General features: G+C 55.4%; 432 protein-coding genes, 4 tRNA genes, 1 other RNA gene, 3 pseudogenes and 2 riboswitches (2 of these 442 cut by a window edge). Of the genes and pseudogenes, 249 read left to right on the top strand and 191 right to left on the bottom strand.

Features of this window, described 5'->3' with window-relative positions:
- Nucleotides 1-111: the final stretch of a 3-deoxy-7-phosphoheptulonate synthase AroG gene (gene aroG / locus NQ842_RS17410; protein WP_014831123.1), read on the top strand. Its footprint begins 942 nt before the window's first position; 111 of the gene's 1053 nt are visible here — the last part of the coding sequence; its start codon lies beyond the left edge, outside the window; it ends in the stop codon at nt 109-111.
- A gap of 61 nt (nt 112-172) precedes the next feature.
- Here aroG and gpmA read toward each other — a convergent pair whose 3' ends face one another.
- From gpmA to modE, 7 genes are all read right to left on the bottom strand, one after another.
- Nucleotides 173-925, bottom strand: coding sequence for a 2,3-diphosphoglycerate-dependent phosphoglycerate mutase (gpmA, locus tag NQ842_RS17405; RefSeq protein WP_008501111.1), 753 nt, complete (start codon nt 923-925; stop codon nt 173-175).
- Nucleotides 926-1145: 220 nt separating this feature from the next.
- Nucleotides 1146-2189, bottom strand: a complete 1044-nt coding sequence (galM, locus tag NQ842_RS17400) for a galactose-1-epimerase (RefSeq protein ID WP_257256129.1) — start codon at nt 2187-2189, stop codon at nt 1146-1148.
- On the bottom strand, nt 2183-3331 hold the full coding sequence (gene galK, locus NQ842_RS17395; RefSeq protein WP_014831125.1) for a galactokinase: 1149 nt from the start codon (nt 3329-3331) through the stop codon (nt 2183-2185). The genes galM and galK overlap by 7 nt, the downstream gene beginning before the upstream one ends.
- A gap of 3 nt (nt 3332-3334) precedes the next feature.
- A complete protein-coding gene (gene galT, locus NQ842_RS17390; RefSeq protein ID WP_013097520.1) occupies nt 3335-4381 on the bottom strand; it encodes a galactose-1-phosphate uridylyltransferase in 1047 nt (348 codons plus the stop codon).
- 9 nt (nt 4382-4390) lie between these two features.
- Nucleotides 4391-5407, bottom strand: coding sequence for a UDP-glucose 4-epimerase GalE (gene galE, locus NQ842_RS17385; RefSeq protein ID WP_014831126.1), 1017 nt, complete (start codon nt 5405-5407; stop codon nt 4391-4393).
- A 201-nt stretch (nt 5408-5608) separates the two neighbouring features.
- A complete protein-coding gene (gene modF / locus NQ842_RS17380) occupies nt 5609-7081 on the bottom strand; it encodes a molybdate ABC transporter ATP-binding protein ModF (RefSeq protein WP_063425684.1) in 1473 nt (490 codons plus the stop codon).
- A 67-nt stretch (nt 7082-7148) separates the two neighbouring features.
- Nucleotides 7149-7937 (bottom strand): molybdenum-dependent transcriptional regulator, encoded by a 789-nt coding sequence (modE, locus tag NQ842_RS17375; RefSeq protein WP_050859869.1) that lies wholly within the window; start codon nt 7935-7937, stop codon nt 7149-7151.
- Between the two features lie 129 nt (nt 7938-8066).
- Here modE and NQ842_RS17370 point away from each other — a divergent pair, with 129 nt between their 5' ends.
- The 4 genes from NQ842_RS17370 (at nt 8067) to modC (ending at nt 10918) form a co-directional block, all read left to right on the top strand.
- A complete protein-coding gene (locus NQ842_RS17370) occupies nt 8067-8216 on the top strand; it encodes an AcrZ family multidrug efflux pump-associated protein (RefSeq protein ID WP_013097516.1) in 150 nt (49 codons plus the stop codon).
- Nucleotides 8217-8394: 178 nt separating this feature from the next.
- Nucleotides 8395-9171, top strand: coding sequence for a molybdate ABC transporter substrate-binding protein (gene modA, locus NQ842_RS17365; protein WP_014831129.1), 777 nt, complete (start codon nt 8395-8397; stop codon nt 9169-9171).
- Entirely contained in the window at nt 9168-9857 is a 690-nt protein-coding gene (gene modB / locus NQ842_RS17360) for a molybdate ABC transporter permease subunit (RefSeq protein ID WP_013097514.1), read from the top strand. Before modA ends, modB begins: the two co-directional genes overlap by 4 nt.
- Nucleotides 9858-9859: 2 nt before the next feature.
- Nucleotides 9860-10918, top strand: a complete 1059-nt coding sequence (gene modC / locus NQ842_RS17355; RefSeq protein WP_014831130.1) for a molybdenum ABC transporter ATP-binding protein ModC — start codon at nt 9860-9862, stop codon at nt 10916-10918.
- Here the strand turns inward: modC and NQ842_RS17350 are convergent, their stop codons facing one another.
- Nucleotides 10919-11737 (bottom strand): pyridoxal phosphatase, encoded by an 819-nt coding sequence (locus NQ842_RS17350; protein ID WP_046888721.1) that lies wholly within the window; start codon nt 11735-11737, stop codon nt 10919-10921. It abuts the gene before it with no gap.
- Between the two features lie 140 nt (nt 11738-11877).
- Between NQ842_RS17350 and pgl the strand changes: the two genes are divergently transcribed.
- A complete protein-coding gene (gene pgl / locus NQ842_RS17345) occupies nt 11878-12873 on the top strand; it encodes a 6-phosphogluconolactonase (protein WP_038986076.1) in 996 nt (331 codons plus the stop codon).
- Between the two features lie 106 nt (nt 12874-12979).
- On the opposite strand, the gene NQ842_RS17340 is transcribed toward pgl, so the two are convergent.
- Nucleotides 12980-14263: a putative acyl-CoA thioester hydrolase gene (locus tag NQ842_RS17340; protein WP_194516557.1), complete on the bottom strand. Its 1284-nt coding sequence runs from the start codon at nt 14261-14263 to the stop codon at nt 12980-12982.
- A 224-nt stretch (nt 14264-14487) separates the two neighbouring features.
- Here NQ842_RS17340 and hutI point away from each other — a divergent pair, with 224 nt between their 5' ends.
- The 5 genes from hutI to hutH all read left to right on the top strand — a co-directional run bounded on the left by hutI (nt 14488) and on the right by hutH (nt 20730).
- Entirely contained in the window at nt 14488-15708 is a 1221-nt protein-coding gene (hutI, locus tag NQ842_RS17335) for an imidazolonepropionase (RefSeq protein WP_192544103.1), read from the top strand.
- Entirely contained in the window at nt 15705-16643 is a 939-nt protein-coding gene (gene hutG / locus NQ842_RS17330) for a formimidoylglutamase (protein ID WP_118283161.1), read from the top strand. The genes hutI and hutG overlap by 4 nt, the downstream gene beginning before the upstream one ends.
- Nucleotides 16644-16662: 19 nt before the next feature.
- Nucleotides 16663-17397: a histidine utilization repressor gene (locus NQ842_RS17325; RefSeq protein ID WP_014831136.1), complete on the top strand. Its 735-nt coding sequence runs from the start codon at nt 16663-16665 to the stop codon at nt 17395-17397.
- A gap of 127 nt (nt 17398-17524) precedes the next feature.
- Nucleotides 17525-19213: a urocanate hydratase gene (gene hutU, locus NQ842_RS17320; RefSeq protein WP_014831137.1), complete on the top strand. Its 1689-nt coding sequence runs from the start codon at nt 17525-17527 to the stop codon at nt 19211-19213.
- A complete protein-coding gene (hutH, locus tag NQ842_RS17315; RefSeq protein WP_257256127.1) occupies nt 19210-20730 on the top strand; it encodes a histidine ammonia-lyase in 1521 nt (506 codons plus the stop codon). Before hutU ends, hutH begins: the two co-directional genes overlap by 4 nt.
- A gap of 67 nt (nt 20731-20797) precedes the next feature.
- Here hutH and NQ842_RS17310 read toward each other — a convergent pair whose 3' ends face one another.
- A complete protein-coding gene (locus tag NQ842_RS17310) occupies nt 20798-21274 on the bottom strand; it encodes a kinase inhibitor (RefSeq protein ID WP_014831139.1) in 477 nt (158 codons plus the stop codon).
- Nucleotides 21275-21322: 48 nt separating this feature from the next.
- Nucleotides 21323-22630, bottom strand: a complete 1308-nt coding sequence (gene bioA / locus NQ842_RS17305; RefSeq protein ID WP_063425696.1) for an adenosylmethionine--8-amino-7-oxononanoate transaminase — start codon at nt 22628-22630, stop codon at nt 21323-21325.
- Nucleotides 22631-22698: 68 nt separating this feature from the next.
- Here bioA and bioB point away from each other — a divergent pair, with 68 nt between their 5' ends.
- Genes bioB through bioD form a run of 4 tightly spaced genes read left to right on the top strand, consistent with a single transcriptional unit; the run spans nt 22699 to nt 26326 of the window.
- On the top strand, nt 22699-23739 hold the full coding sequence (gene bioB, locus NQ842_RS17300; RefSeq protein ID WP_014831141.1) for a biotin synthase BioB: 1041 nt from the start codon (nt 22699-22701) through the stop codon (nt 23737-23739).
- Nucleotides 23736-24893, top strand: coding sequence for an 8-amino-7-oxononanoate synthase (gene bioF / locus NQ842_RS17295; protein ID WP_194516560.1), 1158 nt, complete (start codon nt 23736-23738; stop codon nt 24891-24893). Before bioB ends, bioF begins: the two co-directional genes overlap by 4 nt.
- Nucleotides 24877-25632, top strand: a complete 756-nt coding sequence (gene bioC / locus NQ842_RS17290; RefSeq protein WP_047362378.1) for a malonyl-ACP O-methyltransferase BioC — start codon at nt 24877-24879, stop codon at nt 25630-25632. Before bioF ends, bioC begins: the two co-directional genes overlap by 17 nt.
- Nucleotides 25625-26326: a dethiobiotin synthase gene (gene bioD / locus NQ842_RS17285; RefSeq protein ID WP_194516561.1), complete on the top strand. Its 702-nt coding sequence runs from the start codon at nt 25625-25627 to the stop codon at nt 26324-26326. The genes bioC and bioD overlap by 8 nt, the downstream gene beginning before the upstream one ends.
- On the opposite strand, the gene NQ842_RS17280 is transcribed toward bioD, so the two are convergent.
- Entirely contained in the window at nt 26289-27011 is a 723-nt protein-coding gene (locus NQ842_RS17280; RefSeq protein WP_194516562.1) for an ABC transporter ATP-binding protein, read from the bottom strand. The genes bioD and NQ842_RS17280 overlap by 38 nt on opposite strands.
- A 751-nt stretch (nt 27012-27762) precedes the next feature.
- On the opposite strand from NQ842_RS17280, the gene uvrB reads away from it, so the two are divergent.
- A complete protein-coding gene (gene uvrB / locus NQ842_RS17275; RefSeq protein WP_257256126.1) occupies nt 27763-29778 on the top strand; it encodes an excinuclease ABC subunit UvrB in 2016 nt (671 codons plus the stop codon).
- 73 nt (nt 29779-29851) lie between these two features.
- Here the strand turns inward: uvrB and yvcK are convergent, their stop codons facing one another.
- The gene (gene yvcK, locus NQ842_RS17270; protein WP_194516563.1) at nt 29852-30760 is read right to left on the bottom strand and encodes a uridine diphosphate-N-acetylglucosamine-binding protein YvcK; all 909 of its coding nucleotides are present in this window, start codon (nt 30758-30760) and stop codon (nt 29852-29854) included.
- 226 nt (nt 30761-30986) lie between these two features.
- A riboswitch (molybdenum cofactor riboswitch) is annotated at nt 30987-31121 on the top strand.
- Between yvcK and moaA the strand changes: the two genes are divergently transcribed.
- The 6 genes from moaA (at nt 31109) to NQ842_RS17240 (ending at nt 34582) form a co-directional block, all read left to right on the top strand.
- Nucleotides 31109-32098 (top strand): GTP 3',8-cyclase MoaA, encoded by a 990-nt coding sequence (gene moaA, locus NQ842_RS17265; RefSeq protein ID WP_014831147.1) that lies wholly within the window; start codon nt 31109-31111, stop codon nt 32096-32098. It overlaps the preceding riboswitch by 13 nt.
- 24 nt (nt 32099-32122) lie before the next feature.
- Nucleotides 32123-32635 carry a molybdenum cofactor biosynthesis protein B gene (moaB, locus tag NQ842_RS17260; RefSeq protein WP_194516564.1) on the top strand — a complete coding sequence of 171 codons (513 nt, stop codon included), beginning with the start codon at nt 32123-32125 and terminating at the stop codon, nt 32633-32635.
- A 3-nt stretch (nt 32636-32638) separates the two neighbouring features.
- Nucleotides 32639-33124, top strand: a complete 486-nt coding sequence (gene moaC / locus NQ842_RS17255) for a cyclic pyranopterin monophosphate synthase MoaC (protein ID WP_013097492.1) — start codon at nt 32639-32641, stop codon at nt 33122-33124.
- Entirely contained in the window at nt 33117-33362 is a 246-nt protein-coding gene (gene moaD, locus NQ842_RS17250) for a molybdopterin synthase sulfur carrier subunit (RefSeq protein ID WP_194516565.1), read from the top strand. Before moaC ends, moaD begins: the two co-directional genes overlap by 8 nt.
- 1 nt (nt 33363) lies before the next feature.
- On the top strand, nt 33364-33816 hold the full coding sequence (moaE, locus tag NQ842_RS17245) for a molybdopterin synthase catalytic subunit MoaE (RefSeq protein WP_046888731.1): 453 nt from the start codon (nt 33364-33366) through the stop codon (nt 33814-33816).
- A gap of 58 nt (nt 33817-33874) precedes the next feature.
- Nucleotides 33875-34582 (top strand): Bax inhibitor-1/YccA family protein, encoded by a 708-nt coding sequence (locus tag NQ842_RS17240; protein WP_014831151.1) that lies wholly within the window; start codon nt 33875-33877, stop codon nt 34580-34582.
- A gap of 105 nt (nt 34583-34687) precedes the next feature.
- On the opposite strand, the gene NQ842_RS17235 is transcribed toward NQ842_RS17240, so the two are convergent.
- From NQ842_RS17235 to NQ842_RS17225, 3 genes are read right to left on the bottom strand one after another with little or no spacing between them, the layout of a single operon-like run.
- Nucleotides 34688-35650, bottom strand: coding sequence for a YbhN family protein (locus NQ842_RS17235; protein ID WP_014831152.1), 963 nt, complete (start codon nt 35648-35650; stop codon nt 34688-34690).
- The gene (clsB, locus tag NQ842_RS17230; RefSeq protein WP_194516566.1) at nt 35650-36888 is read right to left on the bottom strand and encodes a cardiolipin synthase ClsB; all 1239 of its coding nucleotides are present in this window, start codon (nt 36886-36888) and stop codon (nt 35650-35652) included. Before clsB ends, NQ842_RS17235 begins: the two co-directional genes overlap by 1 nt.
- On the bottom strand, nt 36885-37646 hold the full coding sequence (locus NQ842_RS17225; RefSeq protein WP_083021204.1) for an endonuclease/exonuclease/phosphatase family protein: 762 nt from the start codon (nt 37644-37646) through the stop codon (nt 36885-36887). Before NQ842_RS17225 ends, clsB begins: the two co-directional genes overlap by 4 nt.
- A 133-nt stretch (nt 37647-37779) precedes the next feature.
- On the opposite strand from NQ842_RS17225, the gene NQ842_RS17220 reads away from it, so the two are divergent.
- Entirely contained in the window at nt 37780-38190 is a 411-nt protein-coding gene (locus NQ842_RS17220; protein ID WP_014831155.1) for a YbhQ family protein, read from the top strand.
- On the opposite strand, the gene NQ842_RS17215 is transcribed toward NQ842_RS17220, so the two are convergent.
- Genes NQ842_RS17215 through cecR form a run of 5 tightly spaced genes read right to left on the bottom strand, consistent with a single transcriptional unit; the run spans nt 38152 to nt 43792 of the window.
- Complete coding sequence (locus tag NQ842_RS17215) at nt 38152-39258, bottom strand: ABC transporter permease (protein ID WP_014831156.1); 1107 nt, start codon at nt 39256-39258, stop codon at nt 38152-38154. The genes NQ842_RS17220 and NQ842_RS17215 overlap by 39 nt on opposite strands.
- A gap of 9 nt (nt 39259-39267) precedes the next feature.
- Nucleotides 39268-40401 (bottom strand): ABC transporter permease, encoded by a 1134-nt coding sequence (locus tag NQ842_RS17210; protein WP_020684986.1) that lies wholly within the window; start codon nt 40399-40401, stop codon nt 39268-39270.
- On the bottom strand, nt 40391-42130 hold the full coding sequence (locus tag NQ842_RS17205; RefSeq protein WP_014831158.1) for an ATP-binding cassette domain-containing protein: 1740 nt from the start codon (nt 42128-42130) through the stop codon (nt 40391-40393). Before NQ842_RS17205 ends, NQ842_RS17210 begins: the two co-directional genes overlap by 11 nt.
- On the bottom strand, nt 42123-43118 hold the full coding sequence (gene hlyD, locus NQ842_RS17200; RefSeq protein WP_257256125.1) for a secretion protein HlyD: 996 nt from the start codon (nt 43116-43118) through the stop codon (nt 42123-42125). Before hlyD ends, NQ842_RS17205 begins: the two co-directional genes overlap by 8 nt.
- Nucleotides 43115-43792, bottom strand: coding sequence for a transcriptional regulator CecR (gene cecR, locus NQ842_RS17195; RefSeq protein WP_257256124.1), 678 nt, complete (start codon nt 43790-43792; stop codon nt 43115-43117). The genes hlyD and cecR overlap by 4 nt, the downstream gene beginning before the upstream one ends.
- 205 nt (nt 43793-43997) lie before the next feature.
- Here cecR and rhlE point away from each other — a divergent pair, with 205 nt between their 5' ends.
- A complete protein-coding gene (gene rhlE, locus NQ842_RS17190) occupies nt 43998-45350 on the top strand; it encodes an ATP-dependent RNA helicase RhlE (RefSeq protein ID WP_063412255.1) in 1353 nt (450 codons plus the stop codon).
- A 97-nt stretch (nt 45351-45447) separates the two neighbouring features.
- Nucleotides 45448-47625, top strand: coding sequence for an ATP-dependent DNA helicase DinG (gene dinG / locus NQ842_RS17185; protein ID WP_096928644.1), 2178 nt, complete (start codon nt 45448-45450; stop codon nt 47623-47625).
- Here dinG and NQ842_RS17180 read toward each other — a convergent pair.
- The 5 genes from NQ842_RS17180 to NQ842_RS17160 all read right to left on the bottom strand — a co-directional run bounded on the left by NQ842_RS17180 (nt 47612) and on the right by NQ842_RS17160 (nt 52967).
- On the bottom strand, nt 47612-48112 hold the full coding sequence (locus NQ842_RS17180) for a fimbrial protein (RefSeq protein ID WP_043951587.1): 501 nt from the start codon (nt 48110-48112) through the stop codon (nt 47612-47614). The two genes, dinG and NQ842_RS17180, sit on opposite strands and share 14 nt — an antisense overlap.
- 10 nt (nt 48113-48122) lie before the next feature.
- Nucleotides 48123-49112 (bottom strand): fimbrial protein, encoded by a 990-nt coding sequence (locus tag NQ842_RS17175; protein ID WP_043951748.1) that lies wholly within the window; start codon nt 49110-49112, stop codon nt 48123-48125.
- Between the two features lie 17 nt (nt 49113-49129).
- Nucleotides 49130-51625, bottom strand: coding sequence for a fimbria/pilus outer membrane usher protein (locus NQ842_RS17170; protein WP_257256122.1), 2496 nt, complete (start codon nt 51623-51625; stop codon nt 49130-49132).
- Between the two features lie 72 nt (nt 51626-51697).
- The gene (locus tag NQ842_RS17165) at nt 51698-52372 is read right to left on the bottom strand and encodes a molecular chaperone (protein WP_046888738.1); all 675 of its coding nucleotides are present in this window, start codon (nt 52370-52372) and stop codon (nt 51698-51700) included.
- 61 nt (nt 52373-52433) lie between these two features.
- The gene (locus NQ842_RS17160; RefSeq protein WP_014831169.1) at nt 52434-52967 is read right to left on the bottom strand and encodes a fimbrial protein; all 534 of its coding nucleotides are present in this window, start codon (nt 52965-52967) and stop codon (nt 52434-52436) included.
- 225 nt (nt 52968-53192) lie between these two features.
- On the opposite strand from NQ842_RS17160, the gene ybiB reads away from it, so the two are divergent.
- Nucleotides 53193-54155 (top strand): DNA-binding protein YbiB, encoded by a 963-nt coding sequence (ybiB, locus tag NQ842_RS17155; protein WP_192544119.1) that lies wholly within the window; start codon nt 53193-53195, stop codon nt 54153-54155.
- A gap of 114 nt (nt 54156-54269) precedes the next feature.
- Here the strand turns inward: ybiB and ybiJ are convergent, their stop codons facing one another.
- The 3 genes from ybiJ to mcbA all read right to left on the bottom strand — a co-directional run bounded on the left by ybiJ (nt 54270) and on the right by mcbA (nt 55467).
- Nucleotides 54270-54530, bottom strand: a complete 261-nt coding sequence (ybiJ, locus tag NQ842_RS17150) for a DUF1471 family protein YbiJ (RefSeq protein ID WP_013097471.1) — start codon at nt 54528-54530, stop codon at nt 54270-54272.
- A gap of 285 nt (nt 54531-54815) precedes the next feature.
- Complete coding sequence (locus NQ842_RS17145; protein WP_257256121.1) at nt 54816-55082, bottom strand: DksA/TraR family C4-type zinc finger protein; 267 nt, start codon at nt 55080-55082, stop codon at nt 54816-54818.
- A 118-nt stretch (nt 55083-55200) separates the two neighbouring features.
- Nucleotides 55201-55467 carry a DUF1471 family periplasmic protein McbA gene (gene mcbA, locus NQ842_RS17140; RefSeq protein ID WP_046888742.1) on the bottom strand — a complete coding sequence of 89 codons (267 nt, stop codon included), beginning with the start codon at nt 55465-55467 and terminating at the stop codon, nt 55201-55203.
- Nucleotides 55468-55710: 243 nt separating this feature from the next.
- On the opposite strand from mcbA, the gene rlmF reads away from it, so the two are divergent.
- Nucleotides 55711-56622, top strand: coding sequence for a 23S rRNA (adenine(1618)-N(6))-methyltransferase RlmF (rlmF, locus tag NQ842_RS17135; protein WP_257256120.1), 912 nt, complete (start codon nt 55711-55713; stop codon nt 56620-56622).
- A gap of 45 nt (nt 56623-56667) precedes the next feature.
- Here rlmF and ybiO read toward each other — a convergent pair whose 3' ends face one another.
- The 6 genes from ybiO to rhtA form a co-directional block, all read right to left on the bottom strand.
- Nucleotides 56668-58881 carry a mechanosensitive channel protein gene (ybiO, locus tag NQ842_RS17130; RefSeq protein WP_257256119.1) on the bottom strand — a complete coding sequence of 738 codons (2214 nt, stop codon included), beginning with the start codon at nt 58879-58881 and terminating at the stop codon, nt 56668-56670.
- A 129-nt stretch (nt 58882-59010) separates the two neighbouring features.
- A complete protein-coding gene (glnQ, locus tag NQ842_RS17125; protein ID WP_014831176.1) occupies nt 59011-59733 on the bottom strand; it encodes a glutamine ABC transporter ATP-binding protein GlnQ in 723 nt (240 codons plus the stop codon).
- Nucleotides 59730-60389, bottom strand: coding sequence for a glutamine ABC transporter permease GlnP (glnP, locus tag NQ842_RS17120; protein ID WP_003858462.1), 660 nt, complete (start codon nt 60387-60389; stop codon nt 59730-59732). The genes glnQ and glnP overlap by 4 nt, the downstream gene beginning before the upstream one ends.
- Before the next feature lie 93 nt (nt 60390-60482).
- Nucleotides 60483-61226, bottom strand: coding sequence for a glutamine ABC transporter substrate-binding protein GlnH (gene glnH, locus NQ842_RS17115; protein WP_014831177.1), 744 nt, complete (start codon nt 61224-61226; stop codon nt 60483-60485).
- Nucleotides 61227-61587: 361 nt separating this feature from the next.
- A complete protein-coding gene (gene dps, locus NQ842_RS17110; RefSeq protein WP_013097463.1) occupies nt 61588-62091 on the bottom strand; it encodes a DNA starvation/stationary phase protection protein Dps in 504 nt (167 codons plus the stop codon).
- A gap of 299 nt (nt 62092-62390) precedes the next feature.
- Entirely contained in the window at nt 62391-63278 is an 888-nt protein-coding gene (rhtA, locus tag NQ842_RS17105; protein ID WP_257256118.1) for a threonine/homoserine exporter RhtA, read from the bottom strand.
- A 354-nt stretch (nt 63279-63632) separates the two neighbouring features.
- On the opposite strand from rhtA, the gene ompX reads away from it, so the two are divergent.
- Nucleotides 63633-64151 carry an outer membrane protein OmpX gene (ompX, locus tag NQ842_RS17100; RefSeq protein WP_014831179.1) on the top strand — a complete coding sequence of 173 codons (519 nt, stop codon included), beginning with the start codon at nt 63633-63635 and terminating at the stop codon, nt 64149-64151.
- Between the two features lie 146 nt (nt 64152-64297).
- On the opposite strand, the gene NQ842_RS17095 is transcribed toward ompX, so the two are convergent.
- Both NQ842_RS17095 and mntS read right to left on the bottom strand, forming a co-directional pair.
- A complete protein-coding gene (locus NQ842_RS17095) occupies nt 64298-65881 on the bottom strand; it encodes a phosphoethanolamine transferase (RefSeq protein WP_257256117.1) in 1584 nt (527 codons plus the stop codon).
- Between the two features lie 283 nt (nt 65882-66164).
- The gene (gene mntS / locus NQ842_RS17090; protein WP_014831181.1) at nt 66165-66293 is read right to left on the bottom strand and encodes a manganase accumulation protein MntS; all 129 of its coding nucleotides are present in this window, start codon (nt 66291-66293) and stop codon (nt 66165-66167) included.
- Nucleotides 66294-66476: 183 nt separating this feature from the next.
- Here mntS and mntR point away from each other — a divergent pair, with 183 nt between their 5' ends.
- From mntR to NQ842_RS17045, 9 genes are all read left to right on the top strand, one after another.
- Nucleotides 66477-66950: a manganese-binding transcriptional regulator MntR gene (gene mntR / locus NQ842_RS17085; RefSeq protein WP_014169260.1), complete on the top strand. Its 474-nt coding sequence runs from the start codon at nt 66477-66479 to the stop codon at nt 66948-66950.
- Nucleotides 66947-68056 carry an anion transporter gene (locus NQ842_RS17080; RefSeq protein ID WP_257256116.1) on the top strand — a complete coding sequence of 370 codons (1110 nt, stop codon included), beginning with the start codon at nt 66947-66949 and terminating at the stop codon, nt 68054-68056. Before mntR ends, NQ842_RS17080 begins: the two co-directional genes overlap by 4 nt.
- A gap of 101 nt (nt 68057-68157) precedes the next feature.
- Nucleotides 68158-69252, top strand: coding sequence for an HlyD family secretion protein (locus NQ842_RS17075; protein WP_050859849.1), 1095 nt, complete (start codon nt 68158-68160; stop codon nt 69250-69252).
- Nucleotides 69249-70820 (top strand): DHA2 family efflux MFS transporter permease subunit, encoded by a 1572-nt coding sequence (locus NQ842_RS17070; protein ID WP_257256115.1) that lies wholly within the window; start codon nt 69249-69251, stop codon nt 70818-70820. Before NQ842_RS17075 ends, NQ842_RS17070 begins: the two co-directional genes overlap by 4 nt.
- Nucleotides 70820-72343 carry an efflux transporter outer membrane subunit gene (locus NQ842_RS17065; protein WP_257256114.1) on the top strand — a complete coding sequence of 508 codons (1524 nt, stop codon included), beginning with the start codon at nt 70820-70822 and terminating at the stop codon, nt 72341-72343. The genes NQ842_RS17070 and NQ842_RS17065 overlap by 1 nt, the downstream gene beginning before the upstream one ends.
- 106 nt (nt 72344-72449) lie before the next feature.
- Entirely contained in the window at nt 72450-73487 is a 1038-nt protein-coding gene (locus tag NQ842_RS17060; protein WP_047362359.1) for an aldo/keto reductase, read from the top strand.
- 150 nt (nt 73488-73637) lie between these two features.
- Nucleotides 73638-75014, top strand: coding sequence for a glycoside hydrolase family 1 protein (locus NQ842_RS17055; protein WP_257256113.1), 1377 nt, complete (start codon nt 73638-73640; stop codon nt 75012-75014).
- 51 nt (nt 75015-75065) lie between these two features.
- On the top strand, nt 75066-76388 hold the full coding sequence (locus tag NQ842_RS17050) for a PTS sugar transporter subunit IIC (RefSeq protein ID WP_257256112.1): 1323 nt from the start codon (nt 75066-75068) through the stop codon (nt 76386-76388).
- A 15-nt stretch (nt 76389-76403) separates the two neighbouring features.
- On the top strand, nt 76404-77120 hold the full coding sequence (locus NQ842_RS17045; RefSeq protein WP_046888100.1) for a GntR family transcriptional regulator: 717 nt from the start codon (nt 76404-76406) through the stop codon (nt 77118-77120).
- 43 nt (nt 77121-77163) lie between these two features.
- Here NQ842_RS17045 and ldtB read toward each other — a convergent pair whose 3' ends face one another.
- Entirely contained in the window at nt 77164-78084 is a 921-nt protein-coding gene (gene ldtB, locus NQ842_RS17040) for a L,D-transpeptidase (protein ID WP_014831190.1), read from the bottom strand.
- Between the two features lie 221 nt (nt 78085-78305).
- Between ldtB and NQ842_RS17035 the strand changes: the two genes are divergently transcribed.
- Nucleotides 78306-79901, top strand: coding sequence for an ABC-F family ATPase (locus tag NQ842_RS17035; protein ID WP_014831191.1), 1596 nt, complete (start codon nt 78306-78308; stop codon nt 79899-79901).
- A gap of 187 nt (nt 79902-80088) precedes the next feature.
- Here NQ842_RS17035 and NQ842_RS17030 read toward each other — a convergent pair whose 3' ends face one another.
- Nucleotides 80089-82452: a glycoside hydrolase family 31 protein gene (locus NQ842_RS17030; protein ID WP_257256111.1), complete on the bottom strand. Its 2364-nt coding sequence runs from the start codon at nt 82450-82452 to the stop codon at nt 80089-80091.
- Nucleotides 82453-82469: 17 nt separating this feature from the next.
- Nucleotides 82470-83771, bottom strand: a complete 1302-nt coding sequence (locus NQ842_RS17025) for an MFS transporter (RefSeq protein WP_014831193.1) — start codon at nt 83769-83771, stop codon at nt 82470-82472.
- A 288-nt stretch (nt 83772-84059) separates the two neighbouring features.
- On the opposite strand from NQ842_RS17025, the gene NQ842_RS17020 reads away from it, so the two are divergent.
- Entirely contained in the window at nt 84060-85133 is a 1074-nt protein-coding gene (locus tag NQ842_RS17020; RefSeq protein WP_046888102.1) for a LacI family DNA-binding transcriptional regulator, read from the top strand.
- Here NQ842_RS17020 and NQ842_RS17015 read toward each other — a convergent pair.
- The 4 genes from NQ842_RS17015 to NQ842_RS17000 all read right to left on the bottom strand — a co-directional run bounded on the left by NQ842_RS17015 (nt 85130) and on the right by NQ842_RS17000 (nt 90844).
- Nucleotides 85130-86386, bottom strand: coding sequence for a DUF1479 domain-containing protein (locus tag NQ842_RS17015; protein ID WP_153908383.1), 1257 nt, complete (start codon nt 86384-86386; stop codon nt 85130-85132). The two genes, NQ842_RS17020 and NQ842_RS17015, sit on opposite strands and share 4 nt — an antisense overlap.
- A 151-nt stretch (nt 86387-86537) precedes the next feature.
- Nucleotides 86538-87353, bottom strand: coding sequence for a Cof-type HAD-IIB family hydrolase (locus tag NQ842_RS17010; RefSeq protein ID WP_257256110.1), 816 nt, complete (start codon nt 87351-87353; stop codon nt 86538-86540).
- 154 nt (nt 87354-87507) lie between these two features.
- Complete coding sequence (locus NQ842_RS17005) at nt 87508-89940, bottom strand: formate C-acetyltransferase/glycerol dehydratase family glycyl radical enzyme (protein WP_257256109.1); 2433 nt, start codon at nt 89938-89940, stop codon at nt 87508-87510.
- 4 nt (nt 89941-89944) lie between these two features.
- Nucleotides 89945-90844 carry a glycyl-radical enzyme activating protein gene (locus tag NQ842_RS17000; RefSeq protein ID WP_257256108.1) on the bottom strand — a complete coding sequence of 300 codons (900 nt, stop codon included), beginning with the start codon at nt 90842-90844 and terminating at the stop codon, nt 89945-89947.
- Nucleotides 90845-90972: 128 nt separating this feature from the next.
- On the opposite strand from NQ842_RS17000, the gene fsa reads away from it, so the two are divergent.
- Nucleotides 90973-91635, top strand: coding sequence for a fructose-6-phosphate aldolase (fsa, locus tag NQ842_RS16995; protein ID WP_063425825.1), 663 nt, complete (start codon nt 90973-90975; stop codon nt 91633-91635).
- Between the two features lie 102 nt (nt 91636-91737).
- Nucleotides 91738-92892 (top strand): IS481 family transposase, encoded by a 1155-nt coding sequence (locus tag NQ842_RS16990; RefSeq protein ID WP_373371034.1) that lies wholly within the window; start codon nt 91738-91740, stop codon nt 92890-92892.
- Between the two features lie 95 nt (nt 92893-92987).
- Here the strand turns inward: NQ842_RS16990 and moeB are convergent, their stop codons facing one another.
- A complete protein-coding gene (gene moeB / locus NQ842_RS16985) occupies nt 92988-93740 on the bottom strand; it encodes a molybdopterin-synthase adenylyltransferase MoeB (protein ID WP_014831200.1) in 753 nt (250 codons plus the stop codon).
- Nucleotide 93741: 1 nt separating this feature from the next.
- The gene (gene moeA / locus NQ842_RS16980) at nt 93742-94974 is read right to left on the bottom strand and encodes a molybdopterin molybdotransferase MoeA (RefSeq protein ID WP_257256107.1); all 1233 of its coding nucleotides are present in this window, start codon (nt 94972-94974) and stop codon (nt 93742-93744) included.
- A gap of 189 nt (nt 94975-95163) precedes the next feature.
- Here moeA and iaaA point away from each other — a divergent pair.
- The 5 genes and pseudogenes from iaaA to gsiD all read left to right on the top strand — a co-directional run bounded on the left by iaaA (nt 95164) and on the right by gsiD (nt 101386).
- Nucleotides 95164-96127: pseudogene (iaaA, locus tag NQ842_RS16975) on the top strand (beta-aspartyl-peptidase).
- Nucleotides 96114-97985: a glutathione ABC transporter ATP-binding protein GsiA gene (gene gsiA, locus NQ842_RS16970; protein ID WP_014831203.1), complete on the top strand. Its 1872-nt coding sequence runs from the start codon at nt 96114-96116 to the stop codon at nt 97983-97985. Before iaaA ends, gsiA begins: the two are co-directional and overlap by 14 nt.
- A gap of 23 nt (nt 97986-98008) precedes the next feature.
- The gene (gsiB, locus tag NQ842_RS16965) at nt 98009-99547 is read left to right on the top strand and encodes a glutathione ABC transporter substrate-binding protein GsiB (RefSeq protein WP_046888109.1); all 1539 of its coding nucleotides are present in this window, start codon (nt 98009-98011) and stop codon (nt 99545-99547) included.
- A 5-nt stretch (nt 99548-99552) separates the two neighbouring features.
- Nucleotides 99553-100473 (top strand): glutathione ABC transporter permease GsiC, encoded by a 921-nt coding sequence (gene gsiC / locus NQ842_RS16960; RefSeq protein WP_014831205.1) that lies wholly within the window; start codon nt 99553-99555, stop codon nt 100471-100473.
- Between the two features lies 1 nt (nt 100474).
- A complete protein-coding gene (gsiD, locus tag NQ842_RS16955; RefSeq protein WP_014831206.1) occupies nt 100475-101386 on the top strand; it encodes a glutathione ABC transporter permease GsiD in 912 nt (303 codons plus the stop codon).
- A gap of 63 nt (nt 101387-101449) precedes the next feature.
- On the opposite strand, the gene rimO is transcribed toward gsiD, so the two are convergent.
- On the bottom strand, nt 101450-102775 hold the full coding sequence (rimO, locus tag NQ842_RS16950) for a 30S ribosomal protein S12 methylthiotransferase RimO (RefSeq protein ID WP_257256105.1): 1326 nt from the start codon (nt 102773-102775) through the stop codon (nt 101450-101452).
- Between the two features lie 216 nt (nt 102776-102991).
- On the opposite strand from rimO, the gene bssR reads away from it, so the two are divergent.
- Together bssR and NQ842_RS16940 are read left to right on the top strand one after the other, a co-directional pair.
- On the top strand, nt 102992-103375 hold the full coding sequence (gene bssR, locus NQ842_RS16945; RefSeq protein WP_013097430.1) for a biofilm formation regulator BssR: 384 nt from the start codon (nt 102992-102994) through the stop codon (nt 103373-103375).
- A gap of 106 nt (nt 103376-103481) precedes the next feature.
- On the top strand, nt 103482-104600 hold the full coding sequence (locus NQ842_RS16940) for a PQQ-dependent sugar dehydrogenase (RefSeq protein WP_219279340.1): 1119 nt from the start codon (nt 103482-103484) through the stop codon (nt 104598-104600).
- Here NQ842_RS16940 and NQ842_RS16935 read toward each other — a convergent pair whose 3' ends face one another.
- Nucleotides 104601-105227 (bottom strand): glutathione S-transferase family protein, encoded by a 627-nt coding sequence (locus tag NQ842_RS16935; RefSeq protein ID WP_014831209.1) that lies wholly within the window; start codon nt 105225-105227, stop codon nt 104601-104603.
- A gap of 240 nt (nt 105228-105467) precedes the next feature.
- On the opposite strand from NQ842_RS16935, the gene dacC reads away from it, so the two are divergent.
- Nucleotides 105468-106673 (top strand): serine-type D-Ala-D-Ala carboxypeptidase, encoded by a 1206-nt coding sequence (gene dacC / locus NQ842_RS16930; RefSeq protein WP_014831210.1) that lies wholly within the window; start codon nt 105468-105470, stop codon nt 106671-106673.
- A 66-nt stretch (nt 106674-106739) separates the two neighbouring features.
- On the opposite strand, the gene deoR is transcribed toward dacC, so the two are convergent.
- The 3 genes from deoR to NQ842_RS16915 all read right to left on the bottom strand — a co-directional run bounded on the left by deoR (nt 106740) and on the right by NQ842_RS16915 (nt 108910).
- Nucleotides 106740-107498, bottom strand: a complete 759-nt coding sequence (gene deoR, locus NQ842_RS16925; RefSeq protein ID WP_013097425.1) for a DNA-binding transcriptional repressor DeoR — start codon at nt 107496-107498, stop codon at nt 106740-106742.
- A 67-nt stretch (nt 107499-107565) separates the two neighbouring features.
- Nucleotides 107566-108174 carry an undecaprenyl-diphosphate phosphatase gene (ybjG, locus tag NQ842_RS16920; RefSeq protein ID WP_182381514.1) on the bottom strand — a complete coding sequence of 203 codons (609 nt, stop codon included), beginning with the start codon at nt 108172-108174 and terminating at the stop codon, nt 107566-107568.
- A 7-nt stretch (nt 108175-108181) separates the two neighbouring features.
- Nucleotides 108182-108910: a phosphatase PAP2 family protein gene (locus NQ842_RS16915; RefSeq protein WP_182381515.1), complete on the bottom strand. Its 729-nt coding sequence runs from the start codon at nt 108908-108910 to the stop codon at nt 108182-108184.
- A gap of 167 nt (nt 108911-109077) precedes the next feature.
- Here NQ842_RS16915 and NQ842_RS16910 point away from each other — a divergent pair, with 167 nt between their 5' ends.
- Entirely contained in the window at nt 109078-110310 is a 1233-nt protein-coding gene (locus NQ842_RS16910) for an MFS transporter (protein WP_014831213.1), read from the top strand.
- 57 nt (nt 110311-110367) lie between these two features.
- On the opposite strand, the gene NQ842_RS16905 is transcribed toward NQ842_RS16910, so the two are convergent.
- Entirely contained in the window at nt 110368-111180 is an 813-nt protein-coding gene (locus NQ842_RS16905; RefSeq protein WP_257256104.1) for a Cof-type HAD-IIB family hydrolase, read from the bottom strand.
- Nucleotides 111170-112384, bottom strand: coding sequence for an MFS transporter (locus NQ842_RS16900; RefSeq protein WP_057071203.1), 1215 nt, complete (start codon nt 112382-112384; stop codon nt 111170-111172). The genes NQ842_RS16905 and NQ842_RS16900 overlap by 11 nt, the downstream gene beginning before the upstream one ends.
- Before the next feature lie 82 nt (nt 112385-112466).
- On the opposite strand from NQ842_RS16900, the gene NQ842_RS16895 reads away from it, so the two are divergent.
- Entirely contained in the window at nt 112467-113018 is a 552-nt protein-coding gene (locus NQ842_RS16895; protein WP_014831216.1) for a TetR/AcrR family transcriptional regulator, read from the top strand.
- 15 nt (nt 113019-113033) lie between these two features.
- On the opposite strand, the gene arsC is transcribed toward NQ842_RS16895, so the two are convergent.
- The 4 genes from arsC to NQ842_RS16875 all read right to left on the bottom strand — a co-directional run bounded on the left by arsC (nt 113034) and on the right by NQ842_RS16875 (nt 117064).
- Nucleotides 113034-113465, bottom strand: a complete 432-nt coding sequence (gene arsC, locus NQ842_RS16890; protein WP_125365165.1) for a glutaredoxin-dependent arsenate reductase — start codon at nt 113463-113465, stop codon at nt 113034-113036.
- A gap of 12 nt (nt 113466-113477) precedes the next feature.
- Entirely contained in the window at nt 113478-114767 is a 1290-nt protein-coding gene (locus NQ842_RS16885) for an arsenic transporter (protein ID WP_063425778.1), read from the bottom strand.
- 35 nt (nt 114768-114802) lie between these two features.
- Nucleotides 114803-115123, bottom strand: a complete 321-nt coding sequence (locus NQ842_RS16880) for a metalloregulator ArsR/SmtB family transcription factor (protein ID WP_014831219.1) — start codon at nt 115121-115123, stop codon at nt 114803-114805.
- Nucleotides 115124-115378: 255 nt separating this feature from the next.
- Complete coding sequence (locus NQ842_RS16875; protein WP_014831222.1) at nt 115379-117064, bottom strand: aspartate:alanine antiporter; 1686 nt, start codon at nt 117062-117064, stop codon at nt 115379-115381.
- 274 nt (nt 117065-117338) lie between these two features.
- On the opposite strand from NQ842_RS16875, the gene NQ842_RS16870 reads away from it, so the two are divergent.
- Nucleotides 117339-117713 carry an inner membrane protein YbjM gene (locus NQ842_RS16870; protein WP_014831223.1) on the top strand — a complete coding sequence of 125 codons (375 nt, stop codon included), beginning with the start codon at nt 117339-117341 and terminating at the stop codon, nt 117711-117713.
- A gap of 35 nt (nt 117714-117748) precedes the next feature.
- Here the strand turns inward: NQ842_RS16870 and NQ842_RS16865 are convergent, their stop codons facing one another.
- Nucleotides 117749-118018: a GrxA family glutaredoxin gene (locus NQ842_RS16865; protein ID WP_257256103.1), complete on the bottom strand. Its 270-nt coding sequence runs from the start codon at nt 118016-118018 to the stop codon at nt 117749-117751.
- 184 nt (nt 118019-118202) lie between these two features.
- Here NQ842_RS16865 and nfsA point away from each other — a divergent pair, with 184 nt between their 5' ends.
- From nfsA to NQ842_RS16810, 11 genes are all read left to right on the top strand, one after another.
- Nucleotides 118203-118925 (top strand): nitroreductase NfsA, encoded by a 723-nt coding sequence (gene nfsA, locus NQ842_RS16860; protein WP_014831224.1) that lies wholly within the window; start codon nt 118203-118205, stop codon nt 118923-118925.
- A gap of 51 nt (nt 118926-118976) precedes the next feature.
- Nucleotides 118977-119879 (top strand): 30S ribosomal protein S6--L-glutamate ligase, encoded by a 903-nt coding sequence (gene rimK, locus NQ842_RS16855; RefSeq protein ID WP_257256102.1) that lies wholly within the window; start codon nt 118977-118979, stop codon nt 119877-119879.
- 63 nt (nt 119880-119942) lie between these two features.
- The gene (locus NQ842_RS16850) at nt 119943-120419 is read left to right on the top strand and encodes a YbjN domain-containing protein (RefSeq protein ID WP_257256101.1); all 477 of its coding nucleotides are present in this window, start codon (nt 119943-119945) and stop codon (nt 120417-120419) included.
- Between the two features lie 351 nt (nt 120420-120770).
- Nucleotides 120771-121883: a spermidine/putrescine ABC transporter substrate-binding protein PotF gene (gene potF, locus NQ842_RS16845; protein ID WP_014831227.1), complete on the top strand. Its 1113-nt coding sequence runs from the start codon at nt 120771-120773 to the stop codon at nt 121881-121883.
- 143 nt (nt 121884-122026) lie between these two features.
- Nucleotides 122027-123160, top strand: a complete 1134-nt coding sequence (potG, locus tag NQ842_RS16840; RefSeq protein ID WP_046888122.1) for a putrescine ABC transporter ATP-binding subunit PotG — start codon at nt 122027-122029, stop codon at nt 123158-123160.
- A gap of 10 nt (nt 123161-123170) precedes the next feature.
- The gene (gene potH, locus NQ842_RS16835; RefSeq protein ID WP_014831229.1) at nt 123171-124124 is read left to right on the top strand and encodes a putrescine ABC transporter permease PotH; all 954 of its coding nucleotides are present in this window, start codon (nt 123171-123173) and stop codon (nt 124122-124124) included.
- Complete coding sequence (gene potI, locus NQ842_RS16830; protein ID WP_014831230.1) at nt 124121-124966, top strand: putrescine ABC transporter permease PotI; 846 nt, start codon at nt 124121-124123, stop codon at nt 124964-124966. The genes potH and potI overlap by 4 nt, the downstream gene beginning before the upstream one ends.
- A gap of 65 nt (nt 124967-125031) precedes the next feature.
- Nucleotides 125032-125505 (top strand): YbjO family protein, encoded by a 474-nt coding sequence (locus tag NQ842_RS16825; protein ID WP_014831231.1) that lies wholly within the window; start codon nt 125032-125034, stop codon nt 125503-125505.
- Between the two features lie 40 nt (nt 125506-125545).
- The gene (gene rlmC, locus NQ842_RS16820) at nt 125546-126685 is read left to right on the top strand and encodes a 23S rRNA (uracil(747)-C(5))-methyltransferase RlmC (protein WP_257256100.1); all 1140 of its coding nucleotides are present in this window, start codon (nt 125546-125548) and stop codon (nt 126683-126685) included.
- A gap of 105 nt (nt 126686-126790) precedes the next feature.
- On the top strand, nt 126791-127498 hold the full coding sequence (locus NQ842_RS16815) for a response regulator transcription factor (protein ID WP_257256099.1): 708 nt from the start codon (nt 126791-126793) through the stop codon (nt 127496-127498).
- Nucleotides 127482-128951: an ATP-binding protein gene (locus NQ842_RS16810; protein ID WP_257256098.1), complete on the top strand. Its 1470-nt coding sequence runs from the start codon at nt 127482-127484 to the stop codon at nt 128949-128951. The genes NQ842_RS16815 and NQ842_RS16810 overlap by 17 nt, the downstream gene beginning before the upstream one ends.
- A gap of 41 nt (nt 128952-128992) precedes the next feature.
- Here NQ842_RS16810 and artJ read toward each other — a convergent pair whose 3' ends face one another.
- The 6 genes from artJ to NQ842_RS16780 form a co-directional block, all read right to left on the bottom strand.
- The gene (gene artJ / locus NQ842_RS16805) at nt 128993-129724 is read right to left on the bottom strand and encodes an arginine ABC transporter substrate-binding protein ArtJ (protein ID WP_013097364.1); all 732 of its coding nucleotides are present in this window, start codon (nt 129722-129724) and stop codon (nt 128993-128995) included.
- A gap of 155 nt (nt 129725-129879) precedes the next feature.
- Nucleotides 129880-130548, bottom strand: a complete 669-nt coding sequence (gene artM, locus NQ842_RS16800; protein WP_013097363.1) for an arginine ABC transporter permease ArtM — start codon at nt 130546-130548, stop codon at nt 129880-129882.
- Entirely contained in the window at nt 130548-131264 is a 717-nt protein-coding gene (gene artQ / locus NQ842_RS16795) for an arginine ABC transporter permease ArtQ (RefSeq protein ID WP_125365172.1), read from the bottom strand. The genes artM and artQ overlap by 1 nt, the downstream gene beginning before the upstream one ends.
- A 6-nt stretch (nt 131265-131270) precedes the next feature.
- Nucleotides 131271-132002, bottom strand: coding sequence for an arginine ABC transporter substrate-binding protein ArtI (gene artI / locus NQ842_RS16790; RefSeq protein ID WP_014831236.1), 732 nt, complete (start codon nt 132000-132002; stop codon nt 131271-131273).
- A 20-nt stretch (nt 132003-132022) separates the two neighbouring features.
- Entirely contained in the window at nt 132023-132751 is a 729-nt protein-coding gene (gene artP / locus NQ842_RS16785) for an arginine ABC transporter ATP-binding protein ArtP (protein WP_013097360.1), read from the bottom strand.
- A gap of 226 nt (nt 132752-132977) precedes the next feature.
- Complete coding sequence (locus NQ842_RS16780) at nt 132978-133496, bottom strand: lipoprotein (RefSeq protein ID WP_014831237.1); 519 nt, start codon at nt 133494-133496, stop codon at nt 132978-132980.
- A gap of 107 nt (nt 133497-133603) precedes the next feature.
- Between NQ842_RS16780 and NQ842_RS16775 the strand changes: the two genes are divergently transcribed.
- The 3 genes from NQ842_RS16775 to NQ842_RS16765 all read left to right on the top strand — a co-directional run bounded on the left by NQ842_RS16775 (nt 133604) and on the right by NQ842_RS16765 (nt 135640).
- Nucleotides 133604-133927: a heavy metal-binding domain-containing protein gene (locus NQ842_RS16775; RefSeq protein WP_006174327.1), complete on the top strand. Its 324-nt coding sequence runs from the start codon at nt 133604-133606 to the stop codon at nt 133925-133927.
- Nucleotides 133924-134754, top strand: a complete 831-nt coding sequence (locus NQ842_RS16770; RefSeq protein ID WP_014831238.1) for an N-acetylmuramoyl-L-alanine amidase — start codon at nt 133924-133926, stop codon at nt 134752-134754. Before NQ842_RS16775 ends, NQ842_RS16770 begins: the two co-directional genes overlap by 4 nt.
- A gap of 262 nt (nt 134755-135016) precedes the next feature.
- The gene (locus NQ842_RS16765; protein WP_014831239.1) at nt 135017-135640 is read left to right on the top strand and encodes a helix-turn-helix domain-containing protein; all 624 of its coding nucleotides are present in this window, start codon (nt 135017-135019) and stop codon (nt 135638-135640) included.
- Here NQ842_RS16765 and NQ842_RS16760 read toward each other — a convergent pair.
- Both NQ842_RS16760 and NQ842_RS16755 read right to left on the bottom strand, forming a co-directional pair.
- Nucleotides 135637-136245, bottom strand: coding sequence for a hypothetical protein (locus NQ842_RS16760; protein WP_257256097.1), 609 nt, complete (start codon nt 136243-136245; stop codon nt 135637-135639). The genes NQ842_RS16765 and NQ842_RS16760 overlap by 4 nt on opposite strands.
- Entirely contained in the window at nt 136245-137798 is a 1554-nt protein-coding gene (locus tag NQ842_RS16755; protein WP_257256096.1) for a peptidoglycan-binding protein, read from the bottom strand. The genes NQ842_RS16760 and NQ842_RS16755 overlap by 1 nt, the downstream gene beginning before the upstream one ends.
- A gap of 299 nt (nt 137799-138097) precedes the next feature.
- On the opposite strand from NQ842_RS16755, the gene gspC reads away from it, so the two are divergent.
- The 16 genes from gspC (at nt 138098) to NQ842_RS16675 (ending at nt 155658) form a co-directional block, all read left to right on the top strand.
- Nucleotides 138098-138829 (top strand): type II secretion system protein GspC, encoded by a 732-nt coding sequence (gspC, locus tag NQ842_RS16750; protein WP_050859822.1) that lies wholly within the window; start codon nt 138098-138100, stop codon nt 138827-138829.
- A gap of 12 nt (nt 138830-138841) precedes the next feature.
- Nucleotides 138842-140770, top strand: coding sequence for a type II secretion system secretin GspD (gene gspD / locus NQ842_RS16745; protein WP_014831243.1), 1929 nt, complete (start codon nt 138842-138844; stop codon nt 140768-140770).
- A 13-nt stretch (nt 140771-140783) separates the two neighbouring features.
- On the top strand, nt 140784-142262 hold the full coding sequence (gspE, locus tag NQ842_RS16740) for a type II secretion system ATPase GspE (RefSeq protein WP_014831244.1): 1479 nt from the start codon (nt 140784-140786) through the stop codon (nt 142260-142262).
- Nucleotides 142262-143470, top strand: a complete 1209-nt coding sequence (gene gspF / locus NQ842_RS16735) for a type II secretion system inner membrane protein GspF (protein WP_257256095.1) — start codon at nt 142262-142264, stop codon at nt 143468-143470. Before gspE ends, gspF begins: the two co-directional genes overlap by 1 nt.
- 2 nt (nt 143471-143472) lie before the next feature.
- Nucleotides 143473-143922, top strand: coding sequence for a type II secretion system major pseudopilin GspG (gene gspG / locus NQ842_RS16730; protein WP_013097349.1), 450 nt, complete (start codon nt 143473-143475; stop codon nt 143920-143922).
- On the top strand, nt 143922-144407 hold the full coding sequence (gene gspH, locus NQ842_RS16725; RefSeq protein ID WP_014831246.1) for a type II secretion system minor pseudopilin GspH: 486 nt from the start codon (nt 143922-143924) through the stop codon (nt 144405-144407). Before gspG ends, gspH begins: the two co-directional genes overlap by 1 nt.
- Nucleotides 144400-144774 (top strand): type II secretion system minor pseudopilin GspI, encoded by a 375-nt coding sequence (gene gspI, locus NQ842_RS16720; protein WP_063412290.1) that lies wholly within the window; start codon nt 144400-144402, stop codon nt 144772-144774. The genes gspH and gspI overlap by 8 nt, the downstream gene beginning before the upstream one ends.
- Nucleotides 144771-145430, top strand: coding sequence for a type II secretion system minor pseudopilin GspJ (gene gspJ, locus NQ842_RS16715; protein WP_257256094.1), 660 nt, complete (start codon nt 144771-144773; stop codon nt 145428-145430). Before gspI ends, gspJ begins: the two co-directional genes overlap by 4 nt.
- Nucleotides 145427-146443, top strand: coding sequence for a type II secretion system minor pseudopilin GspK (gene gspK, locus NQ842_RS16710; protein WP_257256093.1), 1017 nt, complete (start codon nt 145427-145429; stop codon nt 146441-146443). The genes gspJ and gspK overlap by 4 nt, the downstream gene beginning before the upstream one ends.
- A 15-nt stretch (nt 146444-146458) precedes the next feature.
- A complete protein-coding gene (gspL, locus tag NQ842_RS16705; RefSeq protein ID WP_257256092.1) occupies nt 146459-147589 on the top strand; it encodes a type II secretion system protein GspL in 1131 nt (376 codons plus the stop codon).
- On the top strand, nt 147586-148071 hold the full coding sequence (locus NQ842_RS16700; protein WP_014831251.1) for a type II secretion system protein M: 486 nt from the start codon (nt 147586-147588) through the stop codon (nt 148069-148071). Before gspL ends, NQ842_RS16700 begins: the two co-directional genes overlap by 4 nt.
- On the top strand, nt 148068-148865 hold the full coding sequence (locus NQ842_RS16695; protein WP_014831252.1) for an A24 family peptidase: 798 nt from the start codon (nt 148068-148070) through the stop codon (nt 148863-148865). Before NQ842_RS16700 ends, NQ842_RS16695 begins: the two co-directional genes overlap by 4 nt.
- A 263-nt stretch (nt 148866-149128) precedes the next feature.
- Complete coding sequence (locus tag NQ842_RS16690) at nt 149129-151810, top strand: glycosyl hydrolase family 18 protein (RefSeq protein WP_063425794.1); 2682 nt, start codon at nt 149129-149131, stop codon at nt 151808-151810.
- Between the two features lie 137 nt (nt 151811-151947).
- Nucleotides 151948-152400, top strand: a complete 453-nt coding sequence (gene iagB / locus NQ842_RS16685; RefSeq protein WP_047362292.1) for a type III secretion system invasion protein IagB — start codon at nt 151948-151950, stop codon at nt 152398-152400.
- 136 nt (nt 152401-152536) lie between these two features.
- Nucleotides 152537-154369, top strand: coding sequence for a glycoside hydrolase family 19 protein (locus tag NQ842_RS16680; protein ID WP_046888136.1), 1833 nt, complete (start codon nt 152537-152539; stop codon nt 154367-154369).
- 134 nt (nt 154370-154503) lie between these two features.
- Nucleotides 154504-155658 (top strand): IS481 family transposase, encoded by a 1155-nt coding sequence (locus tag NQ842_RS16675; protein ID WP_373371728.1) that lies wholly within the window; start codon nt 154504-154506, stop codon nt 155656-155658.
- Nucleotides 155659-155755: 97 nt separating this feature from the next.
- On the opposite strand, the gene NQ842_RS16670 is transcribed toward NQ842_RS16675, so the two are convergent.
- The 4 genes from NQ842_RS16670 to poxB all read right to left on the bottom strand — a co-directional run bounded on the left by NQ842_RS16670 (nt 155756) and on the right by poxB (nt 161066).
- On the bottom strand, nt 155756-156769 hold the full coding sequence (locus NQ842_RS16670; RefSeq protein WP_257256091.1) for an NAD(P)-dependent oxidoreductase: 1014 nt from the start codon (nt 156767-156769) through the stop codon (nt 155756-155758).
- 92 nt (nt 156770-156861) lie between these two features.
- Entirely contained in the window at nt 156862-158298 is a 1437-nt protein-coding gene (locus NQ842_RS16665) for an SDR family oxidoreductase (protein ID WP_257256090.1), read from the bottom strand.
- Between the two features lie 10 nt (nt 158299-158308).
- Nucleotides 158309-159310: a low-specificity L-threonine aldolase gene (ltaE, locus tag NQ842_RS16660; protein WP_257256089.1), complete on the bottom strand. Its 1002-nt coding sequence runs from the start codon at nt 159308-159310 to the stop codon at nt 158309-158311.
- Between the two features lie 37 nt (nt 159311-159347).
- On the bottom strand, nt 159348-161066 hold the full coding sequence (poxB, locus tag NQ842_RS16655) for a ubiquinone-dependent pyruvate dehydrogenase (protein ID WP_047362288.1): 1719 nt from the start codon (nt 161064-161066) through the stop codon (nt 159348-159350).
- Nucleotides 161067-161218: 152 nt separating this feature from the next.
- Between poxB and NQ842_RS16650 the strand changes: the two genes are divergently transcribed.
- Nucleotides 161219-161653, top strand: coding sequence for a DoxX family protein (locus NQ842_RS16650; RefSeq protein ID WP_257256088.1), 435 nt, complete (start codon nt 161219-161221; stop codon nt 161651-161653).
- A gap of 59 nt (nt 161654-161712) precedes the next feature.
- On the opposite strand, the gene hcr is transcribed toward NQ842_RS16650, so the two are convergent.
- The 4 genes from hcr to aqpZ form a co-directional block, all read right to left on the bottom strand.
- Complete coding sequence (hcr, locus tag NQ842_RS16645) at nt 161713-162681, bottom strand: NADH oxidoreductase (RefSeq protein WP_050859811.1); 969 nt, start codon at nt 162679-162681, stop codon at nt 161713-161715.
- 10 nt (nt 162682-162691) lie between these two features.
- The gene (gene hcp / locus NQ842_RS16640) at nt 162692-164344 is read right to left on the bottom strand and encodes a hydroxylamine reductase (RefSeq protein ID WP_083021153.1); all 1653 of its coding nucleotides are present in this window, start codon (nt 164342-164344) and stop codon (nt 162692-162694) included.
- A 144-nt stretch (nt 164345-164488) separates the two neighbouring features.
- Nucleotides 164489-165388 carry a lysine exporter LysO family protein gene (locus NQ842_RS16635; RefSeq protein ID WP_014831263.1) on the bottom strand — a complete coding sequence of 300 codons (900 nt, stop codon included), beginning with the start codon at nt 165386-165388 and terminating at the stop codon, nt 164489-164491.
- 158 nt (nt 165389-165546) lie between these two features.
- On the bottom strand, nt 165547-166242 hold the full coding sequence (aqpZ, locus tag NQ842_RS16630) for an aquaporin Z (protein WP_014831264.1): 696 nt from the start codon (nt 166240-166242) through the stop codon (nt 165547-165549).
- Between the two features lie 372 nt (nt 166243-166614).
- Between aqpZ and NQ842_RS16625 the strand changes: the two genes are divergently transcribed.
- Nucleotides 166615-168273 carry an ATP-dependent endonuclease gene (locus tag NQ842_RS16625; RefSeq protein ID WP_014831265.1) on the top strand — a complete coding sequence of 553 codons (1659 nt, stop codon included), beginning with the start codon at nt 166615-166617 and terminating at the stop codon, nt 168271-168273.
- Here the strand turns inward: NQ842_RS16625 and NQ842_RS16620 are convergent.
- Nucleotides 168270-169226, bottom strand: a complete 957-nt coding sequence (locus NQ842_RS16620) for a VirK/YbjX family protein (protein ID WP_257256086.1) — start codon at nt 169224-169226, stop codon at nt 168270-168272. The two genes, NQ842_RS16625 and NQ842_RS16620, sit on opposite strands and share 4 nt — an antisense overlap.
- A 159-nt stretch (nt 169227-169385) precedes the next feature.
- Between NQ842_RS16620 and macA the strand changes: the two genes are divergently transcribed.
- Entirely contained in the window at nt 169386-170501 is a 1116-nt protein-coding gene (macA, locus tag NQ842_RS16615) for a macrolide transporter subunit MacA (RefSeq protein ID WP_257256085.1), read from the top strand.
- Nucleotides 170498-172438 (top strand): macrolide ABC transporter ATP-binding protein/permease MacB, encoded by a 1941-nt coding sequence (gene macB / locus NQ842_RS16610; RefSeq protein WP_257256084.1) that lies wholly within the window; start codon nt 170498-170500, stop codon nt 172436-172438. The genes macA and macB overlap by 4 nt, the downstream gene beginning before the upstream one ends.
- Nucleotides 172439-172508: 70 nt before the next feature.
- Here macB and cspD read toward each other — a convergent pair whose 3' ends face one another.
- Nucleotides 172509-172730, bottom strand: a complete 222-nt coding sequence (cspD, locus tag NQ842_RS16605) for a cold shock-like protein CspD (protein WP_008499993.1) — start codon at nt 172728-172730, stop codon at nt 172509-172511.
- A 267-nt stretch (nt 172731-172997) separates the two neighbouring features.
- Here cspD and clpS point away from each other — a divergent pair, with 267 nt between their 5' ends.
- Together clpS and clpA are read left to right on the top strand one after the other, a co-directional pair.
- Nucleotides 172998-173318 carry an ATP-dependent Clp protease adapter ClpS gene (clpS, locus tag NQ842_RS16600; protein ID WP_006174393.1) on the top strand — a complete coding sequence of 107 codons (321 nt, stop codon included), beginning with the start codon at nt 172998-173000 and terminating at the stop codon, nt 173316-173318.
- 27 nt (nt 173319-173345) lie between these two features.
- Nucleotides 173346-175625, top strand: a complete 2280-nt coding sequence (clpA, locus tag NQ842_RS16595) for an ATP-dependent Clp protease ATP-binding subunit ClpA (RefSeq protein WP_014831269.1) — start codon at nt 173346-173348, stop codon at nt 175623-175625.
- Between the two features lie 287 nt (nt 175626-175912).
- Here the strand turns inward: clpA and infA are convergent, their stop codons facing one another.
- The 5 genes from infA to trxB form a co-directional block, all read right to left on the bottom strand.
- Nucleotides 175913-176131 carry a translation initiation factor IF-1 gene (gene infA / locus NQ842_RS16590; RefSeq protein WP_002211347.1) on the bottom strand — a complete coding sequence of 73 codons (219 nt, stop codon included), beginning with the start codon at nt 176129-176131 and terminating at the stop codon, nt 175913-175915.
- 284 nt (nt 176132-176415) lie between these two features.
- Nucleotides 176416-177120 (bottom strand): leucyl/phenylalanyl-tRNA--protein transferase, encoded by a 705-nt coding sequence (gene aat, locus NQ842_RS16585; RefSeq protein ID WP_257256083.1) that lies wholly within the window; start codon nt 177118-177120, stop codon nt 176416-176418.
- Nucleotides 177121-177165: 45 nt separating this feature from the next.
- Nucleotides 177166-178887 carry a cysteine/glutathione ABC transporter ATP-binding protein/permease CydC gene (gene cydC / locus NQ842_RS16580; protein ID WP_257256082.1) on the bottom strand — a complete coding sequence of 574 codons (1722 nt, stop codon included), beginning with the start codon at nt 178885-178887 and terminating at the stop codon, nt 177166-177168.
- Nucleotides 178887-180653 (bottom strand): cysteine/glutathione ABC transporter permease/ATP-binding protein CydD, encoded by a 1767-nt coding sequence (cydD, locus tag NQ842_RS16575; RefSeq protein WP_153908166.1) that lies wholly within the window; start codon nt 180651-180653, stop codon nt 178887-178889. Before cydD ends, cydC begins: the two co-directional genes overlap by 1 nt.
- Nucleotides 180654-180767: 114 nt before the next feature.
- Entirely contained in the window at nt 180768-181736 is a 969-nt protein-coding gene (trxB, locus tag NQ842_RS16570) for a thioredoxin-disulfide reductase (protein ID WP_013097321.1), read from the bottom strand.
- Nucleotides 181737-182281: 545 nt separating this feature from the next.
- On the opposite strand from trxB, the gene lrp reads away from it, so the two are divergent.
- From lrp to NQ842_RS16520, 10 genes are all read left to right on the top strand, one after another.
- A complete protein-coding gene (gene lrp, locus NQ842_RS16565) occupies nt 182282-182776 on the top strand; it encodes a leucine-responsive transcriptional regulator Lrp (RefSeq protein WP_000228469.1) in 495 nt (164 codons plus the stop codon).
- 135 nt (nt 182777-182911) lie between these two features.
- Nucleotides 182912-186607, top strand: a complete 3696-nt coding sequence (locus NQ842_RS16560) for a DNA translocase FtsK (protein ID WP_257256081.1) — start codon at nt 182912-182914, stop codon at nt 186605-186607.
- 128 nt (nt 186608-186735) lie between these two features.
- A complete protein-coding gene (gene lolA / locus NQ842_RS16555) occupies nt 186736-187347 on the top strand; it encodes an outer membrane lipoprotein chaperone LolA (protein WP_257256080.1) in 612 nt (203 codons plus the stop codon).
- 9 nt (nt 187348-187356) lie between these two features.
- Nucleotides 187357-188700 carry a replication-associated recombination protein RarA gene (gene rarA / locus NQ842_RS16550; RefSeq protein WP_046888146.1) on the top strand — a complete coding sequence of 448 codons (1344 nt, stop codon included), beginning with the start codon at nt 187357-187359 and terminating at the stop codon, nt 188698-188700.
- Nucleotides 188701-188792: 92 nt separating this feature from the next.
- Nucleotides 188793-190085 (top strand): serine--tRNA ligase, encoded by a 1293-nt coding sequence (gene serS / locus NQ842_RS16545; protein ID WP_126794943.1) that lies wholly within the window; start codon nt 188793-188795, stop codon nt 190083-190085.
- A gap of 210 nt (nt 190086-190295) precedes the next feature.
- Nucleotides 190296-192740, top strand: a complete 2445-nt coding sequence (dmsA, locus tag NQ842_RS16540; RefSeq protein ID WP_257256079.1) for a dimethylsulfoxide reductase subunit A — start codon at nt 190296-190298, stop codon at nt 192738-192740.
- A 10-nt stretch (nt 192741-192750) separates the two neighbouring features.
- Nucleotides 192751-193368, top strand: coding sequence for a dimethylsulfoxide reductase iron-sulfur subunit DmsB (gene dmsB, locus NQ842_RS16535; protein WP_046888148.1), 618 nt, complete (start codon nt 192751-192753; stop codon nt 193366-193368).
- A gap of 1 nt (nt 193369) precedes the next feature.
- Nucleotides 193370-194233: a dimethyl sulfoxide reductase anchor subunit family protein gene (locus NQ842_RS16530; RefSeq protein ID WP_050859803.1), complete on the top strand. Its 864-nt coding sequence runs from the start codon at nt 193370-193372 to the stop codon at nt 194231-194233.
- Between the two features lie 274 nt (nt 194234-194507).
- Nucleotides 194508-195656 carry an MFS transporter gene (locus NQ842_RS16525; protein ID WP_047362275.1) on the top strand — a complete coding sequence of 383 codons (1149 nt, stop codon included), beginning with the start codon at nt 194508-194510 and terminating at the stop codon, nt 195654-195656.
- A 123-nt stretch (nt 195657-195779) separates the two neighbouring features.
- Complete coding sequence (locus tag NQ842_RS16520; protein WP_046888151.1) at nt 195780-196307, top strand: anti-virulence regulator CigR family protein; 528 nt, start codon at nt 195780-195782, stop codon at nt 196305-196307.
- A 35-nt stretch (nt 196308-196342) separates the two neighbouring features.
- Here the strand turns inward: NQ842_RS16520 and pflA are convergent, their stop codons facing one another.
- The 4 genes from pflA to ycaO all read right to left on the bottom strand — a co-directional run bounded on the left by pflA (nt 196343) and on the right by ycaO (nt 202640).
- Nucleotides 196343-197083 carry a pyruvate formate lyase 1-activating protein gene (gene pflA / locus NQ842_RS16515; protein WP_014831281.1) on the bottom strand — a complete coding sequence of 247 codons (741 nt, stop codon included), beginning with the start codon at nt 197081-197083 and terminating at the stop codon, nt 196343-196345.
- A gap of 198 nt (nt 197084-197281) precedes the next feature.
- Nucleotides 197282-199564, bottom strand: coding sequence for a formate C-acetyltransferase (pflB, locus tag NQ842_RS16510; protein ID WP_014831282.1), 2283 nt, complete (start codon nt 199562-199564; stop codon nt 197282-197284).
- 51 nt (nt 199565-199615) lie between these two features.
- Nucleotides 199616-200473: a formate transporter FocA gene (gene focA, locus NQ842_RS16505; protein WP_013097310.1), complete on the bottom strand. Its 858-nt coding sequence runs from the start codon at nt 200471-200473 to the stop codon at nt 199616-199618.
- A 406-nt stretch (nt 200474-200879) separates the two neighbouring features.
- A complete protein-coding gene (ycaO, locus tag NQ842_RS16500; protein WP_257256078.1) occupies nt 200880-202640 on the bottom strand; it encodes a 30S ribosomal protein S12 methylthiotransferase accessory factor YcaO in 1761 nt (586 codons plus the stop codon).
- A 127-nt stretch (nt 202641-202767) separates the two neighbouring features.
- Between ycaO and NQ842_RS16495 the strand changes: the two genes are divergently transcribed.
- From NQ842_RS16495 to NQ842_RS16435, 13 genes are all read left to right on the top strand, one after another.
- Entirely contained in the window at nt 202768-203460 is a 693-nt protein-coding gene (locus NQ842_RS16495) for a DUF421 domain-containing protein (RefSeq protein ID WP_014831284.1), read from the top strand.
- A 162-nt stretch (nt 203461-203622) separates the two neighbouring features.
- A complete protein-coding gene (gene serC / locus NQ842_RS16490) occupies nt 203623-204711 on the top strand; it encodes a 3-phosphoserine/phosphohydroxythreonine transaminase (protein WP_163281287.1) in 1089 nt (362 codons plus the stop codon).
- Nucleotides 204712-204779: 68 nt separating this feature from the next.
- Entirely contained in the window at nt 204780-206063 is a 1284-nt protein-coding gene (gene aroA / locus NQ842_RS16485; protein ID WP_125366187.1) for a 3-phosphoshikimate 1-carboxyvinyltransferase, read from the top strand.
- 185 nt (nt 206064-206248) lie between these two features.
- Nucleotides 206249-206932 carry a (d)CMP kinase gene (cmk, locus tag NQ842_RS16480; RefSeq protein ID WP_013097305.1) on the top strand — a complete coding sequence of 228 codons (684 nt, stop codon included), beginning with the start codon at nt 206249-206251 and terminating at the stop codon, nt 206930-206932.
- A gap of 111 nt (nt 206933-207043) precedes the next feature.
- Nucleotides 207044-208717, top strand: coding sequence for a 30S ribosomal protein S1 (gene rpsA, locus NQ842_RS16475; protein ID WP_008499966.1), 1674 nt, complete (start codon nt 207044-207046; stop codon nt 208715-208717).
- Nucleotides 208718-208887: 170 nt separating this feature from the next.
- Nucleotides 208888-209175, top strand: a complete 288-nt coding sequence (gene ihfB / locus NQ842_RS16470) for an integration host factor subunit beta (RefSeq protein ID WP_003858233.1) — start codon at nt 208888-208890, stop codon at nt 209173-209175.
- Between the two features lie 214 nt (nt 209176-209389).
- Nucleotides 209390-211654: a ComEC family protein gene (locus NQ842_RS16465; protein ID WP_257256077.1), complete on the top strand. Its 2265-nt coding sequence runs from the start codon at nt 209390-209392 to the stop codon at nt 211652-211654.
- Nucleotides 211655-211690: 36 nt separating this feature from the next.
- On the top strand, nt 211691-213439 hold the full coding sequence (gene msbA / locus NQ842_RS16460; RefSeq protein WP_096928463.1) for a lipid A ABC transporter ATP-binding protein/permease MsbA: 1749 nt from the start codon (nt 211691-211693) through the stop codon (nt 213437-213439).
- The gene (lpxK, locus tag NQ842_RS16455) at nt 213436-214413 is read left to right on the top strand and encodes a tetraacyldisaccharide 4'-kinase (RefSeq protein WP_063412504.1); all 978 of its coding nucleotides are present in this window, start codon (nt 213436-213438) and stop codon (nt 214411-214413) included. Before msbA ends, lpxK begins: the two co-directional genes overlap by 4 nt.
- Before the next feature lie 44 nt (nt 214414-214457).
- Complete coding sequence (locus tag NQ842_RS16450; protein WP_257256076.1) at nt 214458-215687, top strand: winged helix-turn-helix domain-containing protein; 1230 nt, start codon at nt 214458-214460, stop codon at nt 215685-215687.
- 45 nt (nt 215688-215732) lie between these two features.
- On the top strand, nt 215733-215915 hold the full coding sequence (gene ycaR / locus NQ842_RS16445) for a protein YcaR (RefSeq protein WP_013097300.1): 183 nt from the start codon (nt 215733-215735) through the stop codon (nt 215913-215915).
- Nucleotides 215912-216658, top strand: a complete 747-nt coding sequence (gene kdsB / locus NQ842_RS16440) for a 3-deoxy-manno-octulosonate cytidylyltransferase (RefSeq protein ID WP_014831291.1) — start codon at nt 215912-215914, stop codon at nt 216656-216658. The genes ycaR and kdsB overlap by 4 nt, the downstream gene beginning before the upstream one ends.
- Nucleotides 216659-216799: 141 nt before the next feature.
- Entirely contained in the window at nt 216800-217693 is an 894-nt protein-coding gene (locus NQ842_RS16435) for a YcbJ family phosphotransferase (RefSeq protein WP_014831292.1), read from the top strand.
- On the opposite strand, the gene elyC is transcribed toward NQ842_RS16435, so the two are convergent.
- On the bottom strand, nt 217670-218449 hold the full coding sequence (elyC, locus tag NQ842_RS16430; RefSeq protein WP_257256075.1) for an envelope biogenesis factor ElyC: 780 nt from the start codon (nt 218447-218449) through the stop codon (nt 217670-217672). The two genes, NQ842_RS16435 and elyC, sit on opposite strands and share 24 nt — an antisense overlap.
- Nucleotides 218450-218573: 124 nt before the next feature.
- Between elyC and cmoM the strand changes: the two genes are divergently transcribed.
- From cmoM to NQ842_RS16395, 7 genes are all read left to right on the top strand, one after another.
- Entirely contained in the window at nt 218574-219353 is a 780-nt protein-coding gene (gene cmoM / locus NQ842_RS16425; RefSeq protein WP_257256074.1) for a tRNA uridine 5-oxyacetic acid(34) methyltransferase CmoM, read from the top strand.
- A gap of 3 nt (nt 219354-219356) precedes the next feature.
- Nucleotides 219357-220679, top strand: a complete 1323-nt coding sequence (gene mukF / locus NQ842_RS16420) for a chromosome partition protein MukF (protein ID WP_013097295.1) — start codon at nt 219357-219359, stop codon at nt 220677-220679.
- Nucleotides 220660-221364 carry a chromosome partition protein MukE gene (gene mukE / locus NQ842_RS16415; RefSeq protein WP_013097294.1) on the top strand — a complete coding sequence of 235 codons (705 nt, stop codon included), beginning with the start codon at nt 220660-220662 and terminating at the stop codon, nt 221362-221364. Before mukF ends, mukE begins: the two co-directional genes overlap by 20 nt.
- Nucleotides 221364-225812 (top strand): chromosome partition protein MukB, encoded by a 4449-nt coding sequence (gene mukB, locus NQ842_RS16410; RefSeq protein ID WP_047362267.1) that lies wholly within the window; start codon nt 221364-221366, stop codon nt 225810-225812. The genes mukE and mukB overlap by 1 nt, the downstream gene beginning before the upstream one ends.
- Nucleotides 225813-225991: 179 nt before the next feature.
- Nucleotides 225992-227815, top strand: a complete 1824-nt coding sequence (gene ldtD, locus NQ842_RS16405) for a L,D-transpeptidase (protein WP_014831296.1) — start codon at nt 225992-225994, stop codon at nt 227813-227815.
- 174 nt (nt 227816-227989) lie between these two features.
- A complete protein-coding gene (locus tag NQ842_RS16400; RefSeq protein WP_013097290.1) occupies nt 227990-228541 on the top strand; it encodes a YcbK family protein in 552 nt (183 codons plus the stop codon).
- 20 nt (nt 228542-228561) lie between these two features.
- Complete coding sequence (locus NQ842_RS16395; RefSeq protein WP_013097289.1) at nt 228562-229209, top strand: MBL fold metallo-hydrolase; 648 nt, start codon at nt 228562-228564, stop codon at nt 229207-229209.
- Between the two features lie 57 nt (nt 229210-229266).
- On the opposite strand, the gene NQ842_RS16390 is transcribed toward NQ842_RS16395, so the two are convergent.
- From NQ842_RS16390 to pncB, 4 genes are all read right to left on the bottom strand, one after another.
- A complete protein-coding gene (locus NQ842_RS16390; RefSeq protein ID WP_096928469.1) occupies nt 229267-230457 on the bottom strand; it encodes an amino acid aminotransferase in 1191 nt (396 codons plus the stop codon).
- Between the two features lie 184 nt (nt 230458-230641).
- Entirely contained in the window at nt 230642-231730 is a 1089-nt protein-coding gene (locus NQ842_RS16385; protein WP_050859796.1) for a porin, read from the bottom strand.
- Nucleotides 231731-232335: 605 nt separating this feature from the next.
- Nucleotides 232336-233736 (bottom strand): asparagine--tRNA ligase, encoded by a 1401-nt coding sequence (gene asnS, locus NQ842_RS16380; protein ID WP_096928470.1) that lies wholly within the window; start codon nt 233734-233736, stop codon nt 232336-232338.
- 165 nt (nt 233737-233901) lie between these two features.
- Nucleotides 233902-235104, bottom strand: a complete 1203-nt coding sequence (gene pncB / locus NQ842_RS16375) for a nicotinate phosphoribosyltransferase (RefSeq protein WP_096928471.1) — start codon at nt 235102-235104, stop codon at nt 233902-233904.
- A gap of 255 nt (nt 235105-235359) precedes the next feature.
- Here pncB and pepN point away from each other — a divergent pair, with 255 nt between their 5' ends.
- Nucleotides 235360-237972 carry an aminopeptidase N gene (gene pepN / locus NQ842_RS16370; RefSeq protein ID WP_257256073.1) on the top strand — a complete coding sequence of 871 codons (2613 nt, stop codon included), beginning with the start codon at nt 235360-235362 and terminating at the stop codon, nt 237970-237972.
- Nucleotides 237973-238023: 51 nt separating this feature from the next.
- On the opposite strand, the gene ssuB is transcribed toward pepN, so the two are convergent.
- The 5 genes and pseudogenes from ssuB to ssuE all read right to left on the bottom strand — a co-directional run bounded on the left by ssuB (nt 238024) and on the right by ssuE (nt 242264).
- Nucleotides 238024-238794, bottom strand: a complete 771-nt coding sequence (gene ssuB, locus NQ842_RS16365) for an aliphatic sulfonates ABC transporter ATP-binding protein (protein ID WP_014831302.1) — start codon at nt 238792-238794, stop codon at nt 238024-238026.
- Nucleotides 238791-239582 carry an aliphatic sulfonate ABC transporter permease SsuC gene (gene ssuC / locus NQ842_RS16360; protein ID WP_257256071.1) on the bottom strand — a complete coding sequence of 264 codons (792 nt, stop codon included), beginning with the start codon at nt 239580-239582 and terminating at the stop codon, nt 238791-238793. Before ssuC ends, ssuB begins: the two co-directional genes overlap by 4 nt.
- A gap of 9 nt (nt 239583-239591) precedes the next feature.
- Nucleotides 239592-240737 carry an FMNH2-dependent alkanesulfonate monooxygenase gene (gene ssuD, locus NQ842_RS16355; protein WP_047362265.1) on the bottom strand — a complete coding sequence of 382 codons (1146 nt, stop codon included), beginning with the start codon at nt 240735-240737 and terminating at the stop codon, nt 239592-239594.
- Nucleotides 240697-241696, bottom strand: a pseudogene (locus NQ842_RS16350) (sulfonate ABC transporter substrate-binding protein). Before NQ842_RS16350 ends, ssuD begins: the two are co-directional and overlap by 41 nt.
- Nucleotides 241689-242264, bottom strand: coding sequence for an NADPH-dependent FMN reductase (gene ssuE / locus NQ842_RS16345; RefSeq protein ID WP_257256070.1), 576 nt, complete (start codon nt 242262-242264; stop codon nt 241689-241691). The pseudogene NQ842_RS16350 and the gene ssuE overlap by 8 nt, the downstream one beginning before the upstream one ends.
- A 249-nt stretch (nt 242265-242513) precedes the next feature.
- Here ssuE and pyrD point away from each other — a divergent pair, with 249 nt between their 5' ends.
- Nucleotides 242514-243524 carry a quinone-dependent dihydroorotate dehydrogenase gene (gene pyrD, locus NQ842_RS16340; RefSeq protein ID WP_014831307.1) on the top strand — a complete coding sequence of 337 codons (1011 nt, stop codon included), beginning with the start codon at nt 242514-242516 and terminating at the stop codon, nt 243522-243524.
- Nucleotides 243525-243689: 165 nt separating this feature from the next.
- Nucleotides 243690-244232, top strand: coding sequence for a cell division protein ZapC (gene zapC, locus NQ842_RS16335; RefSeq protein WP_014831308.1), 543 nt, complete (start codon nt 243690-243692; stop codon nt 244230-244232).
- Here zapC and NQ842_RS16330 read toward each other — a convergent pair.
- Nucleotides 244229-245338, bottom strand: a complete 1110-nt coding sequence (locus NQ842_RS16330; protein WP_014831309.1) for a YcbX family protein — start codon at nt 245336-245338, stop codon at nt 244229-244231. The two genes, zapC and NQ842_RS16330, sit on opposite strands and share 4 nt — an antisense overlap.
- 100 nt (nt 245339-245438) lie before the next feature.
- Here NQ842_RS16330 and rlmKL point away from each other — a divergent pair, with 100 nt between their 5' ends.
- From rlmKL to rmf, 6 genes are all read left to right on the top strand, one after another.
- Nucleotides 245439-247547: a bifunctional 23S rRNA (guanine(2069)-N(7))-methyltransferase RlmK/23S rRNA (guanine(2445)-N(2))-methyltransferase RlmL gene (gene rlmKL / locus NQ842_RS16325; protein ID WP_248060182.1), complete on the top strand. Its 2109-nt coding sequence runs from the start codon at nt 245439-245441 to the stop codon at nt 247545-247547.
- Nucleotides 247548-247559: 12 nt separating this feature from the next.
- Complete coding sequence (locus tag NQ842_RS16320; RefSeq protein ID WP_014831311.1) at nt 247560-249467, top strand: ABC transporter ATP-binding protein; 1908 nt, start codon at nt 247560-247562, stop codon at nt 249465-249467.
- A gap of 13 nt (nt 249468-249480) precedes the next feature.
- The gene (gene pqiA, locus NQ842_RS16315) at nt 249481-250734 is read left to right on the top strand and encodes a membrane integrity-associated transporter subunit PqiA (RefSeq protein WP_257256068.1); all 1254 of its coding nucleotides are present in this window, start codon (nt 249481-249483) and stop codon (nt 250732-250734) included.
- 4 nt (nt 250735-250738) lie between these two features.
- Nucleotides 250739-252379, top strand: coding sequence for an intermembrane transport protein PqiB (pqiB, locus tag NQ842_RS16310; RefSeq protein WP_014831313.1), 1641 nt, complete (start codon nt 250739-250741; stop codon nt 252377-252379).
- Nucleotides 252376-252942: a membrane integrity-associated transporter subunit PqiC gene (gene pqiC, locus NQ842_RS16305; RefSeq protein WP_257256067.1), complete on the top strand. Its 567-nt coding sequence runs from the start codon at nt 252376-252378 to the stop codon at nt 252940-252942. Before pqiB ends, pqiC begins: the two co-directional genes overlap by 4 nt.
- A 256-nt stretch (nt 252943-253198) precedes the next feature.
- On the top strand, nt 253199-253366 hold the full coding sequence (rmf, locus tag NQ842_RS16300; RefSeq protein ID WP_013097261.1) for a ribosome modulation factor: 168 nt from the start codon (nt 253199-253201) through the stop codon (nt 253364-253366).
- A gap of 72 nt (nt 253367-253438) precedes the next feature.
- Here the strand turns inward: rmf and fabA are convergent, their stop codons facing one another.
- Both fabA and NQ842_RS16290 read right to left on the bottom strand, forming a co-directional pair.
- Nucleotides 253439-253957, bottom strand: coding sequence for a bifunctional 3-hydroxydecanoyl-ACP dehydratase/trans-2-decenoyl-ACP isomerase (gene fabA, locus NQ842_RS16295; protein WP_000227926.1), 519 nt, complete (start codon nt 253955-253957; stop codon nt 253439-253441).
- 68 nt (nt 253958-254025) lie between these two features.
- Complete coding sequence (locus NQ842_RS16290; RefSeq protein WP_046888169.1) at nt 254026-255786, bottom strand: Lon protease family protein; 1761 nt, start codon at nt 255784-255786, stop codon at nt 254026-254028.
- A gap of 186 nt (nt 255787-255972) precedes the next feature.
- Here NQ842_RS16290 and matP point away from each other — a divergent pair, with 186 nt between their 5' ends.
- Entirely contained in the window at nt 255973-256425 is a 453-nt protein-coding gene (matP, locus tag NQ842_RS16285) for a macrodomain Ter protein MatP (protein ID WP_013097258.1), read from the top strand.
- Nucleotides 256426-256489: 64 nt separating this feature from the next.
- Here the strand turns inward: matP and ompA are convergent, their stop codons facing one another.
- Both ompA and sulA read right to left on the bottom strand, forming a co-directional pair.
- Nucleotides 256490-257542: a porin OmpA gene (gene ompA, locus NQ842_RS16280; RefSeq protein WP_014831316.1), complete on the bottom strand. Its 1053-nt coding sequence runs from the start codon at nt 257540-257542 to the stop codon at nt 256490-256492.
- A 354-nt stretch (nt 257543-257896) separates the two neighbouring features.
- Nucleotides 257897-258406, bottom strand: coding sequence for an SOS-induced cell division inhibitor SulA (sulA, locus tag NQ842_RS16275; RefSeq protein ID WP_013097256.1), 510 nt, complete (start codon nt 258404-258406; stop codon nt 257897-257899).
- A gap of 217 nt (nt 258407-258623) precedes the next feature.
- On the opposite strand from sulA, the gene NQ842_RS16270 reads away from it, so the two are divergent.
- Complete coding sequence (locus tag NQ842_RS16270; protein ID WP_013097255.1) at nt 258624-259250, top strand: TfoX/Sxy family DNA transformation protein; 627 nt, start codon at nt 258624-258626, stop codon at nt 259248-259250.
- On the opposite strand, the gene yccS is transcribed toward NQ842_RS16270, so the two are convergent.
- A complete protein-coding gene (gene yccS / locus NQ842_RS16265) occupies nt 259207-261369 on the bottom strand; it encodes a YccS family putative transporter (protein ID WP_014831317.1) in 2163 nt (720 codons plus the stop codon). The genes NQ842_RS16270 and yccS overlap by 44 nt on opposite strands.
- 19 nt (nt 261370-261388) lie before the next feature.
- A complete protein-coding gene (locus tag NQ842_RS16260) occupies nt 261389-261835 on the bottom strand; it encodes a YccF domain-containing protein (RefSeq protein ID WP_014831318.1) in 447 nt (148 codons plus the stop codon).
- Nucleotides 261836-261957: 122 nt separating this feature from the next.
- Between NQ842_RS16260 and helD the strand changes: the two genes are divergently transcribed.
- A complete protein-coding gene (helD, locus tag NQ842_RS16255; protein WP_046888174.1) occupies nt 261958-264012 on the top strand; it encodes a DNA helicase IV in 2055 nt (684 codons plus the stop codon).
- Between the two features lie 83 nt (nt 264013-264095).
- Here helD and mgsA read toward each other — a convergent pair whose 3' ends face one another.
- Both mgsA and NQ842_RS16245 read right to left on the bottom strand, forming a co-directional pair.
- A complete protein-coding gene (gene mgsA, locus NQ842_RS16250) occupies nt 264096-264554 on the bottom strand; it encodes a methylglyoxal synthase (RefSeq protein WP_014831320.1) in 459 nt (152 codons plus the stop codon).
- A gap of 80 nt (nt 264555-264634) precedes the next feature.
- Nucleotides 264635-265297 carry a DUF2057 family protein gene (locus tag NQ842_RS16245; RefSeq protein WP_047362262.1) on the bottom strand — a complete coding sequence of 221 codons (663 nt, stop codon included), beginning with the start codon at nt 265295-265297 and terminating at the stop codon, nt 264635-264637.
- A 173-nt stretch (nt 265298-265470) separates the two neighbouring features.
- Here NQ842_RS16245 and NQ842_RS16240 point away from each other — a divergent pair, with 173 nt between their 5' ends.
- Nucleotides 265471-265887 (top strand): CoA-binding protein, encoded by a 417-nt coding sequence (locus NQ842_RS16240; protein ID WP_047362261.1) that lies wholly within the window; start codon nt 265471-265473, stop codon nt 265885-265887.
- 33 nt (nt 265888-265920) lie between these two features.
- Here the strand turns inward: NQ842_RS16240 and hspQ are convergent, their stop codons facing one another.
- Nucleotides 265921-266238, bottom strand: a complete 318-nt coding sequence (gene hspQ / locus NQ842_RS16235) for a heat shock protein HspQ (protein ID WP_013097248.1) — start codon at nt 266236-266238, stop codon at nt 265921-265923.
- 60 nt (nt 266239-266298) lie between these two features.
- Nucleotides 266299-267489 carry a 23S rRNA (cytosine(1962)-C(5))-methyltransferase RlmI gene (rlmI, locus tag NQ842_RS16230; RefSeq protein WP_047362260.1) on the bottom strand — a complete coding sequence of 397 codons (1191 nt, stop codon included), beginning with the start codon at nt 267487-267489 and terminating at the stop codon, nt 266299-266301.
- Between the two features lie 173 nt (nt 267490-267662).
- On the opposite strand from rlmI, the gene NQ842_RS16225 reads away from it, so the two are divergent.
- Genes NQ842_RS16225 through yccX form a run of 3 tightly spaced genes read left to right on the top strand, consistent with a single transcriptional unit; the run spans nt 267663 to nt 269312 of the window.
- The gene (locus NQ842_RS16225) at nt 267663-268220 is read left to right on the top strand and encodes a kinase inhibitor (protein ID WP_047362259.1); all 558 of its coding nucleotides are present in this window, start codon (nt 267663-267665) and stop codon (nt 268218-268220) included.
- 10 nt (nt 268221-268230) lie between these two features.
- Nucleotides 268231-269019: an AraC family transcriptional regulator gene (locus tag NQ842_RS16220; RefSeq protein WP_047362258.1), complete on the top strand. Its 789-nt coding sequence runs from the start codon at nt 268231-268233 to the stop codon at nt 269017-269019.
- A gap of 11 nt (nt 269020-269030) precedes the next feature.
- Nucleotides 269031-269312 carry an acylphosphatase gene (gene yccX, locus NQ842_RS16215; protein WP_014831339.1) on the top strand — a complete coding sequence of 94 codons (282 nt, stop codon included), beginning with the start codon at nt 269031-269033 and terminating at the stop codon, nt 269310-269312.
- Here the strand turns inward: yccX and tusE are convergent.
- Both tusE and yccA read right to left on the bottom strand, forming a co-directional pair.
- A complete protein-coding gene (tusE, locus tag NQ842_RS16210) occupies nt 269309-269638 on the bottom strand; it encodes a sulfurtransferase TusE (RefSeq protein WP_013097245.1) in 330 nt (109 codons plus the stop codon). The two genes, yccX and tusE, sit on opposite strands and share 4 nt — an antisense overlap.
- 87 nt (nt 269639-269725) lie before the next feature.
- Nucleotides 269726-270385: an FtsH protease modulator YccA gene (gene yccA, locus NQ842_RS16205; protein ID WP_013097244.1), complete on the bottom strand. Its 660-nt coding sequence runs from the start codon at nt 270383-270385 to the stop codon at nt 269726-269728.
- A 269-nt stretch (nt 270386-270654) separates the two neighbouring features.
- Between yccA and NQ842_RS16200 the strand changes: the two genes are divergently transcribed.
- The 3 genes from NQ842_RS16200 to NQ842_RS16190 all read left to right on the top strand — a co-directional run bounded on the left by NQ842_RS16200 (nt 270655) and on the right by NQ842_RS16190 (nt 272736).
- Nucleotides 270655-272283: an ABC transporter substrate-binding protein gene (locus NQ842_RS16200; protein ID WP_046888180.1), complete on the top strand. Its 1629-nt coding sequence runs from the start codon at nt 270655-270657 to the stop codon at nt 272281-272283.
- Between the two features lie 144 nt (nt 272284-272427).
- Nucleotides 272428-272515, top strand: a tRNA-Ser gene (locus tag NQ842_RS16195).
- A gap of 133 nt (nt 272516-272648) precedes the next feature.
- Nucleotides 272649-272736 (top strand) — tRNA-Ser (locus tag NQ842_RS16190).
- Between the two features lie 54 nt (nt 272737-272790).
- Here the strand turns inward: NQ842_RS16190 and NQ842_RS16185 are convergent.
- Complete coding sequence (locus tag NQ842_RS16185) at nt 272791-273657, bottom strand: AraC family transcriptional regulator (RefSeq protein ID WP_257256065.1); 867 nt, start codon at nt 273655-273657, stop codon at nt 272791-272793.
- 228 nt (nt 273658-273885) lie between these two features.
- On the opposite strand from NQ842_RS16185, the gene NQ842_RS16180 reads away from it, so the two are divergent.
- The 4 genes from NQ842_RS16180 to NQ842_RS16165 are packed head-to-tail and all read left to right on the top strand — an operon-like array spanning nt 273886 to nt 278803.
- A complete protein-coding gene (locus NQ842_RS16180) occupies nt 273886-275724 on the top strand; it encodes a DUF2264 domain-containing protein (protein ID WP_257256064.1) in 1839 nt (612 codons plus the stop codon).
- On the top strand, nt 275721-277001 hold the full coding sequence (locus NQ842_RS16175; protein ID WP_014831344.1) for an oligosaccharide MFS transporter: 1281 nt from the start codon (nt 275721-275723) through the stop codon (nt 276999-277001). The genes NQ842_RS16180 and NQ842_RS16175 overlap by 4 nt, the downstream gene beginning before the upstream one ends.
- 13 nt (nt 277002-277014) lie before the next feature.
- The gene (locus NQ842_RS16170) at nt 277015-278205 is read left to right on the top strand and encodes a glycoside hydrolase family 88 protein (RefSeq protein ID WP_257256063.1); all 1191 of its coding nucleotides are present in this window, start codon (nt 277015-277017) and stop codon (nt 278203-278205) included.
- A gap of 22 nt (nt 278206-278227) precedes the next feature.
- On the top strand, nt 278228-278803 hold the full coding sequence (locus NQ842_RS16165; protein WP_014831346.1) for a DJ-1/PfpI family protein: 576 nt from the start codon (nt 278228-278230) through the stop codon (nt 278801-278803).
- 59 nt (nt 278804-278862) lie between these two features.
- Here the strand turns inward: NQ842_RS16165 and NQ842_RS16160 are convergent, their stop codons facing one another.
- From NQ842_RS16160 to hpxO, 3 genes are read right to left on the bottom strand one after another with little or no spacing between them, the layout of a single operon-like run.
- Nucleotides 278863-279804 carry a PDR/VanB family oxidoreductase gene (locus NQ842_RS16160; RefSeq protein WP_257256062.1) on the bottom strand — a complete coding sequence of 314 codons (942 nt, stop codon included), beginning with the start codon at nt 279802-279804 and terminating at the stop codon, nt 278863-278865.
- An 11-nt stretch (nt 279805-279815) separates the two neighbouring features.
- Nucleotides 279816-280850, bottom strand: a complete 1035-nt coding sequence (gene hpxD, locus NQ842_RS16155; protein ID WP_046889760.1) for a molybdenum cofactor-independent xanthine hydroxylase subunit HpxD — start codon at nt 280848-280850, stop codon at nt 279816-279818.
- 17 nt (nt 280851-280867) lie between these two features.
- Complete coding sequence (gene hpxO / locus NQ842_RS16150; RefSeq protein WP_014831349.1) at nt 280868-282022, bottom strand: FAD-dependent urate hydroxylase HpxO; 1155 nt, start codon at nt 282020-282022, stop codon at nt 280868-280870.
- Nucleotides 282023-282262: 240 nt separating this feature from the next.
- Between hpxO and uraD the strand changes: the two genes are divergently transcribed.
- Both uraD and uraH read left to right on the top strand, forming a co-directional pair.
- On the top strand, nt 282263-282763 hold the full coding sequence (uraD, locus tag NQ842_RS16145) for a 2-oxo-4-hydroxy-4-carboxy-5-ureidoimidazoline decarboxylase (RefSeq protein WP_194516399.1): 501 nt from the start codon (nt 282263-282265) through the stop codon (nt 282761-282763).
- Nucleotides 282760-283083: a hydroxyisourate hydrolase gene (gene uraH, locus NQ842_RS16140; protein WP_013097234.1), complete on the top strand. Its 324-nt coding sequence runs from the start codon at nt 282760-282762 to the stop codon at nt 283081-283083. The genes uraD and uraH overlap by 4 nt, the downstream gene beginning before the upstream one ends.
- Here uraH and guaD read toward each other — a convergent pair.
- Nucleotides 283063-284379 carry a guanine deaminase gene (gene guaD / locus NQ842_RS16135; protein WP_014831352.1) on the bottom strand — a complete coding sequence of 439 codons (1317 nt, stop codon included), beginning with the start codon at nt 284377-284379 and terminating at the stop codon, nt 283063-283065. The two genes, uraH and guaD, sit on opposite strands and share 21 nt — an antisense overlap.
- Nucleotides 284379-285887 carry an NCS1 family nucleobase:cation symporter-1 gene (locus NQ842_RS16130; RefSeq protein ID WP_014831353.1) on the bottom strand — a complete coding sequence of 503 codons (1509 nt, stop codon included), beginning with the start codon at nt 285885-285887 and terminating at the stop codon, nt 284379-284381. The genes guaD and NQ842_RS16130 overlap by 1 nt, the downstream gene beginning before the upstream one ends.
- 144 nt (nt 285888-286031) lie before the next feature.
- Between NQ842_RS16130 and NQ842_RS16125 the strand changes: the two genes are divergently transcribed.
- The 3 genes and pseudogenes from NQ842_RS16125 (at nt 286032) to puuE (ending at nt 288442) form a co-directional block, all read left to right on the top strand.
- Complete coding sequence (locus tag NQ842_RS16125; RefSeq protein ID WP_194516398.1) at nt 286032-286748, top strand: GntR family transcriptional regulator; 717 nt, start codon at nt 286032-286034, stop codon at nt 286746-286748.
- Nucleotides 286748-287625 (top strand): annotated as a pseudogene (gene hpxA, locus NQ842_RS16120) (allantoin racemase). Before NQ842_RS16125 ends, hpxA begins: the two are co-directional and overlap by 1 nt.
- A complete protein-coding gene (gene puuE, locus NQ842_RS16115; RefSeq protein ID WP_228485870.1) occupies nt 287543-288442 on the top strand; it encodes an allantoinase PuuE in 900 nt (299 codons plus the stop codon). Before hpxA ends, puuE begins: the two are co-directional and overlap by 83 nt.
- Nucleotides 288443-288484: 42 nt before the next feature.
- Here the strand turns inward: puuE and hpxZ are convergent, their stop codons facing one another.
- From hpxZ to hpxW, 4 genes are read right to left on the bottom strand one after another with little or no spacing between them, the layout of a single operon-like run.
- Complete coding sequence (hpxZ, locus tag NQ842_RS16110) at nt 288485-288874, bottom strand: oxalurate catabolism protein HpxZ (protein ID WP_153908186.1); 390 nt, start codon at nt 288872-288874, stop codon at nt 288485-288487.
- On the bottom strand, nt 288871-290268 hold the full coding sequence (locus NQ842_RS16105) for an AtzE family amidohydrolase (protein ID WP_194516395.1): 1398 nt from the start codon (nt 290266-290268) through the stop codon (nt 288871-288873). Before NQ842_RS16105 ends, hpxZ begins: the two co-directional genes overlap by 4 nt.
- Nucleotides 290265-290453: an oxalurate catabolism protein HpxX gene (gene hpxX / locus NQ842_RS16100; protein ID WP_014831359.1), complete on the bottom strand. Its 189-nt coding sequence runs from the start codon at nt 290451-290453 to the stop codon at nt 290265-290267. Before hpxX ends, NQ842_RS16105 begins: the two co-directional genes overlap by 4 nt.
- A gap of 10 nt (nt 290454-290463) precedes the next feature.
- On the bottom strand, nt 290464-292047 hold the full coding sequence (gene hpxW, locus NQ842_RS16095; RefSeq protein WP_257256061.1) for an oxamate amidohydrolase: 1584 nt from the start codon (nt 292045-292047) through the stop codon (nt 290464-290466).
- A 145-nt stretch (nt 292048-292192) separates the two neighbouring features.
- On the opposite strand from hpxW, the gene hpxU reads away from it, so the two are divergent.
- The 7 genes from hpxU to hpxK all read left to right on the top strand — a co-directional run bounded on the left by hpxU (nt 292193) and on the right by hpxK (nt 298541).
- Nucleotides 292193-293032: a MurR/RpiR family transcriptional regulator HpxU gene (gene hpxU / locus NQ842_RS16090; RefSeq protein WP_046889769.1), complete on the top strand. Its 840-nt coding sequence runs from the start codon at nt 292193-292195 to the stop codon at nt 293030-293032.
- A gap of 192 nt (nt 293033-293224) precedes the next feature.
- Complete coding sequence (locus tag NQ842_RS16085) at nt 293225-294007, top strand: transporter substrate-binding domain-containing protein (protein WP_046889770.1); 783 nt, start codon at nt 293225-293227, stop codon at nt 294005-294007.
- Nucleotides 294008-294011: 4 nt separating this feature from the next.
- Nucleotides 294012-294677, top strand: a complete 666-nt coding sequence (locus NQ842_RS16080) for an amino acid ABC transporter permease (RefSeq protein ID WP_014831363.1) — start codon at nt 294012-294014, stop codon at nt 294675-294677.
- Nucleotides 294677-295333 carry an amino acid ABC transporter permease gene (locus NQ842_RS16075; RefSeq protein WP_083021234.1) on the top strand — a complete coding sequence of 219 codons (657 nt, stop codon included), beginning with the start codon at nt 294677-294679 and terminating at the stop codon, nt 295331-295333. Before NQ842_RS16080 ends, NQ842_RS16075 begins: the two co-directional genes overlap by 1 nt.
- Nucleotides 295314-296051, top strand: a complete 738-nt coding sequence (locus NQ842_RS16070) for an amino acid ABC transporter ATP-binding protein (RefSeq protein ID WP_118283085.1) — start codon at nt 295314-295316, stop codon at nt 296049-296051. Before NQ842_RS16075 ends, NQ842_RS16070 begins: the two co-directional genes overlap by 20 nt.
- 13 nt (nt 296052-296064) lie before the next feature.
- A complete protein-coding gene (locus tag NQ842_RS16065) occupies nt 296065-297306 on the top strand; it encodes an alanine--glyoxylate aminotransferase family protein (RefSeq protein WP_096928490.1) in 1242 nt (413 codons plus the stop codon).
- The gene (hpxK, locus tag NQ842_RS16060) at nt 297303-298541 is read left to right on the top strand and encodes an allantoate amidohydrolase (RefSeq protein ID WP_118283084.1); all 1239 of its coding nucleotides are present in this window, start codon (nt 297303-297305) and stop codon (nt 298539-298541) included. The genes NQ842_RS16065 and hpxK overlap by 4 nt, the downstream gene beginning before the upstream one ends.
- Here hpxK and NQ842_RS16055 read toward each other — a convergent pair.
- Nucleotides 298538-299653, bottom strand: coding sequence for an ABC transporter ATP-binding protein (locus NQ842_RS16055; protein WP_063411294.1), 1116 nt, complete (start codon nt 299651-299653; stop codon nt 298538-298540). The two genes, hpxK and NQ842_RS16055, sit on opposite strands and share 4 nt — an antisense overlap.
- A 321-nt stretch (nt 299654-299974) precedes the next feature.
- On the opposite strand from NQ842_RS16055, the gene NQ842_RS16050 reads away from it, so the two are divergent.
- From NQ842_RS16050 to NQ842_RS16025, 6 genes are all read left to right on the top strand, one after another.
- Complete coding sequence (locus NQ842_RS16050; protein WP_047362240.1) at nt 299975-301189, top strand: extracellular solute-binding protein; 1215 nt, start codon at nt 299975-299977, stop codon at nt 301187-301189.
- Nucleotides 301190-301246: 57 nt separating this feature from the next.
- Entirely contained in the window at nt 301247-302551 is a 1305-nt protein-coding gene (locus tag NQ842_RS16045; protein WP_014831369.1) for a carbohydrate ABC transporter permease, read from the top strand.
- Nucleotides 302552-302562: 11 nt separating this feature from the next.
- Nucleotides 302563-303414 (top strand): sugar ABC transporter permease, encoded by an 852-nt coding sequence (locus NQ842_RS16040; RefSeq protein WP_047362238.1) that lies wholly within the window; start codon nt 302563-302565, stop codon nt 303412-303414.
- Between the two features lie 2 nt (nt 303415-303416).
- A complete protein-coding gene (locus NQ842_RS16035; protein ID WP_257256060.1) occupies nt 303417-304619 on the top strand; it encodes an arabinogalactan endo-beta-1,4-galactanase in 1203 nt (400 codons plus the stop codon).
- 29 nt (nt 304620-304648) lie between these two features.
- A complete protein-coding gene (locus NQ842_RS16030) occupies nt 304649-306706 on the top strand; it encodes a beta-galactosidase (RefSeq protein WP_194516391.1) in 2058 nt (685 codons plus the stop codon).
- Nucleotides 306707-307256: 550 nt separating this feature from the next.
- A complete protein-coding gene (locus tag NQ842_RS16025; RefSeq protein WP_014831373.1) occupies nt 307257-307499 on the top strand; it encodes a PTS transporter subunit EIIB in 243 nt (80 codons plus the stop codon).
- A gap of 102 nt (nt 307500-307601) precedes the next feature.
- On the opposite strand, the gene NQ842_RS16020 is transcribed toward NQ842_RS16025, so the two are convergent.
- Nucleotides 307602-308867: a maltoporin gene (locus NQ842_RS16020; protein WP_043951598.1), complete on the bottom strand. Its 1266-nt coding sequence runs from the start codon at nt 308865-308867 to the stop codon at nt 307602-307604.
- Nucleotides 308868-309136: 269 nt separating this feature from the next.
- On the opposite strand from NQ842_RS16020, the gene NQ842_RS16015 reads away from it, so the two are divergent.
- Entirely contained in the window at nt 309137-310213 is a 1077-nt protein-coding gene (locus NQ842_RS16015) for a LacI family DNA-binding transcriptional regulator (RefSeq protein WP_014831375.1), read from the top strand.
- A gap of 42 nt (nt 310214-310255) precedes the next feature.
- On the opposite strand, the gene NQ842_RS16010 is transcribed toward NQ842_RS16015, so the two are convergent.
- Complete coding sequence (locus NQ842_RS16010; protein WP_125364868.1) at nt 310256-311257, bottom strand: magnesium transporter; 1002 nt, start codon at nt 311255-311257, stop codon at nt 310256-310258.
- 59 nt (nt 311258-311316) lie between these two features.
- Nucleotides 311317-311486, bottom strand: a riboswitch (M-box (ykoK) riboswitch).
- 156 nt (nt 311487-311642) lie between these two features.
- Between NQ842_RS16010 and NQ842_RS16005 the strand changes: the two genes are divergently transcribed.
- On the top strand, nt 311643-312146 hold the full coding sequence (locus NQ842_RS16005) for a DedA family protein (protein WP_050860862.1): 504 nt from the start codon (nt 311643-311645) through the stop codon (nt 312144-312146).
- Between the two features lies 1 nt (nt 312147).
- On the opposite strand, the gene NQ842_RS16000 is transcribed toward NQ842_RS16005, so the two are convergent.
- The gene (locus NQ842_RS16000) at nt 312148-312897 is read right to left on the bottom strand and encodes an SDR family oxidoreductase (RefSeq protein WP_014831378.1); all 750 of its coding nucleotides are present in this window, start codon (nt 312895-312897) and stop codon (nt 312148-312150) included.
- Nucleotides 312898-312997: 100 nt separating this feature from the next.
- Here NQ842_RS16000 and NQ842_RS15995 point away from each other — a divergent pair, with 100 nt between their 5' ends.
- Complete coding sequence (locus NQ842_RS15995; RefSeq protein ID WP_014831379.1) at nt 312998-313357, top strand: helix-turn-helix domain-containing protein; 360 nt, start codon at nt 312998-313000, stop codon at nt 313355-313357.
- 1 nt (nt 313358) lies between these two features.
- Here the strand turns inward: NQ842_RS15995 and NQ842_RS15990 are convergent, their stop codons facing one another.
- Nucleotides 313359-314153 (bottom strand): SDR family oxidoreductase, encoded by a 795-nt coding sequence (locus NQ842_RS15990; protein ID WP_194516390.1) that lies wholly within the window; start codon nt 314151-314153, stop codon nt 313359-313361.
- A gap of 125 nt (nt 314154-314278) precedes the next feature.
- Nucleotides 314279-314722 carry a helix-turn-helix domain-containing protein gene (locus tag NQ842_RS15985; protein ID WP_013097204.1) on the bottom strand — a complete coding sequence of 148 codons (444 nt, stop codon included), beginning with the start codon at nt 314720-314722 and terminating at the stop codon, nt 314279-314281.
- Between the two features lie 152 nt (nt 314723-314874).
- Between NQ842_RS15985 and agp the strand changes: the two genes are divergently transcribed.
- Nucleotides 314875-316116, top strand: a complete 1242-nt coding sequence (agp, locus tag NQ842_RS15980; protein WP_257256059.1) for a bifunctional glucose-1-phosphatase/inositol phosphatase — start codon at nt 314875-314877, stop codon at nt 316114-316116.
- 32 nt (nt 316117-316148) lie between these two features.
- Here agp and NQ842_RS15975 read toward each other — a convergent pair whose 3' ends face one another.
- Together NQ842_RS15975 and wrbA are read right to left on the bottom strand one after the other, a co-directional pair.
- Nucleotides 316149-316376, bottom strand: coding sequence for a YccJ family protein (locus NQ842_RS15975; RefSeq protein ID WP_008499832.1), 228 nt, complete (start codon nt 316374-316376; stop codon nt 316149-316151).
- Between the two features lie 18 nt (nt 316377-316394).
- Entirely contained in the window at nt 316395-316991 is a 597-nt protein-coding gene (gene wrbA, locus NQ842_RS15970) for an NAD(P)H:quinone oxidoreductase (protein WP_013097202.1), read from the bottom strand.
- A gap of 390 nt (nt 316992-317381) precedes the next feature.
- Between wrbA and NQ842_RS15965 the strand changes: the two genes are divergently transcribed.
- Both NQ842_RS15965 and NQ842_RS15960 read left to right on the top strand, forming a co-directional pair.
- Complete coding sequence (locus tag NQ842_RS15965; RefSeq protein ID WP_013097201.1) at nt 317382-317552, top strand: general stress protein; 171 nt, start codon at nt 317382-317384, stop codon at nt 317550-317552.
- A 117-nt stretch (nt 317553-317669) separates the two neighbouring features.
- The gene (locus NQ842_RS15960; protein ID WP_046889742.1) at nt 317670-318563 is read left to right on the top strand and encodes a DMT family transporter; all 894 of its coding nucleotides are present in this window, start codon (nt 317670-317672) and stop codon (nt 318561-318563) included.
- 35 nt (nt 318564-318598) lie between these two features.
- Here NQ842_RS15960 and rutG read toward each other — a convergent pair whose 3' ends face one another.
- The 7 genes from rutG to rutA are packed head-to-tail and all read right to left on the bottom strand — an operon-like array spanning nt 318599 to nt 324039.
- On the bottom strand, nt 318599-319927 hold the full coding sequence (gene rutG, locus NQ842_RS15955) for a pyrimidine utilization transport protein G (RefSeq protein WP_014831383.1): 1329 nt from the start codon (nt 319925-319927) through the stop codon (nt 318599-318601).
- 21 nt (nt 319928-319948) lie between these two features.
- The gene (gene rutF / locus NQ842_RS15950) at nt 319949-320443 is read right to left on the bottom strand and encodes an NADH-dependent FMN reductase RutF (RefSeq protein ID WP_050860851.1); all 495 of its coding nucleotides are present in this window, start codon (nt 320441-320443) and stop codon (nt 319949-319951) included.
- A 9-nt stretch (nt 320444-320452) separates the two neighbouring features.
- The gene (locus NQ842_RS15945) at nt 320453-321043 is read right to left on the bottom strand and encodes a malonic semialdehyde reductase (protein ID WP_046889741.1); all 591 of its coding nucleotides are present in this window, start codon (nt 321041-321043) and stop codon (nt 320453-320455) included.
- 9 nt (nt 321044-321052) lie between these two features.
- Complete coding sequence (gene rutD / locus NQ842_RS15940; RefSeq protein WP_257256058.1) at nt 321053-321853, bottom strand: pyrimidine utilization protein D; 801 nt, start codon at nt 321851-321853, stop codon at nt 321053-321055.
- Between the two features lie 7 nt (nt 321854-321860).
- On the bottom strand, nt 321861-322247 hold the full coding sequence (rutC, locus tag NQ842_RS15935; protein WP_013097195.1) for a pyrimidine utilization protein C: 387 nt from the start codon (nt 322245-322247) through the stop codon (nt 321861-321863).
- Nucleotides 322248-322258: 11 nt separating this feature from the next.
- A complete protein-coding gene (rutB, locus tag NQ842_RS15930; protein WP_047024042.1) occupies nt 322259-322948 on the bottom strand; it encodes a pyrimidine utilization protein B in 690 nt (229 codons plus the stop codon).
- The gene (gene rutA / locus NQ842_RS15925) at nt 322948-324039 is read right to left on the bottom strand and encodes a pyrimidine utilization protein A (RefSeq protein WP_014831388.1); all 1092 of its coding nucleotides are present in this window, start codon (nt 324037-324039) and stop codon (nt 322948-322950) included. Before rutA ends, rutB begins: the two co-directional genes overlap by 1 nt.
- A gap of 242 nt (nt 324040-324281) precedes the next feature.
- Here rutA and rutR point away from each other — a divergent pair, with 242 nt between their 5' ends.
- Nucleotides 324282-324920, top strand: coding sequence for an HTH-type transcriptional regulator RutR (rutR, locus tag NQ842_RS15920; RefSeq protein ID WP_047362586.1), 639 nt, complete (start codon nt 324282-324284; stop codon nt 324918-324920).
- A 53-nt stretch (nt 324921-324973) separates the two neighbouring features.
- Here rutR and NQ842_RS15915 read toward each other — a convergent pair whose 3' ends face one another.
- Both NQ842_RS15915 and putA read right to left on the bottom strand, forming a co-directional pair.
- Complete coding sequence (locus tag NQ842_RS15915; RefSeq protein WP_014831390.1) at nt 324974-325366, bottom strand: lysozyme inhibitor LprI family protein; 393 nt, start codon at nt 325364-325366, stop codon at nt 324974-324976.
- 51 nt (nt 325367-325417) lie between these two features.
- Complete coding sequence (gene putA, locus NQ842_RS15910; RefSeq protein ID WP_257256057.1) at nt 325418-329380, bottom strand: trifunctional transcriptional regulator/proline dehydrogenase/L-glutamate gamma-semialdehyde dehydrogenase; 3963 nt, start codon at nt 329378-329380, stop codon at nt 325418-325420.
- 423 nt (nt 329381-329803) lie between these two features.
- Between putA and putP the strand changes: the two genes are divergently transcribed.
- Nucleotides 329804-331312: a sodium/proline symporter PutP gene (putP, locus tag NQ842_RS15905; protein WP_014831392.1), complete on the top strand. Its 1509-nt coding sequence runs from the start codon at nt 329804-329806 to the stop codon at nt 331310-331312.
- 117 nt (nt 331313-331429) lie between these two features.
- A complete protein-coding gene (locus NQ842_RS15900) occupies nt 331430-331849 on the top strand; it encodes a DUF3574 domain-containing protein (protein WP_014831393.1) in 420 nt (139 codons plus the stop codon).
- Between the two features lie 70 nt (nt 331850-331919).
- Here the strand turns inward: NQ842_RS15900 and NQ842_RS15895 are convergent, their stop codons facing one another.
- Nucleotides 331920-333104: a NupC/NupG family nucleoside CNT transporter gene (locus tag NQ842_RS15895; RefSeq protein ID WP_014831394.1), complete on the bottom strand. Its 1185-nt coding sequence runs from the start codon at nt 333102-333104 to the stop codon at nt 331920-331922.
- Between the two features lie 251 nt (nt 333105-333355).
- Here NQ842_RS15895 and efeU point away from each other — a divergent pair, with 251 nt between their 5' ends.
- The 5 genes from efeU (at nt 333356) to NQ842_RS15870 (ending at nt 339853) form a co-directional block, all read left to right on the top strand.
- Entirely contained in the window at nt 333356-334189 is an 834-nt protein-coding gene (gene efeU / locus NQ842_RS15890) for an iron uptake transporter permease EfeU (RefSeq protein ID WP_257256056.1), read from the top strand.
- 43 nt (nt 334190-334232) lie between these two features.
- Nucleotides 334233-335360 carry an iron uptake system protein EfeO gene (efeO, locus tag NQ842_RS15885; protein WP_047362225.1) on the top strand — a complete coding sequence of 376 codons (1128 nt, stop codon included), beginning with the start codon at nt 334233-334235 and terminating at the stop codon, nt 335358-335360.
- 5 nt (nt 335361-335365) lie between these two features.
- Nucleotides 335366-336649, top strand: coding sequence for an iron uptake transporter deferrochelatase/peroxidase subunit (efeB, locus tag NQ842_RS15880; RefSeq protein ID WP_257256055.1), 1284 nt, complete (start codon nt 335366-335368; stop codon nt 336647-336649).
- 500 nt (nt 336650-337149) lie between these two features.
- Nucleotides 337150-337941 (top strand): phosphate starvation-inducible protein PhoH, encoded by a 792-nt coding sequence (gene phoH / locus NQ842_RS15875; protein ID WP_014831397.1) that lies wholly within the window; start codon nt 337150-337152, stop codon nt 337939-337941.
- A gap of 406 nt (nt 337942-338347) precedes the next feature.
- Complete coding sequence (locus NQ842_RS15870) at nt 338348-339853, top strand: sodium:alanine symporter family protein (protein WP_014831398.1); 1506 nt, start codon at nt 338348-338350, stop codon at nt 339851-339853.
- Between the two features lie 424 nt (nt 339854-340277).
- Here NQ842_RS15870 and NQ842_RS15865 read toward each other — a convergent pair.
- The 3 genes from NQ842_RS15865 to NQ842_RS15855 form a co-directional block, all read right to left on the bottom strand.
- A tRNA-Ser gene (locus NQ842_RS15865) sits at nt 340278-340365 on the bottom strand.
- Between the two features lie 137 nt (nt 340366-340502).
- A complete protein-coding gene (locus tag NQ842_RS15860; RefSeq protein WP_257256054.1) occupies nt 340503-341180 on the bottom strand; it encodes an isochorismatase family protein in 678 nt (225 codons plus the stop codon).
- A 20-nt stretch (nt 341181-341200) separates the two neighbouring features.
- Nucleotides 341201-342061 (bottom strand): pirin family protein, encoded by an 861-nt coding sequence (locus NQ842_RS15855; RefSeq protein WP_203462110.1) that lies wholly within the window; start codon nt 342059-342061, stop codon nt 341201-341203.
- A 109-nt stretch (nt 342062-342170) separates the two neighbouring features.
- On the opposite strand from NQ842_RS15855, the gene NQ842_RS15850 reads away from it, so the two are divergent.
- The gene (locus tag NQ842_RS15850; RefSeq protein ID WP_014831401.1) at nt 342171-343076 is read left to right on the top strand and encodes a LysR family transcriptional regulator; all 906 of its coding nucleotides are present in this window, start codon (nt 342171-342173) and stop codon (nt 343074-343076) included.
- A 131-nt stretch (nt 343077-343207) separates the two neighbouring features.
- Here the strand turns inward: NQ842_RS15850 and NQ842_RS15845 are convergent.
- Both NQ842_RS15845 and NQ842_RS15840 read right to left on the bottom strand, forming a co-directional pair.
- Nucleotides 343208-343345, bottom strand: a non-coding RNA gene (locus tag NQ842_RS15845) — RtT sRNA.
- 43 nt (nt 343346-343388) lie between these two features.
- Nucleotides 343389-343476, bottom strand: a tRNA-Ser gene (locus NQ842_RS15840).
- Between the two features lie 231 nt (nt 343477-343707).
- Here NQ842_RS15840 and ghrA point away from each other — a divergent pair.
- The 4 genes from ghrA to NQ842_RS15820 all read left to right on the top strand — a co-directional run bounded on the left by ghrA (nt 343708) and on the right by NQ842_RS15820 (nt 346622).
- Nucleotides 343708-344646, top strand: a complete 939-nt coding sequence (ghrA, locus tag NQ842_RS15835) for a glyoxylate/hydroxypyruvate reductase GhrA (protein ID WP_163281031.1) — start codon at nt 343708-343710, stop codon at nt 344644-344646.
- A gap of 84 nt (nt 344647-344730) precedes the next feature.
- Nucleotides 344731-345468, top strand: a complete 738-nt coding sequence (locus NQ842_RS15830) for a phosphatase (RefSeq protein WP_008500850.1) — start codon at nt 344731-344733, stop codon at nt 345466-345468.
- Between the two features lie 20 nt (nt 345469-345488).
- Nucleotides 345489-346043 carry a molecular chaperone gene (locus NQ842_RS15825; RefSeq protein ID WP_257256053.1) on the top strand — a complete coding sequence of 185 codons (555 nt, stop codon included), beginning with the start codon at nt 345489-345491 and terminating at the stop codon, nt 346041-346043.
- Nucleotides 346044-346139: 96 nt separating this feature from the next.
- A complete protein-coding gene (locus NQ842_RS15820; RefSeq protein WP_072095085.1) occupies nt 346140-346622 on the top strand; it encodes a DUF1097 domain-containing protein in 483 nt (160 codons plus the stop codon).
- Between the two features lie 43 nt (nt 346623-346665).
- Here the strand turns inward: NQ842_RS15820 and csgG are convergent, their stop codons facing one another.
- The 4 genes from csgG to csgD are packed head-to-tail and all read right to left on the bottom strand — an operon-like array spanning nt 346666 to nt 349007.
- Entirely contained in the window at nt 346666-347499 is an 834-nt protein-coding gene (csgG, locus tag NQ842_RS15815) for a curli production assembly/transport protein CsgG (RefSeq protein WP_014831406.1), read from the bottom strand.
- Between the two features lie 26 nt (nt 347500-347525).
- Nucleotides 347526-347939, bottom strand: a complete 414-nt coding sequence (gene csgF, locus NQ842_RS15810; protein ID WP_014831407.1) for a curli production assembly/transport protein CsgF — start codon at nt 347937-347939, stop codon at nt 347526-347528.
- A 23-nt stretch (nt 347940-347962) separates the two neighbouring features.
- Nucleotides 347963-348352 (bottom strand): curli production assembly/transport protein CsgE, encoded by a 390-nt coding sequence (gene csgE, locus NQ842_RS15805; RefSeq protein ID WP_014831408.1) that lies wholly within the window; start codon nt 348350-348352, stop codon nt 347963-347965.
- Between the two features lie 4 nt (nt 348353-348356).
- Nucleotides 348357-349007, bottom strand: a complete 651-nt coding sequence (csgD, locus tag NQ842_RS15800) for a biofilm master transcriptional regulator CsgD (protein ID WP_257256052.1) — start codon at nt 349005-349007, stop codon at nt 348357-348359.
- Between the two features lie 766 nt (nt 349008-349773).
- On the opposite strand from csgD, the gene csgB reads away from it, so the two are divergent.
- The 5 genes from csgB to ymdB all read left to right on the top strand — a co-directional run bounded on the left by csgB (nt 349774) and on the right by ymdB (nt 352248).
- The gene (gene csgB / locus NQ842_RS15795) at nt 349774-350229 is read left to right on the top strand and encodes a curli minor subunit CsgB (RefSeq protein WP_046888595.1); all 456 of its coding nucleotides are present in this window, start codon (nt 349774-349776) and stop codon (nt 350227-350229) included.
- 41 nt (nt 350230-350270) lie between these two features.
- Nucleotides 350271-350726 carry a curli major subunit CsgA gene (gene csgA, locus NQ842_RS15790; protein ID WP_014831411.1) on the top strand — a complete coding sequence of 152 codons (456 nt, stop codon included), beginning with the start codon at nt 350271-350273 and terminating at the stop codon, nt 350724-350726.
- A 59-nt stretch (nt 350727-350785) separates the two neighbouring features.
- The gene (gene csgC, locus NQ842_RS15785; protein ID WP_014831412.1) at nt 350786-351118 is read left to right on the top strand and encodes a curli assembly chaperone CsgC; all 333 of its coding nucleotides are present in this window, start codon (nt 350786-350788) and stop codon (nt 351116-351118) included.
- Between the two features lie 161 nt (nt 351119-351279).
- Nucleotides 351280-351600, top strand: coding sequence for a type 1 fimbrial protein (locus NQ842_RS15780; RefSeq protein ID WP_014831413.1), 321 nt, complete (start codon nt 351280-351282; stop codon nt 351598-351600).
- 105 nt (nt 351601-351705) lie between these two features.
- Nucleotides 351706-352248 (top strand): O-acetyl-ADP-ribose deacetylase, encoded by a 543-nt coding sequence (gene ymdB / locus NQ842_RS15775; protein WP_014831414.1) that lies wholly within the window; start codon nt 351706-351708, stop codon nt 352246-352248.
- Between the two features lie 34 nt (nt 352249-352282).
- On the opposite strand, the gene mdoC is transcribed toward ymdB, so the two are convergent.
- Nucleotides 352283-353422, bottom strand: coding sequence for a glucans biosynthesis protein MdoC (gene mdoC, locus NQ842_RS15770; protein ID WP_043951601.1), 1140 nt, complete (start codon nt 353420-353422; stop codon nt 352283-352285).
- A gap of 255 nt (nt 353423-353677) precedes the next feature.
- Between mdoC and mdoG the strand changes: the two genes are divergently transcribed.
- From mdoG to NQ842_RS15755, 3 genes are all read left to right on the top strand, one after another.
- Nucleotides 353678-355231, top strand: a complete 1554-nt coding sequence (gene mdoG / locus NQ842_RS15765) for a glucans biosynthesis protein MdoG (protein WP_043951602.1) — start codon at nt 353678-353680, stop codon at nt 355229-355231.
- Nucleotides 355224-357752 (top strand): glucans biosynthesis glucosyltransferase MdoH, encoded by a 2529-nt coding sequence (mdoH, locus tag NQ842_RS15760; protein WP_014831417.1) that lies wholly within the window; start codon nt 355224-355226, stop codon nt 357750-357752. Before mdoG ends, mdoH begins: the two co-directional genes overlap by 8 nt.
- Before the next feature lie 83 nt (nt 357753-357835).
- Entirely contained in the window at nt 357836-358063 is a 228-nt protein-coding gene (locus NQ842_RS15755; protein ID WP_013097162.1) for a YceK/YidQ family lipoprotein, read from the top strand.
- Nucleotides 358064-358069: 6 nt separating this feature from the next.
- Here NQ842_RS15755 and NQ842_RS15750 read toward each other — a convergent pair whose 3' ends face one another.
- From NQ842_RS15750 to NQ842_RS15740, 3 genes are all read right to left on the bottom strand, one after another.
- Complete coding sequence (locus tag NQ842_RS15750; RefSeq protein WP_014831418.1) at nt 358070-358444, bottom strand: MysB family protein; 375 nt, start codon at nt 358442-358444, stop codon at nt 358070-358072.
- Between the two features lie 97 nt (nt 358445-358541).
- Complete coding sequence (mdtG, locus tag NQ842_RS15745; protein ID WP_050861062.1) at nt 358542-359759, bottom strand: multidrug efflux MFS transporter MdtG; 1218 nt, start codon at nt 359757-359759, stop codon at nt 358542-358544.
- Between the two features lie 141 nt (nt 359760-359900).
- Nucleotides 359901-360827, bottom strand: coding sequence for a Kdo(2)-lipid IV(A) acyltransferase (locus NQ842_RS15740; protein ID WP_014831420.1), 927 nt, complete (start codon nt 360825-360827; stop codon nt 359901-359903).
- Nucleotides 360828-361050: 223 nt separating this feature from the next.
- Here NQ842_RS15740 and NQ842_RS15735 point away from each other — a divergent pair, with 223 nt between their 5' ends.
- Nucleotides 361051-362100, top strand: a complete 1050-nt coding sequence (locus NQ842_RS15735; protein ID WP_014831421.1) for a rhodanese-related sulfurtransferase — start codon at nt 361051-361053, stop codon at nt 362098-362100.
- Nucleotides 362101-362141: 41 nt separating this feature from the next.
- Here NQ842_RS15735 and NQ842_RS15730 read toward each other — a convergent pair whose 3' ends face one another.
- From NQ842_RS15730 to mdtH, 9 genes are all read right to left on the bottom strand, one after another.
- The gene (locus tag NQ842_RS15730; protein ID WP_014831422.1) at nt 362142-362720 is read right to left on the bottom strand and encodes a YceI family protein; all 579 of its coding nucleotides are present in this window, start codon (nt 362718-362720) and stop codon (nt 362142-362144) included.
- A gap of 1 nt (nt 362721) precedes the next feature.
- Nucleotides 362722-363288, bottom strand: a complete 567-nt coding sequence (locus tag NQ842_RS15725) for a cytochrome b (protein WP_014831423.1) — start codon at nt 363286-363288, stop codon at nt 362722-362724.
- Between the two features lie 219 nt (nt 363289-363507).
- Entirely contained in the window at nt 363508-363621 is a 114-nt protein-coding gene (locus tag NQ842_RS15720) for a DUF2770 family protein (RefSeq protein WP_014831424.1), read from the bottom strand.
- 55 nt (nt 363622-363676) lie between these two features.
- Nucleotides 363677-364795: an N-methyl-L-tryptophan oxidase gene (solA, locus tag NQ842_RS15715; RefSeq protein ID WP_050861064.1), complete on the bottom strand. Its 1119-nt coding sequence runs from the start codon at nt 364793-364795 to the stop codon at nt 363677-363679.
- A 116-nt stretch (nt 364796-364911) separates the two neighbouring features.
- Nucleotides 364912-365166, bottom strand: a complete 255-nt coding sequence (bssS, locus tag NQ842_RS15710; protein WP_008500827.1) for a biofilm formation regulator BssS — start codon at nt 365164-365166, stop codon at nt 364912-364914.
- 272 nt (nt 365167-365438) lie between these two features.
- Entirely contained in the window at nt 365439-365684 is a 246-nt protein-coding gene (gene dinI / locus NQ842_RS15705; protein ID WP_014831426.1) for a DNA damage-inducible protein I, read from the bottom strand.
- Between the two features lie 75 nt (nt 365685-365759).
- A complete protein-coding gene (gene pyrC, locus NQ842_RS15700; RefSeq protein ID WP_047362217.1) occupies nt 365760-366806 on the bottom strand; it encodes a dihydroorotase in 1047 nt (348 codons plus the stop codon).
- Between the two features lie 127 nt (nt 366807-366933).
- Nucleotides 366934-367494: a lipoprotein gene (locus tag NQ842_RS15695; RefSeq protein WP_014831428.1), complete on the bottom strand. Its 561-nt coding sequence runs from the start codon at nt 367492-367494 to the stop codon at nt 366934-366936.
- Nucleotides 367495-367614: 120 nt separating this feature from the next.
- Nucleotides 367615-368823, bottom strand: a complete 1209-nt coding sequence (mdtH, locus tag NQ842_RS15690) for a multidrug efflux MFS transporter MdtH (RefSeq protein ID WP_257256051.1) — start codon at nt 368821-368823, stop codon at nt 367615-367617.
- A 236-nt stretch (nt 368824-369059) separates the two neighbouring features.
- Between mdtH and rimJ the strand changes: the two genes are divergently transcribed.
- From rimJ to murJ, 4 genes are all read left to right on the top strand, one after another.
- Nucleotides 369060-369644, top strand: coding sequence for a ribosomal protein S5-alanine N-acetyltransferase (gene rimJ, locus NQ842_RS15685; RefSeq protein ID WP_013097146.1), 585 nt, complete (start codon nt 369060-369062; stop codon nt 369642-369644).
- A 9-nt stretch (nt 369645-369653) separates the two neighbouring features.
- Nucleotides 369654-370304 (top strand): YceH family protein, encoded by a 651-nt coding sequence (locus tag NQ842_RS15680; RefSeq protein WP_182381565.1) that lies wholly within the window; start codon nt 369654-369656, stop codon nt 370302-370304.
- A gap of 2 nt (nt 370305-370306) precedes the next feature.
- Nucleotides 370307-371230: a Gfo/Idh/MocA family protein gene (locus NQ842_RS15675; protein ID WP_046888607.1), complete on the top strand. Its 924-nt coding sequence runs from the start codon at nt 370307-370309 to the stop codon at nt 371228-371230.
- A 129-nt stretch (nt 371231-371359) separates the two neighbouring features.
- Nucleotides 371360-372895 carry a murein biosynthesis integral membrane protein MurJ gene (gene murJ / locus NQ842_RS15670; protein WP_046888586.1) on the top strand — a complete coding sequence of 512 codons (1536 nt, stop codon included), beginning with the start codon at nt 371360-371362 and terminating at the stop codon, nt 372893-372895.
- A gap of 59 nt (nt 372896-372954) precedes the next feature.
- Here the strand turns inward: murJ and flgN are convergent, their stop codons facing one another.
- The 3 genes from flgN to flgA form a co-directional block, all read right to left on the bottom strand.
- Nucleotides 372955-373380 (bottom strand): flagella biosynthesis chaperone FlgN, encoded by a 426-nt coding sequence (gene flgN, locus NQ842_RS15665; protein WP_014831433.1) that lies wholly within the window; start codon nt 373378-373380, stop codon nt 372955-372957.
- A 4-nt stretch (nt 373381-373384) separates the two neighbouring features.
- Complete coding sequence (gene flgM, locus NQ842_RS15660) at nt 373385-373678, bottom strand: flagellar biosynthesis anti-sigma factor FlgM (protein ID WP_014831434.1); 294 nt, start codon at nt 373676-373678, stop codon at nt 373385-373387.
- A 93-nt stretch (nt 373679-373771) separates the two neighbouring features.
- Nucleotides 373772-374431 carry a flagellar basal body P-ring formation chaperone FlgA gene (flgA, locus tag NQ842_RS15655; RefSeq protein ID WP_257256050.1) on the bottom strand — a complete coding sequence of 220 codons (660 nt, stop codon included), beginning with the start codon at nt 374429-374431 and terminating at the stop codon, nt 373772-373774.
- Nucleotides 374432-374588: 157 nt separating this feature from the next.
- Here flgA and flgB point away from each other — a divergent pair, with 157 nt between their 5' ends.
- From flgB to flgL, 11 genes are all read left to right on the top strand, one after another.
- The gene (gene flgB / locus NQ842_RS15650) at nt 374589-375008 is read left to right on the top strand and encodes a flagellar basal body rod protein FlgB (protein WP_013097139.1); all 420 of its coding nucleotides are present in this window, start codon (nt 374589-374591) and stop codon (nt 375006-375008) included.
- Nucleotides 375009-375413, top strand: coding sequence for a flagellar basal body rod protein FlgC (flgC, locus tag NQ842_RS15645; protein ID WP_013097138.1), 405 nt, complete (start codon nt 375009-375011; stop codon nt 375411-375413).
- A gap of 11 nt (nt 375414-375424) precedes the next feature.
- Nucleotides 375425-376135 carry a flagellar hook assembly protein FlgD gene (flgD, locus tag NQ842_RS15640; RefSeq protein ID WP_014831436.1) on the top strand — a complete coding sequence of 237 codons (711 nt, stop codon included), beginning with the start codon at nt 375425-375427 and terminating at the stop codon, nt 376133-376135.
- Nucleotides 376136-376161: 26 nt separating this feature from the next.
- Nucleotides 376162-377370 carry a flagellar hook protein FlgE gene (gene flgE, locus NQ842_RS15635; RefSeq protein ID WP_058684526.1) on the top strand — a complete coding sequence of 403 codons (1209 nt, stop codon included), beginning with the start codon at nt 376162-376164 and terminating at the stop codon, nt 377368-377370.
- Nucleotides 377371-377390: 20 nt separating this feature from the next.
- A complete protein-coding gene (locus NQ842_RS15630; RefSeq protein ID WP_013097135.1) occupies nt 377391-378146 on the top strand; it encodes a flagellar basal body rod protein FlgF in 756 nt (251 codons plus the stop codon).
- A gap of 11 nt (nt 378147-378157) precedes the next feature.
- Entirely contained in the window at nt 378158-378940 is a 783-nt protein-coding gene (flgG, locus tag NQ842_RS15625; protein WP_008500810.1) for a flagellar basal-body rod protein FlgG, read from the top strand.
- 57 nt (nt 378941-378997) lie between these two features.
- Nucleotides 378998-379696, top strand: coding sequence for a flagellar basal body L-ring protein FlgH (gene flgH, locus NQ842_RS15620; RefSeq protein ID WP_003857987.1), 699 nt, complete (start codon nt 378998-379000; stop codon nt 379694-379696).
- Between the two features lie 12 nt (nt 379697-379708).
- On the top strand, nt 379709-380806 hold the full coding sequence (locus NQ842_RS15615; protein ID WP_014169561.1) for a flagellar basal body P-ring protein FlgI: 1098 nt from the start codon (nt 379709-379711) through the stop codon (nt 380804-380806).
- Nucleotides 380806-381759 (top strand): flagellar assembly peptidoglycan hydrolase FlgJ, encoded by a 954-nt coding sequence (gene flgJ, locus NQ842_RS15610; protein ID WP_194516382.1) that lies wholly within the window; start codon nt 380806-380808, stop codon nt 381757-381759. Before NQ842_RS15615 ends, flgJ begins: the two co-directional genes overlap by 1 nt.
- Before the next feature lie 75 nt (nt 381760-381834).
- A complete protein-coding gene (gene flgK, locus NQ842_RS15605) occupies nt 381835-383472 on the top strand; it encodes a flagellar hook-associated protein FlgK (RefSeq protein ID WP_013097132.1) in 1638 nt (545 codons plus the stop codon).
- A 14-nt stretch (nt 383473-383486) separates the two neighbouring features.
- On the top strand, nt 383487-384440 hold the full coding sequence (gene flgL / locus NQ842_RS15600; RefSeq protein ID WP_014831439.1) for a flagellar hook-associated protein FlgL: 954 nt from the start codon (nt 383487-383489) through the stop codon (nt 384438-384440).
- A gap of 76 nt (nt 384441-384516) precedes the next feature.
- Here the strand turns inward: flgL and NQ842_RS15595 are convergent, their stop codons facing one another.
- A complete protein-coding gene (locus NQ842_RS15595; protein WP_083021107.1) occupies nt 384517-385731 on the bottom strand; it encodes an MFS transporter in 1215 nt (404 codons plus the stop codon).
- Nucleotides 385732-385747: 16 nt separating this feature from the next.
- Between NQ842_RS15595 and NQ842_RS15590 the strand changes: the two genes are divergently transcribed.
- A complete protein-coding gene (locus NQ842_RS15590) occupies nt 385748-386776 on the top strand; it encodes a LysR family transcriptional regulator (RefSeq protein ID WP_373371738.1) in 1029 nt (342 codons plus the stop codon).
- A gap of 43 nt (nt 386777-386819) precedes the next feature.
- Here the strand turns inward: NQ842_RS15590 and rne are convergent, their stop codons facing one another.
- Complete coding sequence (gene rne / locus NQ842_RS15585; RefSeq protein WP_047362212.1) at nt 386820-389939, bottom strand: ribonuclease E; 3120 nt, start codon at nt 389937-389939, stop codon at nt 386820-386822.
- 572 nt (nt 389940-390511) lie between these two features.
- On the opposite strand from rne, the gene rluC reads away from it, so the two are divergent.
- Complete coding sequence (gene rluC / locus NQ842_RS15580) at nt 390512-391459, top strand: 23S rRNA pseudouridine(955/2504/2580) synthase RluC (RefSeq protein WP_014831443.1); 948 nt, start codon at nt 390512-390514, stop codon at nt 391457-391459.
- Nucleotides 391460-391541: 82 nt separating this feature from the next.
- On the opposite strand, the gene NQ842_RS15575 is transcribed toward rluC, so the two are convergent.
- Complete coding sequence (locus NQ842_RS15575; protein WP_047362211.1) at nt 391542-392126, bottom strand: nucleoside triphosphate pyrophosphatase; 585 nt, start codon at nt 392124-392126, stop codon at nt 391542-391544.
- A 140-nt stretch (nt 392127-392266) separates the two neighbouring features.
- On the opposite strand from NQ842_RS15575, the gene yceD reads away from it, so the two are divergent.
- The 14 genes from yceD to ptsG all read left to right on the top strand — a co-directional run bounded on the left by yceD (nt 392267) and on the right by ptsG (nt 404593).
- Nucleotides 392267-392788, top strand: coding sequence for a 23S rRNA accumulation protein YceD (gene yceD / locus NQ842_RS15570; protein WP_013097124.1), 522 nt, complete (start codon nt 392267-392269; stop codon nt 392786-392788).
- 16 nt (nt 392789-392804) lie between these two features.
- Entirely contained in the window at nt 392805-392978 is a 174-nt protein-coding gene (rpmF, locus tag NQ842_RS15565; RefSeq protein ID WP_003857964.1) for a 50S ribosomal protein L32, read from the top strand.
- An 80-nt stretch (nt 392979-393058) separates the two neighbouring features.
- Entirely contained in the window at nt 393059-394093 is a 1035-nt protein-coding gene (gene plsX, locus NQ842_RS15560) for a phosphate acyltransferase PlsX (protein ID WP_063411321.1), read from the top strand.
- A gap of 6 nt (nt 394094-394099) precedes the next feature.
- Nucleotides 394100-395053: a beta-ketoacyl-ACP synthase III gene (locus NQ842_RS15555; protein ID WP_014831446.1), complete on the top strand. Its 954-nt coding sequence runs from the start codon at nt 394100-394102 to the stop codon at nt 395051-395053.
- A 15-nt stretch (nt 395054-395068) separates the two neighbouring features.
- Complete coding sequence (fabD, locus tag NQ842_RS15550) at nt 395069-395998, top strand: ACP S-malonyltransferase (protein WP_014831447.1); 930 nt, start codon at nt 395069-395071, stop codon at nt 395996-395998.
- Nucleotides 395999-396010: 12 nt separating this feature from the next.
- Nucleotides 396011-396745: a 3-oxoacyl-ACP reductase FabG gene (gene fabG, locus NQ842_RS15545; RefSeq protein WP_013097120.1), complete on the top strand. Its 735-nt coding sequence runs from the start codon at nt 396011-396013 to the stop codon at nt 396743-396745.
- A 154-nt stretch (nt 396746-396899) separates the two neighbouring features.
- Complete coding sequence (acpP, locus tag NQ842_RS15540) at nt 396900-397136, top strand: acyl carrier protein (RefSeq protein ID WP_003857954.1); 237 nt, start codon at nt 396900-396902, stop codon at nt 397134-397136.
- A gap of 91 nt (nt 397137-397227) precedes the next feature.
- Nucleotides 397228-398469, top strand: coding sequence for a beta-ketoacyl-ACP synthase II (gene fabF, locus NQ842_RS15535; protein WP_014831448.1), 1242 nt, complete (start codon nt 397228-397230; stop codon nt 398467-398469).
- Nucleotides 398470-398590: 121 nt separating this feature from the next.
- A complete protein-coding gene (pabC, locus tag NQ842_RS15530; RefSeq protein ID WP_014831449.1) occupies nt 398591-399400 on the top strand; it encodes an aminodeoxychorismate lyase in 810 nt (269 codons plus the stop codon).
- A gap of 2 nt (nt 399401-399402) precedes the next feature.
- A complete protein-coding gene (gene yceG, locus NQ842_RS15525) occupies nt 399403-400425 on the top strand; it encodes a cell division protein YceG (protein WP_046888579.1) in 1023 nt (340 codons plus the stop codon).
- Entirely contained in the window at nt 400415-401056 is a 642-nt protein-coding gene (gene tmk / locus NQ842_RS15520) for a dTMP kinase (RefSeq protein ID WP_014831451.1), read from the top strand. Before yceG ends, tmk begins: the two co-directional genes overlap by 11 nt.
- Entirely contained in the window at nt 401053-402057 is a 1005-nt protein-coding gene (holB, locus tag NQ842_RS15515) for a DNA polymerase III subunit delta' (protein ID WP_014831452.1), read from the top strand. The genes tmk and holB overlap by 4 nt, the downstream gene beginning before the upstream one ends.
- Before the next feature lie 10 nt (nt 402058-402067).
- A complete protein-coding gene (locus tag NQ842_RS15510; RefSeq protein ID WP_257256049.1) occupies nt 402068-402862 on the top strand; it encodes a metal-dependent hydrolase in 795 nt (264 codons plus the stop codon).
- 297 nt (nt 402863-403159) lie between these two features.
- Entirely contained in the window at nt 403160-404593 is a 1434-nt protein-coding gene (ptsG, locus tag NQ842_RS15505) for a PTS glucose transporter subunit IIBC (protein WP_192544263.1), read from the top strand.
- Nucleotides 404594-404676: 83 nt separating this feature from the next.
- On the opposite strand, the gene fhuE is transcribed toward ptsG, so the two are convergent.
- Nucleotides 404677-406866 carry a ferric-rhodotorulic acid/ferric-coprogen receptor FhuE gene (gene fhuE, locus NQ842_RS15500; protein WP_083021105.1) on the bottom strand — a complete coding sequence of 730 codons (2190 nt, stop codon included), beginning with the start codon at nt 406864-406866 and terminating at the stop codon, nt 404677-404679.
- 351 nt (nt 406867-407217) lie between these two features.
- On the opposite strand from fhuE, the gene hinT reads away from it, so the two are divergent.
- From hinT to NQ842_RS15460, 8 genes are all read left to right on the top strand, one after another.
- Nucleotides 407218-407577 carry a purine nucleoside phosphoramidase gene (gene hinT, locus NQ842_RS15495; RefSeq protein WP_006809243.1) on the top strand — a complete coding sequence of 120 codons (360 nt, stop codon included), beginning with the start codon at nt 407218-407220 and terminating at the stop codon, nt 407575-407577.
- Between the two features lies 1 nt (nt 407578).
- A complete protein-coding gene (locus NQ842_RS15490; RefSeq protein WP_014831456.1) occupies nt 407579-407953 on the top strand; it encodes a YcfL family protein in 375 nt (124 codons plus the stop codon).
- A gap of 10 nt (nt 407954-407963) precedes the next feature.
- Nucleotides 407964-408611 (top strand): penicillin-binding protein activator LpoB, encoded by a 648-nt coding sequence (lpoB, locus tag NQ842_RS15485; protein ID WP_014831457.1) that lies wholly within the window; start codon nt 407964-407966, stop codon nt 408609-408611.
- Nucleotides 408592-409416 (top strand): thiamine kinase, encoded by an 825-nt coding sequence (gene thiK / locus NQ842_RS15480; protein WP_047362206.1) that lies wholly within the window; start codon nt 408592-408594, stop codon nt 409414-409416. Before lpoB ends, thiK begins: the two co-directional genes overlap by 20 nt.
- Nucleotides 409417-409427: 11 nt before the next feature.
- The gene (gene nagZ, locus NQ842_RS15475) at nt 409428-410453 is read left to right on the top strand and encodes a beta-N-acetylhexosaminidase (protein WP_014831459.1); all 1026 of its coding nucleotides are present in this window, start codon (nt 409428-409430) and stop codon (nt 410451-410453) included.
- 34 nt (nt 410454-410487) lie between these two features.
- Nucleotides 410488-411030 (top strand): alpha/beta hydrolase YcfP, encoded by a 543-nt coding sequence (gene ycfP / locus NQ842_RS15470; protein ID WP_013097106.1) that lies wholly within the window; start codon nt 410488-410490, stop codon nt 411028-411030.
- Between the two features lie 237 nt (nt 411031-411267).
- Nucleotides 411268-412572, top strand: coding sequence for an NAD(P)/FAD-dependent oxidoreductase (locus tag NQ842_RS15465; protein WP_014831460.1), 1305 nt, complete (start codon nt 411268-411270; stop codon nt 412570-412572).
- A 193-nt stretch (nt 412573-412765) separates the two neighbouring features.
- Nucleotides 412766-413305, top strand: coding sequence for a glycine zipper 2TM domain-containing protein (locus tag NQ842_RS15460; protein WP_014831461.1), 540 nt, complete (start codon nt 412766-412768; stop codon nt 413303-413305).
- 56 nt (nt 413306-413361) lie between these two features.
- Here the strand turns inward: NQ842_RS15460 and NQ842_RS15455 are convergent, their stop codons facing one another.
- Nucleotides 413362-414003 (bottom strand): TetR/AcrR family transcriptional regulator, encoded by a 642-nt coding sequence (locus tag NQ842_RS15455; protein WP_014831462.1) that lies wholly within the window; start codon nt 414001-414003, stop codon nt 413362-413364.
- A gap of 245 nt (nt 414004-414248) precedes the next feature.
- On the opposite strand from NQ842_RS15455, the gene bhsA reads away from it, so the two are divergent.
- A complete protein-coding gene (gene bhsA / locus NQ842_RS15450; RefSeq protein WP_013097102.1) occupies nt 414249-414506 on the top strand; it encodes a multiple stress resistance protein BhsA in 258 nt (85 codons plus the stop codon).
- A 73-nt stretch (nt 414507-414579) separates the two neighbouring features.
- Here bhsA and NQ842_RS15445 read toward each other — a convergent pair whose 3' ends face one another.
- The 3 genes from NQ842_RS15445 to NQ842_RS15435 all read right to left on the bottom strand — a co-directional run bounded on the left by NQ842_RS15445 (nt 414580) and on the right by NQ842_RS15435 (nt 420364).
- Nucleotides 414580-415545 carry a L,D-transpeptidase family protein gene (locus NQ842_RS15445; protein WP_194516376.1) on the bottom strand — a complete coding sequence of 322 codons (966 nt, stop codon included), beginning with the start codon at nt 415543-415545 and terminating at the stop codon, nt 414580-414582.
- Between the two features lie 150 nt (nt 415546-415695).
- On the bottom strand, nt 415696-419142 hold the full coding sequence (gene mfd, locus NQ842_RS15440; RefSeq protein WP_194516375.1) for a transcription-repair coupling factor: 3447 nt from the start codon (nt 419140-419142) through the stop codon (nt 415696-415698).
- A gap of 148 nt (nt 419143-419290) precedes the next feature.
- Entirely contained in the window at nt 419291-420364 is a 1074-nt protein-coding gene (locus tag NQ842_RS15435; protein ID WP_046888573.1) for an acyltransferase family protein, read from the bottom strand.
- A gap of 256 nt (nt 420365-420620) precedes the next feature.
- Here NQ842_RS15435 and lolC point away from each other — a divergent pair, with 256 nt between their 5' ends.
- From lolC to NQ842_RS15405, 6 genes are all read left to right on the top strand, one after another.
- Complete coding sequence (gene lolC / locus NQ842_RS15430; protein ID WP_046888572.1) at nt 420621-421820, top strand: lipoprotein-releasing ABC transporter permease subunit LolC; 1200 nt, start codon at nt 420621-420623, stop codon at nt 421818-421820.
- A complete protein-coding gene (gene lolD / locus NQ842_RS15425; RefSeq protein ID WP_013097097.1) occupies nt 421813-422514 on the top strand; it encodes a lipoprotein-releasing ABC transporter ATP-binding protein LolD in 702 nt (233 codons plus the stop codon). Before lolC ends, lolD begins: the two co-directional genes overlap by 8 nt.
- Nucleotides 422514-423758 (top strand): lipoprotein-releasing ABC transporter permease subunit LolE, encoded by a 1245-nt coding sequence (gene lolE, locus NQ842_RS15420; RefSeq protein WP_046888571.1) that lies wholly within the window; start codon nt 422514-422516, stop codon nt 423756-423758. The genes lolD and lolE overlap by 1 nt, the downstream gene beginning before the upstream one ends.
- Nucleotides 423759-423811: 53 nt before the next feature.
- Nucleotides 423812-424723, top strand: coding sequence for an N-acetylglucosamine kinase (gene nagK, locus NQ842_RS15415; protein ID WP_014831467.1), 912 nt, complete (start codon nt 423812-423814; stop codon nt 424721-424723).
- Between the two features lie 15 nt (nt 424724-424738).
- The gene (gene cobB, locus NQ842_RS15410; RefSeq protein ID WP_046888570.1) at nt 424739-425560 is read left to right on the top strand and encodes a Sir2 family NAD+-dependent deacetylase; all 822 of its coding nucleotides are present in this window, start codon (nt 424739-424741) and stop codon (nt 425558-425560) included.
- A 226-nt stretch (nt 425561-425786) separates the two neighbouring features.
- Entirely contained in the window at nt 425787-427016 is a 1230-nt protein-coding gene (locus tag NQ842_RS15405; RefSeq protein ID WP_014831468.1) for an EAL and HDOD domain-containing protein, read from the top strand.
- Between the two features lie 43 nt (nt 427017-427059).
- Here the strand turns inward: NQ842_RS15405 and potD are convergent, their stop codons facing one another.
- The 4 genes from potD to potA are packed head-to-tail and all read right to left on the bottom strand — an operon-like array spanning nt 427060 to nt 430838.
- Nucleotides 427060-428094 carry a spermidine/putrescine ABC transporter substrate-binding protein PotD gene (gene potD, locus NQ842_RS15400; RefSeq protein ID WP_014831469.1) on the bottom strand — a complete coding sequence of 345 codons (1035 nt, stop codon included), beginning with the start codon at nt 428092-428094 and terminating at the stop codon, nt 427060-427062.
- The gene (gene potC, locus NQ842_RS15395; protein WP_046888567.1) at nt 428091-428882 is read right to left on the bottom strand and encodes a spermidine/putrescine ABC transporter permease PotC; all 792 of its coding nucleotides are present in this window, start codon (nt 428880-428882) and stop codon (nt 428091-428093) included. The genes potD and potC overlap by 4 nt, the downstream gene beginning before the upstream one ends.
- On the bottom strand, nt 428879-429736 hold the full coding sequence (gene potB, locus NQ842_RS15390) for a spermidine/putrescine ABC transporter permease PotB (protein WP_013097090.1): 858 nt from the start codon (nt 429734-429736) through the stop codon (nt 428879-428881). The genes potC and potB overlap by 4 nt, the downstream gene beginning before the upstream one ends.
- Nucleotides 429720-430838: a spermidine/putrescine ABC transporter ATP-binding protein PotA gene (potA, locus tag NQ842_RS15385; protein ID WP_203462123.1), complete on the bottom strand. Its 1119-nt coding sequence runs from the start codon at nt 430836-430838 to the stop codon at nt 429720-429722. Before potA ends, potB begins: the two co-directional genes overlap by 17 nt.
- Before the next feature lie 267 nt (nt 430839-431105).
- Here potA and pepT point away from each other — a divergent pair, with 267 nt between their 5' ends.
- Nucleotides 431106-432329 carry a peptidase T gene (gene pepT / locus NQ842_RS15380; RefSeq protein WP_046888565.1) on the top strand — a complete coding sequence of 408 codons (1224 nt, stop codon included), beginning with the start codon at nt 431106-431108 and terminating at the stop codon, nt 432327-432329.
- Nucleotides 432330-432418: 89 nt separating this feature from the next.
- Here pepT and NQ842_RS15375 read toward each other — a convergent pair whose 3' ends face one another.
- From NQ842_RS15375 to rluE, 8 genes are all read right to left on the bottom strand, one after another.
- Complete coding sequence (locus NQ842_RS15375; RefSeq protein ID WP_194516372.1) at nt 432419-433540, bottom strand: cupin domain-containing protein; 1122 nt, start codon at nt 433538-433540, stop codon at nt 432419-432421.
- A gap of 91 nt (nt 433541-433631) precedes the next feature.
- The gene (phoQ, locus tag NQ842_RS15370) at nt 433632-435095 is read right to left on the bottom strand and encodes a two-component system sensor histidine kinase PhoQ (RefSeq protein ID WP_014831473.1); all 1464 of its coding nucleotides are present in this window, start codon (nt 435093-435095) and stop codon (nt 433632-433634) included.
- Nucleotides 435096-435767: a two-component system response regulator PhoP gene (phoP, locus tag NQ842_RS15365; RefSeq protein WP_014831474.1), complete on the bottom strand. Its 672-nt coding sequence runs from the start codon at nt 435765-435767 to the stop codon at nt 435096-435098.
- Between the two features lie 123 nt (nt 435768-435890).
- The gene (gene purB / locus NQ842_RS15360) at nt 435891-437261 is read right to left on the bottom strand and encodes an adenylosuccinate lyase (RefSeq protein ID WP_014831475.1); all 1371 of its coding nucleotides are present in this window, start codon (nt 437259-437261) and stop codon (nt 435891-435893) included.
- A gap of 19 nt (nt 437262-437280) precedes the next feature.
- Nucleotides 437281-437910: a high frequency lysogenization protein HflD gene (gene hflD, locus NQ842_RS15355; RefSeq protein ID WP_014169611.1), complete on the bottom strand. Its 630-nt coding sequence runs from the start codon at nt 437908-437910 to the stop codon at nt 437281-437283.
- Nucleotides 437911-437937: 27 nt separating this feature from the next.
- On the bottom strand, nt 437938-439050 hold the full coding sequence (mnmA, locus tag NQ842_RS15350; RefSeq protein WP_014831476.1) for a tRNA 2-thiouridine(34) synthase MnmA: 1113 nt from the start codon (nt 439048-439050) through the stop codon (nt 437938-437940).
- A gap of 40 nt (nt 439051-439090) precedes the next feature.
- Nucleotides 439091-439564: an NUDIX hydrolase gene (locus tag NQ842_RS15345; protein WP_050861093.1), complete on the bottom strand. Its 474-nt coding sequence runs from the start codon at nt 439562-439564 to the stop codon at nt 439091-439093.
- A gap of 9 nt (nt 439565-439573) precedes the next feature.
- Nucleotides 439574-440227 carry a 23S rRNA pseudouridine(2457) synthase RluE gene (rluE, locus tag NQ842_RS15340; RefSeq protein ID WP_014831478.1) on the bottom strand — a complete coding sequence of 218 codons (654 nt, stop codon included), beginning with the start codon at nt 440225-440227 and terminating at the stop codon, nt 439574-439576.
- 117 nt (nt 440228-440344) lie between these two features.
- Between rluE and icd the strand changes: the two genes are divergently transcribed.
- The 3 genes from icd (at nt 440345) to NQ842_RS15325 (ending at nt 443028) form a co-directional block, all read left to right on the top strand.
- Nucleotides 440345-441595, top strand: a complete 1251-nt coding sequence (gene icd / locus NQ842_RS15335) for an NADP-dependent isocitrate dehydrogenase (protein ID WP_013097077.1) — start codon at nt 440345-440347, stop codon at nt 441593-441595.
- 396 nt (nt 441596-441991) lie between these two features.
- Nucleotides 441992-442474 (top strand): outer membrane beta-barrel protein, encoded by a 483-nt coding sequence (locus tag NQ842_RS15330; RefSeq protein WP_050859539.1) that lies wholly within the window; start codon nt 441992-441994, stop codon nt 442472-442474.
- Between the two features lie 17 nt (nt 442475-442491).
- Nucleotides 442492-443028 carry a LuxR C-terminal-related transcriptional regulator gene (locus NQ842_RS15325; RefSeq protein WP_050859540.1) on the top strand — a complete coding sequence of 179 codons (537 nt, stop codon included), beginning with the start codon at nt 442492-442494 and terminating at the stop codon, nt 443026-443028.
- Nucleotides 443029-443170: 142 nt separating this feature from the next.
- On the opposite strand, the gene NQ842_RS15320 is transcribed toward NQ842_RS15325, so the two are convergent.
- On the bottom strand, nt 443171-443770 hold the full coding sequence (locus NQ842_RS15320) for a helix-turn-helix domain-containing protein (RefSeq protein ID WP_047362196.1): 600 nt from the start codon (nt 443768-443770) through the stop codon (nt 443171-443173).
- Between the two features lie 565 nt (nt 443771-444335).
- Between NQ842_RS15320 and NQ842_RS15315 the strand changes: the two genes are divergently transcribed.
- Nucleotides 444336-445637 carry an oligosaccharide flippase family protein gene (locus tag NQ842_RS15315; protein WP_257256048.1) on the top strand — a complete coding sequence of 434 codons (1302 nt, stop codon included), beginning with the start codon at nt 444336-444338 and terminating at the stop codon, nt 445635-445637.
- 151 nt (nt 445638-445788) lie between these two features.
- On the opposite strand, the gene NQ842_RS15310 is transcribed toward NQ842_RS15315, so the two are convergent.
- The 3 genes from NQ842_RS15310 to NQ842_RS15300 are packed head-to-tail and all read right to left on the bottom strand — an operon-like array spanning nt 445789 to nt 447541.
- Nucleotides 445789-446097 (bottom strand): YciI family protein, encoded by a 309-nt coding sequence (locus tag NQ842_RS15310; protein WP_014831483.1) that lies wholly within the window; start codon nt 446095-446097, stop codon nt 445789-445791.
- 3 nt (nt 446098-446100) lie between these two features.
- A complete protein-coding gene (locus NQ842_RS15305; RefSeq protein WP_050859542.1) occupies nt 446101-446736 on the bottom strand; it encodes an FMN-dependent NADH-azoreductase in 636 nt (211 codons plus the stop codon).
- A 25-nt stretch (nt 446737-446761) separates the two neighbouring features.
- The gene (locus NQ842_RS15300) at nt 446762-447541 is read right to left on the bottom strand and encodes an alpha/beta hydrolase (protein WP_257256047.1); all 780 of its coding nucleotides are present in this window, start codon (nt 447539-447541) and stop codon (nt 446762-446764) included.
- 71 nt (nt 447542-447612) lie between these two features.
- Here NQ842_RS15300 and NQ842_RS15295 point away from each other — a divergent pair, with 71 nt between their 5' ends.
- From NQ842_RS15295 to NQ842_RS15270, 6 genes are all read left to right on the top strand, one after another.
- On the top strand, nt 447613-448677 hold the full coding sequence (locus NQ842_RS15295) for a GlxA family transcriptional regulator (protein ID WP_043951756.1): 1065 nt from the start codon (nt 447613-447615) through the stop codon (nt 448675-448677).
- A 330-nt stretch (nt 448678-449007) separates the two neighbouring features.
- Nucleotides 449008-449643, top strand: coding sequence for a response regulator transcription factor (locus NQ842_RS15290; RefSeq protein WP_194516371.1), 636 nt, complete (start codon nt 449008-449010; stop codon nt 449641-449643).
- 133 nt (nt 449644-449776) lie between these two features.
- Nucleotides 449777-451774 carry a choline BCCT transporter BetT gene (locus NQ842_RS15285; RefSeq protein WP_063427454.1) on the top strand — a complete coding sequence of 666 codons (1998 nt, stop codon included), beginning with the start codon at nt 449777-449779 and terminating at the stop codon, nt 451772-451774.
- A gap of 60 nt (nt 451775-451834) precedes the next feature.
- The gene (locus NQ842_RS15280; RefSeq protein ID WP_047362191.1) at nt 451835-452182 is read left to right on the top strand and encodes a DUF1304 domain-containing protein; all 348 of its coding nucleotides are present in this window, start codon (nt 451835-451837) and stop codon (nt 452180-452182) included.
- A gap of 76 nt (nt 452183-452258) precedes the next feature.
- Nucleotides 452259-452504, top strand: a complete 246-nt coding sequence (locus NQ842_RS15275) for a YmjA family protein (protein ID WP_046888554.1) — start codon at nt 452259-452261, stop codon at nt 452502-452504.
- Nucleotides 452505-452745: 241 nt separating this feature from the next.
- Complete coding sequence (locus NQ842_RS15270) at nt 452746-453441, top strand: hypothetical protein (RefSeq protein ID WP_194516369.1); 696 nt, start codon at nt 452746-452748, stop codon at nt 453439-453441.
- Here NQ842_RS15270 and NQ842_RS15265 read toward each other — a convergent pair.
- Nucleotides 453438-454949 (bottom strand): cyclic diguanylate phosphodiesterase, encoded by a 1512-nt coding sequence (locus NQ842_RS15265; protein WP_014831491.1) that lies wholly within the window; start codon nt 454947-454949, stop codon nt 453438-453440. The genes NQ842_RS15270 and NQ842_RS15265 overlap by 4 nt on opposite strands.
- Nucleotides 454950-455189: 240 nt before the next feature.
- On the opposite strand from NQ842_RS15265, the gene NQ842_RS15260 reads away from it, so the two are divergent.
- Both NQ842_RS15260 and NQ842_RS15255 read left to right on the top strand, forming a co-directional pair.
- Nucleotides 455190-456674, top strand: a complete 1485-nt coding sequence (locus NQ842_RS15260; protein ID WP_373371727.1) for a diguanylate cyclase — start codon at nt 455190-455192, stop codon at nt 456672-456674.
- Nucleotides 456675-456954: 280 nt separating this feature from the next.
- The gene (locus NQ842_RS15255) at nt 456955-457203 is read left to right on the top strand and encodes a GlsB/YeaQ/YmgE family stress response membrane protein (protein ID WP_008500746.1); all 249 of its coding nucleotides are present in this window, start codon (nt 456955-456957) and stop codon (nt 457201-457203) included.
- Between the two features lie 54 nt (nt 457204-457257).
- Here NQ842_RS15255 and yoaJ read toward each other — a convergent pair whose 3' ends face one another.
- From yoaJ to NQ842_RS15245, 3 genes are read right to left on the bottom strand one after another with little or no spacing between them, the layout of a single operon-like run.
- Nucleotides 457258-457332 carry a protein YoaJ gene (gene yoaJ / locus NQ842_RS23425; protein WP_071841870.1) on the bottom strand — a complete coding sequence of 25 codons (75 nt, stop codon included), beginning with the start codon at nt 457330-457332 and terminating at the stop codon, nt 457258-457260.
- Entirely contained in the window at nt 457333-457431 is a 99-nt protein-coding gene (locus tag NQ842_RS15250) for a YoaK family small membrane protein (protein WP_014883431.1), read from the bottom strand.
- 45 nt (nt 457432-457476) lie between these two features.
- Nucleotides 457477-458505 (bottom strand): sensor domain-containing diguanylate cyclase, encoded by a 1029-nt coding sequence (locus NQ842_RS15245; protein ID WP_050859647.1) that lies wholly within the window; start codon nt 458503-458505, stop codon nt 457477-457479.
- 308 nt (nt 458506-458813) lie between these two features.
- Here NQ842_RS15245 and NQ842_RS15240 point away from each other — a divergent pair, with 308 nt between their 5' ends.
- Together NQ842_RS15240 and NQ842_RS15235 are read left to right on the top strand one after the other, a co-directional pair.
- Complete coding sequence (locus NQ842_RS15240; protein WP_014831494.1) at nt 458814-459068, top strand: DUF333 domain-containing protein; 255 nt, start codon at nt 458814-458816, stop codon at nt 459066-459068.
- Nucleotides 459069-459148: 80 nt separating this feature from the next.
- Complete coding sequence (locus NQ842_RS15235) at nt 459149-459454, top strand: hypothetical protein (RefSeq protein ID WP_014831495.1); 306 nt, start codon at nt 459149-459151, stop codon at nt 459452-459454.
- On the opposite strand, the gene NQ842_RS15230 is transcribed toward NQ842_RS15235, so the two are convergent.
- Nucleotides 459455-459799 (bottom strand): DUF488 domain-containing protein, encoded by a 345-nt coding sequence (locus NQ842_RS15230; protein WP_083021739.1) that lies wholly within the window; start codon nt 459797-459799, stop codon nt 459455-459457.
- Nucleotides 459800-459900: 101 nt separating this feature from the next.
- Between NQ842_RS15230 and NQ842_RS15225 the strand changes: the two genes are divergently transcribed.
- Nucleotides 459901-460608, top strand: a complete 708-nt coding sequence (locus NQ842_RS15225) for a CTP synthase (protein ID WP_014831497.1) — start codon at nt 459901-459903, stop codon at nt 460606-460608.
- Between the two features lie 33 nt (nt 460609-460641).
- Here NQ842_RS15225 and NQ842_RS15220 read toward each other — a convergent pair whose 3' ends face one another.
- Nucleotides 460642-461373: the 3' portion of a CynX/NimT family MFS transporter gene (locus NQ842_RS15220; protein ID WP_257256046.1), read on the bottom strand. Its footprint extends 444 nt past the window's final position; only the last 732 of its 1176 coding nucleotides appear in the window; its start codon lies beyond the right edge, outside the window; the stop codon is at nt 460642-460644.

The raw sequence follows: 461373 nt of genomic DNA, 5'->3' as shown, positions 1-461373 counted from the left end.
AGCGAGCCGCTGGTCTATGGCAAGAGCGTGACGGATGCCTGCATCGGCTGGGAAGATACCGACGCCATCCTGCGTCAGCTGGCGAATGCGGTAAAAGCCCGTCGCGGTTGATTCTCCCGGCACAAATAAAAAAGCGCGGAAGGCTCCGCGCTTTTTTTATGTCCGGCGAAAATTACTTCGCTTTACCCTGGTTCGCAACAGCCGCGGCTTTCGCTGCGATCTCGTCTGCGTTACCCAGATAGTAGTGTTTGATTGGTTTGAAGTTTTCGTCGAACTCATACACCAGCGGTACGCCAGTCGGGATGTTCAGTTCGAGGATTTCGTCTTCACCCATGTTGTCCAGGTATTTCACCAGCGCGCGCAGGGAGTTACCGTGAGCGGCGATGATCACGCGCTCACCGCTTTTCAGGCGTGGCAGAATGGTTTCGTTCCAGTAAGGCACAACGCGGTCGATGGTCAGCGCCAGGCTCTCGGTGGTTGGCAGCTCAGCGTCGGTCAGTTTCGCGTAACGCGGGTCGTGGCCCGGATAGCGCTCGTCATCTTTGGTCAGCTCTGGTGGGGTTACCGCGAAGCCGCGACGCCACTGTTTAACCTGCTCGTCACCGTATTTCTCAGCGGTTTCGGCTTTGTTCAGACCCTGCAGCGCACCGTAGTGACGCTCGTTCAGTTTCCAGGATTTTTCAACCGGCAGCCAGGCCTGATCCAGTTCGTCCAGCACGTTCCACAGGGTGTGGATGGCACGTTTCAGCACAGAGGTGTAAGCAAAATCAAAGCTGAAGCCTTCTTCTTTCAGCAGTTTACCCGCTGCTTTTGCTTCGCTTACGCCTTTCTCTGACAGATCAACGTCGTACCAACCGGTGAAGCGGTTTTCGTTGTTCCACTGGCTTTCGCCGTGGCGCACCAGAACCAGCTTAGTAATAGCCATCTCTTACTCCTCAAGCATTTTTAGAATGATAACAATTCTCATTATATTGCCGTGGCCGTGCCAGCAGCAACGCTTAACCCTAACCATAGCGAAAATAGTCTCTGAGTGTAAGGTGCTTGTGAATCCAGGGTTATGATTTTGTCTGCGATTGGCGCTATTTTCAGCAAGGCGTGCAGAAAAAAGCCCTCCAGGGGAGGGCTGACGTTGTTGCGGCCGGAGGTTAAGCGTGCGGAGTAAAATGATACTCGGTGACGCTGACGTACTCTTCACCCGGGCGCAGCACACAATCCGGCTGTGGCCATTCGGGATGGTTCGGGCTGTCCGGCAGGAACTCGCTCTCCAGCGCCAGGCCTTGCCAGTCGCTGTACTCATCGTGTTCACGCGCGGTTGTCCCGCCCAGATAGTTACCAGAGTAGAATTGCAGGGCAGGAGCGGAGGTATAGACCGTCATCTGCAGTTTTTCATCCGCAGACCAGACCTGCGCGGCAGGCTGTTTCACATCGCCTTTTGCCTGCAGCAGGAACGCGTGGTCGTAACCTTTTACCTTGCGCTGATCGTCATCGCTGAGGAAATCCCGGGCGATGAATTTTGCACTGCGGAAGTCAAAGCTGGTGCCGCTCACGGACTTCAGCCCCTGATAAGGGATGCCCATTTCATCCACTGGCAGGTATTCATCCGCCAGGATCTGCAGCTTATGGTTGCGCACATCGCACTGATGACCATCGAGGTTGAAGTAGGCGTGGTTGGTCAGGTTGACCGGACACGGCTTGTCGACCGTCGCACGGTATTCAATGGCGATACGGTTGTCGTCGGTCAGCGTAAAGCGTGCGAAAGCGGTAAGATTACCCGGGAACCCCTGGTCGCCATCCAGCGAGTCGAGTGAAAACAGCACTTCGCGGTCGTTTTGCTGGACAATTTTCCAGCGGCGTTTGTCAAATCCTTCCGGTCCACCATGCAGCTGGTTCTCACCCTGGCTTGGCAGCAACGTGTAGCGAACACCGTTGAGCTCAAAACGGCTTTTCGCAATGCGGTTCGCATAGCGCCCGACGGACGCGCCAAGATAGGCGGCCTGGTTGATGTACTGCTCAGGTGACGCGCAGCCGAGAAGGGTTTCGCGTACGCTGCCGTCTGGCATCGGTACGCGGGCGGAGAGCAACGTGGCTCCCCAGTCCATCAGCGTAACCACCATCCCTGCGCCGTTGCGCAGGGTTAACAGGCGATACGGCAGACCATCCGGTGCGAGGGTTGGCGTTTCGTTTAGCACTGTCCGGCTCCTTGTGATGCTTTACAAACATAGAACGTTTCTTTAATGCCCGTTTTGGCTTCGTACTGTTTTTCCACCGCCGACTGGACGGCCGGGACGAGATCTTCCGGCACCAGAGCGACGATGCAGCCACCAAAACCACCACCCGTCATGCGTACACCGCCTTTATCGCCGATGACCGCTTTGACGATCTCCACCAGGGTGTCGATTTGCGGAACGGTGATTTCGAAGTCATCGCGCATGGAGGCGTGGGACTCTGCCATCAGTTCCCCCATACGTTTCAGGTCCCCTTTTGCCAGCGCGGAAGCGGCCTCAACGGTTCGGGCGTTTTCTGTCAGCACATGACGCACACGTTTTGCCACCACCGGATCCAGCTCGTGCGCCACTTTGTTGAATTCGTTAAGCGTCACGTCGCGCAGGGCCGGTTGCTGGAAGAAGCGTGCGCCGGTTTCGCACTGCTCGCGGCGGGTGTTGTACTCGCTGCCCACCAGCGTACGTTTAAAGTTGCTGTTGATAATCACGACCGCGGCACCCTTTGGCAGGGGAACGGCTTTGGTTCCAAGCGTTCGGCAGTCGATCAGTAACGCATGCTCTTTTTTGCCCAGCGCGGAGATAAGCTGGTCCATGATGCCGCAGTTGCAGCCCACAAACTGATTCTCCGCTTCCTGGCCGTTCAGTGCGATTTGCGCCCCGTCCAGCGGCAGATGGTACAGCTGCTGGAAGACGGTTCCCACCGCCACTTCCAGGGATGCCGACGAGCTTAAACCGGCCCCTTGTGGCACGTTGCCGCTGATGACGAGATCCGCACCGCCAAAGTTCTTATTACGCTTTTGCAGATGTTTCACCACGCCGCGCACATAGTTGGACCACTGCTGGCTGTCGTGGATAACAATCGGGGCATCGAGGGAAAACTCGTCCATCTCATTACCGTAATCCGCCGCAATCACGCGCACTTTGTGGTCATCGCGCTTTGCGCAGGCGATCACCGTCTGGTAATCAATGGCGCAGGGCAGGACAAAACCGTCGTTGTAGTCGGTATGTTCACCAATCAGGTTTACGCGGCCAGGTGCCTGGATAACGTGGGTGGCAGGGTAGCCAAATTTTTCAGCAAACAGGGATTGTGTTTTATCTTTCAGACTCATTTATTAGACTCCTGATTCGCGATAATGGACATCGCTGACGGCGCGCAGGCGTTCTGCGGCCTGTTCTGCCGTCAGGTCACGCTGGGTTTCCGCCAGCATTTCATAGCCCACCATAAATTTACGCACCGTCGCAGAACGCAGCAGCGGCGGATAGAAATGGGCATGCAACTGCCAGTGTTGATTCTCTTCGCCGTTAAACGGTGCACCGTGCCAGCCCATTGAGTACGGGAAGGAGCACTGGAACAGATTGTCGTAACGGCTGGTCAGCTTTTTCAGCGCCAGCGCAAGGTCGTCACGTTGTGCGTCACTGAGATCCGTAATGCGTTGAACGTGTGCTTTAGGCAGCAGCAGCGTTTCAAAGGGCCACGCCGCCCAGTACGGCACAACGGCCAGCCAGTGTTCCGTTTCGACCACAGTACGGCTACCGTCGGCCAGTTCACGCCGGGTGTAGTCCACCAGCATCGGGGAGCCGTTTTCCGCGTAATAGGCTTTTTGCAGCCGATCTTCGCGTTCGGCTTCGTTGGGCAGGAAACTGTTCGCCCAGATCTGCCCGTGCGGATGCGGGTTAGAGCAGCCCATCGCGGCGCCTTTATTTTCGAATACCTGCACCCACGGATAAGTCTGGCCCAGCTCCGCAGTTTGTGCCTGCCAGGTGCTCACCACCTCTTTCAGCGCATCAACACTAAGCTCCGGCAGCGTTTTGCTGTGATCGGGCGAGAAGCAGATCACGCGGCTGGTTCCCCGGGCGCTTTCACAACGCATCAGCGGATCATCGCTCTGCGGCGCGTCCGGCGTGTCGGTCATGAGCGCGGCAAAATCATTGGTGAAAACGAAGGTGCCTTTGTAGTCCGGGTTTTTATCTCCCGTTACGCGGGTGTTGCCCGGACACAGGAAGCAGTCCGGGTCGTGCTGTGGTAGCGTCTGTTTTGCAGGCGTCTCTTGCGCCCCCTGCCAGGGGCGCTTGGCGCGATGCGGAGACACCAAAATCCATTGCCCGCTAAGCGGGTTAAAACGACGATGCGGATGATCGACGGGATTGAATGAAGTCATGACGGATCCTTAGTCCGGATAACCTTGTGGGTGGCGAGACTGCCAGTGCCAGGTATCCTGTGCCATTTCATCCAGCGTGCGGGTAACACGCCAGTTAAGCTCTTTATCGGCTTTGGTTGCATCGGCCCAGTATGCCGGGAGGTCTCCTTCGCGGCGGGGGGCGAAGTGATAGTTGACCGGCTTACCGCAGGCTTTGCTGAAGGCGTTAACCACATCCAGCACGCTGCTGCCAATACCGGCGCCGAGGTTGTAAATATGCACACCCGGCTTGTCGGCCAGCTGCTGCATTGCCGCCACGTGGCCGTCGGCCAGATCCATAACGTGGATGTAATCACGCACGCCGGTGCCATCTGCAGTCGGGTAGTCATTGCCGAACACCGCCAGGGAATCGCGGCGACCCACCGCCACCTGGGCGATATACGGCATCAGGTTATTTGGAATGCCCTGCGGATCTTCACCCATATCGCCTGACGGATGGGCACCGACCGGGTTGAAGTAGCGCAGCAGGGCGATGCTCCACTCCGGCTGTGCTTTTTGCAGGTCGGTCAGGATCTGCTCCACCATCAGTTTGCTTTTGCCGTACGGGCTTTGCGGTGTCCCGGTGGGGAAACTCTCGACGTAAGGGATTTTCGGCTGGTCGCCGTAGACGGTGGCGGATGAGCTAAAGATGAAGTTTTTGACGTTCGCCGCGCGCATGGCGGAGATGAGACGCAGGGTACCGTTGACGTTATTGTCGTAATACTCAAGCGGCTTTGCGACCGACTCACCGACCGCTTTCAGGCCCGCGAAGTGGATCACCGTTTCAATAGCATGGTCGTGGAGGATCTCGGTCATCAACGCTTCATTGCGGATGTCACCTTCGACAAACGTCGGTTGTTTTCCGCCAAGACGTTCAATCACAGGCAGCACGCTGCGCTTACTATTGCACAGGTTGTCGAGGATGATGACATCATGACCGTTTTGCAGCAGTTGCACACAGGTATGACTTCCTATGTAACCGCTACCACCTGTTACCAGAACTCGCATATTTCGCTCCATTAGGCTTATGGTATGTAATAACCATAGCATAACAGAGACGTGAAAAGTGTGACATGGGATAAATTAGTGGAATCGTTTACACTGTTTTTCAAACCCGCTTTTTTTTGATCCAGTCGCATTGTAGATCAAAGAGATAAAGAAGTATCACTGCAGGTTATCTGAAAAGCGGAGGGCGGCGCCCTCCGCAAGTTAATCGATTTTGCTCAGCAGGTAACGATAGTGCTCACCGTCCGGGATAAACTCCAGACGGTGCGTGATGCAGGCCGGTGCGTCTTCAGCATGATGTGAGACAAACAGTAACTGGGTTTCACCTTCGCCAATCAGCACATCCACAAAGCGGCGGATCAACTGGCGGTTCAGCGGATCCAGCCCCTGAAGCGGCTCATCAAGGATCAGCAGCGTCGGGTGTTTCACCAGCGCCCGGACGATCAATGCCAGACGCTGCTGCCCCCAGGACAGACTGTGAAACGGCGCGTCAGCGACCCGGTTGTCCATCCCCAGAATATCCAGCCACTGCTGGGCCAGCTTGTGCTGTTTGTCCGATACCGCCTGATAAATACCGATGGAATCAAAGTACCCGGAGAGGATCACATTGCGTACGGTGGTGCTGACCCGGTAGTCCAGATGCAGGCTGCTGCTGACATAGCCGATATGCTTTTTGATATCCCAGATGGTTTCACCGCTTCCGCGACGGCGGCCAAACAGGGTCAGATCGTTGCTGTAGCCCTGCGGATGATCGCCGGTGATGAGGCTCAGCAGCGTTGATTTCCCCGCGCCGTTGGGACCGACAATCTGCCAGTGTTCGCCCGGGTTAACCGTCCAGCTGAGATGATTCAGGATCGGACGATCGTCATAGGAGACCACCCCGTCACGCAGCACAATGCGTGGCTGGTGCGGATCTAAAGCGAGACGTACCGAAGGGGCGTCGGGTTCGGGCAGGGTAATGCCGTCGAGCTTTTCGCTGTGCGCCAGTTGGGCAATCAACGCCTGCTTCAGCAGTACCGATTTTTCGCCGGTTTCGGTAAGGCTGCAGTCCGCCAGCACCCCGGCGTTCTGCACAAAATCCGGGATTTCATCAAAACGGTTAAGCACCAGCACAAGGGTGTAGCCCTGCTTGTTAAGCGAGGCCAGCAGGTCCGCCAGTTGGGCGCGGGACTGCACGTCCAGACCGTCGAACGGCTCATCCAGGATTAACAGCTCAGGTTCGCTCATCAGCGCCTGGCAGAGCAGCGTTTTACGCGTCTCGCCGGTAGACAGGTATTTAAAGCGCCGGTTCAGAAGGGCGGTGATGCCGAACTGCTCCGCCAGCTGCTGACAGCGGGCAGGATTGTTGACTTCATCCTGAATAATTTCTGCCGTCGTGCGGCCGGTGTCTTCTTCGCCCGGGCTGAGTAAGTCGGTGTTGTTGCGCTGCCATTCATCGCTCACCAGCTTCTGCAGCTGTTCAAACGACAGGCGCGTCGTACGTGTAAAATGGCTCTGGCGTTCGCCTTTAAGCAGGGTGAGCTCTCCGGCCAGCGCCCGGGCCAGCGCGGACTTGCCGCTCCCGTTGGTGCCCACAAATGCCCAGCTCTCACCCGCGCGTAATGTTAAATCAGCAAGCGTCAGCGTTCGGGTATCGCTAAGACGAAACGTACCTTGCGAAATATGCAATGATGACATGATTTATCCCATTTTTTGCAGCGTCAGCTGTCAGGGATACTCACTGTCGGTACGCTTGTCAATCCGCTTAGCACAATGTGGCGATAATCACCCGGTCTGCGTTGAAATATGCGGTAACCACAGCACCTTCTTCTAATTCCTGCGCCTCGCTTAAGGCAACCGTCGCGCATAACATCTGTCCGTCCGGCAGGGTCATCAGCACCTCACACTGCGCTTCGCCGCGTTCGATATGGCGGATGGTACCCTGCAGCTGGTTGTCTGCCGCTTTGGCGCGTTCGGCATCGCGCGTCACTGCGACCCACGGCGCTTTCAGCAACACCAGCACCTCCTTGCCTTCATCCAGCCCCAGACGCTCTCCGCTTTGGGTCGTCACGGCGGCCTTCAGGCGGGTGGTGCCGTCGGCAAGCAGGATCTCGATATGTTGCTGGACCTGCCCGTTATCGCGCGCGGTGACCGTGCCAAACCACTGGTTGCGGGCGCTGGTCTGGAGTGAGAAGCGAGAAATGGCGGCTAACAGGCTGTCCAGCGGGAGGTTATCATCGTCACTTAGCACATCGAACGCTTTCTGCTGGATCTGGGCCAGCAGGTCATAAAGCTGAATCAGACGCTGGCCGTAACGGGTCAGCACGGCGCCACCGCCCCCTTTGCCGCCCGTGGCTCGCTCAACCAGCATCTGCTCGCTCAGGGTATTCATGTCGTTGATCGCATCCCAGGCGCTTTTATAACTAATGCCCGCGTTTTTTGCCCCCTGGCTTATTGAACCCGTTTGTTCTATTTGTTTAAGCAGGGCGATACGTCGCGGATCGGCGAAAAGCTTCTGCTGAAGTCGTAGGGTAAGGAGAATTTCAGCCTGCATAACGGAGTGTCCTGACAAAAGGGCTATTGTGAACCAAATGGCACAGGGCGCAAAGGGCACCGCACAAAAGGGGATGTTTTTCTTACTTTTCAGGGTAGAATAAGCCGTCCACAATATCTGGAGAAAACCATGTTAGAGTTGTTGAAAAGTCTGGTATTCGCCGTGATCATGGTACCAGTAGTGATGGCCATCATCCTCGGTGCCATCTACGGCCTGGGTGAAGTGTTCAACGTCTTTTCGAACATTGGTCACAGAGACCGCGCTAAAAAGCAGCACTGATTCCCCACAAAACGCCCGGCTTGCCCGGGCGTTTTGCTCTCAAGTATTTTTCGTCATCGCCGATATCATTTAAAGCATCCGGTAATTGTACCTCTTGATCGGTACGATTTAACGCTGGGATCTCTCCGGCGTTGTCGTTATATTATTGCGTATATAACGAAACGCACAGGAGCTACAGATGGCACGTACAGGGTTACGCTTTTTCGCAGGGGCAACGCTGGCACTTTCGCTGACCGGACACGCGCTGGCCGACGAAGGTAAAATCACGGTTTTTGCGGCGGCGTCGCTGACGAATGCGATGCAGGATATTGCTGCTGCGTATAAAAAAGAGAAGAACGTCGACGTCGTCTCCTCTTTTGCGTCTTCTTCTACACTGGCGCGCCAGATAGAAGCGGGGGCGCCGGCCGATCTGTTCATCTCTGCCGATCAGAAATGGATGGATTACGTGGTTGAGAAGAAAGCCGTGGATACGACAACCCGCGAAACGCTGCTGGGGAATAGCCTTGTCGTGGTCGCGCCAAAAGCCAGTCCGCAGGGTGACATCACCATCAACAAAGAGACTCACTGGACGCGTCTTCTGAACGGTGGCCGCCTGGCGGTGGGCGATCCGGACCATGTACCGGCTGGGATTTACGCGAAAGAGGCCCTGCAGAAGCTGGGCGCGTGGCAGACACTGTCTTCAGATCTGGCGCCGGCGGAAGACGTACGCGGTGCGCTGGCGCTGGTGGAACGCCATGAGGCTCCGCTGGGCATTGTCTACGGCTCGGATGCCGTTGCCAGCAAGGGTGTCAAAGTGGTTGGCACGTTCCCGGAAGACGCCCACAAAAAAGTGGAATATCCTGTTGCGATTGTTGATGGACATAAAAATGCGACCGTGACGGCCTTCCAGGCGTACCTGAAGGGGCCGGAAGCGTCCGCAATCTTTAAACGTTATGGATTTACGACTCACGAATGATATTGACCGATCCTGAATGGCAGGCTGTACTGCTGAGCCTGAAAGTCTCTTCCCTGGCGGTTGCGCTAAGTTTGCCCTTTGGGATCTTCTTTGCCTGGTTGCTGGTGCGCTGTAAGTTTCCCGGCAAAGCCTTGCTTGACAGCGTTCTCCATCTTCCGCTGGTGTTGCCACCCGTGGTGGTGGGGTATCTGCTGCTGGTGTCCATGGGGCGACGCGGGTTTATCGGCCAGTGGCTGTACGACTGGTTCGGGCTGACCTTTGCCTTTAGCTGGCGCGGTGCGGTGCTGGCCGCGGCGGTGATGTCATTTCCGCTGATGGTGAGGGCTATCCGCCTGGCGCTGGAAGGGGTGGATATCAAACTGGAACAGGCCGCCCGCACGCTGGGTGCCGGGCGCTGGCGCGTCTTTTTCACCATTACGTTACCGCTCACGCTGCCGGGCATTATTGTCGGTACGGTACTGGCCTTTGCCCGTTCGCTGGGTGAATTCGGTGCCACCATTACCTTTGTTTCGAACATCCCCGGTGAAACGCGGACGATCCCTTCGGCCATGTATACGCTGATACAGACGCCGGGTGGCGAAGGTGCTGCGGCACGTCTGTGTGTTATCTCAATTGTGCTGGCGCTGATATCGCTGCTGGTCTCTGAATGGCTGGCGCGACTCAGCCGCGAGCGGATGGGGAAATAGTTATGCTGGAACTCCATTTCACCCAGACGCTGGGAAACCACACCCTTACACTGAACGAGACGCTGCCCGCCACCGGTATTACCGCCATCTTTGGGGTCTCCGGCGCCGGGAAAACCTCGCTCATTAATGCGATCGGTGGCCTGACACGCCCTCAGGCAGGGCGCATTGTGCTGAACGATCGCGTCCTGAATGACGTTGAAAACAACATTTACCTGACGCCGGATAAACGGCGTATTGGCTATGTGTTTCAGGATGCGCGGTTATTCCCACACTACAGCGTGCGCGGAAATCTGCGTTACGGCATGGCCAAAAGCATGGCCGCGCAGTTTGACAAGCTGGTGGCGCTGCTGGGCATTGAGCCACTGCTTGACCGGTTGCCTTCCTCGCTCTCTGGCGGTGAGAAACAGCGGGTGGCGATAGGGCGCGCGTTGCTCACCGCCCCCGAACTCCTGCTGCTTGATGAGCCGCTGGCCTCGCTGGATATTCCGCGTAAACGTGAACTCCTGCCGTATCTCCAGCGCCTGGCGCGTGAAATCAAGATCCCGATGCTGTACGTCAGTCACTCCCTGGATGAAATTCTGCATCTGGCGGATAACGTACTGGTGCTGGAAAACGGCAGCGTAAAGGCGTTTGGCAATCTTGAAGAGGTCTGGGGCAGTAGCGTCATGCACCCGTGGCTGCCCCGGGAGCAGCAGAGCAGCATCCTGAAGGTGAGCGTGCTGGAGCACCATCCGCATTACGCGATGACCGCCCTGGCGTTGGGCGACCAGCACCTGTGGGTGAATAAAATCGACAAGCCCCTGCAGTCGGCGCTGCGTATTCGTATTCAGGCGTCGGATGTCTCTCTGGTTTTACAGCCTCCGCTGCAGACCAGTATCCGAAATATCCTGCGCGCGAAGGTCGCCGAGTGTTTTGATGATAACGGTCAGGTAGAGGTGCAGCTTGAGGTGGGGAGCAGGACGCTCTGGGCACGGATCAGCCCGTGGGCCAGGGATGAGTTAGGGATCAAACCTGGCCTGTGGCTTTACGCGCAAATCAAGAGCGTTTCCATTACCACCTGATTACAGCAGGTGGGTATAAATGTACTGCGCGATGCTGTCGGTGGTGTTATCGCCAATCACCACGTTAGCGCGCGCTTTCACCGCGTCATCGGCATTGCCCATTGCCACGCCCGTTCCGGCGGCTTCCAGCATGCTGATGTCGTTGTAGTTATCGCCAAAGGCGATCACATCCTGCATTGACCCCCCCTGAGACTCCACGAACTGCGTCAGGCGCTTGCCTTTGCTGTTGCCTTTGCGGGCGATATCCACCTGGTCATGCCAGGACCATTCACACTCCAGACCCAGCGCCTGTTCAACGTGTTTCGCGAAGGTATTCAGTTTGGTGGTGTCTTCATCGGTCAATGCGAATTTCCAGATAGCTTCCACATCCTGAGCCGCCTGGCGCAGGGAGGAGACCTGGGTAAAGACCGGACGCTGCGCTTCTGGCAGAGACTGAGCCCAGTTGGTGGTGCGGATGACATGGCCGGTTGGGCGCTCATAAACCATCGCATTATCGACATACATCAGGCCGTGGATGGCATGTTCATCCAGCAGATCAATTAACTGCAATGCCTGGGGAACCGGCAGCGGGTCGGATTCTAAAACCTTTTTTGCCTGATAATCATACAAATAAGTGCCATTACAACAAATTGCAGGTGTATCTAACGCCAGTGCCTGATAAAAAGGGTGAATGGCAACGTGATGTCGACCCGTTACGATAAGGAGTTGATATCCCACTTCCTGCGCGCGTTTAAGCGCTTCAAGGGAGGAGGGGAGAAGGGTTTTTTGCGGCGTCAGTAAGGTACCGTCTAAATCCAGAGCAATCACACGCGAGGTCATTTGTTTTTCCGGGTTAATATTGAATTTACGATCTGATGGGATGGTACACCGAGAGGCGAACGCGTCAAAATTCCCGTCGACAATTCAGCATTCACCGTCAAAAGTTAACTACTTTCATGCGCAGTGAGGAGTGAATATTCATGAAACAAACCGTTTATACCGCCAGTCCTGAAAGCCAGCAGATCCACGTCTGGCGTTTAAATGCCGAGGGGACCCTCACGCTGGTGCAGGTTGTTGATGTTCCAGGTCAGGTACAGCCAATGGCGATCAGTCCGGATAAACGTTTCTTGTACGTGGGTGTGCGCCCGGAGTTTCGCGTGCTGGCCTACCGCATCTCTCCGGATGACGGCGCGCTGACTTACACTGCGGAGGCGCCATTGCCGGGTAGCCCAACCCACATCTCAACCGATCGCAAGGGCAACTTTGTTTTCAGCGGCTCCTATAACGCGGGCTGTGTCAGCGTGACGCGTCTGGAAGAGGGCATTCCGGTCGACACCGTGGATGTGGTGGAAGGGCTGGAAGGTTGCCACTCGGCGAATATCTCCCCGGACAACCGCACGCTGTGGGTACCGGCGCTGAAGCAGGATCGAATCTGCCTGTTTACCCTGAGCGACGATGGTCACCTGGTGGCGCAGAACCCGGCAGAAGTGACGACCGTTGAAGGCGCGGGTCCACGTCATATGGTCTTCCATCCGAATCAGCAGTACGCCTACGTGGTGAACGAGCTGAACAGCTCGGTGGACGTCTGGGAACTGAAAGATCCTAACGGCCAGATTGAGTGCGTGCAGACGCTGGATATGATGCCGGCTGATTTCTCCGACACCCGCTGGGCGGCGGATATTCATATTACGCCGGATGGTCGCCATCTCTACGCCTGTGACCGTACTTCCAGCCTGATCACCATCTTTAGCGTTTCGGAAGACGGCAGCGTGCTGGCAGTAGAAGGCTTCCAGCCGACGGAAACGCAGCCGCGAGGCTTTAATATCGATCACAGCGGTAAATACCTGATTGCAGCGGGGCAGAAGTCTCACCACATCGCCCTGTACGAAATCAAAGGCGAGCAGGGCCTGCTGGAAGAGAAAGGGCGCTATGCGGTAGGCCAGGGGCCAATGTGGGTAGTGGTCAACGCTCACTAAGCGGCTTAAAACAAAAAACCTCGCGAACGCGAGGTTTTTTTATGCCCGGTGGTACGGCATTAACGGACAGGCCGGGTAAGGCGAAGCCGCCACCCGGCAAAACAGATTACTGCTTCGGCTCAGCAACCACTTTGCTACCCAGACCGCGGTTGTTGTATTCCCACATGCGGTTGAAGTTAGCGTCGTTCAGGTTGCGCTGCACGTTTCCTTTATCGTCCACAGAACCGGTATTGCCGGAGAACGGACGTTTGGAGATGGCGGCATCACCCCATGGTTTTGCCATGTTGAAACCTTCGTTGATGACGCTGTCACGGATCACGACCTGGCCGTTAGTTGCAGAATCCACATCCAGGGAGCGACCCAGCTGCGCCACGCCGTCACCGGCGGCGTTGAAGCGGCTGTTGACGGCGAGGAAGCCGTAGAACAGGTTTGACTGTGTCGCTGGCGCAAACACATAACCTTCCTGCTGGGTACGTGAGTTCACGACGCGGAAATCGGTGTTATCAAATACCACCGCGCCACGACCGGAGACCAGATCCACGTCACCTTCGATGTAGCTGTTGGTCACCAGCGTACGGGTCAGACGGTTATTCTGCAGGGTGTTCTGTACACCGCTGTTGGTCACGAAGAAGGTGTTCTGACGACCCAGAATGTTCACGTTATTGAGCTGCACCTTGTCGCCATCGCTACGCAGCGCCACGGCCTGGTGGTTACCCGCATCAACGCTGTCGCCCAGGGTGTTCTGAATGGTCAGGTTCTGCAGCTGCAGACCGTTGTTCTGAGACCAGACGACCGCAGAACACATCACGCCAATGGTAGCGGCACGCTTGCTCTGGCAGTTATCAAACATATACCAGGCCGGTTTGCCCGGCATGTATTTACCCGCCGGGTTGACCAGGTGACGCCAGGTGGTGCTGTCGATTTCGGAATCAATCGCCAGACCAATTTTAACGTCGATGGCTTTTTCACCCAGACCGTAAAGGGTGATGCTGCCCGGTGCTGCCGGAACGTAAACGGTACCTTCATATTCACCTGGCATGATCGCGATGTACTGGCGAGATGCGCTGTGTTTGGTGATGGCAGCGTCCACCGCAGCCTGAATAGAGGTGTGCGTCACGCCCTGCGCCCCTGCCGGACCCACAACAAAGTTTGGCTGCTTCGGCAGGTTAATAGAAGACGGCGTCCACGGTGCTGCGTTTGGATCCATCGCGGAGAAGTAATGCGCGCGATCGAAGTTTTTCGCTTCATCAGCGGACAAAATCGGACGGGATGCGGTGCCTGGCGCGACCTGCTCAGAAGGTCGCTGATCCGGTGGCGTTGAACTGCATGCGGATAATGTCACGCCAAAGGCGAGTGCCAACGCCAGACGGGAAATCCTGGAAATGTTCAAGGTGAAGCTCCTGGGTATGCAAGTCTTAAACGAGATAGACGAAATAGCCTGCTTTTTTATACTAAGTTGAGCGAAACGGGAAGATAAAAAGGGGAAAAGTTGCATTTTTCGCCCGCAGGGGGCGGGAAAGTCGTCACAAATAAATAACATTTTCATAAAGGCGGTTGACAGCAGCCAGCAGATGAAAATAAATGTCTATACAACCCATGACAAGTGAAAGGCTTATGCTGCAACTTCATCCCGACGATGTGATATGGCGAAATGCGCGACTGGCGACAATGGTTCCTGGTGAAGAATCTTATGGCCTGCAAGCGCATCATGCCCTTGTGGTGCGCGGTCAAACCCTTCTGGCCGTCATTCCTGAAGCAGATCTCCCTTCCGGGCATGATAAATGCGTCGATCTCGGTGGACGCCTGGTCACGCCGGGTCTTATCGACTGCCATACCCACCTTGTGTTTGGCGGCAATCGCGCCGCGGAGTGGGAGCAGCGTCTCAACGGCGTCTCCTATCAGACCATCAGCGCACAGGGGGGCGGAATTAACGCCACCGTCTCGGCAACCCGCGACAGTTCGCCGGAAAAGTTGCTTACACTGGCGCAGCAGCGGCTGGAGCGGTTAATGAATGAAGGGGTGACCACCCTGGAAATCAAATCCGGCTACGGTCTTAACGCCGCGGCTGAAGAAAAAATGCTGCAGGTCGCACACCAGCTCAGCCTGAGTAATCCGGTTGAGATCAGCCCAACCCTGCTGGCGGCACATGCGGTTCCGGCGGAATACCGCCACGATCCAGACGCGTACCTTACCCTGGTGTGCGAGCAAATCATGCCCGACCTGTGGCAAAAAGGGCTGTTCGAAGCCGTGGATGTGTTTTGTGAAAACGTCGGCTTCACGCCAGCACAAACCGAGCGGCTTTTCCTGGCCGCCAGCGCACGGGGTATTCCGGTGAAAGGGCACGTGGAGCAACTTTCTAACCTGGGCGGTGCGGCGCTGGTCAGCCGATTTAAAGGGTTATCTGCCGATCATATCGAATACCTGGATGAGGCCGGTGTTCAGGCCATGGCGCAAAGCGGCACGGTTGCGGTACTGCTGCCCGGCGCGTTCTATTTTCTTCAGGAGCGTCAGCGTCCACCGGTCGAACAGCTCCGGGCGCAGGGCGTACCGATGGCGGTCGCCACAGATTACAACCCCGGCACCAGCCCGTTCGCGAGCATTCATCTGGCCATGAACATGGCCTGTGTACAGTTTGGCCTGACGCCTGAAGAGGCCTGGGCTGGCGTCACGCGGCACGCCGCGCAGGCGCTGGGGCGTGGCACAACGCACGGGCAGTTAAAGGCTGGTTTCATGGCTGATTTTATCGTCTGGGATGCAGATCATCCGGTAGAAATGGTTTACGAGCCGGGACGCAATCCGCTGTATCAACGCATTTTCCGTGGGGAGGCAGTATGACGTTATGGCGGCCCGTAGCCGAAACGGTCTGGCAGGGGCGAGACGACAGCGCCGAGGCCAGCAACGCAAAACGGATTTTTCAGACCATACGCCAGCCGTCGCAATTTACCCCGGTTTCATCCGCGATTGCGCTGATAGGCTTTGCCTGTGATGAAGGGGTGAGGCGTAATCAGGGCAGGCAGGGGGCGGCGCAGGCTCCCGACGTGCTGCGTAAGGCGCTGGCGAACATGGCAACGCATTCCGGCCACGAACGGCTGGTGGACATGGGGTCGGTTTACGTTGAGGATGACCACCTGGAAGAGGGCCAACAGGCACTGAGCGATGCTGTGGTCACCTGTCAGCAGGCTGGCATGCGTACGCTGGTGTTGGGCGGCGGACACGAGACCGCCTGGGCCCACGGCCGTGGTATTCTTGAGGCGTTCCCGAATGAGCGCGTGGCGGTCATCAACCTGGATGCGCATCTTGATTTGCGCAAGGCTGAACGGGCCACCTCCGGCACCCCGTTTCGTCAGCTGGCAAACTACTGTGTTGACCACGCGCGGGAATTTCAGTACGCCTGTTTTGGCGTCAGCCGCGCGGCGAACACCCAGGCGCTGTTTGACGAGGCTGAACGGCTTAACGCCACGCTGGTGGACGATCTGCATTTCCACCGGGATGCGCTATCAGCGCTGGAACAGGTGCTGGCGCAGGCCGATCGTGTTTACCTCACCATTGATCTGGACGTTCTGCCCGCAGCCGAGATGCCCGCCGTGTCAGCCCCCGCAGCGTTAGGCGTCCCGGCGCGGGATCTCCTGCCCGCGATCGAGCGCATTTGCCGTAGCGGAAAACTGCAGGCCGCCGATCTGGTAGAATTTAACCCTCACTACGATCGGGACGGACAGGGGGCGAAGCTTGCCGCCCGTCTGGCCTGGCAAATTGCTCACTGGTGGGCATAACAACATTTAAGGAGTCACGATGTTCTCACGCTCACCTCAGCCGCCGTCCGGCTCTCCCGCGCCTTTCTACGAAAAGGTGAAGCAGACGATCAGCGAAAAAATCGCCACCGGCGTCTGGCGGCCGCATGACCGCATTCCCTCTGAAGCCGATCTGGTGGCGCAGTTTGGTTTTAGCCGGATGACCATCAACCGGGCGTTACGCGAGCTAACCGACGAAGGCCTGCTGGTGCGCCTGCAGGGGGTCGGGACGTTTGTGGCGGAGCCAAAAGGACAATCGGCGCTGTTTGAAATCCGCAGCATTGCGGACGAGATAGCGTCGCGAAACCATCAGCACCACTGCGAAGTGCTGGTGCTTGAAGAGACGCAGGCCAGCGCCGAGCAGGCTGCGGTACTGAACGTCAAGGAGGGGACCCGGATCTTCCATTCCGTAATGGTGCATTTCGAAAATGACGTGCCGGTGCAGATTGAGGATCGCTGCGTAAACGCCGAACGGATACCGGACTATCTGGACCAGGATTACACCCAGACCACGCCGCATGCCTTTCTCTCGCTTGTCGCACCGCTGACGGAAGGGGAGCATATTGTGGAAGCGGTGCGCGCGACGCCGCAGGAGTGCGAGCTGCTGCGCATCAAAGAGCACGATCCCTGCCTGCTGATCCGCCGTCGCACCTGGTCATCCACGCAGATTGTGTCGCATGCAAGACTGCTGTTCCCCGGTAGCCGCTATCGGTTGCAGGGCCACTTTATGTCATAAGTTTTAAAAGCGTGATAGCTAACGCAATATAACAAAATTGTATCTTTTTTGTTAAATCTGACCTTGTGTGTGCTTGTCTATACAAGTATATCTAAATGCATCATCTGTCCCGTATGAGGAGCACACAATGTCGTCAGGTAAATACCGTCAGCAGGATGTCCGCGCCGCGCGCGGCACCACCCTTACCGCCAAAAGCTGGCTCACCGAAGCACCACTGCGCATGTTGATGAACAACCTTGATCCTGAGGTTGCGGAAAATCCCCACGAGCTGGTGGTGTACGGCGGCATTGGCCGCGCTGCGCGCAACTGGGAGTGCTATGACGCCATTGTTAAGGCCCTGACCGAACTGGAACACGACGAAACCCTGCTGGTGCAATCCGGCAAGCCGGTCGGCGTGTTTAAAACCCACAAAAACGCGCCGCGCGTGTTGATTGCCAACTCCAACCTGGTCCCACACTGGGCGACCTGGGAACACTTTAACGAACTGGATGCCAAAGGGCTGGCGATGTATGGCCAGATGACCGCGGGTAGCTGGATCTATATTGGCAGCCAGGGGATTGTGCAGGGCACCTATGAAACCTTTGTCGAAGCCGGTCGTCAGCACTACAACGGCTCGCTGAAAGGCCGCTGGGTACTGACCGCGGGGCTGGGTGGCATGGGCGGTGCACAGCCGCTGGCCGCGACGCTGGCTGGCGCCTGCTCGCTGAACATCGAATGCCAGCAGAGCCGCATCGATTTCCGTCTGCGTACCCGCTATGTTGACGAACAGGCCGACAGCCTCGATGACGCGCTGGCGCGTATCAAAAAATACACTGCGGAAGGTAAAGCGGTGTCTATAGCGTTGTGCGGCAACGCGGCAGAGATCCTGCCGGAACTGGTGGCCCGCGGCGTGCGTCCCGATCTCGTCACCGACCAGACCAGCGCCCACGATCCGCTGCACGGTTATCTGCCAAAAGGCTGGACGTGGGAAGCCTACCAGCAAAAAGCAGAAACCGATCCTGAAGGCACGGTACTGGCCGCTAAGCGTTCAATGGCAGAGCATGTATCCGCCATGCTGGCGTTCAGCGAGATGGGCATTCCGACCTTCGATTACGGCAACAACATCCGCCAGATGGCAAAAGAGATGGGCGTAAATAACGCCTTTGATTTCCCGGGATTTGTTCCTGCCTATATTCGTCCGCTGTTCTGTCGCGGTATCGGTCCTTTCCGCTGGGTAGCCCTGTCCGGCGACCCGGAAGATATCTACAAAACCGATGCCAAAGTGAAGGAGATTGTCGCGGATGACGAACACCTGCACCACTGGCTGGATATGGCCCGCGAGCGCATTAACTTCCAGGGCTTGCCGGCGCGTATCTGCTGGGTTGGGCTGGCGTGGCGGCAAAAGCTGGGTCTGGCTTTTAACGAAATGGTGCGCAGTGGCGAAGTGTCTGCCCCGATTGTGATTGGTCGCGACCATCTGGATTCTGGCTCCGTCGCCAGCCCGAACCGCGAAACCGAAGCCATGCGCGACGGCTCAGACGCGGTCTCCGACTGGCCGCTGCTGAATGCCTTACTCAACACCGCCAGTGGCGCGACCTGGGTATCGCTGCACCACGGTGGCGGCGTGGGAATGGGCTTCTCCCAGCATTCCGGGATGGTTATCGTCTGTGACGGAACGGATGAAGCCGCCGCGCGTATCGCCCGCGTGCTGCACAACGACCCGGCAACCGGCGTGATGCGTCACGCGGATGCGGGTTACGAGATTGCCATTGAATGTGCCACAGAGCAGGGACTGAACCTGCCGATGATCCCTGCCACACAAGGAAAGCATGAATGAACGCGTTAACACTCACTCCCGGCTCACTGACGCTCAAACAGCTGCGAAACGTCTGGCGTCAGCCGGTTACGCTCTCGCTGGATGAAAGCGCCCATGCCGCCATTAACGACAGCGTGGCCTGCGTTGAAGCCATCATTGCTGAGGGGCGTACCGCCTACGGTATCAACACCGGTTTTGGTCTGCTGGCGCAGACGCGCATTGCCACGCACGATCTGGAAAATCTCCAGCGTTCGCTGGTGCTTTCCCACGCCGCAGGCGTTGGCCAGCCGCTGGACGACGAGATTGTCCGTCTGATGATGGTGCTCAAGATTAACAGCCTGGCGCGCGGCTTCTCCGGCATTCGTCTGAGCGTGATCCAGGCCCTGATAGCGCTGGTGAACGCGGAAGTCTATCCATGGATCCCCGCCAAAGGCTCTGTTGGCGCCTCTGGCGATCTCGCCCCGCTGGCGCATATGTCACTGCTGTTGCTGGGGGAAGGTCAGGCGCGCTGGCAGGGAGAGTGGCTCCCGGCAAAAGAGGCGCTGAAAAAGGCCGGGCTAGCGCCAATCACCCTTGCGGCAAAAGAGGGGCTGGCGCTGCTTAACGGCACGCAGGCCTCCACGGCCTTTGCGCTGCGTGGTCTGTTTGAAGCCGAAGATCTGTTCGCCTCGGCCGTGGTGTGCGGTGCGCTGACCACGGAGGCGGTGCTGGGCTCGCGTCGTCCGTTTGACGCGCGTATTCATGACGTACGCGGCCAGCGCGGGCAGATTGACGCTGCCGCGATGTATCGCCATCTGCTGACGGAGACCAGTGAGATTGCTGATTCACACCATAACTGTGACAAGGTTCAGGATCCGTACTCGCTGCGCTGTCAGCCCCAGGTGATGGGCGCGTGTCTGACGCAGCTGCGCCAGGCCGCAGAAGTGCTGCTGGTGGAAGCCAACGCGGTGTCTGATAACCCGTTGGTATTCGCACAGGAAAACGAGGTGGTCTCCGGCGGTAACTTCCACGCTGAGCCCGTGGCGATGGCGGCGGATAATATCGCGCTGGCGGTTGCCGAAGTGGGCGCCTTGTCCGAGCGTCGTATCGCGCTGATGATGGATAAGCATATGTCCCAGCTGCCACCGTTCCTGGTGCGCAACGGCGGGGTGAATTCAGGCTTTATGATTGCCCAGGTGACGGCCGCAGCGCTGGCGAGTGAAAACAAAGCGCTGTCGCACCCGCACAGCGTGGACAGCCTGCCAACTTCTGCCAACCAGGAAGATCACGTCTCGATGGCGCCGGCTGCCGGGCGTCGTCTGTGGGAGATGGCCGCCAATACCCGTGGCGTGCTGGCGGTGGAATGGCTGGCGGCGTGTCAGGGGATCGATCTGCGTGAAGGGCTGAAGTCCAGCCCGCTGCTGGAGCAGGCACGTTATGTGCTGCGTGAGCACGTATCGCATTACGATGATGACCGCTTCTTTGCGCCGGATATTGATAAGGCGATGCAGCTTCTGGAAGAGGGGCGTCTGGTGGGGTTGTTGCCGCCGGTGTTGTGATATTTTGCCCTCACCCTAACCCTCTCCCTGTGGGAGAGGGCCGGGGTGAGGGCATCAGCCCGCACGACTACGAATACATCGCCGTAATCGACGCGCTCCCCAGCGAATGGAAATGCACGTTAAACCCTACCATCGCGCCGCTCGCCCCTTCGTCGACCTCAATCTTCTCTACATCCAGCGCATGCACCGTGAAGATATAGCGGTGCGTTTCTCCTTTTGGTGGCGCGGCGCCACCGTAACCGGCTTTACCAAAATCGGTGCGCGTCTGAATGGCACCTTCCGGCAGGGCGACCAGGTCGGAGCCGGAACCCTGCGGCAGGACGCGCGTATCGGCAGGCAGGTTGGCCACAATCCAGTGCCACCAGCCGGAGCCGGTTGGCGCATCCGGGTCGTAGCAGGTGACCACAAAGCTTTTTGTGCCCGCCGGTACATCGTCCCACGCCAGGTGCGGAGAGATATTATCTCCCTGATACCCCATGCCGTTGAAGACGTGGCGCTCAGGCAGTTTTTCGCCGTCGCGCAGATCTTTACTGATGATTTTCATACGGTTTGCCCTCGTTATTCACTCGTTCAGGAAGTGTAACGCATAGGGTCAAATCGTGAAATGCGCCGGAATGTTAACGGCTTCAACTACCGCGGCGGTTAACGTGCGTAGCTGTTCAGCCGTGATGATATACGGCGGCATCAGGTAGATAAGCTTGCCGAAAGGCCGCACCCAGACACCCCGCTGTACAAAGAAACGCTGCAGCGCCGCCATATTCACCGGATGGGTGGTCTCAATCACGCCGATGGCGCCCAGCACGCGCACGTCCGCCACGAAATTCGCCCCCGAGGCGGCGCTCAGCTCTTCTTTCAGCTGCGCCTCAATCGCCGCCACCTGCGTTTGCCACTCGCCGTTTTGCAGGATCGCGAGACTTTCGTTTGCCACCGCGCAGGCCAGCGGATTGCCCATAAACGTCGGGCCATGCATAAAGCAGCCCGCTTCGCCGTCGCTGATGGTGTCGGCCACCTGGCGGGTAGTGAGGGTGGAGGAGAGCGTCATGGTGCCGCCGGTCAGCGCTTTCCCCAGGCACAGGATATCCGGTGTGATACCCGCATGTTCGCAGGCAAACAGCTTACCCGTGCGGCCAAACCCGGTGGCGATCTCATCGGCAATCAGCAGAATGCCCTCGCGGTCACACATTTTACGAATGCGTTTTAACCACTCGGGATGGTACATGCGCATCCCGCCAGCACCCTGAACAATCGGTTCGAGGATCACGGCGGCAATCTCATGGCGGTGGGCGGCCATCAGCCGCGCAAAGCCGACCATGTCCATTTCATTCCACTCACCGTCGAAACGGCTCTGCGGGGCCGGGGCAAACAGGTTTTCCGGCAGGTACCCCTTCCACAGGCTGTGCATGGAGTTATCCGGATCGCACACCGACATCGCGCCAAAGGTATCGCCATGGTAGCCGTTGCGGAAGGTCAGGAACCGCTGACGGGATTCCCCCCTGGCATGCCAGTACTGCAGTGCCATTTTCATCGCCACTTCCACCGCCACCGAGCCGGAATCGGCAAGGAACACGCACTCCAGCGCATCGGGCGTCATCGCCACCAGACGACGGCAGAGATCAACCGCCGGTTGATGGGTAATGCCGCCAAACATCACATGCGACATCTGGTCAATCTGCGCTTTCATCGCGGCATTCAGACGCGGATGGTTGTACCCGTGAATGGCCGCCCACCAGGAGGACATACCGTCAACCAGCGTCTCACCGCTGGCAAGGTGCAGTTCGCAGCCGTGGGCCGAGGCCACCGGATAGACCGGAAGCGGGCGGGTCATGGAGGTATAAGGGTGCCAGATATGTTGCTGGTCGAAGGCGAGATCGTCCTGGGTCATAATCGACTTGTAAACCATTTTGAAAAGTTTTAGGTTTACGAGTATAAACCGAACCGAAAATTAACAAAACCCTTTGGAGAAGCCCCATGGCTCACCACGCACGCTGGACGATGTCGCAAGTCACTGAATTATTCAATAAACCTTTCCTGGAGCTGATGTTCGAAGCCCAACAGGTGCATCGTCAGCACTTCGATCCGCGCCATGTTCAGGTCAGTACGCTGCTGTCGATCAAGACCGGTGCCTGCCCGGAAGATTGCAAATATTGCCCGCAGAGCGCGCGCTATAAAACCGGGCTGGAATCCGAACGTCTGATGGAAGTGGAGCAGGTGCTCGACTCCGCGCGTAAGGCGAAAAACGCGGGCTCTACCCGTTTCTGCATGGGGGCGGCATGGAAAAACCCACACGATCGCGACATGCCGTACCTGGAGCAGATGGTGAAAGGGGTCAAAGAGATGGGGCTGGAAGCCTGTATGACCCTCGGCACGCTGAACGAAGAGCAGGCGCAGCGCCTGTCTGCTGCAGGGCTGGATTACTACAACCACAACCTCGACACCTCGCCAGAGTTTTACGGCAACATCATCACCACCCGTACCTATCAGGAGCGTCTGGATACGCTGGACAAAGTGCGCGAAGCGGGCATCAAAGTGTGCTCAGGCGGGATTGTGGGGCTGGGTGAAACGGTGAAAGATCGCGCCGGTTTGCTGCTGCAGCTGGCGAACCTGCCGACCCCACCGGAAAGCGTGCCAATCAACATGCTGGTGAAGGTCAAAGGCACGCCGCTGGCGGATAACGAGGATGTCGATGCGTTTGATTTTATCCGCACCATCGCGGTCGCGCGCATCATGATGCCAACCTCATACGTCCGCCTTTCTGCCGGTCGCGAACAGATGAACGAGCAGACGCAGGCGATGTGCTTTATGGCTGGCGCTAACTCCATCTTCTACGGCTGCAAGCTGCTGACCACGCCGAACCCGGAAGAGGACAAAGACGTCCAGCTGTTCCGCAAGCTGGGGCTGAACCCGCATCAGACCGAGGTGCTGGCGGGAGATAACGAGCAACAGCAGCAACTGGAGCAGCAGATTTTCAACGCCGATACCGAACAGTTCTACAACGCGGCATCCGTATGACCTGGCAGGCTCGTATTCAATCCGCGCTGGAAGCGCGCCGGGCGCGGGATGCTTTTCGCGTTCGCAGGGTAGTGGAAAACGGTGCAGGCCGTTTTCTGACCCACGCCCGGCGGCAGTACTGTAATTTTTCCAGCAATGATTATCTCGGCCTGAGCCAGCATCCGGCGATTGTCCGCGCCTGGCAGCAGGGGGCGGAACACTACGGCGTGGGCAGCGGCGGTTCGGGGCACGTCAGCGGCTATACGACAGCACATCAGGCGCTGGAAGAGACGCTTGCCGACTGGCTGGGCTATCCGCGCGCGCTGCTGTTCATCTCCGGCTTTGCCGCCAATCAGGCGGTGATTGCCGCGCTGATGGGCAAGGACGATCGTATCGTCGCGGACCGCTTAAGCCATGCCTCCTTGCTGGAGGCGGCGAGTCTCAGCCCGGCACAGCTGCGGCGCTTTGCCCACAACGATGCGCTTTCGCTCGCCACGCTGCTGGATAAACCCTGTGCCGGACAACAGCTGGTGGTGACGGAAGGGGTGTTTAGCATGGATGGCGACAGCGCGCCGCTTCGTGCGCTGTCTGACGTTGCGAAACAGCAAAACGCCTGGCTGCTGGTGGATGATGCCCACGGTATTGGCGTGATGGGGGAGGAAGGTCGCGGTAGCGCCAGTCAGCAAGGCGTGAAGCCGGAACTGCTGATCGTCACCTTTGGCAAAGGCGTTGGCGTGAGCGGGGCCGCCGTGCTGTGCAGCGAGTCCGTTGCCGATTATCTGCTGCAGTTCGCCCGACATCTGATTTACAGCACCAGTATGCCGCCTGCGCAGGCGGTGGCGCTCTCTGCCTCGCTGGAGGTGATCCGCGGTGAAGAGGGGGCTGAACGGCGCGCGCGTCTGGCAGAACATATTCAGCGTTTCCGTCAGGGTCTGGACCGGCTTCCTTTCCAAAGCACCGATTCGCAGAGCGCCATCCAGCCCGTTATCGTGGGGGAAAACGGCCGCGCGCTCGCGCTGGCACAGACGCTGCGCGAACGGGGAATGTGGGTCACGGCCATCCGTCCGCCCACCGTGCCGCCGGGTACGGCGCGTCTGCGCCTGACGCTGACGGCGGCGCACACAGCGGAAGATATCGATGCGCTGCTGGAGGCTCTCCATGTCGCCAGTCAATAAACAGGCCATTGCGGCGGCGTTTGGCCGGGCTGCGCGCAGTTATTCGCAGCATGATGAGCTTCAGCGTCAGAGCGCTCAGGGGCTGCTTGAGTTACTCGGTGAGCGCAGTTTTCCGTTCGTCCTGGATGCCGGATGCGGCCCCGGCGGTAACAGCCGCTACTGGCGCGACGCGGGAAGCCACGTCACCGCACTCGATCTCTCTGAGCAGATGCTGTTCGAGGCGCAACAGCAGCAGGCGGCGGACCGCTATCTGTCTGGCGATATTGAGTCGCTTCCGCTGCCGGATGCGCAGTTCGATCTGGTGTGGAGTCACCTGGCGGTACAGTGGTGCAGCAGCCTTTCGCAGGCGTTAAACGAGCTGTATCGCGTGGCGCGTCCGGGCGGAAAGGTGGCCTTTACTACCCTGCTGGAAAGCTCGCTGCCCGAGCTGAATCAGGCGTGGAAAGCGGTAGACGAACAGCCGCACGCCAACCGCTTTTTAGCGTATGACCAGGTGACGGACGCGCTGACGGGCTGGCGCTTTCGCAGCCAGGTGCAAACCATCACGCTGAACTTTAGCGATGCGTTCAGCGCCATGCGCTCGCTGAAGGGCATTGGCGCTACGCATCTGCATGCCGGACGCGAGAGAAAACCACTCACGCGCGGGCAGTTGCAGCGTCTGGAGCTGGCCTGGCCGCAGCGGCGGGGCACGTTCCCGCTCTCTTATCAACTCTTTCATGGGATTATCGAACGTGACTGAACGTTATTTTGTCACCGGAACGGATACCGAAGTGGGTAAAACGGTGGCCAGTTCCGCGCTGTTGCAGGCGGCTCGTCTGCAGGGCAAAACCACCGCCGGGTACAAGCCCGTCGCCTCCGGAAGTGAGATGACGGCACAGGGATTACGCAATACCGATGCGCTGGCGCTGCAGCGTAACAGCACGCTGCCGCTGGACTATGCGGCGGTGAATCCCTACACCTTTGCCGAGCCGACGTCGCCGCACATTATTAGCGCCGACGAAGGCCGCCCCATCGCGTTTTCCGTGCTCTCGGACGGCCTGCGCGCACTGGAACGCCAGGCTGACTGGGTGCTGGTGGAAGGGGCGGGCGGCTGGTTTACGCCGCTGTCGGACGAGCTGACGTTTGCTGACTGGGTCCAGCGCGAGCAGCTTCCGGTGATCCTCGTGGTCGGGGTGAAGCTCGGCTGTATCAACCACGCCATGTTAACGGCACAGGCCGTTCAGCAGGCCGGGCTGCGTCTGGCGGGCTGGATAGCCAACGACGTGGTCGCACCCGGTAAGCGTCATCAGGAGTATCTGACCACGCTCAGGCGGGTGCTTCCCGCGCCGTTCCTTGGGGAGATCCCGTGGCTCGCGGACGGTGCTGAGCACGCCGACACCGGGCATTACCTCGACCTCAGTGTCTTGCTTCCCGCGACATCCAGTGGGCAATAAGCTCGTCATCCAGCTCGGTAACGTGGCCCTGGGCCACGTTACGCCCGCGATAAAGCATACAGAAGCGATCCGCTACCCGGCGGATAAACGACAGCTGCTGCTCGGCTAATAACACCGTCATCCCCAGCTCACGATTGAGTCGCGCCAGCAGATGGCCCAGCTTCTGAGCAAAGCTGTACCCTGCGCCCTGCAGTGGCTCATCCAGAATCAATACCCGCGGTCGGTTGACCAGCGCGTTAGCCAGCGCCAGCTGATACTGATCGTCCGGGGAAAGCCCGTTCGCCCGAATCTGTCGCAGTGCCCACAGTTGCGGGAACAGGTCATAGACATCGCTTTTTGCGCCCGAGTCCGTTGCCCCCGTCGCCCGCATGGCGATGTGCAAGTTTTCCTCAATGGTCAGTTGCGAAAAAATCCGTCGGTCCTGTGGCACGTAGCCAATCCCCGGCAGCACGCGTTGATCCGGCCTCTGACGCAGTAAATCGCAGGGTGGCGCACCGGCTTCGTGCCAGACGATGGTTCCGCTCTCGACCGGTAACGCGCCGGTGATGCAGTTGATGAGGGTGGTTTTCCCCATGCCGGGCAGGCCAACCACCCCTGTGCATAAGCCCTGTGGTAAATCCAAATCGACATTCCATAGCGTATGTTGGTTTCCGTAAAACTGATTGACTGCACGCAGACTCAACATCTTTCTCTCCTTAAAAAGGTATGTGGGTGAGGCTCGTTAATGAATCTGCAAATCTCCTGCCAGAACCGTTGAACTGATTAAAAAAGCGGCTTTTTTAGGATAATGCCGTCGCAAAACGACCGATCGATAACCTGATTGCACTGTCTCAGTGCCGGAACTGTTAGCGGTGGTGCAGGGCCCGAAATGGCTGAAATGTGAGCAAGATCTCATCGGTTGGTTATGAATGACTCAACTGATTATCAGCAAAAATTAGCTATAAAAATTTTTTGTCGCCGCTTCGTGGGAAAAACCGGGAATTTGCTGAGCGGCAGTCTGCATGGGCTGGACGCAGTTATCCACTATTCCTGTGGATAACCATGTGCATTAGAGTTAGAAAACACGCGATAAGCGAGAGAAGACGCGGCTTACGCCCAAATTGACGCGAAACACGGCTCAAGAAAATATCGCTTATTATTTAATTGGTTAGATAAAATCAATTGCCGTAATGAAAGTGTCACCTGTTGCCATAAAACTATCATTACCTGACTTGACAAATGTTAAAAATGAAAATGTTCTGGGGATAACCGGGTAGGACTGGTGTTTTATGTTGTCTCCGTCTAAATTTTGACCGGGAACGCGCTAATCATCCGGGCGCTATGCTAAATATCCTGACATGCTACTGGTTTTTCATCCAGTGTTTTTTACTGGCATTCCTGGCCACAACGAGTAAAATTACTCACCTGCCGCTTTTTACATCACCAGGTTGTCGCCCATGAGTAAACCGTTCAAATTGAATTCCGCTTTCCGTCCTTCAGGCGACCAGCCTGAGGCGATCCGTCGTCTTGAAGAAGGGCTGGAAGATGGGCTGGCACACCAGACGCTGCTGGGGGTGACCGGTTCGGGGAAAACCTTCACCATCGCCAACGTTATCGCTGACCTGCAACGCCCCACCATGGTGCTGGCGCCCAACAAAACGCTGGCGGCGCAGCTGTACGGCGAGATGAAAGAGTTCTTCCCGGAGAATGCCGTCGAGTATTTCGTCTCGTATTACGATTACTACCAGCCAGAAGCCTATGTGCCGAGCTCTGACACCTTTATCGAGAAAGATGCCTCGGTGAACGAACACATTGAGCAGATGCGTCTGTCGGCGACCAAGGCGCTGCTGGAGCGTCGTGATGTGGTGGTGGTCGCATCGGTGTCTGCCATCTACGGTCTGGGCGACCCGGATCTCTACCTGAAGATGATGCTGCACCTGACGCAGGGGATGATTATCGATCAGCGCGCGATTTTGCGCCGTCTGGCGGAGCTGCAGTACACCCGTAACGACCAGGCGTTCCAGCGCGGTACGTTCCGCGTGCGCGGCGAGGTTATCGATATCTTCCCGGCGGAATCGGACGATATTGCACTGCGCGTTGAGCTGTTTGATGAAGAGGTGGAGCGCCTGTCGCTGTTTGACCCGCTCACAGGCCACGTCGAGTCCGTCGTTCAGCGCTACACCATCTACCCAAAAACGCACTACGTAACACCACGCGAGCGTATTGTGCAGGCGATGGAAGAGATCAAAGAGGAGCTGGCGGAACGCCGTAAGGTGCTGCTGGCGAACAACAAGCTGCTCGAAGAGCAACGCTTAAGCCAGCGTACCCAGTTCGATCTGGAGATGATGAACGAGCTGGGCTACTGCTCCGGTATCGAAAACTACTCACGTTTGCTCTCCGGTCGTGGGCCGGGCGAGCCGCCGCCGACGCTGTTTGACTACCTTCCGGCGGACGGGTTGCTGGTGATCGACGAATCCCACGTCACGATCCCGCAGATCGGCGGGATGTATCGCGGTGACCGCGCGCGTAAAGAGACGCTGGTGGAGTACGGCTTCCGCCTGCCGTCGGCGCTGGACAACCGTCCGATGAAGTTTGAAGAGTTTGAAGCGCTGGCACCGCAAACCATTTACGTTTCGGCGACGCCGGGCAACTACGAGCTGGAGAAATCGGGCGATGAGGTGGTTGATCAGGTGGTTCGTCCAACCGGGCTGCTGGATCCGGTCATTGAAGTGCGTCCGGTTGCGACCCAGGTGGACGATCTGCTCTCCGAGATCCGCGCCCGTTCGGCAATCAACGAGCGCGTGCTGGTCACCACGTTGACCAAACGTATGGCGGAAGACCTGACTGAATACCTGGAAGAACACGGCGAGAAGGTGCGTTATCTGCACTCGGATATCGATACCGTGGAGCGTATGGAGATTATCCGCGACCTGCGTCTGGGCGAGTTTGACGTGCTGGTAGGGATCAACCTGTTGCGAGAAGGTCTGGATATGCCGGAAGTCTCGCTGGTGGCCATCCTTGACGCCGACAAAGAGGGCTTCCTGCGTTCAGAGCGCTCGCTGATCCAGACCATTGGCCGCGCCGCGCGTAACGTCAACGGTAAAGCGATTCTCTACGGCGATAAAATCACCCCGTCGATGGCGAAAGCGATTGGCGAAACGGAACGCCGTCGCGAGAAACAGCAGCGCTACAACGAAGAGCACGGCATTACGCCGCAGGGTCTGAACAAGAAGGTGGTGGATATTCTGGCGCTGGGTCAGAACATTGCGAAGACCAAAGCGAAAGGACGCGGCAAGGCGCGTTCCGTGGTGGAGGAAGATACCGTCGCGCTGACGCCGAAAGCGCTGCAGCAGAAAATCCACGAGCTGGAAGCGCAGATGATGCAGCACGCCCAGAACCTGGAGTTCGAAGAGGCAGCGCAAATTCGCGACCAGTTGCATCAGTTGCGGGATCTTTTCATCGCCGCATCTTAGGTAAAGCAGCGTGTTTTCGCCCTCTCCCTGTGGGAGAGGGCCGGGTGAGGGCATCAGGCCGCACAAAACGAGCCTAACCCAACTCCTGAATCGCCTTCTCCAGCGCGTCACGCAACAGGTGACGGTCATGCCGGTATTTAATGTCGCTCGCTTCCAGCGGCTCCTGAATCACCACGCGATTGCCAATACCCGACACATCGACTTTCGGTCCTACGACAACCCCATCGATGATTTTCTTCCCGACGTACTGCTCCATCAGCTCCAGTTTATCCGCAAGCGACAGGCTGGCCGCTGCCGGACTCAATTCGCGGCCTAAATTACCGATGTACACCATCGGGGCGGGCGTTCTGCGCAGGGCCTGCGCCAGCTCTTTCACCAGTAAAATCGGCATCAGGCTGGTGTAAAAACTGCCCGGGCCAATCAGGATCAAATCCGCCTCGGCGATGGCCTCAACCGCTTCGCGCGTGGCGGGAACGGCCGGGTAAGTCATCAGCTCTTTCGGCGGCAGCGTAAGCTGGTCGATGTTCACTTCGCCGTATACTTCATGCCCTTCCACGTCGATGGCCATCAAATCGACCGGTTGTTCAGACATCGGGATCAGGAACGCATCCACTTTGAGCAGATTACGGATGAGATTGATCGCTTCCAGCGGGCGCACGCTCAGGTGATCCAGCGCTTTAAGCATCAAATTTCCAAGGTTATGTCCGGAAAGTTCCCCATTACCGCCAAAACGGTACTCAAACATCGCCGAGGCGACGCTCGGTTCGGTAATTAACTGGTTCAGGCAGTTACGCATATCGCCCCAGGCAATTCCGCCTTCTGCACGTCGGATCCGCCCCGTAGAGCCGCCGTTATCCGTTGTTGTTACTATCCCTGTCAGTCTTGACCCGAGTGACGACAAAGAAGACATCACACGGCCCAGACCGTGGCCTCCGCCCAGTGCCACTACCCGGTCAAGATCCGCAAAAGTGCGATTGCGCATACATATTCCTTATCACGTTCGATCTGCGTAACAGTACCCTAACTACCCCTAAAAGACGATGCCTCAGCCAGGGCAAAATGACGTATATCAATGCGAATCTGCTGTTTTGGCGTATTCTGTAACGAAAATGCACGATCAGGTCGCTATATACATATTTATATAGCGTTAAGCGGTAATGGCGAAAGGGTGATTTACGCGCTACTATCGCCATAACCACGTTTTCAAATTTGAAAACATACACTCTAGCCCTGGCGCCTGTGTCGAAAGATATGGCGCCCTGGCCGTGGCAACTATGCCACCAGGGTACAGAAAGAAATGACTGTGCCTCCCGTATCTGGAAAGGTGTACATGGCTTCACAACTTACTGATGCTTTCGCGCGTAAGTTTTACTACTTACGTCTGTCGATTACCGATGTGTGTAACTTCCGTTGCACCTACTGTCTGCCCGACGGCTACAAACCGGGCAGCGTCACCAATAACGGCTTTCTCTCCGTGGATGAAGTTCGCCGCGTTACGCGCGCGTTCTCGGAACTCGGCACGGAAAAAGTGCGTCTGACCGGCGGAGAACCTTCGCTGCGCCGTGACTTCCCCGACATTATTGCCGCTGTCCGTGAAAACGAACGCATCCGTCAGATTGCGGTGACCACCAATGGCTACCGTATGGCGCGCGATGTCGCCACCTGGCGTGATGCGGGCTTAACGGCCATTAACGTCAGCGTGGACAGCCTGGATGCCCGTCAGTTTCACGCCATTACCGGCCAGGATAAATTCCAGCAGGTGATGGACGGTATCGATGCCGCGTTTACCGCCGGGTTCGATAAGGTCAAAGTCAACACCGTGCTGATGCGTGACGTAAACCATCATCAGCTCGATACCTTCCTGGCGTGGATCAAATCCCGCCCCATTCAACTGCGGTTTATTGAGCTCATGGAGACGGGGGAGGGCAGCGAACTGTTCCGCCGCCATCACATCTCCGGCATGGTGTTGCGCGATGAGCTGCTGAAACGCGGCTGGATCCACCAGATCCGCCAGCGCAGCGACGGCCCGGCGCAGGTCTTTTGTCACCCGGATTACGAAGGGGAGATTGGGCTTATCATGCCTTACGAGAAAGATTTCTGCGCCAGCTGTAACCGCCTGCGCGTCTCCTCGGTGGGCAAACTGCATCTGTGTCTGTTCGGGGATGGCGGCGTTAACCTTCGCGATCTGCTGGAAGACGATGTGCAACAGGCCGCGCTGGAAGCGCGTATTTCTGAGGCGCTGACGCATAAAAAACAGACCCACTTCCTGCATCAGGGCAACACCGGCATTACTCAGAACCTGTCATACATTGGCGGGTAATCAGGCTTAAGAAGGAACCAGAAGATGAGTCAGGTCAGCGCGGAATTTATCCCGACACGTATTGCCATCCTTACCGTTTCCGACCGTCGTGGCGAAGAGGATGACACCTCCGGCCACTGGCTGCGCGAAGCCGCCCATGACGCCGGGCATAAGATCGTCGATAAAGCGATCGTCAAAGAGAACCGCTACGCCATACGCGCGCAGGTCTCCCGGTGGATTGCCAGCGATGAGGTGCAGGTGGTGTTGATCACCGGCGGCACCGGTTTTACCGCAGGTGACCAGGCGCCAGAGGCGCTGATCCCGCTGTTCGACCGCGAGGTAGAAGGCTTCGGCGAAGTGTTTCGCATGCTGTCGTTCGAAGAGATTGGTACCTCGACGCTGCAGTCACGTGCGGTGGCGGGCATGGCGAACAACACCCTGATATTCGCCATGCCGGGCTCGACCAAAGCCTGCCGCACCGCGTGGGAAAACATTATCGCCCCGCAGCTGGATGCCCGCACCCGTCCGTGTAATTTTCATCCCCATTTAAAGAAATAAGCTATGTCGCAACTGACCCACATTAACGCCGCTGGCGAAGCGCATATGGTGGACGTTTCCGCCAAGGCCGAAACGGTCCGCGAGGCGCGTGCCGAAGCGTTCGTTACCATGCTGCCAGACACCCTGGCGATGATTATCGACGGCAGCCACCATAAGGGGGATGTCTTTGCCACTGCCCGCATCGCCGGGATCCAGGCGGCGAAACGCACCTGGGACTTAATTCCGCTCTGCCACCCGCTGATGCTCAGCAAGGTGGAGGTCAATCTTCAGGCCCAGCCAGAGCACAACCGCGTGCGCATCGAATCGCTGTGTCGTTTAACCGGTAAAACGGGCGTGGAGATGGAAGCGCTGACGGCGGCGTCCGTTGCTGCGCTGACCATCTACGACATGTGCAAAGCGGTGCAGAAAGATATGGTGATTGGCCCGGTTCGTCTGCTGGCGAAAAGCGGCGGCAAATCCGGTGATTTTAAGGTGGACAGCCATGATTAAGGTGCTCTTTTTTGCTCAGGTGCGTGAACTGGTGAATACCGACAGCCTGACGCTGGACGCGACGTTTAAAGACGTTGCCGCACTGCGTGCGCATCTGGCGACGCAAAGCGACCGTTGGGCGCTGGCGCTGGATGAAGGGAAGCTGCTGGCCGCCGTCAACCAGACGCTGGTGGAGTTTACCCATCCGCTGGCGGCAGGTGATGAAGTGGCCTTCTTCCCACCGGTGACGGGGGGTTAAGATGGCTGATACGCGAATTCTGGTTGGCCCTGAGCGCTTTAACGTCGGTACGGAATATCACTGGCTGGCAGAGCGCGATGAAGACGGTGCTGTGGTGACCTTCACCGGTAAAGTGCGTAACCACAACCTTGGCGACAGCGTAAAAGCGCTGACGCTGGAACACTATCCGGGCATGACCGAAAAATCGCTGGCTGCGATCGTCGAAGAGGCGCGAGGCCGCTGGCCGCTCGGGCGTGTGACGGTTATCCACCGCATCGGTGAGATGTGGCCGGGCGAGGAGATCGTTTTCGTGGGGGTGACCAGCGCCCATCGCGGCAGCGCGTTTGCCGCCGGGGAGTTCATCATGGATTACCTGAAAACCAAAGCCCCGTTCTGGAAACGTGAAGCGACGCCGGAGGGGGAGCGGTGGGTTGAATCGCGCGACAGCGACAAACAGGCCGCCAGCCGTTGGTAACAGGTTTATGTGGATGTGTTAGTCTTAACGTGTGTGTCAACTTAATCAGGAGTGAATCATGGACCGATTTCCGCGTTCCGATTCGATAGTACAGCAGACCCGTAGCGGCCTGCAGACGTATATGGCTCAGGTTTATGGCTGGATGACGGTGGGCTTACTGCTTACCGCATTTATCGCGTGGTATGCGGCCAATACCCCTGAACTGATGATGTTTATCTTTTCCAGCAAAATCACCTTCTTTGGGCTGATCATTGCGCAACTGGCACTGGTGTTTGTGCTCTCCGGGCTGGTACAGAAGCTGAGTGCCGGGATGGCGACCACCCTGTTTATGCTCTATTCGGCACTGACGGGGCTGACGCTTTCCAGCATTTTCATCGTCTATACCTACTCCTCTATTGCCAGCACCTTTGTGGTCACCGGCGGGATGTTTGGTGTGATGAGCCTGTACGGTTACACCACCAAACGTGACCTCAGCGGTCTCGGCAACATGCTGTTCATGGGGCTTATCGGGATTGTGCTGGCGTCGCTGGTGAACCTGTGGCTGAAGAGCGACGCGCTGATGTGGGCGGTGACCTATATCGGGGTGGTGATTTTCGTTGGCTTAACCGCCTACGACACTCAGAAGCTGAAAAACATCGGCGAGCAGATTGACGTGCGCGACAGTTCCAACCTGCGTAAATACTCAATTCTGGGCGCCCTGACGCTGTATCTGGACTTCATCAACCTGTTCCTGATGCTGCTGCGTATTTTCGGCAACCGTCGTTAAGGTAGCTTTGCGAGGTGGCGGTGCGGTCTGGTGCCCTCACCCTGACCCTCTCCCACGGGAGAGGGAACAAACACTAAAAACGGCAACAAAGTTGCCGTTTTGCTTTTATTTTGCCATCGCCTTCTCGTTCTTCGCTCTTAGCTTCTTCGCCCGGCTCTCAAGCACCAGATAACAGACCGTGGCCAGCGCCAGCGGCAGGAAGTAATAGAGCATGCGGTAGGCGAGCAGGGCGGCGATAATCGTCCCATGAGATACATGTTCTCCGGCAAGCAGGGCGATAAATACCGCTTCCAGCACCCCAATCCCGGCCGGAATATGGACGATCACCCCGGCGATACTGCTCACCAGCAGCACCCCCAGCACGAAGAAATAGTTCACCTCTTCGCCAATGAGCAGCCAGATAATTGCCCCCATCGCCATCCAGTTGGCGCTGGAGACCGCCATCTGCAGCACGGCAAACTTCCATGAGGGTAACACCAGCTTTTGCCCTTTGATGGTCATATGGCGGCGTCTGGCAAAGGCGCAGGCCCAGAGATACAGGGCGATAATGAGCAGGAGCGCGAAACCCAAAATCCGCAGCGTGGCTTCATCGATATACCAGTGTGCGGGCAACTGTACCACGCCGATGGTAAAGATCACCCCACCCAGCAGAATATAACCCAGCCAGTTGGTGGTAATGCTCAGCGAAAATATACGCGTGATGGTCCCACCGGGCAGTCCCAGGCGCGAGTACAGGCGATAGCGCATGCCAATCCCCCCAACCCAGGTGCTGAGCGTCAGGTTAAAGGCGTAGCAGATAAACGACACCAGCATGACCTGGCGTTTTGCCAGCTTGTGGCCGCAGTAGGCGCGGCCCAGCAGGTCGTAGCAGCCGTACATCAGATAGCTGACAATCACCAGCCCAACTGCTCCCAGCAGCACCATCCGGTTGTAGTTGCGGATAACTTTCCACACCTCTTCCCAGTCCACCTTTTGCGCGTAAACCACCAGCAGCACCGCAACGGCAATAAAAAACAGCCAGGTCAGGATCTTTTTCGCCATTCGCCAGCGTGGATGTGATTTAGACATCAGGTTTTCCCTCCATCTTCCGCCTCAATGCGGTCCTGGGTTTCCATCTCGGGTTGAACAGGCGGATCCACCAGCGCAAGTTTCGGGGTATGCGCCGGCAGCCAGCCTACCATCGCCGGGAAATGGCGCAGGAAGTGGAACACCACTACGCTGATCCCCAGATTCCACCAGGTGCGTTTAGGCACCATGGACTCGTCCACGCGCACGCAGTCGTTCACGATCAGCCCCTGCAGGTTATCCCGCAGGGTCTGGTTAAACTGGCGATCGTGAATGATCAGGTTCGCTTCCAGGTTGAGCGACAGGCTCAGCGGATCGAGGTTACTGGAGCCGACGGTTGCCCAGTGATCGTCCATCAGCGCGACTTTGCCGTGCAGCGGTCGGCGACGGTACTCGTAGATCTGCACTCCGCCTTTGAGCAGGTAGTTATAGAGCAGCCGCGCGCCGACTTTGACGATGGGCATATCCGGCTCGCCCTGCACAATCAGCTTCACGCGGACGCCGCGTCGGGCAGCACTGCGCATGGCGTGCAGCAGACGGTAGCCCGGGAAGAAGTAGGCGTTGGCGATGATCACTTCGCGTTTGGCATTCGCCAGCATTTTCAGGTAGTGGCGCTCAATATCGTCCCGGTGCTCGCCGTTATCCCGCCAGACGAACAGCGCCTGCGCTTCGCCGGGCTTCCGGTTCTCTTCCGGGCGATGACGGCGCTTCCACCAGCGCCGGGCGGCCTCTTTGCCGGGCAAGTTTTCCAGTTCAAACAGCAAAATGTCCTGAACCACAGGCCCTTCGATGCGGATGGCGTAATCCTGTTTGGCCTCCGGGCCGTAGTCAGACATATGCTCGGCGGAGTAGTTAATGCCACCGACAAACGCCACCGTCTCATCAACGACGACGATTTTGCGGTGCATCCGGCGAAAGAGATTGGTACGCATGCCGAACAGGCGAGGGCCGGGATCGTAGTAGCGGAACACGACGCCTGCGGCGGTGAGCTCATTCACGAACGTATCGCTGAGATCGGGCGAGCCATAGCCATCCAGCAGCGCTTCAATTTTGACGCCGCGCTGGGCGGCGCGCAGCAGCACGCTGTGCAACTGTTTGCCAACCTCATCTTCGAACCAGATAAAGGTTTCGAGGATCACTTTATGCTGCGCGCGGTCTATCGCGTCAAAAACGGCCGGGTAGTACTGATCGCCATTTTCCAGCAGCGTGATCCGGTTGCCTTCCTGCCAGGTACATTTCATAAGTGGATCTCCGCGCTCAGCGGGGCATGGTCGGAAAGGTGACGCCAGTTGAGCAACGCCAGCGCGGTCGGGCTGCTGGCGTGGGCGTTTTTCACATAAATGCGGTCAAGTCTCAGCAGCGGGAAACGCACCGGAAATGTGCGCGCAGGTCTGCCGTGCGCGCGGGTGAAAATCTCCTCCAGCCCGGCCTCCACTTTCAGGGGATGGTTAGCTCGCTGCCGCCAGTCGTTAAAATCGCCGGCCACCACCACCGGTTCACCGTCGGGCAGGGCGTTGGTCCACTCGGCCAGCATCTGCAGCTGCGCCTGCCGGTGCGCTTCCCGCAGACCAAGATGGACGCAGCCAACATGCACCGGAAAATCGAGGTCTGGCGGGGTGATACGGCAGTAAAGTAGCCCACGCTTTTCGCTTTCGCCGACGGAGACGTCCCGGTTCTCGTAATGTTCAATGGGATAACGCGACAGCACCGCATTTCCGTGATGACCTTCAGGATAGACCGCATTGCGGCCGTAAGCGTAATCACTCCACATGGTGTCGGCCAGAAATTCGTAATGGGGCGTGTCGGGCCAGTTTTCGAAGTGCATCGGATGGACCTCGTGCGCGCCCATCACTTCCTGCAGGCAGACAATGTCCGCGCTGACGGTGCGAACCGCGTCGCGCAGCTCCGGTAAAATGAAGCGGCGATTAAATGCTGTGAAGCCTTTATGAATGTTTATCGTCAGCACTTTAAGCGAGAAATGCTGCATTTTTGTGGTCATAAGCTCCTTCCTGAGTGACTATCCCGATGAAAATAAAGTGTAGTCGTCGTCACAAAAAGATGCGGTGTTACGGAATTTTCCGTAAAGTGCGGTAGTCTGATTAAGCAGAGAAAAATCCTTCAGGAGAGAAGCCATGAAGTGGCAACAACGTGTTCGTGTCGCAACAGGTCTAAGTTGCTGGCAGATAATGTTGCATTTACTGGTCGTGGCCGTACTGGTGATGGGCTGGATGAGCGGCACGCTGGTGCGTGTTGGCTTAGGACTATGCGTCCTCTATGGCGTCACCGTGCTGTCGATGTTGTTCCTGCAGCGCCATCATGAAGCGCGCTGGCGCGAGGTGGGTGATGTGCTCGAAGAGCTCACCACCACCTGGTACTTTGGTGCCGCGATGATTGTGCTGTGGCTGCTGTCCCGCGTGCTGCAAAACAACCTGCTGCTGGCGCTGGCCGGTCTGGCCATTCTTGCAGGGCCTGCGGTGGTCTCTTTGCTGGCCAAAGAGAAAAAGCTACGCAATGTTGCGTCTAAACATCGCGTACGCCACTGAACCCGTCGTGGCCGCTATGACCAGTAGCGGCCACAAACTTCCCCAGATAATATCCAGACTCGCATCCTTCAGATAAATTTGCTTGGTGATATCCGTAAAGTGACGAATCGGGTTTATCCACGTCAGATCCTGTAACCACACCGGCATATTCTCAACTGGCGAAACATACCCGGAGAGCAGGATGGCCGGCATCATAAAGACGAACACGCCAATAAACGCCTGCTGCTGCGTGGAGCAGAGCGCGGAAATCAGCAAGCCAAACCCGACCAGCGACAGCCCGTAGATCACCATCGTGAAGTAGAACAGCGCCAGCGACCCGGCAAACGGGATCTGGTAGGCCCAGATCCCTACGCCCAGCACGATGGTGGCCTGGAACGTGGCAACAATCAGGGCGGGAACCGCTTTACCGACGAAGATTTGCCAGGTCGCCAGCGGGGAGACCAGAAGCTGATCGAGCGTACCTTGCTCGCGTTCGCGGGCGACGGACAGGGAGGTGACGATCATCACCCCAATGGTGGTGATCATGGCGATCAGCGAGGGCACCACAAACCATTTGTAGTCCAGGTTTGGGTTGTACCAGTTACGTACCACCAGCTCGCTGTTGTTGGGCTTCGGTTTTCCCTCCATCAGCTCCTGCTGATAATCCTTCACCACCTGTTGCAGGTAGTTCGCGGCAATCTGGGCGCTGTTGGAGTTACGCCCGTCGAGGATCAACTGCATGGGCGCGGGCTGGAAGGTGTCCAGATTGCGGGAAAAATCGGCCGGAAAACGCACCAGCAGCAGCGCTTTCTGGGTATCGATGGTCGGCTGGATCGCCTGCGGGCTTTTCAGCAGCAGGATATGGGTAAACGCCTTCGCCCGGGCAAAGCGCTGGGTCAGCTCGACGGAATGTTTACCGTTGTCTTCGTTGTAAATCGCGATGGTGGCGTTGGTTACCTCAAGCGTGGCGGCAAAAGGAAACAGAAACACCTGGATGAGCACCGGTAACACCAGAATGGCGCGGGTTTGCGGCTCGCGCAGCAGCGATTGCAGCTCTTTGCGTATTAACGTCCATAAACGGTGAAACATGTTCGCTCCTTAATCCAGACGCCGTTTGGTTTTCATCCACGTCAGCCCAATAAACATCGCCGCCGACGCCAGCAAAAACAGGGTATTGATAATCAGCACTACCGGAATATTCCCTGCCAGGAACAGGCTTTGCAGCGTGCTGACGAAATAGCGCGCCGGAATAATGTAGGTCACGGCGCGGATCACCGCGGGCATGCTGTCTATCTGGAAGATAAACCCGGACAGCATAATCGACGGTAAAAAGGCGGCGTTCAGCGCCACCTGGGCGGCGTTAAACTGGTTGCGGGTGACGGTGGAGATGAGCAGCCCCATGCCCAACGTGCTCAGCAGAAACAGGCTGGTGATGAAAAAGAGCAGCACCAGCGAGCCGCGGTACGGCACCCCGAGGATAAACACCGAGACCAGCATACAGAGCAGCATCGCCAGCATGCCGAGGAAGTAGTAGGGGATAAGCTTACACAGCAGCAGCTCAAGGCGCGTCACTTCGGTTGAAAGCAGCGCCTCCATGGTGCCGCGCTCCCACTCGCGGGCAATCACCAGCGAGGTCAGGATTGCGCCAATCACCGTCATAATGATGGTGACCGCACCCGGGATAATAAAATGCTGGCTGATGGCGGCAGGGTTAAACCAGTAGCGCATCTGTACGTCGATCAGCGGTTCGAATGTTTCGCCCCGGTCTTCGGCGCGCTGCATCTGCCAGAGCTGCCAGATCCCCTCCACGTAGCCCTGGACAAAGTTGGCGGTATTCGGCTCGCTGCCGTCAGTGATCACCTGGATCGGCGCAGCGGTATCTGTCCGCGCCATGTTGGCGGCGAAATCGACCGGGATCACCACCAGACCGCGGATTTTCCCGGCCTGCATCTTCTGAATCAACTCCTGCCGGTTGTCGCTGATGGTGGCGTCAATGTAGGGCGAGCCGGTCATGGCGTGGGTGAAATCCAGCGCCTCTTCGCTCTGCTGCTCCAGTAAAATGCCGACCCGCAGTTTGCTGGAGTCGAGGTTGATCCCATAGCCGAAGATAAACAGCAGCAGAAGCGGGATGACCACCGCAATCAGCCAGCTGCTGGGGTCACGCACGATCTGACGCGTCTCTTTGATGCACAGCGCGCGCACCCGGCGCCAGGAAATCGCCTTATTGCGCATCGGCATTCTCCTTATCCCAGTCGTGGATGAGGGTGATAAACGCCTGCTCCATGGTCGGGTCCGGTACCTCGTTGTCTGCGGCCTGGGCTTTCAGGTCATCCGGCGTGCCGTGGGCAATCAGCTTGCCGCGATAGACCAGCCCGATGCGGTCGCAATACTCCGCCTCGTCCATAAAGTGGGTGGTTACCATCACCGTTACCCCTTTCTCCACCATGCTGTTGATGTGCAGCCAGAACTCGCGGCGGGTAAGGGGATCAACACCTGACGTGGGTTCATCCAGAAACAGAATATCGGGCTCGTGCATCAGCGAACAGGCCAGCGCCAGCCGCTGTTTGAAGCCAAGGGGGAGCTCATCTGTGGCGTGGGAAGCGATAGCTGTCAGGCCAAACGCCTCGCTCATGCGGTGGATTTTCTCGTCCTGGGCGCGCCCTCGCAGGCCGTAAACGCCGGAGAAAAAGCGCAGGTTCTGCTCGACCGTCAGGTTGCCGTACAGCGAGAACTTCTGCGCCATATACCCCAGATGCTGTCGCGCCTTGCCGGAGCTGACTTTCAAATCCATATCCAGCACCAGCGCTTTGCCGGACGTAGGCACCAGCAGGCCGCACATCATCTTAAAGGTGGTGGATTTCCCGGCGCCGTTTGGCCCGAGCAGGCCAAAAATTTCACCGCGCTTCACCGCGAAATTGACGTTATCGGTGGCGGCGAAATCACCAAACTTTTTGGTCAGGGATTTGGCTTCGATCACCGTCTCACCCGGCGTGCCTTCCACCGTGTGCAGGATCGCCCCGAGCGGTGATTCTGAGGTGCCCGCTCCGCCCAATAGATCGATAAACGCGTCCTCAAAGCGGGGAGCCGTCTCTTCCATCTCAATGTCAGGCATGCCCGGCGCGTGACGAATATCCGCTTCGGTCGCCTCTTTGGTCAGGATCACGCGCACCGAACGGCCCTGAATCATCCCGTCGCTGACCTGGGGCAGTTTCAGTACCCGCTGCAGCAGCGTGCGGTTCGACTCCTGCGGGCTGTGAAGCAGAAAACTGCGTCCGGCCATGCTTTGCGTCAGCTTCGTCGGTTCTCCCTGATAAAGCAGCTCGCCTTCGTTCATCAGCAGCACATCGCGACACTGCTCGGCTTCATCCAGATAGGAGGTGCTCCAGAGGATCAGCATTCCGTCACCGGCCAGCTCGTGCACCATCTGCCACAGCTCGCGGCGTGAAATGGGGTCCACGCCCACGCCGGGCTCATCCAGCAGCAGCACTTTCGGCTCGCCGACCAGCGTACAGGCCAGCCCCAGCTTTTGCTTCATCCCGCCGGAGAGCTTGCCCGCCAGGCGATCGGTGAAGGGACCGAGGGAGGTGAAGGCCAGCAGACGGGCGAAAGTCTGCTGACGGGTTTCACCGGTCACGCTGCGCAGATCCGCGTACAGATTAAGGTTCTCCATCACCGTCAGGTCTTCATAGAGACCAAACTTCTGCGGCATATAGCCGAGCATGGCGTGGAGTGCACCGTCATCTTTAATCGGATCGAGCCCGAGCACGCTGGCCGCCCCTTCATCGGGCTTAAGCAGGCCTGCCAGCATCCGCATCAACGTGGTTTTGCCTGCGCCGTCCGGGCCAACCAGCCCGGTCACATAGCCTTTCTGGATGGTACAGTTCAGCGGCGCGACGGCCGGTTTTTCCATGCCCGCGAAGCGTTTGACCAGATTGTCGAGCCGGATAACCGCGTCATTCATGTCGTTCCCCGTTGTTCACTTTTACGGTGACAGGCATGCCCTGACGCAGCGCGTCGTCCGCATCAGTGACGATGATGCGCAGGCGATACACCAGGTCGGTACGCAGATCCGGCGTTTCCACCGTTTTTGGCGTGAATTCAGCGGTGGGCGAAACAAAGCCCACTTTGCCGTGATACGGCTTATCCGGACGGCCATCGGTATAGAGCAGCAGCTCGCGACCCGGCTGCATCTGGCCGAGGTTTGGCTCATCAATGTAGGCGCGCACCCACACCGGACGAGTGAGCGACAGGGTTAAAACGGTGCTGCCGGCGTTGAGCATGCTGCCGGGTTCCACGGCGCGGGTCATCAGCGTGCCGTCTGACGGTGCCACCAGCGTGGTGTCGTGCAGATCGAGCTCCGCCTGGGCCAGCTGGGCCTGCGCCTGTTCAAGGCTGGCTTTGGCCTGGGCGATATCCTGCGGGCGGTTACCGGTGTGGTACTGACTCAGTTTGTCCTGCGCGGATTTCAGCGTTGCCTGAGCCTGATCGCGTGATGAACGGGCGTTTTCCAGATCGTTGGCCGAAATGGTGCGGCTTTTCCACAGCCCCTGCTGGCGGGCATAGAAATTCTGCGCATAGTCATAGGCCGCCTGCGCCTGTTTAACTGCGGCAGCAGCCTGGGCAATCTCTTCGTCACGATAACCGGCCAGCATCAGATCATATTGCGCCTGGGCGACGGAAACCCCGGCTTTTGCCTGCATCAGCGCGTTCTCGTAGGGCGCTTTATCCAGCATCCCCAGCGTCTGCCCGGTTTTGATGGTGTCGCCCTCATCCACGTTCAGCGACGCCAGCCGCCCCCCGACGCGGAAGCTCATATTCACGGTACGAATATCAACGTTACCGTACAGCGTCAGGCCGCGATCCTGATGGCTTTGATACCACAGCCAGCCACCGATGCCGGCGGCAAGCAAAACAACAACCACCAGAATGATGGCGACAGGTTTTTTCATGACTTCAGGCTCCTTTGCGTTAAGCCTTGCAGGATCAGATCGAGATGACAGGTGATAACCTGGCTAATCTGCGCGGCTTTATCCTCATCAAATTGTGTCCAGCCGGTGCGTAACAGAATCGTTTCTCGCCCCAGACGGAAGGCCAGAATCTCACCCAGCAGGGCGTGGGTATGCAAAATCGTTGCGGTATCGTTGGCGTCTTGCCCGGTATAGGCCGCGATCAGCCGGGTCAGGTGCGTGTGCATCGGGGCAATCACCTGGTCGTGCACCAACTGGTAGGCGACGGTAGGGGAGAGCTGTTCACGGGAGATAAATCGACTCAGGTTCAGCGTGTCGTCGTGCGTCAGCAGGCGGATCATGTTATGGCAGGCGTTGAGGATCAGCTGGCGGATGGCGTCACGATCGGGCGACGGCTGGCTGAGCAGCGCGGTGGCTTCCTCCACGTGCGGGTGAAACTGCGTGCCAATAAAATCGGCGATCCACTGCGCACAGGCGAGGTATAAATCCTCTTTTGAGCCAAAATAGTAGGGGATAGCCGCAATGTTTTGCCCGGCCTGCGCCGCGATATCCCGGGTGGTGGCATGCAAGCCATACTCACCAAACTGCGCCAGCGCGGCAGCAATAAGCTGGCTTTTGGCCTGTTCGCCTTTAGAGGTTGTCGGGGTTGTATTCATAGCGGCATTAAAAATTAATCAATCGATTGATTAAGATTATGCCTGATTAGCGAAATCGTCGAGGGAAGGTGGAGGGATATTTTATGCGCCACGTCACAAAAGCTGCTACACTCCGCCCCTTCGCGACATTGTGGTTTTTGTCCTCCTAATTGTTATATCTCCCTGAAAACTACACCTGTGATGGTCGGGGCGGTTCGGAGTTTTTATGTCTTTTGATTCCCTTGGCCTGAACCCGGAAATTCTGCGCGCGATCGCAGAGCAGGGCTACGTTGAGCCAACCCCAATCCAGCAGCAGGCCATCCCTGCCGTTCTGCAGGGCCGTGACCTGATGGCCAGTGCCCAGACCGGAACCGGTAAAACCGCAGGCTTCACCCTGCCACTGTTAGAGCTGCTGGTAAAAAATCAGCCGCACGCGAAGGGACGTCGTCCGGTTCGTGCGCTGATCCTCACCCCAACCCGCGAGCTGGCGGCGCAGATTGGCGAGAACGTGCGTGACTACAGCCGCTATCTCAACATTCGTTCGCTGGTGGTGTTCGGTGGTGTGAGCATCAACCCACAGATGATGAAACTGCGCGGCGGCGTGGACGTGCTGGTGGCAACGCCGGGCCGTCTGCTGGATCTGGAACACCAGAACGCCGTGAAGCTCGATAACGTCGAAATTCTGGTGCTGGACGAAGCCGACCGCATGCTGGACATGGGCTTTATCCACGATATTCGCCGCGTACTGGCTAAGCTCCCGCCGCGCCGTCAAAACCTGCTGTTCTCCGCGACCTTCTCCGACGAGATCAAGGCGCTGGCTGAAAAGCTGCTGCATAACCCGCTGGAAGTGGAAGTGGCGCGCCGCAACACCGCCTCTGAGCAAGTGACCCAGCACGTGCACTTCGTTGATAAAAAGCGTAAGCGGGAACTGCTCTCCCAGATGATTGGTCAGGGCAACTGGCAGCAGGTGCTGGTCTTTACCCGTACCAAGCACGGTGCAAACCACCTGGCGGAACAGCTGAACAAAGACGGTATTCGCAGTGCGGCCATCCACGGTAACAAGAGCCAGGGAGCGCGTACCCGTGCGCTGGCGGACTTTAAATCCGGTGATATCCGCGTGCTGGTGGCAACCGACATCGCTGCCCGTGGTCTGGACATTGAAGAGCTGCCGCACGTGGTGAACTACGAGCTGCCAAACGTGCCGGAAGACTATGTTCACCGTATCGGCCGTACCGGTCGTGCGGCCGCCACCGGTGAGGCGCTCTCGCTGGTCTGCGTGGATGAACACAAACTGCTGCGCGATATCGAACGTCTGCTGAAGAAAGAGATCCCGCGTATTGAAACGCCGGGGTACGAAGTGGATCCGTCCATTAAAGCGGAGCCAATTCAGAACGGTCGCCAGCAGCGTGGCGGCGGTGGACGCGGTCAGGGCGGCGGCCGTGGTCAGCAGCAGCCACGCCGTGCCGAAGGCGGCGCGCCGAAGTCGGGCAATAAACCGCCTCGCCGCGACAGCGAAGGGAAACCGGCAGGAGAAGGGCAGCGCCGTCGCCGTCCGCGTAAACCGGCTAACCCACAGTAATCTGGAAGCCCGGCCGTAAAGCCGGGCTTTTCTTTTTGCGGCGACGAAAAGAAAGTGCCACAATAGTGGCTGTTTATACAGTATTTCAGGTTTTCCGATGGCTTTAACCGCGGCGCTGAAAGCGCAGATTGGTGCCTGGTATAAGGCACTCCAGCAGCAGATCCCCGACTTTATCCCCCGGGCACCACAGCGGCAGATGATTGCCGATGTGGCAAAAACGCTCGCCGGTGACGACGGGCGACATCTGGCGATTGAAGCGCCAACCGGGGTCGGTAAAACCCTCTCTTATTTAATCCCGGGCATCGCTATTGCGCGGGAAGAACAAAAGACGCTGGTGGTCAGCACCGCTAACGTGGCGCTACAGGATCAGATCTTCAGCAAAGACCTGCCGCTGCTGCGCAAAATTATCCCCGAGCTGCGTTTTACCGCCGCCTTTGGCCGCGGACGTTATGTCTGCCCGCGTAACCTGGCGGCGCTCGCCAGCAGTGAGCCCACCCAGCAGGATCTGCTGGCGTTTCTTGATGACGAACTGACGCCAAACAACAAGGCGGAGCAGGAACAGTGCGCGAAGCTGAAAGCCGATCTCGACAGCTACAAGTGGGACGGTTTGCGCGATCACACCAGCCAGGCCATCGGCGATGACTTATGGCGCAGGCTCAGCACCGATAAAGCCAGCTGTCTTAACCGCAACTGTCACTATTACCGTGAGTGCCCGTTTTTTGTCGCCCGGCGGGAGATCCAGGAAGCGGAAGTGGTGGTCGCCAACCATGCGCTGGTGATGGCGGCGCTGGAAAGCGAAGCGGTGCTGCCGGAGCCGAAAAACCTGTTGCTGGTGCTTGATGAAGGCCACCATCTGCCCGACGTGGCGCGGGATGCGCTGGAGATGAGCGCTGAAATCACGGCGCCGTGGTTCCGCCTGCAGCTCGATTTGTTCTGCAAGCTGGTGGCCACCTGCATGGAGCAGTTCCGCCCGAAAACCACGCCGCCGCTGGCGGTGCCCGAGCGTCTGAGCGAACACTGCGAAGAGGTCTACAGCCTTATCTCGTCGCTGAACAACATCCTTAATCTGTATCTTCCGGCGACCCAGGAGGCCGAGCACCGTTTTGCCATGGGGGAGCTGCCGGACGAGGTGATGGAGATTTGCCAGCAGCTGGCGAAGCATCTGGAAAAGCTGCGCGGCCTGGCAGAGATGTTCTTAAACGATCTCAGTGAAAAGACCGGCACTCATGACGTGGTGCGTTTGCACCGTATTCTGCTGCAGATGAACCGTGCGCTGGGCATGTTTGAAGCACAGAGCAAACTCTGGCGGCTGGCTTCGATGGCGCAGGCGTCCGGTGCGCCGGTGACCAAATGGGCCACCCGGGAAGTGAGAGACGGGCAGGTACATCTCTTTTTCCACTGTGTGGGGATCCGCGTGGCCGATCAGCTGGAAAAGCTGATCTGGCGCAGCGTGCCACACGTGGTGGTGACCTCTGCGACCCTGCGTTCCCTCAACAGCTTCTCGCGGCTGCAGGAGATGAGTGGCCTGAAAGAAAAAGCGGGTGACCGCTTCGTGGCGCTGGACTCGCCGTTTAACCACTGCGAGCAGGGCAAGCTGGTGATCCCGCGCATGAATTATGAGCCGCTTATCGATAACGAAGAGCAGCACATAGCCGAAATGGCCGCCTATTTCCGCGAACAGGTCGAGAGTAAAAAATACCCCGGCATGCTGGTACTGTTTGCCAGCGGACGCGCCATGCAGCGCTTTCTGGAACATGTTACCGATCTGCGGTTACTGCTGCTGGTGCAGGGCGATCAGCCGCGCTACCGGCTGGTGGAACTCCACCGCCAGCGCATCGATAACGGTGAGCGCAGCGTGCTGGTGGGGCTGCAGTCTTTTGCTGAAGGACTCGATTTAAAAGGCGATTACCTGACGCAGGTGCACATTCATAAAATTGCCTTCCCGCCCATCGACAGCCCGGTGGTGATCACCGAAGGTGAGTGGCTCAAAAGCCTCAACCGCTATCCGTTTGAAGTGCAAAGTTTACCGGCAGCCTCGTTTAACCTCATTCAGCAGGTGGGGCGTCTTATCCGTAGCCACGGCTGCTGGGGGGAAGTGGTGATCTATGACAAACGTCTGCTCACCAAAAACTACGGGCAGCGCTTGCTGAATGCGTTGCCGGTATTCCCGATAGAACAGCCAGAGGTACCGGAAGTGAAAAAACGCCCGGCAAAACTGGCCGCCGGGCGTAAAAAAAGCATCCGTGCTAAGGGGCGCGGTCCTACTGGTAAGTAAAGGTGGCCTGAACAACGCTGCTGAACGTGCCCGCCGTCACGGGCATGGCGGTCGCGTAATAGCGTGCCGCCATGGGGAAGTCCGCGGTGTGGGTGCCGGCATCAATCACCACGCTGAATCGGGCCTGGGGGGCAAGCACGATATAATCCAGACGATCGGCCAGCTCTAACGCCACGCCTTTGGCGGTACCGCTATTGGCGAATTTAAAGGGGTGGTCCGTATCGCGCGGGCCGTCAACGGAAATGGTGGCAACCGTCAGCGTGGACGGACAGTTCGTGAGTGTTAAATCGAAATTTTTCCAGGGGCCGGTATCGCCGATATTTTTGAAATCAGTGGCGACAGCCTGTCCCAGATCCACCACCGTATTCTGGCTGGCGCTGTCTACCTGGCAGGTGCTCTCGTAAATATTCCCTTCGATATTGAGCGTGACGTCGGTCGCGCCCGCAGAGAGGCTCGTCAGCGCGAGTAAAAGGGGGAATGTTTTCATCATCGCTCCGTTACTGATATTCAAAATCGATTGTGGCAATCGTGTTGGCTTTTCCCGCAGTGACGGTGGCATCCGTCTGGTAATACTGCACGGCGAAGGGGATCACATCCGGAACGTCAGGTTCGGCTCTTCCACCGACCGGGATAGGGTAGTCATATCTCAGATCGACACCGTCAAGCAGCATTCTCACCCCGACGCCCGTGGCGCTGTCGCTGCCGGGCGTGAGGTTCAGTACATCCGCATACTGGCTATTGATGCCATTCGCGCTGGTCACCGAGGCCGTGAGGTTGACCTCTTCCGTGCAGGTGGCGGTGATATTGAAATACTTCCAGGGTGTATAGCTGCCCACGTGGGTAAATTGTGACACCGGGAAATCGCCGAGCGTGACCGTCAGATTTAAGGGATCGACAGAACAGGTCGCCGTTCTTTCGCTGACGGTGGCGGAATAGCGGCTTTTATTGCCTTCGCCAGAAATCCCAACCGAATTAAAAACACCGAATCCGTAGGGATCCTGCGAAACCGAAAGGGTTCCGGTCCCGATATGTGTCGCCGTTTTGATTAACTGCTGGGTATAGCTGAAAGAAAACGTTTGTCCGCTGTCGCTGCTGACTGTTCCTATGGGGGTTGCGGTGCTGTCGCATGAGTAACCGGTTCCGCGAATGATCTGCCCGTTGCTGTTCAGGAGCTCAATGCCGATGCCGTCAATATTGGTCGTGTAAACACCCGGCATGCCCGGCACTTCCGTTCCCGTTCCGTAATAGCAGGAAATAATGGTGTGACTGGTGAGCGTTCCGGTACAGCTGCCGTTAACAGTATGTGTTTTTGCTGAACCCGGGATAACGCTGCCAATATTGAGGGTCGTGGGTACAGAAAGCGTGCCGGCATCCAGGGTATAAGGCAGATCGTTGCTGTTACAGGTTGTCGCTGCATGGGCATGCGGTACCAGACCCACGCTCGTGAGCAAAACCAGCAACGCAAAGGCATATCTCAACATGTTCATTTTTTCCTCGGAAAGGTTCATACACACTGCGCCGTAATGTTAAGGACCGGATTCTGGTCTTCTACCGGCAGGTGATACGCTGCGGTGCAGTGGCTGTCGGCGGTTTTCCCCCAGCTGACGTTAATCGTGCCTGTCTCCTGCATACCGGTCAGATACACCTGGCCGCCATCCCCAACGATAAATTCACCCTCCTGACGGGCCTGAGAGGCCGTTGCCCCAAACGGTATCGGACGACCATCCGCACGTTTTAAGGTCATCAGCACCCGGCTGCCGACATGCGTTTCATAATGTGCACGCACGATGGCGCCGCGCGTCGGTGTCACCGTTCTGGCTGCCTGGTCAATATCAGCATTTCCTGGCAACGTCTCGGTATTCAGTGCGAGGGTGTTATGACGGTAAGGCGAAACGTACGGCACAATGGCGTAGCCACGAAAATCGGTGTTCACGCCTGTCTGATTAGTGATGTTCGTGTCGTCAGCGCCCGGCGCTTCGATCAGTGCGACGGTCTCACCCATTGGCTGACCAAGGGTGATGCCGTGAGCATGGGCGATCATGCTGCCCTGAAGACCGACGTTGAGCTGTTGCTGCTGGTTATCCTGCGAATACCCGGCGCTCACTTCACCATAGGTGCCTTTGTAATCGGCATTCAGACTGGTGCTGTCGCCGCTGCTCTGACTGTGGCCCTGCTGAACACCCCAGCTGAGGTTATTGCCGGCCAGCGCGGTGCCGTTCAGGCCCACGCTTTGGGTGGTTTCGTGCTTCGTGCTGTTCAGGTTGTAGTTCACCCAGGTGTTGCTGAGCCAGCGATCGAGCGGAACGGAGACGTTAAACGCGATCGTCTGCTCGCTGGTTTTCTCATTATTATCATCCCCGCTGTCACGCGTGTTTTTATCCAGTCCGTAACTCAGACCGTAGCTGATCCCGTGCCAGGTGTTGTTGTACCCGAGGTTCATCGAGGTCATCCCCTCGTTTGAATTCCAGTAGCTCTCTTTGACCAGGCTTAACGTCAGCGAACCCAACGAGCCGCCCAGGGACTGATCGACAGTGGCCTCTTCGCGGCTGCGTCGGGTGTCCGGCGTTTCCCAGTCATCATTGCGGGTATGGGAATCCAGGGTGTCCTGAAGGGTGTAGAACCCCTTGCTGTTATAGCGATAGCCAGCAATGGAAAAATGGGTGCCGGTGGTGGCGAAATCTTTGCTGTAGCGGATGCGCCAGGAGCGTCCGTCAGTGGGGGCCTGGTCCTGCATCTCTGATTTGGCGTCGGTGACATCCACCGAGAAGGCCCCGAGATCGCCGATATTTTTGCCGACTCCCAGCGCCAGCGCATCGTAATACTGGCTTGCCTGCACGCCGCCGTAAACCGTAAAGCCGTAAGGCAATCCGTAGATTGCCGTACCCTGCATAAACGGGGTTTTTTCGACGTCGTTGTCATAGCTGCGATAGCGTCCCGCGGTGAGGCTGTATTTAAAGCGGCCTTCACGCTGCAACACTGGCACTGATGCATAAGGCACCACAAAGTGCTGTTCGCTGCCGTCCGTCTCTTTGACGGTGACGTTTAAATCGCCGCTTCCGCCGGTGGGGTAGAGGTCGTTGATCTCAAACGCGCCGGGGGCGACATAGTTCTGGTAAATGACGTAACCGTTCTGGCGGACGATCACCTGGGCGTTACTGTGCGCCGTCCCGCGGATCACCGGCGCAAAGCCCTTCATGCTGTCCGGGAGCATGTCGTCATCCGAAGCGATCTGCGCCCCGGTGAAAGAGACGCTGTCAAACACGTCGGAAGGGGAAGAGCTTTGCCCTACTTTGAGGTTCCCGCCAAGGGCGATAATATCCCGCTGGGCATAGGTATAGACCGACGAAAACTGGCTCTCTGCGTCACCGTCACCGCTGGTTTTGCTCCAGGTGGAGTAGTTACGAAAACGCCATGCCCCGAGATTAAGACCCGGACGCAGGTTAAGAAACTCGCTGCGCTGATCGGTACCGTTTTCACCTTTGCCGCGGTTGTCCCCGGCGGTGAAGCTGTAATTGAGCAGCAGGGCGTTAATTCCCTCGTCATACTCCTGCGGGTCGACGTAATCACGCGGTACCTGGGTAATCGCGCTCTGCGGAATGCTTAACAGCAGCTGCTGCGGATTAACATGAAACGTTGCGCTGGCGGCAGGGATAACGCTCAGGTCAACGCACTGAGCCTTATCATCTATCCTGAATTTATCGATATTAATACCAAAGCTTTTTAGCTGAGCCGTGCTCAGGCACGGCTGCAGGGTTGATTTTCCGCTGGCGTCTTTCTTCAGCGTAAACTCAATCTCTTTGCTTGCCACTTTATTATTGTTGACGTAGACGTCAACGTGATATTTACCGGGAGCCTGACCGGGACCAATCTCATAAATACTGAGGTCGGTTTTACCCTGACCCGGGTTGTCGATATCCAGCAGCGCCGGATTGAAATAATCATCGGCGAGAACTTTTTGCACGCAAACACCCAACAGGGCACAACCTAATGCGATAAGCATTGATCGTCCGTGCTGTTTCGGTGGTTTGGTGGTGTATTCCCAGCGCATAATGATATTCAGAAATTCCGGAAGTTATTTAATCTGTGCGGTATATGACTGACTAATGCCGCCAAAGTCATTGATGATTTTCCAGGACACGGTGTGTGCTGTGATATTGGCTGGCATCGCGAAATGCGTTTCGCTTTTAGGTCCGGCATAGGTGGCTTTATCCACTTTTTTACCGTCGAGTTTTATTTCCTGGAAATTCATATAAAACGGCGTGGGGTTGTCGACAATAAGTTGATTACCCCGCGTGTGCCAGACTAATTGCGTGGTGACATCTTCCGGTTTGCCCGTAATACCCGACGGACGATAAAGCAGTTTAATGCGGGTTTTAATCGCGATCTGCAATGTATTAACGCTCTCATTACGCGCAGAAGAGGGAATGGATTTAATATTCAACCAGAACAGTGATTCGCGATCCGCTGGTAAATTCCCCCCGGTTCTGATGATGCGCAGAACGTTTTCTTGCTTCGCATCAAGGCGGAACAGAGGCGGTGTAATCAGAAACGGTGCTTTCTCGCGGGCATTATCTTCCGTTTCGACCCATGACTGCACAAGGTAGTCGAGGTTGTCCGGGTTGGTGATCCCAATGGAAGATTCTTTTTTATTTTCGGGATAGACCACGCGTGTGCCGCCGATGGTAATGCCGGCATGGGCGACAGAAGCAATAAATAAAAAGGAGGAGGCCAGAAGATATTTTCGCATAGTAATACCGTAATAAAGCAATAACAGATATTAGCCACTGGGGTAGCTAATATCCGTTTTATTAGTTGTAAACGATAGTGAAGGTCGAGGCGGCATTCGCCAGTCCGGCAGAAATAGCAGGTCCGGTCTGGATATAGCGTGCACCAAACTGCAAATCGTTCGTTGTGGTGCCTGGTGTGAGCGTATACGCCGCAGAGGCCGTATATAAACTCAGTGGGTTTTCAGTTTTATCAAGCAACTGAACACCGACTCCCGATGCCGTACCGGTTCCTGATGTCACAGCAAGGATATCCTTATTGTTACTGTCAGGCGTTCCGCCGAACGTTACCGAGGCGCTGGTCACCGTGTCAGGACAATCTTTAAGTTGAATACTAAAACGGGTTGTCGACGTCGTCGAACCACTTCCGGTAAATGCAGATTTAGAAACCTTACCTAATGACACATTAAGTGGATTACTTAAACCGTTCACCACAGTACATGCAGAGTCAATAATTTCGCCTGTGAAATTAATTTGACCTTCACCACTGGATGCAAATACAGAAACGGAAGCACACGCCATCCCGGCGACGATCCCCGCAATAATTAATTTTTTCATTTTAATCCTCTGAATGAAAGTTTGGTACTTCAGGTATTAATCATCACCTGGCTGATTAATTCGGCAGGAACTATCGCTGAGAATTATTTTTCGTTCAATTTATCTTCAGACCATTTTTACCCTCGAAGGGCGTTTGTCCGGGTGTCGGGAGAGAAAGGAAAATGATTACCCGCCAGGCATTTATCAGGGCTATAGTATCTGCAAAGAGCCGCAAGGAGAGATGTCGTGGATTATCGTAAAATTATCAAAGAGGTAGGGCGTGGAAAAAACCATGCCCGCGACCTGGATCAGGAAACTGCCCGTGCGCTGTACACCCATATGCTCAATGGCGACGTACCCGATCTGGAGATGGGCGGTATCCTGATTGCGCTACGTATCAAAGGTGAAGGCGAAGCGGAGATGCGTGGCTTCTATGAAGCGATGCAGGCGCAAACGCTGCGCTTAACGCCCCCGGTGGCGAAGCCAATGCCGATTGTCATTCCCACTTATAACGGCGCGCGTAAACAGGCGAATCTGACGCCACTGCTGGCTATTCTGCTGCATAAGCTGGGGTTCCCGGTGGTGGTCCATGGTGTCAGCGAAGATCCGACCCGGGTACTGACGGAGACCATCTTCGGCATGTTAGGTATCGAACCGACCCTGCACGCCGGGCAGGCGCAGGCGAAGCTGGATGGTCACCAGCCGGTCTATATTCCGGTTAAGGCGCTCTGCCCGCCGCTGGAAAAGCAGCTGGATATGCGCTGGCGCATGGGGGTGCGCAACAGTGCGCACACGCTTGCGAAACTGGCGACGCCGTTTGGCGAAGCGGATGCCCTGCGTCTCTCCAGCGTGTCGCATCCGGAGTACGTGGCGCGGGTGGGCAAGTTCTTCGAAGATATCGGCGGCCGGGCGCTGCTGATGCACGGCACCGAAGGTGAAGTTTACGCCAATCCGCAGCGCTGTCCGCAGTTAGTGCTGATTGATCCTGCCGGCACGCGACCTGTGCTGGAGCGTCAGGACGAGGCTGCTGATGTGATAGTGCCGGAAGCAAAAGATCCGCATACCACCGCGCACTGGATTGAACAGTGTCTTGCCGGTAATGTTCCGGTTCCGCACGCCATTAAACTGCAGATGGCCTGCTGCCTGCTGGCAACCGGGGAAGTGGATGCCGTCCAGGCAGGGTTAGCCCGCGTGGAAGAGATGTTTTAGGCAAAAAAAAGCCCGTCCAGTGGCGGACGGGCAAGCAAGGGTAACAACAGGGTCAATGAGGGTTGGAGCATCTCACCAGAGGGTACGGTGAGGGTGGAGCATTAATTCAGTCGATTATTTGTAGATAACCGCAGTGCCGCTCAGCTTGTTATTGCCGTTAGCGGAAGTGATGGTGTATCCGCTTGCGCCAGCCGCTGCCGCTTTCTCAGCCAGTTTGGCTTCCAGACCGTCCAGCGTGGTCGCGCCATCAGCACTCACCACACCTACTTTATTCATGTTCTGTGCCTGAGCAGAAGAAACTGGCTCTACAGCGAAAGCGCCAAAAGACAGAGCGGACAGGGCAACAGCAGCAACAGCATATTTGATGGTTTTCATAATTAATCTCTCGCAGGTTTTTCTGTTAAAGGGACGATGTTCCGTCGATGTGATAAGTATCACGTTTTTTTTCGGCAGATAAAATCGAAGAGAATTGACGTGGTTGCTCAAAAAAATTGAATGACAAATAACTTATTGAATATTAATAAATTCAGAAGGGCGATTTACATTTCTTGTCGCTGCGGTTTACAGACGTGTGATGAAGGGCACATTTTGCTACGCGCCTGGCAAAAAATCGTGAGCGTAAAGGAAAGCGCTTGCGCGGTTAACTTAGGTAAAGGAAAGTCAACGTAACTGGCTGTCTTTCGATCCTCTGCGATTATATCCCGAATGTGAACTGTTTTTCGAATCTTTATCCTGTTGGCAGTGGATGCATAACCGTACACCGGGTATGGCTTTACGGCGCGCCTCCGGGATCGTTTCTCCGCACTCTTCACATTCCGTCAAACTTTCCCCGCGCGGAATTTCACCGCGAGCGCGGGCAACTGCATCTTCAATGGTACTGTTGATCTGTTCGTTCACGGCGTCGTCATTCGCCCATCCGGAAGCCATGGCCTTGTCCTCACGTGGGGTGTCTCTCTTATAAAGATGGGGTCAAAAAACGAACAGTCAAGAGAAGAGGTGAGAACTGCATCTGTCAGCCAGATGCAGTGATTCTCAGAAGAGGAACTTATTTATAGATGGTTGCTGTGCCATACATATGGTTATCGCCACCGGCGGAATTCACCACGAAACCTTTCGCACCTTCCTGGCGGGCTTTTTCGGCCAGTTTGTTTTGAAGGTCATCAAGGTTACTTGCACGGCTCACCGAGACGGTTCCCGCAGGCCGTAGCTGGCTGGTATCGGTACTTTCGGTCAGGGACTGAACGGCCATGGCAGAAAATGATGCACTGGCCAGTGCGCCAGCAATAACAACAAGGGTCAGGTATTTTTTCATAATCACATCCTCAGGGGGAAACAACAGGTGATTCCCTTTAAGTTTAGAAGCCTGACGAGTGTGATTTAGCGCAAAAATTTGATGATGATCTGCTTATTTTTTGGACGATATAGATTGACAATTCGCTGACAGATCATAGACATAAAGGTCCCTGATTTTTGGCGATTTTTTGCGCGGAGCAGAGAGATATTTACCGTTGCGCCCGCACAGGGTATCTTACGCCGCTGTTTAAAGGAGAATGCCATGACTTCCCACAAGCCGGGATTGCACCCACGAAATCGCCACCGCAGCCGCTACGACATGAATGCGTTATGCCAGAGCTGTCCTCCGCTGCAGGATTACATTGTGCAGACGCCTGCCGGTGAACCTTCGGTCAACTTTGCTGATCCGCAGGCGGTAAAAATGCTGAACAAAGCCCTGCTGGCGCATTCCTACGGTGTCGCGCACTGGGATATTCCGGAAGGCTTTCTCTGCCCACCCGTACCGGGGCGTGCCGATTATCTTCACTATCTTGCCGATCTTCTGGCTGACGATCGTGACGGCCTTATTCCTCAGCAGGCCACTGTTCTGGATATCGGTACCGGGGCGAACCTGATTTATCCGTTGATCGGCGTACATGAATATCACTGGCGCTTTACCGGAAGTGAAATTGGTGCGGAGGCGTTTGCCAGCGCGCAGGCGATCATTAACGCCAATCCAGGCTTAAGCCGGTCGATTCGCTTACGTCGTCAGAAAGAGGTAACGTCGATCTTCAACGGCATTATTCACAAAAACGAAAGCTATGACGCGACGATGTGTAATCCGCCGTTCCATGATTCGGCCGCCGCCGCCCGTGCAGGCAGTGAGCGTAAGCGCCGTAATCTGGGTCAGGCTGAAGACGCCGCGCTGAACTTTGGCGGCCAGCAGCAGGAGCTGTGGTGCGAAGGGGGCGAGGTGGCGTTCATTCTGCGCATGATCGCGGAAAGCAAACAGTGTGCCCGCCAGGTAAAATGGTTCACGACGCTGGTTTCCCGCGGCGATAACCTGCCGCCGCTTTACCGCGCGTTGACCGAAGCTGGCGCCGTGAAGGTGGTGAAAAAAGAGATGGCGCAAGGCCAGAAACAGAGCCGCTTTATCGCCTGGTCGTTTATGGACGATAACAAACGTCGCAAATAGCACGCCGTTGTAGTCCGGGTAAGGCGAAGCCGCCACCCGGCTCGGTTACAGCGTCGGCTCCTGCGGCGGGAGCGGCGAGGCGGGTGGCGGCAATACCTGATATGTCTGCACCGGCATGCGCACATCCGCGAGATCAAAGTGTTTTTTCACCATGCTGTCGAGGGCAAAGCGCACCGTCCACTGTTTAAGCGGCTGGGTGGTGAAGGACACGCGGAGGGTAAACGCCGTGTTGGTCAGCCCGACAATACCGGCAAACGATGGCTCGCCAATTACCAGCCCGCGTATATCCTCCATGGCCATCATCTCATCGACTGCATCCCGTAGCGCCTGTTTGGCTTTATCAGCATCTTCATGACGATCGACATCGTAATTCGCCACCACCGAGCCAATACCCCGGACGAAGTTGGCGAAGGTGGTAATCGATGACCACGGAATAATGTGGTACGCCCCGGTGTCCTGGCGCACACCGACGGATCGAATCGACATTCGTTCAACCGTGCCGGTGAGTGGCCCAATCGTCACCAGATCCCCGGTGTTCATGCCATTTTCAAACTGAATAAAGATACCGGTGATAATGTCCTTCACCAGCGTCTGCGAGCCGAAGGAGATAGCCAGACCCAGTGCCCCCGCCCCCGCCAGCAGCGGCGCGATATTCACGCCGATTTCCGAGAGCACAATCATAATCGTGATGGTGCTGATGATGACCGCCAGCGCGTTGCGGAACAGAGTCAGCAACGTGCGGGCGCGCGCGCTCGGCAGCGGCCTGCCGTGAATGTCAGAGACCAGGCGGTTCTCAATCAGACTGGCCAGCAGCGTCCAGCCCACGGCAGAGAAGAACAGGATCAGCGCGATACGGATCAAAATATCGACGGTCTTTTCCCCTGCGCCGTTGTGCAGCCAGTTCCAGAAATCGAACAGCCCCCAGGCATTGAGCAGCAGCATAATCGCCACACAGACGGTCAGAATACGCGCCACCTTCAGCGAGACCGAGAGCCAGCCGTTCACCCGTTTTTGCAGCTCCGGGTAACTGCGCTGTACCTGTGGCGACAGGGTAATGGTTTTGGATATCCAGCGGGAGAGCAGGCCGGAGACAAAAGCTGCCACGCCAATAATGGCCAGGCTCTTAAATGTTGCCCCCATCATAAACTTCAGGCTATTACCGGGATCGAACAGCGAGAAGAAGCACAGCACAATGAAATAGGCGCTGGCCAGCCAGTGCCACACCAGGGCAAAAGCGCGAATAAAGAGGCTAAAGAACGAGAGGGAACGATTGGCCAGGTGCAGCAGGCTCTCCGTAATGGTCTTCTTGTTATGGAAGATAAGGTACAGCGCCCAGACGGTAATGCAGATCATAATCAGCACGTTTGCCAGAGCACCAAACTGGACGTTCACCTGGTTGGAGATGATCGGCACGGCAACCAGCAGACCATAGCCAATCAACCCGCTGAGTACGCTCAGACGCAGTGCCCAGTATCTGGCGCTGGCATCCTGTATGGAGAAAGGACGAAGTGCCGGTACGTGCGGGCAAAATATCAGTCGCAGCAGGGCCTTAAAGAACTCAATGACCGCAAAAGCATTCAGGAAAAGTGCCTGCTGGAAGGCGATGGTTTTGTTGCCGGTATTCAGTTTGTCAGCCAGCACTTGTCCTGTGAACAGCGTCAGCGCCAGCAGCAGTAAATCGATGATAAACGCGGCGGCTATCATCAGCGGCAGGTGTAACCAGCTGCTTTTCTGCTGATTCTTCTTGCGACCCCATTGTCCCATCTTCCGGTACAGCGGCCACGCGCACAGGCGCACCAGCCAGTAAAAAATGAATACCGCCGCCGCCAGAATTAAAAACTGCGTGGCGGCAGTGGTAAACGTCTGGGGGTTAAAGGGCTTATGTGGAGAGCCAATCAGGTTGCGATAGAGCTGGGCAAAGCGCGAGGAGAGGGCATCAGCATAGTGGCGGCTAACGTCGGTCACGTTTTCCAGCACCGTTTTTTGCTCCTCTACCTGCGGCGGGGTGATGGTCGGAACGGGCTCCTGCGGCGGCGTGGCGGCCACTTTTCGCAGTTGATCGATGAGCTCCTGCCGGGAGGTGTCGTTTTCCAGCACATCGGCCAGGGCGCTGTAGGCGGCTTTTTTCTGTTCGACATCGGGCTCTGGTGGTGGCGTACTCTCCTTCGTCGCGGTGGTTCCGGTGGTGACGCCGGGGATCGCGACGGCGAATGATGGCGCACTAAACAGACTAAACAACAACAGCAGGATCCACGGCACGGCGTCCTCCGGTGAAAATGTCGAACAAAATGATAAGTATAGAAGTCGGGGCGCGTAGAGGGATTTTTGGGAACAATCTGGCGTAAAAAAGCCGGGCATGCCCGGCTCTGTGTAGCGGATGAACGACGATCAGGAGACGTGCTGCAGGAACTCCTGCAAACGCTGGCTTGGCGGGTTCGCAATCAATTCCTGCGGGTTACCGTCTTCCGCTATACGGCCTTTATCGATGAAGATAAGGCGGGATGCCACTTTCTCGGCAAAGCCGATTTCGTGGGTCACGATAACCATCGTCATCCCTTCTTCTGCCAGATCCTGCATGACTTTCAGCACCTCGTGGCGCAGCTCCGGGTCGAGCGCGGAAGTCGGCTCATCAAACAGCATCATCTTCGGTTTCACCGCCAGCGCGCGGGCAATTGCCACTCGCTGCTGTTGTCCACCGGAGAGCTCAGAAGGGTAGTGGTGGGCACGTTCTGCGAGGCCGACTTTCGCCAGCAGATCTTTGGCCAGTGCTTCCGCTGCCGCTTTGTTGGCACCGCGCACGCGCAATGGGCCAAACATCACGTTTTCCAGCGCCGTCAGGTGCGGGAACAGGTAGAACTGCTGGAACACCATGCCTGCTTCCTGGCGAATCAGCCGGTCGTCCACTTTCGGGTCGTTCACCTTCAGGCCATCGACGATCAGATCGCCGCTGGTGATCTCTTCCAGCTTGTTGATGCAGCGCAGCAGGGTTGATTTACCGGAACCGGATGGGCCGATAATGACGACCACTTCACCTTGTTTGATGCTCAGATCGATATTGTGCAGCACCTGGGTTGGGCCAAAGTGCTTGGATACGTTTTTAAATTCAATCACAGGATTTTCATCCTTCTTTCAAGACGACGCAGAACGAAGCTCAGAACCAGAGTGATAATCAGGTAGACCACGGCTACCGCACTCCAGATTTCCAGCGCACGGAAGTTGCCAGCAATGATCTCCTGGCCCTGGCGGGTCAGTTCAGCAACGCCGATAACGATGAACAGTGACGTGTCTTTGATACTGATGATCCACTGGTTGCCCAGCGGCGGCAGCATGCGGCGCAGTGCCAGAGGCAGAATCACGTGACGGATGGTTTCGCGACGCGAAAGGCCTAACGCCAGACCCGCTTCACTGAAGCCTTTATGAATCGACAGCACCGCACCGCGCGTAATTTCCGCGATGTAGGCACCGGAGTTGATCATAATGGTCACGACGGCGGCGCTGAACGGGTCAATGCGCAGGTCGGTGAAGGCCATTGGCAGGGCGAAGTAGATGAACATGACCTGCACCACAATCGGGGTGCCGCGGATCACTTCGATGAATACCAGTGCGATGTGGTTTGCAATCCAGCCACCGTAGGTGCGGGCGAAACCGGCGACAAGACCGATAATCAACCCGCCAACCAGACCGAGGACCGAAATCCACAGGGTCATTTTAGCGCCTTCAAGCAAGAGAGGAATGGCAGGCCAGATGGCGCTCCAGTCAAACTGCATGATGTATTCCTGTATACCGTGGTGAAAAACGAAAAACGTAGGCCCGGTAAGCGTGAGCGCCACCGGGCGTTACAAACCTGAATTCAGGTAAAATTATTTAGGCTCGGTACCGAACCATTTTTTGTAGATTTCGTTGTACGTGCCGTTCTCTTTCAGGGTTTTCAGCGCGCCGTTAACTTTCGTACGCAGGTCGTCGCTGCCTTTCGGGAAGGCAATACCGTACTGCTGTGCTTCCAGAGAATCACCGACTGCTTTGAACTTGCCGTTGCCCGCGGTTTTGATGAAGTACAGGATGTTCGGGGTATCGTGCAGAACGGCGTCAGCACGGTTGGTGCCGAGTTCCATATAGGCGTTATCGATATTCGGGAACTGGCGCAGATCTTTCGTTTTGATATTCGCTTTCGCGTAATCTACGGAGCCAGTGCCGCTCTTCACCGCCACCACTTTACCGTCGAGATCTTTCACGCTTTTTACATCGTTATTGTCAGCTTTCACCATCACCAGCAGGCCGCTTTTGTAGTAGCCGTCAGAGAAGTCGATCGCTTTTTTACGCTCTTCAGTAATGGTGATGCCTGCCAGTGCCAGGTCAACGTTTTTGGTTTGCAGTGCCGGGATAATACCGCTGAAGTCCATTGGCTTCAGGGTGTAATCCAGTTTGAGTTCTTTTGCGATAGCGGCCCACAGATCCACATCAAAACCAACGTATTTATCACCCTGTTTGAATTCAAACGGAACGAACGCCGTGTCGGTTGCCACAACCAGTTTGTCGGCGGCCTGAGAAGAGACCGCAAAAGCCAGGGTAAGTGCAGCCAGTGAAACTTTTAATACAGACTTCATAGCATTTCCTTTTATATCCACGGGGCGATCCCCTGCGAGAACGACTGGCACAATGAAAAAATCGTGCCAACTTTACAAGCTGTTGTTTTGCAAAGGGGAGGATGTCATGCATTGCACAATAAACGTGGCAATGATGTCTGATTGCACCAAGATGAAGCACCGTTTTGGTGCGTGTCGTTTGGCTCAACTGACGGGGAGATATTTAGCGCAAATAATGACGAAAAAACAATCTTCCATTAACGGTTGTGTGAGGTGATTATTACATTTTCTTCACTTTTGCAGCGTCTCAGGGGAAAAGTGTGCACCACAAATGTGCAAAACCCTCACCGGAGGCGAGGGTTTGATAGAAAATTCGTATGGATTATTCGATGTTAGATTCGATAAACCACAGGAACTGATCGAGGTCGCGAGATGCGGCGGTAAAGATGTCCGCAGTATCTTCGTCTTTTGCCTGGCTAATCGCTTTACGCACGTCGTTAGCCACAATCGCATAACGGTCTGCCAGCTCTTTCAGGTGATCCTGAACGGTGTGAATATCCAGCGGATAGCTTTTGAGTGGCGTTTTGCTGTTAATCACCTGCGTGGTACCCAGCGCGACACCGCCTAACTGCACGGCGCGTTCGGCCATGGTATCAAGGTGGGTGACCAGTGCTGTGCGGAAGCCATCCAGCATTTCATGAACGGCAATAAAGTTTGCACCGCGCATATTCCAGTGGGCCTGTTTGGTGATCAGCGAAAGATCGATGAACTGGATCACCTGGCGATTGAGCAACTCAATCGTTGCTTTTTTGTCGCTGTCCGATACATCGTTACGGGTATAAAGCAGATTAGACGCTTTCGTTTTCACCAGTTTAGCGGTACTCATAATCTCATATCCTCTTGATGTTTATGTCCCAGGTAATTACGGAACTAAGTATAGCACCGGATTTTTTCCCTGCGGTTTGGCTGTGCCTATTGGTTTAATAGCAAGAAGAAGGTTGAATTATTAACCCACTGAAATTTCTAACGTATTTTAAAATTGACACAGATCAATCTTAATTGTTTATATCGTATCGCAGGCAAGAGAAATATGGCTTTTCGATGACGAAGAATGTAAGAAATTATAAAAATCTAAGAACTGGCCTTTATTCTGCATGGCAGTGAAGCCATGCAGAATATACGGCATTAGCTGATGTCGATTTTCTCAACTTTTGACTCGGGGCGCATGGTGAGCGTTGACCCCATAGACGCTGCAATGATTGAGCACAGCGCCAGCGTCTGGGTAAACGTGAGGGTTTCACCGAGGAATACCATACCGGAGATGGCGGCCAGTGCGGGTTCCATGCTCATCAGCGTGCCGAAAATGCGCGTCGGCAGCCGCGTCAGGGCAATCATCTCCAGCGAATAGGGCAGGGCGGTGGAGAGGATGGCGACAGCAAGCCCAATCGGCATCACTGACCATTGCCAGATGGATTCCGTGGCCTGAGCCATTCCGAGTGGCACAAAGATGATGGCGGCAATTAACGAGCCCAGCGCGACAGTTGCCGGACCGTGCTCTTCTCCGGCGCGCTGGCCCGTGAGGATATAGACCGCCCAGCAGGCTCCTGCGCCCAGAGCCAGCGCGGCCCCCTTCAGGTCAATTTCAGAGACGCTCTGACCCAGCGGTAACAAGAACCATAACCCAAGCACCGCTAAGATTACCCAGATAAAATCGACAGGCCGTCGGGACGCGAAAAGCGCCACGGCCAGCGGGCCGGTAAATTCCAGTGCGACGGCAATACCCAGAGGAATGGTCTGGATAGAGAGATAGAACATATAGTTCATGGCGCCCAGCGCCAGTCCGTAGAAAAGCAGCGGGAGTCGCTGCTCTTTTTTAACCCGCAACCGCCAGGGTTTAAAGATGACCACCAGGATCAGGGTCCCTAACGCGATACGCAGGGCAGTGACGCCCGGTGCGCCCACCAGCGGAAAGAGTGATTTCGCGAGCGACGCTCCGCTCTGTATGGACAACATCGCGATCAGAATTACAGCAACCGGCATCCAGACCGACGACCTGCGGGATAACCCTGGCATCCTTTCTCCTGTCAATTTTTGTCAAATAGGGTAAAAGCCGCAGTGTAATGGAAATATGGCGTCACGGTTGAGCTACTGTTGAAAAAAAACCAGGGAAAATCCGTAAAATGGATTAGCGTTGCTGGTTTTATCGCCTGTCAGATTAGGAATAATCTGGATGAATGTAGAGGCATTGACGCGCAGTATGGGTGTTTTGCAACAGAAATTCTCTGTGATTTGAATAAGATAACTGATGCTGGAAACGTTCTGTTACAGGAAAGGTTTCATTAGACATCACGAATCTCAAAGAGTTTCGCAAATTTTTTTGATATATTTAAAACTTACGGATTTACTTGAAGCACATTTGAGGTGGTTATGAAAAAAATTGCATGTCTTTCAGCACTGGCCGCTGTACTGGCTGTTTCCGCAGGTACCGCTGTAGCTGCTACTTCCACTGTGACCGGTGGTTACGCTCAGAGCGATATGCAGGGCGTAATGAACAAAGCTAACGGTTTCAACCTGAAGTATCGTTACGAGCAGGATAACAACCCACTGGGCGTGATCGGTTCTTTCACCTACACCGAGAAAGATCGTTCTGAAAACGGCGCATACAACAAAGGCCAGTACTACGGCATCACCGCTGGTCCAGCATACCGTCTGAACGACTGGGCAAGCATCTACGGTGTTGTAGGTGTTGGCTACGGTAAATTCCAGCAGACCGAAAACCAGGGTCTGAACCGCACTGCAAGCAACAGCGACTACGGCTTCTCCTATGGCGCGGGTCTGCAGTTCAACCCAATCGAAGACGTTGCTCTGGACTTCTCCTATGAGCAGAGCCGTATCCGCAATGTTGACGTTGGCACCTGGATCGCGGGCGTAGGTTACCGCTTCTAATCACTTCGGTGAGCCAGTAAAAAATCCGCCCATGTGGCGGATTTTTTTTGCAAGGTAAAAGCAAAACGGCAACCATGGGTTGCCGTTTTTAATGTTTTTTCCCTTTCCCGTGGGTGAGGGCATCAGACCGCACAAGACCGCACAGCTTACTTACTCTTAATATCGAAAATATCCGTCCCCAGATGGTTATAGTCAACTTTCTGTAACTTGAAGTTGGTAACGTACACTGGGGGCGCTTTCTTGTTTGAGATAAACGGGTAAGTATTTTTTATCTGCTCTGCAGAAATCCCTGTCCACTGCGAGAAGAACGTCAGGAAATCATTCGCCGAACGACGCGCTTTGATAATACGATGCTTCTTGTCATCACTCGACAGCACCATAAACGGCACCTGGAAGTTCTGCTGGAACTGGTCGTCGTGCGCCAGATACTGCACCTCTTTACCGCGCTCTTTGAACGCCAGCCCATGATCCGAGAAATAGACCAGTGAGAAACTGTCGCCTGTATTGCGGAGCTGATCGTACAGCTTGCTGAGCAGCTCATCGGTTTGCGTCATGGTGTAGAGATAGCAAGAGGTCTCTTTGGATTGCACAAACTCTGCGTATTTCCCCTGGGTACGGTCGCAGGCCTGCGGGTGGGAACCCATCAGGTGCAGGACGATCAGCTGAGGCTGCGTACGCTGCGTGGCAAAGACCTGGGCCGTCATCTTGAGCAATGCTTCGTCTTTGGTATTTTTATCGGCTTCAAAATCACCGCTTTTCAGGAACTGCACTTCGTCAGCACGCTTAGCGATACTGGCAATGGCGGTATCGTATTCGCCAATTTGCCCCTGATTGGAAAACCACCACGTCTGAAAACCGGCACGGTTTGCCAGCGTGACAAAGTTATCCTGATATTGCGGTTTCCCGTCGACAACGCGGTTCAGCGTCAGGCCGAGTGATTTCTGCGTCGAGCCGCTGGCCGCAATATAATCGGTAAACAGGGTACCGTTGACGGAGCTGGCGAACGGCGTGTTATCCCAGTGTCCGCCGAACGCGCCCATCGCGTCGCGGCGTGCACTTTCACCGATGACAACCACATAGGTATGGTACTTCGGCTTCACCGCCAGCACGTTCCAGGTGTCTTTCATATTGGAGAGCTCAGCCATGCGCGCCTGCTCGTCGAGAACTTCCTGGTTATTGACGACAACGTCTTTTACGAAGCGGAACACCGGATAGCCGGTATCCTTCAGCTTGAACACGCCGCCCCAGGCCAGGTTTTGCACGGGGGTGACAAAGAAGGTCACCACGCTGAATGCCAGGCACAGCGTCTCCATTTTTCCCCACGCTTTTTTCTCTTCTGGTTTTCGGCGCACTGCGATTACGCCAAGCGCAAAAATAAAGAGCCCTACCACGTAGCTGTACCACGGGAAGATCGTCAGGATCTCGGTCGACTCTTCCATATTGGTCGAGTGCAGCGCCAGCAGCGTATTAAAGTTTGGCGAACCATAGGCCTGACCAAACGGGAAATAGAGGGCGGCAATCAGGGAGCAGATACCGATTAACGTTTTTTGCGCGCGCGGCGCGGTACGCCACAGCAGATGCAAAATGCAGGTGAACGCAACGGCATAAAGCAGGCTGAAGGGATAACCCAGCGCAAAGTTAATCAGTAATGATTGTAAAAAGTAGAATCCCGTCCACGGACTTAAGGCCCGACTGCGGGTAACAACGGTGTCTATCAGGGTTAAATTCATAGGTCACTATCATGCATAAAAACGCCATGTGCTCACCCTGGCGTCAAGGGTCATAACCTGCCTGACAGTGCGTGGAGAGGGAATGAGGGTCCGCTTCAGCGAGCCGCAAATTGTGCAGGGCTGCAAGAAGATAGTGCGAGCGCTAAATAATATCAACAGTTGCTAAGCAGATGTTTTGCGAAGGGGATTGCAAATCCGTAAAAAAAATCAGGAATAGGGCGGCTTACGGCCAGTATACAGCGGGAATATGACGGAAAAATGAAGCGGCGTACCGCAACGCCGCTTAGTGGGAAGGTTTGTCGTCCTGATGCGGTTTGTTGTTAAACATATCGCACAGCATGTTCAACAGCATTAAGCGCACTTTAAAAGGAGAGTGAGTAAACACGGTCATACACCTCTTGAATTCGTTCATAAGACCTCCTGAGTTTTGATCCCTTCGATCCGTGAAGGGTGACTGCATTACATACAGATATAGCACAGGCTATATTGTATAGCTATGGCTATTTCGTTAATTTTTTGTGCTTGTAGAGCTATGGTTTACAATGTGCGCTCTCGATACCGGGCGCTGGAAGCGTCACCCCACTGAGGAAGTACAATGAACCGTCGCGCAGGTAAGCCAACAATCAGAAAAACGACGCAACTGGTGAATGTGGAAGAGCATGTCGAAGGTTTTCGTCAGGTACGTGAAGCCCACCGACGTGAACTGATTGATGATTATGTTGAGCTGATTTCCGACTTGATCCGCGAGGTTGGCGAAGCACGCCAGGTTGATATGGCGGCCAGGCTGGGGGTTTCGCAGCCAACCGTGGCGAAGATGTTAAAACGTCTGGCGTCCGTCGGCTTAATTGAAATGATCCCCTGGCGCGGCGTTTTTTTGACGCCGGAAGGGGAGAAACTGGCGCAGGAGAGTCGCGAGCGCCATCAGCTCGTGGAAAACTTTTTGCTGGTGCTGGGCGTAAGCCCGGAGATTGCCCGCCGGGATGCGGAAGGTATGGAACACCACGTCAGCGAAGAGACGCTGGTGAAGTTTCGCGAATTTACGCTTAAATATGGTCCCTCCGCTGAATGAAAATCCCTGGACTGCAGGCCCTCACGCGCGATCGCTTCTTTCATCTCTTATTGATTATTGGCGCAGGACTTAGCCTTTTTGTGCCGTTTGCGCCCAAGATCTGGCCTGCGGCGATTGACTGGCGCACCATCATTACCCTGAGCGGATTAATGATGCTCACCAAAGGGGTGGAGCTGAGCGGCTACTTTGACGTGCTGGGGCGCAAAATGGTGCGCCGGTTTGCCACCGAACGCAGGTTGTCGCTGTTTATGGTGTTCTCCGCCGCAGTGCTGTCGACCTTTCTGACCAACGATGTGGCGCTGTTTATCATCGTGCCACTGACGCTCACCCTGCGTAAGCTTTGCGAGATCCCGGTGAGTCGGCTGATTATCTTTGAAGCGCTGGCCGTTAACGCGGGCTCGCTGTTAACCCCTATCGGCAACCCGCAAAACATTCTCCTCTGGGGACGTTCAGGATTATCGTTCGCCGCCTTTACCTGGCAGATGGCGCCGCTGGCGCTGGTGATGATGGCGTCGCTACTGGTGGTCTGCTGGTTTGCCTTCCCGGATAAAAAACTGCAATACCACAGCGGCACAACCGGCCCGCAGTGGCAGCCTCGTCTGGTCTGGAGCTGCCTGGGGCTGTATATCGTCTTCCTGTTTGCGCTGGAGCTGAAGTATGAACTGGCGGGCGTGCTGCTCGTGGCGGCTGGTTTTGTCGTGCTGGCGCGACGCGTGCTGGTGAGCGTGGACTGGACGCTGCTGCTGGTCTTTATGGTGATGTTCATCGACGTGCATCTGCTTATCCAGCTCCCGGTGCTGCAAAACGTACTGCACAGCGTCAGCGGTCTGTCGCAGCCCGGATTGTGGCTGACAGCGATTGGCCTGTCGCAGTTCATCAGCAACGTGCCTTCTACCATTTTACTGCTCAACTATGTTCCGCCGGACACGCTGCTGGCCTGGGCGGTTAACATCGGTGGGTTTGGTCTGCTGCCCGGCTCACTGGCCAACCTGATTGCCCTGCGGATGGCGAACGATCGCCGCATCTGGTGGCGCTTCCATCTCTGGTCGATCCCCATGCTGCTCTGGGCTGCGGCGATCGGTTTCGGATTATTCCTTCTCATATAGTGCGCAATTTGTCAGTTTTTCCTGGCAAACGTATAGCAACGTCCTAGCTTTAGTGAACGGCATAGTGTGATGCCGCTCACTGACAGGACCGTTGCTGAACTATGGCTGAAGATCAAAATCCACCTGCTGACGAGCAGGACAAAAACAATAATGAGCGTAAGCGACCGGGCAAAAAACCGTTAATTATCCTCGGCATTGTCGTGGTGGTGATGGTCGTTGTGGCGCTGATCTGGTGGTTTTTAACCCGTAACGAAGAGACAACTGACGACGCCTTTACCGACGGCGATGTGGTGACGATTGCCCCTAAAACGGCGGGGTATGTCACGGCGCTGCACGTGCGTGATAACCAGCGCGTGAAAAAGGGCGATCTGCTGGTGGTTATCGATCCGCGTGATACCACCGCCCAGCGCGATCAGGCTCAGGCCCAGCTTGGCCTGGCTATTGCGCAGCTGCATCAGGCCCAGGCACAGCTGGCGCTCTCGAAAGTGCAGTACCCTGCCCAGCGCGACGAAGCCAAAGCGCAGGTGCTGAAAGCGCAGGCAGACCTCGCCAACGCGCAGGCGGAGTATCGCCGCCAGCGCGGGGTCGATCCGCGTGCCACTACCCAACAAAGCATTGATTCCGCCAACGCCCAGTTGCGAAGCGCACAGGCCGCTCTGGCAAGTGCGCAGGCCCAGCTGGAAGTGGCGGAGCAGGTACAGCTGCAGATCCGCCAGCAGGAGACCAACGTCGAAGCGCGTGAGCGCCAGGTCGATCAGGCTAAAGCGCAGCTGGAAACCGCTAACCTCAACCTCTCTTACACCGAAGTTCGCGCCCCGTTCGACGGGTTTGTCACTAAGCGTAACGTGCAGCCCGGTACGCTGGTGCAGGCGGGCACGGCGCTGTTCTCGCTGGTCTCACCCAACGTCTGGGTGGTGGCCAACTTTAAAGAGTCTCAGCTTGAGCGCATGAAGCCTGGCGATAAGGTGGACGTCTCCGTCGATGCCTGGCCAGATATGGCGCTTGAAGGCCATGTCGACAGTATCCAGCAGGGCAGCGGCTCGCGTTTCTCGGCGTTCCCGTCGGAAAACGCCACCGGCAACTTTGTTAAAATTGTCCAGCGCGTGCCGGTGAAAATCGTGATTGATAAAGGGCTGGATCCGAACAAACCGCTGCCGCTGGGGCTGTCGGTAGAGCCGAAGGTCACGGTGGAATGACGGATCACAGCCACGACAACTGGAAGCCCGCCAGCAATCCGTGGGCGGTGGCGATTGTCGTCACGCTGGCGGTGTTTATGGAGATCCTCGACACCACCATCGTCAACGTGGCGCTGCCGCACGTGGCGGGCTCGCTCTCGTCCAGCTATGACGAGTCCACCTGGGTATTAACCAGCTACCTGGTGGCTAACGGCATCGTCCTGCCCATCTCGGCGTTTTTGAGCCGGGTGTTTGGCCGCAAGCAGTTCTTCCTGATTTGCATCGTGATGTTCACCGTCTGCTCGTTCCTGTGCGGGATTGCCACCGAGCTGTGGCAAATCATCTTGTTCCGTGTGATGCAGGGTTTTTTTGGCGGCGGCCTGCAGCCCACGCAGCAGTCGGTACTGCTCGACTACTTTAAACCGGAAGACAGGGGCAAAGCGTTTGGCCTTTCCTCCATTGCGATTATCGTTGCGCCGGTGCTTGGCCCGACGCTGGGGGGCTGGATCACCGACAACTACTCCTGGCGCTGGGTGTTCTTTATCAACATCCCGGTGGGGATTGTGACGGTGCTGGCGATCTACCAGCTGCTGGAAGATCCACCCTGGGAGAGCAAATCAGAAGAGAAGCTGACGATCGACTGGACGGGGATCGGCCTGATCGCGCTTGGCCTCGGCTGTCTGCAGGTGATGCTCGACCGGGGCGAGGATGATGACTGGTTCTACTCGAACTTTATTCGCACCTTTGCGGTGTTAACACTGGTCGGCATCATTGGCGCCATTTACTGGCTGATGTATGCCAAAAAACCGGTTGTCGATCTGCACTGCATGAAGGACCGCAACTTTACTATCTCCAGCCTGCTGATGGCAGGAATGGCGATGATCCTCTACGGCAGTTCGGTGGTGATCCCGCAGCTGGCGCAGCAGGATCTGGGCTATACCGCCACCTGGTCCGGGCTGGTGCTGTCGCCCGGCGCAGTGTTGATCGTGTTAACCATCCCGCTGGTCCTGAAGCTGATGCCGGTGGTGCAGACGCGCTGGATCATCGCCTTTGGCTTTACCTGTCTGGCGGTGTCGTTCTTCTGGTCGCGCACGCTCACCCCGGATATCGACTTCGAAACGCTGGTGCTGTTCCGCAGCGCCCAGTCGATTGGCCTGGGGTTCCTGTTTGTCCCGCTGACCACCATTGCGTTTATTTCTATCCCGAGGCGGCTGAACGCGGATGCCGCGGCGCTGTTCACCATGTTCCGTAACGTTGCGGGCTCGATTGGCATATCGCTCTCGACGGCGGCCATTACCGAACGCGCGCAGGCCCACAGCGCGCACCTTGCGTACCACGCCTCGCCGTTTAACGAGCAGTTCCAGCAGGCGATCCGCGAAAGCGCGCAGGCGATCCAGAACTTTACCACTCAGGTCGGTGACCCGACCGGCATCGCCACCGGCCGCATGTACCAGACCATGATTGAGCAGTCGCGCTTCCTGGCCTATATCGACGTGTTCACCATTCTGAGTGTGGTGGCGCTGGTCCTGATTCCGTTTTGTTTGTTGCTCTCGCCGGTTAAGAGCGAGGGGAGTGCAGGAGCACATTGATGATACACAGACGTTTACACCCCCTGATGATAATGATGCTGCTGGCAGGCTGCGCCGTGGGGCCGGATTACCAGCCGCCTGCACCGCCTGCCGTCACGCACTGGAACGATAAAGGCGACAGCACGGTGAAATCACACACCACATCCGCTACGACTAACCCGCGCTGGTGGAAAACGTTCGGCTCGCCGCAGCTCGACAGCCTGATTGAACGCGCCATCGCCGGGAATTTGTCCCTGCAGCAAACGGTGCTGCGCATCGCTGGCGCGCGCGAACAGATTAACCAGGCGGGCGGGGCGTTTTATCCGTCGGTCAACGGTAATCTGCAGGCGACGCGCCAGCAGCTCGGCCTGGAAGGTGAGCTGAAGTCTCACGGGGTCTACGACCAGCTTGATAACGTCGATCCGGAACTCAGGGGGGCGTTAGGGCCGCTGACGCAGCCGATCAACCTCTACCAGGGCAGCTTCGACGCCCAGTGGGAAATTGATCTCTGGGGCAAAGTTCGTCGTCAGGTTGAAGCTGCTGAAGCGCAGCAGAAAGCCGCTATTGAGCAGCGTAACGACGCACTTGTCTCCCTTGAAGCCGAAGTGGCGCGCGCCTGGCTCCAGCTGCGCGGGGCGCAGAGCATTATTGCCACGCTGAACACCCAGATTAAAAGCGCGCAGCAAACGCTGGATCTGACCGAAAGTCGCCAGCGGGGTGGGCTGTCTCCGCAGATGGACGTAGAAAATGCGCGGGCGCAGTTGGGCAACCTTGAAGCACAACTGCCGCAATATCAGGCGCAGGAGCGGCAGGCGATGAACGGCCTGGCGATCCTGCTCGGCAAGCCGCCGGGGGCGCTGGATGCGGAACTACAAAGCGTGCAGCCGATGCCCGCGCTGCCGGATATCGTGCAAACGGGTATTCCATCCACGCTGGCGCGACGTCGTCCGGACGTGCGAGAAGCGGAAGCGAATCTCCATGCCGCCACCGCGCAAATTGGCGTGTCGGTGGCCGAGCTGTTCCCGAGCTTTACCCTTTCCGGGCAGTTTGGCCTGCGCAACAGCGAATCCAACTGGCTCACCGACTGGAGCAGCCACTTCTACAGTTTTGGTCCACAGGTTTCGATTCCTATCTTCCAGGGCGGACGGCTGGTCTCCAGCGTGAAAGTGGCGCGCGCGCAACAGGGGGCGGCAGTGCTGGACTATCGCCAGACAGTACTGACCGCGCTGGGGGATGTGGAGAATGCGCTGGTAAGTTACCGCACCGATCAGCAGCGTGAAGCGGGTCTCGCGAAGACCATCGATGCGCTGCAAAACGCCTTTGATCTGGCCAGCGACAGCTATAGGCAGGGGATTGCCAGCTTTATCGACGTACTCGACGCCCAGCGACAGCTGGCGCAGGCCGAGCAGCAGCGTGCCCAGGCGCAGGTGCAGAGCGCGCTTGATCTGGTGGCGCTCTATAAGGCGCTTGGCGGCGGCTGGGAGCCATATCAGCAGGTGCAGTTACCGGATTACGCCGTCTTTGGCGAGGCCCCGCGCGGATAAAATTCAGAGGATTGGGCAAGAAACGGACAGGAACGCCACATTCGCGTTGGCTGCGGGGCGGGTATAACTATCAGGCACCCATCAAACGACATGTGAGGACTATCTTATGCGTTATCAAAAACTGGGCAATACCGGTCTGTTTGTTTCTGAACTGTGCCTTGGCACCATGACCTTCGGCGGTGAAGGTGGCATGTGGGGCAAGATTGGCCAGCTGCAGCAGAGTGAAGCCGAGCAGCTGGTGGGCCGTGCGCTGGATGCCGGGATCAACTTCATCGACACCGCGAACGTCTATTCCGAAGGCCGCTCGGAGGAGATCACCGGCCAGGCGCTCAAGAACCTGAAAATCCCGCGCGAAAACGTGGTGGTTGCCACCAAAGTTTTTGGCGAAACGGGCACGGCGGGAGTGAACTCACGCGGCAGCTCACGCTACCACATTATCAGCAGCGTGAAAGAGAGCCTGCGCCGTATGCAGCTCGACCATATCGATCTCTACCAGCTTCACGGTTTCGACCCCGCAACGCCGATGGAAGAGACGCTTTATGCCCTGGATAACCTGGTGCAGCACGGCCACGTGCGCTACATCGGTGTCTCTAACTGGGCCGCATGGCAGATTGCTAAAGCGCTGGGCATTTCCGAGCGGCTGGGTCTGGCCCGTTTCGCGTCGCTGCAGGCCTATTACACCATCGCCGGGCGCGATCTGGAGCGCGAACTGGTGCCAATGATGCAGAGCGAAGGCGTCGGGCTGATGGTCTGGAGCCCGCTGGCGGGTGGCCTGCTGAGCGGGAAATATGGCCGCGATGGGCAGAGTGAAGCCGGTGGCCGTCGTCTGGAATTTGACTTCCCGCCGGTGGAAAAAGAGCGCGCCTTCGACTGTGTGGATGTGATGCGCACTATTGCCGAAAGCAAAGGCGTCTCCGTCGCGCAGATTGCCCTGGCGTGGCTGCTGCATCAGAAGGTGGTGACCAGCGTCATCATTGGTGCCAAACGGGTCGATCAACTGGATGACAACATCGCCGCAACCGGGATCCGTTTAAGCGAAGACGAGCTTAAACAGCTTGATGCCGTCAGCGCACTGCCGCGTGAATATCCGGGCTGGATGCTGGAGCGGCAGGGGGAATATCGTCGTAATCAGCTCACACAGTAATAACTTTCCTTCCCCCGGCGGCGCACCGCTTGCCGGGGCTTTTTTTTCCGCTCTGCTCACAAAATTCGATCCTCCTCTTTGATCGCTTTTACATCTTCGCCTATATGACTAGTCATGAAATTTAAATGACTAGTCATATAGGGAGAGACCATGAATCAATCACTGCCAGCCAACTTTTTATGGGGCAACTCGGTATCCAGCATGCAGACGGAAGGGGCATGGAATGAGGGCGGGAAGGGGATGTCGGTGTACGACATTCGCGAAGCGGGGGAAAACATCTCCGACTGGAAAGTGGCGACCGATTCCTACCACCGCTACCGGGAAGATTTCGACCTGATGCAGGATCTGGGCATGAACTGCTACCGCTTTCAAATCTCCTGGAGCCGGGTCTGTCCGCAGGGCGACGGCGAGTTCAACGATGAGGGCATCGCCTTTTACGACCGCTTTATTAACGATCTCATCGCCCGCGGTATCGAGCCGATGATCTGCCTCTATCACTTCGATATGCCGCTGGCGCTGGCGCAGGAGTACAACGGTTTTAACGATCGTCGCGTCATGGAGGCCTTTATCCGCTATGGCAAAAAAATGATCGACTGCTTCGGCGACCGGGTGAAATACTGGCTGACCTTCAACGAGCAGAACATCTTCCATATGCCGGAAGCATTCCGCATTTCCGGCTACATGAAAGGCGAGAAAACCCTGCGCGAGCTGTACGAGTTGCAGCATCACACCATGGTGGCGCATATGACGCTGACCGAGTACCTGCATCAGACCCGGCCAGGTCAGCTGATGGGCGGTATGCTGGCGCACCAGCTGGTTTATCCGGCCACCTGCAAACCACGCGATATCTTCTGTGCCCAGCAGTATGACGAATTCCTCAACCAGAACCTGCTGCGCGTCTTTGCCGGCCAGGGCTATAGCCCGGCAGTGATGGCGGTGGTGGAGCAGGAAGGATTTGGCGATATCTACCGTGCCGAGGATCTGGCCCTGTTCGCAAGAACCCAAAACGACTTTATGGCCTTCAGCTACTACGCCAGTAAAACGCTGGACAGCGATGCCATTCCGCAGGGAACCCCGGTGAACGATTACCTGCTGTACGGCGATAAAAATAACCCGTACCTGAAAGCCACCGAATGGAACTGGCAGATCGATCCGCTCGGTTTTCGCACCATCATCACCCGCTACGCCAACGACTGGCGCATGCCGGTGTTCCCGATTGAAAACGGCATTGGCGTGATTGAATCCTGGGATGGCGTGAACCCGATTGAGGATACCTACCGCATCGACTATCACCGGGCGCATATCGAGGCCATGAAAGCCGCCATATTCGAGGATGGCGCAGAGGTGATGGGCTATCTCGGCTGGGGGCTGATCGACATTCTGAGCTCCCAGGGCGACATGCGTAAGCGCTACGGCGTGGTCTATGTCAACCGTGAAAACCACGACCTGAAGGACCTGAAACGCGTGCCGAAGAAGAGCTACGCGTGGTTAAAACAGGTTATCCATACCAACGGACGCGAGATGTAAGCCGTACGCTGCCGGGCCGTTTTTGTGACTGATTGATGGGAACTATCCGCTATGTCTGAAACAAAAATCACACCGCATATGCAGTCCTTTGTCGATAAATTTGTTGAGTTCTCGGCGCGCCTGGCAAACCAGGTGCATCTTCGCTCCCTGCGCGATGCCTTCGCCACGGTGATGCCGATTTTCATCCTCGCCGGACTGGCGGTACTGGTGAACAATGTGGTGTTCCCATGGATTTTTGACGGCGACACGCTCGTGCAGTTTAAGGTGTGGGGCGAGGCGATTATCAACGGCACGCTGAACATCGCCGCGCTGCTGCTGGCGCCGATGATTGCCTGGTCGCTGGCGCGCAACAAGGATTTCGACAATCCGGTCTCGGCAGTGGTTATCGCTGTCAGCAGCTTTATTATCATGATGCCGATGCGTCTGCAGCTCACGCCCGTCGGCAGCGACACTACGGTGAATGTCACCCAGGTGCTGACCTTCGCCAACATTGGTTCGACCGGGATTTTCGCCGGGGTGCTGATTGGCTTGCTCTCGACGGAGCTGTTTATCGCCATCTCGCGGCTTAAGGCGCTGCAAATATCACTGGGGGAAAACGTGCCGCCGGCGGTCAGTAAATCTTTTACCGCACTGATCCCGACCATCCTGACGCTCTCACTGTTTGCCGTTCTGGCCGCGCTGCTGGCGAACGTATTGCATACGGATCTGATTCACCTGATCACCACCTTTATCCAGCAGCCGCTGCGGCTCATCAATACCAGCCTGCCGGGGACGATTTTTATCTACAGCTTCGGTAACTTCCTCTTCACGCTGGGTATTCATCAGTCGGTAGTCAACAGCGTGGTGCTGGAGCCGTTCCTGTTGATTAACACCAATGAGAACATGCTGGCCTTTGCCAACGGCCAGCCGATCCCGCATATCATCAACAACATTTTCGTGCCGACCTTTGGCATGGTAGGCGGTACCGGTAGCACCCTTTCACTGCTGATCGCCATCTTTATCTTCTCGCGGCAACAATCGGCGAAACAGGTGGCACGTCTGTCGCTGGCGCCGGGTCTGTTCAACATCAACGAGCCGGTGATTTTCGGCCTGCCGATTGTGTTTAACCTGCCTTTAATGATCCCGTTTGTCCTGTTGCCCGCCATCGGCATTTACTTCGCCTGGCTCTGCACCACGCTGGGATTAATGTCGCGCTGCGTGGTGATGATCCCGTGGACTACGCCGCCAATTCTGAGTGCCTGGCTGGCGACGGCGGGGGACTGGCGGGCGGTGGTGGTGCAGTTGGCAATCATCGTATTTGGTGTATTCTTCTACCTGCCTTTCCTCAAAATTGCCGAGCGAGTGGCGTTGAAAAACAGTGGGATAGAACATTAAACAGAAGGAAGGACGATGGCGGCGAAGTACATCACCATAGCGCGTGAAATCAAAAAACGCATCATCAGCCAGCAGTATGCCGCCAATGAACCGCTGCCGGACCAGTTCGCGCTGGCGGCGGAGTTCAATACCAGCCGGATGACCATTCAGCAGGCCATGCGTCAGCTGATCGTCGAAGGGCTGGTGTATACCCGTCAGGGGCAGGGGACGTTCATCCGCAAAAACTTTCTTCAGCTGTCGCAGTGGGATCTCTCCGGCAGCGACTACTTTGGCGCGACCAAAACCTGGGAGCATCTGGGCACGGTAACGAGCCAGGTGGTGCATTTTGAACTGCGCTTCCCGAACGACAAAGAGCAAGCCTCGCTGATGATCAATGCCGATACGCCGGTCTATGACTTCATTCGTCTGCGTTTGCTTAACGGTGAACCCATGTCGCTGGACGCGACCGTAATGCCGCTTAATCTGGTGCCCGGCCTGAACAAAAGCCATCTTGAAAGCTCGGTGTTTCGCTATGTGCAGGAGACGCTGGGGCTGAAAATTATGGGATCGTACCGCGTGGTGCGGGCGCTAAAGCCGAATGCGCTGGATATGCAGCATCTGGTCTGCGAGGAGAGCGACCCGGTGCTGGAGGTGGAGCAGGTGATCTATCTGGAAGACGGCACGCCGCTGGAGTATGCGCACTGTCATTATCGTTACGACCACGGCGGGATTGTGATCGTGAATAATGGATAAAAAAAAGCGGGCATCGAAGCCCGCTTTTTTCGCTGCGTCGCGATTAGTTCAGACGCACCGGCATACCGGAACGGTTCTGCACAGCCTGGTCAACGATAGTCGTTTCCACGTCCGGCTGAGAGGTCACGGACTGCACCGCGCTGTTCAGGGTGATCGGAACGATTTCGTTATTGTTGATCTGGTCTTCGCTGGTGGACAGCGGGTTGTGCACTTCAATGTAACGGCTGCCATCCGGCTCAGAGGTCGCTTTAACCGGTTCGTTGATGAACTGGACGCGTGTACCGACCGGCACGTTTTCGAACAGGAATTTGATGTCGTCGTTACGCAGACGCACGCAGCCGTGGCTGACGCGCAGGCCGATACCGAAGTTAGCGTTGGTACCGTGGATGGCGTAAAGGCGGCCGATGTACAGGGCGTACAGACCCATTGGGTTATCCGGGCCTGCCGGAACCACGGCTGGCAGCGGTTCACCTGCCGCGATGTATTCCGCGTGCATTTTCGCCGTTGGGGTCCAGGTTGGGCCTGCTTTCTTACGTTCAACTTTGGTGGTCCAGTTCAGCGGGGTATCTTTACCCAGCTGACCGATACCGATTGGCAGCACGATTACCGTGTTGGTGCCTTTCGGGTAGTAATAGAGACGCATCTCCGCGCTGTTGATGACGATACCTTCATGAACGGTATCCGGCAGGATCAGCTGCTGAGGGATGTTGAGAACGGTACCCGCTTTTGGCAGATACGGGTCAACGCCCGGGTTCGCTTCCAGCATGTTAGACAGGCCCAGCTGGTACTGTGCTGCGAAATACTCCAGCGGCTGGGTGTTACCCTCAGGCACCGTCACCACCTGGTTTTGACCCACCAGACGGCTACCGTCTGTCGGCAGCGGATAAGTCACCGCAGAAGCGGTTTTGCAAAAACCTACTACGGCTAACGCCGCCGCAAAAAGCGTTGTTAATTTCATGTTCATGTTGTGCGAGGTATCTAAGCCATTCAGGCGTGAGTTGATAAGTCTGAATCTGTGATGGGAGCGCATTATATGTGCATTCCCGCTAACAGGGAATTCAGATGTGTACGAAATCACATTTTTTTCGATTTTGTTAAAGTTTAGCGGAGCGTCGCAACACGGGATCTCAATTCGGAATTGTGGCATAATGCTGTGTTTATCACACTTTTCGCAGGAATCTCCCCGTGTTAGTTACCAGCAACGTCACTATGCAGTTTGGCAGTAAGCCGCTGTTCGAAAACATTTCCGTCAAATTTGGCGGCGGCAACCGTTACGGCCTGATTGGTGCCAACGGTAGCGGTAAATCCACCTTTATGAAGATCCTCGGCGGTGACCTGGAGCCGACGCTTGGCAACGTGTCGCTCGATCCCAACGAGCGCATCGGTAAACTGCGTCAGGATCAGTTTGCCTTTGAAGAGTTCACCGTGCTCGACACCGTGATCATGGGGCACGCGGAGCTGTGGGAAGTGAAGCAGGAGCGCGATCGTATTTACGCGCTGGCCGAAATGAGCGAAGAAGATGGCTATAAAGTGGCCGATCTGGAGACGCAATACGGCGAAATGGACGGTTACTCTGCAGAAGCGCGTGCGGGCGAGCTGCTGCTGGGCGTAGGCATTCCGGTCGAACAGCATTACGGCCCGATGAGTGAAGTGGCACCCGGCTGGAAGCTGCGTGTGTTGCTGGCGCAGGCGCTGTTCTCTAACCCGGACATTCTGCTGCTCGATGAACCGACGAACAACCTGGACATCGACACCATCCGCTGGCTGGAGCAGACGCTCAACGACCGTGACAGCACCATGATCATCATCTCGCACGACCGTCACTTCCTGAACATGGTCTGTACGCACATGGCGGATCTGGACTACGGTGAGCTGCGCGTTTACCCAGGCAACTACGACGAATACATGACGGCGGCCACCCAGGCGCGTGAACGTCTGCTGGCGGATAACGCCAAGAAGAAAGCGCAGATTGCGGACCTGCAGTCCTTCGTCAGCCGCTTTAGCGCCAACGCCTCTAAATCCCGTCAGGCAACATCGCGTGCCCGCCAGATTGACAAAATCAAGCTGGAAGAGGTTAAAGCTTCAAGCCGTCAGAACCCGTTCATCCGTTTCGAGCAGGACAAGAAACTGTTCCGTAACGCGCTGGAAGTGGAAGCCCTTACCAAAGGTTTTGATGAAGGCCCGCTGTTTAAAAACTTCAACCTGCTGCTGGAAGTGGGCGAGAAGATCGCCATTCTGGGTGCCAACGGCGTGGGTAAATCCACCATGCTGAAAACCCTGGTCGGCGAACTGCAACCGGACAACGGGAGCGTGAAATGGTCCGAAAACGCGCAAATTGGTTATTACGCGCAGGATCACGAGTATGAATTTGAAAACGACCTGACCGTCTTCGACTGGATGAGCCAGTGGAAGCAGGAAGGGGACGATGAGCAGGCGGTGCGCAGTATTCTGGGGCGTCTGCTGTTCAGCCAGGACGACATCAAGAAGCCTGCCAAAGTGCTCTCCGGTGGAGAGAAGGGCCGTATGCTGTTCGGCAAGCTGATGATGGAAAAACCGAACATTCTGGTGATGGACGAACCCACCAACCACCTGGATATGGAATCTATCGAATCGCTGAACATGGCGCTGGAGATGTATCAGGGCACCCTGATCTTCGTTTCTCACGACCGTGAGTTCGTCAGCTCGCTGGCGACCCGCGTGATTGAAATTACGCCAGAGCGCGTGGTGGACTTCACCGGTAACTATGAAGATTATCTGCGCAGTAAAGGTATCGAAAGCTAATTTCCCGTCGTCTTTCACGCTGCAGATGCGTTGGCTTCACCTGTTCACCCCGGTCACTTACTTATGTAAGCTCCCGGGGATTCACTGGTTTGCCGCCTTCCTGCAGCGCGAAATACTTAGGGAAAGATGTAGTGCTTTTATTCCCTCTCCCGGTGGGAGAGGGTTAGGGTGAGGGCATCAGGCCGCACTACACCACCCACTCACTCCCTTCAACACCATTCACCCGCAGCGTACGTTTTTCCCCCGCCGGTAATGACACCTTCAGTGCTTTCCACGCCGGACGATAATCCCCGCGCGCATTGACCTTCAGGTTGATGGTCGCCCCATCGCACACCATTTCCCACTCCACCCACAGCGCATTGCCGTTCTGATAGCCCCAGCTTTCACCGTCATCTTCAAACAGCAGACCGCTGCTGGTGCCCACGCCTTTGACCGGGAACAGCTTCAGCTCGCGGGTGTCGTCTTTTTCCGCGCTGACGTGAGTGATGCGTTCGCTGAGCGGCAGACCGGCCCCGGCGCGCACCAGCAGCGGCAGTTTTTCCAGCGGCGCATCCAGGGCGATCCACTGCCCGCCCGCGTACCACGCGTGGGTGTAAAAATCGTACCAGCCGGTTTCGTTATCCGGCAGCCAGAGACGGCGCTCGCGCTGTCCGGCCTCCACCACGCTTGCCACCAGCAGGTCACGGCCCAGCAGGAACTCGTCGCACTCTTCAAAGGTCTGCGCATCGTGTTCGTGGTCGAGGAAGGTTGGGCGCAGCATCGGTTCGTCGTCAGCATGTGCCTGCCAGAGCAGGGTGTAGAGATACGGCAGCAGACGATAGCGCAGCTCAATGGCACCGCGAATAGCGGGGGTGACGCCCGGATACATCCACGGCTCGTTTACCGTGTGATCGTCATTCCAGGAGTGAATGGTAAAGCGCGGGTGCATCACGCCGTTCTGCACCCAGCGGACAAACAGCTCGGCGTCGGGTTTGTCGCCAGAAAAACCGCCGACGTCATGGCCAACGTTAAACAGCCCGGACAGGCTCATACCCAGCCCCATGCGGATGTTATAGCGCAGGGTTTCCCAGTTGGTGCGGTTATCGCCGCTCCAGGTCTGAACGTAACGTTGCATCCCGGCGCAGCCGGAACGGGAGATCAGATACGGGCGCTTTTCCGGGGCAAACCGCTGCTGCGCTTCCAGCGAGGCGCGCATCATCAGCAGCGGCATCACCGGGCGGATGTGTTTGATGGCGATTTCCTTGCCAAAACCATGACAGCGCGCTTCGCCGTCCCACACTTCGTACTCATTGTTATCGTTCCAGGTGGAGTCGATCCCCATCTCCAGCAGCTGCGTGGTGACCCCTTCCTGCCACCATTTCACCGTCTGCGGGTTGGTAAAGTCGAGGTGGGAACCTTCGTCATCCCAGAAGCTGGAGCGTTCTGGCGCGTCGGTTTCTGAATCACGAATGAACAGGCCGTTTTCCGCCACTTCGCTGTAGCGCGGGTGGTCCTGCAGCAGGCACGGCTTGATGTTTGCCGCCAGCCGCAGCCCCGCGTCGTGGAATGCCTGGGTCATTACCTTCGGTTGCGGCACTTTGTCGTAGTTCCAGTTAAAGACGTAGCGCTTGCCGTTGATCGAGGTATAACCCGACGAGAGCTGGAACGAGTCGCACGGGATCGCATGCTCTTCGCACAGACGAATAAAGTTCATCAGCTGGTTCTGTGCGTCCGGCGCGTCGGTGTAATGCATGGTCGACCCGCTGTAGCCCAGGCTCCACTTTGGCCCGAACAGGGTTTTCCCGGTCAGGCGCACAAAGGCTTTGGTGACGTCCAGCACCCGTTTGCCGGTAAAGAGGTAATAATCGATATCACCCGCTTCCGCCTGCCAGCGACGGTAGGCGGTGTGGTAGTTATCAATCTCGTTGCCCAGATCCAGCCAGCAGCTGCTCAGGTTGTCGTAGAACAGGCCGTAACTCACATCATCGCGGCGGGTAAGGGTAAACGGGATGTGTTTGTACAGCGGGTCGGTGCTGGCCGCGTTGTAGCCCATGGCGTCGAGGTTACGCATCTCGAAGCGCTTACCGTTGCGCTGCAGGTCGCCCGCTTTCTCACCCAGGCCGTAAAAACGCTCGTCCTTGCGACGGCTCAGGTAGTGCGCCACCCCGTCACCGTGAGCGTTCAACAGATAGGCGCTGGTCGGGCGGTCATTGACCAGCGGCTGCCATTCACCGGCGTCATTGCGATAGTGCCACTCCAGCCACAGCGGCTGATGAACGGTCACGCGCAGCTGTTCGGTGGCAATTGTCAGCCCCTCATCCTGCTGGCTTAGGGTCCAGGCAGGGCAGGTGAAGCCGCTCAGATCGTCGCGACGACGGCCTTCCCACGGTACATCTTCTTCCGGGGCGATGCTCCAGGTGCGGTCCAGCGTCAGCTCACCTTTACGTTTGATCAGTACGCGGAACAGGTTCTCTTCCAGCACATACAGGCACAGGCGGTGCTGGTTATCCACCAGCAGTTCCAGATGGTTGGCCGACTGCTTATCGACGGTCCAGTTTTTCAGGGTTTTCATATGCAATACATCCACTATCAGGCGCGCTTGGCGCGACGTTCAGCAATAAATGCCACCAGGAAAACAGCGCCAATCAGGTCAAAGAAACCCATGGCAATAAAGAGCGGGTTGAAGCCGATTTTGTCGGCGGTCACACCAATCAACAGCGAGAACAGGAAGCTGGCGATCCACGCCGCCGAGCCGCGCATACCGTTAACGGTCGCCATCTGGCCTTTATCGAACGACTCCACCACCAGGGCGCTGAGCATGCAGGAGATGATCTGATGCCCGAAACCGCCGATGGAGATCAGCACGATGGTGATGTATGGGTCGCGGGTAATGGCGACCACCGCCAGAGAGATCATCAGGAACGCGCCGGTGACGGAGCTTGCCACCACGGAGTTGACGCGGGAGCAGCCAAACAGGCGGGTATACAGACGGGTGAGGTAACCGCTCGCCACGCTGCCGAGATCGGCGGCCAGGAACGGCAGCCAGGCAAACATCGCGATCTGCTTCAGGTCCATGCCGTGCTCCTTGGCGAGATACAGCGGCACCCAGAAACTCAGTACCGCCCAGGCCGGTTCCGCCATAAAGGCCGGGATGGCGATACCGTAGAAGCGTTTATTTTTTGAGACGGTTTTCAGCGCGGTCAGGAAGGGCAGTTTTACCGCAGGCGGCTCGTTATCCTGCTTGATAAACGCCAGTTCGTCCTTGCTCAGGTTCGGGTGCTGCTCCGGGTTGTGGTAGAACGCCCACCACAGGATCACCCACAGCAGCGCCAGCACACCGGTAAACATAAACGCACCCTGCCAGCCAAACGAGGCGTGCGCGAAGTAAATGATAGGCGGGGCCAGCATCGCGCCGATGGAGAAGCCCACGCCGGCCCAGCCGGCGGCCACAGGACGTTCCGATTTCGGGAACCATTCACCAATGGTTTTGGCGTTTGCGGGCGTGGCGGCGGCTTCAGAGGCGCCCATAAAGAAGCGCAGGATCGCCAGGTGCAGCCAGCTTCCGGCACCCGCGTGGAAGATACACATCAGCGCCCAAATCCCGGCGCAGACCATAAAGCCAATCTTCAGGCCGATCACGTCAATCAGCCAGCCGCACAGGGGCTGGAAAATGGTGTAGGCGATCTGGAATGCCCCGACAATCCAGGAGTACTGCTCGGTAGTGATCCCGAGGCTCTCTTTCAGTTCCGGGGCGAGGATCCCAAGTGAGTTTCGGGTGATGTAGTTAACGGTGACGCCAAGTAAGAACAGCACCAGTACATACCAGCGCAGGTTTTTAATGACGCGACGGGTTTTGCTTGCCGCAACGGTGTTATTAATGTCCTGACTCATTTTACTCTCCACAAGACGGACGGTAAGGGGACGGAGGTTCAGGTGTCACACAGTTTGTTATGCCTTTGATTTCTATCCGTTTAGAATGCTTAAGTTGCTATACAACTAGTATGGAAGTTGTGTGACAAGTTCACCTTAAGGGAGAAAATGAGTGGGCAATAGTGGATTTTGTGCAAAATTTCTCATAACTGAACATCATCATTTGGCATCATGGCTTTGACATCAGCTATTGCCTGATATGCACGCTATGAAAATTTTGTCATTTCGCAAATGGAGCCAGATCACAAAATGGACAAAAGGCTAAAAATCACCGAAATCGCCGCCCGGACCCAGCTCTCCATCAGCACCGTTTCGCGGGTCCTGGCCGGGAAGGCGAACACCAGTGAAAAAGCACGTGCGAAGGTGCTGGCATGCGCGCGCGAGCTGGGGGTGCTGGACGGAATGGCTGCGGGCCGTTTGCTGCTCAACAGTCTTGTTGTGTTCGCCCCACAGCGCGCGTTTGACGAGCGGTCTGACATCTTTTACTACCGTGTGATCCAGAGCGTAAGCAAAGGTCTGGCCTCGTACGATGTGCGTCTGCGCTACTGCGCGCTGGAGGAGAACGACAGCGATGCCCAGCTGTTTCTGGCGCGAATGAACGAGCCGGACACCCAGGCCGCCATCCTCCTCGGCATCGACGATCCGCATATCCACGACCTGGCGGTGGATGTCGGTAAACCCTGCATGTTGATTAACTGCCGCGACCGGCATATGCGCCTGCCTGCCGTCGCGCCGGACCATCGGGCCATTGGCGAGCGGGCGGCGGACTATCTGTTTGAAATGGGGCACCGTGAGGTGATGAACGTGCTTTGCCTGCGGCGTTACACCATGGAGCTGCGCCTCGCCGGGATCCGCGATGCGTGGCAGTCACACAATCTGACGTTCAACGATAAACGCGATTTGCTGGTGGCGCCGAGCTTCAGCGCACGCGAAACGGAGCAACTGGTCACCGACTGGCTGATCCACATGCAGGGAAAAGATTTGCCTACCGCGTTTCTGGTGGGGGGCGACTTTATGGCGGCGGGCACCATCAGCGCCCTGCAAAAACAGGGGTTGCGCGTACCGCAGGATATTTCGGTGATGAGCATTGACGGCTTTAATCTGGCGGCGATTCAGGATGTACCGTTAACCGCGGTGCATGTTCCACGCGATGAGCTGGGCACCGAAGCGGTGCATATGCTCCAGCAGCGGCTGATGCGCCCGGAGGCACCGGTGGGAACATTGTTGCTTAACGGCACCCTGACCGTGCGGGAATCGGTCCGGCGGATACGTCAGGGCAAACGACGCACCGCCGTTGAGCGGGAAGGGCTGTACGACAGTTAAGCCATGCCCAGCGCACGCTTGCCGTGGATATTGAGATCGGCCACGGTAAAGCGATCCTGCCAGGTTTTTTCATAATCCTCGCGTGGGAAATCACCCGGCGATGCCCCGGTTTCCAGCGCCGCTTTCACCTTTTTCGCGTAGGCGAGATTCTTCTCGCACATCGGCGCGGCAGGAATGTACATCACGTTGCCCCAGCCCTGCTGATCCTCAACCGGCGCGACGGAGTGGATCACATCGCAGTGCCACCACACCGAATCGCCCGCCTCCAGCGCCGGAATGCTGGTGAGCGCTTCGATAAGCAGCGGGTGCCATTTCTCTGACACCGGCAGAACGCGCCCCGGCGCGACGCCGCACAGTTCGTCCTCCGGCACGTCATCCAGCAATGGACGCAGCAGAATATAAGCCATCGCTTCCGGGATTGGCACCACGTGCAGCAGCCCCTGGCCCGGGATCATGTCCGACAGCGCCGTCCAGCCCTGGAAGGTGCGGAACACCGAGCATTTGGTGGTGTTATCCACGGTGTACTCTTCCACTTGGGTACGGTGCGCGGCGTTCCACGGATCGTACTTATCGACGTTGCCGTCAAAGACGCGGGCGAAGACCTGCTGATACGCGGGCAGCAGCCAGCGCTCCAGCGCACCGGAGTCGGTATGCGCGCCCAGCCCTTTCGAGGTGGTTCCCGGCGGACGGCGGCGGATACGGTCCGGGTAAATCACGCTCACGTCCGGGTCGAACCACTGCTTGCCGTTGCTCTCGAATGTCCATAAACGGTTCAGGAACGACTGCACCTGCGCCATCTCTTCACTCTGGCGCGCCTGCATTTGCGCCTGTGACCAGTAGATAGGGTAAATCTCCGGGCGAGACGCCGTTAAGGTACCAAAGAAGTTATCGCCGGGCCCTTTATAGACTTCATCAAACTGGTTGAGATCGAGGTAGTCGAGCATTGATTGATCCCATGCCAGCGCCTGCTCGCGCGGGAAATGACCTTTGATCACCGCGCAACCCCGGCGTTTGATCGCCTCGCGCTGCGCGGATGTGATGGTGCCATTTTTCACATCCGCAAACGGGATCACCGGCCAGACGGGCTCGCCTTTGTTTTTCAGGGCGTTAATTTCCGCCACGCGGGTCGCGATGGTATCGCTGAGCTTATCGAACACCGCCTGCACATCGCCGATTTGCGCCCGTAGCTCGCGCTTCATCTCACGGATTGCGGCTTTGTGATCCGCCGGCAAAGTTTCACTGGTAAACGTCATAACTGCCTCGCATCTTTCATTCGAAAGTAAAAATGTCTACAAGTGATACTTTAAGTTAAAAATTGGTTAATGCAAGTTTAAAAACTTGACGGGTAGCACAGGATGGAAAAAGAGTGAGGGGGGCCGGAGCGCGGCTCCGGCAGGAAGGGAATCAGGCGTCGAACGGGGAGTGGTGATCAAGCACCGCCTGAATAACGTTCAGCGCGCCATGGTGGTTGTTGTCGTCGGTGCTGTAGCGGCTCACCGCTTTAATGCTTTCGGCCGCGTTGCCCATCGCAAAGGCGTATTTCACCAGCTTCAGCATCTCCGCGTCATTGCCGCTGTCGCCAATACCCACGCACTCCTGCGGGGAGACTTTCCAGCGTTTCAGCAGACGGCTGATGCCATTGGCTTTGTGCAGGCCGGGGATAATCAAATCGACAAAACCAAAGCCGCTGGTGACCGGCTTCATAATGCCGTCCAGGGAGACATGCAGTTTATCGACCAGATTCGGGATATCGCTGTCCGGCAGGTTCAGGGAGAACTTGAACAGCACGTCGTTAATGTCGCGGTAGTCGCTGATACGCTTTAAGCGGTGATAGTGCTTTGACATCAGCGCCACGAACGCCTCCGGGGCCTGAGCGCTGACGTAAGCGCTGTCGAGACCGCAGGCCACAAAGTTCAGCCCTTTGTCTTTCAGCAGTTCGCCAATAACGATTTGCGACTCATGACGCGTCAGCTCGCCGTGGAAAATTTGTTCACCGTGATCGAAGACCAGCGCACCGTTTTCCGCCACAAAGGAGATCTGATCTTTCAGTTCCGGGAAGAAGGAGATGAGCTGGTAATACTGGTTACCGCTGGCGACAACAAATTCAATATTACGGGCTTTAAGCTGCTCAAACTGTGCCTGAAAGCGGTCACGATCGTATTGCTTGGCATCATCAAGGAAAGTTCCGTCCATATCGGTGACGATAACTTTAACGGTCATACTGTGCTCCTGGGTCACTGCGTTTTGAAACATTCTAATAACAAGGTGACGGAGAGCACAAATTTAATTTCATTCGAAAGTAAAAGCAAAACGGCAACCGACGTTGCCGCTTTAAGTCTTTTTTCCCTCTCCCGGTGGGAGAGGGGATACTTCGTTACAGCGTATGCTCCGTACGCGCAATGATATCGTCCTGCGCATCCGGCGACAGGGCGGTGAAGAACGCCGAGTAGCCTGCGACGCGTACCACCAGGTCACGATACTGGTCCGGGTGTTTCTTCGCGTCCAGCAGCGTTTCGCGTGAGACGATGTTGTACTGAATATGCCAGCCTTTATGCACCTCGAAGAAGGTACGCAGCAGCACCATCAGCTTCTGACGGTCGCTGTCGTTTTCCAGCGTCGACGGGTTCAGCTTCTGGTTTAACAGCACGCCGCCAAGAATGGCTTCGGTCGGCAGTTTACCCACGGAGCCGATCACCGCCGTTGGACCGAGGTGATCGGTACCGGAGGCCGGACTGGCGCCTTCCGCCAGCGGGGTGTGCGCTTTGCGTCCGTCCGGCGTCGCCATTGTCGCTGCACCAAACGGCACGTTTGCGGAGATGGAGGACGTGCCCGCGTAGTAGTTACCGCCAATGGGGCCACGGCCGTAACGCGGGTTGTGATACTGCTTCAGCTCGTCAATGTAGGTCTGATAAGCACGGGTCAGCAGCATGTCCACACTGTCGTCATCGTTGCCGTACTTCGGCGCACCGTTGATAAGACGCTGACGCAGCTGCTCGTGGGTCAATCCGTCGAAATCATCCGCCAGCGCCGCCGCCAGCTGTTGCTGACCAATGACGCCCTGCTCGAACACCAGTTTCTTCACCGCCGCCAGGCTGTTACCGAGGTTGGCGATCCCCACCTGCAGGCCGGAGACCCAGTCATACTTCGCGCCGCCCTGCTTGATGCTTTTCGCCCGCTCAATACAGTCATCCACCAGCGCCGAGCAGAGGATATCGTGGACATTCTCTTCCAGCATGGTGTCCACGACATACTCAATCTCGATGGATTTACGGGTGTAATAGCGGATCTGGTTATCCCAGGCCGTCATCACCTCGTCGAAATTGCCGAAGTTACCAGCAGAGAGCGCTTTCTCCTGCGGCAGGAACACTTTCCCGCTGGTGGCATCGCGGCCGCCTTCCAGCGCGGCGAGCATCACGCGGGCGAAGTTAATAAAGCTCATGCCGGTGCAGCGGTAGCCCCACTTGCCGCCTACGGCGGTTTCGATGCAGCCGATGGCGGCATAATCGTACGCATCTTCTTTTTCCACGCCGAGCTTGATGAATTCCGGGATCACGATTTCATCGTTGTTGAACGCCGGCATGCCGAAGCCGCAGCGGATCACCTGCACGCAGGCGTCGAGGAAGTCGTTGCTCATCCCTGCGTGATAACGCACGCTCAGGTTTGGCTGGGTGGAGCGCAGACGACCGCAGGACTCCAGAATCGCGTATGAGAGCGGGTTGACCGCGTCCATCGGCTCACCGTTGACCAGCTTCTGACCGCCGATGGTGACGTTCTGGTACAGCGGGCTGCCGGCAGAGGCTTTGGAGTGCGAGCCGGAGCGGATCTTGTTCACTTCCAGCAGCTTCAGCCAGCAGCTGTGCAGAAGCTCGATGGCGTGCTCGCGGTCGAGGCTGTGGTTCAGCTCTACGTCGCGACGGTAGTACGGGTAGAGATACTGGTCCATACGGGCGAACGACACGGAGTGGCCGTTGGACTCAATCTGCAGGATCAGCTGAATGAAGTAGCACAGCTGCAGCGCCTGCCAGAAGGTTTTTGGCGGTTCATGGGCAATCGCGTCACAGTTTTCCGCTATCGCCAGCAGTTCGTCGCGGCGGTTTTCACGGGTTTCAGTGGCCGCCATTTCACGCGCCAGGGCTGCGAAACGTTCGATATGCAGACTTACCGCCTCCAGCACGATATCAATCGCTTTCAGGAACTGATCGCCGTGCAGGTCGTCCAGCACCGTCAGGTTGATGCGCGAGCGGCGCTCGGCCACTTTAGCGCGCAGGCCGTCGAGCCCTTTTTCCAGCACCAGCGGGAAGTTTACCGCCAGGTGCGCATCGCCGGAGGTCATGTTGCCTTCGGCTTTGATAATGCCGGTCTCCAGCAGGCTTTTCTGCTCGTCGGTGAACATGCCGTAACAGCGATCCTGTACCGTCTGGCCGCGCCACCACGGGCAGATCTCATGCAGGACGCGCTTATTCTCTTCGCTGACCGCAAAGCCTGCGCCGGGGCGGTCCGCCAGATCGTCAATCTCTTTCTCAATCCAGGAGACGGTATATTCCGGGAAGATCGGCGCGGCGCGCACTTCACTTGCCTGGTTACCGACGATCAGCTCATCGTGTTTGATCCAGATGGTGCGCTGCGCGAGATGATGCGCCAGCGCCAGCGCGCGACGCACCGGGATCGGTTTATCCATATGCTGCTGGTACATTTCAGTGTAGTGCTGCGCGCGCTCGGTACAGACCGGCGGCTTCACGATATGCACCAGGGCCATTTTGTGCGCTTTAATGCGCTCGCTGAGGGTGTTGAGATTCAGGGTAGTCATCGTTTTATCCTCGTAAGGTCGCGGTTAACCCTTTCTGGCAGGCATACTGCTGTGCAAAGTCCAGTAGCGCAGGGTTATCCAGCGGTTTGTCAGGGGCAGAGTAAGGTTGGCCGAGCAGGGTGTATTTGTTCATGCCCAGCGTGTGATACGGCAGAAAGTGAATGTCGCGAACGTTCAGTTCGTCGGCGGCGAAATTGGTAATGGCGGTAACAGAGGCTTCATCGGCGTTAAAGCCCGGGATCAGCGGCACGCGGATGATGATTTTTTTCCCGGCGGCCGCCAGGCGTTTCAGGTTGTCCAGGATGCGTTTTGCCGAGCCGTCCGTCCACTGTTTGAACACCTCTGCATCCACATGCTTCAGGTCGGCGAGGAACAGATCGACATACGGTAGTGAAGGCGCGATATAGTGCCATGGCACGTGAAGGCAGGTTTCGACGGCGGTATGAATACCCTGTTCATGGTTGGCTTTAAACAGCGCCAGTGCCAGATCGGGGTTCATAAACGGCTCGCCGCCGGAGAGGGTGATTCCGCCGCCGCTGCGGTCGTAAAACGGCTTATCGCGCAGGACGGTCGCCATGATCTCCTCCACCTGACGTTCTTCACCACACACGGTGAGCGCCTGTGTCGGGCAGCAGTCGGTAAGGGCGTTAAGCGTCTGTTCGTCTAGTTTCTCACGGTGGATGACCAGCCCGTTCAGCGCACGTTCGATACAGCCCGGTGTCGCCTGCTGGCACAGATCGCAGCCGTCCAGGCAAAGACGTGCATCAAACAGCACGTCCCGCGTGCGGGCCCGGCTTTCCGGGTTCTGGCACCAGCGACAGCCCAGCGAGCAGCCTTTCAGGAACACCACGGTACGGATCCCGGGGCCATCGTGGGTAGAGTAACGCTGAATATTGAAGATCATGATTTTGCCTCTCATCTTGCATATGAAGATTAAATTACTTTCGAATGAAAGTTATCTTGATGCAGGTCAACTCCTGAGCAGGTTTTGTCGTGATAGGGTAAGTGCAGGCTAAAATTGAGGGCGACATCATGGAACTTTATCTCGACACTTCTGACGTTGCGGCAGTGAAAAAGCTCGCACGCATCTTCCCGCTGGCGGGCGTAACCACCAACCCCAGCATTGTGGCGGCAGGCAAAACGCCGCTTGAGGTTCTGCTGCCAGAACTGCACGACGCGCTGGGTGGCAAAGGCCGTCTGTTCGCGCAGGTGATGGCCACCACCGCCGAAGGCATGGTGGACGATGCGCGTAAGCTGCGTGCCATCATTAACGACCTGGTGGTGAAAGTGCCGGTGACGGCGGAAGGGCTGGCGGCGATCAAAATGCTGAAAGCAGAAGGGATCCCGACGCTGGGGACCGCGGTATATGGTGCTGCACAGGGGATGTTGTCCGCGCTGGCGGGGGCAGAGTATGTCGCGCCTTACGTTAACCGCGTGGATGCGCAGGGCGGAGACGGGATCCAGACCGTTGTGGAATTACAGCAGTTGCTGACGCTGCATGCCCCGCAATCAAAAGTGCTGGCGGCGAGCTTCAAAACCCCGCGTCAGGCGCTGGATTGCCTGCTGGCCGGCTGTGAGTCCATTACGCTGCCGCTGGACGTGGCGCAGCAGTTTATTACCTCTCCGGCGGTGGATGCGGCGATCGTGAAGTTTGAGCAGGACTGGCAGGGGGCGTTTGGACAGACGGCTCTCTGACGCGTTATCTCCCTCTCCCTGTGGGTGTACGGTCCGGGGACATAGTGAACACTTGTTCGGGGACATGGTAGACACTTACAACTAAGGCATAAGAACCCGTTTATGGAGTCGCTTATGCCCTGGGATGCGAGAGATACCATGTCATTACGTACCGAGTTTGTTTTGTTCGCCTCGCAGGACGGGGCGAACATCCGTTCCCTCTGCCGTCGCTTCGGCATTTCACCTGCCACCGGCTACAAGTGGCTTCGTCGCTGGATGGAGGAAGGTTCCTCCGGCCTTCAGGACCGCCCGCGCATACCGCACCATTCCCCGAACCGCTCATCTGACGACATCACTGCCCTGCTGCGTATGGCCCATGACCGCCATGAACGCTGGGGCGCACGCAAGATAAAGCGCTGGCTGGAAGACCAGGGGCACCGTATGCCCGCCTTCAGCACCGTTCATAACCTGATGGCCCGTCACGGCCTGCTGCCGGGCACTTCACCGGGCATTCCCGCCACGGGACGGTTCGAACATGACGCGCCGAACCGGCTCTGGCAGATGGATTTTAAGGGCCACTTTCCCTTTGGCGGTGGCCGCTGCCATCCGCTCACCCTGCTGGATGACCACTCCCGTTTTTCCCTGTGCCTGGCGCACTGTAGCGATGAACGGCGTGAGACCGTGCAGCAACAACTGGTCAGCGTGTTTGAACGCTACGGCCTGCCGGACAGGATGACGATGGACAACGGCGCCCCGTGGGGAGACACCACCGGCACCTGGACGGCGCTCGAGCTGTGGCTGATGCGCCATGGTATCCGGGTGGGACACTCCCGGCCGTATCATCCGCAGACGCAGGGCAAGCTGGAGCGTTTTCACCGCAGCCTGAAGACGGAGGTGCTGCAGGGTAAATGGTTCGCGAGTGAGGGCGAACTGCAGCGCGCCTTCGACCACTGGCGGACGGTCTATAACCTTGAACGCCCGCATGAGGCGCTGGATATGGCGGTACCGGGCTCGCGGTATCAGCCGTCATCGCGACGGTACAGCGGCAACACAACGCCCCCGGAATACGACGAGGGCGTGATGGTCAGGAAAGTGGATATCAGCGGAAAGCTGAGCGTGAAAGGGGTAAGTCTGAGCGCAGGCAAGGCGTTCAGGGGAGAACGGGTCGGGCTGAAGGAGATGCAGGAAGACGGCCGCTACGAGGTGTGGTGGTACAGCACAAAAGTGGGGGTGATCGACCTGAAGAAAAAGTCGATCACCATGGGTAAAGGATGTTAAAAAGTGTTCACCATGTCCCCGAACACCTGTCTACCATGTCCCCGGACCGTACAGTGGGAGAGGGCCGGGGTGAGGGCATCAGGCCGCAACGAGGTTTAACCGCTGCACACCTCACACCCCGGATTACGCATCAGCTTCATCTCGCGGAACTGGCAGGTCATTGCGTCATACATCACAATTTTCCCCGCTGCTGGCGTACCGTAACGGGTCAGCACTTTGATCGCTTCCATCGCCTGCAGTGACCCGATCACGCCGACTAACGGTGCCATTACGCCCGCCTCGACGCAGGTGAGCGCATTCTCACCAAACAGGCGGCTCAGACAGCGATAGCACGGTTCGCCTTCAGCATAGGTAAAGACGCTGATCTGTCCTTCCATGCGGATTGCCGCGCCAGAAACCAGCGGCGTTTTGTGGGTAAAACAGCCTGCGTTTAGCTGGTTGCGGATGGCAACGTTATCGGTACAGTCCAGCACCAGATCGTGCTTTGCGATCTGCGCGTATAACGCCTCGTCATCCAGCATCGCGTTAATCGGAGTAAACTGAACGTGGGGGTTGATGCGCGTTAACGCTGCGCGGGCAGAGTCCACCTTCGGCTGGCCAAGTGTCGCATCGCTGTGCAGCGTCTGGCGCTGCAGGTTTGACACCGACACGGTATCAAAGTCCAGCAGCGTCATCTTGCCCACGCCCGCCGCGGCGAGGTATTGCGCGGCGGCGCAGCCCAGACCGCCCAGGCCGACGACCAGCACGCTGGCCGCCTTGAGCGCTTCCTGACCATCAAAATCAAAACCGCGCAGAACAATCTGGCGGTTATAGCGCATCATCTCTTCATCGCTCAGTTCCGCCGCCATCTCAGCCTCCGAACAGGTGGTTAAAGCGCTCCACCTCAACCCATTCGCCAGCTTCCACATTGCCACGCTCGCGCTCCAGCACGATAAAGCAGTTACCCTGGCTGAAGGAGCTGAAAATGTGCGAGCCCTGATGGCCGGTGGTGCTCACTTCCAGCTCGCCCTCCGCGTTGCGCGTCAGAATACCGCGCTGGAAATCGAGACGACCGGGGGATTTCTTAAGGCGCGTAGCGGCACGCACGCGCTGGCGTACCGGCAACTGACTGGCACGGTTACCCGAAAGCTTCGCCAGCAGCGGGATCACCAACTGGTAGAAAGTCAGTGCGGCAGAAACCGGGTTACCCGGCAAGCCGCAGAACCAGCTGTGCTTAAGCTTGCCAAAAGCGAACGGTTTGCCCGGCTTGATGGCCAGCTTCCAGAAGGCGATTTCACCCAGCTCTTCCAGGATGGTTTTGGTGTAATCCGCTTCACCCACCGAAACACCGCCGGAGCTGATCACCACGTCGGCCGCGTTGTCTGCCTCAATAAAGGCAGCGCGCAGTTTTTCCGGGTCATCAGGAATAATGCCAAGGTTGATCACCTCACAGCCCAGCTGTTCCAGCATCAGGTGTACCGCCAGACGGTTGGTGTCGTAAATCTGCCCGTCCTGCAGCGGCTGGCCCGGAAGCTGCAGTTCGTCACCGGTAGAAAAGAGCGCCACGCGCATCTTACGGATCACCTCAATGTCCGCGATACCGAGCGAGGCCAGTACCGGCAGTTCACCCACCGTCAGCTTCTGCCCCGCAGCGAATACCGTTGCGCCAAGAGCAATATCTTCGCCGGTGCGGCGGATGTTCTGGCCTGCTCTGACGCTGGCGGTAAAGCGCACGCCGTCAGCGGTCTGTTCGGTCTCTTCCTGCATCACCACCGCATCGCAGCCTGCGGGGACTGGCGCGCCGGTCATGATGCGCACGCAGGTGCCCGCAGGCCATTCACCGTCAAATGCTTGACCGGCAAAGGCTTTACCCGCGACAGGCAGCGCCTGACCCGTCTGGATATCCGCCAGGCGCACCGCGTAACCGTCCATCGCGGAGTTATCAAACCCCGGCACGTTAAGCGGAGAGACAATATCGCGCGCGGCAATACGGCCAAAGCAGTGCGCTAACGGCAGCGTCTCAACGTCGTGCAGCGGGGAAAGTCGATCAAGCATCTGCGTGAGTGCCGTCTCAAGCGGCATCAGTCCGGCGGTAAAATCCATGGTGGGCTCCAGCACAGTAACAACGAAAGCGCTCATTATGGCAGAAAAGTGCGGCTAACTGTATGACCCACCATGAGTACCCTTTACATCGCAGTTGCGTCTTTCTATATTCAAAAATTATCTGAAGAATCATCAACGATAATGATATTTATAGAAAAAGCCGCCATGCAGGCTGACAGGTGAGGCGAAATGGTTAATGCGGTAATCGCAATTCATGGCGGCGCCGGGGCTATTACCCGTGCACAGCTCACTCCTGAGCAGGAGAAGCGCTACATTGATGCGCTCTACGCCATTGTTGAAACGGGCCAGCGAATGCTGGAGGCGGGCGAAAGCGCGCTGGATGTGGTGACCGAAGCGGTGCGTCTGCTGGAAGAGTGTCCGCTGTTCAATGCGGGGATAGGGTCCGTGTATACGCGTGACGAGACGCACGAACTGGATGCCTGCGTGATGGATGGCGTCACCCTGAAAGCAGGGGCCGTGGCGGGCGTGAGTCATCTGCGCAACCCGATTCTGGCGGCGCGACGGGTGATGGAGGAGAGTCCTCATGTGCTACTGACGGGTGTCGGGGCGGAAAACTTTGCCTTCGAACACGGGATGGAGCGGGTATCACCGGATCTTTTTTCCACTGACGAGCGCTACCAGCAGCTGCTGGCAGCCCGTACGGCGGGCATGACGCAGCTGGATCATTCTGCACCGCTCGATGAAACCACCAAAATGGGCACGGTTGGCGCGGTGGCACTGGATAAAGCCGGTAATCTGGCGGCGGCCACCTCAACCGGCGGTATGACCAACAAGTTACCGGGGCGGGTGGGCGACAGTCCGTTGCCGGGCGCCGGGTGCTATGCCAATAATGCCACGGCGGCGGTCTCCTGCACCGGGACCGGCGAAGTGTTTATTCGCACCCTTGCGGCGTACGACATTACCGCCCTGATGGATTACGGCGGGCTCAGCCTGAGTGAGGCCTGCGAGCGTGTGGTGATGGAAAAGTTGTCCGCGCTGGGCGGTGAGGGTGGACTCATCGCGGTGGATCGTGAAGGCAACGTGGCCCTGCCGTTCAACAGCGAAGGGATGTACCGCGCCTGGGGCTATGCTGGTGACGAACCCAGTACCGGGATCTATCGTGAATAAGGGGGCAACGCGTGCCGCACAGTGAAGAGCTGGATAACCGCGAAGTGCTGGCTGTCCATCAGCTGAATATTGCGTTTCAGGAAGAGCGGCAGTTCATCCCCGCAGTTGAGAATTTATCGTTCTCGCTCAACCGCGGCGAAACGCTGGCGATTGTGGGTGAGTCCGGTTCCGGGAAGTCGGTCACCGCGCTGGCGCTGATGCGCCTGCTGGAACAGACGGGCGGGCAAATCAGCAGCGAGAAGATGCTCCTGCGCCGTCGCAATCGTCAGGTCATTGATGTAAACGAGCTGAGCGCAGCACAGATGCAGGGCGTGCGCGGGGCGGATATCGCGATGATCTTCCAGGAGCCGATGACCTCGCTGAACCCGGTCTTCCCGGTCGGGGAACAAATTGCTGAGTCCATCCGTCTGCATCAGGGGCTGAGCGGCGATGAAGCGCTCCTGGAAGCCAAACGGATGCTGGAGCTGGTTCGCATTCCGGAGGCGCAGGCGATCCTCGGGCGCTATCCGCATCAGCTCTCCGGCGGGATGCGTCAGCGGGTAATGATTGCCATGGCGCTCTCCTGCCGTCCGGCGGTATTGATTGCCGACGAACCGACGACAGCGCTGGATGTCACCATCCAGGCGCAGATCCTGCAGCTTATCAAAGTGCTGCAGCAGGAGATGGAGATGGGGGTGATTTTTATCACCCATGATATGGGCGTAGTCGCCGATATTGCCGATCGCGTGCTGGTGATGCACCAGGGCAGGGCGGTAGAAACCGGCACGGTCGAGCAGATTTTCCATGCGCCCGCGCATCCCTATACCAAAGCGCTGCTGGCAGCGGTTCCGCGTCTGGGAGCGATGAATGGCAGCGAGCTACCGCGCCGTTTCCCGCTGATTTCCCTTGAGGCGGCGGGCCGTCAGGAAGACGAAACCGAGCAGGACACCGTGGTGCCCGGCAAGCCCATACTGGAAGTGCGGGGTCTGGTGACCCGTTTTCCTCTGCGCAGCGGCATTTTCAACCGCGTGAAGCGTGAAGTCCATGCGGTGGAAAACGTCAGTTTTGATCTGTGGCCAGGCGAAACGCTGGCGCTGGTGGGAGAGTCGGGCTGCGGCAAATCCACCACCGGGCGCGCGTTACTCCGGCTGGTGGCGTCGCAGGAAGGGACCATTACCTTTAACGGTGAGCGGATCGATACCCTTGCGGACAGCAAACTTCAGGCGGTGAGGCGGGATATCCAGTTTATTTTTCAGGACCCTTATGCCTCTCTGGATCCGCGCCATACGGTGGGGTATTCGATTATGGAGCCGCTGCGGGTGCATAACCTGCTCGACGGCGACGCCGCACAGCGTCGGGTGGCGTGGCTGCTGGAACGCGTGGGCCTGAAGCCGGAACATGCCTGGCGTTACCCGCATGAGTTTTCCGGTGGCCAGCGACAGCGTATCTGTATTGCCCGCGCGCTGGCCCTGAATCCAAAAGTGGTGATTGCGGACGAGTCCGTCTCGGCGCTGGATGTCTCTATCCGCGCGCAAATCATCAATTTATTGCTCGACTTACAGCGGGATATGGGGATTGCCTTCCTCTTTATTTCCCATGACATGGCGGTGGTTGAACGCATCAGCCATCGTGTGGCGGTGATGTATCTGGGGCAAATCGTCGAGATTGGTCCGCGGCGGGCGGTGTTTGAGAACCCGCAGCACCCGTACACCCGTAAGCTGATGGCAGCGGTACCGGTTGCCGATCCCGCGCATCGTCACGGCCAGCGCGTGCTGCTGCAGGATGAGATGCCGAGCAATATTCGTAAACGAGGCGAGATCATGGAGCGGGTCACGCTGCGTGAGGTGGGCCCCGGTCATTTTGTTGCCCCACCGCGTCAGGACAATGCATTTTCGCGGTTATAACCTATAACAGGCAGGAGAACACAATGGTTAAATTTGTTGCTCGTACATGGCTGTTAGCCGCGAGCGTGACGGCAGCCCTGGCCGTGTCCCCCGCGTTCGCTGCCAAAGATGTGGTGGTTGCCGTCGGCTCCAATTTCACTACCCTTGATCCCTATGACGCCAACGATACGCTGTCGCAGGCGGTCGCCAAATCGTTCTACCAGGGGCTGTTTGGCCTGGACAGAGAGATGAAGCTGAAAAATGTGCTGGCGGAAGGGTACACCGTATCGGATAACGGGCTGGTGTATACCATCAAGCTCAGAACCGGCGTGAAGTTCCAGGATGGCACCGATTTCAACGCGGAGGCGGTGAAGATCAACCTCGATCGCGCCAGCAACCCGCAAAACAGCCTCAAGCGCTACAACCTTTATAAAAATATCGCCAGCACTGAAGTGGTTGACCCGACAACGGTGAAAATCACCCTCAAAGAGCCGTTCTCAGCCTTTATCAATATTCTGGCGCATCCGGCGACGGCGATGATCTCGCCTGCTGCGCTGAAAAAATACGGCAGTGAGATTGGGTTCCATCCGGTCGGGACCGGCCCGTATGAGCTGGTTACCTGGAACCAGACGGACTTTGTGAAGGTGAAGAAATTCGCCGGCTACTGGCAGCAGGGGCTGCCGAAGCTCGACACCATCACCTGGCGTCCGGTGGTGGACAACAACACCCGCGCGGCGATGCTGCAAACCGGCGAGGCGCAGTTTGCCTTCCCGATCCCGTACGAGCAGGCGGCGATCCTGCAGAAGAACAGCAAGCTGGAGCTGGTGGCCAGTCCGTCCATTATGCAGCGTTACATCAGTATGAACGTAACGCAAAAACCGTTTGATAATCCCAAAGTGCGCGAGGCCATTAACTACGCCATCAACCGTCAGGCGCTGGTAAAAGTGGCCTTCGCGGGCTTCGCCACCCCGGCCACCGGCGTCCTGCCGCCGGCTATTGCCTATGCGCAAAGCTATCAGCCGTGGCCATACGATCCGGCGAAAGCCCGTGAACTGTTAAAAGAGGCGGGCTTCCCGAACGGCTTTAGCACCACGCTGTGGTCGTCACATAATCACAGTACCGCGCAGAAGGTGCTGCAGTTTACCCAGCAGCAACTGGCGCAGGTCGGTATTAAGGTGCAGGTCACCGCGATGGATGCCGGGCAGCGTGCGGCTGAAGTGGAAGGGAAAGGGCAGAAAGAGAGCGGCGTGCGGATGTTCTACACCGGCTGGTCGGCCTCTACCGGTGAGGCTGACTGGGCGCTGTCGCCGCTGTTCGCCTCGCAGAACTGGCCGCCGACCCTGTTCAACACGGCATTCTACAGCAATCCGCAGGTGGACAAAGATCTTGCCGATGCGCTGAAAACCACGAAACCAGACGAGAAAGCGCGCCTCTACAAAGACGCTCAGGATATCATCTGGAAAGAGTCGCCGTGGGTACCGCTGGTGGTGGAAAAACTGGTTTCTGCGCATAACAAAGCGTTGACCGGGTTCTACATCATGCCGGATACGGGCTTTAGCTTTGACGATGCGGATTTAAAATAACACTCATGCTCAATTATGTTTGTAAACGCCTGCTCGGGCTTATCCCGACGCTGCTGATTGTGGCGGTGCTGGTGTTTCTGTTTGTCCATATGCTGCCGGGCGATCCGGCGCGTCTGGTAGCCGGGCCCGAAGCGGATGCCACCGTCATTGAGCTGGTGCGTAAGCAGCTTGGCCTCGACCAGCCGCTGTATATCCAGTTCATCCATTATATGTGCAACGTTCTGCAGGGCGATTTTGGTATCTCAATGGTGTCGCGTCGTCCGGTGTCGGAAGAGATTGCCAGCCGCTTTATGCCCACGTTCTGGTTAACGATAGCCAGCATGAGCTGGGCGGTGGTGTTTGGGCTTGGCGCCGGGATTGTCGCTGCAGTCTGGCGCAACCGCTGGCCGGACAAGCTTGGCATGGCGCTGGCGGTGACCGGGATCTCTTTCCCGGCCTTTGCGCTGGGGATGCTCCTGATGCAGATTTTCTCCGTGGAGCTGGGCTGGTTGCCCACCGTCGGGGCCGACACCTGGAAGCACTACATCCTGCCGTCCATGACGCTGGGCGCGGCCGTTTCGGCGGTGATGGCTCGTTTTACCCGCGCCTCGTTCGTTGACGTGTTGAGTGAGGACTACATCCGCACCGCACGGGCGAAAGGGGTGAGCGAGAAGTGGGTCATCCTCAAACACGGTTTTCGCAACGCGATGATCCCGGTGGTGACCATGATGGGGCTGCAGTTTGGTTTCCTGCTGGGGGGCTCTATCGTGGTGGAAAAGGTCTTCAACTGGCCGGGGCTGGGGCGCCTGCTGGTGGATTCGGTCGAGATGCGCGACTATCCGGTCATTCAGGCGGAAGTCCTGCTCTTCTCGCTGGAGTTTATTCTTATCAATTTAGTGGTGGATGTGCTGTACGCCGCCATTAATCCGGCCATCAGGTATAAGTAAGATGCGATTGTTGAACTGGCGTCGTCAGGCCATTGTAAACGCTATGCCGGGGCTGAAGCCGGACCATATCCGCACCCCGTGGTCTGAATTCTGGCGGCGCTTTCGTCGCCAGCCTGTCGCCATGACGGCGGGGCTGTTTGTACTGCTGCTGATTGTGGTGGCGGCCATTGCGCCGTGGGTGGCACCGTATGATGCGGAAAACTACTTTGATTACGACCGCCTGAATGACGGACCGTCGATGATGCACTGGTTCGGTGTGGACTCTCTGGGGCGCGATATTTTTAGCCGCGTGCTGATGGGTGCGCAGATATCGCTCGCCGCCGGGGTGTTTGCGGTTCTGATCGGTGCGGTGATTGGCACCGTCCTGGGCCTGGTGGCGGGGTATTACGAAGGCTGGTGGGACCGGATCATTATGCGCATTTGCGACGTGCTGTTTGCCTTTCCCGGCATTTTGCTGGCGATTGCGGTTGTCGCCATTATGGGCAGCGGCATGGCGAACGTCATCATCGCCGTCGCGGTCTTTTCGATCCCGGCGTTTGCCCGCCTGGTGCGCGGCAATACGCTGGTACTGAAGCAGCAGACCTTTATTGAATCCGCCCGCAGTATGGGGGCCAGCGACGCCAACATCCTCTTCAGCCATATTCTGCCGGGGACGGTGTCGTCGATTGTGGTCTATTTCACCATGCGTATCGGCGTGTCGATTATCTCGGCCGCCAGCCTGTCGTTTCTGGGACTAGGCGCACAGCCACCGACGCCGGAGTGGGGCGCGATGCTCAACGAGGCGAGGGCAGATATGGTGATTGCGCCGCATGTGGCGATATTCCCGAGTCTGGCGATTTTCCTGACCGTGCTGGCGTTCAACCTGCTGGGGGATGGGCTGCGCGATGCGCTGGATCCGCGGATTAAGGGGTAGGGCAGTGGAATGTGCCGGGTGGCGGCTACGCCTTACCCGGCCTGAAAATGAGGTGCAGCGAGATTAAACCCGGCTACCCCAGAGATCGTACTCGTCGGCGTTTTGCACTTTCACGCGAATGATGTCACCCGGCTTGACGCTGGTTTCGCCGTTCAGGTACACCGCGCCGTCGATTTCAGGGGCATCCGCCATGCTGCGGCCAATCGCGCCTTCTTCGTCAACTTCGTCGATGATGACCATAATTTCGCGGCCCACTTTCTCCTGCAGACGTTCAGCAGAGATCTGCTGTTGCAGCTGCATGAAGCGGTTCCAGCGCTCTTCTTTCACCTCTTCCGGCACCTGATCCGCCAGTTCGTTAGCGGTCGCGCCTTCAACCGGGCTGTACTTGAAGCAGCCCACGCGGTCCAGACGGGCCTCTTTCAGGAAGTCGAGCAGCATCTGGAAGTCTTCTTCGGTTTCACCCGGGAAGCCAACGATGAAGGTCGAACGCAGGGTCAGATCCGGGCAGATTTCACGCCACTGCTTGATGCGCGCCAGCTGGCGGTCAACGGAGCCAGGGCGTTTCATCAGCTTCAGGATACGCGGGCTGGCGTGCTGCAGCGGGATATCCAGGTACGGCAGGATTTTGCCTTCGGCCATCAGCGGGATCACGTCGTCAACGTGCGGATAAGGGTAGACGTAGTGCAGACGCGTCCAGATGCCCAGTTTAGCGAGCTGTTCGCACAGGCCGACCATGCTGGTTTTCACCGGTTCGCCGTTGTGGAAACCGGAACGGTGCTTCACATCCACGCCGTAGGCGGAGGTGTCCTGGGAGATCACCAGCAGCTCCTTCACGCCCGCGTCCGCCAGACGTTTGGCTTCTGCCAGCACGTCGCCAATTGGGCGGCTCACCAGATCGCCACGCATGGACGGGATAATGCAGAAGGTGCAGCGATGGTTGCAGCCTTCGGAAATTTTCAGGTAAGCGTAGTGACGCGGTGTCAGCTTCACGCCCTGTTCCGGCACCAGGCTCAGGAACGGGTTGTGCTTAGGCTTGGGTACGTAGTGATGAACATGTTCCAGCACCTGCTCGTAGCTGTGTGGACCGGTGATCTCCAGCACCTTCGGGTGCACTTCACGGATCTGGTCTTCTTTTGCGCCCAGGCAGCCGGTCACAATCACTTTGCCGTTTTCCGTCAGGGCTTCACCAATGGCTTCCAGGGATTCCTGAACCGCGCTGTCGATAAACCCGCAGGTGTTCACGATCACCATGTCGGCGTTGTCGTAGCTTGGCACCACGTCGTAGCCCTCGGTGCGAAGTTCGGTCAGGATGCGTTCAGAATCCACCAGGTTTTTCGGGCAGCCCAGGGAGACAAAGCCGATTTTCGGCGGGTGCGTAACATTGCTCATAGGTTAAAAATTCATCAATTATGGAGTTATCAGGGCGGGATTTTACAGCGTATCGCGGGGGATTTATACACTCTTTGCAGTGCAGATGATGCCCGCGAAGGTTGTAACATTGTAAAGAATGTTAATCAGTTAAGAATAATTGATCTCAGGCATTAAACTGTACAAAAAATAACCTTATTCTGACTGTGCACAGGGGCTGACAGAGGAGGAATGAGCATGTCCGTTGACAGACTGAAACGCGATCTGCTGAACAAGCTGATCAACGCCCGAATCGACCTTGCCGCATATCTGCAGCTGAGGAAGGCGAAAGGGTATATGTCAGTCAGCGAAAGCGAACATCTGCGTGATAATTTCTTTGAACTTTGCAATTTCATGCGTGAAAAAGCACCCATCCTGAAAGCGGAATACGCAGAAAGCGAATGTATTGCGCTGCGCCGCGCCGCCGAGGTGCTCTCCATTGCCGGGGTTTGTCTGATGAACGGACGCCATGACTGCCCGACTTTTATCGCTGTAAACGCGGAGAAGCTTGAAAACTGCCTGACAACGCTCTCTCTATGCATCATGTGTCTGAACGAGCACGCGAAGCTTGAACAGCACTGATTCCGGGGGAGGCAACTCCCCCTTCTGATTAAGCTTTTGTAAAAGTGATAACGCGCCCGGACGTAGTGGCTAATCTTTATGCCATATGCCGATAAAGGAGCGCGTTATGCACCGATCCTCGCTGATTTTCCTGCCTGCGTTGTTATTTCCATTTTCGCTCCTTGCTGCGCCTGATGCGGTTAAGGTTGAGGTATTGCAGAGCAAACTCGAACACCCCTGGTCGCTGGCGTTCCTGCCGGATAATAAAGGGCTGCTCGTGACGTTGAAGGGCGGCCAGTTGAAACACTGGCAGGCCGGGAAAGGGCTGTCAGACCCGATAACAGGGGTGCCCAAAGTCTGGGCCAACGGACAGGGAGGACTGCTGGACGTGGTGCTGGCGCCGGATTTTGCCACCTCGCGCCGCGTCTGGCTGAGTTACGCCGAGGCAGGCGCTGACGGCAAAGCCGGAACGGCGGTGGGTTACGGGCGCTTAAGCGACGATCTTTCCCGCCTTGAGGCGTTCCAGGTGGTGTTCCGTCAGATGCCGAAACTCTCCACCGGTAACCACTTTGGCGGAAGGCTGGTATTTGATGGCAAAGGCTATCTGTTTATTGCGCTGGGCGAAAACAACAAGCGCCCGACGGCGCAGGATCTGGATAAACTCCAGGGGAAAGTGGTGCGCCTGACGGAGGATGGCAAAGTCCCGCCGGATAACCCCTTTGTAAACACCGCCGGTGCGCGGCCGGAAATCTGGTCTTATGGCATTCGTAACCCGCAAGGGATGGCGATGAACCCGTGGAGCGACACGCTGTGGCTTAACGAACACGGCCCGCGGGGCGGGGATGAGATCAACATCCCGGAGAAAGGGAAAAACTATGGCTGGCCGCTGGCGACCCACGGTATCAACTATAGCGGATTAAAAATTCCTGAGGCGAAAGGTGAACACGTTGAAGGAACCGAAAAACCGCTGTTTGTCTGGAAAGTCTCACCCGCCGTGAGCGGGATGGCGTTTTATGACAGTGACGTGTTCCCGCAGTGGAAAAACAAGCTGTTTATCGGGGCGCTGAAGGAGAAGGACGTGATCGTCCTGAGCGTGAACGGCAACACGGTGACCGAGGACGGGCGGATCCTGGGCGACCGGGATCAGCGTATCCGCGATGTGCGCGTCGGGCCGGACGGCTATCTGTATGTTCTGACCGATGAAACGGACGGGCAGTTGCTGAAAGTCAGCCCGTCCGGGAGGTGATCAGCTTACCGGGATCATCACCACGTTACGGTACGCCGGGCGTTCGCTCAGCTGTTTACGCCAGCGATCCAGGTGTGGGCGCGGCATCCACGTCAGACCGATGTTGGTCAGGTTCCAGACAAATGGCGCAACGGCAATATCGCCCACGCCGAAGTCCGCACCCGAGAACCAGGCGTGCTTCGCCAGCTCATCGTCCATCATCGCAAACAGATGTTCACAGGCGTCCTGCGCCGCATGAATGGCGGGATAGTCGCGCTCGGCTTCCGGGGTTCTGACCAGCCCCATCAGGAGCACGCGGTGCGTGGGGGAGAGCGTCTGGTTGGCCCAGTCCATCCATTTTTCCCCCTGCGCGCGGCGGGCCGGATTTTCTACCCACAGACGGCCTTGCCCATACTGGGCGGCCAGGTAGCGGACAATGGTGTTGGATTCCCACAGCGTGGCATCCGTCTCATCATCGCGCAGCAGCGGCACCAGGCCGTTCGGGTTCATCGCCAGGTAGTCGGCGTCTTTATTAACCCCATACTGCAAACCCGCCATTATCTGGTTAAACGGTAAATCCAGCTCCTCCAGCGTCCAGAGCACTTTTTTGACGTTGGTCGAATTATTCCTTCCCCACAGCGTAATCATAATTACTCCCGATAGATGTGAATCCGAGTCAGCTTTTCGCCATGGTGAGATAAACCTAACAATTACGCAACAGAAGAGAAAAAAATCGCCTTAATCAAAGCGTATCTGAATGTTATTGCATAAACTTTAATAACTTTACCCTCGTTGGGTTTCATTAACCGTTTTAGTGCGCTATTACTCATCGCTTCTTGCGACACGGTGATGTGACGTAATTTTTGAATGGACACTCGGGTGGCATTTATGACGCGAAAAATGACTTCTCTGCGCAGCCTGGCGGCAGGCTCCGCGCTCCTTTTCCTGTTTGCACCAACTCTCTATGCGGCTGAACAGGCTGCGCCCGAAGCGCCGCCGGTGGATGCGCGTGCCTGGATCCTGATGGATTACTCCAGCGGTAAAGTGCTGGCGGAAGGCAATGCGGATGAGAAACTCGACCCGGCCAGCCTGACCAAAATCATGACCAGCTACGTGGTGGGCCAGGCCTTGAAGGCAGGTAAGATCAAGCTGGACGATATGGTCACTATCGGGAAGGACGCCTGGGCGACCGGTAACCCGGCGCTGCGCGGGTCATCGGTCATGTTCCTGAAACCCGGCGATCAGGTTTCCGTTTCCGATCTGAATAAAGGGGTGATTATCCAGTCCGGCAACGATGCCTGTATCGCCCTGGCAGATTATGTCGCGGGAAGCCAGGACTCGTTTATTGGCCTGATGAACGGCTATGCGCAAAAGCTGGGTCTGACCAATACCACCTTTAAAACCGTCCACGGCCTGGATGCGCCGGGCCAGTTCAGTACTGCGCGCGATATGGCGCTGCTCGGCAAGGCGCTCATCCACGATGTGCCGGACGAATATGCCATCCACAAAGAGAAAGAGTTTACCTTTAATAAAATCCGCCAGCCGAACCGCAACCGTCTGCTGTGGAGCAGCAACGTCAACGTGGACGGGATGAAAACCGGCACCACAGCCGGGGCGGGTTATAACCTGGTGGCCTCCGCGACCCAGGGTGACATGCGTCTGATCTCGGTGGTGCTGGGCACCAAAACCGACCGTATTCGTTTTAACGAGTCAGAAAAACTGCTGACCTGGGGCTTCCGCTTCTTTGAAACCGTGACGCCGATTAAACCGGATGCCACGTTCGTCAGCCAGCGCGTCTGGTTTGGTGACAAGAGTGAGGTGAATCTGGGGGCCGGTGAAGCCGGGTCGGTGACCATTCCACGTGGTCAGCTGAAAAACCTGAAAGCGAGCTATACCCTGACCGATCCGCAGCTCACCGCGCCGCTGAAAAAAGGCCAGGTGGTCGGGACGATTGATTTCCAGTTAAACGGTAAGTCGATTGAACAGCGTCCGCTGATTGTGATGGAAGCGGTCGAAGAGGGCGGCTTCTTCAGCCGGATGTGGGACTTCGTGATGATGAAATTCCATAGCTGGTTTGGCAGCTGGTTTAGTTAAGTCTTCCCGCTTTTCACCCTCTCCCAGTGGGAGAGGGCCGGGGTGAGGCATCAGACCGCACCCCTCTCAATACATCAACTTCACCTGCTGCGCCTTCGCGTAGGTCACGTATTCTTCATCCGGGCGGCAATCGCTGACGATGGCATTGAACTGTGCCAGCTCGCCCATCCGTGCCGGACGCACCTTGCCGAACTTGCTGTGATCCACCACCAGCACATGGTATTGCGCGGCGCTTAACGCCCAGTGTTTTACCGGCAGCTCTTCCAGGTTAAAACAGGTTGCCCCCTGACGGGTACTGACGCCCGCCGCGGAGTAAAAGGCAATATCCGGGCACAGATTGCTGAGCGTATCCTGAAGATTGAGCGGCTTAAAAATGGCGTTACTGGCGTGAAATTCACCGCCACAGAGGATCACCCGGCACTCGGGTTTCTCCTGAAGGGCCAGGAAGGTGTTCAGCGAGTAGCACACGGCGGTAAAGGGGATACTGCTGTCGATGGCTTCGATTATCCACGGCGTGGTGGTGCCGCAGTCAAAAAACAGCGTCTGGTGGGGTTGTACCAGAGAGGCCGCCAGGCGTGCGGCTTTGCGTTTCTCTTCAACCAGGCGCGTCTTTTGATCGCTGATCAGATAATGACTGGCGCTACGCGGCTCCAGCACGATATAGCCGCCCAGCAGCACGACGGGCGCGCTCTCGCTGTTCAGGTCACGGCGAATGGTCATCTCTGAAACGCCGAGGAGGGTAGCGGCTTCCTTAAGATGAAGCTTATCACTGCGCTTCAGCGCCTGTATCAGCTGAGCTATGCGGTCATCGCGGCGTGTTTCCATAGATCCTCAGGATGAAAAAGTGAGCCCCCGCAGGGCGGGGGCTCAAGTGTAACCTGTCATACCGGGGTTAGTCACGTATCCAGCCTTTGCGGATCGGGATAGCGAAAAGGGTGCGATAGAGAGACGAGAGTCCGCGGTACAGCGCCAGCCCGAAGAGGTTCCACAGGATCGCCGCGCTGACGCAGCCGATCAGCCCCACCAGGAAGCCGCCAACCATATCCAGCGGCCAGTGTACACCCAGATACACGCGAGACCAGGCAATGGCGACCGCAATGGCCATCAGCACCGCACCTGACCACAGGCGATGCCAGAACAGGAAGGCCAGCGCAAAAGCAAAGATCACCGTACCGTGATCGCTTGGGAACGAGTCATCCGGCGCGTGGTGCAGGAAGGTATAGCCGACGTGTTCGACAAAAGGACGATCGTGCGGGAAGGCGAGACCCAGAACATAGCTGACCAGCACGCTGACCCCGAGCGTCATCGCCACTTTGATCACCAGCTGACGCTGCGCGTTGACCTGGTTGCGCGGTCCCCACAGCCAGAGGATGGCCGCCAGCACCGGCACAATACTGATCAGATCTTTTGCCAGGAAAGTGGCCAGATCGATCATCCACTCAGGCGAGGCCGGGGTGGCGTTGATCAGATAAAACAGCTGGTAATTCAGATTCTCTAACATAGTGTTTTTACTCTTTAGCAAACCAGGCAGAAACGAGGCCGTAGACCGCTACCTGGGAAAACCAGACCCACCACCCAGCCCACAGGTTGTGAGAGAAAAAATGCGCCCCGCGCATGACCTGGCCAAAGCCCATCGCCAGACCTAACACCACACCGAAGGCCACAAAGCCCCAGGCGAGACGCGGACGCTCGCGCCAGAAGGCAAAGAACAGACCCATCACCATAAAGCCGCTGGACGCATGGCCGCCGGGGAAGCAGCGGCCAGGACCGCTGTCTGCCGGAGCGGAACTGAACAGGGGGTAAGAGACGGCCTTACCGCCATACTCCACCAGATCCCACGGGCAGCTGTGATGGCTCAGGCTTTTCAGCACGCCAACCACCAGCGTGCCAAGCCCCATCAGCAGTGCGGCTGTGACCAGTCTCGCGTTGCGCTTCCAGGCACCGTAAAACAGCGCCCCAACCGCCATGGCGATGGCGAGGTACTTCGCCAGCCGGTGATTCAGCAGATCCAGCAGCGGGTTTTTCTGCAGCGGAAAACGGTGTGTTGCCGCGTCATACCAAAAGCCAGTGATCCATTTATCAAGCGTTTCGCCGCGAGAGAGCCAGGTAAACACCACGGCAAGGGCGATCAGCACTAAAAGCTGATAACCATAAAAGCGCACAGGCAAGCGGTAAAGTTTTTTTGTCTTATTTGTCGGTAACTTAGACAATTCTGAACGAGGGGATATGCGGGTCATAGAGTTGGTTGGCAACATGAAATAGGGCTATCATATTGGTGTCAACTTAAGGAAACCTTAAACGACGACGATAAATGCTTTATTTCTGTTTCTTCTGGATAATTTGCTATCTCAGACAGCGGCAATTCATTACACTCATCGCGATTTTTTCATCATAAAGAGATTGCATGTTAAACCGTTCTTCTTCTGGGACCCGTCTGGGTCGTCAGGCGTTACTTTTCCCTCTGTGTCTGGTGCTTTACGAGTTCTCTACCTATATCGGCAACGATATGATCCAGCCCGGCATGCTGGCCGTGGTGGCGCAATACAACGCAGGTATTGAATGGGTGCCGACCTCCATGACCGCCTATCTGGCTGGCGGCATGTTTTTACAGTGGCTGTTAGGGCCGCTGTCGGATCGTATTGGCCGCCGTCCGGTGATGCTGACGGGCGTGGTGTGGTTTATCGTGACCTGTCTCGCCACGCTGTTGGCGCAAAACATTGAACAGTTCACCCTGCTGCGTTTCCTGCAGGGGGTCAGTCTGTGCTTTATCGGTGCCGTGGGGTATGCCGCCATTCAGGAGTCCTTCGAGGAGGCGGTGTGTATCAAAATTACCGCGCTGATGGCAAACGTGGCGCTGATTGCTCCGTTGCTGGGGCCGCTGGTGGGCGCCGCGTGGGTGCATGTGGCACCGTGGGAAGGCATGTTTGTCCTGTTTGCCGTGCTGGCCGCCATCGCATTCTTCGGCCTGCACCGCGCAATGCCGGAAACGGCCACCCGACTGGGTGAGACGCTGTCGCTGAAAGAATTGGGACGGGATTATAAAGCGGTGCTGAAAAACGGCCGCTTTGTAGCCGGTGCGCTGGCGACGGGCTTTGTTAGCCTGCCACTGCTGGCGTGGATCGCCCAGTCACCGGTCATTATCATCAGCGGTGAACAGCTCAGCAGCTACGAGTACGGGCTGCTGCAGGTGCCGATTTTTGGCGCACTGATTATCGGTAACCTGGTGCTGGCGCGTCTGACATCACGACGCACGGTGCGCTCGCTCATCATCATGGGCGGCTGGCCGATTGCGGCGGGCCTTACCGTGGCCGCGGTGGCGACGGTGGTATCATCTCATGCCTATCTGTGGATGACGGCGGGGTTGAGTATTTACGCCTTCGGTATTGGTGTGGCGAATGCGGGGCTGGTGCGTCTGACGCTCTTCGCCAGCGAAATGAGTAAAGGCACCGTTTCGGCGGCGATGGGGATGCTGCAGATGCTGATTTTTACCGTCGGGATCGAGGTGAGCAAACACGCTTATGCGCTAGGCGGCAACGGTCTGTTCAGTCTGTTTAACCTCGCCAACGGCGTGCTGTGGGTTGTGCTGATGGTGATGTTCCTGAAAGACAAACGCGTCGGGAACGCCCTGCAGCCATAATTCTTATTCCCTCTCCCGGTGGGAGAGGGTCAGGGTGAGGGCACCAGACAGCACGTGTCAATTAAACGGTGCTTCTTTGTTGAGCACCTTATCAATCACATCCAGTACGCCTTCCTGGTTATTATGCGGCGCTTCAAAGCGGGCCGCCGCTTTAATATGCGGTCTGGCATTCGCCATCGCAAAGCTGAAGCCTGACTGGCGCAGCATCTCCACATCGTTCCCGCTGTCACCGAAAGCGACCACCTCGCTGTCGTCAATGCCCCAGCGCTGTTGCAGGATCCGCAGGCCGTTGGCTTTATGCACGCCGGGGATAATCAGGTCAATACTGCCGTGGCCGGTCGTGACGGGCACCATAATGTCGTTGAGTTTTTCGTGCAGCATGGCCTGAATGCGCGGGATTTCATCATCAGAAACGTTGAGTCCGAACTTGAAGAAAATATCGTTCAGGTTGTCGAAATCACTAACCATTTCGAGGCGATGATAGTACTTCGCGGCGATAGCTTTGAACTCATCGTCATAGGCTTTGAGCGTATAGGCGCTGCCTTTACCGCAGGCGATAATCTCAATGCCGGGAACGTCGTTTAGCACGGCAGCAACGGTGTCGAAGTGCGTTTTCGACAGTTCACCGTTAAAAACATCTTCCCCGGCGCTGACCACCCAGCCACCGTTTTCGGCGACAAACGCAATCTCATGCGCAATCTCCGGGAAGAAGGAGATCAACTGGTAATACTGGTTACCGCTGGCCACCACAAAGCGAATACCTTGCTCCTTCATACGCGCATACTGCGCCAGAAAACGTTCGCGATTGTAGGTTTTCGCGTCGCTCAGGAAGGTGCCATCCATGTCGACTGCAATCAGTTTAACGCTCATATCCCTTCTCCAGTGTCGTTTGTTCTTTTTCCGGCTTCGCCACGGCGCGCGCCACCAGCGCCGCAATCATGACCAACCCTAACACCACCAGCATGGCGCTGCGCAGCCCGTAGTGCTCACCCAGGAAGCCCAGCAGCGGCGGCCCGACCAGGAAGGCCAGATAGCCTGTGGTCGCCACCACGCTGACGCGCGTCGGGGCATCCGGTCCGGTATCGCTGGCGGCGGAGATGGTCAACGGGAAGCCAAGTGAGGCACCCAGGCCCCAGAGGATCACCGATACGCCGGCAATCCAGTCCACATCCACGAAGATGATCATCGCAATGCCCAGCCCGCCGAGCAGGGCGCTGGCGCGCACCACCGCCACGCGGCTGTAGCGGTCGATAAACCAGCCGCCGGTAAAGCGTCCGACGGTCATCCCCAGCGTAAACCCGGCGTAGATCAGCGAGCCAGAGGTCGGGCTAAACCCGTGTCCGTCCACCATCAGCAGTGGCAGCCAGTCGTTGGCGGAGCCTTCGGCAAACGCCATCGCCAGCACCACCACGCCGATCAGCATCAGTTGGAAATCACGGTAGAACGGCAGCCCTTTTTCCGCCGTTTTGTGTTCATCAGAGGTGTTTTTGCCCGTGCCGTCCGGGATCGCCCGGATGCCGGTCAGAACCGGCACAACTGAGATCAGCGCGGCCAGCAGAATATGCAGATTCGCGCTCACGCCGGAGGCCGTCAGGGCCATGCCCACGCCCGCACCGGCCAGCGTGCCCAGGCTGTAAAAGCCATGCATCATTGGCAGCACGGTTTTATTCATCTCGCGCTCGACCGCAGCCCCTTCAACGTTAATGGCCACTTCCGCCGCGCCAAAGCTGCCGCCAAAGATCAACAGACCCAGGGCAAACAGGACTGGCGAGGCATACCACAGCGCCACGCTGAGCACCAGCATCCCCAGTATTGCGCAGCACATGGTGGTGCGGATCACCGCCCGGGTACCAAAGCGTTTCACCAGCCACGCCGAGCAGAGAATACCGCTCATTGATCCTATCGACAGGCCAAACAGCACAATGCCCATCTCAGCGGTGGAGACCGACAAAATGTCGCGGATCGCCGGGGTACGCGTGGCCCAGGACGCCATCAGCAGACCCGGAATAAAGAAGAACATGAAAAGCGCCCACATGCGCAACCGCAGGGCCTTACGGGATGAGGTCAGAGTCATTGAGATAAGCACCAGAAGCACAACAATAGCGACAACACTAGCAAGTTTGTGTACATTTGTACACAAATCAGATGAGGCATGTATGAGCAGACCACCGAACGACCCGCATCGCCGGGAGAAGATCCTGCAGGCGACGCTGGACACCATTGCAGAGCACGGGATCCATGCCGTGACGCACCGTAAAATTGCCAGCTGTGCCGGGGTTCCGCTGGGGTCGATGACCTACTATTTTGACGGCATGGAGTCGCTGCTGGAAGAGGCTTTCACGTGGTTTACCCGGCAGATGTCGCAGCAGTACCGTGACTTCTTCGCGGGGGTAACCAGCCCGGAGATGGCGTGTGAATCTATCACCACGCTAATCCACAGCTCGCAGGTGACGACGCCGCACAACATGGCGCTGATGTATCAGCTCTACACTTTTATGCACCGCAGCGCAGCGCTGAAAACGGTGATGCAGGACTGGATGCAGATGAGCCAGACAACGCTTGAGCAGTGGTTCGACCCGGTCACCACCCGCGCGCTGGACGCTTTTATCGAAGGGATGACGCTGCACTTTGTCACCGACAGAGCGCCGCTAACGCGCGAGGAGATCCGGGCGATGGTGGGAAGGATTGCAGGCGAGGGGGACCGCTAGCCTGCAGGCCCGCCTCTATTTCTGAGTGATTTTTTTCCCGCTCGCATCCACCACGGCTTCACCGTCCTCTTTCGTAAATGCCCCTTTCTGCGCATCTGGCAGAATATCGAGGACCACTTCAGACGGGCGGCACAGGCGGGTGCCCAGCGGCGTCACCACAATCGGACGGTTAATCAGGATCGGGTATTGCAACATAAAACCGATAAGCTGGTCGTCAGTGAATGTCTCTTCTGCCAGGCCCAGTTGTTCATAGGGTTCCACGTTTGTACGCAGCAGCGCCCGCACCGAAATGCCCATGTCGGCAATCAGTTTGATCAGTTCATCGCGTGACGGCGGATTGTCCAGATACAGAATGATCTCTGGCTCGGTGCCGCTGTTGCGGATCATCTCCAGCGTGTTGCGCGAGGTGCCGCAGGCGGGATTGTGGTAAATGGTGATGTTGGTCATATCAGTGGCTCATTACAGTGTGAAGGAGAGACGTAACGCCAGCGCGGCGAGCGTCACAAACAGAACCGGCAGCGTCATGATGATGCCCGTCCGGAAATAGTAGCCCCAGGTAATGGTCATGTTTTTCTGCGCCAGCACGTGGAGCCAGAGCAGGGTGGCGAGACTACCGATAGGCGTGATTTTCGGCCCCAGATCGCAGCCAATCACGTTGGCATAAATCATCGCTTCCTTGATCAATCCTGTTGCCGTGCTGCCATCAATAGAGAGCGCGCCAATCAGCACCGTGGGCATATTGTTCATTATGGATGACAGGAAGGCGGTGATGAACCCGGTTCCCAGGGTAGTCACCCATAAACCGTGGGTGGACAGCGCATTCAGTACGCCTGAAAGGTATTCGGTTAACCCGGCGTTACGCAAACCGTAGACCACCAGATACATCCCCAGTGAGAAGATGACGATCTGCCACGGTGCGCCGCGCAGCACTTTTCCGGTATTAATCGCGTGTCCGCGTTTTGCAACGGCGAATAAAATCAGCGCGCCAGCTGTTGCAATGGCGCTGACCGGAATGCCGAGAGGCTCAAGCACAAAGAAGCCGACGAGAAGAAGCAGTAGCACAATCCAGCCTGTTCTGAACGTCGGGAGATCGTGAATGGCCCGGGCGGGCTCCCGTAGTTTCGCAAGATCATATTCCGGTGGAATTTCCTTGCGAAAGAACAGATGCAGCATCACCAGCGTGGCAGCAATCGCGGCGATATCAACCGGGATCATCACCGAGGCGTATTCGCCGAACCCCAGTTTAAAGAAGTCTGCCGACACAATGTTGACCAGGTTCGACACAATCAGCGGCAGGCTGGCGGTATCGGCGATAAAACCTGCCGCCATCACAAACGCCAGCGTGGCCTGCTTGCTGAACCCCAGCGCCAGCAGCATGGCGATGACGATAGGTGTCAGGATCAACGCTGCACCGTCATTGGCAAACAGCGCCGCGACGGCCGCGCCCAGCAGCACGATATAAGTAAACAGCAAACGCCCCCGACCGTTTCCCCAGCGGGCGACGTGCAGCGCCGCCCACTCGAAAAAGCCGGACTCATCCAGCAGCAGGCTGATGATAATAACGGCGATAAACGTCGCCGTGGCATTCCAGACGATATTCCACACCACCGGAATATCGTTAAGGTGGATCACACCGCAGGCCAGCGCCAGCCCGGCGCCAATCGTCGCGCTCCAGCCGATACTGAGCCCTTTGGGCTGCCAGATGACCAGTACCAGCGTAAACAGAAAAATTGCCCCTGCCAGAAACATCTTCTACTCCGTTATATCTGTTTTTGTGAATGTGTTTAACACAACCCTGGAAGGCTGTTCTTTAGCCTTGCACGCGTTTCTTCCCGCAGGCAGTTCCAGCTGTTATCGATGACGGTAGCTGCCCACGCAGGCATGTTCGGAGACAAACGGTAATAGACCCACTTCCCCTCACGACGGTCGATAACCAGCCCGGACTCACGAAGTAAGGCCATATGGCGCGAGACTTTCGGCTGTGACTCCGTGGTTGCGGAGCAGAGATCGCAGACGCATAGCTCGCCCGCTTCACGCAGAAGCATAACGATGGAGAGCCGCGTTTCGTCGGAGAGGGTTTTGAAAAGCTGGAGCGGGTGGAGCATGGTCGAACCCTGTGGATAGTTGATACATATTTGTTTAAGCATATATGTTTGAGGCGGGGGAGGGAAGAGGGGGGATGATGGAGCAGAGAATTTCAGGCAACAAAAAACCCATCAACCTTGAACCAAAACGGCGGGGTTGATGGGCTCCACAAATTGGGGACATCAAAGAAAAGCAGTGGCACTAGTTATGACTGCCCCCTGATAAAAAAGTTCTGCGCGTAACAAAAATTTTTTCGTTACGCGCAAAGTTAAGAGTTATCCGAGTCCAGGCCAGATGATGATGATCAGCGTACCTGCCAGCGTAAGCAGCACGTTCGCGATAGCGTAGGTGCCCGCATACCCCAGCGCCGGGATGTTGCTGCGCGCGGTATCACTGATGATTTCCATTGCTGGCGCACAGGTACGCGCACCCATCATGGCTCCGAAGAGCAGGGCGCGGTTCATGCGCAGCACATAGGCACCGAACAGGAAACAGATCACCACCGGTACCAGGCTGACGATAAGTCCGGAAACCAACATTTGCCAGCCGACGGCGCCCAGGCTGTGGCCAATGCCGCTACCGGCGCTTAAGCCGACACCCGCCATAAAGACCATCAGACCGAACTCTTTCACCATGTTCAGCGCGCCCTGCGGAATGTAGCCGAAGGTTGGGTGGTTCGCTCGCAGGAAGCCCAGCATGATCCCGGCAAACAGCAGCCCGGCGGCGTTACCGATGCCAAAGCTAAAGTTGCTGAACTGGAAGGTGATCATCCCAATCATCAGGCCAACAATAAAGAAGGCACAGAAGGCCAGCAGGTCGGTGACCTGGCTGTGAATGGAGATAAAGCCGATACGGTCGGCGACGGTTTTCACGCGGCGAGCGTCGCCGCTGACCTGTAACACGTCACCTTTATTCAGGACGACGTTGTCGTCGATAGGCATCTCAATCTGGCTGCGGATCACGCGGTTCAGGAAGCAACCATGGTCGGTAAGCTTCAGTTGCGCCAGACGGCGGCCGACGGCGTTATGGTTTTTCACCACAATCTCTTCGGTAACGATACGCATGTCGAGCAGGTCGCGGTCGAAGACCTCTTTACCGTTACGGAAGCTTGGGTCGAGCCGCGCGTGGGCATCCGGGTAACCCACCAGGGCGATGTCGTCGCCCATCTGCAGTACCGCGTCGCCGTCCGGGTTCGCCAGGATGCCGTTACGGCGGATACGTTCGATATAGCAACCCGTCTGGCGGTAAATCCCCAGCTCGCGCAGATTTTTGCCGTCCGCCCAGGCAACCAGCTCTGGCCCAACACGATAGGCGCGGATCACCGGCAGATAGACTTTACGTTTGGAGTCCGTGTCCAGACCGCGCTCGCGGGCGATTTGTTGGGCGCTGGTCTGCAGATCCTGATGCTGCAGTTTCGGCAGGTAGCGCGCGCCTACAATCAGGCTCACCAGACCAATCAGATAGGTCAGGGCATAGCCCAGGCTCAGGTGATCGAGGGCGGTAGAAAGCTGTGACCCGGCCATGCCGGAATGGCGCAGGGTATCGCCTGCACCCACCAGAACTGGCGTCGAGGTCATGGAGCCTGCCAGCATACCGGCCGTTAATCCAATATCCCAGCCAAACAGTTTACCCAGCCCTAACGCGATCAGCAGCGCACTGCCGACCATCACCAGCGCCAGCATCAGATAATTTTTGCCGTCGCGGAAGAAAATGGAAAAAAAGTTAGGACCCGCTTCCACACCAACACAAAAAATAAACAGCATAAAACCTAAGTTAAGCGCGTCCGTGTTAATGCTGAAATGCTGCTGACCTAATAATAAGGAGACGACTAAAACGCCAATGGAATTACCAAGTTGAACCGAACCCAGGCGCAATTTACCCAGGCAAAGGCCCAGCGCCAGTACCACAAATAATAACAGGATGTAATTCCCATTTAACAAGTCTGCGACGTTTATATTCACGGAGGCTAACTTCTTGTTTACCAGTAAGTTGTTGAATGAAAGGACATTTTGGGCTACTGTTTTCTGGGTCAGGGAACGCGTCTAACACTCCCTGTTTCCTGATTTATTCCCTAAAACATTAGCTGGCCGATAGTTTAATCGTATTAGCTACTGACAGCTACCTATTATCGCATAACCCTGTGCGGGCTTTGGCAAGGATTGCCGCATTGCTTTATCTGACCGGGCGTCCACTGGACGAAGCTGTATTTGATAGAGATGAAGTCAGGAGGATAGTTTGAACATTAAACGGAACTGGGCGGGGGTGATCAGCTGCTTTTTGCTGTTTATCGTCGTGTGCATGTCGCTCGCTTTTAATGTGAAAGGAGCGTTCAGAGCTGCCGGTCACCCGGAGCTGGGGCTGCTCTTTTTTACCCTGCCGGGTGCGGCAGCCAGTTTCCTCTCCCGTAAAGGGGAGGTGGTCAAGCCGCTTATCGGCGCAATGCTGGCGGCGCCGCTATGTCTGCTGCTGATGCGGTTACTGTACGTATCGACGAGAAGTTTCTGGCAGGAGCTGGCGTGGCTGCTGAGTGCCGTGTTCTGGTGCGCGCTTGGCGCGCTGTGCTTTTTATTTGTGCAAAGCGTGATAAACCACCGCAGGCACCACAAATAAAAACGCCCTCGTGCTGAGGGCGTCTTAACGTCACATTACTGAGCGGCAAACAGGCCCAGATGTTCTTTGGCGTAGGCTTCAAAATCAGTGCAGCCGCCAATGTGTTTCTGATCGAGGAAAATCTGCGGTACGGTTTCAACCGGTTTACCCACGGTTTTTTCCAGATCGGCTTTGGTGATGCCTTCGGCCTGGATATCCACATAGCGGAAGTTAAAGTCATCACGCTCTTCAGTCAGTTTCTCAGCCAGCTCTTTTGCGCGCACACAGTAAGGGCATCCCGGACGACCAAAAATTACTGCAAACATTTCTCTCTCCTCAAAAAACAAGCCTGACGGCGAATGACAGGTATAGTGCACCATAACCTGCCGTCATAAAAGTAGGTTTCGCCTGTCGCTTTAATACCCTTGAGCTATGTTTCGCCAATTACATGCTGTGCATCATTGCCTATACTGGCTGCCACATGTGTTAAGCAAGACAAAGAGAGAGACGATGACGCCAACTATTGACCTGCTCCGTTCCCACCGTTCCATCCGCCACTTCACCGATGAGCCCATCACCGAGGCGCAGCGTGAAGCCATTATCGACAGCGCCAGAGCCACCTCCAGTTCCAGCTTCCTGCAGTGCAGTTCAATTATTCGCATTACCGACAAGGCCATGCGCGAGCAGCTGGTGACGCTCACGGGCGGCCAGAAGCATGTGGCGCAGGCCGCCGAGTTCTGGGTCTTCTGCGCTGACTTTAACCGCCACCTGCAAATTTGCCCCGAAGCTGAACTGGGGCTGGCGGAACAGCTGCTGCTGGGCGTGGTCGATACCGCGCTGATGGCGCAAAATGCCTTTACGGCGGCGGAATCACTGGGATTAGGCGGCGTGTATATCGGCGGGTTGCGTAACAATATTGAAAGCGTAACCGAACTGCTGAAGCTGCCGAAACACGTTCTGCCTCTGTTCGGCCTCTGCCTCGGCTGGCCGGCTGACAACCCGGATCTCAAGCCGCGTCTGCCTGCGGCGATGCTGGTGCATGAAAACCACTATCAGCCGGTCGACCAGGAGGTTCTGAATCAATACGATGAAGAGCTGGCGCATTACTATATGACGCGCGGTAGCAATAACCGCCGCGATACCTGGAGCGACCACATCCGCCGCACCATCATTAAAGAAAATCGCCCGTTTATTCTCGATTATCTGCATAAACAGGGCTGGGCGACGCGATAGTCCATTCGGTATGATACGCAGGCTTTTCCCATGTCTTTAGAGAGGTGCAGGGTGAAAATTGCCATTTTGTCCCGGGATGGAACGCTCTATTCATGCAAACGCCTGCGAGAAGCGGCGGCAAAACGCGGACATCAGGTTGAAATCCTCGACCCGATGTCCTGCTATATGAACATTGACCCCGCGGCTTCCTCGATTCATTACAAAGGCCGCAAGCTACCGCATTTTGATGCGGTGATCCCCCGCATCGGCTCGCAGATCACCTATTACGGTACGGCCGCGCTGCGCCAGTTTGAAATGCTGGGCAGCTATCCTCTCAACGAATCTGTCGCCATTTCCCGCGCCCGGGATAAGCTGCGTTCGCTGCAACTGCTTGCCCGCCAGGGTATCGATCTCCCGGTCACCGGAATAGCCCACTCCCCGGACGACACCAGCGATCTGATCGACATGGTCGGCGGCGCGCCGCTGGTCATCAAACTGGTGGAAGGCACGCAGGGCATTGGCGTGGTATTGGCAGAGACGCGACAGGCGGCGGAGAGCGTGATTGACGCCTTTCGCGGCCTGAATGCGCATATCCTGGTCCAGGAGTATATCGAAGAAGCCAAAGGGCGCGACATCCGCTGTTTTGTCGTGGGCGATGAGGTGGTGGCCGCGATTGAACGCCAGGCGAAAGAGGGTGACTTCCGCTCCAACCTCCACCGTGGGGGCGTTGCACGGGTCGCGACGATCAGCGATCGCGAGCGGGAAATAGCGGTAAAGGCCGCGCAAACGCTGGGGCTGGATGTGGCGGGTGTGGATCTTCTGCGTGCGACACGCGGGCCGCTGGTGATGGAAGTGAATGCCTCGCCCGGGCTGGAAGGCGTAGAAAAAACCACCGGTGTCGATATTGCAGGTAAAATGATCGCATGGATTGAGCGTCATGCCACCCCGGGCTACTGTCTTAAAACGGGTGGTTAAATGGATTACCGCGCACTTTTTGAGTACCCTATGCGAAGTTTTTACTAAAGAGGCTCCACCGCGATGGATTTACAGGTCGTTCCTACACTGGATACGTTACGTCAATGGCTTGATGATGCCGGGATCACCTTCTTTGAATGTGATTCCTGCCAGGCGCTGCATCTGCCTCACATGCAGAATTTCGATGGTATTTTTGATGCCAAAATCGATCTCATTAACGACGTGATCCTCTTCTCTGCGCTGGCAGAAGTTAAGCCGTCTGCGCTGCTGGCGCTGGCCTCTGACCTCTCTGCGATCAACGCCAGTTCTTTGACGGTGAAAGCATTCCTCGATATACAGGATGATAATCTGCCAAAACTGGTCGTTTGCCAGTCTTTGTTCTCCGGCGCTGGCCTCTCCTTCAAGCAGTTCGCCTGGTTTATGCGTTTGAGTGAAGAGCAAATTTCGATGGTAATGATGGAAGCCAATGCACATCATTTGCTATACAGCGCGGAAGACGATGCAGAGGATAATGATGCATCTCCCAATTTTCTTCACTAAGCCTGTCTGACTTTTGCGCAGTCGCTGCCAGAGCGGCTGCATAACGCCATTTTTTCTGCTGCTTTTAACCTTTCTTTAAAGAATTTTTCACCTCATCAAAGGCCATTTCGGCTTATCACGTAGACATAACCTGCATAAAAAATTGATAAAAGGCGTTTTTTCGTCTGGGCTATAGCCGGAGACACGGGCTACAGTTATTCTTGCGATGCTTAAAAAAGCGAGCGGATCCTGCCGGGTAAAGAGGTTTCTTTTTATTTTGAGCAGAGCGACAAACTATGCATGATTTTTGCATATATCCAGATTGCACAGTTTTAGTTCGTTTGTTAACGAGCTTTCAGAAGGAATAACACTATGATCGCCTTGAATAAAAAATGGTTATCGGGTCTGGTTGCGGGTGCTCTGATGGCCGTCTCTGCCGGCACGCTCGCTGCGGAACAAAAAACGCTGCATGTCTATAACTGGTCTGACTATATTGCCCCGGACACGGTGGCTAATTTTGAAAAAGAGACCGGCATTAAAGTGGTCTATGACGTGTTCGATTCCAACGAAGTGCTGGAAGGCAAACTGATGGCAGGCAGCACCGGTTTTGACCTGGTGGTACCGTCCGCAAGTTTCCTTGAGCGTCAGCTGACCGCAGGCGTTTTCCAGCCGCTGGACAAGAGCAAATTACCAAACTGGAAAAACCTCGATCCGGAAGTGCTGAAGCTGGTGGCCAAGCATGACCCGGAGAACAAATACGCTATGCCGTATCTGTGGGCGACCACCGGTATTGGCTTCAACGTGGATAAAGTCAAAGCGGCGCTGGGCCCGGACGTCAAGCTGGACAGCTGGGACGTGGTGCTGAAGCCGGAAAACCTCGCGAAGCTGAAAAGCTGCGGCGTCTCCTTCCTGGATGCCCCGGAAGAGATTTTTGCCACCGTGCTGAACTATCTCGGCAAAGATCCGAACAGCAACAAGGCGGATGACTACACTGGCCCGGCGACCGATCTGCTGCTGAAGCTGCGTCCGAATATCCGTTACTTCCACTCTTCACAGTACATTAACGACCTGGCAAACGGCGATATCTGCGTGGCAATTGGCTGGGCAGGGGACGTCTGGCAGGCGGCTAACCGTGCGAAAGAGGCGAAAAACGGCGTGAATGTCTCCTACTTCATTCCTAAAGAGGGGGCGCTGGCCTTCTTTGATGTCTTCGCCATGCCTGCCGATGCGAAAAACAAAGACGAAGCGTATCAGTTCCTTAACTACCTGATGCGTCCGGAAGTGATTGCCCATATCAGCGACCATGTCTACTACGCCAACGGTAACAAGGCCTCTTTGCCACTTATCAGCGAAGAGATCCGTAAAAATCCGGCTATCTATCCGCCAGCGGATGTGTTTGCCAAACTGTTCACCCTGAAAGTTCAGGATCCAAAAATTGACCGTGTACGCACCCGTGCTTGGACCAAGGTGAAAAGCGGGAAATAACGGCGTTTGGTAACGTTGCCCGGTGGCGCTATCGCCTACCGGGCCGACACAACCCGTAGGCCGGGCAAGCGTTCGCGCCGCCCGGCGATGCGCACCCTGACGGTGCGTTTGCACCAGTTTTGATCTATGCCGGAGAACACCCCGTGAATGACGCGATCCCCCGCCCGCAGGCGAAAGTCCGTAAAGCGCTGACCCCGCTACTTGAAATTCGTAACCTCACCAAATCTTTCGATGGCCAGCATGCCGTGGACGACGTCAGCCTGACTATCTACAAAGGCGAAATATTTGCCCTTCTCGGGGCGTCTGGCTGCGGTAAATCAACCTTACTGCGTATGCTGGCCGGGTTTGAACAACCTACCGCCGGGCAGATTGTGCTGGATGGCGTGGATCTCTCCAGCGTACCGCCGTATCAGCGTCCGATTAACATGATGTTCCAGTCTTACGCGCTGTTCCCGCATATGACGGTGGAGCAGAACATCGCGTTTGGCCTGAAGCAGGACAAGCTGCCGAAAGCCGAAATCACCGCGCGCGTGGCCGAGATGCTGAATCTGGTCCATATGCAGGAGTTCGCGAAGCGTAAACCGCACCAGCTTTCCGGCGGCCAGCGTCAGCGCGTGGCGCTGGCCCGAAGCCTGGCGAAGCGCCCGAAACTGCTGCTGCTTGATGAGCCGATGGGTGCCCTGGATAAAAAACTGCGCGATCGTATGCAGCTCGAAGTGGTGGATATCCTCGAGCGCGTGGGCGTGACCTGCGTGATGGTCACCCACGACCAGGAAGAGGCCATGACCATGGCCGGGCGTATCGCGATCATGAACCGCGGTAAGTTCGTGCAGATTGGCGAGCCGGAAGAGATTTATGAACACCCGACCACCCGTTACAGCGCGGAGTTCATCGGCTCGGTGAATGTCTTCGAAGGGCTGCTGAAAGCGCGTGAAGAAGACGGGCTGATCATTGAATCGCCAGGGCTGCAGCATCCGCTGAAGGTCGATCCGGATAACTCCGTGGTGGACAACGTGCCGGTCTATATCGCCCTGCGTCCGGAGAAGATCATGCTCTGTGAAGACCCTCCGGCCGATGGCTTTAACTTTGCCGTGGGCGAAGTGGTGCACATTGCCTACCTGGGCGATCTCTCTATCTACCATGTCCGTCTGAAGAGCGGGCAGATGCTCAGCGCCCAGCTGCAAAACGAACATCGCTACCGTAAAGGACTGCCGACCTGGGGCGACGAAGTGCGTCTGTGCTGGGATGCGGACAGTTGTGTTGTGCTGACGGTTTAAGGAGCGGCCAATGAGTACACTTGAACCGCCAGCCCGCGTCAAAAAACCGGGCGGTTTTGCCCACTGGCTGGCGCGCATGCAGATGAACCACGGCCGTAAGCTGGTGATCGCCATGCCGTATATCTGGCTGATCCTGCTGTTCCTGCTGCCGTTCCTGATCGTTTTCAAGATAAGCCTGGCGGAAATGGCGCGGGCCATCCCACCGTATACCAACCTGCTGGACTGGGCCGACGGTCAGCTGACGCTGACGCTAAATGTTGGCAACTTCCTGCAGCTGACGGAGGATCCGCTCTATTTCGAGGCCTATCTGCAGTCGCTGCAGGTGGCGGCGATCTCCACGCTCTGCTGTCTGCTGATGGGCTACCCGCTGGCATGGGCGGTGGCGCACAGTAAGCCCTCGACGCGCAACATTCTGCTGCTGCTGGTGATCCTGCCGTCGTGGACCTCGTTCCTGATCCGCGTCTACGCGTGGATGGGGATCCTGAAAAATAACGGGGTGCTGAATAACTTCCTGATGTGGTTAGGGGTTATCGATCAGCCGCTGACGATCCTGCATACCAATCTCGCGGTCTATATCGGGATTGTGTACGCCTATCTGCCGTTTATGGTGCTGCCGATCTATACGGCGCTGACGCGTATCGACTACTCGCTGGTGGAAGCCTCGCTGGATCTGGGCGCCCGTCCGCTGAAGACCTTCTTCAGCGTGATTGTGCCGCTGACCAAAGGCGGGATTATCGCCGGGTCGATGCTGGTGTTTATTCCGGCGGTGGGGGAGTTTGTGATCCCGGAACTGCTCGGCGGCCCGGACAGCATCATGATTGGCCGCGTGTTGTGGCAGGAGTTCTTCAATAACCGCGACTGGCCGGTGGCCTCAGCGGTGGCTATCGTGATGTTGCTGCTGCTGATCGTGCCGATCATGTGGTTCCACAAGCATCAGCAGAAACAGATGGGAGACCACGGATGAACAACTTACCGGTAGTGCGCTCTCCGTGGCGAATTGCGATCCTGGTGATCGGCTTTACCTTCCTGTATGCGCCGATGCTGATGCTGGTGATCTACTCCTTCAACAGCTCCAAACTGGTCACCGTATGGGCTGGCTGGTCGACGCGCTGGTACAGCGAGCTGTTCCACGACGATGCGATGATGAGCGCGGTGGGGCTGAGCCTGACCATCGCGGCGCTGGCGGCCACGATGGCCGTAGTGCTGGGGACCATCGCCGCGCTGGTGATGGTGCGCTTCGGACGTTTTCGCGGTTCGAACGGCTTTGCCTTTATGATCACCGCGCCGCTGGTGATGCCGGACGTGATCACCGGGCTGTCGCTGCTGCTGCTGTTTGTGGCACTGGCGCATGCCATTGGCTGGCCGGCGGATCGCGGCATGCTCACCATCTGGCTGGCGCATGTGACCTTCTGTACCGCGTACGTGGCGGTGGTCATCTCCTCGCGTCTGCGCGAGCTGGATCGCTCCATTGAAGAGGCGGCGATGGATCTCGGTGCCACGCCGGTGAAGGTCTTTTTCATCATTACGCTGCCGATGATTATGCCGGCGGTGATCTCCGGCTGGCTGCTGGCCTTTACCCTGTCGCTCGACGATCTGGTGATCGCCAGCTTTGTCTCCGGGCCAGGGGCGACGACGCTGCCAATGCTGGTCTTCTCCAGCGTGCGCATGGGGGTGAACCCGGAGATCAACGCCCTGGCGTCGATTATCCTCGGCGTGGTCGGAATTGTCGGATTTATCGCCTGGTATTTGATGGCGCGCGCGGAAAAGCAGCGCGTGCGCGATATCCAGCGTGCAAGACGCGGCTGAAGGAATTATTATTTCCAGTGATGTGCCGCGCATGACGCGGCACTGTTTTTCAGGGAAGTAAAACATTGGGATTATTAAAAAAATCACGTCTTACGCACGCTCGTCCAAACGTTCCTGCGCTGGTGCAGGTGGCGGCGCTCGCTATTATTATGATCCGCTGTCTTGATGTACTGATGATCCTCAACACCCTGGGGGCGCGCGGCATCGGTGAGTTTATTCACCGCAGCGTGCAAACCTGGAATCTCACGCTGGTTTTCCTCAGCAGCCTTGTGCTGGTGTTTATCGAAATCTACTGCGCGTTTTCGCTGGTGAAAGGGCGCAACTGGGCGCGCTGGATCTATCTGCTGACGCAGGTGATTGCGGCGGGTTATCTGTGGGCCGCCTCGCTGGGCTACGGCTACCCTGAGCTGTTCAGCATCGCGGGCGAATCGAAACGCGAGATCCTGCGCTCGCTGTTTATGCAAAAACTGCCAGATCTGCTGGTGCTCTGCCTGCTCTTTGTTCCTGCGTCCAGCCGACGGTTCTTCCGCCTGCAATAATGTGTATAATCGCAGCCCTCGTTATTCTTAAGGTTTTCCTATGCAGTGCGCACTCTATGACGCCGGACGCTGTCGTTCCTGTCAGTGGATAGAACAGCCGGTCTCTCAACAACTCACCGCCAAAATGGCCGACCTGCAACAGCTGCTGGCTGAATACGCGGTGGGCGAGTGGTGCGCCCCCGTCAGCGGCCCGGAGCAGGGTTTTCGTAATAAAGCCAAAATGGTGGTCAGCGGCAGCGTTGAAAAACCGCTGCTGGGCATGCTGCATCGCGACGGCACGCCGGAAGATCTCACCGGCTGCCCGCTGTATCCTGCCTCGTTTGAGCCGGTCTTTGCGGCGTTAAAACCGTTTATTGCCCGGGCAGGATTAACGCCTTATAACGTCGCCCGTAAGCGCGGTGAGCTGAAATATCTCCTGCTGACCGAAAGCCAGATGGACGGCGGTATGATGCTGCGTTTCGTGCTGCGCTCGGACGCTAAATTGGAGCAGCTTCGCGCGGCGCTACCGTGGCTGCAGGAGCAGCTTCCGCAGCTGAAGGTCATTACCGCCAACATTCAGCCGGTGCATATGGCGATCATGGAGGGGGAGACAGAGATCTTCTTCACCGGGCAGCATGCACTGGCGGAAACCTTCAACGACGTGCCGCTGTGGATCCGCCCGCAAAGTTTCTTCCAGACCAACCCGACGGTGGCGAGTGCGTTATATGCCACTGCCCGCGACTGGGTTCGGGTGTTAAACATCCATCATATGTGGGATCTGTTCTGCGGTGTCGGGGGCTTTGGTCTGCACTGCGCCACGCCGGAGATGCAACTGACCGGGATTGAGATCTCCGCCGAAGCGATTGCCTGCGCGAAACAGTCTGCCGCTGAGCTCGGATTAACCAATCTGCACTTCCAGGCGCTGGACTCCACGCAGTTCGCGACCGGGCAGGGCAACGTGCCGGAGCTGGTGCTGGTCAATCCGCCGCGCCGGGGCATTGGCAAGGTGCTGTGCGACTATCTGAGCCAGATGGCGCCGGATTACATTATTTACTCCAGCTGCAACGCCCGTACCATGGCGACAGATATCGCTCACCTGCCGGGCTACCGCGTTGAACGCGTGCAGCTTTTCGATATGTTCCCGCATACTGCGCATTATGAAGTGTTGACGTTGTTGATCCGCATCCCGGGTAAGGCGTAGCCGCCACCCGGCATGACATCCGCAAAATCTTCAACAAAATGTGAACTCTTCAACCCTGCGAAATCAGGTAAGCTTACGTCATAAGAGATGAAATAAGGCTTACCCATGAAGCAGATCCTGCTGGTGGAAGATGACCACGATATCGCGGCACTTCTGCGACTCAATTTAGAAGATGAAGGCTACACCATCACCCACGAGCCCGACGGCGGCAAGGCGTTACAGTGCCTTGAAAAACAGCCGTGGGACGCGGTGATCCTCGATCTCATGCTCCCTAACGTCGACGGCCTGGAGATTTGCCGTCGTATTCGCCAGATGACGCGCTACCTGCCGGTGATCATTATCAGCGCCCGCAGCAGCGAAACCGATCGGATCACCGGACTGGAAACCGGCGCGGATGATTATCTGGCAAAACCGTTCTCGGTGCAGGAACTGATTGCCCGCATTAAGGCGCTTTTCCGCCGCCAGCAGGCGATGGGGCAGGCGCAGAGTACCGGGAATATTCAGGCGCATGGCCTGACGATCGATCCGTTGGCCCGCAGCGTGCTGCTTCACGGCCAGATGGTGGATCTCACCCCGCGCGAGTTTGAACTGCTGTACTTCTTTGCCCGCCATCCTGGCGAGGTCTTCTCGCGCCTGGCGCTGCTGGAGCAGGTGTGGGGCTATCAGCACGAAGGTTACGAGCATACCGTTAACACCCATATCAACCGCCTGCGCATCAAGATTGAAAAAGACGCTGCCGAGCCGGAGATCATTCGCACCGTCTGGGGCAAAGGTTATAAATTTGCGGAGCCGCACCATGATGCGCCGCTTTAGCCTGAGCCAGCGCCTGACGCTGCTGTTCATTTTATTGATGATGCTCTGTGCCGCCGTCGCCTGCGCCGTCCAGCTCTACAGCAGCATGCAGTATGGTAACGCCATGGTTCAGCGTCTCTCTGGCGGCCTGGCGCAACAGATCGTGCAGCGCGAACCAATTCTGAACGCGCAGGGCAGGGTTGATCGCACCGCGCTGAAACCGCTGTTTGACAGGCTGATGACCTTCAATCCGAGCGTTGAGCTGTACGTCGTCTCCCCGGATGGCGATATCCTCGCCGATGCCGCACCGCCGGGCCATATTCAGCGACAAAGCATCGATCTTGCGCCGGTACAGGAGTTCCTCAGCGGGGCGGCGATGCCAGTTTTTGGCGACGATCCGCGCAGCCAGAACAAAAAAGTGTTCAGCGCGACGCCGTTACGTCAGGACGGCGAGCTTAAAGGCTATCTGTATATTGTTCTGCAGGGCGAGGAGTCGAACGCGCTGGCCCAGATGGCGTGGCACAAGGCGCTGTGGAGTACGCTGCTCTGGTCATTGCTGTGGGTGGCACTCTTTGGCCTGCTGGCGGGGCTGCTGGTCTGGTACTGGGTGACACGTCCGGTTAAACGTCTCACTGAGGAGGTCGCCGGGCTGGACCAGGACAGCATCAGCACGATCAAACAGCTGGCGGCACAGCCGCTGGAGGTCGCGGCACAGGATGAAGTGGCGCTGCTGCGTAACAGCTTTATTGAGCTGGCGCGCAAAATCACCTCCCAGTGGGATCAGCTGGCCGACAGCGATCGTCAGCGCCGGGAGTTTATCGCCAACATCTCGCACGATTTACGCACGCCGCTGACCTCGCTGCTGGGCTATCTGGAAACGCTGTCGCTGAAATCCGCCACGCTGACACCGCAGGAGCATCAGCAATACCTCGCCACGGCGTTGCGTCAGGGGCAGAAGGTGCGTCATCTGTCGCAACAGTTGTTTGAGCTGGCGCGTCTTGAGCACGGCGGCATTAAACCGCAGCGTGAACGCTTCGCAATGGGAGAGCTTATTTCCGACGTGGCGCAAAAGTTTGAGCTCACGGCGCGCACCCGCGAGGTGAATCTACATATCGACGTACCGGGACCGCTGCCGCAGGTGTTTGCCGATGTGTCGATGATCGAGCGCGTGGTGACTAATCTGCTGGATAACGCAATGCGGCATACGCCGACCGGCGGAGAAATTCGTCTGGCGGTCTGGCAGGAGAATCAACAGCTTCAGGTCGAAGTGGCAGACAGCGGAACGGGCGTCGATGCCGCGCTGCGAGACGATCTGTTCCAGCGGCCGTCGGCATTGACGACCCAGGCTTCGCGTGAGAATCGCGGCGGGTTAGGGCTGCTTATTGTGAAGCGAATGCTGGAGCTGCACGGGGGCGGGATCAGGCTGATGGAGTCGGTGAGCGGGGCGCGGTTCAGGTTCTTCGTGCCGTTGTGAGAGAGTGCCGGGTGGCGCAGCGCCTTACCCGGCAAAAACCATTACTGCGGGAACCACTGGTCGCTGATTTTCTGATACGTACCGTCAGCTTTAATCGCCTTCAGCGCGCCATTCAGTTTTGCCAGCAACGCTTTATTATCCGGACGTACCGCGATGCCCAGACCCGTACCGAAGTACTGCGGATCGGTTACTTTCTCGGTCGCCGTACCCAGCTGCGGGTTGGTTTTCAGCCACTCGTTCACCACGGCGGTGTCACCAAAGACGCCATCGATACGGCCATTTTTCAGGTCGATGATTGCGTTCTGATAGCTGTCATAGGCCACGGTTTTCACTTCAGGATGTTTGTCCTGCAGGTATTTCTGGTGCGTGGTGCCGTTTTCCATCCCGATGCGTTTGCCTTTCAGCTCATCAAAGGATTTATAAGCCCCTTTCTTCGCAATCACCACCGCCGAGTTGGCGTAGTACGGGTCGGTGAAGGCTACCTGCTTGCTACGCTCTGGCGTGATGTCCATACCGGAGATCACCGCGTCGTATTTTTTGAATTTCAGGGACGGGATCAGGCTGTCGAAGGCGTGGTTGGTAAACGTGCAGTCGGCCTGCATCTGTTTGCACAGCGCTTTCGCCAGATCGATATCAAACCCCACGATCTGATTGCTGGCATCCAGCGATTCAAATGGCGGGTAAGTGGCAGAAACGCCGAAATTGATTTTATCTGCTGCTGTTGCGCCTGCGGCAAAGGTTGCCAGTAATGCGGCCAGAACTAACTTTTTCATTATCATACTCCCGTCTGTAGGTCTTATGAAGGTACAATGCCATTTAATGAATTTATATTCAATATAAATGATTAAATATTTATTCAGTAATAAAAAAAAGCGGATAACCCATCAGGTTACCCGCTCCCTTAATTGCGTTTTATGCATTCGCGTGATTAATTTCTGCGCTCAAACGCCAGCGCTTTACGCTCGATCAGGCGCATCATCAGCGTCAACAGTCCGTTAACCACCAGATAGACCACGCCTGCGGCGCCGAACACCATCACGTCGTAGGTGCGCCCGTACAGCAACTGCCCGTGGCCCATGACTTCCATCAGGGTGATGGTGTAGGCCAGCGAGGTACTCTTGAACACCAGCACCACTTCGTTGGAGTAAGAGGAGAGGGCGCGCTTAAAGGCGTACGGCAGCAAAATGGCCAGCGTGTCTTTCTTGCTCATCCCCAGCGCCCCGCAGGACTGCCATTGCCCTTCCGGAATGGCGCGGATCGCCCCGTAGAACAGCTGGGTGGTGTACGCCGCGCTGTTCAGTGAGAGGGCAATCAGGGCACACAGCCACGGCTCAGAGAGCAGGTGCCAGATAACCGGATACTCCTGCAGCGACGGGAACTGACCCGGGCCGTAGTAAATCAGGAAGATCTGCACCAGCAGCGGCGTACCGGTAAAGAGGGTGATATAGCCGCGCACAATCCACACCAGCACCGGCGTTTTCAGCGTCAGGATGATGGTAAAGATCAGTGCCAGGATCAGCGCCACGATGATGGACGCCACGGTCAACGTCAGGCTGGTGTGCAGCCCTTTCATCAGCTCGGGTAAATAGTCCAGCATCAGCCTGGTCTCCGTTCAAAGCGCGTCGCACGCAGGTCAATACGCTTAAGGATGTACTGACTCAGCAACGTGATCACCAGGTAGATAGCCGCCGCCACAATGTACCAGGTAAACGGCTCCTGGGTGCGGGTGGCGATGCTTTTGGTCTGCAGCATTAAATCGTTAACGCTTATCAGGCTCACCAGCGCGGTATCTTTCAGCAGCACCAGCCACTGGTTCCCTAAACCCGGCAGGGCATGACGCCACATCTGCGGCATCACCAGACGGAAGAAGATCGCCGCTTTCGACATCCCCAGCGCCTGGCCGGATTCCCATTGTCCCTGCGGTACCGCTTTCAGCGCACCGCGCAGGGTTTGCGACGCATACGCAGAATAGAGCAGGGAAAGGGCAATGACGCCGCAGAGGAACGGGCTGACGTCGAAGTTTTCAATCTGCATCTGCACCGGGATCTGCACGACGCCAAGATTGAGGGTAAAGCCGTCCGACAGCGTTAACAGCAGCTGTGAGGAACCAAAATAGATAAACAGGACCACCAGAATCTCCGGTAGCCCACGCAGCACGGTGACCAGTGCGGATCCGGTCCAGGCGACAGGGAACCATTTTGCGGATTCCCATACCGCAAAGAACATCGCCAGCACGAGGCCGATAATCAGTGCGCAAACGGCAAGGCCGACGGTCATCCCGGCGGCGCTTGCTAAAGGAAAAATTTCATTCATCAGGAATTACTTCTGGAACCATTTTTTATAGATGGTTTCGTAGGTGCCGTCTTTCTTCACTTTTTCCAGCGCAGCGTTAAATTTCTGCTGCAGCTCAGTGTTGCCCTGACGTACGGCAATCCCCAGACCTGTGCCGAAGTAGTCCTTATCGGTCACTTTGTCGCCCACTGGCGCGAGTTTATCGTTGGCTTTCAGCCATTCGGTCACCACCGCGGTGTCACCAAACACGCCATCGATACGGCCGTTCTGCAGATCCAGCTTCGCGTTCTGGTAGCTGTCGTAAGGCACGGTGGTGATTTCCGGATGTTTATCCATGATGAATTTCTGGTGGGTGGTGCCGTTCTGTACGCCCACTTTTTTGCCTTTCAGCTGGTCAACAGAGGTATATTTCCCTTTCTGACCAATGAACAGGGCGGAGTTGTCATAGTACGGCGTGGTGAATAGCACCTGCTTTTCACGCTCTGGCGTGATGTCCATACCGGCCATCACGGCGTCGATACGGCGGAACTTCAGGCTTGGGATCAGGCTGTCAAACGCCTGGTTGCTGAAGGTACAGGTCGCGTCGATCTCTTTACACAGCGCGTTAGCCAGATCGACATCGAAGCCCACAATCTTGTTGTTGGCGTCGATAGATTCAAACGGAGGATAAGACGCTTCGGTGGCGAAACGGATGGTCTGGGCTGCGGTAGCGGAAAGGCTGACGCTAGCGAGCAGCGCGGCAATCAATACTTTTTTCATTATCATTTTCCCTGGCACAATCAGTGAGATAAGTAGTTTTTGAAGGCATCAGTTTGCGGGTTGGTAAAGCAACTCGCATCACCTTGCTCAACGATATACCCGTTTTCCATGTAGACCACACGGCTGGCGGTTTTACGCGCCACTTCCACTTCATGGGTAACGATGACCTGAGTAATGTTGGTTTCCGCCAGCTCGCGAATGATGCTCACGATCTGGGCGGTGATTTCTGGGTCCAGCGCGGCGGTGGGTTCATCAAACAGCAGCACCGCAGGCTCCATCATCAGCGCACGGGCAATGGCCACACGCTGCTGCTGACCCCCGGAGAGGTGCAGCGGATAACGATCGCTGTAGGGCTTAAGGCGCAGACGCTCCAGCAGCTTTTCAGCCCGCGCCATCGCCTGATCCTTGCTCAAACCGAGAACGCGGCACGGCGCTTCAATCAGGTTTTGCAGGACAGTCAGGTGCGGCCAGAGGTTGTATTGCTGGAAGACCATGCCAACGTTTTGACGCAGTTCACGAATCGCTTTATCGGACGGCGTTTTCGCAAAATCAAAATGGTTACCGGCAATTGCCAGCGTACCCGAACGGGGCATTTCAAGCAGATTAAGAACACGCAGAAGGGAGCTTTTACCCGCGCCGCTTGGGCCAAGCAAAACCAGCGTTTCGCCTTCGGGGCACTCGAGCGTGATGTCGAACAGCGCCTGGTGTGCGCCGTAGAAGCAGTTAATGCCGTTTAGTTTAATACTCATCGGGGCAGTCTTTACTCATCCAGGCAATCTATAGCAATTGAGGCCGCAGATAGTACCGTTGACAGAATAGTTATGCAATATTTCTGCGTTAAAAGTTAAATATAACCCGTAATACCCCTTAAACATAGCACAAAATAGCGAAGGCCAGGGGCGGCGAGTATAAATGTCGGCATTCCGCATGAAATGCCGCACATTTTTCGGGGTTTACAATTCTGAAACAGAAGGTTTAACGATTCTCAATCGACTGGCGCAGCGTGCCTGCCGGGGCATGAACGCTGCCGCCGACATAGCGTACGTCGTCCACCGCCCAGCACTGACCTTCGCGGATCATCAGCACTTCATCCTGCCAGGTCTGGGTTCCCTGGGTCAGCTTCACGCGCAGAGGAATGTTTCGCGCATCCGTGTTCGGGATGGTCGAGGCGCTGGCCACCTCGGCGCTGTCCGGCAGTGTGGCGCGGCTGGAGAACGGATCGGATTTCAGCAGTGCGTTATGCTGCGGATCGCGAGAGGCATCGTTCAGCAGTTTTGCCAGCCCATCGCTCAGGTACGGACGCAGGCCGGTGAGATCGTTGCTGCGGTGTTGAATGCGATAATCATAGAACTGTTGCGCCACGGTATCCGGGCCGCCCTCTGTACAGGGGCCGCTGCGGGTACCGATATCCTTAAAGGCTGGCGTGACCGTGGTGGTACACGCGCTGAGTACCAGCGCGCAGGGCACCAAAAGCGTTAAAGCAGAGTAGCGCATGTTGATTTCCTTATTTATTAACTATCCTTTCAATCATAGCGTAACGGACCGATAATGCTGGTGAAGTTATGGGCTAAGGCATTGAACGCTAAAGAAGGAGAGAAACCATGCAGTTTTCAACAACGCCAACCCTGGAAGGGCAGCCGATTACCGAGTATTGCGGTGTGGTCACGGGTGAAGCCATCCTGGGGGCCAACATTTTTCGCGACTTCTTTGCCGGTATCCGAGATATTGTCGGCGGCCGCTCTGGCGCTTATGAAAAAGAGCTGCGTAAAGCCCGCGAAATTGCCTTTAAAGAGCTGGGCGAGCAGGCCAAAGCGCTGGGGGCCGATGCGGTCGTGGGGATTGATATCGACTACGAAACCGTCGGTAAAGATGCCAGCATGCTGATGGTGAGCGTAAGCGGTACGGCGGTGAAAACCCGTCGATGAAACGCGCGTTTTCAACACTCCTGCTGGCGCTGTTGCTGGCAGGGTGCGCCACGGAAAAAGGCATTGTCGATAAAGGCGCCTATGAGCTCGATACCCGTCATCAGGCGCAGGCGGCGTACCCGCGTATTAAGGTGCTGGTTATCCACTACACTGCCGATGATTTTGACAGCTCGCTGGCCACGCTAACGGACAAAAACGTCAGCTCCCACTATTTGATCCCCGCCAACCCGCCCGCACCGGACGGCAAGCCGCGCATCTGGCAGCTGGTACCTGAGAACGAACTGGCCTGGCATGCGGGTATCAGCTTCTGGCGCGGCACCAACCGTATTAATGATACGTCGGTCGGCATAGAGCTGGAGAACCGTGGCTGGCAAAAAACGGCCGGGGTGAAGCACTTTACGCCGTTTGAGACTGCGCAAATTGCGGCCCTGGTGCCGCTCGCAAAAGACATTATCGCCCGCTACAACATTAAGCCCGAGAATGTGGTGGCCCATTCGGATATTGCGCCCCAGCGTAAGGACGATCCCGGCCCGCTGTTCCCGTGGCGCGAGCTTGCAGAGCAGGGGATTGGTGCCTGGCCAGACGCGTCCCGCGTGGCGTTCTATATGAACGGACGGCCACGGTATCAGGCCGTGGACACCGCAGCGTTACTCGATTTGCTCGCGCGTTACGGTTACGACGTACCGGCCAATAGCACTCCCGCCCAGCAGAAGCGCATCATTATGGTGTTCCAGATGCACTTCAGGCCGCAGCTGTGGAACGGTGTCGCGGATGTGGAAACGATGGCCATTGCCGAAGCACTTTTAGAGAAATACGGGCAGGGGTAATCCTTCGGATACCCCCGAACGCCTCACTTTAACGGAATCAGTCGTAAGATTAATCTTAAGTACATTCTCAATTCATTTTAAGTAAATTGATTTAAAATCGTCCTCAATTAAGATTGCTTCATCGATTCACAGCATGAATCAAATATAAATCCCCCGTTCCGGGCCGATTTAATTAATTTAAAAAAATACAGAATCCATTTTTACGGCAATGTAACACTGTGCCGGATCACTTCTTATTTAAACATCTTAATTGGGTATAATAATGTTAAGCATCTTTGGTAAAAAAACACGTCCCCATCATGAAATGGAAGCCATTATTTCTGCAACGGTTGGTTATGAAGAAAAAACGTTGAGAAAATGGCAAAAAATATCCACCTGCAACTCAGATAATATTCACATTATTGTCAGCGGTGAAGTGGAGTTCCGCCGAAGTTCTGATGATTTATGTATGTTTACGCTGCAGGGACAATGCATCTTCGGTCTCTCCGCCATATTCTACAATTCCGCACATATGCAGGGCGTGGTGCGCAGTAACACCGTAGTGCGTACCATCCATAAAGATGAATTCCAGCAGTTAATGTCCCGGCTCGGGCTGTGGCCTGAGCTTACCAAAGTGCTGGCATGGTATATCTGTTTGCTCAGCAAACGCGATGATGTTTTAGTTGCCCGCAGTGCCTATTCCGTTGTACGTGAATTCCTGATTGAAATTAACGAACTGATTGTTCAGCACCAGCGCGATATTAATATTTATGATTACATTCAGGAATACACCAACCTGGCACGCAGCACCATTATTAAAATCCTCTCCGATCTGAAAAAAGGGCAATACATAGTGGTCGAAAAAGGACGACTGATTAGCCTGACCAATTTACCGGAAAAATATTAATCTCCTCCGGCGTCTCCTTTTATTATGGAAGGAGACGCATTCGGCGTTTCATCAACCGGTGGCGCAGGCATTTTTCCCTTCGCCATATCATCCTGCTGCTGTTTTAGCGCCTGCATAAACAGGGCTTTTAACGAACCCTCATCGTCAGATTTCATCGCCTGTTCGTGTGCCCCGGTGCCGGGCAAAGTATCGCGTGAGGTATCATGGGTGACGGGGTTATCCGGTAATGCACCCTCCGGGGCCTGCTGCCAGTCATTTTCATCATTGTTGATCGGCATATTGTCCATCGGCGGTAAATCGTCCTGCACTTTCACCTGCTGCGGTTTAGGCTGCGGATGGGGGAATGGTTTTGTCACATACACATAGTGCATATCCGACAGACTGGTTTGTGCTTTTACGACGCTCACTTTTTTCACCACCGGTGCCGGATGACGTAAATTCCAGTACACATGGGCATAAAGCCCGGCGACGATCAGCGCGCACAGCCCCAGACACCAGAGCGTCAACACGCTGAGTATTTTACTGAATGACGGCAAACGCCATGAAAACCAGACCGGTTCGCCGGTGGTATAGCTGCGCTGGGCAGCGAGGCAGATGGTAGACATTATGCGTGTTTCTCTTGCGTAGTCGGGGTAGCCTGGGTGGTCTGGATCAGCACGCTCGGCGTCGTATGGGTTTCGCGCATCAACTGCATCAGGGTGTCTTCACCCGCAATACCGTCAACATGAAGGTGCATTTTTTCCTGGAATTCGCGGGTGCGTTTCATCAGCTCCGCCGTCCAGTTTTTATCGTGCGTTTCGCTTTCGCCCAGCGCCACGCTCAGCTGCTGATCCAGCCACGCAAGATCTTTAGGGTCGCTGGCGGCGGTGATTTCGTCTTTGCCTGACGGTGTCAGGCGGTGCAGGAGGGTGTAATTGCCCGTCGCGTGCTGGTTATACCACGTGCGGCTCACCTGCCAGGTGCGGTTGTTCATCAGCAGGTCGAGGGAATCTTTTCCTGCCCTCGCCACGACGGCGTAGTTAATATGGTCACCCGTTTTCATCTCGCTCACCCACGGATAACCGCCATTCGCCAGCGTGTCCAGGGAGGCATTACCCTGTTTACACATCAGGTTCACTTTTGCGGCATTCTGGCACAGCGCATCGTCGGCAGAAGCGTCATACCCCCACATGGCGTAAAGCTGGTGCATGGCATCGGGCTGATTTACCACCTCGTTGTCGATTACCGGTAATACCGGTGCGTCTGGCGTTTTAACCTGCTGTTTCCAGCTGGCCGGTACCGGCAGCGCCACAGGCAGTTTTGCCGTAATAGAGGACGTCATCATCCAGCCGCAGGCGGCGAACAGGACAGAGGCCAATAACCCGATGGAGGCCAGCGTTTTACCACGTTTTGCCGCTGGAAGGGCTTCACCGCTCGCGAGACGCAAATGACGCGGTCCAACGTTGGGCGCGCGTTCGGTCCAGGCGGCCAGCAGGGAAAGATGGGCCAGTTCGTTCAGCTTGCTGATGTTGCCTTTGGTCAGGGCGTGGATTTTTTTCACGCGAGCGGGCGTCAACGGAGAGACGTCCGCGCCGTGCTCTTCACACTGGGCGTCAACGTAGCTCAGGCACTCACGGCAGGTCAGGTTGCGCAGGGTATGGCAGGTCAGCACATATTCCTGCAGGGCAGAGGCTTTCAGCATCACTTCCTGGTCGGCCGTACCCATCAGCACAATCGACAGGCGAACATCCAGCTCCTGCGCACGGGTAAGCAGTATACTCAGCACGTCATAGCCGCTGGCTTTCATCGCCTGCGCCTGAGAGATCACCAGCACCTTGTGGGTCGGCTTTGTATCGCGCCACTGGCGAATAATGGCGTCAACCGCCTGGAGCTTGTTCTTCTCTTTCGCCGCAGGGTTGAGCTTGAAGAGCAGGCTACTGGCGCTCAGCTTTGGAAAGGCATTAATACAGAGCACCGATTTGCTGTGGGCTTTGAGGGCATCGCTGAACTGCCCCAGCAGTTCGCTGTCGTGGTAAAAGAGCCCGGTGATCCCTGCCTGCTGGCTTTTCTCTTTCAGAAGATTAAATACATCCTGATGATAAGGCACCAGAAAATCGCCCGACTTGCGGGTGATATTTCTGAACGGCGGGGTACTGAATTTAAAATGGCTCTGATACATAACGACTTACCGTCTCTTCTCTTTAATAGCAATGGGCGAAAAGTACGGTAAGCCCCTGTCATGGTCAATTTAACACCAGAGTAAAAATAACCTGTCTGGCTGCATCTAACACTCCCTTTTTTTCCGGTCAATCATTTTCTTCATTAAAGTTAATAGCGAAGCCGGTGGTTTGCACTGGTCACGCTTATTACTATTTGTTCACTCAGTTATGCAGCATACCGCTGCGAATTCCTGCTTTGCTAAAAGGCCCGATAATAATGAGGAACGCATTCCTTTCCAGGCTAATGACGCCCTGCATCATGCTTCTCATGCTGATATTTTGCAGCCAGCAGGGTTATGTCGTTTTTAAAGATTATAAAAAGGTTACGAATAAGTTAGCGAATGCTGATAAGACGCCGCTAAAACCGCGTAACAGTGACAAAACGTTTGGTCTTTTTACGGCTGCGGTCCGTCAGGCCGACGTTCCGGCGGCGGTAAAAGCGCCACTGTCTGCAGAAATTGAAGGCATCATCCGCAGCGATGAGTCGTGGTTGTCGTTCGCCGTGATTAAGACCCCCGCCGGGCAGCAGAGCTACCGGGAAGGGGAACCGCTGGTGGGGTTCGACGACGCCTATGTGGATGAAATTAATAAAGATAACGTGGTTGTTCAGTATGAAGGCACGAAGCAAACGCTCGCCCTCAAACAGCCGCCTTATTTTAAGGGCGATGCAGGCAATAGCCCGGTGACGAAATCGAAAAAAGATGCCGGCGCTGACAGTCTGCATCTCGATGATTATCTGGTGTTAAAACCGTTAATCGATAATGGCCAACTGGAAGGCTTTAATATTAATCCACGGAATATGTCTCCTTTTTACCGTGACGCAGGCCTGGAAAAAGGCGATGTGGTGGTGAGAGTCAATGACGTCGATATGACGAAAGAAGCGCAGGCGAAAAATATCATCGCCAACTGGTCGAAAATGAAAGAGGCGGACGTCGTCGTCAGGCGGCACGCTCACCTTGAAAATATTCGGGTTAATGTTTTAAACAATTAACAAGTGTACATCATGAAGAAATTTCCATGGGCGTGCGTGGCGCTGACCGCATTGTCGTTATATTCCGGTTCGCTGTTTGCAGCCAACTTTAGCGCCAGTTTTAAAAATACCGATATTCGCGAATTTATCGATACGGTAAGTCGCAATCTGAATAAAACGATTCTCGTCGATCCCTCCGTTCAGGGCACGGTATCGGTGAGAACCTATAACGTGCTGTCGGAAGATGAATATTATCAGTTCTTCCTGAGCGTGCTGGATCTCTACGGTCTGTCGGTGATCCCAATGGATAACGGCATGATCAAAGTGGTGCGTTCCAGCGTGGCGCGTACCGCTGGCGTGCCGGTGGCCGACAGCAAAAACCCGGGCAAAGGGGATGAGATCATCACCCGCGTGGTGCGCATGGAGAACGTGCCGGTACGCGAGCTGGCCCCGCTGCTGCGCCAGCTGAACGATGCCTCGGGGATCGGCAACGTGGTCCATTTTGAACCCTCCAACGTGCTGCTGTTAACCGGTAAAGCCTCGGTGGTGAACCGCCTGGTGGATCTGGTTGAGCGCGTGGACCGTTCCGGTATGCAGCGTCGTGAAATCGTACCGTTGCGCTATGCCTCGGCCAAAGAGCTCTCCGATATGTTGAACAACCTCAACAATGAAGAGCAGAAAGGGCAGAACGCCCCGCAGCTGGCGACCAAAGTGGTGGCCGATGATGAAACCAACAGCCTGGTGATCAGCGGGACCGAAGATGCGCGCGCGCGCACCCGTTCACTGATAGGCCAGCTCGATCGCGAGCAGAACAACGAGGGCAATACCCGCGTCTTTTACCTGAAATACGCCAACGCCTCGAAAGTGGTGCCGGTGCTGACCGGTATCGGTGAACAGCTGAAAGACAAAGCCGGTGCGGCGAAAAGCAAAACTGCGACAACCAACAGCGAACTGAATATCACCGCCGATGAGTCAACCAACTCGCTGGTGATCACCGCCCAGCCAAACGTCATGAACTCGCTGGAGAAGGTGATCGACAAGCTGGATATTCGTCGTCCGCAGGTGCTGGTGGAAGCCATCATCGCGGAAGTGCAGGACGGTAACGGCATGGATCTCGGCGTGCAGTGGACCGGCAAACACGGCGGCGTGCAGTTCGGCTCGACCGGTCTGCCCATTAGCCAGATCAAAAACGGCACGATCAAAGGAGCCTCCTTTACCGGCCTCGCGACCGGTTTCTTCAACGGTGACTATGGCGCACTCCTGACCGCGCTTTCCACCAGCGGCAAGAACGATATTCTCTCCACGCCAAGCGTGGTGACGCTGGATAACAAAGAGGCGTCATTCAACGTGGGTCAGGATGTGCCGGTGCTGTCGGGTTCTCAGACCACCAGCGGCGACAACGTGTTTAACTCGGTTGAGCGTAAAACCGTTGGTACCAAGCTGAAGATTGTTCCGCAGATCAACGACGGGGACATGATCCACCTGAAGATTGAACAGGAGGTCTCCAGCGTGGATGCCAGCGCCACCGAAGATGCCAGCCTCGGCCCAACCTTCAACACCCGTACCATCAACAACGAAGTGATGGTCCACAGTGGCCAGACGGTGGTGCTGGGCGGTCTGATGGAAAACGTCAGCAAACAGAACGTGTCGAAAGTGCCGCTGCTCGGCGATCTGCCGCTGGTGGGACAGCTGTTCCGCTATACCTCGGAGGATACGTCGAAGCGCAACCTGATGGTCTTTATCCATACCACCGTCCTGCGTGATGACGACAACTACAGCGCGGCGACGAAGGAGAAATACGACCAGATCCGCGCCCGTCAACAGCAGCGTCTGGAGGAGAAAAAACTCGGCATCGTTGAGAACACCGATAACGCCGTCCTGCCTGCCTATCCAAAGCAGGACCATTCCATGCCGGTCGGCGTGAGCGCACCTGCCGCCACGCGCAACCCCTTCAAAGAGTAACGGGAGGTGACGCGTGGATGAACTGACAAAACAGCTGTGTACCAGCGGCTTTGCGAAGGAGAACGGCATCCTGTTCTGGAACGACACGGTCTATATCCGTGACGACGTCCCCGCGTTTGCGCTGCTGGAGATGCGCCGGGTACTGGGGCGCACCTTTGTACCCCAGACGCTGAGCGCGGAAGCGTTTGATGAGATGCTGGCCAAAATCTGGCAGCAGAACAGCGGCGTGTCGCAGCAGCTGGTGGACGATATGGATGCGGATATCGATCTGATGGCGTTAACCGAGGAGATCCCGGACAACGAAGATCTGCTGGATAACGACGAAAACTCGCCGGTGATCCGCCTGATCAACGCCATTCTCGGCGAGGCGGTGAAAGACGGCGCATCGGATATCCATATCGAAACCTTTGAGCGCACGCTGAGCATCCGTTTTCGCGTTGACGGCGTGCTGCGCCCGGTGCTCCAGCCCGCGCGTAAACTGGCTCCGCTGCTGGTCTCGCGTATTAAGGTGATGTCAAAACTCGACATTGCCGAAAAACGTCTGCCGCAGGATGGCCGTATCTCCCTGCGCATTGGCCGCAAGGCGATTGATGTGCGTGTCTCGACCATTCCGTCGCAGTACGGCGAGCGCGTGGTGATGCGTCTGCTCGACAAGAGCAACCTGAAACCAGATATCAACAAGCTCGGACTCATTGATGAAGAGCTGGAAAAACTGAAAGGGCTGATTAACCGCCCGCACGGCATCATCCTGGTCACCGGGCCGACAGGCTCCGGTAAAAGTACCACCCTGTATGCCATTCTGTCGGCCCTGAACGGACATGAACGCAACATTCTGACCGTCGAAGATCCGATTGAGTACGAGCTGGAAGGGGTTGGGCAGACGCAGGTCAACCCGCGCGTGGACATGACCTTTGCCCGCGGCCTGCGTGCCATTTTGCGTCAGGATCCGGACGTGGTGATGATCGGGGAAATTCGTGACGGCGAAACCGCGCAAATCGCGGTGCAGGCGTCGCTCACCGGTCACCTGGTCATGTCGACGCTGCACACCAACAGTGCGGCGGGGGCCATCACCCGTCTGCGGGATATGGGGCTGGAGTCCTTTTTAATTGGTTCGTCGCTACTCGGCGTCATTGCCCAGCGTCTGGTGCGTCGGCTGTGTCCGCACTGCCGTACCACCAGTCCGCTGGATGACAATGAAAAAGCGCTGTTTAGCTTTATGGATAAGCCACCAAAGGCCATCTATCGCGCCGTCGGCTGCGACCAGTGCCGCCAGAGCGGGTATCAGGGACGCGCGGGCATTCACGAGTTTCTGGTGGTCGACAGCGCCATGCGCCGCGCCATTCATGAAGATAAAGATGAGATGTCCATTGAGACCGAGCTGTTCAGGCAGGCCTACAGCCTGCGCGAAAACGGGCTGATGAAGGTTATCAGCGGTATCACCTCCCTTGAAGAGGTGATGCGCGTGACCGCCGAGCGTGGAGGCGATGAGTAATGGCTTTCTACGCGTGGACCGCAACCGATGCCGCCGGGAAAACCCGGCGCGGCACGTTGCAGGCGGAAGGACCTAAGCAGGTGCGCCAGTCGCTGCGTGAGCAGAAGCTGATGCCGCTCACCATCACCGAAACCCGTGAAAATGCGGCCAGCGCTAAAGCCAGAACCGGCGCCCGACTCTCTGTGCCGGTGCTGTCGATGTTCACCCGTCAGCTGTCAACGCTGGTTAACGCGTCGCTGCCGCTGGAAAGCGCCCTCAAGGCCATTTCAAAGCAGACGGAAGACAAAAAGCTGGCGGCGATGGTGACGGAGATCCGCGAGAAAGTGGTGGAAGGCCATACGCTGTTTGATGCCTTCAGCCAGTTCCCGCGCACCTTCGACAAGCTGTACTGCACGCTGGTGATGGCCGGGGAAAAAACCGGCCACCTGGGCGATGTGCTGGAGAAGCTGGCGGAGTACAACGAGCAGCGCCAGAAGATGAAAAGCAAGCTGACGCAGGCGATGGTCTACCCGATCACCCTGACGGTGGTCGCCGTGGCGGTGATCAGCATCCTGCTGGTGGCGGTGGTGCCGCAGGTGATCGAGCAGTTCGTGCACATGAAACAGCAGCTGCCGATCACCACCCGCACGCTGATTGCGGTAAGCGATTTTCTGCAGGCGTACGGGATCTACATTGCCGGGGGGCTGTTCGGCGCAATCGTCGGCTTTAAGACGTGGGTGAAGAAAACCACAAACCGCTTTCGCTGGCACAGCTGGCTGGTGAATGGCTCGCCGATTAAAAAGCTGGTCTGCGCCATCAACAGCGCTCGCTATATCCGCACGCTCAGCATCCTGCAGGCCAGTAGCGTCCCGCTGCTGGAGGGGATGTATATCGCGATGGACGGGATCGAAAACCTCTATGCCCGGCAGGTGCTGGAGCAGGCGGCGGATACTGTACGTCAGGGCGCTTCTCTGTATAACGCGCTGGACCAGGCGAAGCTCTTTCCGCCGACCATGCTGTACATGATTGCCTCCGGCGAAGAGAGCGGGGAATTGGGTTCATTAATGGATCGCGCCGCGGAAAACCAGGAATCGGCATTACAGCATCGCATTACGTTAACGCTGTCGGTATTTGAACCGGCACTGGTGGTGACAATGGCGACAGTGGTTTTATTTATCGTGCTGTCAATATTACAACCGCTTCTTCAGCTCAATAATATGGTGGGTTAAATATGTCTTTAAAACGAAATAGCCTGAAAGGTCAGGCTGGTTTTACCTTGCTCGAATTAATGGTGGTGATCGTTATTCTCGGTGTGCTCGCCAGTATGGTGGTACCAAATTTAATGGGGAATAAAGAAAAAGCCGATGCCCAGAAAGCAACCAGCGATATTGTGGCGCTGGAAGGTTCACTGGATATGTACAAGCTGGATAACCACCGTTACCCCACGACGGAGCAGGGTTTGCAGGCGCTGGTCACCAAACCTGATATCGCGCCAATCCCGAAAAACTACCGTGATGATGGCTATATTCGCCGACTGCCGGAAGATCCATGGGGCAATGATTATATTCTGGTCAGCCCGGGTGAACATGGCGCAGTGGATGTTTTCTCTGCGGGCCCGGATGCCGAAGCGAATACCGCGGATGATATTACCAACTGGTCTTTAGATAAAAAAGAGAAGTAATGAATAAGCAACGTGGGTTTACCTTACTGGAAATTATTCTGGCGCTGGTGATATTTGCCTCCTGCGCCATGATGGTGGTGTCGACAATCCCCTCGCGCAGCGGCGCGGATATTTTCGGTCAGCAGTTAAAAGCCCTCGTTGAATATGGTTCAGACCGTGCGGTAATGGACGGCAATATCGTTGGGCTGGTGATCACCACCTCAGAATATCAGCTGGTGACCTGGGCCGAAAAAGAGGGCGAACGACACTGGGAACCCTTAACCGCCGGGCGCATTGTCACCCACGGCCAGTTCCCGGAAGAGATGCACGTGTCGCTCTCACCGCAGCGCATTGCTGCCACAACCGACGCCACGCCGCAGATTGTCTTTTTGCCGGACGGGGAGATAAGCCGCTTCACGCTGTCCCTGCAGAGTGTCGATAAAAAGCAGCGCTTTCGCGTGGTGTCGCAGGGGGCATCACCGGTTTCGGTAGAGAACGATGACTAAACGCAAAGAACAGGGGATGACCCTGCTGGAAGTGATGGTCGCACTGGTCATCTTCTCCACCGCCGCGCTGGCGCTGATGAACTCCGTCTCGCTGAACGTGCGCTTTACCCATGGCCTGGGCGATTCGCTGCAGGCGAGCTGGGTGGCGGAAAACCAGCTGGCGGAAGCAAAGCTGAGCAACACGCCGTTCCCGGATACCCTGCAGACGGGCACAGAAATCATGGGGGGGCGAAGCTGGATCTGGCGCAAGCAGCGGGTGAAAACCGCTGAAAATCGCTTTGCCGATGAAGTGCAGGTGTACGCCGAGGATGATGAAGACAAACCGGTGTTGACCCTGCAGATACCGGAACCCGGAGAGGTGAAATGAGCAAGCACATTCAGCGTCAGCAGGGCTTTACGCTGCTGGAGATCATGATTGCGCTGACCATCTTCGCGGTTATCAGCACGCTTGCCTGGCAAATCCTGGACGGGGCGATGCGCACCTCGAACGCCACCGACGTGGCGGCGACGCAACTCAACCAGCTTCAGCGCGCCTATAACCTGCTGGAGCGGGATTTCTTCCAGCTTCAGGCACGCGCGCCACGCAACGAGCCTGATGTCTTTGTCCAGCATGACGATGCGCTGGAGCTGAACACGCTGAACGGCGTGAGCGGTCAGGTCCAGCTGGAGCGCGTGCGCTGGCGGCTTAAGGACAAAAAACTGTGGCGCGATATCTGGCCGGTTATCGACAGCCCCGCCGATGTGAAGCCGGAAGAGGTGCCGATCCTCAGCGATGTAAAAGAGATGACGTGGCGCTTCTGGAAAGCGAGCTGGCAGACCAAATGGACCGACACGGCGCATCAGCCGGACGGCGTAGAGCTTCTGCTGACCATGGAGAATGGCGAGACCTGGCGCTGGGTATTTACCACGCCGGGTGATATGCCAGTCGCCCCGGCGGCACCTACCGAACCCACGCCAGCGCCACCGGGCGATAGGGTCGCGCCAGCGCAGCCGGTGCCCGCTCCGTCAGGAGAGAACAAATGAGCGGAAAATCGGTTCGAAAACAGCGCGGTGTCGCGCTGCTGGTGGTGCTAATTTTGCTGGTCATGATGTCGGCGCTGGCGGCCAAAATCAGCCAGCAGTTCTGCCGCAATCTGCAGAAAACCCGCTATCAGGTGAGTCAGCAGCAGCTGCGCTGGGCCATTCAGAGCCAGCAAAAAACCATTGAAGGTCTGCTTCAGACCTACGCCAGCGGCGAGAGCAAAGGCCTGTCGCCGAAAGGGGAGTGGACAGAGCCGGTGGAGACAGAGGGGGAACACTACACCGTGGTAAGCCAGATTGAGGATGCCCAGACCTGCTTTAACGTCAATAACCTGCTGGCGGCCGATCCGACCCCCGCGGTACAGACCGCAGGGGCGTTGCCGGAAAAACCGGTCAAAGCGCGCATCGTCGAACAGCTCCTGACCGACAGCGGTATTTCCGCTGGTGACGCAGAAGAGATTTACCAGCAGCTGATGGACTATCTCGACGGCGATACCACAACGGCCAAAGAGGGGATGGAATCGGATGCCTGGGCCGGCGTTGAGCCCGCACGGCTGCCTGCGAATCAGATGATGCGCACCCCGGGCGAGCTGAAGCTGCTGCCCGCGTTTCCGGTAGCGGCTTACGGCAGGGTCAGTAAAGTGCTCTGCGCCTTACCCGACACCGCCAGCAAGGTGGATGTAAACACCCTGACTGAAGAACAGGCATCGCTACTGGCAGCCCTGTTTATCGGCTCGCTGAGCGAGGACGAGGCCGCCCGCCTGATCGCCTCCCGCCCGGAAGAGGGCTGGGAGTCGATGGAGGCGTTCCAGAAAGCGCTTGAGACAAATTATCCGCAGACCAAAGACGCGCTGAAGCAGGTACAGGCGTTTCTTGCGGTCAACAGTCACTATTTCCGGGTCAACAGTACCGGCAATACCGATGATTTAACGCTGCGCGTCGTCAGCCAGCTTCATGTTGATGATGAAGCCGGGAAGGTGATTACCTGGCAACGTCGCTACCGAATGGTTGAATAACACAAGACGAACTCTATGAAACAGGTGCTTTTTATTCGTCCCGACACGCATGAGGACGGGAACATAATGTGGTGTGAGTCCGGTAGCGACCAGGTGGAGCAACGGCAGGGTGGGACGTCACTGGCGGCGCTTGCCGGTCACGCGTTAGCCGCCCGCGTCTGCCTGCTCCTGCCGGCCAGCGAAATGATCTTCCGTCACTTCACGTTGCCCAAAAAAGGCGGCGTTGAATTCTCCTGGCTGGCAGAGGAGACGCTGATTGGCGACGTGGACACGCTGCACTGGACGGTGCTTAACAGGAAAGGGCGGGAAGTGGACGCGGTGGCCATTGAGGCGGCGCGTCTGCAGTACTGGCTGGACCGCTGTGCCGATGCCGGGCTGACGGTGGTGCAGGTGCTGCCCGATGCCATTCTTCTGCCGGTGACTGAGGGCGGCAGCACGCTGGTCTCCACCGACAGCGGCTACTGGATGCGCTATTCGCCGTCTGGTGCCTGTGAAACCGACGCCGCGCTGTTGCCGCTGCTGCTGAGCCAGCAGTGCGCCAGTAACCTCGTCTGCTACGGCGAGGCGCCCGCAGGCGTGCAGGTGGATGAGCAACGGGTCTGGCAGCATCCGCTGGTGCTGATCCAGCCCCAGTGGAAAAGCTGCAAAGCGAACCTGCTGCACGGCGTTTTTGCTGCCCGTGGCGCCCACTCCGGGTTCCGTTATGCAAAACCGGCCCTTGCCGCCATGGCGATGCTGAGCCTCGGGCTGCTGATTGGCCCTCGCATCGGCATGGCCTGGATGCTGTCTAACCAGGAAAACCTGGCCCAGCAGCAGATGGTGGAGCTGGCCCGGCACTATTTCCCCACGCTGCGCCAGACCACCAACCTGAAGTACCACTTCGGGCAGAACATCAGGAAAGAGAAGAAAGGGATCTTTCTTCAACTGGACGCGCTGGAGCAGATCAGGCAATCGCTCCCGGCGGTCGAGCTCAGCGAAGTGGGATATGACGACAGCCGGAATCAGCTTACGCTGAACATCCGTTCGATGGATCCCACGGCGTTGCAGGCGTTCGTTAATAAGGCGAGTGATACCTTCGACTTTACGCTGCAGCCGGTCTCCAGTGAAGCGCCTTATACCGCTATCATCACAGGGAAATATAAATGAAAGAAAAAATAGGGCAATTAAAAGCACGCTATCTGGGTTACAGCCCGCGCGAGCGTGCGCTGATTAAATTATGTGGCTCGGCGCTCTGCTGCGCCATTATCTGGTACGGAGTGATGACCCCACTGGACAATATAATTAAGAATGAGAAAAGCACGCTGCAAAAACAGAAGCAAACTCTGAACTGGATGCGGGCGGAAATTAATAAAAATCACCTTCAGGCCAAAGTATTAAAAACCAGTAACCCGAGAAGCGTGGTGGAAGAGAGCGCCAAAGAGATCCACGTTGCGCTGAGTAATATTCAGCAGGACGGGCAAACCCTGACGTTTAATATTGATCGGGTCAACGTCTATGAGCTTAAAAACTGGCTTCGGGAGGTCAATTTAACCACCGGGGTTCGTCTGGAGAAAATGGATCTCACGCCGGTTGATCACCTTAGCGATGTAAAGGCCCAGATTAAACTCTCCTGGGCGAAAGTGGCATGAACTCGCTGACGCTGCTTCAGGGCAGCCAGATGCCCGCCCTTTGCCTGCTGAGCGGTGCGCTTGGCGGCATTATCGGCAGCTTTCTGGGCGTGGTGGTCGAACGCATTCCCCCGCTCATTAAAGAGGAGGCGGGAGCCGGAAATCTGCTGTTTCCGGCCTCTCACTGTCCGGCGTGCTCCCACACGCTCTCCTGGTGGGAAAATATCCCTGTTCTGAGCTGGTGTTGCCTGCGTGGACGCTGCCGCTGCTGTCAAAGCGCGATCCCGCTGCGTCTGCTGTTACTTGAGCTTTCCAGTGCCCTGTTTTTTGCCCTGACGGCGGCGTATGCCCCGTCTGCGGCCGCATTGATGTCGCTGTGGATCCTCTGGTGCGGGCTGCTGCCGCTGGCGGCGATAGACGCAAAACACCTGCTGTTGCCGGACTGTCTGACGCAACCGCTGCTGTGGGCGGGCCTGCTGAATCATGCGTTTTTTCATTCCTTACCCCTGTCGGACGCCCTGTATGGCGCGGCGGCGGGCTACCTGTCGCTGTGGCTTCTCTACTGGGCGTTTCGCCTGACGACGGGTCGCGAGGGACTGGGCTACGGTGACTTTAAGCTGCTGGCTGCGCTGGGCGCGTGGTGCGGCTGGCAGGCTTTGCCATCATTATTACTGGCGGCTGCGTTAAGCGGTATCGCGTTGTATTTTGTTTTTTATAAAGCGGTTAAAGAAAATAGCGTTATTCCTTTTGGCCCGCTGTTGTCACTGGCAGGTTTGGTTATTTTTATCCTTCAGACCTTTCAATTCATATTTTGATTTTTGCGGTCAAGTTTTTTTTGAAATTTTTTCGCTGAGGGAATGAAAGGACATAAATACATTCCCGGAGTATTGTAATAAACATAAGCTGTAAAAATTACTGCTCATGTCTATTTATGGAGGGTGTTTTAGCAAAATACATGTTTAGTAAAATTAAATATGGTTCGTGGTTTTAGTTAAATAACGTATTCAGTACTCGCCCATGTTATATGGAATACATGGTTCTTTTCATTTGTCACAAATAAGATTATCAGGAATTAATAATGAAATTTATGAAGCCAACTTATCTGGCACTCTTTGTCGCAGCCGTTTCCGGCTCCGCGTTCGCCGCAGCGCCAGGTACGCCTTCAATCAGCAGCGGTAACGATAAATTTGCCATCGTTGAAGTGGACCAGGCCGTAGTGGACTACGGTAATCTTGTTAAGGTTCACAACGACGGTGTCGACGTAAAAGTCGAGTGGAACGTCTGGAGCGGCGACGCGCCGACTTCCGGTAAAGTGCTGCTGGACGGCAAGACCGTCTGGTCCGGTGCTGCCGGTGCATCCGGTTCTGCCACCTTTAAAGTGAAAAAAGGCGGTCGCTACCAGGAGCAGGTTGAACTCTGTAACAACAGCGGCTGCACCAAAAGCGCAAGCAAGCTGATCATCGTGGCGGATACTGACGGTAGCCACCTGCTGCCGCTGAATGCGCCTCTGCAGGAAAACAACAAAACCTTCGCAAAACATACCGATAAAGTGGTTGCCGCCTACTTCCCTGAGTGGGGCGTTTACGGCCGTAACTTCCCGGTAGACAAAATCCCAGCCGCTAACCTGAACCATATCCTGTACGGCTTCATTCCAATCTGTGGCGGCGACGGCATCAACGACGGTCTGAAAACCGTGGAAAACGGCAACAGCTTCGCCAACCTGCAAAAGGCCTGTGCTGGCCGCCCTGACTACACCGTGGCGATCCACGACCCATGGGCTGCGCTGCAAAAACCACAGTCCGGCGTCTCTAACTGGGACGACCCGTACAAAGGTAACTTCGGCCAGCTGATGGCGCTGAAAAAAGCCCATCCTGACCTGAAGATCCTGCCATCCATTGGCGGCTGGACCATGTCCGATCCGTTCCACCACATGAACGATACCGCCATCCGCGCCCGTTTTGTCTCTTCTGTTAAAGACTTCCTGAAAACCTGGAAATTCTTCGACGGCGTGGATATCGACTGGGAATTCCCGGGCGGCGGCGGCGTGAATGAATCGCTGGGCAACCCGCAGGTGGATAAAGCAACCTACACCGCGCTGATGCACGATCTGCGTACCATGCTGAACGAGCTGTCTGCTGAAACCGGACGCACCTATGAACTGACCAGCGCCATCGGTGCAGGTAAAGATAAGATTGAAGACGTGGATTACACCACGGCGCAGCAGTATCTCGATCACATCTTCCTGATGAGCTACGACTTCTACGGCGCGTGGAGCATGACCGATCTGGGTCACCAGGCGGCGCTGCGTGCGCCAGCATGGCGTCCGGACACCAACTACACCACGGAAAATGGCGTTAACGCGCTGCTGGAGCAGGGCGTACAGCCAGGCAAAATCGTGGTGGGTACCGGCATGTACGGTCGTGGCTGGACTGGCGTTCACGGCTATACCGGCGACAACCCGTTCACCGGTACGGCGACCGACGGCGTGAAAGGTACCTGGGAACCCGGCGTTGTTGACTATCGTCAGATTGTGAACGAGTACAAAGGCAAACCGGGCTGGGAATATGGCTATGATGCAGATGCTGAAGCGCCATATGTCTTCAACAAATCTACCGGCGAGCTGATCTCCTATGAAGATGCCCGTTCTGCAACCGCAAAAGGTAAATACGTTCTGGCAAAAAACCTGGGCGGCCTGTTCGCATGGTCTATCGACTCCGATAACGGCGACATCCTCAATGCGATGAACGAAAGCCTGCTGGGTGGCTCCACGCCAGAACCGGTGGTGACCAACCATGCGCCAGTTGCTTCCGCAGCGGATCAAACCGTGACCGGCCCGGCGACCGTGACCCTGGATGGCTCTGCCTCCACCGACCCTGATGGCGATGCGCTGACCTACAAATGGACCCAAATCTCTGGCCCAACCGTCACGCTGACCAACAGCACCAAAGCGAAAGCGACCTTCTCCGTCGGCGCTGTCACCAGCAACCAGACCCTGGCATTCCGTCTGACCGTGACCGATGCGAAAGGCCTGAGCAGCACCGCTGACGTGCAGGTTGTGAACAAAGCACCGAAAGCGAACCAGGCCCCGGTGGTTAACCCGATGCAGAACGTCACTCTGGAAGCCGGTCAGACCTACGCCCTGAACGTGCAGGCGGCGGATCCAGACGGTGATGCACTGACCTACGCCTGGAGCGTGCCATCGGATATGCACGCGACCGGTACTGATACCGCCAGCGTACAGATCACCGCGCCGGACGTGACAACGGACTCTACCTACACCGTGAGCGTTGTCGTGAGCGACGGCAAAACCAGCGTACAGTCTAACGTACAGGTTACCGTAACGCCGAAAGCCACCCCGGTTGTGCCTGATGAAGACAATACCCCGTCTGACGAAGGTAACACGCCATCTGACGAAGGCACTGCAACCGGCAGCTGTGATAACCCGGTTGACGCCAACGCCAGCAAATACGCGGCATGGGAATCCAGCAAAATCTACAACAACGGCGATATGGTCAGCTCTGATAATCTGGTATGGAAAGCGAAGTACTGGACTCAGGGCAACAAACCTGGCTTCAACGCCGACGCATGGGAACTGGTCAGCCAGGTGAAAATGAACTGGCGTGCCGATATGGTTTACCTCGGTGGTGACAAGACAACCTATCAAGGTTTCGAGTACCGCGCGAAATGGTGGACAAAAGGTGACAAACCAGGCAACAGCGATGTATGGGTGAAAGAAGGCGCATCCTCAGAGTGCAAATAATCTTCTGAACCTGAAATTGTGGGTGTGATATCCATCCACAATCATTGACCACACCCCGCTTCGGGTGTGGTCAGTAAATTCGAATACTTTAACAGGATGTGTTTGAGGAGAATAATAAACGGCCACGCAGGTGAATCATGAAAAGGTTTTTGTTTCTGTTATTGATATTAAGCCAAAGCGCATTTGCGAATTGCTGGAATAAAGCGGCGCATTATTATCATATTGATCCGTTTTTACTCTATGCCATCGCCAATGTGGAATCGGGAATGAACCCGTACGCCATTGGCATTAATCATGACGGAACGCGCGATGTCGGTTTAATGCAAATTAACAGCTCGCACTTTCCTGAACTCAGGCGCAAAGGTATTGACGAAAACCGCCTGATGACAGAACCCTGCACCTCCATTATGGTCGGCGCCTCTATTTTGTCGGGCATGATTAAGGTTTATGGATACAACTGGGAAGCCGTTGGCGCCTATAACGCCGGGCTTAAAAAGGAAAACTATCCCCAACGAATGGTGTATGCCCATAAAGTCTGGCGAAAGTATCAGCAGTTAAAATTAGCCGCCCGTGACAGAACCAACTGGTGAGTTTTTTCTTTTTTGAAGAGTACCCACCCGTATTCTTCAGAAAATGAAAAGCAGCTGTCTGGCGTTTATTTATTAACGGATTAATAAATAAACCTGGATTTATTTAACGTTATCGACATTAACAGGAATAACCGAGATGAATAAAAGGACATTACTGAGCGTGCTTATTGCCGGTGCCTGCGTAGCACCGGTTATTGCTCAGGCTACCATGCTGAAGGCGGAAAGCAGCCAGCCTTACACCATCAAAGCCAGCGATCTGGCCAAAAAGGAAAAAGAGCTCACGGATTTCCCGCTGATGAAATCCGTGAAAGATACTATCCGTACGCTGGACAATGCTCAGGTAGAGCAGATTGAGCCAGGCCGTGCAGCAAACCCGGCAAACGTGAAACGCGTTGAAGGGATCCTCAAAGAGAGCGACTGGGAATATCTGTTCCCGCTGCGCGCGAAGGATTACAGCTACAGCAACTTCCTGAAAGCCGTAGGTAAATTCCCGGCGCTGTGTGATACCTACAATGATGGTCGCGACAGCGAAGCCATTTGCCGTAAAGAGCTGGCAACCATGTTTGCCCACTTCGCACAGGAAACCGGTGGTCACGAAAGCTGGCGTCCGGAAGCCGAATGGCGTCAGGCGCTGGTCTATGTGCGTGAGATGGGCTGGAGCGAAGGCCAGAAGGGCGGCTATAACGGGGAATGTAACCCGGATGTCTGGCAGGGTCAGACCTGGCCATGCGGTAAAGACAAAGATGGCGACTTCCTGAGCTACTTTGGTCGCGGTGCTAAACAGTTGTCCTACAACTACAACTACGGTCCATTCTCCGAAGCGATGTACGGCGATGTCCGCACGCTGCTCGATAAACCTGAGCTGGTGGCCGACACCTGGCTGAACCTGGCCAGTGCGATCTTCTTCTTTGCCTATCCGCAGCCGCCAAAACCAAGCATGCTGCAGGTTATTGACGGCACCTGGCAGCCGAACGATCACGATAAAGCCAACGGCCTTGTCCCTGGCTTCGGCGTGACCACCCAGATCATTAACGGCGGCGTAGAGTGCGGTGGCCCGACTGAAATTGCCCAGTCTCAGAACCGTATCAAATACTACAAAGAGTTCGCTAACTACCTGAAAGTCCCTGTACCGGCTGACGAAGTGCTTGGCTGTGCCAACATGAAGCAGTTCGATGAAGGTGGCGCAGGCGCCCTGAAGATCTACTGGGAACAGGACTGGGGATGGAGCGCAGATACCCCTGATGGTAAGACCTATGCTTGCCAGTTGGTGGGTTATCAGACGCCATTCAGCGCGTTTAAAGACGGCGACTACACCAAATGTGTACAGAAGTTCTTCAACGTGAATATCGTGAACGATGATGGCTCAGCCGTGACGCCTGACGAAGATAAGGTGACGCCGACGCCAGACGAAAATGTGACCCCAACGCCTGACGAAAACGTCACCCCAACGCCGGATGAAGATACCGTTCCTGTGCCGGCAAACCACGCCCCGGTGGCGCAGATTGCAGGGCCGATTGGTGCGGTCGAAGCGGGTGCGCAGGTCTCCCTGAGTGCAGAAGGTTCTACCGATGAAGACGGCAATAAGCTGACCTACACCTGGCGTTCCCAGGACGGCCAGACCGTTACCGGCGACGATAAAGCGGTGGTGACCTTCAACGCACCGGAAGCCGCGACGGCGCAGCAGTATGAAATCAGCCTGACCGTCAGCGACGGCGAGCTGAGCAGTACCACCTCGTACCTGCTGAACGTAAAAGCTAAGGCCGCCACACCGTCTCAGGACGAAGGCACGTCTGGCACTTACCCGGCGTGGAGCGCGAACAGTAAGTACAGCGCGGGCGATATCGTGAACAACCACGGTAAACTGTTCCAGTGCAAACCGTTCCCGTACAGCGGCTGGTGTAACAACGCACCAATGTACTATGAACCAGGCGCAGGTCTGGCATGGTCTGAGGCCTGGACGGCATTATAAACAGCAAACGGCAACCGAAAGGTTGCCGTTTTAGTCTTTACTCCCTCTCCCTGTGGGTGTACGGTCCGGGGACATAGTGAACACTTGTTCGGGGACATGGTAGACACTTACAACTAAGGCATAAGAACCCGTTTATGGAGTCGCTTATGCCCTGGGATGCGAGAGATACCATGTCATTACGTACCGAGTTTGTTTTGTTCGCCTCGCAGGACGGGGCGAACATCCGTTCCCTCTGCCGTCGCTTCGGCATTTCACCTGCCACCGGCTACAAGTGGCTTCGTCGCTGGATGGAGGAAGGTTCCTCCGGCCTTCAGGACCGCCCGCGCATACCGCACCATTCCCCGAACCGCTCATCTGACGACATCACTGCCCTGCTGCGTATGGCCCATGACCGCCATGAACGCTGGGGCGCACGCAAGATAAAGCGCTGGCTGGAAGACCAGGGGCACCGTATGCCCGCCTTCAGCACCGTTCATAACCTGATGGCCCGTCACGGCCTGCTGCCGGGCACTTCACCGGGCATTCCCGCCACGGGACGGTTCGAACATGACGCGCCGAACCGGCTCTGGCAGATAGATTTTAAGGGCCACTTTCCCTTTGGCGGTGGCCGCTGCCATCCGCTCACCCTGCTGGATGACCACTCCCGTTTTTCTCTGTGCCTGGCGCACTGTAGCGATGAACGGCGTGAGACCGTGCAGCAACAGCTGGTCAGCGTGTTTGAACGCTACGGCCTGCCGGACAGGATGACGATGGACAACGGCGCCCCGTGGGGAGACACCACCGGCACCTGGACGGCGCTCGAGCTGTGGCTGATGCGCCATGGTATCCGGGTGGGACACTCCCGGCCGTATCATCCGCAGACGCAGGGCAAGCTGGAGCGTTTTCACCGCAGCCTGAAGACGGAGGTGCTGCAGGGTAAATGGTTCGCGAGTGAGGGCGAACTGCAGCGCGCCTTCGACCACTGGCGGACGGTCTATAACCTTGAACGCCCGCATGAGGCGCTGGATATGGCGGTACCGGGCTCGCGGTATCAGCCGTCATCGCGACGGTACAGCGGCAACACAACGCCCCCGGAATACGACGAGGGCGTGATGGTCAGGAAAGTGGATATCAGCGGAAAGCTGAGCGTGAAAGGGGTAAGTCTGAGCGCAGGCAAGGCGTTCAGGGGAGAACGGGTCGGGCTGAAGGAGATGCAGGAAGACGGCCGCTACGAGGTGTGGTGGTACAGCACAAAAGTGGGGGTGATCGACCTGAAGAAAAAGTCGATCACCATGGGTAAAGGATGTTAAAAAGTGTTCACCATGTCCCCGAACACCTGTCTACCATGTCCCCGGACCGTACAGTGGGAGAGGGCCGGGGTGAGGGCATCAGGCCGCACCCAATTAACTACCGATGCAACTTCCCGTGGTCCCGCAGCCACGCCGCGGTGCGCACAATCCCTTCATCCAGCGTCACAATCGGCTTATACCCCAGCTCATTCTCCGCACGCGAAATATCCAGCGTAAAATCAAAATTCAACTTCGATACGCCGTAATGCGTCAGTGCCGGCTCTTTGGCGGACTTGCTGCCAAAACGCTCCATGCTGCGGGCAATCATATCCAGCATGGGGTAAGGCACCGAGCGAATACGACAGTCAATCTGCAGTTCGTCGATCAGACGCTGCACAATGCTGCGCAGGGTGCAGGGTTCGCCGTTGGTAATGTTATAGGCGCGGCCAGACACCAGATTATCGCTGTCCGGCTGGCTCGCCAGCCACATGGCGTGCACGGCATTTTCGTAGTAAGTCATATCCACCAGCGCATCGCCGCCGCGGGGCAGCAGCACGCTGCCGTAGTGGTGCATCATCTGCGCCAGACGCGGGATAAACACTTTGTCATGCGGCCCGAACAGGCTTTGTGGACGCAGTATCGTAAAGCGCGTATGCGGGTTCGACTGCGCCAGCAGGTCGATCACTTCTTCGCTGGCCGCCTTGCTGCGGGCAAACTCACAGGCAAAACGGGCCGGACGGAACGCTTCCTGGATATCCCGGCGGTGGTGATAGTCGAAGTAGAGCGACGGGGAGGAGATATGAATGAAGTTACGCACGCCCCAGGCGACGGCCCATTCGCCCAGACGGCGCGTGGCGCGCACGTTGGCGAGATCGAAGGCTTCCTGGGTACCCCACGGTGAGGTAAAGCTGGAGCAGTGCCACAGGGTGTCGATTCCGGCGAGCATCACTTTCGCCTGAGAGGAGACCAGCTCCGTCAGATCGGCATGGACAAACTCTGCGCCCATTTTTTGCAGCAGTTTTCCCATCGCTTCGTTGCGACCGGTAGCCCTGACGCTGATGCCCTTGTTGCGCAGAAATTCGACCGCATTTCGGCCTAAGCCGCTGGTCGCCCCGGTAACCAGTACCTTCATATCAATCCACTGTGTTGAAAAGAATTTCGTGCGCATTCTTTCGTGAATTACGGCGCTATGCAATGGGAAAGGTGAAAGAAAGAGAGTTTTATTTAGATCTTTTCCGTCTTTTTTTCTGCGAGGTGCGCAATGCGTTTCGCCATCCCACGGAAGATAAACAGGTGCGCCGGGATCATAAACAACCAGTAGAACAGACCGGGCATCCCGTGCGGATGCCACCAGGCGCGGACGTCCAGTTCACGGTAATCGCCTTTGTCTTTCAGGGTGAAGCAGAGCCGTCCCAGACCCGGTGCTTTCATGCCGAACAGCAGCGCCAGCTCTTTTTCCGGTTCGACGATGATGACTTTCCAGCTGTCGACCGTATCACCCACCTCAAGATACGGGCGAGCAGGGCGGCCTTTCGCCAGCCGGTGGCCCACCAGCAGATCCATCGCTCCGCGGGTTTGCCAGAGAATATTGCCGAAGAAATATCGCTCTTTGCCGCCGATCTGGTTCACCACCTCCCACAGCGATGTCAGGCTGGCCGAGGTTTTCACCGTGCAGCCCGCCTGTTTCGGATAATAACCGTACTCCGGCCGCCAGCGGGCAAACGCCTGCGCGTCGTAGCCCCAGTCGCTGGAGTTCACCAGCTTCTCTTCTTCTTTCAGGGTATGGCGTACCGCGTCATCAAAACGGATCAGCGTCTGCGGGATTAATGCGCGCAGTTCGCGATCGTCCGCCAGCAGATCGTGTTTCAGCCCCTGGATCAGCGCTTTTGCAGTGGTCGGCGGCACCGAGGTGATGACATTTAAAAACCACACGGAGATCCAGCGGGTCGGGAAGGGGATGGGGATCAGCCAGCGTCGGCGGCCGCTGACGCGCATAAAATGCTCGAACTGTTCCTGATAGCTCAACACCTCCGGCCCGGCGGCCTCAAGCACGCGGTGCTGTTCGGCGGGATGGTCCAGCAGCGCCACCAGGTAATGCAGCAGGTTTTCCAGGGCAATCGGCGTGGTGCGCGACCGCACCCAGCGCGGTGGCGTGAGCACCGGCAGGTTGTAGACCATATCGCGCATCACTTCGAAGGCGGCAGAGCCCGCGCCGACGATGATCCCCGCCCGCAGTTCGGTGACGGGGATATCCGCACTGCGCAAGGTGTCCGCGGTAAGCTGGCGGGCGCGCAGGTGGTCGGACTGCTCATTTTCGGGCGCCTGGAGCGAGCTTAAAAAAATCACCTGCTTAACCGGCGTTTGCCGCAGGGCATCGCGGACGTTCAGGGCCACCTGACGTTCATGGGCGATAAAATCGCCGCCTTCGCCCATGCTGTGCACCAGGTAATACAGCGTGTCGACCTCTTCCAGCAGCGCGGGCAGCGACTCAGGCCAGTTAAGGTCGACGTTGTGGCAGGTGACGCCAGGCAGGTTTAGTTTTTGCAGGCGTTCCGTGTTGCGTGCCGCCGCCAGCACCTGATGCCCCTGCTGACTTAACGCCGTGGTCAGATGCTGACCGATATACCCGCTGGCACCGAGCACCAGAATACGTTGCGGCACGTTCTGCTCCTTAACGCTGTAAAAACGCCTGCCAGTGTTTTACGACGTCCATTAACTGCTCGCGATTGACGTCGAGGTGCATCACCAGACGCACAACAGGTGACGCGTTGATCAGGACGCCACGCGCTTTCATAAATTCACCAAGCGCAGCGGCGTGGTCATCGCCCACGCGAACAAACAGCATGTTGGTGTCGTGACGCATCACATCGGCACCCACGTCACGCAGCTGCGCTGCCATCCACGCGGCGTTGTCGTGATCGTCCTTGAGACGCGCCACGTTGTTTTTGAGCGCATACAGTCCGGCCGCGGCCAGAATACCGGCCTGACGCATGCCGCCGCCGGTCATTTTACGCCAGCGGTTGGCGCGCTTGATGTAGTCCGCATTGCCGACCAGCAGGGATCCCACCGGGGTGCCCAGCCCTTTAGAGAGGCAGATGGTGAACGAGTCACAATATTGCGTAATCTCTTTTAGCTCGCAGCCGTACGCCACCACGGCGTTAAAGATCCGCGCGCCGTCCACGTGCAGCCCCAGCTTGTGCTCGCGGGTAAACTCCCACGCTGCTTTCAGGTACTCGCGCGGCAGGACTTTACCGTTGTGGGTGTTTTCCAGACTGAGCAATCTGGTGCGGGCGAAATGGATATCGTCGGCTTTGATTTTTGCGGCGACTTTATCCAGCGGCAGGGATCCGTCCGGCGCGGCGTCGATAGGCTGCGGCTGAATGCTGCCGAGCACTGCGGCACCGCCCGCTTCGTACAGGTAGTTATGCGCGCCCTGGCCGACAATATACTCTTCGCCGCGTTCGCAGTGGCTGAGCAGCGCCACCAGGTTGGCCTGCGTTCCGGTGGGCAGGAACAGGGCGGCCTCTTTACCGCTGAGTTCTGCGGCATAGCGCTGCAGTTCGTTCACCGTTGGATCGTCACCGTAGACGTCGTCCCCGACCGGGGCGGCCATCATCTCTTCGAGCATGGCGCGACTCGGTCGGGTAACGGTATCGCTGCGTAAATCAATCATTTCACATCCCTTTAATTAAGAGGTCATGCGAAATGTTTTACCTGAGCCAGTTGGTTTTTGCCAGTTCGATCACCTCATCACCACGGCCGCTGATGATCGCCCGCAGCATATAGAGGCTAAAGCCCTTGGCCTGCTCCAGCTTGATCTGTGGCGGGATCGCCAGCTCCTCTTTGGCGACGACGACATCCACCAGCACCGGGCCGTCGATGGAAAACGCCCGTTGCAGAGCTTCATCCACCTCGGAGGCTTTCTCCACGCGGATACCGGTTATGCCGCAGGCTTCGGCAATGCGGGCGAAGTTGGTGTCGTGCAGCTCGGTGCCGTCCGTCAGATAGCCCCCGGCCTTCATCTCCATTGCCACAAAGCCCAGTACGCTGTTATTGAAGACCACGATTTTCAGCGGCAGCTTCATCTGCACCACCGACAGGAAATCGCCCATCAGCATGCTGAACCCGCCGTCACCGCACATCGCCACCACCTGACGCTCCGGGGCGGTGGCTTTGGCGCCCAGCGCCTGCGGCATGGCGTTGGCCATCGAGCCGTGGTTGAACGAGCCGAGCAAGCGGCGTTTGCCGTTCATCTTCAGGTAGCGTGCCGCCCAGACGGTGGGCGTGCCCACGTCGCAGGTGAAGATGGCATCGTCGTCCGCGAAGTGGCTGATCTGCTGCGCGAGATACTGCGGGTGGATGGCTTTGTCGCTCGGTTTGGCGAGATCGTCCAGACTCTTACGCGCATCGCGGTAATCGCTCAGGGCTTTGTCGAGGAATTTGCGATCCGTTTTCTCTTCCAGCAGCGGCAGCAGGGCGGCAAGGGTGGATTTGATGTCGCCCACCAGCGCCATATCGACCTTGCTGTGTGCACCGATGCTGGCCGGGTTGATATCGATCTGAATGATTTTGGCATCCGTCGGGTAGAACGCGCGATAGGGGAACTGGGTACCGAGCAGAATCAGCGTGTCGGCATTCATCATGGTATGGAAGCCGGACGAAAAACCGATCAGCCCGGTCATGCCCACGTCGTAAGGGTTATCGTACTCGACGTGCTCTTTGCCGCGCAGGGCATGAACAATTGGGGCTTTTAGCTTACCCGCAAATTCAAGGAGCTCTTTGTGCGCGCCCGCACAGCCGCTGCCGCACATCAGGGCAATATTGCTGGCGTAACGCAGCAGTTGCGCCAGCTTTTTTAGCTCCTCTTCGGCTGGCGTCACCACCGGCTGCGGGGCGTGGTACCAGTGGGTGCTCGCCCCTTCCGGCGCGGCCTTGAGTGCCACATCTCCCGGGATGACGACAACGGAAACGCCACGGTTCAGCACGGCTTTGCGCATGGCGATCGCCAGAACCTGCGGGATCTGCTCCGGCGACGACACCAGCTCGCAATAGTGGCTGCATTCACGGAACAGCTCCTGCGGATGCGTCTCCTGAAAATAGCCACTGCCGATTTCAGATGAGGGAATATGGGCGGCAATCGCCAGCACCGGCACGTGATTGCGATGACAGTCAAACAGCCCGTTAATGAGATGCAGGTTGCCCGGCCCACACGACCCGGCGCAGACGGCCAGCTCCCCGGTGAGCTGCGCTTCGGCCCCGGCGGCAAAGGCGGCCACCTCCTCATGACGGGTCGGCATCCATTCGATGGTCTTCATCTTATTCAGGCTGTCGCTCAGCCCGTTCAGTGAATCGCCGGTTACGCCCCAGATACGTTTTACACCTGCCTGTTCGAGGGTCTTCGCTATGTATGCAGCCACGGTTTGTTTCATGGTTGTCCGTCTCCTTTTTGTGATATCGCTTACAAGCTTAGAAGAAAGTCACTGTATTGCCTGCACAATACCCCTCATTTCAGGGTGGTTTTCACCGGCAATGATTCGGCATAATCTGGCGACAGATTGGGTGAAAACGGGAATCATTTCAGATGGTTAAATCATTGTTAATTGCTGTAAACGAAAAGCTAACGTGCGACGATCTCGGCAAACTCTTGTTACGACTTGCCGTCGGTGGGCTGATGCTGTTTCACGGATTACACAAGTTATTTGGCGGTGTGGGCTTCATCGGCGGCCTGCTGGTGGAAAAAGGGCTGCCGGGATTTATTGCTTACGGCGTATTGATTGGCGAAGTGGTGGCACCGATCCTGATCATTGTCGGTCTCTTCACGCGTCCGGCTGCGCTGGTGCTGGCGTTTACCATGATTGTGGCGTGGCTGATGGTGGGCACGGGCAAAACCTTTGCGCTGGACGCCGTCGGTGCGTGGGCCATTGAGAGCCTGGTGTATTTCTTTATCGGTTCGCTGGCGGTGGTGTTTTTAGGGGCAGGGCGGTACGCGGTAGGGAAAGCGCCCGCGTGGCGGTAGGGCAAAAAAAAGCCCGGTGGCGCTGGCGCTTACCGGGCCTACGATGACACGTTTAACGATTACGCGAGCACAAGATCGCCCTGCGGATGGCAGGAACACGCCAGCACATAACCTTCAGCAATTTCTGCATCGGTCAGCGTCATGGTGCTGGTCACGCTGTACTCCCCGGAGACTACCTTCGTTTTACAGCATCCGCATACGCCCGCGCGACAGGCAGCCACCACCGGCACCTTATTGCTTTCCAGCGCCTCCAGCAGCGTGGTGCCGACGCGGCCAAAGAAGGTTTGTGCCGGTTGCAGTTTGGTGAACTGAATCCCGCTGGTTGCCGCCTCCGCCACCGGCGTGAAGAACTGCTCTTTGCAGAAGCGGGTTACGCCCAGGGCTTTCACTTCCTGTTCCACAATCTCCATATACGGTGCCGGGCCGCAGGTCATCACGGTACGGTTCGCTATATCGGGCACGCGTTGCAGCAGCGCGCGGCTCAGACGTCCCTCGACAAAACCGTGCGTCGCGTTGTGCTCCGCCACCAGCGTCACCGGGTAGTTGCGCCACTCATCGGCAAAGATCACATCGTCCGGCGAGCGCACGCTGTAGATCACCTGCACGTCGGCCTGCGGGCGGTTTTTGGCCAGCCAGCGACGCATTGACATGATCGGCGTGACGCCACAGCCCGCGGCCAGCAGCAGGAATTTATCTTCGCTTTTGTCGTCACAGGTAAATTCCCCCTGAGCGTCAGACAGCCAGATGTAATCCCCGCGCTTGACGTCACGCGTGAGCCACTGCGAGCCTGCACCGTCATCGATGCGGCGGATAGTGAGCGTAATGTATTCGCTGACGCCCGGCGTCGAGGAGATCGTATAGGCGCGCAATGTGTCCGCGGCGTTGCGGACACTGACCAGCGCATACTGACCGGCACGGTACGGATAGTAGTCATGGCATAGCAGCGACAGCGTCCACACATCCGGCGTCTCCTGATGGATGTGATGAACCTGCATCCGCCACGGACATTGTGAGGTTGGCATGGTCATGAAATACTCCTTACGCGCTCAGCAGTTGTTGCATATCTTCTTCTACGGTGGTCACGGAACGCAGACCGAATTTCTCGTTCAGCACGGCCAGCAGGTCCGGCGTCAGGAAGCCTGGCGCGGTCGGGCCGGTGACGATATTGGTTACGCCCAGAGAGAGCAGGGTCAGCAGGATCACAATCGCTTTCTGCTCGAACCAGGAGAGCACCAGCGACAGCGGCAGATCGTTCACGCCGCAGCCCAGTTTCTCCGCCAGCGTGACCGCCAGAATGATGGCTGAATAGGCATCGTTACACTGACCAGCATCCACCAGACGTGGCAGCCCTTCAATGTTGCCGAAGTCCAGCTTGTTGAAACGGTATTTACCGCAGGCCAGCGTCAGGATCAGGCAATCTTCCGGCACGCGGGTGGCGAAATCGGTGAAGTAGTTACGCTCACCGCGCGCGCCGTCACAGCCGCCAATCAGGAAGATGTGGCGCAGCTTTTCACGGCTGACAAGGTCAATCAGCGAGTCTGCGGCGCCGAGCAGCGTTTCGCGGCCAAAACCGACGGTGATGAGGTGCGGAATTTCGCTGTACGGGAAGCCCGCCATCTGCTGCGCCTGGGCGATCACCGGACCGAAATCGTCACCTTCAAGGTGGCTCACGCCCGGCCAGCCGACGATGCTGCGGGTCCAGATGCGGTCATCATACGCGCCGACGGTCGGGTCGATGATGCAGTTAGAGGTCATCACAATTGGGCCCGGGAAGCGGGCAAACTCGACCTGCTGATTCTGCCAGCCGCTACCGTAGTTCCCGATCAGGTGTTTGAATTTACGCAGTTCCGGGTAGCCGTGTGCGGGCAGCATTTCGCCGTGGGTATAAACGTTAACGCCGGTGCCTTCGGTCTGCTTCAGCAGGTTGTAGAGATCTTTCAGGTCGTGGCCGGAGATGAGAATACATTTGCCTTCGGTCGCTTTCACGTTGACCTGGGTTGGCGTTGGGTGGCCGTAAGTGCTGGTCTCACCGGCATCCAGAATGCTCATCACGCGGAAGTTCATCTGGCCGATTTCCATGGAGCACTCAAGCAGCGCATTCATATCGGCAGGCCAGGTGCCCAGCCACGCCATGATTTTGTGGTACTGCGCGTAGATGTCGTTATCGTACTGGCCAAGCACGTGTGCGTGCTCCATATAGGCTGCGGCACCTTTCAGGCCGTACAGGCACAGCAGGCGCAGGCCGAGAATGTTCTCGCCAATCGCCGCTTTGTCTTTGTTCGGGGTAAATTCTGCGGCCTGACGCTGCAGCTCGCCCAGATCGTCGCTCACCAGCTGCAGTTCTGACATCGGGTTGTCCACGCGGGCACTGGCATCGGCATTCAGGCACTGTGCTTTCAGCGCTTCGCGCAGGGCAATCGCTTCACGGGCGTACCCGACAATGCGCGGCGAATCAAAGTTAACGTTAGTCAGCGTGGAGAAAAAGGCGCGCGGCGCAAAGCTGTCTACGTAGTGGTCGACAATACCGTACTCGCGGGCTTTGAATGCCCAGGCGGAAAGCCCCTGCAGGGCAGCAATCAGCAGATCCTGCAGGTCTGATGTCTCTGCGGTTTTACCGCACATACCCTGCGCGTAAGAACAGCCATTGCCTGCCGGGGTACGGATAGTTTGTTCACATTGCACACAAAACATAATCACACCTGTTAAAGTTATATTTGATATACATGTTTAAGGTTATGCCTGTGCCACAACGCTGAAAAGGGCTTTCTTGTACTAAGTGGAGGGAGATTGATTTAGCGCAATTTTGGCGGCAGGAGCCCTACCGCCAGAGAGGTATCAGGCGGAGAAAAAGGCCATCAGAACAGGCACCAGCAGGCTCAGAATAAAACCGTGCACAATGGCGGCGGGCACCATCTCCAGACCCCCTGAACGTTGTAATACTGGCAGGGTAAAGTCCATCGACGTGGCACCGCACAGACCCAGCGCGGTAGAGCGGCTGCGGCGAACCAGACCCGGGATCAGCATGATGGCGATTAACTCCCGCGCCAGGTCGTTAAAGAAGGCGGCGCTGCCAATCACCGGACCGAATGATTCGGTCAGCAGGATACCGGAAAGGGAATACCAGCCGAATCCGGAGGCCATGGCCAGCCCGGTTTTCAACGGCAGGTCGAGAAGAAAGGCGTTAATCACCCCGGCGACCATTGAGCTGGCGACCACGATAACGGCAACAATCATTCCCCGACGATTCAGGACAATCTGTTTCAGCGTCATGCCATTATTGCGTAACTGGATACCAATAAGGAACAGCAGGAAGATCAGGGTATATTCGCTGGCTTCGGTGGCGTGCTGTAAAAAAGACCATCCGGTGAGCCCAAGCACAAAACCGAGCACCACGACGCCGCACAGTTTTAATGATTCCAGCGCCATCGCAATTCGGGAGGGCAGTTTTTCCTGATGGTGGTGGTTTTTCCACGGAATAGTACGCTCAAGCCAGAATAACGCGGCGATATTGCAGAACAAAATAACCACAACAGTCACGGCAGAATAATGCAGGATCGCCAGCAGATTGGTCGCCAGGTTATCCAGAAAGGCCAGGCTAATCCCCATAAAGAAAAGAATGACGTAAACAATCCAGCTGAGAAAACGGTTGATAAGCCGTAATGCGGATTCACGACGCAGCGGAATCAGGTAGCCCACGATTAAGGGCAGGAGAATAATGAGGAGTCCTGAAAACATGAACAACCGGTCCTTGTGAGTATCTGTTAAGCGCCAGAGACACTACCCAATAAAGGCTGTTCAGTAAAGCGGCAAAAAGAAAGCCGGGTGGCGGCTGCGCCTTACCCGGCCTGTTGTCCTCACCCCGGCCCTCTCCCACAGGGAGAGGGAGGGAAAGATTAATCGCGTTTTTCCAGCAGGGTGCGATACAGCACGCCGCCCAGAATACCGCCGACGATCGGCATAACCCAGAACAGCCACAGCTGCTCAAGTGCCCAACCGCCCTGGAAGATGGCGACAGCGGTACTGCGCGCCGGGTTCACAGAAGTGTTGGTCACCGGAATGGAGATCAGGTGGATCAGGGTCAGTGCCAGACCAATGGCGATGGGCGCGAAGCCCGCAGGGGCGTATTTGTCGGTCGCGCCGTGGATCACCAGCAGGAAGCCGGCGGTCAGCACAATTTCAATCACAATGGCGGAGAGCATGGAGTAGCCGCCAGGCGAATGCTCACCGAAGCCGTTGGACGCAAAACCGCTGGCTGCGGCGTCAAAGCCGGCTTTACCGCTGGCAATCACGTACAGAACGCCTGCAGCAATAATACCGCCCACGACCTGAGCGACAATATAACCAATGACCTCTTTGGCCGGGAAACGACCACCGGCCCATAAGCCTAATGTCACAGCCGGGTTAAAATGACCACCGGAAATATGTCCCACGGCGAAGGCCATGGTTAATACCGTTAAACCAAATGCCAGCGCGACGCCGACAAAACCAATGCCGAGTTCCGGAAATGCTGCTGCCAGAACGGCACTACCGCAGCCACCAAACACCAGCCAGAATGTACCAAAGCATTCTGCTGCTAATTTTCTGAACATAACCACCTCAATAAACTTCCGCACGCTTTCCCGCGCGCGGGATATATCGCCATAAAGGGATGACGACTCAAAGAGCCCGTATTTTAAAAACCATTAACACCCCTTCGCCACTTAAATAAATTCGGTTAATTTGATTTAAGGCAATGTGATGTCGATCCTTGTTCAAACTGGAGGTGAATAGAGCATAGTCCAATTTGCGGGCAATAGTTTGTTGTGCTGTTGAAACTATTTCAAATGAAACTTGCCACGTAAATTCTTAATTTTTTCGCGCCTGCAAAGAATAATCGGGACGTATGGCAGTGTTCTGCACGGCATCCTCCCGCTATACTGCTGATAACTTAAAGGAAAAAGTGGTCATTTCTCGGGGGATGTATGCTTCTCGAACGTGTGGATATTGTCGGGTTTCGCGGTATAAACCGCCTGTCACTGCATCTGGAGCAGAACAACGTCCTGATCGGTGAGAACGCCTGGGGTAAGTCCAGCCTGCTGGATGCGCTGACGCTGCTGCTGTCGCCCGAAGGCGATTTGTACCACTTCGTGCATGACGATTTCTGGTTTCCGCCCGGCGATGTCAACGGCCGCGAGAAGCATCTCCATATTATTCTGACCTTCCGTGAATCCGAGCCGGGGCGTCACCGCGTGCGTCGTTTTCGCCCCATGTCACCGTGCTGGGTTCAGAGCGACGATGGCTTCCACCGTATTTTTTATCGCCTGGAAGGCGAGATGTCAGAGAACGACGGGGTACTGACCCTGCGTGATTTTCTTGACGAAAAGGGCAACCCCATCCCGCTGGACAATATCGACGACCTGGCCCGCCATCTGATCCGTCTCTCCCCGGTGTTACGCTTGCGCGACGCGCGTTTTATGCGGCGTATCCGTAACGGTACTGTGCCAAATATGCCGGAAGTGGAAGTCACCGCCCGCGAGCTTGATTTCCTGGCACGCGAGCTGGTTTCGCGTCCGCAAAATCTCACCGATGGGCAAATCCGCCAGGGGCTCTCTGCCATGGTGCAACTGCTGGAGCACTATTTTTCCGAGCAGGGGACGTCACAATCGCGCCATCGTCTGATGCGCCGCCGTTCCCACGATGAGCAGCGAAGCTGGCGTTATCTCGACATCATTAACCGGATGATCGACCGGCCCGGTGGGCGCACCCATCGGGTGATTTTACTGGGGCTGTTTTCCACGCTTCTGCAGGCCAAAGGAACCGTTCGTCTGGATCGCGATGCGCGTCCGCTGCTGCTGGTGGAAGACCCGGAAACACGTCTGCACCCGATCATGCTCTCCGTTGCCTGGCACCTGCTGAATCTGCTGCCGCTTCAGCGCATTACCACCACCAATTCCGGCGAACTGTTGTCTCTGACGCCGGTCGAGTATGTTTGCCGCCTGGTGCGTGAATCATCGCGCGTTTCTGCTTACCGGCTGGGGCCGGGAGGGATGAATGCCGAGGATGGTCGCCGTATCGCGTTTCATATCCGCTTTAATCGTGCCTCGTCGCTGTTTGCCCGCTGCTGGCTCCTTGTGGAGGGGGAAACCGAGACCTGGGTCATCAACGAGCTGGCGCGCCAGTGTGGTCACCATTTTGATGCGGAAGGGATTAAGGTCATCGAGTTTGCGCAGTCAGGATTAAAACCGCTGATCAAATTCGCCCGGCGGATGGGCATCGAATGGCACGTGCTGGTCGACGGCGATGAGGCGGGGAAAAAATATGCGTCTACCGTGCGCAGCCTGTTAAACGATGAGCGAGAAGAGGAGCGCGACCATTTAACCATGCTGCCGGCGATGGACATGGAGCACTTTATGTATCGCCAGGGGTTCGACGATGTGTTCCACCGGATAGCGATGGTGCCGGTCGATGTGCCGATGAACATGCGGCGCGTGATTGCCAAAGCGATCCACCGCTCTTCAAAGCCGGATTTAGCCATTGAAGTGGCGACAGAAGCGGGAAGGCGGGGGGTGGAGTCAGTGCCGACGCTGCTGCGCAAAATGTTCTCCCGCGTCCTGTGGCTGGCACGCGGGAAAGCCGATTAACGCCGGGTTGCCTGGGTGACCTGCTCCGTCAGGCTATCCAGCAGCTCATAGCGGCGGCGGTATTCAGCCCGTTTTTTACTGGCAATCTCTTCCATGGACTTACGCGGCATGGCAAGCGGTAGCACGAAGTTACCGTTATCCTGTTTGTGTCCGCCGAGGGAGATCCAGAAGCTGTCGTAATCCGCCAGCAGTTTCCCCTCTTTTTTCTTCCGGTAACGCCAGCTGCGATAGATGTGGGTGGCATTACTCACCGCGACAATCTGTTCCACCGGGAAAGCTCCGCCAAGCGTCATCGCGGTTTCAACCAGCAGACGTTTCGGGAACAGGCCATGGCACGCCTTGGTTGCTTTCTGGATCAGCTCATGCGGAACGTGGGCTTTCGCCCCCTGCAGGCCGCCGATAAAGAGTGTGCTTTTGCCTTCAAACGGGCACAGCGTAAACGTTATTTCCGCCAGCACGGTATCCTGATGATCACAGAAGACGAGGGTCGCTTCTCCTTCTTTATCCAGGAACGCATCGGCGCATAACCGAACGGTAAATTGCTGTTCATCCTTACCGGTTAAAGTCAGGAGCGTCACGCCCTGTTTAGAAAGATAGCCTTTGAGCAGCGCGGCCGGCAGGTGGTTGCTCATGGTCTGGTAGTGCCAGTTCAGGGCTTCCAGCGCATGCGGGCGATCCATATTCACGGTCAGCCACGGGCGGTGCAGGCGGCACGGCAGACCGGGCTGAACCTGCAGTATTTGCATCAGACGAGGCTGCTTTGCCAGGCTTGAGAGCAGGCGCGCGGTGCTGAGGGGCGTCGCCAGGGTGCGAAGCGCAAACTTACGTCGATAAGCAGGGTTTTGCCATGCCAGACCCGGCGTAATGGCACCGGTGACCAGGTTTTTAAACAGCTGCCAGCCGGATTTTGGCTGTGACGGAGTGGAATGGGGTGTATCGACGATGGAAGACATGTGAGATCCTGCTTCTTATGGAATGGCGTTATTTCAGCAGGCCCTTTGTCAACGTCGTGTCAACAAATCCAGGCATTTCCCGAAATCAGGGGTTTCGTTGAGGAGTGGTTTAGATAGAATCAACGTTGATGAAAGCCAGAACAATTATTTGGAATATTTATGAACCTTAAGGGAAAACGCAGAAAGTGGTTTCTGCTGCTGGCGATAGCGGTGGTAGCGGGTGGGTACTGGTTGTGGCAAGTGCTCAACGCGCCTGTTCCGCAGTATCAAACACTGATCGTCCGTCCGGGCGAACTGCAGCAAAACGTGCTCGCCACAGGCAAACTCGATGCCCTGCGCAAGGTGGACGTGGGGGCGCAGGTGAGCGGACAGTTAAAAACGCTGTCCGTTGAGATTGGCGATAAGGTGAAAAAGGGGCAGCTGCTCGGCGTTATCGATCCTGAGCAGGCCGAGAACCAGATCCGGGAAGTGGAAGCTACGCTGATGGAGCTGCGCGCGCAGCGTGCGCAGGCGCTGGCGGAGCGAAACCTCGCCCAGGTGACCCTGACGCGCCAGCAGGCGCTGGCCAAAACGCAGGCGATCTCGAAACAGGATCTCGACACGGCCGCCACCGAACTGGCGGTGAAACAGGCGCAGATTGGCACCATTGACGCGCAAATCAAGCGCAATCAGGCTTCGCTGGATACGGCGAAAACCAACCTCGACTATACGAAGATCGTGGCGCCCATGGCCGGGGAAGTGACCCAGATCACCACGCTTCAGGGTCAGACGGTGATTGCCGCCCAACAGGCGCCGAACATTCTGACGCTGGCGGATATGAGCACAATGCTTGTGAAAGCGCAGGTTTCCGAGGCGGATGTTATCCATCTGAAGCCGGGGCAGAACGCCTGGTTTACCGTGCTGGGCGATCCGCAGACGCGCTATGAAGGCGTGCTGAAGGACATTCTGCCCACGCCGGAAAAAGTGAACGATGCGATCTTCTACTATGCCCGTTTTGAAGTCCCTAACCCGCAGGGCGTGCTGCGTCTGGATATGACCGCGCAGGTCCATATTCAGCTTACGGGCGTTAAAAACGTGCTGACCGTCCCGCTTTCTGCGCTGGGAGAATCTGCCGGGGACAACCGCTATAAGGTGAAGGTGCTACGCAACGGCGAAACGCGCGAGCGTGAAGTGGTGATTGGCGCACGCAACGATACCGACGTGGTGGTGGTGAAAGGGCTGGAAGAGGGTGACGAGGTAGTCACCAGCGAAACCCTGCCCGGAGCGGCGAAATGACGGCGTTGCTTGAGCTGACTGACATTCGTCGCAGCTATCCGTCGGGCGATGGTCCGGTGGAGGTGCTGAAGGGCATCTCCCTGCGCGTGGAAGCGGGCGAGATGGTGGCGATTGTCGGTGCGTCCGGCTCCGGCAAATCGACGCTGATGAACATTCTTGGCTGTCTGGACAAACCGACCAGCGGCACCTATCGCGTGGCCGGAACGGACGTTTCCACTCTGGACGGCGACGCGCTGGCGAAGCTGCGCCGGGAGCACTTCGGTTTTATCTTTCAGCGTTACCATCTGCTCTCTCACCTGAGTGCGGCGCAGAACGTGGAAGTGCCGGCGGTGTACGCGGGCGTGGAGCGCAAGAAACGCCTCGCGCGGGCGCAGGCGCTGTTAACGCGTCTTGGCCTGGCGGAGCGGGTAGATTATCAGCCCTCACAGCTTTCTGGCGGTCAGCAGCAGCGCGTGAGTATTGCCCGTGCGCTGATGAACGGCGGGCAGGTGATCCTGGCCGATGAACCCACCGGAGCGCTCGACAGCCATTCCGGCGAAGAGGTGATGGCGATCCTCCATCAGCTTCGCGATCAGGGGCACACGGTCATCATCGTGACTCACGATCCGCAGGTGGCGGCGCAGGCTGAACGCATTATCGAGATCCACGACGGCGAGCTGGTGAGCAACCCGCCGCCTCGTGCGTCCAGAGCGGCCGCGCAAAAAGAAGCCTTGCCTGCTGCAACCGGCTGGGGACAGTTTTCCAGCGGTTTTCGTGAGGCGCTGACCATGGCCTGGCTGGCGATGGCGGCGAATAAAATGCGCACGTTGCTGACCATGCTTGGGATCATCATCGGTATCGCATCGGTGGTGTCGATTGTGGTGGTGGGCGATGCCGCCAAACAGCTGGTGCTGGCGGATATCCGCGCTATCGGGACCAACACCATTGACGTTTATCCCGGGAAAGACTTTGGTGACGACGAGCCGCAATATCAGCAGGCATTGAAATACGACGACCTGGCGGCCATTCAGAAACAGCCGTGGGTCAATTCGGCGACGCCTGCCGTGTCGCAAAACCTCCGCCTGCGGGTGGGTAACGTGGATGTTGCCGCCAGCGCGAACGGCGTCAGCGGGGATTATTTCAACGTCTACGGCATGACCTTCAGCGAAGGGGCCACCTTCAACGCCGAACAGCTGGCAGGCAGGGCGCAGGTGGTGGTACTGGACGCGAACTCGCGCAGACAGCTCTTCCCCAATAAAACCAACGTCGTGGGCGAAGTGATCCTCGTAGGGAACATGCCAGCCACCGTGATTGGCGTGGCGGAAGAGAAGCAGTCCATGTTTGGCAGCAGCAAGATCCTGCGCGTCTGGCTACCGTACAGCACCATTTCCGGGCGGATTATGGGGCAGTCATGGCTGAACTCTATCACCGTGCGCGTCAAGGAGGGTTATGACAGCGCGCTGGCCGAACAGCAGCTTGAGCGGCTGTTAACCCTGCGTCACGGGAAGAAGGATTTCTTCACCTGGAACATGGATGGCCTCTTGAAAACGGCGGAAAAGACCACACGTACTCTTCAGTTGTTCCTGACGCTGGTGGCGGTGATCTCGCTGGTTGTTGGCGGTATCGGGGTAATGAATATCATGCTGGTCTCGGTGACGGAACGTACCCGGGAAATTGGTATTCGCATGGCGGTCGGGGCCAGAGCCAGCGACGTGCTGCAGCAATTTTTGATTGAAGCGGTGCTGGTGTGTCTGGTGGGCGGCGCCATGGGGATTGCGCTGTCGATGATGATCGCCTTTGCTCTGCAGATTTTCTTACCCGGCTGGGAGATTGGGTTTTCACCGGTAGCCATTCTTACCGCATTTTTATGCTCGACCTTTACCGGCATCTTGTTTGGCTGGCTGCCGGCCCGCAACGCGGCGCGACTGGATCCGGTGGATGCGCTGGCTCGGGAATAACCCGAAAATAAAAATGCCAGCCGATCGGGCTGGCATTTTGACGGCGGGATGTACACAATAAAACAGAGAGCTATGCAACCGTTTCTGCTTCAATCGGTACGATAAGGCTTGCGTGATTGCCTTTAGGTCCCTGATGTACATCGAACCGGACGGACTGCCCGGCTTTGAGCGTTCTGTAACCATCCATCTGAATGGTGGAATAGTGAGCGAAGATATCCTCGCCGCCGCCTTCGGGGCAGATGAAGCCAAACCCTTTGGCGTTGTTGAACCACTTAACAGTACCCATTTCCATGCTTCGACATCCTTCGTAAATCTTATAAGTTAAGATGGAATGAACCGGTGGTGGAGTGGGGGCTGTTCAAAACCTCGCCATCTCACGCTTGTACAATTTAGAGAATCGAAAGAAACCGTCAAGCGTTTGGCGCTGGAGATGGGACAATAATCAACCAAAGTTTGAAGCAGTTAACGCTATTGCAACAGTTTGTGACAGACATCGCGGATGACAGTAATAGATGATTGTTATCTAACATCTGAGGTAGATTCAAAGTGGTTATGCAAAATGGGTAAGACCAACGACTGGCTGGATTTTGACCAGCTGGCGGAAGACAAAGTGCGTGACGCGCTAAAACCGCCATCTATGTATAAAGTTATGTTAATGAACGATGATTACACGCCGATGGAATTTGTTATTGACGTGCTACAAAAGTTCTTTTCTTATGATGTAGAACGTGCAACGCAACTGATGCTTACCGTTCATTATCGTGGCAAAGCTATCTGCGGCATCTTTACCGCCGAGGTGGCGGAAACCAAAGTGGCGATGGTGAACGACTATGCGAGGGAGAACGAGCATCCGTTGCTGTGTACGCTGGAAAAGGCCTGATAAGGCATAAAATTGGGGGAGGTGCCTATGCTCAATCAAGAACTGGAACTCAGTTTAAACATGGCTTTCGCCAGAGCGCGTGAGCACCGACATGAGTTTATGACCGTCGAGCATTTACTGCTCGCACTGCTTAGCAACCCATCTGCCCGCGAAGCGCTGGAAGCCTGCTCCGTGGATCTGGTGGCGCTACGTCAGGAACTCGAAGCCTTCATCGAACAAACCACACCGGTGCTGCCAGCCAGTGAAGAAGAGCGCGACACGCAGCCGACGCTCAGCTTCCAGCGTGTGCTGCAGCGCGCGGTTTTCCACGTCCAGTCTTCCGGACGTAGCGAAGTGACTGGCGCAAACGTCTTAGTCGCCATCTTCAGCGAGCAGGAGTCACAGGCTGCCTATCTGCTGCGCAAACACGAAGTCAGCCGACTCGACGTGGTTAACTTTATTTCTCACGGAACGCGCAAAGACGAGCCTAACCAGGCTTCAGATTCCAGCAATCAGGTCAATAACAATGAAGAGCAAGCAGGCGGGGAGGATCGTATGGAAAACTTCACCACCAACCTTAATCAGCTTGCTCGCGTTGGCGGTATCGACCCGCTGATTGGTCGCGATAAAGAGCTGGAGCGTGCGATCCAGGTGCTGTGCCGTCGCCGTAAGAACAACCCGCTGCTGGTGGGGGAATCGGGCGTGGGTAAAACCGCGATTGCCGAAGGTCTCGCCTGGCGTATTGTGCAGGGCGACGTACCGGAAGTGATTGCCGATTGCACCATCTACTCCCTGGATATCGGCTCTCTGCTGGCGGGCACCAAATACCGTGGTGATTTTGAAAAACGCTTCAAGGCGCTGTTAAAACAGCTGGAGCAGGATACCAACAGCATCCTGTTTATCGATGAGATCCATACCATCATCGGTGCCGGTGCTGCTTCGGGTGGCCAGGTGGACGCCGCTAACCTGATCAAACCGCTGCTCTCCAGCGGCAAGATCCGGGTAATTGGCTCGACCACATACCAGGAGTTCAGCAACATCTTTGAGAAGGATCGTGCCCTGGCGCGTCGCTTCCAGAAAATCGATGTCACTGAACCGTCCGTCGAGGAAACGGTGCAGATCATCAACGGCCTGAAACCGAAGTACGAAGCGCACCATGACGTGCGTTACACCGCGAAAGCGGTACGTGCGGCGGTGGAGCTGGCGGTGAAATATATCAACGATCGTCATCTGCCGGATAAGGCGATTGACGTGATTGACGAGGCAGGGGCGCGTGCGCGTCTGATGCCAGCCAGCAAGCGTAAGAAAACCGTCAACGTGGCGGATATTGAGTCCGTAGTGGCTCGTATCGCGCGCATTCCTGAGAAGAGCGTTTCTCAGAGCGATCGCGACACGCTGCGTACCCTTGGCAATCGTCTGAAGATGCTGGTCTTTGGTCAGGATAAAGCCATCGAGGCCTTAACCGAAGCGATCAAGATGGCCCGTGCCGGACTGGGGCATGAGCATAAGCCTGTCGGTTCGTTCCTCTTCGCCGGTCCAACCGGTGTCGGGAAAACCGAGGTAACGGTGCAGCTCTCCAAAGCGCTGGGTATTGAACTGCTGCGCTTTGATATGTCCGAGTATATGGAGCGTCACACCGTCAGCCGCTTGATTGGTGCGCCTCCGGGATACGTGGGCTTTGACCAGGGTGGCCTGCTTACCGACGCGGTGATCAAGCATCCACATGCGGTACTGCTGCTCGATGAAATTGAGAAAGCGCACCCGGACGTGTTCAATATCCTGCTGCAGGTGATGGACAACGGGACGCTGACCGATAACAACGGGCGCAAGGCGGACTTCCGCAACGTGGTGCTGGTGATGACCACCAACGCCGGTGTGCGTGAAACCGAGCGTAAATCCATCGGCCTGATCCACCAGGATAACAGCACCGATGCGATGGAAGAGATCAAGAAGATCTTTACGCCGGAGTTCCGCAACCGTCTGGACAACATTATCTGGTTCGATCACCTGTCTACCGAGGTGATCCATCAGGTGGTGGACAAGTTCATTGTCGAACTGCAGGTTCAGCTTGATCAGAAAGGCGTGTCGCTGGAAGTGAGCCAGGAGGCCCGCAACTGGCTGGCTGAGAAAGGCTACGACCGTGCGATGGGTGCCCGTCCGATGGCGCGTGTGATTCAGGACAACCTGAAGAAACCGCTGGCGAACGAACTGCTGTTTGGCTCGCTGGTGGACGGCGGCCAGGTAACGGTGGCGCTGGATCAGGCGAAGAACGAACTGACGTACGATTTCCAGAGCGCGGCGAAGCACAAGCCGGAAGCGGCTCACTGAGTGTAATATGTGTGTTAAAAACCGGGCATCAGCCCGGTTTTTTTATGCCTGCTTTTCTCCCTCTCCCTGTGGGAGAGGGGCGGGGTGAGGGCAACAGCCCGCAGAGGAATTTTGCGAGGCGCTTTCCAGTTTCGTTCGATGTTGGTTCTGGATTAATCCACAGCCATAAAATGGCGCTTCTGTACGACCCTGGATGACACGACATCAACATTAAAGCCATGAATAAAAAAAGGCCGGGATTATCCCGGCCTTTTTTAATATTCATCTGCCATTACAGGCGAAAACAATTAGCGACTACGGAAGACAATGCGGCCTTTGCTCAGGTCGTACGGGGTCAGTTCAACAGTCACTTTGTCGCCCGTCAAAATGCGGATATAGTTTTTGCGCATTTTACCGGAGATGTGCGCAGTTACCACGTGACCGTTTTCCAGCTCTACGCGAAACATGGTGTTAGGCAACGTATCAAGTACGGTACCCTGCATTTCAATATTGTCTTCTTTGGCCATCTAATCCTCTGGGGTATCACTACCAAGTTTTGAACCGGCAAGATAATGCCGAAATTCATCAATTAAGTAAAGAATTGCGCGTTTAAAACGCAGCAAAACAGTTTCGGCGCATTGCCCAAGCGTCACGGTACAACCGAACGGAAAGCGCATTCGTAAAGGGGATACAACAGGATAAACGTCAGGACGTTATCTGAAGCGAAGGTCCCAAACGGCGGCGGGGCAACAGGCAGAAGCTACTCTGCGGCATAATTATAACACCCTCATAAAAAATATGCGGAAAACATTTAGGCATTGGGCATAAAGAGTGTTCGTGGTACCCAAAAATCGCGCGGCAGCTTCTCCTGACGGCAGTTATCCAGGTGCTCAATGTAGTGGCGGCGGGAGATTTCAACAGCACCGAGGGAGGCGGTATGCTCGTTCAGAACCTGACAATCCAGCAACTGCCCGCCGCGCTGAGCAAACTCCTGGCAGAAAACCAGCAGGGCCGTTTTCGAGGCGTTTACCGCACGGGAGAACATCGACTCACCGCAGAACAACGTCCCCTGCGCGACGCCGTACATACCGCCAACAAGTTCGCCACCTTCCCACACCTCAATGGAGTGGGCATAGCCAAGCTCGTGCAGTTGATGATAGGCGGTGATGATATCGCGGGTGATCCATGTTCCTTCATGACGTTCTTCTGCGCACCCCTCAATCACCTCGCCAAAGGCATGATTCAGCGTGACCCGGTACGGTGACTTAGCGTGGAAACGTTTCATGCTGCGGCTCAGATGAAACTCTGCTGGCCACAGCACAGCACGCGGATCGGGAGACCACCATAAAATAGGGTCGCCAGGTGAAAACCACGGGAATATGCCGCGCTGGTAGGCCATCAGGAGCCGGGCAGGGCTGAGGTCGCCGCCAAGCGCCAGCAGCCCATTGGGTTCACGCAGCGCTCCCTCTGGCGACGGGAACGCAATGTTATGACGAGAAAGCTGGACCAGGCGCATGACAGCAAAACTCCAGTACGCGAGTGAGGACGCTACAAATATAGTCTACAGACGCTGTTTAAACTGGTAGTAGCGACCCTGTTTCGTCAACAGCTCTGCGTGACTACCTTGCTCAATAATGTGTCCGTTGTCCATCACAATTATCTGATCAAAACTCGCCAGTCCGCGCAGACGGTGTGTCACCATCAGCACGGTTTTACCGGCCATAACATTCGCAAGTAAATCAAGGATCTGGCTTTCAGTTGTCGCATCAAGCCCTTCTGTGGGCTCGTCGAGCAACATCAGCGGCGCATCATGCAGCAGCGCGCGCGCAATCGCCAGACGACGCAGTTCACCGCCAGACAGTTGACGACCGCCTTCACCCAGCCAGCTGTTCAGGCCATCGTCTTCAAGCAGCTTATGCAGCCCGACCTGCTCCAGCATGGCGCGAAGAGCATCATCAGAGGCGTCCGGCGCGGCCAGCAGCAGGTTATCACGCAGCGTGGCGCTAAAGAGGTGTACGCGCTGCGGAACCACGCTGACAGTTTTGTGCAGCGCCTGTTCGCTGAAGTCGGTCAGCGGTGTACCGTTAAACTGGATTTGACCCTGCTGCGGATCCCAGGCTCGCGTTAACAGCTGCAAAAGCGTGGATTTGCCGCAGCCGGTACGGCCGAGGATCGCAATCCGCTGACCCGCATCCACAGCGAGGCTGATGCCTTCCAGCGCATTCTGTGCCTGCTTGTCATAGGCGAAGGTGACGTTATTGAGCGTCAGGGCAACCTGCTCAGGCGTGGCCGTTTGCTCTGCGGTGAACTTCACCTCCGGATCCTGCTCCGCAATCTCTGTGATGCGCAGGGCAGAGGCGATCACCTGGCCGAGATGCTGGAACGCGCCTGTCACCGGTGCCAGGGCTTCAAAGGCCGCCAGAGCGCAGAAAACGAACAGGGCAATCAGGGGACCGGGCTGTGCGTTATTACCCACGCCGCCCGACGCCATCCACAGCATCGCAATGACCGCGATACCGCCGATTAACATCATAAGCGCCTGAGAGAACGCGGTAAGCTCAGACTGACGGCGCTGGGCTTCATGCCAGTTGAGCTCCGTGTTCTCCATACGCGCACGATAGCGCTCGCTGGCGCCAAATATCGTCAGTTCTGCCTGCCCCTGTAACCAGGCGGTGAGCTGCTGGCGGTACTCCCCGCGCAGACGCGTCAGGTTCTCTCCGGTGGATTTACCCGCGCGGTAAAACAGCGGCGGCAGGATAATGAGCGTCAAAAGCATGATCCCGCCCAGCGTCAGCGCAACAGAGACATCCAGCACCGACAGGCCCAGCGTGACCACCACAATCACCACAAACGCGCCGACTATCGGGGAAATCACGCGCAGGTAGAGGTGATCCAGGGTGTCGACATCCGCAACCACACGGTTGAGCAATTCCCCCTGACGAAAACGCGCCAGTCCGGCAGGGGAGAGGGGCAGCAATTTACTGAAGGTGTAGATACGCAGGTGTTGCAGCACGCGGAACGTCGCGTCATGGCTGACCAGTCGCTCGAAATACCGTCCTGCCGTGCGGGTAATGGCGGTGCCGCGTACGCCTGCCGCCGGAAGCATATAGTTGAAGCTGTACAGCCCGGCAACGCCCGCGACGGCAGAGGCGGACAAGAACCAGCCGGAAAGCGTGAGCAGGCCGATGCTGGCAAGCAGGGTCACGATCGCCAGCACGATGCCCAATGTCAGCATCCACTTGTGGCGTTTATAGAGCGCGAGATAGGGAAGCAGGGCACGCATCAGATGTCCTCCTGACGATTCGCCAGCAGGGCCGCGAAGGGGCCCTGCGCGGTAACGAGAGAGGCGTAATCGCCTTGCTCAACAATACGACCGTTTTCCATGACCCAGATCTGGTCCCAGTCGGCAATGCCTTCCAGCTGATGGGTAACCATCAGGGTGGTTTGCTGCAATGAGGCGGCGTTCAGGGCAGCCATCACGCGCTGCTCACTGTGTGCATCCAGGCTGGCTGCGGGCTCGTCCAGCAGCATCAACTGACATGGATTAAGCAGTGCGCGGGCGACCGCCACGCGCTGCGCCTGGCCCACGGACAACCCGGCAGACTGATCGCCGACAACGGTATCGACACCCTGAGGAAGCAGCGGCAGAAACTCGCTGACCCAGGCGCGGTCGAGAACAGATTGCAACTCATCTTCACGTGCATCCGGACGAGCCAGCAGGACATTTTCCCGTAGCGTCGGGGCAGGAAGCTGAGGGTTTTGCCCCACCCAACTGAGCTGTTTACGCCAGGCGTCCGGATCGAGATCGCGCAGTTCGGTTTTGTTGATTCGCAGTGAGCCGGTATAGGCCATAAAACCGGATAACGCATTGATCAGCGAGCTTTTTCCTGAACCGCTGGTACCCACCAGTACCGCACGTTGCCCGGCAGGCAGAGTGAAGTTCAGTGGGCCTGCCAGCACTTTCCCTTCAGGTGACAGGATAGAGAAATCACGGGCTTCAAGGGTTACCGCTTCTTTGGCGTTCAGCGTAACCTCTCCACGTTCCGGATGCGCGAGTGGCGTCTCCATAAACGTTTTCAGGCTGTCAGCCGCGCCAACCGCCTGCGCTTTGGCATGGTAAAAGGTACCAAGATCGCGAAGCGGCTGGAAAAATTCCGGAGCCAGGATCAGCGCCAGGAAACCGGCCGACAGGGTCACCGCGGTGCCGTAGTGGCCAAAATCCAGGGCGCCAAGATAGGAGAAGCCAAAATAGACCGCCACGAGGGCAATCGACAGAGAGGTAAAGAATTCCAGTACCCCTGATGACAGAAACGCCAGACGCAACACTTCCATCGTACGCTGACGGAAGTCCTGCGACGCCTGGCGAATATTTTCGGTTTCCGCTTCACCCCGGCCAAAAATGCGTAACGTTTCCATGCCGCGCAGACGGTCAAGGAAATGGCCGCTCAGGCGACCCAACGCAAGGAAGTTACGCCGGTTAGCATCGGCCGCTCCCATCCCGACCATCGCCATAAACAGCGGGATCAGCGGGGCGGTACCCAGCAGGATCAGCGCCGCCACCCAGTTGATTGGGAAAATGGTTATCACAATCAGTAGCGGAACGAACACGGCCAGCGCCATCTGTGGAAGATAGCGGGCATAGTAGTCATGCATATCATCAATCTGTTCAAGGATTAACGTTGCCCAGCTTCCGGCAGGTTTTCCCTGGATCCACGCGGGTCCGGCTTCCTGAAGACGGTCAAGCACCTGCCGGCGAATTTCGTAGCGAATATGCTGCCCCGCGTGAAACCCAACGCGTTCGCGCAGCCAGACGACCCAGGCACGCAGAATAAAAACCAGGATCAGGACAATGAAGGGCAACAGAAGCGCTTCACGCGGAATGTTCTCCATGATCATATGATTAAGAATGCGGGCCAGCAGCCATGCCTGGGCAACAATCAACAGACCACTGATCAGTCCCAGAAGACGGGAAATCATGAGCCAGCGGCGGGAAAGAACGCTCTGCTGTTTTAGCCAGCGTGTTAACTCTTGTTGACGGGTTTTTTCCATTGCGTGCTTTGCAGGTGATGTTATTAGAAAGTGGGCAGCGCAATGTTACAACGGGGAGACAATAAAGGCGACTTATCGCCGCCTTTATTTACGTTTGTTACTGACTTGTAAAGATTATTTACCTTGTTCAGCCAGACCATCAAGGTAGCGTTCAGCATCCAGCGCGGCCATACAACCGGTGCCTGCAGAGGTGATCGCCTGACGGTAAATGTGGTCCATTACGTCACCGGCAGCGAACACGCCCGGGATGCTGGTCTGGGTCGCGTTGCCGTGAATACCGGACTGTACTTTAATGTAGCCGTTTTCCAGTTCCAGTTGTCCCTCGAAGATCGCCGTGTTCGGGCTGTGGCCGATAGCCACAAACAGGCCCGCCACTTCCAGCGTTTCGACGTTATCGGTGTTCTGGGTATCACGAATACGCAGACCGGCAACGCCCATCTGATCGCCCGTCACTTCTTCCAGCGTACGGTTGGTGTGCAGCACAATGTTGCCGCTCGCCACTTTATCCATCAGACGTTTGATCAGGATTTTCTCGGCGCGGAAGGTGTCGCGACGGTGGATCAGGTGCACTTCAGAAGCGATGTTCGCCAGATAGAGCGCCTCTTCTACGGCAGTGTTGCCGCCGCCGATGACCGCGACTTTCTGGTTGCGATAGAAGAAACCGTCACAGGTTGCACAGGCAGAAACGCCGCGACCTTTGAACGCTTCTTCTGATGGCAGGCCAAGATAACGGGCAGAGGCACCCGTGGCGATGATCAGCGCGTCGCAGGTGTACTCACCGCTGTCGCCCGTCAGGCGGAACGGACGGTTCTGCAAATCGACCTTGTTAATGTGGTCGAACAGAATTTCGGTTTCGAATTTAGCCGCATGCTCGTGCATACGTTCCATCAGCAGCGGCCCGGTCAGGTCGTTAGGGTCGCCTGGCCAGTTTTCCACTTCTGTGGTGGTGGTCAGCTGACCGCCTTTTTCCATGCCGGTAATCAAAACCGGTTGCAGGTTAGCGCGTGCAGCATAGACCGCCGCGGTATATCCCGCAGGTCCAGAACCAAGAATTAGCAGCTTACTGTGTTTGGCCGTGCCCATGAGATCCCCATTGTTGTTGGCAGACAGTTGGCAGGATTGTAGGGAATTTGTTGCCGTAAAAAAAGAGCGCAGCAATGTTGATCTCAATCTGTACGATAGGTGATGACGATAAATTGAGCGCTATAACGTCACACTTTCTTCTTAAATTCGCTTGTTTATGAGGCAATAAAATGAGGATTAATACCCCACCGAAATGAATATCCGGCATGTTGTACTAAAAATCGATGTTTTGCTTTGACAATCCCCTGCGCTTTTGCGAAAACATTCAAGGAAGAAAAAAAAACCGCGTTAACCGTGTGCCGCATAGGCATGCACGTAAATGCCATTTTTACCGGGTCAATGAAATCTACGCATGGCGTGGACAGACGCCATACGTGATGTCGGTGACTGCTTTCGGGCAACGGTCTTCTTACCAACAGAACCCGAATCCGCATCGCGTCTAATAGATAACCAGGCGATGTGATGACTAACGGGTACAGGCTCTGAACAGTGATGTGCACAGGGTCCAGGCAGGAGTAGGGAAGGAATACAGAGAGACAATAATAATGGTAGATAGCAAGAAGCGCCCTGGCAAAGATCTCGACCGTATCGATCGTAACATTCTTAATGAATTGCAAAAGGATGGGCGTATTTCCAACGTCGAGCTTTCAAAACGTGTGGGACTTTCCCCGACGCCGTGCCTTGAGCGTGTGCGCCGACTGGAAAGACAGGGTTTTATTCAGGGCTATACGGCTCTGCTGAACCCGCATTATCTGGATGCCTCACTTCTGGTATTTGTTGAGATTACTCTGAATCGTGGTGCACCGGATGTGTTTGAGCAATTTAACGCCGCTGTACAAAAACTTGAAGAAATTCAAGAGTGTCATCTGGTTTCTGGCGATTTCGACTACTTGTTGAAAACCCGCGTACCAGATATGTCCGCCTACCGTAAGCTGCTGGGTGAAACCCTGCTGCGTCTGCCAGGCGTGAACGACACCCGTACCTATGTGGTGATGGAAGAGGTCAAACAGAGCAATCGTCTGGTTATTAAGACGCGCTAACACGGAACAGGTGCAAAATCAGCGTAGTTTGATTACACTCCTGTTAATCCATACAGCAACAGTGCCGGGGAGTCCCGGCGCTGTTGTCCGTTTTAGCAAACAGGCAGGATATGCCTGATACCTGGAGAGCCTTTCTTGAGCCAGGAATACACTGAAGACAAAGAAGTCACATTATCGAAGCTAAGCAGCGGACGTCGGCTCCTTGAGGCGTTGCTGATCGTTATTGCCCTTTTTGCCGTCTGGCTGATGGCAGCCTTACTCAGTTTCAACCCCTCAGATCCCAGCTGGTCACAAACTGCATGGCATGAGCCTATCCATAACTTAGGCGGCGTTCCCGGTGCCTGGCTTGCGGACACCCTGTTTTTCATTTTCGGTGTGATGGCCTATACCATTCCCGTCATTATTATTGGCGGATGCTGGTTTGCCTGGCGCCATCGTCAGAATGACGACTACATCGACTATTTCGCGGTTTCGCTGCGCCTGATTGGCGCGCTGGCGCTGATCCTCACCTCCTGCGGGCTGGCGGCCATCAACGCTGATGATATCTGGTATTTCGCCTCGGGCGGGGTGATTGGCAGTCTGTTGAGTTCTGCGCTGCAGCCTATGCTTCACAGCAGCGGCGGTACCCTGGCATTGCTGTGCATATGGGCGGCAGGATTAACGCTGTTCACCGGCTGGTCGTGGGTGAGCATTGCCGAGAAGATCGGCAGTTTTATCCTCACCATTCTGACCTTTGCCAGCAATCGCACCCGTCGTGATGATACCTGGGTCGATGAAGATGAGTATGAAGACGAGTACGAAGAGGAAGACGATGCGCCTGTACAGCGTCGTGAATCTCGTCGTGCACGCATATTGCGCGGAGCGCTTGCGCGTCGCCAGCGCGTCGCCGAGAAATTTGCCAACCCGCTGGGTCGTAAAACCGATGCGGCGCTCTTCTCCGGTAAACGTATGGACGAGGACGATCATGTTGAGTACCGTTCAGCCGGTGCCGCCGTCGATCCTGATGATGTGCTCTTCTCCGGAAGCCGTGCCACGCCGGGCGATTTTGACGAATACGACCCGCTGCTAAACGGTCACTCTGTTACCGCACCGGTTGCTGCCGCGGCAGCCGCGACCACGGCCGCGCAGGCTTATGCAGCACCGGCAGAAGCCGTGATGCCGTCTGCGCCGGTTCCCGCTCCCGAGTCCGTGATTCAACAGCCTCAGGTAGAGTGGCAAACGGCGCCGGGCGTTCATACGCCAGAGCCGGTTATCGCGCCAGAGCCAGAAAGCTATACACCGGTCCAGCAGGAACCGTGGCAGCAGCCTTATCAGCCTGAGCCCGTACATGAGCCTCAGGGGTATCCGCACTACGAGCAGCCCGTCGCGCAACCGTATCAGGAGTATGTGCCTGAGTCAGTTCAACCTGCCGAGCCGTACGTCGCGCCACAACCAGAACCTGAGGTGGTGGAAGAGGTGAAACCGTCTCGTCCGCCAATGTACTATTTCGAAGAGGTTGAAGAGCGCCGTGCCCGTGAGCGCGAGCAGCTGGCGGCATGGTATCAGCCGGTTCCCGAGCCGGTGCAGGAGCCTGTTGTGAGTACGCCGTCTGTTTCCGTACCGCCAGTTGATCCAACGCCGGTGGTTGCGCCGGTGGCAGAGAGCGTGAAGCAAGCCGCTACCGCCGCATCCGTTGCGGCACCGGTCTTTAGCCTGGCGGCAGGTGGAACGCCACGTCCTCAGGTAAAAGAGGGTATTGGCCCTCAGTTGCCGCGCCCTAACCGCGTGCGTGTGCCAACCCGCCGTGAGCTGGCCTCCTACGGCATTAAGCTGCCTTCTCAGCGTATGGCTGAGGAGAAAGCCCGTGAATCTGATTACGACGATGATGCTGACGAAATGCAGCAGGACGAACTGGCGCGTCAGTTCGCCGCGCAGCAGCACCAGCGCTATGGCGAGGAGTATCAGCACGATCATCCTGCTCAGGCGGACGACGATGATGCCGCAGAGGCAGAATTAGCACGCCAGTTTGCGGCCACTCAGCAGCAACGCTATTCGGGCGAGCAGCCTGCTGGCGCGAATCCGTTCTCGCTGTCGGATTTTGAATTCTCACCGATGAAAGATCTGGTGGATGAGGGTCCGAGCGAACCGCTGTTCACGCCGAGCGTTATGCCGGAAGCCGAGCCGGTGCGTCAGCAGCAGGCCCCTGCGCCACAGGCATACGCCCAGCCGCAGCAGCCTGCACCGCAACCTTATGCGCAGCCACAGCAGCTACAACAGCCGCAGTTCCAGCAGCCTCCGGCACAGCCGCAGGAAAGTCTCATTCATCCGCTGCTGATGCGTAACGGTGACAGTCGTCCGTTGCAACGCCCGAGCACGCCTCTGCCGTCGCTGGATCTGTTAACGCCACCGCCAGCAGAAGTTGAGCCGGTCGATACCTTCGCGCTGGAGCAGATGGCCCGTCTGGTAGAAGCGCGTCTGGCTGACTTCCGCATTAAAGCGGACGTGGTCAACTACTCTCCAGGCCCTGTCATTACCCGTTTCGAACTCAACCTGGCGCCAGGCGTTAAAGCTGCGCGTATTTCAAACCTGTCACGTGATCTGGCGCGTTCCCTGTCGACCGTTGCGGTACGTGTGGTTGAAGTTATTCCTGGTAAACCTTATGTCGGCCTTGAGCTGCCGAACAAAAAACGTCAGACCGTTTACCTGCGTGAAGTGCTGGATAACACCAAATTCCGTGATAACCCTTCACCACTCACCGTGGTACTGGGTAAAGATATCGCGGGTGAGCCGGTGGTTGCCGATCTGGCTAAAATGCCTCACCTGCTGGTGGCGGGTACGACCGGTTCCGGTAAATCGGTCGGTGTGAACGCCATGATCCTCAGCATGCTCTACAAAGCGCAGCCAGAAGATGTGCGTTTCATCATGATCGACCCGAAAATGCTGGAACTGTCGGTCTATGAGGGGATCCCGCATCTGCTGACGGAAGTCGTGACCGACATGAAAGACGCAGCCAACGCCCTGCGCTGGAGCGTCAACGAGATGGAGCGCCGTTACAAGCTGATGTCGGCTCTGGGTGTGCGTAACCTTGCCGGTTATAACGAGAAAATCGCCGAGGCGGCACGGATGGGGCGCCCGATTCCGGATCCGTACTGGAAACCGGGAGATAGCATGGATGCCCAGCATCCGGTGCTGGAAAAACTGCCTTACATCGTCGTGCTGGTGGATGAGTTCGCCGACCTGATGATGACCGTCGGTAAGAAAGTGGAAGAGTTGATTGCCCGTCTGGCGCAGAAAGCGCGTGCGGCCGGTATTCACCTTGTACTGGCGACCCAGCGTCCTTCCGTGGACGTCATTACGGGTCTGATCAAAGCCAACATTCCAACCCGAATCGCCTTTACCGTCTCGAGTAAAATTGACTCGCGTACCATCCTTGATCAGGGCGGTGCAGAATCGCTGCTGGGGATGGGGGACATGCTGTACTCTGGCCCGAACTCCACCTCTCCGGTGCGCGTTCACGGCGCATTTGTTCGCGACCAGGAAGTGCATGCCGTGGTGCAGGACTGGAAAGCGCGCGGTCGTCCACAATACGTTGACGGCATTACCTCCGACAGCGAAAGCGAAGCCGGCGGCGGTGGCTTTGACGGCGGCGAAGAGCTGGATCCGTTATTCGACCAGGCGGTTAATTTTGTTACCGAAAAACGCAAAGCGTCTATCTCCGGCGTTCAGCGTCAGTTCCGTATTGGCTACAACCGCGCGGCGCGCATCATCGAGCAGATGGAAGCCCAGGGCATTGTCAGCGAGCAGGGGCATAATGGTAACCGTGAGGTGCTGGCTCCGCCGCCGTTTGATTGATCTTCAGCGTGTGCAAAGAAGGGTAAATCAGCCAAATTTAAGCATTTTCTTCTGTCACCTGCCTGCGGGCAGGTCCAGAATAGAAAACGGAAACCCCATTTCGGGATGACGTATTTTAAGGATTAACAATGAAAAAAATCGCAATCGCCTGTGCATTACTCACCAGTTTTGTCGCCAGCAGCGTCTGGGCTGATGCGGCCAGCGACCTTAAAAGCCGCCTGGATAAAGTGAGCAGCTTCCACGCCAGCTTCACGCAAAAAGTGACTGACGGCAGCGGTAATGCGGTGCAGGAAGGTCAGGGCGATCTGTGGGTAAAACGCCCAAATCTTTTCAACTGGCATATGACTCAGCCGGATGAGAGCATCCTGGTGTCTGACGGTAAAACCCTGTGGTTCTTCAACCCGTTTGTTGAGCAGGCAACCGCCACCTGGCTGAAAGATGCGACCAGCAATACGCCTTTTATGCTGATTGCCCGCAACCAGGCCAGCGACTGGCAGCAATATAATATTAAGCAGAACGGTGATGAGTTTGTCCTGACGCCGAAAGGCAGTAACGGCAACCTGAAGCAGTTCACTATTAATGTGAGCTCCAACGGTACCATCAATCAGTTCGGCGCTGTTGAGCAGGACGATCAGTGCAGCAGCTATCAGCTCAAATCCCAGCAAAATGGCGCTGTCGATGCATCAAAATTCACCTTTACCCCGCCGCAGGGCGTAACGGTGGACGACCAACGTAAGTAAGAGGCATGAGTGGGCAACCTGTCGCTCGATTTTTCGGATAATGCGTTTCAACCTCTGGCCGCGCGTATGCGGCCAGAAAATTTAGCTCAGTATATTGGCCAGCAGCACCTGCTGGCTGCGGGGAAGCCGTTGCCGCGAGCCATAGAGGCCGGGCATCTGCACTCGATGATCCTCTGGGGACCACCCGGTACCGGTAAAACCACGCTTGCTGAAGTGATTGCCCGCTACGCTAACGCGGACGTTGAGCGCATCTCGGCCGTCACATCCGGTGTGAAGGAGATCCGTGAGGCGATCGAGCGCGCGCGGCAGAACCGTAACGCCGGTCGACGAACCATCCTCTTTGTGGACGAAGTCCACCGCTTTAATAAAAGTCAGCAGGATGCGTTCCTGCCGCACATCGAAGACGGCACCATCTTCTTCATCGGTGCCACCACCGAAAACCCGTCGTTTGAACTCAACTCGGCACTGCTTTCCCGGGCGCGCGTCTACCTGCTCAAATCGCTGACCACCGAGGATATTGAAAAAGTCCTCATTCAGGCGATGGAGGATAAAGCGCGCGGCTATGGCGGGCAGGATATTATCCTGCCAGACGACACGCGTCGGGCCATTGCTGAGCTGGTCAACGGCGATGCGCGGCGGGCGCTGAATACCCTGGAAATGATGGCCGATATGGCCGAAGTCGACGACGCCGGCAAACGGGTGTTAAAACCGGAACTGTTGACCGAAATTGCCGGTGAGCGTAGCGCGCGTTTTGATAACAAAGGCGATCGCTTTTACGATCTGATTTCGGCGCTGCATAAGTCTGTACGTGGCAGCGCGCCGGATGCCGCGCTTTACTGGTACGCACGCATTATCACTGCCGGTGGCGATCCGTTGTACGTGGCGCGTCGCTGTCTGGCGATTGCCTCAGAAGATGTTGGCAATGCCGATCCGCGCGCCATGCAGGTGGCGCTTTCGGCCTGGGACTGCTTTACCCGCGTCGGGCCAGCAGAAGGTGAGCGTGCCATTGCTCAGGCGATTGTCTATCTGGCCTGCGCGCCGAAAAGCAATGCCGTCTATACCGCGTTCAAAGCGGCCATGTCGGATGCACGTGAACGACCGGACTACGATGTGCCGGTGCATCTGCGTAATGCACCAACGAAGCTGATGAAAGAGATGGGGTACGGGCAGGAGTATCGTTACGCCCACGATGAACCCAATGCATACGCGGCCGGGGAGGAGTATTTCCCGCAGGAAATGGCACAAACCCGCTATTATCACCCCACAAACAGAGGTCTTGAAGGCAAGATTGGCGAAAAGCTCGCCTGGCTCGCCGGACAGGATCAAAATAGCCCTATAAAACGCTACCGTTAGTTCAGTCGTTGCGGTAATGTTGGCATTGTATCCCTGTGGCCGCAGGCTGTGGCCACATTTTCCTATTTTAATTCGATAAGCACAGGATAAGCATGCTCGATCCCAATCTGCTGCGTAATGAGCCAGACGCAGTCGCTGAAAAACTGGCACGCCGGGGCTTTAAGCTGGATGTAGATAAGCTGCGCGCTCTTGAAGAGCGTCGTAAAGTTCTGCAGGTACAAACTGAAAATCTGCAGGCAGAGCGTAACTCTCGATCGAAGTCCATCGGCCAGGCGAAAGCGCGCGGGGAAGACATTGAGCCATTACGCCTGGAAGTGAACAAACTGGGTGAAGAGCTGGACCAGGCGAAAGCTGAGCTGGATGTTCTTCAGGCCGAAATTCGTGATATCGCCCTGGCTATCCCGAACATTCCTGACGACAGCGTTCCTGTCGGTAAAGACGAAAATGACAACGTTGAAGTGAAGCGCTGGGGGACACCTCGCAAATTCGACTTCGAGGTTCGCGATCACGTTACTCTGGGCGAAATGCACGCGGGCCTGGACTTTGCGGCAGCCGTGAAGCTGACTGGTTCTCGCTTCGTGGTGATGAAAGGTCAGATTGCCCATCTGCACCGTGCGCTGGCACAGTTCATGCTGGATCTGCACACTGAGCAGCACGGTTACAGCGAAACCTACGTTCCGTATCTGGTTAACCACGATACCCTGTACGGTACCGGACAACTGCCGAAATTTGCCGGCGATCTGTTCCACACCCGTCCGCTGGATGAGGAAGCCGACAGCAGCAACTACGCGCTGATCCCAACCGCGGAAGTGCCGCTGACCAACCTCGTGCGTGATGAGATCATCGACGAAGACGACCTGCCAATCAAACTGACGGCGCACTCTCCGTGCTTCCGCTCTGAAGCGGGTTCTTACGGCCGTGACACGCGTGGTCTGATCCGTATGCACCAGTTCGATAAAGTTGAGATGGTACAGATCGTTCGTCCGGAAGAGTCCATGGACGCGCTGGAAGAGATGACCGGCCACGCGGAGAAAGTGTTGGAGCTGCTCGGCCTGCCGTACCGTCGTATGGCGCTGTGCACCGGTGATATGGGCTTTGGCGCCTGCAAAACCTTCGATCTGGAAGTGTGGGTACCTGCGCAGAACACCTACCGTGAAATCTCCTCCTGCTCTAACGTCTGGGATTTCCAGGCGCGTCGTATGCAGGCACGCTGCCGCAGCAAGTCTGACAAGAAAACCCGTCTGGTGCATACCCTGAACGGCTCTGGTCTGGCTGTCGGTCGTACGTTGGTTGCCGTGCTGGAAAACTACCAGCAGGCGGACGGACGTATTGAGATCCCTGAAGTGCTGCGCCCGTACATGAAAGGCCAGCAGTACATCGGCTAATTCTTTGCCTTACAACAAAAAAGCGCCTTTTGGCGCTTTTTTTATACCCTGGGTTTGATAAGACGCAATACCCCCTCCCTCTAAAGTAGTAATACTCCTCCGAATGAAAGCCAGCATAAAACACGCATAACGCATTTGCTCGTTATCTATAAAACGATATCGCGGTTAATTCCGCCCCTTTTTCTTTGTGAGCAACCAAAGTGAGTCTTTATGAAAATCAAAGCGCCTGAAGCGTTAATGGCTGCCGAGGTCACTCGCCGTGGGTTGATGAAAACCACGGCAATTGGCGGTCTCGCCGTTGCCAGCAGTGCCTTCACTCTCCCTTTTACCCGACTGGCGTCGGCGGCGGATGCATTGTCCCCGGCTACAGCCCCGGAAAATGTGGTGTGGAGTGCCTGTACCGTAAACTGTGGTAGCCGTTGTCCATTACGGATGCATGTGGTGGATGGCGAAATTAAATACGTCGAAACCGACAACACCGGTGACGATAACTACGACGGGCTGCATCAGGTTCGCGCCTGTCTGCGTGGCCGCTCAATGCGCCGCCGGGTTTATAACCCAGACCGTCTGAAGTACCCGATGAAACGCGTCGGTAAGCGCGGGGAAGGGAAGTTCGAGCGCATCAGCTGGGATGAAGCCTACGAGATCATCGCCAGCAATATGCAGCGTCTGATAAAAGAGTACGGCAACGAATCCATCTACCTGAACTATGGCACCGGAACGCTCGGGGGAACGCTGACCCGCTCATGGCCACCAGGCAAAACGCTGGTGGCGCGTCTGATGAACTGCTGCGGCGGTTATCTCAATCACTACGGCGATTACTCTTCTGCGCAGATTGCTGCAGGCCTGAACTACACCTACGGTGGCTGGGCAGACGGTAACAGTCCCTCCGATATCGAAAACAGTAAACTGGTGGTGCTTTTCGGAAACAACCCCGGTGAAACGCGCATGAGCGGCGGTGGGGTAACCTATTACCTCGAGCAGGCTCGTGCCAAATCTAACGCCCGTATGATCATTATCGATCCGCGTTATACCGATACAGGCGCAGGCCAGGAAGATGAGTGGATCCCTATTCGTCCGGGTACCGATGCGGCACTGGTCAGCGCGCTGGCGTGGGTCATGATTACCGAGAACCTTGTCGATCAGCCGTTCCTCGATAAATACTGCGTCGGTTATGACGAGAAAACCCTGCCCGCCAGTGCACCTGCCAATGGGCATTACAAGGCGTATATTCTGGGCCAGGGCAGTGACGGCGTGGCGAAGACCCCGGAGTGGGCATCCACCATCACCGGGATACCGGCGGAACGTATTGTCCAGCTGGCGCGTGAAATCGGTTCAGCGAAACCGGCCTATATCAGCCAGGGCTGGGGGCCGCAGCGCCACGCGAATGGCGAAATCGCCACCCGTGCTATTTCCATGCTCTCCATTCTGACCGGTAACGTGGGTATTCACGGTGGGAATACCGGCGCGCGTGAAGGTTCGTATTCGCTGCCGTTTGAACGGATGCCAACCCTGGAAAACCCGGTTCAGACCAGCATCTCCATGTTTATGTGGACCGACGCCATTGAGCGTGGCCCGGAGATGACCGCCCTGCGCGATGGCGTACGGGGTAAAGACAAGCTGGATGTGCCGATCAAGATGATCTGGAACTACGCCGGTAACTGTCTTATTAACCAGCACTCAGAAATCAACCGCACCCATGAAATCCTGCAGGATGACAAGAAGTGCGAGATGATTGTGGTGATCGACTGCCACATGACCTCATCGGCGAAATATGCGGATATTCTGCTGCCGGATTGCACCGCCTCTGAGCAGATGGATTTCGCGCTGGATGCCTCCTGCGGCAACATGTCTTACGTGATCTTTACCGACCAGGCCATCAAACCGCGTTTCGAGTGCAAAACTATCTATGAGATGACCTCTGAGCTGGCGAAACGTCTTGGCGTCGAACAACAGTTCACCGAGGGCCGTACTCAGGAAGAGTGGATGCGTCATTTGCATGAACTTTCCCGTAAAGCGATCCCTGACCTGCCGGACTTCGATACCTTCCGCAAGCAGGGCATCTATAAACAGCGCGATCCGCAAGGGCATCACGTGGCGTACAAAGCCTTCCGAGACGATCCGCAGGCGAATCCGCTGACCACGCCATCGGGCAAAATCGAGATTTACTCCGAAGCGCTGGCGAACATTGCCGCGACCTGGGAATTGCCGGAAGGGGATGTTATCGATCCACTGCCGATCTACACGCCAGGGTTTGAAAACTATAACGATCCGCTGACCGCGAAATTCCCGCTACAACTGACCGGTTTCCACTATAAAGCGCGTGTTCACTCCACCTACGGCAACGTTGATGTGCTGAAAGCCGCCTGCCGCCAGGAGATGTGGATAAACCCGATGGATGCGAAAGCGCGCGGCATCAGCAATGGCGATCGCGTGCGTATCTTTAACGGTCGTGGCGAGGTGCATATTGAAGCCAAAGTGACGCCGCGCATGATGCCTGGCGTTGTCGCGCTGGGAGAGGGCGCCTGGTACAGCCCGGATGCAAACCGCATCGACCAGGCGGGCAGTATTAACGTACTGACCACGCAGCGCCCGTCGCCACTGGCGAAAGGCAACCCGTCCCACACAAACCTTGTTCAGGTTGAGAAGGTGTAAGGAGTAACCGATGACAACCCAGTATGGATTTTTTATTGATTCCAGCCGTTGTACCGGGTGCAAAACCTGCGAGCTGGCCTGCAAGGATTACAAAGACCTGACCCCGGACGTCAGCTTCCGCCGGATCTACGAATACGCGGGCGGCGACTGGCAGGAGGATAACGGCGTCTGGCATCAGAACGTCTTTGCCTATTACCTGTCGATTGCCTGTAACCATTGTGAAGACCCGGCCTGCACCAAAGTGTGTCCGAGCGGGGCGATGCACAAGCGTGACGACGGGTTTGTGGTGGTGGATGAGGATGTCTGCATTGGCTGCCGCTACTGCCATATGGCCTGTCCGTACGGTGCGCCGCAGTACAACGCCGCGAAAGGCCACATGACCAAGTGCGACGGCTGCCACGACCGCGTCGCCGACGGCAAAAAGCCGATTTGCGTGGAGTCCTGTCCGCTGCGGGCGCTGGACTTCGGTCCGATTGACGAGCTGCGTAAAAAACACGGCCAGCTTGCGGCCGTCGCGCCGCTGCCGTCCGCGCACTTCACGAAGCCGAGCATTGTGATTAAACCTAACGCCAACAGCCGCCCGACGGGAGATACCACCGGCTATCTGGCAAACCCGAAGGAGGTGTGAGATGGGAAGTGGATGGCATGAATGGCCGCTGATGATCTTCACGGTCTTTGGGCAGTGTGTGGTGGGCGGCTTTATTGTGCTCGCTCTGGCGTTAATGAAAGGCGATCTGAAGGCTGAACAGCAGCAGCGTGTGGTGCTGAGTATGTTTGGACTGTGGGTGCTGATGGGGATCGGTTTTATTGCCTCTACGCTGCACCTCGGCTCGCCAATGCGCGCATTCAACTCGCTCAATCGCGTGGGGGCGTCTTCGCTCAGTAACGAAATTGCCAGCGGGGCGATCTTCTTTGCTGTCGGCGGGCTAGGTTGGCTGCTGACAGCCCTGAAAAAGCTTCCTGCGGGGCTGCGCAACGTGTGGCTGGTGGTCACGATGGTGCTGGGTGTGGTCTTCGTGTGGATGATGGTGCGGGTTTACAACACTATTGATACCGTTCCCACCTGGTATAGCGTCTGGACGCCACTGAGTTTCTTCCTGACGATGTTTATCGGTGGGCCGCTGCTGGGCTACCTGCTGCTGCGCGTGGCGGGTGTGGACGGCTGGGCGATGCGCCTTCTGCCAGCCGTTTCGCTGCTGGCGCTGGTAGTCAGCGCAATGGTTGCCCTGATGCAGGGCGCTGAGCTGGCAACCATTCACAGCTCCATTCAGCAGGCCTCAGCCCTGGTGCCAGATTACGGTTCTCTGATGGCCTGGCGTGTCGTCCTGCTGGTAGCGGCGTTGGTATTCTGGATTGCTCCTCAGCTTAAAGGTTATCAGCCTGCGCTACCGCTGTTGTCGCTGGCCTTTGTGCTGGTGCTGGCAGGGGAGTTGATTGGGCGCGGTGTGTTTTACGGTCTGCATATGACCGTTGGTATGGCTATCGCCAGCTGATTTTATTTTTTGTTATAAAAAGCCGGGACATAGCGCCCGGCTTTTCTTTTTTCATTCATGAAATTTTTCGACTGATGTTTCGTAATAAAAATTCCCTGAAATAAATAAAAACAAATAGATAATTAATATCTGTAGCAGGCTTTGCATTAGCAGGATGAGTTTTTTAAATCGACATGGCACATATCGTGCGTGACGCCTGAATCGGTGGATTGACTTTGTTTTTGCCAGTGGCATGATGCGCACGAAATCTGAACTTCCTCACGGTTTTTAATCCATGACCACCTATACCCGGCCAGTGCTTCTGTTGCTCTGTGGCCTCCTTCTGCTGACCCTGGCGATCGCAGTGTTAAATACGCTCGTCCCGCTATGGCTCGCCCATGAAAACTTACCGACCTGGCAGGTGGGTATGGTCAGCTCGTCCTTTTTCACGGGGAACCTGCTGGGCACCCTGATGACGGGAAGTCTGATTAAGCGCGTTGGCTTTAACCGCAGCTATTATCTGGCCTCGCTGATTTTCGCTGCCGGATGTGCCGGGCTGGGCCTGATGGTCGGCTTCTGGAGCTGGATGGCATGGCGCTTTATTGCTGGCGTAGGCTGCGCGATGATTTGGGTTGTGGTCGAAAGTGCGTTGATGTGCAGCGGTACCTCACGCAACCGGGGACGTCTGCTGGCAGCGTATATGATGGTCTATTACGTCGGAACCGTGCTTGGGCAATTGATGGTCAGCAAACTGCCGACCGACCTGATGAGCGTTCTGCCGTGGGTCACGGGCATGGTGCTGGCGGCGATCCTGCCGCTGCTCTTTACACGCATTGTGAATCAGAACAGTGAACATCAGGAAGCGACCCACGTCTGGCCGATGCTGAGACTGCGTCAGGCGCGTTTGGGCGTGAACGGCTGCATCATCTCCGGGATTGTACTGGGTTCACTTTATGGCTTGATGCCGCTCTATCTGAACCACCAGGGCGTCAGTGATTCCGGGATCGGCTTCTGGATGGCGGTAATGGTCAGCGCGGGCATCGTCGGACAGTGGCCGATTGGCCGTCTGGCAGACCGTTTTGGGCGCCTGCTGGTGTTGCGCGTCCAGGTCTTCGTGGTGATTATGGGCTGCCTTGCCATGCTCAGTAATGCCGCGATGGCGCCTGCGCTGTTTATTCTGGGGGCGGCAGGTTTCACTCTTTATCCGGTCGCGATGGCGTGGGCCTGTGAAAAAGTTGAACATCACCAGCTGGTGGCGATGAACCAGGCGTTGCTTTTAAGCTATACCATTGGCAGTTTGCTGGGGCCGACATTTACCGCGATGCTGATGCAGAATTATTCCGACAATTTGTTGTTTATCATGATTGCCAGCGTGTCGTTTATTTATCTTTTAATGTTACTGCGAAAAGCGGGCGAACATCCCACGCCAGTGGCACATGCCTGATGAATTAAAAGCCAGTCATTGACTGGCTTTTTTATCCCCATCACATATAGGAATTTTACGCATTGTTTGTTTATCGCGCCAGGCGATAATTCAGGTGAGTTCTAACACTAAAAGGCAGCAATCATGGCTACACGTCGTTTAACCACTACCGCACTGGCAGTAGTGTTGTCTTTAACGTTTGCTACAGCACCGGTCATGGCTAACCCTGGAAACGGGAATGGCGGTGGTGGTCACGGTAACAGTGGCGGACAAGGTAATGGCGGTAATCACGGCAACGGGAATTCCGGCAATCATGGCAACGGTAAGTCCGATACCCATGGCAATAAAAAAAGTGGTCAGGATAACCCGGGTAAATCGAATAAAAGCGTCAGTGATGATGTTGATGCTCGCGTGAGCTTCGATCATGCTCGTCATCTGGCATTGAACTATGGATTAACGGGGTATGAATCCCTGCCGCCGGGCATTGCTAAAAACCTCGCGCGCGGTAAACCACTGCCTCCAGGTATTGCGAAGAAAACCGTGCCAGCCGACATGTTGGGCCAGCTTCCTTCCTATCCTGGCTATGAATGGCGTGTGGTCGGTGACGATCTGGTTCTGGTCGCGCTGAGTACTGCGATTGTGACTTCCGTAATTAACGGCGTCTTTAAATAAATACAAAGAGGCCCGGTTATCACCGGGCCTCTTTTTTAATACATGACCTTGTGTCCGTATTGTTCCAGAATACCTTTCACGCGCTCCATCGTCTCTTTCTTCGGCGGCTTAACGCCATCAAGCTTATATTCTTCGCCCATCGCCACCCATTTGTGTTTACCCAGTTCGTGATAGGGCAGAAGCTCAATTTTCTCAACGTTGCCCATATCGCGGGTAAATTCGCCCAGGCGATGTGCGGAATCATCATCATCAGACCAGCCAGGAACGACGACATAGCGGATCCAGGTTTTGATACCCTTGGCTGAAATATATTTGGCGAACTCCAGCGTACGGTGATTGGACACACCAACCAGATTCTGGTGGATCTCATCATTCATCTGTTTGAGATCGAGCATGACCAGATCGGTGACTTCAAGCAATTCATCGATGACCGGATCGTAGCGGCGCACAAACCCGTTCGTGTCGAGGCAGGTGTGTATGCCCTCTTTGTGGCAGGCACGGAACCAGTCGCGCACAAATTCCGCCTGAAGAATGGCTTCACCACCGGATGCGGTGACGCCCCCGCCGGACGCATTCATAAAGTGGCGGTAAGTCACCACCTCTTTCATCAGATCTTCAACGGTCACTTCTTTGCCGCCGTGCGTATCCCATGTGTCACGGTTGTGGCAGTACAGGCAGCGCATCAGGCAGCCCTGGAAAAAGGTGATAAAACGGATGCCCGGGCCATCAACAGTGCCACAGGATTCAAAGGAGTGAATGCGACCAATAATTGACATTGCGGTGATATCTCCGAATTTGGCCCATCCAGGGGCCTGTGTAGATGCACAGCTCAAAGGCTATGTCGAGTCTGTTTTGGCTGTTATCCATTCAGTATAGATAGCGGCCAAAAGAGACTGGGGTGGGGAAGAAAAAGGCCCCACTGACGTGGAGCCTTTATTGTACGCTTTTTAACGCGTGATTTCAGTCAATTCCAGTTACATGGACTGAGTGAAAGTACGGGTGATAACGTCCTGCTGCTGTTCTTTCGTCAGGGAGTTAAAACGTACTGCGTAGCCAGATACACGGATGGTCAGCTGAGGATATTTCTCAGGGTGTTCCATCGCGTCGAGCAGCATTTCACGGTTCATGACGTTCACGTTCAGGTGCTGACCACCTTCGATGGACGCTTCGTGGTGGAAGTAACCATCCATCAGACCCGCGAGGTTGGTTTTACGCACTTCGTCGTCTTTACCCAGCGCGTTTGGCACGATAGAGAAGGTGTAAGAGATACCATCTTTCGCGTAAGCAAACGGCAGTTTTGCAACGGAAGTCAGAGAGGCAACAGCACCTTTCTGGTCACGACCGTGCATTGGGTTAGCACCTGGGCCAAATGGCGCGCCAGCACGACGACCGTCTGGGGTGTTACCGGTTTTCTTACCATACACAACGTTAGAGGTGATGGTCAGAACAGACTGAGTCGGGATAGCGTTACGGTAAGTGGTCAGTTTCTGAATTTTCTTCATGAAACGTTCAACCAGGTCAACCGCCATGTCATCAACGCGAGCGTCGTTGTTACCAAACTGCGGGTATTCGCCTTCGATTTCGAAGTCGATAGCCAGACCGTCTTCGTCACGAATTGGTTTAACTTTCGCATATTTGATTGCAGACAGGGAGTCAGCAGCAACGGACAGACCTGCGATACCACACGCCATGGTACGGATAACGTCACGGTCATGCAGCGCCATCAGCGAAGCTTCATAGCTGTATTTGTCGTGCATGTAGTGGATAACGTTCAGTGCAGTAACGTACTGTTTCGCCAGCCAGTCCATGAAGTGATCCATGCGTTCCATGACTTCGTCATAGTTCAGCACATCGCCTTTGATTGGTTCAGACTTAGGACCAACCTGCATTTTCAGTTTTTCATCAACGCCGCCGTTGATAGCGTATAGCATGGTTTTCGCCAGGTTTGCACGCGCACCGAAGAACTGCATTTGTTTACCAACAACCATTGGGCTTACGCAGCATGCGATAGCGTAGTCGTCGTTGTTGAAGTCCGGACGCATCAGGTCATCGTTCTCATACTGCAGAGAAGAGGTGTCGATGGACACTTTAGCGGCGAATTTCTTGAAGTTCAGAGGCAGTTTTTCAGACCACAGAACGGTGATGTTTGGCTCCGGAGAAGGACCCATGGTGTACAGGGTGTTCAGGAAGCGGAAGCTGTTTTTGGTAACCAGAGTACGGCCATCTACGCCCATACCACCGATAGATTCGGTTGCCCAGATTGGGTCACCAGAGAACAGTTCATCATACTCAGGAGTACGCAGGAAGCGAACCATACGCAGTTTCATGACCAGGTGGTCAATCATTTCCTGAGCGTCTTGCTCGGTGATTTTACCTGCTTTCAGGTCACGTTCGATGTACGCATCCAGGAAGGTGGATACGCGACCGAAGGACATTGCTGCACCGTTCTGAGACTTAACGGCGGCCAGGTAGCCGAAGTAGGTCCACTGGATAGCTTCCTGAGCGTTAGTTGCAGGACCAGAGATATCGCAGCCATATTTAGCAGCCATCTCTTTGATCTGACCCAGCGCACGGTGCTGTTCAGCGATCTCTTCACGCAGACGGATAGTCGCTTCCAGGTTTACGCCGTTTTCCAGATCGGACTGCAGGGAAACGAACTGCGCGTATTTGTCTTTCATCAGGAAGTCGATACCGTACAGCGCAACGCGACGGTAGTCACCGATGATACGACCACGGCCGTAGGCATCTGGCAGGCCAGTCAGAACGCCAGATTTACGGCAGTTCAGAATGTCTTTGGTGTAAACATCGAATACACCCTGGTTGTGGGTTTTGCGGTATTCGGTGAAGATTTTTTTCAGCATTGGGTCCAGCTCGCGGTTGTACGCTTTGCAGGAACCTTCAACCATTTTGATACCACCGAACGGGATGATCGCACGTTTCAGTGGTGCTTCAGTCTGCAGACCAACGATTTTCTCAAGGGCTTTGTTGATGTAGCCAGCATCGTGAGAAGTGATGGTGGAAGCAACGGAGGTGTCAAAATCAACTGGCGCGTGAGTGCGGTTTTCCAGTTTTACGCCTTCCATTACGCTGTCCCACAGCTTGGTTGTCGCGTCAGTTGCGCCAGCCAGGAAGGATTCGTCACCTTCATACGGGGTATAGTTTTTCTGAATGAAGTCACGTACGTTTACTTCATTCTGCCAGTCACCTTTCGCAAAACCTTCCCAGGCTGTGGCTAACTTTTCATTAAGCTCGGACATGTAACACCTACCTTCTTAAGTGGATTTTTTATTTACTGCCTGAGATAACCATCAATGATGATCGTCGCCACGCAGGTAAATGACCCAGTATGTCAACCCAACTAACAGACCCCCACCGATAATGTTCCCGATAGTGACAGGGATCAGGTTATCAGTAATGAAATTCATAATAGTCAGGTGAGAGAAACTTTCCGGGGTTGAACCAACTGCAGTCCAGAACTCCGGGCTCGCAAAGTTGCGGATTACAATACCCATTGGGATCATAAACATGTTCGCAATACTGTGCTCGAAGCCGCTGGCAACAAACATCGCAACCGGCAGAACCATAATCATGGCTTTGTCCATCAGGCTACGACCAGAGTAGCTCATCCATACCGCCAGACAGACCATCAGGTTCGCGAGGATGCCAAGTGCAACCGCTTCGATAAATGTGTGGTGCATTTTGTGGTCCGCGGTCTGCAGGACGTTCAGTCCCCAGCCGCCGTTGGCGGTCATATACTCGCCAGAGAGCCACATCAACAAAACAAAGAGCAGACAGCCAATCAGGTTACCAACATAGACGTTAAGCCAGTTGCGCGCCAGTTGACCCCAGGTAATTCTTCCGCTGGCTTTTGCTACGACAATCAGCACCGTTGAGGTGAAGAGGTCGGCGCCGCAGATAACGCACAGAATCAGACCCAGTGAGAAGCAAATGCCGCCAATCAGTTTGGCCATGCCGTAAGGCATCGCGGCAGTACCGGTGGTGGCAGTGATGTAGAAGACGAACGCGATTGAGATGAACACACCGGCCGTGATCGCCAGATAGAACGTCTTCATCGGGTGTTTCGTTGCTTTATAGACACCCGCTTCTTCGGCAACTTTGGCCATCGCAGCAGGGAGTAAAAGATCAAAAGGGTTGTCAGCTTTCACACTAACTCTCTCTTTATTAAGTCGGCGACGAGATACTAACAAAGCATTATAGAAGAGAAATTGATATAGATCATATCTCGCCTGGCTTATAGGCCCGCAGTGTGTATGGTTTTACGACAAATGCGGTGTAAGTTTTTGATTATCCGTATAAAAATAAATTTTAAAAGTTATGAAAAGAGTTGAATTTTTTCGGTCGGCCACCTCTGGAACAGTTAATTAATATGGAGTATTTGCCATAAAAAGTAACAGTAAAGCCCGGGTAAATATTATTATATTTACCCATATTTAACTTTATTATTACATTCAACGTTCATTGCCGAAAAAAATAAAAAACGGGGCAATGAAATTGCCCCGTAATATAGCCCAGACGATTAAATACGCCTACTGCTGATAATGTTATATGCGCTTATTTTGACCAGTAAGCGGCTTTTGCTTTCTGCAGTTTTTCATAGGCCTTCAACAGCGACTGATGCGCAGGGAAGGCTTTCAGATCGCTGTCTACCGCCTGCAGTCCGTAGAATGGCGCTTCGCCGCTCAGGGCCGCGCTGGCGGCTTCTACCGCCTCGGCACCGTACATGCGCACGAAGGCGTTCAGGTACTGCAGTGGCTCACGATCCTCTTCCTGCGCAAGAAGCAGGAGGGTTTGCAGGCAGCGGTAGTAGTTGGTGCGCTCGGCAGAGAACACTGACTGGTTGAATTCCATGGTCCACTCGGTCCAGGCCAGGGCCTGATCCAGATCGCCACCAGCCAGCGCCAGCATCGCTTTCAGCTCGCCGATGCGCAGGGTATACCAGCCGTTGTCTTTGCCGGTAGCCAGACCCATTAGCTCACGTACGCGCGTGAAGTCATCATGGCCTTCGTCGTCCAGCTGGGCGATCAGGTTCAGATAATCCTCTTTTTCCCACTCGCTGCCCGGCAGGGCCAGCAGCGTTTCACGCAGGTGCGCACCCATGCTGTTGTTCGCCAGCCACAGATCTTCAGCCGGATAGATATCGGACATGCCCGGCACCAGAATACGGCAGGCGTAAACATCCAGGTGTTCGTAGTCAGCAATGTAGACTTCTTTATCTTCCGCGTTGAAGATGGCCATCAGGGTAGCGAACTCTTCTTCGGTCGTACCGGCAAAGCTCCAGTCGACGAATGGATAGTCTGCGTCCTGCTTGAACATGTCCCAGGAGATCAAACCGCTGGAGTCGATGAAGTGGGTTTCGAGGTTGGTATGCTCGGCCACTTCTTCGTCGTCAAAGGTTGGTGGAGTAAATACATCGAGATCTTTCAGGCTACGGCCCTGCAGCAACTCGGTGACGGTACGCTCCAGCGCCACGCCAAAGTCAGGATGCGCGCCGAAGGAGGCGAAGCAGGTGCCGTTCGTCGGGTTAAACAGCACAACGCAGATAACCGGATATTTACCGCCCAGCGAGCCATCATACGCAAAGATAGGGAAGCCTTCTGCCTCCAGCTTAGCAATGGATTCCACCACGCCCGGATAGCGCGCCAGCACGTCGGCCGGAATTTCAGGCAGACTGATGGATTCAGCAATGATGCGGTTTTTAATGTGGCGCTCAAACACTTCTGACAGCCCCTGCACACGCGCTTCATTGCGGGTGTTACCGGCGGACATGCCGTTAGACACATACAGGTTACCGACAATGTTCATCGGGATGTAAACGGTCTGTTCATCAGACTGACGGGTGAACGGCAGGGCGCAGATCCCACGCTCTTCATTACCCGATTGCAGATCGATCAGCATGCTGGCGGTCAGTTCATTTTCCGGATCGTAGAACGCACGCAGGCGCGCATCGAGAATACCTTCCGGCAGTTCATCGTCTTCGGTCAGCGGGAACCATTTTTCATTGGGATAGTGAACGAACGGGCCGTTAGCGATGGTTTCACCCAGCCAGAAATCGGCGAAGAAGTAGTTGGTCGACAGACGTTCAAAATACTCACCCAGCGCAGAAGCCAGCGCCGCTTTTTTCGTCGCGCCTTTACCGTTGGTAAAGCACAGTGCACAGTCTTTATCGCGAATATGCACGGACCAGACGTGAGGCACTGGATTGAGCCAGGAGGCTTCTTCGATATTAAAGCCCAGGTCGGTCAGTTTCTGCTGGAAGCGAGCGATGGAATCTTCCAGAGCGGCGTCTTTGCCGGGGATAAACGTTTGAGTCATGGCGTTCACTTTTATCGTACGTAAAGCGCGCAATGATACGGGTTTTGCGTGACAGGTGCTATCTCCGGCGAAAATAAAAGACTGGGCTATGCTTACTGTCAGTAACTGACTGTTAAGGCATAGAAAAATGAAAGCATTCGATCTCCAGAGGATGGCGTTTGATAAAGTCCCACCCGAATTTTTAGGCGAAGTGGCGCTGCGTAGCCTGTATACCTTCGTCCTGGTCTTTCTGTTTCTTAAAATCACTGGTCGGCGCGGTGTGCGGCAGATGTCGCTGTTTGAAGTGTTGATCATTCTGACGCTGGGCTCAGCGGCGGGGGATGTCGCTTTTTATGATGATGTACCAATGGTGCCGGTGTTTATTGTCTTCGTCACGCTGGCGCTGCTTTACCGGCTGGTCATGTGGCTGATGTCGAAAAGCGAAAAGCTGGAAGACATGCTTGAAGGGAAGCCTGTCGTTATCGTTGAGGATGGACAGTTGGCCTGGGAAAATGTCCAAAGCGCCAATATGACCGAATTTGAGTTCTTCATGGAGCTGCGTCTGAATAGCGTGGAACAGCTTGGGCAGGTGCGTCTGGCGATAATGGAAACCAATGGGCAAATCAGTGTGTATTACTATCCCGACGACGAAGTGAAGCCGGGGTTGTGTATTCTGCCGGATATGTTGGTCGAACGGTTTAAGACAGTGCCGGAGTCCGGCGAGTATGCCTGTGTAAGATGCAGCCATGTCGTCTCCATGCAGGTAGGCGATCATCAATTATGCCCCCGCTGTACAAATCCGGAATGGACGAAGGTTAGCCGGGCTAAACGCCTTATCTGACAGCCATTTTGTCGGTTTTGTGACAGCGAGGCGGCAGATTGTATTGTGTGACGACGGGCACATTTCACCGGTCATAAGTTTTAGACATTGCGGCGCGTGTCACTGAATGATAAAACCGATATCCACAGTTATAACTTATGGCTTTTAGCGTGGTGAGGGGAAATGGCTCAAGTCTTTAATTTCAGTTCAGGTCCGGCAATGTTACCGGCAGACGTGCTTAAACAGGCTCAACAGGAACTTTGTGACTGGAACGGTCTGGGTACGTCGGTGATGGAAATCAGCCACCGTGGTAAAGAATTTATTCAGGTGGCGGAAGAGGCAGAAAAGGATTTTCGCGATCTGCTGAACATTCCTTCGAACTACAAAGTATTGTTCTGCCACGGTGGTGGACGCGGCCAGTTTGCTGGCGTACCGCTGAATATTCTGGGCGACAAAACCACGGCAGACTATGTTGACGCTGGCTACTGGGCTGCCAGCGCGGTGAAAGAGGCGCATAAATATTGCACGCCAAACGTCATCGACGCCAAAGTAACCGTTGATGGCCTTCGTGCCGTGAAGCCGATGAGCGAGTGGCAGCTCTCTGACAACGCCGCGTATCTGCACTACTGCCCGAACGAAACCATCGACGGGATTGCCATCGACGAGACGCCGAACTTCGGTAAAGACGTGGTGGTTACCGCTGACTTCTCCTCTACCATTCTCTCTGCGCCGATTGACGTCAGCCGCTACGGTGTCATCTATGCGGGTGCGCAGAAAAATATCGGCCCTGCAGGACTGACTATCGTCATCGTGCGTGACGATCTGCTGGGTAAAGCGCATAAATCCTGCCCGTCGATTCTCGATTACACCGTGCTGAACGATAACGACTCCATGTTCAACACCCCGCCGACCTTTGCCTGGTATCTCTCCGGCCTGGTCTTCAAATGGCTGAAGCAAAACGGTGGCGTGGCACAGATGGATAAGATCAATCAGCAGAAAGCTGAGCTGCTGTACGGCGTGATTGATAAGAGTGATTTCTATCGTAACGATGTGGCGAAAGCCAACCGTTCCCGCATGAACGTGCCGTTCCAGCTGGCGGACAGCAACCTGGATAAAGTTTTCCTGGAAGAGTCCTTCGCCGCAGGTCTGCATGCGCTGAAAGGCCACCGTGTGGTGGGCGGCATGCGCGCCTCTATCTATAACGCCATGCCGCTGGAAGGCGTTAAGGCCCTGACCGATTTCATGATTGACTTCGAACGTCGCCACGGTTAATTGCGCTGTTTTCACCCCCGTAGCCCTGCTGCGGGGTATTTATTATGTTGAGTTGAGAGTTAAGTTTCATGGAATCCCTGACGTTACAACCTATCGCGCGGGTAGATGGCACCATTAATCTGCCTGGTTCAAAAAGTGTCTCGAACCGCGCTCTGCTGCTGGCAGCTCTGGCAAACGGCACCACCGTCCTCACTAACCTGCTGGACAGCGATGACGTGCGCCATATGCTCAATGCGCTGAAAGCGTTGGGAGTTCATTACACGCTGTCTGACGACCGTACCCGCTGTGAAGTAACGGGGAATGGCGGTGCGCTACGTTCAGCCGAGGAACTGGAGCTGTTTCTGGGTAACGCGGGAACCGCCATGCGTCCACTGGCTGCCGCCTTGTGTCTGGGCAGCAACAACATTGTTCTGACCGGCGAGCCGCGCATGAAAGAGCGCCCGATCGGCCATCTGGTGGACGCCCTTCGTCAGGGCGGTGCGCAGATTGAGTATCTGGAGCAAGAGAATTACCCCCCACTGCGCCTTCGCGGTGGCTTTAGCGGCGGCAACGTTGAGGTGGACGGCAGCGTTTCCAGCCAGTTCCTGACGGCACTGCTGATGACCGCTCCGCTGGCACCCCAGGATACGGTTATCACCATCAAGGGCGACCTGGTGTCTAAGCCGTACATTGATATCACCCTGCATCTGATGAAAACCTTCGGCGTTGAGGTGGAAAACCAGTCTTATCAGCGTTTCGTGGTGCGGGGGGCGCAGCAGTATCAGTCTCCGGGCAACTACCTGGTTGAAGGTGACGCCTCATCTGCTTCCTACTTCCTGGCAGCAGGGGCGATTAAAGGCGGTACCGTGAAAGTGACCGGTATTGGCCGTAACAGCGTGCAGGGCGATATTCGTTTTGCTGATGTGCTGGAAAAAATGGGGGCGGTGGTGACCTGGGGGGATGATTTCATCGCCTGTACACATGGTGAACTCAACGCCATCGATATGGACATGAACCACATTCCTGACGCGGCAATGACCATTGCCACCGCTGCGCTGTTTGCCAAAGGCACCACGACGCTGCGCAACATCTACAACTGGCGCGTAAAAGAGACCGATCGTCTGTTCGCGATGGCCACCGAGTTGCGTAAAGTGGGGGCTGACGTGGAGGAGGGCGAAGACTACATTCGCGTGACACCTCCGGCAAAACTGCAGTTCGCGGAAATTGGCACTTACAACGATCACCGTATGGCGATGTGCTTCTCGCTGGTGGCGCTGTCCGATACACCTGTTACGATCCTCGATCCGAAATGTACGGCGAAAACCTTCCCGGACTATTTCGAACAGCTGTCCCGCATCAGTACACTGGCCTGATGACATAATGCCGCATCACCCGATGCGGCATTTCCTTACGTTTTCTGACGTTTGTTCCCGCCCATTTCTTCTACACTCTGCTTCATTAATTCCGTAATTTGCACGCAAAGGTAACAGTTGCGCACGTTGGCGCGTATAATGCGCGGCGTTCATGTTAACGGTATGCCTTTATTAAGGAGAAAAAGATGACGGCAGTTGCCCCGGTAATCACCATTGATGGGCCTAGTGGCGCAGGGAAAGGAACTCTGTGCAAGGCGATGGCGGAAGCATTGCAATGGCATCTTTTAGATTCGGGAGCTATCTATCGCGTGCTGGCGCTGGCAGCGCTGCATCACCATGTGGATGTTGCGTCTGAAGAGGCGCTGGTTCCGCTGGCTGCGCATCTGGATGTGCGTTTTGTCTCGACCGATGGCAACCTCGAAGTGATCCTGGAAGGGGAAGATGTAAGCGGCGAAATTCGTACGCAAGAGGTTGCTAATGCGGCCTCTCAGGTGGCGGCTTTCCCGCGCGTTCGTGAAGCTCTGTTACGCCGTCAACGCGCTTTCCGCGAAGCGCCGGGTCTGATTGCTGACGGGCGAGATATGGGGACGGTGGTTTTCCCTGATGCGCCAGTGAAAATTTTCCTTGACGCCTCCTCGGAAGAACGGGCTCAACGCCGCATGCTTCAGTTGCAGGAGAAGGGGTTTAGTGTTAACTTTGATCGCCTTTTATCCGAGATAAAAGAGCGCGATGACCGCGATCGTAACCGCGCCGTCGCCCCACTTGTTCCTGCAGAAGATGCACTAGTTCTGGATTCCACCAGTTTAACTATTGAGCAAGTGATTGAAAAAGCGCTACAATATGCGCGCCAGAAACTGGCACTCGCGTAATCGCGACCGATTTAGCAGTACCCCCGCTGCAATGGATTGACGGCGGGTATGTGAAACAACCCCATCCGGCACGGAGCCAGGTGGACGTTAATATTAACCTGAAGATTAAACATGACTGAATCTTTTGCTCAACTGTTTGAAGAATCCTTAAAAGAAATCGAAACCCGTCCGGGTTCCATCGTTCGCGGTGTTGTTGTTGCTATCGACAAAGACGTAGTACTGGTTGACGCCGGTCTGAAATCTGAGTCCGCCATTCCGGCAGAGCAGTTCAAAAACGCCCAGGGCGAGCTGGAAATCCAGGTAGGTGACGAAGTTGACGTTGCTCTGGACGCAGTAGAAGACGGCTTCGGCGAAACCCTGCTGTCTCGTGAAAAAGCTAAACGTCACGAAGCATGGATCACGCTGGAGAAAGCTTACGAAGAAGCTGAAACTGTGGTCGGTGTTATCAACGGCAAAGTTAAAGGTGGCTTCACTGTTGAGCTGAATGGTATTCGTGCGTTCCTGCCAGGTTCACTGGTAGACGTTCGTCCAGTCCGTGACACCCTGCACCTGGAAGGCAAAGAGCTTGAGTTCAAAGTAATCAAGCTGGACCAGAAGCGTAACAACGTTGTTGTTTCCCGTCGTGCCGTTATCGAATCCGAAAACAGCGCAGAACGTGATCAGCTGCTGGAAAACCTGCAGGAAGGCATGGAAGTCAAAGGTATCGTTAAGAACCTCACTGACTACGGCGCATTCGTTGACCTGGGCGGCGTTGATGGCCTGCTGCACATCACCGACATGGCGTGGAAACGCGTTAAGCACCCAAGCGAAATCGTGAACGTGGGCGACGAAATCACTGTTAAAGTGCTGAAGTTCGACCGCGAGCGTACTCGTGTATCCCTCGGCCTGAAACAGCTGGGCGAAGATCCATGGGTAGCTATCGCTAAGCGTTACCCAGAAGGTACCAAACTGACTGGCCGCGTGACCAACCTGACTGACTACGGCTGCTTCGTTGAAATCGAAGAAGGCGTTGAAGGTCTGGTACACGTTTCCGAAATGGACTGGACCAACAAAAACATCCACCCATCCAAAGTTGTTAACGTTGGTGACGTAGTGGAAGTTATGGTTCTGGATATCGACGAAGAACGTCGTCGTATCTCCCTGGGCCTGAAGCAGTGCAAAAACAACCCATGGCAGCAGTTCGCGGAAACCCACAACAAGGGCGACCGTGTTGAAGGTAAAATCAAGTCTATCACTGACTTCGGTATCTTCATCGGCCTGGACGGCGGCATCGACGGCCTGGTTCACCTGTCTGACATCTCCTGGAACGTTGCAGGCGAAGAAGCAGTTCGTGAATACAAAAAAGGCGACGAAATCGCAGCAGTTGTTCTGCAGGTTGACGCAGAGCGTGAGCGTATCTCCCTGGGCGTTAAACAGCTCGCAGAAGATCCGTTCAACAACTGGGTTGCACTGAACAAGAAAGGCGCAATCGTAAACGGTAAAGTGACTGCAGTTGACGCTAAAGGCGCAACCGTAGAACTGGCTGACGGCGTTGAAGGTTACCTGCGCGCTTCTGAAGCTTCACGTGACCGCGTTGAAGATGCCACTCTGGTTCTGAACGTTGGCGACGATGTTGAAGCTAAGTTCACCGGTGTTGACCGTAAGAACCGTGCAATCAGCCTGTCTGTTCGTGCTAAAGACGAAGCTGATGAGAAAGATGCAATCGCAACTGTTAACAAACAGGAAGATGCAAACTTCTCTAACAACGCAATGGCTGAAGCTTTCAAAGCAGCTAAAGGCGAGTAATATCAAGTCCTCAGCATCCTTTGAGCGGTAACGCATTTATCGCGCGAAGGATGAGGAGCAAACTTGACAGATTGCAGGATTCGTCCTGTAATCAATAACAAAGGGCGGCTACGGCCGCCCTTGTTTAATGAGCTGTTCAGCTAATTGGTTTGAAAGGAACCGGAGGAATCATGACCAAGTCAGAATTGATTGAGAGACTTGCCAGTCAGCAACCGCATATCCCAGCCAAAGCAGTGGAAGATGCCGTAAAAGAGATGCTGGAGCATATGGCCACCACTCTTGCCCAGGGCGAGCGCATTGAAATCCGCGGTTTCGGTAGTTTTTCTCTGCACTATCGTGCTCCACGTACCGGGCGTAACCCGAAGACTGGCGATAAAGTCGAGCTGGAAGGTAAGTACGTTCCACACTTTAAGCCGGGTAAAGAACTGCGCGATCGCGCCAATATTTACGGCAACTGAGTTTAGCCATCAGGTTAAACTGGGTTCGAAAGAAAGCACCTTCGGGTGCTTTTTTTGTACTTATCGTTTTTATTCTGAAGCTTCGCCGCAATCTCCGTGTCGTTTTCTGCAAACCGACAAAAACAGTGCAGCGCGCGCTGTAACCTGCATTTTATTCAACTGACGCCTCTCTCCCTCTTCTTACATACTGCCGCCCTGAAACAGGGAGGTCGTAATGGGAATTCCCACACTAAGTCTGTGCGCCATTCTGGCGATAGCGCCGTTATTCTGGTTACCTGAACTACCCGCGTGCGAAACCGTGTGGGTCATGTTCGCTGGCGGGATAGTGCTGGGCATTCAGCGGAACGTCAGCCTGAAGTTTGTCGGGATCGGTTTGCTATTTTGCGTCTGGGGTATTCTGGCCGCGCAGGAAAGCGTCTGGCCGATGCAGCATTTAACCACCGGTGCGGTAAAGGCAGAGGTAGAGATCACGGCCACCGATGGGGCAACGATGCATCAGGGAAAGATTGTCACGCTTGATGGCAAACGCTGGTGGGCATCGACGGGGATCGTACTTTATGGCAATTACCTGCCACAAAAGGCGTGCGCGGGTCAGCGCTGGGCCATGACGCTCCGGCTCAGGCCTGTACATGGGGAACTGAATGATGGTGGGTATGATCCTCAGCGAAATGCTTTTGCCCGACATCAAACGCTGAGCGGACGTTTTACGCAGGCGGCAATCGTCGATGAACGCTGCAGTCTTCGTGCCCGCTATCTGTCATCACTGCACGACACGCTTTCACCTTATCGCTGGGGAGCCGTGATCCTGGGGCTGGGGATGGGTGAACGCCTGGATGTCCCCCGGGAAATAAAAAACCTGATGCGTGAAACCGGCACGTCGCATCTGATGGCGATCTCGGGTTTGCATATCGCACTGGCGGCTTCCATTGTCTGGTTGCTTGCCAGGGGTTTTCAGTTTTTATTGCCGTGTCAGTGGATCCGCTGGCAAATGCCTCTGTTTGCGGGACTGTTTTTTGCGGCTTTCTACGCATGGCTAACGGGTCTACAGCCGCCAGCATTACGCACGGTCATTGCGCTTGCGGTGCTGGCCGCTCTGCGGATCGGCGCGCGTCAGTGGTCTGCATGGCAGATCTGGTGTAGCTGTATTGCAGCGATACTCATCGTTGATCCGCTGGCGGTGCTTTCTCAGAGTCTGGCTCTGTCTGCATTTGCCGTCGCCGCATTGATTTTCTGGTATCAGTGGTTGCCAGCCCCCAGCTGGCGCTGGACTCGCCGGGTGCGCCCCCTGGTGAATCTCATTTATCTGCAGGTCGGAATGTTGCTGCTGCTCCTGCCTTTGCAGGTGTTGATGTTCCATGGCTTCAGCGTCTCTTCGCTGGTGGCCAATCTCTTTGCCGTTCCGCTGGTGACCTTTATCTCGGTTCCGCTGATCCTGCTCGGTATGCTACTGCACCTGCTCCCGCTGGCCTCCCTGGAGACTGGCATATGGTTTGCAGCAGATAAGTCCCTGGCCGGATTGTTCTGGCTGCTGCAGCGCCTGCCTGATGGCTGGCAGGATGTCGATGAGCGCTGGCAGTACCTGACATTGCTGCCCTGGCTGGCCATTATCGGCTGGCGCTTTCGCTCCTGGAAAAGCATGCCGGCGGTGTGTCTGACCGGAACTGTCGTGCTGGCATCTCCATTCATGCGAACGGAGAAAACCGATAGCTGGACGTTGCATATGCTGGATGTGGGGCAGGGGCTATCAATGGTTATTGAGCGGCAGGGTAAAGCGCTTCTATACGACACCGGTCCCGGCTGGCCTGGGGGAGATAGTGCGCAGCAGCTGATTATTCCGTGGTTACGCTGGCATCACCTGCAACCAGAGGGCGTTATTCTCAGTCACGAGCACCTGGACCATGCTGGTGGTCTGGCATCGATGCAGGCGGCATGGCCCGGCTTGTGGGTAAGAAGCCCGCTGGGGTGGGCACAGCATCTTCCCTGCTTTCGTGGACAGCAGTGGAAATGGCAGGGGCTGACATTGACCGTTCACTGGCCACCGGCGGGATCCTCTACCCAGGGTAACAATCGCTCCTGCGTAGTTAAAATCGATGACGGTGAGCAGAGTGTTTTGCTGACAGGGGACATTGAAGCGCAAGCGGAACAGGCTATGCTTAGCCATTACTGGCGTTATCTGACGTCAACGGTGATACAGGTGCCGCACCATGGCAGTAATACTTCGTCATCGTTGCCGCTGGTACAACGGGTGGAGGGACAAATCGCGCTGGATTCTGCGGCCCGTTACAATGCGTGGCGATTCCCGTCCACGAGAGTGGTCAGACGTTATCGAAAGGAGGGCTATATCTGGCAGGATACCCCTCATTCCGGACAAATATCGGTGACGTTTTCGCAACATTCATGGCAAATCCGGCGGTTGCGGGAACAATATTTACCGCGTTGGTATCATCAGTGGTTTGGCGCGCCCGTCGATAACGGGTAGAATATGCGGCTATTTCAACAGATGCTGGTTTTTTGAATGCATAACGACAAAGATCTCTCCACGTGGCAAACCTTCCGCCGACTCTGGCCGATGATTGCACCTTTTAAAGCAGGCTTGATCGTGGCGGGTATAGCGTTAGTCCTCAACGCAGCCAGCGATACTTTTATGTTATCGCTCCTCAAACCGTTACTGGACGACGGTTTTGGTAAAACGGATCGCTCAGTGTTGCTATGGATGCCACTGGTGGTTATCGGACTGATGATCTTACGCGGTATCTCCAGCTATATTTCCAGCTACTGCATCTCCTGGGTGTCAGGAAAAGTGGTCATGACAATGCGCCGTCGGCTGTTCAGCCACATGATGGGCATGCCGGTGGCCTTCTTTGATAAGCAATCGACGGGTACCTTACTGTCACGTATTACCTACGACTCCGAGCAAGTGGCCTCATCGTCTTCGAGCGCCCTGATCACCGTTGTGCGTGAGGGGGCGTCGATTATCGGCCTGTTCGTGATGATGTTTTACTACAGCTGGCAACTGTCGCTGATCCTTATCGTGCTGGCTCCGGTGGTTTCTGTCGCGATCCGCGTCGTCTCAAAGCGTTTTCGCAATATCAGTAAGAACATGCAGAATACCATGGGGCAGGTAACCACCAGCGCAGAGCAGATGCTGAAAGGGCATAAAGAGGTGTTAATTTTCGGCGGGCAGGATGTTGAAACAAAACGCTTCGATAAGGTCAGCAACAAAATGCGTCTGCAGGGGATGAAAATGGTCTCGGCCTCTTCAATCTCTGACCCCATTATTCAGCTGATTGCCTCTCTGGCTCTGGCATTCGTCCTGTATGCGGCAAGCTTCCCGAGCGTAATGGAAACGCTGACGGCGGGGACCATCACCGTTGTGTTCTCTTCCATGATTGCGCTGATGCGTCCGCTGAAGTCGCTGACCAACGTTAACGCCCAGTTCCAGCGCGGGATGGCTGCATGCCAGACGCTGTTCAGCATCCTGGATTCCGAGCAAGAGAAAGACGAAGGTACCCGCGTCATCGAGCGCGCAAAGGGCGATGTCGAATTCCGCAACGTGACCTTCACCTATCCTGGTCGTGAAGTTCCAGCATTACGTAACATCAACCTGACCATTCCGGCCGGTAAAACCGTGGCGCTGGTCGGCCGTTCCGGCTCGGGTAAATCCACTATTGCCAGCCTGATCACCCGTTTCTACGACATTCACGAAGGTGAAATTCTGTTAGACGGTCACGACCTGCGGGAATACACCCTGCAGTCGCTGCGTAACCAGGTTGCGCTGGTCTCTCAGAACGTGCATCTGTTCAACGATACTGTTGCGAACAACATTGCCTATGCGCGCACTGAAGAGTATAGCCGCGAGCAAATTGAAGAAGCCGCTCGCATGGCCTATGCCATGGACTTTATCAACAAGATGGACAACGGTCTGGATACGATCATCGGTGAGAATGGCGTTCTGCTCTCCGGTGGACAGCGTCAGCGTATCGCCATTGCCCGTGCGTTGCTGCGCAACAGCCCTATTCTGATCCTCGACGAAGCAACCTCTGCGCTGGATACAGAGTCTGAACGCGCAATCCAGTCCGCGCTGGATGAACTGCAAAAGAACCGTACGTCACTGGTGATTGCGCACCGTCTGTCGACTATCGAACAGGCTGACGAAATCGTCGTTGTGGAGGATGGGGTCATTGTAGAGCGCGGTAGCCATACGGATTTACTGGCGCACCGTGGTGTTTACGCTCAGCTCCATAAGATGCAGTTCGGCGAATGATTGCCCGCATCTGGTCCGGTGAGTCCCCGCTGTGGCTGCTGCTTCTGCCGCTCTCCTGGCTGTATGGCCTGGTGAGCGGCGTTATTCGTCTGTTTTACCGTCTGGGGCTAAAGCGTGCGTGGCGCGCGCCGGTCCCGGTTGTTGTGGTGGGTAACCTCACGGCAGGGGGGAACGGTAAAACCCCGGTGGTCATCTGGCTGGTTGAGCAACTGCAAAAGCGTGGTATCCGCCCCGGTGTGGTGTCGCGAGGGTACGGCGGTAAAGCGGCGCAATATCCTCTGCTGCTGGCACCGGACACGACGACCGCCGAGGCAGGTGATGAGCCAGTATTGATTTATCAGCGTACTGGCGCGCCTGTCGCAGTCTCTCCGGTACGCAGTGACGCCGTTCAGGCGCTGCTTGCTGAACACGACGTACAAATAATCATTACCGATGATGGCCTGCAACATTACGCGCTGGCGCGTGATAAAGAGATTGTGGTCATTGATGGCGTCCGCCGTTTTGGCAACGGCTGGTGGCTGCCTGCAGGCCCCATGCGAGAACGCGCTTCGCGCCTGAAGTCCGTGGATGCGGTGATTGTTAATGGCGGTGCTGCAAGGCCGGGTGAGATCCCGATGCAACTCCAGCCAGGCATGGCGGTTAACCTGTTGACCGGCGAACGCCAGGCCGTTTCCCGGTTACCTGCGCTGGTCGCGATGGCGGGCATTGGCCATCCTCCGCGTTTCTTCGCGACGCTGGAGCAGTGTGGTGCCCGGATTGAAAAACGTGTTCCACTGGCCGATCACCAGGTGCTGGTGGCGGAACAGGTTGACGCCTTGACGACGCCCGGTCAGACGTTAATCATGACTGAAAAAGATGCGGTGAAATGCCGTGCCTTTGCGAAAGAAAACTGGTGGTATCTGCCGGTTGACGCTGAACTCAGCGGTGAGCAACCGGAACACTTGCTCCAGGAACTGATTGCGTTGGTGCATTAACAGCTTACGCGGTTCTGGTGGCGCTTTGACTGACAGGAAAACGCATGTCTTTACCGCAACTCTCGCTTTCAGCCGCACGTAATTTACACCTTGCCGCGCAGGGACTCCTTAAAAAGCCCCGTCGCCGCTCGCAGCCTGCCGATATCCTCACTACCGTGCAACGCATGTCGTTGTTGCAAATCGACACCATCAACATTGTGGCTCGTAGCCCCTACCTGGTGCTGTTCAGCCGGCTGGGCAATTATCCGCCTCAGTGGCTTGATGATGCGCTCAGCAAGGGAGAGCTGATGGAATACTGGGCGCATGAAGCCTGTTTTCTGCCCCGCAGTGATTTTGCCCTGGTTCGTCACCGTATGCTTGCCCCGGAAAAAATGGGCTGGAAGTACCGGCAGGCGTGGATGCACGAGCATGCGGCTGAGATTGAGCAGCTTATTGCTCATATTGCGGAAAAGGGGCCAGTACGTTCCGCAGATTTCGAGCACCCACGGAAAGGGGCAAGCGGCTGGTGGGAATGGAAGCCACATAAGCGTCATCTCGAAGGGTTGTTTACATCAGGCAAAGTGATGGTTATCGAACGGCGTAATTTTCAGCGAGTGTACGACCTGACGCACCGGGTGATGCCTCACTGGGACGACGAGCGCGACCTGCTCACTCAGGAAGCCGCCGAAGCCGTCATGCTGGAGAACAGCGCCCGCAGTCTGGGGATTTTCCGTCCGCAATGGCTGGCCGATTATTATCGTCTCCGACAGCCCGTGCTGAAACCGTTGCTGGATAACTGGCAGCGCGAGCAGCGGGTTATCCCGGTCTCAGTAGAGAGGTTGGGCGATATGTGGCTGCATGCGGATTTACTCCCGCTGCTGCCACAAGCTGAAGCAGGTAAACTTCAGGCAACCCATACCGCAGTGTTGTCACCTTTTGATCCGGTGGTCTGGGACAGAAAACGGGCCGAGCAGCTGTTTGACTTCTGCTACCGGCTGGAGTGCTACACTCCCGCGCCGAAGCGCCAGTACGGTTACTTTGTTTTGCCCCTGCTGCACAAGGGACAACTGGTAGGGCGCATGGATGCCAAAATGCACCGTAAAACCGGCACGCTAGAGGTCATTGCGCTGTATCTGGAAGAGGGCATCAGGGTAACCGCGACCCTGGAAAAAGGGTTAACATCCGCCATCAATGATTTCGCCTGCTGGCAGAAGGCCTGTGAAGTGACGCTGGGCCGGGTGCCTGACGGGCTCTTTACATCCTGTCGAAGTGGTTGGGAAACAGGCACGCCCTGAAAAGAGAATGTGTTAAGCTTTAGCGATTACCCATACGGAGGAACTATGGATCACCGTTTACTTGAAATTATTGCCTGCCCGGTGTGCAACGGCAAACTCTACTATAGCCAGGACAAACAAGAGCTGATTTGCAAACCGGACAGCCTGGCTTTCCCGCTGCGTGACGGTATTCCGGTACTGCTGGAAAACGAAGCCCGTTCCCTGGTCGCAGAAGAGAGCAAACCATGAGCTTTGTCGTCATTATTCCTGCCCGTTACGCCTCAACGCGCCTGCCGGGTAAGCCGCTGGTAGATATCAACGGCAAACCAATGATTGTGCATGTCCTTGAACGCGCCCGTGAGTCCGGTGCTGACCGTATTATCATTGCCACCGATCATCCGGATGTTGCGCGTGCGGTTGAAGCTGCTGGCGGGGAAGTGTGCATGACCCGCGCCGATCACCAGTCTGGCACCGAGCGTCTGGCTGAAGTGGTTGAGAAATGTGCGTTCAGCGACGATACCGTGATCGTCAACGTACAGGGCGACGAGCCTATGATCCCGGCGGTCATTGTTCGTCAGGTGGCAGACAACCTGGCGCAGCGACAGGTCGGTATGGCCACGCTGGCGGTGCCCATTCACCACGCGGACGAGGCATTCAACCCGAACGCGGTGAAGGTAGTGACGGATGCAGAGGGCTATGCGCTCTATTTCTCCCGCGCCACTATCCCGTGGGATCGCGATCGCTTTGCGGTCTCCAGAGAGGCTATTGGCGATACCTTCCTGCGCCATATTGGCATCTACGGCTATCGCGCGGGCTTTATTCGTCGGTATGTGAGCTGGGCACCGAGCCCGCTGGAACATATCGAAATGCTGGAGCAGCTTCGCGTGCTCTGGTACGGCGAAAAAATCCATGTTGCCGTGGCCGAGGAAGTGCCTGGAACGGGTGTAGACACCCCAGAAGATCTTGAGCGCGTGCGCGCTGAATTGCGTTAATCCTTGCGGCATCCCTCTTTTCGGAGGGATGCTCTCTCCGGTTTATTTTCCCTTTCTTTTCCATAATTGATCTCCGCAGGGTGACATCTGCGTCCTGCACGCTCATTATAAAAGCAGTAGTCTTAATGGGGGTAATCTCATATGGAACAGCTGCGTGCCGAACTGAGTCACCTGCTTGGCGAGAAATTAAGCCGGGTTGAATGTGTGAGTGAAAAGGCAGATACCGCGCTCTGGTCGTTGTACGACAGTCAGGGAAACCCAATGCCGCTCATGGCCCGAAGTTTTACCTCTCCGGGCGTTGCCAGACAGCTCGCCTGGAAAATTTCTATGCTCGCGCGGCAAGGAACCGTGCGTATGCCGACGGTGTACGGCGTGATGACGCATGAAGAACACCCCGGCCCGGATGTTCTGCTGATTGAGCGTTTACGCGGGGTATCCGTTGAAGCCCCGGCGCGTACGCCAGAGCGCTGGGAACAGCTGAAAGACCAGATCGTTGAGGCGCTGCTGGCGTGGCACCGGCAGGATAGCCGTGGTCTGGTTGGCCCCGTCGACAGCACGCAGGAAAACCTCTGGCCGCTGTGGTATCGCCAGCGTGTAGAGGTGCTGTGGGGGACGCTTAATCAGTTCAACAACACCGGCTTAACCATGCAGGACAAACGTATTCTTTTCCGCACCCGCGAGTGTTTACCGGCGCTGTTTGACGGCTTTAACGACAACTGCGTGTTGATACACGGTAATTTTACGCTGCGCAGCATGCTAAAAGATTCACGCAGCGATCAGCTCCTGGCAATGCTGGGGCCGGGGGTCATGCTCTGGGCTCCGCGCGAGTACGAGTTGTTCAGGCTCAGCGACAGCGCGGCCGCTGAAGGTTTGCTGTGGCACTATCTGCAGCGCGCACCCGTTGCCGAGGCATTTCTCTGGCGGCGTTGGCTTTATTTATTGTGGGATGAAGTGGCGCAGCTGGTGAATACCGGACGTTTCAACCGCGCCAACTTTGACCTTGCGACAAAATCACTCCTGCCCTGGCTCGCCTGACGAACCTTTCAGCCACTGCCAGACGCGTCCCAGCGTCTCGTAGCCGACGCGATCGCTATGCATCAACCACATCGGGGACGGGATCACCCGTTCCCACGGGTTGAGCGGGGCGTCAATGGCCATCTGGTTCGCCGGCGCGGGAAGCGGGTGCAGACCCTGTTTTTCAAAGAAAATCATTGCCCTTGGCAGATGTGACGCAGACGTCACCAGTAAGAACGGCACATCGCCAATAGCCTGTTTCACCGCGGCCGCTTCTTCTTCGGTATCTTTCGGATTGTCCAGCGTGATAATTGCGGAACGCGGCACACCGAGTGTCTCCGCGACCCTGGCTCCCGCTTCAGCCGTGCTGACCGGGTTGGTTTTGGCTGGCGCGCCGGTGAAGATCATTTTCGATCCCGGATTGGCGAGCCACAAACGAATACCTTCGTTCAGGCGCGGCAGACTGTTATTGATCAGGTTGGAACTGGGGGCCCAGTTTGGATCCCAGGTATACCCGCCCCCCAGCACCACGATGTACTCCACCTTCTGCTTTCCCTGCCAGGTTGGGTAGGTGTTTTCGATGGGACGTAACAGTCTGTCCGCGACGGGTTGCAGGCTCAGCAGCAGCAGTACCAGCCAGCCGAATGTAATAAGCGTTTTGCCACTTTTCTGAAAGCGACTAAACCACACCAGCACCAGCCCGAGCGCGATGATGAGCAGCAGTAGCGGAAGGGGAAGCATCATGCCTCCAATGTATTTCTTCAGGGTAAAAAGCATCCTTTTTGGTTCCTTTTTTAACCATATAGCAGGCGAATACCCGTGATATTACACCAGAGAGGTTCATTCTCCGCGCGGGTGTGACAAAATAGCGGTTTTGCAGTTAGCGAGTGGAACTCTCCCAATGCGGGATCGCAATTTTGATGACATCGCGGAAAAGTTTTCGCGCAACATTTACGGCACGACAAAAGGGCAGTTACGTCAGACGATCCTCTGGCAGGATCTGGACGCCATTCTGGCCACGTATGGCGGTCAAACGTTGCGCGTGCTTGACGCCGGAGGCGGTGAAGGGCAGACGGCCATAAAAATGGCAGAGCGCGGTCATCACGTCACACTTTGCGATCTTTCTGCTGAGATGGTCGCGCGAGCGACGCGTGCAGCAGAAGAGAAAGGTGTGAGCGACAACATGCATTTTATACAATGCGCCGCTCAGGACATCGCACAGCATTTGGAAACCCAGGTTGATCTGATATTGTTTCATGCGGTGCTGGAATGGGTGGCCGATCCGCAAAGCGTGTTAAAGACCCTGTGGTCGATGCTACGACCGGGCGGCACGCTGTCGCTGATGTTCTACAATGCTAACGGCTTCCTGATGCATAACATGGTGGCGGGTAACTTTGACTATGTTCAGGTCGGGATGCCAAAAAAGAAAAAGCGCACGCTTTCCCCGGACCATCCGCGCGATCCCCAGCAGGTTTACGGCTGGCTGGAAGAGATCGGCTGGCAGATCACAGGAAAGACAGGCGTCAGGGTGTTTCATGATTATCTGCGTGAAAAACACAAACAGCGTGACTGTTTTGACACCTTAACAGAATTAGAAACGCGGTATTGCCGTCAGGAGCCTTTTATCAGTCTTGGCCGCTATATTCACGTCACCGCGCACAAGCCGCAGATGCAAGGATAACCTATGAGTGAATTTTCCCAGACAGTCCCCGAACTGGTTGCCTGGGCCAGGAAAAACGATTTCTCCATCTCGCTGCCGGTAGACAGACTCTCTTTCCTGCTGGCGGTTGCCACGCTGAACGGCGAACGGCTGGATGGTGAAATGAGCGAGGGTGAACTGGTGGATGCGTTCCGCCATGTGAGTGATGCGTTTGAGCAAACCAGCGAAACCATTAGCGTGCGTGCCAACAACGCAATCAATGATATGGTGCGTCAACGTCTGCTGAACCGCTTTACCAGCGAGCAGGCCGAAGGAAACGCCATCTATCGACTGACACCCCTGGGCATCGGCATTACCGATTACTACATCCGCCAGCGTGAATTTTCCACGCTGCGTCTTTCCATGCAGCTCTCGATTGTGGCGGGTGAACTTAAGCGTGCGGCCGATGCCGCGGATGAAAACGGTGATGAGTTCCACTGGCACCGCAATGTCTACGCACCGCTGAAATACTCGGTGGCGGAGATTTTCGACAGTATCGATCTGACCCAGCGTCTGATGGACGAACAGCAGCAGCAAGTGAAGGACGATATCGCACAACTGCTGAATAAAGACTGGCGCGCGGCCATCTCCAGCTGTGAACTGCTGCTGTCGGAAACCTCCGGCACGCTGCGCGAACTGCAGGATACGCTGGAGGCCGCAGGGGATAAGCTGCAGGCCAACCTGCTGCGCATTCAGGATGCGACCATGGCACATGACGATCTGCATTTTATCGACCGTCTGGTCTTTGATTTGCAGAGCAAGCTCGATCGCATCATTAGCTGGGGCCAACAATCGATTGACCTGTGGATCGGTTACGATCGTCATGTACATAAATTTATCCGTACCGCTATCGATATGGATAAAAACCGCGTCTTTGCTCAGCGTCTGCGTCAGTCTGTTCAAACCTACTTCGATGCGCCGTGGGCGCTAACCTACGCCAATGCCGATCGTCTGCTCGATATGCGTGACGAAGAGATGGCGTTGCGTGATGAAGAGGTCACCGGTGAACTGCCACCGGATCTGGAATACGAAGAATTCAACGAAATTCGTGAGCAACTTGCGGCCATGATCGAAGAACAGCTCGCTGTCTACAAAACCAGACAGGTACCGCTGGATCTTGGTCTCGTGGTGCGCGACTATCTGGCGCAATATCCTCGCGCGCGCCACTTCGACGTTGCCCGCATTGTGGTAGACCAGGCGGTTCGCCTGGGTATCGCGCAAGCAGATTTCACCGGACTGCCGCCGAAGTGGCAGCCGATTAACGATTACGGAGCCAAGGTACAGGCGCATGTCATTGACAAATATTGAACAAGTGATGCCATTAAAGCTGGCACAGGCGCTGGCGAATCCGTTATTTCCGGCGCTGGACAGCCAACTGCGTGCCGGTCGTCATATTGGCCTCGACGAGCTGGATAATCACGCCTTTTTGATGGACTTCCAGGAGTATCTGGAAGAGTTTTACGCTCGCTATAACGTTGAGCTTATCCGCGCGCCGGAAGGTTTCTTCTACCTGCGCCCGCGTTCCACTACGCTTATTCCGCGCTCCGTGCTCTCCGAGCTGGATATGATGGTCGGCAAAATTCTGTGCTACCTCTACCTCAGCCCGGAACGTCTGGCAAATGAAGGGATTTTCACCCAGCAGGAGCTTTACGATGAGCTATTGACGCTGGCAGACGAAAGCAAGCTGCTGAAGCTTGTGAACAACCGTTCTACGGGGTCGGATCTCGATCGTCAGAAATTACAGGAAAAAGTTCGCTCTTCCCTGAACCGTCTGCGTCGTCTGGGTATGGTCTGGTTTATGGGCCACGACAGCAGCAAATTCCGCATTACGGAATCTGTTTTCCGCTTCGGTGCCGACGTGCGTGCGGGCGACGACGCGCGTGAAGCGCAGCTTCGCATGATCCGCGACGGTGAGGCGATGCCGGTGGAAAACCATTTGCAGCTCAATGACGAGCCAGAAGACAATCAGCCGGATAGCGGGGAGGAAGAGTAATGATTGAACGCGGTAAATTTCGCTCACTAACGCTGATTAACTGGAACGGCTTCTTTGCCCGAACCTTTGATCTCGATGAGCTGGTGACAACGCTCTCCGGCGGTAACGGTGCGGGTAAATCCACCACCATGGCGGCTTTTGTGACGGCGCTGATCCCTGATTTGACGCTGCTGCACTTCCGTAACACCACCGAAGCGGGTGCAACAAGCGGCTCCCGCGATAAAGGCCTGCACGGTAAGCTCAAAGCTGGCGTCTGTTATTCGGTGCTGGATGTGATCAACTCCCGTCACCAGCGTGTGGTGGTGGGCGTGCGTCTGCAGCAGGTCGCCGGTCGCGATCGAAAAGTGGATATCAAACCGTTCGCGATTCAGGGGCTGCCAACCTCAATGCAGCCAACGGCGCTGCTGACGGAAACGCTCAATGAGCGTCAGGCGCGCGTACTGACGCTGCAGGAGCTAAAAGATAAGCTCGAAGCCATCGAAGGCGTGCAGTTCAAGCAGTTCAACTCGATTACCGATTACCACTCCCTGATGTTCGATCTGGGCGTGGTGGCGCGTCGTCTGCGCACCGCTTCCGACCGCAGCAAATACTACCGTCTGATTGAGGCCTCCCTGTACGGCGGGATCTCCAGCGCCATTACCCGCTCCCTGCGTGACTACCTGTTGCCGGAAAACAGCGGCGTACGTAAGGCCTTCCAGGACATGGAAGCCGCGCTGCGTGAAAACCGCATGACGCTGGAAGCGATTCGCGTTACCCAGTCTGACCGCGATCTGTTTAAACACCTGATCAGTGAAGCCACTAACTATGTGGCAGCGGACTATATGCGCCACGCCAACGAGCGTCGCGTGCATCTCGATCAGGCATTAGAGTACCGCCGCGAGCTGTTCACCTCCCGTAAACAGCTGGTGGCCGAGCAGTATAAGCACGTTGAAATGGCCCGTGAACTGGGCGAACACAACGGGGCTGAGGGCGATCTGGAAGCCGATTATCAGGCCGCCAGCGATCACCTGAACCTGGTTCAGACCGCGCTGCGCCAGCAGGAAAAAATCGAGCGCTACGAAGCCGATCTCGATGAGCTGCAAATTCGTCTCGAAGAACAAAATGAAGTGGTGGCCGAAGCCGCCGACATGCAGGAAGAGAACGAAGCGCGTGCCGAAGCCGCCGAGCTGGAAGTGGATGAGCTGAAAAGCCAGCTCGCCGATTACCAGCAGGCTCTGGACGTGCAGCAGACGCGAGCGATTCAGTACAACCAGGCCCTGCAGGCTTTGCAGCGTGCGAAAGAGTTGTGCCATCTGCCTGACCTGACGCCGGACAGCGCTGACGAGTGGCTGGATACTTTCCAGGCGAAAGAACAGGAAGCCACGGAAAAACTCCTCTCCCTGGAACAGAAAATGAGCGTCGCGCAGACCGCGCACAGCCAGTTTGAACAAGCTTATCAGCTGGTGGTGGCGATTAACGGCCCGCTGGCGCGAAATGAAGCGTGGGATGTTGCCCGTGAGTTGCTGCGCGATGGTGTAAACCAGCGTCATCTGGCCGAGCAGGTCCAGCCGCTGCGTATGCGTCTGAACGAGCTGGAACAGCGTCTGCGCGAGCAGCAGGAGGCCGAGCGTCTGCTGGCTGAGTTCTGCAAGCGTCAGGGTAAACATTACGACATCGACGAGCTTGAGGCCCTGCATCAGGAGCTGGAAGCCCGTATCGCCGCACTGTCCGATACGGTATCCAGCGCCAGTGAACAGCGTATGACGCTGCGTCAGGAGCTGGAGCAGCTTCAGTCCCGCTCGCAGACGCTGTTGCAACGCGCACCCGTCTGGCTGGCGGCACAAAGCAGCCTGAACCAGCTCAGCGAACAGTGTGGCGAAACCTTCGAATCCAGCCAGGAAGTGACGGAATACCTGCAACAGCTGCTGGAGCGTGAGCGCGAGGCCATTGTTGAGCGTGATGAAGTTGGCGCGCGCAAGCGTGAGGTTGACGAAGAGATTGAACGCTTAAGCCAGCCGGGCGGTGCGGAAGATGCACGCCTGAATACGCTGGCGGAGCGTTTTGGCGGTGTGCTGCTGTCTGAAATTTATGACGATGTTGGTCTGGACGATGCACCGTACTTCTCCGCACTGTACGGCCCGTCGCGTAACGCGATTGTGGTGCCGGATCTGTCATTGATTGCCGATCAGCTTGAAGGGCTGGAAGATTGCCCGGAAGATCTCTATCTGATTGAAGGGGATCCGCAGTCATTTGATGACAGCGTGTTCAGCGTTGATGAGCTGGAAAAAGCGGTGGTGGTGAAAATCGCTGACCGTCAGTGGCGTTACTCGCGCTTCCCGGAACTTCCTCTGTTTGGCCGCGCTGCGCGTGAAAGCCGTATTGAAAGCCTGCACGCTGAGCGTGAAACGCTGTCTGAACGTTTTGCGACCCTGTCGTTTGACGTGCAGAAAACCCAGCGCCTGCATCAGTCGTTTAGCCGCTTTATCGGTAGTCATCTGGGAGTGGCTTTTGAGGCTGACCCGGAAGCGGAAATTCGCAAGCTTACCACCCGCCGTGGTGAACTTGAGCGCGCGATTGCCAGCCATGAAAGTGATAACCAACAGAGTCGCGTTCAGTTTGAACAGGCGAAAGAGGGCGTTGCTGCCCTTAACCGTATTCTGCCGCGTCTGAATCTGCTGGCGGATGATACGCTGGCTGACCGCGTGGATGAAATCCAGGAACGTCTGGATGAAGCACAGGAAGCCGCGCGCTTTGTGCAGCAGCATGGTAATCAGCTGGCGAAGCTGGAGCCGGTAGTGTCGGTGCTTCAAAGCGATCCAGAGCAGTTTGAGCAGCTAAAAGAAGATTATGCCTGGTCCCAGCAGGTGCAGCGTGAAGCACGCCAGCAGGCGTTTGCCCTAACGGAAGTGGTGCAGCGTCGCGCTCACTTCGGTTATTCAGACTCGGCGGAAATGCTGAGCGGTAACAGCGATCTGAACGAGAAATTACGCCAGCGCCTTGAGCAGGCTGAAGTGGAACGTACGCGTGCCCGTGAAGCGATGCGTAGCCACGCGGCCCAGTTGAACCAGTACAACCAGGTTCTGGCCTCGCTAAAAAGCTCCTTTGATACCAAGAAAGAGCTGTTAAACGATCTGCAAAAAGAGCTGCAGGATATCGGCGTTCGTGCCGACAGCGGGGCAGAAGAGCGGGCGCGTGTTCGTCGTGATGAACTGCATAGCCAGCTTAGCAACAACCGTGCGCGTCGTAATCAGCTGGAAAAAGCGCTGACCTTCTGTGAAGCGGAGATGGATAACCTGACGCGTCGCCTGCGCAAGCTTGAGCGCGACTATCATGAAATGCGTGAGCAGGTAGTGACCGCGAAGGCAGGCTGGTGCGCAGTAATGCGCATGGTGAAAGACAATAATGTTGAACGCCGCCTGCATCGTCGTGAACTGGCCTACCTCTCTGCCGATGAGCTGCGCTCCATGTCGGATAAGGCGCTGGGCGCGCTGCGCCTGGCGGTGGCGGATAACGAACATCTGCGCGATGTGCTGCGCATGTCTGAAGATCCGAAACGTCCAGAGCGTAAAATTCAGTTCTTCGTGGCGGTTTATCAGCATTTGCGCGAGCGTATTCGTCAGGACATCATTCGTACCGACGATCCGGTTGAAGCCATTGAACAGATGGAAATTGAACTGGGTCGCCTGACGGAAGAGCTGACCTCTCGTGAGCAGAAGCTGGCTATCAGTTCCCGCAGCGTGGCGAACATCATCCGCAAGACCATTCAGCGCGAGCAGAACCGTATTCGCCAGTTGAACCAGGGTCTGCAGAGCGTATCGTTTGGTCAGGTGAACAGCGTACGTCTGAATGTAAACGTGCGTGAAGCGCACGCTACGCTGCTGGATGTGTTGTCTGAGCAGCATGAACAGCATCAGGATCTGTTTAACAGCAACCGTCTGACCTTCTCCGAAGCGCTGGCGAAACTGTATCAGCGTCTGAATCCGCAGATTGATATGGGGCAACGTACGCCGCAAACCATCGGTGAAGAGCTGCTGGATTACCGTAACTACCTGGAAATGGAAGTTGAGGTTAACCGTGGCTCTGATGGCTGGTTGCGTGCTGAATCGGGTGCGCTGTCTACCGGTGAAGCTATCGGTACCGGGATGTCGATTCTGGTGATGGTCGTGCAGAGCTGGGAAGATGAAGCGCGTCGTCTGCGCGGCAAGGATATTTCCCCATGCCGTCTGCTGTTCCTTGATGAAGCAGCGCGTCTGGACGCCCGTTCCATCGCCACGCTGTTTGAGCTCTGCGAACGTCTGGATATGCAGCTCATCATTGCGGCACCGGAAAACATCAGTCCGGAAAAAGGCACCACCTACAAACTGGTGCGTAAAGTGTTCCAGAACAGCGAGCACGTTCACGTTGTAGGCCTGCGTGGCTTTGCTCCGCAGCCGCCGGAGTCATTACCGGGAACGGCAGACGCCTCCTGAGGTGTGTTGTTACAAAGCGCGGCGCACTAGCGCCGCTTTTTTTTACGCTTAACTTATGCTTACGGCTGCGTTATCTTTAAACTTCTTTACATAAGGTAAGGCAACTGCGTTTGTGCCTTCCTATAATGAATAAAAGCCCCAGTGTGATGGGCATGTCGTGAGAAAACAGGGGGCAAGGGATGTTGCTAAAGAAAAATCGTGGTCATCAGCTGTCAGCGTTGAGTTTGTGTCTGGCGGTGATGTTTGCTCCACTGTTAAGCGCTCAGGCCGATGAGCCTGAAGTTGTACCGTCAGACAGTTCCGCGACGATGGGGGCGCAGCCGACGTCGCTGTCACAACCGCTGGATCAATCTCCGGCGACGGCCATTATGGCGGGTATCAGGCCGCTACCCGAAGGTATCGACGCCGGCGCGCTCCGCCAGCAGCTTCTTACCGGACTTCCTGCCGGATATACGCCTGCCTACATTAACCAGCTTGCGCTGCTTTATGCCGCACGTGATATGAAGCCGATGTGGGAAAACCGGGACGCCGTGCGGGCTTTCCAGCAGCAACTGGCGGAAGTCGCCATTGCAGGTTTTCAGCCGCAATTCACCACCTGGGTTGAGCTCCTGACCGATCCGACTGTAACCGGTCAGGCGCGCGATGTGGTGCTGTCTGATGCCATGATGGGCTACCTCCAGTTTGTGGCGGGTATTCCGGTCAATGGCAACCGCTGGTTATACAGTGAAAAACCGTACAAGCTGGCGACACCGGCGCTGTCGGTCATTAACCAGTGGCAACTGGCGCTGGATAACGGAGAGCTGCCGCGCTTTATCGCAAGCCTGGCGCCGGCGCATCCGCAATATGCCACCATGCATCAGTCGCTGCTTGAGCTGGTTGCCGATTCCCGCCCGTGGCCTCAGGTGCGTGGCACAACCACGCTTCGTCCGGGGCAGTGGAGCAGCGATGTCCCGGCGATCCGCGAAATTATGAAACGCTCCGGCATTCTCGAAAGCGGTCCTAAGATTGCGCTGCCTGGCGACGATACGCAAAGCGCGGTCGTCAGCCCGTCGGCCCCGGTAAAAGAGAAAAAGGCCGTTGCACAGAGCAACAAACCCGCCGCCTACGATCGCGAGCTGGTCGCGGCGGTTAAGCAGTTCCAGGCCGCGCAGGGGCTGGGCGCAGACGGGGTGATCGGTCCATCCACCCGCGACTGGCTCAACGTCTCGCCTGCTCAGCGCGCTGGGGTGCTGGCGCTGAATATCCAGCGTTTACGCCTGCTGCCGGGAACGCTGTCGACCGGGATTATGGTGAATATTCCGGCGTATTCGCTGGTTTATTATCAGAACGGTAGCGAGGTGCTGGCCTCCCGGGTGATTGTGGGGCGGCCTGACCGAAAAACGCCGATGATGAGCAGCGCCCTGAATAACGTGGTGGTAAACCCGCCGTGGAACGTGCCGCCGACGCTGGCGCGCAAGGATATTCTGCCTAAGGTCTGGAACGATCCTGGCTATCTGGAGCGTCATAACTATACGGTGATCCGCGGCTGGAACAGCAAAGAGACGATCGATCCGTGGATGGTTGACTGGTCAACGATTACGCCGTCGAACCTGCCATTCCGTTTCCAGCAGGCTCCGGGTGCGCATAACTCGCTGGGGCGCTATAAATTCAACATGCCAAGTTCGGACGCTATCTATTTGCATGATACGCCGAACCATAATCTGTTCCAGAAAGATGCCCGCGCGCTCAGCTCAGGCTGCGTTCGTGTGAATAAGGCATCGGAACTGGCGAATATGCTGTTGCAGGATGCGGGCTGGAACGATACGCGCATTTCTGATGCGCTGAAACAAGGGGATACGCGTTACGTTAATATTCGACACAATATTCCGGTCAATCTTTACTATCTGACGGCGTTTGTTGGCGAAGATGGGCGTACTCAGTATCGTACAGATATTTACAATTATGATCTCACCGCGCGATCCGGCGCACAAATTTTGCCAAAAGCTGAACAATTAATCAGGTAAATGAAGCAGTTCGGGAAAAAAGGTTGTCGTAAGTTAGGGTAAATACGTGGCGATATGGCTGGAAGCCGCGTATTTGCTGGGGTTGGGTGCCTTGACGTCGTCGGCTTTGCCAGTTAAGGTGCCCTTCGTGCGCTAAGCATATTACGATTTCTTTGACCTGTAGACCTGATTATCATGGACAAATTTGACGCTAATCGCCGCAAACTGCTGGCGTTAGGTGGTGTTGCGCTCGGCGCAGCGGCCATCCTGCCGACGCCAGCATTTGCCACCCTCTCGACACCTCGTCCGCGTATTTTAACGCTCAACAATCTGCATACTGGTGAGTCGCTAAAAGCGGAGTTCTTCGATGGCAGAGGCTATATTCAGGATGAATTAGCAAGACTTAACCATTTTTTCCGTGATTTCCGCGCGAATAAAGTAAAAGCCATCGACCCAGGATTATTTGACCAGTTGTTCCGCCTTCAGGGCCTGCTGGGTACCAGCAAGCCGGTGCAACTCATTTCTGGTTATCGTTCCATTGATACCAATAATGAATTGCGCGCCCGCAGCCGTGGGGTAGCGAAAAAAAGCTATCACACCAGGGGACAGGCAATGGACTTCCATATTGAAGGCGTTTCGTTAGCCAATATTCGCAAAGCTGCGTTATCTATGCGCGCAGGTGGTGTAGGATATTACCCAAGTAGTAACTTTGTGCATATTGATACCGGTCCAGTTCGGCACTGGTAATAACGAAACACAGGAGCAGTATGAACTATCGTATTATTCCGGTTACGGCGTTCTCCCAGAATTGTTCATTGATCTGGTGTGAGCAAACCAAACTGGCCGCGCTTGTCGATCCCGGCGGTGACGCTGAGAAGATCAAACAGGAAGTTGCAGAAAGCGGTGTGACGCTGATGCAGATTTTACTGACGCATGGTCACCTTGACCATGTCGGCGCAGCGGCGGAGCTGGCACAGCACTATGGTGTGCCGGTGATCGGTCCGGAAAAAGAAGATGAGTTCTGGCTGCAGGGTTTGCCAGCCCAAAGCCGCATGTTTGGCCTCGATGAGTGTCAGCCGCTGACGCCCGATCGCTGGTTAAACGAAGGAGAGCGTGTGAACGTAGGGAATGTGACTTTACAGGTGTTGCATTGTCCTGGGCATACGCCAGGCCATATCGTCTTCTTTGATGACCAGTCTCGTCTGCTGATTTCCGGCGATGTGATTTTCAAAGGTGGCGTAGGACGCAGCGATTTTCCGCGTGGCGACCACGGACAGCTGATCCAGTCGATTAAACAGAAGTTATTGCCACTGGGTGATGACGTGACGTTTATCCCTGGACATGGCCCGATGTCGACGCTGGGCTACGAGCGGGTGCATAACCCCTTCCTTCAGGATGAAATGCCTGTCTGGTAAATCCGGATAATAAAAAAAGCCTGCATAGTGCAGGCTTTTTTGTGGGCGCTAATTACATTACAGTACGGCGACAATCGCTTCGCACAGTGGCGCCATGTTGTCAGGGGTCATACCTGCAACGTTCACGCGGCCAGAGGCCACGGCGTACACGCCAAACTCTTCACGCAGACGCAGTACCTGCTCTTTGGTCAGGCCGCTGAAAGAGAACATCCCGTTCTGCTTAATAATAAAGCTGAAGTCACGGTCAGCCCCTTTCTCAGCCAGAGTATTTACAAACAGCAGGCGCATGCGCTGAATACGCTGACGCATATCGTTCAGCTCTTGTTCCCAGATCGCACGCAGCGCATCGTTGCTCAGAATGGTGGCAACGACAGAGGCACCGTGTGCCGGTGGGTTAGAGTAGTTTGCGCGGATCACAGATTTCATCTGGCTGAACGCACGCTCTGCGGTCTCTTCGCTTGCCGCGACCAGCGTACAGGCGCCTACGCGCTCATTGTACAGGCCAAAATTCTTGGAGTAGGAGCTTGCAACGATCAGCTCCTGATGGACAGCTGCGAATGCGCGCAGACCTTCAGCATCTTCTTCCAGACCACGGGCAAAGCCCTGATAGGCGAAGTCAAACAACGGCAGCCAGCCTTTCTCAACGGAGAGCTTAGCCAGGTGTTCCCACTGCTCAAGCGTAGGATCAATACCGGTTGGGTTGTGGCAGCAACCGTGGAACAGTACCACGTCACCTGCCTGTGCTTCGCTCAGGCTTGCCAGCAGGCCATCGAAGTCCAGAGCGTGGTGTGCGGCGTCATAATACGCATATTCGCACACTTCCAGACCCGCAGAGTTAAAGACGCTCTTGTGGTTCGGCCAGCTTGGATTGCTCACCCAGACACGCTTAACAGCGGTATTTTTTGCAAGGAAATCCGCCGCCACGCGCAGTGCGCCGGTACCGCCAGGCGTTTGTGCTGTGCGCGCGCGTTTGTCGCTCACAATTGTACTACCTTTACCGAACAGCAGCTCCTGCGTGCAACGACCAAACTCAGGGATACCATCAATACCGAGGTAGTTCTTGGTGGTTTCATTTTCCAGCAGATACTGCTCAGCTTTTTTTACGCTGGTCAGTACCGGGGTTTTGCCGGTTTCATCTTTATATACACCAATACCCAGGTTGATTTTGCCAGGGCGGTCGTCGGCACGAAACAGATCGGCCAGGCCCAGAATAGGGTCGGCAGGAGCGGCGGTAATGTTCTCAAACATGACGAAGTTCCATTGTGATTACAGAAGTGAAATCCGCTATCAGGTTAACGGTAGATTTACAAAATGCCAACCGTTTGCGACGAAAAGCGTGCGGCTTTTCAAAAGTCGCCATTATTTTCTGTCAGGCATAAAAAAACAGGGCCGAAGCCCTGTTCATTAAGCATATAACAAAGTGGTGTACTGATTAGAACTGGTAAGTTACAGCCATTGCAACCTGGTCGTCTTTACCGTTCACGATACCCACGCTACGAGAGTAGTCGGTGTCGTCGATCAGGTTCAACTGGTAGTCAACATAGATGTTGAAGTTTTTGTTGAAGTAGTAAGTCGCACCGAGTTCAACAAATTTCTGCAGGTCAGCATCGCCGCCCGCGAAGGTGCCGCGCTGAGCCAGGTTTTTACCTTTAGACTGAACGTAGGACACGGATGGACGCAGACCGAAGTCGAACTGGTACTGAGCGATAACTTCGAAGTTCTGAGTTTTGTTTGCGAATGAACCGTCTTCTTCACGGGTCATGTTGCGGGTTTCAGCGTAGGTGGTTGCCAGGTAGATGTTGTTCGCATCGTACTTAGCACCAACAGCCCATGCTTCCGCTTTCTCGCCTTTACCGTCAGCGGTCTGCCGGTTAGTACGGTCAGAGTTGCTGTATGCGCCGATCAGGCCGAAACCTTCGCCGAACTCATAACCAACAGAGGTACCAAAACCGTCACCGTTAGCGGTTTTAACGTCGGTACGATCGTTTTTACCCTGATACTGCAGGCCCAGGCTCAGGCCATCAACCAGACCGAAGAAGTCAGAGTTACGATAGGTCAGAACGCCAGTGGTACGGCCGGTCATGAAGTTATCAGAGTAGTTAGCCCAGGTCATACCTGAGTAGGATGGCGCCATATCGGTGTAAGATTCTACATCGTAAACGATACCGTAGTTACGGCCGTAGTCGATGGAACCTGCATCACCAGCTTTCAGGCCAGCGAACGCCAGACGGGTACGCTGAGTCTGGCTGCTTTCTGGCTGGCTTGCCAGAGCACGGTATTCCCACTGGCCGTAACCGGTCAGTTGGTCATTGATTTGGGTTTCGCCTTTGAAACCGATCTGAGCATAGGTAGCATCGCTGCTGTCTGTGTTGTCACCGGAGGTCACGAAATCGTGCTCACCAACCACTTTCCCGTACAGATCCAGTTTGTTGCCGTTTTTGTTATAGATTTCTGCAGCGTTAGCTGCACCGGCTACCAGCAGGGCAGGGATTACCACTGCCAGAATATTGCGCTTCATCATTATTTATTACCCTCATTGGTTTTTTTATGACACTCGCCACTGCCGCCAATAAATTCCGTCAATAAATATTTCCGGAACTATTGATGAGAGTTTGGTGTCTTTATGTATCTGTCAGGCATCTTTCCATTCATAGAACCGTTTCGCTAGCCTGAAAGTGCTACAATTTTCAAGATTGAGTAACAAAAAGAAATTATATGTAACTAAATGTGTATTTTTCGGAACTTTGTGAACCACCTCAAATTTCAGAAAGACGTGGCGAATTAAACGGCAAGCAGATTCCTATATATATGAATTCCTTATAATTAATTTAGATAAAGGCAATTCGTATACGCGCACCTTCAACGACTCATTTTTTCTTATGACCCAAAAAGGACTTCTGGATGGCTGTGATTTTGGTTGAAATTTGTGCTATTGCTTGAGGATTAAATAATCGCAATAAGAATAGGGTTTATTTTTTGTTCGTAGATATTTCGTGGAAACAAAACGTAACAACTAGTGGTTGTGACGGGGTCAAAGTTGAAAGGTGCTTACTTTTCGCTGACGAAAATTGACAGAGCAGAATAAAATAATGGCCAGCAAATGCTGGCCATTATGATTTTGGTTACTTAGAAGCTGGCATTACGCGGCGTACGTGGGAACGGAATAACGTCACGTACGTTCTGAACACCTGTGACGTAGGCGATCAGACGTTCGAAGCCCAGACCAAAGCCTGAGTGTGGCACAGTACCGTAACGGCGCAGATCGCGATACCAGCTGTAATCCGCTGGATTGAGCCCCATCTCTTGCATGCGCGCATCCAGCACGTCCAGACGCTCTTCACGCTGGGAACCACCGATAATTTCACCAATGCCCGGTGCCAGTACGTCCATTGCGGCAACGGTTTTACCGTCTTCGTTAAGGCGCATATAGAACGCCTTAATGTCTTTCGGATAGTTTTTCACAACAACCGGTGCTTTGAAGTGCTTCTCAGCCAGGTACCGCTCATGCTCGGAAGAGAGATCCACGCCCCAGTAAACCGGGTTCTCAAACGTCTCACCACATTTCTCGAGAATAGCGACTGCATCGGTGTAATCCACCTGGGCAAAGTCGGAGGAAACAAAGCGCTCCAGACGTGCAATCGCTTCGTTATCGACACGCTCAGCGAAGAATTTCATGTCATCAGCACGTTCTTCCAGTACCGCTTTGAAGACATACTTGAGCATGGATTCCGCCAGGCCAGCGACATCGTTCAGGTCTGCGAAAGCCACTTCAGGCTCCAGCATCCAGAATTCCGCCAGGTGACGGCTGGTGTTGGAGTTTTCCGCACGGAAGGTTGGGCCGAAGGTGTAGATTTTAGACAGCGCACAGGCGTAGGTTTCGCCGTTGAGCTGGCCGGACACTGTCAGGAAGGCTTCTTTACCAAAGAAGTCTTTGTCAAAGTCCACTTTACCTTCCGGCGTGCGCGGCAGGTTTTCCAGATCCAGCGTCGAGACGCGGAACATTTCGCCAGCACCTTCGGTATCGGAGGCGGTGATCAACGGGGTAGACACCCAGAAATAACCCTGCTCGTCGAAGAAGCGATGCAGTGCCTGCGCCAGCGTGTGGCGGACACGGGCAACCGCACCAATCAGGTTAGTGCGCGGACGCAGGTGAGCCACTTCACGCAGATATTCGATGCTGTGACGTTTTGCTGCCATCGGGTAGGTGTCCGGATCTTCAACCCAGCCGGTCACTTCAATGGCCGTGGCCTGAATTTCAAAACTCTGACCCTGTCCCGGTGATGCAACAACCACGCCGGTAACAATTACGGAACAACCCGTTGTCAGGTGCAGAACGTCATCATTGTAATTGGGCAGAGAATTATTAATGACGGCCTGTACAGGATCAAAGCAGGAACCGTCATAGACGGCAAGGAAGGAGATGCCAGCTTTAGAATCTCGGCGGGTACGCACCCATCCGCGCACGGTGACTTCCTGGTCAACAGCGACACGGCCCTGGAGTACGTCGGCTACAGGCACAACGCTCATAATATTCTCTCTGTTAATAGTCGGAAAAAATAAACACTTGTCCACCCAAATGGGGGGATATCTATGTTACCTGCCATCCGCTATCAGACAAGTAAATTTCGCAGTCAAAAGAGAAGAATTAAGAAATAAATAAGAAGTAGGGAGCCATTTGGCTCCCTTAAGCGCTTAACTGGCTTTTTTGACCTGAGGGAGATCGAAAGCTTTGCGTAACGCGCGGACAAATGCTTTGTCATGACAGATGGTTTTACCCGGGCTATCGGAGAGCTTCGCTACCGGCTTGCCGTTACATTCCACCAGTTTTATCACAATATTCAGCGGTTTTACCTGAGGGATGTCACAGGTTAAACGGGTGCCAATCCCGAAGCTCAGGTTCACTCGGGTACTGAAATGGCGATAGAGTTCAACCGCTTTCGCGAGATCGAGGTTATCGGAGAAGACCAGCACCTTGCTCATCGGGTCGATGCCGAGTTTTTCGTAATGCGCGATCGCCTTCTCACCCCATTCAACCGGATCCCCGGAGTCATGGCGTAACCCCTGGTAACGCTCAGCGAACTCAGGGCCGAAATCACGCAGGAACGCATCCATCGTGATGCAGTCGGTCAGGGCGATGCCGAGTTGATTCGGATACTCGTCAAGCCACGCGGCCAGTGCGGCACGTTGGCTGTTGGCCAGATCTGGACTGATCTGCTGATGTGCCTGGAACCATTCATGTGCCTGGGTACCCATCGGTGTCAGGTTCAGACGACGCGCCAGATCGTAATTACTGGTGCCCACGAACCACGGCTCCTGCTGCAGACGCTCGACAATGGCCTGCTGAACGTCGCGAGAGAAACGGCGACGCGTGCCAAAGTCCATCAGGCGGAAGCGGGACATATCCAGCCCATCCGTCAGGGTGGCAAACCCCGTGAGTTTGTTTTCCAGCGCGGCCAGTGCCTGAGTCACCCCGGTTTCCGGCGAACGGTAGCGGTGAGCCAGCTCGCTGATCACGGCCAGCAGCGGAACTTCCCACATGATCACTTCGCGCCATGGGCCTTCAAGGCGAATATCCAGCTTGCCGTTATCATTGGTGACGGTGACCTGCTCTGGCTTATAGCGGAAGTCGCGTAGCCAGTTCAGATAGTCAGCTTTAAAGAAAGGCAGGCCGGAAAGCCACTGGTATTCGTCGTCCTGCAACGTCAGATGCTGCATAGCATCGACCTGTTCACGAATGGAGTCTGCGTAGATACCAAGCAAGTCGTCGCCACGGCAGCGAAATTCCGCCGCAACATCAACATCATAGTAATGGTGGAAAACGGCTTGCTGCATGTGCAGTTTATACGCGTCGGTATCCAGCAACGTATGCAGAACAGGAGAAGCGAATCGAGTCATAGGTGCGCAGTAGCATCCTCTCACAGGAGCGTTTAGTACAATAAACAACTCCGGAGTATACCTTGTTTAGTGATTTATTGAACCCCGATCACAACATAAGCGCTCATTATGGTCGAGGGCATTTTGTGCCCCGTGTTATACAAATGTAGCAAAAAGGGTGTTTGTACCTGAAAAGATGAACATTCTGCATAGCGCGATCTACACAACAGGAATAGACTGGATTCGTTATTCGACAAACGATGCATAAGGTTTTCTATGACACAACAGCCACAAGCCAAATACCGCCACGACTATCGTGCGCCGGATTACCTGATTAGCGATATCGATCTGACTTTTGACCTGGATGCCACTAAAACCGTTGTGACGGCGGTAAGCCAGGTGACGCGCCACAGCGCGACGGCAGTGCCGCTGCGTCTGGATGGCGAAGACCTGACGCTGGTCTCCCTGCATATTAATGATGCCGCCTGGACTGACTATAAAGAAGAAGGCAACCAGCTGGTTATCGACAACCTGCCGGAACGCTTTACGCTGCGCATCGTGAATGAAATCAGCCCTGCCGCCAATACGGCGCTCGAAGGGCTTTACCAGTCTGGCGTGGCGCTGTGCACCCAGTGTGAAGCGGAAGGTTTCCGCCACATCACCTGGTATCTCGACCGTCCGGACGTGCTGGCGCGCTTTACCACCAAAATCATCGCGGACAAAACGCTTTATCCTTTCCTGCTCTCCAACGGTAACCGCGTGGGTGAGGGCGAGCTGGAAAATGGCCGTCACTGGGTACAGTGGCAGGATCCTTTCCCGAAACCATGCTACCTGTTTGCGCTGGTGGCGGGTGATTTCGACGTCTTACGCGACACCTTCAAAACCCGTTCTGGCCGCGAAGTGGCGCTGGAACTGTTCGTTGACCGTGGCAACCTCGATCGCGCGCCATGGGCGATGACCTCGCTTATCAACTCCATGAAGTGGGACGAAGAGCGTTTTGGTCTGGAATACGATCTCGACATCTATATGATCGTCGCCGTCGACTTCTTCAACATGGGGGCGATGGAGAACAAAGGTCTCAACATCTTTAACTCCAAATACGTGCTGGCCCGTACCGATACCGCTACCGATAAAGACTACCTCGATATCGAGCGCGTTATTGGCCACGAGTATTTCCATAACTGGACCGGTAACCGCGTTACCTGCCGCGACTGGTTCCAGCTGAGCCTGAAAGAAGGTCTGACCGTATTCCGTGACCAGGAGTTCAGCTCAGATTTGGGCTCGCGGGCGGTTAACCGCATCAACAACGTACGCACCATGCGTGGGTTACAGTTTGCGGAAGATGCCAGCCCGATGGCGCACCCCATTCGTCCGGACAAAGTCATCGAGATGAACAACTTCTACACCCTGACGGTGTATGAAAAAGGGGCGGAGATTATCCGGATGATCCACACCCTGCTGGGTGAGGAGAACTTCCAGAAAGGGATGCAGCTCTATTTCGAGCGTCACGACGGCAGCGCCGCCACCTGCGATGATTTTGTGCAGGCGATGGAAGATGCCTCCAACGTGGATCTCTCTCACTTCCGTCTCTGGTACAGCCAGGCCGGTACGCCGGTTGTCACCGTGAAAGATGATTACAATCCGGAGACCGAGCAGTACACCCTGACCATCAGCCAGCGCACGCCGCCAACGGCTGAGCAGGAAGAGAAACATCCGCTGCACATTCCGTTCAGCATTGAACTGTATGATAACGAAGGCAAAGTGATCCCGCTGCAGAAGGGCGGCCACCCGGTACACCATGTGCTGAACGTGACCCAGGCGGAGCAGACCTTTATCTTCGATAACGTCTATTTCCAGCCGGTGCCTGCGCTGCTGTGTGAATTCTCTGCGCCAGTGAAACTGGAGTACAAGTGGAGCGATCAGCAGCTGACGTTCCTGATGCGTCACGCCCGCAACGATTTCTCCCGCTGGGATGCCGCGCAAAGCCTGCTGGCGACGTACATCAAGCTGAACGTGAATCGCCATCAGCAGGGCCAGCCGCTGTCGCTGCCGGTTCATGTGGCTGACGCGTTCCGGGCGGTCCTGCTGGACGAGCATATCGATCCGGCTCTGGCGGCGGAAATTCTGACACTGCCGTCAGCCACCGAAATTGCTGAGCTGTTCGATATCATCGATCCGATTGCCATCGTGGCAGTGCGTGAAGCGCTGACCCGCACGCTGGCGGCCGAACTGGCGGACGAGTTCCTGGCAATCTATAACGCCAACAAGCTGGATGCGTACCGCGTGGAACATGAGGACATCGGCAAACGTTCCCTGCGCAATACCTGCCTGCGCTACCTTGCTTTTGGTGACGTGGACCTGGCGAACACGCTGGTGAGCAAGCAGTATCACGAAGCGGATAACATGACCGATGCGCTGGCCGCCCTGGCGTCGAGTGTTGCTGCCGAATTGCCGTGCCGCGATGCGCTGATGCAGGAGTACGACGACAAGTGGCACCAGGATGGTCTGGTGATGGACAAGTGGTTCATTCTGCAGGCGACCAGCCCGGCGGCCGATGCGCTGAGCAATGTCCGCAGCCTGCTGAAGCACCGCTCCTTCACCATGAGCAACCCGAACCGCGTTCGCTCCCTGATTGGCGCGTTTGCCAGCAGCAACCCGGCAGCGTTCCATGCGGAAGACGGCAGCGGTTATCAGTTCATGGTGGAAATGCTGACCGAGCTGAACAGCCGTAATCCGCAGGTGGCATCACGTCTGATTGAGCCGCTGATCCGTCTGAAACGCTATGACGCGAAGCGTCAGGAGAAGATGCGTGCTGCGCTTGAGCAGCTTAAAGGGCTGGAAAATCTCTCTGGCGATCTGTACGAGAAGATTTCGAAGGCGCTGGCGTAATATAAACGTTAATCCCACCCTCTCCCCGTGGGAGAGGGCCGGGTGAAGGCATCAGGCATTAGCCGTAATCAACGCGCGCTCATTCACACCACGCTTCATTACCCGCTCCAGCACCTCCGCTTCCAGTTCTGCCAGTCTTGCCGAACCGACACGTCGAGGACGTGGAATATCCACCGTCAGATCCAGACCTATTTTCCCTTCTTCTATAAGCAACACCCGGTCGGCCATGGCGACGGCTTCGCTCACGTCGTGCGTCACCAGCAAAACCGTAAAACCATGCTCCTGCCAGAGTGAGGCAATCAGATCCTGCATTTCAATCCTCGTCAGGGCATCAAGTGCCCCGAGCGGCTCATCGAGCAGCAGCAGGCCTGGACGATGTATCAACGCCCGCGCCAGTGCTACACGCTGTTTTTGCCCGCCAGAGAGGGCCGCAGGCCATTCACCGGCGCGATCCTCCAGCCCGACGGCGGCCAGCGCCTGGCGCGCCTCCTCCCGCCAGTGGCCATTCAGACCCAGCCCGACGTTATCAATTACCGTTTTCCAGGGCAGCAGGCGCGCGTCCTGAAACATCATGCGGGTATCATCCTGAATATTGGCAAGCGGCGTTGTCCCTGCCAGAATTTCCCCGCCGTTCGGGGCTTCCAGCCCGGCTAACAGGCGCAGCAGCGTACTCTTACCGCCGCCGCTGCGACCGACCACGGCCACAAATTGCCCGGCGGGGATATGCAGATCCAGGGCGTTAAGAATGGTTTTTTCGCCGTAGCGTTTTGTGACGCCGTTGAGTAACAGCGGTGTCCCCTGTGTGAGTCGGGCGGTATTCATGCTTTCGCCTCCTGAGAGAAATAGGCCGGGTTCCAGCGCAGCCAGCTACGTTCCAGCCACTGGGCGCTGACGTCAGCGAGTTTGCCCAGCAGGGCGTAAAGGATAATGGCGACCACCACCACGTCCGTTTGCAGGAATTCACGGGCGTTCATCGCCAGATAACCGATACCGGAGTTGGCTGAGATGGTCTCTGCGACGATCAGCGTCAGCCACATCAGGCCGAGCGCAAAGCGAACGCCGACCATAATGGAGGGCAGGGCACCTGGCAGGAGCACATGGATAAACAGGGCAAATCCTGATAACCCGTAGCTGCGTGCCATCTCAACCAGCCCGCGATCGATATTGCGGATCCCATGCCAGGTATTGATGTAAATCGGGAACAGCGTGCCCAGCGCCACGAGGAAAATTTTGGCACTCTCATCAATACCAAACCACAAAATGACCAGTGGGATCAGCGCCAGATGCGGTACGTTGCGCAGCATCTGAATAGAGGTATCCAGTAAACGCTCACCCCAACGGGAAAGGCCACTGATTAACCCCAGTACCAGGCCGATGCTGCCGCCGATGGAAAACCCAATCAACGCGCGCCACGAGCTAATGGCCAGGTGCTGCCACAGCTCGCCGCTGGCACTCAGCGACCAGAAGGCTTCGATAACGCCCTCCGGAGAGGGCAAAATGCGGCTCGAAAGCCAGCCGGTGGAGGAGGCCAGTTGCCAGATAAGGACTATGCCGACAGGTAAAAACCACGGGGCGGCCCGCAGCAGCCATTTGTGTGAGGTGACGAACATGGCAACTCCTTAGCTTTGCGCGACTTTTCGTGGAATAAACTCGTTGGCCACGGCTTCGCCCTGAAGCTGCAGCTGTCGGGGCTGCGGAATGTCCGGGATGGCGACATCCAGATGCGGGAACAGCAGTTCACCCACTTTGTACGCCTCTTCAAGATGCGGATAGCCCGACAGGATAAAACTGTCGATACCCAGCTCAGCATATTCATTGATACGCGCTGCCACGGTCGGACCGTCACCCACCAGCGCGGTACCCGCACCACCCCGTACCAGGCCGACACCCGCCCACAGATTCGGACTGATCTCCAGATTCTCGCGTTTGCCGTTATGTAATGAGGCCATCCGGTGTTGTCCTACGGAGTCGGTTTTCGCAAATGCCGCCTGCGCTTTGGCGATGGTCTCATCGTCCAGATGTGAAATCAGCCGGTCTGCGGCCTGCCAGGCCTCTTCGTTGGTTTCACGCACAATCACGTGCAGGCGAATGCCAAAGCGTACCTTGCGGCCGTGAGCGGCGGCTTTGGCCCGCACCTGGGCGATTTTCTCTTTCACCAATTCAGGAGGTTCACCCCAGGTCAGATAGAGATCGACCTGTTCTGCCGCCAGATCCTGCGCCACATCCGACGATCCGCCGAAGTAAAGTGGCGGACGCGGCTGCTGAACAGGCGGGAAGTAAAGTTTCGCGTCACGTACATGAATATGTTTGCCTTCAAAGGTGACCGTTTCGCCCTCAAGCAGACGGCGCCAGACGCGGGTGAACTCGGCGGAGGCCTCATAGCGTTCCGTATGATCGAGGAACACGCCGTCACCGGCCAGCTCCTGCGGATCGCTGCCGGTGACCAGGTTAAACAGCGCGCGTCCGTTGGAAAGTCTGTCGAGCGTTGCCGCCTGACGGGCAGCAACGGTCGGGGAAACCACGCTCGGGCGTAATGCCACCAGGAATTTCAGGCGCTGGGTGACCGGGATCATCGACGCGGCGACCAGCCAGGCGTCTTCGCACGAGCGACCGGTGGGGATCAGCACGCCGGTGAAACCGATTCGGTCTGCCGCCTGCGCAATCTGCTGCAGGTACCCGTGATCAACCGGGCGCGAACCCTCTTCGGTACCAAGATAGTGTCCATCACCGTGGGTAGGTAAAAACCAGAAAAGATTCAGACTCATGATTTGGCTCCTTCTTTGGCTGTGGGCTGCCAGATGCGTTCGCGAATGTTCACCTGTTTTGGAACTAAGCGGTTTTGATAAAAGAGGTCAGCAGTCTGTTGCTGCAGGGCTGCGACATGCGCGTCCACCGGGGTGATGGTGGTGGGTGGACGGTGGTTGAGATAGCTGGCGATCACCGCCTCCGGTAAGCCCATGGTTTTCGCCAGCAGGGTGATGCTCTCCGGTCGCTGGCTTTGCGTCAGGGTATCGGCCTCGGTAAAGGTATTCAGGACCTCCTGAACAAAGGCACCGTTTTTCTCGGCATATGGACGGGCAGCGAGGTAGAACGAACCGGTTTGTTTCAGTGTGGTGCCATCTTTTAACACCCGCACGCCACCCTGCAATAATGCCGCGGAGTAGTAAGGATCCCAGATGGCCCACGCGTCAACATTGCCTTGCTGGAAGGCGGCGCGTGCATCAGCCGGAGTCAGATAGACGGGCTGAATATCGGTGAACTTTAGCCCGGCCTCCTGCAGGGCGCGGAGCAGCAGGTTGTGCGAGCTGGAACCTTTCTGGAACGCGACTTTGTGACCCTTAAGTTCGGCCACATTTTTTATGGCGCTGTTTTCAGGCACCAGAATCACCTCCGCTTTGGGTTTCGGGGGTTCAACGCCGACGTAGACCAGATCCGCCCCGGCCGCCTGTGCAAAGATCGGTGGAATATCGCCGGTACTGCCTAAATCGATGCTGCCGACGTTCAATGCCTCCAGCATCTGGGGGCCGGCAGGAAACTCCACCCAGGAGAATTTGGTCTGTGGGAAGCGTTTTTCCAGAAGCTGGTGGCTTTTGGCCAGCACCATGCTGACGCTGCCTTTCTGGTAACCAATGCGCAAACTGTCAGGTGCCGTCTCTGCTGCATGGGCCAGTGACGAGAGTGCCAGCAGACCAGCCAGGCTAATTCGACTCAGTGTTTTAAACATGCGCGACTCCTTGTGGCTGTCCAAACGCAGGGGCCTGAATATCGCGACGGTGCAGGGCATGCCAGAACGTTTCCAGTGCGCTGTCGAGGCGGGTTTGCAGGTTCGGTGTGACATGAGGTTTATGCTGGTAATCGATCACCTGCGAGTCATCGGCGAAAACGCCGTGCAGGATCTCCTGCGCCTTCAACGCGTTCAGTACCGGCTTCAGGGCGTAATCCACCGCCAGTAAATGAGCAACCGTGCCGCCCGTTGCCAGCGGCAACACCACTTTGCCGTCAAGTGCACGTTCAGGCAGCAGATCGAGCAACGTTTTCAGTGCGCCTGAAAATGAGGCTTTATAAATCGGCGTCGCCACGATAAGCCCGTCAGCACTTTTGAGTTGTTCAGTCAGGGTTTTCAGTGCCGGGCTGTCAAAGCGGGCGTAGAGCAGATCCTCAGGCTCAAAGTTGTGCAGGTTCCAGTGGCACACTTCCACATCCAGCGCATTGAGCTTTTCGCGGGCATATTCCAGCAGGGCGCTGGAACGAGAAGGGAATCGTGGACTTCCGGCCAGGGTGATGACGCGCATGTGTGCTCCTTATAACTAATTGTTTGCTTTTATCTAACATTCATAACAATTTTCTGGAGTGTGACACTGCGCGGTTATTCCACTAAATGATTTATCTGCAATTAAAATGCGAAAAAGTGCATAACAAGTGTACTGACAGGTAAACGTTTGCGTTTTACGTCCATTTTTTTGCCACAGGTCAATTCCCTTTCCGGGCAGGATCGCACATAATCCCCTCCCGGTTTGCACACCGGGAATCCAGGAGAGTTCATGTACTACCCCTTCGTTCGTAAAGCCCTTTTCCAGCTCGACCCTGAGCGCGCTCATGAATTTACATTCCAGCAGTTACGCCGTATTACGGGTACGCCGCTGGCCGCACTGGTGCGTCAGAATGTGCCGGAAAAACCTGTGCAGTGCATGGGTCTGACCTTTAAAAACCCGCTGGGTCTGGCGGCCGGTCTGGATAAAAATGGCGAGTGCATTGATGCCCTGGGCGCGATGGGCTTTGGTTCCATCGAAATCGGTACCGTCACGCCGCGTCCGCAGCCAGGTAATGATAAGCCGCGTCTGTTCCGCCTGGTTGAAGCCGAGGGGCTGATCAACCGCATGGGCTTTAATAACCTCGGCGTGGATCATCTGGTAGAGAACGTCAAAAAAGCTCATTTCGATGGCGTATTAGGCATCAATATTGGCAAAAATAAAGACACGCCGGTTGAGCAGGGTAAAGATGACTATCTGATTTGTATGGATAAAGTCTACGCCTATGCCGGTTATATCGCCGTGAATATTTCATCGCCGAATACCCCGGGGCTACGTTCTCTGCAATATGGTGAAGCGCTGGACGATCTTCTGAGCGCCATTAAAAATAAACAAAATGCACTGCAGGCGATCCACCATAAATATGTCCCGGTGGCGGTTAAGATCGCACCGGATCTTTCTGCTGAAGAATTGATCCAGGTTGCCGACAGTTTAGTTCGTCATAATATTGATGGTGTGATTGCAACCAATACGACGCTCGATCGCTCCCTCGTTCAGGGAATGAAAAACTGTGACGAAGCGGGTGGGTTAAGTGGACGTCCGGTACAATTAAAAAGTACGGAAATTATTCGCGCACTCTCCGCCGAATTAAAAGGTCGTCTACCCATTATCGGTGTCGGTGGTATCGATTCGGTGATTGCTGCGCGCGAGAAGATGGCTGCGGGAGCCTCACTGGTGCAAATCTATTCCGGCTTTATTTTTAAAGGACCGCCACTGATTAAAGAAATCGTTACTCATATCTAATCTTTTCTCTTAATCAGACAACCAGGGCTTTATTTCCAGCCCTGGTTGTTTTATATTCCGTCACTGTTGCTTATTTAGACATTATAGTCTTTTATTAATGGTGTTATAAACGAAGCGACAATCAGGACATTTTTAGTACAGGACGTTTGGGGACGGGAGAGAAACATGCGAATTAAACCTGACGATAACTGGCGCTGGTATTTTTGTGACGAGCATGACCGTATGATGCTCGATTTAGCCAATGGTATGTTGTTCCGCTCTCGTTTTGCCCGTCGCATGTTAACCCCGGACGCTTTCTCCCCGTCTGGTTTTTGTGTCGACGACGCTGCGCTTTATTTCTCTTTTGAAGAGAAATGCCGTGACCTGCAGCTCTCAAAAGAACAGCGTGCCGAACTGGTATTAAACGCGCTGGTGGCGATTCGTTTCCTGAAACCGCAAATGCCAAAAAGCTGGCATTTTCTGCCGCACGACATGAACTGGACGCCAGCCACGGGCGACGCGGCCAGCGTCAATCTGAGCGATACCGCAGAAGAGGTGAGTTTGCTGGTAGTGGAACCTGGCGAAAATGCTGCGCTTTGTCTGCTGGCCCAGCCCGGCGTGACCATTGCCGGGCGGACGATGCAGCTCGGGGATGCTATTAAAGTGATGAATGACAGGCTGAAACCGCAGCTTCGCGTAGATTCGTTCAGCCTGGAACAGGCGGTTTAAGCTTCCAGCTGTACTGACGTTTTAGGAATACAGCTGCAGCACAGGATCGTCCCGTCATCACCCATTGCTGATTTCTTCAGCGCACTCACTTCGCCCCCGACCAGCTTGATACGACAGCATCCACAGATACCCGCCCGACAGGAATACGGGATGCGGATCCCGGCTTGCTCCAGTTGCTCAAGTAAAACCTGCTGATTGTTTCCCCGAATAACGCGGCCCTGCCAGTGAATATCCACCGCCGAACTGGTTTGCATCTCAACGTCGACAAACTCTTCTTCCTGACCTGCGCCGTATACGCGTGCTGGCCCACGGGCGAGAATTTCCACCTCGTCGCCCACGCGGATGACCCCGCTGGAGCGTGGAATAAGATTCTGGCCGAAATCCACATCGCCATTGTCCTGCGCAGTGCGGAACGACTGCAGGGTTTTCAGCGGCTCGCCGGAAGGGTGTTTCTGGCCTTTCTCCGGGCTCACGGTTGTGAAGATACAGCGGCTGCACGGCTTCACGACATCAAAAATCACGCTGCCGATGCGGATCACTTTCCAGGTGTCTTCTTCCCAGGCTTCAGTGCCGGTCACCACCAGATTCGGTCGAAATTGCTCCATCTGCACGCTGGCCTTACAGCGGCGCTGCAGGTCACGCAGTGACGCTTCGTTGGTTAACAGGAACGGAAAGCCATCGGCGAACGAAAGGGGAACCGCTTCGTGGCGCTTGACGCGTCGTGTCAGCGCCGGACCCACCCAGCGCAGCTGTACCTCGCGGGAGAAGAAGCCGCTCAGCCAGCGGTTAATTTCGTCCGGGGCAATGCGAGCGGTAAAATGATTGCCCCACACTTCCGTTGGCGCATCGACAGGCGCAAAATCAGCAAAGCGAATCACTACACTGGAGTCATCCGGCGCGGTGAGGTGCAGACCGTCGTGAAGCGGTGAAGGCGTAAAGCGAACCATCTGCGGGAACTGGCGTGCGGTAATGAATGTACCGTCAGGCTCGGTGACCATAAAAATACGATCGAAGGCAAATCCGCTTATGTCAGCCAGCGCGTGAGAAACGCCGATACCGCGCATGGATTTCACCGGATGAATAAAAAGCCTGGATAACGTCGCCACTGTGCACAGTCCCTCGAATGAAAATAAGCCTTCAACTTTATGACATACACGTCATATTAGCTATAATGCGCGACAATTTTCTTAGAGTAAAAGTGACGATATGAATTCTCTGTTTGCCAGTACGGCCCGTGGGCTGGAAGAGCTGTTAAAAACTGAACTGGAAACCCTGGGCGCGCAAGAGTGCCAGGTGGTTCAGGGTGGTGTCCATTTTGAGGGCGACACACGGCTTATTTACCAGAGCCTGATGTGGAGCCGTCTGGCGTCGCGCATCATGCTGCCGATGAAAGAGTGCAAGGTCTACAGCGATCTTGACCTCTATACCGGCGTACAGATGATCGACTGGACAGAGATCTTCACGCCAGATGCCACCTTTGCGGTGCATTTTAACGGCGTAAACGATGAGATCCGCAACAGCCAGTACGGCGCGCTGCGTGTGAAAGACGCCATCGTGGACTGTTTTACGCGTAAAAATAAAGAACGACCAAACGTCGATCGTGAAAACCCGGATCTGCGCATTAACGTCTGGCTCAATGGCGATACCGCCAGTATCTCTCTGGATCTGAGCGGGGCGGGTCTGCATCTGCGTGGCTACCGCGATCGCACCGGTATGGCGCCCATCAAAGAAACCCTGGCCGCCGCCATCGTGATGCGCTCCGGCTGGCAGCCGGGAACGCCACTGCTCGACCCCATGTGTGGATCCGGCACGCTGCTGATTGAAGCCGCCATGCTGGCGACTGACCGCGCTCCCGGCCTGCATCGTGGCCACTGGGGCTTTAGCGGCTGGGCGCAGCACGATGAAGCCCTCTGGAAAGAGATCAAAGCTGAAGCACAGGCCCGTGCGCGTAAAGGTCTGGCCGAGTACACCTCCCATTTCTATGGCTCTGACAGCGACCCGCGCGTGATTGAACGTGCGCGCAGCAATGCCCGTCGCGCGGGTATCGGTGAGCTGGTGACCTTTGATGTGAAAGATGTCGCGAACCTGACCAACCCGCTGCCGAAAGGCCCGTACGGTACGGTTATTAGCAACCCGCCATACGGTGAACGTCTGGACAGCGAACCGGCGCTGATTGCGCTGCACAGCCTGCTGGGCCGTAATATGAAAGACTACTTTGGCGGCTGGAATCTCTCCCTGTTTAGCGCTTCACCAGAACTGCTGAGCTGCCTGCAGCTGCGCGCAGATCGCCAGTTTAAAGCGAAGAATGGCCCGCTGGATTGCGTGCAGAAAAACTACCATCTGGCGGAGAAAGCGGCGGACAGTAAACCGTCGGGTGTGGCGGAAGATTACGCCAACCGTCTGCGCAAGAACCTGAAGAAATTTGAAAAATGGGCTAAACAGGAAGGCATTGAATGCTATCGCCTGTATGACGCTGACCTCCCGGAATACAACGTGGCGGTTGACCGCTATGCCGACTGGGTGGTGATTCAGGAATATGCTCCACCAAAGACCATTGATGCGCAAAAAGCGCGCCAGCGCATGCTGGACGTCATTGCTGCGACCATTGCCGTGCTTGGCATTGCGCCAAACAAGCTGGTGCTGAAAACCCGCGAGCGTCAGAAAGGGAAAAACCAGTATCAGAAGATGGGGGAGAAGGGCGACTTTATCGAAGTGGGCGAATACAACGCTCGCCTGTGGGTTAACCTGACGGATTACCTCGATACCGGGCTGTTCCTCGACCACCGCATTGCCCGTCGTATGCTGGGCCAGATGAGCAAAGGTAAGGACTTCCTTAACCTGTTCTCTTACACCGGCAGCGCCAGCGTGCACGCGGGCTTGGGCGGCGCGCGCAGCACCACCACGGTGGATATGTCGCGTACCTATCTGGAGTGGGCGGAGCGCAACCTGCGTCTCAACGGCCTGACCGGACGCCAGCATCGTCTGATGCAGGCTGATGTCCTGGGCTGGCTGCGTGACACCGATGAACAGTTTGATCTGATCTTCATCGATCCACCAACATTCTCCAACTCCAAGCGTATGGAAGATAGCTTTGATGTTCAACGCGATCACCTGCGCCTGATGACCGACCTGAAGCGCCTCCTGCGTAAAGGCGGCACGATTATGTTCTCGAACAACAAACGCGGTTTCCGCATGGATCACGACGGCCTGGCCGCGCTGGGACTGAAAGCACAAGAAATCAGCCAAAAAACGCTGTCTCAGGACTTTGCCCGTAACCGTCAGATCCATAACTGCTGGCTTATCACCGCGGCCTGAAAGGAAAAATAAATGTCTTTAATTAGTATGCACGGTGCGTGGCTCTCCTTCAGCGACTCACCGCTTCTCGATAATGCTGAACTGCACATCGAAGACAACGAACGCGTCTGTCTGGTGGGCCGCAATGGTGCGGGTAAATCCACGCTGATGAAAATCCTCAACCGTGAGCAGGGTCTGGATGACGGGCGTATTGTCTACGAGCAGGATCTGATTGTTTCCCGTCTTCAGCAGGATCCGCCGCGTCATGTCACCGGCAGCGTGTACGATTTCGTTGCGGAAGGTATCTCGGAGCAGGCTGAATACCTGAAGCGCTATCACGAGATCTCTCATCTGGTGATGACGGACCCGAGCGACAAGAACCTTAACGAACTGGCAAAAGTCCAGGAGATGCTCGATCACCACGGCCTGTGGCAGCTGGAGAACCGTATTAACGAGGTGCTGGCTCAGCTCGGCCTGGAGCCGGACATGGAGCTGTCTGCGCTTTCAGGGGGCTGGTTGCGTAAGGCGGCACTGGGCCGCGCGCTGGTCAGCGGGCCGAAGGTGCTGCTGCTGGATGAACCGACGAACCACCTGGACATTGAAGCGATCGACTGGCTTGAAGGGTTCCTGAAAACCTTCAGCGGCACCATCATCTTCATCTCTCACGACCGTTCCTTCATTCGCAACATGGCGACGCGGATTGTCGATCTCGATCGTGGCAAGCTGGTCACCTATCCCGGCGATTACGATACCTATCTGCTGGAAAAAGAAGAAAACCTGCGCGTGGAAGAGCTGCAAAACGCCGAGTTCGACCGCAAACTGGCCCAGGAAGAGGTGTGGATCCGTCAGGGGATCAAAGCCCGCCGTACCCGCAACGAAGGCCGCGTTCGCGCCCTGAAAGCGATGCGTCGTGAACGCAGCGAACGTCGCGAAGTGATGGGCAGCGCCAAAATGCAGGTGGAAGAGGCTTCCCGTTCAGGCAAGATCGTCTTCGAGATGGAAAACGTCAACTATCAGGTTGATGGCAAAGTGCTGGTGAAAGACTTCTCCGCCCAGGTCCAGCGCGGAGACAAAATTGCCCTGATTGGTCCGAATGGCTGCGGTAAAACCACGCTGCTGAAGCTGATGCTGGGTCAGTTGCAGGCGGATAGCGGCCGAATTCACTGCGGCACCAAACTGGAAGTGGCTTACTTTGACCAGCACCGTGCGGAGCTGGATCCGGACAGAACGGTGATGGATAACCTGGCCGAAGGTAAGCAAGAGGTCATGGTAAACGGTAAGCCGCGCCATGTGCTGGGCTATCTGCAGGACTTCCTGTTCCATCCTAAACGGGCGATGACCCCGGTGCGTGCGCTGTCTGGCGGTGAGCGAAACCGTCTTCTGCTGGCGCGGTTATTCCTGAAACCAAGCAACCTGTTGATTCTCGATGAACCAACCAACGACCTGGATGTCGAAACGCTCGAACTGCTGGAAGAGCTGATCGATGGTTATCAGGGCACCGTGATGCTGGTGAGCCACGACCGTCAGTTCGTTGACAACACCGTGACCGAGTGCTGGATCTTCGAAGGCGAAGGGCGGATTGGTCAATATGTGGGTGGCTATCACGACGCGAAAGGGCAGCAGGCACAGTCGCTGGCGCAAAAACAGGCAAAGCCTAAAACAAGCACTGAACCTGCTGTAACAAAAGCAGAAACTGTCAAGAAAACCTCGGCTAAACTAAGCTATAACCTGCAGCGCGAACTGGAGGGGCTTCCTCAGCGTCTTGAAGAGCTGGAGGCCGCACTGGAGGCATTGCAAACGCAGGTTGCCGATGCGTCATTCTTCACACAATCGCACGACTATACTCAAAAAGTATTGGCTGAACTGTCCGAGGCTGAAAAAGCTCTGGAAGAAGCATTTGAGCGCTGGGAGTACCTTGAGTCTCTGAAAAACGGCGCATAAACAGGGATAACATATGTGTGACCAGCACCATGCCGACAGGCATATATTATGCTCGCAATGCGATATGCTCGTGGCGTTGCCAGAGCTTGGTCACGGACATAAAGCCCTGTGCCCGCGTTGTGGCGCAACGTTAACAACCGAGTGGGATGCGCCAAGACAGCGTCCCACTGCATATGCACTGGCAGCGTTATTCATGCTGCTGCTCTCCAATCTCTTCCCCTTCATCTATATGAAGGTGGGAGGGATCACAAGCCAGGTGGATTTACTTGAGATCCCGGGCGTCATGTTCTCGGAAGATTACGCCAGCCTCGGCACCTTCTTCCTTCTGTTTGTGCAGATCGTCCCGGCCTTTTGTCTGGTGGTCATCCTTTTGCTGGTCAACCGGGTAAAAATGCCCGCAGCCCTGAAAATCAAACTGGCGCGTATCCTGTTCCAGCTTAAAAGCTGGGGAATGGCCGAGATTTTTCTGGCGGGTATTCTGGTCAGCTTCGTAAAGCTGATGGCCTACGGTGACGTGGGGATTGGCAGCAGCTTTATCCCATGGTGTCTGTACTGCGTACTGCAACTGCGTGCATTCCAGTGCGTTGACAGGCGTTGGGCATGGGATGATATCGCTCCGGCCCCCGCGCTTGCTCAGACGGTTAAGGTCGGCGTACCGGGGATCCGTCAGGGGCTACGCTCTTGCTCCTGCTGTACTGCGGTGTTGCCCGCCGATCTGGACGTCTGCCCGCGCTGTGGGACGAAAGGCCATGTGCGACGTAAAAACAGCCTGCAGTGGACGATGGCGCTGCTGGTGACCTCTGTCATGCTGTATCTCCCGGCGAATATATTGCCAATTATGATCACCGATTTGCTTGGCGACAAAATGCCCTCGACGATCCTCGCCGGGGTGATTTTGCTGTGGGGGGAAGGTTCCTATCCTGTGGCTGGCGTGATTTTCATCGCCAGTATTATGGTGCCAACCTTAAAAATGATCGCGATTGCCTGGCTCTGTTGGGATGCAAAAGGGCACGGCAAACGCGACAGCGAACGCATGCACCTGATTTATGAAGTCGTCGAGTTTGTGGGACGCTGGTCAATGATTGACGTGTTTGTTATTGCCGTTCTCTCCGCACTGGTGCGGATGGGCGGATTGATGAGTATTTATCCCGCGATGGGGGCATTAATGTTTGCATTGGTTGTAATTATGACCATGTTTGCGGCCATGACCTTCGACCCTCGTTTATCGTGGGATCGTGAGCCTGAATCAAGCCATGAGGAAGCGTAAGAGCATGGAAAATAAGAGTGGAGAGGCGAAAGTGCAGAAGGTCAAAAACTGGTCGCCGGTGTGGATCTTCCCCATCGTGACCGCGCTGATCGGTGCATGGATCCTGTTTTATCACTACAGCCATCAGGGGCCGGAAGTGACGCTCATCACCACCAATGCCGAGGGAATTGAGGGCGGTAAAACCACCATCAAAAGCCGCAGCGTGGATGTGGGCGTGGTTGAAAGCGCCACCCTGACCGATGATTTAACCCATGTAGAAATCAAAGCCCGTCTCAATGCTGGCATGGAAAAACTGCTGCATGGTGATTCGGTGTTTTGGGTGGTTAAACCGCAGGTCGGACGGGAAGGGATCAGCGGCTTAGGAACGCTGTTGTCGGGTGCCTATATTGAACTGCAGCCGGGGGCGAAAGGCAGCCAGCCGGGCCAATACCAGCTCCTGGATTCACCTCCACTCGCGCCGCCTGATGCAAAAGGTATCCGCGTGATCCTTGACAGTAAAAAAGCGGGCCAGCTTTCTCCCGGCGATCCGGTGTTGTTCCGCGGCTATCGTGTCGGCTCGGTTGAGACCAGCAGCTTTGATCCGCAAAAACGTACCATCAGCTATCAGCTGTTCATCAACGCGCCAAACGATCGGCTGGTGACCAGCAATGTCCGCTTCTGGAAGGACAGCGGGATCGCGGTCGATCTCACCTCAGCAGGGATGCGCGTTGAAATGGGATCTCTGACGACCCTGTTTGGCGGCGGGGTCAGCTTTGATGTGCCGGAAGGGCTGGAACTGGGGCAGCCAGTTGCCGAGAAAACGGCTTTCAGGCTCTTTGACGATCAAAGAAGCATTCAGGATGCGCTGTATACCGATCACATCGACTACCTGATGTTCTTTAAAGATTCTGTCCGCGGCCTGCAGCCGGGCGCACCGGTTGAGTTCCGTGGTATCCGTCTGGGTACCGTAGGCCAGGTGCCGTTCTTTGTGCCGGGCCTGCGTCAGGTGCTGGATGATGACTATCGTATTCCGGTGCTGATCCGCATTGAGCCGGAACGTCTGCTCAACCAGATTGGCGAGGATCAGGATATTGGCACGCATATCTCAACACTGATGAACCGGGGTCTGCGTGGCTCGCTGAAGACCGGTAACCTGGTCACCGGCGCGCTGTATGTGGATATGGACTTCTATCCGAAAGCGCCTCCCGTTACCGGTATTCGTGAGTTTGGCGGCTACAAGATCATTCCAACGGTAAGCAGCGGTCTGGCCCAGATCCAGCAGCGTCTGATGGATACCCTGGACAAGATCAACAACCTGCCACTGAATCCGATGATTGAAGCGGCGACAGGTTCGTTACACCAGAGCCAGGAAACGATGCGACGTCTGCAAGCCACGCTGGATAATATTAATAAGATCACGGCAAGCCAGAGCATGCAGCAACTGCCGCAGGATATGCAGAAAACGCTGCGTGAACTTAACCGCAGTATGCAGGGCTTCCAGCCTGGTTCGGCGGCGTACAACAAGATGGTGGCAGATATGCAGCGTCTTGATCAGGTCTTGCGCGAACTGCAGCCAGTACTGAAAACGCTCAATGAGAAGAGCAACGCGCTGGTGTTTGAAGCAAAAGATAAAAAGGATCCTGAGCCGAAGAGGGCGAAACAATGAAAAAATGGCTAGCGATTGTAGGTGCGATGGTGCTCACGGCCTGTAGCTCAGGGAGTGAAACGAAAAGTTACTACCAGCTGCCGCTGATGGCGCAGGCGGGTACCCAGAGTACCGCCTCGCAGGGCAACCGTCTGCTGTGGGTTGAGCAAGTCGCTGTGCCAGATTATCTGGCCGGCAACGGAGTGGTCTACCAGACCAGCGAGGTGCAGTATGTCATCGCTAACAATAACCTGTGGGCCAGCCCGCTGGATCAGCAGTTACGTAATACGCTGGTGGCTAATCTGGGCAGCCAGCTTCCGGGCTGGGTTGTCGCGTCCCAGCCGTTAGGTAACGATCAGGACACGCTGAATGTCACGGTGACGGGCTTCCACGGCCGCTACGACGGTGCGGTTGTGATTAGCGGGGAGTGGCTGCTGAACCATCAGGGACAGCTGATTAAGCGTCCTTTCCATCTGGAGCTCAAGCAGCAAAAAGATGGTTATGATGAAATGGTGAAAGTGCTGGCGCAGGGTTGGGCACAAGAATCGGCCATCATCGCCAGAGAAATCTCCCGGCTGCCATAAGTAAAATTCATCAGCAAAAACCGCAATCGGTGTGCCACTGATTGCGGTTTTTTTTTCGTTTTCACGTCAGACCGTTACTTGTCCCGGGTCACATTTTTTGTACAAATGATCTTCCAGCTAGCTCACAAATATGACATCCGTATGAATTTTGAACGTTGACGCTACGACTAATTCGGGGTATTCGTTATCTGTGCCTGCACGTATTGTGCAGCCACTGTTTTCTTTCCACCAGACAAAAGAATGAGGGAAACGAGGCATGAAGAGACAGAAACGAGATCGCCTGGAACGGGCTCATCAACGTGGTTATCAGGCCGGCATCGCTGGACGTTCTAAAGAAATGTGTCCTTATCAGACGATAAATCAAAGGTCACAATGGCTGGGAGGCTGGCGAGAAGCCATCGGCGACAGGGCACTCATTGCCTGATAACGTCTCTTTAAAAACAGAAACCTCCGCAATGCGGAGGTTTCGCCTTTCTGGAGCCGCGAAAAGCAGCGATTAGAAAGCAGAAGTGTCCTGGAACAGACCCACTTTCAGATCGTTGGCGGTATAGATCAGACGACCGTCTACCAGCACTTCGCCATCCGCCAGGCCCATAATCAGGCGGCGGTTAACAATGCGCTTGAAGTGAATACGGTAGGTCACTTTCTTCGCCGTTGGCAGAACCTGACCTGTGAATTTCACTTCACCCACGCCCAGCGCACGACCTTTACCTTCGCCGCCAAGCCAGCCCAGATAGAAGCCAACCAGCTGCCACATAGCGTCCAGACCCAGGCAGCCAGGCATTACCGGATCGCCAATGAAGTGGCAACCGAAGAACCACAGGTCAGGATTGATATCGAGTTCTGCTTCTACGTAACCCTTATCGAAGTTGCCGCCGGTTTCGGTCATTTTCACGACACGGTCCATCATCAGCATGTTCGGGGCCGGTAACTGTGGGCCTTTCGCACCAAACAGTTCACCGCGACCAGAGGCAAGAAGATCTTCTTTTGTATAGGATTCGCGTTTATCTACCATGTTCTCAGTAAGCCTTATTTTAGTGAAGGACGCAGGATAGCTAACACGTGTACGCTGAACAAGTCCGATCAGTTCGGACTAAACCAACCCAACCAGCGTAACGGCCACGGATAACGATGACGAGCATCTTGCTGTGTCGCCTGGGCAATGCGCTCCTGGATAGTCTGCATCAGGGTCGTTTGCCCCTCCCCATCCCATACCAGGTTTGTCAGTAAGGGTAGTGCATCCTCAATCCCTTCGATGGCCCAGAGGGTGAATTGTTCCTGCTCCACCGCATCCAGAAGTGCCTGACTGAGGCTCAAATGGCGTGCGTTGGGAGCCGGAATAATCACCCCTTGTTTGCCGTTTAACCCGCGTTGCTGACAAATAGAGAAGAAGCCCTCAATCTTTTCATTCAGACCACCTACAGGCTGGGCGCGACCAAATTGATCGACTGAACCGGTAATGGCGATATTTTGATTGATGGGGACGTCCGCCAGGGCGCTGATTAAGGCACACAGCTCGGCCATAGAGGCGCTATCACCATCCACTTCGCTGTAGGATTGCTCAAACGTCAGCGAGGCAGAGAAGGGGATTTGTTGCTCTAGCTGCAGCTCTGACATCAGGAACGCCTGCATGATCATCATGCCTTTGGCGTGGATATTTCCGCCAAGCTCAGCTTTGCGTTCAATGTCGGTAAACTCGCCGTCGCCAATGTGGACGACGCAGCTGATGCGTGAAGGCTCGCCAAACGCACGCGGATGTCCGGGAAATTCAATCACCGACAGGGCATTGATCTGTCCGATGCGCTCGCCTTCGGTCTCGACCAGAATCTGCTCCAGCAGAATTTCATCCTGCATACGGTCGGCAAGATAACCTTCCCGCCACTCTCGCTGGGCAAGCATCTGAGCGAGTTGTTCCCCGGTAAAGACGCCGTTCCCGCTGATAACGCCCACTTCACGCAGCTGTTTGCTGATCCAGAGCGGACAAAGCGGCAACGTCTCCTGATCACCGGTATAACGAACCGCTTCGCGGATAAGTCCAGGCCACGCGTCAGCAGCAGGCGTCGGCAGGGTAAAACGGGCTGCAATGGCCATCACCCACTGGCACCACTGAGCCATGTCATCGGCATCAGCAATCTGGATGTTGTCTTCGTACTCGCTGTACACCGCCTGTGCCGCCAGTTCTGGCTCCATTTCCTGGAAATCAGCCAGCGATTCACGGTCACCCGTCAGTACCACGGTCAACGACAGCGGCATGGAGGGGACAGAGACCGGCAGAGGACGAGACTCGTCGTAGCCGACCCAGTCAAAGCGTTGCTGACTGACGATTGTCTTCAGACGCATCCACAACAGCGGCTGGGAGAGCAAAGTACGCAGGGAAATGATCAGTACGCCACCATTCGCGCGGTGTACCAGCCCAGGCTGCAGCGATATCTCACCATTGAACTGGCGAAGGCAACCAAAGAGTTGTTCAGCCTCGACCCAGTTAGCGGTAACCACTTCGCCCTTTGCCGCAAAACGGCCATCAGCCTGTTCTGCGGGTTCGAAAGTGACATCATGTCCTGAAATACGATACTGGCCGCCGAAAACAACATTTGCTTCCGGTCGTAGCTGGCGCATGGCATCACCCAGAAGCGTCAAATACTCGGCTTCTTCCGGGGCTTTGAGCAGCATGAAGGGTGATGTCGCCCATGGGCTTAACACCTGCTCCAGCGCGTAATGCAAACGCGGTTGTGTATCGCTAAGTATGAATTCGTGTTCTTGTGCGAGGTCTGGCTGTGCAAACAATTCCTGGTAACTTTCGGTATCCGGAACAAGGTCACGCCATGCAAGTTTCGTAATGGTCAAAGTTGATGTTTTTTAGTCAGATGTAAAAGCGTGGAGTATACCGTAAGCGGGGGGCTGTACCCAAGCAGGATTGGGGTTTTCGGGAAGCGAATCGCCTGCAATGCTTCACAGGATATGATTTCTTTTCAGCAGATTGCTAAAAAACTGATATTCTGAACAGAGTTACGTGGTAACACTGAGATCGCAATGAAATATCAACAACTGGAAAATCTCGAAAGCGGCTGGAAATGGAAGTACCTGGTCAAAAAGCACCGAGAAGGGGAGCTGATTACCTGCTACATCGAAGCCAGCGCCGCACAAGAGGCCGTGGATATTTTGCTGACCCTCGAAAATGAACCGGTACAGGTGAATGGCTGGATCGAGAAACATATCAATCCGGCACTGTTGAACCGGATGAAGCAAACTATCCGCGCGCGACGAAAACGGCATTTTAATGCTGAGCACCAGCACACCCGCAAAAAATCCATCGACCTGGAATTCATGGTCTGGCAGCGTCTGGCAGGGCTTGCGCAACGGCGGGGGAAAACGTTGTCAGAAACGGTGGTGCAGTTGATTGAAGATGCCGAGCATAAAGAGAAATACGCCAACCAGATGTCCACGCTGAAGAACGATCTTCAGGCGCTGCTGGGCAAAAAATAACGTTTTCAGTTTCTTCAGATAATAAAAAACCCCGCATTGCGGGGTTTTTTTATAAGACGATAACTTAAGCCGCTGGCTGAGTTACTACGTCTTTAACGCCTTTAACTTCGATCTCTACGCGACGATCTGGTGCCAGGCAGTCGATCAGAGCAGCGCGAGCTTTAACGTTGTCACAGGTGTTGCCAGTAACTGGGTTAGATTCGCCCATACCACGTGGGGAGATCTTGTTAGCTGGGATACCTTTAGAGATCAGGTAATCAACAACAGACTGAGCACGTTTCTCAGACAGTTTCTGGTTGTAAGCGTCAGAACCGATACGGTCGGTGAAGCCCAGAACCACTACAGAACCGTCTTTAGGATCCAGGTTGCTCAGCTGGGTGTACAGCTGATCCAGTGCCTGCTGACCTTCTGGTTTCAGGGTCGCTTTGTTGAAGTTGAACAGAACGTCAGACTTCAGAGTGAAGTGCTTGGTCTGTACTTCTGGAGCTGGAGCCGGTGCTGGAGCTACGACTGGCGCATCTTCCTGCTGGCCGAAACGGTAGGAAACACCTACGCTCAGCATGCCGTTGTCTGGACGAACACCAACGGTAGCACCGTCACCGATGTTGTTAACCCACTGGTATTCCAGACGGGTAGCGATGTCACGGGTCATAGCCCACTCAACGCCACCAGCGAATACTGGGGAAACACCGGTGTCATGGTCGTCGCCAGCGTTGCTGTTGCTGGAGTCAGCGCGCCATACCATGCCGCCCAGACGGGTGTACACGTCCAGATCGTCAGTTACTGGGTAACCCAGTTTAGCAGTCAGCTGAACGCCCTGAGCTTTGAAAGCGCCATTGGTTTCGTTGCCTTTGTAAGGCATACGACCTAACCAGTCGTAACCCATTTCAAAGCCAACATACGGGTTAACCTGATAGCCACCGAACGCACCTGCACCAAGCTGGCTCTCGTGAGTAGGGCCATCATTGTTGTTTGCGCTGTTGTACCAGCCGGTGTCGTGGAACTGAGACCAGCCCAGTTTACCACCTGCATACCAGGTATTATCTTTCGGAGCGGCCTGCGCTACGGTAGCGAAGCCAGCCAGTGCCACTGCAATCGCGATAGCTGTCTTTTTCATTTTTTGCGCCTCGTTATCATCCAAAATTCGCCATGAAAATCTCAATCGAGAATCACGGTTAAATCCTTCACCGGGGGGCGTGGTCAAATATAAATCTACCGATATCTTCGGCTTAGGCCGAGCACCCCTGGCGATGTAAAGTCTACAACGTAGCTGAAAACTTACAAGTGTGAAGTCCGTCAGGCATATGAAAAAAAAAGTTCCGTATACCGATTATTTAACAATTTCTGAACGAAATTTGTGCAATAAAATTAAGAAGAACCGCACCAGACAAGCCTTGCCGCCGTTTTGGACCATGGAACTAAAAGCGCATCTTGAGGTCGAAAAAAATTCCAGGAAAACTCTTAAATTTGCTCAGTGATACAAATTTGAGTGAATTTTTAGCCCAGAAAGTTGTCCTCTGCGGTAAGAATCCTGGCGAACCGGGCGCATGATAAAGCCGATCGCATTGCCTTCTTCTGCCGCTTCGGTGAGACGAAAATGTTCCTGCTCCGTCAATTCGTCTGATAACCATCCAATCACCACGCTGTAATTTCCTGTACGTAATGCCCGGATCATCGACTCAACCGTATCGCAGGGAGAGAGCTGATTAATTTGCATGACTTTCGTCAGCGGCAGGCCTGCAGACTGAACCCATTCCCGGCTCAGTTTCTGCTGCGGCGTTAGCCAGAGCTGCCAGCGCGATTGCTGACCAAGCTGCTGCAATAGCGGCAGTAACAGAAGTTGGGTCAACAGGGGCTGGTCTTCACGATAAACCACTTCACTGATAAGCCCTGTCGAAACACGCCCGACGGCGTTCTGTGCGACATCGCCAGCGGTAGAAGAGAAAGATGTTGAGCGATTTGCATAGCCTGAAGTGTACATAATCATTCCAGCCCTGTAGTTACTGTATGAATATACAGTAACCCCTGTATGCATAAAGATCAACCTCAATTTCGGAAAGCGACTCGCAAAATTCATTCATTCCTGGCGAACCTGAAAAAATCATCTTGCTCATCGGCAATAAGTTGCCTATTTTCCTGTTAACGGATCCGTTAGTAAGAAATGTCGTCGTTAATATCTGATTTTTAATGGAAATATCATGAAAAAGATATCTTATGAACGGATTTATAAATCCCAGGAATACCTCTCTCCATTAGGAGAAATTCATCATCGTGCGCTTTTTGGTGGCTATACCCTGGCCGTCGATGAAGCGGTGTTTGCCATGGTGTCAGACGGTGAGCTTTACCTTCGCGCCTGTGAGGAAAGTGCAAAGTACTGTGTCAAAAACGGATCCTCCTTTTTGACCTTAATGAAACGCGGCCGTCCGATCCTGCTTAACTACTATCGTGTGGATGACGGACTCTGGCAGGACCGGGAGCGGTTGCTTCAGCTTTCCTCTTACGCGCTTAATGCCGCGCGTAAAGAGCGCATACAGCGCTACCAGCGAAACCGGCTTAAGGATCTGCCCAACCTGACTTTTCAGCTGGAAGTCCTGCTCTGTGAAGCCGGGATTACCAACGAAGATACCCTCCGGTCGCTGGGAGCCAGAACGAGCTGGCTAAAGCTGCGGGCAAAAAATAAAGCGCTCAGTATTAAAGTACTGTTTGCCCTGGAAGGGGCTATTGAGGGCCTGCATGAAGCGGCACTCCCGGCGGAGATTCGCCGGGAGCTGACGGAGTGGTTTAATGCGCTGCCTGAGCCACAGGAGAATCGCTCCTCCAGGTAGCGATTTGCTGTTGCAGTCGGCAAATTTCTGGCAGCAGAGCGATAAGCAGACCAATCTGCTGGAGAACCAGCGGCGCTTTGCTGTCGTTTCCTGGGTCAAGATGCGCAATCCGTTGAGCCAGTTCATCCAGTGCCTGCTGGACACGCGGTTGATCGGCTGGGCGGTGGTGTAGCGCATCATCGACATAGCAGACAGCATCATCCAGCAAGGCAAGGATACCCGGGTTTGTCAGTTTTTCGCGGTGGGCACCGAGCGTAGAGATATAGCTGGTGAAGGTATGGTTCAGGCACAGCAGGCGGAAAGCCGTTTCACGAATTTCTGCCGTGGCGCGCGGCTCCGTTGACATATTAGAGACTACGGAAGCCAGTTCAGCATCGCTGTTATGCGCATCGCGTCGGGCAATGCGGTAAGCCAGACGGTTATCGCGTCCCTGGTGATACTGTTCAAGAATGGCATCCAGGTACCGGCAGTTGGCATTCATTGCCCTGTCCAGGACGCGCGGCAAATTACGAAAACGCCAGTCCGGCCAGATAAAACTCACTGCCGCCCAGGCGATGGCACAGCCGAGCAGCGTATCGATCACGCGGGGCAGGGCAACTTCAAACCCTTCACCCAGCAGGTTAAAGCAGAGTAGCACCAGCAGGGTGATGAACATCGTCGCGTGGGCGTACTGCACGTTACGAAAGGCGAAGAACAGCACCCCGGTGATCACGATCAGGATCAGCTGGCCCTCCACCGAGGGGACGAAATAGAGCACCGGTAGCCCGATTGCGACCCCCACCAGCGTGCCGATAATACGCAGCGCAAGCCGGTGTCGGGTGGCGTTATAGTTCGGCTGGCAGACGAACAGACTGGTCAGCAGGATCCAGTATCCATGGTGTAAACCGGTGATCTGAATAAAGGCGTAGCCCACGCACAGCACCAGCGACATGCGTACCGCATGGCGAAACAGGGCAGATTCCGGCGTAAAGTTGCGGCTTAGCCGGAGCCACATATCGCTGAAACTGTGCACGCTGTCATCCGCAAGCTGGCTGTCCGCCTCATTACCCGGCAGCGCCATTGCCTGCTCAGATTCAATGGTTGCCAGCTGAGCATCAATCGCCCGCAGGTTATTGAGCAGAAATCCCAACGCTTTTATATGCTCCGGCGATGTACCGCTGGCTCGCACGCGGTCAATGGCCGCATCGAGATGGCTGAAAACGCGCTCAAAGCGCGGATCGTGTTGATAGGGCGTACGCAGCAGAATGGAGCGTGCCAGCTGCTGGCACGCCTGGGACTGCATGGACAGCAGGCGCTGGAAGCGGAACATGACGTCGCTGTAGCGGAACTTCTCACGCAGGGCGGCATACTGCACATGCGACGAGCTGGCGCGTTCATGAATATCCTGGGCAGCAAAGTAATAGTGCAGCGTTCTGCGTGTCCCTCGCTGTCCCCGGTCGCCCCGCAGGCGAGTGAGCAGCGAGGCTTTGGTCTGGTTAAGCGTGGCGACCAGCTGGCCGTTTGCCAGTGCCAGGTCGTAGAGCGGCGCCTGGCTCTCCTCTTCGATATCCGGGTCGAACAACCGGGATTTTAGCTCAAGGTAGTGGGCCAACTGCTCGTAGCTGCGGGCAAGATTATCCTGCAGAGGGCGTACCGGGAAGATCAGATGACCGGTTAACGTCAGCAGGTTATACCAGATGGCCCCCAGCAACAGCAGAACAGGTTGCTGGTACCATTGGTCGTAAAGGGAAACGCCCAGCATGGTGTAAATGGCAATCAGCAGGGCGCCAAACGCGATGGTGGCATAGCGCTGTCCCAGCCCACCCAGCAAAATAAACCCGCTGGTGGAAAGCGTAAGGCCTAAAGCGAACAGCCACGGCCACGGGAACAGCAACTCCACGGACGCGGAGGCAATAAAAAAGCAGACGAGAGTAATAACCAGATTACGCAGACGCCCGGCAAGGCGATCGTCCAGATCCGCCAGCGCCCCCGCAACCACCCCCAGCGTGAGCGGAATGGTGAGCTTGACATCGTTCAGCCACCACGGCAGGGCAACCGTGCCGCAAAGTGCGATAAAAATCCTGACGTTATAGAGCCAGGAGCTGTTCCAGGTGTAACGGCGAAGCAGTGGGCTTAGCATAGACGCGGCCAGTCCTTAATCACTGAAAACGACGACGTGCATTCGCTTCACGCGCCGCCTGGGCCACTTCGACCGGAACAACCCTGCGCCCGACAGGCCACAGAGCGATGGCGGCGATCTTAAAGTTCGCGATCCCCACCGGAATACCAATGATCGTGATGCACTGGGCTATGCCGGCAAAAATATGCATCACACACAGCCACCAGCCGAAGAAAATCAGCCACAGGATGTTCAGCACGGTTCCACCCGTGTTCATCAGTGCGCTTTTGCTCTCCGGGTTCAGTTCGTCGACGTGAACGGCTTCATTCCCGTAAGGGATAAAGGAGAGTTTGGTGATTTCCCAGCAGGAGCGGGTCAGGGGAAGCGTAAAAATCAGGACGATGCTCACCAGAGTGGCAAAAAGCCAGGAAAGGGTGGTGGCAAAACCGCCCAGCACAAAATTCAACACATTCAGAACGGTACGCATAAACCCTCACTTCCTTTCGATAAAATTAACGCCCAATGATTGTAACGTTTTTTTAGGCTGGAGCACCTTAAAACTGGCAGTTAAACTATCAGGCAATTATCTCTTCGTGGATCCGGCTGGATATGGAACTGAAAGCAACTTCAATGGGCAAACGCCTGGCGCAACACCCGTACGACAAGGTTGTCCTCCTCAACGCGGGAGTGAAAGTCTCCGGGGAACGCCACGAATACCTTATTCCGTTCAATCAGCTCCTGGCCATCCACTGCAAGCGCGGGCTGGTATGGGGTGAACTGGAATTTGTGTTGCCTGCCGATAAAGTCGTGCGTCTTCATGGCACGGAGTGGGGCGAAACCCAGCGTTTTCATCATCATCTGAACCAGCTCTGGCAGCAGTGGAGTCACGATATGAGCGTGATTGCCGCGCAAGTCCTGCAGCAGGTGCTGAATGATATTGCGCAGAGTCATGCCCAACAAACGTGGCTGACCCGTCAGCAGACCGCCGGGCTGCAACAAAAGATCAGGCAGGCGCTCACGGCGCTACCGTTACCGGTGACGCGCCTTAATGAATTCGACAATTGTCGTGACGCCTGGCGCCAGTGTCAGGCCTGGCTGAGCGACGCAGACAAGAGCCGGCTGGCGCATAATCAGGCGTGGACTGACGAAATGCTCACCCGCTACGCCGATTTCTTCAGCACAGTGGAGTCTTCACCGCTGAATCCTGCTCAGGCTCGCGCCGTGGTTAACGGCGAACAATCGCTGCTGGTGCTTGCGGGTGCCGGGAGCGGTAAAACGTCCGTGCTGGTTGCGCGGGCGGGGTGGTTGCTGACAACGGGTGAGGCCGTCGCCGATCAGATCCTGCTGCTGGCGTTTGGTCGCAAGGCGGCGCAGGAGATGGACGAACGCATTCAGGAACGGCTACACACCCGGGATATCACCGCGCGAACCTTCCATGCCCTTGCGCTGCACATCATTCAGCAGGGCAGCAAAAAAGTCCCGTCCATCAGTAAACTGGAAAACGACACCCAGGCGCGTCAGGCCCTGTTTATTAAAACGTGGCGCCAGCAGTGCAGCGAGAAAAAAGCACAGGCGAAAGGGTGGCGGCAGTGGCTGGAAGAGGAGCTCAACTGGGAGGTGCCTGAAGGCAGCTTCTGGCAGGATGAAAAGCTGGCGCGTCGGCTCGGCTCGCGTCTTGACCGCTGGGTGAGTCTGATGCGGATGCATGGCGGATCGCAGGCGGAGATGATTGAAAGCGCGCCGGAGTCTGTTCGCGCCCTGTTTTCAAAGCGGGTCAAGCTGATGGCCCCGCTGTTGAAAGCCTGGAAAACGGCGCTGAAGGAGGAAAACGCCGTTGATTTCTCAGGTCTTATCCATCAGGCCATCATCATTCTGGAGAAGGGGCGTTTTGTCAGCCCGTGGAAACATATTCTGGTGGATGAGTTCCAGGATATCTCCCCGCAGCGTGCTGCACTGCTTTCGGCATTACGGGCACAAAATAAACATACCTCTCTGTTTGCCGTCGGGGATGACTGGCAGGCCATCTACCGCTTTAGCGGCGCGCAGCTTTCATTGACCACCGCGTTCCATCACTATTTTGGCGAAGGCGATCGTAGCGATCTGGACACGACTTACCGCTTCAACTCCCGAATTGGTGAAATCGCTAACCGCTTTATCCAGCAGAACCCCCATCAGTTGGCCAAGCCGCTCAACAGTCTGAGAGCGGGAGATAAAAAAGCTGTGACCCTGCTGGCGGATGACCAGCTTGAGCCGCTGCTGGACAAACTCAGCGGTTACGCAAAGCCTGATGAACGTATTCTGGTGCTGGCGCGTTATCACCATCTTAAACCGGCGGCGCTGGAGAAAGCGGCGACTCGCTGGCCGAAGCTGCAGCTTGATTTTATGACCATCCACGCAAGTAAAGGCCAGCAGGCCGACTATGTCATTGTGGTCGGGCTGAAAGAGGGGAGCGATGGATTCCCCGCGCCTGCCCGTGAGTCGGTGATGGAGGAAGCCTTACTGCCGGTACCGGAAGATTTCCCGGACGCCGAAGAGCGGCGATTGCTGTACGTGGCGATCACCCGCGCGCGTCATCGCGTGTGGCTGCTGTTCAACAAAGAGGAGCCGTCAGTGTTTGTCGATATTCTGAAGAGTATTGATGTGCCGGTGGCGCGCAAGCCGTAGCGGGATTGCCGGGTGGCGGCTTCGCCTGACCCGGCCTGCAAAACACGCCGTCCCGTGCAAGCGTAGCGCCGCCGGGCATAACGCTACTTCAGTCTGTCGGAAAGATAACGCTGATAATCCGGGATCAGGATCTCAACCGGCGAGTTAAACTGCGGTGATTCAATGATGAAATCCGCCGTCGACAGGTTTGTCGCCACCGGAATATTCCAGACGGTGGCGAGGCGCAGCAGCGCTTTCACGTCCGGGTCATGCGGGACCGCATTCAGCGGATCCCAGAAGAAAATCAGAACATCAATTTTCCCCTCAGAAATCTGTGCGCCTACCTGCTGATCGCCGCCCATCGGGCCGCTCAGCATGGCATTCACTTCCAGGCCTGTTTCACGGTGGATCAGGTTACCGGTGGTGCCCGTCGCCGAGAGGGCGTGCTTTTCCAGCAAGGACTGATGGCGGCGAACCCAGTTAAGCAGCATTTGTTTACAGTGATCGTGCGCAACCAGAGCAATGTGTTTGCGTTCCGGTAGCGTGCGTGTTGTCAGTTCCATAATCATATCCATCAGGTTAACTGGCTACACGATGACGGGAACCGCCTGAGGCTGCAAGAGAAAGGCGAAAAAAATGTGGCTCACGACGAAGGTTGTTGCTTCACCCACTGTAAAAAACGGGCTCGCGTATCCTGATCGGCCTGCTGGAACCAGAATTTCAGCCGTTGTTCCGTCAGCGTCTGGGATTGAGGGGGAATCACATCCAGTTCTGATACGCCGGACAACAGCGTGCTGTCGTCAGCCATCATGGTGGCAAACTGGGGCAGCGAGGCGCGTTTACCCGCTTTGTTATAGGCCTGAGTTGCGGCCTCATAATCATTGCCCTTCGGTGATGAGGTCAGTGCCAGAATATCCAGCTTCACCGGGATCGGCATGGCCTCTCCATCCACCAGTTCCACACGCGGCGAGGCGTCAAACGTCGCAGACTCTTTCTCCGTTTCCAGACGCGGCAAATTAAAGTTCACCTGGCTGACCTGCCGGGTGTTAAAGCTGACAATCAGCGGGGGAGAGAGGTACATCCGTTGTTCATGGTTAGCGAGTCGGATGGTTTTCTCCACCCTAAACACCACCTGGTGAGGGCCGTTATCCAGCTCAATGCTGTCAGCGCCGCGTAATAACGAACTGGAGACTTTTTTCCCGTCCAGCACCAGCAGATCGATATCGGGAGAGAGCCGAAGCGTGGTTGCAAAGACGCAAACCGGCATCACTAACGCGATCACAGCAGTGGCAATGCCGGTTTTCATAGGGGGCTCCTGTCGATAATACGTTTACCGCAATAATGTATCTAAATTTGTCGATAATCATGTTTACTAACATATAGACATATTATGGTCTTTTGCCCTCATGCATCTGTATGGGATGGATGGTTGAGATGTGCGCTTTGACATACACTTGTTAAAAAGCCAGGAGGATGAGCATGAAAGAGAATGATATTGCCGAGATTTTGACGTCCACATGCACCATTGCGCTGGTGGGGGCGAGCGATAAACCGGATCGTCCAAGCTATCGGGTGATGAAGTACCTTCTCGATCAGGGCTACCACGTCATCCCTGTGTCACCGAAAGTGGCCGGTAAAACCTTACTGGGCCAGCCTGGATACGCCACGCTGAACGACGTACCGGAAAAGGTGGATATGGTGGATGTCTTCCGCAATTCCGAGGCAGCATGGGGAGTGGCGCAGGAGGCCATCGCCATCGGAGCGAAAACCCTGTGGATGCAGTTGGGTGTGATTAACGAACAGGCCGCCGTGCTGGCGCGGGATGCGGGGTTGAACGTCGTCATGGATCGCTGTCCGGCGATCGAAATCCCCCGGCTGGGGCTGACAAAGTCATAAAAAAAAGCCCGTTATCGGGCTTTTTTTACACGCTTAGTTCCGCAGGCGCGGAGCCTGTAGCTGTTTGCGGATAGTCTGAGCCAGTTCATCCATCGTGGGTTGCTCCGGATGCTCATCCTGCAGTTCACTGCTTAGCTGCGCCTCAGCAAGATAGGTATGGACGGGTTGTCCATCGTCACCTTCCATCACCACATGGTACCAGGGTGCGGCGCGAAGCTCTGCGTTCACCGCCAGCTCATCCGCCGACGGTTCATCAAGGGAATACTCCGGGTCGATATCCACGACCACACCCAAATACCCGAGCAAAGTGTGGCGGACCTGCTGGCCGATACCGAATTTGCTGGCAATCATAGTCACCTCCCGGGAAACACTACTTACACTGTATGTGCGGGCAATATTTCTCTTTTCAAGTTACATGACGCGACAGGCAAACCCTTTCAGATACAGCCCTTCCGGGTAGGTAGCGATCACCGGGTGATCGGCTGCCTGACGGAACTGCTCTATAAATTGTACATCACGACCAGCATCTATTGCGGCATCGGCGATGATTTTTTGGAATAAATCGGTGGTCATCAGTCCTGAACAGGAGAAGGTGAGCAGCACGCCGCCTGGGTTCAGCAGCTGAATGGCCAGCATATTGATATCTTTATAGCCGCGGCAGGCGCCCATCAGCTGGCTTTTGTTCTCCACAAACTTAGGCGGATCCATCACGATAACGTCAAACTTCTCGCCCTGGTCGCGATATTTGCGCAGCAGTTTGAAGACGTCGTCGCGAATAAATTCGGCTTTGCTCAGATCCAGCTTGTTCAGCTCAACGTTCTGTTTCGCCACATCCAGCGCTTCTTGCGAGGTATCCACGCTGACCACCTGCGCACATCCGCCCATCAGGGCCGATACCGCAAAGCCGCCGGTGTAAGAGAAGCAGTTGAGCACGCGTTTGTCGGCAACGTACTGACGCGTGGCCAGACGGCTGTCGCGCTGGTCGAGGTAATAGCCCGTTTTATGACCTCCCTGAATATCCACCAGCAGCTTCATGCCGTGCTCTTCGATAGGCAACAGGGCAGGCGGCAGTTCGCCGGTCACCGGGCCCTGGGTCAGTTCCATGCCCTCTTTTTTACGCACCGCCACATCGCTGCGGTCATAGATGGCGCACTCCGGGAACAGTGACTGCAGGGCGCTGATCAGCGCCGCACGCTGATATTCTGCGCCAGCACTCAACAGTTGAAGCACCAGGAAATTACCGAAGCGGTCAATGGTCACACCCGGCAGACCGTCGGACTCCCCGGCAATCAGGCGGTAGCTGTCAAGACCATCACGTTTTGCCAGCCAGTCGCGCCACTGCTGCGCCTGCTGCAAACGACGGATGAAGAAGTCGATGTCGATGGTTTCATCTTTGTCGAAGGTCCAGACGCGCGCGCGGATCTGGGAGGCTGGGGAGTAAGCGCCTCGTGCTAACCATTTACCCTGATGGTCAACGATATCAATGGTTTCACCGAGACTGGCTTTGCCTTCCTGACGTGCAACCGCGCCAGAAAAGACCCAGGGATGACGGCGCAGTAATGACTTCTCGCGCCCTTTGGCTAACACTAAACGTACACTCATAATTTGCTGTTCTGTCGATTTCAGGGAAATGGCGCGTAGAGTAGCACATTCAGCAAGGCGCAATCATCTGCGGATGGCATTGAGCGTTTCGGCACAAAATCAAATCGTTCAGGCACATTACGACATTGCAGCAGGCTTTAGAGTAGGGCTTCCGGTTCAGCAAAGGAAATCCCATGAAAAAGCGCAATGTAATCACAACAGCCGCTCTGGCGGCGATAAGTTTTCAGGTTTTAGCCGCGACGCCTTTCAGTATGACCAGCCAGGATATTTCGGGTGAGCGCCATTTAACGCAACAGCAGGTATTCGAGGGATTCGGCTGCCACGGGGGTAATCAGTCTCCGCAACTGGCATGGAAAAATCCGCCAGTGGGTACGAAAAGTTTTGCGATCACGGTGTATGACCCGGATGCCCCCACCGGCAGCGGCTGGTGGCACTGGACGGTAGCCAATATCCCTGCGGATACCACGACGCTGCCTGCTGATGCCGGTAACCCAAATGGTGAAAAATTACCTGCTGGCGCTGTGCAGGGGCGTAATGATTTCGGTTATTCTGGATTCGGCGGCGCATGTCCACCTGCGGGAGACAAACCCCACCGTTATCAGATTACCGTCTGGGCGTTGAACGTAGAAAAATTGCCCCTCGACATGAACGCCAGTGGCGCACTGGTCGGTTTTATGATCAACAGTCACGTTCTGGAAAAAGCCCAGTTAACTGCAACCTACAGCAGATAAGGATGACCCGGTGCAGGAGTTTCATTTTCGACATAAACAGTTGACCGCGGGTGAAGTGAGTGCCAGCAAAATGCATCGCCTGCACCAGGTTAAACTCTTTTTTCCGGCCATATGTCATATCACGCACGGCAGTAAGGTGATTGTTCAGGACGATAACCGCCTGGTGGCCACCCGGGATGAGCTGATTATTATCCCGGCCAATACGGCGATGGAGATTATCAATCAGCCTGCGAACGGTCTGTTTCACTCGGACTTACTGATGTTATCGCCGGAAATTGTCTCCGAGTTTAAAGCGCATTACCTGAAATCCTGGCCGCGCACGACGCTGCATTCGCTCTGCGCCCCGCTGAGCGAGGGGCTGGCGTTTATGTGGGATAACCTGCTGCACGCCGTGCGTCAGGATTTACCGGAGGCGCTACAAAAACATCAGGCTTTCGGTCTGTTGCTGGCATTGCTGCATGATGGTGTGGCCGGTCCGCTGCTTGTTGAGCGAAACAGTAACCTGACCGAGCAGGTGCGTCAGTTCATTATGCTGTCGCCTGCCAGAGACTGGACGGCGCAGGACGTCGCCAGCCGTCTGGCCTTAAGCGTGCCGACGTTGCGCAGACGCTTACGCGAGGAGTCACAAGGGTTTCGCCAGATCGTGGAGGAGGTGAGGATGGCCGTGGCGCTGTCACAGCTGCAGTCGACCCGATTACCGATTGGCGAAATCGCATTACAATGTGGTTATCTTTCCAGCTCTCGTTTCACCGCCCGTTTCCGGCAACACTATGGCTGTTTACCGAAAACGTTACGTTAAGGAGAAGAAAAATGTCAAAAATCTGCACCATTGCCTGGGTCCACGGCGTTGTTCAGGGCGTCGGGTTCCGCTACAGCACCCAGCGCGAAGCGATTGAGCTTGGGCTAACGGGATACGCGCGAAACATGGATGACGGCAGCGTTGAGGTGGTCGCCTGTGGCGAGGCAGAGCAGGTTGAAAAACTGATAGCGTGGCTGAAAGCGGGCGGGCCGCGCAGTGCCCGGGTTGATAAGGTCTTAACGGAACCGCACCAACCCGGCCGGGAATACGTTAACTTCGGTATTCGCTACTAAATGCACTTCACCGGTTTTGGCAGGCCGGCAATTTTGGTAGCCTGTTTGGCCGGGCCCTTCGGGAACAGACGATACAGATAGCGGCTGTTGCCTTTCTCTTCACCGAACTTATTGGCCATGGCTTTAACCAGCATCCGGATGGCTGGAGAGGTGTTGAATTCAAGATAAAACTCGCGCACAAAGCGCACCACTTCCCAGTGCTCGGGGGAGAGCGCGATCGCCTCTTTTTCAGCAATCACTTCCGCCAGCGCCTCGCTCCACTGGTGGCTGTCTTTCAGATAACCGTCGTTGTCGGTTTCGATCTCTTTACCTTCAAAGCTCAACATAGTCATTCACGCATCAGTCCAAAACCGCCGCAGTGTACCAAAAAACAAAGCCCCGCATAAGCGGGGCTCGGTTCACAGCACTCTGGCTTAATCCCGACTGGCAAAGCCCAGGATGCTCAGCAGGCTGACAAAGATGTTGTACAGCGACACATACAGGCTCACGGTGGCGCGGATGTAGTTGGTCTCACCGCCGTGAATGATGTTGCTGGTTTCATACAGGATCGCGCCGGATGACAGCAGGATAAACACCGCGCTAATCGCCAGGTGCAGGGCAGGCAGCTGCAGGAAGATGTTAGCCACCATACCAATCAGCACCACCACGATACCTGCCATCAGCATACCGCCGAGGAAGGACATGTCCTTGCGGGTGGTCAGCACGTAGGCGGAGCAGCAGAAGAACACCAGTGCGGTGCCGCCCAGCGCCATACCGATCACATCACCCATGCCGGCAGACAGATACGCGTTCAGGATTGGCCCCAGGATGTAACCCAGGAAGCCGGTAAAGGCGAACGCGGAAAGAATACCGACCGGTTTGTCAGCGGTTTTGTAGGTCAGGAACATCAGACCGTACATCCCCACCAGCGTCAGGATCAGCCCCGGAGACGGCAGCATCAGCACGGTGCTGGCGGTGGCGGTGATCGCCGAAAACGCCAGCGTCAGGCTGAGCATGAAATAGGTATTGCGCAGCACCTTGTGGGTGCTGAGTAGCGATGTGCGGTCGCGTGAGGAAGTAATTATACGATCCATGAGTCACTCTCTTATGACAGATGTAATTAACGGAAAGAATAGGAAACGGCGCGCCAGTCTCAAAGTGGTTTTACCCATCTTTACTCAGCAGGTTAGCGCCGGAGCTGGTTATTTCTTCTGCAGAAAGACGTTTCATCAGTATGAACAGCGGTTTGGCGCAATTAATCAGATCAAGCTCTTATAGGTTACTGAAAAATATTGCCTTATTACCATAAGGCCGCTAAGAGTTATTTCCGGATCGTCACAAAACAGACAATAAGGCGAAGGAAATGAAACCACAAACACGCACTCATTTTACACTCTCTTTATTAGCCGCCGGGATCCTGTGCGCCAGCACGGGAACCTGGGCGGCTAACGTGCCGGCAGGAACGCAGCTGGCCGATAAACAGGAACTGGTCAGGAACAACGGTAATGAGCCCGCTTCGCTCGACCCACATAAAGTCGAAAGCGATGTCGAATTCAATATTATCAGCGATTTATTCGATGGGCTGGTCAGTGTGTCCCCGGCGGGGGACATTCAGCCACGGCTGGCGGAAAAATGGGAGAACAAGGACAACACCGTCTGGACGTTCCATTTGCGTCCGGGTATCACCTGGAGCGACGGCACGGCCATCACCGCGGAAGACGTGGTCTGGAGCTGGCAGCGTCTGGTTGATCCTAAAACCGCTTCACCGTATGCCAGCTATCCAGGCAACATGCACATTGTGAATGGTGCGGATATTGCGCAGGGGAAAAAAGCCCCCGATACGCTGGGCGTGAAAGCGATTAACGACACCACGCTGGAAGTGACATTGACTCAGCCAAATGCGGCATTCCTGGCAATGCTGGCGCACCCGTCGCTGGTGCCGGTGGACAAAGTGCTGATTGGCCGCTTTGGCGACAAGTGGACCAAGCCTGAACATATCGTTACCAGTGGGGCTTATAAGCTGTCCCAGTGGGTGGTCAACGAACGCATAGTGGCGGAGCGTAACCCGCGTTACTGGGATAATGACCATACCGTGATCAACAAGGTGACGTATCTGCCGATCACCTCCGAGGCCGCAGATGTGAACCGTTACAAAGCGGGTGAAATCGATATTGTTTACACGGTGCCAGTCAACCAGTTCGCCCTGCTTAAGAAAACGCTGGGTAGCCAGCTGGATGTCTCCCCTCAGCTTGCCACCTACTATTACGAATTTAATACCACCCGCGCGCCGTTCAACGATCCCCGCGTGCGTAAGGCGCTCAATATGGCGCTCGATAAAGATATCATCGCAGATAAAGTGATGGGGCAGGGACAGCGTCCGGCGTGGCTCATCAGCCAGCCGGATATTGGTGGGGTCAAACTACAGAACCCGGATTACGCCAGCTGGCCGAGGGAAAAACGACTTGCCGAGGCGAAGAGATTGCTCGAAGAGGCGGGATACAACGCCAGCCACCCGCTGAGTTTTAATCTGCTGTACAACACCTCTGAAACGCACCAGCGTATCGCGATTGCCGCCAGCTCGATGTGGAAGAAAAATCTGGGTGTCGAGGCGAAGCTGCAAAACCAGGAGTGGAAAACGATGCTCGATACCATGCACACCCATAACTTTGACGCGGTGCGCTACGCCTGGATTGCGGACTACGACGACGCCGCCACTTTCCTGAACAATTTCCGCACCGGTGACAGCGAAAACACCAGCCAGTACAGCAATCCGGAGTATGACCAGGCGTTGGTTAACGCTGCAAAAGCCAAAACCACGGCCGAGCGCGGCAAGTTCTACCAGCAGGCGGAAGATCTGCTGGGGCGCGATGTGCCGGCGATCCCGGTGTATCACTACGTTCGTACGCACCTGGTAAAACCGTGGGTCGGTGGTTTTACGCCGGATAAGCTCGGGTACTACTACACGAAAGATATGTACATCAAAAAGCACTAAGCGTAATCGCTGAATCTTATGCTGGGAAAATGGCCAATATGTTGTCTATTCAACCGATTAAACATAATTTGGCTATTTTTAAAGCGAACGAATGCGCGTGCTCTTTACAGCGTGCGGTGAGGTGTTTATAGTTCGCCTCACTTAGGAAGCGTGGCCGAGCGGTTGAAGGCACCGGTCTTGAAAACCGGCGACCCGAAAGGGTTCTAGAGTTCGAATCTCTACGCTTCCGCCAAATTCGAAAACCCTGCGATAGCAATATCGCAGGGTTTTTTGCCATCTGAGGCACGGGTAAACGCATCCGCGCAAAAATAGAAAAATTCCTGCTTTACAAGGTGCTAATAGATGTTTATAGTGCGCCTCACTTTGGAAGCGTGGCCGAGCGGTTGAAGGCACCGGTCTTGAAAACCGGCGACCCGAAAGGGTTCTAGAGTTCGAATCTCTACGCTTCCGCCAAATACGAAACCCAGGTCGTTATGCGACCTGGGTTTTTTTATGCGCTAATGACAGTCAAATACAGGAACAGGACGTTCTGGTACTCAGGATACTGCGTCGATACTGCAGCGGTGTCTGACGCATCATCTTTTTAAAGCAGGTAATGAAATAGGTCACCTCGCTAAACCCGACGGCCAGCGCAATGGCATCAATACTCTCATCGCTGTACCGTAACAGATCGCAGCTGCTCTTTATCCGCCGGGTCAGTAAATATTCGTGAATGCTCCCGCCGGTCTGCTGGCGGAAAATTCGCGAGGTATAGCTGCGCGAAAGCCCCATGTCCTGGGCTAGCTGGTCGAGCGAAAACTTGCTGGCATAGTGGGCTTCGACCCAGCTCATAATCCGCGAGGCGATGGTCTGCTGGCGCGGCGGGAAGCGCTGCGGCTGCTCGGGCAGAAACGTCATGAGCTGCATCACCAGAAACGCCACCTCGCAGGCCGCGGTCTGCTCGTTACCCTCCAGACACTGAAACTGCTCAAGGATCCTTTCGATAAACGCTGCGTGGTTGCTGAGATCGTAAATTTGCGCCGGCAGATTGCTGGCGGCCAGCGCGGCGAACCGGGCCTGATGACGCGGGAAGGCGCTGAGCGCACTCTCGACGACCGATTGCTCAATGTGCATGGTGGTGCGGTGATAGGGGTTTTTATCGCTATGATCGACCTGCACTTTATGCAAACGGAAGGGTGGGAAGATAAATAATCGCCCCGGACGCGCGGTGTAGTGCTGATTATCCACCACCACGATGCCGTAGCCGCTGGAAATATAGAGCAATTCAACGCACTGATGCCAGTGGTAGTAAATCGCGCTGGTGCTGAACATGCGGTTAAATGAAATGGCCTGCCGATCGAGCGTGATGCGTTCCAGCAGTTGCGTTTCACCCATTTGACCTCCAGGACAACAGATTTAAATTTTTAGGCCATCAGTTGTAATTTATCCCCCTCGTGGAGGACAAAATCCAGCGAAAATGAAATGGCGGTTTAATTTTGTGAGTCTGCTCACTCAGCACCCTGAATAAAAGCAGTTACCCTTCATCCAGACGTCGCACGCGTGGCTTGAAAAAGCCTAATAACAATAACTTATCTTTACCCTCGTGTTATGCGGGAGGACCCTGTGCAACCTGAAAACATCAATCTGGATAATCCACTGACAAGCCGGGAAGAGGTGCTGCGGCTGGTCAATGACATGCTGAACGCGGTGGCGCCCTGGTTTAAAAACGACGCCAGCCGCATTGATTTAGCGAACTTTACCGCGCATTACGGCCAGCAGGTCGCGAGCATGGAAACGTTTTCCCGCCTGCTGTGGGGCGTGACGCCGTTGTTGGCTGGCGGCAGTGAGCCGCAACATTTCTCGTTCTATTTACAGGCGATAAAAAACGGCACCAATCCGCAGCACGCTGATTACTGGGGCGACGTCGCACCTTACGATCAGCGAATCGTCGAAATGGCGGCCTACGGGCTGCTGCTGGCGCTGGCGGGCGAAACCGTGCTGGCACACTTCACTGAGACGGAGAAAGCGAATTTATGGCGCTGGTTAAAGCAGTGCGAGACCCAGGACATCCCCGATAACAACTGGCACTTCTTTCCGATTCTGGTGCAGGTCGGCTTCCATTATTGCGGCATGCCAACCAACCCGCAGGCGCTGGAAGAAAATTTTGCGGCCATGGAGCACTACTATCTCGGCGATGGCTGGTACTCCGATGGCCCGGGCCGGCCGCGCGACTACTACATCTCGATGGGCTTCCATTTCTATGGCCTGATTTACGCGAAGTTAATGGCCGATGTCGATCCAAGGCGTAGTGCAACGCTGCGTCACCGGGCCGCACGTTTCTCCTCTGACTTCATCCATTTCTTTGCCGAAGACGGCGCGGCGATCCCGTTTGGCCGTAGCCTGACCTACCGCTTTGCCGAGGCTGCGTTCTGGAGTGCGGCGGCCTTTGCTGGCCTGGAGGTGTTTTCGCCTGGCGTGATGAAGGGCATCGTTCTGCGCCATCTGCGCTGGTGGCTGACGCAGCCGATATTCGATCGCGACGGCGTGCTGAGCGTCGGTTACAGCTACCCGAATCTGGCGATGGCGGAAGACTACAACGCGCCGGGTTCGCCGTACTGGGGCCTGAAGACCCTTCTGGTACTGGCGTTAGATGAGGGCGATGCCTTCTGGCAGTCGGCCGAACTGCCGCTGCCGCCGCTGCCCGCGCAACACACGATAGTCCACGCGGATCAAGTGATAGTGCATCAGGCCGATCACCTGTGGATGCTGACGTCTGGTCAGCTTGAGCTGAACAACTTCGTAAATACCGAAGCGAAATACTGCAAGTTTGCCTATTCCACCCGCTTTGGCTTCACCCTCGAACGCGGACGCTACGGCCTGAACCACGCCGCCCCCGATTCGATGCTGCTGCTGGCTGAAAAGGATAACTACTGGCGCGGCCGCCGCGAATGCCAGCATGTGGTCACCGCTGATGGCACCATTTACAGCCGCTGGCTGCCGTGGCGCGACGTGGTGATTGACAGTTGGCTGCTGGCGTTGGGTGACTGGCAACTGCGCGTCCATCGTATCAATACCCGGCGCGCGCTCGATTGCGCGGAGGGTGGCTTTAGTCTGGCGAACCGCCCACTGCCGCAGATGCAGGAGAGTGATGGCGGCTGCTGGTTACGCAACGCCTGCGATGTATCGGCGATTTTCGCTTTACATCCGCATGCCCGTCGCGGCGAGACGGTGGTGACGCCGCCAAACAGTAATCTGTTGTTCGCCGATCGCGCGGCGGTGCCGGTGCTGCGTGACGAGCTCGATCCCGGCACCCATTTGTTGATAAGCGCGGTGTGGGCGGGAAATGCCGCCGACTTCGATCCGCAACATTGCCCGCAGGCCTTCATAAGCGATGACGCGGTACGCTTCGTGACGGCACGACAAGAAACGATGCTCGTTCTGGCCCCGGAGGCATCGCTATGAGCACATCATCGTCCGTACGTGCTGCGCAGTACAAAATGAGTACCTTTATTTTTCTTTACTTCTTCACCTGGTCATCCAGCTTTGGCCTGTATGCCTTGTGGCTGAGCCAGAAAGTGGGCCTCGATAGCATCACCATTGGCAGCGTGTTCGCCATTAATGGCGTCTTCGCGGTGGTCCTGAAGCCAGTGTACGGCTACATCATGGATAAAATCGGCATGAGCAAGTGGCTGCTCTATTTTGTCTGCGCCATTTCAGCGCTGATGGCACCGTTTTTCTCGCTGGTGTACCAACCGCTGCTGCAAAGCCATGCGATGGCCGGGATTATCATCGGCGCGCTGTATCTGAGTCTGGGCTGGTACGCCGGGGTGGCGGCTTCTGAATCCTACGCCGACCGCTTTAGCCGCCTGTACGGGCTGGAGTTTGGCCGCATCAGAATGTGGGGTTCGCTGGGCTGGGCGATGGCGGCCTCGGTCTCCGGGCTGTTGTTTAACGTCACGCCGCTGGCCAACTTTCTGCTCAGCAGCGGGACCTCGGTACTGATGCTGCTGGTGCTGATTAGCCTCAAAATTGGCGATGAGCAGCTGCGCAACAACAGCGTCATTTCCGCTAATAAGATCGTCTTTGCCGATGTGCTGATGCTGCTGAAAAACCGTAAATTCTGGATGTTCAGCCTTTACGTCGCCGGGGTGGCCTGGATGATGTTTATCGCCGAGCAGCAGTTCCCGCGCTACTTCGTGTCGTTCTTCGCCACCAAAGAGCAGGGCAACGCCTGGTACGGCTACCTGAGCACCGTCCAGTCGGGGATGGAGTTCGTGATGATGATGTTTATCCCGTGGCTGGTGAACCACTACGGCGCTAAGCGCGGCCTGCTGTTCTGCGGCTGCGTGGTAGGGGCACGGCTGATCGCATCCGGCCTGACCAGCGATCCGATTGTTATCTCCATCATCAAACCGTTTTACGGCGTCGAGATCGCGCTGCTGCTGATTTCGGTCTTCAAATACATCGCCGAACATTTCCATCGTCGGGTTAACGCCACGATGTACCTGCTGGGGTACCAGGCGATGATTTACGTCGGCTCGATTGTGGTCGCGCCACCTGCTGGCTATCTGTACGACAAGATAGGCTTCGAGCATACCTATCTGCTGATGGGCTGCTGCGCCCTGCTATTTACGCTGATTTCCGCTTTTACGCTGTCGCGCTGCCAGTCGAAACGCGATGCCTCACGACCTTTTGCTCCGGCTTTAGACACCGCCCCGGTTGAACCGGCCAAACATTAATTCAGGAGTTGTTATGACCAAATCTGTTATCACCGAAGCGCTGCGGCCGATCGAACTGCATCAGGTCGATCGGCTGGCACTGAGCCAGACGCTGGAAGCGGCCTTAACCCGCGTAGCGCGCAAGCTCGACAAAAATATTGTCGCCTTCGGCGATAAGTTCCCCGGCGAAGCCTGTGAGAAGGGGGTCTGGCCGCGTACCGATAACGTGGAGTGGACAACCAGTTTTTGGCCGGGCCAGCTGTGGCTGATGTGGGAGATGACCGGCAAAGCGCATTATCGCGAAGCCGCCGAGCGCTATTTACCCTCGTTCGCCCGGCGTATTGAGCAGCGTATTGACACCGCAACGCACGATCTCGGGTTCCTCTATTCGCTCTCCTGCGTCAGTGCCTGGCGGCTCACCGGCAACGAAGCCGCTCGCCAGTCGGCGCTGCTGGCTGCCGATCGCCTGATGCAGCGTTTTAACCCGACGGCCAACATCATTCAGGCATGGGGGGATTTAAACGACCCGGAACAGCAGGGGCGAATGATCATCGACTGCAATATGAATCTGCCGCTGCTGTACTGGGCCAGCGAGCAAACCGGCGACCCACGTTACGCGCAAGCGGCAACGGCTCACGCCGGGCAGGCAGCGAACTATATCGTGCGTGAAGATGCTTCGACTTATCACACCTACTATATGGATGTGCAGACGGGTGAGCCGCGCTTTGGCAACACCCATCAGGGCTACAGCGATACCTCGTGCTGGTCGCGCGGCCAGGCGTGGGGCATTTACGGCTTCCTGCTGAGCTATCAGCACACTGGCGATAAGCAGATGGTTGAGTTGTCACGCAGCCTGGCGCACTACTTCCTCAACCGACTGCCGGAAGATGATGTTTGCCACTGGGATCTGGCGCTGCTCGGTACTGACGCCGTGCGCGACAGTTCAGCGGCGGCGATTGCCGCCTGTGGTTTGCTGGAGCTGGTCAGGGCGCTGCCGACGCTCGACGCAAACCGTGCATATTATGAAGAGATGGCGCTGCGCATTGCGCTGTCGCTGACCGACAATTACCTGGCCCATGACGACGACCCGACTGAGGGGCTGCTGCAGCACTCGGTTTATCATATGGGCAGCGGCAAGGGCGTCGATCAGTGCTGTAGCTGGGGGGACTATTTCTATCTTGAGCTGCTGGCGCGGCTGCGACAGGTTTGGTACCCGTACTGGTAACCCTGAAGCCATGGAGAGCAAAATGAAAAGCGTAGCCGTGTTATTAGCCCCCGGGTTTGAAGAGGGGGAAGCGATCGTCACTATCGATATCCTGCGCCGCCTGAATATTACGGTGCAGACGATTGCCTGCGGTGAAAGTCGTGAAGTGGTGAGCTACCACGCTATCCCCATGGTGGCGGATAGGACCCTGAAAGCCAGCCTCGATCAGACCTTTGACGCGGTGGTGTTACCGGGCGGCCCGGAAGGCAGCGTCAACCTGGCGAAAAGCGCGGAGGCGATCGCCTTCGTTCGCCGCCATGATGAAGCGGGCAAATATATCTGCCCGATTTGCTCCGCCGCTGCCCGTGTGCTGGGCGGCAACGGTCTGCTAAAGGGGCGCCGCTATGTCTGTTCCGGCGATGTGTGGAAAACAGTCAGCGATGGCCTGTACGTCGATGCCGACGTGGTGGAAGATGGCCATCTGCTAAGCGGTCGCGGGCTGGGCAAGGTGTTCGATTTCGCCTTTACCCTGGCGGCGCGCTTGCAGGGCGATGAAGCACTGGCCCGCGAGCAGGCCAGTCATATTGATTATGCGTGGCAGTCGGGACGCGGCTGGTAACAGAGCCTTACAGGCACATCTGAAAACCTCCGGCTATGCCGGAGGATATTTATTTCGTTTTACAGCCCAATCACCAGCTCCCCGGAGTGACTCCGCGAGCAGCACAGCGCCACTTGCTGGTCGGCCGCGCTTTTTTCCGCCTCCGACTGCACGCTATCCCGATGATCCACCACACCGTCAACCACCGGCGTCAGACACGCACCGCAGATCCCCATCTCGCAGGACAACGGGACGTCCACGCCATTTTCCTGCAGCACCTGGGCGATGGTTTTATCTGCAGGTACTGGCCAGCGCTCCCCGGTGGAGGCCAGTTTGACCGTAAAGATCTCACCGGCTTCTCCGCCACTGACAGGCGCTGCGGGCTGAAACGCCTCGCTGTGAAGATGGGCTTCATCCCAGCCCTTCGCCGTGGCGACGTCACGCACTTTTTCCATAAACCCTGCCGGGCCACAGACCCAGGCGTGAAGCCCCGCCGTAGCCACCGGGATATGCTCTGCCAGCAGAGTGCGCGGGCTGGTGGTATGAATAACGCAATTACCATGCTCAATCTGCGCCAGTTCGCGGGCGAAAGCCGCGCTTTCAGCCTGTCTGACATAATAGTGCAGGGTGAACGGGGTTCCGGCTGCCTCCAGCGCCAGGGCCATCGCATACAGTGGCGTAATCCCGATCCCCGCAGCCAGCAGCAACACCCGTTCGGCCTCCTGCAGGGCAAACAGATTGCGCGGCGCAGAGATCAGCAGCTTCTGACCGGGACGCAGTGTCTCATGAATATAGCGTGACCCGCCGCGCGAGGCGGTTTCCCGTCCCACGCAGATCAGATAACCCTCATTTTCGCAGCCGCCGGTCAGGGAATACTGGCGAATAACCCCGCAGGGCAGGTGCACGTCAATATGCGCGCCGGGTTGCCACTCTGGCAGCGCTTCACCGTTTTCTGCTACCAGCCTGACCGCGAGGCTCTTGTTCCCCTGACGCCACAGTCCGTCAACAATCACGCTCAACATACGGGCCTCCGTCATACCAGGAAAAACGCGCCAAAGCCCATTTTTTTCAGCCCCCGGCGATAGGCAATCGAGCTTTTATCCGCGGGAATATGGGCTTCCAGGGTCAGATCCAGCGGCAAACTTTCCGGGCGCTGGGTTTCAACCATCAAACGGTCTTCCTCAAAAATTCGCAGGTTAAAGGCATGCACCTCTTCCACCGGAATATGCAGGTCAAAGTTGCGCGCGATGGGGGCGAACATGCGGGTGACGCGTGATGAGACCGGTGACGCGGCGTTCATGATCACCAGCCGGGATTCACCCGGAAAATGGATCGTCAGGGTGGCGGTAAACGGCAAGTGCATTTCAAAATGGCGCAGCCACTGGAAGCCTTCCGGCGCCTGCACGTCAGAGCTGGCAGGATAATTGCTCACCGAACTCCAGTAATCCGCGACAAAGCCAAACGGTGTTTCCTGTGGCTGATAGGTCGGGACGAGCTGGTTATCCGGGTCCGCAAAGGTGCTGGTATGGATCCACGCGAAATGCGCCACATCCAGAAAGCCTTCCACCTGGCGGCCAGCGAAGCCATTCACCTCAAACGCCGGGCAGTTGATCTGCTGAAAGCCATCGTCATCCCAGTGCGGCATAGTGGGCAGCGGCATCGGGTTGTCCGGGTCAAACGCCAGACACGTCCAGATCAAGCCAAAGCGCTCCTCCACGGCGTAGTTAATCAGGTTGAGCTTCGCCGGTACCGGCTGATCGGGGCTGGAGGGAATGCGGTTGCAGCGGCCATCTTCCCCGAAGCGCAGGCCATGGTAGGGGCAGATAATCCCGTGTTCATCATGAAAGCCCAGCGACAGCGGCACGCCGCGATGCGGACAAACATCGCGGGCGACCACGACCTGGTCTTTTACGCGGTAGATAACCAGCGCTTCGTCCAGCAGGGTCGCTTTGACCGGTGCCGCACCGATGTCGCAGGCGCGTGCAACCGGATGCCAGCACTTTGCCAGGCGCAGCCAGTCTTCTGGCTCAAACGTACAATGGGCGGGTGGTACAGGTGCTTTATTCATGTGTATCCCTCTTACGTTCAGCCTAATGGTCCGCCCTGAATGGTGTCGCACAGACCGTTGATAATGCGCTCCCCGGTCTCCTCTCTGAGTTCCTGATACCAGGCTCGGGTTAACGCCATATCTTTACCGTGCGTGACGTCACAGCGCTTGCGGGCCTTCAGCACCAGGTCGCGTACCCGGTCGCAGCGCAGGGCTTCGTACTGCCGCAGCGCCAGCGTAATGTTGTGGTTTTCGCGCAGGCAGTCTCCCAGCACTACCGCATCTTCCAGCGCCGCGCAGCCGCCCTGGCCGATATCCGGCGTGGTGCTGTGCGCCGCATCGCCCAGCAGCGCCACGTGGCCGCGCACCAGGCTGTCGAACGGCTCAATGTCGTGGATTTCAATGCGGTTGGTGGTGTCCGGATCCAGCGCGGCGATCAGCTTCTGCACCGGCGGCGCCCAGCCGCGGAAGTAACCCGTGAGATCGGCCCTGAGGGTGGTGCGATCCTCCGCCAGACCGAGGGGAAGCGGGACATCAAAAAAGAAATAGAAGCGGCCACCGGAGACGGGCATCAGCGACACGCGCTTGCCTTCTCCAACGAACGTGGTCCACTGATGGGCAGGGGCAATTTCTTCATCAATCTTCACCAGCCCGTTCCAGTTAACGTAGCCCGCGTAGCGACGCTCGGGCGTATACCCGAGCACGTACGGGCGCACCGCAGAGTGGCTACCGTCGGCGGCAATCAGAAAATCGCCTGTCGCCATGCTGCCGTCGGTGAAGGTCACGGTGACGCCAGCGTCATCTTCCCGAACATGTTCGACGCGCTTGCCGAACTGCACCCGCTGGCGCCCCCAGAAGTCCAGCATCTCCCGCTGAAGCTCAGCGCGCGAGACCGGGCAGGGACGCCCACCGGTGCGCTCCACCAGCGGGGCCAGGCTAAAGCGGGTCAGCGTATCGCCGCGCCGGTGATCCTTGTAGGCCATAAAGCGCATCGGCCCGCCGTATGTCTCAATGATGTCGCCCATGCCGAGGTGCTGCATGCATTTTACCCCGTTAGGCCAGATGGAGATGGCCGCGCCAACGGGTTTGATCTCTTTTACTGCCTCAAACACGGTACAGTCGATGCCCGCCTTTTCCAGCGCGACAGCGGCACTCAGGCCACCAATGCCTGCGCCAATGACGATTGCTTTCATGCTTCTCTCCTTTTGCAGGGTGTCATTAGCATCAGCAATTTGCGTACCAGGCTGCAGAGTGGCGAAAAGGGCGTTGTGAGAGGGATGTTTGCACTGCTAAGGTGCGTTATCGCGGTGAGAATGCCTTTTTATGAATCAATAATTTCCGGTTTAAGGATCAGGAATCGACTGTTTCAGGTCTCAGTCAAGAGTGGCGTGCTTTGTGCAAGGCTCAGGAACGATGATGTCACGGGAGGAACCATGATAACACTGGACGATTTTAATCAACGGAGTCAGGAAGAGGTGCTTACGCTATTACACCCTTGCGTGGCCATCCCCGGCTGGGCCGAGGCGCTGGTCGCCGGGCGGCCTTATCCGAGCCGGGATGATCTGTTTGATGCGGCCCAGGCGCTGACGAAAAGCTGGGATGAACACGCGCTCACGGAGGCTCTGAGCGCGCATCCGCGCATCGGTGAGAAGCCCATGGGCACGCAGGCGGAGGCGGCGCTGTCGCGTCAGGAGCAGGGAGCGGTGAATCATGATGATGCCCGGCTTGCTGAGGCGTTGCGGGCAGGCAATGCCCGCTACGAAAGCCGTTTCGGGCGCATCTTTCTGATCCGCGCCAAAGGCCGCAGCGGGGAGGCGATCCTCCAGGCCCTGAACGCGCGGCTGGAAAACAGCGATGCGCAGGAGGTGCAGGCCGCACTGGATCAGCTGCGGGAAATTACCTTATTACGACTGGAAGGAGTCATTGGCGCATGAGCACGCTCAGTACACATATTCTGGATATCTCGACGGGCAAACCCGCGCAGGGTGTGACGGTACGCCTTGAACAGGACGCGGAGATCATCGCAACTGGCGTGACCAACGCGCAGGGCCGCATCACCGAGTTTGTTCCCGTCCTGCCTGCGGGCCGCTATCGCCTGGTGGCCGAGACTGGCGCCTGGTTTAGCGAAACGGGGCGCGACACGCTCTATCCCTGTGCGCAGATTGATTTTCTCATCGGCGAAACGGCAGATGAGCACTTCCATCTGCCGTTTGTGATAGCCCCTGGCGGCTGGTCAACCTACCGCGGCAGCTGACCACACTGGCTCGCCGTTGACCCAGGTTTGGCTGATATTACGCTCGTCGCCCAGGGTCATCAGCACAAACAGCTGCTCGTAGATATCCTTGCAGCGCCCGCTGCGCAGGCGCTGAAGCGGGGTGACGGCCGGGTCGATCACGATAAAATCGGCCTCTTTGCCCGGTGCGAAGTTGCCAATGTTGTCATCCAGACGCAGGGCATGCGCGCCACCCAGCGTGGCATGATAAAAGGCCTCGCTGGCGCGCAGGCGGTAGCTCTGCAACTGACCCACCTTGTAAGCTTCCCCCAGCGTGCGCAGCATACTGAAGGTGGTGCCCGCGCCAACGTCGGTGCCGATACCCATCCGCACCTTGTGCTGCCAGCAGGCGGGTAACCGAAACAGCCCGCTGCCAAGAAACAGGTTGGACGTTGGGCAAAACGCCACCGCCGAACCGGTGTCATGCAGGCACTGCCACTCGCTGTGGTGGAGATGGATCCCGTGAGCAAACACGCTGCGTTCACCGGTGAGGCCATAGTGGTGGTACACATCCAGATAACGTTCATGCTCCGGCCACAGGTCATTAACCCAGGCCACTTCGTTCGGGTTTTCGCTCAGATGGGTCTGCAGCCAGGTGTCCGGAAACTCCTCTCGGAGTAAACGCACCGCCGCAAGCAGTTCCGGTGACGAAGTGGGCGCAAAGCGTGGCGTAATGGCATACCCCAGCCGTCCATGGTGGTGCCAGCGCTGGATCAGCTCCCGTGTCTGTCGGTAGCTCTGTTGTGCCGTTTCGGTCAGGTAGTCCGGGGTGTGCCGGTCCATCATCACCTTCCCGGCGATAAGGCGCATATTCAGGCGCGATGCTTCGGTAAACAGCGCATCGACCGATTCAGGATGCAGCGTGCAAAACACCAGCGCGGTGGTGGTGCCGTGGCTCACCAGCTGATTTATGAAAAATTCCGCGATCTCTTTTGCGTAGCTCTCGTCAGCAAACTGGCTCTCCACCGGGAACGTGTAGGTGGTCAGCCACTCCAGCAGTTGCTCGCCGAAGGCGCCGATCATCTCCGTCTGCGGATAATGAACGTGAGTATCGATAAAACCGGGCAACAGCAGTTTGCCGCGCAGGTCGGTGTAACTCTTGTGCGGGTCAAGATATTGCTCTCCCTCCTGCCAGGCCATGAGCGCCACGATTTTCCCGTGGTGAATAAACAGCAGGCCGTCCTCCTGGTAGCGCGCATGGTCGGCAATCAGGTCTGCACTGTCGCAGACCTGGGCGATATCGAAAAATGCACCGCGTATCGCAGTCTGGTAATCCATCATGGCTCCTGTCTGATGGTTTGCGTGGCTTCGCGTGCCGTGAAGTGAGCGGCGGACGCCCCTTCGCGCTCCTCGCGCGCCAGCCAGCGGTAGGTTACCCCGCCGAGGAAGACGCCGATGAACCAGCTAAAGTTTGCCACCTCATGCAGCGCCGGGATAAAGCTAATCACCAGACCGACGGCAACGGAGGGGAGCAGCGCACCGATGGCTTTCGGGTTAAAGCCGTTGCGGTACCAGTATTTCCCTTTTGGCGTGTCATCGAACAGATCGTCCACGGAGACTTTGCCACGCTTAATCAGGTAGAAGTCGGCAATCAGAATCCCGAACAGTGGGCCGATAAATGCCCCCAGTACGTCCAGGGTGTAATGAATAAGCTCCGGTGAGTTAAACAGGTTCCACGGGGTTAACAGGATCGAGCCGACAGCGGCAATCATGCCCCCGGTGCGGAAGCTGATTTTCTGCGGGGAACAGTTAGAGAAATCAAACGCCGGGGAGACAAAGTTGGCCACGATGTTGATCCCGATGGTGGCGGTGATCATGGTCAGCAGACCAATCGCCACGGCCAGATCGTTGCCCACGCGGCTGACGGTTTCAATCGGGTCGGTGATCATGCGGCCAAACAGCGACTGGGTACCGGAGACAATCACCACGGTCACGATGGAGAACAGCAGGAAGTTAAACGGCAGGCCCCAGCGGTTACCACGGCGGATTTCCCCCATGCTTTTGCCGTAGCGGGAGAAATCCCCAAAGTTGAGCAACGGGCCTGAGAAGTAGGAGACCACCAGCGCCGTGGCGGTGATCATCTGCCAGGTCTGCTCGCCCGCGCTCAGGGATTTGCTGGCGAGGGTGAAGGAGATCCCGTCGAATCCGGTCTTGTATACAATCCATCCTGCCAGCGCCAGCATCACCACATACACCGCCGGGCCGGCGATATCGATAAAGCGCTTGATGGCATTCATGCCGTGCCAGAAGACCATTGCCTGCAATACCCACATAATGGCAAAGCAGATCCAGCCCAGGTGCGACAGCCCGAGAAACGCGCCGGTGGTGAGCGACGAGAGTGACGGCCAGAACTTCAGCGCCACCAGCATCAGGGCGTTAGCGGCCAGATAGGTCTGAATGCCGTACCAGGCAAAGGCGATAAGCCCGCGGATCACCGCCGGAATGTTCGCCCCGAAGACGCCAAAGGCCTGACGGCTGATGACCGCATACGGCACGCCCGCCATCTGGCTCGGCTTCGCCACCAGGTTGGCACACAGCTGCACAATGCAAATCCCCACCAGCAGGCACAGCAACACCTGCCAGCTCGCCAGCCCGAGCGTAAAGAAGCTCGCGGCGACAACGTATCCCCCCATGCTGTGGACGTCGGACATCCAGAACGAAAAGATGTTGTACCAGCTCCAGTTCTGGTCACGCGTTGGTGCCAGATCCTCATTGCAAAGCCGTGGGCTGTAAACCGCACCGGAATCAGCGGCCGTACCGTGTTGCGTATTTTGACTGTTTGGCATGAAACCTGCTCCTGTGAATGAAAACCCGTTGAGTGGGAGTGCAGACGGTGTTGCAGGATCCAGGCCAAAATAATAAATCTTGTATGCAATATTTTATTTTTATGTATACGATTCGATAGCGAAAAGTAAAAAGTGGAGTGGTTAATGAACAACGTGAACAGTCTGCACGCCGCGCCAGACCTGCAAGACAAAGACGAATCCATCTTTCAGGCGCTGATGACCGCGATTGTCGAACATCAGCTGCTACCGGGAAGCAAATTGCCGGAAGAGGCGCTGGCGGAGGTCTTTGGCGTGAGCCGTACGGGCATCCGTAAGGTGCTGCAGCGACTCGCCGCTGTGCAAATGGTCACCTTAACGCCCAAACGTGGTGCACACGTTGCCAGCCCGACGGTCGAAGAGGCCCGGCAGATCTTCCGCACCCGCGCGCTGCTGGAGGTCGCCAATCTGCCGGACGTGCTGGCGCACTGTCAGCCACCGCATCTGGCGGCGCTGGCGTCAATCATCCGTCAGGAGCAGCAGGCGCATGAGGTTTACGACGGCCCGGCGGCGATCCGCCACTCCGCAAATTTCCATATTCAGCTGCAGGCCATCTCCGGCAATCAGGTCCTGACGGAGATGGTGACCCGCCTGAGCCAGCGCTCTTCGCTGGTGATTGCCACCTGGGGCGCGCCGTGGCGTCAGGGGTGCCGCTGCAACGATCATGAACAGCTTGTGGAGCTGCTGCGCCAGAAAGCGCTGCAGCCATTGAGCGATGCCCTGATGCACCATTTTGAACATATCGTTGCCAGCCTCTGTTTCGAACGGGCGGGTGAGTGCCTGCCTGATTTTGCCCGGCTGTTCGCCAGCCACAAGGAGTCGTAATGTCGTCTGTCTGTATACAAGTCATTAATCCCAATACCAGCCTCGCGATGACCGAAACCATCGGCGCGGCCGCCCGCGCGGTGGCTGCACCGGGCACGGAGATCCTCGCGGTCTGCCCCGGTACGGGGGTGCCCTCAATAGAAGGCCATTTTGATGAGGCCATTGCCGCCGTGGGTGTCCTTGAACAGATCAAAAAAGGCAGAGAGCAGGGGGTGGCGGGTCACGTGATTGCCTGCTTTGGCGATCCGGGGCTGCTGGCCGCGCGCGAGCTGGCACAAGGGCCGGTTGTCGGCATTGCCGAAGCCGCCATGCATATGGCCACGCTGGTGGCGACGCGCTTTTCCATTGTCACCACGCTGCCGCGCACGCTGATCATTGCCCGTCATCTGCTGCACCAGTATGGCTTTCACGATCGCTGCGCGGCCCTGCACGCGATAGATCTCCCGGTGCTGGCGCTGGAAGATGGCACCGGTCTGGCGCAGGAGAAAGTGCGCGCGCGCTGTATACAGGCCCTGAAAGAGGATGGCTGCGGAGCCATTGTGCTGGGCTGTGGCGGGATGGCAACGCTCGCCCAGGAGCTGACGCGCGAGCTGCGCGTGCCGGTGATCGACGGCGTCAGCGCGGCGGTGAAAATGGTGGAATCGCTGGTGGCGCTGGGGCTGTCAACCAGCAAGCACGGGGATCTGGCCTTCCCGGAGAACAAACCGTTAAGCGGACATTTTCAGGCATTGAATCCATTTTAATTTTTTGGGGGGGTAGCAATGGGGCTTTTTGAAGAGGGTTATCCGCGGGATCTGCGAGGCTACGCCAGCAACCCGCCGCATGCGCAGTGGCCGGATCAGGCACGCATCGCCGTGCAGTTTGTGCTCAATTATGAAGAGGGGGCAGAAAACCACGTCCTGCACGGCGATGCCGGGTCGGAACAGTTTCTCTCGGACATCATTGGAGCGGCCAGCTATCCGGACAAACATATGTCCATGGACTCCCTGTACGAATACGGCAGCCGCGCCGGATTCTGGCGGATCCACAATGAATTTCAGAAACGCGGCCTGCCGCTGACGGTCTTTGGCGTGGCGATGGCGCTGGCGCGTCATCCGGAGATTGTCGCGGCGATCAAGGCGGCGGATTACGACGTGGTCAGCCACGGCTGGCGCTGGATCCACTATCAGAACATGGATATCAACCAGGAACGTGAGCATCTGCAGAAAGCGGTGCACGTGCTGACCGATCTGTTTGGCAAACCGCCTACGGGCTGGTACACCGGGCGCGACAGCCCCAACACGCGCCAACTGGTGGTTGAGCACGGCGGTTTTGACTACGACAGCGACTACTATGGCGACGACTTGCCCTTCTGGACGGAAGTGGCCTGCAGCGATGGCAGCCGTAAACCGCACCTGATCGTGCCCTACACGCTGGACGCGAACGACATGCGCTTCGCCACCGCCCAGGGGTTTAATACCGCTGAGCAGTTTTATACTTACCTGAAAGACAGCTTTGACGTGCTGTATGAAGAGGGCGAAAGTGCGCCGAAGATGATGTCCATCGGCATGCACTGCCGTCTGCTGGGGCGTCCGGGGCGTTTTCGCGCGCTGCAGCGGTTCCTGGATTATGTGCAGCAGCACGAGCGGGTCTGGGTCTGTACCCGCCAGCAAATTGCCGATCACTGGCGGGACGTGCATCCGTTTCAGAAATAATTGAGCCGTATTTTGCCGGGTGGCGGCTGCGCCTTTCCCGGCCTACGACGACATCACACTCACCTGTGCCGCAACAATGCGCCACCCGTAAACAAACCGCACCCACGTCTGCTGCTGGCGGCCAATGCGTTCCGTCCCCTCGCGGGTAAATTCGGTGCTGCACACGGCATAATCCTCACCGAAGGTGGTGATCACGGTATTGCGCAACGTTCGCTGTAGCCCGGCGGAGGGCCGTGCCGCGCGAAAGGCGCGGATTTCATCAATGCCGTAGAGGTTTTCCCCCGCGCCCAGTCGCACCGTGTTTTTGTCGTGCCAGAACAGCTCATCCAGCACCGCAATGTTGTTGCTCACCAGCGCATCTTCGTAGCGGTAAAATGCGGCAGTGACATCCGCCACCACCCAGGGAAGGTTAATGTCGTCGTGATTGATCATGGTGCCATCTCCGCAGGACGGGCATCGGTTATCCCGCTCGCTTCCAGGACCCGCGCCACGCGCAGGCAGGCTTGTTCATTAAACGGCGCTGCGATGAGCTGCAGACCAATTGGCGCGCCCCGGGCGGTGCGTAGCGGAACGGTGGTGACGGGCAAACCCAGAAACGAAATCGGCTGCGTCAGCATCCCCATGCTGGCACGCACCGGCAGTGGCTCCCCGTTAATCTCCATGGTCTGCTCGCCGATCGTCGTGGCGCTGCGCGGCGTTGCCGGGGCGATCAGCACGTCGGCCTGCTCAAACAGTACCTTACAGGCCTGTCGGGCGTGGGCGCGAAAACGCTGGGCCTGAATATACCAGGCGGAAGGGATCATCGCTCCTGCCAACAGGCGTTCGCGGGAGTGTGGTTCGAAACGCGCCGGCTCACGGCGAAGAGACGGCAGGTACTGGTTCCCCCCTTCGGAGGCGCTGATGATGAATGCGGCAGAGCGGGCCAGTTCCGCATCAGGGAACTGAAGCTCCTCCTGGACATCGAGAGCACGTGCCACGCGCGCGACGGCTTCCCGGGCATCATCATTACACCACGTGCTGAAATAGCCGCCGAGGACCGCACAACGCAATCCATCCAGACCGCGATCGAGTAAGGGACGCGTCTGCTCGCGTGAGGACTCCGCCTGAAAAGGGTCGCAGGTGTCTCGTCCCTGCAGCGCATCGTACACGGACGCCAGATCGCACACGCGCCGGGCAAACGGACCAATATGATCGAGACTGGCGACAAACGGGTGGCTGCCGGAGCGTGACAGGCGGCCAAAGGTCGGTTTTAAGCCGTAAATTCCGCACAGGGATGCCGGGACGCGAATCGACCCGTTGGTGTCGGTACCCAGTGAAAAATGGACCAGCCCGGCGGCGACGGCGGCGGCAGAGCCACCGGAGGAGCCGCCTGCAATGCGCGTCAGATCGTGCGGATTACGCGTGGCGCCGTAGTGGCTGTTTTCCGTGGTAAAGCCGTAGGCATAGGCATCCATATTGACCATCCCGGACAACAGTCCTCCCGCGCTGCGTAGCTGGCGAACCGCAAAGCTGTCTGCGCTGGCAGCGGAACGCTTGCTGAACAGCTCGGCTCCGGCGAGGGTGGTGTGCCCGGCCACATCAAACAGGTTTTTTACCGCGTAAGGCACGCCCGCCAGCGGCGGCAGCGGGCGCTTTTCCCGGCGCAGGGTGTCGATATTTTCTGCCTCGGCCAGCATCCGCGCGTCGGTCACCGCCGTCCAGGCGTTGATCTGCGGGTTGATGCGCGCTATATCCTCCAGCGTCTGACGGGCGATCTCGCGGGCGCTTAATTCGCCTGCACTCAGCGCCTGCTGGATCGCGCTGATACTCATCTCGTGTAGCCTCATGCTTTGTATACTCCTGCGATCTCCAGACGGTCATCAAGCGGCAGCGCCATCAGCGGGGCGGCCATGGCGGCAATGCGGCTAAACTGCAGCTGAAGCTCCGCGCGGCGGGCGTCATCCAGCTCAACGCCCAGCACGGCCTCCATCTGCGCCAGGTAGGCATGCCAGTCAGGTTGTTGTGTTGTCATTCTTCTCTCCTCAGTATCCGGCGGCGGCACCGTTGCTGCGCGGGTCGAACGCGCCTTCAAACAGCCCGTTCGGGTGGCGGACAATCGCCCCCGCGTGGCCCATGGCTTCGCTAAAGTCCGGGAAGATCTCCACCTCGTGGCCGAGCGCCTGCAGGCGTGCGATCGTCTCAGGGGAAAACCGGCCTTCCACTTTTAAGGTGTCTGAGGTTTGTCCCCAGGTGCGCCCCAGCAGCCAGCGCGGACGGGAGATGCTCTCCTGCAGCGGCAGACCCTGCACCACATAGCGGGTAAAGAGCGTGGCCTGGGTTTGCGGCTGACCGTCACCGCCCATGGAGCCGTAGACCATTACCCGTCCGTCGTTCAGACGCGCCGCGGCCGGGTTCAGGGTATGGAACGGCTGTTTGCCCGGCGCGAGGGCCAGAAGATGTGCGGAATCGAGGCTGAACGACGCCCCCCGGTTCTGCCAGACGATACCGGTATCCGGGAGCACCACGCCGCTGCCGAACTCGTAATAAATGCTCTGGATAAACGACACGGCCAGGCCGCTGTTATCCATCACCCCCATCCACACCGTATCGCCGGGGCCTTTGCCGGTGCCCCACGGCGCGGCATGGTTATCGTCAACCCGGTCGGCGAGCGCCTGAAGCGCCGCAGGATCCAGCAGGCTCTGAATATCGGTTTTCAGCTCGCGCGGGTCGGTGATGTGGGCATCTCGCAGGCCAAAGGCCAGTTTGGTGGCTTCCACAATACGATGAACCGTCCCGGCGTCGTCGGCATCGGCCATTGCCAGACGGTCGGTAATGCCGAGGATCGCCAGCGATACCAGCCCCTGCGTCGGCGGGGCGAGGTTCCAGACCTCACCCTGCTGATGTGCTAATTTCAGCGGCGTGGTGCGCCGGGCGACATGCGCGTTCAAATCGGCCAGCGTAATCGGCAGGCCGAGCGTCTCCATCCCACGGGCCAGACGCGCCGCCAGCGGGCCGCGATAAAAGCTCTCCAGACCCTCTTCGGCAAGTTGTGTCAGCGTGGAGGCCAGCGCCGGTTGATAAAACCGGCTGCCGACCTCCGGTGGTTTGCCGTCAACCAGCCAGGTTTCCGCGAAGCCGGGCAGGTCTTTCAGTTCGTCGAATTTACTGGCGGTGGCGCTGGCCTGCGAGGCCGTGACCGGCGTGCCGTTGCGGGCATAGTCAATGGCATCTGCCAGCAAACGCGTCAGCGGCAGGGCCTTGCCCGTCAGCGCGTGTGAGACCTTAAGCGCCTCCTCCCAGCCACTGACGGTACCCGCCACGGTCAGCGCCGCACGGGGCCCGCGGTGGGGAATGTGTGTCAGATCGCCATAGGCGGCAAGCGTCGCCAGCGATCCCGCCGCGCCGCTGGCATCGATGGCAATCGGTTCGCCGCCGGGGGGGACGATAAGCCAGAAGCCATCGCCGCCCAGGCCATTCATATGGGGATAGACCACGGCAATGGTGGCCGCCGCCGCGACCATCGCTTCAATCGCGCTACCGCCGTCGCGCAGCACCGACAGTGCGCTCTGGCTGGCAAGATGATGGGGGGCAACCGCCATTCCGTGTACGGAGACATTACTTTGCATGAACAGTCCTCATAACCCTGAAAGTCACAAGGCGCTGCAAAAGCTGTTCCAGGTATGAATGAAAAGTTTCATGTTATCCCGGCTGATATGCTGGCATGCTTAATGAATAGAGAGCGAGAGACGAAACAAACGTTACAGAGGCGTTATGGAACAGCTTGATGAACGACTGAAAGCACAATACGCGTCACTATCGCCGCAGGAGCAGCGGGTGGCGGATTTTATTTTCGACCACTTCGACGATCTGATCAGCTACAACAGCGCCGAGCTGGCGCAGCTGAGCGGGGTGTCGAAAGCCACGGTGAGCCGCCTGTTTAAGCGTCTGGGCTATGAGAAGTATAAGGACATGCGTGATGAGCTGCGTACCCTGCGCCAGAGCGGTATGCCGCTGACCGACAACCGCGACGCGGTGCAGGGCAACACGCTGCTGGCGCGTCACTATAAGCAGGAGATGGCCAACCTGACCCAGTGGGTGAATGCTCTGGATGCCCAGCAGTTTGCCGACGCGATGGCGTGCATGGTAAAGGCGCGGCGCATTGTCATTATCGGGATGCGTAACGCCTATCCGGCGGCGCTGCACCTGCGTCAGCAACTGCTGCAGGCGCGCGGGCAGGTGCTGGTACTGCCGCAGCCGGGGCAGAGCCTGAGCGAAGAGCTGGTGGATCTCACCCCCGACGATCTGGTGGTGATGATGGCCTTTCGCCGCCGACCGCGCATTATCCGTCCGCTGCTGCAGCAGCTTCAGGGCAGCGGTATCCCGGTGCTGCTGATGTGCGAGCCGCAGGCGCACAGCCTGTTTCCGCTGGCGAGCTGGCAGCTTTGTGCCCCGCTGGACAGCGTCTCGGCCTATGACAGCTACGCCTCGGTCAATAGCCTGATCAACCTGCTGGCGAATGCCTTCCTGCATGAAATCCTCGATAAAGGCCGTCCGCGCATTCATGAGATCGCCACCCTGTATCAGCACTTGGACGAGCTCGAACAACGATAATGGGGCATCAGCGTGGTGCTTTGCATTTAAATGGTGCAGTGAAACGGGGCGGAAAAGAGACAGCTTTTCCGCCCCGTCCTCGTTTTATAAGGCATTACAACAAAATCCCGCGTTTCGCTTTAACTGGCACATTAGTTGCAAAATCCAATTCAAAGAATCTTTTGTTTCATGTTAACGTTACGGGGAAGCACCATGAAAAAATTGTTGATTGCACTGGCCGGGGCCGTTTGTCTGTTCACTAACCTGCCTGTAAAGGCGGACCAGCTTCAGGATATCGAGAAACGCGGCACCATCCGCATTGCCGTTCCGCAGGATTTCCCGCCGTTCGGCTCGGTCGGGACCGATCTGCAGCCGCAGGGTTATGACATCGATATGGCGCGTTATCTGGCCAAACAGATGAAGGTCAAGCTGCAGCTGGTTCCGGTGACCAGCGCCAACCGCGTGCCGTATCTGCAAACCGATAAGGTGGACCTGGTGATCTCAAGCCTCGGGAAGAATGCGGAACGTGAAAAGGTGATCGATTTTAGCCGCGCCTATGCGCCGTTCTTCCTCGGCGTGTTTGGCCCGAAAGGCGCAGAACTGAAAGATGCCGCCGCCCTGAGCGGCAAAACCATCGGCGTGACGCGTGGTGCAGTGGAGGACATGGTGCTGACCAGCCTGGCGCCGAAAGACGCAGACGTAAAACGCTATGAGGACAACAACACCACGCTGTCGGCGTATCTGTCCGGACAGGTGCAGTATGTGGCCACCGGCAACCTTGTGGTGGCAGCCATCTCGCGCCAGAACGCGGAGAAAGCCCCGGTGCCGAGCTTTATGCTGAAAGATTCACCGTGCTTTATCGGTCTGAAGAAGAACGAACCGGCGCTGAAGGCGAAAGTGGATGCGCTGATTGAACAGGGTATTAAAGACGGCACTCTGAACGGCTTCTCTGAGCAGTGGCTCAAGGCGCCGCTGCCGGCAAGCCTTGGCGTGTAAGGCAATGACAGAGCAACTCCATTTCTCTGAGCTCTGGCCGCACTGGCCGGCGCTGCTGGCCGGGCTGTGGGTCACCATTCAGTTGACGGTGATGGCGACCCTGGGCGGTCTGGCGATTGGTATTTTCGGGGCGGCCATTCGCAGCGGGCGGGCGACGTGGTTTAGCCGGATCTGGGGCGGTTACGTGGAGATTATCCGTAACACGCCGTTTGTGGTGCAGCTGTTTTTTATCGTCTTCGGCCTGCCCAATATGGGGCTGAAGATGACGGCGGGTGAGGCGGCACTGCTGGCGATGGTGGTCAATCTGGGCGCGTACAGCACCGAGATCGTCCGGGCGGGCATTCAGGTGACGCCAAAAGGGCAGTGGGAGGCCGGACGCGTGCTGGGGCTGACCCGTACCCAGACCTTCATCCGCGTGGTGTTGCCACCTGCGCTACAGCGTATTTATCCGGCGCTGGTGAGCCAGTGCATTATCGTGATGCTCGGCTCGTCGGTGGTGTCGCAGGTCTCGTATGAAGAGCTGACCTTTGCCGCCAACCTGATCCAGTCCAGAACGTTTCTGAGCTTTGAGGTTTATCTGGTGACAACCGGGATTTACTTAGCGCTGTCAATTACCCTGCGTCAGCTGATGATGGCGGCAGGACGCAAATGGCTGGGGGTGCAGGCATGATGACCACCTTTACCGACTGGGACATTATTCGCAACCTGCTGCTGGCCGGGCGCTGGACGATACTGCTGTCGCTGGTGGCGTTTGTCGGCGGCGCGGTGGTGACCCTGCCGCTGCTGCTGCTGCGCCTCACTGGCGGGCGAATGATCATGCGCCTGATCCGTGGCTATATTGAGCTGTTTCAGGGTACACCGCTGCTGATGCAGCTGTTCCTGGCGTTCTTCGGCGTGGCGCTGTTCGGCATCGATGTCTCGCCATGGACCGCCGCCTCGCTGGCCCTCACGTTTTACACCAGCGCGTTTTTGCTTGATATCTGGTTTGGCAGCATTCGCGCGCTGCCCAAAGGGCAGTGGGAAGCGTCGCGCTGTCTGGGGCTGACCTTTGGCCAGACGCTTTATCGGGTAGTCGCGCCGCAGGCGCTGCGCATCGGCATCGCCCCGACGGTCGGTTTTGCCGTGCAGGTCATCAAGGGCACCGCGCTGGCGTCGATCATCGGCTTTATCGAGCTGACCAAGGCCGGGACGATGCTGACCAACGTGACGTATCAGCCGTTTAAGGTCTTTGCGCTGGTGGCGCTCGGCTACTTTATTCTGTGTTATCCGCTGTCGCGCTACAGCCGCTATCTGGAGACGAAATTCAATGCCTCTCATCACCATTAATCAGGTGCAGAAGTACTACGGCGAAAACCACGTGCTCAAGGGCGTCGATCTGGATATCGACATGGGCCAGGTGATCTCCATTATCGGGCGCAGCGGGTCGGGCAAAAGCACGCTGCTGCGCTGCATCAACGGGCTGGAAGGGTATCAGGACGGCAGCATCAAGCTGGGCGGCATGACCATTACCGACCGGGATTCTCAGGCGCGTGAAATCAGCCGCTCGATCGGGATGGTGTTCCAGAACTTTAACTTGTTCCCGCACATGACGGCGCTGGAAAACGTGATGCTCGCCCCGCGTCGGGTGCTGAAGAAAAGCGCCGCCGAATGCCGGGCGCTGGCGCAGCAGATGCTGGAGAAAGTCGGCCTCGGCGATCGTCTGGATTACTACCCGTCGAGCCTCTCCGGCGGCCAGCAGCAGCGCGTGGCGATTGCCCGTGCGCTGGCGATGTCACCAAAAGTCTTACTTTGTGACGAGATCACCTCCGCGCTCGACCCGGAACTGGTGGGTGAAGTGCTTAAGGTGCTGGAGCAGCTGGCAGCAGAAGGGATGACCCTGATTCTCGTGACCCATGAAATGAATTTTGCCCGCGAAGTGGGCGACCGCGTGGTGTTTATGCACCAGGGGAAAGTCTGGGAGCAGGGCGACAGCAAAACGCTGTTTGCTAACCCGCGGACCACCGAACTGAAGCAGTTCATCTCCTCCGTGCGCGGCCTCAACTGATAAGGACTTAACAATGGATATCGCTCAATTTCCGCAACTTAATCCGCCGCAGCGTCTGCTGATGGGGCCGGGGCCGATCAACGCCGATCCGCGCGTGCTGCGCGCCATGTCGAGCCAGCTGATTGGTCAGTACGACCCGGCGATGACCCACTACATGAACGAGGTGATGGCGCTCTATCGCGGAGTGTTCCGCACCGAAAACCGCTGGACGATGCTGGTGGACGGTACCTCCCGCGCGGGCATTGAGGCGATTCTGGTGTCGGCCATTCGCCCGGGCGATAAAGTGCTGGTGCCGGTGTTTGGCCGCTTCGGCCATCTGCTGTGCGAAATCGCCCGCCGCTGCCGGGCGGAAGTGCATACCATCGAGGTGCCGTGGGGCGAGGTGTTTACCCCGGATCAGGTGGAGGATGCCATCAAACGTATTCGTCCCCGTCTGCTGCTGACCGTTCAGGGGGATACCTCCACCACCATGCTGCAGCCGCTGGCCGAGCTCGGCGCGATTTGCCGCCGTTATGACGTGCTGTTTTACACCGACGCCACCGCGTCGCTCGGGGGGAACGCGCTGGAAACCGATGCCTGGGCGCTGGATGCCGTCTCCGCTGGCATGCAGAAATGTCTTGGCGGCCCGTCCGGCACGTCACCGATCACCCTGAGCGCACGCATGGAAGAGGCGATCCGCCGCCGCAAATGCGTCGAGGAGGGGATCCGCACCGACGCTCATCGCGACGGCGACGAGGAGATGATCTACTCCAACTATTTCGATCTCGGCATGGTGATGGATTACTGGGGGCCGGAGCGGCTGAACCATCACACTGAAGCCACCACCGCGCTGTTTGGCGCCCGCGAATGCGCGCGGCTGATCCTGCAGGAGGGGCTGGACAACGGCATCGCCCGGCACAAGCTGCACGGCGATGCGCTGCTGAAAGGCATTCAGGCGATGGGGCTGGAGACCTTTGGTGACCTGAAGCACAAGATGAACAACGTGCTGGGCGTGGTGATCCCGCAGGGCGTTAACGGCGATCAGGTGCGTAAGCTGATGCTGGAAGATTTCGGTATCGAAATTGGCACCTCGTTTGGCCCGCTGCACGGCAAAGTGTGGCGCATAGGGACCATGGGCTATAACGCCCGTAAAGATTGCGTAATGACCACCCTGAGCGCGCTGGAGTCGGTGCTGAACTACCTGAAATTTACCACCCCCCAGGGGGCGGCGATGCAGGCCGCGTGGGATCATTATCGCCGCGAGACGTCACAATGAGCCCGGCGGCAGAGCGGGTGATGGCCCGTGCCGATGCGCTGGCCGCCATCAGCGAAACCCCGGACGGCCTGACGCGGGTTTATCTCTCCACGCAGCATCTGCAGGCCAACCAGCTGGTCGGGCAGTGGATGAGCCAGGCGGGCATGACCGTCTGGCAGGACAGCGTAGGGAATATTTGCGGGCGCTATGAGGCGCAGCAGGAGGGCGCGCCGGCGGTACTGCTTGGCTCGCATCTGGATACCGTGCGCAATGCCGGGCGCTACGACGGCATGCTCGGCGTGCTCACCGCCATTGAGGTGGTGGACAGCCTGCATCAGCAGGGCGTGCGCCTGGCGCAGGCCATCGAGATTGTTGGTTTCTGCGACGAAGAGGGGACCCGCTTCGGCATTACGCTGTTAGGCAGTCGCGGCCTGACGGGCACCTGGCCGGAGAATTGGCTTGATACCTGTGATGCCAGTGGCATAAGCGTGGCGCAGGCGATGGTGCAGGCGGGGCTGGATCCCGCACGGGTGGCGCTTGCCGCACGGCGGCAGGAGGACTTCAGCGCCTGTCTGGAGCTGCATATTGAACAGGGGCCGTGCCTGGAGCAGGAGGGGCTGGCGCTGGGGGTGGTGGAAGCCATTAACGGTGCGCGGCGTCTGAACTGTCACTTTACCGGCGAAGCCGGGCATGCCGGAACCGTGCCGATGGCGCACCGTAAAGATGCCCTGGCCGCGGCTGCCGAATGGATGGTGCAGGTTGAAAACACCACCCGCCAGCGCGGCGGCAATCTGGTTGCCACGGTGGGGGCGTTACGCTGTCTGCCCGGCGCGGTCAACGTTATTCCCGGCGAAGTGGCGCTCTCACTGGATATTCGCGGCCCGCAGGATGCCCCGCTGGACGCACTGCTCACTGAACTGCTCATTCAGGCGGAACAGATCGCAGCCCGGCGTGGGCTCAGTTTCAACGCCGAGGAGTTTTACCGGATCGCCGCCACGCCGTGCGATGCCAGCCTGCAATCGTTGTTAGGGGAGGCCGTGACATCGGTTCAGGGCCGCACCCTATCGCTGCCGAGCGGTGCCGGGCACGACACCATTGCGCTGGCAGAACGCTGGCCGGTGGGGATGTTGTTTGTGCGCTGCAAGGGGGGCATCAGCCACCATCCGGCGGAGTCGGTGATGGCTGAGGATGTTGCCCTGGCGATTGAGGCGTTTGGGCGGGCGGTGAGAGCGCTGGCTGACGGTGGCGCGCGTTAAGCCACCGAACGCACCGCATCTTCGATATCAGCGCTCACCCGTACATCCTGGTCGTCAAACACCATGCAGTGATGGTCGTCAAACGCCACGTCTATCTTCTGCCAGGGCGCGAACTTCACGTCGCCCGGCAGCAAGATCTTCACGTTGTCATGGCCATAGCATTGCCCAAACAGGTAAGTATTGTTTCCCAGTCGCTCCACCACTTCACAGTTAAATTCCAGCCGTGTGCCGCGGTGAAGGTCGGTGGTTAAATGTTCCGGGCGGATGCCCAGCGTGACCTGACTGCCCGGCTGCAGCGGTGTGGTGGTCATCGTGAGCGTGAGCGACTTCTGTTGCGATAGCCTGACGGTAAGCTTACCGGGCTGCCAGGCTTCAACGGTCGCCGGGAGAAAGTTCATCTTCGGAGAACCGATAAACCCGGCGACAAACTTATTTGCCGGTTTGTAATAGAGATCCATCGGGGCGCCCATCTGCTCAACCCTACCATAGTTCATGACCACGATCTTGTCGGCCAGAGTCATCGCTTCGATCTGGTCGTGCGTGACATACACCATGGTGGTTTTCAGCTCCTGGTGCAGGCGGGCAAGGTGCAGACGCATCTCGACGCGCAGTTCGGCGTCCAGGTTAGAGAGCGGTTCATCAAACATAAAGACGCGCGGGTTACGCACGATGGCGCGGCCTATTGCCACGCGCTGGCGCTGCCCGCCCGAGAGCTGTTTAGGTTTGCGATCCAGCAGGTGGGAGAGCTGCAGCGTTTTTGCCACCATCTCCACCTGGTGACGGATCTGTTCTTTTGGGACCTTATTCACCTTCAGCCCGTAGCCCATGTTTTCGGCGACCGTCATGTGCGGATAGAGCGCGTAGGACTGAAACACCATGGCCACGCCGCGGTGGGAAGGCGCGACGTCGTTCATCACCTCATTACCGATTAAGACTTCACCTTCGCTAATCTCCTCCAGACCGGCAATCATGCGCAGCATGGTCGATTTACCGCAGCCGGAAGGGCCAACAAAGACGGCGAATTCCCCGTCTTCAATTTCAAGATTCACGTTGTGCAAGGTGACGGTGTCGCCAAAGCGCTTGGTGACATTCCTTAACTGTATGTTTGACATCAGTGTTCCCCGAGTAAACCGCTGTCTATGTTTTACGTATAACAATTAGATTAAACATAGCTGGACGGTGCAATTTGTCTGCATTGACTATAACTTCCAGTATTCACGCGCCCTATACAGATTTTCCATTAATGTTATGACGATCACACAACTTACAGTTTTATGTAGAGTTATCATGATGTGAAGGGTAGCGTATAACAAACCAAAGGCATTTGGTGTCAGACGTACAACGCCAGTTTTATCAGGATATATAGCGGGGTTTGTAGGGCGTCAGGTGCAATAACAGCCATAAAATTGTTATACCTTCACATGAGGTTGATAATGAAAAAGAACATACTCGCTGCTCTGATCCTCTCTACGCTCGCGGTACAGGCTCACGCCACCGCGCAGCTTAACGTCTGGGAAGACATCAAGAAGTCGTCCGGTATTAAAGATGCGGTGGCTGACTTTGAAAAACAGTACGACGTTAAGGTCAACGTCCAGGAGACACCTTACGCCCAGCAGCTGGAAAAACTGCGTCTGGATGGCCCGGCGGGCATTGGCCCGGACGTGCTGGTGATCCCTAACGATCAGCTGGGCGGTGCCGTGGTGCAAGGGCTGCTGACCCCCCTGAATCTGGAGGCTAAGCAGACCGAACAGTACACCCCGGCCTCAATCAATGCCTTCAAAATGGATAACGCCCTCTACGGCGTACCGAAAGCGGTCGAGACGCTGGTGCTGATCTACAACAAAGACCTCATCGACAAGCCGCTCAACTCGCTGCAGGACTGGTATGACTTTTCGAAACAGCAGCGCGCGAAAAACCAGTACGGCCTGCTCGCCAAGTTCGACCAGATTTACTACAGCTGGGGGGCAATTTCCCCAATGGGCGGCTACATCTTCGGTCATAACGACAAGGGCGGCTATAACGCCAGCGACGTTGGCCTGAACAAGCCGGGCGCGGTAGAGGCCGTGACGTACCTTAAAAAATTCTACGCCGACGGGATCTTCCCGGCCGGGATACTCGGTGACAACGGCCTGAACGCCATTGACTCCCTGTTCACCGAGAAGAAAGCGGCAGCCGTGATCAATGGGCCGTGGGCATTCCAGCCGTATGAAGCGGCCGGGATCAACTACGGCGTTGCGCCGCTGCCAACGCTGCCCGACGGCAAGCCTATGAGTTCATTCCTTGGCGTGAAAGGCTACGTTGTCTCCACGTGGAGCAAAGACAAAGCCCTGGCGCAGAAATTTATCGAATTCATCAACCAGCCGCAGTATGTGAAAACACGCTACATCGCCACGCGTGAGATCCCGCCGCTTACCGCGATGATTGACGATCCGGTTATCAAAAACGACGAAAAAGCGAGTGCCGTCGCGGTACAGTCGGCGCGCGCAACTGCCATGCCGGGCATCCCTGAAATGGGTGAAGTCTGGGGGCCAGCCAACGCCGCGCTGGAGTTGAGCCTGACCGGCAAACAGGATCCTAAAGCCGCGCTGGATAGCGCAGAAAAACAGGTCCAGATGCAAATCGAAGCCATGCAGGCCAGCAACCAGTAATTTTCTGCCGTCGCAAAACGGGAGGACTCTCTCCCGTTTTTTTGAAAGGAGTTGTCTGTGAGTATCATCCCGGAAAATTTTGCCAGACCGCACGGGGCCGGGCGCCATGCCTGGACCGGCCTGCTGCTGGCGTTCATTCCCGGCTTCGGCCAGTTCTACCATCGTCAGTGGCTGAAAGGGATCATCTTCCTGGTACTGCTGATCAGTTTTATTGGCGTATTTGCCGATTTTCTGCGCGAAGGGCTGTGGGGGCTGGTGACGCTGGGTGAGGAGGTGCCGCGGGACAACTCCATCTTCCTGCTGGCTGAGGGGATCATCAGCGTGCTGATCGCCGCGTTTGGCGTGATGGTCTGGTACCTGTCGATGCGTGATGCGTGGGTGAATGGCAGAAAACGCGATGCGGGGCTTGCGCTTAACAGCGTGCGCAAGCAGTACCAGATGCTGCTGAGCGACGGCTTCCCGTATCTGATGATCACGCCCGGCTTTATCCTGCTGGTGTTTGTGGTGGTTTTCCCGATCCTGTTCGGCTTTGCCATCGCCTTTACCAATTACAACCTCTATCACACGCCGCCGGCCAGGCTGGTGGACTGGGTTGGGTTTAAGAACTTCATCAATATCTTCACGCTTTCTATCTGGCGTTCGACCTTCTTCGACGTGCTGCAGTGGACGGTGGTCTGGACCCTGCTCGCCACTACGCTGCAATGTTCGGTAGGCGTGCTGCTGGCCATTCTGGTGAACCAGAAAGATCTGCGCTTTAAGCCGCTGATCCGCACCATCTTCATTCTGCCCTGGGCGGTGCCGGGCTTTGTCACCATCCTGGTGTTTGCCGGAATGTTCAACGACTCCTTTGGGGTGATCAACAACGCCATCCTGGCCTTCTTCGGCATCGCGCCAAAAGCGTGGATGACCGATCCGTTCTGGACCAAAACGGCGCTGATTATGATGCAGACCTGGCTCGGCTTCCCGTTTGTTTTCGCCATGACCACCGGCGTGCTGCAGGCCATTCCGGACGATCTGTACGAAGCGGCGACCATGGACGGCGCCAGCAGCGCGACTAAGCTGCGTACCATCACGCTGCCGTTGGTGCTGTACTCGATTGCACCGATTCTGATCACGCAATACACCTTCAACTTCAATAATTTCAACATCATCTACCTGTTTAATAACGGCGGACCGGCGGTGGTAGGGTCGAATGCGGGTGGGACGGATATCCTGGTGTCGTGGATCTACAAACTGACGATGTCCTCTTCGCAATATGCGATTGCGGCGACCATCACTATCCTGCTGTCGATCTTTGTCGTCGGGCTGGCGCTGTGGCAGTTCCGCGCCACGAAATCGTTCAAAAATGACGACATGGCGTAAGGAACGTAACAATGGCTCAATCACAAAGTATTAAACGTGAGAAGTGGGTTCGCCTCTCGCTCTCCTGGCTGGTTATCGTGCTGGTCTCGATAGTCATCATTTACCCGCTGGTGTGGACGGTCGGTGCGTCGTTTAACGCGGGTAATAGCCTGTTGAGCTCGTCGATTATTCCGGAGAACTTCTCGGTGCAGCACTATGCCGACCTGTTCAACGGCCAGGTGAACTACATGACCTGGTACTGGAACTCAATGAAAATCAGCTTCCTGACCATGGTACTGACCTTAATCAGCGTCAGCTTTACCGCCTACGCGTTTTCGCGCTTTCGCTTTAAGGGGCGCCAGAACGGTCTGATGCTGTTCCTGCTGCTGCAGATGATCCCCCAGTTCTCGGCGCTGATTGCCATCTTCGTGCTGTCGCAGCTGCTGGGCCTTATCAATAGCCATCTGGCGCTGGTGTTGATCTACGTGGGCGGCATGATCCCGATGAACACTTACCTGATGAAAGGCTACCTCGATGCCATCCCGAAAGATCTGGATGAATCCGCGCGCATGGACGGGGCCAGTAATTTCCGGATTTTCATCGAAATTATCATGCCGCTTTCGAAGCCGATTGTGGCGGTGGTGGCGCTGTTCTCCTTCACCGGGCCGCTGGGGGATTTCATCCTCTCCAGCACCATTTTGCGCACCCCGGACAAATACACCTTACCCATCGGGCTTTATAACCTGGTGGCGCAAAAAATGGGTGCCAGCTACACCACCTACGCGGCAGGCGCGGTCCTGATTGCGGTGCCGGTGGCGATCCTCTACCTGGCGTTACAAAAATACTTCGTCTCCGGCCTGACCTCCGGGAGTACCAAAGGATAATCATGAAAAGACTCAAACCCGCTTTGCTCGCCGTTTGCCTCTCATGTGGCCTTGCCGCGAGTGCTTTTGCTGCCGACGCGGTGAAAACGCGTCCGTTTAACGCCATTCCTGCCGATTTTATTAAGGGGGCGGATATTTCGACCCTGCTGGAAGCCGAACAACATGGCGCGAAATTCTATAACCAGAACGGCCAGCAGCAGGATGCGATTGCGATCCTGAAGGCCAACGGCGTGAACTATGTGCGTCTGCGCTTGTGGGTAGATCCGCAGGATGCGAGCGGCAAGACCTATGGCGGTGGCAGTAACAACCTGGAAAACACGATTGCGCTGGCGAAGCGCGTGAAGGCGCAGGGCCTGAAGCTGCTGCTCGACTTCCACTACAGCGATTTCTGGACCGATCCGGGCAAACAGTTCAAGCCAAAAGCCTGGGAGAAAATGGACTACCCGCAGCTCAAAACGGCGATCCATGACTACACCCGCGACACCATCGCCCGCTTTAAGCAAGAGGGCGTCCTGCCGGACATGGTGCAGATCGGTAACGAAATCAACGGCGGCATGCTGTGGCCGGAAGGCAAAAGCTGGGGGCAGGGCGGCGGCAAATTTGACCGTCTGGCCGGACTGCTCAACGCCGCGATTAGTGGGCTAAAAGAGAATCTGACCGGCGGCGAGCAGGTGAAAATCATGCTGCACCTGGCGGAAGGGACCAAAAATGACACCTTCCGCTGGTGGTTTGATGAGATCGCGAAGCGCGACGTGCCGTTCGATATCATCGGGCTGTCGATGTACACCTACTGGAACGGCCCGATAAGCGCGCTGAAGGCCAATATGGATGACATCAGCAAGCGCTATAACAAAGACGTGATTGTGGTGGAAGCGGCCTACGGCTATACGCTGGACAACTGCGATAACGCCGAGAACAGCTTCCAGGCGAAAGAAGAAAAAGACGGCGGCTATCCGGGCACTGTTCAGGGCCAGTACGATTATATTCACGATTTGATGCAGTCCGTTATTGACGTGCCGGGCCATCGTGGCAAAGGCATCTTTTATTGGGAGCCGACCTGGATTGCCGTACCGGGCACCACGTGGGCGACCAAAGCTGGCATGAAATATATCCATGACGAATGGAAAGAGGGGAATGCTCGCGAGAATCAGGCGTTATTTGATTGCCAGGGCAAAGTGCTTCCGTCAATAACCGTATTTAAGTAATTTTTATCTTCATTCAGGACGTTTTTAATATGAATAAATTTGCGCCTTTAAGCCCTAAGGTCGCGGCGTTATTGCATGGCGCCGACTATAACCCGGAGCAATGGGAGAATTATCCCGGTATTATTGAAAAAGATATCGCCATGATGCAGCAGGCGAAATGTAATGTGATGTCGGTAGGGATATTTAGTTGGGCGAAACTGGAACCGCGTGAAGGGGAATATGATTTTGCGTGGCTGGATAATATTATTGAAAAACTGTATGCGGCAGGTATTCATATTTTCCTTGCTACGCCAAGCGGCGCGCGTCCGGCGTGGATGTCGCAAAAATACCCTGAGGTGCTGCGCGTCGGGCGCAACCGCGTGCCCGCGCTGCACGGAGGCCGGCATAACCACTGCATGTCGTCTCCGGTCTACCGCGAAAAGACGATGAAAATTAACAGCCTGCTGGCGGCGCGTTATTCGCATCATCCGGCGGTGCTGGGCTGGCATATCTCCAATGAGTACGGCGGCGAATGCCACTGTAGCCTGTGCCAGGAACGCTTCCGCGACTGGCTAAAGGCGCGCTACAAAACTCTCGACGCGCTGAACCATGCGTGGTGGAGCACCTTCTGGAGCCACACCTACACCGACTGGTCGCAGATAGAGTCCCCTGCGCCGCAGGGAGAAGTGTCGATTCACGGCCTCAACCTCGACTGGCGTCGCTTCAATACCGCACAGGTGACTGATTTCTGCCGCCATGAAGTGGCCCCGCTAAAAGTAGCGAATGCGGAACTGCCGGTAACCACCAATTTTATGGAGTATTTCTACGATTACGACTACTGGCAGCTTGCGAAGGCGATCGACTTTATCTCCTGGGACAGCTACCCGATGTGGCACAGGGAGAAAGACGAAACGGCGCTTGCCTGCTACACCGCCATGTATCACGACATGATGCGTAGCCTGAAGGGCGGTAAGCCCTTCGTGCTGATGGAATCGACGCCGAGCACCACCAACTGGCAGCCAACCAGCAAGCTGAAAAAGCCGGGGATGCATATTCTCTCGTCAATGCAGGCGGTGGCGCACGGAGCGGATTCGGTGCAGTACTTCCAGTGGCGTAAAAGCCGCGGGTCGGTGGAGAAATTCCACGGCGCGGTTATCGACCACGTGGGTCATCTGGATACCCGCGTCGGGCGTGAAGTGACGCGCCTGGGCGAGATGCTGGCACGCCTGCCGGAGGTTGCAGGTTGCCGTACCGAGGCCCGGGTGGCGATTGTCTTCGACCAGCAAAACCGCTGGGCGCTGGATGATGCGGAAGGCCCGCGCAATATGGGAATGGAGTACGAAAAAACCGTCAACGAGCATTATCGTCCGTTCTGGGAAAAAGGGATCGCGGTGGATGTCATTGACGCTGACGGCGATCTGAGCCGCTACGCGCTGGTTATTGCCCCCATGCTCTACATGGTGCGCGAAGGTTTCGCCGGGCGGGCGGAAGCCTTTGTGGCTAATGGCGGGCATCTGGTGACGACCTACTGGACCGGCGTGGTGGATGAGACCGATCTCTGTCATCTGGGCGGTTTCCCGGGCCCGCTGCGCAAGCTCCTCGGCATCTGGGCGGAAGAGATTGATTGCCTTGGCGAGGGGGAGCGAAACCTGGTTCAGGGGCTGGCGGGCAATGCCGCAGGTCTGCAGGGGCCATACCAGGTTCGTCATTTGTGCGAGCTGATCCACACCGAAACCGCCCAGGCGCTGGCGACCTACCGGGATGATTTCTACGCCGGACGGCCGGCAGTAACGGTCAACCGTTTTGGCAAAGGCAAAGCCTGGCACGTGGCGTCGCGTAACGATCTGCCGTTCCAGCGCGATTTCTTTGCCGCCATTATCGACGAACTGGCTCTGCCGCGCGCCATTGACGGCGATTTCCCTCCGGGAGTGGTTGCGACGGCGCGCACGGACGGCGAAACGACCTGGGTGTTTGTGCAGAACTACACGGCCCAGCAGCAGATCATCACGCTGCCGGGTGGCTACACCGATTGCATGACCGATGCCGCCGCTGCGGGCGATACCGCTCTGTTGCCCTGGGACTGTCGGGTGCTCAGGCGCAAAGCGTAGTTGATTTTCTGAGGGTTCCCCACAAAATAATGCCTGCAAGGAGGACCCCCTCTCCCTTGAGGGAGAGGGTTGGGGTGAGGGGGAACATATGGCTGTAGAGGTCATTCCGTTCACTTTATGTTCCTTGCTACTCTGTAACGGCATGACTTGTGAACGTGCCAGGGCGGCTCAATCGCCGCCGCCCTGGCGACCCGGGCTCCCGGCGGTAAATCGCCGCTTCGCGGTGCCTTCGGCTTATTCCTTCCGGCTTATCGGGGACGGGCGGAGGTAACATCCCTGTAAATCCGCCCTCTCGGCGCATCCCTGCGCCTCGCCCCGGCCTGCAGGAAACGCCTCAGCGATTTACAGCCGGACCAGGGCGTCGCTGTAAGTCGTTCATTTTCCTGAAGCAACATTCGTCGCTTTCGGTAAAAAAATTACTGGGGAACCCTCAGCCCTGTGGGAGAGGGCTGGGGTGAGGGCATCAGACCGCACCGTCCGGGCAAAAAAGGCACAGAACGCCTGCTCTACGAGCGGGCATTTTTTTATCTGCATAACAGAGAGGCGTATTATGAACAGTCAAATTACCCAGCGTTTAATTCCCGCGTTTGGCGGCGACGATAATATCGAACACGTCGAAGCCTGTATTACCCGCCTGCGCGTGACGGTAAAAGATTTAAATAAAGTTGACTCAGAGGCGTTACAGAATGAAGGGGCGCTGGGCGTAATTATTATTGGCCAGCAGGTGCATGCCATATTTGGCAGGCAGTCTGATGCCTTACGTCAATTATTAGATGAACATTTTAATCAGTAAATAAAAAAAGGGATAGCCAAAATAATGGCTATCCCGAAACAGGCGAATAAACTGCCAGTTGTTGGAGATACAATAACGATTAACGCATTTTAGAAATAAATATTACCACCAGGCTTCAACCTGCACGCCGAAGTTCCAGGTATTACTGGCGGTGCCGTCTTCGAAGGATTTCCCATGTTCGGAATCATTCAGGTAAGAGGCAAACACGCGTAGCTCGGGACGTGACATAAAATCAGGTCCGTCCGCCAGACCTAAGGCGATCGTGTACTTCTCACCGCTCTGCTTGTAGTTAGAACCGTCAGTATAGGTATCTTTCTGGTAGAACCCGCCTACTTCACCAATCAGACGCACGTACTCGGTGAACTGATACTGCGCGCGGCCCACCAGTGAAATCAGGCGCGATTTATCGGTATACTGCGTGGTGTCGTCTGCCGAGCCCCAGGTCAGGACGTGGTTAAAGGAGAACTTGTCGGTAATGGGAATTAAGCCGGTGTTAATCACGCGGTAGCCGCTGGCATCGTTCACATAGTTCCACATGTCGTACCAGCCACCCCCCTGTGACACCATGTTCTGTGCCAGACCTTTATTGGCGTACTGCAGCACCAGCTTGTTATAGCCGCCAAACATATCCTGGCTGATCTCACCGGTGACCATCACGCCGTTATCGGCCTCGTACAGCCCGCCGTACTCTTTCTGCTTGTTGGTCGGGTTTGGCATGGCGTAATCAATACCCACTTCCGTCCACGCGCCCGCCCACGGCTTCCAGCCCGCATAGCGAAGGTCGATGTAGTTGATGTTAACGTCGCTGTCGCCATCCACGCGGTAGTCCACGTCGTTGGCATCGCCGCGGATCCACGCAACGGAGACTGCGCCCGGGCCAAGCGTGTAGTTCTCAATACCCGCACCGGAGCCGGAAATATTCCAGTATTTGGTATCAATGATGTGCAGGTCATGGCGCTGGTAGTAGCGCTTACCGCCCCAAATCACCGCATTGGGATCCCCGGGGATCAGCCCCTTGATCTGCAGGTTAAGCTGGCGCAGGCCAAACTGGGCATCGTCATCTAAGGTGGTTTCATTGTCGTTGGAGCCGTCTGAGACCATGCTCACCATGCTGTCGAGATAGAAACTGACGTCGTTCTTTTTGTAGACCTCAGAGCCCAGTTCCAGCTCGCCATAGGTATCGGCCTCGTTACCCAGACGGCCAATTTTGTTTTTTTGCCACTCCTCCATCCCACCATCCCGTGAGACGCCCACGCCGGAGCGAAGATATCCATGAAAATCAATCGGTACTGAAGACGCTGCAAACAGCGATGGAGACGCTAACGCGGCAGCCAACGCAACAGATACAGAGCGGATCGTCGTGTTCATTGTAACCCTCTTATTGTTTTGTAATACGTTCACAAATCCGCTGTCATAAAATGCCTAAACCCGTTAACTGGCAATTGCACGATCCTAAATGTGTGATTAACTGCAAATAAAATAGACAATTTTGTTACGAGTAATGAGATCGAACATAAATTATGGCATTGTGAGCGTCATACTTTTTGATGGCGTTATGCCCGCAGCGAGAGGGTGGTAAGCGTTTTTTTTCAGCACCCCTGTTACAATCAGCGCATAACAACATAAGGAACCGGACCATGAAGTCAAAAAGCGCAACGTTAGAGGACGTGGCACGCCATGCGGGCGTCTCCTATCAGACCGTGTCCAGGGTACTGAATAAATCTGCCAATGTATCCGAGGCCACGCGCCACAAGGTTGAGAAATCCATAGAGTTATTACGGTATGTACCCAACCGACTGGCTCAGCAGCTGGTGGGCAAGCAGAGCCAGACCGTTGGGCTGGTCACCATTTCACTGGCGCTGCACGCGCCTTCTCAGGTGGCGGCGGCGGTGAAACGCTATGCCAATGTGGAAGGCTACCAGGTACTGATCTCAATGATTGATGAGAACGTCAACCACAGCATCCAGGATTCCATCAACGAGCTGAAATCCCAGCTGGTGAACAAAGTGATCATCAACGTGCCGCTGGAGGCTGAAGCGGCGCAGAAAATCGCCACCGACAACGATGATATTGTCTGCCTGTTCCTCGACGTGGACCCGTACAGTTCCGTGTTTAACGTTTCGTTTAACCCGGCGGACGGCACCCGCGCCAGCGTTAAATACCTTTACGAGCTGGGCCATCGCGACATCGCCCTGCTGGCGGGGCCGGAGTCCTCTGTGTCGGCACAGTTGAGGCTGAAAAGCTGGATCGAGACCCTGAAGGGCTACGGCCTGGAGCCAGCATCGGTCATCCGCGGCAACTGGGATGCGCAGAGCGGGTATGCCGGTGCGCTGCAGATGCTGCGCGAAACGCCGCAATTTTCCGCTGTGCTGGTGGCCAACGACCAGATGGCGCTGGGCGTACTGAGCGCCTTCCACCAGCAGCAGATTTCCATTCCGGGCGAGAAGTCGGTGATTGGCTACGATGATACCTACGAAAGCTCGTTCTTCTACCCGGCGCTGACGACGGTCTCACTGGATTTAGATCTGCAGGGTAAAGAGGCGGTGCGCCGTATTCTGGACAGCGGCGAAGAGAGTGCCCTGCGCATGTCCTCGATTTTACCTGCCCGTCTGGTGGTGCGTCAGTCCACCGGGCCGAAAGGGGAGAAGGGAAAAAACCTGCAGGCGCTGGCCCAGCAGTTGCGCGAGATTGCGCATCAACTGGGTGATGTATAGCGAAGTGAGCACCTCAATCACAGAAAAGAGGTGCTCGCAAGATTACTCCAGCCCCAGCGTATACTGGGCAATTTTGAAGTAGATAATCAGCCCGGTACCGTCGATAAGCGTCGCGATAAACGGCGCGGAGACCACGGCCGGGTCAATGCCGCAGCGCTTGAGCACCATGGGAATAATGGACGAGACAATAGCGCTCCACAGCGTAATGCACACCAGCGTCAGGCTGACGATAAGGGTAATTTCCAGCCCAATCCCCATCATCCATGCGCGGATGCACCCGGCAATACCGAGCGTGACGGCAATCATCAGTGAGGTGGTCATCTCTTTACGCAGCACGCGACCGACATCGCGCAGATGCACTTCCCCCAGCGCCATCGCACGCACCAGCGTGGAGGTGATCTGCGTTCCGCTGTTGCCGCCGGTACCAATCAGCAGCGGGATAAAGAACGCCAGCGCGATGGCGGATTCCAGCGCCTCTTCAAAGTGCTGGATCACCGAGCTGGTGTAGGCTTCCGCGACAAACAGCAGCAGCAGCCAGACGGAGCGCTTTTTCCACAGACTAAAAGCGCTGGTCTCCAGATAGGGTTTTTCCAGCGGTAACGTTGCCCCCTGGCGTTGGGCGTCTTCGGTGACATCGTCTTCCAGCAGGTGAGCAATTTCGCGCTCGGTGAGGCAGCCAACCAGCTTGCCGTGGGTGACCACGGGCACCACATCCGCACCGCCGTGGGCCAGCAGTCCGGCGACATCGGCCCGCTCATCTTCCGGTTTGACCTGCAGAAATTGCGACAGCATCAGCGATTTCACCGGCTGTACGGTATCGGTGGTTTGCAGCAATTTGCGCACCGCAATCATGCCCGCGAGGCGACCGTTATCTTCAATGAAAATATGCGACGGAATATCATCGTCTTTTAATTTTTCAAAAAACTGCTCGCGCGCCAGCGCCACGCATAATGAAATATCGAGGACGATAAAATCGGTATTCATATATTGCGCGATAGCGCTGTCATTGAATACCGGGTTCTGGTTGTGAATAGCGTAAGACATAGTGAATTCCCTTTGAATAAAAAATCTCTCAGGGGCGAGCAAGACAGGGCATGTCGAAGAGGAGATCCCCACGTCCTGGGTTCAGCACTGTACACCGTATCCCGTAAGGGAAGTTATACTGACAAAGCCTTGATTCGACAGTGCCTGTTTTACCCTGTGCGGGTTCTCTCGAACCTGCCAGAGCGATAACGTGTATTTGTACAGGAGCCTCGCCATAACGAGATCGTTGTAAACCAGCGGGATAATACGCTTATTTTATTTTCCCGCTCTGGAATTTAAAAAATGTTTAGGGAATGTTTATGTAGTCATTATTCATGACGCGTTGAGCCTTTATTTAAACTTGCTCGACTTTAATGGGAGGGTAAATATTCACGAGGAGAGCAATGTGGCGTGGTTTGACAATCTGCTCAATCATTTTGCGCATTATCCGACGCATCTCTTTGCGCTGCTCTTCGTGCTGGCTTTGAGTAAATCCACGGTGCTGATCTCCTCCGTGCTGCCGCCCGCCTCGGTGATGTTGCTGACCGGGATCACCGTCAGCCAGGCGAGCCTGCATCCGGCATTGACGTGGCTGGCGGTGGTGATGGGGGCCACGCTCGGCTCGCTGCTGAACTATCATATCGGTCAGTTGATGGGGCATACGCGACTGGTGACGCGCATGACCTCAAAGCATGCCGATACATTTTTGCGGGTGCAGCATCAGTTGCAGAAAAACGGCGTGCTGGTGCTGTTCACCGCCCGTTTTCTGGCGGTACTGCGCTATATCGTGCCACTGGCAGCGGGCATGCTCAGGCTCAACATGTTGAAGGTTTACGCGGTCAGTCTCGCCTCAGCCGCCGTCTGGGCGGCGCTGTATGTCGGCATTGTCACCGGCATCAGCGCCTTTTGAGTTACAAACTTCCCATTCCGCCGTCGACCAGCAGTTCCGTTCCTACCGTGTAGCTGGATTCGTCGGAGGCCAGATAGAGCGCGGCTTTTGCCAGCTCCGTCGTCGAGCCCATTCTGCCCAGCGGCACAAGCTTGATGATCTCCGCCATCATCGCGTTAAGCGTTTCTTCGCTTAAGCCCGTTTTCGTAAAGGCCGGGGTTTCTACCGGGCCGGGGCTCAGACCGTTAACGCGAATGCCGCGCGGCAACAGCTCTGCCGACAGTGTGCGTGCCAGCGACAGCAGGGCGGCCTTGCTCGCGGCATACACGCTGCTGGTGGGCAGGCCGATGCGCGCGCTTACGGAGCCGCACAGGATCACCGAGGACGGATTATTCAGCAGAGGCAGCAGCGCCTGAATTAAAAAGAACGGTCCCTTCAGGTTGATGCCCATCAGACGATCCCAGGCCTCTTCCTGCCATGCTTCCAGCGGCGCGTGCGTCACGTCGCCGGCGTTGAGAAACACCGCGTCCAGGCGTGGCCAGCGGGCGGCAAGCGTCTCCGCCAGCGCTTTTTGCGAAGCAATATCTCCCGCATCGGTCGGGATCACCCAGGCCTTATCGCCCAGAATGCGCGCTGCTTCGGCGAGCGTTTCCGGGTTACGACCGGTGACGGCGACGTGCGCCCCTTCGGCGAGAAACACCTGCGCAGTGGCAAGGCCAATGCCGCTGGTCCCGCCGGTAATCAGCGTATATTTATCTGCTAAACGACCCATGTTCTTCTCCTGAAATGTCTCTGGAGAAAGCACTATAGAAACGTTAGTATCGAAAGGAAACCAGGTACCAATTGGATACTAATGCGGCAAGAGGTGTGCTATGGCGGAATTACTCAATATCCGTTGTGAAAAAAATTCTGAGGTTTATGTCTGCCCGATGACGCAGTTTGTGAACCTGATTTCCGGTAAGTGGGCGATCCCTGTTCTTTATCGCCTGATTATCCTCAATGCGCCGGTACGCTTTGGCGATCTGCTGCGCGCTACCGCTCCCATCACGCAAAAAGAGTTAACGAAGCAACTCAGGCTGTTCGAACAGCGCGGGCTGGTGACGCGAACGGTCTACCCGGAAATCCCGCCGCGCGTGGAGTACCAGATAACGGGGCTGGGGTTAACCCTGCAAGGGGCGCTCTCTCCGCTGGCCGCCTGGATGAGTGAGTACGGCGACCAGCTTGAGCGTTAGCCTACTGTTTTACGTAGCGCGGCGCCGGGATGCCGGTGCGTGCGCTGTTAAACAGTTCCAGACGTGCCGTTTCGTAGCGATCCCACAGGCTGGCATCATGCATTGGCGGAATGGTAATTAGCTCGCCCTGATCCAGACCCGCCAGCGAAGCATCCACCATATCGTCAGTGGTCATCACCGAGCCTTCCGGCAGATCGTTCACCGTCACACCGGAATGCTGCCAGATTTCTGTTGCCGTCGCGGCGGGTAACACGGCCTGAATACGCAGGTTGCTGTCGGCAAACTCCTCTTGTAACCCACGGGTAAAGCTGAGCACCCAGGCTTTGGTTGCACTGTACAGCGCGCTGCCGGCACGCACGTGCAGGGACAACACCGAGGCGATATTGATAAGCGTACCGTGGTTATTCTGCGCCAGGCGCGGCAGGATCGCATAGGTCAGACGCATCAGCGCCGTGGTATTCAGGGTGTTAATGGCCTGATGCTGCGCCACATCGCCCGCGAGGAACGGCGCCATCTGCGCGGTACCGGCGTTGTTGACCAGCGTATCAATAGCGGTATTGCTGCGCAGTTCGTCTTCCACCGCGCGGACCCCGGCTTCATTGGTGAGATCGGCCACCAGAATATCGACGGCTACACCATAGCGTGCACGCAGGTCGGCGGCGAGGGTTTTCAGGCGATCCTCGCGGCGGGCGACCAGGACCAGGTTAGCACCGCGCGCGGCAAGGCGATCGGCATAGACGGCACCAATCCCGGAAGAAGCACCCGTAATCAGGGCGGTAGTGATTTGCGTAGTCATCGTGTGTTACCTCAAAGGAAAGTGAGTTATTTGGTTTCAATATGAAACTGAATTTACTGTCTGCTATTTGGTTTTATAATGCAACCATATTGGTGATCATTTTGTGCTTTTGCTGTCGGGAACGATCAGGAGGGGAGTTTGGCCACGATCTCTTCCGGGGTAAGTTCGCGGCCATCGTCGGCGATAAGCAGCAGTTTACGCAGCGGTTTGCGCTGTTCGCTATCAACGAGAACGGTGCCGCATTCGTTTTCCGCAAACAGGAATTCATTGCCCCACTGGGACAGGGCAACCAGCACCGTCTGGAGCGCGCGTCCCTTGTCGGTCAGAACGTATTCCTGCCAGGCGCTGCCGTCGGAGGCGGGCTGGAGCCGGAGGATGCCTTCGTCGACCAGCAGTTTTAGCCGCGCGGTCAGCATGTTTTTCGCGATACCGAGGCTTTTCTGGAACTCGCCGAAGCGTTTAATCCCGCGCAGTGCGTCACGCACAATCAGCAGCGACCACCAGTCGCCGATGATATCCAGCGAACGGGCGACAGGGCAGGTGCTCTCTTCAAGGCGGGTACGTTTCACAGGCAAATCTCCGGGAGGGTGTGGTTTTATTATAAAACTAATTTGCTCACCGGGTAAGCGTGTTATTCATCAGTTTGAGAAATGCTTCCCGGAAAATTGTCACCAGTCTGTCACACTGAACGCGACATTTTAAAACGAGTGAGGAATTAGGGATGAGAAAAGCACTACTTGCGGTGGCCGTGGCCGGTCTCTTTTCAGCAGCCTCCGGGGTGCAGGCGCAAGAGACGCCGGAAGGGTATCAGCTGGAGCAAGTTTTAATCATGAGCCGTCACAACCTGCGCGCGCCGCTCGCCAATAACGGCAGCGTGCTGGAGCAATCCACGCCAAAGCAATGGCCTGAATGGGAAGTGCCGGGCGGTCAGCTCACTACCAAAGGTGGCGTGCTGGAGGTTTATATGGGGCACTACATGCGCGAGTGGCTGGCGCAGCAGGGGATGGTGAAGACGGGAGAATGTCCGCCGGCGGAGAGTGTTTATGCTTACGCCAACAGTCTGCAGCGCACCGTCGCCACCGCGCAGTTCTTCATTACCGGCGCGTTCCCGGGGTGCGATGTTCCTGTGCATCATCAGGACAAAATGGGCACCATGGACCCAACCTTTAATCCGGTAATTACCGATAACTCGCCGGAATTCCGCGAAAAAGCGCTGAAGGCGATGGAGTCCGAGCGGCAGAAAATGCAGCTTGGCGAAAGCTATAAGCTGCTGGAGCAGATGACGAACTACGCCGATTCACCGTCGTGCAAAGAGAAAAAAGTCTGCTCGCTGGCTGACGCGAAAGATACCTTCAGCGCCGACTACGAAAAAGAACCGGGCGTCTCCGGGCCGCTGAAAGTGGGCAACTCGCTGGTGGATGCGTTCACACTGCAGTATTACGAAGGCTTCCCGGCCGACCAGGTGGCCTGGGGAGAGATCAAAACCGACCAGCAGTGGCGCGTATTGTCGAAGCTGAAAAACGGATATCAGGACTCGCTGTTTACCTCTACCGAGGTGGCGCAAAACGTCGCCAAACCGCTGGTGAAGTATATCGATAACGCCCTGGTGACCGATCAGGCGAAAGCGCCGAAAATCACCCTGCTGGTGGGGCATGACTCCAACATCGCCTCTCTGCTGACGGCGCTGAACTTCAAGCCGTACCAGTTGCATGACCAGCAGGAGCGCACCCCAATCGGCGGGAAAATTGTCTTCCAGCGCTGGCATGACAAGAACGCCAACCGCGAGCTGATGAAAATTGAGTATGTGTATCAGAGTTCAGAGCAGCTGCGTAACGCCAGCGTGCTGTCGCTGCAGTCTCCGGCGCAGCGCGTGACGCTGGAACTGAAGGGGTGTCCGGTGGATGCGAACGGTTTTTGCCCGATCGATAAATTTAATACGGTGATGAACGACGCGGCGAAATAAGATAATCCCCCCGCGCAGGCGGGGGGAAACGTTCAGACGTTTTTACGTTCGATGGTTTGCTCACCCCAGAAGAGCGAGTCTTTGTCCGTTTTTTCGAAGGCGCGTACCAGCACTTCATCATTGCCTTCTTCCCAAATCTGCTCTGCCAGTTTTTCGTCATATTTCGCGACTTCAAAAATGGCTTCGGCGATCTCCGGAGAGGTATTGCGTAAACTTGCCCATTCGCCCACGTGGTGAGCTTTGGATTCTTGAGTTGGCATGCTTGTCCTCCTGTTGAGTTAGCCGTTCAGTTTTTTGGCCAGACCCGCGACGTATTCACCCTGATAGCGGGCGATAGCGAGCTCTTCGTTGCTCGGCTGTCGGGATCCATCGCCACCGGCAATGGTGGTTGCACCGTAAGGTGTTCCGCCACGTACCTGAGAGACATCAAACAGTTCCTGCGCGCCATAGCCAATCGGTACAATCACCATCCCATGATGAGCAAGGGTAGTCCAGGTTGAGGTAATCGTCTGTTCCTGGCCTCCGCCGGTCCCGGTGGAGCTGAACACGCTGGCCAGTTTGCCGTACAGCGCGCCAGAGGCCCACAGCCCGCCCGTCTGATCGAGGAAGGTGCGCATCTGGCCTGACATATTGCCGAAACGGGTGGGGGTGCCGAAGATAATGGCGTCGTAATCCGCCAGCTCCTGAGGCGTGGCGACCGGCGCATTCTGGGTTTTGCCCCCGGCTTTGGCGAACGCTTCTGCCTGCATGGTTTCCGGTACGCGTTTTACCACAACCTCGACGCCGTCCACTTTGTTTGCACCTTCTGCTACCGCGTGAGCCATGGTTTCAATGTGTCCATACATGGAATAATAGAGCACCAGAACTTTAGCCATTTTGCATCACTCCTCGTTTGTTTTTTCTGACAGCGAATCGCTGCGTTCATTTAAAGATATGACATCACAGCCAGACTGCAAAAATGAACGGCATTTCTTTGATTTATAACAATATGCTGACAAAAGCGCTTTGTAGCAAAATGAAACATTTTTCCGCGCGACGATTTTTAAAATGATAAGAAAGGCTTATGAGTGACCGTCACGTATTCTCACCCGAAAGACTGAGATGATGTTGCAGAATATTAACTACAGCTTGCCGGATACCCTCAGTCCACTAAGCTTAGTTTCACGCGGCACAGATAAAGGCAATGCCTTGAGCCGCGAGGTGAAAGAATCCTCTTTTACTGAATGCAATATGATGTCTAATGTTTCACACACTGGAGGTTAGAGATGGCAAACCATCGTGGTGGTTCAGGTAATTTCGCCGAAGATCGTGAAAGAGCATCAGAAGCAGGCCGTAAAGGTGGCCAGCATAGCGGGGGTAATTTTAAAAATGACCCTCAGCGCGCATCTGAGGCTGGCAAAAAAGGGGGTAAAAACAGCCATGGCGGCAATAAGTAATTCGCCGGGTTGATCTCCCTGCCGCCGGGTTTCCCGGCGGTTTTTTTATTTTTGCAACATTGAACTGTAACCAAAGGCATCGCACACTACACTTCTGACCCTTAGCTCTGGTGCCTCATGTCCGTTTCGCGTTTTACCTTCTCTGTCAAACCTCAGGAAGCGATCCTCATTCTGATCACCATGTTCTGGGGCGGAACCTTTCTCGCCGTCCAGTATGCGGTCACCCTGAGCGATCCGTTCTTCTTTGTCGGCCTGCGCTTTGCGACGGCAGCGATTGCCGTGGGCTTAATCTCGTTGAAAACCCTGCGCGGATTGACCCTGAAAGAGCTACAGGCTGGGGTGGCGATTGGCGTGGCGATTGCCATGGGGTATAGCCTGCAGACGTGGGGATTGCAGTCTATCTCCAGCAGTAAATCGGCCTTTATCACCGCCATGTATGTGCCGCTGGTGCCACTACTGCAATGGCTGTGTCTGGGACGCCTGCCGGGTGTGATGTCCTGCATTGGTATTGTGCTGGCGTTTATCGGCCTGATTTTGCTGGCCGGGCCGGAAAATAACCTGCTGGCGCTGGGGCCGGGCGAGATCATTACCCTGGTGGGAGCCATTGCGATTGCCGCAGAAATTATCCTCATCAGTGCCTGGGCCGGGAAAGTCGACGTTAAGCGCGTCACGGTGGTACAGCTTGCCACGGCGTCGCTGGTGGCGTTCGCGACGATGGTTCCGGCAGGGGAGTCGGTTCCGCCGATGTCTACGGGGCTGGTAGTGGTGGCGCTGGGGCTGGGTATTTTCAGCGCCATTATTCAGGTGACCATGAACTGGGCGCAGCGCAGCGTGTCGCCGACGCGGGCGACGGTGATCTACACCGGTGAACCGGTCTGGGCGGGGATTTTTGGACGCATTGCCGGGGAGCGCTTACCGCTGCTGGCGCTGGTCGGCGCGGCGTTTATCGTTGTTGGGGTGCTGGTGAGTGAGCTAAAGCTCAAAAAACGACGTAAGGCGATTGCCGGGTAAGCGCAGCGTCACCCGGCAAGCAAGCGGCACTGATTTCAGGTGGAGGGGGTGATGGCTTCCCCTTGCGCTTCATCCCCTTTCCGGCGGCTCAGCAGGGCATTAAGCAGGATCGCCCCAAAGGTCGCCGTACCAATCCCGCCAACCGTAAATCCGCCCAGCGTCAGGGCAAAATCACCTGCCCCCAACACCAGCGTGACCGCCACCATAATCAGGTTACTGTTCTGGCTGAGATCGACGCGATGCTGCACCCAGATGCGCGCTCCCGCCACGGCAATTAACCCGAACACCACAATCGATGCGCCGCCGATGACCGGCGAGGGAATGGTGTGGATCAGCGCACCAAATTTTGGTGAGAAGCCGAGCAGCATCGCCATGACTGCCGCCGCCACGAACACCAGCGTGGAGTAGACTTTCGTTACCGCCATCACGCCAATGTTCTCGGCGTAGGTGGTGACACCGCTGCCGCCCACCGACCCGGAGAGCATCGTCGCCAGGCCATCCCCGACAAACGCGCGCCCCATATACGGATCCATACTGCGCCCGGTCATGCCCGCCACGGCCTTCAGATGCCCTAAATTCTCCGCCACCAGGATCACCGCGACAGGGGCGATAAGCATCATCGCCTGCGTGTTAAAGGTTGGCGACGTGATCTGCGGCAGACCAAACCAGGCAGCCTGATGGAGCAGGGTAAAGTCGACAGGCTTGCCGAAACCAAAGACATTGGCCAGCAGGGCGTAGATCAGACAGGCCACAATCAGCCCGACCAGAATCAGCAGGCGCTGGACCATGCCGCGGGTAAATACCGCCACCAGACCGATACACAGCACGGTGATCACCGCCATCCAGCTCTCAAACGGCGAGCCGGAGACACTCTTCACGGCAATTGGCGCCAGATTCAGACCGATCGCCATTACCACCGCGCCGGTAACCACCGGCGGCATCATGCGCTCGATCCAGCGGGTCCCGATCTTCATCACCACGATGCCGATCAGGGTATAGACCAGACCACAGGCGATAATGCCGCCAAGGGCGACGCTCAGGTTGGGGTTGATCCCCTGACCGTTAAACCCGGTGGTGGCGATGACCACGCCGACAAAGGCGGCGCTGGATCCCAGATAGCTGGGCACGCGCCCGCCGGTGACAAAAAAGAACAGCAGGGTACCAATGCCCGACATCAGGATGGAGAGATTGGGATCAAGCCCCATCAGCATCGGCATCAGCACCGTTGCGCCAAACATGGCGACCGCATGCTGAACGCCCATCACCAGGGTTTGCCCGAGCGGGAGTCGTTCGTCCGGCGCGACCACGCCAGGTTCTGTAGAGGTCGATTTCAACTGCCAGTGGGGAAATCCGAACATTGCCATGAGCTGCTTCCTTAAGAAGGGTTAACAGGCGGGTCGCATAAGCGCGTGGTAGCCGCGGTCAAACCACACCAGCCCTTGCGGGGCGGGGTGGCGGATAATGGACACGATGTCGCAAAACAGAATGTCGTGGGTGCCGACGCTGACCACCTGGCTGATACGGCAATCAAACGAGGCCAGCGCCTCCTCCAGACGCGGGCAGCCCGTCTCGCCCGTCTGCCAGCGGGCAGCGGCAAAGCGTGCATCCATCGGCGTTTTGCCGCCAAACAGGTTGGAGAGCGGCTCCTGTCCTGCGCTCAGGGTGTTGACGCACAGGGTGCGGTTTTCGCTAAACGTCGGCCAGACGGAGGCGCCGCGGTTGAGACACACCAATAGCGTCGGGGGTGAGTCGGTGACGCTGCATACGGCGCTGGCGGTGAAGCCCGCTCTGCCAGCAGGGCCGTCGGTGGTGATGATATTGACCGCCGCGCCCACACAGGCCATGGCATCGCGAAAGGTTTGTTTATCGGGTGTCGTCATGGTGGCTCCTTACGCCAGCCCGCAGGCGTCTTCAAAGGTCAGGCGCGGCAGGCGGCCATAGAGTTTGCCCACATCGCCATAGCCGATATTGATCAGCAGATTGCTTTTCAGCAGCGTGCCGGTGAAAAAGGCCTCATCGACTTTTTGCCGGTCAAAGCCGGACATCGGGCCGGTGTCCAGCCCCAGGGCACGACAGGCAAAGATGAGATAAGCGGCCTGCATAGAGCTGTTGCGAAAGGCGGTCTCTTCAGCGTGCGCGGGGCTGGTGGTAAACCAGCTCTTCGCATCCCCGTGCGGGAACAGTTCAGGCAGACGCTCATAGAATTCCGTGTCCCACGCCACAATCGCGGTGACCGGTGCGGTGAGGGTTTTCTCCAGGTTGCCGCTGGAAAGCGCCGGGCGCAGCTTCTCTTTTCCCTCTGCGCTGCGCACAAACACAATACGGGCCGGGGAGCAGTTGGCGGAAGTGGGGCCCCATTTCATCAGGTCGTAGATCTCGTGCAGCGTCTCGTCGCTGACCGGTCTGTCCAGCCAGCCGTTGTGGGTGCGTGCGCCGGTGAACAGTGATTCCAGCGCGGCAGGGGTAATGGCTTCGCTCATCTAAACTCCTTATAAAGCGGGTTCATGGCTGTGCAGCAGGCTGGCAAGCCCGTTCAGCAGCAGGGTGTTAAAGGTCTCAGGCTCGGTGACGTTGCAGGCATGCCCTCCCTGGCGCATCACCGCGCTGCGGCTGTGCGGGATCGCGTCCTGCAGCTCGGACGAGCAAACAGAGGGCACCAGCATATCGTCGGCGGAACAGATAAGGTGCACCGGGCAGGTAATGCGGGCGGCATGGCGGCTGAAGTCGGCCTTTTTCAGCGCGTTCAGCCTGCGCAGCAGGTTGGTTTTACCCTGAAAGTGCGCCAGCCCCAGCGCTTCTTCCGCCTCCAGACGCGGCGCGCGGGCGGCCATCCAGTCTGCCGGATAGAGAAACAGCGGTTGTGCCTCTACCCACGCCTGCGCGCCACCGGCATGCAGCAGCCGTTCGCGGATCCGAAAGCAGCGTCGGGTATGAGCATTCAGCGTCAGCCAGCCGTTGACGCACACCAGCGCTGTGAGGGCATCGGCGTTGTCGAGCGCCAGCTGCAGGCCGATCAGCGCCCCCAGCGCATGGCCGACCACGCAGTAGCGGGCGATCCCGACCGCGGCCAGGGCCTGTGCCAGCTCACCGGCCATTTGCGCCAGAGTGTAATCTTCCGGCAGGGTGTCAGGGTTATTGCCGGTGCCACGCTGGTCGTAACAGACCACCTGGTACTCCTGTTCCAGCGCGGCTAACTGGGGTAACCAGTAGCTGCCGCCCCCGCCGAGTCCGGCAATCAGCACCACGACGGGCGCGCCGTCAAACGGGGGCGGTGAGACGGAGAGCTTCATGGCAGCCTCACTTTCCAATGTGCGCAACGGTGGCGATTTCAACCAGCGCGTCCGGCTTCACTAGCCCGCACTGAATGCAGAAGCGGGCCGGTTTATCGCCGGGGAAAAACTCCGCGTAGATCTCGTTAATCGCGGCGTAGTTTTTCCAGTCGGTGATAAAGATGCTGTTGAACGTCACATCCTCCATCGTGCCACCCGCGGTTTCGATCACGGTCTTGATCGTCTCCAGCACGTGGCGCGTTTGCGCCTTTGGGTCATTGATAAACACCACGTTGTTGTCTTTATCAAACGGCAGGGTGCCGGAGACGTACACCACGCCATCGGCGAGCGTACCGGGGACAAACGGCGCAATCGGCGTGCTGGTGCCCGGTGGAATAATCACGGATTTCGGCATCGTATGTCTCCTCAGGCAATACGGGCGAGCGGCGGATTCAGGGCGTCGCAAAAATCGGCGACGTTACTGACCCAGCCAAAAAAGGTTTCGATATTGAACAGCGCCGCTTTCTGGGCAAATTCCGGCCCCGCCTGATGGGTGGCGTCTTCCAGCACCACACCGAAATACTCCAGGAAGAAGCCGTCGCGCAGGGTCGACTCCACGCAGACGTTGGTGGCAATGCCGGTAAAGACCAGATGACGAATGCCGCGGCTGCGCAGCAGGCTGTCGAGCGGGGTGTTGAAAAAGCCGCTGTAGCGCGGTTTGGGCAGCACGATATCGCCCGCCTCTGGCACCAGTTCATCCACCAGCTGATAATCCCAGCCGCCTTTCGCCAGCAGCTTGCCCTGCAGTTCGGGCCGTTTGCGCATGGTTTTCAGGGCGTTCGATTTGTGAAAATTGGGCGAGCCGGGGCCACCGGCTTCCACGTACTGATCGTCCCAGCCGTTCTGGAACCAGATGATGAGCATCCCGGCGGCGCGTGCGGCGGCAACGGCGGTTTTGATGTTCTCAATCACCGGCCGGGTGGCGGAGACGTCAAACCCTGCCAGATCCAGATAACCGCCGGGGCTGGCGTAGGCGTTTTGCATATCCACCACAATCAGCGCGCTCTGCTGTGGCGAAAAAGTGATGGCTTCCGGACGAGCGTTAAGGGTTGTCATTACGCCACCTCCCTGGTGATGGCAGGAATGTGGGCGCGGCACTGCATCAGCGGCTGAATGCGCTCGCCGAAGGTCTCCACGCCGGTGAGGAAATCGTCGAAGGTCAGCAGCACGCCTTCCGCGCCGGGAACGGCGGCTACTTCGTCAAGCATTCTGGCGACGCTGGCATACGAGCCGACGAGCGTGCCCATGTTGATATTGACGGCAGAGGTCGGGTCGGCCATCTGGCGTACGTTGGTGTCTGCACCTGAACGGGTATCTTTCTGGCTCTGCTCGGTGAGCCAGCTCAGGGCGTCGTCGTCGGCCCCGTCCTTATAACACTCCCATTTGGCGCGCGCGGCCTCGTCAGTTTCGTCGGCAATGACCATAAACAGCACGTAAGATCCCACATCGCGCCCGGTTTTTTCGGCGGCCTCTTTCATACGTGCGGCGGTTGGGGCAAAAGCGGCGGGGGTGTTGACCCCTTTACCGAAACAGAAGTTGAAGTCGGCGTATTTTGCCGAGAATGCCATTCCCGCGTCGCTCTGCCCGGCGCAAATCACCTTCATGGGCACCGACGGCTGCGGGCTGACGCGACAGTCGTTCATCGTGAAGTAGTCGCCTTTGAAATCGCTCTTACCGGTGCCCCACAGATCGCGCAGCACCTGCACGTATTCGGTGAGGTACTCATAACGGCGCGAGAAGTACTCATCTCCCGGCCAGAGCCCCATCTGGTCGTACTCCGGCTTTTGCCAGCCGGTGACCAGGTTAACGCCAAAGCGCCCCCCGGAGATGGAGTCGATCGTAGAGGCCATCCTCGCGACGATGGCCGGCGGCAGAGTGAGCGTGGCGGCGGTCGCGTAAATCTGAATCCGTGATGTCACCGCCGCCAGGCCAGCCATCAGGGTGAAGGACTCCAGATTGTGATCCCAGAATTCGGTTTTGCCGCCAAAGCCGCGCAGCTTGATCATCGAAAGTGCAAAGTCGAAATGGTAGTGCTCCGCTTTTTGCACGATGGCCTTGTTCAGCTCAAAGGTCGGCATGTATTGCGGGGCAGTGGTCGAGATAAGCCAGCCGTTGTTGCCGATGGGTACAAATACGCCAATTTTCATCACGAACCTCTCTTCACTACGTTGCAGGTGAACAGGGTTTTGCAAAGGCGGTGCCAGTTTTTAAAATGGCTTTGTTATTAACGTGTTAATCAATGGTTGGTGAATTGAGCGCGACAAAAGTGGACTAACTGGTCAAAAACATTGCACACAAAACAGGCATTCATGCGCGATGGGAGTGCAGAATATCGTGGCGAGGCGGGGGTTTTGCTATGCTGATGGCAACGCAGAATAAGGAGAGCGGGATGACACAAGGCGCAGTGAAAACAGCAGGTAAACGTTCGCAGGCGGTGAGCGCCAAAAAACACGCCATCCTCAGTGCGGCGCTGGAGACTTTTTCGCAGTTTGGCATTCACGGCACGCGCCTGGAGCAGGTGGCGGAGCAGGCCGGGGTGTCCAAAACCAATCTGCTCTATTACTACCCGTCGAAAGAGGCGCTGTACGTGGCGGTGATGCAGCAGATCCTGGATATCTGGCTGGCGCCGCTGAAAGCCTTTCGTCAGGAGTTCACCCCGCTGGTGGCGATCAAAGAGTACATTCGCCTGAAGCTGGAGGTCTCCCGTGATTATCCGCAGGCATCCAGGCTGTTCTGTCTGGAGATGCTGCAGGGTGCGCCGCTGCTGAAGGCCGAATTGACGGGTGATTTGAAACAGCTGGTGGACGATAAATCCGCGATCATCGCCGGATGGGTCGCCAGCGGCAAACTGGCACCTGTCGATCCGCAGCATCTGATCTTTATGATTTGGGCCGCCACTCAGCACTACGCTGACTTTGCGGCCCAGGTGGAAGCGGTGACCGGAAAGACGCTGCAGGACGAAGCGTTCTTCCAGAGCACCCTCGAAAACGTGCAGCGGATGATTATTGAAGGGATCCGCGTGCGCTAGTTTCCCTCACCCTAACCCTCTCCCACAGGGAGAGGGAATAGTTCCGTGCCTCGTCAGCCCGGCGGGAGAGGACAGCTTAAGTCGCCCTCTTCACACTGCATCAGCGAGGCCAGAAACGCCTCGCGTTCCACGGTTTTCTCTGTCAGGCACTGACTAATGATCATAGGCTGCACGCTGCCCCCCTCGGTACCGGAACCGATAAAGTTGCAGTCTGCATCGCGCAGGGCAATCCACGCCTGCTGCGCCTTTTTCAGCAGGTCACGCTGTGGGGCCGCCGCACGTTTAATGGCGGCCTGATAAGTCTGGTTGAGCTTTTTATCGGCAGCCTGGTACTGCTGCGCGCTACAGGTATTCAGTTCAAGCTGGGTGGTCGCTTTGTCGCACTCGTCGGCCAGCGCGCTGGCGCTGAGCAGCAGTGCTGCACCTGCGATAATAAATCGTTTCATACACTCCCCAATAAAATAAGGCTCCGTCTCCGGAGCCTTATTAGCACAGCGTTAGCCGATTGTCATCAGGCTGGCGTTACCCCCCGCCGCCGCGGTGTTGACGCTGAGCGAGCGCTCCACGTACAGACGCTCCAGCAGCAGGTTGGTTTCCCCGCGGGCGAAGCCCTGCACGGAAATGATGGCACCGCTGCGGGCCGCAACCTGCTCGCACAGTTCGCGCAGCTGATCGGAATCACCGTGGTAGATAACCGCGTCAAACGGCTGCGCAAGCAGGGCATCAGGCTTCGCAAAGTGAATGCGGGCAGAAACCGCTTTCGGCAGTTGCTTCGCCAGATCGCGGTGCAGACCCTCTTCCGGCCACAGCACTTCACAACCCGTTGCCATCGCGGCGGCCAGCTGAACCAGCGCATCCTGTTCGTTATCCGCCACGCACAGCACGCGCTCGCGCGGCATCAGCGTCCAGGTGTTGCGTTCGCCGGTAGGCCCCGGCAGCAGACGCTGCGTGCCGGCCTGCGCCAGCTCGCCGTACTGCCGTGCGACAGCACGCAGCTCAGGACGTTTTTCCGCCCAGGTGATGAGGGCTTCCAGCGGCTGCGTCAGCACGGTTTTCAACTGCGCGTCCACCGGATAGTCTGCATCCTGGCGTGCCAGCGTTACGCCCAGCGCGTTCTCCGGACGGTTTGCCAGCAGACGGTACAGGTAGAGCGGACCGCCCGCTTTTGGACCGGTGCCGGAGAGCCCCTCGCCGCCGAACGGCTGTACGCCCACGACCGCACCCACCATGTTGCGGTTGACGTACAGGTTGCCCACTTTGGCGCTGCCGGTGACCTGGGCGATGGTTTCGTCGATGCGGGTATGCACGCCGAGCGTCAGGCCATAGCCGGAGGCGTTGATCTGCTCGATCAGCGCGTTCAGGTTGTTACGGTTGTAACGCACCACGTGCAGGACCGGACCGAAGACCTCTTTTTTCAGCTCGTCGAAGCTTGCCAGTTCAATCAGCGTTGGCGGCACAAAGGTGCCGGTCTGCCACTCGCGGGCATCTTCGCTATTTTCACGCACGGCCTGGAACACTGGACGGCCCTTGGCACGCATGGCCTGAATGTGGTTTTCAATGTTGGCTTTGGCTTCCGCGTCGATCACCGGCCCGATATCGGTGGTGAGACGGCCCGGGTTACCCATGCGGCACTCGGCCATGGCACCACGCAGCATCTTCAGCGTGTGGTCGGCCACGTCGTCCTGCAGGCACAGCACACGCAGGGCGGAGCAGCGCTGACCGGCGCTATCGAAGGCGGAGGCCAGCACGTCAACCACCACCTGCTCGGTGAGGGCAGAGGAGTCAACAATCATGGCGTTCATGCCGCCGGTTTCCGCGATAAGCGGTGTTGGGCGGCCCTGGGCATCCAGACGGGTGGCGATGTTACGCTGCAGCAGGGAGGCCACTTCGGTGGAGCCGGTAAACATCACGCCACGCACGCGGTTATCTGCGGTGAGCTTCGCACCCACCGTTTCACCCCGGCCTGGCAGCAGCTGCACCACGCCCGCCGGTACGCCCGCTTCCAGCAGGATGTTAATGCCCTGAGCGGCAATCAGCGGGGTTTGCTCCGCGGGTTTGGCCAGCACGCTGTTGCCTGCGGCAAGCGCGGCGGCAATCTGGCCGGTGAAGATCGCCAGCGGGAAGTTCCACGGGCTGATACAGACCACAGGACCAAGCGGGCGGTGCGTTTCGTTATCGAAATCATCGCGTACCTGGCCTGCGTAGTAGTGCAGGAAGTCCACGGCCTCGCGGACTTCGGCGATAGCGTTACTGAAGGTTTTCCCCGCTTCACGCACCAGGATACCGATGAGCGACTGCATCTGATCTTCCATCAGCACCGCGGCGCGTTCCAGAATGGCGGCACGCTCCTGCGGCGGGGTGGCGAACCAGATTGGCGCGTTGTTTACCGCGCTCTCCAGCGCCTGATCCACTTCCGCTTCCGTGGCTTCACGCACGTAGCCAACAATATCTTTTGGCTCTGCCGGGTTAATCACCGGCTGCATCTCGCCGTCAGCGACCGGCTGTTCCATCATCGGTTTGGCCTGCCATTTCTGCAATGCACTGTTGAGCAGGGCAGAAGAGAGGGACGCCAGGCGGTGTTCGTTAGCGAGATCCAGACCCGCCGAGTTGATGCGGCCTTTGCCGTACAGCTCGCGCGGCAGGGCAATCTTCGGATGCGGCAGACCAATCTGGCCTTCCTGAGCCGCCATTTTCTCAACGGCCTGCACCGGATCGGCAACCAGTTCGTCCAGCGGCAGGGTGGTATCGGCAATACGGTTAACGAAGGAGGTGTTCGCTCCGTTCTCCAGCAGACGACGCACCAGGTACGCCAGCAGGGTTTCATGGGTACCCACCGGGGCATAAATACGGCACGGACGGTTCAGTTTGCCCTCGGCCACTTTACCGGTGACCTGCTCGTACAGCGGTTCACCCATGCCGTGCAGGCACTGGAATTCGTACTGGCCCGGATAGTAGTTCTGTCCGGCCAGGGTGTAGATCGCCGCCAGGGTGTGGGCGTTGTGGGTAGCGAACTGCGGGTAGATCAGGTTTGGCACGCCGAGCAGTTTTTTGGCACAGGCGAGGTAAGAGACGTCGGTGTATACCTTGCGGGTGTAAACCGGATAGCCTTCCAGACCTTCCATCTGGGCGCGTTTGATCTCGCTGTCCCAGTAGGCACCTTTGACCAGACGGATCATCAGACGACGACGGCTGCGGCTGGCCAGGTCAATCAGGTAATCAATAACGAACGGGCAGCGTTTCTGGTAGGCCTGAATAACAAAGCCAATTCCGTTCCAGCCTGCCAGCTCCGGCTCAAAGCACAGTTTTTCCAGCAGATCGAGCGAGATCTCCAGGCGGTCTGCCTCTTCGGCGTCAATGTTGATGCCAATGTCATACTGACGCGCCAGCAGGGTCAGGGATTTCAGGCGCGGGTAGAGCTCTTCCATTACCCGGTCGTACTGCGCGCGGCTGTAGCGCGGGTGCAGGGCGGAGAGCTTGATTGAGATGCCCGGACCTTCATAAATACCGCGGCCGTTAGAGGCTTTACCGATGGCGTGGATCGCCTGCTGGTAAGAGACCATGTAGGCCTGCGCGTCGGCAGCGGTCAGGGCCGCTTCACCCAGCATGTCGTAAGAGTAGCGGAACCCTTTATCTTCCAGCTTGCGGGCGTTGGCCAGCGCTTCGGCGATGGTTTCCCCGGTAACAAACTGCTCGCCCATCAGACGCATCGCCATATCCACGCCTTTGCGGATCAGCGGCTCGCCGCTCTTACCGATGATACGGTTCAGGGAGCGGGAGAGGTTGGCTTCATTGTGGGTCGAGACCAGTTTGCCGGTAAAGAGCAGACCCCAGGTGGCGGCGTTGACGAACAGCGACGGGCTGCGGCCAATGTGTGATTGCCAGTTGCCGTTGCTGATTTTATCGCGGATCAGCGCATCGCGGGTGGCTTTATCCGGAATACGTAGCAGCGCTTCCGCCAGACACATCAGCGCCACGCCCTCCTGCGAAGAGAGGGAAAACTCCTGCAGCAGGCTCTGCACCATGCCGGCCCGGCCGCTGGCGGTTTTTTGATTACGCAGCTTGTCGGCCAGTTGATACGCCAGGCTGTGCGCCTGCGCGGCAACGGCTTCTGGCAGGCGAGCCTGTTCCAGCAGCATTGGCACAGCGTCGGTTTCAGCACGGCGGTACGCGCCGGTAATGGCGGCACGGCTGACGGATTGCGGCAGGATCTGCTCGGCGAACTCGAGGAACGGTTGGTGATTCTCCTCGGCCGCGGCGGTGGCGTCATCGCTTTCATTGGCGGCACCCGCCAGCAGGGCGGGCAGCTCAGGCAGACCCTCGTCGCTCTCAAGCCGTTCGAGATAGTTAAAAATCGCCTGCTTGATTAGCCAGTGCGGCGTGCGGTCAATGCGGGTTGCTGCGGTCTTAATCCGTTCGCGGGTTGCGTCATCCAGCTTAACCCCCATGGTGGTCATGCCCATGCCAAAACTCCTGTTGTTCTTTCATGATGTTCGGTGGTTAGCCTGAAATATCCACCATGTTGCAACTTTGTGCAACCGTGTTAAATGTGACCCGGCTTGCAAGCTGAAAAATGAATGGATTGTTAACGGATGGTTAGCTGGAAAAAAGCGCTGGCTTCTGCATGGGAAGCCTGTTTTTATGCGGTACTTAACACTTTTAAAAGGTGCAACCCGTATAAATGTGAGCGAGTGCAACCTATAGGAAAGACATATAAAACCAGGGATGAATTTGATGTAAATGCAGTGTTAAATCGTTTGTGTGCGAGCACTGCTTACGGCAGGATACGCGCGGCCAACAGAAACACATACACACATCACCCCGTTCCGGTGATGACATAACAAAGGCAACCCGGACGGTTGTCGCTCGACTTTTGGAGAATTTGAATGGCAATTAGCACACCGATGCTGGTGACATTTCTCGTTTATATATTTGGCATGATCCTGATAGGGTTTTTGGCATGGCGTTCAACAAAGAACTTTGATGACTACATTCTGGGTGGCCGCAGTTTAGGCCCGATGGTGACCGCGCTCTCTGCGGGGGCATCGGACATGAGTGGCTGGCTGTTAATGGGGCTGCCGGGGGCGATTTTCATCTCCGGTATTTCTGAAAGCTGGATCGCTATTGGCCTGACCGTTGGGGCGTGGATTAACTGGAAGCTGGTGGCGGGCCGTCTGCGCGTGCATACCGAAGCGAACAACAACGCCCTGACGCTGCCGGATTACTTCACCGGCCGTTTCGAAGATAACAGCCGCATCCTGCGCATTATCTCGGCGGTGGTGATCCTGCTGTTCTTCACGATCTATTGTGCCTCCGGCATTGTGGCCGGTGCGCGTCTGTTCGAAAGCACCTTCGGCATGAGCTATGAAACCGCCCTGTGGGCCGGTGCGGCGGCAACCATCCTCTATACCTTCGTGGGTGGGTTCCTGGCGGTAAGCTGGACCGACACCGTGCAGGCGAGCCTGATGATCTTCGCCCTGATCCTGACCCCGGTAATTGTGATTTTCACCGTCGGCGGTCTTGGCGATTCGCTGGAAGTGATCAAGCAGAAGAGCATTGAAAACGTCGATATGCTCAAAGGGCTGAACTTTGTTGCCATCGTCTCCCTGATGGGCTGGGGTCTGGGCTACTTCGGTCAGCCGCACATCCTGGCGCGCTTTATGGCGGCCGATTCTCACCACACCATCGTTCATGCGCGTCGCATCAGTATGACGTGGATGATCCTCTGTCTGGCAGGGGCGTGCGCGGTGGGCTTCTTTGGCATCGCATACTTCAGCAATAACCCGGCGCAGGCGGGCGCGGTAAACCAAAACGCCGAGCGCGTGTTTATCGAGCTGGCACAAATCCTGTTTAACCCGTGGATTGCCGGTATTCTGCTCTCTGCCATTCTGGCGGCGGTAATGTCGACCCTGAGCTGCCAGCTGCTGGTCTGCTCCAGTGCGATCACTGAAGACCTCTACAAGGCTTTCCTGCGTAAAGGCGCGAGCCAGAAAGAGCTGGTGTGGGTAGGGCGCTTTATGGTGCTGCTGGTGGCGCTGGTGGCGATTGCGCTGGCGTCTAACCCGGAAAACCGCGTGCTGGGTCTGGTGAGCTACGCGTGGGCGGGCTTTGGTGCGGCGTTTGGGCCGGTGGTGCTGTTCTCCGTGATGTGGTCACGTATGACCCGTAACGGCGCGCTGGCGGGGATGATTATTGGTGCAGTGACCGTTATCGTCTGGAAACAGTTCGCGTGGCTGGGCCTGTACGAAATCATCCCGGGCTTCATCTTCGGCAGTATCGGTATTGTGGTCTTCAGCCTGCTGGGTAAAGCGCCGTCTGCCTCCATGCAGAAACGCTTTGCAGAAGCGGATGCCCATTACCACACTGCGCCGCCGACGAAGCTCCAGGCTGAGTAATTTTTCTTCCTGCACACTGTAAGCCGGGTGAGCGTCAGCGCCACCCGGCTTTTTTCTTGCCAAAATCCGTAATTTACGGTGATATCGCTGCACTTATAACAATGAGGATAGCGAAGCATGACAATCAAAACAGGGTTAATGGTAGCGGCATTAATGATGCTGGTGGGCTGCACGGCGCCGTCGCAGCCTACGGCGTCAGAGACCTGCAAAGCGGACAACCAGATGCAGCAGACCACGCTCTATTTCGGCTTAAATCGTCCTGCCGGAGCGCAGATCACCCCCAACGAGTGGCAGCAGTTTGTTGACCAGGACGTCACGCCGCGTTTTCGCGATGGCTTAACGGTGTTTGATGCGCGTGGACAGTGGCTGGGCAACGACGGGAAAGTGGCACGCGAACCGAGCAAGGCGTTGATGCTGATCCACGGAAAAGATGCGCAGAGCGAGAAAAACATTGAAGCGTTACGTGGGATTTATAAATCCCGCTTCGCGCAGGAATCGGTGATGCGGGTCGATCAGCCGGTGTGCGTGCAGTTTTAATGAAAACGGCGGGATAACCCGCCGTTGTTGTATCGTAGGCCGGGATCGCTGCGCGCCACCCGGCATCACATCACAATACCAGGCCCGCAAAGCTCGCCGACAGCAAACTCACCAGCGTCGCGCCATACACCAGACGCAGACCAAACCGCGAGACCACGTTCCCCTGCTGCTCGTTCAGGCCCTTGATTGCGCCTGCGACAATACCGATGGAGGCGAAGTTAGCAAACGACACCAGGAACACGGATAAAATCCCCAGTCCGCGCGGTGACATCTGATGCGCAATTTTTTGCAGCTCAATCATTGCCACAAATTCATTCGCTACCAGTTTGGTTGCCATAATACTGCCGGCATTTAAGGCATCACTCAGCGGAATACCCACCAGCCACGCCAGCGGATAAAACACATAGCCCAGGATCTGCTGGAAGCTCATGCCAAATATGCTGGAGAAAAGGGCGTTGATGGCGCTAATAAGGGCAATGAAGCCAATCAGCATAGCCAGAATAATCATCGCCACTTTAAAACCAGCCAGAATATACTCGCCCAGCATTTCGAAGAAGCTCTGGGATTCGTGCAGTTTTTCGAGCTTAATATCCGGCTCCGCTTCCGGGCGCACCGGGTTGATGACGGAGAGAATAATGAAGGTGCTGAACATGTTGAGAACGAGCGCCGCTACCACAAATTTAGCGTCGAGCATGGTCATATAGGCACCAACAATCGACAGGGAGACGGTCGACATGGCCGTGGCCGCCATGGTGAACAGACGACGTGACGAGAGATCGCCCAGTACGCCCTTGTAGGCAATGAAGTTTTCAGACTGTCCGAGGATCAGCGAGCTTACCGCGTTAAAGGATTCCAGCTTGCCCATACCGTTCAGTTTCGACAGCAGTGTCCCGATCACCCGAATAAAAATCGGCAGAATGCGCCAGTGCTGAAGAATACCAATCAGTGCGGAAATAAAGATAATCGGGCACAGTACGCCGAGGAAAATGAACGCCAGTCCTTTTTCACCCATTCCGCCAAAGACGAAATTGGTCCCTTCGCTGGCAAATTTCAGCAGCGATTCAAAGAAACCGGAGACGTATTTAATCAGGAATAACCCGCTTTCGGCATGCAGGAAAAAGAATGCCAGTGCGATTTCAATAACGATCAGCTGTAAAACAAAGCGAATGCGAATTTTTCGGCGGTCAAAACTCGTAAGCCAGGCAAGCGCAAGAATAATCACCAGCGCCAGCAGGAAATGGACAATCTTAAACATGGTTTATTTTCGGTTAGTTTGCGAGGCGGATATTTAGCCACAGCGCTGATTAACCGTAAATGGGCATTTTCATTATAACTTATAAATCTGAACGTTACGAGCGTAACTATTACCCCGCGATGCGTTTACAACTCGTCATCAAAACACCACACATTTCGCTTGTTTTTCTTATCGCCGTAATGATAATCACTATCACAAGAATTTACCTTTCTTTGCATCAGTTGACCGCGATAAACATTTAAGGTGTCGGCATGTTTGTTCCATTTCTCATAATGTTACGGGAAGGCCTCGAAGCGGCCCTCATTGTTAGCCTCATCGCCAGTTATCTGAAGCGAACCCAGCGTGGACGCTGGATTGGCGTGATGTGGATAGGGGTTTTCCTCGCCGCGGCGCTCTGTCTGGGCCTGGGGATTCTGATCAATGAAACCACCGGTGAATTCCCGCAGAAAGAACAGGAGCTGTTCGAAGGTATCGTTGCCGTGATTGCGGTCGTGATCCTCACCTGGATGGTGTTCTGGATGCGTAAAGTCTCGCGTAACGTGAAGGTGCAGCTGGAGCAGGCGGTAGATAACGCCCTGCAGAAGGGAAATCATCACGGCTGGGCGCTGATCATGATGGTCTTTTTCGCCGTGGCGCGTGAAGGCCTGGAGTCCGTTTTCTTCCTGCTGGCCGCCTTTCAGCAGGATGTGGGGATCTGGCCACCGCTAGGGGCGATGCTGGGGCTGGCAACGGCCGTGGTGCTCGGCTTCCTGCTCTACTGGGGCGGCATTCGCCTGAACCTGGGGGCGTTCTTTAAATGGACCAGCCTGTTCATTTTGCTGGTGGCCGCAGGGCTGGCAGCAGGGGCGATCCGCGCTTTCCATGAGGCGGGTCTGTGGAACCACTTCCAGGATGTGGCGTTCGATCTCAGCAACGTTCTTTCTACCCATTCACTGACCGGCACGCTGCTTGAAGGGATCTTCGGCTACCAGGAAACACCAAGCGTCAGCGAAGTTGCGATGTACTTTATCTATCTTATTCCGGCGCTGGCGCTGTTCTTTATGCCATCGCGCCCCAGCGCTCAGTCGTCGCGTACTGCGCCCTGATGTGCTTACTGTAGTTACAACATACTTTTAAAAGGGAAGGGTCATGGCAATTCAATTTCGTCGTAGTGCGTTACAGGTTGGTGTGGCAGCGCTTGTTGCTTCTGCCTTCGCCGCTCAGGCTGCTGATATTCCACAGGTTAAGGTGACGGTGAATGATAAGCAGTGTGAGCCGATGACCATTACGGTCAACAGCGGTAAGACACAATTTATTATTCAGAACCACAGCCAGAAAGCGCTGGAGTGGGAAATTCTCAAAGGCGTGATGGTCGTGGAAGAGCGCGAAAATATTGCACCGGGCTTTAGCCAGAAAATGACGGCTAACCTGCAGCCGGGTGAATATGACATGACCTGCGGTCTGCTGACCAACCCTAAGGGTAAGCTCATCGTCAAGGGGAATGCCACAGCGGATGCCGCAAAAGGCACGGCTCTGCTGAGCCTGGGCGACGCCATCACTGCCTATAAAGCGTATGTCACCAAAGAGACGGCAGACCTGGCGGCGGGAACCAAAGCCTTTACGGATGCGGTGAAAGCGGGCGATCTCGACAAAGCGAAATCCCTGTATGCGCCAACCCGTCAGCACTACGAGCGCATTGAGCCGATTGCGGAGCTGTTCTCCGATCTTGATGGCAGCATTGATGCCCGTGAAGACGATTACGAGCAGAAAGCGGCCGATCCAAAATTCACCGGCTTCCACCGTCTGGAGAAAGCCCTGTTTGGCGATAACTCCACCAAAGGGATGGAGAAGTATGCCGATCAGCTCAACAGCGATGTGCTGGAGCTACAAAAGCGCATCAGCGAACTCGCCTTCCCGCCGTCAAAAGTGGTGGGCGGCGCGGCCGGACTGATTGAAGAAGTGGCCGCCAGCAAAATCAGCGGTGAAGAAGATCGCTACAGCCACACTGACCTGTGGGATTTCCAGGCGAACGTCGATGGCGCGCAGAAAATTGTTAACCTGCTGCGCCCTCAGCTGCAGAAAGAGAACAGCGAGTTGCTGGCAAAAGTGGATGCCAACTTTAAGAAAGTCGACACCATTCTGGCGAAGTACCGCACCAAAGACGGGTTTGAAACCTACGATAAACTGACCGACGCCGATCGTAATGCGCTGAAAGGCCCGATTACCACCCTGGCGGAAGATCTCTCCCTGCTGCGTGGCGTACTGGGTCTGGACTAAGCACGATGAACAAGCATGACGAATACGACGTGGCGGAACCTTCACGTCGTCGGTTGTTGAAAGGGGTAGGGGCGCTGGGGGGCGCATTTGCCCTGGCAGGAGGGTGTCCGGTGGCGCATGCGGCAAAACCGCAAAGTGCACCCGGCACGCTGTCACCGAATGCCCGTATGGAGACGCAGCCGTTCTATGGTGAGCATCAGGCGGGCATTCTGACGCCACAGCAGGCCGCCATGATGCTGGTGGCCTTTGATTCGCTGGCAAGCGATAAAGCTGACCTGGAGCGTCTGTTCCGCCTGCTGACCACCCGCATCGCGTTTCTGACTGCCGGGGGGCCGGCACCGGAAACGCCTAACCCGCGTCTGCCGCCCATGGACTCGGGGATCTTAGGGCCGTTTATCGCTCCGGATAACCTGACCATTACGGTGTCGCTGGGCGAATCGCTGTTTGATGCGCGCTACGGGCTGGCAAAACAGAAGCCGAAAGTGCTGCAAAAAATGACGCGTTTCCCGAATGACTCGCTGGACGCGGCTCTGTGCCACGGCGATCTGCTCCTGCAGATCTGTGCCAATACGCAGGACACGGTGATCCACGCCCTGCGGGATATTATCAAGCACACGCCGGATCTGCTGAGTGTGCGCTGGAAGCGGGAAGGGTTTATCTCTGACCATGCTGCCCGCAGCAAAGGCAAAGAGACGCCGGTTAACCTGCTGGGCTTTAAGGACGGCACTGCCAACCCGGACAGCAGCAATAGCGCGCTAATGAAAGAGGTGGTGTGGGTTACAGCCGATCAGGGCGAGCCAGCATGGGCCGTGGGCGGGAGCTATCAGGCGGTGCGGGTGATTCAGTTCCATGTGGAATTCTGGGATCGCACGCCGCTCAAAGAGCAGCAGACGATCTTTGGCCGTGACAAGCAGAGCGGGGCACCGCTTGGCATGAAGCACGAACATGATGTGCCGGATTACGCCAGCGATCCCAATGGCGATACCATTGCGCTGGATAGCCATATCCGTCTGGCGAACCCGCGCACCAAAGAGACGCAGTCCAGCCTGATGATGCGCCGGGGCTATAGCTACTCGCTGGGGGTGACCAACTCGGGTCAGCTCGATATGGGGCTGCTGTTTGTCTGCTACCAGCACGATCTGGAGAAAGGCTTCCTCACCGTGCAGAAGCGGTTAAACGGTGAAGCGCTTGAAGAGTATATTAAACCTATCGGTGGCGGCTATTTCTTCGCGCTGCCGGGGGTACGCGATTCGAACGCGTATCTCGCGCAAGGGCTGATCGAAGCCTGATAATTGTCCCTGCGATAGTTCGCGGGGACATTATTTTTTCCTATGACTATCTCTCTGTTATATTTCTGTAATATTCCTGTATGAGACTGATTTCAACTGCAGGAGCAGTCTTAAAAGTTGCAGTCAGGTAAAATAAATGTTGCATTTATGATAACTCCTGATGTACTTAAGATAAGACAGCGGTAGTTCCCGGCAGTGATGCTGAATCACTATGGAGATCGCGAATGGTTGCGTCCTGTACTGGACAAGGTAAACACAACAACCGCAGCACCCGGCGCGGAGGCTCAGACTCCGGCAGCGATTTCCTCACCACTAAATTCTCCCCTTCTACTCAGAAACCTGATTCTACCGACGTGCAGAATGGTGCGCGTAGCTATTCTGTTTCGTCATCCGGAAAGGCAAGCAATGGCTTACAAGGAAGCCAACCCTCTGATGTTCGTGCGCATAATCGTGCCGAAGCTGGCGCGTGTGATGAATACCAACAACTCAAGGTGCTATCCATGGGAAGACAAAAAGCAGTGATCAAAGCTCGTCGCGAAGCAAAACGTGTGCTGAGACGGGATTCACGTAGTCATAAACAGCGTGAAGAAGAATCGGTCACCTCGCTTGTGCAGATGAGTGGCGTAGAAGCAATTGGCATGGCGCGGGACAGCCGTGATAATTCCCCAATTGTGGCGCGCAATGAGGCTCAGGCGCACTACCTGAATGCTATCGAGAGTAAACAGCTCATCTTTGCAACCGGTGAAGCCGGATGCGGGAAAACCTGGATCAGTGCAGCCAAAGCAGCGGAAGCCCTGATCCATAAGGACGTGGAGAGAATTATTGTTACCCGTCCGGTACTGCAAGCTGATGAAGATCTCGGCTTCTTGCCCGGAGATATATCGGAAAAGTTTGCCCCTTACTTCAGGCCCGTTTATGACGTGCTGGTGAAGCGACTGGGTGCATCCTTTATGCAGTACTGCCTGCGACCAGAGATTGGCAAGGTGGAAATCGCGCCGTTCGCCTATATGCGCGGACGTACATTTGAAAATGCGGTCGTCATTCTTGACGAGGCTCAGAACGTGACCGCTGCGCAAATGAAGATGTTCTTAACGCGCCTCGGGGAGAACGTGACGGTTATCGTCAATGGCGATATTACCCAATGTGACCTGCCATCCGGCGTGAAATCCGGATTGAGCGACGCCATGTCACGTTTTGAGGAAGATGAGATGATTGGGGTGGTTCGCTTCACCAAAGATGACTGTGTGCGATCGGCGTTGTGTCAGCGCACGCTGCAAGTCTATTCCGACTGAAGGTAAAACATTACCGTTTTACCTCTCTTCAGTAATCCCTTCCCGGCGTAATGCCGGGAAGCTTCGTTTATTCCTGCTCTCACCTCGCGCGTGGTTATCTTTTAATAAAGCACCTGTCGTGCGGAATTCATCATTTCGGTATTGATTTCAGCGGTGGGTTTTTATCCCTCTCAGCGAAATGTGACGCGTATTTATAATATCCACAAAATACCCATGAATATCATGATCGCGCTAATTGTTCGTTCAAATTTAAACGTGAATGTTGTCACATAATGTTACTAAGTTGTAAAAATTAAGTTGGTGTCTTGTGGGTAATTATCTATGTTTCGTACTGATTCAAACAACATTCTAACAAGAAAATCCCATGGGGAACCGTTTCCCTGGAACATCACGTTGAGGGTCATACATGAACGAACTGGTTGGTGCAATTAACGGTGTTATCTGGAGCCCGGCGTTAATATTTTTATGTCTGGGTGTCGGTCTCTATTTCTCATTACGTAGTCGTTTTTTACAGTTACGTCATATAAAACATATGATTACCTTGATGTTCCAGGGGCGTCCTACCGATGCCGGGGTATCGTCTTTCCAGGCACTGACGATGACGCTGGCAGGGCGAGTAGGGACCGGAAACATTGCTGGTGTCGCCACCGCCATTACCTTCGGGGGACCGGGCGCACTTTTCTGGATGTGGATGGTGGCATTTTTAGGTGCCAGTTCAGCGTTTGTGGAATCTACGTTGGGCCAGGTTTATAAAGAAAAAATTAACGGTGAATATCGTGGCGGTCCTGCCTTTTATATCGAAAAAGGATTAGGGGTAAAATGGTATGCATGGTTATTTGCCGTCGTCACCATTTTCTCCTGCGGTCTATTAATGCCAGGGGTACAAGCAAACTCGATTGGTGCCAGTCTGGATATTGCTTTTGGGCTTGATCCCAATGTCACGGCGGCATTACTGGCCGTACTGTTAAGCTTTATTATTTTCGGTGGCGTGAAAAGGATCGCCAGTTTTAGCAGTATGGTCGTTCCGTTTATGGCGCTCGGCTATATTATTGTGGCTTGCGTTATTATCGCGATTAATATTACCGAGCTTCCTGGTGTGATTCTGTTGATCTGGAAAAGTGCTTTTGGTCTTGAAGCTGGCTTTGGTGCTATCCTGGGTCAGGCTATCATGTGGGGCGTTAAGCGCGGCGTCTATTCCAACGAGGCGGCGCAAGGTACCGGCCCGCATGCATCATCCGCGGCGGCAGTGAGCCATCCGGTGAAACAGGGGCTGGTTCAGGCTTTCTCGGTCTATATCGATACGCTGTTTGTCTGCTCCGCGACCGGATTTATGCTGTTGATCACCGGTCTTTACAATGTTCAGGGTGTCGATGGCGCAGCCCTCTACACCGGTATTTCAGGCGTGGCGGCAGGGCCAGGCTATGTGCAGACGGCAATGGAAAGTATGATGCCAGGCTTTGGTAATTACTTTGTGGCTATTGCGCTGTTCTTCTTCGCCTTCACCACCATTATTGCCTATTACTATATTGCTGAAACCAATATCGCCTACATCAACCGTAAAATTCACCGTCCGTGGCTGACATTCTTGCTCAAATTATGTCTGATGGCTTCCACGGTTTACGGCACCGTCCGCACCGCGGATCTGGCATGGGGGCTGGGAGATATTGGGGTAGGGCTGATGGCATGGCTCAACATTATTGCCATTGTGCTTTTGCATAAAAAAGCGTTCGTCAGTCTGAAAGATTATGAAATTCAGAATGCGCAGGGACTGGATCCGCATTTTGATCCGATTCGCCTGGGGATTAAAAATGCCGATTACTGGCTGGAAGAGCGTAAAGATGAACCTGCTGCGAATCCAGAACAGACGACTTCTGTCGTGAGAGAGCAGAGCGCAGGAAAAGTGAACAATTAAGGGGGTAGCCCGTATTGCTATACGGGCTCAGACTGTTGGCAATGTGCGCTTTGTTGGTTTCGCCCAGCGGCGCTACGCTTGCACGGGCCTACGAGGCTTGTCGGCGAGATAAGGCGACTATAAAAGAAAAAAGCCCGTACTTTCGTACGAGCTCTTGTCTTGAATATGGCGGTGAGGGGGGGATTGACTCGCTTTGCTCGCCGTTACTCGGCCCATCCATGGGCCTCGCCCCTTTGGGGCCAACGCAGGCGTTGTTCAAAAACGCTCCCGGCGTTTTTGTGCGGGCAGCCTGTTCGCTGCGCTCGCAGTCTGTCCAACTGGCTGTCGCCAGTTGTCGAACCCCGGTCGGGGATTCTCATCCCCCCCTTTCGGAGACTATAAAAGAAAAAAGCCCGTACTTTCGTACGAGCTCTTGTCTTGAATATGGCGGTGAGGGGGGGATTCGAACCCCCGATACGTTGCCGTATACACACTTTCCAGGCGTGCTCCTTCAGCCACTCGGACACCTCACCATATTGTTTTGCTGCCTGACCGCTTGGGGGGCAACGGGGCGCTACTATAGGGAGTTGCGCTAAAACGGTCAAGCAGATTTTCAGCTTTAGTGCGTGTTCGGTTAAGCCTTAATCAGCTTTGGTCACAGCACGGGCGCTTAACGCTGTGAATCGAGCGCTTCGCTGTTTTTCATCACTTCCTGCGCCTTGCCGTAGCTCTCGATCAGCAGCTGATACGCCGGGAAAATGTGCGTGTAGACGTCTGCCCACTCGGCCGCATCTTCACGGTTCCATGTCCGCTGGATCTCAGAGGCAACGGCCGCCGTATCCATTGGCACCACGCCTGCCTGCACCACACGGGCCAGGGTGATCTCCTGCGCCATTTTGCTGTAAGTACCGGACGCATCAATCACCGCAAAGACTTTATAACCATCCGCCACTGCGCTAATCGACGGAAACGCCATGCAGACGCTGGTGATGGTACCGGCGATAATCAACGTTTTACGTCCGGTGGCTTTAACCGCGGCCACAAATTCCGGGTTATCCCAGGCGTTGATCTCCCCTTTACGTGCCACATACTGTGCATGCGGCGCGTTGGCATGAATTTCCGGGATGAGCGGACCGTTTGGGCCCTGCGGAACGGAAGCGGTGGTGATCACCGGGATGTTCGCAAGCGTCGCGATTTTCGCCAGAGCCGCCGCACGGGCACGCAGCTCAGGCATCGGCATATCTCCGACGGTCTGGAACAGGCCACTCTGGTGGTCGATAAGCAACATCACCGCATCGTTCACATCAATGACCGGACGTGCTCCATTAAAATTGGCAGGTGTAGACATGTTCTTCTCCTTTATTACGGTTAGATCTGGCCAAAGCGGCCGGAGTTGAAATCACGAATGGCTTCATTGATTTCGGTTTTACTGTTCATCACGAATGGGCCGTAGCCCACAATTGGTTCATTCAGCGGTGCACCGGCCATCAGCAATACTTTGGCATCGCTGCCGGCTTCCAGATGTAACGTCTCACCTTCCTGACTCATGACCACCAGCTGTGCTTCTCCCGCGTGAGCCGTACCGTTCACCGTGACATGGCCTTCCAGCACCACCAGCGCCGTGCTCCAGCCCTCTGGCTGACTGAGCGTGATGTGGCTGCCCTGGTTGAGGGCAATGTCCCACACGTTCAGCGGCGAGAAGGTATGCGCCGGGCCGCTAACATCGTCGTAGTGACCGGCGATAACCCGCAGCGAGCCGCTGTTATCGGGCAGCGTCACTACCGGGATATCGGCTTTGGTGATGCTTTGATAGCCCGGCGTGGCCATTTTGTCTTTCGCCGGCAGGTTGACCCAAAGCTGCATCATCTTGAGTTCTCCGCCTTTGTGCGCGAACGCGCTGGAGTGAAACTCTTCATGCAGAATGCCTGCACCGGCTGTCATCCACTGCACGTCGCCCGCACCAATAACGCCGCCTTTGCCGGTGGAGTCGCGATGCTCCACTTCGCCGGAATAGACGATGGTGACCGTTTCAAAACCACGATGCGGATGCTCGCCCACCCCGCGCTTAGTGCCGTCCGCCGGGAAGGTATGTGGGCCTGCGTAGTCCAGCAGTAAGAACGGGCTTAGCGACTCGCCGTGTGTCTGATAAGAAAACATCGAACGCACCGGGAAACCATTGCCAACCCAGTGTTGACGGGGTGCGGTATAGACGCCTGTTACGTTTTTCATGATGAACTCCTGATGTTCTGTTGATGTAATTAGCTTATATTCAGCGTTAATATCCCGGTAGAGGGTGAAAATGGCATTCACTGTTCTGAAAATAGAACGATGAGGATTTATGCAGGATCTCAATGACTTCGTCTGGTTTGTGAAAGTGGTCGACTACGGTGGTTTTGCGGCGGCGGGAAGAGCGCTTGACCTGCCCAAGTCCAGGCTGAGCCGCCGGATTGCGCAGCTGGAAGAACGGCTTGGTGTGCGGTTAATACAGCGTACAACCCGTCAGTTTACGGTAACGGAGGTCGGGCAGACGTTCTATCAGCACTGCAAAGCCATGATGGTTGAAGCGGAAGCGGCGGAGGAAGCCGTGGCCGCGCTGCAGGCGGAACCGCGCGGTATCGTCAGGCTCACCTGTCCTGTCACGTTGTTGCATGTGCATGTCGGCCCGATGCTGGCGCGGTTTATGGCGCGCTACCCCGGTATCACCCTTCAGCTGGAAGCAACGAACCGGCGGGTTGATCTGGTGGGGGAGGGAATTGATGTGGCGATCCGCGTGCGTCCGCGCCCGTTTGATGACAGCGATCTGGTATTACGTGTGCTGGCCGACAGGGGACATTGCCTGGTCGCGGGCCCCGCGTTAATTGAACGCCTGGGGAAACCGTTGATGCCGTCCGAACTTAGCGCCTGGCCCGGGTTAAGTATGGGCGAGGGTAAACACATTCATAAGTGGGATTTGTGTGGTCCGCAAGGGGCGAAAGCGGAAATCCATTTTACTCCTCGCTTTATTACCACCGACATGCTGGCACTGCGTGCAGCGGCTATGGCGGGTATCGGTGTGGTGCAACTGCCGATATTGATGGTGAAAGATCAGCTGGCGTCAGGAGAACTGGTTCGGGTGCTTGAGGCGTGGGAACCACGACGGGAGGTGATTCATGCAGTTTATCCGTCAAGACGCGGCTTGCTGCCGTCCGTCAGGGCACTGGTGGATTTTCTCACTGAAGAGTATGCGAAGATGGTCGAAGAGTAACTTTGTCTAGGTCGGGTAAGCGCAGCGCCACCCGACATAAAGAGCGCAGGGAGTCTCAAGGTTCTCATCCCCCCTTTCGGAGACTATAAAAGAAAAAAGCCCGTACTTTCGTACGAGCTCTTCTTTAAATATGGCGGTGAGGGGGGGATTGACTCGCTTCGCTCGCCCTTCGGGCAGCCTGTTCGCTGCGCTCGCAGTCTGTCCAACTGGCTGTCGCCAGTTGTCGAACCCCGGTCGGGGATTCTCATCCCCCCCTTTCGGAGACTATAAAAGAAAAAGCCCGTACTTTCGTACGAGCTCTTGCCTTGAATATGGCGGTGAGGGGGGGATTCGAACCCCCGATACGTTGCCGTATACACACTTTCCAGGCGTGCTCCTTCAGCCACTCGGACACCTCACCATATTGTCATCCCGTTGTTGTCGGGACGGGCGCTAATGTAAGGAAAAGCCGAACAGCCGTCAACTCACTTTTTCAGTAAATTAGCGCATTTAGACAAACTTCAAACAACATGATTCTTAAATGTGCTGAAAGCGCCTTTTTTATCAGCAACGCGGTCCGGCGATAAATTTGTTATGCTGGCAATCCAGTTGAAAATGAAAATAAAACAGCGCAAAAAAGGCAGGAATGAGTATGGATATTATCTTCTATCACCCCACTTTTGATACGGCTTACTGGATTAATGCACTTTCGGCGGCGTTGCCGGGGGCGCGCGTGCGTGAATGGAAGCGCGGTGATAACGAACACGCAGACTACGCGCTGGTCTGGCATCCCCCGGTTGAGATGCTCCAGGGGCGCAAGCTGAAGGCTGTTTTTGCCCTCGGTGCCGGTGTGGATTCCATTCTGAGCAAACTGAACGCGCACCCTGAAATGCTGCCGGAAGATATTCCCCTGTTCCGCCTGGAAGATACCGGCATGGGCCAGCAAATGCAGGAATATGCCGTGAGTCAGGTGCTGCACTGGTTCCGCCGCTTTGATGATTATCAGGCCTTAAAACTGCAATCCCGCTGGGAGCCGCTGCCTGAGTATCAGCGTGAAGATTTTACCATCGGTATTCTCGGGGCGGGCGTGCTCGGCTCAAAAGTGGCGGAAGCGCTGGCGCCGTGGGGCTTTCCGCTGCGCTGCTGGAGCCGCAGCCGCAAGGACTACCCTGGCGTTGAAAGTTTTGCCGGAACAGATGAACTCCCGGCGTTTCTGAAGGGCACGCGCGTGCTGATCAACCTGCTGCCGAATACGGCGGAAACGGTCGGCATTATTAATAGTGCGCTTCTGAATCAGTTGGCGGATCAGAGTTACGTGATGAACCTGGCGCGCGGTGTCCATCTGGTAGAGGCCGATCTGCTCAAGGCCCTTGAGAGTGGCAAGGTGAAAGGCGCGATGCTGGATGTGTACAGCCGCGAGCCCCTGCCGGCAGAAAGTCCGCTGTGGGCGCATCCGCGGGTGGCGATGACCCCACACGTCGCCGCCGTGACGCGTCCGGCAGAGGCGGTGGCCTATATTACGCACACCATCAGTGAGATAGAGCAGGGCAACGCGGTGACCGGACAGGTCAACAGACAGCGCGGCTACTGAGTGAAACCCGGCGTTAGCCGGGTTTTTGCTAATAATCGCTGCAGATAACTGCTATCCTTTGGAAAAACCGCAGAGGAGAGAGAGATGTATCCCGTTGACCTGCATATGCACACCGTCGCCAGTACCCACGCGTATAGCAACCTCCATGATTATATTGCGCAAGCGAAGCTCAAGGGCATCAAGCTTTTTGCCATCACCGATCATGGCCCGGATATGGCGGATGCGCCGCACTACTGGCATTTTGTGAATATGCGGATCTGGCCACGTCTGGTGGACGGTATTGGGATACTGCGCGGCATTGAGGCGAACATCAAAAATACCGACGGTGAGATCGACTGCACCGGCCCGATGCTGACGTCTCTTGATCTTATTCTCGCCGGTTTCCATGAGCCTGTCTTTGCACCTCAGGATAAAGAGACCAATACCGCGGCGATGATTGCCACCATTGCCAGCGGCAATGTGCATATTATTAGCCACCCCGGCAACCCGAAGTACCCGATTGATATTCAGGCTGTCGCACAGGCGGCTGCGAAGCACCGCGTGGCGCTGGAGATTAACAACTCCTCCTTTGTTCACTCGCGTAAGGGCAGTGAAGCCAACTGTCGCGAAGTGGCGGCCGCCGTGCGTGATGCCGGAGGCATGGTGGCGCTGGGTTCAGATTCCCATACTGCGTTCACTCTGGGCGATTTCAGCGAGTGCCTGAAAGTGCTGAACGATGTTAACTTCCCGGAAGCGCAAATCCTGAACGTGACCCCACGCCGCATGCTCGATTTCCTGGAGTCACGCGGAATGGAACCGATTGCTGAATTTGCCGATCTTTAATTGTGTAATGGAATAAAAAAATGAATGAGTTTTCCATCCTCTGCCGCGTGCTGGGTACGCTGTACTATCGCCAGCCACAAGACCCGCTGCTGGTTCCGCTCTTTACATTAATTCGTGAAGGGAAACTGGCACAGAACTGGCCGCTGGAACAGGATGATTTGCTGGAGCGCCTGCAGAAAAGCTGCGACATGCAGCAGATTTCAACAGATTACAACACGCTGTTTGTGGGTGACGAGTGCCGTGTTTCGCCATACCGCTCAGCCTGGCAGGAAGGGGCAACGGAAGCGGAAGTGCGCGCATTTCTCTCTGAACGGGGTATGCCGCTGACCGATACGCCTGCCGATCATATCGGTACGCTGCTGCTGGCCGCGTCCTGGATCGAAGACCACGCCGGTGATGATGAGAACGAAGCCATCGAAACCTTGTTCGAAACCTACCTGCTGCCGTGGGTCGGGACATTCCTTGGGAAAGTTGAAGCGCATGCCACCTCGCCATTCTGGAGAACGCTGGCTCCGCTGACGCGTGATGCCATTGCTGCAATGTGGGATGAGCTCGAAGAAGAGAACGAAGAGTGATTTAGATCACAATAATTCTGCAACAATGCGCATCATCTTGCATGTAATGTGCTTCTGATCTCATTTCCATGGCGCGCTTCTGCTAAGATGCGCGCCATGAACATATTACTTTGTATCGCAATAACGACGGGTATTCTCTCCGGGCTGTGGGGATGGGTGGCCGTGTCCCTCGGATTGCTCAGCTGGGCCGGGTTCCTCGGCTGCACGGCCTATTTCGCCTGCCCGCAGGGAGGCCTCAAAGGGCTGTTTATCTCGGGCTGCACGCTGATGAGCGGCGTTATCTGGGCGCTGGTTATCATGAAAGGCAGTGCGCTCGCGCCACATCTGGAGATCCTCGGCTATATCATGACGGGCGTGGTCGCCTTTTTGATGTGTGTTCAGGCAAAGCATTTATTGCTGTCGTTTGTACCTGGCACCTTTATGGGGGCGTGCGCCACCTTTGCAGGGCAGGGGGACTGGAAGCTGGTGGTTCCCTCACTGGCGCTGGGATTACTGTTTGGCTATGCCATGAAGAACAGCGGCCTGTGGCTGGCGGCACGACGGGAAAAAGCGCAAAACATTCCTGCGGTGAGTGAATAAAAAAAGGCGAGATACCTGTCTCGCCTTTTTTATGCGCGTCCTGTCAGGATTCCGGAGGAACCGACATGTCGCGGTATTTCACCAGTACCGGATTCTGCACGTCTGCTTTGTTCTGCAGATCCCACAGCCCGCGATCGATACCATCATTTATCAGGAAGATAACTCCGGTTTCAATGGCTGACATCAGACACATCATCACCGGTTCGTTAGAGGTATAACCGATTTCACCCTCCAGCAGACGCTGGTAGTCGATGAAGCGGAACACCCCAGCCTGCACTTCATAAGACAGAATGGTTTTGCTGGTTGTTACCGAAGAGAGAACTTCCCCTGTACTGACGTTAACGACACGCAGGTTAACGGCGATTTGGTCGAGCTGATACTGTGTATCTGCGCCGATACCGAAGTAACGCGCGCCAGCACCACCCGATTTAACGTTACTTTCGTAACCGATAATCGACCCTTCAATCATGACGTTCGCGGCTGCCAGGGATTGCAGCGGCATACGGTTATTATCCGCGACGGTTCCATTCTCCTGCGCCGCACGAATAATTTTTCGTTCATTTAGCAGGTTTTGCAGTCCCTGACGTTCCAGCGGAATAAACCAGCGTGAATCCTTCAGCGCGGTTACCAGCATGGCGGTGGCGCTTTGCGGCACGGCCGTGGAGAAGTTACTTGCCGGGTAAGGTTTAAATTGCCCCGTTTCATCCTGAATGTTGTAGACGGAGACAAATATTTTACCCGTAGGCGCAGGTAAATGGGTTAAATCACGATAACTTTGAGCCCGAGGCAATAATGTCGGTTTTGCAGCTTCTTTGGGGGGAGCAGTTAAACAACCGCTCAATAAGCACACTGCAACAAGTATCAGGAAGCGCTGCATGATCGTTGTCCTTATTTTGGGGTTGTTTAGAAGTCAGTTGAGTTTGTTTGTAGACCGGAAACCTGAATGGTGGAGGTTTTTCCGGTTTTACGGTCGGTAACATTCAACTGGAGCTGCCCGTCCCTGTTGGCGATGTCGACAATAAAGTCATTTGTCACCATGCGGCCGGGTTTACCGGTATTAATGTTTGTCAGCAAACCGCCCAAAATTTGCGACTGGATAGCCTGGGTGAAGTTGTCCAGTGCGGATGGGGTATCCACGCTAAAATCATTAAAGCTCGGATCTTTATAAGAATTTTGTGCCTGGGCTTCATTCAACATGAACGCCCCATTGTTCGGGTTACCACCAAAGTTGGGATTACGGAACTGGAATGTCATATTCCCGGCCCAGCTTAATGGGGTTATTAGCATTAACGAAACAACTGCATATGCAATACGCATGACAGCCTCCGGATATAGGTTCGCTAGAACTCGTCTTTTGCTAAATCGCTGGTGCTTAATAGCGCTTTATCTATTTGCATGCGATTTATAGCGTCTTCTGATTGTGCCAGCGCTAAGGCTACGTTTTTATCGAAGTCTATTTTGGTGGGGAATAAAAAAGTTTGATATATAACGAACTGGTTAGCCGTTATTGTTATCCAACTTCCCCATCGTGCACTGGGCCGCTCGTTGATTGTTATATTACCAGGGTACGTACTGTCCCATTTATCACTGAAAGCACGATAAAAACTGTGCCCGACAGAGGAGACGGTATGGTCTGTTAACAATCCGGGAACTTCGACCTCGACGGCCTGCAGGTTCCCGGCAGCGAGCAGAAAGCCCGCTGCGGCAATCCAACTCAAGGTGCGTTTCATGTGATTAACGCCTGAGGTTATCGTTTGCCCATGAAACCGCCTGAGTTCGGTTTTTAACAGCTATCTTCTTGAAAAGATTATAAAGGTGCGTCTTAACCGTATTTTCGCTGATAAATAACGAACGGGCGATTTCAATATTTGAAGCACCAATGCGCAATTTGTTCAGGATCTCTTTCTCCCGGTGCGTGAGCAATGCCGATTCTGAACTGTTGTAGCGGTAATTTCCGGAGTGCGTAATAAGATAGCTGGCCAGCTTTTGCGAAAAATAACACTCTCCTCGCAAGATACCTTGCAGGCCTTCTACCACCCGATTTTCTTCTTCAGTGACGTAGAACACGCCATTGATATGCGGCCAACTTTCGATGTCCCTGAAAGGGTACTCGTCAGGGGTATTCAATAATAGCACGCGGATATTATTGTTTTTCCTGCTTAAAGTATCTTGCCAGTAATGGATGAGCTTTTTATCCGCTTCCATCATATCGAAAAGAATGATGCTGCGAGGTGCAATATCATCGAAAGAACGTTGAATATTATGCAATTTTCCGTTCAGTGATAAAGATTGCTTTAAATGTTGTAATAAAGCGGTCGCCTGTAAAGAAGGTTTTGTGATCAACAGTAATGTATGACCATGTAAACTATGGACTTCATTAAACATGATGAAACCCCACTTTTTTTTGACACCTGGCAGTTGTCCTCCTGTGAAAAGAGGACACCAGAAGTACTGACAGATGTTGCGCTGCTGTGTGTAGAATTAAGCCATAGCCTCCACAGGGGAGGTAAATATAAAACCAATTTCGTACATCTAATTTCAATCTAGCTTTTACGAAGTTTAAAGCAAGTGTTAAACGTGTAACAAGATGTAAAAATCAATATTAATTTGTGAAAATGAGCTTTCATGGATGCTGTAAAATGATGAGAAAGTTGTACATTGAAATAAGTGTGCACAAATTTTAAAAATCATACAAATATTTATATCATTTTGATTATATTCATTATTATTAATTGTTTTTGAGTTGTGAACAGGTATGAGTTGCTGGATTTATCTAAGACCATGAATGAACGGTTCTGCATCTTAAGAAAACACGCGTTGTGTCACGCACTGAGAGAAATGTCATCCTGCCGTTACGTTTAACCTTCTGTAAAGAAAGTCTGGACAGCGCTTCCTGGTGCTGTACAACCTGATTTTTTAAACGCTGCAATAAAAAATTAAGCTGTCCTGTTTTCAGCTGTTTTTCTGAAAAATTACTACTTTGAGGTGACGTGATAAATAAAAATAAGCCGCGCGGGTGAGATATTTAAAATGTTTCGACGGACATACTCTTCACCGTAACGACGCGTTAACAAAATACGAGTCGTTCTAACATGAAGCCACAGTTACATGGCAATGAAATTTTAAATATAGCCAGGTCCAGGGTGACAACATGAAAAACACATCGTTATTTATGATGTTTACATTACTGGGAGTGCCTGGGTTTGTAACCGCAGCGAATTCAGATTTGGCTAACGCTGAATATAACTTTGCGGTTAATGAAATAAGCCGTTCATCATTAAATCAGGCAGCCATTATTGGTCAACAGGGCGTATTAAATGACGCTCAGGTACGCCAGGACGGTTCAAAATTACTGTCCATTGTTTCCCAGGATGGGTCAGGTAACAGGGCGCGCGTTGATCAATCAGGGACTTATAATTTTGCATATATCGCTCAGAGCGGCTTTGCGAATGATGCAGATATTACGCAAGACGGATTTGGTAATAGTGCGAAAATTATCCAGAAAGGGTCGGGTAATAGAGCAAGCATTACGCAGTACGGTACACAGAAAAACGCAGTTGTAGTGCAAAAACAGTCGCAAATGGCAATTCGCGTTATTCAACGTTAGTTATTCGCGGCGACTTAAATCAATCCGATGGGGGTTTTACCATGAAATTTATCAAAGTGGCAGCTCTTGCAGCAATCGTCGTTTCTGGTAGTGCTATGGCCGGTCTTATTGATCAAGGTGGCTGGGGCCACGGACATGGTCATGGTCACGGCGGTAATGGCCCAAATTCAACCCTGAATATTTACCAGAACGGTGGCGGTAACTCAGCTGTCGCCTTGCAGACAAATGCCAGAGATTCAACGCTGTCTATTAGCCAGAGTGGTGGCGGTAATGGCGCGGATGTCGGACAAGGTTCTGACGACAGCACCATTTCTCTGACCCAGAATGGTTTTGCCAACAGCGCAACACTTGACCAGTGGAACAGCCACGACTCTACTATGAACGTAAGTCAGTACGGTGGTTTCAACGGCGCGCTCGTCGATCAGACCGCCTCTAATTCTACGGTCAATGTTACCCAGATTGGTTTTGGTAACCACGCTTCAGCCTATCAGTATTAATACTGAAATATGTGCGACAAAAACAGGGCTGCGGCCCTGTTTTTTTTCGGGAGTTGATCATGAATACCTTAATCCTTCTTGCTGCACTATCCAGTCAGATAACGTTTAACACAGCGCAGCAGGGCGATATGACCACCATTATTCCTCAGGTCATATTGACGCAGTCGTGTGAGTGTCTGGTGCAAATAGTCGCTCAACGAGAAGGGCAAAGTGGCCAAAGTACATCACGGCAGCAAAACAAGCTTTTTATCCCCGCTAATCAGACGATCGATTTAATGCGGCTGAGTTTAAATATTGCTACGGGGGATACGGTGAACATTATTGTCACCGTCTCTGATGGTAAATCGCTTCATTTATCACAGCAGTGGTCACCGCCGGGAAGGGCGCTTTAATCATTTATAAAATCAATGATTTGCCAATGTGGCAGGCCTTCACCGTTGAGCTATGCTGTTAACAGGAACTGAGCAACTATGTTCCGGGACGTGAAACTACGTTTGCTTTAATGGAGCGCTTTTACCCCTCAAGGACGATTTTCATTGAGGAGTACATACAAGTGACCAAATATACCGCTCAACTCGTTTCTGGTTTTAGTCTGCTCGTCTCTCTTTTTATTACCCCGGTTTTTGCGGCGACGGTTGTGGAGGGTGGGGTGATTCATTTTCGCGGCGCGATTGTCGCAGACCCCTGTGAAGTGACTGCACAACAGCGGCAATTTGCGCTGTCATGCCCGGAAAATAACCAGATGCAAACGCGCATGGTCAGTTATGAAGAGGCACTTAATGGGCATGTGACCGATTCCAGCCTTGCCTCCCTCAGCATGAAATACCTCAATCCTGAAAAAACGCTCGCGGTGGTGGAAATTCAATACCGTTGATTCGTTCTCTTCCGCCTGCCGGCGGAAGAGGTTTTTCCCGATAGTTTTTTCTCTCGGGTACCTCTGCGATACACTTAAGAAAATGGCGGGAAGCAGAGGGTATTTATGAAACCGCAAATTGACGTTATTCATGGCGATATCACGACGATGCACGTTGATGTTATCGTCAATGCAGCCAATCCGTCACTGATGGGCGGCGGTGGCGTGGATGGCGCTATCCACCGGGCTGCCGGACCGCAACTGCTGGAAGCCTGCAAGACTGTGCGTCAGCAACAGGGGGAGTGCCCACCGGGTCATGCCGTTATTACGCTTGCGGGCGATCTTCCCGCGAAAGCGGTGATTCATGCCGTGGGGCCAGTATGGCATGGCGGTGATCGGCACGAGGCGAGTCTCCTTGAAGAGGCTTACCGAAACTGCCTGCGCCTGGCCGCCGACAATGGCTATAAAACCATGGCATTCCCGGCGATCAGCACAGGGGTGTATGGCTATCCGAAAGCCGCCGCAGCGACGATTGCGGTAGACACCGTATATCGTTACCTGTCGCTCAAACCGATGCCCGAAAAAGTGACATTTGTCTGTTTCGATGAGGAGACACTGCATCTTTATCAGCGGCTGTTGACCCAGCGCGGACAGGAATTAGAGACCTGAAATATACGCGGCGCACTGAGTGCGCCGCGTTTTTTTATGATGCTCTTACTTGCGGTTTCCCGGAGAAAAGGAAACGCAGAAGCGGTATCCGCAGATGGATTTCGTAAAGCACGATGGCGATTCCAATCACAAAGACCAGCCCGGTAAAGAAGCCCAGCGTGTTGGAGGCGATATGCGGTGTGATATAGGCCCCGAAGAACAGCGTGAGGGGATGGTGCACCAGATAGATAAACAGCGACGCATTGACGAAATAGGTCACGCGGCTGGACTTAAAGTTGAGCAGGCGGTGGCCAAGGGCAAAGACCACATTCACCATCCACAGGCCCAGCAGCATGGTAATGACGCTCTCGGTTTCATACATCCAGGCATCACCGCTGCCGTAGCGCTGATTTAACAGATAGGCCGCAAACGCGATGGCGGCCCCACAAGCACACCACGGCGAGGGCGTCGTGAACAGCGATTTAAGCTTTGGATAAATAAAGGCCAGCGCCCCGATTAAAAAGAAGGGGATGTAGAACAGCGACTGCATTACCACAAAATTGAACAGACCGTCGCTCAGTATCGGCGGATAAACGATAAACAGGGTGCGTCTGACCGCGGCATAGGCGATGCCCAGCAGTAAAAAGAGCAGCGACAGTTTCCCGAGGGTGATACTGGCGAAGAAGGCGTTAGCTTTATGGCTTAAATGACGGCGCAAGCGGCCAAAAATAAACACGCTGACTGTGGTGAGCACCACCAGCACCAGCAGGAACCAGAGGTGAGATACCAGCTCCCAGACCAGGGTGTTGTATTTTTCATACAGCGACAGGTTAGGCCAGTTCTCCGCCTTACCTTTTACGTACTGCAACATAATGAACTGCGGCAGCGTCAGCAGGGGAATGGCGGTCAGCATCGGAATGCCGACGCGCTCCACGCGCACTTTCCACCAGCGCTTGATCGGGTAGCGCAGAAACAGCATATAAGAGAAGTAGCCAGAAATGACGAAAAACACCTGCATGCGGAAGGCGTGAATAAAGTCATTAAACAGCGTCAGCCACCAGGAGGGCATTTGACTATTAACATGCCAGGTGTGGCTGGAGTATATCAATGAAATGTGGAAGGGGATCCCCAATAGCATCAGCCATGCCCGGATCGAGTCGAGGAAATATTCACGTTCTACTGGTGTTGTGCTCATATAACTTTGTGCATTCTCAGACTTTTCGCCTTATCCCTAAGACTCATAATGGTTACATTCGAAGCCAACCCTACACCAAGACCGACACCCTGTCTCCAGGATAAGCACGCAAAGTGAAAAGCGGGTTCTTTCATTTGCTTAATCCCTGAGCCAGCGAGCTGAACAAAGCGGTGATAATGTTGTCGGATTGCCTGAGTTTCCATTAAAATGGATCGGATCGATATAAGCACACAAAGGGGGAAGTGCTTACTTATTATGAAACATAAACCACAGATGATGAAAATGCGTTGGTTGGGTGCTGCAGTGGTGTTGTCCCTGTATACCTCATCGGCACTGGCCTTTAACATCGACGATGTCGCAAAACAGGCAAAATCGATGGCAGGCAAGAGCTACGAAGCGCCGAAAAGTAACTTGCCCTCCGTTTTCCGCGACATGAAGTATGCGGACTATCAGCAGATCCAGTTCAATCACGATAAAGCGTACTGGAACAATATTAAGACCCCGTTCAAGCTTGAATTTTATCATCAGGGTATGTACTTCGACACGCCTGTCGCCATCAATGAAGTGACGGCTACAGCGGTACGTAAAATCAAGTACAGCCCGGATTACTTCAATTTTGGCGATGTGCAGCACGACAAAGATACGGTTAAAGACCTGGGCTTCGCAGGCTTCAAAGTGCTTTATCCGATCAACAGCAAAGATAAAAACGACGAAATCGTCAGCATGCTCGGTGCCAGCTACTTCCGCGTTATTGGCGCGGGGCAGGTGTACGGGCTTTCTGCGCGCGGCCTGGCTATTGATACCGCGCTGCCATCAGGTGAAGAATTCCCGCGTTTCCGCGAGTTCTGGATCGAACGTCCAAAACCAACGGATAAACGTCTGACTATCTACGCACTGCTGGATTCCCCGCGTGCAACCGGCGCGTATCGCTTTGTGATTATGCCAGGACGTGACACGGTCGTTGACGTGCAGTCTAAGGTGTATCTGCGCGACAAAGTGGGCAAACTGGGCGTTGCGCCGCTGACCAGTATGTTCCTGTTTGGGCCGAACCAGCCGTCACCGGCGACCAACTTCCGCCCTGAACTGCACGACTCCAATGGTCTCTCTATTCATGCCGGTAACGGTGAGTGGATCTGGCGTCCGCTGAACAACCCGAAACATCTGGCCGTCAGCAGCTTTGCGATGGAAAACCCACAAGGTTTCGGCCTCCTGCAGCGCGGCCGTCAGTTCTCTCGCTTTGAAGATCTGGATGACCGCTACGACCTGCGTCCAAGCGCGTGGGTGACCCCGAAAGGTGACTGGGGTAAAGGGAAGGTTGAACTGGTTGAAATCCCAACCAATGATGAAACCAACGATAACATCGTCGCTTACTGGACGCCGGATCAGCTGCCGGAAGCCGGGAAAGAGATGAACTTCAAATACACGATCACCTTTAGCCGTGACGAAGACAAACTGCATGCGCCGGATAACGCGTATGTCATGCAGACTCGCCGTTCAACGGGTGACGTGAAACAGTCAAACCTTATCCGTCAGCCTGACGGTACCGTCGCTTTCGTGGTGGACTTCACAGGCCAGGACATGAAGAAACTGGCGCCGGATACTGCCGTGACCGCACAGGCCAGCATCGGTGATAACGGTGAAATCGTTGAGAACGCCGTACGCTACAACCCGGTAACGAAAGGGTGGCGTCTGACCCTGCGCGTGAAAGTGAAAGATCCGAAACAGACCACTGAAATGCGCGCTGCGCTGGTCAGCAACGATCAGCCGCTGAGTGAAACCTGGAGCTATCAGCTACCTGCCAATGAATAATACATCTGAATATATTGATGCCATGCCGCTGACGGATATTGAAAAAGCGGCACTGCCTGAGAGCGACATCCGCGCGGTACATGCCGCGCTGGATGGGGAACATCGTCAGTTTTCACGTGATGACGATTCTCCGCTGGGGTCAGTGAAGGCACGTCTGGAGCAGGCATGGCCGGACTCGCTGGCAGAAGGGCAGTTGATTAAAGACGACGAAGGGCGCGATCAGCTTCAGGCGATGCCAAAGGCAACGCGTTCTTCCATGTTCCCCGACCCCTGGCGTACCAACCCGGTTGGCCGCTTCTGGGATCGCCTGCGCGGGCGTGACGTTACGCCTCGTTATCTGTCACGTCTGACGAAAGAAGAGCAGGCCTCCGAACAGAAATGGCGTACCGTGGGGACGATCCGTCGCTACATCCTGCTGCTGCTGACCCTGGCACAGACGGTGGTCGCAACCTGGTACATGAAGACCATTTTGCCTTACCAGGGCTGGGCGCTGATCAACCCGGCAGACATGATGGGCCAGGATATCTGGGTCTCCTTCATGCAACTGCTGCCGTATATCCTGCAAAGTGGCATTCTGCTGCTGTTCGCCGTTCTCTTCTGCTGGGTATCGGCCGGTTTCTGGACCGCGCTGATGGGCTTCCTGCAGCTGCTGATGGGACGAGACAAATACAGCATTTCGGCGTCTACGGTCGGGGATGAACCCCTGAATCCTGAGCACCGTACGGCGCTGATTATGCCTATCTGTAACGAAGACGTTGACCGCGTATTCGCGGGTCTGCGCGCAACCTGGGAGTCCGTTAAGGCAACCGGTAACGCCGCCCATTTCGACGTCTATATCCTGAGCGATAGCTACAATCCGGACATCTGCGTTGCCGAGCAAAAAGCCTGGATGGAGCTGATTGCAGAAGTACAGGGTGAAGGTCAGATCTTCTACCGTCGTCGTCGTCGTCGTGTGAAGCGTAAAAGCGGCAACATTGATGACTTCTGCCGTCGCTGGGGTAACCAGTACAGCTACATGGTGGTGCTCGACGCCGACTCGGTGATGAGCGGTGACTGTCTGAGCGGTCTGGTGCGTCTGATGGAAGCTAACCCGAACGCGGGTATCATCCAGTCTTCGCCAAAAGCGTCCGGCATGGACACGCTTTACGCGCGCTGCCAGCAGTTTGCCACCCGTGTTTACGGGCCGCTGTTTACTGCCGGTCTGCACTTCTGGCAGTTGGGTGAGTCCCACTACTGGGGTCACAACGCCATTATTCGCGTGAAGCCGTTTATTGAGCACTGTGCGCTGGCTCCGCTGCCGGGTGAAGGTTCGTTTGCCGGTTCGATTCTGTCGCACGACTTCGTGGAAGCGGCGTTGATGCGTCGTGCAGGGTGGGGCGTCTGGATTGCCTACGATCTGCCTGGCTCCTATGAAGAACTGCCGCCGAACCTGCTGGATGAACTTAAGCGTGACCGCCGCTGGTGTCACGGGAACCTGATGAACTTCCGTCTGTTCCTCGTCAAAGGGATGCACCCGGTTCACCGTGCGGTATTCCTGACCGGCGTAATGTCTTATCTGTCCGCGCCGCTGTGGTTTATGTTCCTGGCGCTGTCCACGGCTCTGCAGGTGGTGCATGCGCTGACGGAGCCGCAGTACTTCCTGCAACCGCGTCAGCTGTTCCCGGTGTGGCCACAGTGGCGTCCGGAACTGGCGATCGCGCTGTTTGCCTCCACCATGGTGCTGCTGTTCCTGCCAAAGCTGCTCAGTATCATTCTGATCTGGTGCAAGGGCTCAAAAGAGTATGGCGGTTTCTGCCGGGTAACGGTTTCACTGCTGCTGGAAGTGCTGTTCTCCGTGCTGCTGGCGCCGGTACGTATGCTGTTCCATACCGTGTTTGTGGTTAGCGCGTTCCTGGGCTGGGAAGTGGTCTGGAACTCACCGCAGCGTGACGATGACTCCACGCCATGGGGTGAAGCCTTTATGCGTCACGGCTCGCAGCTGCTGCTGGGTCTGGTGTGGGCTGCAGGGATGGCATGGCTGGATCTGCGCTTCCTGTTCTGGCTGGCGCCGATCGTCTTCTCGCTGATCCTGTCGCCGTTTGTGTCGGTCATTTCAAGCCGCTCAACGGTTGGCCTGCGTACCAAGCGCTGGAAACTGTTCCTGATCCCGGAAGAGTATTCACCGCCGCAGGTGCTGGTGGATACCGACAAGTATCTGGAGCAGAACCGCAGTCGTACGCTGGATGATGGCTTTATGCACGCGGTGTTTAACCCGTCGTTTAACGCCCTCGCAACGGCTATGGCTACCGCGCGTCACCGTGCCAGTAAGGTGCTGGAGATTGCCCGCGATCGTCACGTTGAGCAGGCGCTGAACGAAACGCCAGAAAAACTTAACCGCGACCGTCGTCTGGTGCTGTTAAGCGATCCGGTGACCATGTCGCGTTTACACTACCGTGTCTGGTCGTCCCCGGAGCGATACTCGTCGTGGGTGAACTACTACAACGATCTGAAGCTTAACCCGCTGGCGCTGAAGGCGAAGTAAGTGGCTACGTGGGCGGGTAAGCAATGTGCCGCCCGACAGATAAAATACCGGCTTAATCGCCGGTATTTTTTTAGAGGTAACGGATGAAAATAATCATCGTCGTCATGATGGCATGTCTGCTGAGTGGCTGTGGCAGCATCATCAGTCGCACCATTCCAGGGCAGGGCCACGGGAATCAGTATTATCCGGGCGTGAAATGGGATGTCCGGGATTCCGCATGGCGCTACCTTACGGTGCTCGATCTGCCGTTCTCGCTGATTTTCGACACGCTATTGCTGCCCATCGATGCCAGCCACGGCCCCTACGAGTAGCGGAAATTAACGCTCGTCCCACTCATCAGCTGCCGTCTGACCTTCTTCTGTATCCAGTGGTGGCTCGAGCTGGAATTCGCCCTCATCCCACTCATGCAGGGTGTTTTCTTCCAGCCACTCCTGACGCAACTCAATTTCATCATAGTCGCCATCAAAGACGGCCTGGGCACCTTCACCGCTCAGGATCGGCAAACATTCGCCTTCTTCGCCTTCGTCAGCGAAGAATTCGGCCTGCCACATAATATCCCCATCCTGCAGGACATACTTTTGGATATTGAGTTGTTGCACGTCAGCATCTTCTTCGTCAACGCCGGGATTATCGGCGAGGAACTCTTCACGAGCGGCATCAATAGCTTCTTCCAGCGTGGCGTACATGGTCATTGGTGTCTCCCTGTTTTCCAGAAGGTTTCAGGGAAAGAATAGCTGAATATCTGATTCTGCAAGTATGAATGCAAAAATAAGCCGTCACGCATTCGTCTTATTCAGCCACTGGCCGTAATGTCCGGGATAAGCTGAACCATGAATAAATAGCATTAAACAGCACCACGCCTGCCGTGACGATAAAGACGGCGCGGAAACCGAAGCTGGCAGAGATCCCGGCACCCACCAGCGGGCCGGTAACGTTGCCGATGTCGCGAAATGACTGGTTGTAGCTAAATATACGTCCGGCGATTTGGTTGGTTGAGTTGTAGACCAGCAAGGTCTGAACAGCGGGCAGTAACGCGCCGTCGGCAGCGCCCAGCAGGAAACGCAGCAGCCCCAGTTGCCACGGGGATTGCACCATCGACATCGGGATAAGCAGCAGGACGGAGATCACCAGGGCACAGAGCAGGATCTTTTCCGGCCCCACGCGATCTCCCAGTTTGCCCAGCCTTGGGGCGCTGAGCAGAGCCGCCACCCCGGGTACTGACGCAATCAGGCCGCTGATAAAGGCAATATTGCTAACGTTGCCCGCCAGATCGCGAACGTAGAGCGTCAGAATCGGGGCAATCGAACCGGTCGCAACCTGAATAATCAGGGTGGTGACAAACAGACTCAGTACCAGTCTGGGGTTCTTAAGTGAAGCCAGCACATCCCGCGCGTGGAGCATCTCTTTTTTGGCGACGGGCGTGAAGTGTTCGCGAATGCAGATCAGCGTGACGATAAAGCAGAGGAACAGCACGCTGGCAGTAATGAAAAACACCGGGCGCAGACCATAGCTGTCCGCCAGCAAGCCGCCGGCCAGAGGCCCCAGTAATGCGCCGCTCACGCCACCGGTTGAGAGCGTCCCGAGCGCCCAGCCGCTTTTATGACGCGGAATTTGGGTGGCGATCAGCGCATTAGCATTGGGGATAAATCCCCCCAGCAGGCCAAGCAAGGCGCGCAAAATCAGAAACTGCCAGACGTTCTGTGCCACGCCCATCAACGCCATGATAATGGCCATCCCCAGCGCCGAGCGCAGCAGCATGATTTTGCGCCCTTTACGGTCGGCAAGGCCGCCCCAGAACGGCGAAGCAATGGCGGAGAAGAGGAAAGTGATGCTGAACACCAGACCAGACCACATATTGAGCGCACTGTGACCCGTCACGCCCAGTTGTTCAACATACAGGGGCAGAAAGGGCATCACGAGGCTAAACGCCGCGCCGGTAAGAAAACAGCCGAGCCAGGCAACCGTGAGGTTACGTTTCCAGTTTATGGGGGCATCTGAGGGTGACATAACAATCCGCGTAATAAGGGTGCAGAACACCGTAAGGCATGAAGTAATAAGCCTGCTAATTATGCGCCCGGGTTATGATTGCCGCAATGAGGAAGAGCTTTTAAAGCTAAAACAGGTAGCGGCCCGTAGGGCCGCAGGGGGTTAATAGCGGGACGGCGTGCCTTCTGGCCGCGTTTTAAAGCGACGGTGGAGCCACATATACTGTTCCGGCGCGAGCATTATGCACTTCTCGACAATGCCATTCATCCAGTGCGCGGTGGTTTCTGCATCGGTCAGCGGCGGGGCCAGTTCCGGTTCCAGCATAATTAATTCGTAACCAGAACCATCCGGTTTGCGACGTGGAACAAACGGAACGATGGCGGCTTTGGACATGCGCGCCAGCATCCAGGTACCGGTGGTGGTGGCCGCCTCCTGAACGGCGAAAAACGGCACAAATACGCTGGACTGCGGACCGTAGTCGTGATCGGGGGCGTACCAGACCACTTCACCTGATTTGAGGGCGCGGATCATCCCCTTCAGATCCTTACGGTCGATCATACTTTTATTGGAACGCATACGGCCATTGGTCTGGATGAGATCGATAACCGGGTTATCGTTAGGACGATAAACACCAATGCCGGGCGCCTGCATACCGAACATACGGGCACCGATTTCCAGGGTCAGAAAGTGTACGCCAATCAGCAGCACCCCCGTCTGGTTTGCCTGCAGCGTATGCACGGGCTCCATGCCCGTTCCGGCAACAACGCTCCAGCGCGCCATGCGTTTATCCGGCCAGAACCACGCCATTCCTGTCTCCATCAGCCCCATGCCGACAGATTCGAAATTCTTTGTCACCATGTCATGACGTTCTGACTCGCTCATCTGCGGGAAGCACAGCTCAAGGTTGCGGTATGCAATCCTGGCGCGACGTTTCATAAACGTTTGCGCAAGACGACCCAAACATTTGCCCAGACGGAAAATAACAGGGTAGGGGAGTTGGACCAGAAGCCATAAAAAGCCAATGCCAAGCCAGGTCAACCAATAGCGGGGATGCATAAGGGCGACAGTAAATTTCGGTAACTGGGTCATGTCTGTCCTGTGTTCTAACGTCCTGAAGGGCTTAGTGTCTCATTTTTTACTACATAGCCAAAATGTCTGTTGTCGAAACGCGTACTTATGCAGCAATTGTTATGACGAATAGTTCAGGCTGACAGAAATGTAGCGTAAATTGTGTGGATGTAAATTGTTATTGTTTGCTATATGATGCCGACCGATTTTACTTTCTCAATAACGATTGCAGGACTTGTACACCATGCCAGTGTTACACAACCGCGTATCGAATGAGATGTTGAAAGCGCGTATGTTGGCTGAAACCGAACCGCGCACGACCATCTCATTCTATAAATACTTCACGATCAACGATCCGCAAGCGACCCGCGATGAACTTTATAAAGCCTTCACAGCGCTGAATGTGTTCGGGCGCGTCTATCTGGCGCGTGAAGGTATCAATGCCCAGATCAGCATCCCGGAAAGCAACGTGAGCGCCTTCCGCGATTTTCTCTACGGCTTCGACCCGGCACTGAACGGCTTACGCCTGAACATTGCCCTGGACGATGACGGTAAATCATTCTGGGTGCTGCGCATGAAAGTGCGTGAGCGCATCGTGGCAGACGGCATTGACGACCCGGAATTCAACCCGGCCGACGTGGGGGAATACCTGAAGGCGGCGGAAGTCAATGCGATGCTTGATGACCCGGACGCGGTATTCATCGATATGCGTAACCACTACGAATATGAAGTGGGCCATTTCGAGAACGCAATGGAAATCCCGGCCGATACCTTCCGCGAGCAGCTGCCGAAAGCGGTTGAGATGATGCAGGAACATAAAGATAAGAAAATCGTTATGTACTGCACCGGCGGCATCCGCTGTGAAAAGGCCAGCGCGTGGATGAAACATAACGGGTTCAATAAGGTCTGGCATATCGAAGGCGGTATCATCGAGTATGCCCGCCGTGCCCGTGAGCAGGGATTACCGGTACGTTTTATTGGTAAAAACTTCGTCTTTGATGAGCGAATGGGTGAGCGTATTTCAGAGGACGTGATTGCCCACTGCCACCAGTGCGGCGCACCGTGCGACACCCATACCAACTGTAAAAATGACGGATGTCATCTGCTGTTTATTCAGTGCCCGGCGTGTGCGGAGAAGTTTAACGGCTGCTGCAGCGAACTGTGCAGTGAAGAGAGCATGCTGCCGGAAGAAGAGCAGCGCCGCCGTCGTGCGGGTCGTGAAAACGGCAATAAGATTTTTAATAAATCGCGTGGCCGACTGAACACCAAACTCGGCATTCCTGACCCGGAATAAGCATAACGCCCGGCAACGTAAAACCCTGCCGGGCGTGTTTATTATGACTTCTGCTGTACACCTTCAACAGAAATAATCAGCTCCACGTCCTGAGAGGCCGGGCCCAAATCCGTGGTGATATTAAAATCTTTCAGATGAATTTTGCCTGCCGCTTCAAAGCCTGCACGTTTTCCACCCCAGGGATCATCGCCCTGACCCAGTAATTTGGCGTCGAGGGTGACCGGTTTGGTGACACCATTGAGTGTCAGATTGCCGGTAATATTCAGCTTATCGCCCTCTTTCTTCACTTCCGTCGACGCGAAGGTTGCCTGTGGGAATTTCGATACATTCAGGAACTCTGCACTACGCAAATGTTTATCGCGCTCAGCATGGTTCGTGTCGACGCTGTTTGTATTAATGGTCACATTGACCTTATCGGCGGCAGGATTTTTATCGTCAAAGGTGAATGTGCCGTCAAAATCCTTAAAGGTACCGTACAGCCAGCTATATCCCAGGTGCTGAATACGGAAATTGACGAAGGCATGCTGGCCTTCTTTATCAATTTTATAATCAGCCGCCACGGCCGAGCCGGTGGTGAATAACAGAGAACCCAGTGCGATACCCAGCAGGTGTTTTTTCATTTTATGCTCCAGAGTCAACTGACGAACGGCCAAGCATGCGCTTTAGCGTATCGTCTTTATCGATGAAATGGTGTTTAAGGGCGGCAAGCCCGTGCAGCACAGAGAGGATGACCACACTCCATGCCAGCCAGAGATGAACCACGCCTGCGGTATCGGCCTGAACCCCCGCGTCAGAGAGCGTGGCCGGCACCTCAAACAGGCCAAAGACGCTAATCGGCTTGCCGTCTGCAGTTGAAATGAGATAGCCGCTAATCAGAATCGCGAACAACAGGAGATAGAGGGCAATATGAGCGGCCACAGCGCTGACACGCGTCAGTTTACTGTGGGTTTTAGGCGCGGCAGGCGGCGGGGAAATATGACGCCAGATCACGCGAATAACCAATGCCATCATCAGCAGGACGCCGATGCTCTTATGCAGCTCTGGTGCCTGGTGATACCAGCCGTCGTAATAACTGAGCGTCACCATCCACAGTCCCAGTCCGAACATCGCATAAACGGTGAGGGCAACTATCCAGTGCAAAAACATGGATATTATTCCGTAGCGCTGAGAGGAGTTACGCAATTGCATCAGAATGACCATTCATGAATTAACAGAATAGTAAAAATGAACGGGAATAAATGATATTGCAACTGAAATAACTGGATATCGTTTTTTAATTTTCTTATTTCAGCGGTTTTGAAAATGATCCGCAAATGTAATTCAATGGCTTCGTCCAAGGCGCAATAAACAGCCGGAGTGAAGGTTAAATCAACCTAAAGTAATGTCAGAAATTGTCAGTAATGCCTTTCAGTAAAATACAATGTAAATAATATCAATGAGTGCCAGTAACGCCCACAATAAAATATAGAGCATAAAATGCTCACGAATGTTGTTGATAAGAAAGCTAACGATCCTGCGCATAACGTCCCGTTTTGATGTGAAGAACGGGCCCCGGACGTCCGGAGCCCGCGGCGGATTATCGGTTAAAACGCGAAAGTGAGAAGGGGGTAAGATCAAACTGCGGTGCGATACCCTGGGCAAACTGCGCGGCGATTTCACCCAGTACAGAGGCGAACTTGAAGCCATGACCGCTCAGGCCGGTGACGAGCAGCGTGTTGTCATGCCCCGGCAGGGTGTCGATGATAAAGTCTTCGTCCGGTGTATTGTCGTAGGTGCAGGCTGCACCATAAAGTAAGCCACCCACGCCCGGCAGAATATTACGCAGGAACGAGAAGGCTTCGGAGCCATCTTGCGGGTATGCACCAAACGGTTTGCGCTCTTCAGGCGAAGAGATCGCCTGCCCACCATTGTGTTTGCCGATTTTGAGCGCGTCTTTCTCAGACGGGAAGCCGTAAAACTGATCGCCGTTCGGTAACTCGCCGGTGAACGCCGGGAATTTATTCTGCGCACTGTAACGACCATCCGACTGGAACCACGAGAAGACCTTGCGCACCGGCTGAACGGGCAGGTCTGGCAACAGACGGGTGACCCAGGTCCCTGCGCTAACCAGCAGACGGGACGCTGAATATTCTCCATCCGCAGTGGTGACCGTAACGCCGTCAGCGTGATGGGTAAGGGATTCAACCGGGCAGTTGAAGAGCTGAGCGCAGCCCGCTTTTTCTGCAAGACCGATCCAGGTTTTGATGGCCGTTTCACAGTGCAGGACCCCGGAGTTGGCTTCAAACAGACCGATATAATCGTCCGGGACGGTGATCTCTGGCCAGCGGCTCATGATGCCCGCCGCGTCCAGTTTCTCAACGTCAAGGTTGAACGCTTTCGCACTCTGTTCCACGTTGGCCAGAAAATCAGAGCTCGCCGGGCCAAGGTTGATGACACCCGTGCGTTCGAAAATGCGCTCTTCGGTCAGTTTGGCCAGTTCATCCCACAGTGTCTGGGCGCGGAGCACCAGCGGAACATAGCGCTCGCCTTCACCATAGGCGTGGCGAATGAGTCGGGTGTCGCCATGATGGCTCCCCTCCGCATGCGGAGGCAGATGGGCATCGATCATCAGGACCTTCAGACCCGCTTGCGTTGCGTAATAACCTGCGGCAGAACCTACGGATCCGCTACCCATTATGATTAAGTCGTATCTCATATGCATCTCTTGAATTCACGCTTTGTTAGCAGAGTAATTAACTATGCAGGCTGATACAAGGGAGAAATAAATAAGGCACCCGACGGGTGCCTGTTGAGTGAAGAATAGGTATAAAACTAGTGCCGTTTATACTCATTTTCCTGATAGTCACCAGATTCTATTTTGGCAATACCTGCTTCTAAAATAGAAATAAACTGGCGCGCGACGTCTGTTGTAAGCCACAGCGTCTGTCCAACTTCCGCTTCTTCACGGTTGAGTTGATTCGGGGTCTGGTAGTGCAAACGCAGCATCAGCGCATCGTAGCTATCTACGGTGCTGATATCCCAGCCTACAAGCGGATGGGTCTGGATGACTTCACTATTCTTTTCCATTATAACCCCCTTAATGCGTGTTAGAAGACAACGGCTCTGAGGTTCAATGCATGTTTTTCTGAAAGCATCTTCAGTATACAAGTAATAAGGGTTCCGAAGGGAAAAATAAACAGTTGGCAACACATTTTTCTGCTTTTTAGGATTGTTCGAACAATAAAACACCATCTTGTTCACGATTTTTAAATCTGATGCCGAATTAATTTGAACTAACAGGATTTCAGGCGAAAAAAAGCCGGGGCGACCCGGCAAAAAAGAACAATGAGGGAGCAAGATTAATCTGTGATGAACCAGTCATCGGCACTTTCCCACGTTTCCTGCAGGATTTCGCTGATTCGGTCTTTATCTTCTTTCGCGCCACCGATGACGGAGAGGTTGTTTGCCGCCGCGTAACGAACCGTTACGGCGCCCGCATTTTCAGGAAAAGTGTTGTTAATACGGCGGGATAATTCACCGGCCAGCGCATCAAGTGCGCCAGCAGGCAGAACGGTTGTTTTGGCTATGGTGACTTCAATACGCATAAATGCCCCCTGTGTAATATACTGTTTATTTATACAGGCATATTATCGTTTTGACAACAAGGGGCATTGTTTTTTTTAGCGTTTTACCGTCCAGTTGACGGTTTCACCCGCCAGGAATGGGATCAGCGTGTCATCCGTCAGTGGAATGGCCTCGTCCACCTGGCTCTCTTTGCGTTCCAGCTCAATAAAGGTGTCGTTGACCGGCAGCCCGTAGAAGCGTGGTCCGTTGAGCGAGCAGAAGGCCTCGAAGTGCTGCAGGGCATTCATCTCTTCAAACACGGTCGCGTAGCTGGCGAGCGCCGTCGGGGCATTGAAACAGCCTGCGCAACCGCAGCTTGCCTCTTTGCGATGGCGTGCATGAGGGGCGGAATCCGTGCCGAGGAAGGCGCGGGAGAAGCCGCTGGCAACGAGTTCACGCAGCGCCTGCTGGTGGATGTTACGTTTCAGGATTGGCAGGCAATAGAGATGCGGACGTACACCGCCAACCAGCATGTGGTTGCGGTTAAACATCAGGTGCTGTGGCGTAATGGTGGCGGCAATCAGCTCATTGCCATCGCGGACATATTCCGCTGCATCTTTAGTGGTGATGTGTTCAAACACCACTTTAAGCGCAGGAAGGCGCTGGCGCAGCGGCTCCATCACGGTTTCGATAAAGCGGGCTTCACGGTCGAAGATATCAATCTCGGCGTGGGTCACTTCACCGTGTACCAGCAGCGGCATGCCCAGTTTCTGCATGCGCTCCAGAACCGGCATGATGGCGTCAATGCTGGTGACACCGTGGCTGGAGTTGGTGGTGGCGTTAGCCGGGTAGAGTTTCGCCGCGGTGAACACGCCTTCGTTAAAGCCGCGTTCCACTTCATTCGGATCGAGGGAGTCGGTCAGATAGCAGGTCATCAGCGGGGTGAAATTATGTCCCGCCGGCACGGCATCAAGAATTCGCTGGCGATACGCCATAGCGGCATCAACGGTGGTGACTGGTGGCACCAGGTTAGGCATGACAATCGCGCGGCCATAAATTTCGCTGGTATACGGCACGACGGTTTTCAGCATATCGCCATCACGCAGATGGATATGCCAGTCGTCAGGGCGGCGGATTTTTAGAACCTGGGGTTGTGCAGTCATGGAAGCTCCGGCTTGTCAGGAATCAGTCATAAGGATGGCTGTTTTTGCCGGACACAAATCATAAGCGGAAACGTTTTCGTTTGCACACTTTTCCGTAAAAAAAAGGGCGCTTTTGCGCCCCTTCAGGTTAATCGGTGAAAGGAATGACGATCTCTCCCGGTTTCACCTCTATTCCTTTGGCATATTTTTTCGCGAGCGCCTCACCCTTGCTCTTGTCTTCACTTAAGACATACGCAGGCTGCTGGTTAAAGTAGTTGCGCAGCGACTGGTTCAGATAGGGCATCAGAGTCTGCATAACCGGTTTCATCTTATCCGGGGAAACCTCCGCATCGACCACTTCCATCTCCTGCAGGAAAATGGCCCCTTTCTCTTTGTTAAAGACCGGCAGCGCCTTGAGCTTCAGCTTAATGTTGGCTTTCTGGTTGCCGAAGAGGGAGGTCATATCGAGATTGGCATCCCCGGCGAGGGTGACTTTATTCGGCTCTTCGCGTCCAATCTGACTGGTCAGGTTGCTGAGGACGATATGCGCATCGGCAAGCCCCGGTACACCAATGTCTTTTGAAAAGTTGTTATGTTTTTCCAGCGCCTGATTAATTTCCTGCTCACTGACGGTGTATTGCGTAAGCTGGTTACAACCTACCAGCAGGCCGCTGACAATGAATGCGGCGGCAATGACAATTTTTTTCATAGTGTTCCTCAACGAAAAATCGGCGCTACTGTCCTGTTACGCCAGTATGTCAGGGTGAAATAGCAGAAACCAGCAGAAAAAACTGATAATGACGGCGGGGGACCCCCGCCGGAGAGAGGGTTATGCGCCAGGTTCGAGCATGCCGCTCGCGCTGCGCTTCTGGCTGAATTGCCACCACAGCGCAAGGAGCGTCATAAAACCGACCACGCCGAGCATCATCCATGGCAGTTCCGGTTGACTCAACGCTTTACCTGCATCAAACAGCCAGCCGCCGCCGGCGTAGCCTAAGGCACCGCCAAAGGCCAGCCCCAGGCGACTGAACCCCATATAACTGCCGCGAGCACGCGCGTCGGCAAGCGAAGCGCTCAGCGTTTCACGTGCCGGTTCGGCAATGATCGAGCCGATATAGAATGTGCAAATCAGCGTAAATAGCTGCTGGAGTGAGTTCACCAGCCCGATGGGCATCATGCTGAGTGTCATCAGTAACAGGCCGGCCATCAGGCGATGCTCCAGGCGAAAACGTCGTTCGCTCCAGCGGGCAATCGGGTACAGCAGGGTCAGGGAAAGACAGGCTTCAATGGCGTACATCCATTTTACCGCGCCAGGCGTGCCCGCGATGTCGTTCACTATGATCGGGAGCATTAGCATTACCTGAACGGCCAGCATGTAGTAACCCGTCAGGGTCAGCACGTAAGTAACGAAGCGTTTGTCACGCAGGACGCGGCCAAGTCCTTCACGCACCGGGGCTTTGACCGTCGACAGTTTCCAGGCCGGCAGGAACAGGGCATTAAAGAGGGCGCACAGAATAAATAACACCGCGCCCGCTGCGCAGACCAGACGGAAGTCGTACTGCAGCAGCCAGCTTCCCAGCAGTGCGCCGATCACCGCTCCGGCACTGTCCTGCATCATCAGAATCGAGAAGAAGCGTCCCCGGTGCTGCGGGCGAATGAGCTTAACCACCAGCGCGGTGCGCGGTGGATCAAACAGGGTGCCGCCGATACCGGAGAGGAAGCAGGAGAACCACAGCAGCCAGGGCTCCTGAGCAATCGCCATGGTGGCGAAGCCTGCCGCGCGCAGCAGCATACCGGTTACGATCATCGGTTTGGCACCAAAGCGGTCGGCTATGGCGCCACCAAACACGCCCAGACCCTGCTGGACAAACTGGCGTAACCCCAGCGCGATACCGACCATCAGTGCCGCCCAGCCCATTTGATCGACAAAGCGGATCGAAATAAGCGGAAACACCACAAAAAAGCCGAGCACGACCAGCATGTTATCGACGAGCAGGAAATATTTACCCAGGCTCCTGGCCTGTGATACGCGGGACATTTTCCCTCCAGGGAAAACAGGATGGTGAGCACGCTAACATTCTGCGGTGTCGCCACGTTTTTTCCCACCCCTGCACGTGACAATATTTTTTTATCAAAAGAGCGCTTTGATAGAGAGTTCTCATCGAAAAATGTGAAAAGAGGTCAAAATGGTATGTCACTGTTTTCACAGACGGCACAGGCGCAGGTATAGTAAAGCTAATGGGTAAGCAGAAGTGACGGGAAGGAGTGGTATCGATGTTTGGCTATCGCAGTAATGTGCCAAAAGTGCGTCTGACAACGGACAGGCTGGTCGTTCGTCTGGTGCATGAGCGTGATGCCTGGCGTCTGGCGGATTATTACGCCGAGAATCGCCAGTTTTTAAAACCCTGGGAACCCGTTCGGGATGAGAGCCATTGCTACCCTTCCGGCTGGCAGGCGCGCCTCAGCATGATTGCCGAATTCCACAAGCAGGGTAGTGCGTTCTATTTCGCGCTGCTGGATCCGGAGGAAAAAGAGATCATCGGCATTGCCAACTTTTCCAACGTGGTGCGCGGATCGTTTCACGCCTGTTACCTCGGCTACTCCATCGGCCAGAAATGGCAAGGACAAGGGCTGATGTATGAGGCGTTAACGGTAGCGATCCGTTATATGCAGCGCACCCAACATATCCATCGCATTATGGCGAACTACATGCCGCATAATCAGCGCAGCGGTAATTTGCTGGCGCGATTAGGGTTTGAGAAAGAAGGTTACGCTAAAGATTATCTGCTGATCGACGGAGAATGGCGTGACCACGTTCTGACGGCATTAACCACCCGGGACTGGACTGCAGGCCGCTAAGGAGAAGAGATGAAATATCAGTTAAGCGCGACAGAAGCGCGTGTTATTGGCTGCTTGCTGGAAAAACAGGTCACCACGCCGGAGCAATATCCGCTCTCCGTCAATGCCGTGACGATGGCGTGTAATCAGAAAACCAACCGTGAGCCGGTGATGAATCTCGGCGAGCACGAGGTGCAGGACATTCTTGACGAGCTGGTTAAACGCCATTACCTGCGTACCGTCAGCGGTTTCGGTAACCGCGTGACCAAGTATGAGCAGCGATTTTGTAATTCAGAGTTCGGCGATCTGAAGCTGAGTGCCGCCGAGGTGGCGGTGATCACCACGCTGTTACTGCGCGGGGCGCAAACGCCGGGTGAACTGCGTACCCGGGCTTCCCGCATGCATGAGTTCGCCGATATGCAGGAGGTTGAGCAGACCCTGGATGGGCTTGCCACTCGTGACGACGGCCCTTACGTGGTGCGTCTGGCGCGTGAGCCGGGTAAACGCGAAAGCCGTTATATGCATCTCTTCAGTGGTGAAATTGATATTTCAGTTAAGTCCGTTGCAGCCGATATCACTGCTGGAGAGGACGATTTGGTTGCCCGCGTAGAGGCGCTGGAAGACGAGGTCGCCGGGCTGAAACAGCGTCTGGACGCATTGCTGGCACATTTGGGAGATTGACGGTGAAAAAATTACGCGTTGGCGTGGTGGGGCTGGGGGGAATTGCACAAAAAGCCTGGCTGCCTGTTCTGGGGGCGGCGACGGACTGGACGCTGCAAGGCGCGTGGTCGCCCACCCGTGAAAAGGCCGAGCGGATCTGCGAAACCTGGCGCATGCCGTATGCGGCATCGCTTCAGGATCTGGCTCGCGAATGCGATGCGGTGTTTGTACATACCTCTACAGCAACACATTATCAGGTGGTCAGCGAGTTGTTGAATGCCGGTGTGCACGTCTGTGTCGATAAACCGCTGGCAGAAAACGTTCAGGATGCCGAACGGCTGATCGAGCTGGCGGCGCGCAAAAAACTGACGCTGATGGTGGGTTTTAACCGCCGTTTTGCGCCGCTTTACCAGCAGTTGAAGGCACAGTCTGGTGCGCTCGCGTCCCTGCGAATGGACAAGCACCGCACCGACAGCATCGGTCCGAACGATCTGCGCTTTACCCTTCTGGATGATTACCTGCACGTGGTGGACACCGCGCTCTGGCTGACGGGCGGGCAAGCCCAGCTTAAAAGCGGCACCCTGTTGACCAACGAACAGGGCCAGATGGTTTACGCTGAGCATCATTTTGCCATTGAGCATCTGCAGATCACCACCAGCATGCATCGTCGGGCCGGCAGTCAGCGGGAGTCTGTGCAGGCGGTCACTGACGGTGCCCTGTATGACATTACCGACATGCGCGAGTGGCGTGAAGAGAAGGGCAATGGCGTAGTCACACTCCCGGCGCCTGGCTGGCAAAGCACTCTGGAGCAGCGCGGCTTTGCCGGATGCGCCCGTCACTTTATCGCCTGCGTGCAAAATCAGACGGTTCCGGAAACATCCGGTGAGCAGGCTATCATGGCACAACGCATTGTGGAGCGGCTCTGGCGCGAAGCCATGAGCGAATAACTTGCTGTAACATCTGCGGATAGTAATTCGTTGAAATCGGGTTAGACTAAGCGCCGCTTGTTGGCTTTGCCGGGTGGCGCTTTCGCTTACCCGTCCTGGAAATCCGTATGGTTCTGGAAATTCACGTTAATGAACTTATTAAAATCGCTGGCGGCAGTCAGCTCGATGACCATGTTTTCCCGCGTGCTGGGTTTTGCGCGCGATGCGATTGTAGCAAGAGTATTTGGTGCAGGGATGGCAACGGACGCCTTTTTCGTCGCGTTCAAACTGCCAAATTTATTACGTCGTATTTTTGCTGAGGGGGCATTTTCCCAGGCGTTTGTTCCTATTCTGGCGGAATATAAAAGCAAGCAGGGTGAAGACGCGACGCGTGTATTTGTCGCGTACGTTTCCGGCCTGCTGACGCTGGCACTGGCGATCGTGACGGTACTGGGGATGCTGGCTGCACCCTGGGTGATTATGGTGACGGCGCCTGGCTTTGCGGACTCGGCAGATAAATTTGCCCTGACCTCCCAACTGCTGCGTATTACCTTTCCTTATATCCTGCTGATTTCGCTGGCCTCGCTGGTGGGGGCGATCCTCAATACCTGGAACCGCTTCTCCGTTCCGGCCTTTGCGCCAACGTTCCTTAACATCAGTATGATTGGCTTTGCGCTGTTCGCTGCACCCCATTTCAACCCGCCAGTGCTGGCGCTGGCCTGGGCGGTGACGGTGGGCGGTGTGTTACAGCTGGCGTATCAGCTGCCACACCTGAAGAAAATCGGTATGCTGGTTCTGCCGCGGATTAATTTCCGTGACGCCGGTGCGATGCGCGTAATGAAGCAGATGGGGCCTGCCATTCTCGGGGTTTCGGTCAGCCAGATCTCGCTTATCATTAACACCATCTTTGCCTCTTTCCTCGTGTCCGGCTCGGTTTCCTGGATGTACTACGCTGACCGTCTGATGGAGTTTCCGTCCGGGGTGCTGGGCGTGGCGCTGGGGACCATCCTGCTGCCGTCGCTGTCGAAAAGTTTTGCCAGCGGCAATCACGATGAGTATTGCCGCCTGATGGACTGGGGACTGCGTCTCTGTTTCCTGCTGGCGCTGCCAAGCGCAGTGGCGCTGGGTATTCTGGCCAAACCGCTGACGGTATCACTCTTCCAGTACGGGAAATTCACCGCTTTTGACGCGTCCATGACGCAGCAAGCGCTGATTGCCTACTCGGTCGGGTTGATGGGGCTGATCGTCGTTAAAGTGCTGGCGCCCGGGTTCTACTCGCGCCAGAACATCAAAACGCCGGTGAAAATTGCCATTGTGACGCTGATTATGACCCAGCTGATGAACCTGGCCTTTATTGGCCCGCTGAAGCACGCTGGCCTGGCCTTGTCTATTGGTCTTGCGGCCTGTCTCAACGCCGGGCTGTTGTACTGGCAGTTGCGTAAGCAGGATATCTTCACGCCGCAGCCGGGATGGCGGAGTTTCCTCGTGCGTCTGATCGTTGCGGTGCTGGTCATGTCTGCGGCGTTGCTTGGTATGCTGCATGTGATGCCGGAATGGTCCCAGGGCACCATGCCTTACCGTCTGATGCGGCTGATGGCCGTCGTGGGTGTCGGGGTTGTGGCTTACTTTGCGACGCTCGCGGTACTGGGCTTTAAAGTGAAAGAGTTTGCCCGCCGTACGGCATAAACGCCAAAAGGGGAGTTCACCTTAGGGTGCTCCCCACTGCATGATTTGTCGCACAGGCTTCAAATCGAAATCTTTTTCCCGCCCGTAACACGAGCCGTTGACGTTTGACCATCCGCACCATACAGCCCGGGCTCTTTATGCGGCTTTAACACGTCAAGCGCTTGCTGATTACGCTCAATCTGTCCTTCCAGCAGCCAGCCATTGTGCTGGTTGAGATCGCGCAGATGCTGGGTTTTTTCTGTAATGGTCTGCCAGCGTTCTACAATATCGTCATTCGCACTGCGCTTAGGATCTTGCTCAGCGCGACGCTGCTGTTCCAGATAATCCAGCGTCGCCAGAAGCGAACTCTTATCTTCCGTAATACGCTGCAACGCGCTGCCGTTAATTTGACCGGAAGAGAGGTGCTGTTGCTCCGCGTCCATGACCGTTTTCAGGTCGTTCAGGACAACCGTCATGTGATCCAGTATTTCTGACAGTCGACTCATACGGTTAGTTACTCTGTAAGAAACTCTGTGCTTCCTGAATCAGGGCATCAGCAATTTTGCTGGTATCCATTTTCAGTTCACCGTTACGAATAGCCGTTTTCAGCGCTTCAACACGTTCCATATTGATATCGCTGCTGCCTGGCTGCATCAGTTTTGCCTGGGCATCGCTCAGGGTTACGCTGGTGCTGTTAGACGTTGACGGTTTTTCCAGACGCGTTTTCTGCGGCATAGCGTCATTCGTTTCGCGAGGCTGTACAGCGCCTACCGGCTTCAGGGCTGATGTACGATCAATGCTCATAGTGTTGTCCTCATCGAGGGTTCGCGGCGTTGGCGCCTGATATCATCATTAGTTGATTATTTATCGGCAGTCGCAGCGATTTCTTTAAAAAGATTATAGGTTAATCAGAATATTCCCATCAGAATCGACGGTTCCGCTAACCACCTGGCCTGAGGACATCCTGACGCGGGCATTTTGCGCCACTGCGGCATTGTTTAATGCCTTCCCTTCACTGTTTATCTGAAAACCATCGCCGTTGGCCACCACCATCACCTGCTGACCCGCTTTAACCCGCCATGCCTGACGCAGCATGGAGAGCTGTATCGGCTGGCCTGGCGCGACATCACGCAGGCTGACGGCATCCTGCGCCTGGTTAATCTCAAGCATCGTGCGTGGAGGAAGCTGATCCAGACGGCCACGTTTCAGGGTCACGCTGTTAGCCTGCAACACGCTGCCGCGTGCGATGGGGACAGCGGCAACAACATAATTGCCCGTTGCCTGTACCGCAACCTGTAAATAGCGTTTTTCTCCCGGGCAGCGCGCCAGCACGTTCACGTTCCCCCACAGTTTTGTGGTGCCCGTTACGCTGAACGACGGCTGTTCGCAGGAGGGGTAAAGATTAGGCGGCGTGCGGACGGTGACGTTGACTTCATCGCTAAAGCCCGCCAGTTGCTGAGCAAAGAAAGCCGTCAGTTGATCCTCTACCCCTTCAGCCTGTACCAGGGGGCTGAAAAGCAGGGCCGTAGCCACCAGGCCGCGTTTTAACGTTTGCATCGCACATTCCACCGTTACCCGAATTGAGAGGATTCTACCTGCAGTGGTTTTGCATCAACGGAATAAATAGCGACGCATTTTGCGCTTATTCCGTCGATAGGGGTGACGGGGTGAGATTTAAGCTGTGAACTGAAATTTTGCCATCAGCGGAGGAGACATGCTCGATAAACTCGACGCCGCGTTACGTTTTCAGCAGGAAGCGCTCAATTTACGCGCCCAGCGGCAGGAGATTTTAGCCGCCAATATTGCCAACGCCGATACGCCAGGGTATCAGGCGCGCGATATTGATTTTTCCAGTGAGCTTAAAAAAGTGATGGAGCGTGGACGTGCAGAAGGGAGCGGTGTCGCGCTCGCTCTGACCTCCTCACGCCATATTCCTGCTCAGGCGATGACGGCGCCCACGACCGATTTACTTTATCGCATTCCCGACCAGCCTTCACTCGACGGTAACACCGTGGATATGGACCGGGAGCGTACGCAGTTTGCCGATAACAGCCTGAAATACCAGATGGGCCTGACCGTACTCGGCGGACAGATCAAAGGCATGATGAACGTCCTGCAGGGGGGCAACGGATAAATGGCCTTGCTGAATATTTTTGATATCGCCGGCTCGGCGTTAACCGCACAGTCCAAACGCCTGAACGTGGCTGCCAGCAACCTGGCGAACGCCGACAGCGTGACCGGACCTGACGGACAGCCTTATCGTGCAAAGCAGGTGGTCTTCCAGGTTGATGCTGCGCCAGGCGCGGCGACGGGCGGGGTGAAAGTCTCTGACGTGGTGGAGAGCCAGGCACCGGACAAGCTGGTGTATGAGCCTGGCAACCCGCTGGCGGACGCGAACGGTTACGTGAAAATGCCAAACGTGGATGTGGTGGGTGAGATGGTGAACTCCATGTCCGCTTCACGTAGCTATCAGGCAAACGTCGAAGTGCTTAATACCGTGAAGAGCATGATGCTCAAAACCCTCACTCTCGGCCAGTAAAGGAGACATGCATGTCCATCGCCGTTAATGTGAATGATCCAACGAACTCGGGCGTCAGTGGTGCCAACAGTTCGACGGGTTCCAGCTCCCTGACAGGGAGTAATGCCTCCGATCTGCAAAGCAGCTTTCTGACGCTGCTGGTGGCACAGCTGAAGAACCAGGATCCCACCAACCCCATGCAGAACAACGAACTGACCACGCAGCTTGCGCAGATCAGTACCGTCAGCGGCATTGAGAAGCTCAATACCACCCTCGGCTCTGTTTCCGGTCAGATTGATAATAGCCAGTCCCTGCAGGCCGCGAACCTGATTGGTCACGGGGTGATGATCCCGGGCACCACGATCCTGGCGGGCACCAGCACCACCGAAGGCAACACGACGACCACGACTACGCCATTTGGCGTTGAGTTGCAGCAGGCGGCTGACAAAGTGACCGCGACGATCACCGACTCAACCGGTGCCGTGGTTCGCACCATTGACATCGGCGAACTGAAGGCGGGCGTTCATACCTTTACCTGGGATGGCAGCCTGACAGACGGTACTAAAGCGCCAAACGGTTCTTACAAAGTGGCGATCAGTGCCAGCAATGGCTCTACCCAGCTGGTGGCTCAGCCGCTGCAGTTTGCGCTGGTCCAGGGCGTCATTAAAGGTAGCGATGGCAACAAACTGGATTTGGGTACTTCTGGTACCACCACACTCGACGAAGTTCGGCAGATTATCTAAGCCTTAACACTTATCAGGAGTAAGTCATGGCCTTTTCTCAAGCGGTCAGCGGCCTGAATGCTGCGGCCACCAACCTGGACGTCATTGGCAACAACATCGCCAACTCCGCGACCTATGGTTTTAAATCCGGTTCTGCTTCATTTGCAGATATGTTTGCCGGTTCCAAAGTGGGTCTGGGTGTAAAAGTTGCAGGCATTACCCAGGACTTTACCGACGGCACCACCACCAATACAGGTCGTGGCCTGGACGTTGCCATCAGCCAGAACGGTTTCTTCCGTATGGTCGATGCTAACGGCTCGGTGTTCTACAGCCGTAACGGCCAGTTCAAGCTGGACGAAAACCGTAACCTGGTGAACATGCAGGGGATGCAATTAACCGGTTATCCGGTTGCCGGGACGCCATCAACGGTTCAGACCGGTGCGAACCCACAGCCTATCAATATCCCGACCACGCTGATGGCCGCGAAGGCCACCACCACGGCTTCCCAGCAGATTAACCTCAACTCCACCGATACCGCACCGACCACCGCCTTTGATCCGGCCAACCCGGATACCTACAACAAAAAAGGTACGGTCACCGTCTTTGACAGTCAGGGTAATGCGCACAACATGAACCTGTTTTACGTCAAAGATGCGACCCCGGCTAACTCCTGGAAAGTGTATGCCCAGGACGGTAGCGTGGCAGGCAGCACGGCCTCTCTCGCCACGACGCTGACCTTCAACAACAACGGTACGCTGATCGGCGGTGGCAACATCAACCTGACTACCGAGACCATTCCTGGTGCTACGCCTGCGACCTTCGCCATGAGTTTTGCGAACTCCATGCAGCAGAACACCGGTGCGAACAACATCGTTGGAACCAGCCAGAATGGTTTTAAACCGGGCGACCTGGTGAGCTACCAGATCAACGACGACGGCACCGTGGTCGGTAACTACTCCAACGAACAGACCCAGGTTCTGGGCCAGATCGTGCTGGCAAACTTCGCCAACAACGAAGGTCTGAAGTCTGAAGGTGATAACGTCTGGTCTGCCACGCAGTCCTCCGGCGTCGCGCTGCTGGGTACCGCGGGTTCCGGTAACTTCGGTACGCTGACCAACGGTGCGCTGGAAGCCTCTAACGTCGACCTGAGTAAAGAGCTGGTGAACATGATTGTCGCGCAACGTAACTATCAGTCGAACGCGCAGACCATCAAGACCCAGGATCAGATCCTCAACACGCTGGTTAACCTGCGTTAAGCGGCTAACAGGAAAGCGCAATGGATCACGCAATATATACCGCGATGGGCGCGGCAAGTCAGACGCTCAATCAGCAGGCCGTTACCGCCAGCAACCTGGCGAACGCCTCTACGCCGGGGTTCCGCGCACAGCTCAATGCGCTGCGTGCGGTGCCGGTAGAAGGGTTGTCCCTGCCGACGCGTACGCTGGTGACCGCCTCCACGCCGGGTGCAGACATGACGCCAGGGCAGATGGATTACACCGCCCGTCCGCTGGACGTTGCTCTGCAGCAGGACGGCTGGCTGGCCGTGCAAACGGCAGACGGCGGCGAAGGCTATACCCGCAACGGTAATATCCAGGTCAGTGCCACGGGCCAGTTGACGATTCAGGGGCACCCGGTAATGGGTGAAGCGGGTCCGTTGACGGTGCCGGAAGGCTCAGAGCTGACCATCGCCGCAGACGGTACCATCTCCGCCTTGAACCCGGGCGACCCGGCCAATACCGTTGCGCCCGTCGGACGGCTGAAGCTGGTCAAAGCGGACGGCAAAGAGGTGCAGCGTGGTGATGACGGTATGTTCCGTCTGACCCAGGCGGCTCAGGCCACCCGTGGCGCCACGCTCCAGGCCGACCCGACCATTCGCGTGATGTCCGGTGTTCTGGAAGGCAGTAACGTCAAGCCGGTCGAAGCCATGACCGACATGATCGCCAGCGCCCGTCGTTTTGAAATGCAGATGAAGATAATTAGCAGCGTTGACGAGAACGCGGGTAAAGCTAATCAACTTCTGGCTATGAGTTAACAGGACTCCCTATGATCAGTTCTTTATGGATCGCGAAAACTGGCTTGGACGCGCAGCAAACCAATATGGATGTGATTGCCAACAACCTGGCAAACGTCAGCACCAATGGTTTCAAGCGTCAGCGTGCCGTTTTCGAAGATTTGCTTTATCAAACCATCCGTCAGCCAGGTGCGCAGTCCTCTGAGCAAACCACGCTGCCATCGGGTCTGCAGATTGGTACCGGTGTTCGTCCGGTCGCCACCGAACGTCTGCACAGCCAGGGCAACCTGTCCCAGACCAACAACAGCAAAGACGTTGCCATCAAAGGCCAGGGTTTCTTCCAGGTGCAACTGCCTGACGGGACTTCCGCCTACACCCGTGACGGCTCGTTCCAGGTCGATCAGAACGGCCAGCTGGTCACGGCCGGTGGTTTCCAGGTTCAGCCGGCGATCACGATCCCGGCAAATGCCCTGAGCATTACCATCGGACGTGACGGCGTGGTGAGCGTCACCCAGCAGGGGCAGGCCGCGCCTGTTCAGGTTGGGCAGCTCAACCTGACGACCTTCATGAACGATACCGGTCTGGAAAGCATTGGTGAGAACCTCTACACCGAAACGCAATCCTCCGGTACGCCGAATGAGAGCACCCCGGGCCTGAACGGGGCGGGGCTGTTGTATCAGGGTTATGTGGAAACCTCGAACGTGAACGTGGCGGAAGAGCTGGTGAATATGATCCAGGTCCAGCGCGCGTATGAAATTAACAGTAAAGCAGTGTCGACGACCGATCAGATGCTGCAGAAACTGACGCAACTCTAAGGTGCAGCCCGGTGCGGTAAACGCCGCACCGGCTCCCTGTTTTCGAAGATGAAGGCAATGCAAAAAAACGCGGCGTTTCGTTATCCGATTCTGACTGTTCTGGCCGTCACCCTTAGCGGATGTGCCTGGATCCCGTCTAAACCATTGGTCCAGGGTGCGACGACCGCCCAACCCGTTCCTGGCCCTGCGCCAGTGGTGAACGGCTCCATTTTCCAGACCGCGCAGCCGATCAACTATGGTTATCAGCCGCTGTTTGAAGACCGTCGCCCGCGTAACGTCGGCGATACATTGACCATTGTGCTGCAGGAAAACGTCAGTGCGAGCAAGAGCTCGTCAGCGAATGCCAGCCGCGATGGCAAAACCAATTTTGGCTTCGATACCGTACCGCGCTATCTGCAGGGACTCTTCGGCAATGCGCGTGCAGATGTTGAGGCGTCTGGCGGCAATACCTTTAACGGTAAAGGTGGCGCGAACGCCAGCAATACCTTCAGCGGCACGCTGACGGTAACGGTTGACCAGGTGCTGGTTAACGGCAATTTACATGTGGTGGGTGAAAAACAGATCGCCATTAACCAGGGCACTGAATTCATTCGCTTCTCCGGTGTGGTTAACCCTCGCACCATCAGCGGCACCAACACCGTTCCGTCCACCCAGGTGGCGGATGCGCGCATTGAGTACGTCGGTAACGGCTACATTAATGAAGCGCAAAATATGGGTTGGCTGCAGCGCTTCTTCCTTAATTTATCGCCGATGTAAGCGAGGTGACCCATGTTTAAATCGATCTTCGCCGTGGCGCTGGCTCTGGTGGCAACGTTTGCCCAGGCTGACCGCATTCGCGATCTCACCAGCGTTCAGGGCGTACGTGAAAACTCCCTCATTGGCTATGGTCTGGTGGTTGGTCTGGATGGAACGGGTGACCAGACTACCCAGACGCCATTTACGACCCAGAGTTTAAACAACATGCTTTCCCAGCTTGGTATTACCGTACCGGCAGGCACCAACATGCAGTTGAAAAACGTGGCCGCGGTGATGGTAACCGCCTCCTACCCGGCGTTTGCGCGTCAGGGACAGACCATCGATGTGGTGGTTTCCTCTATGGGTAACGCCAAAAGCCTGCGCGGCGGTACGCTGCTGATGACTCCGCTGAAAGGGGTGGATAGCCAGGTTTATGCCCTTGCGCAGGGTAACATTCTGGTGGGCGGTGCGGGCGCCTCAGCGGGTGGCAGCAGTGTGCAGGTCAACCAGCTGAACGGCGGGCGTATTACTAACGGTGCGATCATCGAACGTGAACTGCCGACCCAGTTTGGCGCGGGTAATACCATCAATCTGCAACTGAATAATGAAGACTTCACCATGGCGCAGCAAATCGCCGACACCATCAACCGCAGCCGTGGTTATGGCAGTGCGACAGCGCTGGATGCCCGTACCGTGCAGATCCGCACCTCAACGGGCAGCAGCAACCAGGTGCGCATGCTGGCCGATATCCAGAATATGGAAGTGAACGTCCCTGTTCAGGATGCCAAAGTGATCATCAACTCCCGTACCGGATCGGTGGTGATGAACCGAGAAGTGTCGCTGGACAGCTGCGCCGTGGCGCAGGGTAACCTCTCGGTAACGGTCAACCGCTCCGCCAACGTCAGCCAGCCTGATACCCCGTTTGGTGGTGGGCAGACGGTGGTAACGCCGCAAACCCAGATCGATTTGCGTCAGAGCGGGGGTTCGCTGCAGAGCGTACGCTCCAGTGCCAACCTCAACAGCGTGGTGCGTGCCCTGAATGCCCTGGGGGCAACGCCGATGGATCTGATGTCCATTCTGCAATCCATGCAAAGTGCGGGCTGTCTGCGCGCCAAACTGGAAATCATCTGATGCTGACCGATAGCAAACTGTTGACCAGCGCGGCCTGGGATGCCCAGTCGCTTAACGAACTGAAAACCCAGGCAGGCAAAGACCCGGCGGCAAATATCCGCCCGGTCGCCCGCCAGGTGGAAGGGATGTTTGTACAGATGATGCTGAAGAGCATGCGAGAAACCCTGCCAAAAGACGGCATGTTCAGCAGTGATTCAACGCGCCTGTATACCAGCATGTATGACCAACAGATTGCGCAGCAGATGACCGCCGGTAAAGGCCTCGGTCTGGCTGACATGATCGTCAAACAGACCGAAGCTGCGCAGGGTATTCCGCCGAAAGATGAGCCGCAGCAGGTGCCGATGAAGTTCGACCTGCAAACGGTGACCAGCTATCAGAACCAGGCGCTGACGCAAATGGTGCGTAAAGCGATACCGAAGGCGACGGTAAGCAGCGATGAGCCGCTCTCCGGTGACAGCAAAGACTTCCTGGCACAGCTTTCGTTGCCGGCCCGTCTTGCCAGTGAACAGAGTGGGGTGCCACATCACCTGATCCTGGCGCAGGCCGCGCTGGAATCGGGCTGGGGTCAGCGCCAGATCCGTAAGGAAAACGGCGAGCCGAGCTTTAACATCTTTGGCGTGAAGGCGAACGCCAGCTGGAAGGGGCCGACAACGGAGATCACCACCACCGAATATGAGAACGGTGCGGCGGTGAAGGTCAAAGCTAAATTCCGCGTCTACAGCTCTTATCTGGAAGCGTTGTCCGATTACGTGGGCCTGCTGAGTCGCAATCCGCGTTATACCGCCGTTACGCAGGCGGCTACGCCTGAGCAGGGTGCGCAGGCCCTGCAAAATGCGGGCTATGCCACCGACCCGAACTATGCGCGTAAGCTCACCAGCATGATTCAGCAGCTTAAATCGATGGGCGAGAAAGTCAGCAAAGCCTATAGCACAGATATCGAAAATCTGTTCTGAAACTTCTCAAGTCCCGGTGGAGGCTGCCGATAACTTTCATCAGGACTCGTGTCTGAACGAATAAAAGGAACCTCCATGTCCAGTTTGATTAACAGCGCCATGAGTGGCCTCAGTGCTGCTCAGGCGGCACTCAATACCGTCAGTAATAACATTTCAAGCTATAACGTGGCAGGTTACACCCGCCAGACGACCGTGCTGGGTGCGTCTAACAGCACGCTGACCGGCGGTGGCTGGGTGGGCAACGGGGTGTATGTGTCTGGTGTGCAGCGTGAATATGATGCTTTCATCACCAACCAACTGCGCGCCGCGCAAACGCAGAGTAGCGGTCTGACGACGCGCTATCAGCAGATGTCAAAAATTGACGATGTGCTCTCTGATTCCACCAACTCACTTTCGACGACGCTTCAGGATTTCTTTAAAAGCCTGCAAACGCTGGTGAGCAACGCGGAGGACCCGGCCGCAAGACAGACGGTGCTGGGAAAAGCGGATGGTCTGGTCAATCAGTTTAAAACGAACGACCAGTATCTTCGCGATCAGGATTCTCAGGTTAATACCGCCATCGCTTCAAGCGTTGAGCAGATCAACAACTACGCAAAACAGATTGCGAATCTGAACGATCAGATTTCACGTCTTACCGGCGTAGGGGCAGGTTCATCGCCAAATGACCTGCTGGATCAGCGCGATCAGCTGGTGAGTGAGCTGAACCAAATTGTGGGTGTTGAAGTGGCTGTTCAGGACGGTGGCACCTATAACGTCTCCTTTGGCAACGGTTACAGCCTGGTGCAGGGGAGCAAAGCAAACCAGTTAGCTGCGGTGAAATCCAGCGCCGATCCGACCCGGACGACTATCGCCTACAGCGATGAGGTGTCCGGCAACGTCGAAATTCCCGAGAAAATGGTCACCACCGGTTCGCTGGGGGGCTTGTTTACGTTCCGCTCAGAAGATCTGGATAAAGCGCGTAACAACCTCAACCAGCTGGCACTGGCCTTTGCGGACGCGATGAATAAGCAGCATGAAGCCGGGTTTGATGCCAATGGCGATGCCGGTGGCAAGCTGTTCGACTTTGGTTCGCCAGCCGTGGTAACCAACAGCCGCAATACCGGTACGGCCGCAATGACGGCCACTGTGGCAGACAGCACCAAAGTGCAGGCCACCGATTATAAGCTGCAGTTTAACGGCACCGACTGGACTATCACCCGTTCGGATAAAACCAGCTTCACCATGGCCCCGGACGCAAGTGGCAATCTCTCCTTTGATGGCCTGAGCGTCAACGTGACCGGTAGCGCGAACGCCAAAGACAGTTTCATCGTCAAGCCTGTTTCTGATGTCATCGTCAATATGGAGCTCAAGTTCAAAGATGAGTCCAAACTGGCTATGGCATCCGCAAGCAACGGCGGCGAGAGCGACAACCGCAATGGCCAAAAACTGCTCGATCTGCAAAACAGTAAGGTTGTTGGCGGCAATAAGACTTTCAACGATGCCTATGCTTCCCTTGTCAGTACGGTCGGCAGCTCAACCGCCGCGCTGAAAACCAGCAGCGAAACGAAAGCGAATGTGGCGACGCAACTGACTAAGCAGCAGCAGTCCATCTCTGGGGTAAACCTCGACGAAGAGTATGGCAACCTGCAGCGCTATCAGCAGTATTACCTTGCCAATGCGCAGGTGTTACAAACTGCCAGCACGCTTTTTGATGCAATTATCAATATTCGCTAAGGCTGAGGTGAAAAATGCGTATTAGCACCCAGATGATGTACGACCAGAACATGCGGGGAATCACCGATTCCCAGAGCAAGTGGCTGAGCTACGGTGAACAAATGTCCACCGGTAAGCGTGTTAACCGTCCGTCGGACGATCCAATTGCGGCGTCGCAGGCGGTTGTGCTGTCACAGTCGCAATCTCAGAATAGCCAGTTTGCCCTGGCGAGAACGTTCGCCACGCAAAAAGTCTCTCTGGAAGATAACGTGCTGAGCCAGGTTAACGCGGCGATCACCAGTGCGAAAGAGAAACTCGTCAACGCAGGAAATGGCACGTTAAGTGATGACGATCGCCTGTCACTGGCGAGTGACTTGCAGGGTATTCGCGATCAGCTGATGAACCTGGCAAACTCAGCGGATGGTAATGGCCGGTATATTTTTGCTGGCTATAAGACCGAAGCGCCACCGTTTGATTCCGTGACCGGTGATTACAACGGGGGCACGCAGGCCATTTCTCAGCAGGTTGATACCGCCCGTAACATGGTGATTAGCCACACCGGTCAGCAGATCTTTGAAAGTATTACCAGTAACGCTAAAGAACTGCCTGGCGGCGGTTATGGCGAGACGAATATGTTCAAGATCCTCGACACGGCGATTTCCGCGCTTAAGGTTCCTGTTGATAACGACTCTGCGGCAGCAGAAGTGCAGAATAAAGCGATTTCTGACGCACAGATCGGCATCACCAATACCCAGAACAATGTCCTTACCGTCGTTGCGGATGTGGGTACCAAGATGAACGAACTGGAAAAACTCGATAACCTGGGTGATGACCGCGCCCTGGGGCAGACTCAGCAGATGAGCGATCTGGTCGATGTTGACTGGAACAGTGCGATTTCTTCTTACATTATGCAGCAGGCAGCCTTGCAGGCCTCTTATAAGGCGTTTAGCGACATGCAGGGCATGTCTCTGTTCCAGTTGAATAAATAACATCTTCACCTCTTGGAACATGTCTTGAAACTGGGCATGTTTTGACTGCCCAATCCGTCTGGATTGGGCATTTTTTTTAGGCGATTTCTGCCTGTGCTGAGGTGACGCGAGCGCTCTCAATCAGGCGGATAACCAGTGCAATGACCCCACACACCGTTGCAAGGGCGACCACCCCGGTCCAGCCTGCCAGCGTATAGATATTACTGCCCAGCACGGAACCCAGCGCCATGCCGATGAAAACCACCGTAAAGAGCAAGGCATTCAGGCGTCCCCGGGCCTGTGGCTCAAGGCTATAAACCAGATTCTGGTGCGCCACCAGGCTTGACTGCAGACCCAGATCAAACCCAACGGCGGAGAGGGCGATAAGGATCAATTGCCCATGAACACCCAACGCCGGCATCAGGAACATCAGGGCGAATGAGACGGTTACCAGGACAGCTCCAAGCTGCGTGACTTTCCCGGCGCCCAGCTTATCGGCCAGACCACCCGCCAGCGGAGCGGCTAACGCACCTGCGGCGCCCGCAATACCAAATCCACCCGCTACCGCACTCCCTAAGTGATAACGTTCGAGCAGCATTACCGCCAGCGTAGACCAGAAAGCACTAAAGGCAATCGACAGAAAACCCTGAGCCAGTGCCGCACGGCGCAGAGCCGGATAACGACGCCACAGGTGTTCCATAGAACGCAGCAGCGCGGGATAGCTCAGGGTGGAGTGGATGGCAAACCGCGGAAGAACGGCCCACATCACAGCACCGACGAACGCAATGCTTGCCGCTGCAAGCTGGTACATGACGCGCCAGCCAAAGGCTTCGCCCACCACGCCGCTGACGGTCCGGGAGAGCAGAATACCCAGCAACAGACCGGTCATTACCGTGCCGACGGTTTTACCCTGTTTGCCTTCCGGTGCAAGGATTGCCGCGGCAGGGACGATATCCTGCGCCATGGTCGCCGCCATACCAATCAGCAGGCTTGCCAGTAACAGCGAGTGCAGTTGCCCGGTCAGGCTACAGCCCAATAAAAACAGGGCCAGGGCCGCACTTTTAATCAGAATTAACGTTCTGCGATCGTGACGATCGCCGAGCGGCAGCAGGAAGAGTATGCCGAGCGCATAGCCTGCCTGGGTAAGCGTCGGGACCAGCCCCATGCCTTCGATGCTCAGGTGAAGATCGGCGCCCATCAGTGGCAGCAGAGGTTGTGCGTAATAGATGGATGCCACGCTAAAGCCAGCCCCTAAGGCCAGCATAAAAATCACCCAGCGGCTGGCGGCGTGGGGAGCAGTTGTTGTGTTCATAAGACGTTCCTCATTCATCGTGTGGGGCTATTTTTTATCACTGCGCCTTGCGACGGTAGAGGGCCTGGTGGTAAAACGCTTATACGTTAAACGTATGACAGATAAAAACATGAAGCGAGTTGAACGTATAGACAGGGTGGAGTTGATGCGGACGTTTGTCCGCATTGTGGAAGCCGGGTCGTTATCCGGGGCAGCAAGGCAGCTGGCAACCACCCAGGCCACGGTGAGTCGCCGTCTTCAGTCTCTGGAGACGCTCCTGGGGGCGCGGCTGTTGTTGCGTACCACTCATGCGACCAAACTTACCGACGACGGCGAACGCTGCTATCAGCATGCCCGCCGGGTCATTGACAGCTGGCTGGCGCTGGAAGATGAAATCGGCCAGACAGAAGATGAACCGGTTGGTGTTCTGCGGGTGCGCGCGCCGCACGCCTTTGGGCAGGATCAGCTTCTGAAACCGTTAACGGAGTTTTTGCAGCGTTATCCTCAGCTCTCCGTCGAGTGGATGTTGAATGACAAGTCGGTGGATTTCCTGAGCGATAACCTGGATTGCGCCATTCGCGTGGGAGCCGATGTTGATCCGGCGACCGTTTCCGTGCTGCTGGCAGAGGTGCCGCGCTGCGTGGTGGCCTCGCCAGCATTACTGGCCCGGTTTCCACCGGTTAAAACGCCGGAGGATCTGCAGGTGCTTCCGTGGATTGCCATCAATACGTTTTACCAACGTCATGTGGATTTGCAGGAGGTGAGCACGGGCCAGTCAGCACGTATCAGCATTACGCCGCGACTGAGCACCGATAGCCTCTATGTGGCCCGTAATACGGTCCTGACAGGTCTGGGCGTTGCCGTCGTATCAAGCTGGACGGTACAAGAGGATATTCAGGAAGGGCGCTTGATCCATTTACTGCCGGAGTGGCAACCTGCGGCGCTGCCGGTTCATCTGGTTTATCCATGGTCGCGCTACTATCCGGCACGATTACGCCGTTTTCTGGAGATGATGAAACAGGTGATGCCGGGCATTGCCGGGATGAGAAAGCCGGTAAACGGGTAATAAAAAAGCCGACCCGGAGGTCGGCTTTTTACGCTATGTGTCGTTATTCGACAGACTGCGGACGGGTGGCGGGAGCAGTCGCCTGATGCGTTGCACTGTGTCCACCGGCAGCGCCTTTGCCTTCAAAGTTGAATGCAGGGCGTACCCAGTCGCTGTGACGCGGTGCTTCAGGCACATAATCCGGCGCCGGGGCGCGCGTCATGGGTGCTGTGGCAACGTGAACAGGGGCTGGCGTGACGGCTACCGGCTCGGCTTTCACCTCTGGTGCTTTTACGTCAGCGGCTTCACGAACGGGTTCTGCTTCAATCTCAACGTCCTGAACCACTTCTTCAGTGACGGTTTCGACAACCACGTCTGCAGCTTCTTCAACAGTAGCTGCTGGTTCAACTTCTTCCGCAACCTCTTCAGCGACCACGGTGTCTTCTTCAGCGATAAAGTGCGGTGCGGCATCAACTGGCGCGGCAATCACTTCCGGATGCGTGGTTTCAACGTCAACGGCGTGAGGCGCTTCAGCTTCAACAGCCTGCGGTTCAACCACCTGAGGTTCCACTGCAACGGCTGCTTCTGTCACCGTTTCTTCAACGGCGATAACCGGGGCAATCACCTCTTCGGTGACAGACTGCTCTTCAACAACCTGCTCCGGACGTGCAACAGGATAGCGGATCCAGACCTTCCCGGATGCCATTTCAGGTGACGCGCACGCCACGGTTAACGGCATAGCAGACTGCGTCGGATAGCGCTCGTCACGGTAACGGCGACGACGCTGACCGCTGACGCGCAGATGACGAGGAGAGCGACGTGAACGACGCGGCATACCTGCGTTATCACGACCTTCACCGTTTTCATCCTGCTCGGCGTTATTCTCAACCACGGCAGGCAGATCCACTTTCGCCAGCTGGGTATTCGGCACGCTTTCCTCTGCTGGCGGAACGACAACAACAGTCTCTTCCACTGGCTGTGCACCGACGCGCACTTTCTGAGTCAGTTGACGCTGCTTACGACGTGGCATGACCTGAGTACGTTCTTCCTGCTCGGTCTCCTGCTGTTCAGCAGGCTCTTCGCGATTCAGGTTTTTAACGTCCTGCTGGGCCTGGCGTTTCTCGTCGTTACGGCGACGGTTGCGCTCACGGCGAGGCTGCTGCTCGTCGCGCTGTTTGCTCTTCTCAGACTCATCGCCCGCCTGCTGGCGAATTTCGCGATCTTCAACGTTCTGCTGTTGTTTCTCGCGACGGTTACGACGGTTGTCTTCGCGTTGCTCACGGCCTTCATTGTTGTCCGAACGATTGTCACGGCGTTCGTTACGGTCATTGCGCTCGTTACGATCGCGGCGGTTGTTCTGACGCTTACGACGGTCCTGCTGACGCTCAGGTTTGGCCGCTTTTGGCTCTTCTTTCGGCTGCTCCGGCTGAACCTCTTCACCCGCGAACATCTTCTTCAGCGCACCGAAGAGACGGCTCAGCAGACCCGGTTGTGCTGGTTCGGCTTTTGCCACCGCTTCCGGTTTTTGCGCCGCCGGTTTAGCCGCTGGTTTTTCCAGAGCACTTTCTGGCGGTGCTTCTGGCATGATGAAGGTCGCTAATGCAGGCTGCTCTGGCAGTTTACGCTCGGCAGGCTCTTCATCGGATGGCAGCGCCATCTCTTCTTCATGCAACTTCGGCAGCAGGTAGCTGAGCGTGCTGGTCTCTTCACCCTTACGGACACGCAGCACGTGATAGTGCGGGGTTTCCATCTGGTCATTTGGCACGATAATGCAGCGAACGCCGCCCTGACGCGCTTCAATGGCACTCACCGCAGCACGTTTTTCGTTCAGCAGGTAGGAGGCAATTGGCACTGGAACAATGGCGTGAACCTCTTTGGTATTCTCTTTCAGCGCTTCTTCTTCAATCAGACGCAGAATTGAGAGAGACAGAGATTCGTTATCACGGACGGTCCCGGTACCGGAGCAGCGCGGGCAAACGTGATGGCTGGATTCACCCAGTGATGGGCTAAGACGCTGACGGGACATCTCCAGCAGGCCAAAGCGTGAGATATGGCTGATCTGGATACGCGCACGATCCTGACGTACCGCTTCGCGCAGACGGTTTTCAACCGCACGCTGGTGGCGAACAGGAGTCATGTCGATAAAGTCGATAACAATCAGGCCACCCAGGTCGCGCAGGCGGAGCTGGCGGGCGATTTCATCAGCGGCTTCAAGGTTGGTGTTGAAGGCGGTCTCTTCGATATCACCGCCGCGCGTTGCACGTGCGGAGTTGATGTCGATTGCGGTCAGCGCTTCCGTGGTATCAATAACGATAGAACCGCCGGATGGCAGACGCACTTCACGCTGGAAGGCGGACTCAATCTGGGATTCGATCTGATAGTGGCTGAACAGCGGGATTTCACCGGTGTACAGTTTGATTTTACTGGTGAAGTCCGGACGGCCCAGTGCGGCGATGTGCTGGCGAGCCAGCTCAAGCACTTTCGGGTTGTCGATCAGAATCTCACCGATGTCCTGACGCAGATAGTCGCGGAAGGCACGCACGATAACGTTGCTTTCCTGGTGGATCAGGAACGGAGCAGGGCGGCTTTCCGCTGCTTTCTGGATGGCTTCCCAGTGCTTCAGACGGAAACTTAAGTCCCACTGCAGCGCTTCGGCTGATTTGCCCACACCGGCGGTACGCACGATAAGACCCATGCCATCCGGCAGTTCAAGACTGGCCAGCGCTTCTTTCAGCTCAGTACGGTCATCACCTTCGATACGGCGAGAGATGCCACCCGCACGCGGGTTGTTTGGCATCAGTACCAGATAACTCCCTGCCAGGCTGATAAAGGTTGTCAGTGCGGCACCTTTATTGCCACGCTCTTCTTTATCAATCTGAACGATCACTTCCTGACCTTCACGCAGAACATCTTTGATATTCGGACGGCCGTGAGAGTTGTAGTTAGCAGGGAAATATTCGCGGGCGATTTCTTTCAGAGGGAGGAAACCATGACGCTCAGCACCGTAATCGACAAATGCAGCTTCAAGACTGGGTTCAATGCGGGTGATTTTACCTTTGTAAATGTTCGCTTTTTTCTGTTCGTGTCCAGGACTTTCGATATCCAGATCGTACAGGCGCTGCCCATCCACAAGGGCGACACGCAACTCTTCTTGCTGAGTTGCGTTGATTAACATTCTTTTCATCGTAACTTACTCGTTATTCTTACATTGACGACAAAGCTGCGGGCAAGGTGACGCTTTCCGGGGTATGAACCGATGGCCTCGTGTCTATTCACGTCGCCAACCTCACGGTTGTCGCTCGCTTAAGAGGCGCAGAGTGTCGGTTGCCTGTATTTCATACGGAAAAACAGCGCAATTATCAGGGGAATTGCCTGGGTAAAACTCTCCAGAGAACAATCCTTATACCGGGAAGTACTGCAACCCGCAGCCCGCTAACTGCCTGAAAGATCAATACGTCTTACGCCATTGCTGCGTGGATGATCGGTCAGACAAAATTGGTCATTCCGTCGATATCCTTACAAAACCCGGATTTAACGCGGAAAACGGCTTCATTATTCCACTGCTCGCCGGGTTATAGCAAGATGACTTTTACCAATTATCACCCGGTTACTCACAGTTTCTTCACTTCAGGTTGGTGATTGGTTTAATAACCACCAAATCGATTGTGCGAAACGGGGGGCTGGCCGGATAAAAGTAAATATAAGCATAGAAAAATGAGTGGCGCTAATGCCTGACGATATTTAGAATCGCCAACCATGAAAACAGAGACTCCAGCCGTAAAAATGGTTGCTATCGCCGATGATGAAGCGGGGCAACGTATCGATAACTTTTTGCGCACCCAACTGAAAGGTGTGCCAAAAAGCATGATTTACCGCATCCTGCGTAAGGGCGAGGTGCGGGTTAACAAAAAACGCGTGAAGCCTGAGTATAAGCTCGAAGCCGGTGACGAAGTACGTATCCCACCGGTGCGTGTTGCCGAACGTGAAGAAGAGGTCGTGTCGCCTAAGCTGCAGAAGGTGGCCGCCCTGAGTGATGTGATCCTGTATGAAGATGATTACATCCTGGTGTTGAATAAACCGTCGGGTACGGCAGTACACGGTGGCAGCGGTCTGAGTTTCGGCGTGATCGAAGGGCTGCGCGCGCTGCGCCCGGAAGCCCGTTTCCTCGAACTGGTTCACCGTCTCGATCGTGACACCTCTGGCGTGCTGCTGGTCGCCAAAAAACGTTCTGCCCTGCGCTCATTGCACGAGCAGTTGCGTGAAAAAGGGATGCAGAAAGATTATCTGGCGCTGGTGCGCGGTCAGTGGCAGTCCCACGTTAAAGTGGTACAGGCGCCGCTACTGAAAAATATTTTGCAAAGCGGTGAGCGAATCGTCCGTGTGAGCCAGGAAGGTAAACCGTCTGAGACACGCTTTAAAGTGGAAGAGCGTTATGAGTTCGCCACGCTGGTGCGCTGTAGTCCGGTTACCGGCCGTACCCACCAGATTCGCGTGCATACCCAGTTTGCTGGCCATCCGATTGCTTTTGACGACCGTTATGGCGACAGGGAGTTTGATAAGCAACTGGCGGGGACGGGGCTGTCGCGTCTGTTCCTGCATGCGGCAGCGCTGAAGTTTACCCATCCGAATACCGGCGAGACTATACGCATTGAAGCGCCGCTGGATGAGCAGTTGAAACGCTGCCTGAAAGTTCTGCGCGGCTAAGGTAAACGTTAAACGGCAACGAAGTTGCCGTTTTTAATGTTTGCACCCTCTGCCTGTGGGAGAGGGCATCAGGCCGCAACGGTCACGCCGTCAGCGGATTACACGCTTCGCGTCTTAACATCTGGCACAGCGCTATCAGCGGCAAGCCCACCAGCGTGTTCGGATCACGCCCCTCCAGTTTTTCGAACAGCGCAATCCCAAGACCTTCACTTTTAAAACTGCCCGCACAGTTTAGCGGCCGTTCACGACGCACATAATCTATGATTTCTTGCTCACTCAGGTGCCGGAAATGGACATCAAACGGCTCGCATTCGGTCTGCAGGTGGCCCGCGGCGGAGTTATAGAGTGCGAGGCCGGTATAGAAGGTAACAATATTACCTCGCGCCTGCATAAGCTGTTTACAGGCGTTCTCTTCGGTGTGCGGCTTACCGGTAATGACGCCATCCAGTACACAAACCTGATCGGAGCCTATAATCAAATGCGAAGGGTATCGTGCGGCAAGCGACTGGGCTTTTTCTTTCGCCAGACGGGTCACTAGATGACGCGGTGACTCGCCAGGTTGTGGCGTCTCGTCAACGTCCGGCGCGGCGCACTCAAACGGGATCCCGAGCTTTTCCAGCAATATTCGGCGGTAGGGAGACGTGGAAGCGAGAACGAGATTTGGCATATTTTTATCACCAGATATAGCGTATCGATGCCAGCCATTTTAAACTACAGGCCGCAATGTGTGCGAATAATTGGCAAAAGGCAGCCCTGGTTGCCTTTTTCTTTGACTATATGACGTTACAAAGTTAATATGCGCGCCCTATGCAAAAGGTAAAATTACCCCTGACTCTTGATCCGGTTCGTACGGCTCAAAAACGCCTCGATTATGAAGGTATCTATACTTCCGATCAGGCTGAGCGTATTGCCGAATCCGTAGTCAGTGTGGACAGTGATGTGGAATGCTCCATGTCGTTCGCTATCGATAACCAGCGCCTTGCCGTTTTAACCGGTGATGCAAAGGTGACGGTAACGCTCGAATGTCAGCGTTGCGGGAAACCGTTCACACAGCATGTTCACACAACGTATTGTTTCAGTCCGGTTCGTTCTGACGAACAGGCTGAGGCACTCCCGGAAGCGTATGAGCCGATTGAGGTTAACGAATTCGGTGAAATCGATCTTCTGGCTCTGGTTGAAGATGAAATCATCCTCACCTTGCCAGTGGTTCCGGTGCATGATTCTGAACACTGTGAAGTGTCCGAGGCGGACATGGTCTTTGGGGAACTGCCTGATGAAGCGCAAAAACCAAACCCATTTGCCGTATTAGCCAGCTTAAAGCGTAAGTAATTGAGGAGTAAGGTCCATGGCCGTACAACAGAATAAACCAACCCGTTCCAAACGTGGCATGCGTCGTTCCCATGACGCGCTGACTGCAGTTACCAGCCTGTCTGTAGACAAGACTTCTGGTGAGAAACACCTGCGTCACCACATCACTGCTGACGGTTTCTACCGCGGCCGCAAGGTTATCACTAAGTAATCACGCGTTTGCGTGATTAGGCTTAGTGAGGAACTCCCCGTGCAAACGGGGAATTTACCGAACCAGGCTGCGACGATACCTTGACACGTCTAACCCTGGCGTTAGATGTCATGGGAGGAGATTTTGGGCCTTCCGTGACAGTGCCTGCAGCATTGCAGGCACTGAATTCTAATTCGCAACTCACACTTCTTTTAGTCGGCAATCCCGACACAATCACGCCATTACTTGCAAAAGCTGACTTCGAACAACGTTCGCGTCTGCAGATTATTCCTGCGCAGTCAGTTATTGCCAGTGATGCCCGGCCATCGCAGGCGATTCGCAATAGCCGTGGCAGCTCTATGCGAATGGCACTGGAGCTGGTAAAAGAAGGACGTGCGCAGGCCTGCGTCAGCGCGGGAAATACCGGCGCGCTGATGGGGCTGTCGAAATTACTGCTCAAGCCTATTGAGGGCATTGAGCGTCCGGCGCTGGTGACGGTACTCCCGCATCAGCAAAAGGGCAAAACGGTGGTGCTCGATCTGGGCGCTAACGTCGATTGTGATAGTACAATGCTGGCTCAGTTTGCCGTGATGGGGTCGGTGCTGGCAGAAGAAGTGGTCGGGATCAACACTCCCCGTGTTGCGTTACTGAACATAGGTGAAGAAGAGACCAAAGGCCTGGACAGCATTCGTGAGGCTGCCGAATTGCTTAAACAGGTTCCCTCCATCAACTATATTGGTTATCTCGAAGCCAATGAGTTGCTGACGGGGAAAACGGATGTTCTGGTGTGTGATGGCTTCACTGGAAACGTGACGTTGAAGACCATGGAAGGGGTTGTGCGAATGTTCCTTTCTCTCCTCAAATCGCAGGGAGAAGGTAAAAAAAGCGCCTGGTGGCTGATTTTATTGAAGCGTTGGTTACAAAAAAGCCTGACGCGGCGATTCAGTCACCTCAACCCCGACCAGTATAATGGCGCCTGTCTGTTAGGATTGCGCGGCATTGTGATCAAGAGTCACGGTGCCGCCAATCAGCGAGCATTTACTGTCGCCATTGAACAGGCAGTGCAGGCGGTGCAGCGACAAGTCCCTCAGCGGATTGCCGCTCGCCTGGAATCTGTATTAGCTAAAAGTGACTGAGCGTACATGTATACGAAGATTATTGGTACCGGCAGCTATCTGCCAACACAAGTGCGAACCAACGCCGATCTGGAAAAAATGGTAGATACGTCTGACGAGTGGATTGTCACGCGCACAGGTATCCGTGAACGTCGTATCGCCGCGCCAGACGAAACCGTGTCCACCATGGGTTACGAAGCCGCACAGCGTGCTATCGAAATGGCGGGCATCGATAAAGAACAGATTGGTTTGATCGTGGTCGCCACGACATCTGCCACACATGCTTTCCCAAGCGCAGCGTGCCAGGTGCAGAATATGCTCGGTATTAAAGGCTGCCCGGCGTTTGACGTTGCCGCAGCCTGCGCAGGTTTCACCTATGCATTGAGCATTGCCGATCAGTATGTAAAATCCGGCGCGGTGAAGTATGCGCTGGTGATCGGGGCTGACGTGCTGGCGCGTACCTGCGATCCAACCGATCGTGGAACGATCATTATTTTTGGTGATGGTGCGGGTGCCGTACTGCTGGGCCAGTCTGAAGAGCCGGGCATCATCTCCACGCATCTGCATGCTGACGGTAGCTATGGCGAACTGCTGACGCTGCCTAACGCCGACCGTGTGAATCCGGACAACTCTATCTACCTGACCATGGCAGGTAACGAGGTGTTTAAGGTTGCAGTGACGGAGCTGGCACACATTGTTGATGAAACGCTGGAAGCCAATAACCTTGAACGCACTGCACTCGACTGGCTGGTGCCGCATCAGGCGAACCTGCGTATTATCAGTGCGACCGCGAAAAAGCTGGGCATGTCGATGGATAACGTTGTGGTGACGCTCGATCGCCACGGCAATACCTCTGCGGCGTCAGTACCGTGCGCCTTTGATGAAGCGGTACGTGACGGACGAATCAAACGGGGCCAGTTGGTCTTGCTTGAAGCCTTCGGTGGCGGGTTCACCTGGGGTTCCGCGCTGGTTCGTTTCTAGGATAAGGATTAAAAGATGACGCAATTTGCTTTTGTGTTCCCGGGGCAGGGCTCTCAAACCGTTGGGATGTTGTCTGAAATGGCAGCAAACTATCCGGTAATCGAAGAGACTTTCCGTGAAGCTTCCGATGCACTGGGTTATGATTTATGGGCGCTGACCCAACAGGGTCCGGCCGAAGAGCTGAACAAAACCTGGCAGACTCAGCCTGCTCTGCTGACCGCTTCCGTTGCGCTGTGGCGCGTCTGGCAGCAGAAGGGCGGTAAAGCGCCAGCCCTGCTCGCGGGCCATAGCCTGGGTGAATACTCTGCGCTGGTCTGTGCCGGTGTGATTGCCTTTGCTGACGCGGTACGCCTGGTAGAGCTGCGTGGTAAATTCATGCAGGAAGCGGTGCCAGAAGGCACGGGCGGCATGTCTGCTATTATCGGTCTCGACGATGCTTCCATCGCAAAAGCGTGTGAAGAATCAGCAGAAGGTCAGGTGGTTTCACCGGTTAACTTCAACTCGCCAGGTCAGGTGGTTATCGCCGGTCATAAAGAAGCGGTTGAACGTGCAGGTGCAGCCTGTAAAGCCGCGGGCGCGAAACGTGCGCTGCCGCTGCCAGTGAGTGTTCCGTCCCACTGTGCGCTGATGAAACCTGCTGCTGACAAGCTGGCGGTTGAACTGGAAAAAATTACCTTTAACGCACCGACGATTTCCGTTGTGAACAACGTCGATGTGAAATGTGAAACTACGCCGGAGGCTATCCGTGACGCGCTGGTTCGCCAGCTCTATAGCCCGGTACAGTGGACCAAAACCGTTGAGTTTATGGCCTCTCAGGGCGTTGAGCACCTGTACGAAGTCGGCCCAGGGAAAGTCCTGACCGGTCTGACAAAACGTATTGTTGACACCCTGACTGCCTCGGCGATTAACGAGCCGGAAGCTATTGAAGCGGCACTCTCGCAATAAAAGAGGAATACCATGAGTTTTGAAGGAAAAATTGCCCTGGTCACTGGCGCTAGCCGCGGTATCGGGCGCGCCATTGCTGAAACACTGGCCGCGCGCGGCGCGAAAGTGATTGGTACAGCAACCAGCGAGAATGGCGCGAAGGCCATCAGCGACTATCTGGGTGCGAACGGTAAAGGTCTGGTACTGAATGTGACTGAGCCTGCATCTATCGAATCTGTTCTGGAAAATATTCGCGCAGAGTTTGGCGAAGTGGATATTCTGGTCAATAATGCCGGGATCACTCGCGATAACCTGTTGATGCGAATGAAAGACGACGAGTGGAACGATATTATCGAAACCAACCTGTCATCTGTATTCCGTCTGTCAAAAGCGGTAATGCGCGCTATGATGAAAAAGCGTCATGGTCGTATTATCACTGTCGGTTCTGTGGTTGGTACCATGGGAAATGCTGGTCAGGCTAACTACGCTGCGGCGAAAGCAGGTCTGATTGGTTTCAGTAAGTCGCTGGCGCGTGAAGTCGCGTCCCGCGGTATTACTGTAAACGTTGTTGCTCCGGGCTTTATTGAAACGGACATGACGCGTGCGCTGACTGATGAGCAGCGTGCGGGTACGCTGGCAGCTGTTCCAGCGGGCCGCTTAGGCGACCCTAAAGAAATTGCCAGCGCGGTTGCATTTTTAGCCTCTGACGAAGCGGGTTACATCACTGGTGAGACCCTCCACGTCAACGGCGGGATGTATATGGTTTAATCACGATCGAAAATATTTGCGTTATTGGGGGGATTGGCCTCAAAATAACGTAAAATCGTGGTAAGACCTGCCGGGATTTAGTTGCAAATTTTTCAACATTTTATACACTACGAAAACCATCGCGAAAGCGAGTTTTGATAGGAAATTTAAGAGTATGAGCACTATCGAAGAACGCGTTAAGAAAATTATCGGCGAACAGCTGGGCGTTAAGCAGGAAGAAGTTGTGAACTCCGCTTCCTTCGTTGAAGACCTGGGCGCAGATTCTCTTGACACCGTTGAGCTGGTAATGGCTCTGGAAGAAGAGTTTGATACTGAGATTCCGGACGAAGAAGCTGAGAAGATCACCACCGTTCAGGCTGCCATTGATTACATCAACGGCCACCAGGCGTAAGTGAACATCTCCAGGCGGTCATTCGACCGCCTGAGTTTTATCTTTTTTAGTCCCACGAATCTCTTTTTTTATCCCTCCCTGGAGGACAAACGTGTCTAAGCGTCGTGTAGTTGTGACCGGACTTGGCATGTTGTCTCCTGTCGGCAATACCGTAGAGTCCACCTGGAAAGCTCTCCTTGCCGGTCAGAGCGGCATCAGCCTAATCGACCATTTCGATACTAGCGCCTATGCAACGAAATTTGCTGGCTTAGTAAAGGATTTTAACTGTGAAGAGATCATCTCGCGTAAAGAACAGCGCAAGATGGATGCCTTCATTCAATATGGAATTGTCGCTGGCGTTCAGGCCATGCAGGATTCTGGCCTTGAAATTACGGAAGAGAACGCAAGCCGTATCGGTGCCGCTATCGGCTCCGGGATTGGCGGTCTTGGCCTGATTGAGGAAAACCATACATCTCTGATGAATGGCGGACCGCGTAAAATCAGCCCGTTCTTCGTTCCGTCCACGATTGTTAATATGGTGGCGGGTCACCTGACCATCATGTTCGGTCTGCGTGGGCCAAGCATTTCTATCGCGACTGCATGTACCTCTGGCGTGCATAACATCGGCCAGGCCGCGCGTATCATTGCGTACGGCGATGCAGATGCTATGGTGGCGGGCGGTGCTGAAAAAGCCAGTACCCCGCTTGGCGTGGGTGGCTTTGGTGCTGCGCGTGCTCTGTCTACCCGCAACGATAATCCTCAGGCGGCAAGCCGTCCGTGGGATAAAGACCGTGACGGTTTCGTGCTGGGTGATGGTGCGGGTATGCTCGTTCTGGAAGAGTACGAACATGCGAAAAAACGTGGTGCGAAAATTTATGCTGAAGTCGTTGGCTTTGGTATGAGTAGCGATGCCTATCACATGACGTCACCGCCGGAAAATGGCGCAGGCGCTGCGCTGGCCATGGAAAACGCGATTCGCGATGCGGGTATCACTCCTGCGCAAATCGGATACGTTAACGCGCACGGTACCTCTACCCCTGCGGGCGATAAAGCAGAAGCTCAGGCTGTGAAGTCTATCTTCGGCGAATCTGCCAGCCGCGTACTGGTCAGCTCCACAAAATCCATGACCGGTCACCTGTTGGGTGCGGCGGGGGCAGTAGAGTCTATTTACTCTATTCTTGCGCTGCGCGACCAGGCTGTTCCGCCAACCATCAACCTGGATAATCCGGATGACGGTTGCGATCTGGACTTCGTTCCTCACGAAGCGCGCCAGGTGAGTGGAATGGAGTACACCCTGTGTAACTCCTTCGGCTTCGGCGGTACTAACGGTTCTCTGATCTTCAAAAAGATCTGAATCTGCGTACCCTATGGCTGTGAAAAAAGGTCCGCTTGTCGGGCCTTTTTTATTAAGGCTAATCTTCTTGTCGGCTGCATGACATCCTGCCAGACTAAACGCCCACGCATAAGGAGCCACCATGTTTTTAATCAATGGCCTTGAGCAAGATTCTCTGCCTGCCAGCGACAGGGCGACTCAGTTTGGTGATGGTTGCTTTACCACCGCGCGCATTGTGGATGGTGACGTATGTCTGCTGGACGCGCATATACGCCGTCTGCAAACAGCCTGCGAGACGTTACTGATCCCTTTTACGCAATGGGACACATTGCGCCAGGAAATGCGCCAGCTTGCGTCTGGAAAACGCAATGGGGTACTCAAAGCAATTATCAGTCGCGGCAGCGGTGGACGCGGTTACAGCGGCGCCAGTTGCCAGCATCCCACCCGGATCCTGTCAGTTTCTGCGTATCCTGCCCATTATCCACGCTGGCGCGACGAGGGCGTTACCCTGACGCTCAGCCCGGTACGACTGGGAAGAAACCCTATGCTTGCAGGGATAAAACATCTCAATCGTCTTGAGCAGGTGCTAATCCGTACTCATCTTGAGCAGACGGCAGCCGATGAAGCGCTGGTTCTTGACAGCGAAGGGTTCATTACGGAATGCTGTGCGGCTAATTTATTCTGGCGGCAGGGCAAGACGGTTTTCACGCCTTCGCTGGAACAGGCGGGAGTCAACGGTATTATGCGTCAGTTTTGTTTGCAGCAGCTGGCACGCTCTGACTTTTACGTTGTCGAAGTTAACGCACGCGAAGAGGCGTTGCAGGCAGCAGATGAAATCGTTATTTGCAACGCACTGATGCCGGTTATACCTGTCCGCGCCTATGGTCAATTTTGCTTGCCATCGCGCGAGCTGTTTGAGTTTTTAGCCCCGATATGTGAGCAAACCAGATAGTCATGAAGAAAATGTTACGCTTTGTCCTCCTCCTTATCGTTGCGCTGGGTGTCGCTGGCGGTGCAGGAGTGTGGAAAGTTCGTCAGCTGGCGGACAGTAAGATCCTGATTAAGGACGAAACGATATTTACCCTGAAAGCGGGAACCGGGCGACAGGCGCTTGGAGAACAGCTTTACCGCGACAAAATCATCAATCGCCCACGTGTGTTCCAGTGGTTATTGCGTATTGAACCTGATCTGTCTCATTTCAAAGCCGGCACCTATCGTTTTACGCCTGGCATGACCGTCAGAGAGATGCTGCAGCTGCTGGAAAGCGGCAAAGAAGCGCAGTTCCCGCTGCGTTTTGTTGAAGGTATGCGTCTGAGTGATTACCTTAAACAGCTGCGTGACGCACCGTATATTAAGCATACGCTAAAAGATGATAGTTACCAGACGGTTGCCGAGGTACTGGAATTTGAACATCCGGAGTGGGTTGAGGGCTGGTTCTGGCCGGACACCTGGATGTATACGGCGGGAACAACCGATGTGGCGATCCTGAAGCGTGCGCACAAAAAAATGGTCGCGGCGGTGGAGGCTGCATGGGACGGACGCGCCGATGGCCTGCCGTATAAAGACCAAAACCAGTTTGTCACCATGGCCTCAATTATCGAGAAGGAGACCGCGGTGGCTTCAGAGCGCGACCAGGTCGCGTCGGTCTTTATCAACCGACTGCGCATTGGCATGCGTCTGCAAACTGACCCTACCGTGATCTACGGAATGGGTGAGAGCTACAGCGGCAAGATCTCACGAAAAGATCTGGAGACGCCGACGGCGTATAATACCTACGTTATTAGCGGTCTGCCGCCAGGCCCGATTGCCACGCCGAGCGAAGCCTCGCTTAAGGCGGCCGCGCATCCGGCAAAAACACCGTATCTCTACTTTGTGGCTGATGGAAAAGGGGGGCATACCTTTAACACCAACCTTGCCAGCCATAATCGCTCTGTTCAGGACTATCTGAAGGCACTTAAGGAAAAAAATGCGCAGTAAATACATTGTCATTGAGGGACTCGAAGGCGCCGGTAAAACCACAGCCCGCAACGTGGTGATCGATACGCTAAAAGCGCTTGGCGTTGCGGACATGGTGTTTACCCGTGAGCCGGGCGGTACGCAGCTGGCTGAAAAGCTGCGCAGCCTGGTGCTGGATATCAAATCCGTGGGCGACGAAGTTATCACTGACAAAGCCGAAGTGCTGATGTTCTATGCCGCGCGCGTGCAGCTGGTTGAAACGGTCATCAAACCGGCCCTGGCCGCCGGCAAGTGGGTCATTGGCGACCGTCACGATCTGTCGACTCAGGCGTATCAGGGCGGGGGACGAGGTATTGACCAGACGATGCTGGCAACGCTGCGCGACGCGGTATTGGGCGATTTTCGTCCCGATCTGACGCTCTATCTGGATGTGACGCCGGAAGTGGGCCTGAAACGTGCGCGCGCTCGCGGTGAGCTGGATCGTATTGAGCAAGAGTCGCTCGACTTCTTTAATCGCACCCGCGCGCGTTATCTTGAACTCGCCAGTCAGGACCATTCCATTCGTACAATCGATGCGACCCAGTCCCTGGAAGAAGTGACCCGTTCCATTGAGGAAACGGTCAAACAATGGCTACAGGAGCAACAGGCATGAAATGGTACCCATGGTTGCGCCCGCACTTTGAACAGCTGATTTCCAGCTATCAGGCCGGACGGGGGCATCATGCGTTACTGATTCAGGCATTGCCAGGCATGGGTGAAGATGCGTTGATCTACGCCATCACCCGTTTTTTGATGTGCCAGCAGCCAGAAGGGCATAAAAGCTGCGGTAAATGCCGTGGCTGCCAGCTGATGCAGGCAGGCACTCATCCTGACTACTACACGCTGGAGCCTGAAAAGGGCAAAAGCGCGCTCGGTATTGATGCCGTGCGTGAAGTGAGTGAAAAATTATACGAACACGCGCGACTGGGCGGCGCAAAAGTCGTCTGGCTGAAAGACGCCGCGCTACTGACCGAGGCGGCGGCGAACGCGCTGCTTAAGACCCTGGAGGAGCCACCGGAAAAAACGTGGTTCTTCCTGTCATGCCGCGATCCGGGACGATTATTGCCGACGCTACGCAGTCGTTGTCGACTTCATCACCTTGCGATCCCGCAGGAATCGTGGGCGCTGAGCTGGCTGGAACGAGAGGTGACAACGTCACCGGATAGCGCGTTGTCCGCGCTGCGTCTCAGCAGTGGCGCACCCGCCGCCGCGCTGGCACTGCTGCAGCCTGATGTCTGGTCGCAACGGGAAGCACTGTGCCGCGCTGTAGAATCGGCGCTGGAGAGCCGCGACTGGCTGAGTGTGTTGCCTGCACTCAACAGCGATCAGGTTGCCGGGCGTCTGCACTGGCTGGCCGCGTTACTTCTTGATGCGCTCAAGATCCAGCAGGGGGCCACGCTACTGACCAATCCCGATGTCTGGCCGCTGGTGAATACTCTGGCGAATCGCCTGTCAGGCGCCACGTTGCGCGCAATTCTGCACGATGTTTGCCAGAGCCGTGAACAGCTTTTGACAGTAACCGGTCTCAATCGCGAGCTTGTGCTGACCGACCAGTTATTGCGTATCGAACATTACCTGCAACCAGGCGTTACACCGCCTGTTTCCCATCTCTGAGAGAGACATTATGTTTTTAGTCGACTCACACTGCCATCTCGATGGCCTGGATTATCAATCCCTGCATAAAGACGTGGACGACGTGCTGGCAAAAGCCGCCGCCCGCGATGTGAAATTTTGCCTTGCCGTGGCCACCACGCTGCCGGGCTATCGCACCATGCGTGAACTGGTAGGCGTCCGCCCTGACGTTGTTTTCTCCTGTGGCGTGCATCCGCTTAATCAGGACGAGGCGTACGACGTTGAGGAGTTGCGCCGCCTGGCGGCGGAAGAGGGCGTGGTCGCCATGGGGGAAACCGGGCTCGATTATTACTACACGCCTGAAACAAAGGCGTTGCAGCAGGAGTCGTTCCGTCATCACATTCGCATCGGGCGTGAACTCAACAAACCGGTTATCGTTCATACCCGTGACGCGCGTGCCGATACGCTGGCGATCCTCAGGGAAGAAAACGTGACGGATTGCGGTGGCGTACTACACTGTTTCACAGAAGACAGAGAAACGGCGGGAAAACTGCTTGATTTAGGGTTTTATATCTCGTTTTCCGGGATCGTGACGTTCCGTAACGCTGAGCAGCTTCGGGATGCCGCGCGTTATGTGCCGCTCGATCGTGTTCTGGTGGAAACAGATTCTCCTTATCTGGCACCGGTACCGCATCGTGGTAAAGAAAACCAGCCAGCGATGACCAGAGACGTGGCTGAATACATGGCCGTTCTGAAGGGCGTCAGTATCGAAGAACTGGCCCGTGTCACGACGGAAAACTTCTCTACCCTGTTCCATATTGACCCCGCCCGCCTGCAATCTGTCTGATACACCTGTTTTTTTTAGGCTCGTAATTAATAGTTAAAACGAGTAAAGTTCACCGCCTCATTTGGGGCGGTGATGGTGTTTTTTGACACATCCAGAAATGCTTTTTGTAAATAACTGAAAGTTTTTCGACCGTCTTAAGCTGAAACGTGATAGCCGTCAAACAAAGTCAGAGGGAATTATTTTACTCTGTGTAATAAATAAAGGGCGCTTAGATGTCCTGTCCACGGCACGGTACTCCCCCCGGGCCAATGCGTGAAAGCGTAAAAAAAGCACAAATACTCAGGAGCACTCTCAATTATGTTTAAGAATGCATTTGCTAACCTGCAAAAGGTCGGTAAATCGCTGATGCTGCCAGTATCCGTACTGCCTATCGCAGGTATCCTGCTGGGTGTCGGTTCTGCAAACTTCAGCTGGCTGCCAGCCGTAGTGTCCCACGTGATGGCCGAAGCAGGCGGTTCCGTCTTTGCTAACATGCCGCTGATCTTCGCTATCGGTGTTGCTCTGGGCTTCACCAATAACGACGGCGTTTCTGCGCTGGCTGCAGTGGTTGCCTACGGCATCATGGTGAAAACCATGGCTGTGGTTGCACCGCTGGTTCTGCATTTACCTGCTGAAGAGATCGCAGCGAAACACCTGGCGGATACCGGTGTTCTGGGCGGTATCATCTCCGGTGCGATTGCAGCGTATATGTTTAACCGCTTCTATCGCATTAAGCTGCCTGAGTATCTGGGCTTCTTCGCGGGCAAGCGTTTCGTTCCGATTATCTCTGGTCTGGCAGCGATTTTCACGGGTGTGATCCTGTCCTTCATCTGGCCACCAATCGGTTCCGCTATCCAGACCTTCTCTCAGTGGGCTGCTTACCAGAACCCGGTTGTCGCGTTCGGTATCTACGGCTTCGTCGAGCGTTGCCTGGTGCCATTTGGTCTGCATCACATCTGGAACGTTCCATTCCAGATGCAGATTGGTGAATTCACCAACGCAGCGGGCCAGGTGTTCCACGGTGATATCCCTCGTTACATGGCGGGTGACCCAACAGCAGGTAAACTGTCTGGTGGCTTCCTGTTCAAAATGTACGGTCTGCCAGCTGCGGCAATTGCTATCTGGCACTCTGCTAAACCAGAGAACCGTGCAAAAGTGGGCGGTATCATGATCTCCGCAGCGTTGACCTCGTTCCTGACCGGTATCACCGAGCCAATCGAGTTCTCCTTCATGTTCGTTGCGCCGATCCTGTACGTTATCCACGCGATTCTGGCTGGCCTGGCGTTCCCAATCTGTATCCTGCTGGGTATGCGTGACGGTACGTCCTTCTCACACGGTCTGATCGACTTCATCGTTCTGTCCGGTAACAGCAGCAAACTGTGGCTGTTCCCAATCGTGGGTGCGTGCTATGCCGTTGTCTACTACACCATCTTCCGCGTGCTGATCAAAGCACTGGACCTGAAAACACCAGGTCGTGAAGATGCGACTGAAGACAGCAAAGCAGGCGCGACCAGCGAAATGGCTCCGGCACTGGTTGCAGCGTTCGGCGGTAAAGAAAACATCACTAACCTGGACGCATGTATCACTCGTCTGCGTGTGAGCGTTGCCGACGTCGCGAAAGTAGACCAGCCGGGTCTGAAAAAACTGGGCGCAGCGGGTGTGGTTGTTGCAGGTTCTGGTGTTCAGGCAATCTTCGGGACCAAATCCGATAACCTGAAAACCGAAATGGATGAATACATCCGCAACAGCTAAGCTGTGACCTGGGGAGACTAAGGCAGCCTAATGGCTGCCTTTTTTATTACTGCCGTTTGTTATGCTGGGTAGCGGCTGAACACTCAGAAGTCGTAGCTCGCGCTCACCGAGACGTTCAGCGGCGCGCCATAGACCACATAAGAGCCGACGTAGTCGTAGTACTCTTTGTCGAACAGGTTGTTGACGTTAGCCTGGACAGCAAAATCGTTGGTGACCTGATACCGGCTAAACAGGTTAACCAGCGCGTAGCTGCCTTGTTCTGCCCGTGATTGACCTGCCGGGCCGCCATCCACCGCGTTCCAGACTTTATTCTGCCAGTTCACCCCGCCGCCTACCGCCAGTGCAGGCAGCATGGGCAGTTGATAACGGGTAAACAGCTTCATTGTGGTGCGAGGCTGATCGGAGCTTACCGTGTTACCGCGCTTGTCTTCGGCAATGTAGCGGGTCGCGCCGAAGGTCAGCTGCCAGTTATCGGTCAGGGCACCGTTCAGCTCGAACTCAATCCCTTTACTGACCACGCCGTCCAGAGATTCATAGATCGACTCGCCGCTTGGCATGTAGGTATAGGTATTATTCGCCACGTTATCCTGCTCAATACGGAAGAGGGCTATCGAGGTGGTCAGGCGGGTATTGAACCAGTCCGCTTTCACGCCGGCTTCATAGCTTTTGCCCGTTGTCGGGTCGAGATAGCGACCGCTGGCGTCACGTTTGTCCTGAGGCTGGAAGATGGAGGTATAGCTGACGTAGGTTGACCAGTCTTCATTGATATCGTAGACAAGGCCCGCATACGGCGTCACATCATCCTTACTGCTTTCCAGGCGGGTGTCCGGTGAGCCTGCCGGGTTATAGCGAATGTTGTAATGGGTATAACGCGCACCGAGGATCAGGTGCAGCGGATCGGCCAGTGAGAAGCGGGCGGAAGTATAGGCCGAAGACTGGCGGATATCGTCCTGACTGTAGAGCTTCCATGGGGTCCACTGCGGATCGGCGATATTCCCGTTCCAGTTTTTGAAGTTACCCACGTCAACCATACCGTACAGCGCGTCCGGCATGGTGTTGTCATAGTGGTTACGCTGACGACTGAAGCTGCCGCCAAACATCATCTCATGCTGACGACCGAAAAGATCGAAATCACCGCGCAGGAAGGCATCCACCGCGTCCTGCTTACGTTCACCCCGGTTCCAGCCGCCGTACCCGACCATGCCTGCACCGGTCTCTTTATCCGGGTAGCCGGACATATACATCAGTTTGCTGTCGAAGCGGGTGTCCGCATGCATACCGTTGATGTGGGCTTCCCAGCCGTTGTCGAAGCGTTGGGTGAGGTTGGCGAAAATGCGGGTGTTATCTTTATCAGAGTACGCCCAGTCAGGTGCCACAGTCTGGCTGCGGCTGTAATGGGTTTTGCTGCCGTCACTGTACCAGGTTGGCAGGCCGCCCCAGGTTGGGTTATCGGTGTTGCTTTCCTGATATTCATAGCCCACCGACAGGCTCGTGTTGTCCGTCACGTCCGCATCCACCACGCCGTAGAGGAACTTTTTGCGGTAGTGGTAGTTATCAACAAAACTGTCGTTGTCCTGATAACCCGTGATAAGACGACCACGCACTTTACCGGACTCTACCAGCGGAGACTGCAGATCCAGCACATAGCGTTGTTTGTCCCAGCTACCGTAACTGGCTGAGACATTGCCTTTAAATTCATTGCTGTCTGCATGCTTACGAACCATGTTCACATAGGCGGAGGGGTTCCCCGTGCCGGACATCAGGCCGGTTGCACCGCGCACCACTTCAATACGATCGTAAATGGCGGTATCGGCGGCCGTATCACCAAAGTTCCATACTTCGCTGATGGAGGTTGGCAGGTCATCGTAGGCATAGTTACTGACGAAGAAGCCGCGAGAGTAGAACACCGTCCGGTCGCTGTCCTGCACCTGTGCCGTAACGCCGGTCGTGTTGGTTAACACCTGGCCGATCGATTGCAGGTTCTGATCTGCCATACGCTGCTGGCTGATGACGCTGACGGACTGGGGGATATCCCGGGGAACCAGTAACAGTTTCGTCCCCGTCGTGGTGGTCTTAACGCTGTAGTCTTGATCCTGACTCCCTGACGTGTCCTGCGTGTTATCAAAACCGCCCTCAACAACGACGGTATCTTCGGTTGCAGAGGCGGCGAAACTGACGGCTGGCATCAATGCCATAGCAATACAGGCAGCCAGCAACGAAGGTGTTGCGACTGGCTGACGTTGCCCATCCCTGGTGTGATAAATGAAAGACATCATCAAACCCTTACTGAATGGTGAAAGGTGTGTGCGACAGTCCCGCGAGAACGGGCTGACGTCGTTTTCTATGTTGAAAATGCGCATGAAAATGCAAATGCGAAATATACGCATTGTGATTAACGCTGTAAACAGATGTGTCAAAAGGAAATGAAATAATGTTTCAGGTGGTTAACACATTCCAGCGGTCACTCTTCACTCAGCTGAAGCGCTTTCAGGAAAGAAATCCGGGGAGAAGGTTGAAAGGACAGGAGAAACTCGCTCATACTCTTCAGTTGTGCCACATACTCATGCAGAGAGTATGTTAATAGCGGACGCACCACGCCAGATTAAACAACAAAGGAACAGGTCATGGCTGAAGAAACCATTTTCAGTAAAATTATCCGCCGCGAAATCCCTTCGGATATCGTCTATCAGGATGAGCTGGTGACGGCTTTCAGGGATATTTCCCCTCAGGCTCCGACACATATCCTTATCATTCCAAATATTCTGATTCCTACCGTCAATGACGTAAAAACCGAGCACGAAGTGGCGTTAGGCCGTATGCTGACGGTGGCCGCGAAAATCGCCGAGCAGGAAGGGATTGCTGAGGACGGTTACCGTCTTATCATGAACTGTAATCGCCACGGTGGGCAGGAAGTTTATCATATTCATATGCATCTGCTGGGTGGACGTCCTCTGGGGCCGATGCTGGCACATAAAGGTCTTTAACATGTTGAAAGGGCGTATTGCAGCGCTGGTAATGACAATGGTGATGGTGGGGTGCAGCGCGCGTCCGGCCATTCCCGTCAGCGAGGAACAAACGCTGGTGATGGAGTCCTCGGTACTGGCAGCGGGCATCACGGCAGAACAACCCACGTTGACCATCAGTGAAATCAAATCTTCTGCTTCCTCTGCGCTCTTTAACGAAAGACACGAACCGGTGACGGTTCACTACCGTTTTTTCTGGTATGACGTACGAGGTCTTGAAATGCACCCGCTGGAAGCGCCGCGCAGCGTGACCATTCCGGCCAGATCGTCGGTAACGCTCTATGGGAGCGCCAACTATCTGGGTGCGCATAAGGTGAGACTTTATCTTTATCTGTAAGAGGTGAACCTTGATTAAAAATATGAGCCGTTATGCGCTCGTGACAGCTTTTGCACTGTTCCTCGCAGGCTGTGTGACGCGAACCGAACAGCCAGCACCTGTGGAAGAGGCGAAACCGGGTACGGAGCAGCCGACACAGCCAACGCAACCACAGCCAACCGTGCCGTCTGTACCGACGCTTCCGTCGCAACCGGGTCCGATTGAACATCAGGATCAGACCTCACAGCCTGCGCCGCGCGTGCGTCATTATGACTGGAACGGTGCGATGCAGCCGATGGTCGGTAAAATGCTGCAGGCTCAGGGCGTGACCGCGGGTAGCGTACTGCTGGTGGATAGCGTGAACAACCGGACTAACGGTTCGTTAAACGCCGGAGAAGCGACTGAAACCCTGCGCAATGCCCTGGCCAACAACGGCAAATTTACGCTGGTTTCGGCGCAGCAGCTGGCGGTAGCCAAACAGCAGCTTGGCCTGTCACCGCAGGACAGCCTTGGTACGCGCAGTAAGGCGATGGGGATTGCCCGTAACGTTGGTGCGCAGTATGTGCTGTACTCTAATGCCACCGGTAACGTGAATACGCCAGCCCTGCAGATGCAGCTGATGCTGGTTCAGACAGGCGAGATTATCTGGTCAGGTAAAGGTGCGGTTACGCAACTCTGATTGCACGCGTGAAGCGATCCTCACGCGATATTTTCCGCAGTATCGTCTTATCGCGCCGCAGGCCCACTCCGGGCTTGGCGGCGCGAGTTGCATTCTGGAGCAGGGCGAGCAGCGTCTGGTGTTGCGTCATCATCACGATCCCTTAGCCCCTGTTTCCCATTTTCGCCGTCAGTTTCGTGCCCTGAAGCGTCTACCGGCGGATCTCGTGCCCGCGCCGCGCTTTTTCAGGCAGGGCTGGATGGCGGTAGAGTATCTGGCGGGGGAGATCCGCCATACGCTGCCCGAAAGCGCAACGCTTGCTGCGATGCTCTGTCATCTGCACCATCAGCCGTGTCTGGGGTGGCGCATTATACTGCTCCCATTGCTGGAACAGTACTGGCAGCGAGCCTCACCGGACAGACGCACCCCATACTGGCTTGCGCAGCTTAAACGGTTACGTACTGCGGGAGAGCCTCAGCCGCTTCGGCTCTCGCCATTACATATGGATGTCCATGCCGGCAATATCGTGCATACGTCGGCCGGCATCAGGCTTATCGACTGGGAGTACGCCGGAGATGGGGATGTGGCACTGGAGCTGGCGTCAGTCTGGGTGGAAGATGATGCTGCGCGCCAAAGGCTTATCAGCGATTACGCCCGGATAGCGCACCTGGACGCGGGAACACTGGCGCGTCAGGTCAGACGTTGGCGGCCCTGGGTTGACATGCTGATGGCGGGCTGGTTTGAAATGCGTTTTCAGCAGTCCGGAGACAAACAATTTATTGCGCTGGCAAATGATGCCTGGCGTCAGTTACACATTAAAGGATAAGAGAGGTTGCTGTGGGTCCAGTCATGTTGGATGTAGAAGGGTTTGAACTGGATGCGGAGGAGCGTGAAATTCTGGCGCACCCGCTGGTGGGGGGGCTGATCCTGTTTACCCGCAACTATCACGATCCGGCGCAGCTGCGAGAGCTGGTACGCCAGATCCGCGCGGCGTCGCGTAATCATCTGGTCGTGGCCGTCGATCAGGAAGGCGGGCGCGTGCAGCGTTTCCGTGAAGGCTTCACACGCCTGCCGGCGGCGCAGTCTTTCGCGGCATTGCTCGGTACAGAAGAGGGCGGAAAACTCGCGCAGGAGGCGGGCTGGCTGATGGCCAGCGAGATGATTGCCATGGACATCGACATCAGTTTTGCTCCGGTGCTGGATGTGGGACATATCAGCGCCGCAATTGGCGAGCGCTCGTACCATAGCGATCCCCGTATTGCACTGGAGATGGCAACCCGCTTTATCGACGGCATGCACGATGCGGGAATGAAAACCACCGGTAAACACTTCCCGGGGCATGGTGCTGTAACGGCGGATTCGCACAAAGAGACCCCACGTGATCCACGTCCGGAGGCGGAAATCCGCGCCAAAGATATGTCGGTGTTCCGCTCGCTGATTAGCGATAACAAGCTGGATGCCATTATGCCTGCACATGTGATTTACAGTGACGTCGATCCGCGCCCGGCGAGCGGCTCTCCACACTGGCTGAAAACCGTCCTGCGGCAGGAGCTCGGTTTCAACGGCGTGATCTTCTCTGACGATTTGTCGATGGAAGGGGCGGCGATCATGGGGAGCTACGCAGAGCGTGGGCAGGCGTCGCTCGACGCAGGTTGCGATATGATCCTCGTCTGCAATAATCGTAAAGGCGCAGTCAGCGTGCTGGATAACCTGTCGCCGATCAATGCAGAGCGTGTTACACATTTGTATCATAAAGGTTCATTTAGCCGTCAGGAGCTGATGGATTCGGCACGCTGGAAAGCGGTTAACGCCCGGCTTGAAGCACTGAATGAGCGCTGGCAGGCACACAAAGCCAGCCTGTAAATCCTCCCGGAAGGCGTAGCGTGGTGAGAAGACAATGATCATCTATTTACACGGTTTTGACTCAAACAGTCCTGGTAATCATGAGAAGGTACTGCAACTGCAGTTTATCGATCCGGATGTACGGCTGATCAGCTACAGCACGCGCCATCCGAAACATGACATGCAGCATCTGCTCAAAGAAGTGGACAAGATGCTGCAGCTCAACATCGACGATCGCCCGCTGATTTGCGGCGTGGGGTTGGGGGGCTACTGGGCCGAGCGGATTGGGTTCCTGTGCGATATTCGCCAGGTGGTATTCAATCCTAACCTGTTCCCGAACGAGAACATGGAAGGCAAGATTGACCGCCCTGAAGAGTATGTTGATATTGCCACCAAGTGCGTCAGCAATTTCCGTGAAAAGAACCGCGATCGCTGTCTGGTGATCCTTTCACGTAATGATGAGGCGCTCAACAGCCACCGTGCGGCTGAGTTGTTGCATCATTACTATGAAATTGTCTGGGATGAAGAACAGACCCACAAGTTTAAAAACATCTCCCCGCATCTGCAGCGTATCAAAGCCTTTAAAACACTGGGCTAAGACACAGCAAAGACCTCCCTGGCCCGGCCGCGAAAGCGTGCCGGGCTTTCTTTTTTTGCAGAATTGTCTACTTTTAAGCCATCAAAACTTGATGCACATCAATTTTGGTATGACCAATGCGCCTGACGTGGTATTCTCAATGCACCTGAATGGTTTCAGTGCTGTAACCTGTTGTTAATTAAGGGTTATTTTTATAACTTTTAATTAACAATTGGTTAATAATTTGAGGGGGTCACGTTGACTACGCCATTGAAAAAGATAGTGATTGTAGGCGGTGGTGCTGGCGGGCTGGAGCTGGCGACACAGTTGGGTAAGAAGCTGGGTCGCGGCAAAAAAGCCAAAATTACGCTGGTGGATCGTAACCACAGCCACCTGTGGAAGCCGTTGCTGCACGAAGTGGCGACCGGTTCCCTGGATGAGGGGGTGGACGCGCTGAGTTACCTCGCGCATGCGCGTAATCACCATTTCCAGTTCCAGCTGGGTTCCGTGGTGGATATCAACCGTGAGAGCAAAACCATTACTCTGGCAGAGCTGCGTGACGACAAAGGTGAGTTGCTGGTCCCGGAGCGTAAGCTTGCCTATGACACGCTGGTCATGGCGTTGGGCAGTACTTCCAATGATTTCAACACCCCGGGTGTAAAAGAGCACTGCATTTTCCTGGACAACCCGCATCAGGCGCGTCGTTTCCATCAGGAGATGCTCAACCTGTTCCTGAAGTACACCAGTAACATGGGTGCGAATGGCAAGGTGAATATCGCCATTGTTGGCGGTGGCGCGACGGGTGTTGAGTTGTCCGCTGAACTGCACAATGCGGTAAAACAGCTGCACAGCTACGGCTACAAAGGGTTAACCAATGAAGCGCTGAACGTGACGCTGGTTGAAGCGGGTGAGCGCATTCTGCCTGCGCTGCCTCCACGTATTTCCGGTGCGGCACATAACGAACTGACCAAACTGGGCGTGCGTGTTCTCACCCAGACGATGGTGACCAGCGCAGATGAAGGTGGCCTGCACACCAAAGATGGCGAGTACATCAAAGCGGATCTGATGGTCTGGGCGGCGGGTATCAAAGCGCCTGATTTCATGAAAGACATTGGTGGGCTGGAAACTAACCGTATTAACCAGCTGGTGACCGAGCCGACGCTGCAAACCACGCGCGATCCGGATATTTTCGCGATTGGTGACTGTGCGTCATGCGCGCGTCCTGAAGGCGGTTTCGTACCTCCTCGCGCTCAGGCAGCGCATCAGATGGCAAGCCTGGTGTTACACAATATTCTGGCACAGCGTAAAGGCAAGCCAATGAAGGCCTATGTCTACAAAGACCACGGCTCTCTGGTTTCACTGTCGAACTTCTCCACCGTAGGCAGCCTGATGGGGAACCTGATGCGCGGCTCAATGATGGTAGAAGGGCGCATTGCACGTTTTGTCTATATCTCCCTGTACCGTATGCACCAGATTGCGCTGCACGGCTACTTCAAAACCGGGCTGATGATGCTGGTGGGCCGAATCAACCGTGTGATCCGTCCGCGTCTGAAGCTGCACTGATTTTTCTCTCCCTCCGGGCCCTCCGGAGGGATTTTTTAGCATATCATGCTGCTCATCACAGATTGAGCGCTTAAGAGTTCTCCTAAACATCCTGTGTCTCTCCTGTTCGCCACTTTTTTGAGCCTTTGTCTTATTGGCGAAGCGTGGTCTGCATTGCAAAATTGTTACCAATAGCAACAAAGGAGGAAGTCCCGTGAATAAATCAATGTTGGCGGGTATAGGGATTGGCGTCGCTGCTGCGTTAGGTGTGGCTGCCGTTGCCAGTCTCAACGTACTGAATCGTGGCCCACAGTATGCGCAGGTGGTTTCTGCAACCCCCATTAAAGAAACGGTTAAAACGCCTCGTCAGGAATGCCGTAACGTCTCTGTCACTCACCGTCGTCCGGTTCAGGATGAAAACCGCATTGCCGGTTCTGTCCTGGGTGCGGTAGCAGGCGGGGTGATAGGTCACCAGTTTGGTGGCGGGCGTGGTAAAGATGTGGCGACCGTGGTCGGTGCACTGGGTGGCGGCTACGCTGGTAACCAGGTGCAGGGCGCCATGCAGGATAATGATACGTATACCACCACTCAGCAGCGCTGTAAAACCGTCTATGATAAGTCGGAAAAAATGCTGGGTTATGACGTGACGTACAAAATTGGTGACCAGCAGGGCAAAATCCGTATGGATAAAGACCCTGGCACCCAAATTCCGCTGGATGGAAATGGCCAGCTGGTACTGAATAACAAAGCGTAAAAAAAGATGTTCTCTGAACTTAGCTCCTCAAGCGCTCAGGCTGAGGAGCTTTTTTTTTAGCCCTGGATTTTAAGCAGTTCGGGCCACAGTCGAAGGGTGGTCTCAGTGATATGTTGCAGTTTTTCCAGCGTTGCCCCTTCACGGGCGCTTATCGACATCCCCTGCAAAATACAGCTCAGATATTGCGCTAATTCCTGAGGGCGGCAATGCGCCGGAATTTCACCACGTTGCTGGCGCTGGGCCAGGAAGGTGCTGAGCGTCTCCTCCTGCATGGCATGACGTGATTTCACCGTGTTGGCGATCTCTTTCGAGGAGGCCGCAAGCGTCGCGGAGGTGTTAATCATAAAACAGCCCGCGGGTGTCTCTTTGCTGGTAAAGCAGGTGGCGATAGCGGAGAAATAGTCACGCAATGCCTGCTCGACCGTTTTCTCTTCACAAAACAGCTGGGCTTCATATCGCGATGCAAAGCGCGAGATGTATCTGTCCAGCACTGCCCTGAACAGCCCCTCTTTATTCGTGAATTCCGCATACAGCGTCGGCGCTTTGGCTCCGGTGGCTTCTACCAGATCGGAAAGCGAGGTCGCTTCGTACCCATGTTGCCAGAAGAGAGTCATGGCCTTATCAAGCGCTGCATCCCTGTCGAACACTTTCGGTCGGCCACGGCTTTTCTTCGCACAACTCGTGACATCGGTTGTCATTTGCCGTTGGTCCTCTGTTGGTTTGTTGAATAACCATTATAAAAATAAACGCATTTCACCACCAGTGCTGTTTTCTGAAAAATAAATTAATCATATGGGTATGAAAAATAACGGAAATAAAATTAATTTAATGGTCGTTATAAAAACATGTTGACGTGTGAGCTGGATCACATCTATCATTTACCTATCGATCGTTAACTAAATAGATAACGACCTCTAAATTCATCTGCCTAAAGGTAAAAATCATGAAAAACGTAAAAACCCTGATCGCCGCTGCTGTACTTAGCTCACTCTCTTTCGCAAGCTTTGCTGCTGTGGAAGTCCAGTCAACGCCTGCTGACCAGCACAAAGTAGGCACCATCTCCGCCAGCGCCGGGACTAACCTGGGTTCACTGGAAGATCAACTGGCGCAAAAAGCGGATGAGATGGGTGCGAAATCTTTCCGCATTACCTCTGTAACCGGTCCTAACACCCTTCACGGTACCGCTGTTATCTACAAATAAGCCTGGCTAAACCCTCATTTATGCCACTGCTATAAAAAAGCCCTGCAACTGCAGGGCTTTTTTACATTCGGTTTTACATCACCTGTTGGGCGACATCGTGGTGTCGTGAGACATCTGTCGGCATTCCCGACCGAGCCTCCATGGCGCGCTCCATCACGATGCCATCCGTCCTTGCATCGGTTTTAAAACTCACCATCGCCGCATTCAGGTTGATTGGCAGCGTCTGCGGATCGTCATCAATGTTTTTCGATAACGGCTGGTGAATTTCAACCAGTCGCACGCCGCCTGGCTCCTCAGACACCTTGACTGGTGTATTAATGATGTTCACTTTGGTGCCCGGTGTAACCAGCTTGTACAGCGTTTTGATATCGTCATCACGCAGACGAATACAACCGGAGCTGACCCGCATGCCGATACCAAAATCCGCATTCGTTCCATGTAACAGGTAAACGCCGCCATAGGCCGCGAGGCGGATGGCGTGGTGGCCCATTGGGTTATCCGGTCCGGCTGGTACGACGGCGGGCAGATTGATCCCCTGAGCCTTATAGCGGGCACGAATATTGGCCGTTGGCGTCCAGGTCGGGTTTGCGCGCTTATCCGATACGGTGGTGACCATCGTTGGGGTCAACGTGTCGCCGCCTAACTGACCAATGCCAATAGGGTAGACGGTCACTTCATTTTTGCCCGGCGGGTAATAGTAAAGACGCAGTTCGGCAAGATTTATTACGATCCCCTCGCGCGGCGCATCCGGCAGAATCGTCTGCAGCGGGATAGTCAACACGCTGCCAGCGCGCGGAACATAAGGGTCAACGCCAGGGTTGGCCTGCAGTAAGGCCAGAAAGCCGACGTTATATTTTTTGGCAATCGCTTCAAGCGATCCACCATTGTTTTCAACCACATGAAAACGGTTTTCCCCGACAACCTTGCTGCCTGGCGGCGGGAGTGGCCAGGTGTTTGCGCGAGCGGGAAGTGCGACCGCGACCGTTGCGGCCAGCGCAAACACGGTTATCCAGCGAGTAAAACGCGAATAAGTCATCATCACTATAATCCATACAAATGATAAGGTTATTGTTTTATAACGGGTTAATAATAATTATGGCGAAGGGGTCTGTCGGGAAGATCGGGTGAAGTGAAAAGAGTTTGTAAATTGTTGCCCCCGGTAGCATGGCGCAACCGGAGGCAGAGCAGATTATGCGATCGCGTTCTCTTCCAACTGACGCATAAAGTTACGTACCCAGTCCATACGGGTTTTACGCTCCGTCAGCTCCTGCGTAAATTTCAGACGCGTTGGCCCATCCAGGCGGAAATGCTGCGGCTGCTTTTGCAGTAAACCGATGAGCCACGTAGGGTTAACGTGGTTTTTCTCGGCAAACTCAATCACACCGCCTTTTTCGTTGCCTTCAAGCTTACGGATGCCCAGCTTCTGCGCCTGCTGACGCAGTCGCGCGATATCCAGCAAGTTTCTTGCGGCATCTGGCAGCAGACCAAAGCGGTCGATAAGCTCAACTTTGATCTCTTCCAGTTCGTTTTCATTTTTCGCACTGGCAATACGCTTGTAGAACGACAGGCGGGTATTCACATCCGGAATGAAATCATCCGGCAGCAGGGACGGCATGCGTAACTCAACCTCGGTTTGCTGGCTGGTGAGATCTTCCAGTGACGGTTCACGCCCGGCCTTCAGGGCATCAACCGCGTTCTCGAGCAGCTCCATGTAGAGCGAGAAACCGATGGTTTCCATCGAGCCACTCTGATCTTCACCCAGCAGTTCACCCGCACCGCGGATCTCCAGGTCGTGGGTGGCGAGGGCAAAGCCTGCCCCCAGATCTTCCAGCGAGGCGATCGCTTCCAGGCGTTTTTGCGCATCGGTGGTCATCGCTTTCGGGTGCGGCGTCAGCAGCCAGGCATAGGCCTGATGGTGCGAACGCCCGACGCGGCCACGCAGCTGATGAAGCTGTGCCAGACCGAAATGATCCGCGCGTTCAATAATGATGGTGTTGGCCGTCGGGATATCGATCCCGGTCTCAATGATGGTCGTACACACCAGCACATTAAAACGCTGGTGGTGGAAGTCGTTCATCACCCGTTCCAGCTCGCGCTCGCGCATTTGCCCGTGACCGATGGCGATACGCGCCTCCGGCACCAGCTCTGCCAGCCTGTCTGCCGCTTTCTGGATATTTTCCACATCGTTATAGAGGTAATAGACCTGACCGCCGCGCAGCACCTCACGCAGAATGGCCTCACGTACCACCAGATTATCGTATTCGCGGACAAAGGTTTTCACGGCCAGACGACGCGCCGGCGGCGTGGCGATAATCGAGAGATCGCGCATGCCGCTCATCGCCATGTTCAGGGTTCGCGGAATTGGCGTCGCGGTCAGGGTCAGGATATCAACGTCGGCACGCATCGCTTTGATGCGCTCTTTATGCCGCACGCCAAAACGGTGCTCTTCATCGACAATCAGCAGTCCCAGATCTTTCCATTTCACGTCACTCTGCAGCAGTTTGTGGGTGCCGATCAGGATATCGATCTTACCCTCGCTGGCCTGCTCAAGGATCTGCGTTTGCTCTTTGGTACTGCGAAAACGAGACAGCATCTCGATGCGTACCGGCCAGTTGGCAAAGCGGTCGCGGAAGTTATCGAAGTGCTGCTGCGCGAGCAGGGTAGTGGGTACCAGCACCGCCACCTGCTTGTTGTTCTCAACGGCGAGGAAAGCGGCACGCATGGCCACTTCGGTTTTCCCGAAGCCGACATCGCCACAGACCAGTCTGTCCATCGCCAGCGGCTGACACATGTCGCTTAACACGGCATTGATGGCCTGGGCCTGATCCGGCGTGGTTTCAAACGGGAAGCTGTCGCAGAACAGCTGGTACTGCTCTTTATCATGCTTAAAGGCAAAGCCCTCTTTAGCCGCACGCTGGGCATAGATATCCAGCAGCTCGGCTGCGACATCACGCACTTTTTCCGCCGCTTTCTGCCGGGCGCGTGCCCAGGCGTCGCCGCCCAGTTTATGCAATGGTGCATTCTCTTCTGCACCCCCGGCGTAGCGGCTGATCAGATGCAGGGATGAGACCGGCACGTAGAGTTTGGCGTCGTTGGCGTAGGTCAGCATCAGGTATTCACCTTTGATGCCACCGGCTTCCAGCGTTGTCATCCCCTGATAACGGCCCACGCCATGTTCAAGGTGCACAATCGGTTGGCCCGGATGGAGTTCCGCCAGGTTGCGGATCAGCGTATCCGGGTTAATGGTGCGACGGCTGTCCTGACGGCGACGCGCAACACGTTCACCCAGCAGGTCACTTTCACAGATTAATGCCACGTTATTGAGGGTATCGATAAACCCGTGCTCGGCGGCACCGATCATCAGGTAACGCCGCGTCCCCGTAGCTTCGCTCAGGCGCAAAATGCGTTTCGGGGCAACTTTAATCCGCCCCAGCAGTTCGCCCAGCGCTTCACGGCGGCCTTCACTCTCAACGGAGAAGATCACCGGGCCGGTAAAGGCGTCGAGGAACTTGCGGAGACTCTCCAGCGGGGATTTCTGCTGTGCCTGAACGGCTAAATCTGGCAGCTTCTGGAATGCAAGATTGGTATTGGCAGCTTTATCGGCAAGCGTATCGGTTTTCAGCTGTACGCGCGGCCAGCGCTTGAGTTCTGCATTGAGCTCGTCGGTGCGCAGCCATAGGGCTTCAGGCGGCAGCAGCGGACGCATCGGGTCCACGCCCCGGTTTTCAAAGCGCGCGCGGGTTTCGCTCTCAAAGCGGCTGGCGCTGGCGTCGATATCACCGGTGTTGACAATCAACGTGTTCGCCGGGAAGTAGCTAAACAGGGCGGGCAGTGGCTCGTTAAAGAACAGCGGCTGCCAGTATTCGATCCCGGCAGGAAGCGTACCTTTGCTGACCTGCTGATAGATATGCTCAGCGTCGCGCTTGACGTCGAACTTGTCGCGCCACTGGCTACGGAACAGCTCGATAGCGGTTTTGTCCGTCGGGAATTCATGGGCGGGTAATAAATTGATGGCTTCCACTTCTTCCAGCGTGCGCTGCGTGTCGGCGTCGAATACGCGCAGGCTGTCGATCTCATCGTCGAAGAAGTCCAGTCGATACGGCTGGTCGCTGCCCATCGGGTACAGATCGAGCAACGCACCGCGCGTGGCGTATTCCCCGTGCTCCATAACCTGATCGACATGACGGTATCCGGCGCTGTCCAGCTGCGCGCGCAGATCGTCACGCGACAGACGCTGACCTTTTTTCATGACCAGCGCATGGCCGTGCAAATAGCTGTGAGGACAGACGCGCTGCATCAGGGTGTTGACCGGAACGATCAGCACGCCACGCTGCATGGTCGGTAACTGATAGAGGGTCGACAGGCGCGAGGAGATGATCTCCTGATGCGGGGAGAAACTGTCATACGGCAGTGTTTCCCAGTCGGCCAGACTGAAGACCAGGTTATCGGTGAACTGGCGAATTTCATCATGCAGTCGCAGTGCATTTTGCATATCCGGGGCGACCAGCACCACCGGACCAGGATGTCGCTCAGCGATTTCTGCCACCAGCGTGGCGCAAGCCGCGCCAGTGAGTTCGCCCAGCTGGCGCTGGTCGCCCGCTTTGACAGGCAGGGAATAACGATAGTGTTCAGGCATGGCTATGTCAGAGTCTCTTGTGGATATACCCACAGTATTGGGGCATATCACTGATACGCAATGTCTTTATTATCCTCGATCGTTTTGCATAAGCAAATCTGAACTGCAACGCGGGAAGATTCGCCCCCGGACGGGGGCGAGGGCGGTATTATCGGGTTGCCGGAGACAGTGTGCTCGCGGAAGGGGGAGAGAAGAACAGATCGCCAAACAGTGCCGTCGATATTTTGCGTACGCCAAGCCCGGCGAGGGTGCAGATCAGCAGGCTGGCAAACGGGTAGACCAGGATCAAGGCAAGCTCGGCCCATACCGGCCAGTAGGCAGCATTCATCTCACCGATCAGGAACAGGCTGAAGGCCTCTATCAGGATGCGGTGCGTGGTGTAGATAGCGATGGTGTTTGAGCCGATGACGTTAAGCAGGTTGCTGGGGTGAACGGCATAACGCAGCTCGAGGCTGTAGAAAAGCTTCATGATCAGCACGATCGACAGCAGGGAAAGCAGCAGCGGAACGTTAGCAAACCACAGTACCACGGAGACGGCAGCAAAAGCACCCAACGCCAGCCAGGTGCGACGCAGGTTCAGCCCCTTCATCCAGGCCATCAGCTCTGCGCCATACCACGCGCCAAGACTGTAGTAGATCATGTTGCGCACCACGCTGTTCATTCCCCACCACGGCAGCGGCAGGAAATTAATCGCGATGCTGGCCAGTGCCAGCAGTCCCAGCACGGGCAGTTTCCAGCGGCTCAGCAGTTTACATAGCGTGAAATAGACCACCAGAGCGTACAGATACCACAGGCTGGTGCTGGCCGTGAGCATCCCCAGCGCAAACCCGGAAAGTGAATCGGCATACGCGGCGTTCGAGGATGTGGCAAGCTCACGTTCGGGGGCCAGCCAGGCGTTCAGATGACTCAGCGCCTGCCATTGCAGTACTCCCCACAGCGCCAGTACCCACACAATGCTCCAGATCCGTTTGTCAAAACTGGTGCGCCAGTTCACCTCGTCAATGTATCGACGGATCAGATAACCGGAAATGAAGAAAAATACCGGCATACGGAAGGGCGCGAGATAAAGATTGAAATAGACCCAGCATTTAGCGAGAAGACCGGACAGCGGATGTTGTAGCCCCGTCAGATGGGGATAAAATGTGATAACCGAATGATAGATCACCACCAGGCAGATACACAGCCCCTTTATCTGGTTAATCCATAATGCTTTTTGCTTCATTGTTCGCAACTACCTTATTGCCATAAACGAACGAGCAATTGTTGTTAAACGAAGCCGGGATGTAACGGGAAACAGTCTGTATCAGGTAGTTTTTCGGAAAAGGTGGAGGGTGAGGCGCGATAATTCGACGAGTAGCATTCTGATTTATCTGAATTTTTCAGAAAAATGATTACCAAAGCTTACGGTTTCAGTCATTTACGCTTAACGGATTCGCTTATATACTCGTGGGTCTGCTATCAGCAAACAGACGGACTTCATGTATCAACCTGTCGCACTCTTCATAGGCTTACGCTACATGCGTGGGCGCGCCGCGGACCGTTTCGGTCGTTTTGTCTCCTGGCTTTCGACTATTGGCATTACGCTTGGCGTGATGGCACTGGTGACGGTGCTTTCCGTCATGAATGGCTTTGAGCGCGAGCTGCAAAACAACATCCTGGGGCTGATGCCGCAGGCCATTCTCTCTTCAACCAACGGCTCCGTTAACCCGCAACAACTGCCGGAAAGTGCGGCGAAGTTACAGGGTGTCACACGCGTTGCGCCGGTGACAACGGGCGATGTCGTTCTGCAAAGCGCCCGCAGCGTGGCGGTGGGCGTCATGCTGGGTATTGACCCGACGCAAAAAGATCCGCTCACGCCGTATCTGGTCAACGTGAAGCAAAGCGATCTGGAAGCGGGCAAATACAACGTGATCCTCGGCGAGCAGCTTGCCGGGCAGCTTGGGGTCAACCGTGGCGACCAGCTGCGCGTGATGGTGCCGTCTGCCAGCCAGTTTACGCCGATGGGACGTTTGCCCAGCCAGCGTCTGTTCACTGTGATTGGCACGTTTGCCGCCAACAGCGAAGTTGACGGCTACCAGATGCTCATGAATATCCAGGATGCTTCACGACTGATGCGTTATCCGGTGGGCAACATTACCGGCTGGCGTCTGTGGCTCGACGCACCGCTGAAGGTCGATACCCTCAGCCAGCAAACCTTGCCGGAAGGCACAAAATGGCAGGACTGGCGCGAGCGTAAAGGCGAACTGTTCCAGGCCGTGCGTATGGAAAAAAATATGATGGGCCTGCTGCTGAGCCTGATCGTCGCGGTCGCGGCATTTAACATCATCACCTCGCTTGGTCTGATGGTAATGGAAAAGCAGGGCGAAGTTGCCATCCTGCAAACCCAGGGGCTGACGCCGCGCCAGATTATGGCCGTCTTTATGGTGCAGGGGGCCAGCGCCGGGATCATTGGCGCGTTACTCGGGGCGGTTCTCGGGGCGCTGCTGGCCAGTCAGTTGAATAACTTAATGCCGATCATCGGCGCGCTGCTTGATGGCGCGGCGCTGCCGGTTGCTATCGAACCGCTGCAGGTGGTCGGTATTGCGCTGGCCGCGATGGCCATTGCGCTGCTTTCTACGCTCTATCCTTCCTGGCGCGCTGCCGCCACTCAACCCGCTGAGGCTTTACGTTATGAATAAGATCCTGTTGCAATGCGACAACCTGTCCAAACGCTATCAGGAAGGCTCTGTACAGACCGATGTGCTGCACAATGTGAGCTTCAGCGTGGGCGAAGGCGAGATGATGGCGATTGTCGGCAGCTCCGGTTCCGGCAAAAGTACCTTATTACACCTGCTGGGCGGGCTGGATACGCCGACGAGTGGCGACGTGATTTTCTCTGGCCAGCCGATGAGCAAAATGTCTTCTGCGGCAAAAGCGGAGCTGCGTAACCGTGAACTGGGCTTTATCTACCAGTTCCACCATCTGCTGCCGGATTTCACGGCGCTGGAAAACGTGGCGATGCCTTTGCTGATTGGTAAAAAGAAACCGGCAGAAATTAATGCCCGCGCCAGCGACATGCTGAAAGCCGTAGGCCTGGGGCATCGCGGTGACCACCGTCCGTCTGAGCTGTCCGGTGGCGAGCGTCAGCGTGTGGCAATTGCCCGTGCGCTGGTGAACAACCCTCGTCTGGTGCTGGCGGATGAACCAACCGGCAACCTGGATGCGCGCAATGCTGACAGTATTTTCCAGCTTCTGGGTGAGCTGAATGCCTCACAGGGGACGGCGTTTCTGGTGGTGACCCACGATTTGCAACTGGCAAAACGGATGGGGCGCCAGCTTGAGATGCGTGACGGTCATCTGAACGCTGAACTGACTCTGATGGGAGCGGAGTAATGGCCTCACCGTTATCGTTACTCATCGGGCTACGTTTCAGTCGCGGCCGCCGTCGCGGCGGGATGGTCTCCCTTATCTCGGTGATCTCCACCATCGGTATTGCGCTCGGCGTGGCGGTGTTGATCGTAGGGTTAAGCGCCATGAATGGTTTTGAGCGTGAGTTGAATAACCGTATTCTGGCCGTTGTGCCGCACGGCGAAATCGAACCGGTTAATCAGCCGTGGAACAACTGGAGTGATGCCCTCAGCAAAGTGGAAAACGTGCCGGGTATTGCCGCCGCTGCACCTTACATTAACTTCACAGGGCTGGTGGAAAGCGGTGTTAACCTGCGCGCCATCCAGGTGAAAGGGGTGAATCCTGTCCAGGAAGAACGCCTGAGCGCGCTGCCGAAATATGTGCAGAACGGCGCGTGGGCGAACTTTAAGGCCGGTGAGCAACAGATCATCATGGGCAAAGGTGTGGCCGACGCGCTAAAAGTGAAGCAGGGCGACTGGGTGTCGATCATGATCCCGAACGCCAGCGCTGACCATAAATTACAGCAGCCTAAGCGCGTGCGTCTGCACGTTACCGGGATCCTGCAACTGAGCGGACAGCTTGACCACAGCTTCGCAATGGTGCCGCTGGAAGACGCGCGCCAGTATCTGGACATGGGCGACAGCGTGACGGGCATCGCCATTAAGGTCAACGACGTCTTCAACGCCAATAAACTGGTGCGTGATGCGGGCAGCGTGACCAATAACTATGTCTACATCAAAAGCTGGATCGGCACTTACGGGTATATGTATCGTGATATCCAGATGATCCGCGCCATCATGTATCTGGCAATGGTGCTGGTGATTGGCGTGGCGTGCTTTAATATCGTCTCGACGCTGGTAATGGCGGTCAAAGACAAGAGTGGCGACATCGCGGTTCTGCGTACCCTTGGGGCAAAGGACGGTCTTATTCGCGCCATCTTCGTCTGGTATGGTCTGCTGGCGGGGCTGTTCGGTAGCCTGTGCGGGGTGGTGATTGGCGTCGTGGTGTCGTTACAGCTCACGCCAATCATCAACGGGATTGAGACGCTGATCGGCCACCAGTTCCTGTCGGGTGATATCTATTTTATTGACTTCCTGCCGTCTGAATTGCACTGGCTGGACGTTATTTATGTGCTGGTTACAGCACTTTTACTGAGTCTGCTGGCAAGCTGGTATCCGGCGCGTCGCGCAAGCCGAATTGATCCGGCGAGGGTATTAAGTGGCCAGTAATTACGTCATGATCTAGCGGCATACGGGCCGCCAGGTTAAAAGAGGAATGCGTTATGTATTACGGATTTGATATTGGCGGCACCAAAATTGCGCTCGGCGCGTTTGATAACGATCTCAAACTGCAGTGGGAAACCCGCGTTCCCACGCCGCGAGAAAGCTACGATGCATTTTTAACCGCCATTGCCGCGCTGGTGGCGCAGGCCGATGAACGCTTTGGTGTGAAAGGCAGCGTCGGCATTGGTATTCCAGGTATGCCTGAAACCGACGATGGCACGCTGTATGCCGCTAATGTTCCTGCTGCCAGCGGCAAACCGCTGCGCGCCGATCTCTCTGCTCTCCTTGAACGCGACGTGCGTTTAGACAACGATGCCAACTGCTTTGCGCTCTCTGAAGCCTGGGATGATGAATTCCGTCAATATCCTCTGGTGATGGGACTGATCCTCGGCACCGGCGTCGGCGGGGGAATTGTCATCAACGGCAAGCCCATCACCGGCCGCAGCTATATCACCGGAGAGTTTGGTCATATCCGTTTGCCGGTGGATGCGCTTGAGGTCGTGGGACGTGATTTCCCGCTTACCCGCTGTGGCTGTGGTCAGCATGGCTGTATTGAGAACTACCTGTCAGGTCGCGGGTTTGCATGGCTTTACGAACACTTCTATCATCAGAAACTTGAGGCCCCTCAGATCATTACCCGGTGGGAGCAAGGCGATGCGCAGGCGCGAGAGCACGTTGAACGTTATCTCGATCTGCTGGCGGTGTGTCTGGGGAATATCCTGACCATCGTCGATCCGGATCTGCTGGTGATTGGGGGCGGGTTATCAAACTTTACCGCGATAACGGAACAGCTGTCGGGGCGTCTGCCCCGACATCTGTTGCCAGTCGCCCGCGTGCCGCGTATCGAACGCGCACGGCACGGGGACGCAGGAGGCATGCGCGGAGCCGCATTCCTTCATCTCACCGACTAGTTTACGAGGGTTACTATGCTGTCGCGTCGCCAGGGTCGACTCAGCCGTTTTCGCAAAAATAAACGCCGCTTACGTGAGCGCTTGCGTCAGCGGATCTTTTTCAGAGACAGAATGATGCCAGAAGCGATGGATAAACCCAGAGTGGTGGTGCTGACCGGGGCGGGGATCTCTGCCGAGTCCGGTATTCGAACCTTCCGCGCCGCGGACGGGTTGTGGGAAGAGCACCGTGTGGAGGATGTGGCGACACCAGAAGGCTTCGCCCGTGACCCGGATCTTGTGCAGGCATTTTACAATGCCCGCCGTCGTCAGCTTCAGCAGCCAGAAATAGCGCCTAATCCGGCGCACCTGGCGCTGGCGAAGCTGGAGGAGGCGCTGGGGGATCGTTTTCTGCTGGTTACGCAGAATATCGATAACCTGCACGAGCGAGCCGGCAACAAAAACATCATCCACATGCACGGCGAGCTACTGAAGGTGCGCTGTGCATGGAGCGGCCAGGTGCTGGACTGGAAAGAGGACGTGCTGCCTGAGGATAAATGTCACTGCTGCCAGTTCCCTGCGCGTCTGCGTCCGCATGTGGTCTGGTTTGGCGAAATGCCGCTGGGGATGGATGAGATATACAGCGCGCTGGCGATGGCGGATGTGTTTATCGCCATCGGTACGTCAGGACATGTCTATCCGGCGGCGGGGTTTGTTCACGAAGCGCGCCTGCACGGCGCACATACCGTAGAGCTGAACCTTGAGCCGAGCCAGGTGGGAAGTGAGTTTGAAGAGAAACATTACGGGTTGGCAAGCGAGGTCGTACCGGAGTTTGTTGATAAGCTGCTGAAAGGTCTGTAATAGCAATAATGTGATAAGGCACCTGTTAAACGGGTGCCTTTTTCGTTTATGCATGCGTCCGCTGAAATTACCATTAACAGTGATTACGGAACAAAATATAAGTCCTGTTAATTAGTGTGGATGCTATTATTTTGTGCATTCAATCAAAATAGTGCTTAATAATGCTCGTTATCGTAGTGTAGAAAGAGGATGCTAATAAATATAACGTCGATAAGGAGGATGGGATATGTACGGATTTATTGCGAGACAACCCATTTTTAACCCGGATATGAATACGGTGGCTTATGAACTGCTTTTCAGGGATGGGATGGCAAACCGTTTTCCGGATGTATCGGCAGAATTTGCAACATCCAGAATGATCTCCGACCATTTTTTATGTGTCCCGTCCCGGCGTATCGCCGGGGCACAGACGTCGTTTATCAACTTTCCGTCCAGAATGGTCATCGATCGCAGCGGTGAAGCGCTGGACAAGGAGAGCGTCGTTATCGAGATCCTTGAAGATGCGGTTCCCGGTGAGGCGTTATTGCAGGCCGTTAAAGAGATGAGTGCGCACGGGTATCGCTTTGCGCTTGATGATTTCACCCTCGCGCCGGAATGGGATCGCTTTTTGCCCTATATTTCTATTCTCAAATTTGATGTCAGGAATTATACCTTAGCGCAAATTCAGGATTATCTAAAAGCGCGTAAAGACCTGACCCGCCATATAAAGTATCTCGCTGAAAAAGTTGAGACTAAAGAGGAATTCAAACACTATCGCGAGGCAGGTTTTTCGCTTTTTCAGGGTTACTTTTTCTGCCGTCCTGAAGTGATTAAATATAAGCGCTTATCGCAAAATCAACTGGCGATTTTCCGCCTGCAGATGGAAGTGGGGCGGAATAAACCTGATTTTCGGATAATTGAGTCGTTAATAAAAACCGACCTCACGTTGTCCTATAAAATCATGCGTTATATGAAACATACGGCGTTTAAACACGTCGGTGTCTGCAATTTTAGCAAATTAACGCTCAGCGAAGTGCTCCGCTATCTCGGGGAAAATCAACTGCGACGCTTTGTTGCGGTGGTGGTGCTGGCCACTGCCGGCAATGACACCGTCGACGAACTTTATCCTCTGAGTATGATGCGGGGTAAATTCTGTGAGCTGATTGCAGAGAAGATGCATGAGCCGGGGCTGGCGGAGAATGCGTTTATGTGTGGCCTGTTCTCTCTGCTCGATACCCTGCTTGAATTGCCAATGGCGGAGTTGATGAAGCAAATTGCGGTGCCGCAGGCTGTCAGCCATGCCCTGTGTCATCAGGAAGGCATGTTAGCCGACATGGTGGCGCTGTGTCGCTACTATGAACAGCAGGAGTGGGGTGAGGCGGCCAGGATGGCTAAGGGGCTGGGACTGTCGGATGACGAGGTCGTCGATGCCATGAGAACGGCGACGATCTGGGCGGGGGAAAATGCGGCGGGTTAACGCTCCTCACGACGTGGCGACGTGAGGAGCCAGGCTGCGGCGCTTATCGGCCGGCTTTTAATTTCTGGTAATATTCTTCATAAAGGCGGCTCGCATCGCCGACGTCGTTTTGCCATTCACCTTTACTGATGGTGTCGGCATCCGGATAGAGCGACTTATCGTTGGCCACGTCAGGCTTCAACAGCTTACGGGCGGCCAGGTTTGGCGTCGGGTAGCCGATGGTCTCGGCAACCTGCTTCGCCACGTCCGGGCGTAACAGGAAGTTAATGAGCTTCAGGGCACCGTCAACGTTTTTCGCATTCGCAGGAATAGCCAGGCTGTCCATCCAGAAGATGCCGCCTTCTTTTGGCCAGACAACCTCCAGCGGCGTACCGGCCTGACGGGCAACCCAGGCAGAGCCGTTCCATACCATGCCGAGATTCACTTCACCTTCCATATACGGGTTCGCCGGGTTATCGGAGTTGAACGCCGCCACGTTAGGCATCAGTTTTTTCAGCTCGTTATAGGCCGCCTCAATCTCTTTCGGGTCCGTTGTGTTGCCCGAGTAACCCAGCTTGCGCAGCGCCACCTGGAACACTTCACGGGCATCGTCGGTTAACAGCAGGCTGCCTTTGTATTCAGGCTTCCACAGATCGGCCCACTGGGTCACGGTTTTAGGATCGATTGCTTCGCTGTTAACGCCGATGGCGGTCGCACCCCAGATGTACGGAATGGAGTAGTCGTTGTTCGGATCGAACGGTTTGTTGAGCATCTGCGGATCGAGGTTGTTGAAGTTGGTCAGCTTCGACTTGTCGATCTTCTGGATCATGCCCTCTTTACGCATCTTGTCGACGAAGTAGGTCGATGGCACCACCAGATCGTACGCGCCGTCCTTGTACGTTTTAAGCTTGGCGTACATGGTTTCATTGGACTCGTAGGTGGAGTAGATGACCTTAATGCCCGTCTCTTTGGTGAACTGCTCCAGCAGACCCGGCGGCACATACTCAGTCCAGTTATAGAAGTAGAGTGTTTTGCTGTCATCAGCGTGCGCGACGCCCATTCCGAGCACCAGTGCCGCAGCGGCAAGCATTTTTTTCATTTCATTGTCCCCTGAGATTTTGTTTTATCACGAGCAATAATCTGGCTGGCAATCACCAGTACCAGTGAGAACACCAACAGTATGGTCGCCAGCGCGTTCACCTCTGGCGAGACGCCGACTTTCACCATCGAATAGATTTTCAACGGCAGAATTTCATAGCTCGGCCCGGTCACGAAAGAGGAGACCACAACGTCATCCATCGACAGGGTGAAGCTGAGCAGCCACCCGGCCGCGACGGCGGGCATGGCCAGCGGCAGGATAATTTTGCGCAAAATGGTCATCTCGCTGGCACCGAGATCTTTCGCAGCCTCCAGCATACGCACATCAAAGCCTTTCAGGCGTGCAAAGACCGTCACCACCACAAACGGCAGGCAGAAGGTGATATGGGAAAACAGCAGCGACCAGAAGCCGAGCTGGACACCCAGCAGCATAAACAGCACCAGCAGTGAAATCGCCATGACGATATCCGGTGACATCATCACCACAAACAGCATGCCGCTGACGAACGGTTTGCCGCGAAAGCGATAGCGGTACAGCGCCACGGCGGTGAGCGAACCAATCAGCGTGGCGAAGGTTGCGGAAAAAATCGCCATGGTTAATGAGTGCTGCGCGGCCTGCAGCAGGCTGTCGTTGTTCATCAGCAGGCTGTACCAATTGGTGGTAAAGCCCTGCCAGTTGATCCCGAAGCGTGAGCTGTTAAACGAGTTCACGATCAAAATGATAATCGGGATATACAGGTAAGCATAAATAGCGGTCATAAAACCGCCGCGAAGCAGTCGACCGATCATTCGAGTTCCACCTTCTTATTCAGCAATCGCGAAGCGCGCCAGTAAACCAGCAGCATCAGACCCATCACCACCGTCAGCGTAATGCTGGTGGCGGAGCCGAATGGCCAGTCGCGAATGTTCAGGAACTGGCTCTTAATCACATTGCCGATCAGCAGGTTTTTCGCGCCGCCCATCAGGTCAGAAACATAGAACAAGCCCATGGCCGGGAGCATCACCAGCAGACAGCCCGCGATAATGCCGGGCATCGTCAGCGGAATGATAATGCGGATAAAGGTCTGCAGCTTATTCGCCCCCAGATCTTTCGCCGCTTCCAGCAGCGGTTTGTCCAGCTTCTCAATGCTGGAGTAGAGCGGCATCACCATAAACGGCAGCAGGATATAAACCAGACCGATAATGACTGCGCCAGGCGTAAACATGATGCGGATTGGCGTATCAATCACCCCCAGCCACAGCAGAAACTCGTTAAGATAGCCTTTGGTGCTGAGGAAGATTTTCAGCCCGTAGATGCGGATTAAGGAGTTGGTCCAGAAGGGAACAATCAGTAAAAAGAGCAGCAGCGGGCGGATTTTTTGCGGCAGACGCGCCAGGAACCACGCGAAGGGATACCCCAGCACCAGGCAGGCAACGGTGGCGATCAACGCCATATTCAGCGAGTGCAGCAGCACATCAAAATAGAGCGGATCGAGCAGGCGCGAGTAGTTATCCAGCGTAAAGACCAGCGCCACGAAGTGGGCATCGTCGCGGGTCAGGAAGCTGGTGGCGATGATCATCAGGTTGGGTAAAAAGACAAACAACACAAGCCAACCGACGATCGTGGCAATCACCACATTCTGGAATTTACTTGTGTTCTTCATCAGCCAGCACAACCTCCCAGCTTTCTACCCAGTTAATCACCATTTTTTGATCGAGCGAATGATCGAAGTCCGGGTCGTCCTCGTTAAAGAACTCGCTGACCATCACCATCTTACCGTTTTCCAGTTCGACAACGGATTCCAGCGTCATCCCTTTGTAATTACGCTCGCGGATATAGCCGATCAATCCTTCGGCTTGCACATTGCCGTGGATCTCCTCGACGCGCAGATCTTCCGGGCGTAACAGCACGTTGAGCTTTTGTCCCTTCTCAACGGCAAAGTTAACGGTGATATTGCACTCGCGGCCTTCGACATTCGCCCGAACGCGCTGCTCATCCAGACGCTCGATAACCGTGGCGTTGAAGATATTGATCTCGCCAATGAAGCTGGCCACAAACAGGTTTTTCGGCTCTTCGTAGATTTCACGCGGCGTGCCGTCCTGCTCGATTTTGCCATCGCGCATCACCACGATACGGTCGGACATGGTGAGTGCCTCTTCCTGGTCGTGAGTGACAAAGACGAAGGTAATGCCCAGCTTACGCTGCAGGGCCTTAAGCTCGTTCTGCATCTGCTTGCGCAGTTTGTAGTCCAGCGCGGAGAGGGACTCATCCAGCAGAAGCAGACGCGGTTTGTTGACCACCGCACGGGCGATGGCCACACGTTGCTGTTGGCCACCAGACAGTTGATGCGGTTTGCGCTGAGCAAACTCCTCCAACTGAACCATTCGCAGCGCTTCTGTTACGCGCGGCGGGATCTCGCTGGCCGGTGTTTTTTGCATCCGCAGACCAAACGCAACGTTTTCAAACACGGTCATGTGCGGGAACAAAGCATAGCTTTGAAAGACGGTGTTAACGTGACGATCTTCAGCGGGGACCTGGGTAATGTCCTGCTTTTCAAGGTGGATATGGCCGCTATCGACGCTTTCCAGCCCGGCGATAAGGCGCAGTACGGTTGTCTTGCCGCAGCCAGAAGGGCCAAGCAGCGTGAGGAACTCACCATCATTGATGGTCAGGTTGAGGTCGGAAATGACATCTTTACCATCAAAACTTTTACGAATTCGTTCCAGTTGCACCAGCGGTGAACGTGAACGGGATTGAGTATTCAATTTTTGCGCTGTCCCATATAGACGCTCCGGGCAGCAGACCGAAGCGGGGTTTGTGTGTAACCACCTTGGTGACTCGTAATGAGGGCGGACATTCTACGGCAAACCACGGGAATCGCCAATCCTTGTCACTGATTCATAAGCTACATTTACTGACGTACAACGATATAAACGTAATATATTCTCGTTTGCGGGATAAAAGTGACCTGACGCAATATTTGCGTTTTGATGCTTATTGATAATGTTGTCACAAAAAGTGAGGGTGACTGCATGGATAAATTACTTGAGCGTTTTTTACAGTACGTTTCGCTGGATACCCAATCTAAACCGGGTGTCCGCCAGGTGCCAAGCACCGAAGGCCAGTGGAAGTTATTAAATCTGCTCAAAGAGCAGCTTGAGGCCATGGGGCTGGTCAATGTCACCCTGAGCGAAAAAGGCACTGTGATGGGCACGCTGCCTGCCAACGTCTCCGGCGATATTCCGGCGATTGGCTTTATCTCCCATGTCGACACCTCTCCGGATTTTAGCGGTAAACATGTTAATCCGCAGATTGTGGAAAACTACCGTGGCGGTGACATTGCGCTGGGAATTGGTGACGAAGTGCTCTCGCCGGTGATGTTCCCGGTGCTGCACCAGCTGCTGGGGCAGACGCTGATCACCACGGATGGCAAAACGCTGCTGGGGGCGGATGACAAAGCGGGTATCGCGGAGATCATGACGGCACTGGCGGTGCTGAAAGGAAAAAATATTCCACACGGTGATATCCGTGTGGCCTTTACGCCGGATGAAGAGGTGGGCAAGGGGGCGAAACATTTTGATGTCGAGGCCTTTAACGCGCAGTGGGCCTATACCGTTGACGGCGGTGGCGTGGGCGAACTGGAATTTGAAAACTTCAATGCCGCGTCCGTGACCATCAAAATTGTGGGTAACAATGTCCATCCCGGCTCCGCCAAAGGTGTGATGGTAAATGCGCTGTCGCTGGCATCCCGTATTCATGCGGAAGTCCCGGCGGATGAGAGCCCGGAGCAGACCGAAGGTTATGAAGGTTTTTATCACCTGACCAGCATCAAAGGCACGGTGGACAGCGCGCAGATGCACTACATCGTGCGTGACTTTGACCGTAAAGCGTTCGAAGCACGCAAGCGTAAGATGATGGAAATCGCGAAGAAGGTGGGTAAGGGGCTGCACCCGGACTGCTATATTGAGCTGATTATTGAAGACAGCTACTACAATATGCGCGAGAAGGTGATGGAGCATCCGCATATCCTGGATATCGCGCAGCAGGCCATGCGCGACTGCGATATTGAACCGGTGCTGAAGCCGATTCGCGGCGGCACCGACGGTTCGCAACTGTCCTTCATGGGATTGCCGTGCCCGAATCTCTTTACCGGGGGATACAACTACCACGGTAAGCATGAGTTTGTGACGCTGGAAGGGATGGAAAAAGCGGTGAAGGTGATTGTGCGGATTGCGGAGTTAACCGCGAAGCGTTAAGACATCGCCCGGTGGCGCTTCGCTTACCGGGCCTACGGGAACAGGTAGGCCGGGTAAGGCGTAGCCGCCACCCGGCAATACATTACAACTCAGTCCTCAAAGAACCAATACCCGCTGTTGACCAGCGCGGCAAGCATGGCGAGGAAAGAGGGATCTTCCAGGGCGTCGCCAAAGGTATCGGCAGTCAGTACCAGATGGCTGGCGATGGCTTCCAGCGCCGGGCGATGCGGAGAATCCAGCTTCTCGCCGTTGACGAAGACATCTTCACAGATGCGTAGCACGCGTAACCCACCCAGGCGAACCAGCTTGTCACCCTGCTGCAGCGCATCATAAATCTCGTCGGCCTGGTATGGCGGCTCCGGAGGCGCCACATCCAGCTCGTGACGTGACTGGCTGATAAACTCACCAAACCACTGTCTGAAATGTTCCGGCTCGTTGATCAGATCCAGCATCATGCCGCGCAGCTTATCCAGCTCTGCTGGCAGAATGTCTGCCGGATGCTCGCGGGAAGGCACATCCGGATCGCTGTAGCGATGGCTGCCCAGCTCGCGTTGCAGAACGTAATCGGCAAAACCGCTGATCATCTCGCGACCGCTTGGCGCGCGGAACCCGACGGAGTAGTTGAGGGAGTTTTCCAGCGAGTAGCCTTCATGCGGGAATCCAGGCGGGATATAAAGAATATCACCCGGCTCCAGCTCTTCGTCGATGATCCCGTCAAACGGATCTACCTGAAGCAGGTCAGGATGCGGGCAGTGCTGTTTCATTGGCACTTTTTCACCCACTCGCCAGCGGCGGCGGCCGGTCCCCTGAATGATAAACACATCGTACTGATCCAGATGCGGACCAACGCCGCCCCCTGGCACGGAGAAGGAGATCATCAGATCGTCCATTCGCCAGTCGGGCAGGGCGCGGAACGGGCGCATTAAGGCTGCCGTCGGCTCGTGCCAGTGGTTGACTGCCTGCACCAGCAATGACCAGTTATTTTCACCGAGGTGATCGTAGCTTTCGAAAGGACCGTGGCTGACCTGCCATTTTCCATCCTGGTGGCTCACCAGGCGGCTGTCGACTTCGTTTTCCATGGCCAGGCCGGCCAGTTCGTCAGGCGAGATAGGGTCGACAAAATTGCTGAACCCGCGCTTAAGAACCACCGGGCGTTTCTGCCAGTAACGTTCAATAAACTCGGGCCAGTTCAGTGCTAAGTGATAATCCATATTTTTTTATTCCGCAGGCTCTTACTGAGTCGGATTATAACGGAAGCGCAGGAGCCTGGGTGCGAGATCCGCGCATTTTTCACATAACGGGCTAACTATCGTTCGATGTGGGCTGCTGACGGCCAAAAATCACTTCCATTCTGGCACCGCCAAGCAAACTTTCACCGGTTTCGATTTTGCCATCGTACTGGTCGACAATCTCACGAGCGACTGATAACCCTACACCCTGACCGGGACGCAGTGTATCCGCACGCTGACCGCGATCAAACACCACGTCACGTTTGTTGCGCGGGATCCCCGGGCCATCGTCCTCAACAATGATGTGCAACTCGTTGTCCGTCTGACGGGCGGAAACCTCCACGAACTCCAGACAATATTTACAGGCGTTATCGAGCAGGTTACCCATCACCTCCATGAAATCATTTTTTTCGCCGACAAAGCTGATTTCCGGGGAGATATCGAGGCTGATATTAACCCCTTTGCGCTGATACACCTTATTCAGCGCAGAGGTCAGGTTATCCAGTAGCGGTGCCACAGGGTGCAGTTCCCGGCTCAACAGGGCGCTGCCGGCACGCATACTGGCGCGATGGAGATAATAGCCAATTTGCTGCGAAATACGGCTGATTTGCTCCAGCATTACCGGCTCGGCTTCATCGACGCTCATCCTGGAACTGCGCATGGAGCGCAGGGTGCTTTGCATCACGGCCAGCGGGGTCTTCAGGCTATGAGTGAGATCAGTCAGCGTGGTGCGGTATTTATCGTAGCGTTCGCGTTCACTTTTCAGCAGACGGTTGAGGTTACGCACCAGGCTCGTTAACTCGCGCGTGGTCTCTGGGTTGAGCTTCTCACGGTGATGCTCCTCCAGCTCACGGACCTCTTTCGCCAGTGATTCTATCGGGCGCAAACTCCACCAGGCGGCAATCCACAGCAGCGGTATGACCAGCAGCAAATTGGCGGCCAGTACATACACGAACCAGCCCCAGACCCGATAAGAGCGTTTAAGCTCGACGGGGATGGTATCCACCACCACGATGGTGAGCTGAGGCATATTGGTGGTGGCGGGATAAAGATTGATGGCGACGGAGTGGGTCATCTCCGTCTCGGCGTCATCGGCGCGGATCTCATTGAGCTTTTTCTGCAGAGAGCGATCTTCTCGCAGCAAGGTGCTGGTGGTATTCAGGTCGGCTTCGATTTCATGAAATCCATTGGTTTTCAGCCATTCCGGACGAATACGTTTCACCAGCCATGGCACATCACGCTGCGCCCAGAGCAGTTTCCCTTTTTCATTGTAAATCAGTGCCATTGTCGGGCTTTGCTGGTTCAGGTTTTCCGGCATTTCGACGGTGATCTTATTGTTTTCCCATCTGGCCAGGGTATAAAACAGGTTACTTTCACCGCGCAACAGTCGAAACGTTGTTTTATCAAAGCTGACGCTATAACCGACCAGCGCCACCATGCCATAAGAGAGCGATAGCACCAGCACAACGGCTGCCGTGGCCAGCAAAAAGCGAACCCGCAGCGAAAGGGGCAGAAAGTGCCGCAAAATTCGTTTCATTTAGCGTAATTCGAACAGGTAGCCCTGACCACGTACGGTAGTGATCACATCCTGCGGGTACTGCGCCTGGATTTTCTTACGCAAACGCCCCATCAGCACATCAATGGTGTGGCTCTCACGCAGTTCGGCATCCGGATAAAGCTGGAGCATTAAGGAATCTTTGCTGACCACTTTGCCGTTATTACGGATCAGCGTTTCCATGATGGTGTATTCGAAGGCCGTCAGCTTGATCACTTCGTTGTTGATGGAGAATTCACGGCGAGAGAGATCCACCTGGAATGGCGGAAGGGAAATAACCTGTGAGGCCAGTCCGCTGTTGCGGCGTAACAGCGCCTGCATACGCGCGGCCACTTCTTCAATATGAAACGGTTTGGTGACGTAATCATCGGCACCCGCGCTGAGCACTTCAACTTTGTCCTGCCAGCCTTCACGGGCGGTCAGTACCAGTACCGGAAGGGAGACGTCATGGCTGCGCCAGCGGCGAATTAACGACAGCCCGTCTTCGTCAGGTAACCCGAGGTCAACGATGGCGATATCCGGCAGGTGTTCATTGAGATAATAATCGGCTTCTTTTGCATCTTCAGCATCGTCCACCTGATGTCCCATCTCCTGAAGCTGTACCTTCAGGTGATGACGTAGCAATGCGTTATCCTCAACAACCAGTACGCGCATCATCTTTCTCCCAGAGTAAATAGTATGAATAGTTTAACGCTGATTATGTTGTTGTGGAGATAAACATTGAGTAAACCGGGGAAAAAGCAGCCCCCTTTTCGGGCGAAAAGGGGGAGGAGTGGATTACTTCAGCTCGTCGACCATGGTGATGGCACGGCCAATGTAATTCGCCGGCGTCATCTCTTTCAGGCGGGTTTTCTCCGCTTCCGGCAATGCAAGGCTATCGATAAACTGCTTCATACCTTCCGCATCGACACGTTTACCGCGGGTAAGTTCTTTCAGTTTTTCGTACGGTTTTTCGATGCCATAACGACGCATCACGGTCTGGATCGGCTCGGCCAACACTTCCCAGTTGTGATCCAGTTCGTCCAGCAGACGATCGCGGTTCACTTCCAGTTTGCTCACCCCTTTCAGGGTCGACTGATAGGCGATCAGCGCATAGCCAATACCCACGCCCAGGTTACGCAGAACGGTGGAGTCGGTCAGGTCGCGCTGCCAGCGGGAAACCGGCAGTTTGCTCGCCATATGCTGCAGTACGGCGTTGGCCAGACCCAGGTTGCCTTCGGAGTTTTCGAAGTCAATCGGGTTCACTTTGTGCGGCATGGTTGAAGAGCCGATTTCGCCGGCGATGGTTTTTTGTTTGAAGTGGTTGAGCGCGATATAACCCCACACGTCACGATCGAAGTCGATCAGGATGGTGTTGAAGCGAGCGATGCAGTCAAACAGCTCAGCGATATAGTCGTGTGGCTCAATCTGAGTGGTGTACGGGTTCCACTGAATACCCAGAGAGGTTACGAACTCTTCACTGAACTGATGCCAGTCCACTTCCGGGTAGGCGGCGATATGGGCGTTGTAGTTACCTACCGCCCCGTTAATTTTGCCAAGGATTTCAACCTGCTCCAGTTGACGGTACTGACGCTCCATACGGTACGCCACGTTAGCCATCTCTTTACCCATTGTGGACGGGGTGGCTGGCTGGCCGTGAGTACGGGAGAGCAGAGGAATATCACGGTATTCCGCAGACAAGGCTTTCACCGCGTCAATGATTTTACGCCAGTAAGGCAGAACCACCTCTTTGCGCGCGGTGGAGAGCATCAGCGCGTGAGACAAGTTATTGATGTCTTCAGATGTACAGGCGAAGTGAATGAATTCAGACACCGCATGCAGCGCAGGGACGCTCGCCACTTTCTCTTTCAGGAAGTACTCAACCGCCTTTACGTCGTGGTTGGTGGTACGTTCAATGGTCTTGATGCGTGCAGCATCTTCTTCATTAAAGTCAGCAACGATTTTATCAAGGTAATCGTTTGCCTGGGCGTCAAAAGCAGGAACTTCCTTGATTGCTGCCTGGGCGGCCAGCTTTTGCAGCCAGCGTACTTCAACCTGAACACGGAACTTCAGCAAGCCATATTCGCTGAAGATCCCGCGCAGCGCGCTGACTTTATCGCCGTAGCGTCCATCGACAGGGGATACGGCGGTCAGTGAGGATAATTCCATAATTCGCAACTCCGGGAGGTTAACAATGAGCAAGAATTTGTTTTGCCTGAGTCGTCAGGCGATTACGAGAAAACATTAACTGCAGGCGGCCACCGCCAACCTGATGCCACAGCACGGCGGCACGGATACCGGCCAGCAGCGAGGCGCGCACTTTTGCCTGAACCTGTGGGCTTTGCAGTACGGCAGGTGAACCGGTGACCTGAATGCGTGGGCCGAGTGGGCTGATAACATCGACATAAATACCGGCCATGGCGCTCAGCAGCGTTTCAGACTGCAGATCAAAATGGTCGAGCTGACGCTGCAATCCGGCAATGCGGTCGCCCAGCGTATCCAGCGCGCCTTTTGCCGCACTCAGTTTACGTTCCAGCACCATCAGGCTTAACGTATAGCGGGTGAGCTCCGCATTTAAGCCCTGACGGCTGCTGGCGTTAAGCACGCCAAGCAAGGTTTCAAGACCGAGACGAAGATTGGTTTCGCTGCCACCGAAGACACCCAGGGTTGAACCGGGGTTGAGATCGATAACGCTATTGAGCGAAACGTGCAGCGCGTCAGCGTCGCAATGACCCTGATGCGCCAGCTGTTGCACCAGACGGGCTGACTGGCAAATTCCTGCCAGGGCCAGGGTGATGTCATAATAGTTCTTCGCCACACGGTCTCCTTTATGTGTGCAATCGGGTTAAACAGCGGTCAGCGGCAGGCGCTGTTCAATGATCCCGCCGCCCAGGCAGATTTCACCGCTGTAGAAGACGGCAGACTGGCCCGGGGTAACGGCTGCAACCGGCTCGTCAAAACGCACGTCAATGCGATCGTCATCCAGCGCGGTAAGGGTGCACGGGATGTCCGTCTGACGGTAGCGCGTTTTTACCGTGCAGCGCAGCGTACCTTTGAGTGGTTCACGATCGACCCAGTGCAACTGCTGTGCGATAAGGCCAACGGACATCAGACGCGGATGGTCGTGCCCCTGAGCGACGATCAGAATATTGTTTTCGACATCTTTGTCGACCACATACCACGGATCTTCGCTACCGTCTTTGGTACCGCCAATGCCCAGGCCTTTACGCTGGCCGAGGGTGTGGTACATCAGCCCCTGATGCTGGCCAATTTCGTCGCCATCGACCGTGACAATTTTGCCCGGCTGCGCAGGCAGGTAGCGACCAAGGAAATCGCGGAATTTGCGCTCGCCAATAAAGCAGATACCGGTGGAGTCTTTTTTCTTCGCGGTGATCAGATCCAGCGCTTCAGCAATTTTACGGACTTCTGGCTTTTCCAGCTCGCCAACCGGGAACAGGCTTTGTGCAATCTGTTCATGGCTTAGCGTATAAAGGAAATAGCTCTGATCTTTATTACCGTCCAGACCGCGCAGCAGCTGGCTTTTGCCGTTCACATCGGCGCGACGCACGTAGTGACCGGTCGCAATATAGTCTGCGCCCAGATCTTCCGCCGCGAATTCGAGGAAGGCTTTAAATTTGATCTCTTTGTTGCACAGAATATCCGGGTTCGGGGTACGGCCCGCTTTGTACTCTTCCAGGAAAAGCTCAAACACGTTATCCCAGTATTCTGCCGCAAAATTTACGGTGTGCAGTTCAATGCCGAGTTTGTCGCACACGGCCTGCGCATCGGCGAGATCCGCAGCGGCAGTGCAATATTCTTCGCCATCATCTTCCTCCCAGTTCTTCATGAACAGGCCCTCCACCTTATAGCCCTGTTGTTGCAACAGGTAGGCGGAAACGGAGGAATCGACACCGCCGGACATGCCGACGATCACTTTTTTCTGGCTGTTATCTGACATGGAATACTCACGACATTGAACTTCAAGGCGGCGTATTCTATCACGCCCCCCCACCATTGACACCCTCTGTAAACGGCCAGTTAAATTCTCCGATGACCTCCAGCGGCAAGCGTGCGCCTGACTGCCAGCAGCGGATGCTTTCGGCAACCAGCGGTGAGCGCAGGTTTGGCGCGTTCAGGATCTCGTCGGCGCTGACCCACAGGCAGCGATCGATATCGTCATCGTGCGGTTCAGTGGCGCACGTTTCGCTAAGCTCAACGGCAAATAAAAATCGCAGGAACGGCGTGTGGTCGGGGGCAATCCACTGGTGCATGCGGATAAAATGTTGCGGTTCGGCACGGATACCCGTCTCTTCCCACAGTTCGCGCTTCGCGGCCTGCAGCAGCGTCTCGTTTGCTTCGAGATGCCCGGCAGGTTGATTCCACAATGCTTTACCGTTGATGCTCTCTTCCACCACCAGGAATTTCCCCTGTGCATGAACCACACAGGCGACCGTAACATGAGGTTTAAACATAGTGACTCCTTAAGGGGCAACGTCCCGCCATTCACCGTTAGCCAGGGCATCCAGCGTGTAGCTGCCCATGGCATAGCGAATCAGACGCAGGGTAGGGAAGCCCACGTGGGCGGTCATGCGCCGAACCTGTCGGTTGCGGCCTTCATAAAGGGTGATTTTGAGCCAGCTGGTAGGAATAGATTTGCGCTCGCGAATGGGCGGGTTGCGCGGCCACAGCCACTCCGGTTCATTCACGCGTTCAATCCCTGCGGGCAGGGTGGGGCCATCGTTTAACGTCACGCCGTTGCGTAATGCCGCGAGCGCCGCTTCATCCGGCTCGCCTTCCACCTGCACGTAGTAAATTTTGCCGGTACGTTTTCCCGGCTGTGTGAGTTTCGCCTGTAAGGCGCCATCGTTGGTTAAAACCAGCAGCCCCTCGCTGTCACGATCCAGACGACCGGCGGCATAGACACCCTGAACGGGGATGTAATCCTTGAGCGTGCTGCGCCCGGCTTCATCGGTAAATTGCGGCAAAACATCGTAGGGTTTATTGAACAAAATGACCCGCTTTGGCTGGCTTTCCTGCGGTCTTCTGGCGGCTTGTCGCGAGCTGAATCGCTCAACCCGGTGTTTTGTAAAAGAAGTTTTCTTCATGGTATTTTCAGGCGTTATCAATTGCCGCATTATAGCCTAATAACGAAGACCTTTCATGGCGTCGGACAATCAGGTACTATCGAAGGGCTCATTACAATTTATTAACATAAGATCAGTAACAACCAGAAGCGCTCGAAGGAGAGGTTAATGGAAAGCAAAGTAGTTGTTCCGGCGGAAGGTAAAAAGATCACCCTGCAAAACGGCAAGATTAACGTTCCTCACAATCCGATCATTCCATTCATCGAAGGTGATGGTATCGGTGTAGACGTTACCCCGGCAATGCTGAAAGTGGTTGATGCCGCTGTTGAGAAAGCCTACAAAGGCGAGCGTAAAATTTCCTGGATGGAAATTTACACCGGTGAAAAATCTACTCAAGTTTATGGCCAGGACGTCTGGCTGCCAGCCGAAACGCTGGACCTGATCCGCGACTACCGCGTTGCTATTAAAGGCCCACTGACGACGCCAGTTGGCGGCGGTATCCGTTCTCTGAACGTGGCACTGCGTCAGGAGCTGGACCTGTACGTATGTCTGCGTCCGGTTCGTTACTATCAGGGCACCCCAAGCCCGGTTAAGCATCCTGAACTGACCGATATGGTTATCTTCCGCGAAAACTCAGAAGACATCTACGCGGGTATCGAATGGAAAGCCGACTCTGCTGACGCAGAAAAAGTGATTAAATTCCTGCGCGAAGAGATGGGCGTGAAGAAAATTCGCTTCCCTGAGCATTGCGGTATCGGCATCAAGCCGTGCTCCGAAGAAGGGACCAAACGTCTGGTGCGCGCGGCAATTGAATACGCGATCACCAACGACCGTGACTCTGTGACCCTGGTTCACAAAGGCAACATCATGAAGTTCACCGAAGGCGCGTTCAAAGACTGGGGTTACCAGTTGGCGCAAGAAGAGTTCGGCGGTGAGCTGATCGACGGCGGCCCATGGCAGAAGATCAAGAACCCGAACACCGGCAAAGAGATCATCATTAAAGATGTGATCGCCGATGCGTTCCTGCAGCAGATCCTGCTGCGTCCAGCGGAATACGACGTGATCGCCTGTATGAACCTGAACGGTGACTACATCTCTGACGCCCTGGCAGCACAGGTTGGCGGTATCGGTATCGCCCCAGGCGCGAACATCGGTGACGAGTGCGCCCTGTTCGAAGCCACCCACGGTACTGCACCAAAATACGCAGGTCAGGACAAAGTGAACCCAGGCTCTATCATCCTGTCCGCAGAAATGATGCTGCGTCATATGGAATGGTTCGAAGCCGCAGACCTGATCGTTAAAGGTATGGAAGGCGCGATCAACGCCAAAACCGTTACCTATGACTTCGAACGTCTGATGGAAGGCGCTAAACTGCTGAAATGTTCAGAGTTTGGCGACGCGATTATCGCGAATATGTAATCCACTCGCTGGGTTAGTAAAGAACGGGAGCCAGTTGGTTCCCGTTTTTATTGTTGTTTTTCGTATTCTTATCAATAGCTTATCAAAACCCTTTCTTAAGCAGATGTTATTTCCTGTTCTCTCTGCATCTGCCACAACAATTTAGGGCAGGGTGTATTCGCTACTGTAGATATAAAAACTGTATTCGCATTTCACTTCCCACTTATCAAAAATAAACAATTCCGAATTTCATTTCCTCAAAATCCTTTATCCAGGAATGACTGGTTCGTGTTAGTACCCTTAGTCAATATATAAAAATAAACATTTTGTTGTGCAATTAAAACTTTTGCATGTGTATTTATATGCTGGTAACACAATTTTATCTCTGTATATTTAAGAGAAATTATTGGAGGAACTATGCATAAATTTAATCTAGCAGCTGCTTTTCTTTTTTTGGGCGCTTTTACCATGCCAGTATCTGCCAGTAATTCAATGTCTATAAACTATGCTGCAGGCAAAGAGAGTGGGGCCGAAAAGATGCATGGCATGAATGTGATGTTTAAACACGATATGGGTAATTTTGCACTGGTCGCATCAGGTTCTTATATACAGAACACCAGTGGTTCCGGGGACTCTTATTTGAAAAGCAAATATGCATCAATTATGCCTGGGCTTGCTATTAATATCACACAAGATATAAATTTATATGGGCTTGCTGGTATTTCTTGTGGTTCAAAAATGAAACCTGATCAAAGTCATGAGATTTATGGGGCAGCTTTTGGTGCTGGTTTGTTTTACAACTTAACAGACAATATTCAATTAAATACAGGATATGAATTGGGTCTTGTTGATAACAAAGGAATAGATACTTTCATCATTGGGATAGGATATTTGTTCTGACGTTGAAGGTGAATGAAATGATATCAAAAAAAATAATAAGAATATATGTTATTACTGATAACTATTTTTTATATTACGGCATCAGGGAGCTCATTTACGATTCTAAAGTATTTGAATCTTATACATATAACGTTGAGCAAACCACTAAGCTTCCAGCTCTTATTTTTTATCATAAGTATCATACTCAAGATATCATCATTACAGATAATTTCTTACATTGTTACGCAGTTTCAAAATATAGACCGGAAAAAACGTTAATTTTGCCATGTAATTATGATTTGGAGAAATATATAGAGTGTTTTAATGATTTAACAAACCAAGATTATCTTCACAGTGCGCTTTATTTTAAAAAACTATCATCGAAAGAGACCCTGCTATTAACTTTATTTTCGGAGGGAGCAACAGATGACAAAATTGCTATTATGCTTAATATAACAAAAAAGACAATCAGCTCTCATAGGCGTAATATTTTGCAAAAATTAAACTTGAAAAATAGGCATGAATTGTATATGTATGCTTTGGCAACAAAAGAAGGGTTGTATGAACACGTATAATATAATATCTATTTTATCGATAATGGTATTGATTCCATTTTCAATTTATTGTTTTTATGCTAATTATCGCATCAATGAAAACAAAAGAATTGCATCAGAAACAACACCATTATGGCGAAAGATATTTCTGCCTCCTAAATGATTAGTATTTTAATGGTAGGTTTTTGATATTTAGTAACTTTCCTCTGTGAATATTAATATATCCACCATCATTCAAATCTTTTAAGACTTTATTTAATGAACTACGAGAAATTGAGCTTCTGGATAAAATGAACTTGAAAACTGAAATTTGAGATCTTTCATTCTCTGGTAATTCCCATATGGCTTCTAAATTGTTTTTTATAATATCGTAGGCATTTTTTGATGAAAATCTTTGGTCTCTTTTGAAAAAGTTTAAAGTGATTTCACAAGTCATTAAGAAAAAATGTTTCCACAGGTTATTACTATCAGCCAAATAATCCAATTCCACAGTTGAAATTGCTGTGAAAGTTGCATCCGTTGAAGCTCGAAAGTAATGGTAATCATCCTTTTCGAACATAAAGATTATCCCTAAAATATAGGGCGCATATACAGTGAAAATTAAAATATCGTCTGCTTTCCTATAAATGTCTACTCTTCCTTCTGTGAGAAAGTATACATGTGGTTTATTATTAAGCGTGAAGTTTATTCGTTGTCCATTTGATGCATAAATGCGCATAAACTTGTTAGATCCTTCAACAATCTCTAAGATATGGTTAAACATGGTGTGAAGCCTCTGCTACTATTTTCATTCTTAAAGTTTGATGTTAGGTAATCATATAACCTTTTTAGAAGATGGCAAGTTTAAATTTAAATATGTGTTTGTGTAATTATACATAATTTAATTTTTATAGACCAGATCATCAAAAATAAGTAAGTGCTGAGCTCGTAAAATTTTATCAACCTATCATTATTAATAGTCGATTCGAAGATGGCTTTATGTTATTTGAGCGTGATTTTTTGAGTTAATGATTTACGTGGGAATTAATTTTTATATAGGAATGATATACGACTGTTTACTATTTATTGGTATTGCTCAAAACAACTCTTTAATTCTATATAAATTGATGCTTAACACTTAAAGAATCATCTCATTTTTAAGTTGGGTTGAGTATCAAAACGGGGACTCGATATGTTGTTTCTATTGTTATGCATAGCCTTATTGATACTAATAGCAGTTGTTTTTTATTTTATTCGATCGAATAAAAACAGTATGGATGTAACTCAATTCATAGATTTACTTTATAGAGATGATGAAGAGAAATAAATATTTATATGAGGTTGAGTAAGTGTTAAGCAAAACTCAAAAGAATTTCTTGTGGATGATTGCAGAAAAAACAATCGGCGTAGTGGGTCTTTTCTTTATAAATGCTTTGGTGGCTAAATATCTGGGGCCTGTGGTAATTGGTCAAATAGCAATTGCAACTGCTATTTTTCAAATTGTTCAGGTTGTTGGGGTGTTTGGCAGCGATAGTATTTTCTATAAAAGAATAAGCATAAACTTGATTAGCGGCATACAATTAATGATGCCTATATTTATGTTGAGAAGTATAATATTTATCTTTTTTGCAAGCGTTTGCATACTGTTTTTAAATGTGAGAATGGATTTAACAGGTATAACATTAGTGCTGTCAATCTGTACGGCGTATTATTTTTACACTATTGATACTTATACAAGCTTTAATGAGTCACTGCTGAACTCTAGAGTTAATGCTATTGCAAACGTAGTTGGACTTATTTTCGGCTTAGTAGCCAGAGCATTAATGGTTAGATATAAAGTGCCGATTATCTATTTTGGATTACCTCTTATAATGATAAGTGCTATTCCTTATTTTCTAAAATCATATATATTTAGAAAGCAATTTAAAGGGATGGTAACAGTTAAGTATAACGAGCTAAAAAAAAGATTATTCCATCTGAGTTATGCTGGAAGCATTCTTGTTATCCCTTCAATCATTTCATCAATCTATCCAAGGTTGAATGTGCTTATAATCTCTTTTTTATATGGTAATCATGATGTCGGTATTTATTCAGTTTCTCAAAGCATTGCAACGAGTTGGAGTTTCATCTTATTATCGTTGTTGACTTCTTGTCTTCCGTCTGTTTTTCGAGAGAAAAATAATCAAAAAATAATTAGAGTAGGGGCTAAATTACATTTAAATATTATTTTATTATCGATTCCAGTAATGTTGGTGATTACATTTTCAGTAAACTTCGCAATTCTCTATCTATACGGGGAATCCTATAAGGAGTCAATAGCACCCTGCATTTTGTTATGTTTCTCAACATTATTATCTACACTTGGCATGGCTTCATCAAAAATAATAATTAAGTTTTCTGGGTATAGGTTTTTATTATGGAAGACTATATTTATATTGGTTTTAAGTCTGGTGCTTTCTTATTTCTTGTCTATCAGGTTCGGATTAATGGGTGCTGCATCAGCGGTTATCATTACTGAAGTTTTTTCTCTGACAGTTATCAACTATTTGTTTATGCAGGGATTTATATTACTGGTCCATATCGAGATGTTTAAAATTATTTATGTATATTTCCGGAGGGTGTTTGGAATGAAAAAATTAGATGGAAGTTAATTAAGTGCAGCCTCAAAACTGAGTCAAATTAAAAAAGCCTTCTATGATTTATCTTTAATGGTGCGCTGTTCAATGACAAATAAAAGCGTCCTCGAAAACCATGAAACAGACTCATTTCATAGGTTTCAGGACGCTTTAGAGTGAGTGATGGTCAGATGAAACGAGCTTTCTCCGCCCATTTTTTTGGGAATCCCGGCGCGCATAACGCCGGCTCGATACTCATTACTTCTGCATCTGCAATGTTATGAATTATAAAGGGGTCATCCTGAAGAAAGTTATGAATATCGCTGATGTTATCCCCCTGAAAAAGAATGAAGCCGCCAGTACCATTGCTGAGCGGGCCGGCAAAAAGAATTGCTCCTTCATCAAACCCCCTCAGCAGCCATTGTTTATGTGCTTCAAGATGATCAGAAATCGCATCAGGTTGTGTCAGGTAACTCAGCGTGACGGCGTGCAACATGGTTTATTCCTTAGCGGCAGAAACGTTATTAATGGCTTGTGGTATTAAAGAGAAAGCACGGGATAGTTCTCTGAGCTTTACTTCCTCCCCTTTAGATGCGCCTTCAGCCCGGACAAACACAACATTTGAGATGCCCAGGAAGCCCAGAAACTTACGCAGAAATTGCTCCTGAAAGTCCATTTCTTCAAATGCCGTACCGGCATAAAAACCACCCCGGGCTGAGGCTATGATGACTCTTTTTTCCCCTGCAAGACCAACAGGGCCTGTTGGGGTGTAGTTGAAGGTTTTCCCTGGCTGCGCGATTCTGTCCATCCAGGCTTTTAATTGGCTGGGAACGGAAAAGTTGTACATTGGCGCTCCGATAACAATCACCTCGCTTTCAAGAAACTCAGAGACCAGAGCATTTGATAATTCTCGCTCAGAGTCCAGGCGAGTTGTAGTTGCAGGTCGTCCGGTAACAGGTCTGAATTCTGCAGCGATTTCCCCGGTGAGATGGCTGATTTCGTCTTTTACAAGATCCCGGTAAGTCAGTTGATTCCCCTGACTGGTTGCCATCAGTTGTTTCACTGTTTCAGCCGACAACTGTCGGGTTACTGAAAATTCATAATTGATACTTGAATCAAGATGGAGAATTTTCATTGCATATCGTCCTGTTGTGTAAGGGTCAGTGGATACTCTGCGCAGCATTTTCAATCAGTGCTGCAACCTCTTTGGGATGAGAAATCATGGATAGATGATCTGAGTGAATTCGTGTGATATGTGCGCCTGCTTCACGGGCAAAACTTGCCTGTACTAACGGGTTCAGTGCGTTGTCGTTTTCTGTGATGAGATACCAGGAGGGTTTCTTTCTCCAGGCTGCCGCATTCACTTTTTCGTTAAAAGCGGCAGCGGCGATAGGCTGTTGCACCGCAGAAATCAGAAGGCTCTGTTTCATGCTTAGCTCATTAGCCATAACCTGATGAAACAACTCTGGCTTATCAAGCCAGATGAGGCCGTTTTTATCGGCTTCCATACCTTTCATGGGGGCATTGAAGTGCGCAAGTGCGTCAGAAACAGACTGATTGCTGTCCGGAACAAGGGCGGACAAATAGACAAGCCCCTTTACGTTATTCGCATTACCAGCCTGGGTGATCACCGCCCCTGCCCATGAATGGCCAACGAGCAGTACGTTACCATTTTGACGCTCAAGTACACGCCCTGTTGCAGCCACATCCTCTCGTAAGGATGTCAGGGGATTCTGAACAGCAGTAACGTGGTAGCCCCGGTCCTGCAGGAGAGCGATGACGGCTGACCAGTTCGATCCGTCACCAAAGGCACCGTGAACCAGCACGATATTTTTTACACCCGAATCCTGTGCCATAAGCGGCGGGTTGCTCATAAATAAAAGACACAAAGCAAATACTCCTTTTCGCAGCGCGACCGACATTAAATTTTGCTTACGCATAACTCTATTTCCCGTATTTCTCAGTTTCAGGCAGTGTAATCATGCTGACAGGGGGGTATGAAGTGTCATTAATGACAGGTAACATGCGAAATAAGACATTCTTTGACACTGGGGTTAAAATGCGAGTTGCGTTACTTGCGCTTCCGGGCAACATGCGTTCGGCGCTGGCAGGGCTGGCTGATATGTTTTGGCTGGCGAATCAGGTGATCAGGCTAAACCCTACAGTGAGTCCTGAAATATCCAGGGCTAATCCATTTTTTGACGTCAGGACGATTACCGCGGATGGGCAGCCCGTCAGGGACGTTCAGGGACGAATCATTGAAAGTGATGGCTCATTTAATGAACCTGACAACTTCGAGCTGATCATTGCCAGCGGTATGCAGTTGGATGAGCAAAGATTTCCGGCTGACAGAGCAGCTGTATCGAGTGCAGCCGAGTGGTTGAAAGTTAAGTATTCAGAGGGAAGCTGTATTGCCTCAGCATGTGCGGGCGGTTTTGTACTGGGAGAGGCGGGTTTACTCAACGGACGGATCTGCACCACTACGTGGTGGTTATATCCAACTTTCGCTGAACGCTATCCACTTGCAAAACCCATATGGGGAAAAACCCTGGCCGAACAGGACAATGTAATAACCGCGGGCGGCCCGCTTTCATGGGTCGATCTGGTTATATACCTCGTACGCAAACATGCTGGTAATGAGCTGGCAAAATTGACAGCTGACATGGCCGTTGCTGACAGCCAGCCTTTGTCACAGCAAATCTATGCGCCCGCAGGTTTTCTCAACTCAAGACATCCTCTACTGACTAAAGCAGAGAGTCTGCTTCGTTATCAGAACCCTGCAATGACGGTAAAGCAACTTGCTGCAGCTCTGAATATGACGACCCGCACGCTGAACCGTAAAATGAAAACGCTCATCCAGGAAAGTCCGAAAGACTTCATTACGCGGGTTCGTATTGAAACTGCATCTGTGCTTCTTGAAAGCCCGGGAAAAACTATTTCACAGATTGCAAATATTTGCGGATATAGCGATGAAACTGCTTTCCGGCGCGCTTTTAGCACCATGATGGGGATGTCCCCCGGAAGTTTCAGAAAGCGGCTTTTGACAACGACCCCTTCAAATTCTGGCTGCGAATGAGCGGCTATTGTTGGCTTATCAACGGCGTGATTGATCTGATGAATGGGCTGGCCATCCGTCAATATCATGTTGTCCTCTGAATATAAAAGTGTGGCGCTGACAGATTCCCACTCGAAAGCGAACGCTGTGAAAGTTCAGTTTTTTTCGGATTGTCCTAATACTACTCGCGGTCAATAAGCCTGACGGTTGACGAATGGTTGGCGTGTTTGGTTTTACCTGATGTCGATGTGGAAAAGATATCCGGCATGACGTTAGCAGTCATAAATACTTTGGGAATGGACGCAACTGTTCGTATTATGTCCCTGAAAGATTTAATCAGGAGAAAATGATATGGAAGAGGTTATTTATGTTATCGATGATGATGATGCATACCGGTCGTTTGTTGTTCAGTTCTTAACCGCCGCGGGCTATCAGACGTTTGACTTCAGTAATGCCGAAGAATTTTTATCCTTTCCCATCGTTGATCACCCTTCATGCTTAATCCTTGAATTAAACCTTCCTCGTATGAATGGCTTTGGCGTGATGGATGCACTGAAAGCACGTGGATGCGCTATACCGGTACTCATTCTGACGAAGAGCAGCGCAATCCCTTCCTGCGTTCGGGCAATGAAAGCAGGCGCCCGGGATTTTTTGACCAAACCGGTCGAACCTGAACAACTTTTGCGCGTGGTGAATGAGGTACTGATCGACGCGACAAACCATTTTCTGGAACAGCAACGGTTATTTGAACTGTGCAAAAATTACCAGGCGTTGACACGACGTGAGAAACAGATTTTTGAGATGGCAATTAATGGCTTGCAAAATAAACAAATCGCCTCAGATCTGGGGATAACAGAAATTACGGTGAAGGTCCATCGACGCAGGGTGATGGATAAAATGCAGGTACGTACGTTAGCGGATCTGGTACATGCTGCCGGAACTTTGCAAATCGGTAAATCCTGCTGCCCACCCCGCAAGCTTTATTGATTAAGCGGAGAACATCATAAGTCTAAACTACACTCATTCAGATTATTATCCCCAGGTTCTGTTGATTTTTGCTACCCTACGAGAGGTAACGCCTCTCATCTGAAGCGGTCTACGATAATGGAATAAATTAATTATGAGTGGAAATGATCCTATCCCAAAGAAGTCTACAAGCCAGATTAACAAAGCGGTATTCTTTACATCTGCTTTGTTAATTTTCCTTCTTGTCGCCTTTGCCGCAGTATTTCCGGAGATGGCCGACAAAAAATTCAAACTCCTGCAGCAACAGATCTTCACGAATGCCAGTTGGTTCTACATTCTTGCTGTCGCCCTGATTTTACTGAGTGTCACTTTCCTCGGTCTTTCTCGTTACGGTGATATCAAGCTGGGGCCGGACCATGCCCAGCCTGACTTCAGCTACCATTCCTGGTTTGCGATGCTTTTTTCAGCAGGGATGGGCATCGGCCTGATGTTCTTTGGCGTTGCCGAACCAGTGATGCATTACCTGTCGCCACCCGTCGGCACCCCTGAAACCGTTGCTGCAGCGAAAGAAGCCATGCGCCTGACGTTCTTTCACTGGGGACTGCATGCATGGGCCATCTATGCCATTGTGGCGCTGATTCTGGCATTCTTCAGCTACCGTCACGGTCTGCCTTTAACGCTTCGTTCCGCACTCTATCCGATCATTGGCGATCGCATCTACGGTCCTGTCGGCCATGCAGTCGATATTTTTGCCGTGATAGGGACTGTCTTTGGTGTTGCGACATCGCTCGGTTACGGTGTTTTGCAGGTTAATGCCGGTTTGAACCATCTTTTCGGGGTGCCCATTAATGAAACGGTGCAGGTCATTCTGATTGTAGTGATCACCGGGTTAGCGACGATTTCAGTGGTATCCGGTCTGGACAAAGGAATACGTATCCTGTCTGAGCTCAACCTGGGCCTGGCGGTTTTGCTCCTGGCGCTCGTGTTATGTCTTGGACCAACAGTGCTTTTACTGAAATCATTCGTGGAAAATACTGGCGGTTATCTTTCGGAATTAGTGAGTAAAACGTTTAACCTTTACGCCTATGAACCGAAATCAAGCAACTGGCTTGGTGGCTGGACGTTATTGTATTGGGGATGGTGGCTTTCCTGGTCGCCATTTGTCGGTATGTTCATCGCACGCGTATCCCGTGGCAGGACAATTCGTGAGTTTGTCACAGGCGTGCTGTTTGTTCCCGCAGGTTTTACCCTCATGTGGATGACGGTGTTTGGTAACAGCGCCATTTATCTCATCATGAACCAGGGGGCAACAGACCTGGCAAATACCGTCCAGCAGGATGTCGCGCTCGCCCTGTTTAATTTCCTGGAGCATTTCCCGTTTTCTTCAGTGTTGTCATTTATTGCAATGGCGATGGTCATTGTTTTCTTTGTTACATCAGCTGACTCCGGGGCAATGGTTGTCGATACGCTGGCATCGGGTGGGGTCGCTCACACGCCTGTCTGGCAGCGAATTTTCTGGGCCTCGCTCATGGGGATTGTGGCTATCGCACTGCTGATTGCGGGTGGACTGAGTGCGCTGCAAACCGTGACAATTGCGAGTGCATTACCCTTCTCAGTGATCTTATTGATCTCAATATATGGACTGTTAAAAGCCCTGCGTCGGGATTTGACCAAACGGGAAAGCCTGAGTATGGCAACGATTGCGCCGACGGCAGCCCGTAACCCTATTCCGTGGCAGAGACGGTTGCGCAATATCGCCTATCTGCCGAAGCGTTCTCTGGTGAAACGCTTTATGGACGACGTTATCCAGCCTGCCATGACGTTGGTTCAGGAAGAGCTGAACAAGCAGGGGACGCTGAGTCACATCAATAATGCGACTGACGATCGTCTTCGGCTTGAGGTTGATTTAGGCAATGAGCTGAACTTTATTTATGAAGTAAGGCTTCGCGGCTATAATTCGCCAACTTTTGCTCTTGCCGCAATGGATAATGATGAGCAACAGGCAGAGCAACACCGCTATTATCGTGCAGAAGTGTATCTGAAAGAGGGCGGTCAGAATTATGATGTGATGGGCTGGAATCAGGAACAGCTTATCAATGACATACTTGACCAGTACGAAAAACACCTCCACTTCCTGCACCTGGTTCGTTAATACAAAATGCCGTCTGCCGGGACGGCATTTATTTTGCCACTGACTGTGAGAGACTGCCCAATGTTAGCAACTACACTGATCGTTATTGTTGCGTTAATCCATCTCTATATTCTGGTGCTGGAGATGTTCCTGTGGAACACAAAAACAGGTCAAAAGGCCTTTAATCTAACCCCCGACTTTGCGCGTGAAACCCGCGTACTGGCCGCGAATCAGGGGCTGTATAACGGTTTTCTGGCGGCGGGGCTGCTCTGGGGACTCTGGCTCGGTGAACGCGGCGTCCATGTGACCGTCTTTTTCCTGAGCTGCGTGTTCATTGCCGGAATGTTTGGGGCAGCGACTGCCAGTCGAAAAATCCTGTATGTTCAGGCTATACCGGCTCTCGCTGCCTTACTTGCGCTGCTTCTCTGAGCCAACACTATGGTCAACGTGACGCGTCCGATATACTCGGTGCATCACCCGCTAAATGGCAGACAAGAGACTGTTTATGAACAACGATATCCCGCTTAAATATTATGACATCGTCGATGAGTATTCGACGGAAACCGCGGAGCCGGTCAGTGAGTCAGAGCATGACGCGCTGGCGCACTATTTCCAGCTGCTCCTCACTCGTTTAAGCAACAACGAGGAGATAAGCGAGGAAGCCCAGCAGGAGATGGCCAGTGAAGCCGGGATCCGCGCGGCACGCATCGATGATATTGCGAACTTTCTCAATCAATGGGGCAACGAGTAGCCCGCTTCAGACTCCGGTATGCTGATGCTTTGCCAGACAGCTCAGCATTACGCTATCGGACCACATGCATTTTTTTCGCAACCCAGGTGAAGAGGGTTTACCGATAAACAGGGCAAAAATAAACACCAGGCAAAAGAGTACCAGGGGAAACAAAAAGGGCATTTTCACAGTGTTGACCCAATAAAAGTGTATTTCACGGTAATCTACCGTCTGATTGTGACGAATATGTTTTGGGTGATAAATGGAAAACCCCGATCTGGAAAGACTTTACCCTGAAACCAACGCCAAAACGCTGGCGATGTGGAAAACGCAGGACGGTATCGGTTCGCGAAGGGCTCCCTGTTACGCGTCGGGCAGGTTCGCACTGGCGACGGGGTTCCAGCCGGAAATCGCAGAGTCTGTTGATGTTTTATTCCGGGAACTGCAGTCGCTTACCTGTCAGGATCCGCTGGCCGATCTCCAGCCACGCCCGGGTTTCCATTTTACCTTTGTTCCGTTGACGTTGCCTCTTTATGAGAAGAACGCACGTTTGCCGGTGAAAACGCATCAGCTCCTCGGCGCGTGGTCACCGTTTGCGGGGCAGGTCATCACCATCAGAGCGCTCCGGCTGGTGGCGTTGCCGGGCCAGCTTCTTCTTGCCGGACTACCCGATTCTCCCGCCCCGGCACAACGAAAGGCATTTTGCGAAACGCTGTTAACAACGCCCTGGCAAGATGAACTGCGGTTACGTCATGATAAGACACCGCTACCCGCGCCTTTCTGGCATACCACACTGCTACGCTATCAGGCTGATTATATGCCAGAGCCCCTGAGGGCATTTTTCCGGGCACGGCAATCGCTGCGCTTTGGCGACGTCTGCGGCTCGCTTGATCTCCGGCTGGTCAATTATAACTGGACGTACTCCACACCGGTCACGCCGGGTATGATTGCATCCTAAGGCTCAGGTTGCCGTACGGTACATGTCAGTTTTTTGGCCAGCTCACTCCGGGCGAGTGATTTTGAGAAATACCACCCCTGAATCAGGGCGTCCGGATACCTGTCCGCAATAAAGCGATATTGTGTTTCGCTCTCCACCCCTTCAAAAACAAGCGTTTTATTCAGTCGGGCGAGGGCATCGCAAAAAATCGCAAAAATATTCTGCTTATAATGTTCAGTGATACCGTCAACCAGTGACTTGTCGATTTTAATCTCGTCATATTCCAGCAGGGAGAGCCTGTCCAGATTTGAGTTTTGTACCCCAAAATCGTCTATCGAGATCCTCACGCCCAGGGACTTAAGCTCAAGGCAAAATCCTTCCAGAATATCCGCACTGGACACTGCTTTTTCTGAAAGCTCAACTTTTATTAAAGACAGCGGGATATTATTCCGTGAGCATTCACGACGCAATACCTGAATAAACAGGCCATCTTCAATCTCTGTTCGCCCTACGTTAAGGGAGATCATTAGCTGATGTTTAATGGCAAGCGGCGCGATTTCAGACAGTGATTTTGCAATGATATTAATATAATACTGCCGGTACAGACCTATTTTCTTAATTAAAGGGATAAACAATTCCGGGGAGACATCTGCCTGATTGTAATCACGCCATCTCGACAGAACTTCAACACCAACAATTTTGTGATCCTCAATACGTATAATCGGCTGGTAATTGACGCTGATGGTATTGGTTTTTACCGCTTTAACCAGCGTTCGCTCCAGAGAAAAGCGATCTTCGTAAATACGCATGAAAAACAGCGTTATCGCCGTCCAGATAAACGACAAAATGGCCGTCAGAAGAATAAACACCACGATGGGTAACGAGGCCAGGCCCGCATCGTGATGCTTCACAATGACACATAAATCCCAACGGGCACTGCACTGTGTGAGGGTTAAGGTAAAGAGTGTTGAATGCAACCAGTTCTGTTTTACGGATTCAGGTGTGACCAGGAAAAATGTTCGCCCGAAATCTTTGGTCGTCGCACTCAGGGAGTAGTTTGCCGTAACCGGTGTAAATTTGTCGTAGGCATAACGGGAGGTGAAAATAATAACATTATTATAAATGGCTGCGTTGCCGGTGAAAAAATCTTTTTTCGAAAACTGCGCCAGCAGGAACCCTCGTGGCGTTTTATGAAGTTCTGCCGGAACGGGGACGGGAGTGGCAAGTTTTCCCCAAAAGGCAGTACAGGCAACTTTGCCGTTTTCAACAAAACCGATATCGGCAAAATAGGGGCTATCGAGTTTAATCTTTCGATAGCCATCAAGGCTGGTTTCATCACAGCCTTGCGCCGTAACATTTTTAAGCGCAAGGGCGACGCTTTCGGACAATCCTTCGGAATAGTGCAAAAGCGTATGGGCGACTTCACGCTGTTTATCCCGCTGCTGGCTGACGATAACCGCATTCACTGCATAAAGAGACAGAATGACCAGAATCGTTGATATGATAGCAACGGCAATGATCTTTTTCATTTTCCGGTTATCCTGTCAGCTCCCTGATGGGGTGAATCTTAACACAGGTAGGGCAGCGTACAAGCCCGCGGTGTGATGGCAGCCTTCAGTAGATCGCTGTAATAGTACCTGACGCAAATTTTAGATAAATAAAATAATAACCGTTCCCTGTCGCACGCTTAAGTGCAATTTATTTTCCTCTTAACCTGACCTTTGTTAGAGTGGCAAGAGTTGTCAGCCAGGGACGTCAGGCGTGATAAGGTGGAAAAGCTCGTGCATGTGAAAAATACTTTTTACACAACAACCATTACCGTCATCATTGTCTCATTGATCATCTCGCTGTCGCTTGCCGTCCAAATTACCACGTCCAGACAGCAGTCAATTCAGCAAATTAATACCGGCGTTGCTAACCTGAGTCATACCTTAGATGTCTACACTGAGGGGATCATGCGTCAAAGCGAAATGCTTATCACCACCATTTCAGACGTGATCGACATATATGGTATGACCCCGCAGCAGGCGACCCATATTCAGCGGATAATAGAAAACCAGGATAATCTGCTTACCCAGATTAATAATGTGGTTATCTACAATGTCCATGGAGATATCTTTACGGCATTGTACGGAAATTTTTCCGGGCCACGAAAAGGGGCTGACAGATCGTTTTTTATCTATCACAAGGAAAATAAAAATCAGCAGATCTTTATCGGCCAGCCAGTGGTGAGCAGGACGAATGGTAAATGGGTGATTACGATCAGTCGACGGTTAGAAACGCATACCGGAGACTTTAACGGCGTTGTCGTCGTGACGCTGGGAATCGAAAATTTTCTGGCCCTCTACGGGCAGATTGATATTGGCCATTCCGGTGTGATTGGCCTGACAACACAATCTGGCGTATTGCTGGTTCGCTATCCTTTTAAAAATAACTACATTGGTGCGATCGTTTCTGATTCGCCACTTTTCAGAAAGTACCTCAAGGTACAAAATTCAGGGATCGCCAGTTCCGTTTCGCGGTTTGACAAAGTCGAACGTATTTTTGCTTTTGAAAAAAACAAACGATACGGGCTGGTCACCACGGTGGCAGTCAGTAAAGAAGAGGCTCTTTCCCCCTGGCGTAAACAGGCCGTGCAGTTGGCCGTCCTCATTCTTATTTTTACCGTGGCGCTTATCGTGGCCTCTTATTTCCTCTATTCGGATCTGTCCAGAAAAACCCGGGATAACAAAGAGCTTAAGATCATTGCGTCAGAAGATGCGCTGACCGGGCTTTACAACCGCCGCACGTTTGATGAAAAAATTCTCTCAGAAATCGCCGCGTGTGCGGCTAACGACACGCCGATTTCCGTCCTCATTGTGGATGTCGATTATTTCAAAAAATACAATGATAACTACGGCCATCCGGAAGGGGACCGCTGTCTGACCCTGCTGGGGAATAGTCTGCGTGAGAGCCTCACCCGGGACAACCAGCTGGTGGCGCGCTATGGCGGAGAAGAGTTTGCGCTGATATTGCCTGACACCGATATTCAGGAAGCGATCCGCCTGGCTCAGACGATGATCGGCAACGTTTTCTCACTGGACATTGAGCATGCTTTTAGTCCCTTTGGACGGGTGACCGTCAGTGTTGGGGTGTCAACCGCACGTGCCGTGGACATTGCTGGCAGCCAGCAAAACATCATTATTGCGGCGGACCAGGCGCTCTATCAGGCAAAACGTGCAGGGCGAAACCGGCACGCTTTTGTTTCCGTCTAAGCGGGAAAAAAAAAGCCCACTCAAAAGTGGGCAAAAAATACTGGAAGCAATGTGAGCAATGTCGTACTGAATACCTGAGTGTTTAACTCAACTATTCAGTGTTGAGAAAGATAATCTTTCTCAACTTAAGATGCAACCCCACATTTCATGTGGCGCGCTTCTGGAGAATAAATGCGCACTCTCTCGCTGTGATACTAATCACAAATTTCCTTTCCCGGATCCTGTGCTATCCTTTTTGTGTCGTTGATTTAATGACAAAAACCATACAGAGAGGAAAGTTATGGGAATTTTATCCTGGATTATCTTTGGGCTTATTGCGGGTATTCTGGCGAAGTGGATCATGCCGGGCAAAGATGGCGGTGGTTTTATCGTCACCGTGATACTGGGTATTGTCGGCGCGGTAGTCGGCGGCTGGATCAGTACGCTGTTCGGGTTCGGCAAGGTCGATGGCTTCAACTTCGGCAGTTTTGCTGTCGCGGTGATCGGTGCGCTGGTTGTTCTGTTTATCTACAGAAAAATCAAAAGCTAAATCTGATAAGCGTTAAAAAAGGCTGCCAGATGGCGGCCTTTTTACGTTGCGGTGTTACCACCAACCAAATTGCGTTCCAGCGACAGCAACGATGGCGACAATCAGCATAATGAGTGTTGTTTTTCTCATTTATGCCCCTGGCGCCGCGTAACCACCGACAAAAAACCATGCTAAAAAAACCACCGCCGTTATAAAAATAACGACCGGGAAGAGGATCCCTATTCTCATGCCATCACCTGTTTTGGTTTTCAGAATGCCGTAGAGTGTACGGGGTTAATCCAGATCGAGAAAGCGGGTTTTGCTTTTTCCCTTTTTATCCTGATACATCGCGACATCCGCGGCGCGTAACGCGCTGTCCTCATCCGTCCCGGCAGGATCGACGTCGATAATTCCCAGACTTGCACCGGGGTAAACAATGTTCACACTGTCCAGCCCGTAGTAGCCGGCGATGCGGGCCCGAAGGCGCGTTTTAAGCTGGTTAATCTGGGTGTGATCAGCCTGATTTTCTGTCTGACTCAGGCAGGCTACCAAAAACTCATCGCCGCCCAGCCGGCCGATAATTTCGTCATCGGTTTTTTCTTCTGACAGGCGCTTGCCCACTTCAATCAGGAATTGATCGCCTGTTTCATGCCCGTACCGGTCGTTAATCAGTTTGAAATCATCCAGATCGATAAAGGCGATAATCACGTTGCGCTTAAGGTGGCGGCCCAGGGAAAACAGGGTGTTGAGATCTTTAAAGATGGCGCGGCGGTTGGGTAAACCGGTGAGGGCATCGGTGTAGGAATAGGCGATGAGTGCCGCATTCGCTTCACGAAGCTGGGAAACCAGCGACTCTTTCTGAATGGACTGGGCAATCAATCCGGCAAACAGTTTCAGAACCTGTTCACCGCGTTCGCTAAGCTGCTTCTTTTGCGTGCTGGTTGCGCAGAGCGTACCGTAAAGGGAACCATCAGCAAGCTGCACTGGTACGCTCACGTAAGTGGTAATGCCGAGTGCTTTCGCGGCGTCGCAATCTGCCCAGCGCTCGGGCACCGCGTTACTGAAAAGCGTGTCACTGTCCAGCGCACGTTTGCACAGCGTGTCGCCCCAGGGAACGCTCAGTCCCTCCGGGATCTGCATCTGCTTACTGTTCCGGGCATATAAAATATGCTGCAGGCGCGCATTGAGATCGACCTTCGTCAGGTAGGTCGACTCCATTTCGGTCACCAGTTCCAGCATCTCCAGCAGCTGTCGAACGAGACTTTCAAGGGTTTGCTCAGTGGAGAGAGTTTCAGAAACTCGGGCAAGGATAATATCCGACATGACGTAGGTAGACTCCCATACAGAAGACGTCTGCATCTGCATGTTATGCTGAAAATTTCGGCTTCAGCCATAGTAAAACCTGAATGGTAAAAATTTTACATATTCAGCGGGGACAGGCAGCGGGAAAAAAAAGCCCCGTTGTTGAGAACGGGGCAAAGACATCTTGATTACGGAATGATGTTCTCTGGTCATATCGAGAACACGCCTCACTATAGTGTTGAAAAGTGCAGTTAAAATGGAGAAATCATGGAGAAAGCGGCGGCGACCCGTTACCCTTAAGATCTGATGATGTGAAAAGGATCAACACGATGAGATTTCTGCTTTTGGCCCTGGCGTTACCACTGGCCGCCTGCACCACACAAACGCCTCCACCGGATGCCCCGCAACCGCCGCACATTGCTGGAATGGCTAACCCAGCCTCGGTCTATTGTCTGGAAAAAGGCGGAGAGCAGATCCCAATCCAGAGCCCGCAGGGCGTGCGCACCGAGTGCAAATTACCCGGTGGCGAAGTGATTGACGAATGGGAGCTCTATCGTCGCGATCACCCGCAACCCGCCAGGTGACAGCGGCGCAGTTATTGCGATACACTTCTCTTTAGGATTATTCTTAGCCAGTTTCTGGCCATTTTTATCGTGAGAGAAGTATGTTCCAGCTTAAACCGGGCAGCATGGCGTTGATCATTGGTGCCCGCACGGCCTCTGGCCGTCGCAATGTGGGTAAATCAGTCGAGTTGTTTGGCCTTTGCCAGCCCGGCCAGCGTTTTGTTAACCCGGTCAATGGCGTAATGACGCAGCTACCTGCGACAGCGGATCGCGCGCTCTGGCTGGTGACGGGCGATGTCTACGCCTTCGATAATCAGCACGGTTTTGCATTTGTGCGCGCTGAACATTTACTGCCGCTCACCCCGGATGAGGCGCCTCACATTGTTGATGAGTTAACCATCGACTAATTACAGATGGCGCAGCCAGTCTGCCAGGACCTTCGCGTGATTCTGTTCGGTATTTTTTGCGCCGTAGAGAAGGGTTAAGGTCTGCTGTTTTGCCAGCGTCGCCAGACGCAATCCCTCGTCTTTATGCTGTGCCAGCTCTTCCCGATACGCCTGGCTGAAGGTGGTGAAATCAATGGTTTCGCTATGGAAAGCCTTGCGCAATCCGTCTGAAGGCGTAAGCGCTTTGCACCATTCATTGTGCACAAGGTCTGCTTTTTTCACCCCCCGCGGCCACAGCCTGTCCACCAGCACCCGATAACCATCCTCGGGGGCAGCCTGTTCATAGACGCGCTTGCATTGAATCATCATTTCACCCTCCCAATTTAAGGTATTGTGATTATTGCAGAAGATCGGTAGTCTGAGGTTCCTTATGTTATCTGATAATACTCTGGCATAAGGAACCTTTCATGGAACACCTCCCCGTTAAAACGACGCTGCGCATTGCGCTGGTTGGCGATTACAATCCCGATGTGATTGCGCACCAGGCGATCCCGCTGGCCATTGATGATGCTGCTGCAGTGCTGGATCTCACCGCTGATTATGACTGGCTTGCGACGACGGAGCTGACCAGTCCTGAAGATCTGGTGGGTTACGATGCCATCTGGCTGGTTCCTGCAAGCCCCTACAAAAATACAGAAGCCGCTTTTATCGCCGCACGCTATGCGCGTGAAAACAGCATTCCGTTCCTCGGCACCTGCGGTGGTTTCCAGCATGCGCTAATTGAGTACGCACGTAACGTGCTCGGCTGGAGCGATGCAGCGCACGCCGAAACGGACACCGAAGGCTCGATGGTGATTGCGCCGCTGACCTGCTCGCTGGTGGAAAAAACCGATGCGATTGAGCTGCGTAACAACACGCTGATTGCGAAAGCCTACGGCAAGCCGGAAATTGAAGAGGGATATCACTGCAACTACGGCGTATCGCCGGAATTTGCGCAGGAGCTGGAGAGCGGTGATATGCGCGTGACGGGCTGGGACGAGCAGGGGGAAATCCGTGCCGCAGAGCTGGTCACCCATCCGTTCTTCGTGATTACGTTATTCCAGCACGAGCGTGCTGCGCTGGCGGGGCGTCCGGTAGTGCTGGTACAGGCGATGCTGCGTGCGGCGCGTGGGTAAGAAAACGGCAGACCGTCAGGTCTGCCTCTGTTTTTAACGGGGCGTGATCTCGCGGTCACGCCCGGCAAGCATGCCGCAGATGGCCATTACCACCGAGGCCAGCGCGCAGGCCAGAAGCGGGATCTGCCAGTCACCGGCGGTATCGTGAACTTTCCCCATCAGCGGGGGCCCGCAGGCTGCCAGCAGATAACCAATTGACTGCGCCATACCGGACAGCGCCGCCGCCTGATGGGCAGAGCTGGCGCGCAGGCCGATGAACGTCAGACCGAGGATCATCGTTGCTCCGGTGCCAAAGCCAAACACCAGCGTCCACACGACCGCCCAATCCGGCGCAAACCAGAAACCTGCCGCACTGACTGCACACATCAGCGCTACTGCGCCGGCAATCCCGCGCTGATCGTTCAGACGATGCAGGATCAGCGGCACGGCAAGGCCCGGAATGGCAGTCGCCAGCTGTAACAGCCCGTGCATGGAGCCTGCCTTCGCTTCGCTGTAGCCGTGGCTGAGTAATATCGCGGGCAACCAGCCGATGATGACGTAGTAAATCAGCGAGTTGATGCCGAGAAAGAGCGTCACCTGCCAGGCGAGGGCAGAGCGCCAGATGGCGCGGTTGTGTAGCGCCCCGGCGCCGGTCACCGTGGCGACCTGTTTCTGCCGCCACTGCGGTAGCCAGAGCAGCAGCGCCAGCAGGGGAAAGATCATCAGCATCAGCAGTGCGCCCTGCCAGCCTGCCGCGCCCTGGGCAAGCGGTACAATCAGCGCCGA

The organism is Enterobacter cloacae complex sp. R_G8 (assembly GCF_024599795.1).
Lineage (GTDB): Bacteria > Pseudomonadota > Gammaproteobacteria > Enterobacterales > Enterobacteriaceae > Enterobacter > Enterobacter dissolvens.
This window is presented reverse-complemented; position numbering and strand designations above follow the sequence as displayed.

Coding starts and splice junctions, on each gene's coding strand:
- yceG (WP_046888579.1), top strand. CDS start 399,403: ATGAAGAAAATGTTACGCTTTGTCCTCCTCCTTATCGTTGCGCTGGGT.
- poxB (WP_047362288.1), bottom strand. CDS start 161,066: ATGAAACAAACCGTGGCTGCATACATAGCGAAGACCCTCGAACAGGCA.
- NQ842_RS15830 (WP_008500850.1), top strand. CDS start 344,731: ATGTATCCCGTTGACCTGCATATGCACACCGTCGCCAGTACCCACGCG.
- pqiB (WP_014831313.1), top strand. CDS start 250,739: ATGGAAAATAAGAGTGGAGAGGCGAAAGTGCAGAAGGTCAAAAACTGG.
- NQ842_RS16675 (WP_373371728.1), top strand. CDS start 154,504: ATGGAGTCGCTTATGCCCTGGGATGCGAGAGATACCATGTCATTACGT.
- NQ842_RS15860 (WP_257256054.1), bottom strand. CDS start 341,180: ATGTCTACACCTGCCAATTTTAATGGAGCACGTCCGGTCATTGATGTG.
- pyrD (WP_014831307.1), top strand. CDS start 242,514: ATGTACTACCCCTTCGTTCGTAAAGCCCTTTTCCAGCTCGACCCTGAG.
- csgA (WP_014831411.1), top strand. CDS start 350,271: ATGAAATTTATCAAAGTGGCAGCTCTTGCAGCAATCGTCGTTTCTGGT.
- yvcK (WP_194516563.1), bottom strand. CDS start 30,760: ATGCGCAATCGCACTTTTGCGGATCTTGACCGGGTAGTGGCACTGGGC.
- NQ842_RS17310 (WP_014831139.1), bottom strand. CDS start 21,274: ATGAAAATCATCAGTAAAGATCTGCGCGACGGCGAAAAACTGCCTGAG.
- rluE (WP_014831478.1), bottom strand. CDS start 440,227: ATGCGGCAATTGATAACGCCTGAAAATACCATGAAGAAAACTTCTTTT.
- rutR (WP_047362586.1), top strand. CDS start 324,282: ATGACACAAGGCGCAGTGAAAACAGCAGGTAAACGTTCGCAGGCGGTG.
- NQ842_RS15735 (WP_014831421.1), top strand. CDS start 361,051: ATGCCAGTGTTACACAACCGCGTATCGAATGAGATGTTGAAAGCGCGT.
- csgF (WP_014831407.1), bottom strand. CDS start 347,939: ATGCGTATTGCATATGCAGTTGTTTCGTTAATGCTAATAACCCCATTA.
- NQ842_RS16125 (WP_194516398.1), top strand. CDS start 286,032: ATGAACAACGTGAACAGTCTGCACGCCGCGCCAGACCTGCAAGACAAA.
- hcp (WP_083021153.1), bottom strand. CDS start 164,344: ATGTTTTGTGTGCAATGTGAACAAACTATCCGTACCCCGGCAGGCAAT.
- NQ842_RS16085 (WP_046889770.1), top strand. CDS start 293,225: ATGAAAAAATTGTTGATTGCACTGGCCGGGGCCGTTTGTCTGTTCACT.
- NQ842_RS17280 (WP_194516562.1), bottom strand. CDS start 27,011: ATGTTGAGTCTGCGTGCAGTCAATCAGTTTTACGGAAACCAACATACG.
- artJ (WP_013097364.1), bottom strand. CDS start 129,724: ATGAAAAAGTTAGTTCTGGCCGCATTACTGGCAACCTTTGCCGCAGGC.
- NQ842_RS16680 (WP_046888136.1), top strand. CDS start 152,537: ATGAATAAAAGGACATTACTGAGCGTGCTTATTGCCGGTGCCTGCGTA.
- sulA (WP_013097256.1), bottom strand. CDS start 258,406: ATGTACACTTCAGGCTATGCAAATCGCTCAACATCTTTCTCTTCTACC.
- hutG (WP_118283161.1), top strand. CDS start 15,705: ATGACGTTATGGCGGCCCGTAGCCGAAACGGTCTGGCAGGGGCGAGAC.
- NQ842_RS15855 (WP_203462110.1), bottom strand. CDS start 342,061: ATGAAAAACGTAACAGGCGTCTATACCGCACCCCGTCAACACTGGGTT.
- gpmA (WP_008501111.1), bottom strand. CDS start 925: ATGGCTATTACTAAGCTGGTTCTGGTGCGCCACGGCGAAAGCCAGTGG.
- gspH (WP_014831246.1), top strand. CDS start 143,922: ATGAATAAGCAACGTGGGTTTACCTTACTGGAAATTATTCTGGCGCTG.
- NQ842_RS17045 (WP_046888100.1), top strand. CDS start 76,404: ATGGCGGCGAAGTACATCACCATAGCGCGTGAAATCAAAAAACGCATC.
- NQ842_RS17220 (WP_014831155.1), top strand. CDS start 37,780: ATGAAGTGGCAACAACGTGTTCGTGTCGCAACAGGTCTAAGTTGCTGG.
- rlmC (WP_257256100.1), top strand. CDS start 125,546: ATGCAGTGCGCACTCTATGACGCCGGACGCTGTCGTTCCTGTCAGTGG.
- lolD (WP_013097097.1), top strand. CDS start 421,813: ATGAATAAGATCCTGTTGCAATGCGACAACCTGTCCAAACGCTATCAG.
- potD (WP_014831469.1), bottom strand. CDS start 428,094: ATGAAAAAAATGCTTGCCGCTGCGGCACTGGTGCTCGGAATGGGCGTC.
- NQ842_RS16260 (WP_014831318.1), bottom strand. CDS start 261,835: ATGCGTACCGTTCTGAATGTGTTGAATTTTGTGCTGGGCGGTTTTGCC.
- solA (WP_050861064.1), bottom strand. CDS start 364,795: ATGAGATACGACTTAATCATAATGGGTAGCGGATCCGTAGGTTCTGCC.
- NQ842_RS15630 (WP_013097135.1), top strand. CDS start 377,391: ATGGATCACGCAATATATACCGCGATGGGCGCGGCAAGTCAGACGCTC.
- NQ842_RS16635 (WP_014831263.1), bottom strand. CDS start 165,388: ATGTTTTCAGGACTCCTCATTATTCTCCTGCCCTTAATCGTGGGCTAC.
- asnS (WP_096928470.1), bottom strand. CDS start 233,736: ATGAGCGTTGTGCCTGTAGCCGACGTACTCCAGGGCCGTGTCGCTGTT.
- NQ842_RS16010 (WP_125364868.1), bottom strand. CDS start 311,257: ATGTCTTACGCTATTCACAACCAGAACCCGGTATTCAATGACAGCGCT.
- artI (WP_014831236.1), bottom strand. CDS start 132,002: ATGAAAAAAGTATTGATTGCCGCGCTGCTCGCTAGCGTCAGCCTTTCC.
- NQ842_RS15995 (WP_014831379.1), top strand. CDS start 312,998: ATGGCGGAATTACTCAATATCCGTTGTGAAAAAAATTCTGAGGTTTAT.
- clpS (WP_006174393.1), top strand. CDS start 172,998: ATGGGTAAGACCAACGACTGGCTGGATTTTGACCAGCTGGCGGAAGAC.
- mnmA (WP_014831476.1), bottom strand. CDS start 439,050: ATGTCAGATAACAGCCAGAAAAAAGTGATCGTCGGCATGTCCGGCGGT.
- flgE (WP_058684526.1), top strand. CDS start 376,162: ATGGCCTTTTCTCAAGCGGTCAGCGGCCTGAATGCTGCGGCCACCAAC.
- NQ842_RS16200 (WP_046888180.1), top strand. CDS start 270,655: ATGAAACCACAAACACGCACTCATTTTACACTCTCTTTATTAGCCGCC.
- flgK (WP_013097132.1), top strand. CDS start 381,835: ATGTCCAGTTTGATTAACAGCGCCATGAGTGGCCTCAGTGCTGCTCAG.
- NQ842_RS16130 (WP_014831353.1), bottom strand. CDS start 285,887: ATGCCAAACAGTCAAAATACGCAACACGGTACGGCCGCTGATTCCGGT.
- NQ842_RS17075 (WP_050859849.1), top strand. CDS start 68,158: ATGGCTGAAGATCAAAATCCACCTGCTGACGAGCAGGACAAAAACAAT.
- NQ842_RS17080 (WP_257256116.1), top strand. CDS start 66,947: ATGAAAATCCCTGGACTGCAGGCCCTCACGCGCGATCGCTTCTTTCAT.
- NQ842_RS15290 (WP_194516371.1), top strand. CDS start 449,008: ATGGAAGAGGTTATTTATGTTATCGATGATGATGATGCATACCGGTCG.
- mdoH (WP_014831417.1), top strand. CDS start 355,224: ATGAATAATACATCTGAATATATTGATGCCATGCCGCTGACGGATATT.
- dmsB (WP_046888148.1), top strand. CDS start 192,751: ATGACAACCCAGTATGGATTTTTTATTGATTCCAGCCGTTGTACCGGG.
- NQ842_RS15730 (WP_014831422.1), bottom strand. CDS start 362,720: ATGAAAAAACACCTGCTGGGTATCGCACTGGGTTCTCTGTTATTCACC.
- NQ842_RS17225 (WP_083021204.1), bottom strand. CDS start 37,646: ATGACCACAAAAATGCAGCATTTCTCGCTTAAAGTGCTGACGATAAAC.
- NQ842_RS16245 (WP_047362262.1), bottom strand. CDS start 265,297: ATGAAAACCGGCATTGCCACTGCTGTGATCGCGTTAGTGATGCCGGTT.
- pncB (WP_096928471.1), bottom strand. CDS start 235,104: ATGACTCGATTCGCTTCTCCTGTTCTGCATACGTTGCTGGATACCGAC.
- ldtD (WP_014831296.1), top strand. CDS start 225,992: ATGTTGCTAAAGAAAAATCGTGGTCATCAGCTGTCAGCGTTGAGTTTG.
- iagB (WP_047362292.1), top strand. CDS start 151,948: ATGAAAAGGTTTTTGTTTCTGTTATTGATATTAAGCCAAAGCGCATTT.
- uvrB (WP_257256126.1), top strand. CDS start 27,763: ATGAGTAAACCGTTCAAATTGAATTCCGCTTTCCGTCCTTCAGGCGAC.
- cecR (WP_257256124.1), bottom strand. CDS start 43,792: ATGAATACAACCCCGACAACCTCTAAAGGCGAACAGGCCAAAAGCCAG.
- hutH (WP_257256127.1), top strand. CDS start 19,210: ATGAACGCGTTAACACTCACTCCCGGCTCACTGACGCTCAAACAGCTG.
- gspC (WP_050859822.1), top strand. CDS start 138,098: ATGCTTCTCATGCTGATATTTTGCAGCCAGCAGGGTTATGTCGTTTTT.
- NQ842_RS15750 (WP_014831418.1), bottom strand. CDS start 358,444: ATGACCATGTACGCCACGCTGGAAGAAGCTATTGATGCCGCTCGTGAA.
- rlmF (WP_257256120.1), top strand. CDS start 55,711: ATGACTTCCCACAAGCCGGGATTGCACCCACGAAATCGCCACCGCAGC.
- infA (WP_002211347.1), bottom strand. CDS start 176,131: ATGGCCAAAGAAGACAATATTGAAATGCAGGGTACCGTACTTGATACG.
- dinG (WP_096928644.1), top strand. CDS start 45,448: ATGGCTTTAACCGCGGCGCTGAAAGCGCAGATTGGTGCCTGGTATAAG.
- yccS (WP_014831317.1), bottom strand. CDS start 261,369: ATGCTAAGCCCACTGCTTCGCCGTTACACCTGGAACAGCTCCTGGCTC.
- mdtH (WP_257256051.1), bottom strand. CDS start 368,823: ATGTCCCGCGTATCACAGGCCAGGAGCCTGGGTAAATATTTCCTGCTC.
- cydD (WP_153908166.1), bottom strand. CDS start 180,653: ATGGAAAAAACCCGTCAACAAGAGTTAACACGCTGGCTAAAACAGCAG.
- hpxD (WP_046889760.1), bottom strand. CDS start 280,850: ATGAATAAAGCACCTGTACCACCCGCCCATTGTACGTTTGAGCCAGAA.
- fabG (WP_013097120.1), top strand. CDS start 396,011: ATGAGTTTTGAAGGAAAAATTGCCCTGGTCACTGGCGCTAGCCGCGGT.
- NQ842_RS15740 (WP_014831420.1), bottom strand. CDS start 360,827: ATGACCCAGTTACCGAAATTTACTGTCGCCCTTATGCATCCCCGCTAT.
- csgE (WP_014831408.1), bottom strand. CDS start 348,352: ATGAAACGCACCTTGAGTTGGATTGCCGCAGCGGGCTTTCTGCTCGCT.
- NQ842_RS17000 (WP_257256108.1), bottom strand. CDS start 90,844: ATGATCTTCAATATTCAGCGTTACTCTACCCACGATGGCCCCGGGATC.
- NQ842_RS15240 (WP_014831494.1), top strand. CDS start 458,814: ATGAGATTTCTGCTTTTGGCCCTGGCGTTACCACTGGCCGCCTGCACC.
- NQ842_RS17325 (WP_014831136.1), top strand. CDS start 16,663: ATGTTCTCACGCTCACCTCAGCCGCCGTCCGGCTCTCCCGCGCCTTTC.
- rimO (WP_257256105.1), bottom strand. CDS start 102,775: ATGAGCAATGTTACGCACCCGCCGAAAATCGGCTTTGTCTCCCTGGGC.
- NQ842_RS15695 (WP_014831428.1), bottom strand. CDS start 367,494: ATGAAAAAAATTGTCATTGCCGCCGCATTCATTGTCAGCGGCCTGCTG.
- murJ (WP_046888586.1), top strand. CDS start 371,360: ATGAACTTATTAAAATCGCTGGCGGCAGTCAGCTCGATGACCATGTTT.
- rhtA (WP_257256118.1), bottom strand. CDS start 63,278: ATGCCAGGGTTATCCCGCAGGTCGTCGGTCTGGATGCCGGTTGCTGTA.
- NQ842_RS17215 (WP_014831156.1), bottom strand. CDS start 39,258: ATGTTTCACCGTTTATGGACGTTAATACGCAAAGAGCTGCAATCGCTG.
- NQ842_RS16000 (WP_014831378.1), bottom strand. CDS start 312,897: ATGGGTCGTTTAGCAGATAAATATACGCTGATTACCGGCGGGACCAGC.
- NQ842_RS16385 (WP_050859796.1), bottom strand. CDS start 231,730: ATGATGAAGCGCAATATTCTGGCAGTGGTAATCCCTGCCCTGCTGGTA.
- fabA (WP_000227926.1), bottom strand. CDS start 253,957: ATGGTAGATAAACGCGAATCCTATACAAAAGAAGATCTTCTTGCCTCT.
- aqpZ (WP_014831264.1), bottom strand. CDS start 166,242: ATGTTCAGAAAATTAGCAGCAGAATGCTTTGGTACATTCTGGCTGGTG.
- NQ842_RS16040 (WP_047362238.1), top strand. CDS start 302,563: ATGGCTCAATCACAAAGTATTAAACGTGAGAAGTGGGTTCGCCTCTCG.
- glnH (WP_014831177.1), bottom strand. CDS start 61,226: ATGAAGTCTGTATTAAAAGTTTCACTGGCTGCACTTACCCTGGCTTTT.
- gspK (WP_257256093.1), top strand. CDS start 145,427: ATGAGCGGAAAATCGGTTCGAAAACAGCGCGGTGTCGCGCTGCTGGTG.
- NQ842_RS16915 (WP_182381515.1), bottom strand. CDS start 108,910: ATGACCCGCATATCCCCTCGTTCAGAATTGTCTAAGTTACCGACAAAT.
- NQ842_RS15245 (WP_050859647.1), bottom strand. CDS start 458,505: ATGTCGGATATTATCCTTGCCCGAGTTTCTGAAACTCTCTCCACTGAG.
- ssuB (WP_014831302.1), bottom strand. CDS start 238,794: ATGAATACCGCCCGACTCACACAGGGGACACCGCTGTTACTCAACGGC.
- tmk (WP_014831451.1), top strand. CDS start 400,415: ATGCGCAGTAAATACATTGTCATTGAGGGACTCGAAGGCGCCGGTAAA.
- NQ842_RS16185 (WP_257256065.1), bottom strand. CDS start 273,657: ATGGGTGAAACGCAACTGCTGGAACGCATCACGCTCGATCGGCAGGCC.
- potH (WP_014831229.1), top strand. CDS start 123,171: ATGAGTACACTTGAACCGCCAGCCCGCGTCAAAAAACCGGGCGGTTTT.
- NQ842_RS16105 (WP_194516395.1), bottom strand. CDS start 290,268: ATGAGGCTACACGAGATGAGTATCAGCGCGATCCAGCAGGCGCTGAGT.
- NQ842_RS15325 (WP_050859540.1), top strand. CDS start 442,492: ATGATATCAAAAAAAATAATAAGAATATATGTTATTACTGATAACTAT.
- flgG (WP_008500810.1), top strand. CDS start 378,158: ATGATCAGTTCTTTATGGATCGCGAAAACTGGCTTGGACGCGCAGCAA.
- NQ842_RS15270 (WP_194516369.1), top strand. CDS start 452,746: ATGGAAAACCCCGATCTGGAAAGACTTTACCCTGAAACCAACGCCAAA.
- NQ842_RS16025 (WP_014831373.1), top strand. CDS start 307,257: ATGAACAGTCAAATTACCCAGCGTTTAATTCCCGCGTTTGGCGGCGAC.
- NQ842_RS17015 (WP_153908383.1), bottom strand. CDS start 86,386: ATGACGTTTACCAGTGAAACTTTGCCGGCGGATCACAAAGCCGCAATC.
- hcr (WP_050859811.1), bottom strand. CDS start 162,681: ATGACCATGCCAACCTCACAATGTCCGTGGCGGATGCAGGTTCATCAC.
- NQ842_RS16400 (WP_013097290.1), top strand. CDS start 227,990: ATGGACAAATTTGACGCTAATCGCCGCAAACTGCTGGCGTTAGGTGGT.
- NQ842_RS15895 (WP_014831394.1), bottom strand. CDS start 333,104: ATGTTTAAGATTGTCCATTTCCTGCTGGCGCTGGTGATTATTCTTGCG.
- fsa (WP_063425825.1), top strand. CDS start 90,973: ATGGAACTTTATCTCGACACTTCTGACGTTGCGGCAGTGAAAAAGCTC.
- gspI (WP_063412290.1), top strand. CDS start 144,400: ATGACTAAACGCAAAGAACAGGGGATGACCCTGCTGGAAGTGATGGTC.
- ybjG (WP_182381514.1), bottom strand. CDS start 108,174: ATGTTAGAGAATCTGAATTACCAGCTGTTTTATCTGATCAACGCCACC.
- gspJ (WP_257256094.1), top strand. CDS start 144,771: ATGAGCAAGCACATTCAGCGTCAGCAGGGCTTTACGCTGCTGGAGATC.
- agp (WP_257256059.1), top strand. CDS start 314,875: ATGAGAAAAGCACTACTTGCGGTGGCCGTGGCCGGTCTCTTTTCAGCA.
- phoH (WP_014831397.1), top strand. CDS start 337,150: ATGGGAAGACAAAAAGCAGTGATCAAAGCTCGTCGCGAAGCAAAACGT.
- modF (WP_063425684.1), bottom strand. CDS start 7,081: ATGTCATCATTGCATATTTCGCAAGGTACGTTTCGTCTTAGCGATACC.
- ltaE (WP_257256089.1), bottom strand. CDS start 159,310: ATGATTGATTTACGCAGCGATACCGTTACCCGACCGAGTCGCGCCATG.
- bioB (WP_014831141.1), top strand. CDS start 22,699: ATGGCTCACCACGCACGCTGGACGATGTCGCAAGTCACTGAATTATTC.
- clpA (WP_014831269.1), top strand. CDS start 173,346: ATGCTCAATCAAGAACTGGAACTCAGTTTAAACATGGCTTTCGCCAGA.
- msbA (WP_096928463.1), top strand. CDS start 211,691: ATGCATAACGACAAAGATCTCTCCACGTGGCAAACCTTCCGCCGACTC.
- NQ842_RS15575 (WP_047362211.1), bottom strand. CDS start 392,126: ATGCCAAATCTCGTTCTCGCTTCCACGTCTCCCTACCGCCGAATATTG.
- hutI (WP_192544103.1), top strand. CDS start 14,488: ATGCTGCAACTTCATCCCGACGATGTGATATGGCGAAATGCGCGACTG.
- ycaO (WP_257256078.1), bottom strand. CDS start 202,640: ATGACTCAAACGTTTATCCCCGGCAAAGACGCCGCTCTGGAAGATTCC.
- NQ842_RS15555 (WP_014831446.1), top strand. CDS start 394,100: ATGTATACGAAGATTATTGGTACCGGCAGCTATCTGCCAACACAAGTG.
- hpxO (WP_014831349.1), bottom strand. CDS start 282,022: ATGAAAGCAATCGTCATTGGCGCAGGCATTGGTGGCCTGAGTGCCGCT.
- NQ842_RS15720 (WP_014831424.1), bottom strand. CDS start 363,621: ATGCGCAGGATCGTTAGCTTTCTTATCAACAACATTCGTGAGCATTTT.
- NQ842_RS16065 (WP_096928490.1), top strand. CDS start 296,065: ATGGATATCGCTCAATTTCCGCAACTTAATCCGCCGCAGCGTCTGCTG.
- NQ842_RS16015 (WP_014831375.1), top strand. CDS start 309,137: ATGAAGTCAAAAAGCGCAACGTTAGAGGACGTGGCACGCCATGCGGGC.
- NQ842_RS15320 (WP_047362196.1), bottom strand. CDS start 443,770: ATGTTTAACCATATCTTAGAGATTGTTGAAGGATCTAACAAGTTTATG.
- ptsG (WP_192544263.1), top strand. CDS start 403,160: ATGTTTAAGAATGCATTTGCTAACCTGCAAAAGGTCGGTAAATCGCTG.
- NQ842_RS17165 (WP_046888738.1), bottom strand. CDS start 52,372: ATGCGAAAATATCTTCTGGCCTCCTCCTTTTTATTTATTGCTTCTGTC.
- serC (WP_163281287.1), top strand. CDS start 203,623: ATGGCTCAAGTCTTTAATTTCAGTTCAGGTCCGGCAATGTTACCGGCA.
- artM (WP_013097363.1), bottom strand. CDS start 130,548: ATGCTGGACTATTTACCCGAGCTGATGAAAGGGCTGCACACCAGCCTG.
- mdoC (WP_043951601.1), bottom strand. CDS start 353,422: ATGAGCACAACACCAGTAGAACGTGAATATTTCCTCGACTCGATCCGG.
- NQ842_RS17005 (WP_257256109.1), bottom strand. CDS start 89,940: ATGACTACCCTGAATCTCAACACCCTCAGCGAGCGCATTAAAGCGCAC.
- cmoM (WP_257256074.1), top strand. CDS start 218,574: ATGCGGGATCGCAATTTTGATGACATCGCGGAAAAGTTTTCGCGCAAC.
- NQ842_RS15375 (WP_194516372.1), bottom strand. CDS start 433,540: ATGGATTATCACTTAGCACTGAACTGGCCCGAGTTTATTGAACGTTAC.
- NQ842_RS16075 (WP_083021234.1), top strand. CDS start 294,677: ATGACCACCTTTACCGACTGGGACATTATTCGCAACCTGCTGCTGGCC.
- NQ842_RS16395 (WP_013097289.1), top strand. CDS start 228,562: ATGAACTATCGTATTATTCCGGTTACGGCGTTCTCCCAGAATTGTTCA.
- hpxW (WP_257256061.1), bottom strand. CDS start 292,047: ATGCAAAGTAATGTCTCCGTACACGGAATGGCGGTTGCCCCCCATCAT.
- dacC (WP_014831210.1), top strand. CDS start 105,468: ATGACGCGAAAAATGACTTCTCTGCGCAGCCTGGCGGCAGGCTCCGCG.
- wrbA (WP_013097202.1), bottom strand. CDS start 316,991: ATGGCTAAAGTTCTGGTGCTCTATTATTCCATGTATGGACACATTGAA.
- flgB (WP_013097139.1), top strand. CDS start 374,589: ATGCTCGATAAACTCGACGCCGCGTTACGTTTTCAGCAGGAAGCGCTC.
- ompX (WP_014831179.1), top strand. CDS start 63,633: ATGAAAAAAATTGCATGTCTTTCAGCACTGGCCGCTGTACTGGCTGTT.
- gsiD (WP_014831206.1), top strand. CDS start 100,475: ATGCGATTGTTGAACTGGCGTCGTCAGGCCATTGTAAACGCTATGCCG.
- NQ842_RS16240 (WP_047362261.1), top strand. CDS start 265,471: ATGAAAGAGAATGATATTGCCGAGATTTTGACGTCCACATGCACCATT.
- artP (WP_013097360.1), bottom strand. CDS start 132,751: ATGAGTATTAAACTAAACGGCATTAACTGCTTCTACGGCGCACACCAG.
- NQ842_RS15435 (WP_046888573.1), bottom strand. CDS start 420,364: ATGAAGCAAAAAGCATTATGGATTAACCAGATAAAGGGGCTGTGTATC.
- NQ842_RS17160 (WP_014831169.1), bottom strand. CDS start 52,967: ATGAAAAAATTAATTATTGCGGGGATCGTCGCCGGGATGGCGTGTGCT.
- NQ842_RS17205 (WP_014831158.1), bottom strand. CDS start 42,130: ATGAATGACGCGGTTATCCGGCTCGACAATCTGGTCAAACGCTTCGCG.
- NQ842_RS17170 (WP_257256122.1), bottom strand. CDS start 51,625: ATGCTTATCGCATTAGGTTGTGCCCTGTTGGGTGTTTGCGTGCAAAAA.
- NQ842_RS16695 (WP_014831252.1), top strand. CDS start 148,068: ATGAACTCGCTGACGCTGCTTCAGGGCAGCCAGATGCCCGCCCTTTGC.
- mukE (WP_013097294.1), top strand. CDS start 220,660: ATGTCATTGACAAATATTGAACAAGTGATGCCATTAAAGCTGGCACAG.
- moaD (WP_194516565.1), top strand. CDS start 33,117: ATGATTAAGGTGCTCTTTTTTGCTCAGGTGCGTGAACTGGTGAATACC.
- NQ842_RS17055 (WP_257256113.1), top strand. CDS start 73,638: ATGAATCAATCACTGCCAGCCAACTTTTTATGGGGCAACTCGGTATCC.
- NQ842_RS16080 (WP_014831363.1), top strand. CDS start 294,012: ATGACAGAGCAACTCCATTTCTCTGAGCTCTGGCCGCACTGGCCGGCG.
- deoR (WP_013097425.1), bottom strand. CDS start 107,498: ATGGAAACACGCCGCGATGACCGCATAGCTCAGCTGATACAGGCGCTG.
- NQ842_RS16760 (WP_257256097.1), bottom strand. CDS start 136,245: ATGTCTACCATCTGCCTCGCTGCCCAGCGCAGCTATACCACCGGCGAA.
- NQ842_RS16070 (WP_118283085.1), top strand. CDS start 295,314: ATGCCTCTCATCACCATTAATCAGGTGCAGAAGTACTACGGCGAAAAC.
- ssuE (WP_257256070.1), bottom strand. CDS start 242,264: ATGCGCGTCATCACCCTGGCCGGAAGTCCACGATTCCCTTCTCGTTCC.
- NQ842_RS16620 (WP_257256086.1), bottom strand. CDS start 169,226: ATGTCTTCCATCGTCGATACACCCCATTCCACTCCGTCACAGCCAAAA.
- galE (WP_014831126.1), bottom strand. CDS start 5,407: ATGCGAGTTCTGGTAACAGGTGGTAGCGGTTACATAGGAAGTCATACC.
- fhuE (WP_083021105.1), bottom strand. CDS start 406,866: ATGTCTTTCATTTATCACACCAGGGATGGGCAACGTCAGCCAGTCGCA.
- gspD (WP_014831243.1), top strand. CDS start 138,842: ATGAAGAAATTTCCATGGGCGTGCGTGGCGCTGACCGCATTGTCGTTA.
- NQ842_RS16465 (WP_257256077.1), top strand. CDS start 209,390: ATGGGAATTCCCACACTAAGTCTGTGCGCCATTCTGGCGATAGCGCCG.
- pabC (WP_014831449.1), top strand. CDS start 398,591: ATGTTTTTAATCAATGGCCTTGAGCAAGATTCTCTGCCTGCCAGCGAC.
- NQ842_RS15310 (WP_014831483.1), bottom strand. CDS start 446,097: ATGTTGCACGCCGTCACGCTGAGTTACCTGACACAACCTGATGCGATT.
- NQ842_RS15945 (WP_046889741.1), bottom strand. CDS start 321,043: ATGAGCGAAGCCATTACCCCTGCCGCGCTGGAATCACTGTTCACCGGC.
- ghrA (WP_163281031.1), top strand. CDS start 343,708: ATGGATATTATCTTCTATCACCCCACTTTTGATACGGCTTACTGGATT.
- rutB (WP_047024042.1), bottom strand. CDS start 322,948: ATGACAACCCTTAACGCTCGTCCGGAAGCCATCACTTTTTCGCCACAG.
- cydC (WP_257256082.1), bottom strand. CDS start 178,887: ATGCGTGCCCTGCTTCCCTATCTCGCGCTCTATAAACGCCACAAGTGG.
- NQ842_RS15870 (WP_014831398.1), top strand. CDS start 338,348: ATGAACGAACTGGTTGGTGCAATTAACGGTGTTATCTGGAGCCCGGCG.
- NQ842_RS15285 (WP_063427454.1), top strand. CDS start 449,777: ATGAGTGGAAATGATCCTATCCCAAAGAAGTCTACAAGCCAGATTAAC.
- NQ842_RS16055 (WP_063411294.1), bottom strand. CDS start 299,653: ATGTCAAACATACAGTTAAGGAATGTCACCAAGCGCTTTGGCGACACC.
- NQ842_RS16530 (WP_050859803.1), top strand. CDS start 193,370: ATGGGAAGTGGATGGCATGAATGGCCGCTGATGATCTTCACGGTCTTT.
- lolE (WP_046888571.1), top strand. CDS start 422,514: ATGGCCTCACCGTTATCGTTACTCATCGGGCTACGTTTCAGTCGCGGC.
- moeB (WP_014831200.1), bottom strand. CDS start 93,740: ATGGCGGCGGAACTGAGCGATGAAGAGATGATGCGCTATAACCGCCAG.
- NQ842_RS17030 (WP_257256111.1), bottom strand. CDS start 82,452: ATGAAAACCCTGAAAAACTGGACCGTCGATAAGCAGTCGGCCAACCAT.
- glnP (WP_003858462.1), bottom strand. CDS start 60,389: ATGCAGTTTGACTGGAGCGCCATCTGGCCTGCCATTCCTCTCTTGCTT.
- NQ842_RS15225 (WP_014831497.1), top strand. CDS start 459,901: ATGGAACACCTCCCCGTTAAAACGACGCTGCGCATTGCGCTGGTTGGC.
- NQ842_RS15965 (WP_013097201.1), top strand. CDS start 317,382: ATGGCAAACCATCGTGGTGGTTCAGGTAATTTCGCCGAAGATCGTGAA.
- NQ842_RS17095 (WP_257256117.1), bottom strand. CDS start 65,881: ATGAATTTAACCCTGATAGACACCGTTGTTACCCGCAGTCGGGCCTTA.
- NQ842_RS16495 (WP_014831284.1), top strand. CDS start 202,768: ATGAAAGCATTCGATCTCCAGAGGATGGCGTTTGATAAAGTCCCACCC.
- csgD (WP_257256052.1), bottom strand. CDS start 349,007: ATGTTTAATGAAGTCCATAGTTTACATGGTCATACATTACTGTTGATC.
- uraH (WP_013097234.1), top strand. CDS start 282,760: ATGAGCACGCTCAGTACACATATTCTGGATATCTCGACGGGCAAACCC.
- mgsA (WP_014831320.1), bottom strand. CDS start 264,554: ATGGAACTGACAACACGCACGCTACCGGAACGCAAACACATTGCTCTG.
- phoP (WP_014831474.1), bottom strand. CDS start 435,767: ATGCGCGTACTGGTTGTTGAGGATAACGCATTGCTACGTCATCACCTG.
- NQ842_RS16895 (WP_014831216.1), top strand. CDS start 112,467: ATGAGCAGACCACCGAACGACCCGCATCGCCGGGAGAAGATCCTGCAG.
- NQ842_RS16935 (WP_014831209.1), bottom strand. CDS start 105,227: ATGATTACGCTGTGGGGAAGGAATAATTCGACCAACGTCAAAAAAGTG.
- flgJ (WP_194516382.1), top strand. CDS start 380,806: ATGCTGACCGATAGCAAACTGTTGACCAGCGCGGCCTGGGATGCCCAG.
- NQ842_RS17050 (WP_257256112.1), top strand. CDS start 75,066: ATGTCTGAAACAAAAATCACACCGCATATGCAGTCCTTTGTCGATAAA.
- aroA (WP_125366187.1), top strand. CDS start 204,780: ATGGAATCCCTGACGTTACAACCTATCGCGCGGGTAGATGGCACCATT.
- acpP (WP_003857954.1), top strand. CDS start 396,900: ATGAGCACTATCGAAGAACGCGTTAAGAAAATTATCGGCGAACAGCTG.
- NQ842_RS16700 (WP_014831251.1), top strand. CDS start 147,586: ATGAAAGAAAAAATAGGGCAATTAAAAGCACGCTATCTGGGTTACAGC.
- NQ842_RS16810 (WP_257256098.1), top strand. CDS start 127,482: ATGATGCGCCGCTTTAGCCTGAGCCAGCGCCTGACGCTGCTGTTCATT.
- matP (WP_013097258.1), top strand. CDS start 255,973: ATGAAATATCAACAACTGGAAAATCTCGAAAGCGGCTGGAAATGGAAG.
- yccA (WP_013097244.1), bottom strand. CDS start 270,385: ATGGATCGTATAATTACTTCCTCACGCGACCGCACATCGCTACTCAGC.
- NQ842_RS15615 (WP_014169561.1), top strand. CDS start 379,709: ATGTTTAAATCGATCTTCGCCGTGGCGCTGGCTCTGGTGGCAACGTTT.
- NQ842_RS15275 (WP_046888554.1), top strand. CDS start 452,259: ATGAACAACGATATCCCGCTTAAATATTATGACATCGTCGATGAGTAT.
- holB (WP_014831452.1), top strand. CDS start 401,053: ATGAAATGGTACCCATGGTTGCGCCCGCACTTTGAACAGCTGATTTCC.
- ssuC (WP_257256071.1), bottom strand. CDS start 239,582: ATGTTCGTCACCTCACACAAATGGCTGCTGCGGGCCGCCCCGTGGTTT.
- mcbA (WP_046888742.1), bottom strand. CDS start 55,467: ATGAAAAAATACCTGACCCTTGTTGTTATTGCTGGCGCACTGGCCAGT.
- gsiB (WP_046888109.1), top strand. CDS start 98,009: ATGGTTAAATTTGTTGCTCGTACATGGCTGTTAGCCGCGAGCGTGACG.
- gspF (WP_257256095.1), top strand. CDS start 142,262: ATGGCTTTCTACGCGTGGACCGCAACCGATGCCGCCGGGAAAACCCGG.
- NQ842_RS15445 (WP_194516376.1), bottom strand. CDS start 415,545: ATGATGACTTATTCGCGTTTTACTCGCTGGATAACCGTGTTTGCGCTG.
- NQ842_RS15755 (WP_013097162.1), top strand. CDS start 357,836: ATGAAAATAATCATCGTCGTCATGATGGCATGTCTGCTGAGTGGCTGT.
- icd (WP_013097077.1), top strand. CDS start 440,345: ATGGAAAGCAAAGTAGTTGTTCCGGCGGAAGGTAAAAAGATCACCCTG.
- flgC (WP_013097138.1), top strand. CDS start 375,009: ATGGCCTTGCTGAATATTTTTGATATCGCCGGCTCGGCGTTAACCGCA.
- hpxX (WP_014831359.1), bottom strand. CDS start 290,453: ATGACAACACAACAACCTGACTGGCATGCCTACCTGGCGCAGATGGAG.
- NQ842_RS17175 (WP_043951748.1), bottom strand. CDS start 49,112: ATGAACATGTTGAGATATGCCTTTGCGTTGCTGGTTTTGCTCACGAGC.
- NQ842_RS16770 (WP_014831238.1), top strand. CDS start 133,924: ATGAAACGCGCGTTTTCAACACTCCTGCTGGCGCTGTTGCTGGCAGGG.
- dmsA (WP_257256079.1), top strand. CDS start 190,296: ATGAAAATCAAAGCGCCTGAAGCGTTAATGGCTGCCGAGGTCACTCGC.
- ihfB (WP_003858233.1), top strand. CDS start 208,888: ATGACCAAGTCAGAATTGATTGAGAGACTTGCCAGTCAGCAACCGCAT.
- rutC (WP_013097195.1), bottom strand. CDS start 322,247: ATGCCGAAATCCGTGATTATTCCACCGGGCACCAGCACGCCGATTGCG.
- NQ842_RS16050 (WP_047362240.1), top strand. CDS start 299,975: ATGAAAAAGAACATACTCGCTGCTCTGATCCTCTCTACGCTCGCGGTA.
- trxB (WP_013097321.1), bottom strand. CDS start 181,736: ATGGGCACGGCCAAACACAGTAAGCTGCTAATTCTTGGTTCTGGACCT.
- hpxZ (WP_153908186.1), bottom strand. CDS start 288,874: ATGATCAATCACGACGACATTAACCTTCCCTGGGTGGTGGCGGATGTC.
- yccX (WP_014831339.1), top strand. CDS start 269,031: ATGTCAAAAATCTGCACCATTGCCTGGGTCCACGGCGTTGTTCAGGGC.
- rhlE (WP_063412255.1), top strand. CDS start 43,998: ATGTCTTTTGATTCCCTTGGCCTGAACCCGGAAATTCTGCGCGCGATC.
- csgB (WP_046888595.1), top strand. CDS start 349,774: ATGAAAAACACATCGTTATTTATGATGTTTACATTACTGGGAGTGCCT.
- NQ842_RS16990 (WP_373371034.1), top strand. CDS start 91,738: ATGGAGTCGCTTATGCCCTGGGATGCGAGAGATACCATGTCATTACGT.
- potC (WP_046888567.1), bottom strand. CDS start 428,882: ATGATCGGTCGACTGCTTCGCGGCGGTTTTATGACCGCTATTTATGCT.
- ssuD (WP_047362265.1), bottom strand. CDS start 240,737: ATGAGTCTGAATCTTTTCTGGTTTTTACCTACCCACGGTGATGGACAC.
- NQ842_RS16905 (WP_257256104.1), bottom strand. CDS start 111,180: ATGAGCGTTAAACTGATTGCAGTCGACATGGATGGCACCTTCCTGAGC.
- ompA (WP_014831316.1), bottom strand. CDS start 257,542: ATGAAAAAGACAGCTATCGCGATTGCAGTGGCACTGGCTGGCTTCGCT.
- rutF (WP_050860851.1), bottom strand. CDS start 320,443: ATGACGACACCCGATAAACAAACCTTTCGCGATGCCATGGCCTGTGTG.
- pqiC (WP_257256067.1), top strand. CDS start 252,376: ATGAAAAAATGGCTAGCGATTGTAGGTGCGATGGTGCTCACGGCCTGT.
- NQ842_RS16940 (WP_219279340.1), top strand. CDS start 103,482: ATGCACCGATCCTCGCTGATTTTCCTGCCTGCGTTGTTATTTCCATTT.
- NQ842_RS15235 (WP_014831495.1), top strand. CDS start 459,149: ATGTTCCAGCTTAAACCGGGCAGCATGGCGTTGATCATTGGTGCCCGC.
- NQ842_RS16165 (WP_014831346.1), top strand. CDS start 278,228: ATGAAAAGCGTAGCCGTGTTATTAGCCCCCGGGTTTGAAGAGGGGGAA.
- galT (WP_013097520.1), bottom strand. CDS start 4,381: ATGACTTCATTCAATCCCGTCGATCATCCGCATCGTCGTTTTAACCCG.
- mukB (WP_047362267.1), top strand. CDS start 221,364: ATGATTGAACGCGGTAAATTTCGCTCACTAACGCTGATTAACTGGAAC.
- cspD (WP_008499993.1), bottom strand. CDS start 172,730: ATGGAAATGGGTACTGTTAAGTGGTTCAACAACGCCAAAGGGTTTGGC.
- flgL (WP_014831439.1), top strand. CDS start 383,487: ATGCGTATTAGCACCCAGATGATGTACGACCAGAACATGCGGGGAATC.
- rpsA (WP_008499966.1), top strand. CDS start 207,044: ATGACTGAATCTTTTGCTCAACTGTTTGAAGAATCCTTAAAAGAAATC.
- potB (WP_013097090.1), bottom strand. CDS start 429,736: ATGAAGAACACAAGTAAATTCCAGAATGTGGTGATTGCCACGATCGTC.
- NQ842_RS16865 (WP_257256103.1), bottom strand. CDS start 118,018: ATGTTTGCAGTAATTTTTGGTCGTCCGGGATGCCCTTACTGTGTGCGC.
- NQ842_RS15230 (WP_083021739.1), bottom strand. CDS start 459,799: ATGATTCAATGCAAGCGCGTCTATGAACAGGCTGCCCCCGAGGATGGT.
- moaA (WP_014831147.1), top strand. CDS start 31,109: ATGGCTTCACAACTTACTGATGCTTTCGCGCGTAAGTTTTACTACTTA.
- NQ842_RS16765 (WP_014831239.1), top strand. CDS start 135,017: ATGTTAAGCATCTTTGGTAAAAAAACACGTCCCCATCATGAAATGGAA.
- NQ842_RS16320 (WP_014831311.1), top strand. CDS start 247,560: ATGTCTTTAATTAGTATGCACGGTGCGTGGCTCTCCTTCAGCGACTCA.
- rutA (WP_014831388.1), bottom strand. CDS start 324,039: ATGAAAATTGGCGTATTTGTACCCATCGGCAACAACGGCTGGCTTATC.
- kdsB (WP_014831291.1), top strand. CDS start 215,912: ATGAGCTTTGTCGTCATTATTCCTGCCCGTTACGCCTCAACGCGCCTG.
- cobB (WP_046888570.1), top strand. CDS start 424,739: ATGCTGTCGCGTCGCCAGGGTCGACTCAGCCGTTTTCGCAAAAATAAA.
- NQ842_RS15900 (WP_014831393.1), top strand. CDS start 331,430: ATGACAATCAAAACAGGGTTAATGGTAGCGGCATTAATGATGCTGGTG.
- moaC (WP_013097492.1), top strand. CDS start 32,639: ATGTCGCAACTGACCCACATTAACGCCGCTGGCGAAGCGCATATGGTG.
- bioC (WP_047362378.1), top strand. CDS start 24,877: ATGTCGCCAGTCAATAAACAGGCCATTGCGGCGGCGTTTGGCCGGGCT.
- putP (WP_014831392.1), top strand. CDS start 329,804: ATGGCAATTAGCACACCGATGCTGGTGACATTTCTCGTTTATATATTT.
- bssR (WP_013097430.1), top strand. CDS start 102,992: ATGTCCGTTGACAGACTGAAACGCGATCTGCTGAACAAGCTGATCAAC.
- cmk (WP_013097305.1), top strand. CDS start 206,249: ATGACGGCAGTTGCCCCGGTAATCACCATTGATGGGCCTAGTGGCGCA.
- gspG (WP_013097349.1), top strand. CDS start 143,473: ATGTCTTTAAAACGAAATAGCCTGAAAGGTCAGGCTGGTTTTACCTTG.
- rpmF (WP_003857964.1), top strand. CDS start 392,805: ATGGCCGTACAACAGAATAAACCAACCCGTTCCAAACGTGGCATGCGT.
- NQ842_RS16885 (WP_063425778.1), bottom strand. CDS start 114,767: ATGTTTCTGGCAGGGGCAATTTTTCTGTTTACGCTGGTACTGGTCATC.
- NQ842_RS17070 (WP_257256115.1), top strand. CDS start 69,249: ATGACGGATCACAGCCACGACAACTGGAAGCCCGCCAGCAATCCGTGG.
- fabD (WP_014831447.1), top strand. CDS start 395,069: ATGACGCAATTTGCTTTTGTGTTCCCGGGGCAGGGCTCTCAAACCGTT.
- NQ842_RS15680 (WP_182381565.1), top strand. CDS start 369,654: ATGAAATATCAGTTAAGCGCGACAGAAGCGCGTGTTATTGGCTGCTTG.
- moaE (WP_046888731.1), top strand. CDS start 33,364: ATGGCTGATACGCGAATTCTGGTTGGCCCTGAGCGCTTTAACGTCGGT.
- NQ842_RS17240 (WP_014831151.1), top strand. CDS start 33,875: ATGGACCGATTTCCGCGTTCCGATTCGATAGTACAGCAGACCCGTAGC.
- NQ842_RS16755 (WP_257256096.1), bottom strand. CDS start 137,798: ATGTATCAGAGCCATTTTAAATTCAGTACCCCGCCGTTCAGAAATATC.
- lrp (WP_000228469.1), top strand. CDS start 182,282: ATGGTAGATAGCAAGAAGCGCCCTGGCAAAGATCTCGACCGTATCGAT.
- mntR (WP_014169260.1), top strand. CDS start 66,477: ATGAACCGTCGCGCAGGTAAGCCAACAATCAGAAAAACGACGCAACTG.
- mukF (WP_013097295.1), top strand. CDS start 219,357: ATGAGTGAATTTTCCCAGACAGTCCCCGAACTGGTTGCCTGGGCCAGG.
- mfd (WP_194516375.1), bottom strand. CDS start 419,142: ATGCCTGAACACTATCGTTATTCCCTGCCTGTCAAAGCGGGCGACCAG.
- elyC (WP_257256075.1), bottom strand. CDS start 218,449: ATGCTTTTTACCCTGAAGAAATACATTGGAGGCATGATGCTTCCCCTT.
- NQ842_RS16690 (WP_063425794.1), top strand. CDS start 149,129: ATGAAATTTATGAAGCCAACTTATCTGGCACTCTTTGTCGCAGCCGTT.
- NQ842_RS17145 (WP_257256121.1), bottom strand. CDS start 55,082: ATGGCTTCCGGATGGGCGAATGACGACGCCGTGAACGAACAGATCAAC.
- NQ842_RS16175 (WP_014831344.1), top strand. CDS start 275,721: ATGAGCACATCATCGTCCGTACGTGCTGCGCAGTACAAAATGAGTACC.
- modC (WP_014831130.1), top strand. CDS start 9,860: ATGCTGGAACTCCATTTCACCCAGACGCTGGGAAACCACACCCTTACA.
- helD (WP_046888174.1), top strand. CDS start 261,958: ATGGAACTGAAAGCAACTTCAATGGGCAAACGCCTGGCGCAACACCCG.
- NQ842_RS15280 (WP_047362191.1), top strand. CDS start 451,835: ATGTTAGCAACTACACTGATCGTTATTGTTGCGTTAATCCATCTCTAT.
- hinT (WP_006809243.1), top strand. CDS start 407,218: ATGGCTGAAGAAACCATTTTCAGTAAAATTATCCGCCGCGAAATCCCT.
- NQ842_RS15975 (WP_008499832.1), bottom strand. CDS start 316,376: ATGCCAACTCAAGAATCCAAAGCTCACCACGTGGGCGAATGGGCAAGT.
- NQ842_RS16880 (WP_014831219.1), bottom strand. CDS start 115,123: ATGCTCCACCCGCTCCAGCTTTTCAAAACCCTCTCCGACGAAACGCGG.
- NQ842_RS15295 (WP_043951756.1), top strand. CDS start 447,613: ATGACAGGTAACATGCGAAATAAGACATTCTTTGACACTGGGGTTAAA.
- NQ842_RS15300 (WP_257256047.1), bottom strand. CDS start 447,541: ATGCGTAAGCAAAATTTAATGTCGGTCGCGCTGCGAAAAGGAGTATTT.
- csgC (WP_014831412.1), top strand. CDS start 350,786: ATGAATACCTTAATCCTTCTTGCTGCACTATCCAGTCAGATAACGTTT.
- NQ842_RS15490 (WP_014831456.1), top strand. CDS start 407,579: ATGTTGAAAGGGCGTATTGCAGCGCTGGTAATGACAATGGTGATGGTG.
- hpxU (WP_046889769.1), top strand. CDS start 292,193: ATGGAACAGCTTGATGAACGACTGAAAGCACAATACGCGTCACTATCG.
- yceD (WP_013097124.1), top strand. CDS start 392,267: ATGCAAAAGGTAAAATTACCCCTGACTCTTGATCCGGTTCGTACGGCT.
- tusE (WP_013097245.1), bottom strand. CDS start 269,638: ATGTTGAGCTTTGAAGGTAAAGAGATCGAAACCGACAACGACGGTTAT.
- hspQ (WP_013097248.1), bottom strand. CDS start 266,238: ATGATTGCCAGCAAATTCGGTATCGGCCAGCAGGTCCGCCACACTTTG.
- NQ842_RS15305 (WP_050859542.1), bottom strand. CDS start 446,736: ATGAAAATTCTCCATCTTGATTCAAGTATCAATTATGAATTTTCAGTA.
- NQ842_RS15820 (WP_072095085.1), top strand. CDS start 346,140: ATGAACATATTACTTTGTATCGCAATAACGACGGGTATTCTCTCCGGG.
- modE (WP_050859869.1), bottom strand. CDS start 7,937: ATGCAGGCTGAAATTCTCCTTACCCTACGACTTCAGCAGAAGCTTTTC.
- NQ842_RS15915 (WP_014831390.1), bottom strand. CDS start 325,366: ATGAAACGATTTATTATCGCAGGTGCAGCACTGCTGCTCAGCGCCAGC.
- ybiJ (WP_013097471.1), bottom strand. CDS start 54,530: ATGAAAACCATCAAATATGCTGTTGCTGCTGTTGCCCTGTCCGCTCTG.
- NQ842_RS15990 (WP_194516390.1), bottom strand. CDS start 314,153: ATGACTACGCAAATCACTACCGCCCTGATTACGGGTGCTTCTTCCGGG.
- rne (WP_047362212.1), bottom strand. CDS start 389,939: ATGAAAAGAATGTTAATCAACGCAACTCAGCAAGAAGAGTTGCGTGTC.
- flgD (WP_014831436.1), top strand. CDS start 375,425: ATGTCCATCGCCGTTAATGTGAATGATCCAACGAACTCGGGCGTCAGT.
- NQ842_RS17065 (WP_257256114.1), top strand. CDS start 70,820: ATGATACACAGACGTTTACACCCCCTGATGATAATGATGCTGCTGGCA.
- arsC (WP_125365165.1), bottom strand. CDS start 113,465: ATGACCAACATCACCATTTACCACAATCCCGCCTGCGGCACCTCGCGC.
- NQ842_RS15510 (WP_257256049.1), top strand. CDS start 402,068: ATGTTTTTAGTCGACTCACACTGCCATCTCGATGGCCTGGATTATCAA.
- rutD (WP_257256058.1), bottom strand. CDS start 321,853: ATGAAGCTCTCCGTCTCACCGCCCCCGTTTGACGGCGCGCCCGTCGTG.
- pepN (WP_257256073.1), top strand. CDS start 235,360: ATGACACAACAGCCACAAGCCAAATACCGCCACGACTATCGTGCGCCG.
- pepT (WP_046888565.1), top strand. CDS start 431,106: ATGGATAAATTACTTGAGCGTTTTTTACAGTACGTTTCGCTGGATACC.
- moeA (WP_257256107.1), bottom strand. CDS start 94,974: ATGGATTTTACCGCCGGACTGATGCCGCTTGAGACGGCACTCACGCAG.
- serS (WP_126794943.1), top strand. CDS start 188,793: ATGCTCGATCCCAATCTGCTGCGTAATGAGCCAGACGCAGTCGCTGAA.
- NQ842_RS16815 (WP_257256099.1), top strand. CDS start 126,791: ATGAAGCAGATCCTGCTGGTGGAAGATGACCACGATATCGCGGCACTT.
- NQ842_RS15265 (WP_014831491.1), bottom strand. CDS start 454,949: ATGAAAAAGATCATTGCCGTTGCTATCATATCAACGATTCTGGTCATT.
- hpxK (WP_118283084.1), top strand. CDS start 297,303: ATGAGCCCGGCGGCAGAGCGGGTGATGGCCCGTGCCGATGCGCTGGCC.
- potF (WP_014831227.1), top strand. CDS start 120,771: ATGATCGCCTTGAATAAAAAATGGTTATCGGGTCTGGTTGCGGGTGCT.
- lpxK (WP_063412504.1), top strand. CDS start 213,436: ATGATTGCCCGCATCTGGTCCGGTGAGTCCCCGCTGTGGCTGCTGCTT.
- rmf (WP_013097261.1), top strand. CDS start 253,199: ATGAAGAGACAGAAACGAGATCGCCTGGAACGGGCTCATCAACGTGGT.
- potI (WP_014831230.1), top strand. CDS start 124,121: ATGAACAACTTACCGGTAGTGCGCTCTCCGTGGCGAATTGCGATCCTG.
- NQ842_RS16035 (WP_257256060.1), top strand. CDS start 303,417: ATGAAAAGACTCAAACCCGCTTTGCTCGCCGTTTGCCTCTCATGTGGC.
- bhsA (WP_013097102.1), top strand. CDS start 414,249: ATGAAAAACGTAAAAACCCTGATCGCCGCTGCTGTACTTAGCTCACTC.
- flgH (WP_003857987.1), top strand. CDS start 378,998: ATGCAAAAAAACGCGGCGTTTCGTTATCCGATTCTGACTGTTCTGGCC.
- ymdB (WP_014831414.1), top strand. CDS start 351,706: ATGAAACCGCAAATTGACGTTATTCATGGCGATATCACGACGATGCAC.
- modA (WP_014831129.1), top strand. CDS start 8,395: ATGGCACGTACAGGGTTACGCTTTTTCGCAGGGGCAACGCTGGCACTT.
- NQ842_RS15405 (WP_014831468.1), top strand. CDS start 425,787: ATGTACGGATTTATTGCGAGACAACCCATTTTTAACCCGGATATGAAT.
- NQ842_RS15255 (WP_008500746.1), top strand. CDS start 456,955: ATGGGAATTTTATCCTGGATTATCTTTGGGCTTATTGCGGGTATTCTG.
- NQ842_RS16450 (WP_257256076.1), top strand. CDS start 214,458: ATGTCTTTACCGCAACTCTCGCTTTCAGCCGCACGTAATTTACACCTT.
- efeB (WP_257256055.1), top strand. CDS start 335,366: ATGAACAAGCATGACGAATACGACGTGGCGGAACCTTCACGTCGTCGG.
- guaD (WP_014831352.1), bottom strand. CDS start 284,379: ATGGATTACCAGACTGCGATACGCGGTGCATTTTTCGATATCGCCCAG.
- NQ842_RS16030 (WP_194516391.1), top strand. CDS start 304,649: ATGAATAAATTTGCGCCTTTAAGCCCTAAGGTCGCGGCGTTATTGCAT.
- NQ842_RS17060 (WP_047362359.1), top strand. CDS start 72,450: ATGCGTTATCAAAAACTGGGCAATACCGGTCTGTTTGTTTCTGAACTG.
- efeO (WP_047362225.1), top strand. CDS start 334,233: ATGGCAATTCAATTTCGTCGTAGTGCGTTACAGGTTGGTGTGGCAGCG.
- lolC (WP_046888572.1), top strand. CDS start 420,621: ATGTATCAACCTGTCGCACTCTTCATAGGCTTACGCTACATGCGTGGG.
- zapC (WP_014831308.1), top strand. CDS start 243,690: ATGCGAATTAAACCTGACGATAACTGGCGCTGGTATTTTTGTGACGAG.
- NQ842_RS15330 (WP_050859539.1), top strand. CDS start 441,992: ATGCATAAATTTAATCTAGCAGCTGCTTTTCTTTTTTTGGGCGCTTTT.
- dps (WP_013097463.1), bottom strand. CDS start 62,091: ATGAGTACCGCTAAACTGGTGAAAACGAAAGCGTCTAATCTGCTTTAT.
- phoQ (WP_014831473.1), bottom strand. CDS start 435,095: ATGAAACGAATTTTGCGGCACTTTCTGCCCCTTTCGCTGCGGGTTCGC.
- mdtG (WP_050861062.1), bottom strand. CDS start 359,759: ATGTCACCCTCAGATGCCCCCATAAACTGGAAACGTAACCTCACGGTT.
- ldtB (WP_014831190.1), bottom strand. CDS start 78,084: ATGAACATGAAATTAACAACGCTTTTTGCGGCGGCGTTAGCCGTAGTA.
- NQ842_RS17350 (WP_046888721.1), bottom strand. CDS start 11,737: ATGACCTCGCGTGTGATTGCTCTGGATTTAGACGGTACCTTACTGACG.
- NQ842_RS17235 (WP_014831152.1), bottom strand. CDS start 35,650: ATGTCTAAATCACATCCACGCTGGCGAATGGCGAAAAAGATCCTGACC.
- clsB (WP_194516566.1), bottom strand. CDS start 36,888: ATGAAATGTACCTGGCAGGAAGGCAACCGGATCACGCTGCTGGAAAAT.
- NQ842_RS17025 (WP_014831193.1), bottom strand. CDS start 83,771: ATGAGTCAGGACATTAATAACACCGTTGCGGCAAGCAAAACCCGTCGC.
- flgM (WP_014831434.1), bottom strand. CDS start 373,678: ATGAGCATTGATCGTACATCAGCCCTGAAGCCGGTAGGCGCTGTACAG.
- NQ842_RS17210 (WP_020684986.1), bottom strand. CDS start 40,401: ATGCGCAATAAGGCGATTTCCTGGCGCCGGGTGCGCGCGCTGTGCATC.
- NQ842_RS16435 (WP_014831292.1), top strand. CDS start 216,800: ATGGAACAGCTGCGTGCCGAACTGAGTCACCTGCTTGGCGAGAAATTA.
- NQ842_RS16850 (WP_257256101.1), top strand. CDS start 119,943: ATGGATTTACAGGTCGTTCCTACACTGGATACGTTACGTCAATGGCTT.
- NQ842_RS15850 (WP_014831401.1), top strand. CDS start 342,171: ATGCAGGATCTCAATGACTTCGTCTGGTTTGTGAAAGTGGTCGACTAC.
- flgA (WP_257256050.1), bottom strand. CDS start 374,431: ATGCAAACGTTAAAACGCGGCCTGGTGGCTACGGCCCTGCTTTTCAGC.
- mdoG (WP_043951602.1), top strand. CDS start 353,678: ATGAAACATAAACCACAGATGATGAAAATGCGTTGGTTGGGTGCTGCA.
- pgl (WP_038986076.1), top strand. CDS start 11,878: ATGAAACAAACCGTTTATACCGCCAGTCCTGAAAGCCAGCAGATCCAC.
- NQ842_RS16625 (WP_014831265.1), top strand. CDS start 166,615: ATGCTTCTCGAACGTGTGGATATTGTCGGGTTTCGCGGTATAAACCGC.
- pqiA (WP_257256068.1), top strand. CDS start 249,481: ATGTGTGACCAGCACCATGCCGACAGGCATATATTATGCTCGCAATGC.
- NQ842_RS16900 (WP_057071203.1), bottom strand. CDS start 112,384: ATGACTCTGACCTCATCCCGTAAGGCCCTGCGGTTGCGCATGTGGGCG.
- bioA (WP_063425696.1), bottom strand. CDS start 22,630: ATGGTTTACAAGTCGATTATGACCCAGGACGATCTCGCCTTCGACCAG.
- ycfP (WP_013097106.1), top strand. CDS start 410,488: ATGATCATCTATTTACACGGTTTTGACTCAAACAGTCCTGGTAATCAT.
- NQ842_RS16270 (WP_013097255.1), top strand. CDS start 258,624: ATGAAAAAGATATCTTATGAACGGATTTATAAATCCCAGGAATACCTC.
- NQ842_RS17010 (WP_257256110.1), bottom strand. CDS start 87,353: ATGACCGTTAAAGTTATCGTCACCGATATGGACGGAACTTTCCTTGAT.
- macA (WP_257256085.1), top strand. CDS start 169,386: ATGAACCTTAAGGGAAAACGCAGAAAGTGGTTTCTGCTGCTGGCGATA.
- lolA (WP_257256080.1), top strand. CDS start 186,736: ATGAAAAAAATCGCAATCGCCTGTGCATTACTCACCAGTTTTGTCGCC.
- csgG (WP_014831406.1), bottom strand. CDS start 347,499: ATGCAGCGCTTCCTGATACTTGTTGCAGTGTGCTTATTGAGCGGTTGT.
- NQ842_RS17370 (WP_013097516.1), top strand. CDS start 8,067: ATGTTAGAGTTGTTGAAAAGTCTGGTATTCGCCGTGATCATGGTACCA.
- nagK (WP_014831467.1), top strand. CDS start 423,812: ATGTATTACGGATTTGATATTGGCGGCACCAAAATTGCGCTCGGCGCG.
- NQ842_RS17020 (WP_046888102.1), top strand. CDS start 84,060: ATGGACAAAAGGCTAAAAATCACCGAAATCGCCGCCCGGACCCAGCTC.
- flgN (WP_014831433.1), bottom strand. CDS start 373,380: ATGAGTCGACTGTCAGAAATACTGGATCACATGACGGTTGTCCTGAAC.
- efeU (WP_257256056.1), top strand. CDS start 333,356: ATGTTTGTTCCATTTCTCATAATGTTACGGGAAGGCCTCGAAGCGGCC.
- NQ842_RS16020 (WP_043951598.1), bottom strand. CDS start 308,867: ATGAACACGACGATCCGCTCTGTATCTGTTGCGTTGGCTGCCGCGTTA.
- NQ842_RS16225 (WP_047362259.1), top strand. CDS start 267,663: ATGAAAAAGCGCAATGTAATCACAACAGCCGCTCTGGCGGCGATAAGT.
- artQ (WP_125365172.1), bottom strand. CDS start 131,264: ATGAATGAAATTTTTCCTTTAGCAAGCGCCGCCGGGATGACCGTCGGC.
- purB (WP_014831475.1), bottom strand. CDS start 437,261: ATGGAATTATCCTCACTGACCGCCGTATCCCCTGTCGATGGACGCTAC.
- mntS (WP_014831181.1), bottom strand. CDS start 66,293: ATGAACGAATTCAAGAGGTGTATGACCGTGTTTACTCACTCTCCTTTT.
- uraD (WP_194516399.1), top strand. CDS start 282,263: ATGATAACACTGGACGATTTTAATCAACGGAGTCAGGAAGAGGTGCTT.
- gsiC (WP_014831205.1), top strand. CDS start 99,553: ATGCTCAATTATGTTTGTAAACGCCTGCTCGGGCTTATCCCGACGCTG.
- rluC (WP_014831443.1), top strand. CDS start 390,512: ATGAAAACAGAGACTCCAGCCGTAAAAATGGTTGCTATCGCCGATGAT.
- NQ842_RS15960 (WP_046889742.1), top strand. CDS start 317,670: ATGTCCGTTTCGCGTTTTACCTTCTCTGTCAAACCTCAGGAAGCGATC.
- pflB (WP_014831282.1), bottom strand. CDS start 199,564: ATGTCCGAGCTTAATGAAAAGTTAGCCACAGCCTGGGAAGGTTTTGCG.
- NQ842_RS16390 (WP_096928469.1), bottom strand. CDS start 230,457: ATGTTTGAGAACATTACCGCCGCTCCTGCCGACCCTATTCTGGGCCTG.
- NQ842_RS17180 (WP_043951587.1), bottom strand. CDS start 48,112: ATGAAAACATTCCCCCTTTTACTCGCGCTGACGAGCCTCTCTGCGGGC.
- NQ842_RS16520 (WP_046888151.1), top strand. CDS start 195,780: ATGGCTACACGTCGTTTAACCACTACCGCACTGGCAGTAGTGTTGTCT.
- nfsA (WP_014831224.1), top strand. CDS start 118,203: ATGACGCCAACTATTGACCTGCTCCGTTCCCACCGTTCCATCCGCCAC.
- NQ842_RS16780 (WP_014831237.1), bottom strand. CDS start 133,496: ATGCGCTACTCTGCTTTAACGCTTTTGGTGCCCTGCGCGCTGGTACTC.
- NQ842_RS16170 (WP_257256063.1), top strand. CDS start 277,015: ATGACCAAATCTGTTATCACCGAAGCGCTGCGGCCGATCGAACTGCAT.
- gspL (WP_257256092.1), top strand. CDS start 146,459: ATGAAACAGGTGCTTTTTATTCGTCCCGACACGCATGAGGACGGGAAC.
- rutG (WP_014831383.1), bottom strand. CDS start 319,927: ATGGCAATGTTCGGATTTCCCCACTGGCAGTTGAAATCGACCTCTACA.
- NQ842_RS15825 (WP_257256053.1), top strand. CDS start 345,489: ATGAATGAGTTTTCCATCCTCTGCCGCGTGCTGGGTACGCTGTACTAT.
- NQ842_RS16525 (WP_047362275.1), top strand. CDS start 194,508: ATGACCACCTATACCCGGCCAGTGCTTCTGTTGCTCTGTGGCCTCCTT.
- NQ842_RS16160 (WP_257256062.1), bottom strand. CDS start 279,804: ATGTTGAGCGTGATTGTTGACGGACTGTGGCGTCAGGGGAACAAGAGC.
- moaB (WP_194516564.1), top strand. CDS start 32,123: ATGAGTCAGGTCAGCGCGGAATTTATCCCGACACGTATTGCCATCCTT.
- NQ842_RS15250 (WP_014883431.1), bottom strand. CDS start 457,431: ATGAGAATAGGGATCCTCTTCCCGGTCGTTATTTTTATAACGGCGGTG.
- dinI (WP_014831426.1), bottom strand. CDS start 365,684: ATGCGTATTGAAGTCACCATAGCCAAAACAACCGTTCTGCCTGCTGGC.
- NQ842_RS15725 (WP_014831423.1), bottom strand. CDS start 363,288: ATGCAATTGCGTAACTCCTCTCAGCGCTACGGAATAATATCCATGTTT.
- NQ842_RS16775 (WP_006174327.1), top strand. CDS start 133,604: ATGCAGTTTTCAACAACGCCAACCCTGGAAGGGCAGCCGATTACCGAG.
- rlmKL (WP_248060182.1), top strand. CDS start 245,439: ATGAATTCTCTGTTTGCCAGTACGGCCCGTGGGCTGGAAGAGCTGTTA.
- NQ842_RS16910 (WP_014831213.1), top strand. CDS start 109,078: ATGTTAAACCGTTCTTCTTCTGGGACCCGTCTGGGTCGTCAGGCGTTA.
- hutU (WP_014831137.1), top strand. CDS start 17,525: ATGTCGTCAGGTAAATACCGTCAGCAGGATGTCCGCGCCGCGCGCGGC.
- bssS (WP_008500827.1), bottom strand. CDS start 365,166: ATGGAAAAGAATAGTGAAGTCATCCAGACCCATCCGCTTGTAGGCTGG.
- rimJ (WP_013097146.1), top strand. CDS start 369,060: ATGTTTGGCTATCGCAGTAATGTGCCAAAAGTGCGTCTGACAACGGAC.
- NQ842_RS16670 (WP_257256091.1), bottom strand. CDS start 156,769: ATGAAGGTACTGGTTACCGGGGCGACCAGCGGCTTAGGCCGAAATGCG.
- aat (WP_257256083.1), bottom strand. CDS start 177,120: ATGCGCCTGGTCCAGCTTTCTCGTCATAACATTGCGTTCCCGTCGCCA.
- NQ842_RS15455 (WP_014831462.1), bottom strand. CDS start 414,003: ATGACAACCGATGTCACGAGTTGTGCGAAGAAAAGCCGTGGCCGACCG.
- putA (WP_257256057.1), bottom strand. CDS start 329,380: ATGGGCATGACCACCATGGGGGTTAAGCTGGATGACGCAACCCGCGAA.
- pyrC (WP_047362217.1), bottom strand. CDS start 366,806: ATGACTGCACAACCCCAGGTTCTAAAAATCCGCCGCCCTGACGACTGG.
- macB (WP_257256084.1), top strand. CDS start 170,498: ATGACGGCGTTGCTTGAGCTGACTGACATTCGTCGCAGCTATCCGTCG.
- NQ842_RS16650 (WP_257256088.1), top strand. CDS start 161,219: ATGGTTAAATCATTGTTAATTGCTGTAAACGAAAAGCTAACGTGCGAC.
- ycaR (WP_013097300.1), top strand. CDS start 215,733: ATGGATCACCGTTTACTTGAAATTATTGCCTGCCCGGTGTGCAACGGC.
- hlyD (WP_257256125.1), bottom strand. CDS start 43,118: ATGAAAAAACCTGTCGCCATCATTCTGGTGGTTGTTGTTTTGCTTGCC.
- bioF (WP_194516560.1), top strand. CDS start 23,736: ATGACCTGGCAGGCTCGTATTCAATCCGCGCTGGAAGCGCGCCGGGCG.
- NQ842_RS15595 (WP_083021107.1), bottom strand. CDS start 385,731: ATGAACACAACAACTGCTCCCCACGCCGCCAGCCGCTGGGTGATTTTT.
- rlmI (WP_047362260.1), bottom strand. CDS start 267,489: ATGAGTGTACGTTTAGTGTTAGCCAAAGGGCGCGAGAAGTCATTACTG.
- pflA (WP_014831281.1), bottom strand. CDS start 197,083: ATGTCAATTATTGGTCGCATTCACTCCTTTGAATCCTGTGGCACTGTT.
- modB (WP_013097514.1), top strand. CDS start 9,168: ATGATATTGACCGATCCTGAATGGCAGGCTGTACTGCTGAGCCTGAAA.
- NQ842_RS15345 (WP_050861093.1), bottom strand. CDS start 439,564: ATGTTTAAACCTCATGTTACGGTCGCCTGTGTGGTTCATGCACAGGGG.
- galK (WP_014831125.1), bottom strand. CDS start 3,331: ATGAGTCTGAAAGATAAAACACAATCCCTGTTTGCTGAAAAATTTGGC.